A 451484-nucleotide genomic window follows, 5' to 3' on the forward strand; every position below is an offset into this window, starting at 1 on the left:
TTTTGTTGTTGCTTTAGTGAGGCGCACGATCATCCGTGCGTTGCGCCAACTGATATTTTTCGAGTGTATGCAATACACGGCTGACAACTCGACTAATGGACAAACGGCCGTGGCAGCGATGGCGGCTCCGCACCATAAGTAACCCGCGAAGATTGCGTCAATTCGTCACGACGGATTGGGGGCGATTATCGAGCCCCACTCTCATTCAGAGCGGCGGAAACAACTGGCCACTCAGCTCACGGCTGGCATTAAGCATTATCGGCAGGTAGCGCTTTTCCAGCTCGTTCACCGACACCCGCCCGGCATGGGTGCTGACATTCATCGCTGCCAGCACATGGCCGGCCGAGTCCTGTACCGGCACGGCCAACGAACGCAGCCCCTGCTCCAGTTCCTGATCGACGATGCACCAGCCCTGCTGGCGAACCTGCTGCAGGCAGGACCAGAGGTCCTCCGGGGTATGCAGGGTGCGGCTGGTTTTGGGCTGCAGTTCGGCATGATTGAGGTAGTCGCGCAGGCTGTCGTCATCCAGGGCGGCCAGCAAGACGCGGCCCATGGAGGTGCAGTAGGCCGGCAGGCGACTGCCGACGCTCAGGTCCACCGAGATCAAGCGCTGAGGAATCGCCGAGCGGGCGATATAGAGCACCTGCTCCCCCTCCAGGGTGGCCAGGTTGCAGGCCTCGTGCAGCTGCTCGCTGAGGCGGTCGAGGTAGGGCTGCGCCGACACCGCCAATGGCGTGGAGGACAGGTAGGCGTGGCCCAGGGTCAGCACCTTCGGCAGCAGCGAGTAGGTGCGCCCATCGGTGGTGGCGTAACCCAGCTGCATGAGGGTGTACAGGCAACGGCGCACGGCGGCGCGGGGAATGTCCGTGCGATGGCTGATCTGAGCGATGGTCAGGTGGCGCTTGCGCTCCTGGAAGGCGCTGATCACCGCCAGGCCGCGCGCCAGGGACGCCATGAAATTCGGATCGCCGGCGAATTCGGCAATCCGCTGGGCCGGTGACACGTAGGGCGGCGGCGCAAGAGGCGTGTGGATCGGTCGCGTTTCACTCATAAAGTCTCCGGGATAACGCAGGAGCATATTTCGAGCGATTATCGAACCAAAGTTCGATAATCGCAATTGCCTCGTTTCAGCGAGCTGGTAATCTTGCCCTCGCCCAATCCTGCGATTGTTGCGGTCAGGTACTCATCGCGGACTGGGCAGGGTTCTGCCCACGAAGCGGAACTCTTTCCTCCAGCCGGTCCACGCCCCGGCGAAGGTAGAAGTGCCCCCCGCCCCAGGTCGAATGTCGCTCTGAAGCGGGGGGCGCCGCTACCCACCTAATCGGCCCGAGAACGCCTGGCACTCTGCCTGGACATGCCATCTGCCCGTCGCCGCCGATACTCGCATCAGCAGCCTGCTCCCGCTGAGCTGCCACCAAGACCTCAAGCGGCCGCAAGCGGCTCAGGGCGGCGCCCGCAACCCCGGCATCTCCGCACCTGGCAACCACTTGTGGTGGATCGTCGCGAAACTGCCATCGCGCTTCATGCCATCCAGCTCCTCCTGCCAGCGAGCGACCACAGACGGATCGGTTTCAGGAGAGAAAGCGATGTAGCTATAGCTGCGCAGGAAACTGAACAGCAGCTTTACCTCGTCGTCGCGCAATCCACCGCGGGCCAGGTACGCGGGGAGTCCGAGGTTGTCCATTACCATCAGTTTCACCCGCCTGTGCTTGAGCATCTGCACCACCATGTCCGGCCCGGGGACCGGATGCAGATTGGTGAACCCCTCGGCAAGCAACAATTGGTGGCTGTACCACTCACGGGGGATGGCTATCTGGCCGTGATGGCGGGCGTCTTCCAGAGTGTCGATGCGCGGTGTGAAATCGTTGAGCCCATAGAAACCGGTGCTGTTTACGGTGATCGGCCCCACCCACTGGAACAGAGGCTCGCGCTCGGCGGTACGCATGGCAACAAAGACCCCGGCGTTGGGCCGGGTGCGCGCTTCCCGATAGGCGCGCGCCCAGGGAACCACCTCCAGGCTGATCGGCTGGCCGCTGCGCCGCGCCAGTTCGCGCACCACCTCTACCGCCATACCAGCCGGCTCGCCGGCGACACTGAAGTTCACCGGCGGATACTCCTGGGAATACAGCCGCAGCGGTTCGCCCGAAAGCGGCGGCGCCAGCCACAGCCCCAGCAAAAGGACCGACAGGCAGCAATGCAGTAAGGAGCGCAAGCCTATGCCCTCTCCGGATGACAATGGCTGTAGCTTAGCCCTGGGTTGTGCGCAGCATCGTTCAGGCGCCCACCGGCATCCATTTTCAAGCGAAGGACGATTCTGCCGAAGCACACAGAGCCCCCCTCATCCACCCAATCCGGCTACGCGCATTACCAGAGCGCCAAGCTGTAGCCCAGGATCAGCCGGTTCTCGTCGATATCCGTCGCGAGCCCATTACCCGATCTGAAGCTCACATTGCGCCAGCGCAGGCTCAAGCCCTTCAGGGCGCCGCTCTGCACGACGTAGGCCAGGTCGGTGTCGCGTTCCCACTCCTCGCCGCTGCGACCAGCCGCGGTCCTGGCATTGCGACCATCCACGTAGCGGGTCATGAACGTCAGCCCGGGGATACCCTGGGCGGCGAAGTCGTAGTCATAGCGGAGCTGCCAGGACTCCTCCCCGGCGCGGGTGAAGTCGTTCAGGGTCACCAGGTTGACGACGTAGGCGGCTCCGCCGTTGAGGTAGGGAAAGGCACTATCACCGGACAAGGATTGCCAGGCGGCGCTGACCTTGTGGGCGCCATGGCCGAGGCTGAGCATACCGTTGAGATTGCGGTTGTCGATCTCCCCCGCACGCTGCCGGCCATCGCCGCGGCTGTCGAAATAGCGGATATCGCTGCGCAAGCTGAAGCCACCGGGCAGCGAATGGTTATGGACCAGGCCGAGGTAATGCTGGCGGTAGATCTCATCGAGCTGACCATAGTAGTAGCTTACGGCCAGCTGGGGATTGATTGCGTAGCTGCCCCCAGCAAAATCAAAGGCATCGCTGCTGGCTCTGCCATAGCCGATCTCGTCGCGCCCGGATGAGTCGCGCAGATTGCTGCGAGTCAGCCGGCCGCCGTCGAGGGTCAGTCCCTCGATTTCCTGGGACGTGAGCATGCCGCCCTGGAAGGTCGATGGGAGCAAACGGGTATCGTTGTAGATGGCAATCGGCAGCCATGGCTGCAGGGTCCCCAGACGCAACACGCTCTTCGAGGCGCGCAGCTTGGCGGTCAAGCCCAGCTCGCTGTAGTCGTCCACCGGCTCCTTGCTGGCGGGATCGAAGGGCAACAGCCCAGTGCCACGACGATCGCGACTGGAATCCAGCTTGACCCCCAACTCGCCAATGGCGTCGAGGCCGACGCCTACCGGGCCTTCAGTGAAGCCAGACTCGAACCGGGCGATGAAGCCCTGCCCCCACTCTGCAGCTTTCGACTGGCGCGCCGACTCCTGGCGGAAATCGCGGTTGAGGTAGAAGTTTCTGAGTTCCAGGCTGGCCTTGCTGTCGTCGATGACGCCCGCCATGGCCACGGTGGCCGTCAGCAGGCACGGCAGAACGAACAGACTCGCGAGTTGGCGCGAGCCAAGCAATAGGATGAGGTTCATTGTTTTTATTCCGACAGGTGATTTTCTGGACGGCGCCAATCCTTGGCGCTTCGGATCGCGATGGCGGCGCATGCGCTTCAAGCCATTCGAGGCGGCTAACACCTCAGCCTCCGCCACCGAAAGGTCGATGGCTCGCCCCTACAGGCTTTGAGCGCTCACATGATTGGAGGGCACGGCGGCCTGGCTCGGTTGCACCGGATCACCATCATCGACGACCGCGAGACGAGCCTCGTGGGTGCGGTCGACCAGAAAGAAGGCGGCAACCAGGCCCAGGGCCGCAGCAAAGATCACATAGAACACCGGCGCGATGGCCAGACCGGTGGTATGGATCAGCCAGGTCACGATGAACTGGGCAAAACCGCCGAAAATCATCACCGCCAGGTTGTAGGCGAGCGCAAGACCGGTGGAACGCACGCCGGCGGGGAACTGCTCGGCCATCGCCGCGGATATTGGCCCGAAGTACGCGGCCAGCAGCGTGCACAGTACGACCTGCATGGTCATCAGGCGAGCGAAGGACGGTGCCGCATGGACCCAGCTGAACAAGGGATACAGGGCGACAAGCAGACTGGCGGTCGCGGCGATGATCAGGGCTTTGCGGCCAAGCCGGTCGGACAGCGCGCCGAATACCGGCATCAGCAGCGTCATCAGGGCGACGGCAATGACCTGGGCGGTAAAGGCGTCGGTCAGCGGCAGGTTCAGTTGCCGATTGGCGAAGGTCGGCATGTAGACAAGGATCACGTAGAAGCCGACGGTGCCGCACACGGTGAGGCCCATGACGGTAATCACCTCGCGCAGATGATTACGCAGCATGCGGGCGAGCGACTGCTTTTCCCTGGGGACCTGCTGAGCTTCGAGGAAGGCACTGGTTTCCGACAGGTGGCGGCGCATCCAAAGACCGACCGGGCCGATGATCAGGCCGATGATGAAGGGGATGCGCCAGCCCCAGGAGTCAAGCGCCTCCGGCGTCAGTCCGTTGGTAACCAGTGCGGTAATGGCGGCGCCACAGAACACCGCCAGGCCCTGGCCGAACATCTGCCAGGAGCCGTAGAGTCCGCGGCGGTTGGCCGGCGCGCTCTCGATCAGGAAGGAGGTGGCACTGGCGAATTCGCCGCCGGTGGCGAAGCCCTGCAGCAGGCGGGCGAGCACGATGAGCATTGGTGCGGCGACACCGATCGCGGCATAAGGCGGGGCGAAGGCGATCATCGCGATGGACACCGTCATCATGCCGATGATCAGCTGCAGCGCGGCCTTGCGCCCCCTGCGGTCGGCGTAGATGCCGAGCAGAATGCCGCCGACCGGACGCATGAAGAAGCCGACGCCGAATGTCGCCGTGGCCATGAGTAGCGAGCTGTATTCACTCTCGCTGGGAAAGAACAGGCGCGAAATCACCACGGCGAGGAAGCCGAAGACGATGAAGTCGTACCATTCCAGCGCGTTGCCGATCACGGCTGCGATAACCTGGTGCTTGGGGGGGGCCGCTTTTTGCCTACTCATGATGTCATCTCCACGATAGAGCTTACTTGTTGTTATGAAAGCGAGTGACGACAGCTATTCACTCACCGAAGAACCGCTCCCCTAGCGCCACCCAGAAGGCCGCGCCAGGTACCAAACAGTCGTCGTTGAAGTCGTAATGAGGGTTGTGCACGCTGCACGGGCCGAGGTGCTCGCCACCGCCGAAACCGTTGTCGCCGTTGCCGATGAGCAGGTAGCAACCCGGTACCCGCTGCAGGATGAAGGCGAAATCTTCGCTCCCACTTAACGGTGGGGCGTTCTCAACGACTCGGGCATCGCCCACCAGTTCGCGCGCCACCTCGGCGGCGAGCTGCGTTTCCCGCACGCTGTTGACCAGGACCGGATAGCCGCGCTCGTAATGCACTTCGCTGGCAACGCCGAAGGCGGCTGCCTGGCCTTCGACCAGGGTGCGAATACGTGCCTCGAGCAGATCGCGCACCTCCGGCCGCAGGGCCCGCACGCTCAGCTCCATCTCGGCCGTTTCGGGAATCACGTTGTAGGTTTTGCCCGCCTCGATGCGGCCCACGCTGATGACCGCCGCGTCGTTCGGGTCGATGTTGCGGCCGACGATGGCCTGCAGAGCGAGTACGGTCGCAGCGGCGGGCAGCATCGGATCCACGGCAAGGTGCGGCAAAGCACCATGCCCACCCTTGCCATTGAAACGGATCAGTACCCTGTCGGAGGAAGCCATGAAGGACCCCGCCCGAAAGCGGAAGTGGCCAGTCGGGACACCCGGGTAGTTGTGCATTGCGAACACCGCGTCGCAGGGAAAGCGCTCGAGCAGCCCCTCGTCGAGCATGCGCCGTGCTCCGCCGCCGCCACCCAGTTCTTCGGCCGGCTGAAATATCAGGTTCAACGTACCGCTGCCCGGAAGCCGTCCCTCCCGGTGCATGCGCGCGAAGACTTGCGCCGCGCCAAGTAGCATCGTGGTGTGGCCATCATGGCCACAGGCATGCATCTGCCCTGGTGTCTGGCTCGCCCATGGCAGGCCGGTCAGTTCCTGTATCGGCAACGCGTCCATGTCGGCACGCAGGCCGAGGCGCGGCCCGCCCTCGCCCCAGCGCAGGATCCCGACCACGCCGGTCACCGCGATGCCGCAGTGCACCTCGTAGCCCCACTGCGTCAGGCACTCAGCCACCAGACGGCTCGTCGCAAACTCGCTGAAGCCGAGCTCAGGATGCTGATGAATGGTGCGCCGCCAGGACTTCATCGCGGCTTCATTGGGTAGATCGAGATCGAATGTATTCATGAGCCGATAATAGAATTTGCAGTGATCTACGTAAGGCAGTACTTTTTCCTAGGTGACAACCAAATGGAATCATCTTCGCCATGAAGGACCATCAGCTCAAAGCCCTCATCCAAGTTGCCGAGTCAGGCTCCATCCGCGCGGCAGCACGGGCGATGAACCTGAGCCAGAGTGCGCTGACAAAGGCCTTGCGCGAGCTCGAGGAGGACGTCGGCGCGGAGTTGCTTACACGCAGCTACAAGGGCATCGACTTCACGCCCGCGGGACAGGCGCTGCTGGTTCGCGCGCGCCTGGCACACGCCACACTCGATAAGGCACGAGAGGAAATCCGCGCCTTGCGCGGTGGTGCCGGGGCACGCGTAGCCGTTGCGCTCACACCGCTCGTGGCCGCGACGGTCCTACCCCCGATCCTGGCCGAGTTCCGCCGCACGCAACCGGATGCCACCCTGAGCCTCGAGGAGGGGCTGCTGACCCAAGCGCTACCGGGCCTGCTAGAAGGCCGACTCGACTTCGCCGTCGCCCTGGCCAACCCGCGCGACTTGCCCTACGAAGTGATCTTCGAACCTTTGGCCGATGTCCATGCCGCGCCTACCGGTCGTCTCGGACACCCGCTGGCGGGCGCTGAGACATGGGCAGAACTCAAGGATGCAAGCTGGGTGCTGAACCTCAGCGACGGGAGCATGGGCAACCACTTCTTGCGATGGCTGGCGGCCAATGGCATCGACGCGCCCAGGAACTTAATGTCCTGTGCCTCGCTGACCCTCATGCTCGAACTGATGCGCCGTACCGACTACATAGGCTTCGGCCCGAAAACGCTGCTCAGCGACCCCTTGTTTGGTGCTGGTCTGCAGCAGTTTTCTGTCGCGCCCCTGCCCCCGCCTATGTCACTTGGCATCCTGAGCCTGCGCGGCGTTCCCTTGGCGACGTCGGCGAAAGTGCTGGCGGGCCTGTTCGCCCGCCGCCTTCGCGGCTGACATCGGTTCGGGCCCATTCGGGCACGAGGAGAAAGGATCGACGACTGGAACTGCGGAGCACCTAAGGGAACAGGGCGCATCGGTCATTACTCCTTTGCGCCTTGTAATCCAGGAACGTTGCAAGCAGGCGGCGTTGCACCGCCTGAAACGAGCGTTATTTGCGGATGATGTTCTTCTCCGGCCCGTACGGGAACTTGGTGATGTTCTCCGCGCCCTGCTCGTTGACGATCAGGATGTCGTGCTCGCGGTAGCCACCAGCACCCGGACGACCTTCCGGCAGCATGATCATCGGCTCCATGGACACCACCATGCCCGGCTGCAGCACCGTGTCGATGTCCTCGCGCAGCTCCAGCCCGGCTTCGCGGCCGTAGTAGTGGCTGAGGGTGCCGAAGGAGTGGCCGTAGCCGAAGGTGCGGTACTGCAGCAGGTCGTGCTTGAGGAAGATCTCGTTCAGCTCACGGGCGATATCGCTGCAGCGCATGCCCGGCTTGATCAGCTTGAGACCCGCCTCGTGCACTTCGACGTTGGCCAGCCACAGACGCAGGTGGTCGTCGGAGCAGTGGTCGAGGAACAGGGTGCGCTCCAGCGCGGTGTAGTAGCCGGCGATCATCGGGAAGCAGTTCAGGCTGAGGATGTCGCCCTTGTTCACCTTGCGGGTGGTCACCGGGTTGTGCGCGCCGTCGGTGTTGATGCCGGACTGGAACCAGGTCCAGGTGTCCATCAGCTCGACGTCCGGGAAGGTGCGGGCGATCTCGCGCACCATGGCCTGGGTGGCATGCAGGGCCACTTCGTACTCCGGCACCTGGTCACGCAGCGCTACGACGGCGGCGCCACCGATGTCGGCGATGCGCGCACCGTGACGGATCATCTCGTGCTCTTCGGCGGACTTGATCATGCGCATGCCCATGCACGGGGCAGCGATGTCGACCAGCTCGGCGTCCGGGTAGCGGTCGGCCAGCTTGGCGCGGTTCTGCAGGTTGATGTGGTCGTACTCGATGCCGATGCGGCGTGCCTTCGGCAGCGCCTGCTGGATGGCGACGAAGTAGTTGTCGCGCTGCCAGTCGGTGTAGACGATGTTGTCGGTGCCGGCGGTGCGGCGCCACGGCTGGCCACCGTCGATGTTGGCGCTGATGCTGACCACCGCGTCCTGGGTCACCACCAGGGCGTAGGGACGACCGAAGGAGCAGAACAGGAAGTCGCTGTAGTAGTTGATGTTGTGGTACGAGGTGAAGACCGCGGCGTCGATGTCCTGGGCGGCCATGTGGGCGCGCAGTTTGGCCTGGCGGTTGGCATACTCCTGGGCGGAGAAGGTGGAGTTGACCTTTTCGCCGTTCTGAATCCGGATCGTCTTGGGCATCTGCATGGCGTGAATCCTTTTTGTTTTCCAGTGACTCGATTCGCCGGTTTGGCGAGCCGTTGGAAAGCATTGCACCAGATGCACTTCTGCCATTTTTGTACGTTTCCGACCCGAAATTGGTCAGATCCGCTGCGCCTGCCTGGCTCGGTTCATTTGTGCAAGGCGCTCCCAAGCCCGGCCTTGGCGATCAGGGCGCTGGCGAGCTTCTCAGCTCGTCCACGCCGCTTCCGGGCTCCGTTTAGGCGCCAGCAGGAAAGCCAAGGGCCACCGGTTTCCACTCCCCTTCCAAATTTCCACACGCGCAAAAAAAACCCGTCCTGAGCGGGCACAGGACGGGCAAAAAAATCGATTGTCGCGCGGTTCAGTGCATGGCCACGCTCAAGCGCGGCGAACGATCTTGTCGCTCGCCACTTGGGGCTGACCCGAAGTGCTCGCGATAGCACTTGGAGAAATGCTGCGCGGAAATAAAGCCACAACTTACCGCGATGTTCGATATTGGCAGAGCCGTCTGCTTCAGCAGCTGTCGCGCCTGCAGCAAACGCAACTTCAGGTAGTATCGCGACGGGGAACAGTGCATGTACTGGCAGAAGAGTCGCTCAAGCTGCCGTCTGGATAAACCGACGAAATTGGCCAGCTTTTCCAGCTCGATAGGCTTCTCGAGATTCGCTTCCATCAACCCGATCGCCTCCTGCAACTTCGGTTGAGAGCCGCCCAACGTCTGCCGTAACGTCAATCTTTGTGGCACTTGCTCACTGCGAATACGCTCCAGCACCAGCGTTTCACTGATCGCCTCGGCCAAGACAGGACCATGACTGCGCATGATCAACTGCAGCATCAAGTCTGCCCCGTCGCTGCCGTTCCCCGCGGTGTAGCGGTCACGATCCAGAACGAAATGCTGGGTACTGAGGACAATGCCGGGAAAGGCTTCCTGCAGATCGACCCGGTACTCCCAGCTTGTGCAGCATTCATAACCGTCCAGCAGACCGGCGTTGGCCAGAAGCCAACTGCCAGAACCCAGGCTACCCAGGTGGGTGCCTAGATCGGCGTGCCGCTGAAGCAGGCGAATCTGTTCTGGATCGCAGCGGCGCTGGATGTTCTCCGCGCCACAGATGATCAACGCATCCAGATCGTCCTCGGACGTGGCGGCGCCATCCGGCGATACCAGCATGCCGCTATTGGCGCGCACCGGTCGGCCATCCATCGTCAGGGTTCGCCAGCGATACAGGTTGCTGCCGGAAAATTGATTGGCCCGGCGCAACGGTTCCAACACCGCGGCCAGCGTGATGAGGCTGAAATTGTCGGTGAGCAAGAAGCCGATCGACTGGATCGCAACCTCAGCCGGCTGCTTCAGCGCCTGGTAAGCGGACATGGGGGTATCTCCTCGGCAACGGCCTGGCAATGGAGCTTCAATCGGCTCACTAACGAATGAATAGCGGGGCTCAGCACTCGACCGCGCTGACCGCCAGGCCACCGCGCGAGGTTTCCTTGTACTTGTCGTGCATGTCGGCACCGGTATCGCGCATGGTGCGGATCACCCGGTCGAGGGAGATGAAGTGCTCGCCATCGCCGCGCAGGGCCATCTGCGCCGCGTTGATCGCCTTCACCGCGGCGATCGCGTTGCGCTCGATGCACGGCACCTGGACCAGGCCGCCGACCGGGTCGCAGGTCAGTCCGAGGTTGTGCTCCAGGCCGATCTCGGCGGCGTTCTCCAGCTGCTCCGGGGTGGCGCCGAGGATCTCGGCCAGGCCCGCGGCGGCCATCGCACAGGCCGACCCGACCTCGCCCTGGCAGCCCACTTCGGCGCCGGAGATCGAGGCGTTCTTCTTGCACAGGATGCCCACGGCCGCGGCCGCCAGCAGGTAGTCGACCACGTCGGCCTCGCTCACCGCCGGGCTGAAGCGCACGTAGTAGTGCAGCACCGCCGGGATGATCCCGGCCGCGCCGTTGGTCGGCGCGGTGACCATGCGCCCGCCGGCGGCGTTTTCCTCGTTCACCGCCAGGGCGAACAGGTTGACCCACTCCATGCCGCTCAGGGTCGAGCCGATCACGTTGGGCTTGCTCATTTCCTGCAGGCTGCGGTGCAGCTTGGCCGCGCGGCGCTTGACGTTGAGGCCGCCAGGCAGGATGCCCTCGTGCTTCAGGCCGTTGTCCACGCAGTCGCGCATGGCCTGCCACAGGCGCATCAGACCGGTGCGGATCTCCGCCTCGCTGCGCCAGGCCTTTTCGTTCTCCATCATCAGCTGGGACACGCGCAGGCCGTGCTGCTTGCACAGGCGCAGCAGCTCGTCACCGCTGGAGAAGTCGTAGGGCAGCCGGGCGCTATCCTGGTCGAGCTGACCGGCGCTGGCCTGCTCGGCGTCGACCACGAAGCCGCCACCGATCGAATAGTAGGTGTCGCCGTGCAGTTCGCGGCCTTCGCCGCAGAACGCGGTCAGGGTCATGGCGTTGGGGTGATAGGGCAGGTTCTCGTCCAGCAGCAGCATGTCGCGCTGCCAGTCGAAGGCCACCGGCAGGCGGCCGTCCAGTTGCAACTGGCCACTCTCGCGCAGCGCCTCGATGCGCGCGCCGATCTGGCTCGGGTCGATGCTGTCCGGCCACTCGCCCATCAGCCCTATGATCACCGCGTTGTCGCTGCCGTGGCCGACCCCGGTGGCCGACAGCGAGCCGTACAGGCGCACTTCGACGCGGCCCACGCGCTCGAGCATGCGCCGCTCGCGCAGGGCGCCGACGAACAATGCCGCGGCACGCATGGGGCCAACAGTATGGGAGCTGGAAGGCCCGATACCGATCTTGAACAGGTCGAACACACTAATGGACATAACCGAATCCTCTGCCGCTTGCGCACCCTGAGGTGCGTGCAATACGAAGGATTGTGGGCTGCCCCGGAACAGAAAAACTGTCTAACCTCGACCCGAAGTTGCTCGGCTTCGTCGCCCTTTGGGCGAGCTTAGGTCATGCGAACACTGACAAGCTATCCGCCTGGCACTGGTCCGCTCCCGCTCGCCCGAGAACATCGAGACCTGATGAAACGACGCCATGGACCTTAAGGAAAAAACTCAAAAGATTTCACCAGGCAAAAACCAAAACTACACCAACCCGAACCACCTGGAAATCGGTAGGGGCAGCGCCCTGCGCGATGGCCCCAAAGAGGGCCTGGCATGATCGCTCGCCTGTCCATACCTGATTCTAGAGCTCGTAAGCGTGAGCAGCTGAACGCTAAACGCCAATGGAATGCGGTGACCGAGGACTATCTGTCCAAGGCGTTCAAGATGGCCCGAGATGGATCGAGAACCTATGACGCCATGCCTAAAGCAGAGTGTCCAATATTTCACGAGATACGAGCGCGGGTGCTTGGCTTTACAGGCAGCAGGGTTACCCGCAGGAATACACACAAGCGTTGCAGAGCCATGCCGATGTAAAGATGACCGATGAGTACCGAAAGGGGGCCAAAAAGGAGGGAGAGAAATTTATGCAGGCGAGCGCCGAACTGAAGGCCTGAGTCGCCACTGCGTTACCTCAAAATATTCCCAAACGAAAAAAGGCGATCCTTGCGGATCGCCTTTTTTACCCCCGCGCTAGACGGGATCGAATTGGTAGGCACAATTGGATTCGAACCAACGACCCCCACCATGTCAAGGTGGTGCTCTAACCAACTGAGCTATGTGCCTTCGATGGGTGCGCATTCTACGGAGCCGCCAAAAAGAGTCAACACCTTTTTTCGCTAACTAACTGAAAAAATGAATTTTTTGCCACACTCCGCTACGTTTAATATTTTGCACAGCCTACTAGCCGAGTATTTTCAACTCCGGTAGCATCGAACCATTCGTAAAAAATATAAAACAGAGGATGCAAAATGGCGCACACGGCATATCCACAATCCTATTACGCCGCCTCAGCAAATCCCGTCCCCGCCCGCCCGGAGCTGAACGGCGAAGTAGAGACCGATGTCTGCATAGTCGGTGCTGGCTATACCGGCCTGTCCACGGCCCTGTTCCTACTGGAGAGCGGCTTCAAGGTGAGCATCGTCGAAGCCGCCAAAGTCGGCTTCGGCGCCTCGGGCCGTAACGGCGGTCAGATCGTCAACAGCTACAGTCGCGACATCGATGTCATCGAGCGCACCGTCGGTCCCAAGCAGGCCCAGTTGCTGGGACAGATGGCCTTCGAGGGCGGACGCATCATTCGTGAGCGCGTCGCCAAGTACAACATCCAGTGCGACCTAAAGGACGGCGGCGTGTTCGCGGCCATCACCGGCAAGCAGATGGACCACCTGGAATCACAGAAGAAGCTGTGGGAGCGCTACGGTCATACCCAGCTGGAGCTGATGGATGCCAAGCGCATTCGCGAGGTGGTGGCCACCGACAACTACATCGGCGGCATGCTCGACATGAGCGGCGGCCATATTCATCCGCTCAATCTGGCCCTCGGCGAGGCGGCCGCTGTCGAATCCCTGGGGGGCGTGATCTACGAACAGTCCCCGGCCATTCGTATCGAGCGCGGCGCCAACCCTGTGGTGCACACACCTCAAGGGCGCGTCAAAGCCAAGTTCGTGGTGGTCGCCGGTAACGCCTACCTCGGCAACCTGATCCCTGAGCTCTCGGCCAAATCGATGCCCTGCGGCACCCAGGTCATCACCACCGAACCGCTATCGGATGAACTGGCCAGCAACCTGCTGCCGCAGGACTACTGCGTGGAAGACTGCAACTACCTGCTCGACTACTATCGCCTGTCCGGCGACAAGCGCCTGATCTTCGGCGGCGGCGTGGTCTACGGTGCCCGCGACCCGGCCAACATCGAGTCGATCATCCGACCGAAGATGCTCAAGACCTTTCCGCAACTGAAGGATGTGAAGATCGACTTCGCCTGGACCGGCAACTTCCTGCTGACCCTGTCGCGCCTGCCTCAGGTCGGTCGCCTCGGCGACAACATCTACTACTCGCAAGGCTGCAGCGGCCACGGCGTGACTTACACCCACGTGGCCGGCAAGGTCCTGGCGGAGGCCCTGCGCGGTCAGGCCGAGCGCTTCGATGCCTTTGCCGAACTGCCCCACTACCCCTTCCCTGGTGGCCAGCTGTTCCGCGTGCCATTCACCGCCATGGGCGCCTGGTACTACAGCCTGCGCGACCGACTCGGCGTCTGATCGACCACACACAGCAAAACGGCGCCAATTGGCGCCGTTTTGCATTTAGCCGCAGTCACTGCGCCAACGGACAAACCGGTGGCGCAACGCACTGCTCCGCCGTCCCCGACGCCTGACCAACCGTATCCTTGAAACGGCGCTCCTCCGGTGCCAGACGCCTAGCACAACTCAGCGCCTGCTCCGCTCCCTGCCGACAGCCGCGCTCACCCAGCACCTGCGAAAGATTGAACCAGCCCGCGGCAAAATCCGGTTGACGCTCCAGGCTGGTGCGCAGCGCATGCTCGGCCCCGAGCTTGTCGCCACCGTTGTAGCGGCTGTTGGCCAAGGCGAACCATGCCAGGGACTGTTCCGGCCACTGCCGGGTGGCCGTACGGTAGGCGCTCTGCGCCGCCGCGTCATGGCCGGTCTCTTCCAGGTCGCTGGCCGCCTGGAGCCATGGATGCAACTCTGGCCGCGCCGGTAGCTGGTCCGCCGGCAGGGTCAGCACCGCCCAGCGCCCGCCACGCGCCCAGGTGCTGTCGAAGCTGGCAAAACTGGTCAGCCAGCGGCGTTCGGTGCCGGAGCGCAGAATCAGGGTGCGCTCGCGGCGGTCGAAGCCGACCAGCACGGCGAAATGCCAACGGGGGTACCAATCGAGTGCAAGGTTCTGCAGAACCAGCACCGGATTGCCCGCCGCCACTTCCGCCAACAAGGCATCCAGGCGCGGCTCGAGGGGATACACCAGCAGGTCATGAGCACGCGCGGCCGCCACCATCTCGACCTGCAGACTGCCCTCGCGACCAGGAATGAACACTCGCTCCTTGAGCGCTCCGGGACCGGTCAGCACCCCGCGGTGGTTGAGCATGGTCGCCAGCGCTGCTGGACCGCATTGGTAGGCGCTCTGCGGGAAGAACGGCACATTGCTCAGCTCCACCCGCTCAGGAAGACGCGAGGTCTCCGGCAGCAACACCGGAGACCTCGCGCATGCACCCAGCAGAACTACTAACAAGAAAGGAAGGTAGTGCCAGCCACTCAACGATTTATGCATTTCACGAAACTGAAGATATTGGTGGCGCAGAGCATATCCGTGATGATGAAGATCACCAAGAACAGCACGATGATCCCAACCACGCCGCTCCCTGCCGGAGCCTCCTGCAGCTGCTGATTGAACTGCGCCAGCTCGGCGTTGGTCAGGCTGTTGATGCGATCCTCAACCTGCGCTGGCTCCACGCCCATGGCCTCGAGCTTCTTCTGTACCCCCTGATCTTCCAGCATGCCCAGCAGCTGCTGACGGTCGACCTGCTGCTGTTGCGTGGCCAGCACCTCGCTGGTGCCGATCATGGCCGCATTGGCCAGTGGAACCTGGGCGACCATAAGCAGATGGAAAACCGCCAGGGCGGCGGCCAAACGACGAAACAGAGAATGCTTGCACATAGCGGTCATCTCCAAAGGCGGTCATGCCACGCACCGGGCGGTACGAAAGGCGTCTTTCTCAGCATAGACAACCTACGCGTAATGAAACCTGCCAGTAGCAGCAGCTGCCGGCCATCGGCCGCCCGCAGAACCTGATAGGCACAGTTAGGCGAAGGGGCGCGCCCGAGAGCCCGGAAGTTTCAACAACTTCCCCCTCAAGACACCGCGCTGGCACACCGATAGGCTGCAACATTCAGCACTGGGATTGCTGGTAAACTCGCCGCCCCGGCCGCTTTCCCTGACCATCGAAAGACCGCCGATGAGTGAATTACCTGCAGCACGCCTACCAGCAGCAGGCACGCCAGCAGAACCCAGATGATGAAGATGCCCGAAGAACAAGCCAAAGCGCAGCCCAAAACAGCCACAGAAGTGTCTCGCCGCTTCTCCGTGGCGCCGATGATGGATGGGAAGGTTAAAAGTCTCTAAGGACTGAAAATACTGGGCTGCTGGCCCATCCTCTTGGCGCTCGTACCACTTTTTTACCACCCCCCTCCGTTGACCGCTATTGGCCTCAACGCCATACACTGGGCCCTACCCCAACTAAGCAACTCTCTCTTGGGGCGGATACACCCAGCTCCGGCTCCGCCCCGTCCTGTGTCACTCGCGGTGGCAACTCATGAACGCAGGTCAACAAGTACACGCCCTGTCACGCCTCCTGATAACAACTTCCTGCTGCATTCCGTTAGCGACTCCAAGGCAATGGTTTCAGTCAATGAGTCCAACAGACTGAGAGGCATGGTTTCTGCGAGTCGCTTCCATACGTGCAAGCGACGCTGCTTGGGTTGGCGGACTGACTCTATACCCACCAACCTTAACCCCCGCAGGATGAATGGCATTAGCGTTGTCGAAAGCTGCGGGCTGGCCGCGAGGCCGCAGCAGGTCACAACACCACCTTCCGCGGTTTCGGCCAATATCCTCGACAGTGCCGAACCGCCCACACAATCAATCGCACCTGCCCACTTCTGGCTCTCTAGAGGCCTAGCCAGTGCCGCCATGTCCTCGCGAGGAACAACCTCGGTAGCGCCCAACTTCCTGAGGTAATCGTGGTTCTCCTGACGCCCGGTGACAGCCGCAACGTGATAGCCAAGGGCGCTCAAAAGGGCAACCGCTATGCTGCCCACCCCGCCACTTGCCCCCGTTACCACCACCGGTCCACTCGACGGCAGAACATGGCCCTCTTCCAGCTCCAGAATGCTCAGCATGGCGGTTACACCGGCGGTTCCAAGCGCCATCGCCTGCTGCAAGGTCAATCCCACCGGAAGCTTCACCAGCCAGTCTGCCGGAACCCACGCTCTTTGTGCATATCCGCCGAAGTGGCTTACGCCAGCCTCCCACCCGGTCGACACGACTGCATCGCCCTCGCAATAATCCGGCGAAGACGACTGCAGCACAGTTCCGGAAAAGTCCACCCCAGGCACCAACGGGAACTTTCGAACAATCTTTCCCTGGCCGGTAACGGCCAAGGCATCCTTGTAATTCAGGCCGGAATAATCGACCTGCACTAATACACCTTCGCCAGAAAGGTCGCTGTCCTTCAGCTGCACTAGTTCGGCTGTATGCGCACCATCGACTTGAGAAACAAGCAACGCCTTGAACATGCACTCCCCCTAATCAGAGTTCTCGTAGCCCAAGCCGGCGCTAAACGGGCTCGGCCAGAGCGCCTGAGAACTGCTCTGTGTATATTTTTCTCAAGTCTGCACGTCGGATCTTCCCGGTGGATGTGACGGAGAAGTCGCGTACAAACGTAATGAATTTCGGGTAGCAATGCGCGGCCAGACGTTGCTTCACGAAGGCTTGCAACTCATCTTTCAGCCTCTGGTCGGCCTCAATGCCATCGCGCAGACGAACAAAAGCCACGATCGCTTCCCCGCTACGCTCATCAGGCACACCGATGACTCCGGCCTCGGCCACCTTGTCATGGGCCGCCAGTTGATTCTCCACCTCATCAGGTCCCACGCGCAGTCCGTTGACCATGATCAAGTCGTCCAGACGGCCGTAGTAATAGAGATAGCCCTGATCGTCCAACATGCCGCGATCTCCGCTGCGCAGCCAACCATTGATAATCCTGTCCGCCGTTTTCTGCGGCTGATTCCAATAGCCAAGCATATTGGTCGGATCGTCATACCAGATTGCTATTTCGCCAGTTACACCAGGCTGCAGTGGCTGCCCCTCGCTGTCGATGATGCAAACCCTCTTGCCGGGCGTAATGCGCCCCACGGAATTCGCAGGCGCCTCATAGAGGCTGGTACAACACACAGATGTCTGGTTGGACTCGGTCAGGCCGAACTCATCGTTCACCGGCGCATTGAAGATAACCTGCGCCCACTTCAATACCTCAGGTGCCAGTGCCTCGCCGCCCGTCATGATTGCCCGAACGTGCAGCTCGAGCTTTTCGTTGGAACGCTCGGCCCTCATTTTTCTTAGAACCGCGGTCGCCAGGTAGGGACAGGTCACTCGATGGCGCTGCATCAGTTGGTAGCTACGCCGAACCGAAAACCGGCCAGGACTCGCAACCAGTGGGTGACCAAAATAGAGTGCTGGAAATACCACATCACCCAGGGAGCCCAGCCACGACCAGTCTGAGGCAGTCCAAAATACGTCGGCATTCTTCGGCGCCATCTCAAAGCCCAGCTGGAAGCAAGGCAGGTGGCCGTTGACGATTCTGTGACCATGCAAGGCGCCCTTGGGATTACCCGTGGTGCCCGATGTGTAGAAAATCAGGGCTGGCTGGTTGGCCTCAGTCTGCACAGGCTCCAATTCATCGCCAGAATCAAGCAGCAGCTCGTCGAAATCCAGCTCATGGCCTTCGGCCTGCTGATGAATGACTGCCCGGTGTACTACCGAGGGGAGATCCAGGCCGTTTAGCTTGTCGGCCCCCGAGCGATCTGTAATCACCAGAGATGCAGCACAGTCGTTGATTCTGAATGACAGCCCGTCGCCGGTATACAAGCCTGCGATAGGTACGGAAATGGCGCCCAACTTAAATATGGCCAGATGGCTGACCAGCGCCTCTACGTCCTGACCAAGGATAATGACTACACGATCCCCTCTGTTGATGCCAAGCTTGCGTAGCCGGCAGGCCAAGTTGTCCGATAGTTGCTTGAGAGCAGCGAAAGTGAAGCGTCGAACGCCCCGCTCGGAATCCTCAATGACCGCGGTGCCCAGAGGTGTCGTGCGGGCGTGCCGATCGCAGATGAGCTCTGCAATATTGATATGCTTGGGAACATCCCACACGAAATCATTGAAAAGCCGCTCATAGGACAGCACGCCTGGCTGAATAAGCACCGCACCACCTCACTAACTAGGTTAACTGCATTAAGATGTGAACCGCCCAGCGGCATCGCGTTATAGCTTTTCAAACCACTTGTTTTTTTGGAAGCGACAATTTCCTATATGGTCTATCGAAAGCGTCGATAGCGTCACCTAGACAGGATCAACACGTGCATATCTCACAAATCAGAACCTTCCTTGAGGTTGCCGAAACTGGCTCGATAATAAAATCGGCGAACCATTTGCACATCACCCAGTCAACTGCGAGCAGCCGCATCCAACAACTTGAGCAGGAGCTCAACCAGAAGCTTTTCATTCGCTCTCACTCCGGCGTTCAGCTATCGCCGGCCGGCCTTCGTTTTCAGCCCTACGCGCTTCGCCTTCTACAAACCTGGCAACAGGCGCATCAGGACATGGGCTTGCCGGATGGTTTCAAGGGGTTGTTCAGCCTGGCCATACAAGCGACTGTATGGGATCGCTTCAGCCGGCCATGGATAACATGGATGAAAACCAACGTTCCAGACTATGTCTTGCGAGTCGAGGCCGACTGGTCTCAACGAATGATCCATAACTTGTCTGACGGTTATCTGGATCTCATTCTCACCTCGGTTCCGCACACCGTGCCGGGACTGAAAATCGAGAAACTCATGGATGATCCACTAATATTGGTGTCTTCTTGCGCGGCTACGTTATCGGAAAGTTTGAGTCAGAACTACATCTATATCGACTGGGGCCCGCACTTCAACCAGCAGCATAACCTGGCCTTCAGCACTATAAGTACGCCCACCCTGACGGTGGGGCTAAGCGACCTCGCCCTGCAAATAATTTACCGTGAAGGGGGTTCCGCCTACCTACCCCAGAGAGCCGTGCAGGCACAGATAAATCAGGGCACGCTGTACCCAGTTAGCGAAGCACCGCAACTCAATGCACCGCTCTACCTTATGTACCCCGAGCAACACCATAATCCGGAAGTTTTACACATGGGCTTGAACGGCCTACGCGTATTGGCTGAGTCAATGCGTGAAGCGCCCCCTACCGACACTTGTACATAAGCCAATACTTGCCGACGCGCGACCATGCCAGCCCTAGGCTGATCCAGCACTTCAAGCTGCGACTTGGGAAGCCTTGAGGCGCCCGTGAATCGTACCGACAAACTACTGCTGGGCAAGACAGCCGCCTACTTTCAAAAAGAGTCAGCTTTCTATATCAACATCAACGCCCTACCCGAATGGCAGTCGCCTCTTCAGACCTCACGACCCAATGGCGGCGGTACCAGGACAAAGTTACCAGTATGTTTTTTTTCCAAGAACTCTCGTTGCGCATCTGCAATACGCTCAAGAGGAAATACCTTCGCCACAAGAGGCCGAAGCTCGCCGCGCTCAATGTAAGAAATCAGGTTTTGAAATACAGGCTCGTCCCAAGCGGTGCTACCTATCAGTGTCAGATCCTTCAAATAGAGGGTGCGCATATCGAGAGTCACCAGCGGGCCACCGATTGCCCCCGAAGACACATATCGCCCGCCTCGCTTGAGCACCTGCAGCAAACCGCCGAATCCAGTGCCCGCAACATTATCAATAACGATGTCCACCGACTCCTCACCGAGACAGGCCACAACATCAGCGTTTCGATCGATGACCCGATCCGCGCCAATGGCGAGTACCTGCTCCGCCTTGGCCTTGGCTGCAATCGCCGTCACCTTGGCGCCCCTGCGCTTGGCCAGCTGCACTGCGGCAGAGCCAACGCCACCAGAAGCACCGGCGACCAGCACGTGCATGCCACTTACCACCTGACCACGGTGCAGCATGTTCTCCGCCGTTCCATAGGCACAGGGAATCGTGGCGAGTTCCACATCGCTCCAGTCGCATGCCACCGGGAACACCTCGTCGGCACGCACCTTAACAAACTCGGCGAAAGTGCCATCGAAATCAGAACCCATCCAGATGGTTTCCGTAGATGCGAAGCCAGACTTACGCATGCAGGCACGCACCAGGACGCGCAAACCAATGGTGCGCTCATCGCCCCCCGGCGCGACGGCAACTATTCGCCCACAGCAATCGGTGCCCTGAATGAACGGAAACGGCGTAGCCTCATTCCAACCTCCGTCTGCTTTAGGGGTCAACTTATCCTCGGCAGTGACTGCTGACTCTGTGCCAGAAGTAACTGAGGAAGAGTACCAGCCGACGCGAGTGTTGATTTCCGTATTATTGATACCGGCGGCCAGAACTTGCAGCAACACCTCACCTGGACCTAGCTCCGGTAGCCTAACCGTACGGCACTGAAGTTGCTCGTATCCGCCGCTGCCCATGGTCACAACAGCCTTCATAGTGCGCCCAGAACTCGATGGATCAAACCGGTCTTGTTTAGGCATTGAATCCCATGTTTCACTCGTCATAGGCCCGCCTCAGGTTCCTTATAGCCTCGCGCACTCACAAAGTGCTGTTTAAAAAATCCAGGGTCATATACTCACCCGCGCCATATCCGACCTCGACACATCACGGCGAACTCCTGACCAACTACCACTCGCGGCAAAGCTCTGCGCGATGGACAGTATCTAAGGCCGATAGCGGAGAGGCGCAACCGGAAAAGTCCCTAGGCTTCCAAAGCTGACCTGAGGGCATTCAGAAACCCGAATGCCCCTGCCGTTTATACCGTGTAGTTGGGAACTGCTTGTATCTGCTACAGCACCCAGCCATCGGCCCAACGTATTTTCAGGTGTTCGCTATATGGTCTTGCCAGTCGCGCCCGTCTCGAAAATCGCTGCCTTGGCATAAACAGCCTCGCTCTGGGCAACAGTGACCGCTATAACCTCATGCTCCTTGAGCACATGATGGGCCGGCTCCAGTCGGCGGCCATGATCCTCTTTCAACATGCGCATAAATGAGAAGACCAACATGGCCATGAGGAACAACATCGGCAAGGCGAGCACGATACTGGATGACTGCACGGCCTTAAGTCCGCCCATCAGCAACATGGCGACCGCAGCGACCCCCAACACGACAGCCCAGAGAATTCTATTCCAACGGGCTGGCTCCTCGTCCCCGGTCAGTTTCTCCGAACTGATAGAAGCCAGAACGTAGGCCGACGAGTCCATCGTGGTCGCGGTGAATACGAGGAACAAGACGATGAAGGCCAGAATAAACAGGCCGGACAGCGGCTGAGCCTTGACTACAGCGACGATGGTCGCCGGCAGGCCGCCCTCGGCCAATATAGCCGACAGTTCCAGAGCGCCACTGGTTTCAGCATGAATGGCATAGCCGCCCCAAACGGCGAAGAAGATCCAGGAGCCGAGGCTGCCATAGGTAAACCCGTAAAGAATCAGCTCACGCACCGTACGACCTTTGGAAATACGAGCTACAAACAGTCCGACCATCGGAGCGTATGCAAGCCACCAAGCCCAGTAGAAGACAGTCCAGGCTTGCGGATAACCGCCTTTGTCAACCGGGTCAGTCCAGAGGCTCATATGCAGAAAGTTGTTTGCGAGCAGCCCAAGGCTGTTGGTGGTCAGGTCCAGGATAAACAGCGTAGGACCGGTGACAAATACCAGTGCGAGCAATACCAATGCAAGGACAGTATTGATCTGGCTAAGAATCTTGATGCCCTTGGAGAGTCCCCGATACACGCTCCAGGTGAAAATTGCGGTCCAGAGTACAAGCACGGAAATCTGCAAGCCGAAAGAGTCTGCGACCCCGAGTGCTTCGCTGAACAATGCTGACAACACAGGAACCGAAAGCCCCAGCGTGGTGGCAGTGCCGCCCAGAATACTCAGGATGACCAGGATATCGATAACCTTGCCAATAGGGCCGTAAGCCTTGTCACCAAGAATGCCTACACAGGCCTCACTGATCCTGAAAAGATTGCAGCGCTTCACATAGACCATGTACGCAATGGGCAGTGCCGGCATCAAGTAGATTGCGTAAGGGACCAGTCCCCAATGAAAGAACGAATACATGACTGCCCACTCGGCCGCCATATTGCTGCCAGCCTCGATCCCTAGGGCCGGGCCTTGCATAAAGTAGAGTGGCTCGGCGAAGGCCCAATTCATGATGGATGAACCCATACCGGCGCAGAACATCATCGCCAGCCAACTGAACTTAGAGTAGTCCGGTTTGTCTTCCTCACGCCCCAAGCGGACCATCCCGTAACGTCCCAAAGCTAACCACAGCATGAATGTGAACAGTGCAAAGGCACCCAGCAAATATAACCAGCCCATCTGCTTGGTGATAATACCAATCAAATCACCTGCTACTTTCCCGGCCATCTCCGGATTCATACAAATCGGTACCAGCAACCCGATTATCACCACCATTGCGGGCACAAATATTTGCAAGTCGATCTTGGGCGAACGTGTTACACCAGATTGTATTGTCATTGTATTTATTCCGTCGCTTGTTTTGGCAAATGCATAATTTTTATACTTGTAAGTAAAGCCAGCACCACGCGAATGCTAAGACTTGGCACATCGGGCCATTTCATAACAACGCAGAGATTGCATCTACTTGCGTGCGCACCTCCTTACGGAAAATCTAACTTTGCCCGCATATGCTGTAAGTTCTATAAACCGCGCCACGTCGGTGGACGTTTCTCGACAAAGGCTCTTGCTCCCTCTTTTGCATCTTCTGAACGCATCACTTCGTTAAAGAATTCCAAGGACTCAGCGTCATCAAATTCGGCGACCTGCTTGACCGACATAGCCTCCACCACTGCAGATGCCCGCTTGCACGCGGATATAGCTAGGGGGGCCGCCGCGATTACTTTCTCTGCCAGTTCATAGGCAGCGCTGCGTAGCTGATCGGCGGGCACCACGGAATTAATCAACCCGTAAGTAGCCAATTCACTGGCCGTCATTTGCCGCCCGGTATAGAGCATTTCCATGGCAACGTTTCGCGGCAGGCGGTGGAGCAAACGCTGAACACTGACCAGAAAGGGAACATTGCCAATCAATGTTTCGGATAAGAAAAACCGGGCCTCGCAACTTGAAACGACAAGATCGCATGCCAACAGCAGCTCCAAGCCGCCCCCTACGCAGATGCCGTTGACCGCAGCGATCACGGGCTTGCCCAGGCCGGTAAAGTGGGTCAACCCAGCGAATCCATTTTTTCCGTAGTCGACGTCACCCTGCTTGGCATCCAGTTCCTTCAGGTCGCCACCGGTACAGAAAAACTTGTTGCCCGCACCAGTCAGAATGGCCACCCGATGGCAGGCGTCCATGCTGAACTCGGCGAACACCCGATTGAGCTCCAGGCTGGTTTCGGAATCGATGGCATTGGCCTTGGGACGATCCAATACAATCTCCAGAACCTGACCATTGCTCTTGACCTGAATGCCGGCCATGACCGTCCCCTCTTTTTTATTCGACCCGTAAAAGAACTGCCTTTCGTTTGCCTTCTCGGGCAACCTCAGGCCGCAACTTGCGTCTGTTGCACAAGTGACCGTCTCAGCTCACCACGCCGTATTTTTCCTGTTGACGTCACCGGAATCGTGTCGACGAAGATTATTTTCTTCGGGTAGCAATGGGCCGCTAGATTGCGCTTTACCAATGCCTGCAATTGCTCAACTAGTTGCTGCCCACCCTCGGCGCCAGCCTGCAGCTTTACCACTGCGACTATCGACTCCCCGCTGCGCTCGTCCGGAATACCGACCACAGCCACTTCAGCCACTGCAGGATGCAAGAGGATCTGCGCTTCGACTTCCTCGGGCCCTACACGCAAGCCATTGACCAAAATCAAATCATCCAAACGGCCGTAGTAATAAAGAAACCCCTGATCATCAAGCGCGCCTTGATCACCGGTGCGCATCCAGCCCCCGATGAACTTGTTGGCGGTTTGCTCCGGGCGGTTCCAGTAGCCCAGCATGTTGCAGGGCGAGTCATGCCAGATGGCAATTTCACCGTGCTGCCCTGCGGGTAGTTCACTCCCGGCGGCGTCGATGATGGTGACCTTCTTGCCGGGCGCCAGCCGACCTACCGATCCCTCCGGGGTGCTGTACAAGGTCGTACAGCCTACGGCCGTCTGATTCGATTCGGTCAGTCCAAACTCATCATTGACCGCTGCTGCAAAAGTTCTTTGCGCCCACCTCAAGACTTCAGGCGGCATCGCCTCCCCGCCAGTCATAATCGCCCGCACCTTGAAACTGGCTCCTTCGGGGACGGGCTCCTTGCTCATTGAGCGCAGGACCGCGGTGGCAAGGAATGGGCAGCTAATGTTATGAAGCTGCATAGCCTGATAGGCGCGTTCAATGGAGAAGCGTCCAGGTGTCACTACCACCGGGTGTCCTAGATAGAGCGCCGGAAAGACCAGATCACCCAATGACCCCAGCCAGGACCAGTCCGAGGCGGTCCAGAAGACGTCTCCGATCTGCGGCGCCATCTCAAACCCCAACTGCACACAAGGCAAATGGGCGTTGGCCATCCTGTGGGCGTGCAGCGCACCTTTCGGGGAGCCGGTGGTGCCGGACGTGTAGAAAATGAGGGCCGGGTCATCTGCGCGCGTGTCGGCCACGGGGAAATCACCATGGGAAGTCTGCAGCAGACTGTCGAAATCCACTTCAGCACCTACGGCTTGTTTATGCGTCACGACGACATGTCGGACGGTTGGCAGTCGCAGATCACCCAACTTGTCAGCGCCAGTCCGGTTCGTGACAACGAGACCGGCTTCGCAGTCGTTCACACGGAATGCCAAGCCCTCGCCGGAATAGAGCCCGGCAACAGGGACCGAGATAGCGCCGACTTTAAAGCAGGCCAGGTGGGCCAGCAGCGCTTCAACGTCTTGCCCCAATGACACAATCACGCGATCGCCGCGAGCAACGCCAAGCTCGACAAATGCGTGGGCCAAGTTATCAGACAAGCGCTTAAGGTCGGCGAAGGTATAGTTCCGGACACGTCCATCAACATCCTCGATGATTGCCGTGGCCAGGGGCCTTGCAAGTGCATGCCGATCACAAATCTCGGTTGCGATGTTCAACGCATCCGGAATTGCCCAACTAAACTCTTCCATCATTTGCTCATACGAGCCGACGTTCGTTCGAATCAACACGCTAGTAATCTCCGCCATTTTTATTCTTGCCGGCAGGTCTCTCGGACGCGGGCTTATGTTGTCGAAGGACTGCCTTTCCCTTCGAATGAAAAAAGTCTCGCGTAAAGCTGCGATGCGGAATAACGATATATTTCTCTAACGGATATCGAGATTTCCGATACCCACCGGCGCTATACCAACCGACTCTATGCGCACGAGGAATCACGCTCCCGCGACTCCAGTCCACAGGCTCAACTGCCTGACGTCGCAGCTCCGTATCTGAATGAGACGCACGGGATGCCAATGCCACCGGGGCAGGTAAAGGGTCGATTCCGCTTGCAGCGTTTCTGCTATCGATTGAACGCCCTGGAGTGGCAGCCAGAGGTTTGCCCGTGACATAGGCGAAAGATCGAGAAGCGGCTAGAGCTCACTGCGGCGCTATGCAGCGCTCGATGACGGCCGTGGTTAGCAAGCAAGGCCTGAGGGGTCGACTGCGTGATTACCGTGATGCACTCCTTGGGCAGCCCGTCAGGCCGCCATGGGGCACAGCGCCAAGCCATAAGCGACAGCATGCTCCTTGGACACCATAGCCCGTGCCGCCTTGCTTTATCCTTCAACAGCTCTCGGCGCCCATCAAGCGCGGCCGATTCCGTTCTGCCATCTCCCGTAGAAAGTCCCAAGTCGCTCGCATGCGGGCGAGGTCTTTTAGCTCTATGGGCATCAGCATCCAGAAGGTCCGAGAAAACTCGATTTCATCACTCAATACGCGACCAAGCCGGGGGTCGCTGTCTGCAGAAAAGGCCGGAAGAATGGCGACGCCAGCCCCGGCAGCAGCGGCCTCCTGCTGCGCCAGAATGCTTGTACTGCGCAGGGCGACGTGATGCGGCTTGCCAATCTCGTCGAGGTACAGCAACTCCTTGCTGTACAGCAGATCCTCGATGTAGCTGACGAAGGAATGTGTTCGCAGGTCCTCTCGAGTCCGGATGGGAGGATGCTGCTCTAGATAGCCGACCGAGGCATAGAGCTTGAGCACGTAATCGGTCAGCTTGGTGATGATGAAAGGCCCGCGCTCAGGTCGCTCCAGGGTTATCACGATATCGGCCTCATGCCGTGACAGGTGCACCATGCGCGGCACGGCCAGAAGATCGACCCCAAGGTTCGGATAACGCCGGGTGAGCTCAGCCAGCTGCGGCGCCAGCATCATCGAACCGTACCCCTCGGTGGCACCGATACGAACAAGTCCCGACAAGTTATCGAGCGGATCTGTCCTTGACTTCTCGATGACCGCGCACGCGCTTTCCATGGTTTCAGCCTGGGGCAGCAACGTGCGACCGGCTTCCGTCAATTGGTACCCCGCGGCACTGCGGATGAACAGCTGCGTATCCAGCGACTTCTCCAATGCCTGAACGCGTCGCGCCACGGTCGTGTGGTCTACACCCAACCGACGCGCCGCAGCCGTCAGCTTGCCCGCCCTCGAGAGCTCGAGGAAGTAACGCAGATTGTCCCAGTCCATACAGTCCTCGTTAATGTGCATTTATGCAGACTCGTACTGCACTTTACCGCATTGATATTAATAAAAACGCACTGCTAGGATCCACTCCAAGCTTTGAACAGCCCCCAACCGGTCGCGCTCAAGCGAAAGGCGCTCACTCACCTGGAGTTCTAAATCCATGCAAAAGACAGCTGAAAGCTCAGTTCCAACGGTCAAGTTGCTGATCAATGGCGAACTCGTCGAGTCGCGCAGCAGCGAGTGGCGTGACGTAGTCAACCCAGCCACTCAGGAAGTATTGGCGCGCGTTCCCTTCGCCACTCAAGATGAAATGGATGCCGCCGTAGCCAGCGCCAAGGAAGCCTTCAAGACCTGGCGTAAGACACCGATCGGTGCCCGTGCGCGGATTTTCCTCAAGTACCAGCAGCTGATCCGCGAAAACATCAAGGAACTGGCGGCCACGCTTACGGCCGAACAGGGCAAGACACTGGCAGATGCCGAAGGCGACGTGTTTCGCGGCTTGGAAGTGGTGGAGCACGCCGCGAGCATCGGCACTCTGCAGATGGGAGAGCTGGCCAACAATGTCGCCGGCGGAGTCGACACCTACACCTTGCTGCAGCCGCTGGGCGTGTGCGCCGGCATCACCCCGTTCAACTTCCCGGCAATGATCCCGCTGTGGATGTTTCCGATGGCCATCGCGACCGGCAACACCTTCATCCTGAAACCCTCCGAACAGGACCCGCTGGTGACCATGCGCCTGGTAGAACTAGCCTTGGAAGCGGGCATCCCGAAAGGAGTCCTGAACGTCATTCACGGCGGTGTCGATGCAGTGAACCTGCTGTGCGATCACCCGGATATCAAGGCTGTTTCCTTCGTCGGCTCGACCAAAGTTGGCACCCACGTCTACAACCGCGCCACCCAGAACGGCAAGCGTGCCCAGTGCATGATGGGCGCGAAGAACCACGCCGTGGTCCTGCCGGATGCCAACAAGCAGCAGACCCTGAACAATCTGCTCGGCGCCTCCTTCGGCGCTGCCGGGCAGCGCTGCATGGCGTTGCCTGTGGTGATCCTCGTAGGTGAGGCGCAGGCTTGGCTACCCGAGCTGATCGAGCGGGCCAAGACGCTCAAGGTCAGCGCCGGCACCGAGCCAGGCACTGACGTAGGTCCTGTGGTGTCATGCAGCGCCCTGGATCGAGTCAGCAGCCTGATCGCCAGCGGTATCGAGGAAGGCGCCAAGCTCGAGCTGGATGGCCGCAACCCAAGCGTGCCGGGTTACCAGGACGGCAATTTTGTCGGCCCAACCATCTTTTCCGGGGTTAGTACCCAGATGACGGTCTACCGCGAGGAAATCTTCGGGCCGGTACTCTGCGTAATGCCTGCCGCCAACCTGAGCGAAGCGATCGAGTTGATCAACGCCAACCCCAACGGCAACGGAACCGCCTTGTTCACCCGCTCCGGCGCAGCTGCCCGTCACTTCCAGGAAGAGATCGACGTCGGCCAGGTAGGCATCAACGTGCCGATCCCGGTGCCGGTTCCGCTGTTCTCCTTCAGCGGCTCGCGCGCCTCCAAGCTCGGCGACCTTGGCCCGTACGGCAAGCAGGTGGTGACCTTCTACACCCAGACCAAGACGGTCACCCAGCGCTGGTTCGACGAGGACGACACCAGCGCCGTGGTGAACACCACCATCACCCTGAAATGATCTCTCCAGGTCGGCCTCGCGCCGGCCTCCCAAGGAGTACGACTATGGACTTCCAAACCATACTGGTCGAGGTTGAACAGCGCGTCGGTCTGATCACCCTGAATCGACCCCAGGCGCTGAATGCCCTGAACAGTCAACTGATCTCCGAGCTGAACCAGGCGCTGGATTACCTGGAAGCCGACCCTGAGGTCGGCTGCCTGGTAATCACTGGCTCGAACAGGGCCTTCGCCGCTGGCGCGGACATCAAGGAGATGGTCGACAAGCGTCACCCACAGATTTACCTGGAAGACTTCTTCTCTGCCGCCGACCGCGTCGCCGCCAGGCGCAAGCCGCTGATCGCAGCGGTAGCGGGCTACGCCCTGGGCGGAGGCTGCGAACTGGCGCTGATGTGCGATTTCATCTATGCGGCTGACAATGCCCGCTTCGGCCTGCCGGAGCTGTCGCTGGGCGTGATCCCAGGGATCGGCGGCACTCAGCGCCTGACCCATGCCCTGGGCAAGGCCAAGGCCATGGAGCTGTGCCTGACCGGGCGCCAGCTTAGCGCAGAGGAAGCCGAACGCGCCGGCCTGGTAGCCCGCGTGTTCCCGGAGGCGGAGCTGCTCGAGCGAACTCTGAAGACTGCCCGCGACATCGCCAGCAAGTCACTGCCCGCCACTCTGATGGTGAAGGAGTGCGTCAACCGCGCGCTTGAAATCAGCCTGGCCGAAGGCGTGCGCTTCGAGCGGCGCCTGTTCCATTCGCTGTTCGCCAGCGCTGACCAGAAGGAAGGCATGAGCGCCTTCGTGGAAAAGCGACCACCGCAATTCAAGCACTGCTAGCCCCCTATTCAAGAGGTAGTCACCATGCATATCGGATTTCTTGGCCTCGGCAACATGGGCGGCCCTATGGCCCGCAACCTGCTCAAAGCCGGCCACAGCCTGACCGTCTTCGATCCTTTCCCGCAGGCCGTTTCCGCCTTGGTGGAAGCCGGCGCCGCGGCTGCCGCTTCCCCGGCCGCAGTGGCCGAGGCGAATGTCGATGTAATCATCACCATGCTGCCGACCGCCGCCCATGTGAAGGAAGTCTATCTCGGCAAAGATGGGCTTCTTGCCCATGCCAGCCAAGGCGTTCTGCTGATCGACAGCTCCACTATCGATCCGCTTAGCGCTCGCGCGGTCGCAAAACTGGCCACCGCTCAAGGTAACCCGATGCTCGATGCGCCGGTCTCCGGCGGCACGGGCGGTGCAGCGGCAGGCACCTTGACCTTTATGGTCGGCGGTTCGGTGAGTGTGTATGACCAGGCTCTTCCGATCCTTTCGGCCATGGGCAAGAACGTCGTCCACTGCGGCGATAGCGGCAACGGCCAGGTGGCCAAGATCGCCAACAACATGCTACTCGGCATCTCCATGGCAGGCGTAGCCGAAGCAATGGCACTGGGCGTAGCACTGGGCATGGACGCGAAAGTTCTAGCTGGCATCATCAACGCTTCCAGCGGGCGTTGCTGGAGTTCGGAAATCAACAACCCTGTACCTGGTGTGCTGGACAGCGCCCCAGCGTCGCGCGGTTACAGCGGCGGCTTCGGCACTGACCTGATGCTCAAGGACCTGGGACTGGCCACCGAGGCAGCCAAGCATGCACGCCAGCCAGTGCTCCTCGGGGCCGCAACTCAGCAGCTATACCAGAGCCACAGCCTTCAGGGGTATGGTGGTTTGGACTTCTCCTCGATCATCAAGCTGTACCAGATGGGCAATCAGGCATGAGCAACATCCTGTCTTGCGTACTGGCCGATGTGCGCAACGGCGTTGGCCACTTGACCCTCAACCGCCCCGACGACCTGAACGCTCTTACGCTGCCCATGGTGCGCCAGTTGTTCCGATACCTAGGGGCCTGGGAAAAGGATTCGGCAATCCGTGCCGTAGTTCTGCGTGGGGCAGGCAATAGAGCCTTCTGTGCCGGCGGCGACATCCGCCAGCTATATGAAAGCCACAGGACCGGCGATAACCAGCACGAGTTGTTCTTCGAGGAGGAATATGCCCTCGACGAATACCTGCACAACTACCCCAAGCCAGTGCTCGCGCTGATGGATGGTTTTGTCCTCGGTGGCGGCATGGGCTTGGCCCAAGCCGCCACACTGCGGGTCATCAGCGAACGCACCCGGATGGGCATGCCGGAGGTCGGCATTGGCTTTTTCCCGGATGTTGGCGGTAGCTATTTTCTACCGCGTCTGCCGGGCGAGCTGGGGCTCTATCTGGGCGTGACTGGCACTCAAGTGCGCGCCGCCGATGCTATTTACAGCGGTCTGGCCGACTACTGTCTGTCTAGTGCGCGGTTTCCCGAACTGGACAAGACCCTGGATCAGATGACGTGGAGCAGCGCACCATTGGAAGACCTCAACAGCCTGATCAAAAGCCTAGCCAGCGAGCAGGTCCTCGGGTCAGAGCTGAAAGCCTATCGTCAGGCGATAGACCAGTATTTCAACCTGCCTGATCTCCCGACAATTCGTACGGCGTTGCAAAGCGAGGAACGTCCCGAATTGCTCGACTGGGCCGAGGAAACGGTTCGCCTGCTCGACAGTCGCTCGCCATTGTCCATGGCTGTGACCCTGGAGTTACTGCGCCGCGGACGCTACCTCAGTCTCGGTGACTGCTTCGCAATGGAACTGCACCTAAGCTACCAGTGGTTCGACAAAGGCGACCTCATAGAGGGTGTCCGCGCGCTGATCATCGACAAGGACAAGAATCCGCAGTGGAACCCACCGACCCTGGCAGACCTGGAGCCGGTAGGGATTCAATCCTTCTTCAGAGGCTTTCGCCCAGCCACTGGCAAGCCTCTTCGTAAAGCCTGATCGAAGGTAGGTAACGGCAATGCGTGATACGCAGAGCTAAGTAGATAACAGCGAACTACTCCATCCCTTGCACCCCATGCCAGCGGTTGAGTGCATAAATCGCTGATTTTTCATCATTATCTAGGCACTCACTACAACCGATGTCCTATGCTAGCTGACGAATTTCAACGATTTCCGGCAAAACTTCCTGAGTGCCTCTCGCGGTGGCCGCAGAAGGACTTAACCCACTGTCCGGAACGGGATGGCCACTACAGATCAACCTTTCCGGACCAGATGCCGTGATGCCCCCCTTCGCCCAGGAGCAGTTTCTGAATTCGCTGTTAGCTACTCGCGACAGCATATCGGGCGAGTTGGGGAGCTTAAAGAGACAGCTGTGAAGCGCCAAGAACAGCTGATTGGCGAGTACTGAAAGTTGGAGGACTACAGCGCCCCTCGTCGATTAACCACCTGCCGAATGTGACAGCCCGACTCACACACGCGGAGGAGATGCTGATGGCGGCGTTGATGTTGTTTGCGATGAGCTACGCGGTCATGCTACCCCAGCAGCAACCCATCCCCGATTACAGAAACGCTGCAATCATCAGGTGACAGATCACGATGGATCGGAGGCCAGGCGCCGTACCTGACAACCGATGACTCGTCCTCCATGGCACGGCACCGGTTGCCTGATGTTGCCCGCTAACTAGTCCAATGCCGCTCGACTGGTTACGCCGTCCACAAGGCGCTGGATTCCCAGCGGGTTGGCGCTCTGTAGGGCTTCAGGGAGAATCTCATCCGGGTAGTTCTGGTAGCACACCGGACGCAAGAAGCGATTGAGCGCCAAAGTGCCAACCGAGGTACCGCGAGCGTCGGAAGTTGCCGGGTATGGTCCGCCATGGACCATGGAATCGCACACCTCGACACCGGTCGGGTAGCCGTTGAGCAACACCCGACCGGCCTTTACTTCCAGTAACGGCAGCAGGCCACGGAAGGCGCTCAGGTCGTCGCGCTCAGCGATCAAAGTAACGGTTAGCTGACCGTGCATGCTCTGCAGCGCGCGGGTCAGCTCAGCGCTGTCGGCGACTTCGACGACAATGATGGTTGGGCCAAACACTTCTTCCTGCAGCAGGTGGTCGCCTTCGAGCAACATGCTGACATCCGCCTTGAACAGTTGCGGCTGCGCCTGGTTGCCCGCCTGCTCACTACCGGCCAGGTGGATAACCTTGGCATGGGCCTGCAGATTTGCCACGCCACTGGCGTAGCTGCGCAGGGTGCCGGCATTGAGCATGGTCTGCGGCGGCTGGCTGACGACGGCGTCTGCAAGCTGGGCGACGAACTCGCTGAACTGGGCACTGCGAATACCCAGGACCAGACCAGGCTTGGTGCAGAATTGACCGCAACCGAGCACTACGGAACCCGCAAGCTCCTTGGCCACGGTGGCGGCGCGTGCCTGCAGCGCGCCAGGCAGGACGACCACCGGGTTTACGCTAGACATCTCGGCAAAGACCGGAATCGGCTGCGGACGGGCCGCGGCCAGGTCGCACAGTGCTCGGCCACCCTTGAGCGAGCCGGTGAAGCCGACGGCCTGAATCGCTGGATGCTTGACCAGCGCCTCACCGACGCCAGAACCGAAGATCATGTTGAACACGCCCTTGGGCATGCCGGTCTTATCAGCAGCACGGATGATAGCATCGGCCACGCACTCGGCCGTGGCCATATGGCCGCTGTGCGCCTTGAACACCACCGGGCAACCGGCGGCCAGTGCCGCAGCGGTATCGCCGCCGGCGGTTGAGAAGGCCAGCGGGAAGTTGCTGGCACCGAACACCGCGACCGGGCCAACGCCTATCTGGTATTGGCGCAGATCCGGACGCGGCAGCGGCTTGCGATCCGGCAGAGCGCGGTCGATACGCGCACTGTAGAAGTCGCCACGCCGCAGCACCTTGGCGAACAGGCGCATTTGCCCGCTGGTGCGTCCGCGCTCACCCTGAATACGAGCCGTCGGCAAGGCAGTCTCGCGGGTCACCAGGGCAACGAAGTCGTCACCCAGGGCATCCACCTCGTCGGCGATAGCGTCGAGGAATTCGGCGCGGCGCAACGCCGAAAGGCTGCGAAATAGCGGGTAGGCCTCGGCTGCGGCCTGGGCGGCGGCATCAACCTCTTCGGGCGTAGCCTGGATGAATGCATAGGGCAGCGCTTCACCGCTGCTGGCATCGAGGCTCCTGTGCTCGATGCTGCCAGCGGCGCGGCGCTCGCCGCCGATGTAGTTGTGACCAGTCAAATTCAGCACGACGTTCTCCTGCCAGGGGAGCGGCGGCGGTATCGCCACCGACATTGGATCAACGGGAAAGCCCCCGGCCTTGTGGGCCGAGGGTTGGCAACCTGCTATGCGGCTGCCGAAAGAGTATTGATAGGAAGACGCCCGGCCCCTCGTGAGGACACGGACTGGCCCCGCATCACAGCGGGCGCACGCCCCCGACGGCAACGCCGGGCGCCTGCACGTGAATACCATTGCGAAGCGGCTCGCCAAAGGCATCCAGACTGACCTCGAAAGTGTCGCCCGGTTGCGCCTTGACACCATCGGCGAAGGACAAGGTCGCGGTGCCAAAGAAATGCACATGGACGTCGCCCGGACGCAGGAACTGGCGGTACTTAAAGTGGTGGTACTCGAGGTTCTCCAGGGTATGGCACATGTTGTCCTCGCCGGAAAGGAACTCCTTTTCCCAGAGCACCTGGTCGCCACGGCGGATACGGCTGATGCCGGACAGGTGACGGGGCAGTTCGCCTATCAGCATCTCTGGACCGAAGGAGCAGAAACGCAGCTTTGAATGAGCCAGGTACAGGTAGTTCTTGCGCTCGGTGACGTGGTCGGAAAATTCGTTGCCGAGGGCGAAACCAATGCGGTACGGCTGGCCATCCTCGGCGACCACGTACAGACCGGTCAGCTCTGGCTCCTCACCGAAGTCTTCGGCGAAATCAGGGACCGGGAAGTCCTCGCCGGGTCGCACGACGATGCCGCCGTCGCCCTTGTAGAACCACTCCGGCTGGGCGCCTGCGTTGCCAGCTGCTGGCCGACCACCGGCCATGCCCCACTGGAACATCTGCATGGTGTCGGTGAGCTTGCCTTCGGCCTGCTGTGCTTCGGCCTGCTGATGCATCTTGTCGCGGGTCGAAGCGCTACCGAGATGAGTCAAGCCGGTGCCGGATACCAGGCAGTGCGCTGGATCGGAGTGATCCAGCGGTGCCAGCACGCGACGCTGTTCGAGCAGCTCGGCATACAGCGGGCCGGGCTCAACGCCCAGTCGCTCGATCTCGGCGATCAGGTCGTGACCGTTGCGAATAGCTAGCAGCGCCAGCTCACGGGTGGTAGCAACCCCCTTGACCACACCGATGCGTTCGCCACCAACAACACCGACATGGCGCTGGCCTTGTTCGTTCTCGAATTGAATCAACCGCATAGCCGGAGCTCCTGTTCTTGTGTGCTTCATATCTGCAGCGAAACGATGCCGGCCACTTTAAAAATCCCCGGTGATGCTGCCTAATGAAAGCTTCTGATAGAGCGATAACTTTTAGTCATTACCATGATCGCGTCCCTACCCTCCATCGTCTCGCGCCTGCGCCTGAAGCAACTGCGCCTGCTCATCGCCCTCGACGAGCAGGGCTCCCTGCACCGTGCGGCCGAACAGGTGGCGATCAGCCAACCAGGCGCCACCAAGGCGCTGCACGAAATCGAGACCACCTTCGGCACCAGCCTGTTCACCCGCACCAGCCAGGGGCTGACGCCTAACGACCTGGGCCGTTGCGTGATCCGCTACGCGCGGCTGATCCATAGCGATCTGGCGCACCTGCGCGAAGAAATGCTTGGCATCGTTCAGGGCCATGGCGGACGCCTGTCCGTGGGGCTGATCATGGGGGCCGTGCCGCTGCTGATGCGCGCCCTGACGCGCCTGCGCGACAAGCAGCCGGAGCTGTCGGTGGAAATAGTCGAGGACACCAGCGCGCGCCTGCTCAGCCTCATCGACCAAGGCCGCCTGGATCTGGCCATCTGCCGCAGCAGCGTCAGCCGGCGGCCGGACGCCTACGACTGCCTGAGCCTGCACGAGGAACAGCTGGTACTGGTGGCGCACCCCAATCACCCGCTGGCCGGCGCCGAGCAGTTGGAGCTGGCGCAGCTCGGCGGCTGTCGCTGGGTGGTTTACCCGACCAACATGCCGATGCGCCTGCTGCTGGAGCGCGAGTTCAGCCAGGCCGGCCTGGAGTTCCCGCGCTATCCGCTGGAGACCGCCTCGACCTTCACCCTGCTGAGCCTGCTGCAGCAGGACCGGCAGCTGGTGGCGCTGATGCCGCGCGAGGTGGCGCAGTTCAGCGAGGGCTTCGGCATGATCCGTCGCCTGCCGCTGCAACTGCGTTCGCGCAGTGAGCCCTATGGTGTGCTCAGCCGCCACGGCAGCCCGCTGTCGCCCCCCGCACAACTGCTGCTGGAGGAGCTGCAGCGGGACACCACGCCCTAGAGCAGGCGGCGCGCACCGAGGTTGCCGATCAGATCGCGCAGGCCGAAGGTCCAGGGCGCCACTTCGTCGCTGCGGTTGACCCGATTGTGCAGCACGCCCAGCTTGGCGCTGCCAATGCTGACTCGATCGTGCAACTTGTGGGTGAAGCCACCGCCCGGCTGACCGCGATCCTCGGTGGGGGCAAAGAGGGTGCCGAGGAACAACAGGAAACCGTCCGGGTACTGGTGATTGCGGTTCAGCGTCTGCTCCACCAGGTCCAGCGGATCGCGGCTGATCTGCGCCATGGAACTGCTGCCGTCGAGAACGAAGCCGTCCTCCCCCTCGACCCGCAGCTCGACCACGCACTCGCGCACATCATCGAGGCTGAAGCTGTCGTCGAACAGACGGATGAAGGGGCCGATCGCGCACGAGCCATTGTTGTCCTTGGCCTTGCTCAGCAGCAGCGCGCTGCGCCCTTCGAAGTCGCGCAGGTTGACGTCGTTGCCCAGGGTAGCGCCGAGAACCGTGCCGCGGCTGTTGACCACCAGTACCACCTCGGGCTCCGGGTTGTTCCAGGCCGAGCCGGGATGGATACCGATCTCGCTGCCGCTGCCGACTGCCGCCAGCACCGGCGCTTTGGTGAAGATCTCGGCGTCCGGGCCGATGCCCACCTCCAGGTACTGCGACCACAGGCCCTGCTCGATCAGCAGCGTCTTGAGCCGCTGCGCGCTCTCGGAGCCCGGCTGGACGCTGGCCAGGTTGTCGCCGATCACCGCGCGCACCTTGCCGCGAATGGCCTCGGCGCTCTGTGGGTCGCCGCCGGCGCGCTCCTCGATCACCCGCTCGAGCATGCTGGCGGCGAAGGTCACCCCGGCCGCCTTGATCACCTGTAGATCCGCCGGCGCCAGCAGGCTCGGCAGCGCCGGGTTGCGCAGGCTGCCGCTGTTGGCCAGCAGCTCGGCGACACTGGCGATGCGTCGGCCGGTCGACTCGTGCAGGCGGGTCAGCAGATCGGGCAGTTCCAGCAGGCCGCTGAGGGTCGGCGCCAACCCCGTCAGGTCGTACACGCCATCCTCGCGCAGCAGCACCGGCGACGGGCCGGCGACCTCGCCGGGAATCCAGGCGCGGCCGATCAGGGTGCCCCGCAAGCCATCGACGGGAAGGGTATTTTCAGGAGTGAGCAGCAGCGGACTGGGCATTGGCGTCTTTACCTTGGTGGGAGAATGCGAATGCCGCCTTCGGCTGACCCGGAACCGCTCAGCAGGGTCAGCCGGACCTGCTGCCGTGCGCGATAAGGCACGGCAGGCTTGTACGGCGGCGCGACGGATGCGACTTTAGGCATCCTGCGCCGCAGGCTTCTAATGACATTTCCTCAAGGGCCGATATGACTTCGTTATCACTCCACTCGCCGGCCTGCCGCCCATGACCGGCGACTCCAGCAACCTGCCGGCCCTGAAGAACTGGCTGAAATTCCGCCATCTGTCGCTGATCGCGACGCTCGCGCGCACCGCGAACATGCACACCACCGCCGAGCAGATGGGCCTCAGTCAGCCTGCCGTGAGCAAGATGCTGCGCGACATCGAGGAGCTGTTCGGCTTCCCGCTGTTCGAGCGCCTGCCCCGGGAGCTCCAACCCAGCGAGCTGGGGCTGGTGGTGATCCAGTACGCCGAACGCACCCTGAACGACGCCCAGCGTTTCACCCATCAGCTCGACACCCTGCGCAAGGGCGGCCATGGCTACGTCAAGATCGGCGCGATCTTCGCCGCCACTGCCGCGGCGCTGCCTGAAGCGCTGGCCGAGATCAAGCGCCGGCGACCGCTGCTGGTGGTCGAGTTGGTCGAGCAGACCAGCGACCACCTGCTGCACATGCTCGAGCACAAGCAACTGGACCTGGTGGTCGGGCGCTTTACCCACGCACGCCAACAGCATCGCTTCGACTTTCAGCCGCTGGCAGAGGAGCCCTTCTGGCTCGTGGCCAATCGCACGCACCCGCTGAGCGAAAGACGCGACATCCCGGCCGCCGAGCTCACCGAGTGGCCCTGGGTGCTGTACCCGCTGGACACGCCCATGCGCCAGATGCTCGAGCAGGTGCTCAGCCAGCTGCAAATAGCACCGCCGAACAACATCATCGAAACCACCTCGGTGCAAACCACCCAGCATCTGCTGCAGCACAGCCAGACCCTGGCCCTGCTGCCGGAGGCCGTCGCCCGCCAGCAGGTCGAGCAGGGCCGCCTCTGCGTCCTGTCGACGCCGCTGATCACCCAGCCGCTGAGCTTCGGCATCCTCACGCGCAAGCAAGAGGCACCCTCGGGCAATGCCCAGGAGCTCATCGACATCCTCCTCGCCGGACGCGCCCAGGACTAGCGCCCGCCGGCCGCACGCAACGTGCGGCCGGGCCCGGATAACCTGCTGTTATTGCGCGATGAGCAAGCCTCATTAGACGCCCCGCGGTACCTGCCATAACGTCAATTCCGCTGCCTGCCGGGCGCCCCCGCAGCGTTTGCACGGCGGCGCCCGGCACATCCCGACCCGTAGGCCAGGACCGCGCTCAAGGCGCAGGACCAGGGCCCCGAGGGAACCATAACAACAACGCCAGACACTGCTAGGTAACTCGACTTATGCCAACTATCACCCGCGTCGACGTGCAGGACATCCGCTTCCCGACCTCCCGCGAGCTCGACGGCTCGGATGCGATGAACGCCGCTCCCGACTACTCCGCCACTTACGTGACCCTGCACACGGATACCGCCTCGGGCCTACAGGGCCATGGCCTGACATTCACCATCGGTCGCGGCAACGAGATCTGCGTGGCCGCGGTGAAATCCCTGGCGCCGCTGATCGAGGGCCGCAGCCTGTTCTCGATCTGCGCCGACATGGGCGGCTTCTGGCGCCACATCACCAGCGGCGATAGCCAGCTGCGCTGGATCGGCCCGGACAAAGGGGCGATTCACTTGGCCACCGCCGCCATCGTCAACGCGGTCTGGGACCTGTGGGCCAAGGCCGAGGGCAAGCCCGTATGGAAGCTGCTGTGCGACATGTCGCCCGAGCAATTGGTGAGCTGCCTGGACTTCCGCTTCGTCACCGATGTCCTGACCCCGGAGGAAGCCCTGGCACTGCTCAAGCGCAAGGCCGCCGGCAAGGCCAGCCGCGAGGAGGAAATGCTTGAGCAGGGCTACCCCGGCTACACCACCTCGGCCGGCTGGCTCGGTTACTCAGACGACAAGATTCGCCGCCTGGCACGCGAGGCACTGGCCGAGGGCTGGACCCACTTCAAGCAGAAGGTCGGCGGCGACCTGCAGGAAGACATGCGCCGCGCCAGCATCCTGCGCGAGGAAATCGGCTGGGAGCGCGCGCTGATGATGGACGCCAACCAGATGTGGGATGTCGACGAGGCGGTGGCCAACATGCGCCAGCTCGCCCAGTTCGATCCGCTGTGGATCGAAGAACCCACCAGCCCGGACGACATCCTCGGCCACGCCGAGATCCGCCGGCGCATCGACCCAATCGGCGTGGCCACCGGCGAGCACTGCCACAACCGGATCATGTTCAAGCAGTTGCTGCAAGCCGGCGCCATCGACTACTGCCAGCTCGATGCCGCGCGCCTCGGTGGCCTCAATGAAGTCATCCTGGTGCTGCTGCTTGCGGCCAAGTACGACGTGCCGGTCTGCCCCCACGGCGGCGGCGTCGGCCTCTGCGAGTACGTGCAGCATATTGCGCTGTTCGACTATATCGCCGTTTCCGCTTCCCTCGAGGGACGCGTGCTGGAGTACGTCGACCACCTGCACGAGCACTTTCTCGATCCGGTACGGGTCCATCGCGGCCGCTACCAGGCGCCCACGGCGCCGGGCTACAGCATCAGCATGCATCCCGAGTCGCTCGCCCGCCACCTGTACCCCAGCGGGGCGGCCTGGCAGGCCGACTGAATCGCAGGGCCCGCCAAGAGCCACGCAAAACCCGCGAACTGCAAACCTGCGCCGGCCGGGCTGATCCCTCGGGTTAGCCCGGCGGCCCGGCTCACACCCTGAAACACCCAAACAAACAAGATCGGAGTGCCATCATGAAAACAACTACAAGAAAACCGCTCGCTTCCCTCATCGCCGGCCTGGTCATCGGCTTGGCCAGTGCTCAGGCGAGCGCCGCCCCGCAGCTCCCCCCCATTCCAGAAGTGAAGGGCGCCGCCGTCGCCGACCAGGGTGACTTCGAGCTCAAATTCAGCATCGGCACCACCCAGGCCGGCGCGCAGTATCGGGGGCTGGAATACTTCGAGAAGATCGTCGAAGAGCGCAGCGGCGGGCATATCCAGGTCAAGCTGTTCCACAGTGCCCAGCTCGGCGACGACCTACAGGCGGTCAGCTCGTTGCAGGCCGGCACCCTGGAGATGACCGCGCCCTCCACCTCGCCGCTGGTCGGCATGCTCCCGGAGTTCGCGGTCTTCGACCTGCCGTTCCTGTTCCCGACCACCGAAGTGGCCGACCGCGTACTGGACGGTGAAATCGGCCAGAAGATCCTCGCCAACGCCTCCGGCAAGGGTTTCGTCGCCATCGGCTGGGCGGAAAACGGCTACCGCCAGCTGACCAACAAGAACAAGGCCGTGCAGTCGCCCGACGACCTGGCCGGCCTGAAGATCCGCACCATGCAGAACCCCATCCACATCGACATCTGGCGGACCCTGGGGGCGAACCCGACGCCCATGTCCTTCGCCGAGCTGTTCACCGCGCTCGAGCAGGGCGTGGTGGACGGCCAGGAGAATCCCTGGATCACCATCTCGGCATCGCGCTTCAATGAAGTGCAGCCCTACGCCGCCGAGACCAATCACGTCTACACCCCCTTCATCACCCTGGTGTCCGAGCGCTTCTGGAACAAGCTGCCGGCCGACTACCAGCAGCTGATCGTCGAAGCCGCGCACGACATGGCGATCTACCAGCGCCAGGTCAGCCGCTCGCTGAACGGTCAGCTCAAGGCCGAGCTGAAGGCCGCCGGGATGAATATCAGCGAGCTGACGCCCGAGCAGGTGAAGGTCTTCCAGACCAAGCTGCAGCCGGTCTACGACAAGTGGAAGGAGCAGATCGGCACCGAGCTGCTGGCCTCCATCCTGAAAGAGTCCTGATCCTCTGACCCGGCAAGCGCGGACGGTGACGCCCGGCGTCCCCTCCGCGCCTGCTTTCGCGGGGCAGACTCGCAGCGTGGAGACAACATGAAGGTCAATTCTGCAAACACATTCCAGGCGTCCATGCAGCTGCTGCGCTCGACGCTGGAAATCGCCATCGGCCTGCTGGTGCTGGGGGTGGTCTTCTGCGTGGCGGCCAACGTTTTCGGCCGTTTCGTCCTGAACTACTCGTTCGTCTGGGCCGAGGAGATATCGCGCATCCTGTTCATCTGGGTGGTGCTGCTGGGCGCCGGCCTGTCCAGCCTCAACGACGAACACGTCTCGGTGACCTACTTCAAGAACCTGGTCAGCAGCCCCGTTCGCAAGGCCTTTGGCCTGCTTTCGATCGGCGCGATCTATGTCGTGTGCATCTGCATCCTGGTCGGCTTCCGCGACATCATGGCCGGTTTCATCAGCGTCACGCCGCTGCTGCAGATCCCCAAGACGCTGCTGTTCAGCGCCATGCCGGTGATGGCGGTGCTGACCCTGATCGCCAACAGCATCGCCCTCTTCAAACTGTTCGAGCGGAGCCCGACATGATTCTCTGGAGTATCCTGATCGGCCTGTTCGCCGCCATCGTCGTCGGCATGCCGATTTCCTTCGGCCTGGCCGCCATCAGCCTGTTCATCTTCTTCTACGCCGACTACTCGCTGACGCCGATCGTCTCCGAGGCGGTCAACGGCCTGGATTCCTTTCCGCTGCTGGCCATCCCGCTGTTCATCCTGGTCGGCGAGGTGATGAGCGAAGGCGGTATCGCCAAACGCCTGGTGCGCCTGGCCAGTGCCCTGGTCGGCTTCGTCGCCGGCGGCCTGGGCCAGATCGCCGTGCTGACCTCGATGTTCTTCGGCGGCATCAGCGGGTCGGCGGTCGCCGACGCCTCGGCGGTCGGCAGCATGATGATCGACCCGATGAAACGCCATCACTACCCTGCCCCATTGGCGGCGGCCATCATAGTCGCCGCCTCGGTGGTGGGGATCATTATCCCGCCGTCGATTCCGATGATCCTCTACGGGGTTGTCACCAACACGTCCATCTCTCAGCTGTTCATGGCCGGCATAGTGCCGGGCATCATCATCACCCTGGGCCTGGCCTGCACCACCTTCGTGCAGTCGAAGAAGATCGGCAAGGCACAGCCCTTCGACCTGCTTGAACTGGTCAAGGCGCTGCGCGGGGCGTTCCTGGCCCTGCTGCTTCCGGTGATCATCGTCGGCGGCATCCTCAGCGGGGTGTTCACCCCCACCGAGAGCGCGGCGTTCGCCCTGGTCTATGCCCTCGCGGTGTCGATGTTCGTGTACCGCAGCCTGTCGGCCAAGCGCTTCTTCCAGCTGTGCATCGCCACCGGCAAGCTGACCGGGGTGGTCATGCTGCTGCTGGCCTTCGCCAACGTGCTGGCCTGGCTGCTGACCGCCAACATGATCCCGCAGCAACTGGTGGAGACGCTCGGCGCGCTGTCCGACAACAAGTTCGTGATTCTCGGCATCCTCACGGTGTTCCTCCTGGTGGTGGGCTTCTTCATGGACCTCACCCCGGCGATGGTCATCCTCGCGCCGCTGATGACGCCGATCGTGGTCAAGCTCGGCATCGACCCGGTGTACTTCGGCGTGCTGATGTCCTTCGTCCTCGGCATCGGCCTGATCACCCCGCCGGTCGGCACCGTGCTCTACGTCGGTTGCGGGGTGGGCAAGGTCGGCATGGAGGAGCTGGTCAACAGCCTGCTGCCCTTCTACCTGACCCTGCTCGGCCTGCTGGCGCTGTTCCTGGCCTTCCCCGGCCTGGTGCTCTGGTACCGCTGAACCTGCAACTCGATACCGGGCCGGGAGCGGGCAACGCTCCCCTGCCCGGTTTTTCCGTCCAATTCCTGAATAAGGACACCCACATGAACGGCTCCATGGCGGACGTGATAGCCGAGCTGACTGCCCTGCTCGGTGAGCGGGGCGTACTCGACGATCCCCAAGACCTCGAACGCTACACCACCGACTGGGGCGGCGATCGCCTCGGCACGCCGCTGGCGGTGGTGCGCCCGCAGAGCACCGAGGAAGTCGCCGCGGTGGTGCGGTTCTGTCACGAACGACGCATCGCCATGGCCCCCCAGGGCGGCCATACCGGGCTGGTGGGTGGCGCCCTGCCCGACGCAGACAGGCCCGAGCTGATCATCAGCCTGGAGCGCCTGCGGCGCATACGCCAGCTCGACCCGCTCGGCTTCACCATGACGGTCGACAGCGGCTGCATCCTCGAGGAGGTCAAGCGCGCAGCCGAGGTCGAGGACTGCTACTTCCCCCTCGCCCTGGGCGCCCAGGGCAGTTGCCAGATCGGCGGCAACATCGCGACCAATGCCGGCGGGGTCAACGTGCTGCGCTATGGGATGATGCGCGAGCTGGTGCTCGGCCTGGAGGTGGTATTGCCGGATGGGCGCATCTGGAACGGCCTGAAGGCCCTGCGCAAGGACAACCGCGGCTACCGTCTGCAGCAGCTGTTCATCGGCAGCGAAGGCACCCTGGGCATCGTCACCGGCGCCGTGCTGAAGCTTCTACCACGCCCGCAGCGCAGCCTGACGGCGCTGCTGGCCGTGGCATCGGTGGACGCAGCCGTGCAGCTCTACGGGCGCGCCCGGCGCGAATGCAGCGACCTGCTGTCGGCATTCGAGCTGATCCCGCGCCTGGGCATGGAGCTGGCGTTCGAGGCCGCCAGCCAACTGGCCGATCCTTTGGCATCTCGCTACCCCTACTATGTGCTGCTGGAATTGTCCGCCTCCGGCCCGGTGGAACTGGACGAGTTGTTCGAGCGCTTCCTCGAGCAGGGCCTGCACAGCGGCCTGCTGCTCGACGGCGCGATGGCCGCCAACGTGGCCCAGGCGCAGCGCTTCTGGTTGATCCGCGAGGCCATGGTCGAAGGCCAGCGCCTGCGTGGCGAACACCTGCGCACCGACGTGTCGGTGCCGATCTCGCGCATCGCGCAGTTCGTCGAGCAGGCCAGCGCGGCGGTGGTGGCGGCCTCGGCGCACGCCACGGTGCTGGTCTACGGGCATATCGGCGACGGCAACCTGCACTTCAACATACTGCCCCCGGCCGGCCTCACCGCCGAGGCGGCCTCCGGACTGTTGCAGCAGCTGGAAGGGATCATCTTCGCCGAGGTCGACCGCTTCGACGGCAGCATCAGTGCCGAACACGGCATCGGCCGGGCGAAACAGGAGGCCTATCTGGCGCGCATCGCCGAGACCGAACTGGGCCTGCTGGCCGGCATCAAGCACTTGTTCGATCCGCTGGCGCTGATGAATGCCGGGCGCATCATCCCGGCCCAGCCGCAGTCCTGAACCCACTGCAGGAGGAGGCCCGGCATCGTCCGCCGGCCCCCTCGTGCGGTGCCCCGAGCGAGTTCCTCTCCCTGATCCCCGGGCCCCTCCCTTGAGCGCACCCCAGCTTGTCCATGATCAACCGGTAAAAGGCGTCCTGCTCCTCTGCGTGGCGGTCTTCCTGTTCGCCAGCGTCGACGCCCTGGCCAAGTACCTCTCGGCGTTTTATCCCATCGCCATGATCGTCTGGGCCAGGTATGCCGTGCATACCCTGCTCATGGTGCTGGTCTTCGTGCCGCGCCACCAGATGGCCGTGGTGCGCACGCGACAGCCGCTGTTGCAGCTCGTCCGCGCCCTCAGCCTGCTGGCGGTAAGCCTGCTGTTCACCACCGGTCTGCTGTACATGCCCCTGGCGGAACAGACCTCGGTGCTGTTCATCACGCCCATCCTGGTCACCCTCTACTCCGCCCTGTTTCTCGCCGAGCGGGTGCGCGGTGGCCAATGGCTGGCGGTTGCGGCCGGCTTCATCGGCGTGCTCATCATCGTCCGCCCCGGGGGCGCACTGTTCAGTCCCGCCGCCCTGCTACCGCTCGCCGCGGCGGCCTGCTTCGGCTGCTACCAGCTGCTCACGCGCAAGCTCGGCGAAACCGACAGCCCGGTCACCACCAATTTTCTCACCGGACTGATCAACAGCCTGGTGATGACCGCCGGACTGGCGCTGTTCTGGCGCCAGCTCGATTTCAGCCATGTCCCGTTGATGCTCGCCCTGGGGACCTGCGGCATGCTCGGCCACCTGCTGCTGACGCACTCCTTCCGGTACGCCACGCCGGCGGTGCTGGGGCCGATCAGCTATGCGCAAATCGTCTTCGCCGGCCTGCTGGGCGCATTGTTCTTCGCCCATACGCCGGACGCCTGGGCCCTGCTGGGCATGCTGGTGATCGCCGCCAGCGGCCTGACCATCGCCCTCGGCCAACGCGCCTGAGCCCTGGCGCCCCCGGCGCCGCCAGATGGGCGACGCACGGTGGTGCGGCGGCACTCAGTGCGAGTGGCGTGGCTCGCCGTTGGCGATCACCTTCAGGTACAGCGTCGCCGGCTCCAGGCAGCCGCCGGTCGAGACCTGACCGACCAGCTTGCGGTAGAGCTCCTGCCAGGGCGTCTGGGACGGCGGGATGGCCGGCACGGTTGCGGCCTGGCGGCGGGCGAGTTCTGCTTCGTCGACCAGCAGGTTGACGCTGCGCGCGTTCAGGTCGACACGCAGCCGATCCCCCGTGCGCAGCAGGGCCAGGCCGCCGCCGACCGCCGCCTCCGGCGACATGTTGAGGATCGATGGGCTGGCCGAGGTACCGCTCTGGCGGCCGTCGCCCATGCACGGCAGCGAGGTGACCCCGCGGCGGATCAGCTCGGCCGGCGGCGCCATGTTGACCACTTCGGCACTGCCCGGATAGCCGACTGTGCCGCAGCCGCGAATTACCAGGATGCAGCGCTCGTCGATCTCCAGGGCCGGGTCGTTGATCCGCGCGTGATAGTCCTCGGGGCCTTCGAACACGATGGCCCGCGCCTCGAAACTGTTTTCCGCGCCGGACTCGGAAAGATAGGTCTGGCGGAAGGCTTCGCCGACCACCGACATTTTCATGATCGCGCTGTCGAAGAAGTTGCCGCTGAGCACGATGAAACCGGCGCGGTGCTTGAGCGGCTCTGCGTAGGGGCGGATCACGTCGGCGTCGTGCGCCTGCGCGGCGGCGACTATCTCGCCGATGGTCTTGCCCGCGACCGTGGCGCAGTCTTCATGCAGGCGCCCGGCCTTGAGCAGCTCGTGCATCACCGCCGGAACGCCGCCGGCACGGTGGAAGCCCTCGCCGAGGTACTTGCCCGCGGGCATGCAGTTGACCAGCAGCGGCACCTCCTCGCCGATCCGTTGCCAGTCCTCCAGGCTCAGCTCGATGCCGGTATGGCGGGCGATGGCGATCAGGTGGGGCGGGCAGTTGCTCGAGGCGCCCAGGGCCGAGGCCACGGCGATGGCATTCTCGAACGCCGCGCGGGTCATGATCTGCGACGGGCGCACGTCCTCGCGGACCAGGTCGACGATGCGCTTGCCGGTCAGGTAGGCCATCTGCCCGCGCTCGCGGTAGGGCGCAGGGATGCTCGCGCATCCGGGCAGGGACATGCCCAGGGCTTCGGCCAGGGCATTCATCGACAGCGCCGTGCCCATGGTGTTGCAGTGGCCCACCGAGGGCGAGGCGGCGGTGGTCATCTCCATGAATCCTTCGTAGTCGATCTCGCCGGCCGAGAGCAGGTTGCGCGCATGCCAGAGCACGGTGCCGGAGCCGATCAGCTGGCCGTTGTGATGACCGTCCAGCATCGGCCCGCCGGACAGCACGATGGCCGGCAGGTCCGTGGTCGCCGCGGCCATCAGGCAGGCCGGGGTCGTCTTGTCGCAACCGGTGGTCAGCACCACGCCGTCGAGCGGATAACCATGGAGGATCTCCACCAGCCCCAGGTAGGCCAGGTTGCGATCCAGGGCGGCGGTCGGCCGGCGGGTCTGCTCGGCCAGCGGGTGCACGGGAAACTCCATGGGGATGCCGCCGGCATCGCGGATTCCGGCCTTGACTCGCTCGGCCAGCTCCAGGTGGTGGCGGTTGCACGGCGCCAGGTCGCTGCCGGTCTGGGCGATGCCGATGATCGGCCGGCCCGACTGCAGTTCCTCGCGGGTCAGGCCGTAGTTCATGTAGCGCTCGACATAGAGCGCGGTCATGTCGGCGTGGCTGGGGTCGTCGAACCACTGTTGGCTGCGGAGCGGGCGTTTGGTCGATGCTGTCATGGGAGCTCTCTCTTCGGTGAGGACCGGCGCGGCGTTGCGCGCTTGATTGTTGTTGGCGCGGCGACCGGCCCAAGCAGCTGAGCGCCGATGAACACAGAATGTTACCGGTAACATCTATTTTGTAAAGCCTTCCGCAGCCATGCTCCCCGCACAGGGCAAGCCGCCTGTCGCGGTACGCCGCATGTATACTCGCGGGCGATGAGCGGTGGCCGCCGTGGCCGGCCACTCCGACGAAACCAACCAGGTATATCAGGCCGCCATGAGTCGCGAGGACATCCCCACATCCAGCACGCCACCCCGGATGGCGGACGTCGCCAAACTGGCCGGGGTGTCCAAGATGACGGTGTCCCGGGTGCTCGCCGGGCGGGATGTGGCGCCGCATACCCGCCAGCGCGTGCAGGAAGCCATCGACAGCCTCGGCTACCTGCCGGATGCTTCGGCCGGCAGCCTGTCGAGCGGCCGCTCGGAATTCATCGTGGCGCTGGTGCCCTCGCTGATCAGCTCCAACTTCGCCGACACCGTCCGCGGTCTCCACGATGCGGTCCGCCCACAGGGGCTGTGCCTGCTGCTGGGCGACACCAACTATCAACTGGAAGAAGAAGCGCTGCTGGTCCGCACCCTGCTGCGCCATCGCCCGGTGGGCGTGATGCTCACCGGCAGCGCCCATCTGGCAAGCACCCGCGAACTGCTGCAGAGGGCCGCAGTGCCGGTGGTCGAGACCTGGGACCTGCCCGCCGAACCGATTGAACAGGCCGTCGGTTTCTCCAATGCCGAGGCCGCCGCCGCCATGGTCGGCCACCTGCAGGAACGCGGCTACCGGCGCATCGGCTTCATCGGCGGCGCCTCGGCGCTGGATGATCGCGGCGTGCAACGCCGCCTCGGCTACCTGCAGGCGATCGCCGCGTCGGGCCTGGGCGAACCACGACTGCTGGAGCATGGCGCCTCGCCCATCACCATGAGTCATGGCGGCGAGGCCGTTCGCCGCCTGTTGGCGCGCTGGCCGGATACCGACGCCGTGCTGTGCGTGAGCGATCTGTCGGCCTTCGGCGCGATCATGGAGTGTCATCGCCAGGGGTTGCGGGTGCCGGATGATCTGGCCGTGGCCGGCTTCGGCGACTTCGAGGTCTCCCGCTACTGCACCCCCACCATCACCACGGTGGCGGTGGACCCCTACGGTATCGGCCAGCGCGCCGGGGAAATGCTCCTGGCCAGCGCCGAGGCGCAGCGCGAAGGCCGGCCGCGGCCGCGCCTTTGCGCGCGAATCGACTACCGCATACTGGCCCGCGAGAGCACCTGAGGGTAAGCCGCGCATTCAGCCGATCCCCGCAGCGACGATAACCTTTTGTTATACCTCGATGAGCAGGCCTCATTAGACAGGTCCATGGGCCTCCCTTAGTTTCTAGTTCTGCCTCGCCCCGCTGCTCCAGCCGGCTAGGCACGCCCCTTTCCGCCCAGAAACGGAAAGGCCGCGCAGTACGCGCTCTCACTGACAATAACTTCAACAGGTGGCCGTCCATGAACAAGCAACCGCATCGCGGGCGTAAAGCCCTGCGCCCCTTGAAAACACTGTTGCTCTCCGCCCTGCTGGCTTCACCGCTGTTGGCCATGGCCGACTACCCGGACAAACCGATCACCCTGGTGGTGCCCTGGGCTGCCGGCGGCGGTAGCGATGCGGCCGCCCGCGGCATCGCCGCAGCACTGGAGAAAGAGTTGGGTGTCACCATCAATGTGGTCAACCGCGCGGGAGGCAATGGCGTGGTCGGGCATACCGTGATGACCTCTGCCAAGCCTGACGGCTACACCCTGGGTTTCATTACCGGGGAGCTGAACATGATGCACTGGCAGGGGCTGACCAAGCTCACCTACAAGGATTTCACCCCGATCGCCATGACCAACTACGACTACCCAGGCGTACAGGTCGCGGCGGACGCCCCCTATAACAGCGTCGACGAACTGCTAGAGACCATACGCAACGAGCCCAAAGGCACCATCAAGGCATCCGGCACCGGCCTTGGCGGCATCTGGCACGTGGCCTTCTCCGGCCTGCTGCTCGAACAAGGCATCGACCCGCAGAAGATCACCTTCGTACCGAGCCAGGGTGCAGCACCGGCCATGGTTGAGCTTGCCGCAGGCAGCATCCAGCTGGTGCCGTCCTCGGTGCCGGAGGCCCGCTCGATGATCGAAGCGGGCAAGGCCAAGGGCCTGGCCATTCTCTCGCCGCAGCGCAACCCGGCCTTCCCGGACATCCCCACCCTCAAGGAAACCCTGGGCAGCGACTATTCCCTGGGTGAATGGCGCGGCGTTGCCGGCCCCAAGAACCTGCCGCCGGAGATTGCCGCCACCCTCGAAGCGGCGCTGGAGAAGGCCTACAACTCCGCGATGTACCAGGACTACATGCGTAAGCTCGGCTTCGGCATTGAATGGCGCAATACCACCGATTTCAGCGCCTTTCTCGAGACAAACAACAGCTACATGGGCGGCATCATCGAAAAGATCGGCATGAAGAAGTAAGCCCGGGTTTCGATGCGACGCCCCAAGGGGCGTCGTTGCCTTTGTTCGCCCGCATGAGAGCTCGTTCATGAAAGATTTCGTATTCGGTGTGATCTTCATCGCCCTGGGTATCGGCGTATGGCTGCTGGCCCGCGAGTTCCCCGTGGTTCCCGGCATGCAGTACGGCGCGGATTTGTTTCCCACATTGATCGCCGTCGGCATGGCCAGCGGCGGTGCGTTGCTGGGCTTCAGTGCACTGCGCCAGCTTCGTGCAGAAGGCAAAAGCGCCAGGCTCACCTCCGGATTCAGCCTACCCGGTTTCGGCACGCTACTGCCCTGTGCGCTGGTCGTGGCCTACATCTACCTCAGCGAAACGCTCGGCGCGGCACCGATGATGCTGGTGATCATGCTGACTCTGTTGATCCAGCGCGGCGTGCGCCTGATGCCCGCCCTTGCGATCAGCGTCGTGGCCACTGCGGGCATCAGCTTTTCCTTCGGCCACCTGCTCAAAGTTCCGCTGCCCGTCGGGCCCCTAGGTTTCTGAGGAGCCACGCATGAACGCATTGCTCGAGGGCGTCCTGCTCGTCTTCAATTTTCAGACGCTGCTGGTGATCCTGCTCGCCGCCCTGTTCGGCGTCTTCGTCGGCGCCATTCCCGGCCTCTCCGCCACCATGGCCGTCGCCCTGCTGGTGCCCATCACCTTCACCATGGAGCCCACCGCGGCCATCGCCGCGATTATCACCACCGCGGCCATGGCCATCTTCGCGGGCGATATTCCCGGCACCTACCTGAACATCCCAGGCACCCCGGCATCGGCCGCCTATGTGGCCGACTCCGCAGCGCTGGGACGCATGGGGCGTGCGCGTGAGGCCCTGGGCCTCAACGTCACCTGCTCGGTCATTGGCGGTCTGGTCGGCACCCTGGTATTGGTAATGATCGCGCCGTCCCTGGCCGAGTTCGCCCTCAACTTCAGCTCGTTCGAATACTTCTGGCTGGCCGTTCTCGGGCTGGGCAGCGCGGTGTTCATTTCCCAAGGGTCCGCGACCAAGGGCTTCCTGTCACTGATGGTCGGCCTGCTGCTGGCCACCGTCGGCCTGGACCTGGTCACCGGCGCGCCACGCTTCACCTTCGACGTGCCCGACCTGATGGGCGGCATCAACTTCATTCCAGTGATGATCGGCTTCTTCGCCATGTACGAGGTGATGAAGCTCTACAGCCTGCCGAAGGCCGACAGTGAGCGTTCGGCGCAGAACATCACCCCGCAGCACGGCAGCGTATTCGGCCAGGTGCCCTCGTATCTCAGGCGCTACTGGAAAAACGTTATTCGTGGCAGCAGCCTGGGCGCCTTCATCGGCGCCCTGCCGGGCGCTGGCGCCGATATCGCCGCCTGGATCGCCTATGCGCTGAGCAAGAAACGCTCGAAGACCCCCGAGGCCTACGGCACCGGTCATGTCGAAGGACTGGTCGACGCCAGCTCAGCCAATAACTCAGGAGTAGCTGGCGCTTGGGTGCCCGCGCTGGTGTTCGGTATTCCTGGCGACTCGATCACCGCCATCGTCATCGGCGTGCTGTACATGAAGGGCATGAACCCCGGCCCGACCATCTTCATGGACAACAGCGCCATGGCCTACGGCCTGTTTACCGCCTTCTTCGTCGCCAACCTGATTCTCCTGCCCATCGGCTACCTGGCGATCCGCAGCGCACACCTTTTCGCCGTGACACCTACCCGCGTGCTGATGCCGATCATTCTGTGCTTCTGCATCGTCGGCGCCTTCGCCATCAACAATAGCCTTACCGATGTCTGGATCATGCTGGCCTGCGGCATTGTCGCCTACCTGATCGCCAGCGCCGACTTTCCCATCGCCCCGGCGATTCTTGGCCTGGTGCTGGGCAACATCCTGGAGAACAACTTCATGACCTCGATGATCAAGGCCGACGGCAAGCTGCTGGCTTTTGTCGAGCGGCCGATCAGCATCGGCCTGGCGCTGCTCGTACTGCTGATCGCCCTGTTGCCGCCGCTCGCCAAGCTCTGGCGCAAACGCTATCCCAGCGCCCTCCCCCCAACCCAGGAAGCCATTGAATGAGCCGTATTGCCCCCCAAGAGCTCGAACGCTTCGTCGAGCGGCTGTTCCTCGACACCGATGTCAGCCCCGAGGTGGCCAGCGTGGTCAGCCGGGTACTGGTCGAAGGCGACCTGCTCGGCCACCACACCCACGGCGTGAAACTGGCCCAGGGGTACTTGCGCGACCTGCGCAGCGGTAACGCCAAGGGGCGAACCAGCAGCCTGCAGATCGTACGCCAGAGCCCGGCGGCGGTCCTCTACGACGCCGGCTATCTGCTCGGCCCCTACTGTGTCGAACAAGCACTGGACTTCACCGCCCAGGCCGCTCGCACCTTCGGCATCGGCGTCGCAAGTATCCGCCGCTCACATCACATCGCCTGCCTGGCCGCCTACCTGCAACGCTACACCGAGAAAAACCTGATCCCCCTGGTGCTCACCTCCGACCCGGCCGTCGCCTCGGTGGCGCCCCACGGCGGGCTGGACCCGGTGTATACGCCGAACCCGCTCGGCATAGGTATACCCACAGGGGACAAGCCGGTGCTCATCGACGTCAGCATGTCGACCATCACCAACGGCCTGGTCAACAAGACCCACCAGGCCGGCGGCCAACTGGAGCATGCCGCGCTGATCGGCCCGGACGGCCAGCCAACGCGCGACACCGCGGCCTTCTTCGCCACGCCGCCGGGCGCCATCCTGCCCTTGGGCAGCCTGGAGTTCGGCCACAAGGGCTTCGCCCTCGGCACCCTGGTGGAAGCGCTGACTGCGGGTCTGAGCGGCTTCGGCCGCAAGGATGGCGTCAAGCAATGGGGCGCCGCCGTTACCGTGCTGACCTTCGACCCGGCCTTCTTCGGTGGTGTCGACGAGCTGAAAGCCGAGATGGATCACTTCGTCGAGGCCTGCCTGGCGAGCCGCCCGCGCCAGCCGCAGCACCCGGTAAGAATGCCGGGGCATGTTGGCATCGCGCGGCGGGCGCAAGCCTTCGAGCAGGGGCTGGCTCTGCCGGATGATGTACTGCAAACATTGCGCACCGCAGCCCAGGAAGCCGGCTGCGACTATCCGTTCTGAGTGCAGGCCAGCGGACCCTGGGCGCCGAGAGCGCCCCTTTTCTTGGGCCACGCATCGGCGCTGGCAAAGCGCAACGAAGCGCATGCCAGACGGATGGAATAGAAAGCGGCCGCGCCCCAGCAGGTGTGCAGAGGGCGAGCCGGATGGGGAGCTAGCGCTGCGCGGCCTCCGCCAGCGTGCGCCAGTGTTGCGCATGGATCAGATCGGGGCTGAGCTCATCGAGGTTGCTACAGCCGAGCAGGCCCAGGGTGCGATCCAGCTCGCTGCGCAGGATGTTGATGGCGTGCGCCGCCCCGGCGCCCTTGCCCGCCGCCAACCCATAGAGGCCGGCACGCCCGATCAGCACGCCGCTGGCGCCGAGCAGCAGCGCCTTGGCGATATCGCTGCCACGGCGGAAGCCACCGTCGAGAAACACCTCCAACCGCCCACGGCCGATGCGCGCCACCTCCGGCAGGGTCTCCAGCGCGGAAACGGCGCCGTCCAGCTGACGACCGCCATGATTGGACAGCACTACGCCGTCGACCCCGTACTGCATGGCCAGGCGGGCGTCTTCCGGGTGGATCATGCCCTTGACGATCAGCTTGCCGTGCCAGATGTCACGCAGCCAGGCGATGTCGTCCCAGCTCAGGGTTGGATCGAGCTCGGCGGCCAGTGCGCCGGCCGCGCCCTTGACCGAATCCTTGCCCGGCGGCAACAGATCGCCGAGGTTCTTGAAGCGCGGTACGCCGTCAGGCACCAAGACGTCCCAGATCCAACCAGGGTGGCGCAGCACGTCCAGGCGGTTGCGCAAGTCGAGTTGCAGCGGCTTGGCATAGTTGCGTTTGTCCCACTCGCGATTGCCGAAGATGGCGCTGTCGGTGGTCACCACTATGGCTTCCAGGTTCAGCCGCCGGACGCGCTCGACCAGCCGCGCGACATGCTCGCGGGTGCGGTACAGGTAGATCTGCATCCAGGCGCGCACGCCCTCCACCGCGGCGATGTCCTCGATTGCGGTTGTCGAGGCGTTGCTCAGCACGAACGGCACGCCGGCCTTAGCCGCGGCGCGAGCCAGGTGCAGGTCGCCGTCGCGGGTCAGCAAGCCGTTGAAGCCGGTGGGACCGATCATGAACGGCAGTTGCGCCGGGGTGCCGAAGAAGCAGCGATCCAGGCGGCGCTGGCCGACATCGCGCAGGGTGCGCGGCTGCAGGGTGACGCTCTCGAAGATCGCGCGGTTGCGCTTGAGCGTGAGCTCGTCGTCCGCCCCGCCCTCGACGTACTCGAAGGAAAAATTGGGCAGCCTACGCCGGGCCATCTCACGCAGTTCTTCGATATTCTGCGCACGGCGATAGTCGCGCCCTTGGTACAGGCGTCGTCGCATGTTCAAACCTCATGTCGTTCAGGTACGGGGCGACAGGCGCCGCCCAATGTTCAACGCTGCCAGGCCACCACGTCCTGACACTGTTCGCCGAGGCCGCTGATGCTCAGGCGCATGCGGTCGCCCGGCTTGAGGAACTGCGGCGGCTGCATGCCGGCGCCGACGCCCGGCGGGGTGCCGGTGCAGATCACGTCGCCGGGGTTGAGGGTCATGAACTGACTGATGTAGCTGACGATCTCGTCGATGGCGAAGATCATGGTGCGGGTATTGCCCCGCTGACGCACCTCGTCGTTGACGCTCAGGCGCAGGTCCAGGTCGCGGACATCGGCGATTTCATCGCGGGTCACCAGCCAGGGGCCTATCGGCGCGAAGGTATCGCAGCCCTTGCCCTTGTCCCAGGAACCGCCGCGCTCGTGCTGGAAGGCACGCTCGGAGACGTCGTTGACGATGCAGTAGCCGGCAATGTGCTCCAGCGCCTGCTCGCGCTCGACATACTGCGCCTTGCGCCCGATGACGATGCCCAGCTCCACTTCCCAGTCGGTCTTCTGCGCGCCGCGCGGAATGATCACCTGGTCATTCGGCCCGCAGATCGCGCTGGTGGCCTTCATGAACAGCACCGGTTCGCTTGGCACCGGCAGGTTGGATTCCTTGGCATGGTCGGCGTAGTTCAGGCCGACGCACACCAGCTTGCCAATGGCGGCGACGGGTGCACCGATGCGCACCTCGCCCTCAACCAGGGGCAGACCGGCGGGATCCAGCGCGCGTAGCTCGTCGAGAACCTTGCGCTCCAGCGTCCGCGGGTCGATGTCATGCACGTGCTGACTCAGGTCGCGCAGGCTACCGTCGGGGGCGACCAGCGCGGGCTTCTCCTGGCCCGGAGGGCCATAGCGCAGCAACTTCATGCTTGTTCCTCCTGCTCGACTCGCACACGCACGCCATTGATTTCGCCCAGCACGTCGAACAGGCGCGGTACGTACTTGTCGCCGTGGCCGAGCGCCTTGGCCAGCATGAACGTCTGGTACACCGCATCGGCAACGATGCCGGTGGTCGGGGTGCTCTTGGTCAGATCGGTGTAATAGCGCATGTCCTTTTCGCAGTTGGCCAGGGCGAACTGCTGCCCGGAGTCGTCGCCGCGCAGGACATAGGGAATGATCCGCTCGAAGGTCCGGCTGTAGCCGCCGCTCATGGTGCAGATTTCCGCGAAGGCGGCGAGGTCGATGCCGTTCTTCGCCGCGGTGCAGAAGGCCTCGGCGAGAATCGTGGCGTTCCCCTGGGCGATAAAGTTGTGGATCACCTTGGCCTTGTGCCCGGAACCCACAGAGCCAAGATGATGGATGGTCTCGGAGAAGCACGCGAGAAGCGGACGAACCTTGTCCAGCACGGCGGAATCGCCGCCGGCGAGTACGTTGAGACGCCCGGCCTGGGCATCCTTCGGTGTGCGATTGACCGGTGCGTCTAGGTAATGTCCGCCCCGAGCGGCAACCTGCGCCGCCACGTGCGCCGTGCAGTTCGGGTCTCCGGTGCTGCAGTCGACCACGATTTGCCCCGGGCGTAGTCCAGCTAGCACGCCTTGCCCGCCTGCCAGGGCACGACTGACCTCGGCCGTGCCTGGCAGGCACAGCAGAACCACCTCGACCGCCTGGGTCAGCTCAGCGGCATTGGCATACTCGCGCGCACCCTTGCTAACCAGGTCCTCCACCGGCTGGCGGTTGCGGTGCGCCATGACGCCAAGGCTGAAGCCCTTGTTCTGGATATTGCTGGCCATGGCATGGCCCATCAAACCAAGGCCGATGAACCCGACATTGATAGTTGTCATGAAAAACTCACCTTGCATGTGACGGCAGCGGCCGGCACACGCAAGGTGCCGACCATGCACTGGGGACTACTGAGCGCTGCGAACCTTGGCGATTTCGGCGTTCATCTCGGCCATCAGATCGGAACCGTACTCGGTGATCAGCTTCTCAACGGCCGGGCGTACCTGCTCACGCATGCGCTCGATTTCTTCCGTAGCCACTTCGTTGATCTGCATGCCGCGCTTGGCCAGCGCCTCACGCGAACTAACGTCCATCTCGCGGGAAACCTTACGCTCGTAGGCCTGCGCCTCCAGAGCAGCGCTGCGTACCAGCTCGCGCTCAGTGGCGTTGAGCTTGTCCCAGGTCCGCTTGCTGAAGATCGCCACCAGCGGGTCATAGAAGTGGCCAGTCAGCGACAGGTACTTCTGCACTTCGTAGAACTTCGAGGTCTCGATGGCCGCCAGCGGGTTTTCCTGGCCGTCCACAGTGCGGGTTTCCATCGCGGTGTACAGCTCGGTGAACGACAGCGGCACCACGTTGGCGCCCAGTGCCTTGAAGGACTCGATGGCGGTGGGGATCTGTTGCAGGCGCAGCTTCAGGCCCTTGATGTCTTCCAACTTCTGCACTGGGTGCTTGCTGTTGGTGACATGGCGAAAACCATGGTCCCAGTAGCCCAGTCCGACCAGGCCATGTGGCTCCAGCTTGGTCAGCAAGTTCTGCCCGGCCGGTCCGTCGAGTACCGCGTCAACCTCGGCGGAGTTCTTGAACAGGAACGGCAGTCCGTACAGACCGAAGCCCTTCTCGATGCCCGATAGCAGGCCAGGAGTCACCAGGGTCATGTCGACGGTGCCGCCTTGTACAGAGGAAATCACTTGCGCATCGCCACCCAGGGTTCCGCTGGCGAACACCATTACCTTCATTTTTCCGTCGCTCTTCTCCTTGAGGATCTCGGCGAACTTTTTCGCCCCCAGCCCGTGCGGGTGATTCTTGGCCTGGACGAAGGCGACCTTGATGTTGTGACGATTGATTTCTTCCGCTGCATAGCCGGCAGCGGACAACAACATCGCCGAGGAACACAGCAGAGCGCTGAGGGCTTTGGGGATGAATTTCATAGCATCTTCCTCTTGTTTTTATTACGGCCACGGATGGCTGGACAATGGGCGAAGCGCCCGATTCGCCCCGCCGCGATCATGCGGCGGAACATGGGTTATCGGTCAGTAGAGCCACTGCGCGGGTACTATCAGCAGTTGCGGGAAGGCCAAAAGCAGGCCGATCACCAGCAGCTCCGCGAGCAAGAAAGGCAGCACGCCCCGGATGGTGGCGATGAAATCGATCTTCGACACGCCGGCAACGACGTTGAGCACCAGCCCTACTGGCGGCGTGATCAGACCGATGGCACAGGTCATGACAAAGATCACGCCGAAGTAGACGGGGTCGATACCGGCAGCGACGGCCACTGGCATCATCACCGGTGCCAGGATCAGGATGATTGGCGACATGTCCATTGCCATGCCGATGACCACGATAATTGCCACGATCAACAACATCAGCAGACGCGGGCTGTCCATCAGCGGTTCCAGCACCTCGACTACCGAACTCGGCAAATCGGCCACGGTGATCATCCAGGCAGCGACCATGGCCGAAGCCACCAGGAACATCACCATAGCGGTGGTCATGACCGAGGAGACCAGTACCTGATACATGCTCTTCCAGGTCAGCTCGCGATAGATCACCAAGGAAACAAACAGCGCGTATACCGCAGCGACCACACCGGCCTCTGTCGGGGTGAATATGCCGAAGCGCAGGCCGACGAGGATGATCACCGGAAGCAGCAGCGCCCAGATGCCCTCGTAGAATGCCTTGGCAATTTCGCGCCGCGGTGCGCGCGGCCGGGTGCTCAGGGTTTCACGGCGAGAAACGATGTACCAGGCGGCGCACAGCGAGATGCCCATCATCAGACCCGGTGCGATGCCGGCAAGAAACAGCTTGGTGATCGAGATGTTGGCCGCCACGCCGAACAGGATCAGGCCGATCGACGGCGGCAACACCGGCGCGATAATGCCCGACGCAGCCACCAGGCCGCCGGCAGTCGCCTTGTCGTGGCCGACCTTGACCATCATCGGTACCAACAACGCCGCCAGTGCCGCGGCATCAGCGGCCGCGGAACCCGAAAGGCTGGCCAGCACACAAGCCGCAAGAATGGTCACGTAGCCGAGGCCGCCCTTGATATGGCCGACGAGGGCAATGGCCATGTTGACGATTCGCCGCGACAAACCGCCGGCATTCATCAACTCGCCAGCAAGCATGAAGAACGGCACCGCCATCAGCGGAAAGCTGTCGGCGCCATTGACCAGGCCCTGGGCAACAATCTGCGCATCAAACAGATCGAGGTGGTACATCATGGCTAGCGCACAGAGGATCAACGCGTAGGAAATGGGCACGCCAATGGCCATCGCACCCAGCAGCGAGACTACGAATATTGCGATGATGACCATCACATCACTCCAATTCTTATTATGAGTTGGCGTACCGACAGAGCGCCGGCAAATGCCGTTGCGCGTTACTGATGCAACTCGGGGGAATCGTTTGGCCGCGGTATCTCACCACCGCTCACCAGCCGGGCGATCTCGTAGAGATGGATCGCGCAGGCCGACACGCCGAAGAACACTCCTGAGCCGTAGAACAACCCCATCGACCAACCGGCCACTGGCGACGGCACATTCCAGTTGATCTGCATCTGCTGCCAGCTACCCCAGAAGAAGAGCCCGGAACAGGCCAGCATCAGCAGTTGGGAAAGGATCAGGCAGCCGCGCTCGCCCCATGACGGCAGTGCCCGCAGCGCCAGATCCACGCTCATGTGGCCGCGCTCGCGCAGCAGCACCACGGCGCCGAGGAAGGTCAGCCAGACAAAGGCCCAGCGCGAGATCTCCTCGGAAATCAGAATGCTTTCGTTGAAGCCGTAGCGCAGCACGACGTTGCCGAACACCAGCACCACCATGGTGACGAGGCAGATAACGGCCAGCACCTTGAGCAGGGTGAAATAACCTTCAACGAGCCTATGCATGACGCGCCACCGACGACTCAGAGCGACTCGCGGGAAGTGGGAACCGCTTTGCAGCGGCCTTATAGGACCGGGGGCGATGGGCAGCAGGAACCATCCGAATAGCCTCACATTGTTGTTTTTATGCCGCTGAGCGGCTATGTGGCACCGACCTTAACATTGAAAAATATTGCATGCAATGTTCATTTTTGACAGTATCGTTGCCACTCAGTAAGACAACAATGAGAAGAAATCCATGCAGCTCATCACGCAAAACCAACCCGTGGTCATCCTCAGTGACATCGATTCAGTAGCTGTTGCGCGCAGAGCTCTGGCGAGCGGGAGCCGTGTCGAAAGCCTTGCCCTGGCGGCCGCGGACGATATCCCCAGCGGCCACAAGATTGCCCGCCGAGCAATTGCCAAGGGCGAAGCGATCCTTAAATACGGTCAGGTCATCGGCGTCGCCACACAGCACATTGCTGCTGGTGCTCACGTGCATACGCACAACGTGTCCATGCCGAGCAACCACGCCAGCAACGAGTTGCCGCCCAGCATCGCGCGCACTGCCGTACTGCCGCCCGAGCAACGCCGGCACTTCATGGGCTATCGCCGGGCGGACGGCCGCGTCGGCACCCGCAACTACATCGCCATTCTTTCCACGGTGAACTGCTCGGCCACCGTATCGCGCGCAGTCGCAGCGCATTTCAACGGCTCGGAGATGCTCAAACAACACAACATCGACGGCGTGGTGGCGTTGACTCATGGCAGCGGCTGCGCCATCAACACCGACTCGGAAGGTTTCAAATTTCTCGAACGCAGCATCTGGGGCTACGCCTGCAACCCCAATATCGCCGGCGCGCTGCTAATTGGATTGGGCTGCGAGACCAACCAGATATCCTCGCTGCTCAAGCGCTACAACATCAGCGAAGGACCCAATTTCCGCGTATTCAACATCCAGAATGCCGGCGGCACGCGTGCCAGCATCGCCCGCGCGATCGAGCAGGTGAGCGAGATGCTCAGGAACATCGGCCGTCTTGAACGCACTTCGGAAAGCGTCGAGCACATCATGCTTGGGTTGCAGTGCGGTGGCTCGGACGGCTACTCAGGAATCACCGCCAACCCGGCGCTTGGCTATGCCGCCGACCTGCTGGTGCGCAATGGCGGCACCGCGATTCTCAGCGAAACGCCGGAAATCTATGGTGCCGAACACCTGCTGATCGCCCGCGCCGCCAGCCACGAGGTGGCGCAGAAACTACTCGACCGTCTGAGCTGGTGGGAACACTACACGCGCATCAACGGTGCCGAGCTGAACAACAATCCCTCGCCGGGCAACAAGGCCGGCGGCTTGACCACCATCTTGGAAAAATCCCTCGGTGCCGCTGCGAAAGGCGGCACCACCTCGCTCAACGGCGTATACGAATGGGGCGAACAGATAACCGAGCACGGCTTCGTATTTATGGACAGCCCCGGTTATGACCCAGTGTCCGTGACCGGCCAAGTCGCCTCCGGCGCCAACATGATCTGCTTCACCACCGGCCGCGGCTCGGTATCCGGCTTCAAGCCGGCGCCCTGCATCAAGCTGGCTACCAACACCGACATGTACCGCCGACTAGAAGAGGACATGGACATCAACTGCGGTGGCATCGTCGATGGCGAACTCAGCGTCACTGAGGCTGGCGAGAAGATCTTTGATATCCTGATCGAGGTCGCCTCTGGCACGCCGTCGAAGAGCGAACAGTACAACTACGGAGACAACGAATTCGTTCCATGGCAGGTCGGCGCGGTCACCTGACCGCTCCTCAGTCCTGCAGCTCCAGGTAGGGCACGGCCGCGATGCGGTTGTGCTCTCGGAAGTACGCCATGCGCTGCTTGACCTTGCGTTCGGCGATGATCAGGTGCTCTTCCATGCTCTGTGCCGCCAGATCGGCACGCCCCGCATGGAGATGCTTGAAGATAGTCAGGTGCTCGCGAAAGAACGGCTCCTCGTCGGGGAAATAGCTCTTGTCCAACAGGATGTGCTTACCCGATAGCAGCAACGAGTGAGTGCGCTGCAGAATCTGCAGCATTTGCCGGTTCGGGCAGAGCCCCAGGGTTTCGATGTGCAAGTCGCTTTCCAGATCATCGAACTGCCTGCTGTCCATGTCTGGATAAACGCTCATCGCCTGATGCAGGCGGTCGATATAGCCTTCCAGCTGCTCCTGCCTTAAAAACTCCGCGGCCCGCATCAGCACATAGGGCTCAAGACGGCGGCGTACTTCATAGAGCTCACCCAGCCGTGCTTCGTCCCATTGGGTCAATTGCCAACGCGAACGCTCGTCACGCTCCACCAGCCCCATCAGCGATAGGCGCGTCAGCACCTGACTCGAGACCGTGCGACTGATCGAGTAGTAGCGCGACAACTCCAGTTCGTTGATGCGGTAACTACCAAACAGCGACTGATGCAGCAGGTCGCGCTCGATACGGTCGTAGACCGACTTCCAGGTTTCCGTCTTTCTGGGTGCCGTCGCACTGCCTTTGCTGAACTTGAAGTCGCTGGTCTCCAGCTTGCGCTTGATAACTTGGTCCGGTTCCTTACCGACCAGATACCCACGCCCATCAAATGTGCAGATCAGGCCGCTTTGATGAAGGCTAAGCAGCGCCTGGCGCACGGGGGAACGGCTAACGCCAAAAAGATCAGCCAAGGGTCCTTCCAACAGTAAGGTCCCTCTCTTCAGCCTTCCCTTCTTGATGCTTGAGGCGATGATCTCGTACAACTGATCATTTAAATGCTTTTTCATTCGTTCTTGTTTTCACCGTCATCGGCCCAAACCGACCATGTTTTCAGCCGGAATCGCGGGCTGAAAACCCAACGCGGATGAGCCGGATAATCCGCGGGAGCACATTTTATTATTTTTGCACGCAAAGTACCTTATTACACTCTCTCGTTACCGCCAACCTCACCCTGCAGGAGAGGTTCGGTATTAGCAGCAGTCCGTTGACCGGCAAGGACATCGCTCACCGTTTGACTGAAACCTGACATCTGGTCATCACGTTAAGCGGACTTGTGCGCAAAGTGCAAACGCCCGCCTACTTTAGAAGCACCAACACCGGCTCTGCGGACCTGCTTGGGAACACCTCCATGGGCCAAATGCAGTTCACCGGCCTAAACGAAATCTAACTGGCCTGATGTAGGATCTCGTCCGCCTTGCGTAGCTCACGGCACTCTCGCTGATTGGCGTTGATGTGCTCGCGCTCTTCGCCGGTCTGACCCGGACGCCGCCACATCCCATCCCCCTCATCGACTCAAAATTAGTCGGCATCATAATACTGATTAATCTCTGCAACGCTAGGAAACCGGAATTATTTTACTGGAAGCGCATTATTACTCTAGAATAGTCGGCATAATAGTTCCGACTAGATAGCGCAACCATGCCAGGACATCTCACCATCCAAACTTACGTTGAAGGCCATTGGCGCGATGCAATGGTGCTTTCCGTGTCGAACCCTCAGAACATTGAGGAATCGACGTGCAGCGTGTCTTACAACCAGCACTACTTGGTCGACTTCATCGACAAGCTGGAGACCCTGCTCGAGCCAGCCATCAGCGTGAACCTTCCGCTGAGTTGGAACCATGTTGATAGCAAAGGGTACCCTCCATTTGTCTATGACATTGTTCCGGCTGGTGCCGCCCGTAAGTCGTTGCTGAACCGTTACGGTAGCGAAAGGCCGGATGGGATGGACATGGACTTTTTCCTCCTCGGGCGCTGCACGCCTTCGCCCATCGGACACCTGCGTGTGAAGGAGTCCTTCGAACATATCGATCAGACGCCTATGGAGGCCTTCCCGCGCAAGGAGGTTGTAGACAGGACGAACGACTTCCTCGAGTACGCGTATGAATCCGGCGCCGCTCTGGGCGGGGCTACTGGCGCGCAAGGAGAGGCTCCGAAGCTGATTATGGTTGAGGCGGAGGATGGGGCTCTTTATGCCGATGCCATGCTTTCTGACGAGCGTGCTCGCCGCCATTGGCTGGTGAAGTTTGCGCGTAACAAAGTGACTGAGCGCGACAAGAACATCCTGCGAGCCGAGTACCACTACTACAGGGCAATATCGCAGCTCGGTTTGAGCACGGTAGCCACGGATGGACTTGTGCTTGAAGAAGCCGATAAGCCGAGCCTGTGGATGCCTCGTTTTGATCGGCGAGTCGCCAAGGGCGTGGTGGATAGGATCCCGATCGAGTCGCTCTATTCGGTATGTGGCAACACCCAGCCTGGCTCGAAAATGAATCACGAGGATGTGCTCGGCCGCCTGATCTACCTGTGGCGCACGAATGGACAGGACGGAGAACTTGAGGAGTTGGTTTTCGAGTACCTGCGGCGCGACCTGCTTAACCGGATCCTCGGGAACTCAGACAACCATGGACGCAACACAGCCATTTTCAGATACCAGGGTAGATTCGAACTAGCGCCAATCTACGACCTCGCTCCGATGGTGCTCGATCCGGAAGGGATCACTCGAGTAACCAAGTGGCTGCCAGAACACAAAGGAAGTCCGGACTGGAGAGCGATCTGCAGCTACTTCCAGGACTTGGTCAGTCCTGAGGTGCTCTTCGAGCGCCTGCTCGGGGCAGCTGAGATGTTTCGAGCTTTACCGGATCTGCTGGTCGATCTTCCAGAGGAAGTGAAACGCGCTCAGTCCATCCCGCTGAACAATTTGGACAGGCGCCTGGTTGAATGGGGACTTCGATGAAAGCGATCACCAACGAAGAGCGCAAAAAGCTCATTGACGACATCATGATGCAGCACGAGATGGGCAACGAAACTTTAGGAACCTCTATTCGCCGGCTACGGCTTGAAGTGACCGGTTTCGACCAGAACACCTTCGCTGCCATGTGCAACATGTCGACCAAGGCCTTGTACCAAATCGAAAAGGACAAGGGTAATCCGTCCGTCAGCACCATTGCAGCCATCCTGAGCAAATTTGGCCTGCGCCTGGGCCTGACCACGGCGGTCAAAACCGCTCACACTGCGTCGTTTGGGCAGGACAAACCAGGCGATAAAACACCAGCTCGCGGCACCAATCCTCAACGAAAATACGCAGGCCAGCTCAGTAGAGCTGCCACTCTGCGTACCGCTACCAAGACACAGATCAGCGAAGGTGAGAAGGACTCGACCGAATGATTGATGGTCTGTCCCGACGCTGGTAGTTAAGAGCTACTACTCGCATATCGCTGCACGAGTTCCACTGAACTCGGCGAACAAGCCGCCAACCGCACATCGCAGGGCAGAGCACCCTGGACAAGGCTATGAGCTATGTGGCCAGCAACTGGGGCAAGTTGGAGCGCTACATCGAGGCAGGTTACCTGCCGATCGACAACAACCGAGCCGAGAACGGTATCCCACCCTTCGCCATCAGCCGCAAGAACCCGCTGCTCAGAGACAAGCCCGCACCCTGCTAGCCCGCCAAAGCCAATAGGCAGGAGCCCTATACCTGGCTGCATCGTGTACTGGAGCACTTACATTCCGAGAATGGGCTAAGAACACTACACAGTTAATGATGCCGTTCTCCCATTGAACCTGCTGATGGCCTGCCGAGACCTACTGAACACAGCAGGCGAGGCACGCCTCTGATGCAGGGAATGGCTACTGCGAGGCGCTCGCAGCAGCCAAAAGGCATGGAAAAAGCGACGACTTTGATCATATTTCGACCTGCCTTCGCAGTTAAAATTGCGAATGGCGAGTTGGTCGAAAAATGTTGGTCTACTTCAGACCATCGCTAGAAAATCGAGGATGTCACTTTCGATATCTGATCGCGAAACCAAGTATTTACCGGGTCTCGATCTGCGCGCTCATTCCAAAGCATGTTTAGGGTAAAGGATGGTATACCGCTCGGTGGCTCACAGCACGCAACCCAGTCCTCACCGCATAACTGGGAAACAATACGAGTGGGCAAAGTTAATATATAATTCGTCCCTTTGAGCAATCTTACTGCAGAGCTATACGTATTCGCTCGAGCGATGATATCGCGCCTTAAGCTCTGCTGAGCAAGCCACCCGTCGACCATGTTTGTCGCGGTACTCCAAGGTGTCGGATATACATGACGCCTTGACAGAAACTCAGCCATATTGAATGCACGTGTAGTAGGCGCATGACTAGAGTCAACCACACAGACCAGATCATCCTGTAGCAATGTTTGTGACTTTAGACCAGGATGCCTTCTGTGATAATTGGGCCCGAAACATATAGCAAGGTCTATCGCCCCGCTGCTCATTTCTTCGACAGGTACATCCTGACCAAATTTTTCGACATTTACAGTCACTGGATGCCCAGCGCCATGAAACTCAGCCAACAACATTGGCAAGATCAGAAGCTCGAAATATTCGGGCGCTTGGACATTGAATACTGCAACCTCTCCACATGGCAAGGCCGGCATCGTACCCGCATAGCATAAATTGATACACTCAAGGATGCGCAGTATATGCGGATAAATATTCGTTGCCTTTTCTGTAGGCCTCATTCCACCTCGTGCGGGAACGAAAAGCTCATCCTCCAGCCCTGCGCGCAGCTTCTTCAAACAATAGCTCACCGTGGACTGACTTACGCATAGAGACTCGGACACCTCAGTGACGCTCCCCCTCTCATACACGTGCACAAATACAGTCAGGTCCTGCATATCTAGCTTACGTAGCAAATTACTGTTCAGCATTAGTCTTCTAGTCCCTTAGCACATCATTCCGATATTTTCATTAAACCTTGGTCGTAAGCGCGCACTCAAAAAATAGGCCACGGATTCGGCTAATTAAATTATGCGACGCCTTGTTTCCGAATACTTTCTGCCTCGCTGCACTCCCAGTAAATTCCATCGGAGAAGAGGAATGTTAATTCGAGTCACCGAGAGCCAGGCCCCCCTATGGAAGGACGCATCAGAGGTGGTCAGGCAAAAATTTAGCAAGTCATATGACGCAGACATTGAGCCTTCGCCTCAGTATTTCGTTGTTACCCAGACCCCCGAAGAGAAGATCATTGCCTGTGCAGGTATCACATTTGCTGACGATCGCACTCTTTTTTCGGAGCAATATTTGTCTCGGCCTATCGAGCAGATACTGTCTGACCGCTTTGGAAAGGAGGTCGATCGCGCGAACATAGCAGAAATAGGCAGTCTCACATCGCATCACATCACAGCCGGCATGATCCTAGTAAACATGATCCCCCTCCTCGCTTGGTGTATGGGTGCCCATTATCTGCTCTGCACGGTAACGCCTCACGTTCGTAGGATGATGGAGAGCTGTCAAATCGAGTTCTCTCCCCTCCTCACTGCGGACCCTGGCTGCCTGCGAGAAGATGACGGGGCCAACTGGGGTAGCTACTACGCGCAACAGCCGGTTACCGGGTTCATCAGGGTCGACCCAAAGCGGTCGCGTTTTGCTGCCATGACTCTCAGTACGCTCTTCACGCACACCCCCGCAGAATTTCCGAGGAGGGCGTCCTGATGAGCGACAACTTTCTCCAATCACTGCAGCAATCGTTTACGAATAATCAGGAAAAAGTCTGCATTGTAGACCTAATAGACAATCCATCCGGCCCACACAGAGCCCTTACCTACAGTCAGGTTGAGCAAAGCTCGCTTGGGCTCGCAGCTGAGATTCTCAATCGCTTTCATGGCGGACCTCGCCGACCAGTGATAGGCATCCTGGCCAGAAACAGCAGCGAGTGGGTCGTAGCAGACTTGGCCTGCTTGCTCTCTGGAAGCACTTCCTTGCCGCTACCTCTAGCCTTCAGTCGAGCGCAGGCAGAGCACTTGGCTACGCGATGCGACGGCTTTCTTGTCGATGCAGCGGGGGCTCGGACACTGAAAGAAAAATGGGGTCTTGATCTCGATGAGCGCTCCGTACTGCGTCTAGGCGAAGCGCCTCAAGCTAGCGTCCTGGACTGGCCTACGGAGCAGCGCGACGACTGGACCTGCAAGGTCATTCATACCTCCGGTACAACCAATCGGCCCAAAGGGGTGCAACTGAAGATTTCGGCAATTGGCCGGGTACTCAACTCGTTGAGAGAAGGCATGCCGCGAGACGCGCACCACAACTATCTTTCGGTGGTTCCCTTGAGCCTGCTCCTCGAGCAAATCACTGCGGTCTACATGCCTATTCTCTGCGGTGGTACGGTCCACTTCCTTGCCGAGTCGACACCCTTGCTCGGTGAACCGGAAGCTACAGCCGACAAGATTATCCGGTGGCTCCTAGCTGTTCAGCCAACAGCGATGACTGTCCCTCCCATGATGATCACCCGCTTCAACGAAATTATTGACGCGGACGAGCCTATAGCTTGTGAGCTGTATAAATACCTGTCGACCAGAGTTCACATTACTTGCGGTGGTGCATCAGTAAGCACGGACACCATGCGCTGCCTGGCAAGCCGGGACATTCATGTGTTCCAAGGATACGGACTCAGTGAGAACGCGTCTGTCGTCAGCATGAATACTTCGCAGCACCAACGGATTGGCAGCGTCGGCAAGCCCCTACCCCACGTATCTGTACGTGTCGGCGCTGACGCCACAATCGAGATCAACAGCCCATCGCTTTTCGACGGTTACTCTGGTGACGATCCCAGTGCCTGCTCATTTACGGCAGATGGCTGGCTCGACACGGGAGATCTCGGCGCACTAGACGAAGAGGGCTATCTCTACGTTCATGGTCGAAAGAAGAACGTCATCTGCCTACCCAACGGACGAAATGTATGTCCCGAACAAGTGGAAGTGGAGCTTCGTCGACATGAGGGAGTTCAGGACGCTGCCGTTTTCCTGCATGACGAACATGGAGTGGTTGCCCTGATCGTCAGCGAAGGCGACTTGCGGCAAGCCAGTCTCTCCGCATGGTGCAAGGAAAAATTCTCTGATATCGAGAGACCAAGTGCCTTCTGGATCATGCCTCTGACCGACCCGGCGATCTCAGAACTGTACACGGTAACAGGAAGGCCCAAGCGGGCCGAGATTGCGTCAGCCTATGCCAGGTATCTAGCTGTTTAGTCAAAAGGAATGACTTCATGGAAAACCATGCCTCCCAAATAGAAACCCCCAATATTGCAGTGGTCGCGCCTCATCAGTTCGCCAAGCTAGGAACTGCTGAACTATTCGAATTAGTCGGCGAGTACGGCGCTGTCTTGTTCCGAAACTGTATTCACAGCCCCGAAGCTTTTAGCGAGCTGGTCAAGCAGCACAGTTCCCGGTTGAGCCTGGACCCAGCGAGACAGATGGTTGGCGGTGCCGCTCAATTGGTGGACGCGGGTACTCAGGCCGTTGGCTTGCACTGCGAGAACGGCAATTCGCCCTTCTGGCCGGATCTAACCTGGTTCTATTGCCATGAGGCTCCCCGAAAAGGCTCGCAGACAACGATCTGTGACGGAGAAGTGGTGCTTGCCCGACTGTCGGAGCCCTGCCGCTCATTTTTTGAGGAAAACGCTATTCGCTACAGTCGAACAGTCTCAGGGGAGAAATGGCGTCGCCTGGTGTGTCACTACAAGAGCGAGTCAGTCGATCCGCGCGACGTGCAGATCGACGATCTACTGAAAATTATCGACGCAGACGAGAACACTCGAATCGCCTACGACCCTGCAGAAGACTCGATTCATTATGCATTTACTGTATCGGCCATCCAAATTTCCAGCTTCAGCAACCGACCCGCTTTTGCAAATAGCATTCTAGGCCCCTCCTTCAACTATGAGCGCCCTGTAATTGACACGGCGCATGGCCATCCAATTCCAGCGAAATTCATATCTGAAATCGAAACAATCTCTACGCGCAGCACTCACCCAATCGGCTGGCGGGATCATGACTTGGTAATGATTGACAACAAACGTGTCATGCACGGGCGGGAACCAATCACCGACGGCCGCCGCATAATTTTTAACGCATTAAGCTATCGCTAAGGAGCCTATATGACGGTCAATAACTGCGTCGTTTCGGGTCTCTTTGAGTCGTATCGCGACAGCAACGGGTCTACGATAATTGATCTGTCCGGTGGTTTTGGATTTCAAGTACCGGAAATAATTGACGCTGTGATACGCCAGGCGGACCTGATGGGTCTTTCGAACCGAGTGCTCGTTTCCGAACCACTCATTAACCTGTGCACAACAATAGCGACCCTGCTACCTGATCCACTGGATAACTCCTACGTCTGCAACTCTGGAGATGAGGCGTTCGAGGGCGCACTTAAACTGTGCAAAGGGCTACATCCAAAGCGTAAAACCATCGTTTATCTCGAGGGTGGTGACTATGGATCGCTTAGCTATGGCCGCTGCATGGGCGCTCCTGATCTTTATCAGGAAATGACGCGATTCCTGGGCCTTCGCCTGAAGCCAATTAAGACGCCAGACGACCTTTCAACGGTTGACTGGAGCGACTGCTTCGCAGTTTGCCACACCTACTTACACTACGACGCCGCTGGCAAGCTGGGCCTTCCCTCGGATGGAACGCTCGAATGCATGTACCGTCAGGCTAGAGGCGCCGATGTACCGATCGTTGGTATGGATGCCGATACCTGCATGGGCAGCTTGGGGACCATGTTCGGCTATCAACGCGTAGGCCGTGCTCCGGACATTGTTGTCATCGGTGGGAGCCTTGGAGGGGGGGCTGTTCCTATTGGTATGTACACCTGTCCCGAAGCGATGGCGTACCGCGTATACGGGCGAAGCACGCCGGCTAAGCACGGCAGCACAACGGCCGGCAACCCTCTGGCCTGCATAGCCGCCCTGGCGGTTCTTGAGTATGCCCAGCGTACTGATACGCCTCAACGCTGTATCAGCAACGGCCAGTTGGTGGCAAATGCACTGTGCCGTCTTGGAGCGCGCTCCATCGGAAGCGTGGTCTCTGTCCCCGTCGAGGATCGAACCGTACTGCAAGGTATTCAGCAACGACTGTTATCTCAGGGGCTGTACATACCAGAGCCTGTCGGACCGGAACTGGTTTTGCGTTTACCAATTACAGCCCGCCCAGAGGTTCTTATGCGCGCCATTACAGTTGTCAGGGAGACCATGAGTAATGTCATCAACTTTGCAGCTTGATCAAATTCTCAACAACTGTGAGCGCCATTGGAGTGCTTCGGCCGCCAAGCTCTACCGGATCGCTCGTACATCCGTAGAGAAAGAGTCAGATGGAGTCCATGTTACCGACCATACCGGAAAATCCTTCATCGACTGCGCGTGCAGCTATGGGGTATTCATCGTCGGTCATCGAAATCCCTGCGTCCGCGAGTCGGTACAAGCACAGCTTGCCGATATGGCGTGGACACCTCCGGGTCGTACAAATCCCGTCCGCGAAGCCTTGTCGGAGCGATTACGCCATATCGTTCCAGGGGAATGGGAAGACATTCGTTACTTCGTCTCGGGTGCAGAGGCGATCGAGCAAACCATGCGCTACGTGTTGAAGGTGCAGAAACACCGCCGTGGCATAGTCGTAATGACGCACTCGTATCACGGCAAAACACTCGCGGCCATGTCGATACTCGGCCAACAACAGCACCACCGGTCTTATGGAACGTCAACCAAGGAAGTGACGTACGTACCCTACGGTGATTTTGCTGCGTTGCAGCGAGCAGTTGGGGACGGTGTGTGTGCCGTATACGTCGAGCCAATCCTCGGCGGAGCCCATCTGGAGGTGCCGCCGGTAGGCTACATGGCGAATATCAGAGCACTATGTGATTCCACAGGAACTCTTCTGATCGCAGATGAAATCCAAACCGGTTTCGGCCGCTGCGGAAAGTGGTTTGCGATCGAGTACGACCAAATTGTCCCTGACATCATGGTTTTGTCGAAAGGACTTACCGGCGGATATACCTCATTCGCCTGCGCACTCTATAGCTCAAGACTTTCACAACTGTATCCGCTTGAGTCCATCGAGCCCGACAATCGTTCAATGGGTGGGCACCCGACGGCATGCGCATCTGCCCTGGCAGCAATTGACTACATCCAGCAGAACGGACTGATTGAAAAAGCGAGGGTGAACGGCGGGATTTTGCGTAACGGGTTGCATCGCTTAGCCCAGCGCTTCCCTGAAATAATCGAGGACGTACCAGGGGTTGGCATGATGACCGGCCTTCGGTTACGCGGCGCTGTATATGAAGCCCTGATGAGCATGGAGCTCAGCAAGCGAGGTGTGCATGCCGGGAACTCAATGAACGAAAAGGCCAGCAACCCGGTCCTCCGCTTCTACCCGCCATTGAACATAGCTCCCGAGGCCATTTTGCATGTCCTAGACATGACTGAGCAGGCCCTCGATGCAATCGCTAGCCGACCCAAAATTAGCGTAAAGGCCTTCTCCCTGGTCGTTCGAAACATGTATCAGATACCCAACCGCTTTCTAGGCTTTAAACGAGGGACCGCTAATGCTTAATATTGACCAGATGACGCTTCAGGAAATGGCCGGCTATATACGCAGAGGCGAGCTCACCAGCGAAGCGCTTGTAACGCACTACCTTGATCGCATTGATCAAGTGAATCCCAAGATAAACGCTGTGGTCATCGTCGCTGAGCGTGAAGAGCTATTACGGAACGCGCGGCAAGCGGACGAGCAGGCTTCGCTCGGTGAATTTATAGGTCCGCTACACGGTGTACCGGTGACGATCAAGGATGTCTGCCATGTAAAAGGTTACTCAATGTCCCGCGGCATTGCAGAGCTGAAGGGAGCTCCCAGTACCCAAGATGCAACCGTGGTTGCTAGGCTTCGCGAAGCCGGAGCACTTATTCTGGGCATCACAAATGTTCCAGAGCTCTGCATGGCTTTCGAGACCGATAACCTGCTGTACGGCCCGACGCTCAACCCACATGACCTGCTGCGCTCGGCCGGCGGGAGCAGCGGCGGTGAAGCAGCAGCTATTGCGTCCGGATGCTCTCCAGCCGGGCTTGGTTCAGATGCCTGCGGCAGCGTGCGAATTCCGGCACATTTCAACGGCATATCGAGCCTGAAACTTACTCAGGGGCGGGTTCCGCTAACCGGCCAGTTTCCGAAAGAACGATCAGGTCTCTTCCACCTCACCTCGGCATTCGGTGTGATGGGGCGCTATGTTGATGATTTAGAACTGCTTGGACGTATCATCAGCGGTGCCGATGGTAGAGACCCGGACACCACAGACGCCCCGTTTGTCCCAAGCGTGCCCCTGGCAGACATGAGGGTCGCCCTCTTTTACGAGTCGAACCGGATGCCACTTAGCAAATGCGTCCGAAGCGTGGTGGACCGCGTCGCAGCGCTATTAAAGCAAACTACGGGTAGCGTTACGCCAGATTGCCCTCCAAACCTTGAAGAGGCCTCCGATGTTCTGTGGAGGGCCTTCATCACAGGCGGCGATTCGGGGCGTGCCTGGAAGTCCATGTTCACCGCCATGGGCAAAACGGCGTTCTCGCCGGCGCTGAACAAGCTTCTTGAGTTCAGCGAGAAGGTTGAGCTCACGGTCGACGAACTAAAACAGGACTGGGTCATGATTGATACGTTCCGCTTTCAACTTGCGCAGTTCTTCGACTCCTACGACGTACTCATCACTCCAGTTTTTCCGGACGTTGCCTTTAGGCACGGCAAGTCCATGGATGACCCGCGCCAGTTCGGCTTCGTATTCCCGTTTAGCCTGTCAGGATCACCTGCAGTGGTCATTCCTGCTGGGAAAGACAGCGGAACAGGGCTACCGATCGGTATCCAGATTGTCGGGCCTCACTGGCGAGAAGAGAGTCTTCTTACTTTGGCCAAGCACATCGAACGAGAACTTGGAGCCTGGCGACCGGTCACTCCGTCGCCAGATTAACGCCTAAGCGGCGGCAGAACCTCGCCGTTTTCCAACCTGGAACAGAGCAAACATCCCAAAACCTACCATTAGCGCACCGGTGATTTCTAAGATCACCGGTGTCTGCTTAAACCAAAACCAGTGGCATGCTGTGGTAATGAGCGTGCTCAGGTAGATGTACGAAATCACAGTGGCGGGAGCAATTGAGGCGGTTGCGCGGTGGAGTAGCCAGAACGTACCAAGTGTAGCGAACAGCGCTAGATAGAAGAGCCATCCGATATCCGCGACATCAAGCAGAGCCGCCGTTCGCCAACCCCCATCGTAAAAGGTATAGCCCAACAGAAAAACTGCCCCGAACAGCATATTCCAGAAGGTCATCCCGACTGGGCTACGCTGTCGCAGACTATCTTTCTTCAGCCATTGACTGAGCGGTGAGTATACGGCCATGGCCAGGCATCCTGCCGCATAGACCAGGATTGGATACGGTTCCGAAACCACTACGTGGCCTGCTCGGCCGATGATTAGAAGCGCCGCACCTGATGCCCCCATGAGCATAGGCATAATGCGCCCCCGGCTGTTTGCCGAGGGAATAAGGCGAAGTTCAATGCCCAGTGTCATGAGCGGTACAAGCGTGAATAGCAGTGCCGTAGTAACGACGCTTGTATGGCGCAGAGCCTCAAACAACGACGCAAAGTAGACGGCTAGAAGCAGACCTAGCCATGCATGCCCAGCTAGGTGTGACCGACTCAGCGACGCCTCTCCACGCAAGAAAACCAAAGGCAGAAACAGCACAGCCGAGAAAGCCAACCTAAGCGCAGTTAGAAATATAGGATCTACGGAGCCTGTGACTTCAGCAGCTGCATAGAATGACGATGTGATCAGTACCGCCCAAAGAGCCATCCCAGAGTGTGCCGCGGTGTGACTAACCTGATTCATCTGTACCCCTCATAAAGACCAAAGTCATCATGGGCGGACTCAGCACATGCCGGATCTCATTTTTTAGGTACTCGTCTGCAATATCTCGTTTGGACTCGGGTATCTATCCGCCTTAGCAGCAACACGGAAAGCAGCTAGCGCTTCTTTAGTGGTCAGATTGACCCCAAAATTCTGGGCCAGACAATGGGACAGCTGCCCAGCGGACTCCAGTCGCACGGCACCACCGCATACCGGGTCCTGATAACGTGTATTGACTAGAGATTTTCTTCGCCCGCCGACGTACCTAGTAGCAACTAAATTCGAGGATACGAAGCTGTCAGGTGACATAGACGAGAACACGTTCGCCGCGATAATCTCCTCTTCATATGCAGTCTGCTCAGGAAACTGATACATGTCGCACCAGCCGCCATTCACTCTTAACTGCAGGATCCGCCCACCTTCTTCCCCGACAATACGGAAGGAAAGCGTATGTTGTGACTGAGACACCCCAATACGTTCCAGTCTAAGCGGCCATAGCAAGCCTAAACCGAAGCCGGTATCACACAGGTACTCGGCGTCTTCAACATGAACAATTGAAACCAAGTGCGAGGGCCGCTGGGTCGCATTGCCGGCTCCGTAAAGCACAATAGCAAGATGCGGACTGCACTTGAATCCCGCTATTTCAAGCTCCGCCCTGAACCAGGTATTCAGTTCATGACAGTATCCGCCGCCATAGCGCCTCAAGGCCGAAGATATAGTGCCCGGGCAGAGCCCGGGAGCACCATTCAGAAGCGCATTCAGATTATTGAAGCTGTATTTTCTGGTCCATGCGCGATGCAGCCTATACAGATCCCTCAACGAGGAGCGCGTTTTAGGCGTAACTTCCATACAACGTGAATCGCAAGTTATTTTTTTCAGATGTAGTGCCTAGAGTAATGTCGAGGGTTGAACTGGAATACCATCAAAAGCATTACTGCTGAAATAATTGCCAGACTCCACCAGGCCCATTCGAAGCTGCTCATTTGATCACGTACTATTCCGGCTAACAGCGGTGATAGCCCTGCGATGAGATAACCGATCCCTTGGACAAAAGCGGCCAGCCCTCCGGCACGCATTGGACTGTCGATGTGATCCATAGACACGATCAAACTCATCGGGAACAGCCCGCCGATACCAAGACCAAGCAGGCAGGGCCAGAGAAGACTGAGTTTATTTGGAGAAACTACAAGTCCGGCAAATCCTATGATGATAAGGAAAAGCAAAACGACGAGAACTTTACGTCGATCGTGACTCTTGTTAGCGATGGCTGGCGTGGCAAGTCCGGAGATCACTTCCATCGTCGTGAGTAGCCCCAGGATCAAACCGGCATGCTGCTCAGTCCATCCTTTTTCTACATAGTACGGTGCCAACCATGCCAGCACACATGTGTACGACGAGGTTCCTAATCCGAAGAATATCGCGAGGAGCCACGACCGACTGTTTGAAAAGTGTTTCTCCCGTTGAGAAGAGTTTCCTATGACAACCGAATCAGCACTGGTTTTCTGAGTCATCCAAACGACCAACGCCAGGGCAGAAAGTCCTGCCCAGATGCTGAGTCCCAAGCGCCAACTCCCCGTGATCTCCAGTACCAAGGGCGAGAACGAAGCGGCTAGAGCCGCGCCCCCCATGATCGAGGTGACGTACAGTCCCATATACAGGGACACATTTGGTGCGTATCTCGCTTTAATGAAAGCAGGCATTACCGCTTGAACAATCGCTATCCCAATTCCTGCCAATACAGCCGTGAAGACCAGCGTGGCGCCAGTATCGACAAACAGCCTAGTACCGGTAGCCAGGGTGATTATGACCAGCGATAAAACGATAGCCCGGTGTTCTCCAATAGCCTTGGCGACACCAATCCCCACGAACATGGCAAGCCCCATGGCCATGACAGGGAGCATCGTCAGAAGGGAGGCCATGGAAAACGTAAGAGGTACATCCTGGCGAATGGCAGACAGAATTGGACCTATAGCAGCCATTGAAGGCCTAAGATTTAGCGCCACAAGTACAATACTTACCGTCAGAACGACGACAGTAGCGCGCACAGTTTGAGTCTGTTCCATACCGGCACCACAAATGAGTTGGCCTTCGATTAAGCCCGCTAGCATTTAGGTGCAACAAACAAAAAAATAGATTTTGAACACTAAAAAATGAGTTGAATCGCCCTTGATTTCGTGGAGGCCGTATAAATCAGGCGGAAGCGGCGCCTAAGAGGCGCCGCTGAAACCACATTACTCGGCTTGGAAGCAGTACACAGCAAGCTTGTTGCCGTCCAGGTCGCGAGCGTAAGCAGCATAGGCATTTGGTGCCCAGTCGCGAGTGCCGGCGGCACCTTCATCTTTGCCGCCAGCAGCAACAGCTGCTTCGTGGAAGGCGTTAATGGCGGCGCGATTTGGAGCTTCGAAGCTGACAGTTACGCCGTTACCCACAGTAGCAGGCTGGCCGTTTGCAGGCTTGAGCACGAAGAAGGAAGGCTTGTCCACGCCCCAGATCGAGCCGTTATCGCCGAGGTCAGCGATCCGCTTTAAGCCGATCTTCCCGAGCGCCTCGTCGTAGAACTTACGAGCTTTTTCCAAATCATTGGTGCCAACAGTTACATGAGTGAAGTTCGACATAAATTTCTCCGATTCGTGGTGGATAGTTGTGGAGCGTGATCGGTACATCCGAAGATGCACCGAATGAATGCTTAGAAGTGAATTACCGTGCGGATGCTCTTGCCTTCGTGCATCAACTCAAACGCCTTATTGATATCGTCCAGCGGCATGTTGTGGGTGATGAAGGTGTCCAGCGGGATCTCACCCTTCTGCGACCTCTCGACATAACCCGGCAGCTCGGTGCGGCCCTTGACGCCACCGAAGGCGCTACCACGCCAGACCCGGCCGGTGACCAGCTGGAATGGACGGCTGCTGATCTCGGTACCGGCCGGCGCCACGCCGATGATGGTCGACTCGCCCCAGCCCTTGTGGCAGCACTCCAGGGCCGCACGCATCAGCTGCACATTGCCGATGCACTCGAAGCTGTAATCGACACCACCGTCGGTCATCTCGACGATGACGTCCTGGATCGGCTTGGCATGGTCCTTGGGATTGACGAAGTCGGTCATGCCCAGCTCACGGGCCACGGCCTCCTTGGCCGGGTTGATGTCGATACCGATGATGCGCGAGGCCTTGGCCATCTTCGCACCGATGATCGCCGCCAGGCCGATGCCGCCCAGACCGAAGATCGCCACGGTGGCGCCCTCTTCGACCTTGGCGGTGTTGAGCACCGCACCGATGCCGGTGGTGACGCCGCAGCCCAGCAGGCAGACCTTGTCCAGCGGCGCTTCCTTCGGGATCACGGCAACCGAGACTTCCGGCAGCACGGTGTACTCGGAGAAGGTCGAGCAGCCCATGTAGTGGTAGACCGGCTGACCCTGGTAGGAGAAGCGCGAGGTGCCGTCCGGCATCAGGCCCTTGCCCTGGGTGGCACGGACCGAGCTGCACAGGTTGGTCTTGTTGGACTTGCAGAACTTGCACTGGCCGCACTCGGCGGTGTACAGCGGGATCACGTGATCGCCCACTTTGACCGAGGTCACTCCTTCGCCAACCGCCTCGACCACGCCACCGCCCTCGTGACCGAGGATGCAGGGGAACACGCCCTCGGAATCCTGACCCGACAGGGTGTAGGCATCGGTATGGCAGACACCGGTGGCGACAATGCGCACCAGCACTTCGCCGGCCTGGGGCGGCGCGACATCTACTTCGACGATTTTCAGAGGTTCATTAGGGCCGAATGCAACAGCGGCGCGCGACTTAATCATGGAAGTAACTTTCATTGTTGAGCCACTCGTTTGGCAATGTAACGTGCAAAGTCATAGTTAGGACGTTCCAGGTGGCTCAAGTGGCCAGGCTTCGCGAGCGGCGCCCGCACTCCGCGCATCACCGCCTCCACACCTTGGCGGTCTTCGGCATTGACTTCGTCGAGCAAGGTTTTGAGGCTACTCAGGTATTCAGCCGCTTTGGGATCGTTCATGAACTCCGGAGACAGGCCGCCGCCAAAGCGGATGTGCACCTGATCCACACCGTGCGGCTGCAGGATCAGGTACCAGAAATACCCAGGGGTCAGGGTAATCAGATGGCTGGGGTAAATGCTGAGCAGCGCTGTGGTCTTGCGCCAGTGCCCTTCCAGGTGCTGGTTGTCAGGGTGCGCATTACCAATCGCAAGCGACGCTTCCTTGGTGATCCAGTGGTAATTGAACGCCTCATAGCCCGGCGGACACTCCATTTCATCGAGCCGCGAGTGCGGCCCGACCGTCGCCCGATGCAGCATGGGCAGGTGGTAACTTTCCATGAAGTTCTCGGCCAGGATCTTCCAGTTGCTGTCCCAGATGTGTTCTTCCTGGAAGGTCTCGACGTAGTCCTCCATTCGGTAGTGTCCGATCAGCGCCTCGAGCTCGCTCAGGTGCTCATTCAGTGGTGGCAATTGTTCGTCCAGCGTCACATAGACCCAGCCCTGCCAAACCTCACAACGCACGCTGGGCAACTGGTAGTCACTTTTGCAAAAGCCGCTCTGGCGATCCATTTGTGCCGCACCGCGAAGCTTCCCTTCCAGGTCGTAGCCCCAGGCGTGATAGGGGCAAACGATGGAGCGTACATTGCCACTGCCCTGCAGCAGCACCGACATACGATGCAGGCAGACGTTGGAAAAGGCGCGGATCTGCTGCTGGTTATCGCGAAGCACCACCACCGGTTGGCCAGCCACATCACAAGTCAGATAATCGCCGGTATTCTGCAAACGACTGGCACGGCCCACGCATACCCATTGCGTGCGAAAAAGTTGCTGCTTTTCGAGTTCGAGAAACTGTGCAGAGGTGTAGACCTCTGGCGGCATTGACCGGGCATCGGAAAAATCCCGATCACAGTTTTCCTGCAGCATTGCGGTGAGTTCGGCCACGGGCGTGGGAGTAATCAACTGTGCCATGAAAGCTCCTCAGAAAGACGTTGCGACAAGCGTCATGCGGCGCGAACACAAGTGATTGCGGTGCATGACTCGCTTGTAGGGCGAGCGGTTGAAAGGATGTTGGCCGAGCAGGGTGGATAAATAAAGTAGTAAAAATCTGCCTTGAGCTGATAAAAATAATGCTCAGCAACGGGCGGTTCTGGTACGTCTCGCGTCCTTTTTGTGCGAACCTGAAACGATCTGATCGCTGGTGCAAAGGCCGGCAGGCTCGATCGTTTGAAGGCAGATATCAATCTGTGGAGTGATTGTGGCGAGCAGGATCATCCTGTCTTGAACTTGCACTGGCCTTGAGTAATAGCGCATGCGAGTCATGCGTAGCTTTCCTGCTCTACTTTGGGCACGGAGCAAGTCTGGGAAAAGGTAAAATGGCAGCTTATAACCTGCGACAACTCAAGTATTTCGTCACCACCGTCGAGTGCGGCAGCGTAGCGGAGGCGTCACGCAAGCTATATATCGCGCACCCCTCGGTTTCCACCGCCATCAAGAATCTGGAAGACAGTTTCTCTGTACAGCTGTTCATTCGCCACCACGCTCAAGGTGTCTCGTTGACTCCCAGTGGCGCAAGGTTCTATCGCAAGGCGAAGGAATTGTTGCGGGTGGCTCACGAGTTCGAGCAAAACGCCTTGGCCGACAATGATGTGGTTTCCGGACAGATCGATGTCGGTTGCTTTGAAACCGTCGCGCCGCTTTATCTGCCAAAGCTGATTGCAGGGTTTCGGGATCGCTGGCCTGGGGTAGAAATTCGTATTCGCGACGGCGAGCAGCAGGAGTTGGTGCAGGCGCTGACAGCTGGGAGCATCGATCTGGCGATCCTCTACGAGCACGACCTGGACAGTACCATCGACACCGCTCCCTTGATGGCTCAGCAACAACCCTATGTGCTATTACCCGAGGGGCACCGTTTTGCCCATCAGGCAAAAGTTTCGCTCAACGACCTTGTGCTGGAGCCTATGGTCCTGCTGGATGTGCAACCCAGCCGGACCTACTTTGTCAGCATTTTCGAGGAGCGCGGATTGAGCCCGAATATCCTGTTCAGCTCACCGTCCATCGAAATGGTCAGGGGAATGGTCGGTCGCGGTTTCGGCTTTTCTATCTTGGTGACGCGCCCGTACTCCGATTTCACCTACGACGGTCAGAAGCTGGTGTGCGTGCCGTTGGCAGAACACGTAACGGGCTCAGGGCTTTCGGCAGCCTGGCTGCGTCGTGCGCAGCTGACCAAGCCGGCGCAACTGTTTGTCGATCACTGCCGAGAACTGCTGGCCCCCAAGGCGGAGGCCTGAGTTCAGGCATGGAGCGAGCTTGCGATGCGGTCGAGCATCGCATCGCACGCGTTCAACTGTTCGGCACTGACGAACTCATCAGGCTTGTGCCCCTGCTCCATACTGCCAGGACCGCAGATCACCGTCGGAATGCCGATGGCGTCGAACAGCCCGCCTTCAGTGCCGAAGGCAACCGTTGTGAATTCGCTTGAACCACAAAATTGCGCGATCAGCTGTGCCGCCTGGCTCTGGGAGTCGGTGGCCAGCCCCGGGTAAGTCGATAACTCGGAAAAGCGAATGCTGCTTTGCCCGTTGGCGGCGTGCATCTTCGGCAGAACTTCTTGCTCAGCAAAACGCTCAAGCTGGTCAGTCACCTCGCGCGGATCCTGCGCAGGCAGCGCACGTACTTCAAAATCGAAACGGCAATCCGCCGGGACGATGTTGAGCGCCTTGCCACCGGTGATGACACCCGTCTGCACAGTGCTGAAAGGCGGATCGAAGCGCGGGTCGTGCAGCTCAGGGGCGCGCAACCGCGCGCCGATACGGCCCAGCTCGCCAATCAACTGCGCAGCATATTCGATAGCGTTGACGCCTTGCGGCGCATAGGCCGAATGACACGCCGCGCCCTTAACATCGCAGCGCATGGCCAGTTTGCCCTTGTGGCCGAGCACCGGCTTTAGTTCAGTGGGCTCACCAATGATGCACAACAGGGGCTTGAGCGGCCGCCGCTCCAGCTCGGCAAGCAATGAGCGTACGCCCAGGCAACCGACCTCTTCGTCATACGACAAAGCGATATGCACCGGCATGCGCAGCGGTGCCGCCAACAACTTGGGCACTGCAGCCAGCACGCAGGCGATGTAGCCCTTCATATCAGCCGTGCCGCGACCATAGAGCCTGCCGTCTTTCTCCGTCAGCGCAAAAGGATCAACTGTCCATGCCTGGCCATCCACCGGAACCACATCGGTGTGACCGGACAGCACGATACCTGGAACGTTGTCCGGCCCCAGCGTCGCAAACAAATTCGCTTTGCTACGCTCGGCGTTGAAGATCAGCTCGCAGGGCACGTCCAGTTTGGCCAGATAGTCGCGTACAAACTCGATCAGCTGCAGGTTTGATTCGCGGCTCGTGGTGTCGAACTCGATCAACGAGCCCAACAGTTCTCGGCTTCTGCTCACTTACTCATCCCCTGGTACGCCATAGCTGGGGGCCTTGGTCGGATCAAGGGCGCGGACAATATAGTCCTGCATTTGCGGTCGGTAAGCCGCCCACAGTTGCGCCAGTTGACCGATGGGATCTTCGTCTGCCCAGTCGACACGCAGGTCGACAATCGGCCAGGTCAGCTCGCCAACCACCACCATGGCTGCCGAATGAACCGGCCCTGCCTCGCCACCGGCCGCGACGGCGGCCTGCATCGCCGCGAGCAGGCGGTCGGCCAACTGCCCATCACTGCTTTCAAAGGTATGCACTAGCGTCTCGATCACCGCAGGATCGGCCAGCAGATTGCCTGCCCCTACGCATTGCTCCCCCGCGAGCGCGTTGTGCTTGCCCAGCGTTTCGCTGCCGCTGAAATAGGCGGTGCGGCCCAGGTGATCGACCGCCGTCAGCTGGCGGAACTGGGTGTAGCCGTTGCTGGTCAGCACTTTGTCCAGCGCTTCAGCGGGCGATAATCCACTCTCCATTTCCTTGAGCACCTGAGGGCCAAGCGCCGGCAAGGTGATGTTCTGCGTGGCGACGGCGCCGACCCCAGGACATAACCAGGGGCAACGTGCGCCCACCGCTATGCTGGAAGAACTGATGGCTACGCCCAGTTGCCCGGTTTCGGCGCAACGAGCGACGATTGAAAACGTCATGGTGTGTTCGTCCTTTTTATTCGGGAATGACCGCGATCACGTCGATTTCCATCAGCCATTCCGGCTGCCCCAGCCCTGAAACGACCAGCCCGGTGGAAATCGGAAATACTCCCTTGAGCCATTTACCGACCTCTTGGTAAACCGGTTCCCGGTAACGGGGATCGATCAGGTAAGTGGTGGTCTTTACGATGTGGCTCAGATCGCTGCCGGCCTCTTCGAGCAATTGTTTGACATTTTTCATCGCCTGCTCGGCTTGGGCCCGGGGGTCGCCGAGTCCGACGAGGTTGCCTTCAAAGTCAGTGCCTATCTGGCCGCGGACATACACGGTGTTGCCGGCACGCACGACCTGGCAAAGGTCGTTATCCAGACTTTGATTGGGGTAGGTCTCTTTGGTGTTGAACATACGAATGCGAGTGTGGGTCGGCTGGCTCATCCACGTTTGCTCTTTCAGGTGGGTTGTGACGGCATTCTCTCCATGCGCCACCGCAGGCGAAACGAGGTTTTTTATGGTGTTTAGTAACGTAAATAATGCTTTGTTCGCCGTTAAGCGCGAAACCCTTGCGCGAAACGACACTGAATGGTCCCGGACTTCGTGAAGGCTGCAACTCTTGAGAAGATGAGGCCATGAGAAAGTCCTCCACCTACTCCCCATGAAGTTCGTGAGCGTGCCGTGTGCATGGTTCGGGCGTACGTCAACAACTCCCCCTCGGAATGGGCGGCCATTGCGGCCATTGCGTCCTATATCGGCTGCGCAGCGCAAACCCTGCATTGTGTTGCTGCCGTGTTCGCCGCGATGAACTGCTGATCCTGAAAATCGAGCGCGTGTGGAATACCAACATGCAGCGCCATGGCGCGTTGAGTTTCTGGAAGCGGCTCCGGCGAAAATGCATCAAGACTGCCAGATGCACGATGGAGCGATTGATGTGCCGGGCTGGATTGTAGGGTTTGAAGCGCGGCCAGATCGTGAGGACAACCGTCCCAATCAGCTGTGGATATCAGGCTGCAACTACGTTTCGACCAGGCAGGGATGGCTGTATGTGGCCTTCGTGATTGGCGTGTATGCGCGCCGCATAGTCGGCTGCTCTATCAGTAGCAGCATGAAGAGCGACTTGGTGCTGGACGCTCTGGAGCAAGCCCAGTATGTACGCCAGCCGCATCGCACCGGCAGCCTGATCAATCACAGCGGCCGCGGTAGCCAGTAGGTCTCGCTTCGCTACACCGAGCGACTGGACGAAGCTGGAGTCGCCCCCTAGTTCGGCAGCGGGGCGATAGCAACGACAATGCCTTGGCTGAAACCATCAATGGCTTGTGCAAGGCCGAGTTAATTTACCTTCAATCATGGAAGAGCCGCGAGGCAGTGGAGCTGATTACCCTGCAGTGGATGCACCAGCTACAAGAATGAACGCCTACTGAGCTCGATCGGCCATAACCCGCCTGCTGTGGCTGGGGCAAACTTCCGCCAGCAACAAGCAGGTCAGGCTATAGCAGACAGATTAAAACGGACCGGCCTCCACGAAACTCGGGGCACTTCACAACACGAAGCATGCCTTCATTACGAAGCATCAGGGTAAGTGAGGTATCGGCGCCGGTTATCGATGTAGTCGGCTACGTACTTGGCATCGTGCCAGACGCCCCATATAAATGATGAACCGCGTCGGGATTGCCACGGCAGACCTAGAAAGTAAACACCGGGCTCCGAAGAGACACCGCGCTGATGCAGTGGTTTGCCTTTGGCGTCGAATGTGTCGACTTTCAGCCAGCTGTAATCGGGCGCATAGCCGGTTGCCCAGATGATCGAAGTCACGCCAGCTTTGGCCAGGTCCAGCTCAAGAACGGGCTGGGTCACGCATGCCGGTTCCGGGTAAATGTTGCGGGCTTCAGGATCCAGTGGGAGATCAAGACCATTACGCTCAGCATAGGCGTCTGCTGCGTCCAGCAGCGACAGGTAGTACTCATCTCCGCTTGTCAGGTTATCAGCCAGGTCCGAGTTGAAAGACACCACCCCGTCCTTGAAGGATTTGGTCAACCCCACCAGCGTCACCCCTCGGTGTGCCAGGCCCCGGAAATCAACAGTGTGGCCGCCACGAGCACCGCTCACCGCAATGGTGACGTGTTCTTTGCCAGGCTGCATGGCCACTGCGTCCCACAAGCCGAGCACCCCCAACCACCAGCAGAAGTCGCGATTGCGGTAGGCGCGGGGCGGACGGTCATGCTGGCCCACCGAGAGGTACACCTGCTTGCCGGCACGCTGCAGTTCGTCGGCGATCTGCACTCCCGAAGACCCGGCACCGACCACTAGGACAGCCCCTTCAGGCATTTGTTGAGGATTACGGTACTGCGCCGAGTGAATTTGCGTGAGCGTACCGCCCTCAGGCGCGATTGCCGGAATGATGGGGCGCTGGAAGGGACCCGTTGCCGCCACCACATGAAGGGCCTCAATCATGCCCTCGGAGGTTTCGACCGTGAAACCTGGCCGGCCGACATTGCGTTCGACGCTCTTTACTTCCACGCCAGTGCGAATAGGGGCGTTGATCTTCTTAGCATAGGTTTCAAAGTAATCCGCCACCTGATCCTTGTGCGGAAAACCGTCGGGACTCACACCCTCAAATTTAAGTCCTGGAAATCGATCATGCCAGGCGGGTCCGTTGGCGACTAGCGAATCCCAGCGTCCTGTACGCCAGGCTTCGGCGATACGACTACGCTCCAGAACAAGATGCGGAATGCCGTGATTGCTCAGGTGCTCACTCATGGCCACCCCAGCTTGGCCGGCGCCAACGATAAGGGTATCTATTTCTATCTTTTCAACTGACATGTCTGTTTCCTTCACAGGGGCTGTGAGATGCATTCTGTGCAGATACGCGCAATAGCGAAATTATGATTTTTATCGTCGCTAGGCAGGAAAAAACTAGGCCCGCAGAAGAGCAGGTTGAGGTGGGTACCATTGAGGAACTGCCCGGCCGCCAGCTACGCAGCGGCAGTTGTATTAGCGCCCCTCTTCAAACTTCCAAGCCCCATCTCGAGGCCTGTCTCTGCGCCAGGGCAGCATCGTCGACGCCACGCGGATTAATGCACCCAGCTCGACCAAGAACCTAGACGGCAAGCGCGGTGCAGAAATGCGCCAGCCAAGAAGGGTAATCAGTACTACTTCGTCATGAGGGCGCATATTGACGTTGATGAATAGTCCGGCCTGGTGCACTGCGTGATAGATGTGGCGGCCAACCTGTCGGATGTCGCCCAAGTCGACAAACTGCCGCATGGTTTGAAGAACGTGGTGTGCGCTGATGCCAGCTACGCCAGTGTCGATAAGCGCAGCGCGCTGTACAAAGCCAGCTCATGACCGAGAAGGCTTAATTGCCTAGGCAGGATCAGGACGCCTGTAATACGCAAAAACCCGGGTCGAACCCGGGTTTTTGATTGAGCCGGCCGGCTCTGGCCGACCCAATAGCGCGTTGAACGGTCTATGCCGGTCCTGGCGATGACTTGTTCAGAGCTGTATTAACAAAATTACAGGGCATTTTGCAGGTCAGTTTTCGGCGCCGGCGTTTCAGACGATTCGTACACTTCAACCTCACTGTGCTCCGGGTTCTGAATAAGCGACTTGACCAAGCCGTATATCATCAGAATCAAAACGATAGAGAATGGAAGTGCAGCGGCAATGGATGCAGCCTGCAATGCTTTCAGGCCACCGGCAAGAAGCAGCACTGCAGCCACTGCACCGAGCCCCATACCCCAAATGATCCTAAACTTACGTGGCGGTTCTTTGTCGCCGATAGCAAGCAGCGTGCATATGACCAGCGTACCCGAGTCTGCCGAAGTGACAAACCAAGTAACGATCAGCAATGTTGCCAATGCTGCCACGAGCCAAGCCAGCCATCCACTGGTCATTTTTTCAATGGTTACATACAGCGCAGTGGTCAAGTTGTTATTGACAGCATCAACAATCCCGCCGGCACCGTAGAGCTCCATGTGCAGTGCAGTGCCACCAAAAAGCGCAAGCCAGATAAAGCTTACAAGACTCGGTATAACTATGACGCCTACCAAGAATTCGCGGACGGTGCGACCACGCGAGATTCGCGCGATAAACATACCGACAAAGGGAGTCCAGGCGATGTACCAGCCCCAGTAGAAGACGGTCCACCACCCCTGCCATTGCCCTTCAGGATTTGGATCAACCCAGAAGCTGATGGGCACCATATTCCAGATATAATCTCCAAAACTGGTGGAGAGCAGGCCCAACAGGAAAGTCGTGGGACCGGCAATCAGGAAGAATGCCAAGATTACGGTGGTGATCTTTACGTTCCATTCACTGAGAATACGAATGCCCTTGGCAACGCCGGAAACCGCAGACGTCGTTGCCAAAACTGAAATGGCAATAATCAATATAATCTGGTTGGTTGTGGATATCTCCATCCCAAACAGATAGTTAAGCCCAGCATTCATTTGAGATACACCCAGCCCCAGCGAGGTGGCCACCCCGAATACTGTGGCAAAGATACCCAATATATCTACCGCATGACCGATCGGCCCATAGATTCTCTCGCCGAGGATCGGGTACAGAGCCGAGCGAATAGTGAGGGGCAAACCTTTACGGTATGCAAAATATGCCATGGCCAGGCCAGCAACAGCATAGATTGCCCAGCCGTGGAAGCCCCAGTGAAAAAATGAAATTCTCATGGCAACCTGAGCGGCCTCCACGGAGTTTGGTGCAATACCGGCCATTTCAATAAAGGGGTTTCCTTGGAAATGGTACATGGGCTCGGCAATACTCCAAAACAGCATCGCAATGCCCATGCCAGCACCGAAAAGCATAGCAAACCAAGCAAAGTAGCTGAATTCAGCCTTTTCGTTGTCGGCGCCAAGCCGTATGTCCCCTCTTTTGCCTGTGGCTAACCATATGCAAAGAAAAAACATGACGCCTATCAAACCTACATAGAGCCAATCAAAGGTGGATTGGATGGCGTCTTTAATGCCTCCATATAACGAGCCCGCATACTCCGGGTCGTAAATGGTGAAGATCAAAAAGGCTAACACTACGAGCTTGGACAAGATTGCCATCGAGGGGTTCGAGCCTGATAAAAAACCTTGTCTCGCTATATTGCACTTATTATTCATCTGAGCGGTTCCTATGACGCTGGGCAATTAGAACGATTCGCTGGCTGCTTCTGCTAACAAAGCTAAATTTATTTGTCTCTCATGATTTACGCCCCCCAGGCAAACTGTGAAAGCCCCGTTTTTTTTGCACACGCCTGCCTGAAGCCCGCATGGTTAATGGGGCGCGCTTTTCCAAACCTGATTTCTTCAGACCATCCTTATCGTCAATACGGCTATTCGACTAGTTCGGCGACTTTACAATCGCCTCACGCAGCCAAGCTGACGACTCAAGTCCATCGAGCTTTGCAGTCACCAGCAAACTATGAAACGCTGCCGTACGACGTCTGCCCTTTTCAGAACTGCTAAACAACCAGTTCTTCCTACCAGCAACGAGCGCTTAGAAACCCTCGATATACGGCACGAACAGTTGCGTTTCCAGTCCCTGCTCTCAAATACGTAACAGCAGCCGGTATCTATGCCTGAGGGACATTCAAGCGCTCAGGTGCGAGTGTCATACTCGCGGGTTCGACAGTCGCTATGGAATAGCCGATGCGGTTGAGCATATGTTTCATACACTGGTTCAACCTATTCACTTCGATGTCGACATTCTCGCGTCCAAGATACGTCGCACAGTCATATAAGTGACCGGATCATTGATTGCATCGACGGCAATCAGCGTCTCGCCTGCGTAATACCAGATGGATTGTGCGCCGACCCTGGTCCCGGCCTTGACTTCTGTACGGTCGAAACCACTGTTGATTCCTGCGATCTGAAGCTTTGCATCGAATTGATCCGACCAGAACCAGGGTGTTTTCCTGGGGGGCGCGATCTGTCCCAGCAACGAATGAGCGACCGCGTCGCCTTGCTCGATTGCATTCTGAACCGACTCAATCCTGGCGGTCACCGCCTCGCCTAACAGGGTCGCGCAATCGCCCGCCGCAAAAATGAGCGGGTCGCTGGTTTGGCCGTTCTCATTGACGAGAACACCGTTTCGGGTCTCGAGACCGCACTCAAGAGCCAGTCGATCATTGGCGATGGCACCGATGCCGACGACGACAAAATCGGCATCTATCTGTTCGCCGTTTGAAAGCGAGGCTCGCCTTGCTCCCTCGGTGTCGCAGATCGCAAGAACGCCAACATTTTCGCGGATCTCGACGCCGTGGCTGCGGTGAAGCTCGCGGAAATAGTCTGCAGTTTCGGAGGCTGCAACCCGACCGAGAATGCGTTCGGCGGCTTCGACCAGCACGACCTGCAGACCGGCCTTCGCAGCGGACGCAGCAAACTCCAGACCGACATAACCGCCGCCAACCACAAGAAGCCGGCGACCGGGAAGAAGCTCACCCTTAAGCATTTCGGCATCCGCTATACCGCGCAGGGTGTAGATGCGGCTGGCGTTACGCGTCAACGACTCGGGAAGAACGCGCGGACGCGAGCCTGTCGCCAATACGAGCTTGTCGTAGGGGAGCTGTTCTCCATCTTCCAATATGACCAGGCGTTCGCGCCTGTCGATGCGGCTGACCGGACTTGCGGTCTTCAGGCCAATTGCCTGGGCGTCATACCAATCACGCGGTTTGAGTGCGAGGCGCTCCACCGAGAGTTCGCCGGTGAGAAACGCCTTCGATAAAGGCGGCCGCTGATAGGGTAGATAGGGCTCGTCGCCGATGAGGTTGATGCTGCATCCTGACGACAGCGTACGCAGCCGAGCGGCACACGACACGGCGGCCTGCCCCGCGCCGACAATGACAATTCTATCCTCCATGCTCACGCCCCCACATGGAGGACGATACCGTCCAACTGCTCGGTTACCCGGATCTGGCAGCTCAGTCGACTGCGATCGGTCCTGCCGCCCTCCACCACCTCTAGCATCTCACTTTCCATATCAGTCGGGCCCGCCACAATGTCGTGCCAAGCCTCATCGACCACTACATGGCAAGTGGCGCAGGAAAGTGCGCCACCACAATCGCCAAAAATGCCTGCGACATTCAGGTTAACGGCGGCCTCCATCAAGCTGACGCCGTTCTCGATATCTGCGGATACCGTTTTTCCGTCAGAGGATTTCCACGTTACACGGGGCATGAATAGTTACTCCTCGGATAAGGTCAGACCATGAGCCTTTGGATGTCGGCGCTGGTCGTCGTGGGGTTCGCGATGCTGCGCGAAAGGTAGCGATAGAAGTCCCAGATCGTGCCTTCGTAATCTCGAGGCGCCAGATGTCCGGAGGGTGCGTGTCGCGATGACAGCGCGCGCTGCATACGCTCAAGCTTCTGCCGGTCCTCGCGGTTGACCTCGTTCCACAAGGCGATCCTTACCTCTAGCTCGTCACCAGTAAGCTCGTTCGAGTAGGTCGACATCGTCCACCGGACCATGATCTTGTCGACGGCGATAGGCTGAATGGACAGAGAGACCAGCAGCGTGGCCGCCTGACTTGCGATCTGAGTCGGGAATAGACAGAACAACGTCGATCGCTTCCGCTCCTCGTCTGACAGTCCTGGCGCTCCGACCCCTCTCGATTCGGCGGTTTCGGGATAGTTAGCGCAATAACTCGTAAAGGAGTCGTCGGTCATCGCCTTTCGGCTCAGGCCGGTCGGTGTATAGGGATGCAGTGTCTCCGGGTGTACGACCGAAAGATGGTAGGCCTCCATGAAGTTCTCGACGAGGCACTTCCAGTTCGTATTCCAGATCTCTTCCTGGGTGTGGACGATGCGCATTTCCCCGGTACCGTAGCTGTCGAGAAGTGCTTCCAGACCCTGCAACCGACTACTCAGCGGGGCGGCGTCGTCATCCAGATTGACGTAGATGAAGCCATTCCAGAGTTCGCTTCGAAAGACCGGCAGGCTGCAATTGTCTGCGCTGATGCCTTTGTCCTGCATTCGCGGCGCGTTGGACAAACGTCCGTCACGCCCATAGCTCCATGCGTGGTAGGAACAGACCAACCGCCGGGCCGAACCCCGCCCTTCTGCAAGAGGCATTCCCCGGTGCCGACACACATTGGACAGTACCCGGAGCTCGCCATCGTCGCCCCTAATAACCAGCAGCGGCTCGTCAAAGAGTACGGCCGTGAAATAGTCTCCCGGGGACGCGACTTCGTCCGCCCGGCCGAGGCAATGCCATTCCTTTTTGAGGAAGGCTTCGACCTCGAACTGATAGAACTCCGGGCAGGTATAGAACTGCCCGGGAAGACACCGGGCTTCGTTCTCGGGGAGCGCCGCTATCTCGTGCAGCCGCGCTGCCATGTCCGCAACCACTTTGCTTTGCTTGTCTTCCATCGTTTTCACCCGGCAGCTATTGGGAAAGCGCGTTCAAGCCCAGCGATACACTGGACACGATCGTATGTGATGTTGTTTTCGGCGACGTCAACGATGAAGCGCGCTCCAGATAGACCAAGGCCCGAGCGAAGACATCACCAAGCCCCCGCTCCAGAAATCCTAGGCTCGTATAGGTAACAGACGCAGACGCCAGAGGGTGCCCATGTGGTCGCGAGGCAGCGCCCAGCAGCTCCGATACGAATGCATCTTCTGTCATGTGATGTCCTCGGGACTCATGTGCTTTTCGTTGACGACCCAAACCTTAATTGGGAACTAACGAAAGTAAAAGCTTGAAAAATATGTCAACTAGGAAGGAAAAATATGGCTTGTTTCACGCTAAGACAACTGCGCTATTTTAGGGCGCGGCGCCCATAATTGAGGCAGCGCTCAAGCGGTAATCACCGCACTTTCAGTACTCGCCAGAAGTAGAGGTCCGGCCAAGAACACCACGCAAATGGTGACGCTGTTTACGCTGCCGAATTTGTGGATAGCGCGTCGACATTTGCTGACGAGCGCAGGAGAGGTGCGTCTGTAATCCGGCAAAATGCTGCCGTGAGACGCTCGCGACGACCAGAAGTGGATAAATGAGCGGGCTACCTGGTCGATCTCGACCGACTGCCCGCTTTCAAAATCGGTCGCGACGTGTGTCGGCCAGAGACACGGGACTACTTCAGACCGTTCTTGGCGACCATATACTGTGGACTCCACCCTTGTCCTCTCTCATCACAGATGGCAAGCCATGGGCACCTGTCCAATTTGGCGGTTCGCTGCAGTATCAAGCTCTGGACCTACCAGACTTTGCATCTACGGCGACTCTCAGTGCCCTGCTGAGTCGAGAGGTACTCCTGCCAAACGCAACAACCCGGGAACCCCGGGTTGTTGGATGAATCCGCCGACTGCGACTTGGCTGAATTGGTGCTGACTTGGTACGAGTACCCCTAGGAGGCCAGTATGGCCTCCTAGGCCCGCGGATCTTGGTGGGCCCGAGCTCTCTACTTGAAGAGCGGACTGAGGTGATCGTTCAGATAGAAACCCTGAGGATCGAGTTTCCGACGCAGGTTGCGGAAGTCATTCGCGCGAGGGTAGATGGAGGTGACATCTTCTCCGGTCAGAAAATGCATCTTGCCCCAGTGAGGTCTTGCCCCATAAGAACGCAGGATTTTATCGACACTCCGCAAGTAGTCCCAGTAGTCGGTTCCTGGTTCTCCGGAGACGGAAATCGTGACGCTATCTTGCTCGAAGAAGGGGCTCATCCATGCTCCATCGCCCGCGGTGAAGCGATACTCTATTGGGTATATCGCTTCTGGGAAGTCCTCCAGCATGAGTTTGCGCACGGCTCTGAGCGCTTCCTTAGCATGTGCAACAGGCACCGCATATTCGAGTTCGTGGAAGTTCGGAACGTACTCGATCGGATAGGCGTCCGAGCTATAGGCCACCTTCTCGAACTCGCTCTCGAAAATAGGACGGTCGGTTATGTCCATAACCTTCACTTCGCACACATCAGTCGTACGGCCGCTCTTGGAGGTCGCTGAGGTATCGGGCAGGCAGTAGCAATGCCGACTCTGCTCATACGGACACCAGAAGAAGCTGAAGTGGCGATGTTTTTTCGCCATTTCGTCATGTTTTTCCATGACGCTTTCGAAGTCTTCCCGCCAGATGCGTTCGTGAAGATTGAAGCTATCCATCACTTGAAGCGTTATTTCGGAGATTGCGCCAAGAACGCCGAGCGAAACGCGCCCAGCATGGAGCAGGTCCGGCGTGCTTTCGTCGACGACTATGATCTCGCCATTCGGCTGAACGAGCCTCATGCCCACGATTGACGACGCCATATTGCCGAGCGTGAGGCCCGTGCCATGCGTTCCTGTCGTCAACGCACCTGCGAGAGCCTGACTGTCGATGTCGCCCTGGTTGATCATCGACAGGCCTTCGGCCTTGAGGACTCGAACGAGTTGATTGATCGTCGTCCCCGCGGCAGCAGTGACTCGCCGCTTAGCATGATCGATGTGGCGTACACCCTGCATGTTGGCTAGCGTCAGGTGCAGGCCGCTGGTGAGTGCAACAGGAGTAAATGAGTGACCGGAGCCTGCGACCCGCACGTTCAGTCCTTTGCCGGTTGCATCACTGATCAAACTGCAGAGCTCATCCTCACTCGACGGAGCACCACGAGCTGCGCGGATACAAGACTGGTTGCCGACCCAGTTACGCCAATGTGCGTGCTCAAGCCCGAACTCGTTGATGTGCATGTTGTGCGATGAAGTGCTCATTATTGTTCTCCCACTTTTTTGTACTTGGATTGCGATCTAGCCGTTGCCGGAAATTGGATGTGTTTTGCTCAGGAAATTCGCGTCGTCACTGACACGATACTAAGTCGCGCAGGCAGGCATATGGCCGGCGCCCTTACTGGTACTGTGCAGAAGCGCCATCGCGGTTTCAGCGACGGCTGATAGGGTGGAGGTGCTGGCAATGCTTGCGCCACCACTGCCCATCAGTGCGGGTTGGACGGCCCTGGTGACCGATAACATACTGTTGGCGTTCACGGCCAGGACCCGCCCCCATTCCACCCCCGTTGCATCGAGGAGCGGGACGGCGGAAAAGCTACCAGTAGGCTTTACCGATACCGTGGTCGAGCCCAATGCGGCCTCCACGTAGTGCCCCGTCACTGCGGCTTTGCTCGTCTCAGACAAGTGTAAAGGCGCACAGACCACTTCACGGCCTGCTGCACACGAATGCACGGCGACATGGTCGCCTTTGCTGCCGCGCAGGCCAGCGATACCGACGTGGCGCCCGTGCGCCGCGGAAAGTTCGGCGGCGGCTAGCCCATAGCCGCCTGCACCGCCGGTGATTGGCGCCACCTTACCGTTGAAGCGTCTACCCATGTGCTGTCTCCAAATCACGAAAATTGCTCGTGTGACATTTGCTAGATCAGGACGATTGCTTTGCGTCTTTCGAATTCATTGGGGACAGAATGAAGGCGCCCTAAAACAACCACCATATGTCGATGGGTATAGAGCTTGGACATTGATTCAAGAGAAACCCTGCTGATATGGCGGGTCCGCGCGAGTCGCCCGAACATCGTCGCAAATCTCTCTGCGCCTACAGGCGCCTGACGACCAACAGCAGCGAACTCGGTTGTGATCCATCATCGGACCCCGGCGCAGGCCATCTCGCATCCCACTCTTAGTATTAATTTCATTAAAAACAGTTGGTTATCTATTCATATACCCAGAGGTATATAGACAGTGCTTCAGCCCGTCCCTAGCGTGAAAACGGTCGAATATACCAACAGCACTGGAGACAATCATGGGACGACTGAACAACAAGGTGGCTCTGATCACTGGCGGTGCAGGCGGCTGCGGGCTGGCCGTTTCCGAGCTCTTTGCACGCGAAGGCGCCAAGGTCGCCATCCTCGACCTGCCCCGCAGCGACGGTGCGGCGGTAGCCGAGCGGATTAACGCGGCGGGAGGCAGCGCCTTCTTCGTACCTGCAGATGTCTCGGTAGCCGAACAGGTGAACCGCGCGGTAACCCAGGTTGAAGAGCGCTTCGGCCCCATCACGGTGCTTATGAACCACGCCGGCACCATTCACGCAGCGCCCTTCCTCGACACCAGCGAGAATGACTGGGAGCGCTTGATGAATATCAACGTCAAAAGCATGTTCCTGGTGACCAAGGCCGTGCTGCCGAAGATGATTGAGGCCGGCGGTGGCAGTATCATCTGCACGTCGTCCATCTCCGGGGTGGTCGGCACACCCATGGAGGTCCTGTATTGCACCACCAAAGGTGCCTGCCACATGTTTGCCCGCGCCATCTCCGTCGAGTTCCGCGACCGCAACATCCGTAGCAATGCCATCTGCCCGGGCTTTATCGGCACCGCCCACGGCCGACGTGAGCTTGACCTCTTGCGCGAGTTTGGCGCGGAAGTCACCGATGAGGCACTACGCGCTATGCAGGGCCGCCTCTGCGACCCAAGTGAAGTGGCCGCCGCCGCGCTGTTCCTGGCCAGTGATGACGCCAGCTTCGTCAACGGCACGCATCTGTTCGTCGACAACGCCTACACCGCAGCCTGACCCCTGACCCCTGACCCCTGAGGACTCAACACCCAAGTAATAGGTATTCAACCTACCTACGTTCTGCCACCTAACAAGAAACTTACAAGAGACGAGGCAGCTATGGAAAACATCGGTACGTACGTCATCTACCTCATCATGGCCTGCGCCGTTATTGGCGCTATCGCCTCCGTGGTTAACGCGGAGTCGGAGTTGGGCAAGGAATTCACGGCTGGCCTGCACAGCATCGGCCCAATCTTCATTCCCGTGGCCGGCACGATGGCAGCTATTCCCTTCATCTCCAGCTTCATCGGCCATTGGATCGCCCCACTGTTCGCCGCGTTGGGCGCCGACCCCGGCGTCGCCGGCCCTATCTTCATTGCCTCGGACATGGGGGGTTATCAGCTCGCCCATTCCCTGGCCGAAGACCCCGAGGGTTGGGTTCTTGGGTTGATCACCGGCTTCCAGTCCGGCGCGACCCTTATCTTTGTCATTCCCGTGGGCTTGGCCATGCTCAACAAAGCCGACCACAAGTACATGGCACTGGGCATCATGGCCGGGCTGCTGAGTATCCCGATCAGCATCATTACCGTCGCCATGGCCATGCAGTGGCTGGGCCTGGGCGTACGCCCCGATATTGCCACCAGTGGCCCGGCCACTCTGGCGCTGAACTTCACCCTGCCGCTGCTGCTGCGCAATCTGCTGCCGCTGATCCTTTTCTGCGTCGTACTCGCCGCCGCCCTGCGCTACCTCCCTGGCCTGATGGTGCGACTGTTCCTGGCGCTGGGACGCCTCATCTACGCCGCGGTCACGCTGATCCTGGTGGCGTCCATCGTGGAGTACTTCACCGGTGCGTTCACCAATACCTTCGGCAGCTGGGGCTTCGCCCCCATCATCGCCGACGAGGAGGATCAGTTCCGCGCGCTGGAAATCGCCGGCTACATCGGCATCATGCTCTGCGGCGCCTTCCCTATGGTCTGCCTGATCAAGCGTTACCTCTCCCGCCCCCTCGAACTGGTGGCCGTCAAACTGGGCATGTCACCGGTTGGCGCGGCTGGCATTCTCGCTGCTTCGGCGAACATCCTGGCGATGTTCCGTCTGGTCGCGGACATGCCGCCCAAAGACAAGGTCCTGGTGATCGCCTTCTCGGTCTGCGCGGCCTTCACGTTTGGCGACCACATGGCCTTCTCGGCCAACTTCCAACCCACCTTGATCCTTCCACTGATTATTGGAAAACTCAGTGGCGGCTTCATAGGCATGGCCATTGCCTATTGGCTGGCAGTGCCGAAGGCGCTACAACTCGGCAACGAAGAACTCCCCCGCGATTCGTTGCCAGCCTCGGTCGGTCTATCCTGAATCGTGCAGCGCCGTCCCATCATGGGGCGGCGCTGTACCCCGCGGACCAAGACAAACAGCACGGTTTCGAATGAACAACCAGGAAGCAAGCAAGGTAGCAGGCGTGATCGCCGCCGTGGGCACCGAAAATCTGGGTAAGAGCCTCTGCGCCTTGCTGGAGGGCGATGTGCGCTTCGACATGAGCTGCGCCTACGTCTTTCGCTTCGATCGCACCGCAGTGCTCCTGCACGACGGTTACAACGGCATGGTGCCGGCAAAGACTTTAAGCGCCTACGCTCGCGGCGGCTATTTGCTAGACCCCTTTTACGTCGCCTGCATGCATGAGCACCCGGCAGGTCTATGGCGAATGAGCGACCTGGCACCGGACAGCTTCCTCTCCTCGGGTTTCGCGATCTCGACTGATATCCATCCCTGCATTTCATCGACTCATGGCAGCCTGGTCGAGGAGTTAGGCTACATCATCCCGCTTCAGGCACACACTGCCGTCGTCTTCTCGCTGATGAAAGAGCAAAGCCACGGACCGTTCACGGAGTTAGAAGTCCGTCGACTGCAAACGGTGGCACCGATCATTACCCAGGCATTCGAAGCACACTGGCGCTTGCATCCGGAAGAACCAGGCGTAACCCCAGGCAACCCCGAAAGCCACCTCGAAAGTGCCTTCGTGGACATTCTTCAGGGACAGCTGACAGACTCTCAGCGATACATCGCCAAGCTACTCCTGCAAGGCCACAGCAACGCGTCCATTGCCCACCTGCTTGGTATCTCCGAAGGCACGGTAAAGGTACATAAGCACAACATCTACCAACGCCTCCAGATCTCCAGCAACGCCGATCTGTTCCGACTGTTCATCAACTACATCTCCCGTGCCTCCAGGTAGATAGTCAGCACAAAAGCTCCGAATCGACACTCAAGCGCATTAATCTCTGCCTCCACGAGCAACTCCAGGCTTGCATCTGAACAGGGCTGAACTGCTCGAGGCCATCAGGCTCTCCCGGTAAGAACTCCTTTACACCGATGCTAGCAAAGCAATACTGACGTCCCCCCACACCTACGCCACAGCATGTTGCCATCCTGAAACCCTCAAGCTAGAGTGCGCCCGTCGTGGTCAATCCCATGGCCGGGTGTAGCAACCTGAATCGTTCGAGGCGCGGTAGCGTCATAGTGTGTAGTCAGTGCTTCGGCGCTAGGCTGCCGCATTTCTATGGCGGGCCGTGCGGGGCAGGCTTCGGCCTGGCCGGTTCCCTCGGACGCCGGTTTGCTACCCCCGTACGGTCCGCCACCATTACCGTGTAGCAACGGCGGGTGACGGCTCCTTAATCGTCTGAGGAGCATAAGGAAAATGCGCTACCCCCTTTTTACCCAAGAGCTCCGCCTTGGGCTTGTGATCTTGTTGTTCGCCTCCATCCAGGAGGTGCGCCATGGCTGAGTTCGAAACCTGCATCGTCCCCTTCCCGCGGCAGCCAAGTCCGCTGCACGAATCCGAACCTTCGCCCCTGCCCGTCGAGGCGGCCGCCGAATTGCGCGCCACCATGCTCGGCAATCTGCTGGACCAGCTGGCCGAGCCGGAAGGCTTTCAGCCAGATGACCTGCGTGTACGGGTGGCGGCCTACTCGGCCCTGGACCTGCTGGATGAGCTGGTCGTGCTGTACCGCCGTGCGCTGTCCGAAGCGCGAGGAGGTGTCGCGTCATGAACAAAGGTGTCGTGACCCTGTTACCGCCGCACGACGGCCATCCCGGCATGGAAATCAACTGGGCTGCGGACTGTCGGCAAGCCTTCAACCGGGGCGTGAGCTTTGCCCAGACCTGGCTCGACAACCCGCGCAGCGGCTGGCTCTGGGCGGCGATGATCGCCGAGCGCGATCACCTGCCCCGGGCCATCGAGCGCCGCGCTTTCGAGGTGGGTTTTCTCAGCCGCATCCACCAGCGCCTGTGCTCACCCCGCTGCGGGGTGGAGCCGCTCAGGGATGTGACCCTGAGTCTCTAGGCCAGCAGCTGAGCCGGCGCTGCCGCCGGCTCAGCTGACAGAAGCGGGGGTTCTTGCCCCCTCAAAATCAAGAAAAATAGACGGTTTCCACCCGGCCGCTGTGCGGGGTGGAGCCTCCGCGATTTTTCCTGATTTTTTCACCACCGCCTTAGTCGCCCTAGTCGGCAGGGGTTCATGCGCAGCGCAAGCGCAGAACCCGGAAGACCAAGGAGCGAAAGCCATGAGCGAAGAAATCAGGATCTTTGTAGCCGACCTGGCCGCCTACAACGCCGGTCACCTGCATGGCGTCTGGATCGATGCCACCCTGGAGCTGGACGCCATCCGGGCGCAGGTCGACGCCATGCTGGCAGCCTCGCCGGTCGAGGGTGCGGAGGAATACGCCATCCACGACTTCGAGGGCTTCGACGGCTATCGCCTCGGTGAATACGCAGGCCTGGAGAGCGCCCACGAGATCGCTTGCTTTATCGAGGAGTACCCCGCGTTCGGCGGCGCCCTGCTCGCCCATTTCAACGACCTGGAGCAGGCGCGCAAGGCGGCCGAGGAAGACTACTGCGGCTGCTACGCCTCGCTGGCCGACTACGCCCAGGAACTGACCGAGGAGACCACCAGCATTCCGCCGCACCTGGCTATGTACATTGACTACCGCGCCATGGCTCGCGACATGGAGTACAGCGGCGACGTGTTTACCCTGGAGACCGGCTTCGAGCAGATGCACGTGTTCTGGAATCGCTAGACCAGCGGAAGGCACCGGGGCGACCCGGTGCCATGTTTTCTGCGCCCCTGTCCTGCCGGCCACCCGCGCGCCCCACCCAGGAGGCCGATGCTCGGGTGCAGGCGCCCGACGATCAGCCTGAAGCCGTCGCCCTGTGGGGATGCTGATTCAGACCGTTACAGTCTTACGTCTTTGCCCAAATCCGTAGATCCGCTTCTCCGGATTTACGGATCTGTGGGGATGCGGATTTACGCTTCTACGGATTTACGGAAATCCGTGAATGCGTAGTTCAGGTTTTACAGAAAGCCGTAGAACCGTAACTACGTAGCCCCACGCGCTCGGTTCGTCACGCAGGTGCTTGTGGCTGGTGGTCGCTCGCGTAAGTGGGCGTACTCGGTCTGCGCCCAGACCTTGCGGGTCTCAATCCACGCCCCTCATGCCTTCGCATTCGCTCTGACCCAACCCAGCATGATCAACCACGACGAGTGCCGCACGGTGCTCCTCCCACGTCAACGGAGGACACCCCATGCCGTACTCACCGGAATTAGCTCGTCACCCGCATCGCCTTGATCTCGACGCCCCGCTGCACCGCAAAGCCGGCCCCACGGCCCACGCCATGAGCCCCCTAGATCGCGCCAGTGAAGCGCTCACGCCCCAGGCCTGCCCTGCCCCGCGCTACCTCACCAACCACGAAGCCGCGGCCTTCCTGCGCCTGTCGCCGCGCACGCTGGAGAAGCAACGGGTGATCGGCGGTGGACCGCGCTTTCACAAGTTCGGCCGGCGGGTGATGTATGCGCTCACCGATCTCGAGGCCTGGGCCGGTGAACGCAGTTTCGAGACCACCTTCGACCCCGAGTACCTCGACCGCCACCCGGGAGCCCAGCGTGATGAACAGTGAAGCCCTCGCCCATGAATCGCGACGTACGTGTCCTGCCTGCACAGAGCGGGCAACTGGAACTGTTTCGTGCCCTGCCGGGCGATCTGGCACCGCGCGACGCCCAGGACCTGATGGCGCACCCGTTCTTCTCCCTGGCCAAGTCACGCCGTACCGTGCCCATCGACTTTCGCTCGGGCGAGGTGAGGGTGCGCGTGGAGGGCACCCTGGAGCATGGCATCGCCACGATCTGGGATGCCGACATCCTGATCTGGGCGGCCAGCCAGCTGATCGAGGCACGAGACGCGGGCATCCCCACCTCGCGGCTGATGCGCGCGACGCCCTACCAGATCCTGCGCTTCATCGGCCGCGGCACCTCGCTGCGCGACTACCAGCGCCTGAAGGCCGCCCTGGATCGACTGCAGTCCACCAGCGTGGCCACCTCGCTCCGCGCGCCCAGCGGCCGACGCCTGCACCGCTTTTCCTGGATCAACGAGTGGAAGGAGCTGGCTGCGGCGAATGGCCGGCCGCTGGGCATCGAGCTGATCCTGCCGGACTGGTTCTACCGCGGGGTGCTGGATCAGGCCCTGGTGCTGACCATCGACCCGGCCTACTTCCGCCTCACCGGCGGCATCGAGCGCTGGCTGTACCGCCTGGTGCGCAAGCACGGCGGCAAGCAGAAGGACGGCTGGCAGTTCGACTTTCGCCACCTGTACCGCAAGTCGGGGAGCTCGGCGCGCTATTCGGACTTCGCCAAGGATCTGCGCGTGCTGGCCGTTCGTCAGTCGCTGCCGGGGTATCGCCTGGAGGTTGTGCGCCTGTGTCCCTCGACCGAACTGCTGAGCTTCCGGGCCGTGCCGTAGACGGCACGGGGATAACTTCGGGAAAAGCTGTGAATTCAGTCGTGCTATCAGGCGCAAGCGGACTCGTGCTATCGGGCGCATCACTATCGTGCCATCAGGCGCACAAACTCCTCTGCAGGCCACGGCTGGCGCGGCATTCAGCCTCCCTTAACTTAACTAACTTAAAAGCTCTAACTTGTTATTGGGGCAGCGCCCGATTGTGGACAGGTGCTGATTGGGGCGGTTTGGCCGGGGAGAAACGGCCATGATCCTCGCCCTGCTCAACCAGAAAGGCGGGGTCGGCAAGACCACCCTGGCCACCCATATCGCCGGCGAACTGGCCTTGCGCGGCCACAACGTCATCCTGCTCGATGCCGACCCCCAGGGCTCGGCCCTGGACTGGACCCAGCGACGCAGCCAGCAAGGCTTGCCCCGGCTTTTCGGCGCCGTCGGCCTGGCCCGCGAAACGCTGCACCAGGAGGCGCCGGAGCTGGCCCGCCGTGCCGACCACCTGATCATCGACGGGCCACCGCGCATCGCCGCCCTCGCCCGCTCGGCGTTGCTGGCGGCAGATCGCGTGTTGATCCCGGTGCAGCCCAGCCCCTACGACCTGTGGGCCAGCGCGGAGATGGTCAACCTGATCCGCGAGGCGCAGCTGTTCAGGCCTGCGCTGCGCGCGGCCTTCGCCATCAACCGCCGCGTCAGCACCACGGTGATCGGCCGCGAGGCGCGCGGCGCCTTGGCCGAGCAACCGCTGCCGGCGCTGCAGGCCGAGGTGTGCCAGCGCATCGTCTTCGTCGAGAGCGTTGCGGCCGGTCGCCTGGCCCGTGAACTGGCACCGGACAGCGCCGCCGCGCGCGAGGTCACCAGCCTGGTCGACGAGCTGCTGGGGTGGTCAACATGAGCGGCAAGCGCATCGGTATCGGTGCACGCCCGCTGGCCGATCCGCAGGCCGAGGCCTGGATACGCCAGGGCGCTGCCATCGACCCCAGCAAGGCCGCACGCTACACGGCGCGGCTGACACTGGACGTGACGCCGGCACTGCGCACGCGCATCAAGCTGGCGGCGTTCAATCGCGGCGTAACGGTGGCGCAGCTGCTGCGCGAGGTGCTGGAGCGGGAATACCCGGAGGCCAGGTCATGAGGCCGAGTACTCGTCGCACGCGCTGGCCCCTGGCGCTGCTCGCCGGCAGTCTGGTTGCCCTGGCTTGGGCGGCGCTCGCAACCTCGCCGCCATGGCTGGTCTACAACGCTTCCGACAGCGTACCCATCGGCTGGTATCGCATCACACCAACCGGCACGGTTGCAGCCGGCGATCTGCTGCTGGTTCGCTTGCCAGCAGAGGCGATGACGCTGGCAGCGCAGCGGGGCTATCTACCGGCGAACGTGCCGCTGCTGAAGACCGTGGCGGCGGTCGCGCCACAGAAGGTGTGCGTGCAAGGCAGCCAGGTGCGCATCGATGGCGAGCTAGTGGCCAGGCGCTTGCGACGAGATCGACAGGGTCGCGCGCAGCCAGCCTGGACAGGTTGCCGGCACCTGGTTGGCGATGAACTGTTCCTGCTTAGCACCATCAACCCGGAGTCGTTCGACAGCCGCTACTTCGGCCCGGTGCCTGTCGACGCGGTAATCGGCCAAGCGCAGCCCTTGTGGTTGGAGTCGCGTCGATGAGCCGGTCGTTTCCAGGTCGATCCGCCTGCCGACTCTGCGTGCTCAGCGTGCGCAATCGCGCGCCGCCACTCTCTCGGCAGCGCTGCCCTTGCGCACCGGATCGGACACTCGTCGGCACGCAACCTGATCACCCTGATCAACCACCCGGGACAGGCCAAGGCAGGGGAAAAACGGAGGGCAAGATAAAAGGGGGCGGCACTTCGTGGCCCTGGAAAGCAGTCTGCACGGGGGTTGGAGACGGCACAGAGCCTGCTTTTCAAGGTGCCGCGATCGTGTTCAGCCCGCATCACCACTGGCCTACGAGCGTGCCTGGCACGCCGCACTGCGATCAACTTGGAGGAGTCATCAGCATGAGCAAGGAACGCGATCAGCATGGCGAAGAACGCGTCCGCCCCCGGCCAGGGGCACCGAAGCAACGCGGCCAGACTTACCTCAACCAGGTGTTGCGCCAGGCGAACAAGGCCGGTACCGGCAAGCCGCGCAAGGCAGGCCACCAACCCGGCGCCCGTCTCGGTCGCGGCCATGTCGCCGCCCGCTTCAGCGCCCAGCAACTGTCGCCCAACGCCCGCCGCGTCACCATCAAGACCCGCCTGGTCAACCTGCGCCAGGCAGGCAAGCGCTCGACTGCCAGCCACCTGCGTTACATCGAGCGCGATGGTGTCAGCCGCGAGGGCGATCCGGGCCGAGCCTACGGCCCGCTGACCGACCAGGCCGACGTCGAAGCCTTCGAAGAGCGCGGTCGGGAAGACCGCCACCAGTTCCGCTTCATCGTCTCGCCCGAGGACGCCGAGCAACTCGACGACCTGCGCACTTACACCCGCCATCTGATGAGCCGCATGGAAGCCGACCTGGGTACGCGTCTCGACTGGGTGGCGGTGGATCACTGGAACACCGACAACCCGCACACCCACATCGTCCTGCGCGGCAAGGACGACACCGGCAAAGACCTGGTGATCGCCCGCGACTACATCGCCGAAGGCATGCGTAACCGCGCCGCCGAACTGGCCACGGAGTGGCTCGGCCCGCGCACCGAACTGGAGATCCAGCAGGGCCTGCAACGCGAGGTTCAGCAGGAGCGCTTCACCAGCCTGGATCGCCCCCTGCTGCGCGCACGCCAAGCCGGCGTATTGAGCTTGAAGATGCTCGCCAACCATCCGCGCCGGCAGCTGCTGATCGGTCGCCTGCAGCACCTGCAGCGGCTGGATCTGGCCCATGAAGTTCGACCTGGACAATGGCTCATGCATGACGACGCCGAGGCGACCCTACGGGCCCTGGGTGAACGCGGCGATATCGTGCGTGCGCTGCAGCGCGCCATGGGCGGTACGCAGCGCGAGCTGCCGGTCTTCGAGCCGGGTGCCAGCCACTCTGCCGTGGTCGGTCGGGTGGTGGCCAAGGGGCTGGCCGATGAGCTGCACGACCGTGGTTACCTGGTGGTGGATGGTCTCGACGGCAGGGCCCACTACCTGGACCTGCCGGCCCACACGCAGCTGGCCGACTACCCCATCGGTGCAGTGGTCGAGGCGCGCAGTCCGAGCGAGCCGCGCACCGTGGATCGCACTATTGCTGCGCTGGCGGTGAACGGTATTTACCGCAGCGACCAGCACCTGGCACTGGCCAAGTCGCAGGCCAGCGAGGGGCATTCCCCAGAGGCCCTGGTCGAACGTCACATCCGGCGCCTGGAAGCCTTGCGCCGGGCCGGCATCGTCGAGCGGCTGGCCGACGATGTCTGGCGCATGCCTGCGGACTTACCGGAGCAAGGCCGGCAGCATGATGCCCGCCGCCTGGGCGAGGTCGCGGTGGAGCTGCGCACGCCGCTGCCGGTGGAGCAACAGGTGCGTGCTGTCGGTGCGACCTGGCTGGACCAGCAGTTGCTTGGCGGCAGTCTGGTACTGAATGACAAGGGCTTCGGAGCCGAGGTGCGTGAAGCCTTGAGGCAGCGTGCCGACTTCCTGGCGGAACTGGGCCTGGCCGAGCGCCAGGATCAACGCGTCGTGCTGGCACGCAACCTGCTGGCCACCCTGCGTGGTCGGGAGCTGACGACGGCGGCCCTGGATATCTCGAACCAGACGGGTATGCAGTACCGCCCCGCGATTGAGGGCGAACGGGTCAGCGGGGTTTACCGGCGCAGCGTGCAACTGGTCAGCGGGCGTTTCGCCCTGCTCGATGACGGCATTGGCTTCAGCCTGGTGCCCTGGAAGCCGGTGATCGAGCCCAAGCTCGGACAAAGTCTGTCTGCCGTAGTGCAGGGCAACGGCGTGTCCTGGCAACTGGGCCGCCAGCGCGGCCCGTCGATTGGTTGAGAACAGGCGCCGGGGCCTATACCAGTGCCGGCTCCTGCTGCAGCCACTGCTCGAAGGCTCCGCTTTGCGGCAAGCCCTCCTTCGCCGCGTAATACACCAGGCGCAGGTGGCGATCCTCGTCGATGGTCAATGTGGTGTGCTCGAAGTCGACCGGGCCGACGCCCTGGATGTGCAGGTGACGGACACCTTGGCAGGGGCCGTGGATGTCCTGCTGCCGCCACCAGGCCCTGAAGTCGGGCGAAGCCTTCTCCAGGTCCTTCACCAGGGCGACGATGTCCGGGTCCTGGGTCGCGCGCACGAAGTCGCGGCGAAAGCTCGAGAGGATCTGCAGCGCCTGCTCTTCCCAGGGGTTGAACAGCTCGCGCATCGCTTGCGCAGTGAACAGCAGCCACAACAGGTTGCGCCGTTCTGCCGGCTGCGCCGAGAAACCGAAGAGCCGATCCGCCGCGGCGTTCCAGGCCAGCACATCCCAACGCAGGTTGAGCACGTAGGCCGGCCGTGACGGCAGGTCGCCCATCAGCCGGTGGATCAGCGGCGGCACCACGCACCAGGTGCGCCCCGGCTCTGGCGGCAAGCGCTGGTGGGCCAACAGGAACAGGTGCCGGCGCTCGGTCGCGTCGAGCTTGAGCGTGCGCGAGAGGTTGTCGAGGAAGCTGGCGGACACGCTGATGTCCCGCCCCTGTTCCAGCCAGGTGTACCAGGACAGTCCCACCCCCGCCAAAGCGGCGACCTCCTCACGGCGCAGCCCCGGTGTGCGCCGCCGACTGCCGGCGGGCAACCCCACCTCTTCCGGCGAGATGCGCTCACGGCGGCTGCGCAGGAACTCGGCCAGCTCCGTCCGGGTGCGCTCGAGTGTGCGCGATGCGCTCATCCGATTACCTCCAGTAACAGTATAAACAGTCAAATTGTAACCCTCATAGAACCAAAGAAGAATAGCCCTCCCTGACCGCAAAAGCGCGCGCCAGGGCTACTTCTGCATGAGGAAAGACACAACGACGTGTCATCAATCGCTAAGGAGATAAACGGATGTACCAAGCACTTCTTCGTGAACAACTGGAGACATTGAAGGCCTCCAACCAGTACCGCACCTTCACCACCCTCAGTCGCATCTGCGGCCAATACCCCCTGGCCAAGCTGGAGGGCCGCGACCAGGAACCGGTGGTGGTCTGGTGCAGCAACGACTACCTCGGCATGTCCCAGCATCCAGCCGTGCGCGAGCAGATGCACGACGCCCTGGAGACCTACGGCGCCGGCTCCGGTGGCTCGCGCAACATCGGCGGCTCCCACGAGGTTTATGCCCGCCTGGAGGCGAGCCTGGCCGACTGGCACGGCAAGGAAGCGGCGCTGGTGTTCCCCACCGGTTTCGGTTCCAACGATGCCACCCTGCAGTGCCTGCTCCGACGCATCCCTGACTGCGTGGTGATCAGCGACGAACTGAACCACGCCTCCATCGTCAACGGCATTCGCTCGACGCGGAACGAGCGCAAGGTGTTTCGCCACAACGATGTCGCCCACCTGGAGCAGATCCTCGCCAGTTACCCGCTCGGCCAGCCAAAGCTCGTGGTGTTCGAGTCGGTCTACTCGATGGACGGCGACATCGCGCCCATCGCCGAAATCGTCGCGGTCGCCCAGCGCTACAACGCCCTCACCTACCTCGACGAGGTGCATGCCGTGGGCATGTACGGCCCGCGTGGCGCCGGTATCGCCGCCGAGCTTGGCCTGGCCGACCAGGTGGACATCATCCAGGGCACCATGGCCAAGGCCATCGGCGTGATCGGCGGATACATCGCCTCGACCCAAGTCATCGTCGATGCGGTGCGCTCCTTCGCCACCGGCTTCATCTTCACCACGTCCTTGCCGCCAGCGATCACCGCCGGCTGCCTGGCCAGCGTCGAGCACCTCAAGGCCAGCAGCGCCGAACGCGAACGCTTGCATAGCCAGACCGCCAAGCTGCGCGAACAACTGCGCCACCACGATATCCCGGTCATGCCCTGCTCGCAGACGCATGTGCTGCCGGTACTGGTGGGTGAGGCCAAGCGCTGCAAGGCCGCGGCCGAACGCCTGCTGCACACCCATGGCGTGTACCTGCAACCGATCAACTACCCGTCGGTACCGATCGGCACCGAGCGCTTTCGGGTCAACGCCACGCCGAACCACAGCGATGCGCAGATCGAGCACCTGGCGCTGGCGCTGCGCGAAACCTTCGAGCACTTCGCCATTCCCCTGGCCTCCCAGGCCTTCGGCATGCAGGTGGCCTGAGATGGAGCAGTCGTTCTATACCGTGCGCCCGGCCTCCACTGCCGACCTGGCCAGTCTGATCGAATTGCGCGCCCACCTGCTGGACGGCACTGCGGCCTCTTACGCCAGCCGCACACCAGAAGACTCGGCCAGTTGGCGGGCAGCCTATCGGGCTTGGCTGGCCAGCAAGTTGGGCGTGGCCGACAACGTGCAGATCCTGGTCGCGGAGCATCAGGAATCCGGTCAAATCATCGGCTGCGCGACCGGTCTCATCGACCAGCGTGCGCCGGCACCTGGCAGCCTCAGCGGCCTTTCCGGCTGGGTGCAGTCGGTGGCGGTGGCGCCGCAGTGGCGCCACCGCGGCATCGCCCGGCAGTTGATGCAGCACCTGCTGCGCTGGTTCGCCAATCGCGGTGTCGCTTCCGTGTCGCTGCAGAGCACCGAGGCCGCCGGCACGCTGTACCAGGCCCTGGGTTTCGCCGTCAGCAACGAGTGCCTGCTGATCCGTCAGGAGGCCTCGGCATGAAGATTCTGATCATCGGCCTGGGCTATGCCGGCAACCGTTACCGCCGCACGTTCGAGCATATCGCCGCCAGCACCGGCCTGCCGCTGTCGCTGGCCTATGTCGGACGCCGGCAAAAGACCACCGAGTTGCCCTATTTCGACAGCGTCAATCAGGCGCTACAGAGGTTCGCGCCCGACATCGTGGTGGTCAGCGTCAACGACCACAGCCATGCGCCGGTGCTCAAGCAGTTGGCCGGCTACCGGGGCTTTGTGATCTGCGAAAAACCGTTGGTCACGCCCAAGGATGACCTGGCCGCAATCAGTGCCGCCCTGAGTCAGGTCAGCGGCTTTGCCCTGGACTTGGTCGAGCGCTACTCGGACGCCAGCCGGCAATTGCGCGAATGGGTCGAGCGCCATGGCTGGCAACTGGTACGCGCCAGCTTCCACTGGGGCAAGGATCGCATCAACGACTACCGCCCCACCTGCGGCGTGACCAGCGAGGTGATCCATGCCCTGGATCTGCTCGGCTGGATCTGCCCGCGCGCCGGCCAGCTCCAGCTGCAAGGCGTGCTCGGCGTGCGCTCGGATTTCTCGATCTCCGGCAGCGAAGTACTCGACAGCGTGCTGCTCACTGGGAGCATGGGCGAGGCGCGGGTCACCGGCTACGCCAGCTTCGTCAACATGGTCCGCCAGCGCACCGTGGATTTCAGCTTCGTCGACCGCGATGCCCGGCTGATCCATGCGCGCCTGGTGTTCGACACGCCGCGCTGGGATCACGACCAGCTGCGTATCTGGACGCGCGGCCCGGACGGCGCCGAGGAGCTGCTGCACGAGTACGCCACCGCCCCCGACGAGCCTGGCCTGGACACCCTGCACAAGCTCTCGCGGCTGTGCCTTCAGGTGGTGCGGGCGGTAGCGCTCAAGGAGCCGCCGCGCCACGCCTTCGCCGACCTCGACACCGCCGTGGCGCTGCAGCGCCTGCTCAACGAGCTAGACACCCATGCCCAAACCCCACCAGCGGCGCGCTACGTCCACGGCGAGACGCGCGTGCTGCTGGCCGAGGACAGCGACCTGGAAAGCCTCGGGTAACCCATTCACAAGGAAAGGAGAAGACTATGTGTGGAATCGCTGGATGGCTGTCCTACAGCCAGAACCTGGAAGTGCAACGCGAAACCTTGCAGCGCATGACCGACACCATGGCCCTGCGCGGGCCGGACGCCGGCGGGCTGTGGATTGACGGGCCGATCGGCCTGGGCCATCGGCGCCTGTCGATCATCGACCTGGAAGGCGGTCGCCAACCAATGACGGCCAGGCACGGTGGCCTGCGTGAAGTCGCCGCCATCACCTACAGCGGCGAGGTCTACAACTTCCGCGAACTGCGTACCGAACTGCAACGCCTCGGACACCGGTTCGAGACCCGCAGCGACACCGAGGTGGTCCTGCGCGCCTATGTCGAATGGGGCGAGGCCTTCGTCGAGCGGCTCAACGGCATGTACGCCTTCGCCATCTGGGATCTGCGCTCCCAGGAGCTGCTGCTGATCCGCGACCGCATGGGCGTCAAGCCGCTGTACTACTTCCCCACCGCCGACGGCGTGATCTTCGGCTCCGAGCCCAAGGCGCTGCTGGCCAATCCCCTGGTGCCGCGCAAGGTGCGCGCCGATGGCCTGCGCGAGATCCTGGAGATGGTGAAGACACCCGGGCATGCGGTGTTCGCCGGCATGCGCGAGGTGATGCCGGGCGAGATCTTACGGATCAACCGCCAGGGCCTGGGCCGCCGCCACTACTGGAAGCTGCAGGCCCGCCCCCACGAACACTCGCTGGACGAGACCATCCGCCATACTCGCGACCTGCTGGAGGACATCGTCGACCGTCAGATCGTCGCCGACGTGCCGCTGTGTAGCCTGCTCTCCGGCGGCCTGGATTCCTCGATCATCACCGCGTTGGCCTCGAAAAAGCTGCTAGCCGCCGGCAAGGAGAACATCCGCTCTTTCTCAGTCGATTTCGTCGACCACGGCAGCGGCTTTACCGGCGATGCCGTGCGCGGCACGCCGGATGCACCCTTCGTGCGCGACCTGGTGGAGAAGATCCGCTCCAGCCATCAAGAGATCGTCCTCGACAGCCGCGAGCTGGCCGATCCAACGCTGCGCGCGCAGATCGTGCACGCCCTCGACCTGCCGCCGGCCTTCTGGGGTGACATGTGGCCGTCGCTCTATCGGCTGTTCCAGGAAGTGCGCAAGCATTCCACTGTAGCCCTGTCCGGCGAGAGTGCGGACGAGGTGTTCGGCGGCTACCGCTGGTTCCACGACCCGGAGGCGATCCAGGCCGACACCTTCCCCTGGCTGACCTCGGTCACCGGCAAGTACTTCGACGGCAAACCACTGTTCGACCAGGGTCTGCTGGCTCAGTTGGACATGCACAGTTTCCTGCGCGACAGCTACAGCCAGGCCATCGCCGAAGCTCCGATACTGCCAGGCGAGAGCAAGGTAGATCAGCGCATGCGGCAGATGAGCTACGTCAACCTGACCCGCTTTGTGCAGACCCTGCTCGATCGCAAGGATCGCATGAGCATGGCCGTCGGCCTTGAGGTGCGGGTGCCCTTCTGCGACCACCGCCTGGTCGAGTACGCCTTCAACATCCCCTGGGAGATGAAAGCCTTCGATGGGCGGGAGAAAAGCATCCTGCGCGCGGCGACTCGCGATCTGCTGCCGGAGTCGATCTCCGAGCGGGTCAAGAGCCCCTACCCCTCGACCCAGGATCCGGCCTACGAGCAAGCCCTGCGTGATGCCCTGGCCGCCATCCAGGCCGATCGCAACGCACCGGTGACGCCCCTGCTCGACAGCGGCCGTATCCAGCAGACCCTGGCCAAGCCGCTCGGCAGCGTCTCGCCCATGTACGAACGCATGGGCATGGAGCTGGCGGTCGGCCTCAACACCTGGCTGAGCGAGTACGACGTCAGCCTCGAGCTCTAGTCCCCAACCGGATGCGGCCCCGGTGCGGCGCCGCATCCCTCCGCTGTACCACCCACGCGCTCCAACGGAGCACAAGCGAGTCCGAGCATGCACACACCCAAGCAATCCCCCATCTACCTGATAGCACTGGGGGCCTTCGCCCTCGGCATGGCCTCCTATGTCACCGCCGGGCTGATTCCGATGATCGAGGCCTCCTTCGCGGTCTCCGTCGCAGTAGCCGCGCAACTGGTCACCTCCTTCACCCTGGCCTACGGCCTGGGTTCGCCGATCTTCGTCGCCCTGACCCCGGCCCATCGCCAGCGTGCCGGCCTGTTGCTGGCCCTGGGTCTGTTCGTCATCGCCAACGCTGCCAGCGCGCTGGCCGAGAGCTTCACCGCGCTGATGGTCTGGCGCGCCATCGCCGGTATCGGCGCCGGCGTCTACCTGGCCATGGGCATCGGCGCCTCGACGGCGGTGTCCACCCCGGAACGCCGCGGCCAGGCCATCGCCATCATCATGGGCGGCATGGCCAGCGGCGTGGTACTGGGCGTGCCGCTCAGCCTGCTGATCGCCGAGCAGTTAGGTTGGCAGGCTGCCCTGTGGCTGGTCACCGGGCTCGGGTTATTGGCGCTCTTCGGGCTGCTGCTCAAGCTTCCGGCGCTGCCGGCAGCCACCGCCAGCACGCTGGGCCAGAAGCTGGCGATCCTCGGCGACGGCCATGTATTGGTCATCCTGCTGGTGTCCCTGCTCGCGGCCATCGCCAGCCTGGGCATGTACACCTTCATCGCCCCACTGCTGGCCGACCCGGCCTACGGGGCGGTGCGCTCGGTCACCCCCTACCTGTGGGTCTGGGGTATCGGCGGCGTGCTGGGCAGCTTCCTGATCGGCCCACTGGTGGACCGCATCAAGGGTCCGGTGCTGACCTTCGCCATCATGCTGATCCTCGCCGTGTCGCTCTTCCTGCTGCCGCTGACGGCGGCCCTCAGCACCTGGCTGGTGATGCTGCCCATCGCCCTGTGGGGTGCCGTCGGCTGGGCCCTGCAGGTGCCGCAGAACAACGAGCTGATCCTCGCGCGCCAGGATCAGGGCGACGGCAACCTGGCCATCGCCCTGAACGAGTCGGCGCTCTACCTGGGCAGCGCCATCGGTGCGGCGGCCGGTGGCTTCGTCCTGCTGTTGCAGATGCCCACCTGGACCCTGGCGGTCAGCGCCGGCGGCGTGGCCGCCCTCGGTGCCCTGCTGCAACTCGTCAACCTGCGTCGTCAGCCGGGATGGACAGGCGACGTGCAAGCCGAACCTTACAACTGATTCATCGCCAGGAGGTGTGGGCATGGAGTTGCGCCATCTTCGTTGTTTCATCGCCGTCGCCGAGGAGCTGCACTTTGCCCGTGCGGCCGCGCGCCTGCATATCGAACAGTCGCCGCTGTCCAGGATCATCAAGGAACTGGAATATCGCCTGGGCGTGCAGCTGTTCGAGCGCACTACGCGGCGCACGCGCCTGACCTGGGCCGGCCAGGTGCTGTTGGAGGAGGCCCGTCGGGTGATAACCGTGGTCGACCAGGCCAAGGCCAGCGTCAAGAGTGCCGCGGCCGGCTACCGCGGACGCATCCGCGTCGCCCTGTCCGACGGCATCCCGCAGGCACGCCTGGCCGCCCTGCTCGCCCAGTGCCGCGAGGAGGAGCCCGAGGTCGAGATTTGCCTGTCGGAGGTCACCTTTAGCGAGCTGGTCAGAGGGCTGAACGACGAGCTGTTCGACATCGGCCTGGCCCAATCCGCCGAAGTCGGTAATGGGCTGGTGGCCGAACCGGTTTGGTTCGATCCACTGGTGGTGGCAGTACCGGCCCGCCATCCCCTGCTGAGCTATCGGCAGGTGCCGCTCAACGAGGTGGTGCGCTATCCCCTGGTGCTCTGCGACCCCCAGGTCTGCGAAGGCTTCTGGCAACAACTGCAGCACGTGCTGGGCACTGTGAATACCTGCCTGACCATCGCCGATCGCGTACCGACCCTGGACCTGATGATGGCGCTGGTGGCGGCGGGCTACGGGCTGGGCTTCTCCAGCCTGGCCAAGATCAGCGGGCTCAACAACCCCGATGTGGTGGCCCGACCACTGGCCGGCTGCCCGGCGATGCTGACCACCTACCTGGTGCGGCGCGATAGCGAACCGGCCGAGCAGATGGCTCGGTTTATCGGACGGCTGAGCCCGGCCGAGGAACGGGCATTGCTGCCCGCACAAACATCACGAGAGGAGATCGCTTGATGAACAAGATTTCGTTGCTACTGAGCGCGCTGCTGCTGAGCGCGTGCGAAAAGCCTATGCCGTTCGAGTCGGCCGAATTTCTCGCCGAGAATCCCGAGCGTCTCAAGGAGCTGAACCTGCAGTGCCGGGCGGACCGTTCCAAGCTGGGCGACGCCCAACGCATACGCTTCATGGGCAAGGGCACCCTACACCCCCTACCCCGTCACGTCCTTCTCAATGCCCGCCCAGGCACCGAAGGTGAAGGCCCACTGAGACAGCAATGAAGCAACCATTTTTTGATCCACAGATGCACAGGTGCTAAATTTGAATCTACAGATCAAAATTGAGGCGCCCGCCATGACAACCGCCATCCAAGCCCAAAGCTTCTCGAAAAGCCAATGCGTGGCGGGCCTGCGTGCGGCGCTGAACATCCTGGACAGGTGGAAGGCGTCCTGCGAGCAGGCCTGCCGTATCTTGCGCATCTCGCGCAGCACCTACACCCGCGCCCGGCAACAAGACTCGGATTGGTCAGTAGGCCTGGATGCCGACCAGATGCAACGCATCAGCTTCGTGCTGAACATCCACGCAACACTGCGCCTGGTGTTCGACAATCCGGAGAACGTCTACGGCTTCCCCGCGATGGCGAACCGCAACGAGTTTTTCAACGGGCGCGCGCCGCTCGAGGTCATGGCCCAGGGCGACATGATCTCGCTGTACGAGACGTTCCGGCGCATCGATACACTGCGCGGTGCCCAGTGGTAGGGCTCGCCAGCCTCGCCGCCCTGGAGGGCGACAGCCTGCAGGCCTATCGCCTGATCAACTCCAAGTTTCCCCCCATCGCCCTGTTCGATGACGTTGCCGACGCCGCGGACTTCGAGGTGCTCTACCAACTCCAGGCACTGACGAACCCAAGGTTGCAGAACGAACTGGGCCGGTTGGAGCTGATTCCCCGCGAGCAGATCCCGTTCGGCATCCCGGGATGTTCCTACGCCACAGCGCCTTTTACCCATGTGAACCCGGCAGGCTCGCGCTTCAGCAATGGCAGCTTTGGCGTCCTCTACCTGGCCGACAGGATGGACACCGCGATTGCTGAGGTGCGTCATCACCAGGAGCACTACTGGTCGAACGTGCCGGACCTGAATTACGAGCGCTTCGTCTTCCGTGGGCTGACCTGCAGCTTCACCGATGCCGGGATGCGGGACGCAACACCGGTGTCGCTGTCTGACCCCATCTATGCCCCCGACGACTACACGCACTCGCATCAACTGGGAAGCGAGACCAAACGAGCAGAGTGCCCGGGCCTGCGTTACAACTCGGTCCGCTCACCCGGTAACATCTGCTGGGCACTGATGACACCACGCCCCGTAACATCAGTCATCCAGGCCGCTCATTTCGAGATGATCTGGAGCGGACAGATTATTAGCGTCAACCGGATTGCCACACTGATAGCCGAATAGCTTCTGGAGCCAGAGCAAAGTACGCCTGGCAGGGCTGCGCTGGATCGCGTACTGCCGGTGACAACGGGCAGAAAGCGGCCAGATGCGGCCATTGACGCACCCTTACTATTGGGCAGTTTATACAGCGTATCTTTGAACCAGGCAGCGGGTTCGATACCCTCCACTTTGGTGGTGGCCAGTAGGCTCTCTGGCCAAGCTGGCCGTGATCAAATATAAGTTATTTGGCTAGCAGTACAAGCCACTAGGCAAGGCGCCGAACGGGCTGCTAAGTAGTAAGCAAAGGCATTCGTGCCTGTAAGTGCGTAGATAGCCAGTCTGGGTCCATCTTTGGCACAGAGGACAGAAGCAACTCGGTATATGGAGGGTGCGGCGCTTCGAAAATTTCGTCTTTTGTTCCTTGCTCGACGACGCGTCCTTTGTGCATAACGACTACACGATCGGAAATTGCACGAACCGTTGAGATATCGTGTGTGATGAACAGATAGGACACTCCGAGCTTTTCCTGAAGTCGCATCAGAAGTTTCAGAATACCCTCTTGAACAATTTGGTCGAGCGCAGAGGTTACTTCATCGCAGATGATTAAGTCAGGCTCAGCCGCAAGCGCACGAGCAATGCAAACTCGTTGCTTTTGACCTCCGGAAAGTTCGCTTGGCAAACGATCGGCAAGAGCTGGGTCTAGCTCAATCGAAGTCAATAACTCAGCTACACGCTTGGATTTTTCGCGCCCCTTGAGGCCTAAAAAAAACTCAAGAGGTCGACCGATTATTTCACCAATAGTCTGATATGGGTTTATCGCCGTGTCCGCAGACTGATAGATCATCTGTATTCGGCGCAGCTGCTCTTTGGTTCGTGACTTAAGCGATAAGGGCAAGGGCTCGCCATTGAATAGTACTTGGCCTTTAGTGGCGGGTAACAGCCCTGTGATGACGCGTGCGGTAGTAGATTTCCCCGATCCGGACTCGCCGACGACAGAGACAGTTGTGCCCCGTGGAACATCTATGGATACATTCTCCAAAACCTTCATGCCTTTACCGTAAGTGGCGTCGACATCGTTTATAGATAATATTATGTCGTCGTTCACCCTAACCGGTTTTTCCAGCGCACGCACTGACCAGAGAGAACGAGTGTAATCTTCTTTAGGATTAGAGAGCATGGTGCGAGTCGGCGCCTCCTCAATCTCTTCCCCATAACGTAGTACCTTAATTCGGTCTGCCATTTGAGCGACCACGGCTAGATCATGGGTAATATAGATAGCCGCCGTATTGAACTCGGTAACTGCCTTACGCATAGTGGCTAACACTTCAACTTGAGTGGTTACGTCAAGCGCAGTTGTAGGTTCATCAAAGATGATCAGATCAGGGCGTGAGGTCATTGCCATCGCGGTCATGATCCGTTGCAGCTGTCCGCCTGAAACTTGGTGGGGAAAGCGATTGCCGATGGTTTCTGGGTTAGGAAGCTGGAAGGCGCGGTAGAGTTCGCGAGCATCTTGAGCTGCGATATCAAAAGGTGTATTGCCGGCCATCACCACACTTTCAATAGTCTGGTTTATAAGCCGATGAGCTGGATTAAACGAGGCGGCAGCAGATTGTGCTACATATGTAATCCGGTGCCCCCAAAGTGCACGCCGCGTCGCCTCGGATGCATTGCGTAGATCCATGCCGTCAAATTTTATGCTGCCTCCAGTGATGCGGCAGCCGGGTCTGACATACCCCATCGCAGCCAAACCAAGTGTGGACTTTCCTGCGCCTGATTCGCCAATTAGACCTAGAACCTCGCCGCGTCTTATAGTTAAGTCGACTCCCTTAAGAATCGGATGCCAGGCTCCATCACTGCACCCCTGAATCTTCAGCCCCGTAATCTCAAGCAATACTTTATTCGCTTCATTTTTCATCACGAAGTCCACTTGTTTTGTGCAGGAACCAATCGACGATCAGGTTGACCGATACAGTCAACAGTGCAATGACACCTGCAGGCAACAACGGTGTTAACTCGCCGAACGTTATCATTGGTGCATATTCTCGAACCATTGACCCCCAGTCGGCGGTCGGCGGTTGGATGCCCAGTCCAAGAAAAGATAGTGCTGAAATAGTAAGAAATACGAAGCAGAACCGCAGGCCAAATTCTGCAATTAGCGGAGCCTTGATTGCGGGAAGAATCTCACGATGCACCAGCCATGTCAGGCCTTCGCCACGCATGTGGGCAGCCTCGACATACTCCATCGCGACAACATTCATTGCGACTGCTCGCGTCAGACGGTATACACGAGTGCTATCAAGTACCGCGATGATCAAAATCATACTGATCGCGCCAGCCCCAAAAATGGTAAGCAAGAGAAGCGCGAATAACAGCGCCGGTATCGACATTAAGAGATCGACAACACGCGAAAACATCTGCTCAATTACGCCGCCAACGGTTGCCGCAATCAATCCCATAACCCCGCCCAAGAGGAAGGCCAGAGCGGTAGTTACGAGCGCGATGCCTACGGTATTACGTGCGCCATAAATCAGTCTACTGAATATGTCTCTGCCAAGATTGTCTGTGCCGAACCAAAAATCAGAACCCCAGGGCGAGAATGAAGCGCCTACGATCTCAGTTTCACCGTAAGGTGCAAGGACAGGCGCAAGACATGCCACTGCGATATATAACGCTACAACTATCATTCCGAACCAAGCGGTGGCTGGTGCCTCCTTTAAATCACGCAATTGCATGGACTATTTCCTATGCATAAGGCGTGGGTTTGTCGCGATAGACAAAACGTCAGCCGTAAGATTGAGAAGAATATAAACAGTCGCAAATATTAAGCAGCAGGCTTGCACCACTGTGATGTCACGCTTGGATACGCTATCCACCATTAATTGTCCGAGGCCTGGGTAGGCAAAGACGACCTCGACCAAAACTACGCCAGCCATCAAGTAAGCGGCATTTATCGCGATGACATTAATGATGGGGGCTAGTGCGTTCGGCAGGGCATGGTGCAGGATGATGCGAAATGCAGATACGCCTTTGAGTCTAGCCATCTCAATGTACGGTTGCGCCAGCAAATTGATTATCGAAGCACGTGTCATCCGCATCATATGTGCAGTCACTACAAGCACCAACGTGAGCATCGGCAGAAAGGTGCGATAAAGAAAGTCCCCGAGGCTGCCCCCGCCAGCCATATTGGCCAGTGATGGAAACCATCCGGCCTTAACCGACAACAGCAACATCAGAATGTAGCCGATAAAGTATTCCGGGAATGATATTGCCGAAAGTGTGCTTATGTTGATTGCTCGATCGAAAACCGAATTGCGGTAAAGCGCCGCAAGCAGGCCAAGGAATACGGCCATGGGGATTGAAATAGCTGCTGCATAGGCGGCAAGCGCAAGTGTGTTGAGAAATCTCTGGCCTATTAGTTCTGAGATTTCGCGACCGCTGGCCAGTGACTTGCCTAAGTCACCCTGAGCTGCATTGCCGAGCCATTCCAGATAGCGAGTGAGCGGCGGCAGGTTCATGCCCAACTCATCGCGTAATGCTGCAACAGTTTCGGGGGTGGCATTTTGGCCCAAAAGTTCTTGAGCGATGTCACCTGGTAACAGCTCTACAGCCAGAAAGATCACAACCGTGATTGCGAATAGTGTAAGGAGGCCGAGTCCCATGCGTTGCAGAAACATGATTACAAGTGGATTCATGCAAACCTTACCTTTCGGAGACTTCGGGGCGGCCGGTGCGGCCGGTGCGGCCGCCCCGCAGGTAATGTGCAACTGATCAGGCTAGCCAGACCCGTTCAATCGCTCGTCCGCCCATCATGCGATCGGCACCATCGGCAGCTGGGCCCTGGACGTTATCAGCGTATGCGTCCAGTTCCGTCGCAAATGCGAAGATCGAATTACCTCCGTCCATGTGTACGATCTCCTGCATATCCCAGTACATCTGCTTGCGTTTAGCAAAGTCGGTCTCGACCTTCGCTGCAAGCATCAGTTGCTCAAATTTTTCGTGACACCAAAAGGCTTCGGCCCAAGGCGTTCCGCAGGCAAAAGCCACTTGGAACATCATCCCAGGGGTGGGTCGAGTGGTCCAATTTGAAATGCAATACGGCTTCTTCATCCAAACATTAGACCAGTAACCGTCGTTGGGTTCGCGTACAACATTGATGTTAATGCCGGCAGCTTTGCCTGCTTCTTTCATTAACACTGCTGTATCGACGGCGCCAGGATAAGCCGCGTCAGCGGTGCTTAAACTGATGTCAAGTTTTTCTAGCCCAGCCTCCTTAAGATGGAATCTAGCTTTGTCCGGATCATAGGTGCGCTGCTTTAGTTCCGAGTGGTGGAATGGGTCGACCGACGGAATAGGATGATCGTTCCCTAGGCTGGCATAACCCTGAAAGACGCGGTCAACGATCGCCTGGCGGTCGACGCCGTACTTGATCGCGAGGCGTACATTCTTGTCCGCAAATGTTGGCGTCCTTACATCCATGACCGACGTGGCATATCGCCCACCTTGGCCCTCAATCAATTGGAACTTACTGATGCTTTTCAGGCGGTCAACGATCTTGGTATCGACTCGGTCGATGATCATTACCTCACCACTAATAAGAGCGTTTGTCCTAGCAATTGCATCAGCCAAGAAGAGTACTTCGACTTCATCCACCCAGCCGCGGTCAGCCTTCCAGTAGTTAGGATTTCTCCTGCCGCGGAAGCGGACGCCGGGCTCAAACTCTTCGACCATATATGCACCGGTACCGATCATCTTTCCCCAGTCGCGAAAATCTTCAGGCACTATCTGCAGGTGATAATCGCCTAGGATAACCGGCATGTCCGCATCGCCAGTTTCATGGGTGATGATTACGGAGTTGTCCTTCGCGGTGATCGACGTGACGCCCGCGAGAACCCCTTTGGCAATTGAAGTCGAAGACTCGCCTAGGTGACGGTTCAATGAATATACGACGTCTGCAGGGGTTAAGGGTTTTCCATTGTGGAACGTCACACCTTGACGAATATTGAATACCCAGCGCTTAGCCCCGTCCGAACTCTCCCAGCTTGTTGCGAGCTCAGGAATAGGCGTGCGATCTGGACCGATCTCGACAAGGTTGTTAGCAACCGCATGGCCGACCGTGCCAATGTAAATCTCATTATAGGTGGCTGGGTCTAGAGAATCGGTCGTACTGCCGCCACTGACTGCCATCGTCAGCTTGCCGCCCTTAACAGCAGGCGTATATGTGCGGCCAGTCGAAGTCATCGAGCCAAACGCCGGCGCACTGCCGATTAATGACATTCCCCCGAGGGCTGCGACCGATGCTCCTCCTAATAGTCCAAGCGCGGACCGGCGGGTCATGCTGGCTACTCCGGTATTCGGTAGAATTATTTTGCTCATTGTGCTACCTCGTCTAGATTAGGTGTCTTCGCCTAGCGCATCAGGGTTTATTTATTCAGCCCTGGAGCGCGCAAGGCGGCCGGGGACATTTGCAGTTGGAAGATGAAGCTGTAGTAACAGCTCGTGGAAAAGGGCCTGATTGCTAGTTACGACCGGCAGGCCAGTTACTGTTTCAAGGGCCTCGATACACTCAACTGCGCGCATGTCTGTACAACTTAAAACCAGCACGTCGGCACTGTTGTGATCGCCGGCAATAATCATTTCAATGATTCGATCCGGCGTAAGCTCACCCTGCTGCAGGCTTGTTAAAGGGGTGCTCGGGTAGGTCTGGGCTACTACCTCAAATCCCGCTTCTGTCAGGAAGTCCGACCCTCTCTGCGTCAGGGCGGCATCATAGGGCGTTACGAAGTGAACTCGCTTTGCACCAAGCCGATGCAGGCTGGCCAATATCGCTCCGGACGTCGTTATGGCCGGGCATCCGGCATCGAGGGACAGTTGATTAGCGAATGCGCTATCGCCTTCTGGCCCAAGCGAAAGCGTCGCAGAGGTACAGCCATAAATGACAAGATCTGGACCTGTTGCAGACAGCAACGTCAGGGCCTCTTCCAGCGACGTGGATGCCATCGCTTTCATCTCGGACAACCCCGGTACCTCCTCGACCGGGTAACCGCCAATACGGGTTACATGAATTGACAGCTCCTGCGGAGCCATCAGTGCCATGTCAGGCTCAAGATTAGTATTCGTGTAGGGCAGCAGCACCCCACATCTTGCCCGGGCACGACGGCTATTAGAAATTTTAGGGGCGTTACCTAGAGTCATTCGCATCGGTGCCATCAGGATTATGCCATATTCAATGTTTGAGTCTTGCGGGAGGAACTCTAGGGGCTTTTGCGGGCACCCGAGTGTCGAAACTCCTACGATTTTTATTCTATTCGGACTGGATGCTAGGCCCGAAAGAATGCTACACACAAACGAGTTTTTCTTTCGCTTGCACAAGTAAAATTTGTTGAAAAAATGCGCGTGTTGAGAGTGCCTACTAGAGGCGCCCTGATGTAGAGCTGGTTTCTCTGGAGGCGCCGGCCCTCGATGCTGCCAGAATATCTGGCGAGCGTGCTACCAGTAATTCGCTGGCGGCCGGCCAGCTGCCCTTGCCTCCCCACTGGCTAAGTGGTGTAGTCTACGTGAGGCGCCTGCCAGCCCGGTCGCATGTGTAGACTGGCTATTGGGGAGCGTTCAGCTTTGTCCTTAGGCCTGAAAAAGCATGCTTTGATAGCATTTGGGAGTCCCTAGAAATTGGCTGATCACGTTCTCGTGATATCCACAGTCAGGGGGCGGAATGGGTGGTACCCCGTCTCGCGTTGAGTTGGCGCTCAGCATTTTGGTAGATATTAGTATTTTTTGTACCCAATAGAGAATTGCTTGCGCAGCTAAGGATATTCTGAAAAAGCCCCCGAATCTGCGAAGCCACTGCTCTGTAACCCGCATGGTTGTGGGGCGAATTGCAGAGATTCGTATTCAGCCCATGCAGTATGCGACAGAAGGCAGTGGGTAATCGTTATTGCTGGAGGGGCGCTCAGCATAGCTAACAGCCCCTTGCACAAAGTCTGCGGCTCAGAGAGGGCTCAAGAGTGCCGAGTATGAGAGAAAGGAAAAGAGACTCTAAGCAGCTCTGGTCGCCCCCCGAAGTTTTTTGGTCAGAGTAAAATAAAGCGCGCAACCTGGGGCTTAATTGAACAGTTCATACGCACCTCTTCCATCTGAACAGAGAAGGTAGCATGCCATCAACACGCGCTATCAAACTTCCAATGCTGACCGCGCTTCCCGCTTTTGAGGCATCAGCCAATCTGGGTAGTTTTACAAAAGCGGCTGAATCGTTGAATCTTACTCAATCAGCGGTCAGCTTTCAGGTAAGAAAACTTGAAGCCGACTTGGGGGTGGCGCTGTTTATACGAAGTCAGCGATTACTGACTTTAACGCCCGAGGGGGTACGGTTTCTCAAGGCCGTGCAATCCTCCCTTGATATCCTGCGAGCTGAGTGCGAAGCACTGGCTGAAAAAGAGCGACGACCCCAGCTGGTACTCAGTGCCTCGTTCTCACTTAGCAGTCGCTGGTTGATTCCTCGTTTACCTAGCCTGCAAGCCCAGCTTACAGAAGTTGATTTGCGTCTTGATGCTAACGATAGGGCGGTTGACCTAGAGCATGAAGGTATAGATATTGCCATCCGCTATTGCATCTGCCCGCCTAAAGATATCAAACATCAGCCGCTTTTTCAGGATCATATCTTTCCGGTCTGTTCGCCTCAATTAGACTTGAATTTGACGCTACAGCCGTCGTTAAACTGTCTTGCTGGCATTACGCTACTGCATGACAATATGACTGATTTCGGATGGCGCAATTGGTTGGCTTCAGTTGGAGTCGATTTGCCGAATGCGGACCGGGGCCCGCGCTTTAGTCACACTGCTGGAGCTATAGAAGCTGCAATTAGAGGGCAGGGAATGGCGCTCGGCAGGTTGGCACTTGTTGCCGAAGACCTAATTAGTGGTCGACTCATTCGCCCATTCGGCCAAGTGGCTGTGTCCGAGTACGCCTACTACGTTCTCTGGCCAGAAAAAACTCGCCAACCGGAGTTGACGAGAGTTGTTCGTGATTGGTTAAAGCGAGAAGCCGAAATTACCCACTCCGCCATCTTCGGATAATCTTCGACTCGTGCCCTAACCCTACTTCCAGACAGCGCTCGCTACCCGTGCGAAGTTTTCCCCAAGTACACCTGCGATCTCGCCGTCAGTAAGGCCACGCGCCTGCATTCCCTTGATCAGATCCGGAATGCAGGAGGGGCCCCCATGGCCAATATGCGGTGTGTCGTATTGCTGGCCCTGCGGCCAGAAGTCTGGTCGAGCCCGCAGGATCACGCTGAGATCTATTTCGGTGCCTGGCGTGGAGTCGAAGCCAAGGCCGACATGGGCTGGTCCTACCAAGTCAAACAGATAGAAAAGATGCCGCAGCATGGTTTCGGGGCTGATGTCATTGTTTCCAAGAAAAATGCCCAACCCATTCAATCCAATAACCCCGCCCTGTTGTGCGCAAGCCTTGATCTGAACATCATTGATGTTACGCTGGTGGTTCAGAACAGCACCCGGATTAGAATGAGAAAACACTACCGGAGTCTGAGACTGCTCCATCAAGTCCATACTGGTACGGAAGCCCGCGTGGCTTGCATCCACGATTATCCCAAGTCGATTCATCTCCGCCAAAATGGACGAGCCATAAGCAGTCAGGCCAGTATCTTCATCATGGCATCCTCCAGCCGCGGCGTTACTCAGATTATAGGCAAATAGCATCTGACGAACGCCAAGAGCGTGATAGACCCCGACCATATTCACGTCGCCACCTAGCGCGTTAATACCCTCGAGATCGAAGCTAACGGCCAGGCGGCCTGACTCCTTGGCGGCGCGAACCTCCGCCATCGTCCCCGCGAGAACATAGCGATCCTGCTGCGCCAGAATTCCGTGCCTGTATGCAGCAAGGGTTGCCAGTGTCTCATCCCGGGTCATCACATCGAAGCCGACGTTGATACTGACATAGTCCACATGATTGGCAGACCAATCCTCAAGGACCTTCAGGTCCAGAGTCGGCGAGGGAAAAATTCCTGCATGTGCGTCCCAGACTAAAGAAGCACTCTGAATCAAGACTCACCCCCTAACAGAACCTGTAATTTGCCGTCGATGACGCGTGAAGCCACACCGCCTACCTGCAGACGCTCAATTTCGCTATCGCGTAATGTAATACGAGTCGTTACATGACTTGGGCGCCCAAGTTCCATCCCTTGCTCGGCCTGAACTAGCACGTCGCCATTCGCTCCCGGTAGGACGATGCCCTTGCGCAGGAGATAGGTGGCCAAGGCGGCGTTGGTTGTACCTGCCGCAGCCGATTCGGCGACACCAACTGCCGGGCAGAAGTCGCGCACATGAACAGTTCGTCCGGGTTGCTGCACTTCGGTACTGAACGTGGCAATTGTTTCAAGCCCGTTTTCACGGCAAAACTGGGCCAAAGCGTCCATGTTGGGCTTAAGCCGTGCCATTGCAGCCAGGCCTCGCATAGGTAAGCACAAGTGAATGAAATCGGCGCTTGCTACTTCGGCCGGGAAGTCAGTCGAAAAGTCTTCTACTGTCACGCCCAAAAGAAATGCAAGACGCTCCATATCAAGGTTTGATCCAGTAAAAGTAGCGGGTGACACGTCTAGCATTACCTCCACCCGACTCTCCGCATTACGCCCGAACTCGACTGTCGCGCTGCCTTTGGGCAAATTCAGAATTGCTTCTGCGATTCCCGTCTCTGGGCAAGCCAGTAATCCGGCATCAACGAGTCGAGTGATCAGGCAAACGGTGCCATGGCCACACATTGGCAATTCAGCGACGGTGGAGAAGAATTGTACTTTTATCTGATTTTCAGTGCACATATCTACGAAGGCTGTAGCAGGGGCGCCAATTTCCTTCGCTATGAGAGGTCGCATCTGAGGAGGGATGTCAGATGCATTGAGGATGCTAGCACCTTGGCTTCCGGAGTATGGGGTGCTAGTGAAGGCATCGTAGATAGCAAAAGGAAGGTCAATCGCCCCTTTATCCTTCACGGATGTGCTCATCTTAAGCCTTCCTATGCATGTAAAGACGCTTCGTATTCGATTGGATTAGTAGCATGCTGTAGCTCACAACGAGATTCCCTCAGCGATGACCGCGATAGAGTTGTTGTACACAATACCGCTGGTGAGCGGGCGTTCAAGCGAGTAGTTCTTGCCGATGGTACAAATTTCGTTCGTAGGACGAGGTCTGCTCTGATTTGAAGTCCCTAACTGCAAAAAATTAGTTTTTTGCACGCATCTTTTTGGCGCCTGATGTGTTTCACAATCCCCTTGTGCATGTTTCGCAAATGACGATAGCGGAAGCTATGTTTTTTTCGTTTTATCGGTTTTTGTGGGCCATGACTGCTATCTTTTGATGTTAAACAGCTTGCTGCCCCCCCAGTGTCAGTTAGTTGTCGACTGATTGGATTCATCAAAAACGGCACCGGGGGGGCAAGAGCGATGCAAATCCGCGTTATCCACCTGAACGTAAAGCTGCCCTATTGAAGTAGCTGTCGCCACTGCTGTACCTGTGCATGGTCGAGTTGGCTCGCCAGGAACGCATCAGCGAAGTGACGTCTTGTGCTTGGTGTAACCAGGCCAAGGCAGAAGGAAGCGTTGTGCCAATAAATAGGAAGTTTGCCGATGGCAGGCCTGCCGGGACTGAATTCGCTGTGGTGCTGGAAAATACCCCATAGTCAGATCGTGTCGCGGCTGGCGGATCAGGGGCGTAACCTGGCAAACGTATACAGTGTCCTGCGCGTCTCCGATCGGCAGCACCGTCCTGGTTGGAACCAGCCGCCGCGCACGGCGATAGGGTCGACCAGCCATGCGGCCATCGCCGGCAACTAGATGTGGTCGCGGGATATCACTTACCTAGCTTGAAAAGCGCGGCGGTACAGGGTCAATAGCCGTCCAATGCTTTCCGCAGCCGCCCATTGCGAATCTTTACTTTTTCGCAAAGATCGTTTGTGAAATAGCCAGTGTTTCGCACTCATCCTGTGCGGATTGCACACACCTCTACCGCCCGCGATGGTTGGCCTGTATCGCTGTTTTGGGCAGGCGCTGCCTGCTGGCTGCATTGTTTGATGTGGTAATCCCCCCTGAAAAAGCACATCGGGAGAGCTAAAAGTGAGAGAGCGAGTTGAGCCATCCCTGGACTCGTGCGCCACCTTCGAATGGCCACTTCTGGCCGCTTTCTGCCGGTTACCAGCGGCTGCTTAGGGTTGACCCCGGCCGGTCACGACTGGCTAGAAGCGACCCTCGGCTATCGCCATGCAGCCTCAATCTTGTGGTCACCGATTGATTTTCGCGCGCGGTATCCCTCGCTTTAAACACGGTAGAACCCGAACTTGGCATCTGGGCAAGCTGGACTAATCTCAGTGAACCTTGAAAAGGAGTTCGAGCGATGTCCCATCATGCGCAAGGCTGCGCGCTTCCGCTTCTCACTACCCCCTGGCGGTCCTTCACCGCCATCGCTGTCCATACCGCAGTAAATAACCCCTAGCACCATATCGGTTCACCTCATGCGTGAAGCCGACCCAGTGCGCTCGTCCTCATTTCGCAAGCAGGCAAGGAGCCTCTATGTGCACCATCGGTACCGTCTTTGACGGCAACACCATCCATACCTTCAAACAGTGCGACCTGATCCCCATCACTACCTTCAACGCACCGGAAGTGCGTGCCGGCAGCAATGGCGTGAACAGCTACATCGCCATGACGCGCCAAGGGAGCTCAGGCATCTGGGCGGGAGTCAACAACCACGGCGTAGCCTTTGTCGCTGCAGATACCTACACCACCACCGCGGCCAACTATTACGCCAGCAGTGCGCAAACCGAAGCATTGTTTGCTGCCTACGAGGCCAGTATCAGCAGCCATACCAGCGCAATCGAGGCGGCGCAAAGCCTGATCGACTTCTACCGCAGCATGGGCGGCAACACGCCGTTTCCGGCACCAGATATCGCCATGATCAGCGGCTGGGAAGACCCGCAAAAGACCCGGCCGATCAGCATCCTTATCGAGTACATGCCCAATCCCTTCAACCAGGACTGCGTGCGCCTGATCAAGCGCCGCGACGGCTTTTTCGTTTCGACCAACAACTTCCGGCTACAACCCGATGCCGTGCAGTACGCCGCCAATCACAGCACCTACCTGCGCTTGCAACGCGCCGAAACCATTCTGCAGGTCGATCCCAGCCAGCAGGGCATCAAGACCCTGCTCAGCGACCAGTATTACGGACAAACCGAACTCTCGATCTGCCGTGAAACCGAGTACCTCGGCATCGAGTTCCACACCCAGGCCACCGCGCTATTCAGCGTCAACGCCAACAACTCGATGTGCGAGTACCAGATCAACGGAAACCCGAGAAACAACCCCCTCAGCGTATATCCGGAGTCCCTGTCATGAGCACCATCGACATCACCCTCAAGGCCGCCGACCAAGGGCCAATCGCCCCTCCCGCGCAAGGCTTCTTCTATGTCGATCAGGGCAACTATCAAACCTTCGTCCTGGCCGACACACCGCTGACCGCTTACTCCGACAGCGCCACTTCCTGCATCATCACCGCCGTGGTCAGCAGCTTCGACAATCGCAACACCCTGACTCTCGCCCATCTCGACAGCCCCGACTGCATCGACGCCTTCTTTGACCTGATCGCCTCCCAGGCCGCCAACGGCTATCAAGTGTTCGCCCAGGGCGCCAACCCGCCGGACAACAGTACCGCCCAGGACAATGCCAACCAATTGCGAACCCGCATTGACCAGCTCGGCAGCAAGGTCGCTCGCTGCGAACTGGCGCTCCTGCAGGGCGACCCACGACAGGACAACCGCGGCGATTTCGGCGTCAGCTACTCCGGCGATGGCCGCGCGGTGGCCAGCAACCAGCCCTATGACCTGCAGCTGTACCAACGTGACCCGACCTGCGGCGGGCAAACGGTGTACTGCATCATGCGCCGCCAGGAGCAGCCGCCCGTGCAGATACGCGACGCCGGCCAGCCCTTCACCCATGCCGAACTGGTCGAACTGGCCGAAATCGCCCTGCAATTTCGCAAGGACCCGCAAGACCCCGCCACGGCCTTCAGCAACATCGTCAACCTGCAAAGCGACGAGATTCGGCAGAACTGGTCGACTACACCGGCCTATGAAGCGCCCTGGTTCTCCGACCAACTCAAACTCGGCGCCGCATTCGCCATTGCCATGGCGCCCGTGGTCAGCCTCAGCGCTCAACACCTGAGCCGCACCACGCCGCCAAGCTTCGGCCGATTGCGAAAGGCCCTGCTGGTCCCGCGCTAACCGAACACCCGCCTATGCAAGGAGGCATACCATGAATATCGCCATCATCAACACCGGCGGCACCATCAGCTGTGTCGGCGACCCGCTAGCGCCGATGACCGCCAGCGCCTTCGCCGAGGCCAGCGAGCAGTTGCTCAACCCGATCCTGCAGCAGCAATTCCCCGACCTCAGCATCGGCTACCTTACCGAGATCAGCTTCCCCGAGTCGGCTACGAAAACCCTGGACAGCACCAATCTGCAACCCACCGACTGGTGCATCATGGCCCAGGGCATCCTGGAGAATTACGCCGCCTACGACGGCTTCGTCATTCTCCACGGAACCGATAGCATGGACTTCTCCGGCGCGGCGTTGGCGTTCCTGCTCAACAGCTTCGACGCTAACGGCTACGGCACCGCCGTGCTGAGCAAGCCTGTAATCATCACCGGCTCACAGGTGCCGCTGTATTACCAGGCCGGCAGCGATCAGGCGTTAAGCCTGAACTTCAACACCGACGCCTATCAAAACCTCTGTGGCGCGGTCGCAGCCGCGCAGTGCGGCATCGCCGAGGTGTGTGTGTATTTCCACAACCATCTCTATCGCGGCAACCGTGCGGTCAAGACCAATGCCAGCCAGTTCGACGCCTTCTCGTCCCCCAATTATCCGGCCCTAGCCAAATACGGCATCGAACTGACGCTGAACAGCGAAGCCTGTCTACCAGGTCCCGTGCACAGCAACCTCAGCCTGGATACCCCCACTGTGCTGGCCAAGCAACAAAGCCAGGTCAGCAGTATCCAAGCCTGCATCAATACTTTTCCGATCGTTCAACTGAACGCATTCCCTGCGCCCTACAGTCTCTCGCCGCCCAGCGCCTTTCTCGCCACGCTGATCGACGCCGTGGTCAAGGCCGGGGCGTGCGGCATAATTTTGGAGTCCTATGGCGAAGGCAACTTTCCCTCCGGCAACCCGGACACACCTAGCGCAGGAGCTATCTATCAGGCCCTGAATCAGGCCAATCAAAGCGGGGTGAACCTGGTCGATTGCACCCAGGTATTGGCCGGCACGGTGAACAACAGCGCTTACGCCGCCGGTGCCTGGCTACCCCAGGTTGGTGCCCTGTCTCCGGCGGACATGACGCCCATGGCCGCCCTGGCGAAGCTGATGATCCTCATGGCCTCAGCCGCCTCCAACGGCTGGACACGCCAACAAGTGCAGAGCCTGATGCAAACCAATCTCGCCGGCGAGATGCTCAGCGTGAACTATCTGGATAGCCGGACCAGCGCTGAACTCTTGCCCAACCAGAGCATCAGCGCCCTGGACGGCAGCGCCACCCTGACCAACACCTCCGATCAGGGCCCTCTATTACTCGCCAGCGACCAGAGCACCCCTCTGTGGCGCCTGCCCATCACCATCCAGCCGGGTGATCTCCCTGGCCGCTTGCGCATGCAGGATGACGGCAACCTGGTGTTCTACAACCGCAACAACCAGGCCATCTGGGCCAGTGATACCGGCCGATACGGCGGCGCCTCATCGCGCCTCGTCATCAGTGGCCATTACGCCAGCTCAGCCCAGGACAACAGCCTGCTCCTGCAGGTTTACGACTACTCCAGCATGGTCAGCGCCTGCCAGCTCTACCCCTAACCCTACCCTGTCTCCACCGAAGAGGAATGCGCCATGAACACCTCACCACGCCCCTTCAAATTCAGCGGTGTGATTGCCCCCCAGGATTTCTTTCACCAAACCACAAGCGCCACTGCACTGGGTGCGGTGCCGGACGAACACTACATAGCCCCTATGGTCATACCGGTGCAAATCAGCGTGCCCGAAAAAGAAACCATCGGCGTACCCCAGTATTCGGCCACGGTTTACGGAGAGGCGGCAGGAGGCTACGCCCCCTCCAGGGACTGCCAGGGCAACTTCATGTCCTTCAAGTTCCAACCCAACAACAACTGTTACGCCTACGGCTGCAACATCACGCCCAACACCTTTCCGCAGCCAGGACGGCAGAGCGGCTACTTGCTGACCGCAGCGGACTTCAAACAGCCCTTAGCCGATCTGGGCGCCCTGGTCAGCAGCTACGCCGTAAAAGACGGGTTGGAGTTTGTCGGCACTAGCCTCGAAGAACTGTTTGCCTTTAAGTCCAGCAAGCAGGGCACCAACCCACAGCTGCCAGGCAAACTGGGGGCGGGCTACCTCGGCGGGCACTTCGTCGCGCTGATGGTTTCCACCGCGGGCGACGCCAACTGGCCGGGCGACTACCACTGGGCACGCTGTGACACCTCATCTGGCGCTTGCGACAGCTGGTCACAAAAAGATGGCTCCGATCAGGTCACCAACTTTGACTTTGCCGGCAACCCCATCAGCAATCCCATGACAGCCAACTGGCAAGTCAACCAGGGGCCAATATCCAGTACTGACAACCGTGAACTGGTGGTGGAGTACGGTTTCTATTGCTTTATGTTCGTCCCGGAAGCGGGCGTCCAGATCATCTAAGCCTGCGTTGACCATCGATAAAAAGCCCAGCGCCCAGAGGGTGGCTGGGCTCGTCACCCTACTGAATCGTCCCCAATTTCGTAGACAGATCCGAATGAATGCTTCTGGCCGGTCTCAGCCGGTTTCCAGAGGCAACTACGAAGCAATTATGGCCGGTCGTGTGCGGCGAGCAGGTCCATGACCAGCACCCTCCGCTATACGCCATACCTCCCTGACTTCTTCTCCCCCAATCCCTAGCTGGAACTATCGCGCTCAAGGTCAGCGTCATCCTCGAAATGGTCTTTGACCCCTTCCCCGCCAATGCCGAACCTCTCGCCCGCGGCACCTGTGCGTGCCGCGCGATTCGCCAGGGAGGCTGGGCTCAGGGATGCAAGCGACGACGGTGCTGTACGGCCAGGTGCTGGCGGTGTTGGCCATCACCCTGTCTGGGGTATGGGCTGCCACCCAGTGGACGGCTGCCGCGCTCGGCTACCAGGCACGCCTGGGCGCGCCCTGGTTCGAGTTGCTGGGCACGCCGATCTATCACCCCTGGCGCCTGTTCGAGTGGTGGTTCGTCTTCGATGCCTATGCACCGGAGGTCTTCAACGTCGGTGGCAGTATCGCCGCGTGCAGCAGCCTGCTGGCGCTGGTGGTGGCGATCAGCATGGCGATCTGGCGCGCCCGCCAGGCTCGGCGGGTCACCACCTATGGCTCGGCGCGCTGGGCCGAGGCGGAAGAGGTTCGCCAGGCCGGGCTGACTCGACCGGCCGGCGTGTTCCTCGGCCTGTTTCAGGAGCAGTACCTGCGCCATGAAGGCCCCGAGCATGTGCTGGCCTTCGCACCGACGCGCTCGGGCAAGGGCGTCGGCCTGGTGGTGCCCACCCTGCTCGCCTGGCCGGCCTCGGCGGTGATCCACGACATCAAGGGCGAGAACTGGAGCCTGACCGCAGGCTGGCGCTCGCGCTTTTCCCACTGCCTGCTGTTCAATCCCACCGACCGGGCCTCGGCCGCCTACAACCCGCTGCTTGAAGTCCGTCGCGGCACCCACGAGGTGCGCGATGTGCAGAACATTGCCGACATCCTGGTCGACCCGGAAGGTGCACTGGAGCGGCGCAACCACTGGGAGAAGACCAGCCATGCACTGCTGGTCGGCGCCATCCTGCACGTGCTCTATGCCGGCCAGGACAAGACGCTGCGCGGCGTCGCCAACTTCCTCTCGGATCCAGCCTGTACCTTCGAGCTGACGCTGCAGCGGATGATGACCACGCCACACCTGGACGAGGCACCCCACCCGGTGGTCGCCTCGGCCGCGCGGGAGGTGCTGAACAAGAGCGAGAACGAGCGCTCCGGCGTGCTGTCCACGGCCATGTCGTTTCTCGGCCTGTACCGCGACCCGACGGTGGCCGAGGTCACCTCGCGTTGCGACTGGCGCATCGCCGACCTCATCGCGGCCGAGCATCCGGTGTCGTTGTACCTGGTGGTGCCGCCCTCGGATATCAGCCGCACCAAGCCGCTGATCCGCCTGATCCTCAACCAGATCGGCCGGCGCCTGACCGAGTCCCTCGAAGGCGCCGACGGTATCGCGCGCAAGCACAAGCTGCTCTTGATGCTCGATGAGTTTCCGGCGCTGGGACGGCTGGACTTCTTCGAGTCGGCCCTGGCTTTTATGGCCGGCTATGGCCTGCGCGCCTTTCTGATCTCGCAGTCGCTCAACCAGATCGACAAGGCCTACGGCCAGAACCACTCGATCCTCGACAACTGCCATGTGCGGGTGACCTTCGCCACCAACGACGAACGCACCGCCAAGCGCATCTCCGAGACCCTGGGCACCGCCACCGAGCTGCGCGCGCAGCGCAACTATGCCGGTCACCGCCTGGCGCCCTGGCTGGGCCACCTGATGGTCTCGCGCCAGGAAACCGCGCGTCCGCTGCTGACCCCGGGCGAGGTGATGCAACTGCCCAGCGACGAGGCCGTGGTGATGCTCTCCGGCCACGCGCCGATCCGGGCGAAAAAGCTGCGCTACTTCAGTGACGGCAACTTCCAGCGTCGGGTATTGCCGGCGCCGCGACTGCAACCGGGGCGCTACGCCGATGCGCCGGCGCCGCGGGCGGACGATTGGAGCAGCCTGGCCGTGCCTGCGCTCGTGGACGCTTCACCGGTCAGCCAGGGCGACGACGAGACCGTCGAGGACGGGAGACCTCGCCGTCAGCCCGAACTGGCCGAGCTCGCCCAGCTGCCTGAGCCCGACGACCTGGCCAGCGACCTGCTGCTGCTCGACGAGGACGACGTCCCCGCTCCCTTCCCTACCCAGCCGGATCCGCGCCTGCAGCGCGTGGCGCGGCTGGCCGCCCTCGACCCCGACGATGGAATAGCCCTATGAGCCGAGCCCGCCTGAACCTGTTTATCCAACCCGAGCACGCCAAGCGCCTGAGCGAACTGGCGATCAGCAAGGGCGTGTCGAAGTCCTCGATCATCGCCGCGGCGCTGGCTTCCTGGCTGTCGCCTGAGTCGGGCGAGCAACGGGAGGTAGCTCTGGCCAAGCGCCTGGACCGACTGTCGCGCCAGTTCGAGCGGCTGGAGCGCGACCAGCACATCCTGATCGAGACCGTGGCGCTCTACGTGCGCTACTACCTCACGGTCAGCACGCCGGTGCCAGAGGCCCATCAGGAGGCGGCGCGGGCCCAGGGCAAGCTGCGCTTCACCCAGTTCGTCGAGCAACTCGGCCGTCACCTGCAGCGCGGGCGCAGCCTGGTCAGGGAGGTGCACGAGGAGGGTCAGCCGGCGCCTCAGGCCACGGGAGAGCGCTCATGAGCGCTGCTTACTCCCCAGTGCTGACCGCGGCGGCGGCCTCCCTGGACCGCCGCACCCGCATGCTGCGCACGGCCATGGGCCCGTTGATTGCCGCGGCCCTGGATGATCCGGACGTGGTCGAGGTCATGCTCAACCCCGACGGCGCGCTCTGGATCGACCGCCTCTCGGGTGGCCGCTGCCGACTGGGCACCCTGTCCGCCGCCGACGGCGAGCGGATCATCCTCCTGGTGGCCGCCCACATCGGCGCGGAGGTGCACCGCGGGAGGCCGCTGCTCAGTGCCGAGCTGCCGGAGACCGGCGAGCGTTTCGAGGGCGTGCTGCCACCGGTGGCAGCCGGGCCGACCTTCGCCCTGCGCAAGCGCGCCGCCGGTGTCATCCCCCTGGCGCGTTACGTGGCCGACGGCATTCTTTCCTACGGACAAGCCGAGTACCTGCGCGACGCCGTGCGCAACCGCCTGAACATCCTGGTTGCCGGCGGTACCAGCAGCGGCAAGACCACCCTGGCCAATGCGCTGCTGGCCGAGGTGGCCGGCAGTGGCGACCGCGTGCTGGTGCTCGAGGACACTGTGGAGTTGCAGTGCCCGGCCCTCGACCACGTCGCCCTGCGCACCAAACCCGACGTGGTGTGCATGGCCGACCTGGTACGCACCACCCTGCGCCTGCGCCCCGACCGGGTGGTGGTCGGCGAGGTGCGCGGCGGCGAGGCACTCGATCTGGTCAAGGCCTGGGGCACCGGCCACCCGGGCGGCATCGCCACCATTCATGCCGGCTCCGCCCAGGGAGCCCTGCTGCGCCTGGAGCAACTGATCCTGGAGGTCGCCCTGGCCGCGCCACGGGCGCTGATCGCCGAGGCGGTCAACCTGGTGGTGTTCCTCGCCGGCCGCGGCCGTACCCGCCATGTCCAGCAGATCGCCCGGGTCGTCGGCCATGACGAACGCGGCTACCGCCTCCAGCCCATCGACACCCTCGATAGCAACCCTTCCCTGCCCACTGCCTCAGGAGACCAGCCATGAATCCCTTTCTCGTCCCCGTTGTGTTGCGCCGACGCACCACCCGCGCTCTGGTACTGGGTGCATTGCTATTCGGCGCCAGCTTGCCGGTCTTTGCGGCGGGCTCCGGCATGCCCTGGGAAGGGCCGCTGCAGTCGATCCTCGACTCGGTGCAGGGACCGGTGGCGCGCATCATCGCGGTGATCATCATCATTACCACCGGCCTGACCCTGGCCTTCGGCGACACCAGCGGCGGCTTCCGCAAGCTGATCCAGATCGTCTTCGGCCTGTCGATCGCCTTCGCCGCCTCGTCCTTCTTCCTCAGTTTCTTCAGCTTCGCCGGCGGGGCGTTGGTCGCATGAACGGCGAACGCGAACTCATCACCGGCTTCGAGGTACCGCTGCACCGCGCCCTGGCCGAACCGATCCTGCTCGGCGGCGCGCCACGCAACGTGGCCATCCTCAACGGCACCCTGGCGGCGGTGGTCGGCCTCGGCCTGCAGCTATGGATCCCGGGTCTGGTGCTTTGGTTGGTCGGTCACTCGCTGGCCGTCTGGGGCGCCCGCCTGGATCCGCAGTTCCTCCAGGTGTTCGCCCGCCACATCAAGCAGCCTTCGCTGCTGGACGTGTGAGGAGCGCCGCCATGCTGAACCTCAGCGAATACCAACGCCGTCCGGCCCAGCTCGCCGACTGGCTGCCCTGGGCCGGCCTGGTCGCCCCGGGTGTGGTGCTGAACAAGGACGGCGCCTTCCAGCGCACCCTGCGCTTTCGCGGGCCGGACCTCGACAGCGCCACCCAGGGCGAGCTGGTAGCCACTTCGGCGCGCCTGAACAACGCCTTGCGCCGCCTCGGCTTGGGCTGGGCGCTGTTCATCGAGGCCGAGCGTCTGGCGGCAGCCGACTACCCCGAAAGTGATTTTTCCGAGCCGCTGTCCTGGCTGGTGGAGCAGGAGCGACGCGCCGCTTTTGAGGCCCAGGGCAGCCACTTCGAGAGCGCCTACCACCTGACGCTGCTCTACCTGCCGCCGGAGGAGTCACGCGCCCGCGCCGCCGGCCTGCTCTATGAGCACCGGGAGCAACGTGGCGTCGACTGGCGCGAGCGGCTGGCCGCCTTCGTCGCCGAGAGCGAGCGTTTCTTCGACCTGTTGGAAGGAGTGATGCCGGAGCTTGCCTGGCTCGACGACAGCCAGACCCTGAGCTACCTGCACGCCACGGTATCGCCCCACCGCCAGCGGGTCGCCGTGCCGGAAGTGCCGTTTCACCTGGATGCCCTGCTGGCCGACAGCCCGCTGACCACCGGCCTCGCGCCGCGGCTGGGCGAGCAGCACCTGCGCGTGCTGTCGGTGCGCGGCTTTCCCACCTCGACCTGGCCGGGTGTGCTGGATGATCTGAACCGCCTGGGTTTCGCCTATCGCTGGTCGACCCGCTTCATCTGCCTGGACAAAGATGAAGCCGAGAAAGAGCTGGTGCGCCTGCGTCGGCAGTGGTTCGCCAAACGCAAGGGTGTGTTGGCGCTGCTGCGCGAGGCGATCTTCCAGCAGGAAAGCCCGCTGCTCGACAGCGACGCGGCGAACAAGGCCGGCGACGCCAATGCGGCGCTGCAGGAGCTGGGTGCCGACCAGGTCGCCTTCGGCTATGTGACGGCCACCGTGACGGTCCGCGACCGCGACGCCCGGGTCGCCGATGAGAAACTGCGCCTGGTCGAGCGGGTGATCCAGGGCCGCGGCTTTGTCACCATCGCCGAGAGCCTCAACGCGGTGGAGGCCTGGCTGTCGTCGATCCCCGGCAACGCCTACGCCAACGTCCGCCAGCCGCTGATCTCCACCCTCAACCTGGCCCACCTGATGCCGCTCTCGGCGGTGTGGGCCGGCCCTGTGCGCAACGAGCACCTGGACGGCCCGCCGCTGGTGATCACCCGCACCGACGGCGCCACGCCCTTCCGCCTGGTCACCCACGTCGGCGATGTCGGCCACACCCTGGTGGCCGGCCCCACCGGCATGGGCAAGTCGGTGCTGCTGGCGACCCTTGCTATGCAATTTCGTCGCTACCCGGGTTCGCGTCTGTTCCTCTTCGACATGGGCCGCTCGCTGCGGGCGGCGGTGCTGGGCCTGGGCGGCGAGCACTACGACCTGGGCGGCGATGGCGACCTGGCCTTCCAGCCGCTGGCGCGCATCGATCAGCCCAGCTACCGCGCCTGGGCCGCCGAGTGGCTGGAGGCGCGCCTGCTGCAGGAAGGCGTGGCGGTCGGCCCGGAGCGGAAGGCCGCGCTGTGGTCCGCCCTGGACAGCCTGGCCGGCGCCCCTGTGGCGCAGCGCACGCTGACCGGCCTGTCAGTGCTGCTGCAGGACAACGCCCTGCGTCAGGCCCTGCAGCCCTATGTGCTGGGCGGTGCCCATGGCCGGCTGCTGGATGCCGACCAGGATCGCCTGGGCACGGCCGAGGTGCAGTGCTTCGAGATGGAAGAGCTGATGCACAGCAAGGCGGCGGTGGCGGCCGTGCTGGGCTACCTGTTCGCCCGTTTCGAGGAGCGCTTCGACGGCGCGCCGACCCTGCTGATCCTCGACGAGGCCTGGCTGTTTCTCGACGACCCGCTGTTCGCCGCGCGCATCCGCCAGTGGCTCAAGACCCTGCGCAAGAAGAATGTCTCGGTGCTATTCGCCACCCAGTCGCTGGCCGACATCCAGGACTCCTGCATCGCCGCGGCGATCGTCGAGAGCTGCGCCAGTCGCATCTTCCTGCCCAACCCCCAGGCCGGCGAACCGCAGATCCGCGGCATCTACCAGGGCTTCGGCCTCAACGACCGGCAGCTCGAGATCATCGCCCAGGCCACGCCCAAGCGCGATTACTACTACCAGTCGCGCCAGGGCAACCGCCTGTTCGACCTCGACCTGGGCCCGGTTGCGCTGGCCTTCGCCGCCTCCGCCAGCCCGGCCGAGCAGCGTGAAATCGACCGAATCCTCCGGGACTCCGGCACCGCGGATTTCGCCCCTGCCTGGCTGCGCCACCGCGGCCTGGACTGGGCCGCCGACCTGCTCGCCTCTTATTCCCTGCCACGCAAGGAGTGCCTGTGATGAAACCCCTTACCCGTCTTGCGCCTGTCGTCATGTTGCTGACCCTGGGCCTGCTGGCATTGCAGCCGGCCAACGCCGTGACCGTGATCGACCCGACCAACCTGGTGCAGAACATCCTGACCGCCGTGCGCACCATGGAGATGATCAACAACCAGGTCAGCCAGCTGCAGAACGAAACCCAGATGCTGCTGAACCAGGCCCGTAACCTGGCGAAGCTGGACTACAACGCGGTCAACCGCCTGCGGGTGACCCTGGCCAGCACCGAGCGGCTGCTCGCCGAGGCCCAGGGACTGGCCTTTGATGTGCAGCGCCTGGACCGGGAGTTCGCCCGCCTGTATCCGGCCGAGTATGCCAGCGGCATCAGCGGCCAGCGCCTGGCCCAGGAGGCGCGCGAGCGCTGGAGGAGCGGGCTCGACGGCCTGCACACCGCCCTGCGCGTGCAGGCCCAGGTGGCGCAGAACCTGGCCCTGGACGAGAGCGTGTTGAGCGAACTGGTGCAGCTGAGCCAGGCCGCCGGCGGTGCGCTGCAGGCCACCCAGGCCACCAACCAACTGCTGGCCCTGCAGGCCAAGCAATCGATCCAGGCCCAGCAGCTGCAGATCACCCAGAACCGCGCCATCGCCCTGGAGCTGGCGCGCCAGGCCGCCGCGGCCGAGGAAGCGCGCGAACTGCGCCGGCGTTTCATGGGCAGCGGCACGCCCTATACACCCTACCCCGTGCAGTTCTATCGGTAGGGAGGCTGGCTCCATGAGATTCCTGACACTGCTGCCGCTGCTGATGCTGGCCGCCTGCGGCCAGGCCGACGATGGCGTCGTGGCGCGGCAAGACGATTCGGTAGAGCGCTTCTACTCCGGCTGCGCGCGACCGGGCGAGTTCCGAAGCGCCGCGGAGTTGCCGGCGATCCCGCCGAGCTTCGACGAGGACGTGCGATGAACGACGTCAGCGTGATCGACCGTTTCCTCGAGGTGTTCGGCCTGTATATCGATACCGGCTTCGGCCTGCTCGGCGGCGAGGTGGCCTTTCTCACCCTGACCCTGGTGGCCATCGACATGACCCTGGCCGGGCTGTTCTGGGCCATGGGCGGCGAGGACGTCAGCGCCAAGCTGATCCGCAAGATTCTCTACGTCGGCGCCTTCGCCTTCATCATCGGCAACTTCAACGCGCTGGCGAAAATCCTCTTCAACTCCTTCGCCGGACTGGGCCTGCTGGCCTCGGGTTCCGCACTGAATCAGGCCGAGCTCCTGCAGCCGGGGAACCTGGCCGCCATAGGTGTCGAGGCGGGGCGCCCATTGCTCGATCAGATCAGCCGCCTCAGTGACTTCCCCAAGGTCTTCGGCAACCTGCACAGCATTCTGGTGCTGTTTCTGGCCTGGTTGGTGGTGATCGTCAGCTTCTTCTTCCTGGCCATCCAGCTGTTCGTCACCCTGATCGAGTTCAAGCTGACCACTTTGGCCGGCTTCGTCCTGGTGCCCTTCGCGCTGTGGAACAAGACCGCCTTCCTCGCCGAGAAGGTGCTGGGCAACGTGGTCGCGTCCGGCATCAAGGTGCTGGTGCTGGCGGTGATCGTCGGCATCGGCAGCAGGCTGTTCGCCGAGTTCCAGGCCGTGCCGGACGAGCCCACCATCGACCACGCCATGGTGGTCATGCTCGCCGCCCTGGCGCTGCTCGGTCTGGGCATCTTCGGCCCTGGCATCGCCACCGGCCTGGTTTCCGGCGCCCCCCAACTGGGGGCCGGCGCCGCGGCCGGTACCGCCCTGGGCGCCGCGGGCATGGCCGCCGGTGCAGCCGCCGTGGCCACTGGTGTCGGCGGCGCCGTGCTGGCCGGCGCGCGCATGGCGCCTGGCGCGGCACGCCTGGCCATGGGCGGAGCCCGGTCCTTGGCCACCGGAATGGCGCCGGGCCCCGCGACGACTGGGCCAGCGGCGGACAACACGCCGCCAATTGCCGGCTCATCCACGCGGCCAACCAAGCAACCCGACTGGGCCAGGCGCCTGCAACGCAGGCAGCAGCTCACCCAGGCCGCGACCACCGTCGCCCACACGCTGCGCGGCGGCGATGGCGGTGGCTCATCCCCCGGGCCGCAGGTGCGCGACCCCTCGAATACGTGAAGGAGAACGACGATGCGCTTCAAACGCCCTCGGGTGCGCTACGGCGACAGCCCGCAACCGGCCACGCCCTACCAGGCCGCAGCCCAGGTCTGGGATCGGCGCCTGGGCAACAGCCTGGCGCAGGCCCGCAACTGGCGACTGATGGCCTTCGGCTGCCTGAGCCTGGCCCTGCTGATGGCCGGCGGGCTGCTCTGGCGCTCGGTCCAGTCGACGGTGACGCCCTATGTGGTGGAGGTCGACCGTGCCGGCCAGGTCCGCGCCGTCGGCGAGGCCGCCAGTCCCTACCAGCCCGAGGATGCGCAGATCGCCCATCACCTGGCGCGTTTCATCGAGTTGGTGCGGGGGCTGTCCATCGACCCGGTGGTGGTAAGGCAGAACTGGCTCGAGGCCTACCACTCCACCACCGACCGCGGCGCCGCCACGCTCAACGACTACGCCCGCGCCAACGACCCGTTCAGTCGGGTCGGCAAGGAGTCGGTAACGGTGGAGGTGACCAGCGTGGTGCGGGCCAGCGACAGCTCGTTCCAGGTGCGCTGGATCGAACGCCGTTTCGTCAACGGCGCAGCCGCCGGGGTCGAGCGCTGGACCGCGGTGATCTCGCTGGTACTGCAGCCGCCGCACACGGAGGAGAAGCTGCGGCGCAACCCCCTGGGCATCTACGTCAACGGACTGTCCTGGAGCCGCGAACTGGACACTACGCAAGGAGCCAATAAGCGATGAAAACCGCCCTGAACCTCTGCATTTGCCCATTGCTGCTGAGCCTGCTGAGCCTGCTGGCCGGCTGCGCCAGCCACGAGCCGCCGGTGATCGCCCTGGACGAACCGGTGCAGGCGCAGCGCCTGCCGGAGCCACCCAAGCCCATCGAAGTGGTGGCGGTGCCGCAGCCGCTGGCCTTGCCGGCGCAGCTCAAGCCACTGACCGCCAAGACGAGCAAGCCGGCCAGGGAACCGGCCGATGAGCGCGTGCGGGTCTCACGGGCCAACCGCGATGCCCGGGTCCCACCGAGCCGAGAGGGCTATATCAACGCCATTCAGGTCTGGCCCTACTCGGACGGTGCGCTGTACCAGGTGTACGCCAGCCCCGGTCGGGTCACGGCGATCAACCTGCAGCCCGGTGAGGAACTGGTCACCGTAGCCGCCGGCGATACGGTGCGCTGGATCGTCGGCGACACCACCAGTGGTAGCGACGAAGATCTGCGGGTCAGCGTGCTGATCAAACCGACCCGAACCGATCTCAAGACCAATCTGGTCATCACCACCACGCGCCGCACCTACCTGATCGAGCTGAGCTCCACCGAGCACGCCTGGATGGCCTCGGTGTCCTGGGACTACCCCAAGGACCGCCTGCTCGCGCTGCAGCGTCGCGCCAGTGCCGCCCAGGTGGCGGCGCCGGTGGACGCCGGCCTGGCGCTGGAGCAGCTGCGCTTTCGCTATGCGATCAGCGGCAGCAACCCGCCGTGGAAGCCGCTGCGCGCCTTCGACGACGGGCGCAAGGTGTATATCCAGTTCCCCGCCGGCATCGCCCAGGGCGAGCTGCCGCCGCTGTTCGTGATCGGCCCGGAAGGTGACGGGCAACTGGTGAACTACCGCTTCCGCTCGCCCTACTACATCGTCGACCGCCTGTTCGGCGCGGCCGAGCTGCGCCTGGGCGCCGACCAGGGCGATGTGGTGCGGATCGAGCGCACCGATGGCGTGGCACGGAGGCCCTGAGCATGAATGCCAAGGACGACAGCCAAACCGCGGCGCCTTCGCCGCAGCCCAAGGAGGCACCGGAAACCCTGGAGCTGCGGGCGCAACCGCGCCCGGTCACCCGCCTCAATCCGCGCATGCTGGCGGTACTGGTCGGAGGGCTGGCGAGTGCGGTGCTTGGCGCCATGCTGTGGTCGCTACAGCCCCAGCCGCGACGCCAGGGCGCGGAGCAGACCGAGCTGTACAACGTCGAGCGCATCGCCCGCTCCGAGGGCCTGGAGCAGTTGCCCGCCGACTACTCACAACTGCCTCCCCCCGCCTCACCCGAGGTGCCGCAACTGGGCCCACCGCTGCCCGGCGACCTGGGTGGCGCCATTCTCAGGGCCGAGCAGCAGGCGCAGGGCTATGGCTACGGCAAAGCCGGTCCCGACCCGGCCGAGGCCGAACGCCTGGCCAGGCTCAAGGAAGCCGAGGAAGCAGCGCTGTCTTCGGTGTTTTTCCAGACCGGCAGCGCGAGGAAATCGAACGTCGCACCCACTGGGGGCGCCCAACTCGATCCCGCGATCCTGGGCGCAGCGTCGTCAGCCACGGTAGCCGGAGTATCTGGAACACCAGCCCAGCAGGAGCAGAACGAGGCGTTTCTCAGTAAATCCGTACATGCACAAATCCGTAATTCCGGATTGCTGCAGATGCCCGACTCGCCCTACCAGGTGATGGCCGGCACCGTCATCGCGGCGGCGCTGGTCACCGGGATCAAGTCGGCCCTGCCGGGTGATGTGATCGCCACCGTGACCGAGCCGGTCTACGACAGCGCCACCGGCCAGCATGTGCTGATCCCCCAGGGCTCGCGCCTGCTCGGCCGCTACAACAGCCAGGTGAGCTACGGGCAGAGTCGCGTGCAGGTGGTATGGCAGCGGGTGATCCTGCCGGACACTTCGTCCTTCCAGCTCGACAATCTGGTCGGCAGCGACGCCGCCGGCTATGCCGGCCTGGAGGATGGCGTCGACTGGCACTGGGACCGGATCGTCGCCGGCGCAGCCATGACCAGCCTACTGGGCATTGGTGCCGAGTTAGCGGCGCCTGAAAGCCGTACCGACGGCGACCGCATCATCATCGCCGGGCGCGACAGCCTGCAGGACACGGTGAACCAGATCGGCCAGGAGGTCACCCGCCGCAATCTCGATATCCAACCCACGCTGACCCAGCGCCCCGGTTTGCCCCTACGGGTGATCGTCAACCGCGACCTGGCCCTGCGCCCCTACCAGTCCTTCTCCACTCAACAGAGGAACCCGCAATGAGCACGCCCAAGCTGCGCCTCGGCCCGCTGCCGAAAACCGAGAGCCTGAAGCTGACCTTCGCCTGCCCCGCCAGCCTGAAAACCAACCTCGAGCGCTACGCGGCGCTGCACTCGCAAGCCTATGGCGAAGAGGTCGATGCCCTGACGCTCATCCCGCACATGCTGGAGGCGTTCATGGCGAGGGATCGGGTGTTCAAGAGAGGCAACAAGACTGCTTTACCTGCTGCACCATGCGCCAGCGGTCCGTGCTAACCGCCGGCAAGTGGATTTTCATGCGCCACGACAGGGCCGATAAAATTCCTCAAGATCGTGCGGTTTTCTGTGCTATTGCTAATCCATCAACGTTAATCCTCACGAACATGCGGATTTATGACTAGAATAAGCTCCTAACAGCATAATCCGCACAATCATGAGGATTTTGGCATGCAGTTTCAGATCGACACTCCGGAAAAGATCGGCATGGTGATTCGCGCAAGCCGCAAGGCCATGGACATGCGCCAGGACGATGCCGCGGGCAGCATCGGTGTGTCCGAAAACTTCCTCGGCAAAGTGGAGCGTGGCGGCGAGTCGGTTCATTGGGGAAAGCTTTTCCAAGTCATGCGAGAACTGGGACTGCACGTCTACGTTGATGTCCCGGATGAAATCGCGGAACAGGCTCGACAGAACCTGGAGAGGCTGATCGAGAAAACCGAACAACAGCCAACAGCTTAGAGATAGAAGACCGCAATGGACCGCCAGTTAAACGCCTGGATCAACCACACACAAATCGGCACGTTGTCCGAACAAAACGGCCTTTGGCGCTTCGCCTACACGGAAGAATGGCTTCGCCGTCCGGACGCCTACGCTCTCTGCCCCAGCCTGCCACTGCAGGATGCCCCGCACGTGGATGGTGCGTCGGTGCGGCCGGTCCAGTGGTACTTCGATAACCTGCTCCCCGAGGAGGGTCAGCGACAGCTGATCGCCCGGGCCGCGCGTACATCCGAGGCCGATGCCTTCGGCTTGCTGACCCATTTCGGGGCTGAATCGGCAGGCTCTATCACCCTCCTTCTTCCAGGCCAGCAGCCTACAACGGGCAAACTTCGCGCACTGCCTGATGAAGTACTGTCACAGCGTATTCGCGATATGCCCCGGGTCCCTCTGGCCGAGCAAGCCGCCAAACGCATGTCGCTGGCAGGCGCTCAGCACAAGATGGCCATCATCTTCGATGGGGAGCAACTGCTAGAACCCACCGGCAACATGCCGTCGACCCATATCCTCAAGCCCGACCACCCGGATATGAGCTACGCCCACTCGGTGATAAATGAGTGGTTTGTCATGAGCTTGGCAAAGCGTATGGGCCTCCGAGTACCAGAGGTCACTCGCAAGTATGTGCCGCAACCGGTCTACCTCATCTCACGTTTTGATCGCCGGAAAATGCCAGATGGCTGGGAGCGGCTGCACTGCATTGATGCCTGCCAATTGCTTGGACTCGACCGGGCCTACAAATACGACCAGGGCAGCGTGAAACGCCTTCTGGATATCAGCAAGATGTGCAGCATCCCGGCCAAAGTGCGCCTCGAGCTATTTCGCTGGCTGGTGTTCAACGTTCTGGTGGGCAACGGCGACGCCCATCTGAAAAACCTCAGCTTCCTAGTAACAGCCAAGGGGTTAATTCTTTCCCCCTTCTATGACTTGCTGAGCACCGCGGTGTATACGACTCGCGCATTTGATCAGGACGGCTGGCCAGAGCAGGTCAAAATGGCTTGGCCAGTAGGCGAAGAAGACCGGATTACACAGCTCAACCGCACGGCCCTAATTTCCGCTGGCGAAGACATGGGTTTAAAAGCCAGCGTGGCGCTGGCCTCAATCGACAAGATGGCATCGGGGATCCAGGCGACGGCAAATCAGTTGCTTGAGCAGGTCATCCTGGAGAACCAGACGCTGGCCCAGGATCAACCGGAACTCCAGGCAACTCTTGGAGGAGAAACACGCTGCCTTCGGACAATCATTAACATCGTGATTAACGAAATGAGTAAACAGCTTTCATAAGCTTTAGTGCATCGTCTCTCAAGTGGTATTATTTTCACGATTCGAGCCGGGCTACATCCAAGATTCGAAGCCATCCTAGAAAAGGAAACACATCACATGTCAAAACTCGCTGAATTTCGGGCCCTTGAACAGCAACTGGCCACTCAACTGGCAGAACTGGAAGCACTCAAGAAAGACGATGGCCTGAAAAAGGAAATGGAGTTCGAGGAAAAACTTCGCGCCTTGATGTCGAAGTACGACAAGAGCCTGCGCGATATCATTGCCATCCTTGATCCACAAACCAAAGCTGCCAAAATCGCAAAGCAGGATGTCGGGCCGCGCCGTCCTCGCCAACTGAAGCGCTACAAGAACCCCAAGAGCGGCGAGGTTGTTGAGACCAAGGGCGGCAACCACAAGATCCTGAAAGCCTGGAAAGAAGAGTTCGGCGCTAACGTGGTTGAGGGCTGGCTGCAGTAACGATCGACAGAGCGGGAGGCGCCGTATCACTAACGGCGCCAGCGACCGCCAAGAATACTGCTCTGCAACTCGCCACCTTACGACACAGCTGGTTTGCCTCTAGAAACGTTGCCCCTAGGCTGGACCCACTGGAGTTGTGCGGTGGCACGGAGCGATGAAAACACTGTTTTTGCTAATGACGCAGTACGAAGGGCGGGCAATAATTCCGCTCGATCGAGTTTGTCAGGACTATTTTTCACACCTCAGCACCGAGATGTTCCAGCGCAAAGCCCTGAGTGGCGCACTGCCCATCCCTATTGTGCGCATGGAGCCAAGCCAAAAGTCTGCCAAGGGCGTGCATCTTGAGGATCTAGCCACTTACCTCGACGCCCAACGTCAACAGGCGATCAGGGAACGGGATCAACTCACCGGCGACCGCCGCGTCGGGAGAGCCCGTTGAGTGTACGGTCTCCGAGTTTTACGCTTGATGCCAGTACCTTCGGCAACCAACTCCATCCGTTATAGGGATCACCACGCCCATTCAGGTGGGTGTAGCGTCGCAACGAATTCCAATCCCTATGACCAGAAACACTTGCCACTCGAGGGATATCCCACCCCATTTGAAATAAACGACTGACGCCGTCGTGGCGAAGGTCGTGAAAGTGCAGATCTTTAATCCCAGCACGTTCGCAAGCGCGACTCCAGGCGGTGGACACTGATTCACTGTTGTAAGGGAAAATTTCGTCGCATAAACGCGGCATGCTATGCACGATTGCCCAGGCTTCGTCAGGCAGGTAACACCAGACGTTGTTTCCGATCTTGTCGCCTGGGTTCTTCATGTCCCGTACCATCACCGATTGCCGTGATCCATCAAGATCGCCCCAACGGATACGGCAGATCTCATCCTGCCGCCGTGTGGAGAAGATTGCGAAGCATGCCACTTTCAACATATTGATAGACGTAGGTCGAGCATCCAGGACCCTCTCGAACTCCGCAAATATCAGATTCAGCTCACTAAGTGCCGGCCGGCGGTCGCGCTCACGACTCTTCAGCTTGTAGCCCAACTTGGTCAGCACTTTCCGTGCATCCGCCATCGCATGCCGGTCAATCTCGTACCCCCAAGCGGGACGAGCGATAGATAGCACAGCGCCGAGATGAGCAAGGTCATTGCCTGCGGTCTGCGGCTGCACGCCGCCGCCCTCCTCACTCATGCGCCATAGGGCATAGTCCACCAGCACCTGAGCGCTCACTCGGCGATCCTCGCATTCGCCCAGAAAAGTCTTGGCGATGGCCTCAAGAGTCGCCTTCTTGGTCTTGCCGATAGGCCTGGCTTTGCCATATTCCTCAAGGTACTTCTCGATCATAGAGGCCACAGTGGTGCCCGAGAAATTCGCCCGCTCGATAGCACCTGGCTCATCCAATTCGGTCTCGCGACGCTTGGCCCACGCTTGCGCGGCCTGCTTGCGAGCGAAAGTCTGGCTCTCTTGGTAGACTTGTATGCCGTTTTTCTTGATACGGATCTGCGCGGTATAGCGGAGCGAGCCGTCCGCGCTCTTTCGGGCTCGAATGGTTGCCACAGTGGTACGCCCTCCTGGCCGGTGGTACATACGAACTTCACGATGGTACATTTTACCACCGCCTCAAGAAAAACGCTCTGAAAGCCCCGTAAACCCGGCGGAAACGCGACAAGACAAATGCCTCTAGAATCAGCCTCAAAGCCAGAAACCACGCGCCCTCCCCTGTCTCGCCGCTTCTCCGTGGCGCCGATGATGGATTGGACCGATCGGCACTGCCGATTCTTCCTGCGCCAACTGTCCAGGCACACCCTGCTCTATACCGAGATGGTCACCACCGGTGCCCTGCTGCACGGCGATAGCGCGCGCTTTCTGCGCCATTGTGAAGCCGAGTACCCGCTGGCCCTGCAACTGGGTGGCAGCGTACCGGCGGAACTGGCCGCCTGCGCCGAACTGGCCGAAGCCGCCGGCTACGATGAGGTCAACCTGAACGTCGGCTGCCCCAGCGACCGGGTACAGAACAACATGATCGGTGCCTGCCTGATGGCCCATCCGGCACTGGTCGCCGATTGCGTCAAGGCCATGCGCGATGCGGTAAGCATTCCGGTGACGGTCAAGCACCGCATCGGCATCGACGGCCGCGACAGCTACGCCGAGCTGCGCGACTTCGTCGGCCAAGTATGCGAAGCCGGCTGCGAGAGCTTCACCGTGCACGCGCGCATCGCGATCCTCTCCGGCCTGTCGCCCAAGGAGAACCGTGAGATACCGCCGCTGCGCTATGACGTGGCGGCACAGATCAAGCGCGACTTCCCGGACCTGGAGATCATCCTCAACGGCGGCATCAAGACCCTGGATGAGTGCCGGAGCCACCTGCAGACCTTCGACGGCGTGATGCTCGGCCGCGAGGCTTACCACAACCCCTATCTGCTGGCTCAGGTGGACCGACAGCTGTTCGGCGCCGAGGCGCCGACACTGAGCCGCTTCGAGGCCATGCAATCGATGCGCGACTATATCGCCGCGCACCTGGCCGAAGGCGGCAGCATGCACCACATCACCCGCCACATGCTCGGCCTGGCCCAGGGCTTCAAGGGCGCGCGGCGCTTCCGCCAGCTGCTTTCGGTGGACATCCACAAGACCGCCGAACCCCTGGCGCTGTTCGACCAGGCCGCGCAATTGCTGCAAGGCCACTAGTCGCCGTTGAGCCGCCTCGGCGGCTCGGGTAAGGTCATGACATCCGCAACGACAAGGCTGTGTCATGACCTCCAAGCTGGATCAACTCAAGCAGTTCACCACCGTAGTCGCCGACACCGGTGACCTCGACGCCATCGCCCGGCTGAAACCGGTCGACGCCACCACCAACCCGTCCCTGCTGCTCAAGGCCGCCGCCATGCCGCGCTACGCCGAGCTGCTGCGCAGCGCCGTAGCCATCAGCGGTGGCGACCTCGGCCTGGCTTGCGATCGCTTTGCCGTGGCGGTCGGCCAGGAAATCCTCAAGGTGATTCCCGGGCGCATCTCCACCGAGGTGGATGCACGCCTGTCGTTCGACACCCAGGCCACCCTGCGCCGTGCCGAGCGCTTGATCGACCTGTACGAACAGGCCGGCATCGGCCGAGAGCGGGTGCTGATCAAGATCGCCTCAACCTGGGAGGGTATCCGCGCCGCCGAGCAGCTGGAAAAGGCCGGCATCCAATGCAACCTCACCCTGCTGTTCGCCTTCGCCCAGGCCCAGGCTTGCGCCGAAGCAGGGGTGTTCCTGATCTCGCCCTTCGTGGGACGCATCTACGACTGGTACAAGAAGGCCGAAGGCCGCGACTTCGTCGGTGCCGAAGACCCCGGCGTGCAATCGGTCACGCGCATCTACAACTACTACAAGGCCAACGGCTACTCGACCGTGGTGATGGGCGCCAGCTTCCGCAACCTCGGCCAGATCGAGCAGCTGGCCGGCTGTGATCGGCTGACCATCAGCCCCGAACTGTTGCAACAATTGGCCGACGATCCGCAGCCGCTGGAACGCAAACTGAGTAGTGGGAAACCGGCCGAGGCGCGCCAGTCGCTCGACGAAGGCCAGTTCCGCTGGGCGCTCAACGAGGACGCCATGGCCACGGAGAAACTCGCCGAAGGCATTCGCCTGTTCGCCCGTGACCAGGAAAAGCTGGAGGCACTGCTCGCCAGCCTGGCCTGAATGCACTGCGGGGCGCCGATTTGCATCAGGCGCCCCGCAGTGAATAGCCGTGGTTGGGCTCAGTGGTGTTCGAGGGCGCTGACCAGATCGTGGAAGGCTTCGCGGTTGGACTCGTTCAAGCCCATGAGAATACGGTGTGCCTCCAGCACCTTGGACCTGACCACCTCTTCGGATTGATCCTGAGACGGCAGATCGGCCAGGCACTCCGGGCAGGGGATCGGCTTGTTGACGATATTGAAGACCTGATCGAACCCCATCGACTGCAGCAGGCGAGTAATGTCCGCATGGGTGGTGACCACGGTAGGCAGCAGGCCGATCTTCTGCCGCGAGAGAATCGACAGCTTGGCCAGCAGGCCAAGCGTGGTGCTGTCGATGCTGCGGGTCTCGGTCAGATCGATGACGATGGCCGAGAAATTCAACGCGCTGAAGATTTTCTCGATGGTGGCGTCCAGCGCCGAACAGAGGGTCAGGCGCACCTCGCCGACAAACTTCAAGACGAAGGTGCCGTCTTGTTCAGCGAACTGGATTCGACCGGGGTTGATCCCAGGATTCATGCAAGGTTCCTGCTTAGCACCAGCAAGGCGATATCATCCGGCATATCCGCAAGATTGGCCAGCCCAAGCACCTGGCGTAAACCCTCCAGGGTGCCGCCGGCCGACACCACCAGTTCGGGCAGACCGCTCTCCTTTTCCTGCAGGGTATCGCCCGGCAGCAGATCGAGAATGCCGTCGGACAACAGCGTCAGACTGAAAGACTCCGGCAACTTGAGCACGTGATCGGTGTAATCGGCCTCTTCGAACAGGCCGACCGGCAGGCCGCGGCCGCTCAGGTACTGCGCCTGGCCCTCGCTGAACAGCACCGGCAACGGCAGGTGGCCACCGATGCTGTAATGCAGTTCGCCGCTCTGCTCGTCGATTACTCCACCGAGCATGGTTACATGCTTGCCCAACTTGCAGTTGATCAAGCCACGATTGATGTGAGCGAGCACTTCCGATGGCTTGAATTCACGCAGCCGGCCGCCGCGGCGCGACTCGTATAGCAGCCGTGTGGTCATGAACTTCAGCAGCACGGTGACGAACGCTGAAGAGGCTCCGTGGCCAGAGACGTCGGCCAGGTAGAAGGCCACACGCCGCTCGTCCACCCTAAAGTAGTCGACGAAGTCCCCAGAGAGGTAGAGCGAGGGAATGATCTGGTGGGCAAACTGCAGGCCATCGACCTGCCAGGGCGTCTCCGGCAGCATGTTCATCTGCACCTGGCGCCCGGCATTCTGATCTTCCTGCAGCAGATGCAGGCTGGCTTGCAGTTCGCGATTGGCCGCCTCGAGCTTCTCGCGGTAGCGGCGATTCTCCTGGCGCAGCTGGGCTCGATCCAAGGCGCGGCGCACCGAATGCTCGAGCACCGCCAGATCTTCCAGGGGCTTGATCAGGTAGTCGGCGGCGCCAAGGCGCAGGGCCTCGACCGCGTCGGTCATCACCCCGGCACCGGACACCACGATGATCGGGGTTTCCACTTCCAGGGCATTGATTCGGCGAATCAGCTCCAGGCCGTCGACCTGGGGCATGCGCAAATCGCAGACTACCAGATCGGGTTGCTCGCGCTGGAACACTTCGAGCCCCTGAAGGCCATTGGTGGCTTGCAGGACGTTAAAGCCACTGTCTTCCAGGTAGGCGGCGAGGCTCGCGCGCACTACGTCGTCGTCATCGATAATCAGCAGCGTGGCACTGGTTTTGTGCATGGGATATCCAGGCAAACTGCGCCGGGGATGGCTGGAGGTAAACGTCAGGCCGAAGCCTGCCTGCGCATCGTCGGTTCGCGTTAAGGCGCAGACGGTACTCCCATCCTCTGCCCGATTCAAGCGTACGCAGATCATCGCAGCGCGACTTTACACCCGAAATCGGCCAAGGTTATAAGGGCGGCAGGAGAGCCCCACCATCAGAGGATAGCCCCATGAGCCAGAGTGATCGCGACTACAGCGAGAAACGTGACTACATCCGCATGCGACTGGAAGCGCCGGTCACGCTACACTGCGCCGGCCGCGAGATACCCGCCCTGTGCCTCGACCTGTCGAGCACCGGCATGCAACTGGAAGCCCAGTCGGCGCTGAGCATGGGCGACAAGGTCCGGGTACATATTGCTTCGGAGCACAATGAACTCAAGGGCCTGGATGCGCACGCCGAGGTCGTAAGGGTCAGCCAGCTGGACGGCGGTCGCCAGGCCCTGGGTCTGGCGATTATCTCGATGAACTGAAAGGTGGTTGGGCGCAGGCAAGAAAAAGGCGGCCCGATGGCCGCCTTTCTATATGGAACGGTTCGCCTGGCCTAAGCCTAGAAGTCGTCTTCGACCTGGCCGTCCTTCATCCTGAACTCGCGATTCTGCAGGTAGGCATTGCGGACGAACAGGTACTTGTCACCGCTGATCAGCTTTTCCGCCGACAGCAGGCTGGCACGGGTATCGATGACATCGACGCCACGGACCAGGTTACGCGTCGGCACATGGCTCATATACGGATAGGGCTCCAGGGAGGCGTCCGGCACCTTGCCGACGGCATCCCGTATGGTGCTTGGCCCCAGCAGGGGTAAGACGATGTAGGGACCGTTACCCAGCCCCCAGACGCCGAGGGTCTGGCCGAAATCCTCGTCGTTGCGCTGCAAGCCCATGCGAGTGGCGACATCGAAGAAGCCGAGCACGCCGAAGGTGGTGTTGAAGATCACCCGTCCGGTGTCCACGCCGGCCTCGTGAAACTTGCCCTGCAGCAGATCATTGGCCAGATTGCCGACGTCGCCGAGGTTGCCGAACACGTTGTGCACGCCTTCCTCGAGAAAATCCGGGGTAACCCTCTGGTAACCCTGGGCCAGCGGCTTGAGCGCGTAGGTGTCGACCGTGTCGTTGAACCGGAAGATCGCTCGGTTGACGCCCTCCCAGGGATCCTCTTCGGCGGCGTGCGTCACGACCGGAAGCAGCCCCAGGCCTGCACAGGCCAGGAAAAGCCCCAGGCGCTTGATCCAGCTCATTCCGAATACATGCATCGCAGTCGCTCCTTGAAGACAAAAACAGAGGCCGATCAGCAGGCGACCTCAATCACCGGCGCGCAGTATAAAGCCTGCACCCGCCTCTAGGCAGCATAGCGGACGCGCTCGATGCGCAAATTGCGTAACCCGGCAGTCATCCGAGCCAGCAGGCAGCCCTTCAAAGGACGTGGGCCGCCGACCGTCACAACAGGGTCATCGTTTCGTCACCTCTGGTCGCTAGCCTGGTGCAGCCATACTTGAGTCGACGCCATGCCCTCGCCCGCCACTCCTGCCGCCTTTTCTGCCCTGCTGTTCGGCCTGTCTGGCTGCCTGGTGGATTTTGGCGCTCGCACCGCACCGGTAGCCCTGCAGCGCCTGTACCCGCACGCCACCGACGTTCGGGGCAGCCTGGAGCAGCTGCTCGGCCGCCCGCCGCGACCCGACGAGCAGCTTGCCTTCCATCACGCCCTGCGCGAAGCGGCCCGCGAACATGCCGAATGCACGCCGGGCGCGGCCACCCTGCTGGCGCAACTGCGCCGACAGAACATCCCCTGCGCCTGGCTCGACGAGCTGCCGTCCGACGTCAGCGCGAGCCTGGCAAGCCCCTTGCCGGACTGGCTGCACGGCGCCCCGGCGCAGTCGAACCCTCGCCCCTGGCCCGCGCCAGACGCCTGCTGGCAGGCGCTGGTCGACCTGCAGGTCGACCGGCTGGAGGGCTGCGTACTCGTCAGTGGCGAGCCCCGCCTGCTCCAGGCCGGCCTCCATGCCGGCCTCTGGACCGTAGGCCTGGCCGCCTGCGGACCGCTGTGCGGTCAGGCTCCGGCCGACTGGCAGGCCCTCGCCGGCGACGAACGCGATCGACTGCGCGCCCAGGCGACCCTCGCCCTCTACCGCCTCGGTGCGCACTCGGTGATCGATCAGCTGACCGACCTGCCCGCCTGCCTGAGCGACCTCGGCGCGCGACGGCAAAAGGGCGAGAAACCCTGAGCGCAGAGCTGAACCGCACCCTCAATGAGGCATGCTGCCCGGGATCGAAACAGGGCGGGCAAAGCCACCGCGCTTGGATTACCCTGAAGGCAAGCAGGGACCTTTCGCGCACGCGCAGGGTCAATGCTTTTGCCTATTCGAAAAGGGAGAGCCCTATGCCTGCAAATCGCCTGCAGCAGCAACTGGAAGACCTGCGCAATCAACTGGCACAGGATCCCCCACTCAGCGAAGAAGAACGCGCCTCGCTGTACGTGCTGACCCAGGAAATTGAACTGCAACTGGCCCGCCAGGCGGCGGCCGCGCCCGACGCCACCCTGGTCGACGGGGTCAACCTGGCGGTGGAGCGCTTCGAGGCCAGCCACCCGACCCTGGCAGGTACCCTGCGCAACATCCTGCAGAGCCTGGCCAATATGGGGATCTGAAACGCCGGCTCGCGTGCATGAAAAACCCCAGCTGCGGCTGGGGTTCTTGCTTCTACTGCCGCACCAGGCGGCGATTGTCCGGCTCGATGGCCGCGCTGCTGCGATAGGGGTTGATATCCAGCCCGCCACGGCGCACATAGCGCGCATAGACGGTCAGCCGCTCCGGCTCGAGCAGGCCCAGCAGGTCGAGGTAGATGCGCTCGACGCATTGCTCGTGAAAGTCCGCATGCTGGCGGAAGCTCACCAGGTAGGCCAGCAGGCTGGCCGGGTCCAGCGCCGCCCCCCGGTACTGCACCACCACGCTGCCCCAGTCCGGCTGACCGGTGACCGGACAGTTGGATTTCAACAAATGGCTGTGCAGGCTCTCCTCGACTATCCGTCCCGGCTCGCAACGCAGCAGCTGCGGCTGCGGCTGGGCGTAGTTGCTGATGCTCACATCCAGCTCATCGATGCAGCGGCCCGGCAGGGTCGCCACACCCTCCGCGGCCACTTCGTCGAGGCGGCGTACGCGCACGCCCACCGGCTTGCCGGCAGCGCCCGACAGGTCGGCCTGCAGCACGGCGACCAGCTCGGCCACATCGGCGAATACGGTCTGGTTGAGCGAGTTGAGATAGAGCTTGAACGACTTCGACTCGATGATATTGGGCGAGTCCGCAGGGATGGCGAACTCACCAATCGCCACCACCGGCTTGCCGGATGGCAGTAGCCAGGACAGCTCGAAGCAGTTCCAGAGGTCCACGCCCTGATACGGCAGAGTCGCGGCCGTCAGGCCAAGCTCCGCCCACTTGGGCGCGCGGGGAATGGGAAACAGCAAGGACGGCGTGTAGGTGGCGATGTACTCGCTGGATTTGCCCAGGGGTGAATGTTCGGCGGCGGGATGCATGGCGAGAACCTGATTAAGCGTGATGCGAGGATTGTATACAGGAAGCCGCTAAAAGTTCAGCGGCGCCCGGTCTCAGGCCAGCTCGGCCACCAGCGCCGCCAGGGCCGCGGCTGGATCGGCGGCCTGGCTGATCGGCCGGCCGATCACCAGGTAATCGGAGCCGGCATCCAGGGCCTGGCGCGGGGTGAGGATACGACGCTGATCGTCCTGGGCGCTGCCGGCCGGCCGAATGCCGGGGGTGACCAGTTGCAACGACGGATGGGCCGCCTTCAAAACCCCGGCCTCCTGGGCGGAACAGACCAGTCCATCCAGGCCGGCCTGCTGGGCCAGTCCGGCCAGGCGCAGCACCTGCTCCTGGGGCTCGACATCCAGGCCGATGCCGGCCAGGTCCTCGCGCTCCATGCTGGTCAGCACGGTGACGCCGATCAGCAGCGGTGCCCGGCCACCCAGCTGCTCCAGGGTGTCGCGACAGGCCGCCATCATGCGCAGGCCGCCCGAGCAGTGCACGTTGACCATCCACACGCCCAGTTCCGCGGCGGCCTTGACCGCCATTGCCGTGGTGTTGGGGATGTCATGGAATTTCAGGTCGAGGAACACCTCGAAGCCTTTCTCGCCCAGGGCGCCGACAATCTCCGGCCCGCAGCGGGTGAACAACTCCTTGCCGACCTTGACCCGGCACTGCTTGGGATCGAGCCGATCGGCCAACGCGAGGGCGGCGTCGCGGGTCGGAAAATCCAAGGCAACGATGATCGGAGTCTGGCAGGCGGACATGGGCGGGCTCTCTGGCTAGGGAAATCGGCGCGCATTGTAGCGGAAGCCGGGACGGCTTGCCGCCCCGACGGTCCGGCGCCCCGCGCCGCCGACAAGGCCGTGAACTATGCCAGCAGGGGGCGCAAACGCAGGGCACAAGCGCTGCTGCAGTTCAGCTGTACCCGTGCCAGGCCGAGCCAGCCGGCGAGCGCGCGCAGGTTGTCGGCCAGTGCAGCCAACCCCGCCTCATCGAGAGCGGGCGCCTCCTCGTGCACGGCATGCACCGCCAGGCGCTGTTCGCCCCGCTCGGCACGCAGATCGAGTCGCGCGGCCAGGCGCTCGCCATGCAGAAACGGCAGCACATAGTAGCCATGGACGCGCTTGTGCCGCGGCGTGTAGATCTCCAAGCGGTAGCGGAAGTCGAACAGCCGTTCCGTGCGCGAGCGTTCCCAGATCAGCGAGTCGAACGGCGACAACAGGGCACTGGCCACCACCTGACGGGGAATCGTCGGCCGCCCTGCGCAATAGCCCGGCTGCGCCCATCCCTCCACCTCCAGCTGCTGCAACTCACCGGCCTCGACCAATTCGGCCAGGCGCAGGCGACTGTCGCGCGGGCTCATCCGAAAGTAGTCGCGCAGGTCTTTTTCGGTGGCGACGCCCAGGGCTCGCGCCGCCTGCAGCAGCAGTCGACGCAGGGCCTCGGGCTCTGGAATGGTGGGCTGGGCCAGCACTTCGGCCGGCAGCACGCGCTCCGGCAGGTCATACAGGCGCTCGAAGCCACGACGCCCGGCGACCGTCACCTCGCCGGCGGCGAACAGCCACTCCAGCGCGTGTTTCTCCGCGCTCCAGCCCCACCAGGCACTGCTGCGCGGTTGCCCCGCGTTCAGGCTGCCGGCCCCCAGGGCGCCGCGCTCGCGCACGGCCTGCAGAACCTGGCGGATCAGCGGCCGTTGCTCTCGACCGAACTGGGCGAGCGATTTGTAGATCCCCTCCCCGTTGCGCGCCCGCTGCATCCGCCATTGCAGCAGCGGGTAGCATGTCAGCGGCAGCAGGGAAGCCTCGTGCCCCCAGTATTCGAACAGCCGACGGTGGCGAGTCGCGCCCCAGGCGGCCCGCTCCAGCAAGGCACAATCGTAGGGACCGAGCCGCGAGAACAGCGGCAGGTAGTGAGAACGAACCAGCGCATTCACCGAGTCGATCTGCAGGGCGCCGAGCCGTTCGATCAGCCTTAGCAGGCGGCCCGCACCGACCGCGGCGCATGGTCCCGAGCCGAACCCCTGGGCCCTTAGGGCCAGGCGGCGGGCAGCAGCCAGAGAGAGGGAAGCATTCATGAGCGACTAGGCCAGCGCCGACCTCGAGCACCGGCTTGCCCTAGAGGTGCAGATCGACTTCATGCATCACCCGGGCCCGCCCGCCGGCCAGCAGCCGCTCGATACTCTGCCCGGCCAACTGCAGATCGACGGTGATCACGCTGGGCGACGGCGGGTGCATGAGATAGCCCTGCTCGATCAACAGGCGCACGCCGGACACGCCCATCTGTTCGTGGAGGAAACACGCCAGGGGGCCGGCGGCCATGCCGGTGGCGGCTTCCTCGACGATGCCGTAATAGGGCGCGAACATCCGCGCGCCGGCGGCGCGCTGTGGCTCATGGGTGTCTGTGGAGAAGGCATAGAAGCCGATCAGATCCAGTCGTTCGCTCAGTTTGGCCAGGGCCTGCTGATCGGGCTGCAAGGCCGCCACTCGCGCCGCGCTGACCAACGGCACGAGGACGAACGCTCCGCCAGTACTGACCCGCATCGGCCAATACCCGGCCAGCAGCTGCCCCGGATCGATGCCCAGGGCCGCCATCAGCGCCTCGATCAACTGCGGATCATCATCCAGCCGGCGGTACTCCGGCCGGCGCTGTTCCATGAAGACCATATCGCCCTTGATCAGGATGTTGCGATTGCCGTCGATGGTCTCTTTACTGGTCCAGCCCTCGCTTACCTGACCCAACTGACGCAACAAGGCGAAACTGGCCACGGTCGCATGGCCACAGTGAGCGATCTGCCGAGTCGGCGTGAAGAACTCAAGCTTGAAGGCCGCGCTGTCCGACCGGGAAACGAAAGCCGTTTCCGAATGCCCGACCTGGGCGGCAATCGCCTGTTTCTGCACAGTGCTCAGGCCATCGGCCTGCAGCACCACGCCAGCGGGATTGCCGCCGCGGCCATCAGCGACAAAGGCATTGACCAGCCTGACCTTCACCTGCATGTAAACGACCTCGCGCACGACTCTCCGGGCTGTCCGCCAAAGGGTCGTCCCAGAACGGGCGCTCGCTCTCCTCCAAGACATCCGCTCGACTGAGGCCCAGATCCTTCAGCGCTTCATCATTCAGCGTAGCCAATCGGCGGCGCTGCTCCGCTAGCTGATGCCAACGCTTGATATGGCCCCACGCCTTGCCGATCAAGGCGCGCGGATTCATGCCCTGTGCCGGGCTCCGATGTGCGATTGCAAAACCTTTCTGACCTTTCATCTCATCGCCCTCCTGTGGGGTTGGCGACAGTCTCACGCTGGGCTTATGATCAATCCAACGAATGTTTCTTATGCCTTGCATCTCGGAGATTGATCAATGGCCAACTACCCGAGCATCGACAGCGAACTGCTGCGAACCTTCGTCGCCATTGCCGACCACGGAGGCTTCACCCGTGCCGCCGAGTCGGTCAATCGCACCCAGTCGGCGGTGAGCATGCAGATGAAGCGCCTGGAGGAAGATGTGCTGCAGCGCCCTCTGTTCCAGCGCGATGGCCGCCAAGTCAGCCTGACTGCCGAGGGTCAGGTACTGCTCGGCTACGCACGGCGCATCCTCAAGCTGCACGGCGAGGTCATGACCACCCTGCGCGAGCCCCATATGGTTGGCGCGGTGCGCATCGGCACGCCGGACGACTACCTGATGCGCTTCATGCCGGGCATTCTCTCGCGCTTCGCCCAGGCCTACCCGCTGGTGCAGGTGGAGCTGCATTGCGAGCCCTCGTTCAACCTGCTGCAGCGCCAGGACCTGGACCTGACCATCGTCACCCGCGAGCCGGGCAACGAGATCGGCCAGCTGCTGCGCCAGGAACGCATCGTCTGGGCCGAGGCCCAGGGCTTCAGCCCCCATGAACAGGAGCCGCTGCCCCTGGCGATGTTCAACTCCCAGTGCTTCTGCCGCTCCTGGGCCTGCAATGCGCTGGATGCCATGGAGCGCGAGTACCGCATCGCCTACACCAGCCCCAGCCTGTCGGCGATCATGGCCGTGGTCAGCGCCGGCCTGGCGGTCACGGCGCAGCTGCAGAGCCTGGTCACCCCGGACCAGCGCATCATCGGCGAGGCCGAAGGGCTGCCAGCCATGCCGTCGGCCAGCATCGTGCTGCTGCGCAACAGCCACACCCAGTCACCGGTGACCGAAACCCTGGCCGAGCACATTGTCGAAGGCTTCAGACTTTAAGCCCCAGCAGCACGGCGCAGAGCAGCAGGAAACCGGCGAACAGCGCACGCAACAGGCGCTCGGGCAGGGCATGGGCCGCCCGCACACCCCAGCTGATGCTGAGCAGACCGCCGATCGCCAGCGGCGTGGCCAGCGCCCAGTCGACATGCTCATGCCAGGCATAGGTTGCCAGCGTTACCCCGGTGCTGGGCAACGCCAATGCCAGCGACAGGCCTTGGGCCACCACCTGGGTGGTGCCGAACACGGCGGTCAGCACCGGCGTGGCCAGCACCGCACCACCGATCGCGAATAGCCCGCCGAGCAATCCCGCGCCACTGCCGAGCACTGCCAGCCAGGGCCAGGGATAGCGCAACCCGCTGCTGACGGGCGTCGAGCGCCAGTAGAGGCGCGAGAGGTTGTACAGCACCAGCACCAGCAGGAAGCCAACGAAGGCCAGGCGCATGCGCTCGGCATCCAGGGTTACCGCCCACCCGGAACCGAGCAACGCCCAGACCAGGCTGCTGAGCGCCAGGGTCAGGGCGTGCCGCCAATTGATGCGATTACGCTGGTGGTAGCGCCACAGGGCCAGCACCACGTTCGGCACCACCATGACCAGTGCGGTGCCCTGGGCCAGTTGCTGGTCCAGACCGAAGACCACGCCCAGCACAGGAATCGCCACCAGGCCGCCGCCGATGCCGAACAAGCCGCCCAGTGCACCGAGGAACATGCCGAGAACAAGATTGAGGGCGAAGTCGATCGGAATCATGGCGGGCTCCACTGCGGTGACGACGATGCTAGCCCGCGGCGCCTAGCCAGGAAACGCATAGCTGCGCACAATGGCTATGCGTTATCCGCACAAGCGAGCCTCGATGAACCCTGACAGCCTTACCGATCAACTCGGCCTGTTTCTCGATGTACTGGAAGCCGGCAGCTTCTCGGCAGCCGCCCGTCGCCACTCGCTGACCCCCTCGGCTGTGGCCCGTCGCATCGACGCCCTGGAGCGCTCACTGGACAGCAAACTGGTCAGCCGCAGCACCCACGCGGTGCGACCCACGGCATCCGGTCTGGCCTTCGCCGAGCGGGCCAGGCGTATTGTGGCTGAGCTGCATCTGGCCCGCGCCGAGGCCGTGTCCCTGAGCGCCGCCCCGGAAGGACTGATTCGCATCGACGCCCCCGCGCCTTTCGGGCGTCGCCACCTGGCACCGGCGATCGCCGAGTTTCTGGTCGCTTACCCGGGGCTGGACGTGCAATTGCGGTTGATCGACAGTTTCGTCGACTTGCAGGGCGCCCATCTCGGTGAGGTGGACCTGGTCCTGCGGATCGGTCCGCTGGCCGATACCCGACTGGTCGCCACCCCCTTATCGCCCTTGATTCGAGTCGCCTGCGCCAGCCCGCAATACCTCGCGCAACAGGGCATGCCGCGCTCGCCCAGCGAGCTGCTCGGGCACCACGGCCTCGACTGGGAAGGGCTTGCGCCGCCCTATGCCTGGCGCTTCGAGGAGCGCGGCAAACTGCATCTCTATCGCCCCGCACGCCGACGCCTGACGGCCAACAATGCCGAAACCCTGCTGGCCGGCGCCCTGGCCGGACTCGGTCTCGCCCACCTGCCAACCTGGCTGATCAGCGAGTACCTGCTGCGCGGCGAACTGGTCGCGCTGTTCTGCGAGAACGGCCTGCCGCCCGCCGAGCCAAGCAGCATCTACGCACTGCGCCTGGAACGTGAAGCGAGCCCGCGCACCCGTCTGCTGCTCAACTTCCTCAAGCAGCGCTTCGGCTTTCCACCGCCCTGGGATCAGGCGCTACACGCGCACCTGCCGCAGCGACTGTAACGCGACAAACGCCAGGCAAAAAAAACCCGACGCCAAGGTCGGGTTTTTTTCAACGCTTCACGCCTGCACTCAGGCTTGCGGCGCCTGGGTACGGCCCTTGTAGGAGCCGTCACGGGTATCGATCTCGATCCAGTCGTCGATGTCGACGAACTCGGCGACCTTGATCTCGGTGCCGTTGCGCAGCTTGGCAGGCTTCATCACCTTGCCGGAGGTGTCGCCGCGGGCGGCGTTCTCGGTGTAGACAACCTGACGGACGATGGTGGTCGGCAGGTCGACGGAGATCACCTTGCCTTCGAAGAACACGGCTTCGCAGACGTCGGTCATGCCTTCTTCGATGAACGGCAGTACGCTTTCCAGGTCCTCGGCACGCAGCTCGTAGGAGTTGTACTCCGGATCCATGAATACGTAATCCTCGCCGCTCACGTAGGAAAGGTTCACTTCCTTACGCTCCAGGATCACCGGCTCCATCTTGTCGTCGGCCTTGTAAACGGTCTCGGTCTTGGAGCCGTTCAGCAGGTTCTTCAGCTTCATCTTGACGATGGCGCTGTTGCGGCCGGACTTGGTGAACTCGGCCTTCTGGATCAGCCACGGCTGGCCGTCGATCAGGGCCACGCTGTTAGGCTTCATTTCTTGTGCGGTTTTCATACGAATATCCGGTTTGGATGGGGATACAGATTTCTAGGCCGCGTATGATAGCCAATTTCGGTAAAACTGTACCAGCGCTGCGGCAAGATCGATCCGCGCGCCCTGCTCCCGACGCCAGTTATCGGCCTGTTCGGCCAGCGCTGCCCAGTGCGGCAAGAGCGCCTGCCAGCTTTCGCCTACCCCTTCTCCGGCGTTCCAGCTCCGCCACAATCGCTTCACGGCCCCCGCGGCCTCGGCTGACAGACCCTGGGTGTATAGCGCCAGAAATGCCTCCAGCTTGTCCCAGTGCGCGCCTTGCTCCTGCTGGTAGATGTGCCAGAGCAGCGGGCGCCCGGCCCACTGGGCCCGTAGGAAGGAGTCCTCGCCCCGCACCGCATTGAAGTCACAACACCAGAGCAGACGGTCGTACTGCGCCTGTTCGATGAACGGCAGCACCTGAATCTGCAACTGGCCACGCTGGCGTACATCGCCTGCGACCAGCCGCTCCATCCCGAGCCAGGTCTGCAAATCGCCAAGAATGCGCCCCTCTGGCACCAGCAGATGACTGGGGCTGCCGTCCGCCGCCAAGGCCTCCAGCCAACCTGCCAGCCCTGCGTTTTCATAGGCGAACAGGGAGATCAGACGCGCGCCGGGAGATTGCCTCACGCCGAGCCCTGCCAAAAAATCCGCACGGGCAGCGGCATCGGCCTGAAATGCCTGGCATTCGTTCAACAGCTCGCGCTCGCGTAGCAAGCCGCCGCTGCCGGCCGTGAACCCCGGAAAGAAAAAGAACTTCTGCAGCCCGTTCGACTGTAGGGAAGGCAGGCCGTGACAGCCCTCGACCCAGTCCTCGGCGCTCAGGTACTCCAGATTGAGCCACAGCACCTTGGTCGGCCGCACCGCCATCGCCGCCACATAGGCTGCCGGCAGATCGCAGCCGAACGCCTCGATGACCACATCGCCCGGCTCGCTAGACCGCCAGTCGCCGGTCCACAGACGCAGCTCAACGCCTTCCCTGACCTGTCGCACGGCCTCGGCATCCGCCCCGGGGCAGATCTGTGCGAACGCGGCCATTTCATCGACCCACAGGCGCACCGCCTGGCCGTGCTCGGCGACCAGCTGCCTGGCCAGGCGCCAGGTCACGCCAATATCGCCGTAGTTATCGACGACCCTGCAGAATATGTCCCACTTCACGCTTGGATTCCCAGAATAAGGTGCGCCAGTTTAGCGCCTCGAAGGGCTCGGGCGGCAGTCGGCAGACTGGCAGAGCGCGGGAGGCAGTCTCCGGCGCGGCCAATATGCACTGCCCGGACAACGCGAAATAGACAGAACGCCCTTACCCAATTCGCGTGCTTGAGCGCCAGTCCGCGCCGAAAGCCATCGTGCGCCCCGCCACGCTGGGATATATCAGCAAGCGAAGGTCGAAAATGCCCACACGGCGTTGGCCAGGGTCGACGTCCTGGGGATAGAATTCTGCCCCCTCTCGCGCGCCATCCCAAGGCCGCGCCGCCGGACGCAGCCATCGGGCCGCCACTGAACACCCAATGCCTAGAATCAACCAAGAGATCAATCCTCCCCCTCATTCCAAGGAGAGCTCATGAATCCCGCGTTCTGGGGTGGCACCTTTCTCGCTGTGCTGTCCACCTACCTGCTCTGGCATGCGCTCAAATCGTTTCTGCGATTCGAGGCGAGCAAGCGCTGGCCGGCCGTAACCGGTCGCATAATCAGCTCGGAAGTCGTGGCTTTTAGCGCTGACAGCGAACGCCACGACTATCTGCTCCATTATGAATACCAGGTCGGCGGCGTGCGCTATCAGGGCAATCGGGCGACGCTCTACCCGATCCTGCAACAGGAAGAGGCGGAAAAGCTCGCCCAGCGCTTCACGCCAGGCCTGAAAGTCGCGGTGCACTACGACCCGACCACTCCCGCCGAGGCCACGCTGATCACCGGCGGCAAGCCGGGCACACGCTACGGGGAGCTCATCCTGGCCGGGGTCAGCCTGCTGGTCGGCGTCGCGATGGCGGCCTATGGGTTAAGGGCATGAACTTGGCGCCCGACTAACCAGGCGCCAGAAAGCAAAAAGCCCCGAAAACTTGTCAGTTTTCAGGGCTTTGGTAATGCGAAAGTGGCGGTGAAGAAGAGATTCGAACTCTTGATACGGTTTCCCGTATACACACTTTCCAGGCGTGCTCCTTCAACCACTCGGACACTTCACCGGATCTCGATGGACATTGCCGTCTGTCGAGGTGCGCTAATTTAGCCGAACACTTCGCCAAAGGCAAAAGTTTTTTTCAAAAGATTCATGCGCTTATGCCAAACGCCAGGGACTGGCCTGCTTCACGCAAGGCACCGAGCGCGACAGGCGCTGACAGTCCGACAAACACTCCGGCGGCTTCAGCGGCCGCGAACGCGGACTGAGCAAATAACCGACCATTGCCCGCCATCCCAACTCGGCCTGGACGCCGGCAGCCGATGCTGATCGCCGGCGGAACAACGCACCGAGACTGACCAGCCAGTCAGCCGCCGCGCTTTACCTGAACGATGGGGGTGAGTAACGTCTGCTCCACCTCAGCACAAGGAACCCCGCGATGAGCGACCTGATCAGCTACCAATTCGAAGATGGCATTGCCACCCTGACCCTGAACAATGGCAAGGTGAACGCCATTTCACCGGACGTGATCGCCGCCTTCAATGCCGCCCTGGATCGCGCCGAGCAGGACAAGGCCATCGTGGTCATCACCGGCCAGCCCGGCATCCTGTCGGGTGGCTATGACCTGAAAGTGATGACCTCCGGGCCACAGAACGCCATCGCACTGGTTGCCGCGGGCTCGACCCTGGCGCGACGCATGCTGGCCCACCCTTTCCCGATCATCGTCGCCTGTCCAGGCCATGCCGTAGCCAAGGGCGCCTTTATCCTGCTCTCGGCCGACTACCGCATCGGCGTCGAGGGTCCGTTCAACATCGGACTGAACGAAGTGCAGATCGGCATGACCATGCACCACGTGGGCATCGAACTGGCCCGCGATCGCCTGCGCAAATCGGCGTTCCACCGTTCGGTGATCAACGGCGAGATGTTCGATCCGCTGGGCGCCGTCGATGCCGGCTTCCTCGATAAGCTGGTGCCAGCCGAGCAACTGATGGCCACCGCCCTGGCGACCGCGCAGCAACTGAAGAAGATCAACATGACCGCGCACCGCAACACCAAACTGAAAGTGCGCAAGGCGCTGCTGGAAACCCTCGATCGGGCCATCGAGCAGGATCGCCAGCAGTTGCTCTAAGCGTCAGCGCAAGACACCAAAGGCCCGGCGCGACTCAGCCGGGCGACTTATACCGCATCGCTTCCAGGCAGACGCATCTGCGTCAGCGCAAAAGCCTGCTGGCGCTCCGGGAAGCCGGCGAATCTCATCCCCGGCTCCATATCTGCGCGGCCCTCTTCCTCCAGCCCTGACGGCGCAACCGGGCGCGGACCACGTCGAACTTCGACTTCCCGCCGGAGATCCGAGGCGACCTACACCCGCAACGCCATCGAGTTGACGAACATGATTCCGTGCAAGATCACCAAGAACCGAGGGCTCGTACGCGAGTGAACAAGCGCCGCGAAAACTCATCTACTTGGCGCTGCGTCGTACCAGCAAGAAATGGAAGATTTCTTCGGGGAGACCGAAAAGACAGCAAAGAAAGCACTTCGCTCGCGGCCAAGCCGGCTGCTCGCAGAGGGTGATGTGTTCTTTTGCCCAGAGTTATCTTCAAGCCGGTCGAAGCTTGACCTTGCCGCCGTGTCAGGGCTGACACTATGGCGAAGCCATTGAGTGTCGGGGATGCACAAACTGCCTCTTTCTAGAGAGATGCGCCTCAGCAACCATGTGGTTTGTGGGTTGGTGACTTGCTAGAAGGCGGACTTTCTAGCGTTTCCGTAACCGTCCATTCCCCATAAAGAAACCCGACGATCTGCCGACTTGCTTGTACCGGGCCTCCAGCAGTCTTTGGCGGACCCGCACCCAATAAGGAAAAATTGCCTATGAAAATTGCCCACAAGGTTGGCCTCGCGGCCGCGGCCGTGCTGTTTATCACCACCAGCCTGCTGTCGCTGGTGCAGATCAGCCAGGTCCGCAGCAGCCTGAACGAGCAGACCGAGTCCAGCATCAAAGAGGCCAGCGGCGCCTTGGCCCGTCAGATCGAGAACTGGTTGAACGGCAAACTGCAGCTGATCGACATGATGGCGCAGAGTATCGACAGCCAGTTCAGCGCGGAGCAGATCCAGCGCGTGTTCGACCAGCCGATTCTCAAGCAGCAGTTCCTGCTGATCTTCGGCGGACTCGACACCGATGGTGAGCGCATCACCAACGATCCAAGCTGGAACCCACCGGGCTGGGATGCCCGGCAGCGGCCCTGGTATCCGGTGGCCAAATCGGCCAATCAGGCGATGCTGACCGAGCCCTACCCGGATGCAGGAAGCGGCGAGATTCTGATCTCCGCCGTGGCCAAGCTCCGCGACCAAGGCCAGTTCAAGGGCGCCTTCGGCGGCGACATCAGCCTGAAGACCATCTCCGACACCATCAACACCCTGAACTTCAACGGCGCCGGCTATGCGTTCCTGCTGGCCCGCAACGGCAACATCATTTCGCACCCGAACACCGAGCTGAATGGCAAGCCGATCGGCGAACTGTTCGACGGCCAAACACCCGCCCTCAAGCAGGATCTGAGCGCCATCCGCGGCGACGGCGAGAACCTGCTGGTGTCCTTCACCCCCCTGAGCAACCTCACGGGCATGGACTGGTACATCGGCGTGGTGCTCGACGAAAGCAAGGTACTGGCCGAAGCCAACGCGCTCAGCTGGCGCGCCGCCACCGGCACCCTGATCGGCGTGGCGCTGAGCCTGCTGCTGCTGGGCGCGCTGATGGCCCACCTGCTGCGTCCGTTGAGCCAGTTGCAGAATTCGCTGCGCGATATCAACAGTGGCGATGGCGACCTGACCCGCCGCCTGCCGGCCGAGGGCGACGATGAAATCGCCTCGGTCGAACGCGAGTTCAATGGCTTCCTGCAGAACCTGCAGGGCCTGATCGGCGATGTGATGGGCAGTTCGCGGCAGGTTCGCGAAAGCACCTCGCTGACCTCGATCGAGGCCGACCAGGCCTCCGGCCGCCTGCAGGAGCAGTTGCAGGAGCTGGACCAGCTGGCCACCGCCATGCAGGAAATGGCCTCCACCGCCGAGGAAGTCGCGCGCAACGCCCAGGCCGCGGCTCAGGCGGCAGTTGCCGCCAACGACGAAACCGAGAACGGCGTGGCCGTCGTTTCGCAGTCCACGGCAGCGATCAAGCGCCTGGCCGATGAGATGAACGACACCAGCCAGTCGATCAACGAGCTGGCCAAGCTCAGCCACAACATCGAATCGATTCTGTCGGTCATCACCAGCATCGCCGACCAAACCAACCTGCTCGCCCTCAACGCCGCCATCGAGGCCGCCCGAGCCGGCGAGTCCGGGCGTGGCTTCGCCGTGGTGGCCGACGAGGTGCGCTCGCTCGCCTCGCGCACCCAACAGTCCACCCAGGAAATCCGTCAGATGATCGATCAGCTGCAATCCGGGGTGAAGCAGGCCGAGGCGCGTATGCAGCAGAGCCGCGACACCGCCAGCCAGACGGCCGAGGAGGCCAGCGCCGCCAACCTGATGCTGGGGCGCATCCGCGAGGCGATTACCCGGATCAACGACATGAACCTGCAGATCGCCACGGCCGCCGAGGAGCAGAGCGCCACCACCGAGGAAATCAACCGCAACACCACCAACATCCGCGATATCAGCCATGAGGTGGCCAACGGCGCCGAGCAGCAGGTGCGCCAGTGCGCGGTGATGGTCGATCAGGTTGGCCAGCAGGATCGTCTGCTCGGTCGTTTCAAGGTCTGAGCCGGCAACCCGCCTGAGCGCGGCGAATCGAACGAGCGCGTCGCTCGATTCGCCGCATCTTCGACAAATAGCGAGCACTTTCGGGCGCCACCGATCAGCAGCAATTGCTGACCACTGAAGCGCCCCCTACACTGCGCGCCCTTTCTCCTGTCGGGCATTCCCAATGCTGTTCCTTCTGCGCATGCTGGCGATGGCCGTGCACTTCGTCCTGGCCGGTATGCTGGGCCTGCTGCTGGGCCTGTGCCGGCCCTTCCATCCCGATAACAGTCGTATCTGCGCCCGCCTCTATTCACTGCCAGGGCAGTGGCTGCTCGGGCTGAAGGTGCAGACCGATGTCGCCCCTCTGCTGGCGCGCAAACCCGCCTGCGTGATAGTCGCCAACCACCAGTCCAACTACGACCTCTATGTGCTGGGGTGCGTGGTGCCGCACCGCACCGTCAGCATCGGCAAGAGCAGCCTGAAATGGCTGCCGTTCTTCGGTCAGCTTTACTGGCTGGCCGGCAATGTGCTGCTCGACCGCAGCAGCGCCCTGCGCGCCAAGCAGGCGATGCTGCGCACCACCAGGACGCTGCAGGAGCGCGATACCTCGATCTGGGTGTTTGCCGAGGGCACGCGCAACGGCGGCGGGGAGATGCTGCCGTTCAAGAAGGGCGCCTTTCAGATGGCCATCGCCGCCGGCGTGCCCATCATCCCGGTGTGCGCCAGCAACTATGTCCGGCAGATGCGTCTGAACCGCTGGCGCAGTGGCAAGATCCTGATCCGCTCGCTGCCGGCCATCCCCACCGCCGGCCTGAGCCTGGACGATCTGCCGCGGCTGATGGACGAGTGCCACCGGCAGATGCAGCAGTGCATTCGCGCCATGGACCTGGAACTCGCCGAGGCCTGAGGCCCGCACACTGGATCGCGCCGTCATCCCGGCTAGCTCGTAAAAGACCTGCAGCGGTCGAGGAAGCCAGGTCAACTCGTCTGGGTCAGACGCAGGGTCCGGCCCCCGGGAGCCGACCAAGCAGCAAAGCGCGCGCAGTCTGCAGCGCCTTGGCTTCCCTTTATCGATGCTTTTTCTGCGCGCGCACTTTCGCGACATGGTGATCCACGTCAACCGCCTGCTGGAAAACCGCAGCGCCCAGCGCGCGATGTCCAGCCACACCATCGCGCTCGGCCTGCTGCTGGAGTCCTCGCGGCAAGGCATCACCCGGCGCAAGTTCGCCGCCTGGGCCGCGATCCCCGCCTTCTCCACGGCGGTCGCGGGCATCTACGGCATGAACTTCGCGCACATGCCGGAGCTGTCCTGGCAGTACGGCTATTTTGGCGTGCTGGGCTTTATCGGCGCGGGCTGCCTCGGGCTCTACGCCCAGCTTCAAGCGCTCCGGCTGGCTCTAGACAAGCCCACCATGCAAAAGCCCGGCAGGGGCGCCGGGCTTTTGCTGAGCCTGCGCTAGCTGTGATCTCTCAGTAGGTTGTTCATCCGGGGCATTCCCGGAATTCTGGAAGTGCGACCAACCTAGCCTTCCAGGAGCCCCGGATGAACCTGCATAAACATGCCCGTCTTACCCCTCGCGGTCGAGCCCTTTTGGTTCGGCGCATCCAGCACGGCTTGCGGGTCGAGGAAGCCGCCCAGGCGGCCGGTGTGAGCGTGCGAACCGCCTACAAATGGTTGCGGCGCTTTCGCGAGGAAGGCGAGGCCGGGTTGATGGATCGTTCATCACGTCCGCAACACTGCCCGCATGCCACACCCGACACCGTGGTCGAGCGCCTGATCGAGCATCGACGCAGCCGCAAGACCTACCGCCAAATCGCCGGAGAAGTGGGCGTGGCCGTCAGCACCGTGGCTCGCCGCCTGCGGCGGGCCGGCTTTCATCGACTGGCTGAGCTGGAACCGGCGCCACCGGTGGTGCGCTACGAGTACCCGACACCCGGAGATCTGCTGCATCTGGATATCAAAAAGCTGGGCCGTTTTTGGCGACCCGGCCATCGGGTCACCGGCGACCGCCAGCAGAACTCCGACGGCGCGGGCTGGGAATTCGTCCACGTGGCCATCGACGATGCCAGCCGCATCGCCTTCAGCAGTTTGCATCCCGACGAGCGTGGTCGCAGTGCTTGCCAAGCCCTGCTCCAGGCGCTGCGCTACTACCGCGGCCTGGGCATTCGATTCACCCGCATCATGACCGACAACGGCAGTTGATATCGCTCTCGCAGGTTTCGGCGCCTGTTCAGGCGATTGGGGCTGCGCCATCTGCGCACCAGGCCTTACACGCCACGCACCAACGGCAAGGCCGAGCGCTTCATCCAGACCAGTCTGCGCGAGTGGGCTTATGCCCGTAGCTATGAAAGTTCGGCACAGCGAGCACAGCACCTGATGCCCTGGCTACATCACTACAACTGGCACCGACAACACGCCAGCCTCGGCTACCAACCACCAATCAGTCGCGCTCCGCGTTCACTGAACAACGTACTGGGTTTACACAGCTAGAGGTCCAAACCCGATCGCCCATGGGCGACGAAGCGCATCATCCATTCGGCCACCGTATGGCCCTGGTGATCGTGCTGCAGGCTGTCCACCCCAAGGCGATAGGCCTGCTCGCCGATGTGCTGCTGGCGAATTTCCAGCAGCTCCTTGGAGTAGTCGTGGACGAACTCCGGATGGCCCTGGAAGCACAGCACCTGGTCGCCGATGCAATAGGCGGCAATCGGGCAGAAGTCGCTGGAGGCCAGCAGCGTGGCGTTCTCCGGCAGCTTGGTGACCTGGTCCTGGTGGCTGATCAGCAGGGTCAGCTCCTCCAGTGTCGGGGTCATCCAGGCCGGCTGATGGGCCAGCCGATAACGGTGGATGCCCACGCCCCAGCCCTGCTCGGCACGCTCGGCCTTGCCGCCGAGCAGCAGCGCCAGCAGCTGGTGGCCGAAACACACGCCCAGCAGCTTGTCGCCCTTGGCGTAGCGGTCCAGCAGATAGGTCTTGAGGGTCTCGATCCAGGGATCGGTGCCGAAGGAGTCGGCCTTGCTGCCGGTGACCAGGTACGCATCGAAGTGCTCGCTGTCCGGCGGGTAGTGGCCTTCCATCACGTTGTAGACGCTGAACTCGGCGGCGATCGGTTGTTGCGCGAAGAGCCGCTCGAACATCCGGCCGTAGCCTTGGTATTGATCGATCAGCTCGGGGCGAAGAACGTCTGTTTCCAGAATGCAGATGTGCAGCGGCATGGGACGGGTACCTGAAACGCGAAGGTGATTGCTACAGGGTTAAAGCGTGCCTGGGGACAAATCGCAAGGCAAGCGAACGATACCAGCAGAATAGAAAAGCCCGGCGTAAATAGCCGGGCCAGATCCAATCAAAGTACTGTCTGAGGTCAGTCGGCCAGACCGCCTACACTGCCTTCCCCGGAATCGGCGCTGCCACCGGCACCATCACCAGCGGCCTCGCCGCCGCTGGATCCATCATCACCTGCTTCGCTGCCTTCCGTCTCACCGTCGTGCTTGCTGCTGTTGGCCAGGGCGTTCTGCAGACCTAACGCGGCCGCCAAGGCAGCCGGCGTACTGGCGACCACCGACATTGCCTTGGCCAGGCCGATGGTCTCCTTGGATTTAGCCGCCTCGGAGGTTGCCGCCCCATGACCGGCACCGGAACTGGCGCCTTTACCCTTGCCGTTAGAGCTGCCCTCGGCATGGCCACCACGACCTAACCCGTGGCCGTGGCCGTGCCCATTGCCGTTGCCTGCACCGCCATCGCTGCCGCCATTGCCACCACCGTGACCACCCCCACCCCCACCCCCGCCACCGCCATTGCCACCGCCACCGCCACCGCCACCGCCACCGCCCTTAGCGTAGGCGGTGTCGACCAGCAGGTTCATCTGTGGCACAGCCAGGGACGACAACATCAGGGCACAGAACGACAACGTAAGCAGTGCTTTGCCTTTACGCATGACAACTCTCCACAATCCGAAAACACTGCCCAGGATCAGGACAGGTCGCTTGCTGGAGTCTAGCGCCCAAACTTCAGAGCTGGACTCCGGTCGCACGCGCTATTCGTCAGAAATGTGAAGGCCCGGACAATTGCCCGGGATCGCCTGACGGCCGGTGTGGCCGCCTCGCCCCTGCGCCGCACAACCGGCTTGGTTCAGAACGGCTGCTGGCTGGCCGCCTTTTCCAACAGCAGGGCCGGCGGCAGGAAGCGCTCGCCATACTGGTCGGCCAGGTACTGGGCGCGGGCGACGAAGTCCTGGATGCCGTACTGGTTGATGAACTGCAGCGCGCCGCCGGTCCAGGCGGCGAAGCCGATGCCGAAGATCGAGCCGATATTGGCGTCGGCCACCGACTGCAACACCCCCTCCTCCACACAGCGCACGGTCTCGATGGCCTGGATAAACAGCAGCCGGTCGCGCACGTCCGCCGACGGTATCTGCGCGTCCGCCTTCTCGAATCTGGTTTTCAGCTCGGGCCACAGGTGCTTCTTGCCGCCTTCCGGATAGTCGTAGAAGCCGCCACCGGCGGCCTTGCCCGGACGCTGATACTCGCCCAGCATCCGCTCGACCACTGCGTACGCCGGATGGACTGGAGCCTCTTTGCCCTCCTCGGCCAGGTCCTTGAGGGTCTGCTGGCGAATGTGCTGGATCAGACTCAGGGACACCTCGTCGCTGATCGCCAGCGGCCCCGTCGGCATGCCGGCCTTGCGCGCCTCGTTCTCGATCAGCGCCGCCGACACGCCCTCGCCAAGCATGGCCAGGCCTTCGTTGGTGAAGGTACCGAACACCCTGGAGGTGAAGAAGCCGCGGCTGTCGTTGACCACAATCGGTGTCTTGTTGATCTGCATGACGTAGTCGAAGGCCCGGGCCAGGGTTTCTTCGCTGGTGCGCTCGCCACAGATGATTTCCACCAGCGGCATCTTGTCCACCGGGCTGAAGAAATGCAGGCCGATAAACCTGTCCTGCCTGTCCACCGCCGTGGCCAGGCCGGTGATCGGCAGGGTCGAGGTGTTGGAGGCGATCACCGCGTCACCGAGCGCCGCGCGTTCGGCCGCCGCGGTGACGTTGGCCTTGAGGTCGCGATCCTCGAAGACCGCCTCGATGATCAGGTCGCAGCCCTCGAAGTCGCCGTCCCTGTCGCTGCTCTTGATCCGCGCCAGGATGGCGTCACGCTTCGTCAGACTCATCTGCCCACGGCTGACCTTCTTTTCCAGCAAAGTGGCCGAATAGCCCTTGCCCTTCTCCGCCGCCTCCAGGGAAACATCCTTGAGCACCACCTCGATACCGGCGGCGGCCGATACGTAGGCGATGCCGGCGCCCATCATGCCGGCGCCGATCACGCCGACCTTCTTCGTCGCGTACGGTGCAATGCCTTGGGGCCGGGAGTCGCCGGCGTTGATCTGGTTGAGCTGGAACCAGAGGGTGCCAATCATGTTCTTCGCCACCTGGCCGGTGGTCAGTTCGGTGAAATAGCGCGCCTCGATCAGCTGCGCCGTGTCGAAGTCCACCTGGGCGCCCTCCACCGCGGCGCAGAGGATCTTCTCCGGCGCGGGGAAGCAACCCCTGGTCTTGGCCCGCAGCACCGAGGGGGCGATGGCGAGCATCTGCGCCACATTAGGACTGGACGGCGTGCCACCGGGCATCCGGTAGTTCTTATCGTCCCAGGGTTGGCCTGCCGTGGGGTTGGCCAGAATCCAGGCGCGGGCCTTGGCCAGCAGGTCGTCCCGATCCGAGGCGAGCTGGTCGATCAGCCCGGCGCTCAATGCCGCCTGCGGACGCAGCTTCTTGCCTTCGAGCAGGTAGGGCAAGGCCTTCTCCAGGCCCAGCAGGCGCACCATGCGCACCACCCCACCGCCACCGGGCAGCAGGCCCAGGGTCACTTCCGGCAGACCGAGCTGCACGCTGCCGCTGTCCAGGGCGATGCGCTGGTGGCAGGCCAGGCATATTTCCCAACCGCCGCCCAAGGCGGCGCCGTTGATCGCGGCGACTACCGGCTTACCGAGGGTCTCGAGACGGCGCAGCTGGCCCTTGATGCTGAGAGTCATCTGGTAGAAGGCCGGGGCGTCCGCCTTGCCGACCTTGATCAGCTCGCCCAGGTCGCCGCCGGCGAAGAAGGTCTTCTTCGCCGAAGTGAGGATCACCCCGGCGATGTCTTCGCGTTCGGCTTCCAGGCGCTCGACGATTGCGGCCATGGCCTCGCGGTACGTCGCATTCATGGTGTTGGCGCTCTGGCCCGGCAGGTCCATGGTCAGGACCACGATATTGTCCGGGCCCTTCTCGTAACGAATGGCGTCAGTCATCTTGTTTCCCCGCCTCAGACTCGTTCAATGATGGTGGCGATACCCATGCCGCCGCCGACGCACAGGGTCGCCAGGCCATAGCGCAGCCGGCGTCTCTCCAGTTCGTCGAGCAGGGTGCCGAGAATGGCGCAACCGGTGGCGCCCAGCGGGTGGCCCATGGCGATGGAGCCGCCGTTGACGTTGACCTTGTCTTCGCTCACGCCCATGTCCTTCATGAATTTCAGCACCACCGAGGCGAAGGCCTCGTTGACCTCGAACAGGTCGATGTCGTCCACCGACAGGCCGGCCTTGGCCAGTGCCTTGCGCGTGGCCGGCGCCGGGCCGGTGAGCATGATGGTCGGGTCGGTGCCGGTCACGGCAGTGGCGACGATCCGCGCCCGGGGCTTGAGGCCCAGTTCCTGGCCCTTGGCGGCAGAGCCGATAAGCATCAGCGCGGCGCCATCGACGATGCCCGAGCTGTTGCCGGGCGTGTGCACATGGTCGATACGTTCGAGCTGGCTGTAGACACTCAGGGCCGTGCTGTCGAAACCCATCTGGCCGATCATCTCGAAACTGGGCTTGAGTTTGCCCAGCCCCTCGAGGGTACTGTCGCCACGGATGAACTCGTCATGGTCGAGGAGCACGATGCCGTTCTGATCCGTCACCGCAACCAGGGACTTGGCGAACGAGCCGTCGCCACTGGCGCGTGCAGCCTTTTGCTGCGAGCGCAGGGCGAAGGCATCGACATCGCGGCGGCTGAAGCCCTCCAGGGTGGCGATCAGATCGGCGCCGATGCCCTGGGGGGTGAAATGGGTGTGCAGATTGGTTTCCGGGTCCATCACCCAGGCACCGCCATCGCCGCCCATGGGCACCCGCGACATGGACTCCACGCCGCCGACCACCACCAGGTCCTCGAAGCCCGAGCGCACCTTCATCGCGCCGATGTTCACCGCCTCCAGTCCAGATGCGCAGAAGCGGTTGAGTTGCACACCACTGACGCTCACGTCCCAGTCCGCGACCATGGCTGCCGTCTTGGCAATATCGGCACCCTGTTCACCGATCGGGGTCACGCAGCCAAGGACGACATCGTCGACCTGGCTGGTATCCAGATTGTTACGGCTCTGCAGTGCGTTGAGCAGACCGGCAACCAGCGTGACCGGCTTGACGCTGTACAGGGCGCCGTCCTTCTTGCCCTTGCCGCGGGGCGTGCGCAGCGCATCGAAAATGAATGCTTCGGTCATGGCGTCCTCGAACCCCGCTGAGAGGTGTGAATAGAGTCAGCACGGCTATTACCTCAGGCGTGCCCGTGGTTCATCTGCTTAACCATACCTCCGGGCTCGCCAGGCTCAATGACCGAAGCGCTCAGGGTCATTGACCGCTCCGTTCAGACGAACGGTCGCCTGCTGGCGCAATAGCGGCAAGGGATGCGCGCGAGTGTCTGGCTCAAGGGCCGTACAGGCAGATGGGGCAGCCTCAAGAACCCAATTCTCAAGAAAAACCTCAACTTATAACCACGTCATCTAATAAAACTGTGATGCGCCCCCTAGAGTTACAAGGGCTGGAATGCAGTGATCGACCCATGCTAGGGACCGCAGCCGGGTATTGCCGGGGCGGTATGTCAGTCCACGCCCGGTGTGACGCCGCAGTTCGCAGTGCCTAGAGAACTGGCATTGGACGCCACGCCAAGAACAACAAAAGGCAGATGGTCATGTTCAGACAACCCAAGTTTCGGCAAGCAGGCCTGATCGTATTCGCCACGACGGTTATCCTGATCCTTCCCAACCTGACCCGCCTGGTCAGCTGACTCAACAGGTTTCCTCACCCCTTGTAGCGCCGTGGCGCGGCTCTCGGGGCATGACACGGGAAACGCCAAAGCACGCTAGAATCGGTGACTGCGGGCCTGAGGCCCCAGCCACCGCATGCCCCTGTCGCGCAGTAGCCGGTGCCCCAACTTTCATGCAGCGGCGGAAGCGAACATGCGTCGATTGATACTCGCCTTGATGATACTGAGCACTTGGGTGCAGGCGGCAGAGCTAAGCCTGGAAATAGGTGCCGTCAGCCGCAGCTTGAGCAGCGCCGAGCTGCTCGCCCACCCCCAGGCACGCTGGATCGAGATTGTCGATGACGTCAGCTACAAACGCGTCATGCGCTACCGGGCGGTGCCGCTGACGGCGCTGCTGCCAGGCATAAACCCTGACGACCATCTGCAGGCAGTGGCCCATGATGGTTTTGCCGCCGAGCTACCGGCCAGGCTGCTGCTCAACCGCACCGGTGCGCAGCCCTGGCTGGCCGTGGAAGACCCGCGCGCGCCCTGGCCGCCACTGGCGCCCAACAAGGCCAGTGCAGGCCCCTTCTATCTGGTCTGGACGAACCCACAGGCCAGTCGCATCGGCGCGGAACAATGGCCATTTCGGATCGCCCAGATCCGCCGGCTGCCACCGGTCGAGCAGCGTTTCCCGCAGCTGTTGCCGGCCAAGGATGCGGGCAGGCAGATACAGGCCGGCTTTGCCCAGTACCAGAAGCACTGCATGGCCTGCCACCGCCTCAATGGCGCCGGCGACTCCAGGTTCGGCCCGGACCTGAACATCCCCAGCAACCCCACCGAATACTTCGCCGGCGACTATCTCGCCCGCTACATCCGCGACCCGCAAAGCGTGCGGCGCTGGCCCCAGGGGCGGATGCCGAGGTTCGATAACTCACTGCTGAGCGATGGGGAGCTGGCGCAGCTGCTCGCTTATCTGGCTCACATGGCCGGGCGTAAAGTGCTTGCGCCCTAGCCAGGCTGCACAGCATCAGTTCCAGTAGTCGCCAGGCGGTGCCGGCAGATCGCCCAGCAGCTCGCGCAGGCCGGTGCCCCACTGCCGGCGAATGGTCTCGAAATAACTGTCGCTCTCCTCCACGCGAAAGCCGCTCGGCAGCATCAGGCTGTCGGCTCTGTAAACCAGCACGTCGAGCGGCATGCCGACCGAGAGGTTGCTGCGGATGGTCGAGTCGAAGGAAATTAGCGCGCAGCGCAAAGCCTGCTCCAGTTGGGTCTGGTAGGTGAGGGAGCGATCGATGATGGGTTTGCCGTATTTGCTTTCACCGATCTGGAAGTACGGCGTGTCCTCGGTGGAGGCGATGAAGTTGCCCTGGGGATAGATGTTGTAGAGTTCGGGCGGTGCGCCCTGGATCTGCCCCCCAATCAGGAACGAACAACTCAGGTCGACGCCCTGGGTCAGATCGCTCTTGCCCTCGCGCGCCAGCGTTTCACGCAGCGTCTCGCCCAACAGCAGGGCGGCGGCGAACAGGCTGGCCACGTTGTGCAGATGAGGACCTTCGCCGTTCAGGCGTTGACGCAGCAGGCTGATTACCGACTGCGACGTGGCCAGGTTGCCGGCGCTTTGCAGCACCAACAACCGCTCGCCGGGTACGCCGAACACATGCAGTTTGCGAAAGGTCGCGATGTGATCGACCCCGGCGTTGGTGCGTGAGTCGGAAACAAAGACCAGGCCTTCGGCCAGGCTCATCGCTACGCAGTAGGTCACGCTAACCCCCCTCAGCAGTACCGGCCAGGCGGGCCCAGGCCCGACGGCGCCGCACTACTGCGCCTGAGCGCGCAGCAGCGGCAACGCATTCAGCTTCGCGCGCATCTGCTGGCCGCCCCCACCGCGGCGAACACCGCGCACCGGGCAGGCATCCAGATAATCCAGGCCGACGGCCAGCTTGATATGCCGCTCGGGTATGCTCAGGCAATTGGTCACGTCGAAGCTGTACCAGGCGCCATCCAACCAGGCTTCGGCCCAGGCATGGCTGGCCATGTGCTCGTCTTCGCCGGTGTACAGATAACCCGACACATAGCGCGCCGGGATTCCCAGGCTACGCACGCAGGCGAGGAAGGCATGGGCCTGATCCTGGCACACCCCCTGTCGCCCGGCAAAGGCTTGCGCGGCGCTGGTTTCGGTCTCGGTGCTGCCTGGCAGGTAGCTGATATGGGCGTTCAGCGCATGCATCAGGTCTATCAGCGCCGCGCGGTCGCGGCGCTGCTGGCACTGCTGCAGGGCGAACTCGCGCAACGCTTCGTCCGCCGCGGTCAGGTGGGTGAAGCGCAGAAACGGCAGGGCCGACTGGTCCTCGTGCTCGGACTCGCGCTGCTCGTCGATGTCGACCTGACCGCGGGCGCCGATCACCACGGTGTCGTGGGGTTCGTCCAGGGTCAGCACATGGAGGATATTGCCATAGGGGTCCAACTGCGCGCGGGCGGGATGGGGCAGCTTGAGCTGCCAGTTCAATACATGCTGGCGCTCGCTGTCATGGGGCGTCACGCGCAGATACTGAATGCTGGCGCGAACCTGATCTTCGTAGTGGTACGTGGTGTCATGACTAATGGACAGTCTCATGCGACCTCCAGGTATGACGTCTGTATGGCTTGGCCCAGCAGGCGGACCTGCTGGATGAAGTCGGTGAGCCAGGCGTGCAGCCCCTCATCGAGTATTTCGTTGATGCCGGTATAGCGCAGGCGCGCTTCCAGCTCCGCGGCCAGGCGCTGGGCCGGCCGCCCGTTTTCGCCCGGCAAATTGGCGAGCATCAGGTTGAGCTCGTCCATGCACGCCCGCAGGGAACGGGGTACTTCGGGCCGCAACAGCAGCAGTTCGGACACCTTGCGTGATCCGGGTGAGCCACGGTAGATCTCGGCGAAGGCCTCGAACGACGACAGGGCCCGCAGCAAGGCGGTCCACTGGTAGTAACTGCGCGCCGGCCGACCATCAATCTCGTCGATGTCCTCGCCGAGCAACTCATAACGGGCATCGAGCAACCGCAGGGTATTGTCGGCCCGTTCGATGAAGATGCCCAGACGGATGAAGCGATAGGAGTCGCCACGCATGATGGTGCCGAAGGTGGCGCCGCGGAACAGATGGGAACGCTCCTTGACCCACTCACAGAAACGGCTGATGCCGAAGCGCCCCAGCCCCTGCTCGGAGATCCCGCGAATCTCCAGCCAGGTGGCATTGATGTTCTCCCACATGTCCCCGGTGATGCGCCCACGCACGGCATGGGCATTGGTTCGTGCGGCCTGTAGGCAGCAGTAGATGCTTGCAGGGTTGTCCGCATCCAGGGCGAAGAAGTTGAGCATGCGCTCGGCATGCATCTGCCCATGCCGCTCCAGGTACTCATCCAGAGTGCCGGTAATCAGCAGTGGCATGGCCAGTTCATCCAGGCCATCGCCGCTGCCGTCCTGGGGCATCAGCGACAGCGAATAGCTGACGTCGAGCATCCGCGCCAGGTTCTCGGCGCGCTCCAGGTAGCGCGACATCCAGTACAGGTCCGAGGCAGTTCTCGAAAGCATGATCAGTCCTCCACCACCCAGGTGTCCTTGGTACCGCCGCCCTGCGACGAGTTGACCACCAGCGAGCCTTCACGCAATGCCACACGGGTCAGGCCGCCGGGCACCAGGCGGGTTTCGCGACCGGACAGGACGAACGGACGCAGGTCGATGTGCCGCGGCGCGATACCGTTCTCGACAAAGGTCGGGCAGGTCGACAGCGACAGGGTTGGCTGGGCGATATAGGCCTCCGGCCTGGCAATCAGCCGCGTGCGAAACTCCTCGATTTCCGCCTTGCTCGCCGCCGGTCCCACCAGCATGCCGTAGCCGCCGGAACCCTGGGTTTCCTTGACCACCAGCTCCGGCAGGTGGGCCAGCACATGGGACAGTTCCTCGGGCTTGCGGCACTGCCAGGTCGGCACGTTCTTGAGGATCGCCTCCTCGTCCAGGTAGAAACGGATCATCTCGTCGACATAGGGGTAGATCGACTTGTCGTCCGCCACCCCGGTACCGATGGCATTGGCCAGTACCACATTGCCGGAGCGATAGGTCGACAGCAGCCCCGGCACGCCGAGCATGGAGTCGGGATTGAAGGCCAGCGGGTCGAGGAAGGCGTCGTCGATCCGCCGATAGACCACGTCCACCTGCCTGGTCCCTGAAGTGGTGCGCATAAACAGCTTGTCGTCACGCACCAGCAGGTCGGCCCCCTCGACCAGTTCCACCCCCATCTCGCGGGCCAGGAACGCGTGTTCGAAATAGGCACTATTGAATCGCCCCGGGGTCAGCACCACCACAGTCGGGTTGTCCAGGGCACTGGAGCTCTTGAGGGTCTCGAGCAGCAGACTGGGGTAGTGGTTGATCGGGGCGACCCGCTGTGCGGCGAACAGCTCGGGGAACAGGCGCATCATCATCTTGCGGTCTTCGAGCATGTAGCTGACACCGCTCGGTGTGCGCAGGTTGTCCTCCAACACGTAATAGGTGCCGTCACCGTCGCGTACCAGATCGACGCCGGCGATGTGTGCATAGAGATCGCGGTGCAGGTCGAGGCCCTGCATCGCCATCTGATAGCCCTCGTTGGCCAACACCTGCTCGGCGGGAATGATCCCGGCCTTGAGGATGCGCTGATCATGGTAGATATCGGCGAGAAACATGTTCAGTGCCTGCACCCGCTGGATGCAGCCACGCTCAACCATCTGCCACTCGCTCGCCGGAATGCTGCGCGGAATGATGTCGAAGGGAATCAGGCGCTCGGTGCCCTGGTCATCGCCATAGAGGGTGAAGGTAATCCCGGCCCGGTGGAACAGCAGGTCGGCCTCGCGCCGCCGTTGCGCCAGCGAATCCTTCGGTGTTTCCGCCAGCCAACGGGTGAACTCGCGATAGTGCTCACGACACTCGCCGTTCGCCAGGTACATCTCGTCATAGAAGGTGCGCGCCATGCCGTACTCCTTGCCCCCGGATGCACTAGAGCGTTGCAAAGCCCGAGCCACCAGGCTTATCCCTGTGAATTCAATCTGTTACGCAGCTGAAAGGAGTAACCCGCACCCCTAAGGCACAGCACGGTGATTTCTGCCCCCATACGCGCCCCACCAAGAGGCATCGGATAGCGCAATCGCCGCTCACTACCCCTCAGTATAGGCACTGCCCTCTAAAGCGCCGGGCAGCCCGGAAAACATCCGAGTCGAGCGACGCGAATCACGCAAACGCGAGGTTCAGCCAGTGCCGGTAGAAACCCTGAGCCACCTGGTTGCGGGCCGCGACCCTGGCGGGCAGCCGATCGAGCATCTCGGCCGTGCTCTGCCAACTGGGCTGCCAGCCGCTTTCCGTATAGGGCATGCGCCGGACCTCGGCGCCCAGCGCCCTGGCCAGCAGCTGAGCGCCCAGGCACCGGTCGATCAGGGGGATGTCACGGCGTATGAAGTGCTGCAGCGCGGCGACTTCCGTGGCCGGCCAGGGCAGTGCGTCATTGACGCTCATGGGCCCACCCATGATGGCCACGACGCGGGGCCGCTCCAGGTCATGGCCATCCAGTTCGCCAAGTTCGACGCGCAGCACGCTGAAGTCGCGCTGCGCCTCATCGAGTACCTGGGCCAGATAGCCCGGCGGGCAGTAGTCGATGTGGGTAAGAATCAGAATATCGCTCATCACAGCCTCCGCCGCCCTGAGTGGGACATTGGGCAGGCTCGAGTCGAGCCGTCGGCGGCCCGCGCCCTCATCGGTCAATGACCGATGAGGGCCTGCCTCCGGGCACCCACTAAGGTCGCGAGGCCTTCACCTCCTGCGTGACGCCCCAGCCATCCAGGGTGCCGCCAAGCGGTATCACCACCGACTCCAGGTCATGCTCGAAGTCGCCGATACCGGCGTGGGTCGCATACATCACTTTGCTCACCTGCAGGTGCCAGGCGCCGTCATCGCGCTCGGTCACCAGGGCATGCAAGGATTCACCACGAAAATTTCTGGTCGCCATGCGGGCCCGTTCCTCATCGGGGAAAATGGCGTAGAACTCGATTGGATGGAAGCTGGCAAAGTCGAAGCCGCCCTCCTTCATCCGCCGTAATACTCCGCTGCTGACATCATCGTACAAGGCTGTGCTCATGAAGTGATCTCCTCAGGCGATGGATGGATTAACCGCTTTCCCATTGCAACCGTCATTACTGCGGCGGTGTCGCGACACCGGAAAGTGCCGTCCCGAGAATCAAGCAAGTGCTGCTTGATGTGTCATAAGCCAGACCTGAAGCCAGGGCTGGTCGACGTAGAGCCATTCAGATCGAATGATTCAGAGCCGTCTATTGCAGGGTAGCGCGCGCCGGACAAGTTTGCTGCGCCAAGCCATCACTAAACGTTTCGCCGGCGACCGGCGGCGCGACTCAGATCGCCGGCCGCGAAATGTCCAGCGACGCTACTCGCGACTGAGCCGGCTCATGATCAGCCGGTTGATCCAGGTCGGCGCGAGCTGCGCCGCCCAGTACAGCAGCTTGAACCGCAGACTGACCGGACGGTGCAGCGCCGCGCCCTGGGCCTGTTGCCAGACGGCCTCGGCGATATCCCTAGCCTGCAGCCTGACGCCCAGGCGGCGCTTGATCGGCGCCTCGAAGTGCTGGCTGGCGAGCATGGGCGTGGCGACGAAGGGCGGCATCAGGTCGCCGACCCGGATGCCGTGGGCGCCCCATTCCAGTTCCAGCGCCTCGGTCAAACCGCGCACGGCGAACTTGGATGCCGAGTAACTGGCCAGGTAAGGCACACCATAGACCGCGGACGCCGAGCCCATATTGATCACCTGGGCGTTACTCGTGGCCTTGAGGTAGGGAAAGGCCGCATGGCTCATATTGAGCACGCCGAGCACATTGACCTGGACCACGCGCACCTGCTCGGCGAGCGCCACTTCCCCGAAATGGCCGGAGCACATGCGCCCGGCACAGTTGAACAGCAGACGCAGCTGACCGCCGTGCAGTGCGCAGAAGTCCGCCAGCGCGACCTGTACCGCGTCCGGATCGGCCACATCGAGTTCGGCATGCCAGACGCCGCCGAGTTCACTCGCCAAGTCGGCCAGGTCATGGTGGTTGATATCGAGCAGTCCTACCGTCCAGCCGCGGGAATGGAACAGCCGGGCCGTTGCCGCGCCAATGCCCGAGGCGGCGCCGGTGATCAGAATATTGTCCACTGAGCCACCTCGCTGGCTATGGAGGATCACACCCGGCCCCGCTACGACCTGCGCCCGCAACTCGACCGCGATGGTGATCTTTATGAGCCTGTGCCAGGCTCGACGGACTGCCGGGCATGGGCCAACCCTATAGCTGTAGGTATAGCCCGGACAGCTGCGGCAGCTTGACCTTGGCGTGTCAGGACTTCCCATCGTCGGCCCGGCGCCCAGCCTGAGGACGCGCCGGAGCAGCGACTGCTGGAGTCCGCCGTCCTGCCGAGGTAAGGACCGATCGCGCAGTGCACAGGGGCCGATGGGCTACGCTTTCAGGTGCTGCCAGACGCTCGCGCCAGCCTTTGACAGCGTGGTCACCGTCTCACCGTTGAGACCTGAACAGGCGAACAGTCCAGGCACCACCCGCAGCCCATTCCTACAGGCAATTGATCATGAGCAAGAAAGAGGCCTACGAAAAGAAGCTGCAAGCCCAGCTCGACGAACTCAGCGCCGACATCGACAAGCTCAAAGCCAGAGCCGCCCAGGCCGAGGCCGACAGCCAACTCGAGTATCAGAAACAACTCGAAGACCTGCGTGAAAAGCGGGCCGCCGCGCAGGACAAACTCGAGAACATAAAAGGATCCAGCGAGGAGGCCTGGGAAGATATCAAAGCGGGCGCCGACGGCGCGCTCGAGTCCTTGAGCGCGGCCTTGAAGTCGGCGAGCGCCCGCTTCAAATAGCGCACATCACCCCGCGAAGGTTGCCGTGCCCGAACCTGGCAATCCGGAGTCGCCGTGAATCAACCGGAGGTAGACGAAGATGACCGCCAACAACGCCTTGCGCTCAGCACTGCTGATGGCTGCCCTTGCCCTGTTCGGTGTTTCGCCCGCCAGCTTCGCGGAGGACGCCGCGAACCAGGCCAGCATGGAACAGGTGAAGCAGGAAACCCAGGACCTGATGCAGGCGATCAAAGGCTACAGCGTCGAGCAGCGCGACCAGGCCATCCAGGAAACCAAGGCGGCGCTGGACAAGGTGGACAATCGCATGGCGGCGCTTGAGAGCCGCATCGACAAGAACTGGGAGCAGATGAATCAGGCTGCCAGGGACGAGGCACGCAGCAGCCTGCAGGCCATCAGAAAGCAACGCATGGTGCTCGCCGAAAAATATGGCAGTTTGCAGAGCAGCTCGGCCGATGCCTGGGAGGAGATGAAGACTGGCTTCTCGGACGCCTACTCCTCCCTGCACGACGCCTGGGAGAAAGCCGCGAAGGACTTCGATAGCCAGAAAAAATAGAGATCCGCGCAACAGCTCTTTTGCAAGGGAGCGGCCATCAGGGGCTGTTGCGACACCCGGATTCCGGCGTTTCTTGAGCTACGAGACTTACAAGCCGACATAGTTGCCCGCGGTAAAGTCGGAGTAGCGGATGATCGCCTTCAGCTCGCCATTGGTCGTGCGCCGGTACTTGTAAAGCCGATCTCCGGCCCATCCCACGAAACGGCAGGATGTCCTCTCGAACACCAGACAGATCTGGCCATCGGGTTTGACATGCCAGCGCCCTTTGCGCACCTCCCAGAAGCGCTCCTGAAGCACGCTGCCGTCCGGATCGTAGTAGGTGTAGGTATTGAGCTTGCGGCTGCGGTTGTAGGAACGCACGGTATTGCCGGAAAAGGCGGCCGTCACCTGCTGGGCGCTGAGCAGCTTCGGCGCGTCAATGGTCGGGCCTGTCAGGGTCGCGCAGCCGGCAACCAGGATCGCGCCGCACGAAGTCATCAGTAATCGTTTCATGTCCTCAGATTCCTTCTGTTCGCGTCAGGAAATAATTGATGCTGCTCAGCATCTGGGTGTGTTCGGCGCACAGGGCGAAGTCATGCTCGCCCCCTTCCAGCTCGCAGAGCTCAAGGTTTGTGTGACCCAACCCACGCCAGCGCTTGACCCATTTGTGGGCCCGGGCCAGACGATGCCGACCCTGCTGTTTGTCGATGCGCTCGCCCTTGCGCAGGCTGGCATCGCGCAGCGTGTCGCGATCCCCCACGAGCACCAGCGTGGGAATCCGCACCAGCGTCTCGATGGACGCAGGCCCCGGCAGTACGGCCGGCCAGCCGGCCAGTCCGCGCGGATACCTCACCGAGTGATCGGGAAAGGTGTACCAGCCTGCCCCGGCCAGTGCCAGGCTGCGCACGGCGCCTGGATAGCAGAGCGCGTAGCGGTGGCTGAACTGCGCGCCGCCTGAATAGCCAAACATATCGAGCGTCCAGCGCGGCACCTTCAGGTCACTGCCCAGGCTCAAGAGCATGCGGTTGAGGGCCAAATCGGCGCGGGTCATGCCGATGCCACTGTCGAGGCGCTGATAGCCGGGAAAACGCTCATGGGTGAACTCCGGCGCCAGCAGGCGAACCCCCAGCTCATCAGCGGTCGCGCTGAAGGCCTCCTGCTGCTGCCGGGCGTTGCGCGAGATGCCGTGGACGCAGATCAACAGCCGATTAGGCTCCGTAACTGTGGGCGGCTCATAGAGCCATGCCGACAGTTCACGGGTGCTATAGATCTCAGCTTTTCTCATAGTGAGTCTCCTCCGCCTTCGCGGCGCACCGAGCTCGACGCTTCTGGCACTACACCGAGTAGCGGCGGCGTCAGCGTCCAGAACCTGGTCGCCCAAGCCGGACGTTTTCCATCCGTGCGCGCCACGATCAGTGTCCCGGCAAAAGCCTCGCTGACCTGGCCCAGCAGCTCATCGATCTCGCTATTGCTCGAGACCGAAGGATGATCGATCAGCAACAGCGAAGGGCGGCGCAACAACCCACGGGCGAGCATCAGCTTGAACTCTTCTGCACTGGATAGCTGGATGCCCTTGGCCCCGAGACGGCTGTCCAGGCCGCCGGGCAAGCGCTCGGCCAGCGAGCGCAGGCCGCACAGGTCGATGGCCTGCTCGATATCCTGCTGATCACCGCGGCGCATGCCGTAGGTCAGGTTCGCCCGTATCGAGGTTTCCCAGAGCGACGCGGGCTCGCTAATCAATACGATTCGACGCTGACGTTCGGCCGCCGCCAGCCCATCCAGCGGGGTTGAGTCGAGGCTGCCGGTCAGCGCGGGGAGCGGTTCGATGCCGGCCAGCGCACGCAGCAGGCGGCTTTTGCCGCTGCCCGATGCACCAGACAGGATCACCCGGGCGCCAGCGGGCGCAGACAGCTTCAGCTCGCCCCGCTGCTCGGAGCTGAGCGACAGCGTGACGGAAACCGCCTTGCCCACAGGCAGCTTGAGCCGGCGGCCGCCCTCGGCGAGCGGGGCACGGCGCAAGAACCGCTGCAGCTTGTAGCGCGCCAGTTGATTCTGTTTCCAGTATTCATAGACCCGCCCGAGGCGTCGTAATTGCGGCAGCATGTACAGCGCCACTATGAGCACCATGACGAACTGATCCGCCGATAGCTGGCCACTGAGCACCCGGTTGTGCCCCACCAGGGCGAGCAAGCCCACCAGACTCAGGCTGATGAATTCAGTACCGCCCCGCAGCAAGCCGCCGCCTTTTGCGCGCTTGAGCTGCCAGCGGTGCATGTCATCGCTCAACCGGCGAAACCTCCTTTCCTCGCGCGCGGTTTGATTCATCGATTGAATCAGCGCCACCGCTGCGATGCGCTGGCTCATGTAGTTCATAAGCCGGGAGCGGTGCATGCGGGTATTGCTGCTGGCGTTGTAGAAATAGCGCCCGCCCAGCCAGTAGATGGGGATGGCGGCAAGACTCAGGACGCCGAGCACGGCGACCAGCAAGGGGTCGAGAAGCACCAGGACAATCAGTGCCACCGCCAGCCAGACCCCCAGCACGGTGAGGCGCGCCACGCCCTCCACCAGCCAGTTGCGCAGGGCCGAGAGGTCCCCGGTCAGGCGCATCAGCAGCGTGCCCCGCCCCACCCGTAGCGCCTCGGCGGTGGGCAGACGCAGAAAGTGGTCGAATATCTGGGTTCGAACGTCATGGATGTAACTCTGGGCAATGCGTTCGGCCACCGTGCGCTCCAGGTAGCGCCCGGCGGACAGCAGCAGCACAAGGGGTACCAGCAGCAACAAAGCCTCGAGGAACGGTCCTTCCTGGGCCATTATCCGCCGGCGAATCTGAATGATGAAAAACAGCAGCGACAGGGACTGGGCAAAGCCGATCAGGCTCAGGCCCACGAGACCCTGCCAGCGCCTATTGTCGGTGACTGCGGCCAAGGTGCTCATCGCACCGGACTCAATTCTCCAAGGACGATATCCACCGTGCGCGTGTCGTAGATCTGCTCGAGGGTGAGCGCGGGCAAGCCGGTGTGATGGCACACTTCCTCGATCAGCAAGGGCGCCTTGGTCAGGGTGCCGCTGATCGCCAGTATCGGCACCTTCTGCGCCGACAGCTGCTGGACCAGCATGAGCGCGCCTGGGGCGCAATCGGCGGCGAGAAAACAACCGTCGCACAGCGCAAGGAAGCCCTGGTGCTCGATCAGCGCCTTGGTTTCCTCCTGCAAGATGCCATCGGCCAACTCGATGACCAGGTACTGCGCCTCATGGGTGCAGGCCGCGTCGATGATCTGCCGGGCGATGGTGAACAGGCGCTCGGTCGGCTGTTTCCAGGTACCGGGCAAGCCCGCATCGGTAAAGTCGTAGGCAGCCATGGCCCCGGCATCGAGAAATCGCCAGACATCCGGTCCCGATCCGGTGCCGGTCAGCTTGGCCGCCACCACCCGACAGGACTGGCGGCTGAGGGTGGACACCAGTGCGGTAGCCAACGTGGTCTTGCCGCTGTTCATGCCGGTGCCGACCACCAGCAGAATGCGCATTCCGCCGGTCACCAGTTCCTCGGGCGGGGGATTCAGGGTGACGAAACGGCTGAGGTTCAGGACCTGCTGATGCTCGTCGGCCAACAGGCCGATGATCTCGATTTCGGTGGCAGGCTTGACCTGGCAATGGCGACTGACGACCTCGGCGGCGATGCCGCCGCCAGCTACCAGATGGGCAGTACTGGTGGTCGGCAGGGTCGCGGCGAACTGGTCGGTGGCATAGCGGTTGCCGGCCGCCAGAATCACTTCGTCATCGGTGAACAGATTGGCGCGCCGCCCGCAGGGCAGTTCGATGCGTGGATGCTGCCGGATCCGGGTGATGCGGGCCAAAAGCAGATCGCCCAAAGACACGGGCTGCATGGGTAACAACGCATGACAGGCGGATATCTGGAGGTGGCGGGTTACATAACTCTGTTTGGCCTTTTGTAACCGCTGCTGTAGAGATGCGACGGAATCACTCATGGCTTGCTCACTTCGCCAGTTGGCGGTGGATTTGCCCGATCCTTTTGGCGCTGGCGTCCTTGGGCTGAAGCAGATGTTTCAGGGTGCGGGTGGTGGTGGAAGTCTTGTCAGAGCGCTTTCGGTAGCTCTTGGTCTTCGTTCGCTCGAGGTTGACGACCAGATTCAAACTGGGCGCATAGCTGACCAGCCGCTCGTCCTTGCGCAGGGAAGAACCGCTGCTGTTGCGGTAGCTGCGCAGGCAGGCGTAACGCTCGGTGCCCAGCACCCGCCCCTCCAGCGCAAAGGACCCTTTGCCCAGGGACTGACACTGCCACTCGCGCAGCGTCCTGCGGCCGTCACGGTAGATACGCCGCAACACGAAACGTTCCGCGCTGCCGGCCGGCGCACCAACCAGGCGCGCCGGGTTACCGCTCTTCACCTCGACCACATAGCCACGCTTTGGGCGCAGAAGATCCTCGCGGTTCGACACAGGCGACACAGGCGAAAGGGGATGGTTGCCATGGGTGTGGCGACGCTTGCGGGTGTCCTCCCAGACAGCTCGGGTACCGTCGTAGGCAATAAGCTTTTCCACCGTGCCATCGGAGTAGAAGGCCACCGACCCCACCGGCGGCCCGGCGTAAGCGAGCAGGGAAAGCAGTGACAGACAGAGTGTCAGAAAGAATAATTTGGCCGCTAACATGAGTCGCTCCCGCTTTTATCAGGCATCGCCGGATGACCCGACGACAGCAGAGACACTCAGTTAAGACTGGACCATGGTCTGATCCGTTCAAGCCGGATTAACCGACTTCCCGAGGAACGGTAGCTTTCTCCTCTTTTTAACCCTCCTCCCTTTACGATCAAGTTCACATCATTTCGCACCTTTATCGATGCAAATTTCTGTGAATATTTTGCGAGCTACCCGGCTATCGCTGCCAACGCCTGCCGCAGGTCCGCACGCAAATCCTCCACATGCTCGATACCCACCGACAGGCGCACCAGGTTGTCGGTGATGCCGATCAGCTCGCGGCGCTCGGCAGGGATGGAGGCATGGGTCATCTTCGCCGGCTGGCTGATGAGGCTTTCCACCCCGCCCAGGCTCTCGGCCAGGGTGAACAGCTCGGTGGCCTCGAGAAAGCGCCGGGTGCCTTCGCCATCGCAGGCCAGATAGAGAGTGACCAGGCCACCGAAGCCGCGCATCTGCCGCCTGGCCAGGTGATGCTGCGGGTGGCTGGCAAGGCCCGGGTAGAGCACCGAGGCCACCTGGGGCTGGCGCTCCAGCCAGGCCGCCAGTTCGCTGGCGTTGTCGACGTGCCGCTGCAGGCGCAGGGCCAGGGTGCGCATGCCGCGCAGGCAGAGAAAGCTTGAGAAGGGATCGAGAATGCCACCCACCGAGTTCTGCAGGAAGGCCAGTTGCTCGGCCAGCTCAGGGCGGTCGGCCACCGCCACCAGCCCGGCGATTACATCGGAGTGGCCATTGAGGTACTTGGTCGCCGAATGCAGGACGAGGTCGAAGCCGTGCTCCAGTGGCCGCTGCAGATAGGGCGAGGCAAAGGTGTTGTCGGCCACGGTGAGGATGCCGCGTTCACGCCCCAGCCGACCGACCTCAGCCAGGTCGCAGAGCTTGAGGGTCGGATTGGTCGGCGTCTCGACCCAGATCATCCGGGTCTCGGGCTTGAGCGCCGCGGCCAGGGTGGCGGCGTCGGCGTCCGCCGGCACATAGCTGACCTGCAGGCCGGCGCCGGGCTTGCGCACCCGTTCGAACAGGCGGTAGGTGCCGCCGTACAGATCGTCCACCGCGACTATGTGACTACCGGCCGGCAGCAGCTCCAGCACCGTGGCGCAGGCGGCCAGGCCGGAAGCGAAGGCAAAGCCCTGGGCGCCGCCCTCCAGTTCGGCGATTGCGGCTTCGACGGCCTGACGCGTCGGGTTCTGGCTGCGCCCATACTCGTAGCCGGCGTGCACCCCGGGCGACTGTTGACGGAAGGTCGAAGTGGCGTAGATCGGCGGCATCACCGCGCCGGTCCAGTCCGGCTCATAGCCGGCGTGCACAGCCAGGGTTTCGAATTCACTCATGGGTGGCTCCTGTGGGCGATCGGCCAGGCCTCAGCGCAGGGTGCGGCGCCAGAGGTTGAGCACGTCGCTCTTGGTGATCAGGCCGAGGAAGCGGCCGTTCTCGACGATCAGCGCCACATGGCCCTGATCGAAGGTCTGCAGCAGGCGCTCGAGCGACACGTCCGGGTCGAGGGTCTCGAGTCTGGTGACCATCGCCTTGCGCACCGGCAGCTGGAAATGCTCCGGGGCGTCCTTCACCGCGCGCAGCAGGTCCCACTCGTCGATCAGGCCGACTACCCGGTCGCCCTCCATCACCGGCACCTGGTCGATGTCATGAAAGCGCATGCGCCCGTAGACCGCCGCCAGGCTTTCCTCGGGCTTGCAGGTGACGGTGGTGCCCTCGTCGTAGCGCCGCGCAATCAGGTCGCGCAGATTGCCCTCCTTCGGCCGCTCGATCAGACCCTGGTCGATCATCCAGTAGTCATTGAACATCTTCGACAGGTACTTGTTGCCGCTGTCGCAGACGAAGGTCAGCACGCGTTTGGCCGTGGTCTGCTCCCGGCAGTAGCGCAAGGCGGCGGCCAGCAGGGTGCCGGAGGAGGAGCCGGCCAGCACGCCTTCCTGCTGCAGCAGCAGGCGCGCGGTGTGCAGGCTCTCGGCGTCGGAGATGCGGTAGGCGCGCTTGACCAGGGCGAAATCGGCGATGGCCGGGACGAAGTCCTCGCCTATGCCCTCCACCAGCCAGCTGCCGGCCTCGCCGAACTGCCCCGTCTCCACGTAGTCGGCCAGCACCGAGCCTTCGGGGTCGGCCAGGACCATCTCGAGCTGCGGCGCCACCCGCTGGAAGAACCGGGTCAGGCCGCCCAGGGTGCCGCCCGAGCCGACACCGACCACCACCGCATCGACCCGCTGCGCCATCTGCGCCCAGATTTCCGGGCCGGTGCCGCTCTCGTGGGCCCAGGCATTGGCCGGGTTGTTGAACTGGTCGATATAGAAGGCGCCGGGCATCTGCGCGGCGATGCTGCGGGCCAGGTCCTGGTAGTACTCGGGGTGGCCCTTGCCCACGTCGGAGCGGGTCAGGCGCACCTCGGCGCCCAGGGCCTTGAGGTGGAAGATCTTCTCGCGGCTCATCTTGTCCGGCACCACCAGCAGCATGTGGTAGCCCTTCTGCGCGGCGACCAGGGCCAGGCCCAGTCCGGTGTTGCCGGCGGTGGCCTCGATGATGGTGCCGCCGGGCTTCAGCTCGCCGCTGCGCTCGGCGGCCTCGATCATGGTCAGGGCGATGCGGTCCTTGATCGAACCACCGGGATTCTGGCTCTCGAGCTTGACGAACAGCTCGCAGGGGCCGGTGTCCAGGTGGGTGAGCGGCAGGATCGGCGTGTTGCCGATCATCTCCAGGATAGGGCTGCTGGCCATGGTGTGCTCCCCGGCGTCGGCTGCGCTGGCCGCACCACAAGGGCAGGCCGATCGCGATGCCTTAAGTTATAGGCGCAGAGGTATCGAGGGGCCAGGCGCCAGCGCCCTCGAGCCGACGAAGGCAGCGCCGCTGCAAGCGCAATCCAGCGGGCGCCGAGCCTCCCCCTTGTTCCGCCTTTTGGCCGATCTGACACCTTCAGAAACGCGGCACAGTGGCCGATAAACCGCTCGCAACCGCACCTGGAGTGGAGACCTTCATGCATCAGGGTTTTCTCGGGCATTTCCTGCCCCCTGACCTCACCGAACCGACCCGTCTGCTACTGGCCCGCACCCTGATCTTCACGACCCTGTGCGGGTTGGTGGTGGGCCTGTACAGCTGCATCAAGTGGAGCCGCCTGGATCATCAGGTCCTGACCTATGGTTCGCTGCTCCTGCTCCTAGGCATGCCGCTGGCCCTGCTGCTGCTGCGCAGTTCGCTGTTCTCGCTGGGCGCCACGGCCAATCTTACCCTGGGCTTCATGTGCGGCTACGGGATGCTGATCACCTATCAACTGGGCGGCCTGCAATCGGCACACATCTACTGGGCACCGGTACTGATCGCCTTCGCCTACCTGCTGGCCGGCGCGCGCAGCGCGACCCTCTGGAGCCTGGTACTGGTGCTCTTCGTGTTCTGGCTTATCCGCCTGGAGCATACTGGCGCGGCGCTGCCTGCCTTCGAGCTGAGCCCGCGCGATGCGACCGTCAACACCTACTCGGGCTTCATCCTGCCGATGCTGGCGGTGTGGCTGGCGCAGTGGTACAGCGCCCGGGTGCGTATCCGGGCACTGCGCGACGCCGAACAGGCCGTGGAAGAAGCGCGCGCCTTCGGCACGCGGGCCGAACACAACCAGGCGCAACTGGCCGGCATGGTGGGCGACGTGCGCAGCACCGCCGCCGACCTGTTGCAGATGGCCGGCCAGCTGCAGCAGACCCAGGGCGGCATCCGCCAGCGCTGCCAGAGCATCGACCGCGACGTGCAGCACCAGGCCGATGCCATGCTGCAGCTCGACCACGCCCTGCATCAGGTGCTCGCCAGCCTGTCGGAAAGCACCGCGCAGATGCAGCGCCTGAGCCAGGACACCCAGCACAGCAGCACCCAGGTCAACCTCTGTGCCGAGCAGATGCAGCAGGCCCAGCAGAGCATGCAGGCCATCGAGCAGAGCAACAGGCGCATCACCGAATCCATGCAGATGATCAGCGCCATCGCCCAGCAGACCAACCTGCTGGCCCTCAACGCGGCCATCGAGGCGGCCCGCGCCGGCGAGCAGGGCCGCGGCTTCGCCGTGGTGGCCGACGAGGTGCGCAACCTGTCGCAGCGCAGCAACCAGACCGCCGACACCGTGCACAGCGTGCTCGGCCAGTCGCAGCAGACCATCGCCGCCGGCGTCGGCCAGGTCAGCGAGGTGGGCACGGCCCTGATCAGCAACCTCGGCCTGACCAACGCCCTGACCGACTCCATCCTGCAGCACCGCCAGACCCTCGACCAGGCCCACCGGCAACTGGCCGAGGTACGCGACAACAGCGCGGCGCAACGCGAGGCCAGCCAGCGCCAGCGTCAGGCCAGCGCCGAACTGCTCGGCGCCCAGGAGTCACTGGTGGTGCTGGGCGAGAAGCTCGAGCAACTGTCGCAGCAGTTGCACCGGCGCATCGGCCAATAGCGTCGAGCCGCCGCGCCCATGAAAAAGCCCGCACTCGGCGGGCTCTTGCAGGACGTTCAGGCTGCGGCTGGCTCAGTCGTTGCTGGGCTTGTTGATCGCCTGCAGCACATACTGCGGCAGGGCGAAGGCGCCCTGGTGGATGTCCGGGTTGTAGTAGCGGGTGACGATCCCGCTGCCGGCGAAGCGTTGGCGCAGGGTCTCCGTCGACAGCTTACGGTAGCCGCTGTCGGTGCCGCCCCAGGCGAAGGTCATGCTGCCACCGATGTAGGTCGGCACCGCGGCCATGTAGAAGTGCCAGTCGGCGAACAGCCCGCGCATGCGCCCGGCGGTGGTCTGCACCTCGGACAGCTGCATGAAGGGCGTACCGTTCTGGGTCACCAGGATGCCGCCGTCGTTCAGGCAGCGGCGGCAGGCCTGGTAGAAGTTCTCGGAGAACAGCACCTCGCCCGGACCGATGGGGTCGGTGGAGTCGGAGATGATCACGTCGAACTTGTCCTGGCAGGTGGCGACGAAACGCATGCCGTCGTCGATCACCAGGTTCAGCCGCGGGTCATCGAAGGCGCCGCTGGAATGCCTGGGCAGGAACTCCTTGCACATGTCGACCACGGTGCCGTCGATCTCGACCATGGTGATGTGCTCGACGCTGTCGTGCTTGCACACCTCGCGCAGCATGCCGCCGTCGCCGCCACCGATGATCAGCACGCGCTTGGCCAGGCCATGGGCGAGGATCGGCACATGGGTGAGCATCTCGTGGTAGATGAACTCGTCGGCCTCGGTGGTCTGGATCACCCCGTCCAGGGCCATGACCCGGCCCATGCGGGCGTTCTCGAAGATCACCAGGTGCTGGTGCTCGGTGCGCACCTCGTGCAACAGCTTGTCCACGCGAAAACGCTGACCATAGCCGTCGTACAGCGTCTCTTGGTAGTCGCTCATGGGGGTATCCCTCGTCGAAATCGTTGAATGCACTGGACAGCCGCCACTGACGCCCGCCGCCTGAACAAAGGCGTGCATTCTACGTCGCCGCACATGACAGGTCGAACCCTGGCCGTTTGAAAGTCAGGCGCGCGCTGACAGGCGCGTGACGGGCGGTTATCGTGGTCCGATGACGCCAGCCAACCCACCCCCGCTACTCCTGCCCTATCAACCGCCCTGGCACTGGCAACAGTTCCAGGGCCACTACGCGCTGCGCGCCCTGCCCGGCGTCGAACGGCTGGACACCGACGCCTACTGCCGCAGCTTTCGCCTGGGAGACGTTTGTGGCTGGTTCAGCGTGCAAACCGTGCCAGGCCAAGCCGCCCTGCAGCTGCGCCATAGCCACTCGGCGCTGGCCTGCTTGCCCCAACTGGTGCAGCGGGTACGGCGCATGTTCGACCTGGATGCCGCGCCACTGGAGATCGCCGCGCACCTGGCTGGCGACCCGCTGGTGGCGCCCCTGGTGGCGCACAACCCCGGCCTGCGCCTGCCGACCGCCTTCGACCCCTTCGAACAGGCGATCCGGGCCATCGTCGGCCAGCAAGTCACGGTGAAGGCGGCGGTGACCATCGCCGCGCGCCTGGTCAGCCGCCTCGGCGAACCGCTCAACGATGCCCCGGGCGCCGGCGTCGAGCGGCTGTTCCCCACGGCCGCAGCGCTGGCCGAGGCCAACCTGGACGGCATCGGCATGCCCGGCAAGCGCGTGCAGACCCTGCAGCATTTCGCCAGCCAGGTCGCCAGCGGCGCCCTGCGCCTCGACCTGGCGGACGGCTGCGAGGTGCTGATCGAGCGCCTCTGCGCCCTGCCCGGCATCGGCCCCTGGACCGCCGAATACATCGCCCTGCGCGCCTTCGGCGAGACCGATGCCTTTCCCGCCAGCGACCTGGGCCTGCTCAAGGCGCCGCTGTGGGGCGCCGGCGGCATCAGCACCAGGCAGCTCAAGGCCCGCGCCGAGGCCTGGCGCCCCTGGCGCGCCTACGCCGCGGCACACCTGTGGCACAACTACTCTGGAGGCTGAGGTCATGCACTACCGCTACCACGACAGTCCCGTCGGTCGCCTGCTGCTGGTCGGCGACGAAGCCGGTTTGCAGCAGTTGCTGATGGAGATGGATGAGCGGCCCTGGCAAATCGAAGAGGACTGGCAATCGGCCGGAGCCGAGCTGGACGCGCCCTGCCGCCAGCTGGACGACTACTTCGCCGGCCGGCGGCGGCGCTTCGAACTGCCCCTGGCGCCCCGCGGCACGGCCTTCCAGTTGGCCGTGTGGCAAGCCCTGCAACAGATCCCCTTCGGCCAGACCCGTTGCTACAGCGGCCTGGCCGAAGCGATCGGTCGGCCGCGGGCGGTGCGCGCCGTCGGCGCGGCCAACGGCGCCAATCCGATCGCCATCATCATCCCCTGCCACCGGGTGATCGGCCGCGACGGCAGCCTCACCGGCTACGCCGGCGGCCTGGCACGCAAGGCGCTGCTGCTGCAGCTGGAGGGGGTGCAGTCACCCCAGCAGGCGCTGGTGTTCTGACCCTCGCCGCAGCGCACGACGGCAACCTGTAACAGCGCACGCCGGCGGCGATCTAAGCCTCTAGATACTCACCTTCCGGGCCTGGCCGTGGGCCCGCGGGAGAAGGAGGTTGCCAACCCATGCCCTGGACACTTGCACACAGAGCACCGCTCAAGACAGTCGGCGCAGCCCTGGGACTGTTCGGCCTGCTGGTGGCTGTAAGCCATGCGGGTCGGCTTGACGACCCGCCGGACGCGCCGCAGCGCCTGCTAGCCGCCCCGCCGCAGGCCTATGCCGAGATCATGCTGCCCGGTGGGCCCGGCAAGGACGGCATTCCCTCCATCGATCGCCCGCGCTTCGAGGATGCCGCCAGCGCCGAGCGCTTCCTGGCGCCGGAGGACTGGGTGTTCGGCGTCTATCACGGCGGCCAGGCCCGCGCCTACCCGCAGCGGATTCTGGTGTGGCACGAAATCGTCAACGACCGCATCGCCGGCGAGCCGCTGTGCATCACCTACTGCCCGCTGACCGGCACGGCCCTGGGGTTCCAGCGCGGCGACAGCGAGTTCGGCGTTTCCGGCAAGCTGGTCAACAGCAACGTGGTGATGTACGACCGCGCCAGCGATAGCCACTGGTCGCAGATCCCCGGCGTCGCCATCAGCGGCCCCGCCCAGGGCCGGCAGCTGGCGGAGATCCGGGTGTTCTGGAGCACCTGGGCCAACTGGCGTGCCCGCCACCCGGACACCCTGGTGCTCACCACCGACACCGGCGCGCTGCGCAACTACAGGCGCGACCCCTATGGCAGCTACCAGCCGTTGCGCGGCTACTACGCCGCCGACGCGCTGATGTTTCCGGTGATGCATGAAGACGCGCGCTACCCCAGCAAGCACAGCATCCTCGGCTTTCGCACCGCCAGCGTGGCGGTCGCGGTGGACAAGGCCTATCTGCGCGCGCAACAGCTGATCCACTATCGGCACGGCGACGAGCACTTCCTGATCATCCACGACCCCGGCCTGGATACCGGCTGGGTGCTGCGCGCCGACCGGCCCGTGCCACTCGACCCGGCATCGCTGCGCTTCACCGCCGAGGGTCCTCAGGCTGAAGGGTTGCAAGGTCTGGAGCCGATCAATGCGTTCGAGGCCATGTGGTTCGCCTGGTACGCCTTCTACCCCGAGACGGTACTGCTCGATGGCCACGAGCAAGATTAGTCGCGCGTTGGTCGGCGTGGCGGCCGCGGTCTACGGGCTGCTCTACCTGTATGCCGTCGGCGACCTGGACCTGGGACCGGCCGGCTGGGGCTGGTCGAGCCTGCCTTGGGACTGGCAGCGCCTGATCGCCCAGCGCGGGCCCTGGCACTTCGAGGCCATCGCCATGCTCGAGCTGGGGCATGGGTTGGTGCTGTTGAGTCCGCTCAACCTGCTGCTGGCGGCGCTCCTGGGCCTGTTGCTCGGCGCCAACCTGCACGGCGCCCTGGCCCTGCGCCGGCGCCCCAGCTGTTCGTCCGGCGCCCGCGCGGCCTGGAGCATCGGCCTGTGGCCGGCGCTGCTGGCCGGCGGTGCCTGCTGCGCGCCGAGCCTGCTGTTGCTGGTGGGCATCCCCGGCCTCGGCGCCTTCGTCGGCCTGTTCTCCTGGCTACTGCCACTGTCACTGACGCTGCTGATCGGCAGCCGCCTGTGGCAACGCCGTCGCGGCGCGCCGCGCCTGCTGGGACTGCTGTGAACCCGGCCACTCAGGGGGGTGGGATGCGCGCCAAAACCTGGGCCGGCAGCACCAGCGGCCGGGCCAGGATCAACCCTTCGCCGGAAGCCGGATAGACCCCGGTCAGCGCGGTGATATTGACCTGATGGGACACCAGCACCATGACCGTACCGGGCATCAGGGCGTTGACCCGCTCGACCAGCTCGGCGGTCTGCGCCTTGGCCCGGGCACGGGCGGCGAAGAAGGAGTCCAGTGCCGGCAGCGGCTCGACCGGGCCCAGGTCCATCTGCTGCGCGGTATCCCGGGCGCGACACCAGCGGCTGCTGAGCAGGCGCGGGCGGGAAATGCCCTGATTTCGCAGCAACTGGCCCCAGCGCCGTGCCTCATCCCGACCACGCTGGTCGAGGTTGCGCTGGGTCGAGCAATCGCCCAGGCGGAAGTTCGCCGGATCGCCCATGCCCGGCGCGGTGGCGTGACGCAACAGCAGCACGGCCCGCCCTTCGCGCAGGGCATCCCAGGCTTCGCGCTCGCTGGCCTGGGCGGCACCGGGCAGGGCCAGCCAGGCCAGCAACAGACAGGCGACGAAGCGGTCGGGCATGTCAGAGCGCCGCGCTGCTCCGCGGCCCGGCCAGGGCCCAGATGATCAGGCCGATCACCGGCAGGAAGAGGATCAGCAGCACCCAGAGCACCTTCTTGCCGGTGTCGGCGCCGCTATTGATCACCTGGAGGATGGCCCAGATATCCAGGACCAAAATGACCAGGCCGAGCAGGCCATTCAAGGTAGAACCCATGGTGACACTCCTGTGCAGGTGGGTTGCCCTCGTAGGATAGCCGCCCCTGGCCGGATCGCTCCGGGCCGCTGCCGGGTCGAGCGACGCGGCGCAATGGCCTACAGGCGATCGAGGTCGATCACCGCAAAGCTGGCGACGGTCTCGTGGCCGGCCAGCTCGCCACCCTCGCGGGCCAGGCCGACGGTCTGCAGGCCGGCCTGCTGGGCGGCATCCAGCTCCTCGACGATGTCCGAAAGAAAGACGATCTCCTCGGCCGGACAACCGATGGCCTGGGCGATGTTGCGGTAGGAGGCGATCTCGCGCTTGGGCCCGCTGGTGGTGTCGAAATAGCCGCTGAACAGCGGGGTCAGGTCGCCCGCCTCGGAGCAGCCGAAGATCAGGCGCTGCGCCTGGATCGAGCCGGAGGAGTAGACATAGAGGTCGTAGCCCTGCTGCTTCCAGCGCTTGAGCGCCTCCACCGCATCGGGGTAGACATGGCCCTTGAGCTGGCCGGCCTGGTAGCCCTCGGCCCAGACCATGCCCTGCAGGGCCTTGAGCGGCGTGGCCTTGCGGTCGGCGGCGATCCAGCCGAGGAGGATCTCGACCACCCGCTGGACGTCGGCCTCGGGCTCGCCGCTCTCCGCCCGCACCGCCGCCAGCTGCTCGGCCACCGCCGGCTCGTCGGCGTGCGCCAGAACGAAGTCCGGCAGGTGCCGGGCGGCATAGGGAAACAGCACGTCGAAGACGAAGCTCACCGCACTGGTGGTGCCTTCGATATCGGTGAGAATGGCTTTGATCGGCATGGCAACTCCAAAGTTTGGGTGGCAGGCCTCCCGGCCCGCCACCTCGACGCAGTCAGCAGGGCGCTCGCCGTAGCAGCCGCCCCAAAATCAGGCTCAGTCTTCCAGGCGCGGGAAGCGGCTGGCGATGTCCTCGCCGGTGAACTGGGCGACCCAGCCTTCCGGGTTGTTGAACAGACGGATGGCCACGAAGTGCGGGTGCTCGCCCATGTCGAACCAGTGGCGGGTGCCGGCCGGCACCGAGATCAGGTCGTTCTTCTCGCACAGCACGGCGTACACGTAGTCGTCGATATGCAGGGTGAACAGGCCACGCCCGGCGACGAAGAAGCGCACCTCGTCCTCGGCATGGCGGTGCTCGTCGAGGAACTTGGCGCGCAATTCGGTCTTCTGCGGGTGGTCGTCGCTCAGGCTGATCACGTCGACGGTGACGTAGCCGCGCTCGCTCATCAGCTGGTCGATCTGTGGACGGTAGGCGGCGATCACCTCGTCCTGGCTGGCGCCGGGGGCGATGGGCGCCACGGCCTGCCAGCGCTCGAAGCGCACGCCGACCTCGGCCAGGGTGCTGGCGATGTCCTCGAGGTGGGTCAGGACCTTGTTCGGCTGGTCGGGGGAAGATTCGTGGTAGACGCTCAGGCTGCTCATGCTCGGGCTCTCGCTGTGATTGGGGGGAACGGAATCAGGCCTTGTGCAGGGCCCGCACCTTCAGCTCGCACTCGAAGAGGAACTCGAAGGCTTCGATCTGGCGCAGCGCGTCGCTCATCCGCGCGCCCCAGGTGTACAGGCCGTGACCGCGGATCAGGTAGCCGACGCAGTCCGGATGGGCCTCCAGCCAGGGCTGCACCTTGGCCGCCAGGCGGGCGATGTCCTGGTCGTTGTCGAAGATCGGCACCTCGACCTGGGACTCGTGGGTGGTGACGCCGCTGAAGGCCTTCTGCAGCTCGTAGTCGGCGAACACCAGCGACTCACTGAGGCACAGGCGCGACAGCACGGTGGCGTTGACCGAGTGGGTGTGCAGCACCGCGCCGATCTCCGGCTTCCAGCTGTACAGCTGGGTATGCAGCAGGGTCTCGGCCGAGGGCTTCTTGCCCGGCTCGAGGCTACGCCCCTGCAGGTCGGTGGCCAGCACGTCGTCCGGCCCCAATTCTCCCTTGTGCTTGCCGGACACGGTCAAGAGCGCTTCGCTCGGCGACAGGCGCACCGAGTAGTTGCTGCTGGTGGCCGGCGACCAGCCACGGCCGTAGAGAAAGCGGCCGGCCTCGATGATCTGTTGGGCGAGTTGTTCGCGGGTCGGGCTCATGGCCTCTCCTCTTGCAAGCGTGTGGCGGTAATGACGGCAGCCGCCAGGGCTGCCAGGCTGGCGATGGCAAAGGTCCAGGCCGGCCCCAGGCTGTTCCAACTGTAACCGGAGTACAGCGCGCCGAGGGCGCCGCCTATCCCGGCCAGGGTGGCATAGAGTGCCTGACCCTGGCCTTGCTGGCGGTCGGCGAAACTGCGCTGGACGAAATGGATGGCGGCGGCGTGAAAGCTGCCGAAGGTCGCCGCGTGCATCAGCTGGGCGAACAGCAGCACTGCCAGGTGATCGGCCAGGGTGCCGAGCAGCAGCCAGCGCAGCGCGGTAATCAGGAAACTGGCCAGCAGCACGGTGCGCAGCGAATAGCGCGCCAGCAGTCGGGCCATGAACAGAAACAGCACGATCTCCGCCACCACCCCCAGGGCCCAGAGCTGGCCGATCAGGCCACGGGCGTAGCCCAGCGCCTCCAGGTGCAGGGTGAGGAAGGTGTAGTAGGGCCCGCTGCTCAGCTGCATCAGGCCGACGCTGCAGTAGAACGCCAGAATGCCGGGGCGCCGCAATTGCTTGAGGAAGCCGCCCAGGGCCGGGTCGCTGGGGCGCATCTGCGGCTCGGCATTGGGCACCCAGCAGCTGCTGACGACGATGCCGGCCATGATCAGCACCAGGGCCCAGGGAAAGGCATCCAGGCTGACAGACTCGAACAGCTTGCCCAGGCCGACCACGGCGACGATGAAACCGATGCTGCCCCACAGGCGGATCTCGCTGTAGCGCGTGGCCCGCTCGCGCAGGTGGGCCAGGGTGATGACCTCGAACTGCGGCAGCACCGCGTGCCAGAAGAACGCATGGGCGGCCATGATCAGCGCCAGCCAGGCATAGCTCTGGCTGATGAAGATGCCGGCGAAGCACAGCAGGGTGCAGACCGCGCCGAATCGCACGATGGCCAGGCGCCGGCCACTGTAGTCGCCCAGCCATCCCCACAGGTTCGGGGCGATGCAGCGCATCAGCATGGGAATGGCCACCAGCTCGCCGATGCGCGCGGCGGAAAAGCCCAGGTGATCGAAATACAGCGCCAGGAACGGCGCCGTGGCGCCGAGCAGGGAGAAGTAGCAGAAGTAGAAGCCGGACAGGCGCCAGTAGGGCAACGCGGGGCTCATGACCTGACCCGCGACATGCCTCAGAGCTGCCCCAGAACCGGCGTGCCGACGCGGACGCCGGCGTTCTGCCCGCGGTGACGCAACAGGTGGTCCATCAGCACGATGGCCATCATCGCTTCGGCGATCGGCGTGGCGCGGATGCCCACGCACGGGTCGTGGCGGCCCTTGGTGATCATCTCCACCGGGTTGCCGTCGACATCGATCGAGCGCCCCGACGTGGTGATGCTGGAGGTCGGCTTGAGCGCCAGGTGGGCGACGATCGGCTGGCCGCTGGAGATGCCGCCGAGGATGCCGCCGGCATTGTTGGACAGGAAACCCTCGGGCGTCAGTTCGTCGCGGTGCTCGGTGCCGCGCTGGGCGACACTGGCGAAACCGGCGCCGATCTCCACCCCCTTGACCGCATTGATGCTCATCAGGGCATGGGCCAGCTCGGCATCCAGGCGGTCGAAGATCGGCTCGCCGAGACCGGGCATCACGCCCTCGGCGACCACGGTGATCTTGGCCCCGACCGAATCCTGGTCGCGGCGCAGCTGGTCCATGTAGGCCTCCAGCTCCGGCACCTTGTCCGGGTCGGGACTGAAGAAGGCGTTCTGCTCGACGCTGTCCCAGCCTTTGAACGGGATCTCGATCGGGCCCAACTGGCTCATATAGCCGCGAACGAGGATGCCCTCGGTGGCCAGGTACTTCTTGGCGATGGCGCCGGCCGCCACGCGCATGGCGGTCTCGCGCGCCGAGCTGCGACCGCCGCCGCGGTAGTCGCGGATGCCGTACTTGTGGTGGTAGCTGTAGTCGGCGTGGGCCGGGCGGAACAGGTCCTTGATCGCCGAGTAGTCCTTGGACTTCTGATCGGTGTTGCGGATCAGCAGACCAATGGCGCAACCGGTGGTCTTGCCCTCGAACACCCCGGAGAGGATCTCCACCACGTCGTCTTCCTGACGCTGGGTGGTGTGGCGGCTGGTGCCCGGCTTGCGCCGGTCGAGGTCGCGCTGCATGTCCGCAAGGCTCAGCTCCAGCCCCGGCGGGCAGCCGTCTACGATGGCGACCAGGGCCGGGCCATGGCTTTCGCCGGCGGTGGTGACGGTGAACAGCTTGCCGTAGGTATTGCCGGACATGTGCAAAAGGCTCCGCGGGAATCGACTCCGGACCGGCCGCCACAGCGCGCCAGGCCCCACTCAGTAAAGCCGGCGAGTATACCCGCGGCGCCGCTCCAGTTCACCCCTCGAACCTTGGCCGTAGAAGCTATCGAAGCCCTTCCTTGTAAGGGTTACAGTCCGTTGGCACGAACGCCCGGATCGCCGCTGCTTCTGTTTACGGGCCCGCTGCAAGCTGCCCCGCGACGCGGCGCAATGCCAGATCCAGCACTGCGCCAGCCAGGGCAGAGCCAATGCCCCCTGCCCTGGCCCACTGCATAGCGACGGCTCGCGCTCCAGCTTGAGAGAAAGCGGCCGATAATCCGGATACTCGTTACTCGCATTCGTACGCGCGCACAGGATTGCAGACCCATGCTCGAGCCTCAGGCCCAGGCGCCCAAACCAGACATTTCCGCAGATCCGCCGGCAGCGGTCGAAGCGACCCATCCCTGGGCGAATCTCGATCCCGAACAGTTCCGTCTGCTGCGCCTGGCCCCGCTTCCAGCCGACCGCAGTACCGGACTGCGGCCCCTGCGTTTTGCCGAACTGGGCCGCCTGGTGCGTCACAGCAAGGCGCAAAGCCTGCTGCGCCTGACGGTACAACTGCCCGGTCAACACTTGCGCCCCGAGCAGAACCGGCTGGAGGTATGGATCGATCACCGCGGCAAGGAGGTGCGCTTCGGCCCCGAAGGCGGCCTGCAGGTAGAGCCCGGCAACCGCGGCCTGGGCCGTTTCCTGCTGGCCCAGGGCATCGCCTGGGCCAAGCAGCACTGCGCCCACTATCAGGTTGAGGGCGGCGCACTGCCCGCCAAGGCAGTGGCCAGTGAAGACGCCAGGGCTCGGCGCGATCATTGCCTGCTGGCCCAGGGTTTTACCCTGGACTACCTCGACCCGCTGCAACTCAAGGCTCACTACGGTGCGCCGCGGCTCGGCGCGCTGCACGAGGACTGGAATGCCGACAAGGTCCAGATCGTCGAGACGCTGGAGGTTGCCGCCATGCTGCAGCAAACCGACCAGGCCCTGCACGACCAGGCGGTAAAGATCCGCAAGCAGGAAGAGCGCATCGATCGCTTCAGGGCCGAGGACAGCACCCTGCGCTTTACCGTCGGCTGCCTGGTGACGTTCTGCCTGTTCCAGGCCGGCTTGCTGATCTGGATGTCGGTGCGCTAACTGCGCCCCTCAGCGTTCAAGCATTCAGGCGCTGGCAAAACAGCGCCTGATGCTCGCGGCACTGCTGGGCCGCCAGCAGGAACACGCCGTGGCCGCCGCGCTCGAACTCCAGCCAGGTGAAGTCCACCTCGGGGTACAGCGTCTCGACGTGCACCTGGCTGTTGCCGACCTCGACAATCAGCAGGCCCTTGTCGGTGAGGTGATCGGCGGCCTCGGCGAGCATGCGCCGCACCAGGTCCAGGCCATCGTCGCCACAGGCCAGGCCCAGGGCCGGCTCATGCTGGTATTCGGCCGGCATGTCGGCAAAATCCTCGGCGTCGACATAGGGCGGGTTGGAGACGATCAGGTCGAAGCGCTGGCCCGGCAAGCCGGCGAAGCCGTCGCCCTGTACCGTGTAGACCCGCTCTTCCAGGCCGTGCCGCTCGATATTCTGGTTGGCCACCTCCAGCGCCTCGAACGACAGGTCGCCCAGCACCACCTCGGCCTCGGGGAACTCATACGCACAGGCGATGCCGATGCAGCCCGAGCCGGTGCACAGGTCGAGGATGCGGGCCGGCTCAGTGCCCAGCCAGGGCTGGAAGTGCTGCTCGATCAGCTCGGCAATGGGTGAGCGGGGAATCAGCACGCGCTCGTCGACCAGAAACGGCAGGCCGCAGAACCAGGCTTCGCCGAGCAGGTAGGCGGTCGGCACCCGGTCGCCGATGCGCCGCTCGAGCAGGGCCTGCAACCGCGCATGCTCATCGTCTTCCAGTCGGCAGTCGAGGTAGCTGTCGGCGATCTCCCAGGGCAGGTGCAGAGCGCCCAGCACCAGCTGGCGCGCCTCGTCCCAGGCATTGTCGGTGCCATGGCCATGAAACAGCCCTTCGCCATGGAAGCGGCTAACCGCCCAACGGATGTAATCACGCAGGGTGCGCAGGCGGGTTTGGCTGGCGGGCGAAAGGGCGGTCACAGGCAGTCTCCGGAAAAAAGAGCGTGCAGTTTAGCCGAACGGCTCAGCCGCGACGCATTGCCGAACGAAAACGCCGCACCGCCCCTCAAGTACCGCTGCCAAAGCCCAGGGCGCGCCGATATAATTTGAAACGATTTTTTAACCCGTCCTATCCCTTCCCTCGAGACTCCCCCTAAATGGTCATAGAACCCTTCTCGCTCACGGGCTTGCTCGTGCTTGCGATATTCCTGATTGGAATGACGCTTATCATTTTTGAAGCACAACTAGAGATGGATAAATTCAAGCCGGCCATGTTCATGATGTCCGGCTTGATCGTAATTGGCGCTCACTACGCCCTCACCGACCCCAACGGCTTCCAGTATTTCCTCCACGCCCAGAGCGAGACCAAGGAGGAGCTGTTCGGTCTGATCGCCTTCATGGCCTTCATGTGGATGGTGGTGGAACTGCTCAACGAGCGGAACGTGTTCACCGCGCTGAACGGCTACCTGATGCGCAAGGGCCTGGGCGCCAGGGGCATGTTCTGGGCCACCGGCGCGCTGTCGGCTTTGCTGTCGCCCTTTCTCAACAACATCACCACGGCGATGATCTTCGGCAAGACGGTGAAAAGCATCTCCGTCCACCAGCGCTACACCCATGTGGCGCTGTGCAATATCGTGGTGGCTTCCAACAGCGGCGTGTGGTTTCTCGGCACCTCCACCAGCCTGATGGTGGTGCTGGCCGGCAAGATCAGCATCGCCGGCCTGCTGCTGCTGATTCCGTCGGCACTGATCGGCTGGCTGCTGTTCGCCGCCACCCTGCACCTGTTCTACCTGCGCAAGCTCGACGGCGAAACCCTGATCCACCGGGCCGATCAGTCGGAGACCGCGCTCAAGCCAGGTGGCGCCGGTCTGGCCATTGTCGGCCTGGTGTCCATCGTCGGTGCGGTGCTGTGCAACATCCTGCTGAAGGTCAGCATCGAGTTCGCCATCGGCATTGCCCTCGGCATGGTTGCCCTCTATGCCTGGCTGCTGATGCACCGCGGCATCGAGTTGCCCTGGCAGGATCAGTTGCAGAAGGTCGAATGGAACGCGCTGCTGTTCTTTATCGGCATCATTACCTCGGTCTCGGCGCTGAATCACGTCGGCTGGCTGACCTACATCTCGCAACTGTTCGAAGTGATGAACCCGACCGCCGTCAACGTGGTGCTCGGCGTCGCCTCCGGGGTGATGGACAACGTACCGGTGGAAGCCGCGGCGCTGATGTCCAACCCGCAGCTGGGCCTGGACCAGTGGGCGCTGAACGCGTTGATGGTGGGGATCGGCGGCTCGCTCACCGTGGTCGGTTCGGCGGCCGGGGTGATGGCCATGTCGCTGGACAAGAGCTACAGCTTCGGCGTGCACCTGAAGTTCCTGCCGGCCATCCTGGTCAACTTCTTCGGCTCGCTGGGCATCTGGTACCTGCAGTTCCAGTACTTCGGCCTGTACTGACATCCGCCTGCGGCGGGAACGCCGCGGGCCGCTGGCGCCCGCCCCGAGGCAACGCCACTGGGGGGCGCTGGCGTCCATCAGCCCCCCCAAGCGCCCGGCGCCCCCCCTCCCCATCATTCGACTGCGCTGTGCAGTAGTTCACAGCGGAGGCGTAGAAGAGGACAATGAAGCCTGTGGTCCGCGCCAGCGAGGAAGCTCTCCCATGTCTCATCCGCAAACCCTGTTCCAACTCACCGGCCGTGCCCACGCGCCAGCCAGCCTGGGTAATTCGACCCTGGTGATCATCGATGCCCAGGAGGAATACCGCAGCGGCGTGCTGCAACTGCCCGGCCTGGACGAAGCGCTCGCGGAAATCGCCAAGCTGCTGACGGCCGCACGTAACGCCGGCAGCTCGATCGTCCACGTCAAGCACCTGGGAATTCCGGGTGGGCTGCTCGATCCACGCGGACCGCGCGGCGAACACCTTCCAGAAGTCGCACCGCTGCCGGGCGAGCCCGTGGTGGAAAAGCGCCTGCCGAATGCCTTCGCCGGCACCGAGCTGCATGAGCGCCTGCAGGCCCAGGGCCATCTGGACCTGGTCATCTGCGGGTTCATGACGCACTCAAGCATCAGCACCACGGTGCGCGCCGCCAAGGACTATGGCTACCGTTGCACCCTGGTCGATGCCGCCTGTGCCACCCGCGACCTGCCGACGCCGGACGGCCAGGTGATCGCCGCCGCCGAGGTGCACCGCATCGAGATGATTACCCTGGCCGACAACTTTGCCGCCCTGGTACCGCAAGCCAGCGCGTTGATCTGATCCAACCATTGCCCGCCCGGCGCGGGCAAGCCGGGGCTGATTGATGCGCTGCACGGACGACGCTAATCGCCGATCCGCGCACGGCATTCGCTGGAACCGGGGCGTACCCTACCGGTCTTGCCGCCGATAGCCACAGAGGAAGTCGGAATGAAGTTATCCGATGATTTCAACGCACGCCGCCTGCGGCCACGCAGTCACCGCAACTGGCGCCTGCGCCTGGCCGCCATGCTGGCGGCACTGTTCGCCGCCTTCGGCGTGCTGCTGGCGATGGCCGGTGCGGCCACCCTGCTCGGCCGCCCGCCGGCACTGGGCACACTGAACGACTCGCCCGGCGCCGCCGGCGTGCTGCTGGCGTTGGGTTTGTTGCTGCTTTGGGCCGGTGTCGCCGCCTGGCGCATGTGCCGGCGACGCCTGCGCCGCCCCAGCGACCTGAGCCTGGCCCCCCACCTGATGAAGAAACGCGGCTGATCGGCCCAGCACCCAGGCCCCGACCTTGGTTAAACTAGCGGCCTTCGCGGAGGCCCAGATGCAAGACGACGATTTTTCCCTGTTCCAAGCCGAGCTACGCGGCGTCAAGCCGCTCAAGCCGCTCAAGCACGACCGTGCCGATACAGGCAAGGCCAAACTCGACCGTGAGCGCCTGAATGCCCTGCGCCAGGCTGCCTCGGTACGCGTCGAGTCGAACAAGGTCGACGGCCTGTCCGACCAGTTCGTCATCGACGTGGGCGCCGAAGATCCCCTGTACTGGGCCGCCAACGGCGTGCAGGAGGGCCAGATGCGCAAGCTCAAGCTCGGTCAGATCCCCTTCGACGGCAGCCTCGACTTGCACGGCATGACCGTCGAGAAAGCGCGGGACACCCTGTGGGCGTTCCTCGCCGAAGCGACCAAGCTGGAAATCCGCTGCGTGCGCGTCACCCATGGCAAGGCGGTACGCATGGACGGCCGCAAGCCAATGATCAAGAGTCACGTCAACACCTGGCTGCGCCAGCACCCACAGGTACTCGGTTTCACCTCCTGCGTGGCCAAACACGGCGGCACCGGCGCAGTCTATGTGGTGCTCAAGCGCACCATGATGGACGGTCGCGACGAATGATTCAGGCGGGGAATCGCGGCGCACCAGGCTCATGCTCGACACGCAGGCCGTTGGCGACGAACGACACCGCGTGATAGAGCCCCACCAGCAACAGGCATTCGATCAGCTGCTCCGGGCGGAAGTGTTCGCTGAGGCGTAGCCATAATGCGTCGTCGACATCGGCGCTGGCGTGCAGGCTATCGGCCAACGCCAGCAGCGTCAGTTCCGAGGCGGTCCACAGACCGGCGTCAGGCTGCGCGGCGCAGGTGTCGGCCAGCTGCGCCTGACTGAAGCCGGCCTTGCCGTTGAACGCCGCCACGTGCACCCCCCACTCGTACTCCGCACCACAGCGCGCGGTGGCACGCAGAATCAGCAGCTCGCGCTCACGCAGGCCGATGCTGCCACGGTCGAGCAGACCGCCAGCGAGCATCCGTCGCAGCACCCGCGGATTGTGCGCCAGGCTGCGAAACAGTTTCAGCGGCGGCACGCCCGGCGGCATGATGCTGTCGAAGGCGGCCTGGATATCTTCGGCGTAAGGCGCCTGCATGGGCTGGACACGGCTCTGACTCATGATCGAACTCCCGACTCGAGTGAAAAGCTACTAAAATAGTAGCAAGCACTCCTTTCGATCGCTACTAAAACCGAAGCAAGGAACAGCATGAGTACACCCACACCCGGCCAACCGGTGCGCGGTTCCAGCACGGGCCGCCCGATCATGGCCCTGCTCGACCTGCTCGGTCGGCGCTGGACCCTGCGCATCCTGTGGGAGCTGAACCAGGCGCCGGCCAGCTTCCGCGAGCTGCAGAGCCGCTGCGAAGGGCTGTCGCCCTCGGTGCTCAATACCCGTCTGGGGGAGCTCAGAGAGAACCGCCTGCTGGAAAACGGCGAACAGGGCTACCAGCTTTCGCCACTGGGCAGAGAGCTGATCGAACAGTGCCTGCCACTGGCCCAGTGGGCCGACGGCTGGGCTGCCCGCCTGGTCGAGCAAAACGGTCACTGAGCCGCTCACATGCGCGTCACCCTTGCCAGCGCCGCTGCGGCGCCCTAACCTGCGCGTCTGCTCCCCATCTGAAGGTCCACAGGTAGATCCATGTCCCTGGAACAGCATTACACCGCGATTCTCGGCCAACTCGGCGAGGACGCCTCCCGCGAAGGCCTGCTCGACACGCCAAAGCGCGCCGCCAAAGCGATGCAGTACCTTTGCCGCGGGTATCAGCAAACCCTGGAAGAAGTCACCAACGACGCCCTGTTCAGCTCCGACAACAGCGAAATGGTGCTGGTGAAGGACGTCGAGCTGTACTCCTTGTGCGAGCACCACCTGTTACCGTTCATCGGCAAGGCCCATGTCGCCTATATACCCAATGGCAAGGTGCTCGGCCTGTCCAAGGTGGCGCGGATCGTCGACATGTTCGCCCGTCGCCTGCAGATTCAGGAAAACCTGAGCCGCCAGATTGCCGAGGCGATCCAGGAGGTCACCGGCGCCCTCGGCGTGGCCGTGGTCATCGAAGCTCAGCACATGTGCATGATGATGCGCGGGGTAGAGAAGCAGAACTCCTCGATGATCACCTCGGTGATGCTCGGCGAGTTCCGCGAGAACGCCGCCACCCGCAGCGAGTTCCTCAGCCTGATCAAAAACTGATCCAGAACTGCAGAAAGAGCCGGCCCTGGGCCGGCTTTTTTGTGGCCGCTCGGTCTAGCGTCGGGGCCTGGTGCGCAACGGCTCGAGCAAAGGCGACAGCCCGTTATGGTCGATTTCCTGCATGAGGGCCAGCAGACGACCGATCTCTCCGGCGGGAAACCCCTCGCGGGCGAACCAGTTGAGGTAGTGTCCGGGCAGGTCGGCAATCAGCCGCCCCTTGTACTTGCCATAGGGCATTTCACGGGTCACCAGCAGGCGCAGGTCTTCGGGCTTCATTGGGCACTCACTCAGGGCCGGCTCCGCGCTGGCTGCCAACCGGTATTCGACGAAGACGGGATTATGCCCAAGGCCACCACCACATGCCGCCAACTGCACCGCCGTTCGGCGCGCACTGAGGCCAGCGGCGGAAAACTCGGGTAAGCTTCGCGCCCGTTATTTTCAATCCAGGGTTCTTCGCACGATGCTTATCAAGGCACTCAGAATCGGCCTCGGCCAGCTGATCATCTTTCTCGACTTCATCAGCCGTCCGCGCAAGCAAAAGCGCACAGCCGCGGCCCAGGCCGTCGTCGAACAGGCCGCCGCCGACATGGCGCTCTACCAGTTCCATGCCTGCCCGTTCTGCGTGAAGACCCGGCGCACCCTGCACAAGCTGAACGCGCCGGTCAGCCTGCGCGATGCCAAGAACGACGCACAACACCGGCAGGCCCTGCTTGAGCAAGGTGGCAAGATCAAGGTTCCGTGCCTGCGCATCGAAGAGAATGGCCAGAGCACCTGGCTGTACGAGTCGAAAGCGATCATCGCCTACCTGAATCAGCGTTTCGCCGGGATCTGATCGACAACGCTGCACGCGCCTCAGACCGAACATCACACGCCGGGGCGCCGAGGCGGCTCTAAATAGAGCAGCAGACACTCAGGCAGCAAGTTATGCGACTGCCTACCTAGCCTTGTTCGAGGGAAAAGCCTTCCTGGCGCATCCTGGCCATTAGCGCCTGCCACCCCGGAAGGCGATCGGTATTGCCGGTACGCCGCAGGCCGTCCTTCTCCACCTGATACAGGCCGTGGGCATCGAAAGCGTACAGCAGCAGCAGATCCTCACGTTGCGATGCGGGGAGCATGCCGTCGGTCAGGTTATCCAGTATCAGCGGCTCGGCGCCGGGCGCGGCGTAATAGCTGAGCACCATGTGCGCCTGGCCGCGGGTCAGTTCGCGGGTGTAGGTGATACGCAAGCGTTCTTCGGGCACTCCCAGCTTACGCAGGGTGAAGTACTTTGCCAGGGAAAAGTCCTCGCAGTCTCCGGCTCCCTGCACCAGGGTCTCGATCGGCGTGGCCCAGTAGTCGCTCTGCTTCCAAAGGGCCGCGTCATCCATGAAGCGAAGTTCTCGGTTGAAAAACTGGTTCACAGCGACGAGCTTTTGCCGCTCGGGGAGATAGCGACTGCTCTCGATCAGCAGATTCCAGGACAGCAGGCGATCTTTAGCCGGGCCCTGGCGACCGTAGCGCTTTTCCGCCTTGCGCATGATCTGATCGAAGCTCCAGCTGGCCTTGGCCTCGGGGACTCCAATCAGCATGCCGGCGCTCAACGTTGAGACCGCCATCACGCGGCACAGGGCATTGGCGCACGTGGTTTGAAGAAACTGTTTGAGCAACACGTTAGATCTCCGAGAACCAGGCGGGCGCCGAATTCAGTCGCGTAGATCAATCCGTTGAGCCAATGGATGAAGGCCCGTATATGAAGCGTGCCCATCACCTACGAGCCGATACCACTCGCTCGGTCAGACTAACGTCTTGCCAGAGTATTGATCAAGATTGTTTGGTTATTAGCGCGAAAGACCCCACCTAAAGAAACCCGTCGAGTTAATACGCGATGGAAAACGAAATGCCAGTTTCCGGGGGCTCAGGCTTGACCTGAAGCGCCCGGAACGGCAAGCCTCCTCACTCAATGCCACCCAAACTCAGACCTTTCTTCGTGAATCGGGGACAGGTATTGCTTTTCAGGTTGCTTGATGGATTGACGATCTTCACGATCGAATTCAGGGCCTGCGGCAGTAGGCTTACGCTCGAGCATCTGCACGAAGCGCTCGCTTTCGTCGTCCATGCCTTGCAAACCATCGAGACGTTGGCTGTGGTACTCGAGCAGACGTCCACTTCCGCCTTCTGCCAGTAACAAGAGGGACTGATCTTCGACTTGCGGCAGAGGCGCGCTTACTGCTTGGCCGGATATAGCAGCTGCGAGTACCAGGAAAGTACCGCCAACGGCCAGGGTGCTGATTGTGGTTTTCATGGTGCCATCCTCTTTTCTTCCCCCGATCCCCACACATTGGATAGGCGTGCCTGCTGTTTGTTACGCAGCGCTCGCGCATCCAGACGGGCGGCCCTGTACATGGCCGATGGCCATAAGACGGCAGGTTGAAGCACAGCAACCAGCCGGCGGGACGGCGCAGTGCGCCCGACATTGCCCGAGAAAAGGGCGCCTTATAAGGTTGACCTCAGCTTGGGCTACTTGGTTCTGGGTGCTGGCTCGGCGGGTCGCCAACGCAGTAGCCGAATCGTGACCAGGGTGCCCTAATCGCCCATGGTCACATGCAGCGGATGACCGGCCACCCGCTCCAGCCAGGCGCAGATGGCCGGGTAGTCGGCGAGGTCGAAGCCGCCTTCATCAGCGGCATGGGTATAGGCGTATAGCGCGATATCGGCGATGGTGTACTGCTCGCCGACCAGATAGGGCGTGCGCAGCAACTGCTGCTCCATTACCTTCAGCGCCTTGTGGCCTCGGGCATGACACGCCAGATACTCCTCGCGACGCGCCTCGGGCAGCCCCTGGTACAGCTGGATGAAACGTGCCACTGCGACATAGGGTTCGTGGCTGTACTGCTCGAAGAACTGCCACTGCAACACCTGAGTGCGCAGGCGCGGCTCGCTCGGCAGCAACGCGCTGCCCTCGGCGAGGAAGTTGAGGATGGCATTGGACTCCCACAGGCAGCAGCCGTCTTCGAGCTCCAGCACCGGGATCTTGCCGTTGGGGTTCTTCGCCAGGAAAGCATCGCTCTGGGTCTCGCCCTTGAGGATGTCCACCGGCACCCATTCGTAGGCCTGCCCCAGCAGGTGCAGCATCAGCTTGACCTTGTAGCAGTTTCCCGAACGGGCATCGCCGTAAACCTTGATCATTATCCTCTCTCCCTAAGATGCGTCATTGACGGCCGCCCGGCCGCCTCGTGCCATCAGGCTGCAGCGCCCGCCTGGGCCTGGCGAATCACCCCGGCCAGGCGCTTGAGCCCCTCGCCCAGGCGCTCGGGCGCCACGTGACTGAAGTTCAGCCGCAGGTGCCCCGGATGCTGGTCCGGCTCGATGAAGAAGGGCTCGCCCGGCATGAAGGCGACCTTCTGCTCCAGGGCCTCCCCGAGCAGGGTACGGGTATCCAGCGGTTGCTTGAGGGTCAGCCAGAAGAACAGGCCGCCTTGAGGAGTTTCCCAGTCGGCCAGATCAATAAAATGCTCGAGCAAGGACGCCTGCATGGCATCGCGGCGTATCCGGTAGAAATCACGCAGTTCGGCCAGGTGGCCGCGGTACTGCTCGCTACCCAGCCACTGCAGGGCCTGCCACTGGCCGACGCGATTGGTGTGCAGGTCGGCCGACTGTTTCAGGCGCAGCAGGTAGGGGAACAGGTCGGGCGTGGCGATCAGGTAGCCGACGCGCAGGCCCGGCAGCAGGGTCTTGGAAACGGTGCCGGTGTAGATCCAACTGGCCTGCTTCAGGCGGCTGACGATAGGGGTGGCCTGGCCATCGTCGAACACCAGCTCGCGATAAGGCTCGTCCTCGATCAGGGTCACGCCGAACTCGTCCAGCAACGCCGCCACGGCATCGCGCTTGGCCTCGCTGTAGCGGGTGCCGGACGGGTTCTGGAAGGTCGGAATCAGGTAGGCGAAGGCCGGCTTGTGTCGCTCCAGGCGCTGGCGCAGGGCGCCCAGCTCGGGACCGTCGGCCTCCTGGGGCACGCCGATGCAATCGGCGCCGAACAGCTGGAAGGCCTGCAGCGCCGCCAGGTAAGTGGGTGCCTCCAGCAGCACCTCGGTGCCTGGGTCGATGAACAGCTTGCTGGCCAGGTCCAGGGTCTGCTGCGAGCCGCTGACGATCAGCACCTGGCTGGCCTCGCAGGGGACGCCCAGAGCCCGGGCCTCGGCGGCGATGGCCTCGCGCAGGGCCGGTTCGCCCTCGCTCATGCCGTACTGGCCCATGCTCGCCGGCATCTCGCTCCACTCGACCTTGGGCAACATCGGCTCGGCAGGCAGGCCGCCGGCGAACGACATGACCTCCGGACGCTGCGCCGCGGCGAGGATTTCACGGATCAGGGAGCTTTTCAGGCGGGCAACGCGTTCGGAGAAGGCCATGGATGTCACCGGGGTGCTAAGACGAGGAATTTGGGTCAAACTGCTTGACCGAAACTACGACGCCCGGCTCACATACGTCAATATGCTTGACCTTAAAAATCCAACCACTCAGCAGGCCGCCATGGAGGCCTTCTTCTTCGGCTATCAGGCGTTCACCGCCAAGGCCGACGAAATGCTGGCGCGCCGCGGCCTGTCGCGGGTGCATCAGCGCATCCTGTTCTTCGTCGCCAAGTACCCGGGGCTGAGCGTCAAGCAACTGCTCGGCTACCTGGGGGTGACCAAGCAGGCGCTGAGCCTGCCCCTGCGGCAATTGCAGGAAATGCACCTGGTCAACAGCGTCGCCGGCGAAGACGACAAGCGTAAGCGCCTGCTCGGTATCACCGCCGAGGGCGCCAAACTGGAACAGGCGCTGCGCCGCGAGCAGGCCAAACTGCTGCAGCGCGCCTTCGCCGAAGCCGGCGAGGCTGCGGTCGAGGGCTGGCTGAGGGTCAACCAGGCGCTGGGCAGCAGCCATCAGACCGGTACAAACAACGACTGAAAGCAGTCTGCCGCAACTGTATCGGTCAACGCGCCCCTCGCTGTACCGCGACGACCAGGCAGGCCGGGCTTAGGCTGACAGCCATTGCCTGCGAGTAACTGCCATGACCGCCGAACTGCTGATCGCATTCGTTCTCTTCGCCTTCGTCACCTCGATTACCCCGGGACCGAACAACATGATGCTGCTCGCCTCAGGGGTAAACTTCGGCCTGCGCCGCAGCCTGCCCCACATGCTCGGCATCAGCCTGGGTTTCATGGTTCTGGTGCTGGCGGTCGGCCTGGGCCTGGGTCAGTTGTTCGAGCAGCTGCCTGCGCTGTACGGCGTCCTGCGCTATGCCGGCGCCGCCTACCTGCTGTACCTGGCCTGGAAGATCGCCCAGGCCGGCGCGCCGGACAGCCCGGATGGCGGGCGCAGCAGGCCCTTCAGTTTTCTCCAGGCGGCGGCCTTCCAGTGGGTCAATCCCAAGGCCTGGGTGATGGCCATAGGCGCCATCACCACCTACACACCCCAGGAAAATTTCGCGGTCAACGTCCTGCTGATTGCAGCCCTGTTCGCCCTGGTCAACTGCCCCAGCGTCGGCCTCTGGACGCTGACCGGCAGTCTGCTGCGCAATTGGCTGAACAACCCCCGCGTGCTGCGCTGCTTCAATATCGGCATGGCCCTGCTGTTGGTGGCCTCGCTCTATCCAATTCTGCTCGACAGCAAAGGAACCCTGTAATGCCCGAAGCCGTTCAGGCGCGCCTGCGTCCTTTCGCCGACTCGTCGGTCTCGACAGTGGTCGCCGGCTTCATCGCCATGCTCACTGGCTACACCAGTTCCCTGGTGCTGATGTTCCAGGCCGGCCAGGCTGCGGGCCTGTCCGACGGACAGATTTCCTCATGGATCTGGGCCCTGTCGGTGGGCATGGGCCTGTGCTGCATCGGTCTTTCACTGCGTTATCGCGCGCCGGTGATGATCGCCTGGTCGACCCCCGGCGCCGCCCTGCTGATCAGCAGCCTGCCGGGAGTGCCCTATGCCGAGGCCATCGGCGCCTACATCCTTTGCTCCGCCTTGATCGTGCTGTGCGGCCTGACCGGCAGCTTCGACCGCATCATGCGCCGCATTCCCGCCTCCATCGCCGCCGCCCTGCTGGCCGGAGTGCTGTTCAAGATCGGCCTGGAGATCGGCGGCGCCGCCGAGCAGCAGCCGACCCTGGTGATCGCCATGCTGCTGGCCTATCTGCTGGGCAAGCGCCTGTTGCCGCGTTACGCGGTGCTCGCCGCGCTGCTGGTCGGCTGCGCGCTGGCCGGGTTGTTCGGCCTGCTGGATTTTTCCGATTTCGAGCTGCAGCTGGCCACGCCCGAGTGGACCACGCCCGCCTTCTCCGGGTCCGCGGCGGTCAGCATCGGCATCCCGCTGTTCATCGTCGCCATGGCCTCGCAGAACCTGCCGGGCATGGCCGTGCTGCGCGCCAACGGCTACCACCAGGTGCCGGCCTCGGCGCTGCTGAACGTCACCGGGCTGGGTTCGATCCTGATGGCTCCCTTCGGCTCCCACGGCCTGCACATCGCCGCCCTCAGCGCGGCGATCTGCGCCGGTCCCGAGGCCCATGAGGACCCGAGCAAACGCTATACCGCCGCGGCCTGGTGCGGGGTTTTCTATGTCATCGCCGGGATCTTCGGCGCCACCCTGGCGGCACTGTTCGCTGCCTTGCCGACAACATTGGTCCTGTCGATCGCCGCGCTGGCGCTGTTCGCCTCGATCATCGGCGGCCTGACCCAGGCCATGGCCGAGCCCAGGGAGCGCGAGGCGGCGCTGATCACCTTTGTGATCACGGCCTCGGGCATGACCCTGCTGTCCATCGGCTCGGCCTTCTGGGGCATAGTCGCCGGCCTGCTGTGCCTGTTCATCCTCAACTGGCGCAAGGATTGAGCGGCCACCGCCGCCGGCCCAAGAAAAAGGCGCCTTGCGGCGCCTTAATTCCTATCCACCCGCTCAGGCGGCCTCGGCCGCCAGCTCCTGGCCATGGGTGCGATTGACCCACCAGCCGAACAGCGCCGCGGTGAAGAACATGATGATGCTGTAGATGGCCGCGGGAATGGCCATGGTCGAGTTGTTCAGCAATACCGGGCTCAATGCCAGGGCGATGGCCAGGGTGCCGTTGTGGATGCCGATCTCCATGCCGATGGCGATGGACTGGCGCAGGTTCAGCTTGAGCAGGCGCGGCACGTAGTAGCCGACCGCCAGGCTGAGCAGGTTGAAGGCCAGCGCGGCGCCCCCCACCAGCGGCGCGTAGTCGACGAAGGTCTGCCAGTCCTTGACCAGCGCCAGCAGGATGATCAGCAGCAGAAACAGCGCCGAGACCAGCTTCACCGGCTTCTGCATGCGCTCGGCGAACGCCGGGAAGCGGCTGCGCAGCGCCATGCCGATCGCCACCGGGCCGAGCACGATGACGAACACCTGCAGCACCTTGCCGAACTGCAGCGGAATGGCCTGTTCGCCGGTCATGAAGTGCATCAACGCCAGGTTGACGATCAGCGGCATGGTCAGGATGGCGATCACCGAGTTGACCGCGGTGAGGGTGATGTTCAGCGCCACGTCGCCATGGGCCAGGTGGCTGTAGAGGTTGGCCGTGGTACCGCCGGGCGAGGCGGCCAGCAGCATCAGGCCGACGGCCAGAGCCGGGGCCAGACCGAAGACCTTGGTCAGGCCGAAGCACAGCACGGGGAGCAGGAGCAGCTGGCAACCCAGGCCAATCAGCACCGGCTTGGGAAACTTCACCACCCGGGTGAAATCTGCCAGGCCGAGCGACAGCCCCAGGCCCAGCATGATGATGCCCAGTGCCACGGGCAGGAATAGCGTCAGTAGAGGGTCTGCAGTCATGGTTACTCTTCCTGGAGCGAAAACTCGATGGTGCGATTCTGGCCAGACGGCGCCGGTTGCGCAGTGACTTTATCGGCCAAAACAGCGCCGCGCCATCGTGCCGAGGCAAAAGACCCCGGCTGCCGGGCCTTTCGCTCACGCGGCAGAGCGGGTTCAGATCGCCGTGGCGCCGCCATCCACCGCCAGGGCCTGGCCGGTGGTGAAGGCCGCGCCGTCGCTGCACAGGTAGAGCACCGCCGTGGCGACTTCCTCGACCTTGCCGATGCGCCCCACCGGGTGCATGGCGGCGGCGAACTCGCCCTTCTTCGGGTCGGTTTCGTAGGCACGGCGGAACATGTCGGTGTCGATCACCGCCGGGCAGACCGCATTGACGCGAATCTTCTTCTTCGCATACTCGATCGCCGCCGATTTGCTCAGGCCGATTACCGCATGCTTGGACGCGGCGTAGATGCTCATCTTCGGCGCCGCGCCGAGGCCGGCGACCGAGGCGGTGTTGACGATGGCGCCGCCGCCCTGGGCCAGCAGCAGCGGGATCTGATGTTTCATGCACAACCACACGCCCTTGACGTTGACCCCCATGATGGCGTCGAAATCGTCTTCGCTGCCGTCGGCCAGCTTGCCCTTCTCGATCTCGATGCCAGCATTGTTGAAGGCGTAGTCCAGGCCTCCGTAGGCGGCCACCGTGGCCTCCAGCAGGGCCTTGACCTCGACCTCGCGGGTCACGTCGCAGCCCACGAAGATCGCCTCACCGCCGGCCGTGCGAATCAGCTCGACGGTGCCCTCGCCGCCTGCCGCATCGACATCGGAAACCACCACCTTGAGGCCCTCGCTGGCGAACGCCAGGGCCGTTGCACGGCCGATGCCGGCGGCGCCGCCGGTGACCAGGGCCACCTGACCGGAAAAACTCAAGCTCATCTGTGTGTCCTCGCAAGGGATGAAAGTCGGGCTCGAGTCTAGTCAGAGTCGCCGGTACGGTGGCAGCACTATCAGGGCAGCGGTTGCCCGCCCATCCAGGCCATGGATTAAGCCGCCGCCGGCTCGGCCTGCTCCAGCGCGCTGGGCGACAGCGGCCACCAGCGGCGCAGCAGCAGGTACAGGGTGGGAATCACCAGCAGGGTGAAGACGGTGCCGACCAGCAGACCGCCGACTATCACCAGGCCGATCTGCTGGCGGCTCTCGGCGCCTGCGCCACTGGCCAGGGCCAGTGGCAGCGAACCCAGGACCATCGCCCCGGTGGTCATCAGGATCGGCCGCAGTCGCTGCTCCGCAGCCTGCAGCACCGCCTCGCGCAGCGCTTCGCCACGGCGCAGCAATTGGTTGGCGAATTCGACGATGAGGATGCCGTGCTTGGTGATCAGGCCGATCAGGGTCACCAGGCCGACCTGGGAGTAGATGTTCAGGGTGCCGCCAAACAGGTACAGGGCCAGCAGCGCACCGGCCATCGACAGGGGCACGCTGAACAGGATGATCAACGGATCGATGAAGCTCTCGAACTGGGCCGCCAGCACCAGGTAGATGAACGCCAGGGCCAGGGCGAAGATCAGCGCGATGCCGGCGCTGGATTCCTTGAATTCCCGCGAGGTGCCGCTGTAGTCGAACAGGGTGCCGTCCGGAAAGATGTCCCGGGCAGCGCCCTCCAGGTGCTCGAGGGCCTCGCCGAGGGTATGGCCGGCACCGACGTTGGCGCTGAGGGTCACCGCACGCAGCTGATTGAAGTGATTGAGCTCGCGGGGCGCCACACTCTCGCGCACCTCGATCAGGTTGGACAGCTGCACCATGTCGCCATCGCCGCCGCGCACGTAGACGCGGTCGAGGTCGGCGGGGTTGCTGCGGTCGACATCGGCCAGCTGCACCAGCACCTCGTACTGCTCGCCCAGACGCTTGAAGCGGGTCACCTGGCGGCTGCCGAACAGGCTTTCCAGGGTTCGGCCAATGGTCGCCACATCGCTGCCCACCGCCACCGCCTGTTCGCGATTGACCGCCACCTTGAGCTGCGGCGTGTTGAGCTTGAGGTCGCTGTCCAGGCTCTCCAGCCCCGGGTAGTCGCGCACCCGCGCCAGCAGGGCTTCGACATAGCGCTCCAGGTCGGCGTACTCCAGGGACGAGCGTATCACCAGGTTGACCGGCTGGCTGCGCACGCTCTGCCCCAGGGGCGGGCGGTTGACCGGGAAGGCGCGGATACCGGGAATGTCCTGCAGCCTGGGCAACAGTTCCTGGCGAATCTCGAACTGGCTGCGTCGGCGCTTGTTCCACTCCTCCAGCTTCATGAACGAGATGCCCTGGGTCACCGTGGGGAAGCCGGTGATCACCACGTAGCGATTGGTCTCGGCAATGCCGTCGTAGACCGCCTCGATCTGCCGCGCATAGCGGTTGGTGTAGTCGATGGTGGCGCCTTCCGGAGCGCTGAAGACACCGATCAGGGTGCCGGTGTCCTCGGTCGGAGCCAGCTCCGACCTGAGCCCGGCGAACAGCCAGAGGCAGGCCACGAGCACGGCCGCGAGCAGGGCCAGGATCAGCCACCAGCGGTCCAAGGCGCGCGAAAGTAGCCACTGGTACCCCCGATGCAGCGCGAGCAGCAGGTCCTCGATCAGGTTGTAGGCGCGGTTGTGACGGGCACTCGGCCGGTGCCGCGGCAGCAGTCGCGCGCACATCATCGGCGACAGGCTGAGGGCGACGAAGCCGGAGACGATCACCGCACCGGCCAGGGTCCAGGCGAACTCGGTGAACAGCTTGCCCGTGGTGCCCGGCATGAAGCCGATCGGCGCATAGACCGCGGCCAGGGTCAGGGTCATGGCGATCACCGCGAAGGCGATCTCGCGGCTGCCGGCGAACGCCGCCTGCAGGGGTGAAAGCCCGCGCTCCAGGTGGCGGTGGATGTTCTCGAGCATGACGATGGCATCGTCCACCACCAGGCCGATGGCCAAAACCATGGCCAGCAGCGTCAGGGTGTTGATGGAAAAGCCCATCAGCGCCATCAGGGCGAAGGCGCCGATCAGCGACACCGGAATGGTCACCAGCGGGATCAGGGTGGCGCGCAGCGAACGCAGGAACAGGAAGATGATCAGGATGACCAGCGCCACCGCCTCCCAGATGGTGGTGTAGACGTTGTCGATCGATTCGCGCACGAACAGCGAGCTGTCATGGGCCACCGCCATCTGCATGCCCTCGGGCAGCAGCGCGCGAACGTCGGGCAGCGCCGCTTCGACGCCGTCGGAGATGTCCAGCGGATTGGCGGTGGCCTGCTTGACCATGCCGATCACCACCGCCGGCTGGCCGTTGAAACGCACCAGGCTGCGCTGGCTGGCCGGACCGACCTCGGCGCGGCCGACATCGGCCAGGCGCAACAGGTAGCCCTGGGAGTCGTCGAGGATCATCTGCTCGAACGCCTCGGCGCTGCGCAGATCGGTCTCCGAGAGCAGGCTGAACTCGCGCTGGCGCGATTCGATGCGCCCGGCCGGGATCTCCACGTTTTGCCGCCGCAGGGCGTCTTCCACGTCCTGCACGGTCAGGCCATGGGCGGCCAGACGCTCCGGGTCCAGCCAGATACGCATGGCCGGGCGGCGTGCGCCACGGATCTGCACCTCGGCCACCCCGGGAATGACCTGCAGGCGATCCTTGACCAGGCGCTCGAGCAGTTCGGTGATGGCCATCGCCGAATGGCGTTCGCTGTAGAAGGCCAGAAACATCACCGGCTGGGCATCGGCCTCGACCTTCTGCACCACCGGCTCGTCGATCTCGTCGGGCAGCAGCCCGCGCACCCGGCCGAGGCGGTCGCGCACGTCGTTGGCCGCGCGGTCGGCGTCGCTGCCCAGACGAAACTGCGCGGTGATCTGGGTGCTCTCCGAGCGACTGATGGAGCTGACGAAGTCCAGCCCCTCGATACCCGAGAGCACGTCCTCGATCGGCTGGGCGACCTGAGACTCCATGATCTGCGGGCTGGCGCCCGGATAGCCGACGCCGACCGTGACGATGGGCACATCGATGTTGGGATACTCGCGCACCGTCAGGCGCTGGTAGCCCATCAGGCCGAGCAGCAGCAACACCAGCGACAGCACGCTGGCCAGCACCGGGCGGCGGATGCACACATCCGACAGGGTCACGCGCCCTCCCCGGCGGCACGGGTGCGCACCGCCATCCCCGGCCGCACCTTCTGCCAGCCGGCACTGATCAGGGTCTCGTCACCGCTGAGCCCCTCGCGCACCTCGACCCGCCCGCGCAGGCGCCGGCCGAGCTTGATCTCGCGTTGCTCGACCTTGCCGTCCACCACCAGGTTGACCAGCAGGCGCTCGCCCAGCGGCATCACCGCCTCTTCGGGTATCACCAGGGCATGGGGCCGTTCGGCGAGAATCACCGTGACCCGGACGAACTGCCCGGGCCTGAGGCGCAGCTGCGGATTGCCCAGGCGCGCTCTGATCGCCTGGCTGCGCCCGGCCACGTCCAGTTGCGGGTTGAGGGCGCTGATCGTGCCGCGGAACAGTTCGCCGGCGAAGGCATCCAGGCGGATCTCCACAGCCTGTCCGGGGTGGATCTGTCCGGCCGCCTTCTGCGGCACGCGAAAATCCAGCTTGAGCGGATCGAGCACCTCCAGGTTGACGATGTCCTGACCGGCCTCCAGGTAGTCGCCGGGGCTGACCCGACGCAGACCCAGGCGGCCGTCGTAGGGCGCGCGAATCTGCGTCTTGTCCAGGCGCGCCTGGGCCAGGGCCAGGCTGGCCCGCGCTGCCTGCTGGCGCGATTGTGCCTCGTCCCGGGCCTGGGCATTGCTGGCCCCGCGCTGGAACAACAGCTGGGCACGCTGGAAGCTCTTCTCGGCCAGGTCCAGGTTGGCCCTGGCCAGGGCCAGCTCGGCCCGGGCGATGGCATCGTCCAGGCTGACCAGCAGGTCGCCGGCCGCCGCCGCCTGGCCTTCGACGAAATGCAGCCGGGCCAGGCGCCCCTCGATCTCGGGACGGATCATCACCGACTCGTCCGAGCGCAGGGTGCCGAAGGTGATCAGCTCATCGCGCACCAGGGTGCGCTCCGGGCGCACCACCTCGACCAGGGGCCCGCGCCCCTCCTGGGCCTGGCCGACGGCGCCGATCAACAGCAGGGCGATGGCAACGAGGTAGCGACGCGCACGGGCAGGCATGGCAGCCCCCTGACTCCTGGAGAGCTAAGTCTAGCCGCCCATCCGGGGCCACTGCGGCGGTTAGGTCACCGCAGCGACGGTCGAACCGCCGCCTACTGGCGCATACCGCGACCGCCGATCAGCAGACGGATGCACAGGGTGTAGAGCACCACTGTGGCCAGCAGCATGAAGCCGATGGCCACACCGATGCCGATGTCCGAGACGCCGAGGATGCCGTAGCGGAAGGCATTGACCATGTGCAGGATGGGGTTGGCCAGCGACACCGTCTGCCAGAACGGCGGCAGCAGGGCGATCGAGTAGAACACCCCGCCCAGGTAGGTCAGCGGCGTCAGCACGAAGGTCGGGATGATCGAGATGTCGTCGAAGCTGCGGGCGAACACCGCGTTGACGAAGCCGCCCATGGAAAAGATGGTCGCCGTCATCAGCACCACCAGCACCGTCAGGCCCAGGTGGTGCACCGAAAGCTTGGTGAAGAACAGCGACAGCAAGGTGACGATGAAGCCGACCAGCAGGCCGCGCAGCACCCCGCCGACGACGAAGCCGATGAGGATGATGTGCGGCGACACCGGCGATACCAGCAGCTCCTCGATGTTGCGCTGGAACTTGCTGCCGAAGAAGCTCGACACCACGTTGCCGTAGGAGTTGGTGATCACCGACATCATGATCAGCCCCGGCACGATGTATTCCATGTAGCTGAAGCCGCCCATGTCGCCGATCTGCCGGCCGATCAGGTTACCGAAGATGACGAAGTACAGGACCATGGTGATCGCCGGCGGCAGCAGGGTCTGCGGCCAGATGCGGGTGAAGCGGCGGATCTCCCGGTAGACGATGGTACGCAGGGCCACCAGATTGGCGGCGAACTCGGTGTTGAGGTAAGCGGTGTTCATAGCGCCGGCTCCTTGGCCAGGTTCTTCTCGACCAGGGAGACGAACAGCTCCTCCAGGCGATTGCTCTTGTTCCTCAGGCTGAGCACCTCGACGTGCTGCTTGGCGAGCTGGCGAAACAGCTCGCTCATGCCCTGGGCCTTATCCACCAGCACCTCGAGCGTGTGCGCATCGATCAGCTTGGACGGATAGCCGTCCAGCTGTGGGGGCACCAGCTGCGATTCCTTGAGGTCAAGCAGGAAGGTCTCCACATGCAGCTTCTTCAGCAGCGCCTTCATGCTGGTGTTCTCGACGATGCGGCCGTGGTCGATGATGCCGATGTTGCGACACAGCTGCTCGGCCTCTTCCAGGTAGTGGGTGGTGAGAATGATGGTGATGCCCTGGCGGTTCAGCTCGGTGAGGAAGTTCCACATCGAACGGCGCAGCTCGATATCCACCCCGGCGGTCGGCTCGTCGAGGATCAGCAGACGTGGCTGATGGACCAGGGCGCGGGCGATCATCAGCCGGCGCTTCATGCCGCCGGACAGCTCCCGCGAAGCGACGTTGCGCTTCTCCCACAGCCCCAGCTGCTTGAGGTACTGCTCGGCGCGCTCCTTGGCGATCTTCGCCGGGATGCCGTAGTAGCCGGCCTGGGTGACGACGATGTCGAACACCTTCTCGAACTGGTTGAAGTTGAACTCCTGGGGCACCACGCCGAGGCAGCGCTTGAGGGCCGCCGGCTCCTTGTCCAGGTCATGGCCGAACACGTTGACTGTGCCGCCACTCTTGTTGACCAGGGTCGAGAGGATGCCGATGGTGGTGGATTTGCCGGCGCCATTGGGGCCGAGCAAGGCATAGAAGTCGCCTTCGGCCACATCCAGGTCGATGCCATGCAGGGCCTGGAAACCGTTGCCGTAAGTCTTGGTCAGCTGCCGGATGGACAGAGCGCTAGTCATGAGGGGCACGCACACAATGAAGAGGGTTGGTTAGATAAGGGTTGGCACAGGCAATTGCAACCACCCGCCTCAGCTTAGCCGGGCGGGCTCGCGGCTCAGGACACCCGCCGCAGCGTCCTCAGCGCAAGCCGCCGGTGATCGCACTTGCCAGCCGCTGACAGCTGCCTGCGTAGCTCGCCGAGCCATGCACCCTACCATCCTGAAATCAATAAGAAAGGCGCGAATGTTGATGTTAGCTATCGATTTCGTTCATGGATGCCGCAACGATCGGGGTCTGTTCGGCAAGCTGCGGGCCACCGCCGACGGCTGCAACGCCGCTGCTCGAAGCATCAGGGCCCTGGCAACGCCCCGGCAATCCGGCGGCCCGGCCGGCGAACTTGACCGCCCTGGCAGGGTCACTACCGAGTGATAGCCCGCGCACCAGGGAGCCCGGCACCCGCCTGAAAGGACGGAGCGGCCCATGGTCGCGCCCCCTGAGGGCAGGACGGCGATCCTGCCAGTCTTGGCAGACATACCAGCCGCTCACCCCGAAGCCGGCTAAGCTCGTGCTATTAATCCCGCTCCCGTGGTCATGGAGGATTCTGCATGCTCGTCGTCTGGTTACTCGTTCTGGTATTCGGCACGGTCTATCTGGCCCACCGCCGCACTGCCCCCCTGCCCGCGCTGGCCATGGTCGCCGGCTATCTGCTCGTCATGGGCCTGTTCAGCCGCACCCCGGGGTGGCTGCTGGCGCTGTTCTGGCTGCTGTGGCTGGCCGTGCTGCTGCCGCTGGTGCTGGCGGAGCAGCGCCGCAAGTGGCTTAGCGCGCCGTTGTTCGCCTGGTTCCAGCGGGTCCTGCCGCCCATGTCGGACACCGAGCGCGAGGCCATCGAAGCCGGTACCGTCTGGTGGGACGGCGAGTTGTTCAGCGGCCGCCCGGACTGGGACAAGCTGCTCGATTACCCCAGGGCCAGCCTCAGTGAGGAGGAGCAGGCTTTCCTCGACGGCCCCACCGAGGAACTCTGCGCCATGGTCAGCGACTGGGAGATCGGCCAGCAGATGGACCTGCCGGCCAACGCCTGGGAGCACATCAAGCAGCACGGCTTCTTCGCCCTGATCATTCCCAAGGAATACGGCGGCAAGGGCTTTTCCGCCTATGCCCATTCCCAGGTGGCGATGAAGCTGGCAACCCGTAGCGGCGACCTGGCCTCCACCGTGATGGTGCCCAACTCCCTCGGCCCGGCCGAGCTGCTCCTGCACTACGGCACCGACGCCCAGCGCCAGCACTACCTGCCGCGCCTGGCCCGCGGTGAGGACATCCCCTGCTTCGCCCTCACCGGTCCGCTGGCGGGCTCCGACGCCGGCGCCATGCCCGACAGCGGCATCGTCTGCAAGGGCCAGTGGAACGGCGAGGAAGTCCTCGGCCTGCGCCTGACCTGGGAAAAGCGCTACATCACCCTGGGCCCGGTGGCCACCCTGCTTGGCCTGGCTTTCAAGGCCTACGACCCCGACCACCTGCTCGGCGAAGAGGAGGAGCTGGGCATCAGCCTGGCCCTGGTCCCCACCGACACCCCCGGGGTGGAAATCGGCCGCCGTCACCTGCCGCTAGGCGCCGCCTTCATGAACGGGCCCAACTCCGGCAAGGATGTGTTCGTCCCGCTGGACTACCTGATCGGCGGACAGGACATGCTCGGCAAAGGCTGGATGATGCTGATGAACTGCCTGTCGGTGGGCCGCTCCATCTCCTTGCCCGCGGTCGGCACCGGCGCCGCCAAGTTCACCAGCCTCACCAGCGGCCAGTACAGCCAGATACGCGAGCAGTTCGGCGTGCCCCTGGCCGCCTTCGAGGGCATCCAGGAAGCCCTGGCACGCATCGCCGGCAACGCCTGGATGATGGACAGTGCGCGCATTCTCACGGCCAACGCGGTGGACCTGGGCGAGAAACCCTCGGTGCTCTCGGCGGTGCTCAAGTACCACCTGACCGAGCGCGGCCGCGAATGCATCCAGCACGCCATGGACATCCACGGCGGCAAGGGCATCATCATGGGCCCGAACAATTACCTGGCCCGCTCCTGGCAAGGCGCCCCGATCTTCATCACCGTCGAAGGCGCCAACATCCTCTCGCGCAATCTGATGATCTTCGGCCAGGGCGCCATCCGCTGCCATCCCTATGTGCTCAAGGAAATGGCCCTGGCTGCGCGTGAGGATCGCGAGGAAGCCCTGGAGGAGTTCGATAGCCTGCTGCTGCAGCATATCGGCTTCGCCGTCAGCAATGCCGCCAGCAGCCTCTTGCTGAGCCTGAGCCTCGGCGGTTTTGGCCAGGCGCCCGGCGACAGCGTCAGCCAGCCGTATTTCCGCGCCTTGAACCGCCTGGCCGCGGCCTTCGCCCTGCTCGCCGACCTGAGCATGCTGCTGCTGGGCGGCGAACTTAAACGCCGCGAACGCCTCTCGGCGCGCCTGGGCGACGTGCTCAGCCACCTCTACCTGGCCTCCGCGGCGCTCAAGCGTTACCACGACCTGGATTACCCGGAACACTCCCGCCCCCTGCTGAGCTGGGCACTGGAGGAAAGCCTGGCGCAAGCCGAACGGGCGCTGGAGGGGCTGCTCGCCAACTTCCCCAATCGCCTGCTCGGCTACGTCCTGCGCGCCCTGGTATTTCCCTTCGGTCGTCGCCACAAGGGACCGAGCGATCAACTGGACGCCGAGGTCGCGGCCATCATCGGCCGCAACAGCGGCGATGCCGCGCTGGAGGAACTGCTAGAAGGCTGCTACCGGGCGCAGGGCGAGAAGGATCCGGTGGCGGCCCTGCAACGCGCCATGGACCTGCGCGACAGCACGCGCTCGGCCCAGGAAAAGCTGGACCAGGCGCTCAAGAGCGGACAGGTGCACGAAGCGCCAGGGCAGAATCTGCTCGATGCGGCGCGCGATGCCGACGTGCTCAGCGCCGAGGAGGCGCAGCAGCTGCAGCAGGCCCACGATGCGCGACGGACAGTGATCGATGTCGACGACTTCGCCAAGGATGAACTGAAGCTCAGCCGCGGCAAGGTCCGCTGACGGGACAGCGGGCGCCGGGAGCTCTATACTCCCGCGCCCGTTTCACTGATAGGACCCACCCCAATGGCCAGCCCCTACCTCGATCACCACCTCGCCCTGCTCGCCCATCTGCGCAGCATCCTGGTCGCCCTGGGCGAGGCCGAACAGATTCTCGATGACAGCCATGCATTGTTCCTCGAGCGTTTCGATGAACTGCTCGGGCAACTCCCGCAAGACCCGGAAGCCAGCCTCTACCTGGGCCAGGACCTGATCAGCCAGATTTTCCACCGTTACCCGCAGATCGCCCACCTGGTGCCGCGTGACCTGCTGTGGTTCTTCGGTGGCGATTGCCTGCACTTCATGCCGGACGAGGAAATCGAATTGTTCCAGCGCCTCGACGAGCGCCGCTTCGAGGCCGAGCTGAACGATGAGCCCTTCGACTGGAACCGGGAAAAACAGCTGCTGGCCCTGCCGCCGCAGAGCAGCAAGCACTGAGGCGCGCCCCAGGCCTCGGCGGCCAGCCACAAAAAAGCCCGCACGGAACTCCCTGCGGGCTTTTCTATGAGCGCCTCAACGGCGCAAACAAGAACGCCGCTCAATGAGCGGCGTTCTTGTGTATTTGGAGCGGGAAACGAGACTCGAACTCGCGACCCCGACCTTGGCAAGGTCGTGCTCTACCAACTGAGCTATTCCCGCATTTGCTACAACAAATTGGCGTCCCCTAGGGGACTCGAACCCCTGTTACCGCCGTGAAAGGGCGGTGTCCTAGGCCACTAGACGAAGGGGACCTGGAACTTTAATTGTCGCGACGCTGCCAGACGCCCGACTCGATCACCGCTATACCAGCGACGTTCGAAAATTTGGAGCGGGAAACGAGACTCGAACTCGCGACCCCGACCTTGGCAAGGTCGTGCTCTACCAACTGAGCTATTCCCGCATTACTTCAACGCACTTCCCCATGGAAAGTGGCGTCCCCTAGGGGACTCGAACCCCTGTTACCGCCGTGAAAGGGCGGTGTCCTAGGCCACTAGACGAAGGGGACCCAGTCCGGAATTTCAACAGTCTTTCCGGCTTCCCCAGCCTTGCCTACCGGCATTGCTCTGGAAGTGGCGCGCATTCTAGGGAGCCTTTTGAGGATCGTCAACCTCTCTGTAATTTTTTTTTAAAATCAACGACTTCAAGCAAGAAGGTGATGAACATCTATCAGCATCACGACCAAGGCACTACACTCGGGCGAATTTTCGGTTGCCGAGAGGTTGTAGCGATGTCCCCCCTGGTGATTACCCTGCTGATTGTCGGCGGCATTTTCATTCTGATCGCCATTGCCTACATCAACCACATGGTCGAGAACAGCAAGCTGGAGAAGGCGCGTTTCAAGGCCGATCTCAACGACCGCCTGCGCCGCTGCGCCGACCTCTCGGAGTCCATGCCCGGACAGCTGATGACGCCCCAGCTGAAGCTGCTGCTCTGTCGCCTGCAGCTGTACTTCAGCGAGCGGTTACTGGCCCTGGACAAGAGCGCTGCCAGCAAGACCCGCGTCGACGACCTGCGACAGCTGATCGCCCAGGGTGATTCGATCGCGGTGCGCAATCCGCCGCAGCCGGTGCTCAACGAGGCCAAGGCCAAGGAAGTGCGCTTTCAGCTGGAAAACCTGCACGGCCAGATCACCCGCTGCACCCAGGACGGGATACTGCAAGCCAACGAAAGCAAACAGTGGCTGAGCGAAATCCGACACATGCTCGCGCAGCTGCACATCGAATTCTTCAACAACCTGGGCCAGCAGGCCCTGCAACAGAGCCACCCCGGTCAGGCGCGCCTGGCGTTCGAACGCGGGGTTCAGTATTTGCGCAAGCAAGCCGACCCCAGCCGCTATCAGGCACAGCTCAGGCAACTGGAGAACCAGCTGGCGCGCGCCAATGCCATGGTCCTGGAAACGGTTCAGCCGGTCGCCGACGAAAACAGTGAACTGACCCAGGGTCTCAAGGAGCTGGAAGGCGATGACTGGAAGAAGAAGAATATCTACGACTAGCAGACGGCCACACTTCGCCCGCCACCAATCGGATACGAACAACCCATGAGCCTGACAGTCTACGGCGCACCCCTCTCGCCATTCGTCCGCAAAGTTCGCCTCTACCTGTTGGAAAGCGGCCTGGACTACCAGCTGGAGATGGTCCTGCCCTTCGGCCAACCGGCCTGGTATTACGAGCTCAATCCGCTCGGCCGCATTCCGGCGCTCAAGGACGGCGACTTCAGCCTCGCCGACTCCAGCGTCATCTGCCACTACCTGAACGACAAGTACCCAGAGGCTAGCGGCCTGCTCGGTGACGGCGCGCAGCAGCGGGCGCGGGTGAACTGGCTGGAAAAATATGCCGACTATGAACTGGCGCCACTGTGCACCTTCGCCGTCTTCCGCAACCGGGCGCTGAAGCCGAGCATGGGTCAGCCGTGCGACGAGGCGGCCGTGCGCGCTGCGCTGGACGAGAAGCTGCCGCGTCATTTCGACTATCTGGAAGGCCTGCTGGGCGACGCCGACTACCTGGTCGACGACCGCCTGACCTTGGCCGACCTGGCAATCTGCAGCCAATTGATCAACATGGAGCACGGCGGCGAGCGGCTCGATGAAGGGCGCTGGCCGAAGCTGGCGGCGCACTATGCGCGCATCAAGGCGCGTCCATCTGTAGAGGCGGTACTGCCCGGTGAGCAGAAGATGCTCGCCAAGCTGAGCGGCAAAGCCTGAGCCGACCTTCAATAGGCCGGCCCATCGGTTCGGGCCGGCATGAAGCGCGGGCTTAGCAGTCGCTCAGCCGCAGGAACGCCGCGGCCAGGCGCTCGATGCCGGCCTGGTCCTGCGCACTGAAGCGCGCCAGGCGGGGGCTGTCCAGATCCAGCACGCCGATCAGCCGCCCCTCCTTCAGCAACGGCACCACCAGCTCGCTATTGGACGCACTGTCGCAGGCGATATGCCCGGCAAAGGCATGCACGTCCTCTACCCGCTGGGTCTGCCGGCTGGCCGCGGCCACCCCGCAGACCCCGCGACCGAAGGGGATGCGCACGCAGGCCACCTTGCCCTGGAATGGGCCCAGCACCAGCTGTTCTTCCCGAGCCAGGTAGAAGCCGGCCCAATTGAGGCCCTCCAGCTCCTGAAACAGGAAGGCCGAGAACTGCGCGGCGTTGGCGATGAAATCCCGCTCATCGGCCAGCAACGCCTCCAGTTGCGCCTGCAGCAGCGAGTAGCCTTCCAGCCCTGAACCGGTGTCTTGCAAATCGATCATCCTCGTACCTCCAAAAGCTTGAGCCCCACCCAATGCCGGGCGAACTGGTAGGCGCAACGGCCGTTGCGGTTGCCGCGCCCCAGCGCCCAGCGAATCGCCGCCTTTTCCAGGTCTTCGCTCCACTGCCAGTCCAGCGCCAGGGGCGTTGCCTGCGCCTCGATCCAGTGACGGACCACCGCCAGATAGTGTTCCTGAGTAAAGGGATAGAAGGACAGCCACAGGCCAAATCGGTCGGACAGGGCGATCTTGTCCTCAATCGCCTCACTGGGATGCAATTCACCGTCGACCATCTGCGAGGCCGCGTTGTCGCTGTGCTTCTCCGGCACCAGGTGGCGACGGTTCGAGGTGGCGTACAACAGCACGTTCTCCGGCGCCCGCTCCAGCGAGCCGTCCAGCACGCTCTTCAGCACCCGGTAGTCGCCCTCGCCGGCCTCGAACGACAGGTCATCACAGAACAGCACGAAACGCTGGGGCAATTTGACCAGTTGCTCGACCACCCGCGGCAGGTCTGCCAGGTGATCCCGCTCGATCTCGATCAGGCGCAGGCCGACCGCGGCATGCTCGGCCAGCAGCGCGCGAACCAGCGACGACTTGCCGGTACCGCGCGCGCCCCAGAGCAAGGCGTGGTTGGCCGGCAGGCCCTGGACGAACTGGCGCGTATTGCGCGCCAACTGCTCGCGCTGGGTATCCACGCCGATCAGGTCGCCCAGGTCTAGGTCGAGGCTGATCTGCAGTGGCTGCAGGTAGCCACCACGGCCCTCACGGTGCCAGCGGGCGGCCAGGCTCTGTTGCCAGTCGATGGCCGCGCGCTGGGCCGGCAAATAGGGCTCGAGGCGCACGAGCACGGCCTCGGCTCGCTGTAAAAAACTGCTCAAACGGGAATCCACGACGCACTCCTTGAAAGTGATCCCTGCCAACTGCCAACTGCCCTTGCCGACTACGGAAGCGGATGGGCTATGCTTGGCAGGCGAATGGATACGAGACAGCCGGCCCTATGGACATACCGCTCAACCAACGCCTGTCGTTCAAACAGGCCGGCTTGACCGTGTTGGTGGCGTTCCTCCTGGGTACCGTCCTCAGCGTGGTGCAGGTGGGCATCGATTATGCCAGTGAAGACGCCTCCATCAACCGCGAGATTCGCGCGCTCATGGAGATCAGCCACAATCCCGCCGCGCGCATCGCCTACAACATCGATGCCGAATTGGCCCAGGAGCTGGTCTTTGGTCTGCTGCGCTCTCCGGCGGTCATAAGCGCCAGGATCATCGACAACAGCAACCTGACCCTTGCCAGCGTCAGCCGTCCGGCCAGCAAGAGTCGCTACCGGCTGTTCAGTGACTTCCTGTTCGGCGCACGACGGCAGTTCGAAGCGCCCTTGTTCGTCACTCATGCCCCGGAGGAGGCGCTAGGGGTGCTGCACCTGGAGGTCGACACCTACGCCTTCGGCAACCACTTCCTGCGCCGCGCCGTACTTACCCTGCTGACCGGTTTCGCCCGCAGCCTGCTGCTCGCGCTGATCCTGCTGGTGCTGTTCTACTTCACCCTGACCAAACCGTTGGTGGAAACCATTCGCGCCCTCAGCGAGCGTGACCCGAAGACCCCGGATCGCAAGAAGCTGCCCTGCCCCCCCGGCCATGAGCGCGACGAGATCGGCACGCTGATCGAAGTCACCAACCAGCAGTTCGCCAGTATCGCCTCGGAGATCGAGCAGCGCCGCGAGGCCGAGGACCGCCTGACCCAATACCTGGGCGAGCTGGAGACCATCGTCTCGGCCCGCACCGCCGAGCTCAAGGCAGCCAACGCCCGCCTGCTGCAATCCAACCAGGAGCTGGACCAGGCACGGCATACCGCACTGGAAATGGCCCAGGCGCGCTCGACATTTCTGGCCAACATGAGCCATGAGATCCGCACGCCGCTCAACGGCCTACTGGGCATGCTCGGCCTGTCCCTGGACGGCTCCCTGAGCCATGAACAGCGACAGCAACTGTCGATCGCCCATGACTCCGGCAAGGTGCTGGTCGAGCTGCTCAACGACATCCTCGACCTGTCGAAATTCGAAGCCGGTCAGCTAGAGCTTGAGCACATTCCCTTCGATATCGCCGGGCTGGTCGAAAGCACCGCCAGCCTGCTCTCGCAGAATGCCGCGCCAGACGTCGAGCTGACCTGCCTGATCGATCCGTTGCTGCCCACCCAGGTGCTGGGCGACCCGACCCGCGTTCGGCAGATCGTCAGCAACCTGCTGTCCAACGCCCTGAAGTTCACCCGCACGGGGCGCGTGGATGTGCGCGTCGAGCGCAACGCGAACGGCGTCCGGGTCAGCGTGCGCGATACCGGCATCGGCATCGCCGAGGACTCCCAGGCACGTATCTTCCAGCCCTTCGCCCAGGCCGGCGCCGGCATCACGCGCCAGTTCGGCGGCACCGGCCTGGGCCTGGCGCTGACCCGCCACCTGTGCGAAGCCATGCACGGCCAGCTCAGACTGGCGTCCAGCGAGGGCTTCGGCAGCCGCTTCTGCGCCAGCCTGCCGCTGCCCAGCCACGCTCCCGCCCAGCCCTGGCCAAGACTGAGCGGGCGGGTGATCGCGCTGTGCTCGGCCGGCTCCGGCCTGAACGAACAGCTCGACCTGTTGCTGCCCCACTGGGGCCTGGACTACAAACGCCTGGATGGCGATACCGACGCAGCCCAACTCAGCGCCGACCTGCTGATCAGTGATACTGCGCAAGGCCTGACCGAGCTGCGCGCGACCTGCAGCCTGCCGGTACTGCTGGTGACCGCCTACGGCAGCTTCCTGCCCGGCGAGCAGACCCAGCCCTTGGCGCCCATCCAGCAGCTGGCGCGCCCGCTGTCGCGTCAGGCGCTGTACCAGGCCATCAGTCGCGGCCTCGATCAGGCGCCGACAGGCGCGCCCGCCCCCACGATGGTCAGCGTCGAGATCGAACGCCAGGCCCGGGTCCTGCTGGTCGAGGACAACCCGGTCAATCAGCTGGTGGCCAAGGGCATGCTGATCAAGCTCGGCTGCGAGGTGATACTGGCCAATCATGGCGCCGAGGCGCTGAACCAGTTGCAGCAGCATGAGGTCGACCTGGTGCTGATGGACTGCAACATGCCGGTAATGGACGGCTATGAGGCCAGTCGGCGAATTCGCCAGGGCGCTGGCGCTGACTCGCTGCCGATCATTGCCCTGACTGCCAACGCCCTGCCGGACGAACGCGAACGCTGCCAGGCCGCGGGCATGAACGACTACCTGGCCAAGCCGTTTCGCCGCGAGCAGCTCGCCGCCCTGCTCGACCAGTGGTTGCCGGTCAACTCAGTTCAATGATCCGGTCGAGCAGCTGCCCTACACGCTCACGCAGGTCGACCAGCCCGTCCAGATCGACACCTCGCTCGCAGAGCAACTGCTGCTTCAGTTCGACAGCGTTTTGACGTAGCGCAACGCCGGCTGCGGTCAAGGCCAGATGAACCTCGCGCTCGTCCGCTCGGGAACGCCGGCGCGCCAGCAGCCCCAACTGCTCAAGGCGCTTGAGCAGTGGGGTCAGGGTGCCGGAGTCGAGCTGCAGGCGCTCACCCAACGCCTTGACGGTGGGCTGCACCGGCGGGCTCCTGTGCCACTCCCAGAGCACCAGCATCGCCAGGTACTGCGGGTAGGTCAGGTTCAGCTGCTCGAGCATGGGGCGATAGGCGCGAATCACCGCCCGCGAGGCGGCGTACAGTTTGAAACACAGCTGATTGTCCAACTGCAGCGGATCATCCTGCGCCACTACGCCCGCGCTCATTTGAGCAATGCTTCGATCTCGGCGCTCAGGTCTTCAGGCTTGGTGGCCGGGGCGAAACGTTTGACCAGCTTGCCGTCGCCGCTGAGCAGGAACTTGGTGAAATTCCACTTGATGCCCTGACTGCCGAGCAGGCCCGGGGCGCGCTTCTTCAACTGCACGTAGAGCGGGTGAGCCTCGGCGCCATTGACGTCGACCTTCTTGAACAGCGGGAAACTCACGCCGAAATTCAGCTCGCAGAACTCGGAAATCGCCCCCTCGTTGCCCGGCTCCTGCTTGCCGAACTGGTTGCAGGGAAAGCCCAGCACCACCAGGCCCTTGTCCTTGTATTGCTGCCACAGGCTTTCCAGCCCCTTGTACTGCGGTGTGAAGCCGCACTTGCTCGCGGTATTGACCACCAGCACGGCTTTACCGCCGAAGTCGGCGAGGGTCTTCTGCTCGCCCTTGATGGTCGTGCAGGGGATGTCGAACAGTTCGTTGCTCATGTTGGCGATCCTTGGCTTGGGAAAGTGGAGGGACTATAAATAGCAAGCCATTAAATTGCACACAACTTAATTACCTGTAAATAGAACTCACTGATGCCGGGCCACAGCCACCGCTGGCAGATTCGCCGCGCCGCGACGAACCCGCTGAGCACCCTACTCCTCGGTGCGCGGCACCAGCTTGAGCGACACCGAGTTGATGCAGTAACGCAATCCGGTTGGCTTGGGGCCGTCGGGGAATACGTGACCCAGATGGGCATCGCACTTGGCACATTTGACTTCGATACGGTGCATGCCATGGCTGAAATCATCCCGACTGGCAATTGCGTCCTGGCTCACCGGCTGGAAATAGCTGGGCCAGCCGCTACCGGAGTCGTACTTGGCATCGGAGTCGAACAGCGCCGTGCCGCAGCAGGCGCAGAGGTAAGTGCCCGGGGTCTTGCTGTCATGGTATTCACCGGTAAAGGCCCGCTCGGTGCCACCCAAGCGACAGACATGGTACTGCTGCTCGGACAGTTCTTCGCGCCAGGCTTCCAGGGGTTTTTCGAGCTTGTCCACGGCCGTTCTCCTCAACTTAAAAAAGCCCGCCCAATCGCTTTGCCAAGATCGGGCCGCCACGTATCATTCGACCCCAGTCTGTCACCCGCGTTACAAGCTGCCAAGGTTCGCCCAATCGAGTCTTTTACAGCGCTTTTCCGCGGCGTTCCTCAATCTCGGGATCATCCACATGCAGGTCAGCAAATCGAACAAGCTCGCCAACGTCTGCTACGACATCCGCGGGCCGGTGCTCAAGCACGCCAAACGCCTGGAAGAGGAAGGCCATCGCATCCTCAAGCTGAACATTGGCAATCCGGCGCCGTTCGGTTTCGAAGCGCCAGAGGAAATCCTCCAGGACGTGATCCGCAACCTGCCGACCGCCCAGGGCTACAGCGACTCCAAGGGCCTGTTCAGCGCCCGCAAGGCGGTGATGCAGTACTACCAGCAGAAGCAGGTGGAAGGCATCGGCATCGAAGACATCTACCTGGGCAATGGTGTCTCCGAACTGATCGTCATGGCCATGCAGGCCCTGCTCAACAACGGCGACGAGGTGCTGATCCCGGCCCCGGACTACCCGCTGTGGACGGCCGCTGTGGCGCTGTCCGGCGGCAAGCCGGTGCACTACCTGTGCGACGAGCAGGCCGGCTGGTTTCCCGACGTGGCCGACATGCGCGCCAAGATCACCCCGAACACCAAGGCCCTGGTGCTGATCAACCCGAACAACCCCACCGGCGCGGTGTACTCCAAAGAGGTACTGGAAGACATCGTCGAACTCGCGCGCCAGCACAACCTGGTGCTGTTCTCCGACGAGATCTACGACAAGATCCTCTACGACGAGGCCCAGCACATCTCCACCGCATCCCTGGCGCCGGACGTGCTGTGCCTGACCTTCAACGGCCTGTCCAAGTCCTACCGGGTCGCCGGCTTCCGCTCCGGCTGGGTGGCGATCTCCGGGCCCAAGCATCGCGCCCAGAGCTACATCGAAGGCCTGGATATCCTCGCCAACATGCGCCTGTGCGCCAACGTGCCGAGCCAGCACGCGATCCAGACGGCGCTCGGCGGCTACCAGAGCATCAATGACCTGGTGTTGCCCAACGGTCGCCTGCTGGAACAGCGCAACCGCACCTGGGAGCTGCTCAACGACATCCCCGGAGTCAGCTGCGTCAAGCCCATGGGGGCGCTGTACGCCTTTCCGAAGATCGACCCCAAGGTCTGCCCGATCCACAACGACGAGAAGTTCGTCCTCGACCTGCTGCTCTCCGAAAAACTGCTGATCGTCCAGGGCACCGCCTTCAACTGGCCCTGGCCGGACCACTTCCGGGTGGTCACCCTGCCGCGGGTGGACGACCTGGAGCAGGCCATCGGGCGCATCGGCGCCTTCCTCAAGAACTACCGCCAGTAAGCACCCGAGCCGGCCACAACGCGCCGGTTCAGGCACCAGATGGAAGCTATGGATCTGCAGATAGACGACTTCTACAAGGACGCTGCCAGCGGCCTGCTGATGCTTTACCAGGTGTTTCCACGCAAGATGGCGCTGTACGTGGAAGACCTGATCGGCCGCGAAGAGCCCGACGAGTTCGGCTTGCCGAGCAAACGCCACCAGAGCTGCCTGAGTGCCCTGCTGTGGCTGGCCGAGGAAGGCTACCTGCGCTTCGACTCGACCATCGCCTACGACGCCCTGGACCAGGCGGTACTCAGCGAGAAGGGCTTTCTGCGCCTGAGCCGCGGCGTGCCGCACGCCCTGCCGGAAGGCGATGCCCTGCCGCCGAGCGTACGCCGGGTGCAGGCCAGTCTGGCGCAGCAACTGCGCGAAGCCTTGGCCCAGCAACACGGCGAGCGCCTCGCCCGGCTGACCCGCCTGATCTTCGCAGGGGCTCTAGCCGGGGCAAACGACACAGTTTGAAATAGTCCCTCGGTTGAATAGCCGAGGGGCTCGCCCTTATATAGCCGGCAGTATCGGACCATCTTTCCCCTGAGGAGTAGTTTCACACCATGATGCGCATCTTGCTGTTCCTGGCCACCAACCTGGCGGTGCTGATCATCGCCAGCATCACGCTCAAGCTGTTGGGCGTCGACCGCTACACCGGCCAGAACTATGGCAGCCTGCTGGCTTTCTGTGCGGTATTCGGCTTCGCCGGCTCGCTGATCTCTCTGTTCATCTCCAAGTGGATGGCGAAGATGAGCACCGGCACCGAGATCATCAGCCAGCCGCGCACCCGCCACGAGCAGTGGCTGCTGCAGACCGTCGAAGAGCTGTCCCGTGAAGCAGGCATCAAGATGCCCGAGGTGGGTATCTTCCCGGCCTACGAATCCAACGCCTTCGCCACCGGCTGGAACAAGAACGACGCCCTGGTCGCCGTCAGCCAGGGCCTGCTGGAGCGCTTCTCCCCCGATGAAGTGCGCGCCGTGCTGGCCCACGAGATCGGCCACGTGGCCAATGGCGACATGGTCACCCTGGCGCTGATCCAGGGCGTGGTGAACACCTTCGTGATGTTCTTCGCGCGGATCTTCGGCAACTTCGTCGACAAGGCCATCCTGAAGAACGAAGACGGCCACGGCATTGGCTATTTCGTCGCGACCATCTTCGCCGAGCTGGTGCTGGGCATCCTCGCCAGCATCATCGTCATGTGGTTCTCGCGCAAGCGCGAGTTCAAGGCCGACGAGGCCGGCGCCCGCCTGGCCGGCACCGGCGCCATGATCGCCGCGCTGCAGCGCCTGCGCGCCGAACAGGGGGTTCCGGTGCACATGCCCGACAGCCTGACCGCCTTCGGCATCAATGGCGGCCTGAAGCACGGCCTGGCCGGCCTGCTGATGACCCACCCGCCGCTGGAAGACCGCATCGAGGCCCTGCGCCAGCGCGGCTGAGCCGTCTGCAACGAAAAAGGGCGACCCGCGGGTCGCCCTTTTTCATGTCCGCGGTCAGCGCCGCGACAGCCGATAGACCCGCTCATCCAGGTACTGCAGGCCACGCTGACGAAACCTGCCGTTCTCCTCCAGCACATCCCGGCTCTCCAAAAACCGGAGCTGCCAGTCCTGGGCCAACAATCCCCGCACCTCGGCATCGCTCACGGCGAATGGCGGCCCGTCCATCTGTGCCTGCGCATAGTCCAGGGTGACCAGCAGCCCCCGCGTGCCGGGCGCCAGGATCGCGCTCAGGTGCGCGGCGTAGCGGACGCGCATCTCGGCCGGCAGGGCGATCAGCGCGGCGCGGTCATACAGCGCCGTGCAGCCCACCAGGTGCTCGGCCGTCAGCGCAAAGAAGTCGCCACACCACAGCTCGATATCGCCGGCGCGGTAGACCTCGAAATCCCCCTGCCGACTGACCTGCGGCTGCAGCCGCTGCTCGATGAAGAAATCCTCGACCGCCTTGCGCGCCAACTCGACACCCAGCACCCGATGCCCCTGGCCGGCCAGCCAGACCAGATCCAGGCTCTTGCCGCACAGCGGCACCAGCACCTGCGCTCCATTGGGAGACGCCAATCCAGGCCAGCAGCGCAACAGGCAGGGATTGACCTCCACCTGATGAAAACCAATCTGCCCCTGCGCCCAGCGCGCTTGCCAGAACTCCTCGTGCACGCCACCCTCCCGATTATTCGATTAAAAGATCCGGAATTTTATACTGGAAATCGATATATCCAGCCGCGAAGATGGCCCCATCCTAATGCAGGAGCCTTGGCCCATGCTGCCTTCGCTGTTTATCTCTCACGGCTCGCCCATGCTGGCCCTGGAGCCCGGTGCCAGCGGCCCGGCCCTGGCCCGCCTGGCCGCCGAACTACCCAGGCCGCGCGCCATCCTGGTGGTCTCCGCCCACTGGGAAAGCCAGGGACTGCGTGTCACCGGCGCCACAGCCCCGGAGACCTGGCACGACTTCCGCGGCTTCCCAGCGCAGCTGTACACCCTGCGGTATCCGGCCCCCGGCCAGCCGCAGCTGGCCGCTCAGATCGTCGAGCAACTTAACGCCGCCGGCCTGCCCGCCCGGGTCGACGCCGAACGCCCCCTGGACCACGGCGCCTGGGTGCCGCTGTCGCTGATGTACCCCCAAGCGGATATCCCGGTGCTGCAGTTGTCGCTGCCCCGTAGCCAGGGGCCGGCCCTGCAGAGCCGAATCGGCCAGGCCCTAAGATCACTGCGCGAACAGGATGTACTGCTGATCGGTTCCGGCAGCATCACCCACAACCTCGGCGAACTGGACTGGCACGCCGGCCCCGAGGTCATCGAACCCTGGGCCCAGGCATTCCGCGACTGGATGGTGGCAAAGCTGACTGAAGATGATGAAGCGGCGCTGCACGACTACCGGCGCTTGGCGCCGCAAGCCGCGCGCAATCACCCGACCGACGAACACCTGCTGCCGCTGTTCTTCGCCCGTGGCGCCGGCGGTAAGTTTCGCATCGAACACAGCGGCTTCACCCATGGCGCCCTGGGCATGGACATCTACAGCTTCTCCTGAGCCCCCGGCCCGCGCCTGGCCACAGACATAAAAAAGGCTATGTACCAACGATGTGTTGCGAGTACTAATCTAAACGGCAGAGTTCCAATCAGGAGGTCTGCCGATTATGGATACTCAAGCCTTTCACCACTGGCTGGCTCAACTGAGCCAACTCAGCGCCCATCAGAAATCTACGCTTCATCAGGCACTGCGGAACCCGCCGGCGACAGAAGTGCTCGATTGCCTGCCGGCGCTGCAGCGTTGCCCGCATTGCCAGACCAATGCGAATCAGCTTGCGCCCTGGGGTTGGTCGCGCAGTCTGCGCCGCTATCGTTGCCGTAGTTGTCGACGGACTTGCACCGCGCGCTCAGCAACAGGCCTTGCCCGCCTGCACTACCCCGAACGCTGGAAAGACTACGCCCAGGCACTGATTGACGGGCTTAGCGTGCGCAAGGCGGCCCAGGCATGCGGCATCAGCAAAAACACCGCTTTCCTCTGGAGGCACCGCTTCCTGGCTGCAGCGGCTGAGCATCACGCCACGCATGAGGCAGGGATTGTCGAAGTGGATGAGACGTTCTTTCTGGAGTCCTTCAAGGGCCAGAGGCAGTTGCCTCGGCCGCCCCGTAAACGAGGTGGGGTGAGCGTGACCCGCGGCACGGGTAAAGACCAGATCCCGGTGATGGTGGTGCGCGACCGGGAGGGCCACACCGCTGACTTCAAGTTGGCCAAGCTCGATGCCAATCATGTGCGAGAGGCGTTGATGCCGCTGATCGACCGGGAGGCCGTGCTCTGCAGTGACGGGGCGGCAGTCTATGCCAGCTTTGCCCGGGCACAGGGCATCACCCATCAGGTCGTGCATGCCCGCCCCGGCCAGCGAGTGCGCCAAGGCGCTTTCCATATTCAGAACGTCAACGCCTACCACAGCCGCTTGAAGAGCTGGATGACCCGCTTTCACGGCGTGGCCACCCGCTACCTCCCGAATTACCTGGGCTGGCGCCGCATGCTAGAGCGCTATCAGCGGAATATTCGGCCGGCTCACTGCATTCAGGAGGCGGTAGGCAGAACCCTGCAACACGCTATTGGTACATAGCCATAAAAAAGCCCCGCAGTGCGGGGCTTTTTCAGTGACCGAGGATCAATCCTCGCGGTAGCGGCGCAGCTTGAGCGGCTTGCCACCGACGCGGGTGTCCTTCAGCTTGCCCAGCAGGCGCTCCAGGCCGTCTTCCGGCAGCTCGACCAGGCTGAAGCTCTCGCGCACCTGGATGCGACCGATGGCTTCGCGGGCCAGGCCGCCCTCGTTGAGGATGGCACCCAGCAGGTTCTTCGCCGCAATACCGTCACGCGCGCCCAGCGCGGTGCGGCAGCGGGCACGGCCCTCGCCCAGCGGCATCGGCGCGCGACGCTCGCGGCTGTCGCTACGCTCGGAACGCTCGCTGCGCTCACGGGGGCCGCTGTTCGGCACCAGCGGCTGCTCGCGCTCGACTTCCGCCAGGGTCAGGGCCTGGCCATTGGTCGCCTTGCGCAGCAGGGCCGCGGCCAGGGCACGCGGGCTGCAGCCGATCTCGGCGGTCAGGCGGTCGAGCAGATCGCCATGGCTGGCCTCGGCATCGGCCACCAGCGGCGCCAGGCTGGCGGTGAGTTTCTTGATCCGCGCGTCCAGCACCTGCTGGCCGTTGGGCAGCTTGACCTCACCGACCTTCTGCCCGGTAACGCGCTCGATCACCTGCAGCATGCGCCGCTCGCGCGGAGTAACCAGCAGCAGTGCACGGCCGGTACGGCCGGCACGACCGGTACGGCCGATTCGGTGCACGTAGGACTCCGGATCGTAGGGCATGTCCACGTTCATCACGTGGGTGATGCGCGGCACGTCGAGGCCGCGAGCGGCGACGTCGGTGGCGATCACGATATCCAGACGACCGTCCTTCAGGGAGTCGATCACCCGCTCGCGCTGATTCTGGGCGATGTCGCCGTTCAACGCGGCGGCCTTGTAGCCCTTGGCTTCCAGCGCGGCGGCCAGATCCAGGGTGGCTTGCTTGGTGCGGACGAAGCCGATCAGTGCGTCGAATTCTTCGACTTCCAGCAGGCGCAGTACCGCGGCGTGTTTCTGATCGGCATGCACCATCAGGTGAGCCTGCTCGATGGCGGTCACGGTCTGGGTCTTGGCGGCGATCTTGACGTGCTGCGGGTTGCGCAGGTGCTTCTCGGCGATGGCGCGGATCGAGTGCGGCAGGGTCGCGGAGAACAGCACGCTCTGGCGGCTTTCCGGCATGGCCTGGAAGATCACTTCCAGGTCGTCCATGAAGCCCAGCTTGAGCATTTCGTCGGCTTCGTCGAGGACCAGGTACTGAATGGTCGACAGGACCTTCTCGTCACGGCGCAGGTGGTCGACCAGACGACCCGGGGTCGCGACGATGACCTGTGCGCCCTGGCGGATGGCCTTGAGCTGCGGGCCCATCGGCGCGCCACCGTAGACCGCGACCACGTTGAGGCCGGGCATCTGCTTGGAATAGGTTTCGAAGGCGGTGGCCACCTGCAGGGCCAGCTCGCGGGTCGGCGCCAGAATCAGCGCCTGGGGCTCACGCTTGCTCGGATCGATCTTCGACAGCAGCGGCAGGGCGAAGGCCGCGGTCTTGCCGGTACCGGTCTGCGCCTGGCCGATCATGTCGTGACCGCCGAGGATCACGGGAATGGCCTGCGATTGGATCGGAGACGGCTCTTCGTAGCCGACCGCGATCAGCGCGGCGAGAATATTGGGGTGAAGTCCGAGCGCGGCGAAGCCGCCGATTTCCTGGGTCATGGGTCTGCCTCAAGTGCATCCGCAAAGACCCATGTTCCAAAGCTGCGCATGCCGTGTAAGACCCGAAAGTCACCCTGGCAGCCCTGTCGGCGGGGATTTGCGAAAACGTGGTGAAAATGAATCGTCAAGGATTGTCCGCTTAAGCGGACAGGCTGCCGAAGATAGCCTTCGGGCGAGTTGCACTACCTGAACGTGGCCAAGAATTGACCGGCGCGCACTATACCGGAAATCCTGACGGATGTGCTGGTTTTCCTCGAAATAATCACCCACCCCGCTGGACGGTCATGCCTCGCCAGCCAGGCGCCAGCTGCCTGCGCGCCTTGGACAAGGGCGGGCGCGGCGTCTATACCCCCTGCAACCGTCTCTCCCGCCCGAGGTGCTTTCACCATGACTCAAACCAGCAGCGGCCGCGTCAGCCGCGAGAAGCGCGGGGCGATCACCCTGCTCGGCCTGAACCGTCCAGAGAAGCGCAACGCCTTCGACCTGGACCTGCTCAATGACCTGTGCCTGGCCTATGGCGAGTTCGATGGCGACAGCGAAGCACGCGTGGCGCTCATCCATGCCCATGGCGATCATTTCACCGCCGGCCTGGACCTGGCCAGCGTCGCCGCCGAGTTCGCCGCCGGCTGGCAGATCCCCACAGGCGGCTGCGATCCCTGGGGCGTGTTCGGCGGGCCGCGGGTCAGCAAGCCGGTGATAGTCGCCGCTGTGGGGTACTGCTATACCGTCGGCATCGAGTTGATGCTGGCCTCGGACATCAACCTGTGCGCCAGCAACACCCGCTTCGCCCAGATGGAAGTGCAGCGCGGCATCATGCCGTTCGGCGGCGCCACCCTGCGTCTTCACCAACGCGCCGGCTGGGCCAACGCCATGCGCTGGCTGCTCACCGGCGACGAGTTCGACGCCCATGAAGCCTATCGTTTGGGACTGGTACAGGAGGTCGTGGCCAGCGAAGACCTGATGCCGCGGGCACTGCGCCTGGCCGAGCGGGTCGCCGCCCAGGCCCCGCTCGGCGTGCAGGCTACCCTGGCCTCGGCGCGCCAGGCGGTGCGCGACGGCGAGGTCGCCGCGGCAGCCAGCTTGCACCCGAACGTCGTACGCCTGATGGCCAGCGAAGACGCCCAGGAGGGCCTGCGCGCCATGCAGGAGCGCCGCCCCGGTGACTTCAAGGGGCGCTGAGGACCGGTTTAGCTGGCCGGGCGCAGCACCTCGATCAAGGGCTGCAGGGAGTAGCCCAGGCGCGGCGCCAGGGCCTCGGCCCGAGCGCGCACTGGGTCCAGATCGAGCTGCTGGTCCAGGTCGGCCGGCACCAGCAGAATGACATTGCCCTCCTTCACCGGACACTCCCAGTAGTGGCGGTGGTAGAGGCCCCTCAGCAGCGCGGCGCCGAGCGGCTTGCCGTCGTCGCAGGCCCACTGATTGATGACCAACCAGCCGCCGGGGTTGAGGCGCTTCTGGCAGTCCTCGAGGAAGCGCCAGGCCAGGTGTCCTACGCCCGGGCCGTGATCGGTGTACAGGTCGACGAAGATCAGGTCGGCCGTCTCCGCGGTCTCCAGCAACTCCAGGGCATCGCCGATGCGAACGGTCAGGCGCGGATCGTCATCCAGACCGAGGAACTCCATGGCCAGACGCGGCACCGCCGGGCGCAGCTCGATGGTTTCGACATCGTCCAGGGGCAGGAACTTGAGGCAGGCCTGGGTCAGGTTGCCGGCGCCCAACCCAAGAAACAGCGCGCTCTCCGGCGCCTCATGACACAGCGCGCCGAGCAGCATGGCGCGGGTGTAGTCGTACTCCAGCCAGCTCGGATCGGCGGTGAACACGCAGCTCTGCTCGATCGCCTCACCGAACTCGAGGAAGCGGTAGTCGCCGATCTCCACCACCCGGATCACGCCGAACTCGTCCTGCACTTCGGCGAGCAGGACCTCGTCTTTCATCTCATCCACCGGCGGTAAACCTGGCATCCACCTCTCCACCCTGAAACACCCGAACCAACGAGACCGGGAAAAGCTGCCGATTGTCCGGCAAGCCTGCACCGGGGTCACGAAAAATACGCCCTGCCCCGATACGCGGCCGGCTGAGCGCTGCGCACCATCCGTGGCACGGCAGCGCTCGAACGTCCATGCAACGGCTCTATCGCGGCGATCGGCTTGAAGCAGCCGGCTTATCGGTTACCATGCCGATCTACCCAATTTGCCTGAAGCCGAGAGCCCCAATGTCGCAGCCCTGGAGTCCCGATAGCTGGAGAACCAAGCCGATCCAGCAACAGCCGATCTACCCCGACGCCGCCCACCTGGCGAAGGTCGAGCAGACCCTGGCCGGCTACCCGCCGCTGGTGTTCGCCGGCGAAGCCCGCGAGCTACGCCGACAGTTCGCCGAGGTGACCCAGGGCCGCGCCTTTCTATTGCAAGGCGGCGACTGCGCCGAGAGCTTTGCCGAGTTCAGCGCAGCGAAGATTCGCGACACCTTCAAGGTGCTGTTGCAGATGGCCATCGTCATGACCTTCGCCGCCGGCTGTCCGGTGGTGAAGGTCGGCCGCATGGCCGGTCAGTTCGCCAAGCCGCGCTCGGCCAATGACGAGACCATCGGCGACACCACCCTGCCGGCTTACCGCGGCGATATCGTCAACGGCATCGGCTTCGATGCGCAGAGCCGCGTGCCCGACCCGGAGCGCCTGCTGCAGGCCTACCACCAGGCCACCGCGACCCTCAACCTGCTGCGCGCCTTCGCCCAGGGCGGCTTCGCCGACCTGCACCAGGTGCACCAGTGGAACCTGGACTTCATTGCCAACTCGGCCCTGGCCGAGAAATACAGCCTGCTGGCCGACCGCATCGACGAGACCCTGGCGTTCATGCGCGCCTGCGGCATGGACGGCTCGGCCCAGGTGCGCGAGACCAACTTCTTCACCGCCCACGAAGCCCTGCTGCTCAACTACGAGGAAGCCTTCGTGCGCAAGGACAGCCTCACCGGCGGCTGGTACGACTGCTCGGCGCACATGCTGTGGATCGGCGATCGCACCCGCCAGCTGGACGGCGCCCATGTCGAGTTCCTGCGCGGCGTCGGCAACCCGATCGGGGTCAAGGTCGGCCCGAGCATGGGCAGCGAGGACCTGATCCGCCTGATCGACATCCTCAACCCGGACAACGATCCGGGTCGCCTCAACCTGATCGTGCGCATGGGTGCCGACAAGGTCGAAGCCGGCCTGCCGCGCCTGATCCAGACCGTGCAGCGCGAGGGGCGCCAGGTGCTGTGGAGCTCCGACCCGATGCACGGCAACACCATCAAGGCGTCCAGCGGCTACAAGACCCGCGACTTCGCGCAGATCCTCGCCGAAGTGAAGCAGTTCTTCGCCGTGCACCAGGCCGAAGGCAGCTACGCCGGCGGCATCCACATCGAGATGACCGGACAGAACGTCACCGAATGCATCGGCGGCGCCCGACCGGTCACCGAGGACAGCCTGTCGGACCGCTACCACACCCATTGCGACCCACGGATGAACGCCGATCAGTCGCTGGAACTGGCCTTCCTGATCGCCGAAACCCTCAAGCAGGTGCGCCGCTAGGCAAGCCAAGGCGGGCATCCTCGAAGCTGTCCGCCCTTGCCCTGGTGCCGGACGCTCCGAGATGCGACGGACGCCTGCATGCCAGCCTGACAAGCCGGGATGGGCGCGATATGGTTAGGCTATCCATGCACCTGTAGAGGAACCGACCATGCCGTGGTATGCCTGGCTGCTGATCATCCTCATCCTGGGCTCCATCGTCGGCGGCTTGCTGGTGCTGCTGCGAACCGCCAAGCCCCTGCCGCTGAGCGAGGAGCAACTGAAGAAGATCCGTGAACGCAAAGTCGAGATGGAAGCGCAGGACGCCAGGGACAATAGTCGGCGCTAGTTTTCTGGTTGCTCTGCTGGCCGGCTGTGCCAGCGTTGCCCCGCCCGCTGTGGCCCCCGACGGCTGCGAGCAGCTGTTCGCCCACTTGCACGAAGCCACCGAGGCCCACCGGGACGCGCAATACCACCGCCTGCAAGGCTTTCCTGGCCTGCGTAGCGACAGACTGATGGCCCGTCTTGGAGACAATGCGCAGAGTCCAGGGCAACGCAACCTGTGGGCGTCGCGCCTGGCCGAGCGCGACGCCGAGGCCAGCCAGATCGAAATCGCCCAACTGCCGCCGGCGGAGCATCGCGTCTGGAGCGGCAGTGCGCACCGGCGGAAACTGGAAAACTGCCGCGCCGGCCAGGTGCAGCGCCTGACCGACGATCCCGACGCATTCACCCACGCCATCCAAGCCGCCCAGGTACCCGATGATTACCGCGAGTGGGCCCGCGCCCTCGGCCTCAATCCGCTGCTCAAACCCGCCTTCCGCCAGGGCATCGCCGCGTGGCAACGGGCCGCAGCCGCCGCCACGGCGCCCGAGGACAGTCCGCACTGGCTGAGCTATGCCCCGCTGCCCAGCGTCTCAACCAGCAGCCCGGACGCTCTGGGGGTGGATGCCCTGGGCCTGCCCCAGGCCTCTGCAGCCCAGCTCGAGGCGTTGTTCGCCCGCCACGCCCCGCACCTACGCATCGAGCAAGGCGGTCACAGCGATCGCATCGGCAGCCCGTATTTCGCCGTCGATGGCAGGCGCGCCTTCAACGCCGAACAGGCGCGCCTTTACCGACACACTGGCTGGAGCCAGATCAACGGCCGCTGGCACCTGCAACTGGTCTATCAACTCTGGTTCGACCAGCGCCCGAGACCCCACGCCCTGGACCTGTACGGCGGCGAACTGGACGGCCTGATCTGGCGCGTTACCCTCGACCGAAACGGCAACGCGCTGCTCTATGACAGCATCCACCCTTGCGGCTGTTGGCACAGCTTCTACCTGCCTCGGCATTCGCCCCTGCACTTTCAGCAGCCGGAGGACGAAGAGGCCCGCCTGGTGCGCCGCCTGAAGATCGATGGCCGGCAAGCGCCGACGCTGTGGCTGAGCGCCGGAACCCATGCGCTGCGTTGGGTCGACGGTCGTCGCTCCCCCTACCCGCCCCTTAGCTACCAGCAGAACGATCTCGATCAGCTGCGCCGGCTTCCCCATCCGAACGGGCAGCGCAGCCTTTATGGAGCAGATGGCCTGGTGCCCGGCAGTCAGCGCCTGGAACGCTGGCTACTGTGGCCGTCGGGCGTCATTTCGCCGGGCGCCATGCGTCAGTGGGGGCATCACGCCACGGCCTTCATCGGCCGCGCGCATTTCGATGATCCGCTCCTGCTGCAGCGCTACTTCCACTAGTGAATGCCCCGGGCCAGGGCCGGATCAGGCGCATTGGCAAAGCCCCGCGCGGAGCCGGGGCGACCCTCAGCCGGCGGCCATGCCCCATCGGAAGCCACTATTCCTCGACATTGGCAATGCCCACACCGCCAGACGCGCTTGCCCGGACCGCGATACGGCTGGGGCCGAAAATATCGGCCAACTGGCCGCTGCTGCGCAGCTGCTCGAGCAGGCTGGCGAAGCGCTCGGCACTGATAGGCCCTTGCGGACGAACCAGAGCATGGTGCTTGTAGGGTTGATCGATGCGCTCGGAGACCAGCAATTGCCCGGCATACTCGCGATGCCGCTCGAGGAACTCGCCGATATAGGAGCGCGTGACCAGAGCGATGTCGGCGCGACGGCGCACCACCATCAACAGGTTACTGTCGTGGGAATAGGTCAGGGTGGCATTGTAGTTCTGCTGGAGGAACTCGGGCGCGGCGTTGAACCCGGCGAATGCATAGTGATAGCCGTTGTACAGCGCCAGGCGCTTGCCTTGTAGCGAATCGAAATAGTCTTGCTCGCGCCCGAGCTCGACCCGTGCGACGAACACCTCGGCATCCTCCAGGCCCATGTCGACGCTGTCGTGGGCGATGTCGTGCCAGTCCCAGGCAGGATTCTCGAACAACGCCAGATCGATTCGCCCCTGCTCGAAGTCGCGGAAGCGACGAGGCACCGACGTGGGCACCATGATGAACTGGTAATCGCTCTGGGCCTGGTTCAACGCCTCGAGCAAGTCGAGCAACAGGCCGCTGGCATTCGGCTCCTCCGGTTTGACCACATAGGGCGGAAAATGCACACCACCGACATGCACCACCTGGCCGGCCGCGAGCGGCCCGGCCAACAGCAACGCGCCCAACACTGCGCACGCACGCAGCCCCCTGAGCATCGACTTCCGCATAACTCCCCCTGATCCCCACCATAGATAAAAACCAGACTACTCAGCGTCAAACCGAGCGACCAGCACCGCTTTAGTCGACTTGCGCCTGCAGAGCACCCACCAGGTGATAACGCCTCAGCAGCGGCGACAACTGGTCCTGCTTGTTCAACGTCTGCAACAACCGTTCAAACTGGTCCGGCCCCAAGGGCGCATGTGGGCGAAACAACGCATGGTGCTGATAAGTCTGGTCGACTCGCTCCGACACCAGCAGGGCCGAGCTGCGCTCGGGATGGCGGTCCCGATAGAGCTGCAGGTAGGACCGGGTGATCACGGCGATGTCCGCCCGCCCTCGCAGGAGCATGATCAGGTTACTGTCGTGGGAATAGGTGAGCACCGCATCGTAGTGCTCGGCGAGGAACTGCTTGTCGGCGTTGAAGTCGGCGAAGCCGTAGTGATAGCCGCTGTACAGGGCCATGCGCTTGCCCTTGAGCTGATCGAAATAGCGCTGGTCACGTCCCGCCTCGTTGCGCGCGACATAGACCTCGGCATCTTCGATCTTCAGGTCCAGGGCGCTGTGCTCGATGCCCTGCCAGCCCCAGCTCGGCGACTCGAACATGATCAGGTCGAAGCGCCCGCTTTCCAGGTCTCGGTAACGCCGGGTCACCGAGGTCGCCACCAGCTCGAAGCGGTAGTCGCCCTGCAACTGATTGAGCGCCGCGAGCAACTCCGGCAACAGCCCACCAGGGCTGGCGCTCTCGGGCTTCACCGCATAGGGGGGGAAATGGTAGGCGCCGACGCCGACCCGCTGTTCGGCGAACAGCGGTTGAACCAGCAGCAGGGTCAGTGCGACCAGCAGAACTCCGTACCGCACGCGCAAGGAACACCTCATGGAGCACACTTATGACCTTGATCCGTTCCCTGTCAGTGCCACGCGAACCGTCCCTGGCCGCAACAATCCCGTCGATTAGGCTAAGCCTAGCCGATATTGCTTAAACTTCCTTGAGGACCAGCGACAGGGCCTCTTCGGCGAGCTGCTCCAGGGTCATGGGCCCGTCTGCATGGAACCAGGTGGTGGTCCAGCTCAGGGCGCCGGTAAGCAAGCGCCGAAGGATGAAGGGATCCGTCTTGAAGTAGCCCTGCGCCCGGGCTTCACCGAGGACCTCCAACCATAGCCGCTCATAGGTGTCGCGCAACTCGAGAATGAAGCGCTGGCTCTCCTCCGACAGCGATCGCCACTCGTAGACCAGCACCGCCATGGCCTCGCCGGTTCCGCCCATGATCGACTGCAGTTCGCAGCGGATCAGCGCCAGTACCCGCTCGCGCAGGTTACCGGCCTCGGCCAGCTCGGCCTGCATCAACGCGGTGTTGTAGCGGATGGTTTCCTCCATCACCGATCGGAGAATTTCATCCTTGCTCTTGAAGTGGTGAAAGATGCTGCCCGACTGAATGCCCACCGCACTGGCCAGGTCGCGCACCGTGGTGCGCTCGTAGCCCTTGCTGCGAAACAGGTGGGCCGCCATCTGCAGCAGCTTGCCGCGGGCGCTGTCCGGGTCGGTGATCAGGCCCTTGCCCACCAATTCGCGCATCACCGCCTGAGCTTGTTGATCGTCCACGCTGGTTACTCCCCATACACCTGTCAGCTGCGGCAAACCGCGCCGTCACCGGAAACGCCGCCGCGACTCGGCAAACCTAGCCAAGTATTTGTCGTTATTGGTGAAAGTTATGCCGGGTGCGCCCCCCAAGCAAGCGCTCGGGCGATTTTTTGGCGGGAAAGCCCTGCTTCCGCACTTCCAAACCAAGCGCTTGCTTGGTAGTGTTTGAATCATCCTTCCTCGAGCAACGGCTGCCACACCATGACCAAGACCGTGCGCATCGGTTGCGCCTCCGCCTTCTGGGGCGACACCTGTACCGCCGCCGCCCAACTGGTGCATGGCGGCCAGCTGGACTACCTGGTGTTCGACTACCTGGCCGAAATCACCCTGTCGATCATGGCCGGAGCCCGGCTGAAGAACCCGGAGCTCGGCTACGCCACCGACTTCGTCGAGGTACTGGCGCCGCTGCTGACGCAGATCGAGGCGCAGAACATACGGGTGATCAGCAACGCCGGCGGGGTCAATCCGCAGGCCTGCGCCCGGGCCTTGAGTGCCGCCTGCGAGAAGGCCGGGGTCGATCTGAAGATCGCCGTGCTGCACGGCGACGACCTGCTGCCCAGCCTGGGCGAGCTGCGTCAGGCCGGCCACGTCGAGATGTTCAGCGGCGCCGCCCTGCCGTCTCGGTGCGTGTCGGTCAATGCCTATCTCGGCGCCCCGGGTATCGTCTCCGCCCTGGCGCAGTGTGCCGACATCATCATCACCGGCCGGGTGGTCGACAGCGCGGTGGTCAGCGCCGCCCTGGTACACGAGTTCGGCTGGGACTGGTGCGACTACGACAGACTGGCCCAGGCCGCCCTGGCCGGGCACATCATCGAATGTGGCGCCCAGTGCACCGGCGGCAACTTCACCGACTGGGAAACCGTGCCGGACTACGAACACATCGGTTTTCCCATTGTCGAGGCCGCCGCCGACGGCAGCTTCGTCGTGACCAAGCCGCAGGGCTCAGGCGGCCTGGTCACCCCCCTGAGCGTGGGCGAACAGCTGCTCTACGAGATCGGCGACCCGCGCGCCTACCTGCTGCCGGATGTGGTCTGCGACTTCAGCCAGGTCAGCCTGCAGCCGCTCGGCCAGGATCGTGTCGGCGTCACCGGCGCCCGCGGCCTGCCGCCGCCTGAGCAATACAAGGTCAGCGCCACCTACCCGGACGGCTTTCGCTGCAGCGCCAGCTGCCTGATGGCCGGCATCGACGCGGTAAAGAAGGCCGAGCGGGTCAGCCGGGCGATCATCGCCCGAACCGAGGAACTGTTCGCCGCGCGCGGTTGGGGGCCCTACAGCGAGGTCAGCATCGAACTGCTCGGCAGCGAGGCCACCTACGGCCCCCATGGCAGACGCCAGGACAGCCGCGAAGTGGTGATCAAGCTGGCCGTGCGCCATCCACAGAAAGAAGCGCTGGTGCTGTTCTCCCGCGAGATTGCCCAGGCCGCCACCGGCATGGCCCCGGGCCTGACCGGCCTGGTCGGCGGCCGGCCGACGGTCTACCCGGTGATCCGCCTGTTCTCCCTGCTGGTCGACAAGCGCGCCTGCACGCTGCAGGTCGAACTGGCGGGCGAGCGGCAGCCCGTGCACCTGCCCGACACCGAAACCTTTGCTCCGCAAGCCCTCGCCGACAACCTGGAGCCGGCCGGCCCCGCCGGCCTGGCCGACGCCAGCGTGCCCTTGATCAAGCTGGCCGTGGCCCGCTCCGGCGACAAGGGCAACCACGCCAACATCGGCGTGATGGCGCGCCGCCCCGAGTACCTGCCCTGGATAGCCGAGGCCCTGTCCACGGCCGCCCTGGCCGACTGGATGGACCACGTGCTCGACCCGCAGCTCGGGCGCATCCAGCGCTGGTACCTGCCCGGCAGCCACAGCCTCAACTTTCTCCTGGAGAACGCCCTGGGCGGTGGCGGCGTCGCCAGCCTGCGCATCGACCCGCAAGGCAAGGCATTCGCCCAGCAACTCCTGGAATTTCCGGTGCCAGTGCCACGGGCCCTGGCCGACAGCCTCGAAGGATAACGACGCCCATGGCCTACGACTCCATCTTCAAGCCCGGCCTGTTCGCCGGCCAGACCATTCTGGTCACCGGCGGCGGCAGTGGCATCGGTCGCTGCACCGCCCACGAGCTCGCCGCCCTGGGCGCCCATGTGGTACTGGTCGGGCGCAAGCTGGAAAAACTCCAGGCCACCTGCGAGGAAATCCACGAGGACGGTGGCAGCGCCAGCCTGCAGGTCTGCGATATCCGCGACGAGGAGTCGGTCAAGACCATGGTCAAGGCGGTGCTCGACGAGCGCGGGCAGATCCACCATCTGGTCAACAATGCCGGCGGCCAGTACCCCGCGCCGCTCGCCTCGATCAGCCAGAAGGGCTTCGAGACCGTGGTGCGCACCAACCTGGTCGGCGGCTTTCTGGTCGCCCGCGAGGTGTTCAACCAGAGCATGAGCAGCACCGGCGGCAGCATCGTCAACATGCTCGCCGACATGTGGGGCGGCATGCCCGGCATGGGCCACTCCGGCGCCGCCCGCGCGGGCATGGAGAACTTCACCAAGACCGCCGCCGTCGAGTGGGGCCATGCCGGGGTGCGGGTCAATGCCGTGGCCCCCGGCTGGATCGCCTCCAGCGGCATGGATACCTACGAAGGCGCGTTCAGGGCGGTGATCCCGACCCTGCGCGAAAGCGTGCCGCTCAAGCGCATCGGCAGCGAGTCGGAAGTGGCCGCGGCCATCGTCTTCCTGCTGTCGCCGGGCGCCGCCTTCGTCAGCGGCACCACGCTGCGCATCGATGGCGCGGCCAGCCAGGGCAGTCGCGCCTTCCCCCTGGCCAAGGCCAAGCCCGGACAGGGCCAGCCCTATAACGGCTTCCACCGCGCCTACCTGCCCGACGCCCTGAAACAACAGGAGGAATAGAACGATGCCGGTCATTGAGTCGGAAATCGACGTGCTTGGGCAGGCGTTTGCGAAGAACCGGGAGGCCATGCTCGCCGCCATCGCCGCCTTCCGCGAGATCGAGCGGCAGTGCCTGGACAAGGCCGCCGAGGCCAAGGCCAAGTTCGACCAGCGCGGCCAGTTGCTGCCGCGCGAACGCCTCGGCCTGCTCCTGGACCCCGGCAGCCCCTTCCTCGAACTCTGCTCGCTGGCCGGCTACAAGCTGCACGACGACAAGGACGGCAGCCAGGCCGGCGGCGGCATCATCGCCGGCATCGGCTATGTCGCCGGCGTGCGCTGCCTGGTCAGCGCCAGCAACAGCGCGATCAAGGGCGGCACCATCTCCCCCAGCGGCCTGAAGAAGACCCTGCGCCTGCAGCAGATCGCCATGGAGAACAAGCTGCCGCTGGTGACCCTGGCCGAAAGCGGTGGCGCCAACCTCAACTACGCGGCGGAGATCTTCGTCGAGGGCGCTCGCGGCTTCGCCAACCAGGCGCGCCTGTCGGCCATGGGCCTGCCGCAGATCACCCTGGTGCATGGTTCCAGTACCGCCGGCGGCGCCTACCAGCCAGGGCTGTCCGATTACGTGGTGGTGGTGCGCGGCAAGGCCAAGCTGTTCCTCGCCGGCCCGCCGCTGCTCAAGGCCGCCACCGGCGAAGTGGCCACCGACGAGGCCCTGGGCGGCGCCGAGATGCACGCCCAGGTGGCCGGCACCGCCGAATACCTGGCAGAGAACGACGCCGATGCCGTGCGCATCGCCCGCGAGATCCTCGCCATGCTGCCGTGGAACGCCCAGCTGCCGCCGCGCACCGGCAAGAGCTGGCGCGCGCCGCTGTATCCGAGCGAGGAGCTGCTGGGCGTGGTGCCGGCCGACGCCAAGCAGCCCTACGACGTGCGCGAGATCATCGCGCGCATCGCCGATGGCTCGGAGTTCCTCGACTTCAAGCGCGAATACGACGGCCAGACGGTCTGCGGCCACCTGCGCATCGAGGGCCAGCCCTGCGGCCTGATCGGCAACAACGGCCCGATCACCCCGCAGGGGGCGGCCAAGGCCGCGCAGTTCATCCAGCTGTGCGAGCAGAGCAACAGCCCTATCCTGTTCCTGCACAACACCACCGGCTTCATGGTCGGCACCGAATCGGAGCAGCAGGGGGTGATCAAGCACGGCTCGAAGCTGATCCAGGCGGTGGCCAATGCCACGGTGCCCAAGCTGACCCTGGTGGTCGGCGGCTCCTACGGTGCCGGCAACTACGCCATGTGCGGCCGCGGCCTCGACCCGCGCTTCATCTTCGCCTGGCCCAACAGCCGCACGGCGGTGATGGGCGGCGCCCAGGCCGGCAAGGTGCTGCGCATCGTCACCGAGGAAAAACACCGCAAACAGGGCAAGGAGGCCGACCCGCAGATGCTCGACATGCTCGAGAGCGCCACCGCACAGAAGCTCGACAGCCAGTCCAGCGCCCTGTACGGCACCGCCAGCCTGTGGGACGACGGCCTTATCGACCCGCGCGATACGCGCACGCTGCTGGCCTATCTGCTGGACATCTGCGCCGAGGCTGCCGTGCGGCCGCTCAAGCCAAACAGCTTCGGCGTGGCCCGTTTCTAACCCGTAGGGTGCGCCCTGCGCACCACATCCAGTGATCCGGTGCGCAGGGCCTAAGCGGCCCCGCACCCCTACAAGGAGCACCATCATGATCTTCACCCAGGAACACGAAGAACTGCGCCGCACCGTACGCCAGTTCGTCGACAAGGAGATCAACCCCCATGTCGATGAATGGGAAAAGGACGGCCGCTTCCCGATCCACGAGATCTTCCGAAAGGCCGGCGCGCTGGGCCTGCTGGGCATTTCCAAACCCGAGCAGTTCGGCGGCATGGGCCTGGACTACAGCTACTCGATCGTCGCTGCCGAGGAATTCGGCACCATCCACTGCGGCGGCATCCCCATGTCCATCGGCGTGCAGACCGACATGTGCACCCCGGCCCTGGCGCGCTTCGGCTCCGACGAGCTGCGCGAGCAGTTCCTGCGCCCGGCCATCGCCGGCGAGATGGTTGGCTGCATCGGCGTCTCCGAGGTCGGCGCCGGCTCCGACGTGGCCGGGCTCAAGACCCGCGCGCGCAAGGACGGCGACGACTACCTGATCGACGGCAGCAAGATGTGGATCACCAACGCGCCATCGGCCGACTTCATCTGCCTGCTGGCCAACACCTCGGAGGACAAGCCCCACGTCAACAAGTCGCTGATCATGGTGCCGATGAACAGCCCGGGCATCAGCGTCAGCCCGCACCTGGACAAGCTCGGCATGCGCAGCTCGGAAACCGCCCAGGTGTTCTTCGACAATGTGCGGGTACCGCAGCGCAACCGGATCGGCCACGAAGGCGCCGGTTTCATGATGCAGATGCTGCAGTTCCAGGAAGAGCGCCTGTTCGGCGCGGCCAACATGCTCAAGGGCCTAGAGCACTGCGTCGATGCCACCATCGACTACTGCAAGGAGCGCAAGACCTTCGGCAGTGCGCTGATCGACAACCAGGTCATCCACTTCCGCCTGGCCGAGCTGCAGACCGAGATCGAGGCCCTGCGCGCCCTGGTCTACCAGGCCACAGAGCTCTATGTCGCCGGCAAGGATGTGACCAAGCTGGCCTCCATGGCCAAGCTCAAGGCCGGGCGCCTGGGTCGCGAGGTCACCGACAGCTGCCTGCAATACTGGGGCGGTATGGGTTTCATGTGGGACAACCCGGTGTCGCGCGCCTACCGCGATACCCGCCTGGTGTCCATTGGCGGCGGCGCCGACGAGATCATGCTGGGCATCATCTGCAAGCTGATGGGCACCCTGCCCGGGAAGAAGCCATGAAGCTGCCAGCCTGCGCCACCCTGCTGCTGCACCTGGACGGCGGTGTGCTGCACCTCACCCTCAACCGTCCCGACTGCCGCAACGCCATGAGCCTGGCCATGGTCGAGGAGTTGCGCGAGGTGCTGGGCTGGCTGCGCGACCAGCCCGATGTCCGCGCCCTGGTGGTGCGCGGCGCGGGCGGGCACTTCTGCGCTGGCGGCGACATCCGCGACATGGCCGCCGCCCGGGCCCAAGGGGCTGCGGCCTACCGCACGCTGAACCGCAGCTTCGGCAGCCTGCTGGAGGAGGCCCAGGCCATCCCCCAGGTGCTGATCGCGGTACTGGAGGGCGCGGTGCTCGGCGGCGGCCTGGGCCTGGCCTGCGTCTGCGACATCGCCATCGCCCGCGATGACGCCCAGTTCGGCCTGCCGGAAACCACCCTGGGCGTGCTGCCGGCGCAGATCGCGCCTTTCGTGGCCGCGCGCATCGGCCTGACCCAGGCCCGCCGTCTGGCCCTGACCGCGGCGCGATTCGACGGCAGCCAAGCCGAGCGCCTGGGCCTGGTGCACTTCAGCGAAAGCACGGAAGACGCCCTCGAACACCGCCTGGCCGAGACTCTGGCGCAGGTTCGCCGCTGCGCGCCGCAGGCCAACGCCCGGACCAAGGCGTTGTTGCTGGCCAGTCAGCAGCAGGCCCTCGGTCCGCTGCTGGACCTGGCCGCCGAACAGTTCGCCGCGGCGGTAACCGGCGCCGAAGGCGCCGAGGGCACCCGGGCCTTCGTCGAGAAACGGCCGCCGAGCTGGGCCCAATGAGCACTAACGCGGAGCGCCAAGCATGCCCGACTTCCACAAGATACTGATCGCCAACCGCGGCGAGATCGCCTGCCGGGTGCTGCGCAGCGTGCACGCCCTCGGCTACCGCAGCGTGGCGGTGTACAGCAGCGCCGACGCCGACGCCCGCCATGTGCAGCTGGCCGACGAGGCGGTCTGCATCGGCCCGGCAGCGGTGCAGCAGTCCTACCTGTGCATCGAGACGATCCTCGCGGCGGCCCGCCAGACCGGCGCCGACGCCGTCCACCCCGGTTACGGCTTCCTCTCCGAGAACGCCGCCTTCGCCCGCGCCTGCGAGCAGGCCGGCATCGTCTTCATCGGCCCGAGCGCCGAGGCCATCGAGCTGATGGGCAGCAAGCGCCTGGCCAAGCTGGCCATGCTCGAGGCGGGAGTGCCCTGCATTCCCGGCTACGAAGGCACCGCCCAGGACGACGCGACGCTGAGCCAGGAGGCCGAACGCATCGGCTACCCGTTGATGGTCAAGGCCAGTGCCGGCGGCGGTGGCCGCGGCATGCGCCTGGTGCAGGCCCCCGGCGACCTGCGGGCCCAGCTGCGCACCGCCCGTTCCGAGGCGCAGAACGCCTTCGGCAGCGGCGAACTGATCCTCGAGCGCGCGCTGATCCAGCCCCGTCACGTGGAGATCCAGGTGTTCGGCGACCACCACGGCAACCTGGTGCACCTCGGCGAGCGGGACTGCTCGGTGCAGCGGCGCCACCAGAAGGTGGTGGAGGAATCGCCCTGCCCGCTGATGACCGCCGAGTTGCGCCAGGCCATGGGCCAGGCCGCGATCAGGGCCGCGGCCACGGTCGACTATGTCGGCGCCGGCACCGTGGAGTTCCTGCTGGATGCCAGCGGCGCGTTCTACTTCCTGGAGATGAACACCCGCCTGCAGGTGGAGCATCCGGTCACCGAGCTGGTCACCGGCCAGGACCTGGTCGCCTGGCAGATTCGTGTCGCCGCCGGCGAGCCACTGCCGCTCAAGCAGGAACAGGTCCGGCTACAGGGTCACGCCATGGAAGTGCGCCTGTATGCCGAGGATCCCGCCCGGGGCTTCCTGCCCCAGACCGGCAGGGTGCTGCGCTGGGAGCCAGCGCAGCTCGAGGGCGTCCGCTTCGACCACGGCCTGCTCGAAGGCCAGGCGGTCAGCCCCTTCTACGACCCCATGCTGGCCAAGATCGTCGCCCATGGTGCCACCCGCGACGAGGCTCGGCGCCGGCTGCTGCGCGCCGTCGAAGACTGCGTGCTGCTGGGTGTCAGCGGCAACCAACGCTTTCTCGCCAGCCTGCTGCGCCACCCACAATTCGCCGCAGGCCAGGCCACCACCGCCTTTATCGGCGAGCACTTCGCCGACGACCCCAGCCTGCAGCCACAGCTGCCCACCACCGCCGAACTGGCCTGCACCGCCGCCCTGCTCTTGCAGGCGTCGGCACAGGCCTATGGGCAACCGAGCGGCCGGTGCGGCTGGAGCAACGCGGCCAGCGTGCCTTCGCGCTTCCAGCTCAAGCACGAGGAGCAGACCTACGCCGTCGAGCTGCATGTTCTGGAGGCCGGGGCACAACCGCGGTTCGAGGCCAGGGTCGGCGACGAGCGGCTTGCCCTGCGCCTGCTGGCCTGCGACGGGCGCTGGGCCAGCCTGGAACTGGACGGCATCCGCCAACGCCTGGCCTATCATCTGCAGGACGGGCGGCTATGGTTGCACGGCCGAGGCGGCAGCCTGGAGCTGCTGGATATCGGCCAGCAACCGGTGGGGAGCGCCGCCGCAGTCGGCTGCGCAACGGTGAAGGCACCGATGGATGGCGCCATCGTCGAAGTGCTTGTCAACGAGGGCGAGCGCGTGGCCAAGGGCACGCTGCTGCTGGTGCTGGAGGCAATGAAGATGGAACACCCGCTCAGGGCGACGATCGACGGCGTCATCGCCCGCATACCGGTGCGCCAGGGTGACCAGGTGAAGAACCGACAGTTGCTGGTGGAGCTCGACGCCCTGAGCGACTGAACCCCGTCGCGACCCGGCAGGCTCGCCCCTGCCATTCCCCCAACATGCCAAGCAGATCGGAGAAGCCCATGTCACTGACCGGCAAAACCCTGTTCATCACCGGCGCCAGCCGCGGCATCGGCCGCGAGATCGCCTTGCGCGCCGCCCGCGACGGCGCCAATCTGGTCATCGCGGCAAAGAGCGCCGAGGCTCACCCGAAGTTGCCCGGCACCATTCACAGCGTCGCCGCCGAGGTCGAAGCCGCCGGCGGCAAGGCCCTGGCCCTGCAGCTGGACGTGCGCGACGAGCAGGCGGTCAAGGTGGCCATGGACCGCGCCGCCGAGCATTTCGGCGGCATCGACGCCCTGGTCAACAATGCCGGGGCGATCAAGCTGCTGGGCGTCGAGCGACTGGAGCCCAAGCGCTTCGACCTGATGTTCCAGATCAACACCCGCGCGGTGATGGTCTGTAGCCAGGCCGCCCTGCCCTACCTGAAGCAGAGCGCCGGCGGTCACATCCTCAGCCTGTCGCCGCCCCTGAGTATCGACAACAAATGGTTCGCCCAGCATGGCCCCTACACGGTGACCAAGTACGGCATGAGCATGCTCACCCTGGGCATGCATGAGGAATTCGGCAAATACGGCATCAGCGTCAACTCGCTGTGGCCCAAGACCATGATCGCCACCGCCGCCATCGAGTTCGAGGTGGGCAGCCGCGAGGTGTTCAAGCGCGCGCGCCTGCCGCAGATCATGGCCGATGCCGCCCACGCCATCCTCAGCAGCGGCGGCCGCAGCCTCAGCGGACGCCTGCTGATCGACGAGGAGGTGCTGCGTGAGCAGGGTCAGCAGGAGTTCGACCAGTACCGTTACGACCCCGACGGCGGCGCGCTGATTCCCGACCTGTTTCTCGACTAAACGCAGATCGCCCGCCTGCCCCGCTGCCGGGGCAAGCGGGAATCGGGCTAGCGCTTGATCTCGAACTGCAGCTCGGCGCCTTCCACCGACTTCCAGTAGTCGGCATCGGCCTCATTGGTGATCAGACGCCCGCTGAGCTGCAGCGGGTCGTGGGTCGTGGCTTTCTCCTCGAACAGCGGCGGCAACAGCGGCGCAGCGGCCTCCCCTGCCACGCCCTGGGCATTGACCTGTTCGAGCAGTTCCGGCGGCAGGCTGAGGTCCAGCTTGGCGGCTAGCGCTGGCTCGGGCACCGCCTGGACAGGCGCCTGCGGCACCTTCGGCGGAGTCTCGAGTGGCGGCTCGGCCGGCTCGCGCTGGACGCTGGCTGCCTTAGGCTGTGGCACCGGTTCAGGCGCCTGGTGCGCCGCCTGCGGTTGGGCGGCGACCGGGGGCTTAGGCTTCGACTCCTGCGCCTCGGGAACGGCGCTTGTCGCAGGTTCGACCTTGGCCGGCTTGACCTCCGGGTCGCAGGCACTCAGCAGCGCGATGAACAGGGCTGGAAGCAGGTAACGCATGACACTCATGATCGCTCTAACCAGGGCGTAGGAAAGCTGCAATGCTCGCTTGCCCAGCCCCACCTGACAAGCTGGATTTTCGTTCACCGGGCAACCTCGTCCAGCGCCTTCTGACGGGCCATAAGTGCCCCGATATCCAGCTGCGGGTGACGCTGGCGCAGCGTCTCGAGGCGCTTGTCGGCCTCAGGCCCGTGGCCTGCCTCACGCAGGCGGAGGATCTCGCGCAGCGCTTCGCGCAAGGCGGGCTCCAGCTCGGGCGCCTCGGCCTTGCTCATGAACCCGGACGCAGCGGCCTCGGCCGGCGCGGCGGCGGCATCGGCCATGGCCTCCTGGGCGCCGACTCGGGCGGACTCGGCCATGACCTTTTTCTGCGCCACGGCGGCGCTGCGTTGTACAGCGGGCGCCGCTGGCGACGGACTGTCGAACCCGCCCGGCGCCTGTTCGAGGGTTCTGAGGGTCAGGCTCAAGCCCAGCCCCAGCGCCGCGACACCGCCCAGGGCCAGGCTCCAGCGTACCGGCGCGCGATGGCCGAACAGCCAGCCGTGCAGCCGCATCCACGGGCCGGGCGTGGCGCGCCCTGAGCGCGCCTGCTCGCGGGCGGCCGCGAGTATCCGCGCGTCCAGCGCAGCCGAGGGTTCGGCGTCCTGATGATCTCGGTAATGTTGCAGCAGCTGCTGGTCGGCGGCGCCAGACGACGGTTCTTTGCGCTCTCTCATGCGGATACCTCTTTGGCCGCGGCGGGATCGGCCAGCAGCCGGCGTAGCTTGTGCAGGGCGTAACGCAGGCGGCTCTTCACCGTCTCCGCCGGCGTGTGGGTCAGCTCGGCGATCTCCTGCAGTTCCAGTTCGCCCTGGGCACGCAGCAGGAACACTTCGCGCTGCTCCAGCGGCAGATCATCCAGCGCCGCCTGCAAACGCTGGCGGTCACGACTCAGGCCGAGCTGCTGTTCGGGGTCACCTTCGTCATCGGGTGCGTCATGTAGCCGCTCGTCGTAGGCGTCCTGCAGGCTCAGGCGTCTGCCATGCTTGCGCCAGTGATCGATCAGGCGATTGCGCGCGATCTGGTACAGCCAGGTCTTGAACAGGACCTTCTCGCGCTGCAGTGAATCACTGCGGACCAGGCTCAGCCAGGTGTCCTGGAAGACTTCCTCGGCCAGGGTCGGATCGCCGCACAGGCCGCAGAGGAACCGGAACAGGCCGAGGCGGTGGCGCTGGTACAACAGCGCGAACGCCTCGGCGTCGCCCTGCCGATAACGCCGCAGCAGCGCGGCATCGTCATCGGCGGGCACAGTGACAGAGAGGTTGTCAGTCACACTCAATCGACCTTTACAGCGGTTGGCGGGGACAGGGACGCAGGAGTTTGCAGGCTTTGCGCCAGTTCGACCAGCTGGATGAATTCGCCGCGCAGGCCGAAGCGGTCCTCGCCCTTGCCGCTGCGCGCCAGGTCGGCGCTGGCCGCGAGACCGAAGTCGCCGGTGTATTGCCCGCCCTTGAGCTGCTGGGCGAACGCCGCCACCGCCGCGGCGAAGCGCAGGTCCTCGCTGGCCTGGGCGATATCCGCTACCTGGCGGGGCGCGCGGATCGGCACCTCAAGGAGGCGACTGGCGCGCTGTTGCGGGGCCTTGTAGCGAATACGCAGCAGGGCCAGCTCGCCCGCCTTGCCGGCCGGCTGGTCGGCGGCAGCCTCCACAGCCCCATAGCGCAAGGGCTCCAGCCAGCCCTTGCGGCCCACCGGAACGATCTCGTAGAGCGCGGTGACGCTGTGCCCGGCGCCGATCTCGCCGGCGTCGACCTTGTCGTTGGCAAAGTCCTCGCGGCGCAGGGCGCGGTTCTCGTAACCCAGCAGACGGTATTCGCTGACCTGCGCCGGGTTGAACTCGAGCTGAATCTTCACGTCCTTGGCCACCACCGACAGGGTCGAGCTGAGCTGATCGACCAGCACCTTGCGCGCCTCGCGCAGGTTGTCGATATAGGCGTAGTTGCCATCGCCGGCATCGGCCAACTGCTCCATCAGGCGCTCGTTGTAGTTGCCGGTGCCGAAGCCCAGGGTGGTCAGCGAGATGCCGGTCTTGCGCTTGTCGGCGGCCAGGGCCTTGAGGGTGTCGAAATCGCTGATGCCGACATTGAAGTCGCCGTCGGTGGCCAGCAGGATGCGGTTGATACCGCCGGCGATGAAGCCCTGCTGGGCCTGCTGATAGGCCAACTGGATGCCCGACTCGCCCGCCGTCGAACCACCGGCGCGCAGTTGCTCGATGGCCGCGCGAATCCTGGCTTTCTGGTTGCCAGCGGTCGAGGGCAACACCACCCTGGACGTGCCGGCATAGACCACCAGCGCCACCCTGTCCTCGGCGCGCAACTGATCGACCAGCAGCTTCAGGGTGCTCTGCACCAGGGGCAGGCCTTCGCGGCGATCCATCGAACCGGATACGTCCACCAGAAACACCAGGTTGGCCGGCGGCAAGGCCTCCACCGCCATATCAGCGGCCTTGATCGCGATGCGTAGCAGGCGGCTCTGGCTGTTCCAGGGGGTGACCGCCAGTTCCGTGGCCACCCCGAACGGCGCCTCGCCCTGGGGCAGCGGGTAGGCATAGGGGAAGTAGTTGACCAGCTCCTCCAGGCGCACCGCCTCGGCCGGCGGCAGTTGCCCCTGACTGAGGAAGCGGCGGACGTTGGCGTAGCCACCGGTGTCCACATCGATACTGAAGGTCGAAACCGGCGCCTCGGCCACCGCCTGCACCGGATTGCTCGCGAGCTTCTGGTATTGCTCCCGATACGTTGCGCGGTAGCCCGGCGCCTGGATGTCGGCCACAGGCGCCATGGGCAGCGCCCCGAGCTGGGTCGACGGCGGCGCGTAACTGGAGCGCTCGAGCTTCTTCGCACCGGGCTGCGCCGCGGTCTCTTGCGCGACGGTGCGCGCCGGTTGATCGGCCAGTTCGGCGCGCGGCGGCTCCGGCTGGGTGGCGTTGCAGGCGGACAGCAACAGCAGCAGGCCAGTACCCAGGCCTTGCATCAGCGGTTGCGGGGTCGCTAAGAATTGCCTCGACATGCTGCATCTCCTCGGGACGAATGGGGTATTCGTACGAGTAGACGCGCAGCCCCGACAATTCGGGTTAACCCGACAGGCCTATCCTCAGCGGCCGAGCGTCGCCTCCTGGCACAACTGGCTGGCCAGCATGCCCAGGGTCATCAGGGCGCGGTCGGCCTCGCGGTTCCACGGAATGGCGCAGTTCAGCCGCACGCAGTGGTTGAACTGCTCGGTATTGCTGAAGATCAGCCCCGGCGCGATGCTGATGCCCTGCTGCAAGGCGCGCACGTGCAGGTCCTTGGTGTTGACCCGCACCGGCAGGCTGACCCAGAGGATGAAGCCGCCATTGGGCCGGGTGATCTGCGTGCCCTCGGGAAAGTACTGCTGCACCGCCAGCTGAAAGGCGCTGAGATTCTTGCGGTACTCCTGGCGGATGTAGCGCAGGTGGCGATCGTAGCCGCCGTTCTCCAGGTAGGCCGCCACCGCCATCTGCGTGACGCTGCACGCCGAGTGGGTGCTGAAGGTCTGCAGGCGCTGGATCTCCTCCTGGTATTTGCCGGCGACTATCCAGCCGATGCGCACCCCAGGCGAGAGGGTCTTGGAGAAGCTCGAGCAGTACACCACGCGCCCTTCCCGATCATGGGACTTGAGCGACTTGGTCGGCCCCTGCTCGAACATCAGCTCGCCATAGATGTCGTCCTCGACGACCTGGATATCGAAGTCCTCGACCAGCCGCAGCAGCTGCTTCTGGCGGTCCTCGGGAATGGTGCCGCCCAGCGGATTGCTCAACCGCGCGGTCAATACCAAGGCCTTGATCGGCCATTGGCTGGCTGCCAGCTGCAGGGCCTCCAGGCTGATGCCGGTGGTCGGGTCGCTGGGAATCTCGATGACCTTCAGACCGAGCAGATCGGCCAGTTGCAGCAAGCCATAGTAGGTCGGCGACTCGGCGGCGATCAGGTCGCCCGGCTGGGTCAGTACGCGCAGGGACATCTGCAGGGCATCGACACAGCCGTGGGTGATCACCACCTCGGAAGGATCGACCACCACCCCGGCGTCGCGCATGCGGATCGCCACCTGGCGGCGCAAGGGCTCGAAGCCCGGGCTGAACATGTAGCTGAAGGCCCGCGGACTCTGGAAGCGGGTGACCTTGGCCAGCTGCTGGTGCAAGGCGCGCACCGGCAGGTAGTCGACATGGGGCACCGCCGCGCCGAAGGGGAAGACCCCTTCGCGGCGCGACTCGGTGAGAATCTGGTTGATGATGCTGCTGCGGGTGACCAGGCCGGGGCGCTCGACCCGGGCGATATCCGGCGTCGGCGCGGTCAGGGCCGGCGTCTGGTGCACATAGAAGCCGGACTGCGGGCGGGCGCGGATCAGCCCCTGGTCTTCCAGGTTGGCATAGGCCTGCAGCACGGTGGCGTGACTGACGTTGAGCTGTGCGCTCATCTTGCGCACCGAGGGCACCCGCTCGCCCGGCTGGTAGACGCCGCGGCGAATATCTTCCGCCAGCTGCTGGGCGATACGCTGATAGAGCAACAGATTGGTCATGACCGCATTCCCGCTTGGCTGAACCGTAACAGTGAGCCGGCCCTTCGAAAAAGCACCGGTACAGCCTCAGGGATTCTGCCGGATACAATTCCCGGGCGCCAGCAACTGTATTAGATCAATTGGCCGCTAGGAAAACTGTTGCGCTGAAGGCTGCGGCAATAAAAAGGCTATGTACCAACGATGTGTTGCGAGTACTAATCTAAACGGCAGAGTTCCAATCAGGAGGTCTGCCGATTATGGATACTCAAGCCTTTCACCACTGGCTGGCTCAACTGAGCCAACTCAGCGCCCATCAGAAATCTACGCTTCATCAGGCACTGCGGAACCCGCCGGCGACAGAAGTGCTCGATTGCCTGCCGGCGCTGCAGCGTTGCCCGCATTGCCAGACCAATGCGAATCAGCTTGCGCCCTGGGGTTGGTCGCGCAGTCTGCGCCGCTATCGTTGCCGTAGTTGTCGACGGACTTGCACCGCGCGCTCAGCAACAGGCCTTGCCCGCCTGCACTACCCCGAACGCTGGAAAGACTACGCCCAGGCACTGATTGACGGGCTTAGCGTGCGCAAGGCGGCCCAGGCATGCGGCATCAGCAAAAACACCGCTTTCCTCTGGAGGCACCGCTTCCTGGCTGCAGCGGCTGAGCATCACGCCACGCATGAGGCAGGGATTGTCGAAGTGGATGAGACGTTCTTTCTGGAGTCCTTCAAGGGCCAGAGGCAGTTGCCTCGGCCGCCCCGTAAACGAGGTGGGGTGAGCGTGACCCGCGGCACGGGTAAAGACCAGATCCCGGTGATGGTGGTGCGCGACCGGGAGGGCCACACCGCTGACTTCAAGTTGGCCAAGCTCGATGCCAATCATGTGCGAGAGGCGTTGATGCCGCTGATCGACCGGGAGGCCGTGCTCTGCAGTGACGGGGCGGCAGTCTATGCCAGCTTTGCCCGGGCACAGGGCATCACCCATCAGGTCGTGCATGCCCGCCCCGGCCAGCGAGTGCGCCAAGGCGCTTTCCATATTCAGAACGTCAACGCCTACCACAGCCGCTTGAAGAGCTGGATGACCCGCTTTCACGGCGTGGCCACCCGCTACCTCCCGAATTACCTGGGCTGGCGCCGCATGCTAGAGCGCTATCAGCGGAATATTCGGCCGGCTCACTGCATTCAGGAGGCGGTAGGCAGAACCCTGCAACACGCTATTGGTACATAGCCAATAAAAAGCCCCGGCGCCTGACGGCCACCGGGGCTGTCTGGACCTGCTCGGCTCAGCGACTGGGGCCGAGGCGTCCCAGCTCATCGGAGAACACGATCTCCACTCGACGGTTACGCGCCCGTCCCTTGGCCGACGCGTTCTCCGCCACCGGATAGCCCTCGCCATGGCCCTGCACTTCGATGCGCTTGGCGTCGATGCCCAGGTCGATCAGCACGTCGGCCACGGTCTGCGCCCGTGCCCGCGACAGCTCGAGGTTCTCCTGCTTGTCGCCGCGGCTGTCGCTATAGCCCTCGATCCGCACCACGCGCCGTGGATTGAGCTGGAGGAACTGCACCAGCTTGAGCACCGTGCGGTTGGCCGAAACATTGAGGTCGGCCTGACCCGCATCGAACAGTACATCGCCCAGGGTCATCACCAGACCGCGTTCGGTCTCGGTGGTCGCCAGGCTGACCATCTGCTCTTCCAGCCAGTGGCTCTGCTCCTGGATGGTCAGCAGCTTGGCTTCGCGCAACGCCAGTTGCAGACGCTGGCGCTCCAGCTCGAGCTTGGCGGCGCGCTCCTGGTTGAGGCCCAGGAGACTCTTCTGCGCGGCGATATCGCTGTAGCGTTGGCTCAGGTAGGCGTAGTGAGTGACGTCATCGGCGCTGCCCCAGTAGCTGGACAGCCGCTCGGCACGCGCCAACGACTCGCCGGCACGGATCACATCCTTGGCCGCGCTGCGCAGCACGCTGGGATCTTCCTTGACCGTTTGAAAGCTGGTACGGGCTGACTCCAGGGCATCGCCGCTATTGGACGGCGAGCCGGCGCAGCCGCCCAACAGAAGCAGCAGCATGACGCCGCCGGCGAGGGTTGCTCGGTTGCTCATTGCAGGTCCCCCAACTGGCGGCGCAGGCGGTTGATCCGGTTGCTCAGCTCGGCCAGTTGCGCCTGGCTCTTCGCCGTCACCACCCGGGCCTCCGCCAGGCGCGCATCCAGCTCGGCCTGCTCGGCCAACACCCGCGCCTGCTTGAAGGCCTCCTCGTCCATGGCCGCCTGGGCCCGGTTCAGCTTGTCCTCGGCCAGGAGCAGTTCAGGCACCTGCTCATCGGCGCCGACCGCCCGTGCCTGGGCTACCGCCTGCTCGGTCAGGCGCATTTGCTCGAGGGGGGCCGGGTCACTGGCGCAGGCCGTCAAGGCCAGCAGCGCCAGCACGGCGCAGAGAAGTCGATTGGTCACAGGTTTTTCCTACGGATTCGATGCACTGGCGGGTTGCAGCTGCTGTTCCTTCCAGCGCTGCAAATTACGCTGAAGCAGGGTTTCCGGCACGCCGGCGGCGGCCAATTCTGTCATTTTTTTCGCCAGCTGTCCGCGCAGCCAGGGGTCGTTGCACGCCGAATTATGCGACAGCGCAAGGTACAGACCCTCGCTGCGAATCGGCGGATTCAGGGCCAGCAGATCGTCCTGCAGCCCCAGGGTGTGGGCCAGCGCCTGGGTCGGCTCGCGCTCATGCAGCACGTAGTCCACTTCACCGAGCATCAATTTCTGCAGCAACTGGGTCAGGTTGGCGCCCTGCTCCAGGTTCAACCGAGCCTTGGCGTAGTCGTTGAACGCCACCCCGAAATCCGCGTCGACCGCCGCCCCGCGTCGCTCGCGCAGGTCGGCCCATTCGATATAGGGAAAGCTGGCGATATTGCGTACCCAGACCACATCGGCGCGACTGAATACCGCCGGGTGCACGTGGTCCATGGTTTCCAGGTCGGCGAGCGTCAACCCCGCGCCCGCCAGCAGATCGATGCGTCCACTGCGCACCTCGCCCTGGGCCTTGTCCCAGCTGCGGCTGTACAGCACCTCGATGCGCACGCCCAGCTCCTCACCCAGTTTGGCCAGCAAATCGGCCTGGGCGCCAATCAGCTGCTCGGGTTTCTGCGGGTCGCGCCACATGAAAGGTGGGTAGTCGGGATGACCGGTGGCGACCAGGCGTTCACATTTGCCGGCCGCCGCTGCCAAAGCCGGCATCGCCAGCAAGGCGACGAGCAACAGGCAGGACTTGAGGAAAGGACGTTGAAGCATTCTATGGGTCTCGGTTAATCGTTCTATGGACCGCCCACAGCGCAAGGGGGCCAGGCGTGTGCTTCCATGCTAGCTTAGCGGCAGCGCAATAATCATTAGCGATAAGGACATGCAATGAAGAAACTCTTTCTCGCGTTCCTGCTGCTCCTGGGCACCGGTGCCGGCGTACTCTATGCCGTTCCCGCCACGCTGCTGGCCAGCGTGCAATGGCTGGAGCAGCAGGCCGCTGGCCTGTCCCACGAGCGTACAGAAGTCGCGGATCTTAGCATTCATTACTACCGGGGCGGTCCGCCCGATGGCGAAACCCTGCTGATGATTCACGGCTTCGGCGCCGACAAGGACAACTGGTTGCGCTTCGCCCGCCACCTGACCGACCGCTACCAGGTGATCGCCATCGACCTGCCCGGTTTCGGCGACAGCAGCCGACCGAATGCCAGCTACGACGTCGGCACCCAGACCGAGCGGGTCGCCAGCTTCGTTCAGGCATTGAAGATCGACCGCTTGCACCTGATCGGCAATTCCATGGGCGGCCACATCGCCGCGCTCTATGCCGCCCGCTACCCGCAGCAGGTGATTTCGCTCGCCCTGCTCGACAATGCCGGTGTCAGCGCGCCGCAGAAAAGCGAATTGATCGAACGCCTGGAGCGCGGCGCCGCCAATCCGCTGGTGGTGGAGACAGCCGAGGACTACGACCGCCTGCTGGACTTCGTGTTCGTCGAGCCCCCGGCACTCCCCGCTCCGCTCAAGGCGCACCTGGCCGAGCGTGCCATCGCCCAGCGCGAACATTACCAGCGGATATTCGCGCAACTGGTCGAACGCTACATCCCGCTGGAGCCGGAGCTGCCGAAGATCCAGGCGCCGACTCTGCTGCTGTGGGGCGACCGGGACCGCGTGCTGGATGTCTCCAGCATCGAGGTGATGCGACCGCTGCTCCGGCAGCCAAGCGTGGTGATCATGAAAGACTGCGGCCACGCACCGATGATCGAACGCCCGCAGGAAACGGCCGAACACTACCAACGCTTTCTGGCAGACCTGCAGCACGTGGAAGGTCCGCAAACGCCGTAAAGAACGCAGCGACTAGCCGCTCGCAAATGGCCATGCTTTGGGCCTGGATCAGGACCAGGCCCAGCTGCTCGACTGCCCTTGGCTGCAAGGCTCGCTGAACACCCTTGGTTAGAGGGTCACGCGCATTTACGACCAGGGTGACCGCGACCACGCCAATTAGTCGTATGCCCGTTGACTGGCAAATCGCTACGCCGGCACTATCTGCTGCCGGCGCAGTTAAGCGAGCCCAAGCGCAGTACCGCAAGCATGGCTACGCTCAGTTCAGACGAAAGCAGATAACCAACGCAGAGGGGCAACGCCACCGCGCCAGCCGAGTAGTAGTCGACAGTGCAACGGGCCAGGAACCGACCAGCGACGGTCCATGAGCCATTGAACTTCGACGGCGGAGTCAAAATGAAACGAAGGACAATCTTGAACACTTTCTTGCGGACCGCTGTGACTGCAATCCTCGGCCTTGTCACTTATAGCGCTATAGCCCAAGACGCCCCCTTGCTCAGAGTGTCTGGCCCAGATGGCTCATCCATCGACTACGATCTGGCCGCGCTCGAGGCCATGGAGAGCGCCACCCTGCACACTCATACGTCCTGGACCGACGGCCCCCAGCAGTTCACCGGTGTGCGCGCCAGCCAGCTGCTCGCCCCATACGATGGGCAAGGCGCTTCCGTTCGGGCCGTGGCGCTCAATGACTATGAAAGTCGCATGGACTTGCAGAAACTGCAGCGCTATCCGGCAATCGTCGCCTACAAACGCAATGGCCAGTACATGACCACTCGCGACAAGGGGCCGCTGTGGATGATCTTTCCCCAGGACGATTTCCCCGAGCTTAGAACTGCGGAAACCGACCAGGAAATGGTCTGGCACCTGAAAGGACTGATCGTCGAGTGATGCTCTCCCTGGCCCAGCTCGGAGACGAACGCCACAAGCCTAACTGGTGGCGCCGCCCCTCATCGCTGCAACTGCTGCTGGCGCTGATGATATTCACGGCCTCCCTGTACTTTGCCTACCGCAATATCGAACAGACCCACAACCTTGCCGCCCTGCGCATGGGCCAACAGATTCACACCCTGTTCAAGACCTCCGAAGAGGTGAGCAGTCTCAGCCGCAGCCTGCGGCGCTATGTGCTCAAGGATCCGGTTGATAAAACGACGCTCGAACAAGTGCAGCTGAGCTTCGAGCTATTGGTTAGCCGCTATCAGTTATTCCGTGAAGGCGAAGCAAATCGCCCCCTGCTGCAGAACGAGCACGTGCAGCAAGCGGTCGAGGCGCTTGGCGATGCCCTCGATGCAATCGAACCGCTGCTGGCCGGTCTCAAGGCCGACCCCTACGACAAGCGCTACGGGCAAATCCAAGGCTTGCTAATGCCTTTGCAAGAGCAGTTCTTTGCACTGGGCAAAGAGATCACCTTGAGTGCCGATGTGCGCAGTGAGCAACTCATCAAGCAATACTCCGATACCCACAGCATCTGGGCGATAGCCGCACCCGTCATCAGCGGATTGCTGTTGTTGATACTGTTCTTCCTGCAGCTTCGGCGATCCGCACGACTGAATCAGTCCCTCAGGGCGAAATCGCACAAGCTTGCGCACCTGGCCTCTCACGACGCCTTGACGGCCCTGCCCAACAGAGCTCTGCTGAGCGATCGCCTGTCACAGGCGAGCCGCAACGCCCAGTTCGCGAACAAGGGCTTCGCGGTCATGTTCGTCGATCTGGATGGATTCAAGCCGATCAACGATTCCATGGGCCACGCGTTCGGCGACCTGGTTCTCGTCGAGGTCGCCCATCGTCTGACCCAACAGATGCGCCCCGACGACACCCTGGCGCGCCTGGGCGGCGACGAGTTCATCATCATCCTGCCGAACCTGGACCAGCCAGAGGACGCCGTAGCGCTGGCCGAGCGAGTCATCGGAACGACTTCCCGGCCCTTCAAGATTGGCAGCTACGAGATCCACATCACCGCAAGTCTGGGCATCAGCCTCAGCGGCCCCGGCGCCTCGAGCCCCGAACTGCTTATCCAGCAGGCCGACCTGGCAATGCGCCAAGCGAAGAAACAGGGGCGCAACAACTATCAGTGGTACACCCAGGACCTCGAGCAAAAGGTAGACGAGCGCGTCAACTTGCGCATTCAATTGCAGAGAGCCATCGAAAATGAAGCCTTCACGCTGAACTACCAGCCGCAGTTCGACCGCCAAAACGGTCGAGTAGTGGGTTACGAGGCCCTGCTGCGCTGGCAACACGCCGAACTGGGCTTCATCTCCCCCCTGCAGTTCATTCCGGTGGCCGAAAATACCGGACAGATCGTCCCGCTGAGTGAGTGGGTATTGAAAACCGCCTGCCGCGACGCCCGCTTGCTTCTCGATCAGGGCTACAAGGGAACCTTGATGGCGGTCAATATTTCGGGCACACACTTCCAGCGCAGCAACTTTGTCGAGCGCCTGCGCGTCATTCTGGAGCAGGCCCAGCTTCCTCCCGAGGCCCTGGAGCTGGAGATCACCGAGTCGGTACTGCTGGACAATCCAGACAAAGCGATCGAGACCATGCAGGCGCTCAAACGCCTTGGCGTGAGTCTGGCGATCGACGACTTCGGCACCGGTTTTTCCAGCCTCAGCTACCTCAAACGCCTGCCAATCGACAGGGTGAAAATCGACCGTTCCTTCGTTCAGGACATCATCAGCGACCAGAACGATGCGGCGATTGCCAAGGGCATCATTTCCATGGCCCACCACCTAAAGCTCAAGGTCATCGCCGAGGGGGTCGAAAACGAAGCGCAATTCGCCTTCCTGAAGAAGAACCACTGCAATGAGTTCCAGGGCTACTACTTCGCCAAACCCATGCCCTTGGCGCAACTGGAAGACTTTGTCAGCCAAAGGCAAACGCCGAAAGAACCGGTCGAAGCTCTGGGCAACGCACAGAAGATCCCTGAACAGACGCTGTTGCTGCTCGACGATGAAGAAAACGTCCTGCGCGCCCTGACCCGCCTGCTGCGCCGCGAGGGTTACCAAATACTCACCGCCAGCAACGCCCAAGACGCTTTCGCCCTGCTGGCCAAGCACGATGTACAGGTGATCCTCTCCGACCAGCGCATGCCGGAAATGAGCGGCACCGAGTTCCTCAGCAGGGTCAAGGAACTCTACCCGGAGACCATTCGCATCATCCTGTCCGGTTACACCGACCTGAAATCGGTCACCGACGCAGTCAACCGCGGATCAATCTACAAGTTCCTTACCAGACCCTGGGACGATGGGCAGTTGCGGGCCATCATCGCCCAAGCCTTTCAGCATCACCGGCTGGCCACCTCGGCAGTGGACGAGAACGGCCGGGTAGATGAAGGCGATGGGATTGCATCCATAGGCTAGAGTTCGCCGCAGGCCTACGGGGCCGCCTCAATCGACCAACCGGTGGAAGCAAAAACCCACTTTTCTCTCGATAGCCACTGCCCGTATGCCCTGGCTTCCCAGTGCATTTCCCCGCCCCATGCCCAGCTCCGCACCGGGTCGAGAAACGGCGGACAACAAAAAACCCGCTCAGTGAGCGGGCTTCTTGTGAAACGTCTAAACCGGGCTAGACCAGCTTTTCCAGCTCAGGAATGGCTTCGAACAGGTCAGCTACCAGGCCGTAGTCGGCCACCTGGAAGATCGGCGCCTCCTCGTCCTTGTTGATCGCCACGATCACCTTGGAGTCCTTCATGCCCGCCAGGTGCTGGATCGCGCCGGAAATACCGACGGCGATGTACAGCTGCGGCGCGACGATCTTGCCGGTCTGGCCGACCTGCATGTCGTTCGGCACGAAACCGGCGTCGACGGCCGCGCGGGAAGCGCCGACGGCCGCACCGAGCTTGTCAGCCAGGGCATAGAGGTGCTTGAAGTTGTCACCGTTCTGCATGCCGCGACCGCCGGAAATGACGATCTTGGCAGCGGTCAGCTCCGGACGGTCGGACTTGGCCAGCTCTTCGCCGACGAAGGCCGATTTGCCGGCGTCGCCGCCAACTGCCACGGACTCAACGGTTGCGGAACCGCCTTCGGCAGCCACCGGATCGAAACCAGTGGCGCGCACGGTGATCACCTTGACGGCGGCACTGGACTGCACGGTGGCAATGGCGTTGCCGGCATAGATCGGCCGTTTGAAGGTGTCTGCGCTTTCTACGGCGATAATCTCGGAGATCTGGTCGACGTCCAGCTGGGCAGCCACGCGCGGCAGAAAGTTCTTACCGTTGGTGGTCGCGGCAGCCAGGATGTGGCTGTAGCCGGCACCGAGTTCGGCGATCAGCGGCGCGACGTTTTCCGGCAGCTGATGGGCGAAGGCGGCGTTGTCGGCGACCAGGACCCTGGACACGCCCTCGACCTTGGCCGCGGCTTCAGCAGCGGCGCCGCAACCGGCACCGGCGACCAGGATATGGATGTCGCCACCGATGGCTTTGGCAGCCGCTACGGTATTGAGCGTGGCAGCAGCCAGGGCAGCGTTAGTGTGTTCTGCAACAACCAAGATAGCCATTTAGATTACCTTCGCCTCGTTCTTCAGTTTCTCGACCAGTTCAGCCACGGACTTGACCTTGATGCCGGCCTGGCGGGTCGCCGGGGCTTCGACTTTCAGGGTCTTCACGGTGGAGGTGGTGGCAACGCCCAGGGCGTCCGGAGTCACCACTTCCAGGGGCTTCTTCTTGGCCTTCATGATGTTCGGCAGCGACGCGTAGCGCGGCTCGTTCAGGCGCAGATCGGTGGTGACGATCGCCGGCAGGTTGAGCGCGACGGTCTGCAGGCCGCCATCGATCTCGCGGGTGACATTGACCTTGTCGCCGGCCACTTCCACCTGGGAGGCGAAGGTGCCCTGGGCGAAGCCGGTTAGGGCACCGAGCATCTGGCCGGTCTGGTTGTTGTCACTGTCGATGGCCTGCTTGCCGAGGATCACCAGTTGCGGCTGCTCCTTGTCGGCCACGGCCTTGAGCAACTTGGCCACGGCCAGGGAGTTCAGTTCTTCGGCGGACTCGACCAGGATGGCGCGATCGGCGCCCAGGGCCAGGGCAGTACGCAGCTGCTCTTGCGCAGCGGTCGGGCCGATCGACACGACGACGATCTCGCTCGCCACGCCCTTCTCTTTCAGGCGTACGGCTTCTTCCACGGCGATTTCGCAGAAGGGGTTCATCGACATCTTGACGTTGGCAAGATCAACGCCGCTGCTGTCCGCCTTGACGCGAACCTTGACGTTGTAGTCGACCACTCGTTTGACAGCTACAAGAACCTTCATGGATTCCTCGTTACTCTCCGGTGAATAAGGATGTCGCCAAAGCGAACATAGCGGGTGATGCTAGTCGGCCGGAACCGATTCCAGCCCAGACGGAGGGCGCAAAACCGCCCGTATCTTGACCGCACGCCCCAGCCCGGTCAATACGACGGGCCGGCCAGGCAACTGCGATGTAGTAAGATTCTACCAGTCCTACAGAAAATTCAAACAAACGTTTGTATTGGACCGATCAGAGGGTGTAGATATAATGCCCGCGCTTCGCCCGGGGAACGAGCCTGATCGTCAAATAAAATTAGAGAGCCTTTGAGTAGGAGATAGCCTGTGGAACGCGAATTTATGGAATTCGACGTCGTCATCGTCGGCGCCGGCCCTGCCGGATTGTCCGCCGCCTGCCGACTGAAGCAGAAAGCCGCCGAAGCGGGTAAGGAAATCAGCGTCTGCGTGGTCGAAAAAGGCTCGGAAGTCGGCGCCCACATTCTCTCCGGCGCAGTGTTCGAGCCGCGGGCACTGAACGAGCTGTTCCCGGACTGGAAGGAGCTCGGCGCTCCGCTGCACACGCCGGTCAAGCGCGACGATATCTACCTGCTGAAGAATGCCGAGAAAGCCAGCCGCATTCCTGACCTGTTCGTGCCCAAGACCATGCACAACCAGGGCAACTACATCATCTCCCTGGGCAACCTGTGCCGCTGGTTGGCCCAGCAGGCCGAAAACCTGGGCGTTGAGATCTATCCGGGCTTTGCCGCCCAGGAGGCGCTGATCGACGAATCCGGCGTGGTCCGCGGTATCGTCACCGGTGATCTGGGGGTCGACCGCGAGGGCAACCCGAAAGAGGGCTACTACACCCCTGGCATGGAGCTACGCGCCAAATACACCCTGTTCGCCGAGGGCTGCCGCGGTCATATCGGCAAGCAGCTGATCCAGAAGTACAACCTGGACAGCGAGGCCGACGCCCAGCATTACGGCATCGGCATCAAGGAAATCTGGGACGTCGACCCGGCCAAGCACGAGCAGGGCCTGGTGGTGCACACCGCCGGCTGGCCACTGTCGCTGGTGGACAGCGAAAACACCGGTGGTTCCTTCCTCTATCACCTGGAAAACAACCAGGTGGTGGTCGGCCTGATCGTCGACCTGTCCTACAGCAACCCGCACCTGTCGCCGTTCGACGAGTTCCAGCGCTACAAGCACCACCCGGTTATTGCCCAGTATCTGGAGGGCGGCAAGCGCGTGGCCTATGGCGCTCGCGCCATCTGCAAGGGCGGCCTGAACTCGCTGCCGAAGATGGTATTCGACGGCGGCGCACTGATTGGCTGCGACCTCGGCACTCTCAACTTCGCCAAGATCAAGGGCAGCCACACCGCGATGAAGTCCGGCATGCTCGCCGCCGATGCCGTGGCCGACGTGCTGCTGGCCGGCTCCGAGGGCGGCGACCAGCTGACCGGCTACGTCGAGGCGTTCAAGGCCAGCTGGCTGTATGACGAACTGTTCCGCAGCCGCAACTTCGGCCCGGCGATCCACAAGTTCGGCGTACTGGGCGGAGGCGCGTTCAACTATGTCGACCAGAACCTGTTCGGCGGCAAGATCCCGTTCACCCTGCACGACACCAAGCCGGACTACGCCTGCCTCAAGCCAGCCGCCGAGGCGCAGAAGATCGCCTACCCGAAACCGGACGGCAAACTCAGCTTCGACAAGCTCAGCTCGGTATTCCTCTCCAACACCAACCATGAAGAGGAACAACCCTGCCACCTGAAACTCAGCGATCCGAGCATCCCGATCGCCAAGAACCTGCCGCTGTATGACGAACCGGCCCAACGCTACTGCCCGGCCGGCGTGTACGAGGTGGTGACCCAGGAAGATGGTGAAAAGCGCTTCCAGATCAATGCGCAGAACTGCGTGCACTGCAAGACCTGCGACATCAAGGACCCGGCACAGAACATCACCTGGATCGCGCCTGAAGGCACAGGCGGCCCCAACTACCCCAACATGTAATGACGAAAAAAGGCTCCCTCGGGAGCCTTTTTTCTTGGCCCGCGATAGCCGGCCAGCACCTACCCGCCTAGGCCGGCAGCGGCCCGAGCGGAAAGAACTCGCCCGCGCTCCACACGCCAAGCCAGGTCTGGCCCTCGATCTCGCGCGGCACTGCCAGCTCGACCAGTTGATAGAACACGTTGCGATGGACCAGCGCCTCTAGGTTTGCCCGCACATGCACATAGGGCGCCGGCTCCTGGGTTGCCTCATCCAGCTCGACCCGCAGCGGATGATCGGCGCAAGCCGACACCTGATCCTCGACATTGGTGGTGAAGTGCAGCACCTGCGCCTCCCCCTCGCCCTCCACCCGCAAAACGACCGCCACGAAGGGCGCATCTTCGACCTGGATACCGACCTTCTCCACCGGTGTGACCAGAAAGTACTTGTCGCCATCGCGGCGGATGATGGTGGAGAACAGCCGGACCATCGGCTTGCGGCCGATCGGTGTGCCCATATAGAACCAGCTGCCATCGCGGGCGATGCGCATCTCGATATCGCCACAGAAGTCCGGATTCCACAGGTGCACCGGCGGCAGGCCCGACCGGGCGGCCTTGGGAATCTGCGCCAGCAGGTCGTTGGCTTTGCCTGAATCGCTCATTGACACTCCTTAGCGACCGACCCCGAGCAGGCTGCGCGCGTAATCGCGCAGCGGCGGGCCGATCAGGTCTGCGGGTTGCGCATCGTAGAAGGTCAGGAAACCACCACGACTGCGGATACGGGCAGTATCCACCAAATAGCGCGTATTGGTTTCGATCAGCATCAATTGAATCACACTGCGGTCGGTACCCAGCCGGTCCACCGCCTCTTGGTCAGCCCACTCATCCGCCGTGCCGATACGGTCGTCACTGTAGGCAAAGCGACTGTAAAGCAAATAGTGCGCACCCGCCGCTCGCGCCTGCGACATGGCCTCTTCCAGGCCAGCCGGAGCACGGGCTCGACGCACCAGAGGGAAGTACTCGACGAAACCGTCGAATGCCTCCTCGGCAACGACATTGGGGCGCGGATAGCCATGACCGGCCGGAACGAAATGCCCTTGGGCGATATAGATAAAGGAATCCTGCTGCAGGCGCCGCGAGGCCATGCGCTCGGTCCGGCCGTGATCGAGAACGCCGGCATCGCGCAGGTGATATTCGGCGCCGTCGGCCAGGTCGCTAACCTTCATGCAGCCTGCAATGGCCAGAAGCATCAACGTAAGCATCAAGATTCGCATCGCACCTCTCCCGTCGCCCGCGACGTAAAACCGGCAGTAGGCCCAAAGATGCAGAATCCGCGCCACAAGCGACCCCAAGGGAGTCGCCCGAGCATGAACGAACGCTAGCCGCCGATGATTTTCATCACCGTGGCACCACCGGAGAAGGCGACTTCCTGCTTGTCGCCCAAGGCCTTGACCAGCAACCGCTGCAACGCCGGCAACGCCTGGTGACGCGGCTTGTCCAGGAGGTCGCCGACATAGTGGCGGTTGCTCGACGACAGGCAGCCATGCAGCCAGCCGGTCGACGACAGGCGCAGGCGCGAGCAGGTACGACAGAAGGGCACGCTCTCGTTGGCGATCACGCCGAAGAACCCGAGTCCGGGAAGTTCGTAACGCAGCGCTGTCGCGTCTACCGGCGCATCGGCCTGGACGAAACCATGGCGCTCACCGATCAGCGCCAACAGCTCCGGCATGCCGACGAACTGCTGCAGGAAGCTGTTGCCGTCCCGCGCCAGATGCCCCATGCGCATCAACTCGATGAAGCGCAACTCGAAGCCACGCTCCAGGCAGTACTCGAGCAGCGGCAAGACCTGATCGAGATTCTGCCCGCGCAGCGGCACCATGTTGACCTTGACCTTCAGACCGGCTGCCCGCGCCTCGTCCATGCCCGCCAGCACGGTCGCCAGGTCGCCACCACGGGCGATGCCACGGAAGGCGTCGGCGTCGAGAGTATCCAGGGAAATGTTGAGTCGGCGGATGCCGCACTCCACCAGCAACGGCAGCTTGCGCGCCAGCAGCTGGCCGTTGCTGGTCAGGCTGATATCGGCCAGCCCCAGGTTGCTGACGCCGCGCAGAAAAGGCTCCAGCTTGGGGCTGACCAGGGGTTCGCCACCAGTCACGCGCAGCCGCTCGATGCCGGCGGCCTCGATCAGATAGGCCACCCCGCGCACCATCGCGTCGGAGCTCAGCTCATCCTGCGCCGCCACCAGGCGCTTGCCGTCCGGCACGCAGTAGGTGCAGGCGTAGTTACAGGCGGCGGTCAGACTGATGCGCAGGTTGCGAAAGCGTCTGCCTTGGCGATCAACGATCATGAACGACTCCGGCGATTGATAGCCTTGAGTATATCCCCGCTCGCCATGCTGCCATATGCACCACAAGCGCTGTTGACCAGCGGAATAACGTCAGGCTTGCGGAGGCTCGCCTTCGCGCTTGCGCTTGTTGCCCATGCGTACGCCGATATCCATGAGGAACTGGAAGAAGCCCTCCTGGTCCTCCAGCACATTGCTCCAGAACGGCGAGTGGTACAGCGCCACAGCGCCATGCACCAGCGCCCAGGCCGCGCAATAGTGGAAGTAAGGCGGCACGTCCTCCAGCTTGCCTTCGGCGATACGTCCCTTGATCAACAGGGTCAGACGCTCGAAGTTGGACGCACGGATAGTGTGCAGCTGCTCGACCATCTCCGGCACCTGATTGCCCTTGACCACCTTTTCCTCCAGGCGGTCGAACAAGCGGTAGCGTTGCGGATCGCGCATGCGGAACTCGAAGTAGGCGCGTGACAGCGCTTCCTTGTCCCGATCGACGTCGGCAGAGTGGAACAGCTCGTTCAGGTCGCGCTCATAGTCGAGCATCAGGCGCAGATAGATCTCCGCCTTGGACTTGAAGTGCTTGTAGATCGTGCCTTTGCCGATTCCGACCGCGTCGGCAATCATCTCGACGGTGACGCTGTCTTCGCCCTGCTCGAGGAACAATTTCAGCGCGGTATCGAGAATTTCCTGTTCGCGGCGGCGAAACTCACGGACCTTACGGGGTTCTTTCTGCATAAAAGGACTAAGAGGTCGAAAATCGAAGCCGGCTATTATGCCTATTTAGCGCCAGATTGCACGGATCATCCGACCATGTACGTCATTCAAGATGAATTCCCCCAGGTTGCCGAGCTGCGTTACCTCAACCACGCCGCCGTGTCGCCCTGGCCACAACGCGCCGTGACGGCCATCAATCGCTTCGCCGAACAGAATGCGCGAACCGGCGCCCGCGACTACCCGACCTGGCTCAAGGTCGAGGACACCCTGCGCGAGCGGCTGGCCAGGCTGCTCAACGCTCCGAGCAGCGCCGACATCGCACTGGTCAAGAACACCTCCGAGGCGCTGTCCTTCGTGGCGTTCGGCCTGGACTGGAAGCCAGGCGACCAGGTGGTGATCAGCGACGAAGAGTTCCCCTCCAACCGGGTCGTCTGGCAGGCCCTCGAGCCACTGGGCGTGAAGGTCATTCAGGTCGACCTGCACCAGGGTGATCCTGAGGCTGCCCTGCTCGCCGCCTGCGGCCCACGCACCCGGTTGCTGTCGATCAGCGCCGTACAATACGCCAGCGGTCTGCGCCTGGATCTGGAGCGGCTGGGCCATGGCTGCCGTCAGCGCGGAGTGCTGCTCTGCGTCGATGCGATTCAGCAGCTCGGCGCCCTGCCCTTCGACGTGCAGCGCTATCAGTGCGACTTCGCCATGGCCGATGGCCACAAGTGGCTGCTCGGCCCGGAGGGCCTTGGCGCCTTCTATTGCCGCGGCGAGCTGCGCGAGCAGCTCAAGCTCCATGAGTATGGCTGGCACATGCTCGAGCATCCCGGTGACTACCAGCGCAAAGACTGGCAAGCCGCGCGCACCGCCCGGCGCTTCGAGTGCGGCAGCCCGAACCTGCTTGGCGCCATGGCCCTGGAGGCCAGCCTGTCGCTGTTGGAGGAAGTCGGCATGGCACAGGTGGGGCACGCCGTGGAGGAGCGCGTGCAATGGCTGCTCGACGGCCTGGACACATTGCCCGGCGTCAGCCTGCACAGCCCGCGTAATCCGACGAGGCGCGCCGGCATCGTCACCTTCAGCCTGGCTGGCTGGAACAATCAGGCGCTTTACGAGCGCCTGCGGCGCGAACAGGTGATCTGCGCCCAGCGCGGTGGCGGCGTGCGCCTGTCGCCCCACTTCTACAGCGAGGCGCGAATAATCGAGGAAACGTTGCAGCTGCTGCACCAGCTGGCAGCGGGTTGAGGACTCAACAGTTGCCCGGGTATTCCAAATCTGTTTAAAAACGCTGCGATCGGTGGTGGACGATCGGGAATCTTCGCCAATACTTAGGAGTACTGGTGCGCGGCATCTCCCCCCAAGTGCCCCGCCAGGCAAGGTACCGTGGACCGCGTACCTTGATTTACTCCTAATGGTCTTAACCCGGATTCATCCCCCAGAAGCCGGGTTTTTTTTGCCTTGGATTTGACCACCCGCGACCATCGTAGGAACGCCTTAGGCCACGCGCGCCAGCGGGAACAGGCGCTTGAAATTGGCGGTGGTTTGCTCGGCCAGGGTCTCGAAACTCACCCCGCGCAACACCGCCAGGTATTCGGCCACGTCCCGCACATATTCCGGCAGGTTCGGCTTGCCGCGATGAGGTACAGGGGCCAGGTAGGGGGAGTCGGTCTCCACCAGCAGGCGATCCGCCGGCACCTGCCGGGCGACCTCGCGCAGCGCCTCCGCATTGCGGAAGGTAACGATGCCGGACAGGGAAATGTAGAAACCCAGATCCAGCGCCGCCCTGGCCATCTCCCAGTCTTCGGTGAAGCAGTGCAGCACCCCGGCTTGCGGCAAAGCGGCTTCGCGCAGCAGCGCCAGGGTGTCGGCGCGGGCCTCGCGGGTATGCACGATCACCGGCTTTCCGGTGACCTGGGCAGCCTGCAGATGCAGGCGAAAGGCCTGTTGCTGCGCCTGCGCGGCCTGCGGCTCGTAATGGTAATCCAGCCCGGTCTCGCCGATGGCCACCACCCGGGGATGGTTCAATTCGGCCAGCAACCACTCCAGGGCCGGCGCTGCGCCGGGCTCCAGGTCCAGCGGATGGACGCCCACCGAGCAATCGACATCGGCATAGCGCTCGGCCAATTCCTTGACCGTCGCAGCATTGTCGGCGCTCACACCGATGCAAAGGAAATGGCCAACGCCGCGCGCACGCGCCGCCGCCAGCGCCGAGTCGAGCGAGCCGTCGTGGGCGGCCAGGTCGAGGCGGTCGAGATGACAGTGGGAATCAACCAGCATGGAGAACAATCACTTGAGGGTCGGCGCCATCACCGGCACTGCGGGTCCGGACGCCCGGGTGGAATTAGCAGCAGGCTACATCGTGTGGGTCGGACGGTCCGACTTCAATGCGCCCGCCAGGTAGGTTTCGATCTTGTTGCGCGCGGTGTTGTCGCCCTCGTTGAACTGCACACCGACCCCCGCCGCCCGGTTACCCTGGGCGCCCTTGGGGGTGATCCACACCACCTTCCCCGCCACCGGAATCTTTTCCGGCTCATCCATCAGGTTGAGCAGCATGAACACTTCATCGCCGAGCTTGTAGCTCTTGTTGGTCGGGATGAACAGCCCACCATTCTTGATGAATGGCATGTAGGCGGCATAGAGCACGGACTTGTCCTTGATCGTCAGAGACAAGATTCCATTACGCGGACCCAAGTTAGGTGGCAAGCTCATGCGGCATTCCTGACTTCAATACTCAATGGCCGATTCTAGCCCGGTCCGGGCAGGCTTGCCCACTGCACCAGCAGTGCTTCGAGAAGCAACACACTGTTCAGGTTGGCCTTGCCGACCACTTTCTGGCGCTGCTGCAGCAACCAGTCCTGCATGCCCAGCACCCTGGCCTGCGGCGTCTTGTCCGCCAGGTACTGCACCACCTTGCGCATGTCGTCGAGCCCCAGCCCTTGCTCATCCCGGGTCATCTGGTAGCGCAACATCAACTGCGCCCAGTCGCAGAACCAGTCGAACAGCATCGGCAACGGCAGGGCTTTCCAGGCCTCGGCCAACTGGCTGGCAGCGGCCTGCTGCTTGAGCAGCTTCTTCACCCCGTCCACCACCAGCGCCCGCTGCTCCCGCACGCCTTGCTGCTGCAGGGCGCGGGCAGTCAGGGGCGAGCCTGCCGCCAGGATCAGCAGCTCTCGGCACTCATCCTCGCCACACTCCGGCAGCGCTTGCGCCAGCCAGGCCAGGCTGGTCGCCGAATCGGGCAGCGGGCAGGCCTGCTGCACGCAGCGACTCTTGATGGTGGGCAGCAGTCGGCTCGGCTGATGGCTGAGCAACAGCAGCACGGTATCGCCGGAGGGCTCCTCCAGACTCTTAAGCAAGGCGTTGGACGCGGCGAGGGTCATGTCTTCGGCAGGGGGCTCGGCGATCAGCACCACCTTGCGCCCGCTCAACTGCGCAGTCTTGTTGACGAAACCGATCAGCTCGCGGACATCGTCGACGCCGACGCTTTTCTTGTCCCCGCTCGGCTTCAGCTCGAACATATCCGGATGACTGCCGGCCGCCAGCAGATGGCAACCCTTGCACTGGCCGCAAGCCTCCAGGCCAGCCGGCTGCTGGCACAGCAGGCGCGCCATCAGGCGCTCGGCCAGGGCGCGCTTGCCGATTCCGGCGGGCCCCAGCAGCAGGTAGGCATGGGCATGCTGGGTGCGCCCGGCCAATTGCTGCCAGAGCGCGTCCTGCCACGGGTAGGCTTCAGCCACGGCACAGCTCCACGATTTGCGGCAGCAGATCATCCAGGGCTTGCTGGACCCGACTTAAGGGCTGTGCGGCATCGAGAATCCGGTAGCGCTGCGGCGCCGATTCGGCACGGCGCAGATAGGTCTGGCGTACCGCATCGAAGAAGATGCGCCCTTCCTGCTCGAAGCGGTCAAGGCGCCCCCGGGCCGCCGCCCGGGCCAGGCCAACCTCGATCGGCAGGTCGAAGACCAGGGTCAGGTCCGGACGCAGCTCACCCTGCACGAAATGCTCCAGCGCGGCGATCCGCGCCTCCGACACGCCGCGGCCGCCCCCCTGATAGGCGTAGGTGGCGTCGGTGAAGCGGTCGCAGAGCACCACGCAACCCCGTGCCAAGGCCGGCCGAATCACCTGAGCCAGGTGCTGGGCGCGCGCCGCGAACACCAGCAGCAACTCGGTATCGGCCGCCATGGTCTCGTCGCTCGGCGCGAGCAGGATTTCACGCACGCGCTCCGCCAGCGGCGTACCACCGGGCTCGCGGGTCAGCAGCACCTCGATGCCCTGTTCGGCCAGGCGTGCGGCCAGGTAATCGCGATTGGTACTCTTGCCTGCCCCTTCCGGACCTTCCAAGGTGATAAACAAGCCGCTCACGGGTCGTCCTTATGATTGCTCGACTGGATAGGGTTGGGGCTGGAGCGATAGTCGGCACGCCGATTGAGCTGGTAGGCACGCACCGCCCGGTTGTGCGCATCCAGATTGTCGGAGAAGACATGGCTGCCATCACCACGGGCCACGAAATAAAGGCTACTGCCCGCCACCGGATGCAAGGCCGCATGAATGGCCTCGCGACCGACCAGGGCGATTGGCGTCGGCGGCATGCCGTCGATCATATAGGTGTTGTAGGGTGTCGCCTCGCGCAGGTGAGCGCGCGATAGCTTGCCGTTGTAGCGCTCGCCCAAACCGTAGATCACCGTCGGGTCGGTCTGCAGGCGCATGCCAATGCGCAGGCGGCGGACGAACACGCCGGCGATGGCCCCACGCTCCTCCGGCACCCCGGTCTCCTTCTCGATCATCGAGGCCATGATCAGGGCGTCGTAGGGCTCGCGGTAAGGCAGGCCGTCGGCGCGCGCCTCCCACTCCTCGGCCAACACCTGCTTCAAGCGGGCATGGGCCTGCTTGAGCAGGTCCAGGTCAGTGGTGCCGCGCACGTAGCGGTAGGTATCGGGAAAGAAGCGCCCCTCTGGATTGACCCCGCCCAGCCCGAGACGCTCCATCAGCTGCGCATCGCTCAACCCACTCAGAACCGACTCAAGCTTGCTGGCGCGCTCCAACGCGGCGCGCACTTGGCGAAAATTCCAGCCCTCGACCAGGGTCAGGCTGTATTGCACCACCTCCCCACGGCGCCACTGCACCAGCATGTCATTCACGGTCTGGCCTGGCGCCAGACGGTATTCACCGCTGTGCAGCGGCTGCCCCCGGAGATTGAAACGCCAGTACAGCCGCAGCCAGAACGCATCCTCCAGCACCCCGTCGGCCTGCAGGCGATTGAGCACCCCGCCCGGGGTGGCGCCGGCCGGCACTTCCAGCAGGCGCTCCTCGGCCAATTGCAACGGTTGCTGCAATGCCGCGTGTTGCTGCCAGGCGGCAAAGACCACCAGCAACCCGGCCAGCAACACGCCACCTTCCAGCAGCAGTATCTTGCGTATCACAGATCAGCAGTCCAGTAGATCGCAGGCTATGGCCTGCAGTTTACGGGTGAGCGGCCCTACCGACCAGTCACGGTGCAGCAGTGCCCGCACCGGCCATACCCCGTAGAGGCTGTTGCAGAGAAAAACCTCATCAGCGTCCAGCAGCGCATCGAGGCCAAAATCGCCGACCTCGCAGGAGACGCCCAGCGTCTCGGCCTGTGCCAATAGCTCCGCGCGCATGACCCCGGCAACCCCGCAGCGGGACAGGTCCGGGGTCAGCAGGGCACCGCCCTTGACCAGAAACAGGTTGCTGAAGACCCCCTCGATCACCCGCCCCGCCCCATCCTGCATCAGGCCTTCGGCATGTTCGGAGTCCTGCCATTCGCTTCGCGCCAGTACCTGCTCCAGGCGATTGAGGTGCTTCATACCGGCCAGCAGGGGCTGCTCGGCCAGGCGCGTAGTGCACGGAAAAAGACGCACTCCAAGCTCGGCATGCTGGGTCGGGTAGGTCGGTTTCGGGCTGCCCTGCAGGATTCGCCGCACCATTGTCGGCTGCGGCGGCGCATAGCCGCGCAGGCCGTCGCCGCGCGTAAGGATAAGCTTGACCACGCCCTCGCCCAGCTGACGACTGAAGGCTTGCAGCTCCCCGCGCAGCAAGGGCGCGTCGAACGGCAGGCACAGGCGCGCGCAGCCATCGGCCAGGCGCGCCAGGTGACGATCCAGCAGTGTCGGCGCACCCTCTCGGACGGCGATGGTTTCGAACAGCCCATCACCGTACGCCAGGCCGCGATCCTTGACGGAAAGCTGCTCGGAAGGCCGACCGTCGACCCAGCTCAGCATCAACCGGCGAACCGACGGAATACCAGTGAGCCGTTGGTTCCACCGAAACCGAAAGAGTTGGAGAGCACCACGTCGATGGCCATTGCCTTGGCCTGGTGCGGCACGAAGTCGAGGTCACAGCCCTCGTCCGGCTGATCCAGATTGATGGTCGGCGGAGCCACTTGCTCGCGCAGCGCCAGCACGCTGAAGATCGCCTCCACCGCACCGGCAGCGCCGAGCAGGTGACCGGTCATCGACTTGGTCGAACTGACGGCAAGCTGGTAGGCATGTTCGCCGAACACCGACTTGATCGCCGCCACTTCGGCCTTGTCACCTGCCGAGGTCGAGGTGCCATGGGCGTTGATGTACTGCACCTGACTGGCGTCGAGCCCGGCATCGCGCAGGGCGTTGGCCATGCAGCGCGCGGCCCCTGCGCCGTCTTCCGGTGGCGAGGTCATGTGGAAGGCATCGCCGCTCATGCCGAAACCTATCAGCTCGGCATAGATGGTCGCACCGCGGGCCTTGGCATGCTCCAGCTCTTCCAGCACCAGGGTGCCGGCGCCGTCGGACAGGACGAAACCATCGCGATCCTTGTCCCACGGACGACTGGCCTTGGTCGGTTCATCGTTGCGGGTCGACAGCGCCCGCGCGGCCGCGAAGCCGCCGATGCCCAGACCGCAGGCGGCCATCTCGGCGCCACCGGCGACCATCACGTCCGCCTCGCCATAGGCGATGTTGCGGGCAGCCATGCCGATGCAATGGGTGCCGGTGGTACACGCCGTGGCGATGGCGTAGTTAGGCCCCTGCAGCCCCAGATGGATCGACAGGAAGCCGGAAATCATGTTGATGATCGAACCGGGCACGAAGAACGGCGAGATACGCCGCGGCCCCTGCTCATGCAGCGCCTTGCAGCTGTTCTCGATGTTGGTCAGGCCGCCGATACCGGAGCCAAGCGCCACGCCAATGCGTTCACGATTGGCATCGGTGACTTCCAATCCGGAATCGCGCACCGCCTGAAAGCTGGCGGCCAGGCCGTACTGGATAAACAGATCGAGCTTGCGCGCCTCTTTGGCCGACAAGTATTGCTCGACGTCAAAGCCCTTAACCGAACCGCCAAAGCGGGTGGAATAGGCCGACAGGTCCATGTGCTCGATCAGGCCGATGCCGCTGCGCCCGGCCAAAATGCCCTGCCAGCTGCTCAGCACATCGTTACCCAGCGGCGAAACCATGCCCATACCGGTAACCACGACGCGTCTACGCGACACAGCAATCTCCTCTTGTTCGGTTTTACAACGCTTGCAATGCGCTTAAAGAAAAGCCGCACGCCCGATGAAGGCGTGCGGCTTTTCCTAGTCGGGAATCGACGATTCGCTTACTGCGCGTTGGCAGTCACGTAATCGATGGCTTCCTGAACGGTGGTGATCTTCTCAGCTTTCTCGTCCGGGATCTCGGTCTCGAATTCCTCTTCGAGAGCCATCACCAGCTCAACGGTGTCAAGAGAGTCGGCACCCAGGTCTTCAACGAAGGAAGCGCTGTTGGTTACTTCGTCTTCTTTGACGCCAAGCTGCTCGGCAACGATTTTCTTGACGCGTTCTTCGATGGTGCTCATACCTTGTTCTCACTCCTAATGGGACAAATCCAGGCCACTGGTCGGCGGCCAAGTGTATAGAAAGGGTTTTTAGCATTTCAAGCTGAATGCCGGGGTGCCCCCAGGAACACTTCAACGATCTGTCTATAAACCAGTTGCAGCTTTATATCGGATTTTAGACAGCGTCTATGACAGTTTTCCGAAGGCATCCGTCACATTTAGCTCATGTACATACCGCCATTCACAGGGATAGTAGCTCCTGTGACGTAGGCTGCGCCATCGGAAGCAAGGAAAGCGACCACTTTTGCGATCTCTTCGGCCTGCCCCAAACGGCCCAGCGGAATCTGGTTCAGCAGCGCATCGCGCTGACCTTCCGGCAGTTCGCGGGTCATATCGGTATCGATAAAGCCCGGCGCCACGGCGTTCACGGTGATCGCCCGCGACCCGACTTCACGGGCCAGCGCACGACCAAAACCTTCCAGTCCGGCCTTGGCTGCGGCGTAGTTTACCTGCCCGGCGTTGCCCATGGCGCCGACCACCGATCCGATATTGATGATGCGACCGAAACGGGCCTTGGTCATGCCACGCAGCACGGCCTTGGACAGGCGATACAAGCTGTTCAGATTGGTGTTGATGACATCGAACCATTCGTCATCTTTCATCCGCAACATCAGATTATCGCGGGTGATGCCGGCATTATTGACCAGAATCAGCGGCTGACCCAGGTGCTGCTGGATATGTTCCAGGGTGCTCGACACCGACTCGTCGCTGCTGACATCCAGCACCAACCCCGCCCCCTCTATGCCGTTGGCTTTCAGGGTTTCGGCGATGCGCTCGGCACCGGAGGCCGAAGTGGCGGTGCCGATGACTACGGCGCCTTGACGCCCCAGCTCCAGCGCGATGGCCTGGCCAATGCCGCGGCTCGCGCCGGTGACCAGTGCAACCTTACCTTGCAGGCTCATAAAACCTCTCCTCAATCAGGCCAAGGCCGCACGGGTGGCGGCAAAGGCGTCCGGGGTATCCAGATTATGGGTATTGATGCCCTTCACGCAGCGCTTGTTCAGGCCGGACAACACCTTGCCGGGACCGCACTCGACCAGATCGGTCACGCCTTGCTCAGACAGGCAAACCATCGACTCGACCCAGCGCACCGGGCTGTAAAGCTGAGCCAGCAAATCGCGCTTGAGGGCGTCGAGATCGGCCACCACTGCCGCGCTGACGTTCTGCACCAGCCGAATCCGCGGCGCCTGCCAGGCAATTGCCGATACGGCGCCGGCGAAGCGCTCGGCCGCCGGGCGCATCAACGCGCAGTGCGAAGGCACGCTGACCGGCAGCGGCATGGCACGCTTGGCGCCACGCGCCTTGCAGGCATCGACTGCGCGCGCCACGGCGGCAGCGGAGCCGGCGATGACCACCTGCCCCGGGGCGTTGAAATTGACCGCGCTCACTACCTCACCCTGCGCGGCTTCGGCGCAGGCGGCCAGCACATCGGCGTCCTCCAGCCCCAGGATGGCGGCCATTCCGCCCTGCCCAGCCGGAACGGCCTGCTGCATCAGCTGACCACGATGTTCGACCAGCTTCACCGCAGCGGCAAACTCCAGGCAACCTGCCGCCACCAGCGCCGAGTATTCACCCAGGCTGTGACCGGCAACGAAAGCCGGGACCGCGCCGCCCTGCGCCTGCCACAGGCGCCACAGGGCAATGGAGGCTGCGAGGATCGCCGGCTGAGTCTTGTCGGTTTGATTCAGTTGCTCTTCCGGACCCTGCTGGGTCAACGACCACAGGTCGTAGCCGAGCGCGTCGGAGGCTTCAGCAAAGGTGTCGATGATCAGCTGCTGCTGTGCGCCATGTTCGGCCAGCATCGCCAGGGACTGGGAGCCTTGGCCAGGAAAGACAAATGCGTGGGATGCAGACATGTATAGGTTTCCCTAGTGGTCTTAGCGTCGGGGGAAGTCGCGACAAGGCATAGCCAAGCGAAACGAACTGACAGTTGGATGACAGGGCGTCGGCCGCGGTCACATCCTAGAGCAACAGATCCTCGAGGCGCCCATGGAGGCGTTGCGGCAGATTTTCCTCGATCTCCGTCAAAGCACGGCGAATAGCGCTCTTAAAGCCCTCCTCGCCGGCGGCACCATGACTCTTTACCACGATCCCCTGCAAACCGAGAAAGCTCGCGCCATTGTGCCGCGCTGGCGCCAGTTCGGCCCGCAGGCGCCGCAACAGCGGCAGGGCCAGCGCACCGACCAGGCGCGCCCCGGGCCCGCTGCTAAACAATGCCTCGATACGCGCCGAGATCATCGCCGCCAGGCCCTCGCTGGATTTGAGCAAGATGTTTCCGACGAATCCGTCACACACCACCACATCGGCCTCACCGCGATACAGGCCGTCACCCTCTACAAAACCACTGTAGTTCAACCCCGGAGCCTGCTGCAGCAGACTCGCGGCGAGCTTGACCTGCTGATTGCCCTTGATGTCTTCGGTACCGACATTGAGCAGCGCAATACGCGGCCTGACGACTCCCATGGCCTCTGCGGCCACCGAGCCCATCACGGCGAACTGGTACAGGTGCTCGGCGCTGCAATCAACGTTCGCGCCCAAGTCAAGCAACTGGCAATGCCCGGCGCGAGTCGGAACCGCCGTCATCATGGCTGGACGATCGATACCCGGAAGCGTCTTCAGCACATAGCGCGACAACGCCATCAGCGCCCCGGTATTACCGGCGCTTACACAAGCCTGCGCCCGCCCCGCACGCACCAGCTCCAGGGCCACCCGCATCGAGGCGTCGGGCTTGCTGCGCAGCGCCTGAGCCGGCCGCTCATCCATGGCGATCACTTCGCTGGCGTGCGCGACACGCAGGCGCGCACGATCGACACCGGGACTCCGGGCAATCAGCTCTTCAATCAGGGAGGCTTGGCCGACAAGGACCAGGTGCAGCGAGGGGAACTCAGCCAGACAGGCGATGCTGGCTGGAACAATGCAGTGGGGACCGAAGTCCCCACCCATTGCGTCAATCGCGATGATCGGAGCGGACAAGGATTACTCGTCGGCGCCCTTGTCGATCACCTTGCGACCACGGTAAACACCTTCCGGCGATACGTGGTGGCGCAGGTGTACTTCACCGGTGCTCTTCTCGACGGACAGAGCGTTGCCTTCGAGAGCGTCGTGGGAGCGACGCATGTCACGGGCGGAACGGGATTTTTTGTTCTGCTGAACAGCCATAACTAATTAACTCCTAAACGTTTGGGTCACGCTTTAACTGTGCCAATACACTGAACGGGTTGGACCGTGTTACCTCGTCCTCGCTCGACTCGGGCTCTTCGAGGCCGGCCGGCTGCTGGCAATCTTCAGGGCCATGAGCCGGAACGATGGGCAAGGCGAGCAACAGCTCATCCTCGACCAGCGCCAGCAGATCCAATGGCTCTTCACCCACTTCCAGCACGTCATAGCCTTTCGGCACAGACTGGGTATTCGCACCTTCTTTCACCACAGCGTAATCACATGCGCTTTGGATCGGCAGAGCGACCAGCTCCAGACAACGCTGGCAAACCATCTTGACCTCAACCTCGAGCTCGCTGTGCATTACCACAGCATTGCGCTCGTCGCGCTCGAAGACGAACTTCGCGCGCACCATGCCGTGGTTATCGGCAAGCGGGTCGCAGAGGCGCTGCAAATCGGCCAGCGGTACCACTCCTTCGAGAGCGGTGCCACGATCAGCCAGTTTGCGCGGATCAACGTGAGGTGGAATCGGACCATTTGACATAGGCGCCGCATTCTAGGGATGCGCCCACACCCTGTCAAAGGAAATTCAGCCTGTCCAGCATCCAGACCGACAGCTAGAATCGCCCTCCTTATATAAGGAGTCCACCATGCTGCCCCTGGTACTCGCATCCAGCTCCCCCTACCGGCGCGAGCTACTGACCCGCCTGCGCCTCCCCTTCACCTGGAGCGCCCCGGCGATCGATGAAAGCCGCCTGCCCGACGAAGACGCCAGCACCCTGGTTCGCCGTCTCGCCGAAGCAAAGGCCAGAGCCATTAGCAGCACCCACCCGAAGCACCTGATCATCGGTTCCGACCAGGTCGCCACCCTCGAGCAGGACATCCTCGGCAAGCCTCACACCTTCGAGCGCGCCCACGCCCAACTGCTCGCAGCCAGCGGCAAGAGCGTCACTTTCCTCACCGGCCTTGCCCTGCTCAACAGCGAAACCGGCCACTGCCAGGTGGACTGCATCCCCTTTACCGTGCACTTCCGCCCCCTCGGCGAAGCCCAGATCAGTCGCTACCTGCAGGCCGAGCAGCCGTACGACTGCGCCGGCAGCTTCAAGGCCGAAGGCCTGGGCATCAGCCTGATCCGCAGCACCGAGGGCGCCGACGCCAGCAGCCTGATCGGCCTGCCACTGATCCGCCTGGTGGACATGCTGCACCAGACCGGTATCGACATCCCCTAACCCCAGACATAAAGAAGCCCGACCGAGGCCGGGCTTCTTTCATGGCAGCAAGAACATCAACGCAAACTGGGCCCCTGGAACCCCATCCACAACGCCACCTGCCCGGCAACACCGGCGCCAAGCTGCTTCGCAAAGCGATCGAGAGGCGACTCCTGCACGGTAAAATCGACCAGCTTCTCCACCCCGACCACCTCCCGCGCCACGTAGCTGCTATTACCCAAGGCATCAACTAGCCCCAGCTCCAGCGCCTGCTCTCCCGACCAGACCAGCCCCGAGAACAGCTCAGGATACTCATCGACCTTGAGCCGCTCACCGCGCCCCAGCTTGACGCTGTCGATGAACTGGCGATGAGTCGTTTCGAGCACGCCCTGCCAGAAGCGCGCCTCCTCCTCCTTGGGCGGCTGGAACGGATCGAGAAACGTCTTGTGCTCACCCGAGGCATAGACCCGACGATCGACCCCCAGCTTCTCCATCACCCCAACAAAACCGAAGCCCGCCGCAGTGACACCGATGGACCCCACCAGGCTGGCCTTGTCGGCGTAGATCTGATCGGCAGCGCTGGCGATGTAATAGGCGCCGGACGCCCCCAGGTCGGTGATCACCGCATACAGCTTGATGGCCGGGTACTCGCCTCGCAGGCGGCGAATCTCGTCATAGATGTAGCCCGACTGGACCGGACTGCCACCCGGACTGTTGATCCGCAGTATCACACCCTTGGTATTGGCGTCCTCGAATGCGGCGCGCAGGCTGCCGACAATATTGTCGGCACTGGCAGCCTCCTTGTCGGCAATCATCCCCCGCACCTCGATGAGCGCGGTATGCGCACCACTCTTCGCAGCGCCCTTCTGCCAGTCGAGCAGCGGCGCAAACAGCGCCAGCGCCACGAACAGGTAGACGAAAGTCAGCAGCTTGAAAAAAATCCCCCAGCGCCGAGCGCGGCGCTGCTCCTGCACACCGGCCAACAGGGTTTTCTCCAACAGCTTCCAGCTCTTTTCATCGCCGCCACCACCAGCCGCCGACGCCTTCCATTCATCCGACATATAGACCCTCTCCACCCCTTTGCTCGGCTGCACGACACTCGAGCCAGTCGCGCAACTCCGTGAAATGCTCAATCGCCAGCGCCGGCCCATGCTCGCGCAACGCCGACAAGGGCTGGGCACCGTAGCCCACGGCCACCGAATCCACCCCCGCGCGCCGCGCCATCTGCAGATCGAATGCCGAATCCCCGACCATCAATGCCCGACTGGACGAAACACCGCAATGCGCCAGGATCTGCTCAAGCATAAGCGGATCCGGCTTGCTCGCCGACTCATCCGCACAGCGCGTGGTATCGAAATAATTCAGCCAACCACGCTGCTCAAGCACCCGCCGCAGGCCATTACGCCCCTTGCCCGTGGCCACGGCCAAGCGATAGCCCGCCACGCGGAACGCCTCCAGCGCCTCGGCCACCCCTGGAAACAGGGCCGAAGGCTCGGACTCCAGCGCCAGATAGTGCTCGCTATAGCAGCGCCGAAACCGCTCGATACGCTCCTGCTCGTCCAGTTGCGGATACAAAGAGCGGATAGCCTCCGGCAGCCCCAGGCCAATGATGCCCTTGACCTGAGCATCACTGCAGCGCATCAGACCACAGGCATCCGCAGCGAAGTGCATCGCCTCGACGATGCGACCGATGGAATCGACCAGCGTGCCATCCCAATCAAAGATCAGCAGCTGATAGTCAGGCACTCAAGCGCTCCAGCGTGCGCGCCCAGACCTCGTCGACCGGGGCCTCGAGCCGCAATTCGCCACCTTCGGGCAGCGGCACAACCAGGGCGTAGGCATGCAGGAACAGGCGCTTGCCGCCCAGGTCGCGAATCTCCCGGGTGAACTGTTCGTCGCCATACTTGCTGTCGCCGGCAATGCAATGACCGGCGTGCTTGCTGTGCACGCGAATCTGGTGAGTCCGCCCGGTCACCGGCTTGGCCTCGACCAGCGTGGCGAAATCGCCGAAGCGCCGCAGCACGCGAAACACGGTCAACGCCTCCTTGCCCTCGGCATTGACCTCTACCATGCGCTCGCCAGAACGCAGATTGCTCTTCTGCAGCGGCGCATTGACCTGCTTCTTCGCCGTCGCCCAGTGCCCGCGCACCAGGGCCATGTAACGCTTGTCCACGCCGTCGCCGCGCAGCGCTTCATGCAAGTGGCGCAACATGCTGCGCTTCTTGGCGATCATCAGCAGCCCGGAGGTATCGCGGTCGAGACGATGAACCAGCTCGAGATCCTTGGCGTCCGGCCGCAACTGACGGAAGGCCTCGATCACCCCGTAACTCAGGCCGCTGCCGCCGTGCACGGCAATGCCGGCCGGCTTGTTCAGCACGATCAGCCCCTTGTCCTCGTAGACGATCGCCGCCTCCAGCCGCTCGAGCAGCCCTTGCGCCAGAGGCTCAGGCTCGTCACGCTCAGCCAGCCGCAGCGGCGGCACGCGCACCACATCGCCCGCCTGCAGCTTGTATTCCGGCTTGATTCGCCCCTTGTTGACGCGCACTTCACCCTTGCGCAGGATGCGATAGATCAATGTCTTGGGCACACCCTTGAGCTGGGTGCGCAGGAAGTTGTCGATTCGTTGGCCGGCGAGTTCCGGTGCAACCTCGAGCAGCTGGACGCCGGAGGTTGGAGAGGCAGGAGTAGTCATCGCGCAATGATAACAATTTTTTATGGAATTGAAGCACTTAATCATTGCTGCTATAGTCGCGAACGCCGCCAAAAGCGGTCTGGTCTGCGGATGTTCGCCAAAACTGCCATCCCACACCGACGCAACCCATTCAGGACGTAAGGCCGTCCGACGGGACTTTCGCCGCAATGGCCGCGAATAACTCGGAAATAAAGCCTTAAGCCATGACGCGCGACCTTCCCCTTTGGATGGCCGCGGTAAATGCCAACCCGCTGCAGATTCTGCGCGCGGCACCCGATTTTCAGCGATACGTGTAGGGTGGAGATGTACAACTGTCGGTCTGCGTAGCACATAGCTTTACCAAGACGCCTTATCTCGTCCGCTACCGACAGCTGATTCCTCCTCCTGAGCAAGTGCTTTCTGTCACAACAGCAAGCAGGAGACGTCTGTCGCGGCCCAGCACAACTGGCTGACTGCCGCTTGACAATGAAACGATTTACGACCGTTTCTGACGCGCCTGACACCGACCCTGAGAGTCGTGTGTGCCGAACGCCGTTTCCGCCAGCACCGGAAACCGACGGTACTACATGAAAAGAATGCTGATTAACGCAACTCAACCCGAAGAGTTGCGTGTTGCCCTCGTCGACGGCCAACGCCTGTACGATCTGGACATCGAGTCGGGCGCCCGCCAGCAGAAGAAGGCCAACATCTATAAAGGCCGCATCACCCGCATCGAGCCCAGTCTCGAAGCGGCGTTCGTCGACTTCGGTTCCGAGCGCCACGGCTTCCTCCCCCTCAAAGAGATTTCCCGCGAATACTTCAGCAAGGCTCCCGAAGGCCGCGTCAACATCAAGGACGTGCTCAAGGAAGGCCAGGAAGTCATCGTTCAGGTCGAGAAAGAAGAGCGTGGCAACAAGGGCGCAGCCCTGACCACCTTCATCAGCCTGGCCGGCCGCTATCTGGTACTGATGCCGAACAACCCCCGTGCCGGTGGCATCTCCCGCCGCATCGAGGGCGAGGAGCGCAACGAGCTGCGCGAAGCCCTCAACGGCCTGAACGCGCCGGGCGACATGGGCCTGATCGTGCGCACCGCCGGCCTCGGCCGCTCCAGCGAAGAAATGCAGTGGGACCTGGACTACCTGCTGCAGCTGTGGAGCGCGATCAAGGAAGCCTCGCTGGATCGCGCCGCCCCCTTCCTGATCTACCAGGAAAGCAACGTCATCATCCGCGCCATCCGCGACTACCTGCGCCAGGACATCGGCGAAGTACTGGTCGACAGCGTCGAAGCCCAGGAAGAAGCCCTGACCTTCATCCGCCAGGTGATGCCGCAGTACGCCAGCAAGATCAAGCTGTACGAAGACAGCGTGCCGCTGTTCAACCGCTTCCAGATCGAAAGCCAGATCGAAACCGCCTTCCAGCGCGAAGTGAAGCTGCCGTCCGGTGGCGCCATCGTCATCGACCCGACCGAAGCCCTGGTGTCCATCGACATCAACTCGGCGCGCGCCACCAAAGGCAGCGACATCGAGGAGACTGCGCTGCAGACCAACCTCGAAGCGGCCGAAGAGATCGCCCGCCAGCTGCGCTTGCGCGACATCGGTGGCCTGATCGTCATCGACTTCATCGACATGACCCCGGCGAAGAACCAGCGCGCCGTGGAAGAAAAAGTCCGCGAGTGCCTGGAAGCCGACCGCGCCCGCGTCCAGGTCGGCCGCATCTCGCGCTTCGGCCTGCTGGAGATGTCCCGCCAGCGCCTGCGTCCGTCGCTCGGCGAGACCAGCGGCATTGTCTGCCCGCGCTGCAACGGCCAGGGGATTATCCGCGACGTCGAATCGCTGTCGCTGGCCATCCTGCGCCTGATCGAAGAAGAAGCCCTGAAGGACCGCACCGCCGAGGTCCGCGCCCAGGTGCCGATCCCGGTCGCCGCCTTCCTGCTCAACGAGAAGCGCAACTCGATCACCAAGATCGAACTGCGCACCCGCGCGCGTATCGTGATCCTGCCGAACGATCACCTGGAAACCCCGCACTTCGAAGTGCAGCGCCTGCGTGACGACAGCCCGGAAGCCCAGACCACCCAGTCCAGCTACGAAATAGCCCCGACCGAAGTGGAAGAAGAGAAGCCGACCGCCGCCACCCGCACCCTGGTTCGCCAGGAAGCCGCGATCAAGGCCGCACCGCCGCGCACCGCACCGACCCCGACAGCGGAACCGGCCGAGGAAGAGCCGGCAGCCAAGCCGGTCGCCAGCGAACCCAGCCTGTTCAGGGGCCTGGTGAAGTCGCTGGTCAGCCTGTTTGCCGGCAAGGAAGAGGAAAAGCCGGTCATCGAGAAGAAGAAGACCAGCGAACGCCCGCCACGCAGCGAAGAGCGCCGTAGCGGCCGTCAGCAGAACCGCAGCCGTGGCGGCCGCCGTGACGAGGAACGCAAACCGCGCGAAGAACGCAAGCCGCGTGAAGACCGTGCGCCGCGCGAAGAGCGCCAGGCTCGCGAAGAGCGCGCACCGCGTGAGGAGCGCGCCCCCCGCGAGGAGCGTCAGCCACGGGAAGCCGTCGAGGTCCGCGAGCCGCAGGAAGTCCGTCAGTCGCGCCCACCGCGTGAAGGCCAGGAGAACCGCCGTGAGCGCAAGCCACGTGAAGAACGCCAGCCCCGCGAACTGCGCGCACCGCTGGACGCGCCGGAAAGCGCCGGAGCTGAAGAAGAGACACGTGCCGAGCGTCCGCAGCGCGAGCCGCGCCAGCCTCGTCCGTCGCGCGAAGAGCGTCAGCCGCGTGCCGAGCAGGCGCCGGCCGACGAAGAAGTGCTGAGCAACGAAACTCAGGCAGCCGACGACGAGCAGGATGGCAACGAGGGCGGAGATCGCCCACGTCGTCGCTCGCGCGGTCAGCGCCGCCGCAGCAACCGTCGCGAGCGTCAGCGTGATGCCAGTGGCAACCTGATCGAAGGCAGCGAAGAAGCCGGCGAAGACAGCGGCGAAGTAGCCGCCGCACCGAGCGTGGCCGCAGCCGTGGTAGCCGCGGCCGAGGTGACTGAGCAGACCGCGAGCAGCGAAGCTGCTGCAGCCAGCGAGGAGGGCCGCAACAAGGCGCCGGCCGAGCAGCCGGAAAAAGCCGAGCTCCCGGCGACCGAGCCCGCACCGGAAGCTGAAGCCCCCGCGACCGAAGCAGCCGCTCCGGCCCCCGCCGAAGCCGAAGCAACCGTGGTAGCCGAGGCCCCAGCCGAAGCCGAATCTGCGGTGGTGACCGAAGAAGCTCCGATCGCCAGCGAAGAGAAGGCCGAAGTCGTCGTCGAGACCGCCACGGCCGAGCCTGTCGTAGAGCCCGCCCCCGCAGCCGAAGCGACGCAAGCGCCAAGTGCCGGCGGCCGTGCGCCGAACGACCCGCGCGAAGTGCGCCGCCGCAAGCGCGAGGCCGAGCGCCTGGCCCGTGAGGCAGCCGAGGCAGCAGCCAACGAGCCCGAAACCGTGCAGACCAGCAGCGACGAGCCAGCCGCTGCCGAGCCGGCACCCGTGAGCAACACCGTCGAAGCAGCCGAAACCCCAGTGGAGGCAACCGAAACGGTAGCGAACGAGGCCGCGCAGGCATCGGAAAAGCCAGCCGAGGAAAAGCCGGAGGCCAAGGCCGAGGACGCGGAAAAGCCTGAAGAAGAGCAGCCGGCAAAGCCACACGCCTGATGCTCTAGGCCGACATGAAAAAGGGGATGCTTCGGCATCCCCTTTTTTTATTCCTCCGCTACCGCGAAAGTCGCGCTGCCTGACGAACCGGACCTGGTCAGAGCACGTTGGGCTCGATCTCCAGAGTCACCGCAAAACGCTCGGCGATATCGGCCTGGATGCGCCGGGCCAGGCTCAGCAGCTGCTGCCCGCTTGCCTGGCCATAATTGACCAGCACCAGCGCCTGCAAGCGATGGACCCCGGCATCGCCTTCACGAAAGCCCTTCCAGCCGGCGCGCTCGATCAGCCAACCGGCCGCCAGCTTCACCAGGCCATCGGCCTGCGGGTAGGCCACCAGGTCTCCATGCTCGCTGCGCAGGCGCTGCGCCAGCTCGGCGGTCACCAGGGGGTTCTTGAAGAAACTGCCGGCATTGCCCAGCACCGCCGGATCCGGGAGCTTTTCACTGCGGATGGCGCAAATGGCCCGACTGACATCGACCGCAGTTGGCGCCTCGATGCCCTGCTCCGCCAGGCGCTGACGCACCGGCCCATAGTCCAGGTGCAGGGTCGCCGAACGACTGAGGGCGAAACGCACCCGCAAGATCACCCAGCGCCCCGTCTCGCGCTTGAACAGGCTGTCGCGATAGGCGAAACCGCAATCGGCCAGCTCGAACTCGCGCAGCTCGCCGCTCTGTCGATCCAGGGCAGTCAGGCCGGCGAACACATCCTTCAGTTCGACGCCATAGGCGCCGATGTTCTGCATGGGCGCGGCACCGACGGTACCGGGTATCAGGCTGAGATTCTCCAGCCCGGCGAAACCCTGCTGCAGTGTCCACTGCACGAACGGATGCCAGGGCTCCCCGGCCTCGGCCTCGATCAACAGGCGCTCACCATCATCCTCCAGCACGCGAATGCCGCGGCTGGCCATGCGCAGCACCAATGCCTCGACGTCGCCGGTCAGCAACAGGTTGCTACCGCCGCCCAGCAACATCAGCGGCAGGCCTCTCTCGGCGGCACAGGCCAGGGCCTGGCGCACCTGCTCATCGCTGTTCGCCTCGGCGAACTGGCGCGCGCTCGCCTCGACCGCGAAGCTGTTAAAGGGCTTGAGCGAGACGCCCTCGCGGATCTGCAGGCTCATAGGCGCCCCTTGAGTTCGCAGAGCAAGGCGTCACTGGCCTGCTCGATCAGGTCCAGAACCTGTTCGAAACCATCCTCGCCGCCGTAATAGGGGTCTGGCACCTCGTCCAGCGCCAACTGATAGCGACGCAAGAGCAGGTCCAGCTCCGCCGCCCCGCCGGGTGGGCGCAAGCGCTGGAGGTGACTGAGGTTGCTGCCGTCCATGGCCAGGATCAGGTCGAACCGACTGAAGTCGTCGAGCGCGACCTGACGTGCGCGCAGGGCCGACAGGTCATAGCCACGGCGTTGGGCCGCCAGGCGGGTGCGGGTATCGGGCGCCTTGCCGACATGCCAGTCGCCGGTGCCGGCGGAGTCGACCTCGACGCGGGCCTCGAGACCCGCCTCGCGCAACTTGTGGCGAAATACCCCTTCGGCGGTGGGCGAGCGGCAGATATTGCCCAGACAGACGAACAGAACGCGCATCAGGCCCCCAGTAGCCGACGGACCCGCTCGAGGTCTGCCGGGGTATCGACGCCGGCAGGCGGCGCTTGCACGGCATCGGCGACATGGATGCGCACGCCATGCCACAGCGCGCGCAGCTGCTCCAGGCACTCGGTGTTCTCCAGCCAGCAGGGACCCCAGGCAACGAAGTCGTGGAGGAACTGCGCGCGATAGGCGTAGATGCCGATATGCCGGCGGTAAGGCACACCGACCGGAAGCTGGCTGCGATCCACCGCGAAGGCATCCCGGGCCCAGGGCAGCGGCGCGCGGCTGAAGGTCAGCGCCAGGCCGTTGCTGTCGGTCGCCACCTTGACCACGTTGGGGTTGAACAGAGCGGCAGCCTCGTCGATCGGCTCGGCCAGGGTCGCGATGGCCGCCTGCGGGTTGGCCGCCAGGTTAGCCGCCACCTGATCGATGATCGCCGGGGGAATCAACGGCTCGTCGCCCTGCACGTTGACCACGATGGCGTCGGCCGCCAGACCCAGCGCGCTGGCGACCTCGGCCAGACGATCGGTCCCGGAATTATGCTCGGGTCGGGTCAGTTGCACGGCGGCGCCGAAACCGCGGCAGACCTCGACGATGCGCGCATCGTCGGTCGCCACCACCACCTGTTGCGCACTGCTCTTGCACGCCTGCTCCCAGACATGCTGGATCATCGGCTTGCCGGCGATATCCAGCAGCGGCTTGCCCGGCAAGCGGCTGGAGGCGTAGCGCGCCGGAATCACCACGGTAAAGGCTGTGCTCATCTACTTGTCCAGGCGCTCGTCGACGTTGAGGGTGCGGGCTTCGCTCTCCAGCATCACCGGGATGCCGTCACGCACCGGAAAGGCCAGGCCATCGGCCTTGCAGATCAGCTCGTGCTTGTCGGCGGTCAGCTTCAACGGGCCCTTGCACAGGGGGCAGGCCAAGATATCGAGAAGTTTCGGGTCCATGGAAGATCCTTGCTGTGGGGCTGCAGGAACTGCCGGCGCCCCGGATCACCACAAGGGACTAGGGTGCGAGTGGCAGCAAACGGGCCAGTTGCGCATCGAACCAGGTGACAAAGGCCGTGGAAGGCTCGGCATCCACGGCCAGGTACCACCAGTCGTCGGCGGCGAATGCCCGGCATTTCACCGCATCCTTCTCCGTCATCAACACAGGCAGGCGCGGGCTGAATTCCAGCAGCTCGGCGCTGTACTGCGCATGGTCGGCGAAGGCATGCGGAATGGGCCGCCAGTGTAGCGCCTCGAGCGTAGCGAAGAAACGCTGCGGATTGCCGATGCCGGCCACGGCATGCAGGCGCTGCTGCGGCGGGAAGAACTCCAACCCGCGGCGCTCCCCGCTGCGCAGGTTGACCAGGGTGCGCGGGCGCAGGCAGAAACCGTAGCCGCCCGCCGGATCGCCCTCGGCGCCATTGAACAGCAAGGCATCGACACTGCCCAGGCGCTCGACCGGCTCGCGCAGCGGCCCGGCCGGCAGGCAGCGGCGATTGCCCAGGCCCCGCGCGGCATCGATCAGCACCAGCTCCAGGTCGCGGGCCAGGCGGTAGTGCTGCAGGCCGTCATCGCTGAGGATCAGGTCGAGGTCTTCCTGTTCGAGCAGCGCCCGCACCGCCCGCCCACGGTCCGGGTCGATCATCAGCGCCACGCCGCTGCGCTGGACGATCAACAGGGGTTCGTCGCCGGCGACGCTGGCCGACTGCTGCGGGCGCACCCGCCAGGGGAATCGCGGTGGGACGGAGCCGTAGCCGCGACTGACCACCCCGACCCGCAGGCCGCGCTTGCGGCAATGCTCGATCAACCAGAGGATCAGCGGGGTCTTGCCGGTCCCGCCGACGGTGATATTGCCCACCACCAGCACGGGCACCGGGGCGCGATAGATCTCGCCCTCGCCGGCGAGAAAGCGCGCGCGGCGCCGTTGCGCCACCCGGCGGTACAGCGTTTCCAGGGGACGCAGCAGGCCGAGAGCCGGATGCCCGGCATACCAGGCGTCGACCAGGCGATCGGACCAGTCCATCAACAGCCGTCCATCACGGTACGGCCTGCGCCTCGACCGTGGTGATGCGCAGGTGGGCGAAGCCGAGCTTGCCGGCTGCATCCATCGCGGTGATCACCGCCTGGTGTGGCGTCTTGGCATCGGCGCTGATGGTCAACGGCAGGCTGTTGTCGCCGTCCGACTCCTTCTGCAACGCGGCGCTCAAGCCCGCCAGGTCACTCTTCAACAGCAGGCGGCCGTTCAGCGAATAGCTGCCGTCGGCGGCAATAAGCACCTCCAGCTGCTTGAGTTCGCTCTGCTCCGGCGGCGTGCCGCTGGCCGCCTCGGGCAGATCGACCTTGAGCTGGGTCTCGCGGGTAAAGGTAGTGGTGACCACGAAGAACAGCAGCAGGATGAACACCACGTCGATCAACGAAGCCAGGTTGATCTCAACGTTTTCCCGCGGTTTACGCCGGAACTTCACGCCTTGGCCTCGCTCAGGTCGACGTCACGGTCTCCTTGCACGACTTCCACCAGCTTGATCGCCTCCTGCTCCATGCCGACCACCAGCTCATCGACGCGGCGCTGCAGGTAGCGGTGGAAGAACAGCGCCGGAATGGCCACCATCAGGCCGGCGGCCGTGGTGATCAACGCCTTGGCGATACCCCCGGCCAGCACCGGCGCATTGGCCATGCCCGAACCCATGAAGGAGCTGAAAATCTCGATCATGCCCAACACGGTGCCGAGCAGGCCGAGCAGCGGTGCGATCCCGGCAATGGTGCCGAGCGCGTTTAGGTAGCGCTCCAGTTCGTGGATGACCCGCGCAGCTGCTTCCTCGATGCATTCCTTCATGATCTCGCGACCATGCTTGGAGTTGGCCAGGCCGGCCGCCAGGATCTGCCCCAGGGGCGAATCGGCGCGCAGCTCCTTGAGCTTCTGGTTGTTCAGCTTCTTGTCTTTGATCCAGCGCCACACCTGACCGAGCAGATTGGGCGGGGTGATGCGACTGGGTCGCAGAGTCCACAGGCGTTCGGCAATGATGCCGGCCGCGGCGATAGAGCACAGAACGATTGGCAGCATCATCCAGCCGCCAGCTTTGACCAGTTCCCACACGGTGGCAGATCCCCCTCACAAAAGTGGCGCCACTCTAGCATAGGGTCGTGGCCCCGCCGACCGCCGCCGTTCTCATTTTTGTCTCCAGAATCGGCGCTCGTCGCGCAGCCCGCGTGCCTCGCCGAAGGTGCCCAGGCGCAGTCGCAGGGCACCCTGCTCCACCGTGTCATGCAACTTCGCGGGCAACGCCCCATAGCGGGCCAGCACGATGGGGTGGGGATGGCCGAAGGCATTGTGCCGGCCGCGGGAAATCAGCACGGCGCTGGGCGCCACCGCGCGCACAAACGCGCTCGAGGAGGAGCTGCGACTGCCGTGGTGAGGCGCCAGCAGCCAGTCGGCACGCAGATTCATGCCACTGGCAAGCAGGGCCCGCTCGGCGTTGCTGTCGATATCGCCGGTGAGCAACAGCCGCTCGCCCGCGGCCTCGACCAGCAGTACGCAGGAGGCCTGGTTGCTGTCGCCGGCCCGGGCCCAGCGCCACAGGGTAAAGCGCACCCCATCCCACTGCCAGTTGCGCCCAGATTCACAGGGCTCGGCCCCCAGGCTGGCCGGCAAGGCGCCGGCCTCGCCGCTCCACACCTGCCGGACCGACAAGCCTTGCACGATCGCCTGCGCGCCGCCGGCATGGTCGTTGTCAGCATGGCTGAGCAGCATCAGGTCGAGGCGCCGCACATCCAGGGCACGCAGCGAAGGCAGTACCACGCGCTCGCCCATATCGAATTCGCCGAAACGCGGTCCGGCGTCATACAGCAAGGCATGTTCACGGGTGCGCAGCAGCACGGCCAGGCCCTGCCCCACATCCAGTACCCAGACCTCGGCCTGGCCGGCGGGTGGGCGCGGCTGCGGACTGCACAGCAAGGGCAGCAGCAGGAACCAACCGAGGCTGCGCATGGGGACACCGGCGGGCAACAGCAACAGCAAGGCCCCGAGCGCCACCAGCAGCCAGGACCAGACCGACAGCGTGCTGGGGAGCCAGGCCGGCAATCCGCTCGCGATCAGCGTCAGCAATCGAAACAGCAGCTCGAGGGCGCCGCCAGCCAGCCACAACAGCGCGCTGCCCAGCCAGGGCACAGGCAGCAGCAAGGTGCCGAGCAGGGCCAGCGGCACCACAAGAATGCCGACCCAGGGCACGGCAATCAGATTGGCCAGCGGCGCACTGGAACTGACCGGCAGGCCCAGCGCCAGCAGTACCGGCAGCAGACCGATCGCCATCCCCCACTGCGCCCGCCCCAGGCTATGCCACCAGGACCAGGCTCCCAGACGGCCGCCAAAGATCAGGATCAGCAGGCCAACTGCCGCGAACGACAACCAGAAGCCCGCCTGCAGGCTGGCCAGGGGCTCGACCAACAGCACCAGGGCCAGGGCGACCAACAGCGGCAACCAGACGCCCAGTTGGCGAAAGCGCCAGCGCCACAGCAACACCAGCCCGACCATCACACAGGCGCGGCGCACCGGCACCTCGAACCCGGCCAGCATCCCGTAGCCCAGGGCACCGGCAAAGGCCAGGCTGCAGGCGGCGGGCAACCAGGGCCAGCCTCGCGGCCAGCAACCCCAGCGCGCCAGCCCGGCGACCAGCCCGTAGAGCAGCCCGGCCATCAGGGCAATATGTTGGCCGGAGATCACCATCAGGTGAATGGTTCCGGTGTCCTGTAGTAGCCGCCAGTCCGCTGCCGACAATCCCGAACCGTCACCGAGCACCAGGGCCGCCAACGCGCCCGCCCGACCAAGGGCGTCGCTGCCCAGCAGGCGCTGACGCAAGGCATCGCGCCAGGCTGGCGGGCCGGCGGCCGCCTCTACCCGGCGCCCACTCTTCACCGTGCCGGTGGCGCCGATGCGCTGACCCAGCAGCCAGGCTTCGTAGTCGAAGGAGTGCGGGTTGACCAGGCCGTGGGGACGCTTGAGACGCACGGCCAGACGCCAGGTTTCGCCGCCGCGCACGGGCGGCCCGTCGTACCAGGCCAGGCGCATGCGCGTGGGCAACACGGCGCGGCGCGAGGCGGCGTGCTGCAGCTGGAAGCGCACCACGCCGTCACTCACCTCGGGCAAGCCGACGACCTGTCCCTCTAACCACAGCGTGCGGCCGTCCAGCTCAGGCGCCAGGCGGTCGTCCAGCGCCCACTGAGCCGAGGCACAGGCCCAGCCGAAGCCAATCAGAAAGAACCCGCACGGATAGGCGCGCGACGGCAGGCACAGGAGGCCCGCCAGCGCCAGCAGACAGGCCAGCCAGACCGGCGGCAGCGCCGGCAAGAAACGCAGCACGAGCAGGCCTGCGATCAGTGCGACCATCCCTAGGCGCATCGCCTTCACTCCTTGAGACCCTTCCATGGATCCCGGCTGACACCGACCTCGGCATACGTACTGTCACAAAGTCTAAAAGCAGCCGATTCCGAATCTGTGCATAATAAACGCGCTTTTCAGCCTGCCAGAGAGCCTCCATGCCGCGTCGTTTCTTCAAGCGCTACATGCCCCACCCGGATCGCATCAAGGGCAGCAAATCCCTGCGCTTCCTCGGCACGCTGATCCACGACCCCAACCTCTGGCACCTCAACCGCCACTCGGTCTCCCGCGCCATGGCCATCGGCCTGTTCTGGGCGATGATCCCCATGCCCCTGCAGATGATCGCCGCCGCCGTGGTCGCCATTCCGGCCCGCGCCAACCTGCCGATCTCGGTCGGCCTGGTCTGGCTGACCAACCCCATCACCATGCCGCCGGTGTTCTACTGCAGCTACAAATTCGGCGCCTGGATGACCAATACCCCGACCCTGCACCTGCCCGACCAGGTCACCCTGCGCTGGATCGGCCAGGTGCTGCAGAGCCACTGGCAGCCGCTGTACCTCGGTTCCCTGGTACTGGGCCTGCTGCTGGCGGTGATCGGTTACCTGGCCACCAACACCTATTGGCACTGGTGGGTGCGGCACAGCTGGCGTAAACGCCAGGAGCGCCGCCGCAAGGCAAAAGGCCAGGGCTGAAACGAAAAAGCCGTTACCCAGGTAACGGCTTTTTTCAGCCCGCAGCTTAGCTCACTCGTAGCGCAGCGCCTCGGCCGGCTGGATTTGCGCAGCGCGCCAGGATGGATAGAGGGTGGCGAGAAAGCTCAGGGCCAGGGCGGCGGCGCAGATCAACAGCACATCGGAGACCAACAACTCGGACGGCAGGTTGCTGATGAAATAGACGTCAGAGCTCAGCACCTGCTGGCCACTTAGCCGCTCGACCCAGCCGACCAGCTGGCTCACATTCAGCGCCGCGACGACGCCCAGCACGCCACCGATCAGGGTGCCGACCGAGCCGATCACCGTGCCCTGCACCATGAAGATGCCCATGATCTGCCGCGGCGTTGCGCCGAGGGTACGCAGAATGGCGATGTCGCCGCCCTTGTCGGCCACCACCATGATCAGGGTGGCGATGATATTGAACGCCGCCACAGCCACGATCAGCAGCAACAGCAGGCCGATCATGGTCTTTTCCATCTTCATGGCACTGAACAGACTGCCCTGGGTCTGGGTCCAGTCGCTGGCGCGGTACCCCTCGCCCAGCTGCCCGGCGATCTCGGCCGAGACCTGCGGCGCCTGGTACAGGTCCTTCAGTTTCAGGCGCACGCTCTGTACCTGACCCGGCGCCAGGCGCTGGATCTGCGCAGCATCGGCCACGTTGATCAGCGCCAGGGAGCTGTCCAGCTCGGCGCCGACCTTGAACACACCGACCACGTTGATGCGCTGCATCCGCGGCACGATGCCCCCCGGTACCGAGCTGAGCTCGGGCACGATCAGGGCCAGCCTGTCGCCGACATTGAGTTGGAAGCGCCGCGCGGTGATTTCGCCGATCACCACGCCGAACTCGCCGGGACGCAGGTCGCCCAGACGTCCCTGCACCATGTGCTGAGGCAGAATGGACACCTGCGACTCGAACTGCGGATCGATGCCCTGCAACTGGATCGGCTGCATCGCCCCGCGGTGTGACAGCATGCCCTCCAGCTCGGCAAAAGGCGCCGCCGCGAGAACCTCGGGGTGCTTGCCGGCTGTCGCGGCGAGCGCCTGCCAATCATCCAATCCCTGCTCGGCGGCGATACTGGCGTGGGGCACCATGCCGAGAATGCGCGAGCTCATTTCCTTCTGGAAGCCGTTCATCACCGACAACACCACGATCATTGCCAGCACGCCGAGGGCCAGACCGATCATCGAGGTCAGGGAAATGAAGGAGATGAAGTGATTGCGCCGCTTGGCCCGGGTATAGCGGCTGCCGATGAAGACACTCAGCGGACGGAACATCAGGCGGCCACCAGCTTGCCGTCTTCCAGACGCAGCACCCGATCCATCTGCAGGGCCAGCTGCATGTCATGGGTCACCACCAGGAAGGCGGTCCGGGACGAGACACTGAGCTCCTTCATCAACTCCTGAATACCCTGGGCGGTATGGTGATCCAGGTTGCCGGTCGGCTCATCAAGCAGCACCAGGCCCGGTCGATTGACCAGGGCGCGGGCAATCGCCACGCGCTGGCGCTCGCCGCCGGACAACTCCGCCGGCTTGTGCGCCAGGCGATGATCCAGGCCGACTCGCTCGAGCAGCGCGGTGGCCCGCTGCCGGGCCTCGGCGATGGCCGTGCGGCCGATCAGCAGCGGCATGCAGACGTTTTCCAGGGCGGTGAACTCGGCCAGCAGGTGATGGAACTGATAGACGAAACCCAGGGCCCGGTTGCGCAGCAGGCCGCGCTCCTTCTCGTTGAGCGCCGACAGCTCTTCGCCGGCCAGCCAGACGCTGCCCGTGCTCGGCGTGTCCAGGCCGCCGAGCATGTTCAGCAGGGTACTCTTGCCCGACCCCGAACTGCCGACTATCGCCACCCGTTCGCCGGGATGCAGCTCGAGGGCCAGGCCGTCGAGCACCACCACCGATTGCGGGCCTTCCTCATAGCTCTTGCCCAGGTTGCGGCAGCTCAGCACGGCCTGATCTTGCATGACGCGGTCACCCATCAGTTGATTATTCATAGCGCAGCGCCTCCGCCGGCTGGGTACGTGCCGCACGCCAGGCCGGATACAGGGTCGCGAGAAAACTCAGAACCAGCGCGGCGGCGCACACCAATAGCACATCGGCCCACATCAGCTGCGACGGCAGGTAATCGATGAAATACACGTCGGCACTGAGGAACTTGATCCCCAGCAGGCGCTCCAGGCCGGCGACCCCCGCACTGACATTGAGCGCCGCCCAGATTCCCAACAGTGCGCCGATGGCCGTGCCAAACACGCCGATCACCGTACCCTGGACCATGAAGATCGCCATGATCTGCCGCGGCGTCGAGCCCAGGGTGCGCAGGATGGCGATGTCGCCCTTCTTGTCGGTGACCACCATGACCAGGGTCGAGATGATGTTGAACGCGGCCACCGCGACGATCAGCAGCAGCAACAGGCCGATGATCGCCTTCTCCATGCGGATCGCCTGGTACAGGTTGCCGTGGGTGCGCGTCCAGTCGCGGGCGTAGTAGTCACCGTTGCCCAGGGTCTGCGCCAGTTCCCAGGCGGTGCGCGGCGCCTGGAACAGGTCGGCGAATTTCAGCCGCACGCCCTGCACCTGGCCGGGCTGCCAGCGCTGCAGACGCCCCAGGTCCTGAACGTGGGCCAGGGCCAGGTGACCGTCGATCTCGCCGGCGCCGACGTGGAAGATGCCGACCACGGTGAAACGCTTGAGGCGCGGGAACATCCCGGCTGGGGTGACCGTCACCTCCGGCGCGACGAAGGTCACCTTGTCGCCCAGGGCCACGCCCAACTTGGCCGCCGCCTTGTCGCCGATGACCATGCCGAACTCGCCGGGTGCCAGGTCCTGCAGGCGGCCCTGGCGGAAGAAGTCGCCGATGATCGACACCTTGGCTTCCTCCTGCGGGTCGATGGCGTTGATCAACACCTTCTGCACCTTGCCGTCGTTGCTCAGCAGGCCCTGCATCTGGCTGAAGGGCGCCGCGGCAACCACCTGCGGGTGTTTTAGCGCGCCGGCAGCAAGCTCGCGCCAGTCGGCGAGTGGCGTGGGACTCTCGATCGTGGCGTGGGGCACCATGCCCAGCACGCGGGTGCGCATCTCATGATCGAAGCCATTCATCACCGACAGCACCAGGATCATCACCAGCACGCCAAGTGCCAGCCCGATCATCGAGGTCAGGGAAATGAAGGAAACGAAATGGCTGCGGCGTTTGGCGCGCGTGTAGCGCGTGCCGATGAAGACGAACAGGGGTCTGAACATGTCGGGGGCTGTTTCGGGGGAAAGAAGAACGTCCTTGTGGCGGGGCTTGGCGAGCAGCCTTACACTCAGACCACTACTGCTGCCATGGGTTCGCCATGCCGTCTCAAGATGAAAAAGATCGCCGCGAATACTATCGTATCGACGACACGATCGCACTGGATTTCACCCCGCTGTCCGGCGCCGAAGCCCTCGCCAGTGACGCGCTGCACGACAGTTCGCCGCTGTTCAACCTGCTCAGCGACCTGCACCTGATGGATTTCGAGTCGCAGCACCTGTTGCGCCACATCAGCGAACGCGACCGCACCCTGGCCAACTACCTCAAGGTGATCAACAAGCGCATCGACCTGCTCGGCCAGGCCGTCGCCCAGACCCTGTTGCGCGATATCGGCGCGCCGAAGAAGGTCTGCCTGTCCGAAGGCGGGGTGAGCTTCAATCATGCGCGACCGGTCGCCATCGACACCCACCTGGCGATCAAGATGGTACTCATGCCCCAGGCCCTAGGGTTGCTGCTGCGGGCCAAGGTCGTCCACTGCCGCGAACAGGCCGACGGCCAGTTCGAACTCGGCACCGAGTTCGAAGCGATGACCGACGCACAGCGCCAACTGCTGGCCCGGCATATCCTGCAGAAGCAGGCCTGGGAGCGCCGCCAGGCCCGTGAACAGTCATGACCACAAGGATGAGCCCTATGCCCCGTCTTCTAGCCCTGCTCGCCCTGCTGCTGCCCCTGAGCGGCCATGCCGAGACCCTGCAGATCCCGCTCGGCCAGCAAGGTGCCGCGGCCATCGAACTGCCGCAGCGTGGCACCTCGCAGCGCGCGGTACTCGAGCGCTACGGCCTGGCCGACCAGGAGCATGCGCCGGTCGGGCAACCGCCGATCACCCGCTGGGACTATCGCGAGTTCAGCGTGTATTTCGAGTATGACCACGTGATCAACAGCGTGCGCCACCATCAGCCACGCACCGCCCCCAGCAAGGAGTAATCGTGACCCTGATTTACGGCCACCGCGGCGCCAAGGGCGAAGCACCGGAAAACACCCTCGCCAGTTTCCAGACCTGCCTTGACCATGGCGTGCGACGCTGCGAACTGGACCTGCACCTGTCGCGCGACGGCGAGCTGATGGTCATCCACGACCCGACCCTGAAGCGCACCACCGGCCACCGCGGCAAGGTGGTGGAACATGATGCCGCCGACCTGGTGCGCTACGACGCGCGCACCTGCGGTCCCGAGTGGCGCACGCCCTGCCCCATTCCGCGGCTGTCGGAGTTGTTCGAGCAATGCGACTTCGAACACTGGCAACTGGAGGTCAAGAGCGCCTCGAAGGTGCGCGCAGCGCGCATGGCCAAAGGCATTGCCGAACTGGCCAAGCACCACGGCCTGACCGACAGGATCAGCGTGACCTCGAGCTCGCGGGAGGTGCTGCGCGCGATGCAGAACCTGCACCCCGAGATTTCCCGCGGCCTGGTGGCCGAACACGCCTGGCTCGACCCGCTGAAAGTGGCGCAACACTATGGCTGCGACCTGCTCGCCCTGGACTGGACGCTGTGCAGCCCGGAACGCCTCAGCAAGGCGCAGAAGGCCGGCCTGCACGTATCGGTATGGACGGTCAACGATGCAGCGCTGATGCGCCGCCTCGCCGATTTTGGCGTGGACAGCCTGATCACCGACTTCCCCGGCCGGGCCGTGGCCACACTGTGGCGCTGAGCCTCCCGCGCAGAAGGCAGCACCCGACACGAAAAAACCGGCCTCAGGGGCCGGTTTCTTCTTGCTGCCTGGTCAGAAACTCTCCCGATTCGGCCACTGCCAGGATCGCGAGTCGCTGAACGGGTCCTCCCCGACCGGCTCAGGCCACCGGTCGGAGCCGCTCAAAAAAGCCGGTTGAGGCCGTCGAACGCGGCCACCCGATAGGCCTCGGCCATGGTCGGGTAGTTGAAGGTGGTGTTGACGAAGTACTTGATGCTGTTCGCCTCGCCCTTCTGGTTCATGATCGCCTGACCGATGTGCACGATCTCCGAGGCCTGGTAGCCGAAGCAATGCACACCGAGCACCTCGAGCGTCTCGCGGTGGAAGAGGATCTTCAGCATGCCCACCGGCTCGCTGGAGATCTGCGCCCGCGCCATGCTCTTGAAGAACGCCTTGCCCACCTCGTAGGGAATCTTCGCCTGGGTCAGCTCGCGCTCGTTCTTACCGATCGAGCTGATCTCCGGAATGGTGTAGATGCCGGTCGGCACGTCGTCGACGAAACGCCAGCTGTCATTCTCGACGATATTGCCGGAGGCCGAACGCCCCTGGTCGTAGGCCGCACTGGCCAGACTCGGCCAGCCGATCACGTCACCGGCGGCGAAGATATTGGCCAGCTCGGTACGGTAGTGCTCATCGACCTCGACCTGGCCACGGCTGTTGACCTCGATGCCGATGTTCTCCAGGCCCAGTTTGTCGGTATTGCCGGTGCGGCCGTTGCACCACAGCAGGGCATCGGCCTTGATCTTCTTGCCGGACTTGAGGTGCAGGATCACCCCGTTGTCCAGGCCCTCGATGCGCTCGTACTCTTCGTTATGACGGATCAGCACGTTGTTGTTGCGCAGGTGATAGCCGAGGGCATCGGAGATCTCCGCATCGAGGAAGCTCAGCAGCTGATCGCGGTTGTCGATCAGGTCGACCAGCACGCCCAGACCGCTGAAGATCGAGGCGTACTCGCAGCCGATGACCCCGGCGCCATAGATGATCAGCCGGCGCGGCGTGTGGCCGATGCTGAGGATGGTGTCGCTGTCGTAGACGCGCGGGTGGCGAAAATCGACATCCGCCGGGCGGTAGGGGCGCGAGCCGGTGGCGATGACGATCTGCTTGGCCACCAGGGTTTCCACCACGCCATTGGGACAGACCACTTCGACGGTCTGCTCGTCGGCGAAGCTGCCGGTGCCGTAGAACAGGTCGATGCGGTTACGCGCGTAGTAACCGGTGCGCGAGGTGACCTGCTTGCCGATGACCCGCTCGGCGCTCTTGAGTACGTCCGGGAAGGAGAACCAGCGCGGCTCGCCGATCTGGCGGAACATCGGGTTGGTGTTGAATTGCATGATCTGGCGCACCGAGTGGCGCAGCGCCTTGGAAGGAATAGTGCCCAGGTGGGTGCAGTTGCCGCCGACTTCGCGCCGGGTGTCGACCACCGCCACCTTGCGGCCGGCCTTGGCGGCATTCATTGCCGCGCCCTCACCTGCCGGGCCGGAGCCCAGCACCACTACGTCATAGTTGTAGACCGCCATGTTTACTCCTTCAGATCACACCGGGGCGCTTATGGCGCGCCCTCGGCAGGACCGGCACTGAAGTGCAGTGCCGGCAATCAATCTATCTGCCCACCATGCGTCCGCGCATCAACGCTTGGTCGCGTCGTAGGCCAGGTCGGCGCCCGCATCGCCCTCGGTGCGATTGACCTCCTCGCACTTCTCGCGACTGCCGCCGCAGATCGAGCACTCCTTCTCGATGCCCAGATTGGCGATGCCACCACAGGACCCGGCGATGGGCTTGCGGCCCATGATCACGCCGACGGCCATCAGACCCACCACCAGCAGCATTGTCAGAAAAACCACTACGAAAATCATTGCTCATCTCCTGCGGCAAACAGTTGCTCAAACGCCGCGGTAGTCTGTGTGACGAAACGCCCGTCATCGCGGATCACGAAAAAGGCGGCGATGTCGGCCTGCTCAGCGTAGGCCAATCCCCGCTCGGGCCCCAGCACCATCAATAATGTGGACAACCCATCGGCCCGTAAGGTCGATCGATCGGCCACCGTCACCGCTGCCAACTTGTGGCTGATGGGCGCGCCGGTCTGCGGATCCAGGGTATGGGAGTAGCGCTTGCCGTTCTCTTCGAAATAGTTGCGGTAGTCGCCGGAGGTGGAGATGCCGTAGCCATCCAGCTCCAGGACCCGCTGCGCCACCCGCTCGTCATCACGGGGCGCCTCGATGGCGATGCGCCACGGCTCGCCGCTGGGCTTGCGACCGGCCGCCTTCAGCTCCCCGGTGACATCCACCAGGTAACGACTGACGCCCAGCTCCCCGAAACGGGCGACGATGCGGTCGACCGTATAACCGGCGGCGATGCTGTTGAGGTCCAGTTGCAGGTCGACGTCCTTGCACAGCTGCCCGCCTTCAAGCCGCAGGTGCTGGTGACCGCTGCGCCGCCGCGCCTCGGCCAGCTGCTCGGCAGTCGGCACCTTCTCCACCCGCGCCTGGGGACCAAACCCCCAGAGATTGAGCAGCGGCTCCAGGGTCAGGTCGAAGGCCCCGCCACTCTGCTGCGCCAGATCCTGCCCGGCACCCACCAGCTGCAACATCGCAGCCGGCATCGCCAAGCAGCTGCCCGCCGGTGCCCGGTTGAACTGGGAAATCAGCGAATCGTCGCGGTAGGTGGACATCTGCTGGTCGACCTCGGCGAGGATCGCCTCGGTCTCGGCCTGCAGAGCAGCGACAGTCGGCGCCCCCTCGGTGCGTACATACTTGACCGTATAGGTACTGCCCATGGTCGGGCCGCCGAACTCTTCGACCCGCTCGGAAAACCAGCAGCCCGTTAAGGCGGCCGCCAGGGCGACCGCGATAACGGGCTGGAGTACAGCGTGCAGCACGCTTAGCCGCCGAAGTCGTCGAGCAGAATGTTTTCCTGCTCCACACCCAGGTCGACCAGCATCTTGATCACCGCGGCGTTCATCATGGGTGGGCCGCACATGTAGAACTCGCAATCCTCGGGGGCCGGATGGTCCTTGAGGTAGTTCTCGTACAGCACGTTGTGGATGAAGCCCTTGAGGCCGGTCCAGTTGTCTTCCGGCTGCGGGTCGGACAAGGCCAGATGCCACTGGAAGTTCGGGTTCTCGGCCTGCAGTTGATCGTACTCTTCGTTGTAGAAGGCCTCGCGCATGGAGCGCGCGCCGTACCAGAAGCTGATCTTGCGCGTGGACTTCAGGCGCTTGAGCTGGTCGAAGATGTGCGAGCGCATCGGCGCCATGCCGGCACCACCACCGATGAAGACCATCTCGGCATCGGTTTCCTTGGCGAAAAACTCGCCGAAGGGTCCGTACACCGTGACCTTGTCACCCGGCTTGAGGCTGAACACCCAGGAGGACATCTGGCCTGGCGGCAGGTGATCCTTGCCCGGTGGCGGCGAAGCGATACGGATGTTGAACTTCACCAGACCGACTTCTTCCGGGTAGTTGGCCATGGAGTAGGCACGGATCACGGTCTCCTCGACCTTGGACACGTACTTCCACTGGTTGAACTTGTCCCAGTCGCCGCGGTACTCCTCCTGGATGTCGAAGTCCTTGTAGTGGACGGTGTGCGGCGGGCACTCGAGCTGCACGTAGCCGCCGGCGCGGAAGTCGACGTTCTCGCCCTCGGGCAGCTTGAGGGTCAGCTCCTTGATGAAGGTCGCGACGTTGGGGTTGGACGCCACCGTGCATTCCCACTTCTTCACGCCGAAGACTTCTTCCGGCACTTCGATCTTCATGTCCTGCTTGACCGGGGTCTGGCAGGACAGGCGCCAGCCCTCGCGGGCCTCGCGCTTGGTGAAGTGCGACTCTTCGGTGGACAGCATCTCGCCGCCACCGGTTTCGACGATGCACTTGCACTGGGCACAGGTGCCGCCGCCGCCGCAGGCCGAGGACAGGAAGATGTTGTTTTCGGCCAAGGTCTGCAGCAGCTTGCCGCCGGCCGGCACGGTGATGGTTTTCTCGCCGTTGATCTCGATGCTGACGTCACCGCTGGAGACCAGCTTGGCGCGCGCCGCGAGAATGATCAGCACCAGCGCCAACACAATGGCGGTGAACATGCCGATCGCCAGGAATATCTCGAAATTGATCATCTGTTCATCCCTTCCTTACAACTGCACGCCAGAGAAGGACATGAAGCCCAGTGACATCAGGCCGATGGTGATGAAGGTGATGCCCAACCCCTGCAGCCCGGCTGGAACGTCGCTGTACTTGAGCTTCTCGCGGATCCCCGCCAGGGCGGCGATCGCCAAGGCCCAGGAAACACCGGCACCGATACCGTAGACAGTGCTTTCCGCCAGGTTGTAGTCCCGCTCCACCATGAACAGCGAGCCGCCCATGATGGCGCAGTTCACCGTGATCAGCGGCAGGAACACGCCGAGGGCGTTGTACAAGGCCGGCACGTACTTATCCAGGGTCATCTCGAGGATCTGCACGATCGCCGCGATGACGCCGATGAAGGTCAGCAGGCCGAGAAAGCTCAGGTCGACCTCAGGCATGCCGGCCCAGGCCAGCGCGCCATCCTTGAGGATATTGGTGTAGATCAGGTTATTGACCGGCATGGTGATACCCAGCACCACCACCACGGCGATACCCAGGCCGATCGCCGTCTCGACCTTCTTCGAGATGGCGATAAAGGTGCACATGCCCAGGAAGAACGCCAGCGCCATGTTCTCAACGAACACCGCCCGGACGAACAGGCTGATGTAATGCTCCATTAGTAAGCCTCCTTATTCGAGACCTGTGGGGCCATCTTGTAGGCGTTGCTCTCGACCTGGTCGGTTTTCCAGCTGCGGATGGCCCAGATGAACAGGCCGATCAGGAAGAAGGCCGAAGGTGGCAGCAGCAGCATGCCGTTGGGCTGGTACCAGCCACCGTCGTTGACCACCGGAATGATCTCGTAGCCCATCAGCTTACCGGCGCCGAACAGCTCGCGGATGATGCCCAGGGCAATCAGGAATGCGCTGTAGCCCAGGCCGTTGCCGATGCCGTCGAAGAACGACAAGACCGGCGGGTTCTGCATGGCGAAGGCTTCGGCGCGGCCCATCACGATGCAGTTGGTGATGATCAGGCCGACGAACACCGACAGCTGTTTGGACAGACTGAAGGCGTAGGCCTTGAGCACCTGATCCACCACGATCACCAAGGAGGCGATGATCACCATCTGCACGATCATGCGGATCGAGCTGGGGATCTGGCTGCGGATCATCGAGATGAACAGGTTGGAGAAACCGGTCACCAGGGTCAGCGCCGCGGACATCACCAGGGCGGTCTGCAGGTTCGAGGTCACCGCCAGGGCCGAACAGATCCCGAGGATCTGCAGGCCGATGGGGTTGTTGTTGAAAATCGGATTGAGCAGGACTTCTTTAATAGTCGGCTGCGACATGATCAAGCCTCCCCTGCGCGAAGATTAGCGATAAACGGACCGAAGCCGTTCTGACCGAGCCAGAACTTCAGCAGGTTATCCACCCCTTTGCTGGTCAGGGTGGCGCCGGCCAAACCGTCGACCTGATGCTCGGCTTGCGAACTCTGCGGATCGACGCCGCCCTTGACGATTTCCACGGCCAGATCGCCGCTTTCATCAAACAGCGTCTTGCCCGGCCATTGCCCCTTCCACTTGGGATTGTCGACTTCGCCGCCCAGCCCTGGCGTTTCGCCATGCTGATAGAAGCCCATGCCGACCACGGTATTGAGGTCGCCCTTGACGGCGATGAAACCGTGCAGGGTCGACCACAGGCCGTAGCCACGCACCGGCAGGATCAGCGTCTGCACCTGACCGTCCTGCTCCACCATGTACACAGTGGAGAAACGCTCCTGACGCTTGATCCCGGCGATGTCCTCACTGGCTGGCAGCGCGCTGGACAGTTTCGGGTCCTTGGACGCCTTGAGTGGATCGAAGGTGATCGGATCATGGGCATCGGAGAAACTGCCGCTCTCCAGATCGACCAGTTTCGCGGTGATGGTACTGGCAAACAGCTCCTTGACCTGCTTGCCGCTCATCGAAGGATCGCCCAGACCGGCGATGGCCAGGATGCTGCGCTGCTTGTCCAGCAGGCGATTGTCGACCTGGGTCGGCTTCAGTGCGATGGCGGCGCCGGCGACGAACACCGAGCACACCAGGCACACCAGCAGGGCCACCGTCAGCGTACGGACGGTAGATTCTTTTTGACTAGACATTGCGTGCCAGCCTCCGCTTGATATTGGCCTGAACGACGAAGTGGTCGATCAGCGGTGCGAACAAGTTGGCGAACAGAATCGCCAGCATCATGCCTTCCGGGAATGCCGGGTTGACCACACGGATCAGCACGACCATCACGCCGATCAGGGCGCCGAAGATCCACTTGCCGGTGTTGGTCATGGACGCCGACACCGGGTCGGTGGCCATGTAGAACATGCCGAAGGCGAAGCCGCCGACCACCAGGTGCCAATGCCAGGGCATGGCGAACATCGGGTTGGTGTCCGAACCGATGGCGTTGAACAGCAGGGTCAGGCCGACCATGCCGAGCATCACGCCCGAGACGATGCGCCAGGAGGCGATCTTGGTCAGCACCAGCACGCCGCCGCCGATCAGGATGGCCAGGGTGCTGGTCTCGCCCAGGGAGCCGTGAATGGTGCCGACGAAGGCGTCCATCCAGGTGACACCCTGGTTGATGACGTTCTCGATGCCACCGGAAGCCGCCAGACTCAGGGCCGTGGCGCCGGCAAAGCCGTCCACGGTGGTCCACACCGCGTCGCCGGACATCTGCGCCGGGTAGGCGAAGAACAGGAAGGCACGACCGGTCAGGGCCGGGTTGAGGAAGTTCTTGCCGGTGCCGCCGAACACTTCCTTGCCGATCACCACGCCGAAGCTGATGCCCAGAGCCACCTGCCACAGCGGAATGCTCGGCGGCAGGATCAGGGCGAACAGCACGGAAGTCACGAAGAAGCCTTCGTTGACCTCATGCTTGCGGATCGACGCGAACAGCACTTCCCAGAAACCGCCGACGATGAAGGTCACCGCATAGACAGGCAGGAACCAGGCCGCGCCCTGGATGAAGTTATCCCACAGGCTGTTCGGGTCGAACCCGGCCAGCGAGCCGATCAGGGCGAAGCGCCAGCCCTCCTGAGCGGCCAGCAGCTCGGGGCTATTGGCGAAGATCAGGTTGGCCTGATAGCCGGCGTTCCACATGCCGAAGAACATCGCCGGAAAGGTGCACAGCCAGACCGTGATCATCATGCGCTTGAGGTCGATGCCGTCGCGCACGTGGGCGGTGGTCTTGGTCACGCTGCCCGGGCGGTAGAAGAAGGTGTCGATGGCTTCGTACAAGGCATACCAGTTCTCGTACTTGCCGCCCTTCTCGAAGTTGTGCTCGATCTTGTCGAGGAAATCGCGAATACCCATGGATTAACCCTCCTTCTCGATACGGGCGAGGTTATCCCGCAGGATCGGGCCGTATTCATACTTGCCCGCGCACACATAGGTGCACAGGGCCAGGTCTTCTTCGTCGAGCTCCAGGCAACCCAGTTTCTGGGCCATCTCGGTGTCGCCGACGATCAGGTAGCGGAGCAACTGGGTCGGCAGGATGTCCAGCGGCATCACGGCTTCGTAGTTGCCGACCGGGACCATGGCCCGCGGACTGCCGTTGGTGGTGGTCGAGAAGGCGAACTTCTTCGCCGCCATCAGCTTGGAGACGAAGATGTTCAGCACCGAATGCTTGTTGACCCCGGCGCGCAGGTAGTGCATCAGCTCGCGATCGGCACCCTCGGCCAGGCAGGACACCTGCACGTGGTAGCGACCCAGGAACGCGAAGGCGCCCTGCGCCGTGCGGCCGCCGAGCACGGAACCGGAAATCACCCGGTTGTAGCCGGATTGCAGCTGGCCCGCGGTCAGCTCTTCCAGATTGGCGCCCAGGCGGGTGCGCAGCAGACGTGGCTGCTCGACCACCGGACCGGCCAGGGCAACGACGCGCTCGACCCACAGCTGACCGCTGGTGAACAGCTTGCCGGCGGCAATCACGTCCTGATAGCCGATCGACCAGACGCTCTTCTGGGCGCTGACCGGATCGAGGAAGTGGATATGGGTGCCGGTCAGGCCGGCCGGATGCGGGCCGGCAAACGCCTCGGCCTGCACGTTGGCCTGCTGCTCACCCGGCAGGCTCGCGCCCTCGGCCTTGCACAGGAAGACCTTGCCGAGACGACTCAGCACCTTCAGGCCGTTCTCGAAGTCGCTGGCGTACTCGCCGATCACCACAGCCGGATCAGCCGCCAGCGGATGAGTGTCGATGGCGGTGACGAAGATCGAGCTGGGCACCGCATCGATGGCCGGCACCTTGCTGAACGGGCGCGTACGCAAGGCGGTCCAGAGGCCGGACTGCTGCAGGTTCTCGCGCACCTGGTCGGCGCTCAGGCTGTCCAGCTGAGCCACCGGATACTGGGCGAAGGTCAGTTGGTCGTCGCCATCGAGGTCGATCACCACCGACTGCAGCACCCGCTTCTCGCCGCGGTGGATCGCACTGACCACCCCAGCGCCCGGCGCGGTGTAGGTCACACCCGGCGTCTTCTTGTCGGAGAACAGCACCTGACCGAGTTTGACCCGGTCACCGACCTGAACCTCCATCGTCGGCTTCATCCCGTGATAATCGAAGCCTATGACGGCGACGCTACGCACCGGCCTGGCGGCCTCTATGCGTTGCGCCGGCGCGCCCGTCATGGGCAAGTCGAGCCCATCTTTTATTTTGATCATAGGTTTGCCTAACCACTGATTTATAAGCTTTTTTTAGAATACGAACGGCAGGTGGCGAGCTAATAGCCGAGCTCACGCCGATAGCATTATGGGCGTGAGTGATGATGCCGGACGCGGGTAAAAAATCCGCTTGATTATAAAGACGCCCCCACTGGCTTACTACCCAAGCGCTTGCTTTTTTTGGCCTTTCGCAACAGCACGCAACACTCGGCGGCTTGACCCCGAGCACCGTGCAGACGAAAACAGACCACCCAGCCACTCAGGCGCCCGCCATGCTCAGACCACTCGCCCTGTCCGCCCTGCTTCTGCTGAGCCCCACGCTCTTCGCCAGCGACCAGGAACGCCTGCGCCAGGCCGATTTCCCGGCACAAAGGGCGCTGGAGCAGACGCGACTGGAGCTGAAGAACCAGGCTGTACTCAACTACCTGTGGCTGGACGTGTACGCAGCGGCCCTCTATACCGAGCCCCGACTGCGCCCCGCCCAGGCAACCGCCAGCCAGAGCAGCAAACGCCTGGAGCTGTACTATTTTCGCGACATCGAGCGCGATGACCTGATCGAAGCGGCCTGGGTCACCCTGCGCAGACAGCACGCCGCAGCCACCCTCGAGCGCTTGCGCCCAGGACTCGACGCACTCCACAGCAACTTCCGCGACATCCGCCCCGGCGACCGCTACGCCCTGAACTACAGCCCCCGCGCCGGCCTCAGCCTGGAGCACAACGGCGTGACCGTCTTCACCAGCGACGACGCGGAACTCGCCAGCGCCTACCTGGGCATCTGGCTGGCCCCCAACGGCCTGTCCGAGCAACTGCGCGACACGCTGCTGGCAAATCCTGGGCAATAAAAAACGGGAGCCGAAGCTCCCGTTTCCGAGTGACCGTGAAAGGCTTAGCTCGGGAAGGCCGGCGGGTTGACCCCGACCATGTCTTCCATCACGCGCACCACCTGGCAGCTGTAGCCGAACTCGTTGTCGTACCACACGTACAGGACGACCCGATTGTCGTTGGCGATGGTCGCATCGGCGTCCACCACACCAGCATGACGCGAGCCGACGAAGTCGGTCGACACAACTTCCTGGGAATTGACGAAGTCAATCTGCTTGTGCAGATCAGAGTGCAGCGCCATGTAGCGCAGGTACTCGTTGACCTCTTCGCGACCGACCGACTTCTCCAGGTTGAGGTTGAGGATCGCCATGGACACGTTGGGCGTCGGCACGCGAATCGCGTTACCGGTCAGCTTGCCCTTGAGCACCGGCAGCGCCTTGGCCGCCGCGGTGGCCGCGCCAGTCTCGGTGATCACCATGTTCAACGCCGCGCTGCGGCCGCGACGGCTGCCCTTGTGGAAGTTGTCGATCAGGTTCTGATCGTTGGTGTAGGAGTGCACGGTCTCGACGTGACCATTGATGATGCCGTACTTGTCGTTCATCGCCTTGAGCACCGGCACGATGGCGTTGGTGGTGCAGGAGGCGGCAGACACGATCCTGTCATCGGCAGTGATGTCGAGATGGTTGATACCATGCACGATGTTCTTCAGCTCACCCTTGCCCGGCGCGGTCAGCACCACGCGATCGATGCCCGGGCACTTGAGGTGCTGGCCCAGGCCTTCGGCATCACGCCACTTGCCGGTATTGTCGACCAGCAGGGCATCCTGGATGCCGTACTGGGTGTAGTCGATGGACGCCGGATCGTTGGAGTAGATGATCTGAATCAGGTTGCCATTGGCGGTCAGGGTGCTGTTTTCCTCGTCGATGGTGATGGTGCCGTCGAAGGGGCCGTGCACCGAGTCGCGACGCAGCAGACTGGCACGCTTGACCAGGTCGTTCTCCGCGCCCTTGCGCACGACGATGGCGCGCAGGCGCAGGCCATCGCCACCACCGATCTTCTCGATCAGGATGCGCGCCAGCAGGCGACCGATGCGACCGAAGCCATACAGCACCACGTCGGTACCCTTGCGCGCCACGGCATTCTGCTGACCGGCGACCGGCGCCAGCTCATCGCGCACGAATTCCTCGATGCTACGGCCGTTGGCCTCTTGCAGGAACTTGGCCATCATCCGGCCCAGGTCCACGGAGGCGGCACCCAGCTTGAGCTCGCTCATGGTCTTGAGCATGGGGAACGTGTCATGCACCGACAGCTCGGCGTCGCCGTCCAGGCGATGACGGGCATAGCGGTGGGCTTTGAGAATCTGGATGACGGAGCGGTTGATCAGGCTACGACCGTAGATCGAGGTGACCACGTTGTTGTTGCGATAGAGCTGACCAATCATCGGAATCATCGCTTCCGCAAGGGCTTCTCGATCGATCCACTCACCAAGACACTGGTCGGGCTTCTGAGTCACGGGCAATACCTTCCACATGTAGGGGCTGAAAAAAGGGGCTACATTATGACGGCGTGCGCAGGCAGGAGCAATGCACAGCTGTCGCAACTGACACGATGCGCCCTCGCCCGCTACAATCGCCGGCCTTGTACCACGACCGTGAGCCGCCCGTGCCTTTACCGACCGTGTCCGTACTGCGCCTGCCGCCCCTGCCGGCCACCGCCGGAAAACAGCACTGGGGCAACCTGCCCGGCGCCGCCCTGAGCCTGGCCATTGCCGAAGCCGCCAGCGCCGTCCAGCGCTTCACCCTGCTGCTGACCGCCGACAGCCAGAGCGCCGAGCGCCTGGAGCAGGAGCTGAGTTTCTTCGCCCCGTCGTTGCCGGTGCTGCATTTCCCCGATTGGGAAACCCTGCCCTACGACCTGTTTTCGCCGCACCAGGACATCATTTCCCAGCGTATCGCCGCGCTCTACCGCCTGCCGGAGTTGAAGCATGGCGTGCTGGTAGTGCCCATCACCACCGCCCTACACCGCCTGGCGCCGAAGCGCTTCCTGCTCGGCAGCAGCCTGGTCCTGGATGTCGGCCAGAAACTCGACGTCGACGAGATGCGCCTGCGCCTGGAAGCGGCCGGCTACCGCTGCGTCGACACCGTCTACGAGCATGGCGAGTTCGCCGTGCGCGGGGCGCTGATCGACCTGTTCCCGATGGGCAGCGAGCTGCCCTACCGCATCGACCTGTTCGACGACGAGATCGAAACCCTGCGCACCTTCGATCCGGAGACCCAGCGTTCGATCGACAAGGTCGAATCGATCAAGCTGCTGCCGGCCCGGGAGTTCCCCCTCGAGAAGAAGGCCGTCACCGATTTTCGCGGGCGCTTTCGCGAGCGCTTCGACGTCGACTTCCGCCGCTGCCCGATCTACCAGGACCTCGCCACCGGCATCACCCCGGCCGGCATCGAGTACTACCTGCCGCTGTTCTTCGAGGAGTCGGCCACCCTGTTCGACTACCTGCCCCAGGACACCCAGGTGTTCTCCCTGCCCGGCATCGAGAAGGCCGCCGAACACTTCTGGGTCGACGCGCGCAACCGCTACGAGGAACGCCGGGTCGACCCCGAGCGTCCGCTGCTGCCGCCGGCCGACATCTTCCTGCCGGTGGAGGAGTGTTTCGCCCGCTTGAAGGACTGGCCGCGGGTGGTGATCAGCCAGGAGGATATCGAGCCGGGCGTCGGCCGCCAGCGCTTCAACGCCCAGCCACTGCCGGAACTGGCCATCGAGGCCAAGGCCAACGAACCGCTGGCCGCCCTGCGCCGTTTCATCGAGGCCCATCCCGGGCGCATCCTGTTCTGCGCCGAATCCGCCGGCCGCCGCGAGGTGCTGCTGGAACTGCTCGCCCGCCTCAAGCTCAAGCCCCGGGAAGTCGAAGGCTGGGAGGCGTTCAGCGCCAGCAGCGAGCGCCTGGCCATCTGCATCGCCCCCTTGGACGAGGGCCTGCTGCTCGATGAACTGGCGCTGATCGCCGAGAGCCCGCTGTTTGGCCAACGGGTCATGCAGCGCCGCCGCCGGGAGAAGACCCGCGATGGTGGCGACAATGTGATCAAGAACCTCACCGAGCTGCGCGAAGGCGCGCCGGTGGTGCACATCGACCACGGCGTCGGCCGCTACCAGGGGCTGATCACCCTGGAGATCGAAGGCCAGAGCGCCGAATTCCTCGCCCTGCAGTACGCCGAGGAGGCCAAGCTCTACGTGCCGGTGGCCAGCCTGCACCTGATCGCCCGCTACACCGGCAGCGACGACGCCCTGGCGCCGCTGCATCGACTCGGCTCGGAGACCTGGCAGAAGGCCAAGCGCAAGGCCGCCGAGCAGGTGCGCGATGTGGCCGCCGAGCTGCTCGACATCTATGCCCGTCGCGCCGCCCGCGAGGGTTACGCCTTCGCCGACCCGCAGCTCGACTACGCCACCTTCAGCGCCGGCTTCCCCTTCGAGGAAACCCCGGACCAGCAGGCCGCGATCGACGCGGTGCGCGATGACATGCTGGCGCCCAAGCCGATGGACCGCCTGGTCTGTGGCGACGTCGGCTTCGGCAAGACCGAGGTGGCCATGCGGGCCGCCTTCATCGCCGTGCACAGCGGCCGCCAGGTGGCGGTCTTGGTGCCCACCACCCTGCTCGCCCAACAGCACTACAACAGTTTCCGCGATCGCTTCGCCGACTGGCCGGTCAAAGTCGAGGTCATGAGCCGCTTCAAGAGCGCCAAGGAAGTCGGCGAGGCCATGCAGCAGTTGGCCGAAGGCAAGGTCGACATCGTCATCGGCACCCACAAGCTGCTGCAGGACGACGTCAAGTTCAACAACCTGGGCCTGGTGATCATCGACGAGGAACACCGCTTCGGCGTGCGCCAGAAGGAACAGCTCAAGGCCCTGCGCAGCGAGGTGGACATCCTCACCCTCACCGCCACGCCGATTCCGCGCACCCTGAACATGGCGGTGGCGGGCATGCGCGACCTGTCGATCATCGCCACCCCGCCGGCGCGCCGCCTGTCGGTGCGCACCTTCGTCATGGAACAGCAGAACGGCGTGGTCAAGGAAGCCCTGCTGCGCGAGCTGCTGCGCGGCGGCCAGGTCTACTACCTGCACAACGACGTGAAGACCATCGAGAAGTGCGCCGCCGACCTGGCCGTCCTGGTACCAGAGGCACGCATCGGCATCGGCCATGGGCAGATGCGCGAGCGCGATCTGGAACAGGTCATGAGTGATTTCTATCACAAGCGCTTCAACGTGCTGATTGCCTCGACCATCATCGAGACCGGCATCGACGTCCCCAGCGCCAATACCATCATCATCGAGCGTGCCGACAAGTTCGGCCTGGCGCAGCTGCACCAGCTGCGCGGCCGCGTCGGTCGCAGCCACCACCAGGCCTACGCCTATCTGCTGACGCCGCCGCGCAAGCAGGTGACCGACGATGCGCAGAAGCGCCTGGAGGCCATCGCCAACGCCCAGGACCTGGGTGCCGGCTTCGTCCTGGCCACCCACGACCTGGAGATCCGCGGCGCCGGCGAACTGCTCGGCGACGGCCAGAGCGGGCAGATCCAGGCGGTCGGCTTCACCCTCTACATGGAAATGCTCGAGCGCGCGGTCAAAGCCATCCGCAAGGGCGAACAGCCCAACCTCGAACAACCGCTGGGCGGTGGCCCGGAAATCAACCTGCGGCTCCCGGCCCTGATCCCCGAAGATTACTTGCCGGACGTGCACGCCCGGTTGATCCTCTACAAGCGCATTGCCTCGGCCACCGATGAGGACGGCCTCAAGGAGCTGCAGGTGGAGATGATCGACCGTTTCGGCCTGCTGCCGGAGCCGACCAAGAACCTGGTACGCCTGACCCTGCTCAAGCTGCAGGCCGAGCGCCTGGGCATCAAGAAGGTCGATGCCGGTCCCCAGGGCGGGCGCGTGGAGTTCGCCGCCGACACCTGCGTCGACCCGCTGACCCTGATCAAGCTGATCCAGAGCCAGCCCAACCGCTACAAGTTCGAAGGCGCCACCCTGCTCAAGTTCCTGGCGCCGATGGAGCGCCCGGAACTTCGTTTCAACACCCTGGAAGCGCTCTTCGAGCGCCTGACCCCCGCCGCTTAAGGACTCAACCATGCGCGCACTCCGCACCCTGGCCCTGCTGCCGCTCACCCTGCTCCTATTGCTCGCGCCCCCCGCGTTCGCCGACGGCCTGTATCAGGTCGAGGTCATCGTCTTCCGCCAGTCCGGCGAACCGGTTCCCGCCAGCCAGCCGGCGCCGGACGACTGGGCCCAGGGCGCCCTGCCGATCGACGTGGGCGGCGAGCGCGCCACTGCACTGAACAGCGAAGCCGCCAAGCTCAAGGCCGCCAACGGCTACCAGGTGCTGCTGCACAAGGCCTGGTCGCAGAACCTGTCCGGCTCGGCCAGTCGCGTGGCGCTGAGTACCGGCGGCGAGCAGTTCGGTCATTTCCCCGTGGAAGGCACCCTCAGCCTCAAGCAGGCGCGCTTCATCGACGTGGAGGCCGACCTCTGGGTCAATCAGTTCGACGCCAGCGGCCTGCTGCAGGGCAGCGAGCGCATCAGGCAGGACAGCCGCCTCAAGACCGGCGAACTGACCTACCTGGACCACGGCAGCCTCGGCCTGCTGATCCGCGTCAGCCCGCTGTAAAGCCAGCGCAACAAAAAAGGGCCGCGCAATGCGGCCCTTTTAATGTGGGCGAAAAAACTCTATCCGACCAGCACGCGCGCCAGCACGGCCTTGACCTGGCCCATCCCCTCATCCAGAGCCCGCTCGATCTCCGCCATGGAGATCAATGCCGTGGACTTGCCGGCCGCCGGATTGACCACCAGCGACAGGCAGGCGTAGGGCAGCGACAGCTCGCGGGCCAGCACGGCCTCGGGCATGCCGGTCATGCCGACGATATCGCAGCCGTCGCGCTCCAGGCGGGCGATTTCCGCCACTGTCTCCAGGCGCGGCCCCTGGGTGCAGCCGTAGACACCGTGGCCGCTGAACGCGCAGCTTTCGGCGGCCAGGGCGGTGCACAGTTTGTCGCGCAAGTCCGCGTCGTAGGGGTGACTGAAGTCGACATGGGTGACATGTTCGAGCTCGCCTTCATAGAAAGTGTGCCCACGCCCCGAGGTGTAATCGATAAGCTGGTGCGGCACGCAGAAATGTCCGGTGCCCATGGCCGCATGGATGCCGCCCACCGCATTGACGGCGATGATCGCCTGGGCGCCTGCCTCCTTCAGCGCCCAGAGGTTGGCGCGGTAGTTCACCTGGTGCGGCGGAATGCGGTGCGGATGGCCGTGACGGGCTAGGAACAGCACCTCGCGCCCGGCATAGTCGCCACGCAGCACCGGCGCCGAAGGCTGACCGAAGGGCGAGTCGAGATTCAATGCCGAATTGATGGTCAGGCCATCCAGCTGGGTCAGGCCGGTGCCGCCGATAATGGCGTAAACAGTCATCAAAGCTTCCTCAGTCTATCAATTGAGCCGCACGCAGGGCGGCCAGGGCTTTAAGCCAGCGCGGGTCCTGGCGGTACTCGACGCCCGGAAAGGTCCGCCGACGCATGCGCGCCAGCCTCGGCGAAGGGGAGACCTTGAGGCGCTGCAAGGCACTCAGGGCCAGCTCCGCAGCCGCCCGGTCGTTGCACACCAGGCCCATGTCGCAACCCGCCGCCAAAGCCGCCTCGATGCGCCCGGCCGCATCGCCGGCCACATGGGCGCCGGCCATCGACAGGTCATCGCTGAAGATCACCCCGTCAAACCGCAGCTCGCCGCGCAGGATCTCCTGCAGCCAGCGCCGCGAGAAACCGGCCGGCTGGCTGTCGACCTGGGGATAGATGACATGGGCCGGCATCACCGCATCCAGCTGGCCACTGAGCTGCACGAAGGGCTGCAGATCGCTGGCGCGAATCTCGGCCAGGCTGCGCTCATCCAGCGGGATCGCTACGTGGGAGTCTGCCTCGGCCCAACCATGACCCGGAAAGTGCTTGCCGGTGGCGGCCATCCCGGCCGTATTCATACCGCGAATAAAGGCGCCGGCCAAAAGAGTGGCACGCTGCGCATCGCCCTCGAAGGCGCGACTGCCGACCACCGCGCTGCGCTGGTGGTCGAGGTCCAGTACCGGGGCGAAACTCAGGTCCAGCCCGGCCGCTAGCACTTCGCTGGCCATGACCCAGCCGCACTGTTCGGCCAACGCCTCGGCGTTCTGATTGTCAGCCACCGCACGCATCGCCGGCAGACGCACGAAGCCCTGGCGCAGGCGCTGCACGCGCCCGCCCTCCTGATCCACCGCCAGCAGCAGGTCGGGACGAACCGCGCGGATCGCCGCGCACAACTCGCGCACCTGGCGCGGGTGCTCGATATTGCGGGCAAACAGAATCAACCCGCCGACCTCGGGCTGGCTGAGCAACCGACGATCCCCAGCGGTCAGCCAGGTGCCGGCGATATCCAGCATCAGCGAACCTTGCATGCTTGAACTCACTCGAAATCCTTAATTGAGGGGCGTTGCCGCCCATTCCGGACAGGGCGCTTCCTCGATGCGCACCGGACACTGCCGGGGCACAAGGGGAAACAGCGCGATCAGGTCGTCATTGCGCAGTCGGATACAGCCATGGGAACGCGGCACGCCCATGGGCTCGCTGTCCGGCGTACCGTGCAGGTAGATGTAGCGTCGAAAGGTATCCACCTTGCCGAGCCTGTTGCGCCCCGGCTCGCAGCCGCTGAGCCAGAGGATGCGCGAGAGTATCCAGTCACGTTCGGGAAACTGCGCAGCCAGCTCGGCCGACCACAGCTCGCCAGTCCAGCGCCGCCCACGCAGCACCGCCCCCAGCGGCAGCCCCTCGCCGATCTTCGCCCGTACCTGATGCAGGCCGCGGGGCGTGCAGCCCGAGCCGTTGAGCTCGCCCGGACCATTGAGCGCAGTAGACACCGCTAGACGCAGCAACAGCTGCCCGTCGGCAAAGCCGTACAGGCACTGATCGGCGAGTGAGATGTGGAGAAAATCGAGGGCGCGCATGGGCGGCTAGCTTAGCGGATCACGCCCGCCAAGCCCACCCGTGGGGCATCAAACCTTGGCGGGCGCGACCGGACTCTTGCTCCGAGGCTTGTGCTGGGCGTTGGCCAGGGCCTCATCGACCAGCCCACTCTCGGACCGCATGCCGGCGGCCAGAAACGGCACCATCAGGCGCATCACCTGCTCGATCGAGGTATTGACCCCGAAATCCGTCTCGGCCATCGCCCGCAGTGCCTTGATCCCGGACATGCTGAACGCCGCGGCACCCAGCATGAAGTGCACCCGCCAGAACAACTCCAGCGGCGGAATGCGCGGCGCCGCTTCGTGCACCAGGAGCATGTAGCGACGAAACACCTTGCCGTACACTTCTTCCAGATACTTGCGCAGGTGACCCTGGCTCTGGCTGAACGCCAGGCCCAGCAGGCGCATGAAGATCGACAGGTCGTTACCGCTGCGCGGCTTTACCGCCAGGGCCTGCTCCACCAGCAGCTCAAGCAACTCCTCGAGACTGACCTTAGCCTCGGGCTTGGCCTGGCGGCGGTCCAGTTCACGCTCGAGACTGGCGCAGAACGGCCCGAGAAAGCGCGAGAAGACCGCCTGAATCAGCGCCTTCTTCGAACCGAAATGGTAATTTACCGCGGCCAGGTTGACCCCGGCCTTGCTGGTAATAAGCCGCAACGAAGTCTCGGCAAAGCCCTTCTCCGCGAACAGCTGTTCCGCTGCATCGAGAATGCGTTCAACGGTTTCCGATTGGGCCATGACCTTTCACCTGACAAACACTCGTTTGAAACATACGTTTCAGGCCACCCGCTTGTCAAGCCGCGCGAGCCGTCTTTTGGCCGGGCAGTCACATTTGCACAATAGCGAGCTTCGCCAGCAGATCAAGACGCCCCGAACGCCCTTCGAGTAACACGCTGACGCCCACAAACTACAGGGTCGAATACGCCTCGGCGCAATAAAGGTGGATTGCCAAGCCGATCGCACTGTATATAATCCCAGTCACTGTATAAAAAAACAGAGTCCTGACATGCTTAAGCTGACGCCGCGCCAAACCGAGATTCTCGCCTTCATCAAGCAGTGCCTGGAAGACAACGGCTATCCGCCGACTCGCGCGGAGATCGCGCAGGCGCTCGGCTTCAAGTCACCCAATGCCGCCGAAGAACATCTCAAGGCCCTGGCTCGCAAGGGCGCCATAGAAATGACCCCGGGGGCCTCCCGTGGCATCCGCATTCCCGGCTTCGAGCCGAACAACAACGAAGAGGAAGGCCTGCCGGTCATCGGCCGCGTCGCCGCCGGTGCGCCAATACTGGCACAGCAGCACGTGGAAGAATCCTGCCGGATCAACCCGGAGTTCTTCCACCCCCGCGCCGACTACCTGCTGCGTGTGCGCGGCATGAGCATGAAGGACATCGGCATTTTCGACGGCGACCTGCTCGCCGTGCACACCACCCGCGAAGCGCGCAACGGTCAGGTGGTGGTTGCCCGTATAGATGACGAGGTGACGGTCAAACGCTTCAAGCGTGAGGGCAACCGGGTATGGCTGATTGCCGAGAACCCCGAATTCGCCCCGATCGAGGTGAACCTGGAAGAACAGGACTTGGTCATCGAAGGCTTGAGCGTCGGCGTCATTCGCCGCTAAAGGAGGATTTATGCAGTCCCCGCAGCCACTGAACCGATCGCAACTCCCGCTATTCGATGCGTTTCTCGCCGCGCCGACTCCGGCGCTACTGGCCGAGGCGTCACCGCCGGCCTGGCTGGAGGAGCCGGAAGCATTCAGCGAGCTGTCGCTGCGCGGCGCTGCGGGACACTGTCTCAGCCTGCTGGCTCCAATTCTCCGGGAGCTAAGCGATAACAATGATGCGCGCTGGCTGACCCTGATAGCACCGCCGGTCACGCTGACCACCAGCTGGCTGCGCGACGCCGGCTTGAATCGCGAGCGCATCCTGCTGCTGCAACCGGGCGACAGGCAGAGCGCCCTGCAGTTAGCCGAACAGGCCTTGAAGCTGGGGCGCAGTCATACCGTGATCAGCTGGCTGCACCCACTCGAGCAGGCGGCTCGATCAAGACTCGAGCAAGCCGCCCGCCAGGGAAAGGCGCAGAGCCTGAATATCAGCCTGGGATAGGCACATGAAGAGCAGCCCCGAAAGCACACAGGAGCGAGTTCATTCGAGGTCAGGTTAGGCGAGAGTAAAGAGGAGCTAGAAAACTGACAGGCAGTGCGACCCTGCCCCGGCGGCTCAATGCAGAACGCGCGCCTCTTCCTCATGCTGAAAGTCGCCTTCGGCCAACCTGCCCGCCATCTGCACACCAACGTTCAGCATGGCCTTGGCCACTTCAATGTGCTGCCCCTGCAGGAAGGCCTTGGCATCGGCAGAGAAATCCAGCACCACCAGCGCCTCCTCATCCTCCGCTCGACGCAGGGCTATTCGCCCATCGGGCAACTCGACAATTTCCAGGAAGGATGTAGGCATTGGTTAGGCTCTCCACGAAAGGCCGGCATTGTAACAGCCGACCAGGCTTCACCCTAGTCCGCCCATCCAGAGCCGTATCACCACTCGGTGAGCGACTCGCGAAAACGCTGGGCCAAGCCCTTGAGCTGCTGCCGCCAATCCTCAAGGGTTGCCCGTGCCAGCGGCGGCGATTCGCGATCCAGGCTGACGGCCTCGATCAACGGCGTGGTCGGGTCGACCTTGGCTTTCTGCTCCGCCTGAGGAGGCTGAAACAGCTCGGCATAGGCGCGCAATAGCTGCGCCAGCCAGGTTTCCGGCTGCTGCGCCAACTCGATCAGCTCCGCCAGCTCCGGACTCGGCGCCGCTTCGAGCACGGCACTACTCAGTAACTGTTCGGCACGCGGCGCCGTGCGCTCCGGCAAGCGGTAGTAGCCGGCGATCTCGTGACACAAGCCAAGCAATGCGCCATACAGGTGGAACAACGCCGCCTCGCGCTCGGCCTGAATCAGGCCCTGGGCGTTCATCGCCTGCCCCTCTTCCGCCTTGCGCCAGGACTCAAGCGCCAGACCGGCATAGAACATTTTCTGATTGGTGCGGGTATAGAGTTCATTGGCCATGCGAGCACCCTCCACAACGTATCAGATCACTATACGCGCGCCAGCCTGGACCGGCGCGCGAACTACGTGATCAGCGCTTGTCTTCGACCTTCCACTTGCCGCCATCGTAGAAAGCCCGCCAGCCGGTAGGCTTGCCCTCGACCTCGGACTGCACGTACTGCTCCTTGGTCTTGCGGCTGAAGCGGATCACTGCGGGACGGCCTTCCGGGTCCTTCTTCGGCGCCTCGAGCAGGAAGTGATACTTGGGATCGATCTCGTCCTTGTGCGGAAGCAATTCCAGCACCAGAGGCGCGCGGGTCTCGCGGTTCTTCGGGAACTGGCTGGCGGCCAGGAACAGACCGGATGCGCCGTCGCGCAGCACGTAAGTGTCGTTGACCTTCTCGCACTTGAGCTCGGGCATCTTCACCGCATCCATCTTCGGCGGTGCCGGCTCGCCACTCTTGAGCAGCTTGCGGGTGTTCTTGCACTCGCTGTTGGTGCAGCCGAAGAACTTGCCGAAACGGCCGGTCTTGAGCTGCATCTGACTGCCGCACTTGTCGCACTCCAGACTCGGCCCTTCGTAGCCCTTGATACGGTACTGACCCTGCTCGACCTCATAACCCGCACAGTCCGGGTTGTTGCCGCAGACATGCAGCTTGCGCGTCTCGTCCAGCAGGTAGGCATCCATGGCGGTGCCGCACTTCTGGCAGCGATGCTTGCCCAGCAACACCAGGGACTCCGACTCGCCCTCATCATCGGCGGCGATCTCGTCACCCGGAATCAGGTTGATGGTCGACTTGCAGCGCTCCTTCGGCGGCAGGCTGTAACCGGAGCAGCCGAGGAACACCCCGGTGGAGGCGGTGCGAATCATCATCGGCCGGCCGCATTCGCGACAGGGGATGTCGGTGGGCGTCGGCATGTTGGCGCGCATGCCGTTTTCGCTGGCCTCGGCCACCTCGAGCTTGCCCTTGAAGTCGCCGTAGAACTCATCGAGCAGGTGCTTCCACTCGCGCTCGCCCTGGGCGACGTCATCCAGGTGCTCTTCCATACCGGCGGTGAAGCCGTAGTCCATCAGGTTGGCAAAACTCTCGGACAGGCGCTCGGTGACGATCTCGCCCATCTTCTCGGAATAGAAGCGACGATTGTGCAAGGCGACGTAACCGCGATCCTGAATGGTCGAGATGATCGCCGCATAGGTCGAGGGCCGGCCGATACCGCGCTTCTCCATCTCCTTGACCAGGCTGGCCTCGGAGAAGCGTGCCGGCGGCTTGGTGAAATGCTGGCTGGGATCGAGCTGGAGCAACTTGAGCACTTCGCCTTCACTCATCTCCGGCAGTACATCGTCCTCACCCGGCTTGCTCTGCTGCGGCAGTGCCCGGGTATAACCGTCGAACTTGAGAATGCGGCCCTTGGCGCGCAGCTCGAACTGGGCCGCGGCCACGGTGACCGTGGTGGACAGGTACTCCGCCGGCGGCATCTGGCAGGCGACGAACTGACGCCAGATCAGCTCATAGAGGCGTTCGGCGTCGCGCTCCATGCCCGACAGCTGGGTCGGCTTGAGGTTGACGTCGGAGGGGCGAATCGCCTCGTGGGCCTCCTGGGCGCCTTCCTTGCTGCTGTACGCGTTGGCCTTGGCCGGCAGGTACTGCTTGCCGTACTCGTTCTCGATGAAGTCGCGGACCATGCCCACGGCGTCCGCCGAGAGGTTGGTCGAATCGGTACGCATGTAGGTGATGTAGCCGGCCTCGTAAAGGCGCTGCGCCATCATCATGGTCTTCTTCACGCCGAAGCCCAGGCGATTGCTCGCGGCCTGCTGCAGCGTGGAGGTGATGAACGGGGCCGAGGGCTTGCTGCTGGTCGGCTTGTCTTCACGCTTGGCGATGCTGTAGCTGGAGTCCTTCAGCGTCGCCAGGGCGGCCATGGCCTGGGCTTCGTTCAGTGGCTTGAAGGCGGCGCCGTTCTCCCGGGCGACCTCGAAGCGCACGGTAGCGCCCTTGCCGGTGCCGAGGTCGGCATGCACTTCCCAATATTCTTCCGGAACAAAGGCGCGGATTTCCTTCTCGCGCTCGACCACCAGCTTCACCGCCACCGACTGCACCCGTCCGGCGGAAAGGCCGCGGGCGATCTTCGCCCACAGCAGCGGCGAAACCATGTAGCCGACCACGCGATCGAGAAAGCGTCGCGCCTGCTGGGCATTGACCCGATTGATATCGAGCTCGCCCGGTTCGGCGAAGGCTTCCTGGATCGCCTTCTTGGTGATCTCGTTGAACACCACGCGCTTGTAGCGGCTGTCGTCGCCACCGATCGACTCGCGCAGGTGCCAGGCGATAGCTTCCCCCTCGCGATCCAAGTCGGTTGCGAGATAGATGGTGTCGGCATCCTTGGCCAAGCGGCGCAGCTCTTCGACCACCTTCTCCTTACCGGGAAGGATCTCGTACTTGGCTTTCCACCCCTGCTCGGGGTCGACGCCCATGCGGGAGAACAGTTGGCGCTTGGCCTTCTCCTTGGGCGACAGGGCCGGCGCCTCGCCGGCCGCGGCCTTGCCGCGCTTGGCCGGTTCCTTGGCGGCGCTTGCCGAGCCACTGGTAGGCAGGTCACGGATATGGCCGATGCTCGACTTCACCACGTACTGGCTGCCCAAGTACTTGTTGATGGTCTTGGCCTTGGCCGGGGATTCCACGATGACCAGCGATTTACCCATGGATCAGAAAATTCCTGAATTCTAAATAATGAAGGGCGACCGGCGCCCGACGCGGCACCGCTATATATAGTGGCGCCAAAGGTGAGGTCAAGCGAAGGCGTGACCCGCGAACGGCTCAGACCCCGCCAATTACCGGTGTTTCAGCCTGAACCAGGGCAAAACGCGGCACCGTTTCACCCTCGACCACGACCTCCCCGCAGAACATCTCCAGCGGCCGCACCCACAGCCCGAAATCGCCGTATAGCGCCTGGTAGACGACCATCTGCTGTTCGGTCTCGGAGTGGCGGGCGACGCCGAATACGCGGTATTCGGGCCCCTTGTAATGACGATAAAGACCGGTTTGTAACTGCATCGCACAATTCCTTGAAAAAACTTATCGCCAACAAACAAAAACCGGGGCACAGGGCCCCGGTTTCTTGTCCACCAACGCTTAAATGCGTTCGAAGACCGTGGTGATGCCCTGGCCGAGGCCCACACACATGGTGGACACGCCAAAAGTCCCACCGTTCTGCTTCATGACGTTCAGCAGGGTACCGGAGATACGGGCACCGGAACAACCGAAGGGGTGCCCCAGGGCGATGGCGCCGCCGTGCAGGTTGACCTTCTCCTCCATCTTGTCGAGCAGCTTGAGGTCCTTCAGCACCGGCAGGGCTTGGGCGGCGAAGGCTTCGTTGAGCTCGACGAAATCGATGTCGGCCATGCTCAGGCCGGCGCGCTTGAGGGCCTTCTGCGTGGACGGCACAGGGCCGTAACCCATGATCGCCGGGTCGACACCGGCCACGGCCATGGCGCGAACCACCGCCATCGGCTGGATGCCCAGGTCCTGGGCACGCTGAGCGGACATCACGATCATGCAGGAGGCACCGTCGGTGATCTGCGAGGACGTACCCGCGGTCACGGTACCGCCCTTGGGATTGAACGCCGGCTTGAGGGCCGCCAGGCTCTCCAGGGTGGTCTCAGGACGAATGGTTTCGTCGTAGTCGAACACCTTGAGGAAACCGTTCTCGTCGTAGCCCTGCATCGGGATGATCTCATCCTTGAACTTGCCTTCGACGGTGGCCTTGTGGGCCAGGCGGTGCGAACGCTCACCGAAGGCGTCCTGCTGCTCGCGGCCGATGCCATGCATCTTGCCGAGCATCTCGGCGGTCAGCCCCATCATGCCCGAGGCCTTGGCCGCGTACAGCGACAAGTGCGGGTTCGGGTCGACCCCGTGCATCATGCCGACGTGACCCATGTGCTCGACGCCACCGACCACGAAGACGTCGCCGTTGCCGGTCTGGATCGCCTGCACGGCGGTGTGCAGGGCGCTCATCGACGAGCCACACAGGCGGCTGACAGTCTGCCCGGCACTGGTGTGCGGGATCTGGGTCATCAGCGACGCCATGCGCGCGATGTTCCAGCCCTGCTCCAGGGTCTGATTGACGCAGCCCCAGATGACATCCTCCACTTCGGCCGGGTCGACCTTGGTGTTGCGTGCCAGCAAGCCGCTGATCAGGTTGGCCGACATGGTCTCGGCGCGGGTATTGCGGTGCATGCCGCCCTTGGAACGACCCATCGGGGTACGACCGAAGTCGACGATCACTGCATCTCTAGGATTCAGGCTCATAAATTCACTCTCGCTCTAGTCGTTGCGCGCTTAACCGAAAAACTTCTGACCGTTGGCGGCCATTTCGCGAAGCTTGGCGGTCGGGTGGTACAACGCGCCCAGATCGGCGTACTTGTCGGCCAGGGCGACGAACTCGGCGACTCCGACGCTGTCGATGTAGCGCAGCGCGCCACCGCGGAAGGGCGGGAATCCGATGCCGTAGATCAAGCCCATATCGGCCTCGGCGGCGGTGTCGACGATGCCGTCTTCCAGGCAGCGTACGGTTTCCATGCACAGCGGGATCATCATGAAGTTGATGATGTCCTCATCGGTCACTTCACGCTGCTCTCGGACGATGGACTTGAGCAGCTCGTAGGCCTGCGGGTCGATGACCTTCTTCGGCTTGCCGCGCTTGTCGGTCTCGTAGACATAGAAGCCCTTGCCGTTCTTCTGGCCCAGGCGGTTGGCTTCGTACATCACGTCGACCGCCGTGCGGCCTTCGACTGCCATGCGATCCGGGAAACCCTCGGCCATGACGTCGCGACCATGGTGGCCGGTGTCGATACCGACCACGTCGGACAGGTAGGCCGGGCCCATGGGCCAGCCGAACTTCTCCATGACCTTGTCGATGCGTACGAAGTCCACACCCAGCTCGAGCAGCTTGGAGAAGCCGCCGAAGTACGGGAACAGCACGCGGTTGACCAGGAAACCCGGGCAGTCGTTTACCACGACCGGCGTCTTGCCCATCTTCTTGGCGTAGGCCACGGTGGTGGCCACGGCCACTTCACTGGACTTCTCGCCACGAATGACTTCGACCAGCGGCATCATGTGCACCGGATTGAAGAAGTGCATGCCGACGAAGTTTTCCGGGCGCTTGAGCGCCTTGGCCAGCAGGCTGATGGAGATGGTCGAGGTGTTGGACGCGAGGATCGCGTTCTCGCCGACGGCCGCTTCCACTTCGGCCAGCACGGCCTGCTTGACCTTCGGGTTCTCGACCACGGCTTCGACGACGATATCGACGTTACCGAAGTCGCCATAGGTCATGGTCGGACGGATGGCATTGAGTGCCTCGGCCATCTTCGCCGGCGTCAGTCGACCCTTCTCGACGCGCTTGCCGAGCAGCTTGGAGGCCTCGTTCAGGCCCATCTGGATACCCTCTTCACGGATATCCTTCATCAGGATCGGTGTACCTTTTACCGCCGACTGATAGGCGATACCGCCACCCATGATGCCGGCGCCGAGTACGGCGGCCAGTTTCACGTCCTGGGCGATTTCGTCGTGGTGCTTGGCCTTCTTCTTCAGCTCCTGATCATTCAGGAACAGGCCGATCAGGCTCTCTGCGACCGAGGTCTTGGCCAGCTTGACGAAGCCGGCGGCCTCGACTTCCAGGGCCTTGTCGCGGGTGAAGTTGGCGGCCTTCTGGATGGTCTTGATAGCCTCGACCGGCGCCGGGTAGTTCGGACCGGCCTGGCCGGCCACGAAACCCTTGGCGGTCTCGAAGCACATCATCTGTTCGATGGCATTGAGCTTGAGCTTGTCCAGCTTGGGCTGGCGCTTGGCCTTGTAGTCCAGCTCGCCGGAAATGGCACGCTTGACCAGGTCCAGGGCGGCGGCCTGGAGCTTCTCGGCACCGACCACGACGTCGACGGCACCCACTTTCAGGGCGTCGGCAGCGGCGTTTTCCTTGCCCGCGGCGATCCACTCCACCGCGTTGTCGGTACCGATCAGGCGCGGCAGACGAACGGTGCCGCCGAAGCCCGGGTAGATGCCCAGTTTGACTTCCGGCAGGCCCACTTTGGCCCGCTCAGCCATGACCCGGTAATCCGCCGCCAGGCACATTTCAAAACCACCGCCCAAGGCGATGCCGTTGATCACGGCTACGGTCGGAACGCCGAGGTCTTCGAAGTCGCTGAAGATCTTGTTGGCTTCGAGGTTGCCGGCTACCAGCTCTTCATCAGGCAACTTGAAGTTGTCGACGAATTCGGTGATATCGGCGCCGACGATGAATACGTCCTTGCCACTGGTGACAATCACGCCCTTGATCGACCCATCGGCCTTGATCGCATCAACCGACTGACGCAGCTCGTTCAGGGTTAGACGGTTGAACTTGTTGACGGATTCACCCTTGAGGTCGAACTTCAGTTCGACGATGCCACTTTCAAGAGCCTTAACCGTGATGGCTTTACCTTCGTAAATCATCAACTGATCTCCACGGTATGGAAGCTGAACTGTACACATCGGAGCCAACCAGCAAGCTAACCCTCGGCACAACCGCCGAACATAGCTCCAAGGAACCTGGCACACCCACCGACGCGATATTCGGACTGTAAAGGCGCTGCCGTTTTAGGCAAACACTCAATTCATACGCCCGTTTGATTTGGGTGTGCACACCTTCGTTGAAAAATTTTGACTTGTCAATCGGCCTGGCTCACTCCGCCCCCCCGAGCGCCATCACCTACCTCTAAAGGCAGTCCAAGAGCGCGCCGTAGCGCGGCAGAAGGGCGATTTTCGCCATCGCATTTCGGCAATCTGGCCGACTCAGAGCCGGACAAACGTGATCCAGCGCATGCCTAGCAAATTTATTTTGCTCCGGGTACAGTCGTCTCAAATACGCCATGGCATGGCCAGGCGATACAACAACAAAAATAATAGATGCCCCCTCAAGGGGACACGGAGTAGCCATGTCGAGCCGACTGCTTGCCATATCCCTAGGCGCCCTGCTCGCCCTGTTCAGTGCCACCAGCCACGCCGCCGACCCCGCCAACAACCTGCTCGAGCTGCACCAGTTGCGACTGGCGGCGCAGAAGAGCCTGGGCGATTTCTACATGTACAACGGCATGGAAGGCGACCAGCGTTATGCGCGAATGATTGGCCAGTCGCTGATCGAAGCCAACGAGCGTCTGGCGGCGCTGACCGACATGCCCGGTGAAGGCTCGAAGGCTCTGCGCGCGCAACTCACCCAGCAGTGGACCGGCTACCGGAACGACCTCGAGGGGCTGATCGTCACCCTCAAGACTCAGGGCTACACCGACCTGCAACCGGTGGCTGACCTGGCCGCCGACAACCGTCAATTGATGGCCCTGTGCCTGGAGCTGTACAACAAGATTCAGCAGGAAAGCGGCCACCAGGTTCTCGCCCTCACCCAGCAGAGTCGCGAACAGAGCCTGCTGATGCAGGAGATTGCGGTGGATTACGCCTTGCGCAGCGCCTCGGTCGGCGCGACGTTCATGGGCGGCGGAGAGGTCCGCCCTATCGAGGAGATGGTCGGCCAGTTCGCCGAGCAGCTGGCGCAGCTGGAGAAGGCGGCTCAGAACACGTCGCAGATCAAGCAGACTCTCAGCGGCATCAGCACCAAATGGCGCTATATCGAGAAATCGCTGAAGAACTACAACGAGAACAGCGTGCCCTTCCTGGTCAACAAATATTCAGACAGCATCATCGAAGGACTGGAGCAGGTATCCGCTCAGTATGCGGCCACCCAGTCCTAGCTCCACCGGCGTGCCCCATTCGCTTTTTCCGGCCTGCCTGGCCGCCCTTCCAGCCCGACGCTTGCGCCGGGCCTTTCTTTGTCCGTCAGGCGTGGGCCCGCAGAAAATCGACGATTCTTTGCAGACCGTCGTCCTGCCCGCGCTCGCCCCAGCACAGGGCAACCATCTGCGGCGTGGCCTCGGCCTTGAAAACATCGGCCGGCAACCTCGCCAATTGCTCGGCCAGAGGCCCTTGCGCCACCGGCTCACGCCATTGATTCACCCACTGACCCGGCACGGCCTGCCAGTAGCACCAGCTGTCCCGGTGGCCACGGCGGCGGCCCAGATGATATTGGGCGCAGGCGCCCGGCGGCTCCGTCGCCAGCCAATGCGGCCACTTCTGACGCGACAACTGCATAGCCAGCCCCATTCGCCGCGCCTGCAGGCGCACGTCCATCTGCCCGCGCTGGCGCCGCGAAGGAATCAACCAGGTCAGCGGACTGAGGATGCAGGCCAGGAGCAACAACAGGAGCCACAGGGACATAAGCGCTATCTCGCAGGCAAAAGCCTGTCATCAGGGTTCAATACAGTCATACTTACTCTCATCGCCTGACCTTTTAAGGAGTCACCCATGCCCTATCAGCACATCTTGGTCGCCGTCGATCTGACCGAGGAATGCGACCCGGTCATGCAGCGTGCACAGAAACTGGCCGCCAACAGTCACGCCAAGCTGTCCGTGGTGCATGTCGTCGAACCTATGGCCATGGCCTTTGGCGGTGATGTGCCGATGGACCTGTCGATGCTGCAGCAGCAGCAATTCGATCAGGCGCGTGAGCGGCTGGACAGCTTTGCCGGCAAATACCCGAAGCTCGGCACCGACCAGCGTCATCTGGCCTACGGCCAGCCGCGCCAGGAAATTCACCGCCTGGCCGAGGAACAAGGCTGCGACCTGATCATGGTCGGCAGCCACGGCCGCCACGGCCTGGCGTTGCTGCTGGGCTCCACCGCCAACGACGTGCTGCACGGCGCGCCCTGCGACGTGCTGGCCGTTCGCCTGAACAAGCCGGAATAGCCATGAGGCCGGTGAATGACGCCCCCGCGTCATTCACCGCGCCGGCTACTCGAAGCTGTCGCCGGCACTCATCACCAGCGGGCGAATCTTCTGCAACTGGGTTTCCAGCGAGTAGGTCATGCTCGACGACATCGAGAAGAAGGTCAGGAACGCCTTCAGGTTCGAGTCGCCCTCGCAGGTGGCATGTATGCGCTGCCAGAACGCCTGATTGACCAGTTGCAGTTGCTGAAACGTGCGCACCAGTCCTTTAAGCTCCCAATCGGCATGGCGCCCCTCGCGGAAATTGAAATACTGGCGCGCCAGGTACAGCGAGAAGGCGCGCAGGATGAACTCCTGGTTACTGGCGAATGGCAGGTGGTTCTGCGCCATCGGCCGCAGCTTGCCCAGCACAGGGCAGGCGCTGGTCGCCATGATCACCCCCAGCAACGCGCGCAGGCCCTCTTCGAGTCCCGCGTGCTTGGTGTATTCGCGCTCCGGCGTGCGCACCCAGACCATGGCCTTCTTGAAGGCCGGCAAGCCCTGAAAGTCCTCGATAACCTTATGCAGGTCCACCGCCGCCGGACAATGGCTGAAGGTGTTGCGGCTCAACGGGCAGTTGCTGCACTGCTGATGCTCCAGGCGCGTCCAGCTCGGCGCCGCGCTGGCCTGCTCCGGGTCATATGCGCGTTCCAGCTCGATGCGATAGCTGAACTCATGATTGTCGTCGAGAGTGAACCGGTACTCGATGGCCATGCCTTGCTCCGCCAGACTTCTAAAGGTTCTGTTTGAGGGTTTTCGACCGTATTGTGAACGGTTTCAGCCTTCCAGTTCCGCCCAACGCTCCAAAACCTGATCCAGTTCATGTTGCAGCGCCTGCAGCTGGGCCAAGGCTGCGGCCGTCTCCTCCGCCGGCTGCTGATAGAACGCCGGGTCACCCACGCGCGCTTGCAGGGCGGCGATCTGCGCCTCCAGCGCATCGATCTGGGCGGGAAGCGCTTCCAGCTCACGCTGCAGCTTGTAACTTAGCTTCTTTTTCCCCGCCGCCGGCGTGGCCGGCTCTGCTGCCGCCGGCTCGGGCGCGGGCGCAACCACCGCCGAGGCCAGCTCGGCCTTGCCCGCCTTGCTTTCGCCCACGCCGAGCAATCGCGCCGAACCACCCTGGCGCAGCCAGTCCTGGTAGCCGCCGACATACTCGCGCACACGCCCTTCACCCTCGAACACCAGGGTGCTGGTGACCACGTTGTCGAGGAAGGCCCGGTCGTGGCTGACCATCAGCACGGTGCCGGGGAAGGTCAGCAACACCTCCTCCAGCAACTCCAGGGTTTCCACGTCGAGGTCATTGGTCGGTTCGTCCAGCACTAGTAGGTTGGCCGGCTTGCTGAACAGCTTGGCCAGCAGCAGGCGTGCCCGCTCGCCGCCGGAAAGGGCCTTGACCGGCGTACGTGCACGCTGGGGACTGAACAGGAAGTCGCCCAGATAGCTCAGCACGTGACGGCTCTGACCATCGATGGTGATGAAGTCGCGGCCTTCGGCAACGTTGTCGATAACCGTCTTCTCCGGCTCCAGCTGATGGCGCAACTGGTCGAAATAGGCCACTTCCAGGCGAGTGCCGACCTCGATCTTGCCCGCGGTGGGTTGCAGATCGCCGAGCAGCAGCTTGAGCAGCGTGGTCTTGCCGGTGCCGTTGGCACCGAGCAGACCGATACGGTCGGAACGCTGCAGCACCATGGAAAAATCATCGACCAGCTTGGGACCGCCCGGGTGGGCGAAGCCGACGTGCTCGACCACCATCACCTGCTTGCCGGACTTCTCCGCCACATCCAGCTGGATATTCGCCTTGCCCTGACGCTCACGCCGCTCGCTGCGCTCGGCACGCATGGCCTTGAGCGCGCGCACGCGACCTTCGTTGCGGGTCCGGCGGGCCTTGATGCCCTGGCGAATCCACACTTCCTCCTGGGCCAGGCGCTTGTCGAACAGGGCGTTGGCGGTCTCCTCGGCGGCCAGTTGCTGCTCCTTGTGCACCAGGAAGCTGGCGTAGTCGCCGTTCCAGTCGATCAGACCGCCACGGTCCAGCTCGAGGATGCGCGTGGCCAGGTTCTGCAGGAAGGCGCGGTCGTGGGTGATGAACAGCACCGCGCCGTTGAACCCGAGCAGCGCCTCTTCCAGCCAGGCAATGGCGCCGATGTCCAGGTGGTTGGTCGGCTCGTCCAGCAGCAGCAGGTCCGGCTCCGAGACCAGCGCCTGGGCCAGCAGCACGCGGCGACGCCAGCCTCCGGACAGCTCGGCCAGGGTCTTGTCGGCCGGCAGCTGCAGGCGGCTCAGGGTGCTATCGACCAATTGCTGCAGACGCCAGCCGTCGCGCGCCTCGAGGTCCTGCTGGACGTGCATCAGCTTGTCCAGGTCGGCATCGCTGTGGATGTTCTGGCTCAGGTGGTGGTACTCGGCCAGCAGCGCACCGACACCGTCGAGGCCCTCGGCCACCACGTCGAACACGGTGCGCTCGTCGGCACGCGGCAACTCCTGCGGCAGTTCGCCGATCTTCAGCCCCGGCGCCCGCCAGATCTCGCCGTCATCGGCGTGCTGGTCGCCCTTGACCAAACGCAGCAGACTGGATTTGCCGGTGCCATTACGGCCGATGATGCACACCCGCTCGCCACGGGCGATCTGCCAGGACACCTTGTCCAGCAGCGGCATGGCGCCATAGGCCAGGGAAACATCGGTGAACTTGAGCAGGGTCATCACACGCCTCGACGATACGACTGGTGCTGCGCGGGCGGAGAAGGTCGGAGGAGCGCAGCGACTGCTTGTCGACTTGCGCTTCAGTTCTCGACTTTTCATCCCGTTTTCAGCACAAACTGACTTGCCGAGGCCCTGGGCCGCGACAAAAACTGGGCGCGCATTCTAACCGAGATAGGCCGCGGAATTGCGGGCAATTTGCATTGACCCGCCAGTCGGCGGTCACGCTTTCGCCGCCGGGGGGCAAAAGGCTAAGCTAACCGCACTCAGCGCCAGCACCCTTGGCGCCCACTCACACCACCTTCCCGGAAGTGTCATGCGCGGTCGCCTGCTTTTCTTGTTGTCCTGCTTCTGTCTTTCCGCCACTACAGTCGCCTCGGCCCAGGCGACCAGCCTGGACCAGCAGCGCCAATACTACGACGAGGCCAAGCGTGCGCTGGCCAAAGGCAACAGCGAACCCTACCGACGCTACGCCAATGCCTTGCGCGATTACCCGCTGGAACCGTACCTGGCCTACGACGAGCTGACCGCCCGCCTGAAGTCGGCGAGCAATGGCGAGATCGAAAAGTTCCTCGCCGAACACGGCGACCTGCCACAGGCCGGCTGGATGAAATTGCGCTGGCTGCGCTGGCTGGCCGAGCGCGGCGAATGGCAAACCTTCGTCAACCATTACGACCCGGCGCTGAACTTCACCGAACTCGATTGCCTGTATGGCCAGTACCAACTCCGCCACGGTCAGACCGAGGCCGGGTACGCCACCGCAGAAAAGCTCTGGCTGGTCGGCAAATCCCAACCCGAGGCGTGCGACCCCCTGTTCGAGCGTTGGGACGCAGCCGGTCAGCTCACCGAGAAGAGGCGCTGGCAACGCATCAAGCTGGCCGCCGAGGCGCGCAACTATGGCTTGGCCAAGTACCTGGCCAAGACCCTGCCGAGCCTGGACAGGCAGGGGCAGCTGCTGATCGAGGTGGCGCAGAAGCCGCAACTGCTCAGTCAAACGGCCCGGTTCGCCCCGGCCGACTGGGCCATGGCCGACGTAGTCGGCCTGGGCTTGCGCCGCCTCGCCCGGCAGGACCCGGAGAAGGCACTGAGCCTGCTCGACGGCTATGCCCAGCGCATGCGCTTCTCCAGCGAGGAGAAGGTGGCGATTGCCCGCGAGATCGGCCTGACCCTGGCCAAACGCTTCGATGCCCGCGCCCTCGAGGTGATGGCCAAATACGATCCGGAGCTGCGCGACAACACCGTCAGCGAGTGGCGCGCCCGTCTGCTGCTGCGCCTGGGCCGCTGGAACGAGGTACACCAGCTGACCCGGCAGATGCCCGCCGACCTGGCGCAGAGCAGCCGCTGGCGCTACTGGCAGGCGCGCAGCCTGCAGCTGGCCCAGCCCAACAGCCAGGAGCCCCAAGCCCTCTATCAGGGGCTGGCGAAGGAACGCGACTTCTACGGCTTCATGGCCGCCGACCAGGTCAAGGCGCCCTACCATTTGAACAACAAGCCCCTGGCCCTCGACAGCAAGACGCTGGCGAAAGTGCGTAATGCCGCCGGTATCCGCCGCGCCCTGGAATTCCATGCGCGCGGCCAGATCGTCGATGGGCGCCGCGAGTGGTACCACGTCAGCCGCCTGTTCAGCCGCGAGGAGCTGGTCGCCCAGGCCCGCCTGGCCTACGACAAGGGCTGGTACTTCCCGGCCATCCGCACCATCAGCCAGGCCCAGTACTGGGATGACCTCGAAGTGCGCTTCCCCATGGCCCACCGCTCAGAGCTGACCAGCGAAGCGAAGAAGCGCGGCCTGCATTCCAGCTGGGTGTTCGCCATCACCCGTCAGGAAAGCGCCTTCATGGCCGACGCCCGGTCGCCGGTCGGGGCCATGGGCCTGATGCAGTTGATGCCGGCCACGGCCAAGGAAACCGCGCGACGCTTCGGCATAAGCCTGCCGTCGACGCAATTGGCTTACCGGCCGGAGGTCAATATCCAGCTGGGCGCGGCCTACCTGAGCCAGATCTACGGCCAGTTCAAGGGTAACCGCGTGCTCGCCTCCGCCGCCTACAACGCCGGCCCAGGCCGCGTGCGCCAGTGGCTGCGTGGCGCCGACCACCTGGCCTACGACGTCTGGATCGAAAACATCCCCTTCGATGAAACCCGGCAATACGTGCAGAACGTGCTGTCGTATTCGGTGATCTACGGCCAGAAGCTCAACGCACCACAGCCGCTGATCGGCTGGCACGAGCGTTATTTCGACGACCAGTGATGTTCAGGCGCCCAGGATAGGGGGCATTCCCCCAGACCTATTCGATGACCTCGACCGGCATGCCCAGTAGCAGTTCACCGGCGCCACCGGCGATCAGGTTCTGCCCGAAATACACCTCGCCCTCGCGCTGGCGATAGCCCTGCAGGGTCGCCAGCGGTTCGCGATCGGCGTTTCGTTCGCCACTGTGGGGATCGAGGGTGGTCATGATGCAGCGCGAGCAGCCCTTGACCAGACAAAACTCCAGGTCGCCGATACGGATGCGCTTCCAACTGTCTTCGGCATAGGGCTCCGCGCCCTCGACCACCAGGTTGGGGCGAAAGCGCAACATCTCCAGTGGCCGGCCAACCCGCGCCGACAGGTCGTCCAACGAGCCCTGGCCGATCAGTAACAGCGGATAACCGTCGGCAAACGCCACCTTGTCGCCGACTTCGGCATAGGCGGTATCGACCTGCCGAGCGCGCGCCTCGGGCACCTGCACCAGGCGACAAGGACGCCCGAGAAACTGGCTCAGCCAGCGCGCCGCCTCATCGCCGGCATCCGGCACCTGCAGGCTGTCGCGCCAGATGGTCACGCCCCGCAGCTCGGCCTGCACGCCGGGCAGCGCCACCTTCAGGTCGCTCATGCCCGGTGCGCCAAGCAGCAGTTGCTCGTCCCCCTGCCAGCGGGCCGTCAGTTGAGTCATCTGCGGCAATAGCCGCTGGGTCAGAAAGCGTCCGCTGGCCGCATCGACTACCATCCAGCGGCGGTCACCCGACAGCCCCAGGGCGTCCAGCTGCGCGTGCGCAAGGGGCTCGGCGATGGCCGATTTCAACGGATAACGGTACAACCCAGAGAGGCGGAGCATGAGCCTGTTTTCCCTTCGGCAAAGCGCCCTTATACGAGCAAGGCGACGCGGCTTCAAGCCTGCGGCCGGTCTGGCACTGTCGGTTTTGCTCGCTGCCTGCAGTGGCAGCCCGCCGGCCAACCTCGGCGTGCACGATGGCCGCCTGGCGCCATGCCCCGACTCGCCGAACTGCGTCAACAGCCAGGCCAGCGACGCGCAGCAGCGGGTCGAACCACTGCCCCTGCTGGGTGACGCGGAGCAGACCCGGGCACGCCTGGTTGCCATGCTTGCAAGCGAGCCGCGGGCACAATTGGTGGAGCAGGACACTCGCTATCTGCGCGCCGAATTCAGCAGCCGGGTGTTTCGCTTCGTCGACGATGTGGAGTTTCTGATCGGCGAGCAGGCGGTCGAGGTGCGCTCGGCTTCACGCCTCGGCTATGGGGACTTCGGCGTCAACCGGCAACGCATCGAACGGCTGCGGCAGCGCCTCGGGCAGAGGCCCTAGGCGCTCACCTGGTCGAGCAGCAAGCGCTCTCGGATGACCTCGACCAGTTTGTCCGGCTGGAACTTGGAGAGGAAGTTGTCGCAACCGACCTTCTTCACCATGGCCTCGTTGAAACTGCCGGACAACGAGGTGTGCAGCACCACGTACAGCTCCTTCAGGCGCGGGTCCTGGCGGATCTCGGTGGTCAGGCGGTAGCCGTCCATCTCCGGCATTTCCGCATCGGTGAACACCATCAGCAACTTGTCGGTCAGGACCTCCCCGGCATCCGCCCACTGCTTGAGCAGGCGCAACCCTTTCAGGCCATCGGTCGCCACGTGCATCTTCATACCCAGTTGCGACAGGGTATCGCGCAGCTGAGCCACCGCCACGCTCGAGTCATCCACCAGCAACACCTCACGGCCTCGCGCATGCTCCAGCAGCGGGTCGTTCAACCGCTCGCTGGAGATCTTCACGCTGTAGGGCACGATCTCCGCCAGCACCTTCTCGACGTCGATGATTTCGACCAGCTGCTCCTCGACCTTGGTGATTGCGGTCAGGTAGTGCTGGCGCCCGGCGCCACCGGGTGGCGGCAGAATGGACTCCCAGTTGAGGTTGAGGATGCGGTCGACACCGCCCACCAGGAAGGCCTGCACGGTGCGGTTGTACTCGGTGACGATGATGGTGCTGCGCTCATCCGGGACCAGCGGGCGCATGCCAATGGCCTGGGACAGGTCGATCACCGGCAGGGTCTGACCACGCAGGTTGATGACCCCGCAGACGCAGCGATGGCGGTGCGGCATCAGGGTCAGCTTGGGCATCTGCAGGACCTCCTGCACCTTGAACACGTTGATCGCGAACAGCTGCCGGCCGGCCAGGCGGAACATCAGAATTTCCAGGCGGTTCTCACCCACCAGCTGGGTGCGTTGATCGACCGTGTCGAGAATGCCGGCCATTGCGTACTCCTAAGGGTTGTCGTGCCAAGCTGCAGGTGGGGTATCGGCCGGAGCCGGCACAACTGAAGTCACCGCAGACGCCTGCCATGATGCTCAGCTGTGCAATGCGAAATCAGAGGTGCTCAGCGCCGCTATACGGGCGACGGAGAACCGGCAGCCCTGCGTCCAGACATCAGGGTGCGGACGCTTCGCTGACACTCTCTGGCTGCGGCTGACGCAGCGGCAGCCAGACCGTGAATGCGGTTCCTTTGCCCACTTCGCTTTCGACCTCCAGCCTGCCGTTGTGCTTGTCGACGATGCTGTAGGAAACGGACAGGCCAAGCCCAGTGCCCTGCCCTACCGGCTTGGTGGTGAAGAACGGCTCGAACAGCCGGCTGAGGTGCTGGGGCGCAATACCGCCGCCGTTGTCGCGCACCCGCACGAACACCAGCTCGCCCTGACGACCGGTCTCCAGCCAGATCATGCCCTGCTTCTCGATGGCATGGGCGGCATTGACGATCAGGTTCATGAACACCTGGTTGAGCTGCGAACCCAGGCACTCCACCATCGGCAAGTCGCCGTAGTCCTTGACCACCTCGGCTTTGAACTTGATCTCGTTCCAGATCACGTTGAGCGTACTGTCGAGCCCCTTGTGCAGATCGGCGAGCTGCCAGTCACCTGAGTCGATATGGGAGAAGTCGCGCAGGTCCTGCACGATCTGTTTGACCCGCTCCAAGCCCTGGCGCGATTCCTTCACCAGGTCCGCCATGTCGTCGCGCACAAACTCGTAGTCGAGCCTGCGATTGATGCCCTCCAGCACCGAGCGGAAAGCGGCATCCTGCTGCTCGGCGGCCTTCTGATAGGCGTCGATCAGGCTGAACAGGTCGCCGACGTAGTTCTGCAGGCTGCTGAAGTTGGAGTAGACGTAGCCCACCGGGTTGTTGATCTCGTGCGCCACACCGGCGGCCAGCTGGCCGATTGCGGCCATTTTTTCCGACTGCAGCAACTGCGCCTGGGTATCTTCAAGCTTGCGAATCAGGCGGGCCTGCTCGTCTTTCTCAGACTGCAGCAACTGGTTGAGCCGCTCCAGCTGCAGGTGCTGGGTCGCGGTCTCGGTGGCATCGGCAACCGTCAGACAAACGTACTTGACGTTGTCCTCGGCATCCAGCACCGGCGAGAAGGTGCAGTTCTGGTACATCGCTTCGGCCTGCCCGGTGATGGGCCGACTGCCGGAGAAGTTGAACAACGAAGGGCGCTGCTGCCAGGAGGTGAAGGCCAGGTTCTGCAAGGCAAAGACCGAATCGACCTTCTTCTGCACCCACAGCTTCGGCAGTTCGGGACAGACCTCGAACAGCGACTTGCCGACGACATCCGCAATGTCCCGACCGCTATTGAGGACCATGAACTCGTTCCAGAACATCACCCGGCACTCGCCGTCGAGCAGCAGCACGCCCAGGTTGATGTTCTGCAGCACCGCCTGCAGATCCGACTGCAGCAAACCCTCGGTCTCAACCGTCATCGACAAACCTTTCCTGAACAGCTTCAGATATCGCTGAGCATCTGGTCGAGCGCCGCGATCACGGTATCGACCGTGTCCTCGGTGATGCACACCAGCAAGTCGCAATAGAAGCTATGAGTCGCCACCTCGAAGTGGATTTCCAGCACCAGGGCCTGGTGGTCGCGCAACTCCTGGCCGCCCAGGACCTCCTGCAGCGAGCGTCCGCGGGAAAACAGCGAGGGCGAGCCGAAGCTGACCTTCATGTCCACCTGCTGCGCCAGTCCGTTGATACAGGCCCCGGAAAGGATGTTGGTGACGTCCAGCACCAGCTCATCCTGCATGCCGCCCTTGTCGGCGCCTTCATAGCCCATGAGGCCGGCGAGCTGATCGGCACCGTTCTCGCCGAAGCACACGATGACTTCGCCGCGCAGGCGACCGAGAAAGGACTGACGGGTAATGATCACCGGCTGGCTGGCGAGCATCAGCTGCTCCAGCAGCGCGGAATTGGCCACGCCGACCGGATGAATGCGCGGCACGGACAAGGTGACGAACGTCTCGGTCAGGCGTGCCAGGCGATCGGCGCCCTGCCCCATTGCCACGTTCATCAGCTCTTGCAGGGCATCGCGCTGATCTTCATTCAAACCCGACAGTCGATTGGTCATCTTAGATCAACCCTATTTGGCGCAGTGCCGCCTGCATGGCTTCAGGCGTGATGGGTTTCTTGACGAAGGCCGCGGCGCCGAGTTCGCGCACCCGCTGCTGCGCCTGCGGCTGGATATCCGCACTGATGACGATAACCACGGCATTGGCATCCTCACGCTTGAGCAACTCCAGCGTGCGGAAACCGTCCATCACCGGCATCGTCAAATCGAGGAAGATCACCTCGGCATGCCCGGCGTGGTAGGCGTCCAGCGCCTCCTGACCATTGGCAGCCTGGGTGACCACGGCGTTGAGCTCATCAGGCAGCGCCTTCATCACCAGCTTTCTCGACATGGCCGAGTCGTCGACAATCAATACTTTCAAACGGACCTTCCTTTCGATCACTTTTTATTGTTGCGCGCGCCCTTCGCTAAGGGGCGACTTTCAAACCAGGACCCGCGAATCGGCGCGTCATTTGCCCCTGAAACCTTAGACCAGCAGAACGCGCTCGCCAGGACGCTGCCCGCCGGGCAAACCTGGGTTTGTCCAGCGACCAACTTCCGTGTCATTCGGGATGATGTGTGCGCTAGCGAGCGGGATGCGACGCGTCCGCGCGCTTAACCCGGGTATCCGGTGATGGCACGGATGCGAAGGTACAACGGCCTGAGCCGCTTGTACATCTGCAGATAGACCTCCCGATAAAGGCGCTCATAGAGTCGACGAGCCGGGGGGTTGGGCTGGAAAATCCGGCCCACTCGGGTCATCGCCTGGATCGCCGAAGGGAAGTCTGAATACAACCCCAGGCCCACTGCACAGTCGATGGCAGCGCCCAGCCCGGAGGTCTCGTAGGTATGCGGGCGCTCGGCAGGCAGGCCGAAGATGTCGGCGGTCAGCTGCATCGCCGCATCGCTTTGCGAGCCACCGCCCGAGACCCGCAGACAGGTGATCTTGCTGCCCGAGCGCTTCTCGATCCGTTCTTTGCCCTGGCGCAGGGCGTAGGCCAGGCCTTCGAGAATGGCGCGATAGAGATGGGCCCGGGTGTGCACGTCGCCGAAGCCGATGATCGAGCCCTTGGCCTCCAGGCCAGGGTCGCGCACGCCTGGCGACCAGTAGGGTTGCAGCATCAAGCCCATGGAGCCCGGCGGCACCGAATTGACCAGCTCGTCGAACAGCGCCTCGGGTTCGACGCCCAACGCCCCGGCTCGCTGCAGCTCATGCAGGCCGAACTCCTGCTTGAACCAGCTGACCATCCAGAAACCGCGGAAGATCATCACCTCGGTGTTGAAGTGCCCGGGAATCGCCGCGGGATAAGGCGGAATCAGCGGCGTGGTCTCCAGGTAGCTGCGTCGCGTGGTGTTGATGGTCGCAGTGGTGCCGTACGACAGGCAGGCGATATGCGGCTCGACCCCGCCGGCGCCGAGCACCTCGCAGGCCTTGTCGGCGCCAGCGGCGATCAGCGGCAGCCCCTCGGGGATGCCGGTGTGGCGGCTGGCTTCGGCGCTGATGCGGCCCAGTTGCTCGCCCGGCTCGTAGAGGTCCGGCAATTGCTCCCGGCGCACCGGCATCGCCTGCCACTTCCAGTCGCCCGGCGCGGCCCATTTCAGCCGCTTGTAGTCGAACGGCAGATAGGCGACGCAACTGGCCAGCGAGTCGACGAAACGACCGCAAAGCCGGTGACTGAGAAAGCCGGACAGCAGCAGCACCTTGTGGGTCCTGGCCCAGACCTCCGGCTGCTGCTGGGCGATCCAGTTGACCTCGGCCTGGGCGCGAAAGTGCGCCACCGCGTCCTCGGCCCGGGCCAGCTTGAGCAGCCAGCCCCAAGGCCCCTTGATCCTGCCCCGCACCTCGGCACGACGCTGGTCGAGCCAGAGCATGGCCGGGCGCAGCGGCTGCCCTGCCTCGTCGACGTTGATCAGGGTGCCGCGCTGGGTGGTCAGGGACACACCCTTGATGCGGCTGCGGTCGATATCGACCTGCTGCCACAGCCGCTGACAGGCTTCGCCCAGGCTGGTCCAGTAATACTCGGGATCCTGCTCGGCCCAGCCCGGCTCCTTGGAATAGTAGGCCTGCAGCTCCACCTTGCCCTTGCCGACCAGGTTGCCCTGCAGGTCGAACAGCAGGGCACGCACGCTCTGGGTGCCGTTATCGATGGCCAGCAGATAGCTTTGTTCGCTCAAGGTGCAGCCCCTGGTTTATGGATTTTCGGTCGGTTGCGGCAGGCTGTAGCACTGGCGCCAGAGCGCCAGGTAGTCGCGCTCCTCCTGCGTCCAGCGGCCATCGTCCCAGCCCAGACGCCCCTGACACAGCTGACGAATGCGAGGCATCTGCGCCTCACCGCCCCCCGCCAGCAGCAGCCCGATGCGTGTGCGCCGCAGCAGCAGGTCGTCGAGATGCAGGACCAGCTCATGCTGCGCCGCCCAGGCCAGCTCGGCCCAGTGGGTATCGGTGCCGGCCAGGCGCGTGGCGCCGAGCTGATCCAGCAGCGCCAGCACGCCCGGCAGATCGCGGCCGTAGCGGCCACCCAGGCGCCGCAGCTGGGCCGGGCTCAGCTGCGGCATCGGCGGCGCAGCGCAGGGGCGGAACAGGCTGCCGTCACCCTCGTCCAGAGGCCGGCCGACGAAGGCGGCGCAGGCCCGCAGCACCTCCAGGGCCAGCAGGCGAAAGGTGGTCAGCTTGCCGCCGGCCAGGGTCACGCAGCCAGGCTCGACCCAGAGCGCATGCTCGCGCGTCTCGTCGGAGGGCTCGCGGCCGGGCGCGCCATCGCTGACCACCGGGCGCACCCCCGCCCAGGTGGACAGCACGTCTTCAGCGCCGATGGCTGCGCCCGGGAACTGCTGGGCGCAGGCGGCCAGCAGGTAGTTCAGCTCCTCGACGCTGATGCGCGCCTCCCGGTCCAGCGACTCGCGATGATCCAGGTCGGTGGTGCCGACCACCGTCGCGCCTTCCCAAGGGAAGACGAACACCGGACGGCGATCCGCGGCGTGCATGAAGCTGAAGGCATGGGCCACCGGCAGGCGCCAGGCTGGCACCAGCAGGTGGCTGCCACGCAAGGGACGGACATGTTCCTGGCCGCGTTTGCCGCGCAGGCGGTCGGCCCAGGCCCCGGTGGCCAGGGTCACGGCGCGGGCTCGAAAATCGAAGTTCCGGCCACTTTCCCGGTCCTGCGCGCGCAGACCGACCACCCGCGCCTGTTCGCGCACCAGATCGATCACCCGCAGTCCATTGAGCGCCTCGCCCCCCTCGCCGCGAGCTTCACTCAATACCCGCATGACCAGGCGGGCATCGTCAGTCACCGCGTCGAAGAAGCACGTGGCGCCGAGCAGCCCCTCTTCCTTCAGGCCCGGCGCCAGGTAGCGCAACTGCTGCAGCGGGTAGTACAGGTGGTTGCGCTTGCCGGCCAGGGCGTCGTACAGCGCCAGCAGCCCACCGAAGACCTTGGGCCCGGGAAAGGCGCCGCGATAATGGGCCATCAGAAAACTCAGCGGCTCGACCAGGCCCGGGGCCTCGCGCAACAGGCGCTGGCGTTCGCGAACCGAGTCGCGGGTCAGGCCCAGCCGCCCCTTGGCGATGTAGCGCAGGCCGCCGTGGACCATCTTCGACGATCGGCTGGAGGTGCCCCAGGCGAAGTCGCGCTGCTCCAGCAGCAGGCACTTCCAGCCGCGTCGCGCCGCCTCATGCAGGATGCCCGCTCCGCAGATACCGCCGCCCACCACGATCAGGTCCCAGTCGCGGGCGGCCAGCTCGGGCAGCGCGGCCTCGCGCCAGGCGGCATTCCAGGCGCTCATACTCAGTCCTCGAGCAACACGCCGGGCGCCAGGCGACGCTCCGGGTCGAAATGCACAGACAGCGCCTGCAGCGCCGCCAGACCCAGCTCGCCCTTTTCCGCCACCAGGTAAGGCGCGTGATCGCGGCCGACGCCATGCTGATGACTGATGGTGCCGCGGTTCTCGGCGATGGTCCGGCTGGCGGCCTGCTTCAGCCGCTGCCAGCGACTCATGGCCTGCTGGTAGCTGGCGCCGGGGCGGAACACGTAGGTGGTATAGATGCTCGAACCCTCGCCATATACGTGGGACAGGTGAGTGAACACATGCACCCGCTCCCCCTCTGCGGCCAGCTCCTCGCGCAGGCTGGCCTCGACCTTGTTCAGCAGGCTGTCGACATTGCTCCAGTCGGTGGCGGTTTCCAGGGTGTCCACCGCGTAGCCGGCGCTCCACAGGCCGTGACGCAGATAGGGAAAGCGAAAGCGGTTCTCTGCCCACTTCTTGCCCAGCCGGGTGCCGGTGAACACCCCGCCAAAGCCCTTGAGCAGGCGCTTGGCCTGTTTCAGTGAGGCGGCGTTCTGCCCACCGCTACCAGTGACGCCGAAGGTCAGCATGCACTTGCCATCGCCCGCGCCGCGCAGGGCCAGGTACTTTTCCAGCCAGGCGATCTGCCGCGGATGACCGGCCAGGGCCAGCTGGGTGCGGGTCTCGATGGCGTTGGACAGGCGCAGCATGGACAGCGGCACGCGGGCCTGCGCCAGGGTGCGAATGCCCTGCAGGGCTTGCTGCCAGTCGGGCATGAACACCGAATAGAAACGCTCCTGCTCGGCCAGGCGGCTGATACGCACCTTGACCTCGGAGATGATGCCGAAGCGCCCCTCCGAGCCCATCACCATCTCGCGCAGATCAGGGCCGGCGGCGGAGGCCGGGAAACAGGGGATTTCCAGGGTGCCGGCGAAGGTCTCCACCCGGCCGCCGGCGAACAGCTGTTCGATGCGTCCGTAACGCAGGGACTGCTGGCCACTGGAGCGGCTGGCGACCCAACCACCGAGGGTGGACAGCTCCCAGGATTGCGGAAAGTGACCCAGGGTGTAGCCCCGGGCGCGCAACTGGCTCTCGACCTGGGGCCCGTTGGCGCCGGGACCGAAGGTGGCGATCAGGCTGTCCTCGTCGATGTCCAGCAGACGGTTCATGCGCGCCAGCGACACCGTCAGCACCGGTCTGTCACCGGCCTGTGGGTTGATGTGACCGGCCACCGAGGTGCCGCCGCCGTAGGGAATGACCACCGCATCCTGCTGACGGGCCCAGTCCAGCAGCTGGCGAATGTGCTCGGCGCTTTCCGGGAAGGCAACGCCATCGGGGAATATGCCGAACTCGCCGGAGCGCATCGCCAGCCAGTCCGGCAGGCTCTGGCCGCGGGCGTGGCGCAGGCGTTCCTCGGGATCCAGGCTGATCAGCGGATGGGCCGGCAGGCGGGTCGCCGGCACGCGGGCCAGCGCCTGATCGAGACTCGCATCGACCAGCACCTGGCCCGGCCCCACCCGCTCGGCGAGGAATCCCTGGCCATGGGCCGGCAACGCCACCTCGGTACTCTCCTCGCCCCAGCCGTTCCAACGTCGCATGCGCCTCTCCCCGTGGATATTCCGAACACCCTCACTGGCTGCCTATACTAGCCAGCCGCCGCAAGGGGTCACTGTCGAATCGGGACAGTGCCTATCGCCAATCAAGACAGACCGCACCAGAAGGCGCCATGGAAAACCTCGGTTACACCTCGGTCCCCGCCCTGCTCAAGTACCTGCGCTACGCCGAACAGCTCGAGCTGGATGTCGCGCCAGCGCTGGCAGCAGCGGGCATCAGCGCCGAGGCGCTGCGTGACAACGGCAAGCGCCTGCCCGGCGAAAGCCATGAGCAGTTGCTGGCACAGCTGCTGCGTCTGTCCGGTGACCCGCTGTTCGGCCTGCGCTCGGCGCGCTTCGTGCAGCCGGGTTCATGGAGCGTACTCGGCTACATCGCCATGAACTGCGCCACCCTCGGCGAAGCCATGGGCCGTATCGTGCCCTACGAGAAACTGGTGGGCGACATGGGCGTGAGCCGGCTGGAAGAGGTTGGCGAGCAGGTTCGTCTGATCTGGAGCTGCCGCCACCAGAGCGCGGAGATCCGCCGGCACATGGTGGAGAACGTGCTGGCCTCCTGGCTGCTGTACGCGCGCTGGATGGCCGATGCCGATTACTCGCCCCATGAGGTCTGGTTCGAACATGGGCTGCCGTCCGAGGCGCCCCTGGCCGAGTATCAGGCCGTATTCGGCTGCCCGGTGCGTTTCCAGCAAGCGTGCAACGCGCTGATCGTGCCGCAGGAATACCTGCAGGTGCCGCTGCGCCAGGCCGACGCCAATCTGCTGCGCACCCTCGAGGAGCATGCCCTGACCCTGATGGCTGGGCTGAACGACGACGAGCCCCTGCCGCTGCGGGTGAAGAACGCGTTGCGTCTGCTGCTCAAGGACGGGCTGCCGCGCAAGGAACGGGTGGCGGAGAAGTTCCACATGACGGTGCGTACCCTGCAGCGCCACCTGCAGCTTGCCGGCACCAGCTACCAGCAGATTCTCGATCAGCTGCGCCAGGAGCTGGCCGAGCACTACTTGCTGCGCAGCGAACTGACGATTCAGGACATCGCCAGCTACCTGGGCTTCACCGAGTCACGCTCCTTCCACCGCTGCTTCAAGGGCTGGACCGGGCAGACACCCGGCGAGTACCGCGCGGCCGGACGCGCCGCGGCGAAGCCTTAGCCAGGCTTGGCCGCGGCGCGGCGCGCCACACATCACTACCCGAGGATCTCGCTCAGGGGGATAAAGCGCAGGCTGTCGCCCTCGACCAGGGTGCTTCCCTCCAGGACCTCGGCAATGCCTTCGGCCCAGGCGGCGCTGCGCAGCACCCCGGAACTCTGGTTCGGATAGGGCACCACCCGCCCGCCCTCGAGACGCGCACGCAAGTATTCGCGCCGCTTGCCCGGCTTGCTCCAGGTGAAGCCAGCAGGCATGGCGAAGCCCAAGGGCTCGACCCGCTGCACGCCGAGGCGGCGCAGCAGATAGGGCCGTGCCAGCAGACCGAAGGTGACCAGAGTGGAGGCCGGATTGCCCGGCAAACCGAGTACCGGCACGCCGCGAAACTGCCCGAAGGTCAAGGGTTTGCCCGGCTTGATCGCCAGCTTCCACAGGGTCAGTTCGCCTTCCTCGCGCAGCGCCACGCCGAGAAAGTCCGCCTCGCCCACCGAGACACCACCGGTGGACAGGATCAGATCGACGTCGCTCAGCGCGGACAAGGCGGCACGGGTTTGCGCGAGGTCGTCGGCCAGGATGCCCCCGTCCACCACCGCACAGCCCAGGCGCTGCAGCCAGGTGATCAACAGGCGGCGGTTGCTGTTGTAGATCTGCCCCGGCCCCAGCGGCAGCCCCGGCTCGACCAGCTCATCGCCGGTGGACACCACCGCCACCCGCGGACGGCGTCGCACCTGCAGTTCGGCCATGCCGAGCGAGGCGGCCAGACCCAACTCGATCGGCCCCAGGCGGGTGCCGGCCGGCAGCACATGGTCGCCGACGCGGGTTTCCTGGCCCTGCGGCCGGACGTTCTGCCCGAGCTTCAGTGGCTCGCGAAAACGCACCCGACCCACGCCATCGACCTCGACGTTCTCCTGCATTTCCACGGTATCGGCGCCGGCCGGCAGCGGCGCACCGGTGAAGATGCGCGCACAGCTGCCCGGCTGCAGCGGCTTCGGCGCACTGCCGGCCTGGATACGCTGACTCACCGCCATGGGCTCGCCGCGCCATTCGGCCAGGCACAGGGCATAGCCGTCCATCGCGCTGTTGGCCCAGGGCGGCAGATCCAGCCCGGCGATCAGCGGGGCAGCCAGCACACGGCCATCGGCGTCGGCCAGGGCGACCCGCTCGACCTCGGTGATCGGCGCCGATTCGGCCAGACTCATCAACTTCGCCAGCGCCTCCTCGACCGGCAGCAGGCCGGGCCGATCGCCGGCACTCATCCGCGGCTCTCGCAGGCGTCCGCCTGCTTCAGGTGGGCAACGAAATTGCAGGGCCGGTGACGGGCATCCAGTTGCTCGGCAAGGATGCCATCCCAGGCGGTGCGGCAGGCATTGGTCGAACCCGGCAGGCAGCACACCAGGGTGCCGTTGGCCATGCCGGCCAGGGCGCGGGACTGCACGGTCGAGGTGCCGATATCGGCCACTGAAATCTGCCGGAACAGCTCGCCGAAGCCGTCCACCTGCTTGTCCAGCAAGCAGCTGACCGCTTCCGGGGTGCTATCGCGACCGGTGAAACCGGTGCCTCCGGTGATCAGCACCACCTGCACGCCGTCCTCGGCGATCCAGGTGGCGACCTGGGCGCGGATCTTGTACAGATCGTCCTTCAGCAACTGGCGGGCGGCCAGTCGATGTCCGGCTTCCTGCAAACGGTCGACGAACAGCTGACCGGAGGTATCGGTGTCCAGATTGCGCGTGTCGCTGACGGTCAGCACGGCAATATTCAGCGGCACGAATACCGCCTCGGCCTTGTGATTCATGGCAGGTTTCCAGTTATCGGGGATAATGCCGGAAGTTATATCACAGGCCCGCCTCTGGAGGCTTCGCCATGCCCGCCATTACTGCCCCGCCGCCCTGTTCCGTGCTGCTGCTCGCCGGCGGCCGCGGAAGCCGCATGGGCGGTCGCGACAAAGGCCTGCTGGACTGGCAGGGTCGCCCGTTGATCGCCTGGCTGCATGAACTGGTGCGCCCGCTGACGGACGACCTGATCATCTCGTGCAACCGCAACGCCGAACGCTATGCCAGCTTCGCCGATCGCCTGGTGCAGGACGACGACCAGGACTTCCAGGGCCCCTTGGCCGGCATTCGTGCCGGCCTTAAAGCGGCCCGCCATTCCTATTTACTGGTGTTGCCCTGCGACGCTCCGCGCCTCGATCGCGCCTTGCTCGAGGCCCTGCTGAGCAGCGCCGGCGCTCATCCGGTCATCGTGCGCCAAGGCGGCTACTGGGAACCGCTGTTCTGCCTGATTCCCACCAGCCTGACCGAGTCACTGGAGTCTGCCTGGCAGGCGGGCGAACGCAGCCCCCAGCGCTGGATGCGTGAACTCGGGCCGGTGGCGATCGACTGCCCACCGGACGACCCGCGCCTGGCTAACCTGAACACGCCGACGATGCTGTCCGGCTGACACGCCGGTCGCGCCATTCTCGGGAACCTTAGCGGTGTTCTTTCGTCTGAGGCAGGGTAGACACCCCCTCAGCCAAGGAGCACTTCCATGACCCGACGGACCCTTCCGGTGATCCTCCTGACCTTGGGCCTGGCCACGCTGGTCGGTTGCGCATCGCCTTCGGTGATCACCCTGAACGATGGTCGCGAGCTTCAGACCCGGGATCAGCCACGCTACAACGCGGCATCGGGTTTCTACGAGTTCGAGCAGCTCGACGGTACGCGCGCCCAGGTGAACAAGGACCAAGTGAGCACCATCCACGAACGCTGAGCGCTCATTGCACCCGGCCGATTCGGCCTTGGCGAGCTGCCGTATGAGGTGAAACCGCTGGTCGCTTCGTCTCTTCAGCCAAAAAAAAACAGCCTAACCCCTTGTGCAGCAAAAGTTTTTCAGTACAATTTCCACCTATCGGAGTGTAGCGCAGCTTGGTAGCGCGTCTCGTTCGGGACGAGAAGGTCGCAGGTTCGAATCCTGTCTCTCCGACCAAATCCCAGTTTCTAGCAGTCTCAAACACTCTACGAAACACCCCAAGAAGCCCGCCTAGTGCGGGCTTTCTTGTGTCCGCAGAAACAAGGCCGAGCCCCGCCAAGGCGAGGCCCGAATAGCGGACAGAACGATCAGGCCAGGCGCTGAAAAGCGCGCAGCATGGCTTGGCTCAAGTCCACCGTGGAAAATTTGGTGAGCACATCATTGGCACCGACCGCTCGCGCTTTCTCGGTGTTCATGGTGCTGTCCAGCGAGGTATGCAGCAGCACGTAGGTCTGACCTATCTCGGGGTTGCGACGGATTTCCCGCACCAGGCTGTAGCCATCCATTTCCGGCATTTCGATATCCGAGACCAGCACTTCGATCGGCTGCCCCGCTGCCTGCTGGGTGAGCAGCAAGTCCATGGCCGCAGCGGCGCTGCGCACTGCCTGGCAGTCCAGATCAAGCTTGCGCAAGGTGACCAGGGTCTGCTGCAACGCCACGTGGGAGTCGTCCACCACCAGCACGCGGCGGCCTGCCAGCAACTGGCGCTCGGTATCCGGGAGCACTTGCACGTCGAGTTCTGCCGGGGTCACAGGCGCGAGTTCGTGGAGCACCTTCTCGACATCGAGAATCTGCACGATGGCGCCGTCGATCTGGGTCACACCGGTGATAAAGGCTCTGGCGCCCGTACCCGCCGGTGGCGGTCGCACATCGCCGGTCGAGCACTGGACGATACGTTCGACCCGCTGCACGTGCAGTCCCTGGCGGGAGCGGCTGAGCTCGGTGAGGATCAGGCAACCGTCCTGACTATCACTGCGGCCCGGCTCGCCGATCGCGCGAGCCAGGTCGATGACGGTCAGCGCCGCGCCGCGCAGCGTCGCGATACCGCGCACATGAGGATGACGATTGGGCAATTTGGTCAGTGGCGGGCACTCGATGACCTCATTGACCTTTAGCAGGTTGATACCCAGCAACCGGCCACTGTGCAGTCGAAACAACAGCAGCGAAAACGCATCCCCCATCACCCCACTCATTCGTGGCTCCACCCCTTCTGATTCTGTTCATTTATCCGCTTTACGGTGCGGTTTTGATTCTGCTTGTCTCGCCCCGGCTGCCGGCCGCCGACGACTCAACGCAGAAAGGCCACGACCTGCTCGCCGTCGAATGGCCAATCGAGTTCGGCACCGGTATCGCAGCGGCGCAACACCGGTATGCGCAGGCCGTACTGCTCGACCCACTCTTCCTGCTCGGCGATGTCGACCAGTTCCACCAGCAAACCATGCTCGACGAACGGCATCAGCAGCGCTTCCGCCACTTCACATAGATGGCAGCCAAGGGTGCCGAATAGTTGGCATTCAGGGAGCATCCGCACACATCCAGAAAACACGAGAAAAGCAGTCTAGCACCAGGCTACCGCAGCCGCTCCCCGAGGCCAAAGCGCCTGTGCGATCCCTGGCACAATCGACCGTCACCTGGCAGGCATCCACAATCCTTCTGGACGGCCTCACGCTTGAGTCAATCCGGCGCAGGCGCCCTCAAACGCCGGCAGCGGCCAGCAGCCGCTCGGCAGCCGCCTTCGCCTGCAGGGCCTGGTCGCCTGGTCCATAGATGTGCGCCATGCTGATCGCGCCCTCGACCAGAAACTGCAACTGCGCAGCCAGGGCCTCGGCTTCAGCCTCGCCCACTCCCAGGGACTCCAGGGCGGTGCGAAAGTAAGTCAGCACAAAGCGTTTCTGTTCGGCGGCCTGCAGGTGAATCGGGTTGCTGCGGTCGTGAAACTCCGCCGCTGCATGCAGGAACAGACAGCCGCAGAAGCCCTGCTCATGTAACCAGCGATGCACGCCATCGAAAGCCCCCAGTATGGCCTCGCGCGGCGTCAGGCGCTGCTGGGCGCGACGCATCCGCTCGCTGATCTCTTCATGCTGCGTCTGCAAGGCGGCGAGAATCAGCTCGTCCTTGGACTTGAAATGCTTGTACAGGGTCATCTTCGCCACCCCGGACTCGGCCAGGATGCGGTCGATGCCGGTGCTGTGGTAACCCTCGCGATAGAACAGCTCCAGCGCGGTGTTGAGCAGCTGCTCGCGTTTAGTCGATGCCATCTACTACCTCCATGAGTCGCCATTATGCGCAGGCCATGCGCGGACCGGAAAGCAACGAACCGGGAGTCCGGGACAGAAGACACTTGAACTATACAGACCTGTCTGTTTATTATTCAAGCCGTCACCTCACTCCGCAGGAGTAGCGCAATGAACCCGTTCGAGCTGAACCAGCCTGCCGATCGCGCCAACCCGCACCAGTCGTTCAACCTGCACAGTTCACACGCCCGGCAAGCCCGGACACTGCTTCCGAGGAGTGCCGTGATGGGCATGGTCAATCTGCTGATCGCCCTGACGCTTGGCCTCACCAGCCTGATCAGCGAAGCCGGCGGCGTGCGCTTCAGCCTGGTGAAGACGGCCGAGACCCGCCCCCTGGATGCATTCAGCTTGGCGAGGAGTCAGGAAAGCCAGGGAGCGGTGGCTGACCATGTGGCGGTGCTGATCGAGCACCATGCCGCGACCCTATTGTTCGACACCTCGCTGGGACGTCAGATCGACAGCCAGTTCGCCAACGAGATGCCCTGGTACAACAAGCCGCTGCTGAAGGGTGTCGAGGTCGCGCCGGTGCGCGATCAACTCGAACGTCACGGGGTTCGGGTCGATCGCATCCTGCTATCTCATGTGCATTGGCATAGCGCTTCCGGTCTGGCGGACTTTCCAGAGGTGCCGGTCTGGGCCCCCTATGAGGAGATCGAGTTCAGCCAGACGGGCGGTGCTCCGGCAGTTCTGTCCGGTCAGTTCCGCCACGGGGTCAAGTGGCGGCCCTACGACTTCCTCCCCAGGCCTTTTATGGGATTCGAGCAAAGCCATGACCTGTTCGGCGATGGCAGCCTGGTGCTGGTACCGCTAAAGGGCCACACCCCCGGCTCGGTCGGCCTGTTCGTCACCCTTGAGGACGGTCGCCGTTTCTTCTTTCCCGGTGATATCGGCGGGCTCCCGGAGAGCGCTGAAGAGTCGCCAAAGCAGCGCTTGATCCGCAGCCGAATGCTCGACCACGACCGCGCGGCGGCTCGCTCGACACTTGCGCGATTGCAGCAACTGCTTAGCCAAGAAAGCGCACTGACGCTGGTCCCGGCCCACGACGCGATCGCCCACGAAAAGTTGGGTTATTACCCTAATTGGACCCGGTAGTCACAGGCCCATTTCCAGGCGGTAAGACCAGCCTACCAAAGTCTAAAAGCTATCCGTTTACGACCATGGTTTATTTCACAGCGCCGTACTGGGCCGGCCATTTGCCGGCCCGCACCACAACGAGGAAAGAAGAACAATGAGCATGACCCCTATTGCCCGCGCTGTGGCATTTGCCGCATTGGGCACCAGCCTGGCCCTGCCATCCCTGGCCCAGGCCGAGTTCATCAAGGACAGCAAGGCCAGCCTGGAAGCGCGCAACTTCTACTTCAACCGGGATTTCCGCCAGGATTCCCGGCCGACCCCGAGCCAGGCCAAGCAGGAAGAGTGGGCGCAAGGTTTCATCCTGCGCCTGGACTCCGGCTATACCGAAGGCACCGTGGGCTTCGGCCTCGACGCCATCGGCATGCTCGGCTTCAAGCTGGACTCCGGCGACGGCACCGCCGGTAGTGGCCTGCTGGTTCCCGATCGCTCGTCGGGCGGCTCCCAGGACTACTCCTCCGACCTGGCCGTCGCCGCCAAGGTCAAGGCCTCCAAGAGCACCCTGCGCGTCGGCAGCATGCAGTTCAAGAACATGGCCATCGCCTCCAGCGACAGCCGCCTGACCCCGCAGGTGTTCCAGGGCGGCCACCTGCTGTCCCAGGAAATCGATGGGCTGACCCTGGACGGCGGCTACCTGCGCGAAGTCAACCATCGCAACTCCGGCGACTTCGAGGACATCGCCATCACCAGCGGCGGCCGGCGCGGCATCACCACCAGCGGTGGCACCACCACCGATTCCTTCCAGTTCCTCGGCGGCAGCTACAAGCTCAGTCAGGACCTGACCGCGGCCTACTACCACTCCGAGCTGGAGGACCTGTACAAGCAGAACTCCTTCAACCTGGTGCACGTGCTGCCGATCGCCGACAAGCAGAGCCTGAAGACCGACCTGCGCTACACCCGCTCCACCGACGACGGTTCGCGCAGCAACGTCGACAACAAGGCGCTGAATGCGATGGTCACCTACAGCCTGGCAGGCCACAGCTTCGGCCTGGGCTACCAGAAGATGAGCGGCGACACCGGCTATGCCTACGTCAACGGCACCGACCCGTACCTGGTCAACTATGTGCAGATCAGCGACTTCGCCAACAAGGACGAGAAGTCCTGGCAGGCGCGCTACGACTTCAACTTCGCCTCCATCGGCGTTCCCGGCCTGACCTTCATGACCCGCTACCTGACCGGTGACAACGTCGAGCTGGGTGCCAATCGCTCCGAGGGCAAGGAGTGGGAGCGCGATACCGAGCTGATGTACGTGTTCCAGGCAGGTGCGCTGAAGAACCTCGGCGTGCGCTGGCGCAACGCGGCAGTGCGCTCCAACTTCGCCAACGACATCGACGAGAATCGCCTGATCGTCAGCTACACCCTGCCGCTGCTCTGATCTCCACCCCGTCCTTGACGGGCAGTGGGCATGACCAGGTAGTTGCATCCTGCCCGGTCGTGACCAGGCACAAAAAAGCCCGGACACTGTCCGGGCTATTTACTTGCCGAGAGGGATGATCAGTCCTGGTTGACCGCACCGATCTTGTGCACCGACAGGTCGGCGCCGTAGTACTCCTCCTCCTGGCTCAGGCGGATGCCCAGCAGGGCCTTCAGCAGACCGTAGACCAGGAATCCGCCAACCAGGGCCACCAGCACGCCCAGTGCGGTACCGATCAACTGGCTGGCCAGGCTGACGCCACCCAGACCACCCAGCGCCTGCTGACCGAAGATGCCACAGGCGATCCCACCCCATACGCCGCACAGACCGTGCAGGGGCCAGACGCCCAGCACGTCGTCGATCTTCCACTTCACCTGGGTTGCGGTGAACGCCCAGACAAACAGCGCCCCGGCGATCGCGCCGGTCACCAGGGCACCGATCGGATGCATCAGGTCGGAACCGGCGCATACCGCCACCAGGCCGGCCAGCGGACCGTTGTGCAGGAAACCGGGGTCGTTGCGACCGACCAGCAGGGCCGCCACGGTTCCGCCGACCATCGCCATCAAGGAATTGACCGCCACCAGGCCGCTGACGCTGCCCAGGGTCTGCGCGCTCATCACGTTGAAGCCGAACCAGCCGATGATCAGGATCCAAGAGCCCAGGGCCAGAAAGGGAATGTTGGACGGCGCGAACGCGACCAGGCGCCCGTCCCGGTAGCGCCCGTCCCGACGGCCCAGCAGCACCACCGCGCCGAAGGCCAGCCAGCCACCGACCGCGTGCACCACCACCGAACCGGCGAAGTCATGGAAGCTCGCGCCGAACGCGCCTTCCAGCCACGCCTGCACGCCGTAGTTGCCGTTCCAGATCATGCCCTCGAAGAACGGATAAACGAAGGCTACGATCAATACGGTGGCGCACAGTTGCGGGCCGAACCTGGCCCGCTCGGCAATGCCACCGGAAATGATCGCCGGAATGGCCGCCGCGAAGGTCAGCAGGAAGAAGAACTTCACCAGGGCATAGCCGTTCTCCTGGGTCAGCACGCTGGCCGGCTCGAGGAAGGTCACCCCATAGGCAATCCAGTAGCCGATAAAGAAGTAGGCCAGGGCCGAGACGGCGAAGTCGGAGATGATCTTCGACAAGGCATTGACCTGGTTCTTTTGCCGCACGGTGCCGACTTCGAGGAAGGCGAAACCGGCATGCATGGCCAGCACCATCACCGCACCGAGCAGGATGAACAGGGTATTGGAGCCGTGAATCAGGGTTTCGACGGCGCTATTGATGTCTTCCATCAGCGAAGGACACTCCGAGGTTAGGGAAAAAGCACCAAACTGGATCAAGCTCAGTGCAGATCGCACCATATAGAGGCAGAACGACCGAACCACTCCAGTCACAGCGGTTCGGAGCGGCGCCAGAATGGCGCGCACACAAACCAAAAGCAGGAGCTAATTTCTTATTAATTAATAACTTAACCATGCACCCCGGCATCCCAGCCAAATGCTTGACGGCTCCATAAAGGAGCACCCAACAGAGGGCGCGCACCAACACATTGCAAAGGCTGTACCAGCAATTGAAACTCCGGCACCAACTGGCCAATCCAGCCGACAAAGGAGGAACCTGCTCCCGCAACAGCACTCGAACCCCTACACTCATCAGTCAACGGAGAGACCCATGCCCCGCAAGAGCGCTAATTCATCCAGCCAAGACGAGCTACTCGACGAGTTCCAGGCCCTGGTTCGCGACACCGAGAAGCTGCTGCAACACTCGGCCAGCCTGGCTGGCGAGCAAGCCGAGGAACTGCGCGAACAGATTCGCACCAGCCTGGGGCGCGCCCGCAGCACCCTGCACGATGCCGAAGACTCGCTGCGCGAACGCGGCAAGGCGGCCGTGGAGGCCACCGAAGGCTATGTACAGACCCACCCCTGGCAGACACTCGGCATAGCCGCCGCCATCGGCCTGCTGCTCGGCATGCTGATCTCGCGCCGCTGATGAGAGACACGATGGACGACGCCCCACCCACCACGCCCGGCCGCGGCCCCTCGCCGCGGCGCTTTGGCGCCGCCCTGCTGGGATTGCTGCATGGTCATCTGGCCCTGTTCGGTGAAGAACTCAAGGAGCAGCGAAGCCTCAGCCTGCAGCTGCTGGTGCTGGCCGGACTGAGCCTGGTTTTCGGCCTTCTGCTGCTGATCGGCCTGTCGGCGGCATTGCTCATCGGATTCTGGGACAGTCATCGCGTAGGGGTAATCATTGCCCTGTGCGCGTTCTACGGCCTCGGTCTGCTGGCCAGCCTGGTCGGCCTGCTGCACCGCCTGCACAACGCACCACCGCCCTTCAGCGCCAGCCTCGAAGAGCTGGCCCGCGACCGCGAGCAACTACTGCCATGAGCCTGACCGAACTGCCCGCCAAGGCCTCGCGCAGCGAACTGCGCAAGGCCATGCTGCGTTTGCGCCTGGAAATGCATCGCCAGGAACTGCGCCATGAGACCCTGGTGCTGCTGCAACCCGTACGCCAGGCGCACTACTTCGGCCAGCACTGGCGCGAAGAGTTGCGCAACAGCAATGCGCCGCTCTGGGTGGCAGGCGGCGCCCTGTTGCTGGCGACCCTGGGTGTGCGTCGTGGCAACTGGCGGCGCTGGCTGCGTGTTGCCCTGGTCGCCTTTCCCCTGCTGCGTCGCCAGCCGCCGCGCCAACCGAGAAGTACGCCGGACGGCCCGGCGTAAGCCGTTCCGCCCATCGTCTGGGCGCAGGCCGGGCATCGTTGCGACTAGGCTTGGGGTATCGCCGCGTCCCCGCGAGGCCAGGTGCCATGTCCGCTCAAACGACCCGCACGGTGGCGCTCGTCCTGCTGCTCACGCTGGCGGCCGCCACCCCGTCGCAAGTGGCGGCAGAGGATGCCGCCGCAGCGGCCGCCGACGCCGACACCGCAGTGGACTACCGCCAGGTTCAGGGGATTCTGCTCGGGCACTGCGCCAGGTGCCATGCCGAACAAGGGCTGATGGGCCCGGCGCCGGAGGGCTATGTGCTGACCTCCTATGCCGCGACCCTGGCCTTTGACGAGCGCGCCCGCGTGGTGCCGGGCGCAGCTGAGGCCAGCGAACTGGTGCGGCGTATCAGGGGCCAGGCGCGACCACGCATGCCCCATGACGGCCCGCCCTATCTGGATGAACAGGCGATCGCCCTGATCGTCGCCTGGATCAACCAGGGCGCCCGTGATGCCCAGGGCAATCGCCCGCCCCTGCCAGTCGGCGCCAAGGTGCGACTGCACGGCACCCTGCAAGCCGACTGGCACCTCGACGAACTCGCGCTCAGGGTCAATGCGGCGACCCGCCTGGAGCACGCCCCCCAACCCGGCGATTACGTGCAGGTGCGCGGGCGCCTGCTGAATGACGGCAGCCTGCGGGTCGAACGCATCAGGCCGCGCTAAGGACGACCCGCCCATGGATAAGGCTCTACAGGATGAGCACAGCCGGCGCCTGAGGTGGCCGCAAGCCGAGCGCGCTGGCGGCGTCTTAACACCTCAATCGCGCTGGTGATTGCGCCTGAAGGTCTCCTCGCCCATGGCCGCGATCTGCCCCTCGATCAGCGCCTCGAACGGCCTGAGCAAAGCGTCGAAACGGGCCGGCGCCTCGACAATATCCAGCGCGTGGACCACAGCCTCGATGGTCGACAAGGCCCCGGGCATCGGCGCCTTGCGCAGGCGATAGCGCGAGTGGAGGCCCTCGGGCAAGGTCACTCTTGGCAGCGCCGCCAGCTGCGGGTTCAGGTGCAGCAGCTTGCGCGCCTTGCGCCAGGTGCCGTCGGGCACCACCAGCAGCAACGCTGAATCCCCGTTCTCGGCCGCAAGCTGCGCCAGGGGTTGGGCAGCCTCCCCGGGGAACAGCAGGCAGGCCCGGTAGCCCGGCTGGGCGAGCAGCGCAGGCAAGTCGTCGAACCGCTCGCCCACCCGCAACTCGGCATTGCACAGGCCCAGCGCGGCCAGACGCGCCGTGTTCAGCGCGTGCCTGACTTCGCTGGGGTGCTGCAGAATCAGCACGCGGGTACGGCTGTCGAGTCGCGGGATCAATGCGCATAGGCAGCGTTCAAGCGGGCGACTGCAGCGGGGGCAATGGGGGCGTGGCATCGGCATCTCCTCGGCCGCGCAGTTTGCCATAAGGCCACCGCCGATGATCGCCTGCATCTCCAGCCGCATGCAGGTTCACGGTTGAGCCCGACCAGCCCGTCCCCCAGCCAAAGCCGGCATCAGCGCCCGGCGGCCTCAATCGTGCGGATCAGCTCCTGTTTGTCGATCGGCTTGGTGATAAAGCCATCCATACCCGTTGCCAGGTAGCGCTCGCGGTCACCGGCCATGGAATGCGCCGTCACCGCCACCACCACCGGGCAGGCCTCGCCAAGCAGTTGGCGAATCCGCCGGGTCGCCTCGACGCCATCCATTCCCGGCATCGAGATATCCATCAGGATCAGGTCGAAGTCTTGCTCCTGGACCCGCTCGATGGCTTGTTCGCCGCCATCGACATAGTGCAGTTCATAGCCCGTGCCATCGAGCAGGCAATCGATGACCAGCTGGTTGGTCGGCGAGTCGTCGACCGTCAGCACGCGCCGCGGGCTGAGCGTGGCAATGCGCTGGCTGCCGCTTGCCGGCAGGTCACGCTCGCTGGCGCCTGACTCGAGCACCAGGCTCAGGGTGAAGCGCGCGCCGCCGAGCGGCGAGTCGGCGGCTTCGATATCCCCGCCCATCATCAGGGCCAGGCGCTTGGACAGCGCGAGCCCCAGGCCGGCGCCACCGTGCTGGCGCACCAGCGACGCATCGCCCTGGGCGAACGCCTTGTACAGCAGCGGCTTCATGTTCTCCGCCACCCCCGGCCCCGTGTCATCCACGCAGAACCACAGCGCCAGTCGGCCATCGGCCTGGGTGCGGGCTTCGACCGCCAGTTGCACTGTCCCCGAGGGGGTGAACTTGATGGCGTTGGACAGCAGGTTGAACAGCACCTGGCGGACCCGCACGCTGTCGCCCCGACAGTGCACCGGCACGCCGACGCCCTCGTCGTAGACAAAGGTCAGGCCCTTCTGTTCGCAACCCGTGCGGGCAAAGTCCAGCACCGGCTTGATCAGCTCGGCGAAGTCGAAGGCGCAACGCTGCAGCTCCAGCTTGCCGGACTCGACCCGCGAAAGATCGAGGATCTCGTTGACCAGCGCCAGCAGGTGCTTGCCGGAACGATTGGCCACCGTGACCCGCTCCCGCTCCAGCGCTTCCAGGGTGTCGGACGACTGCAGCGCCGTCAGCACACCGATGACCACGTTGAGCGGCGTCCGCAGCTCGTGGCTGACCGTGGCCAGGAAGGTGTTCTTCGCCTCGTTGGATGCGTCGGCCTGGCGCTTGGCGTCGGTGAGCTCGCGCTCCTTGTTCTTGAGGTCGCTGATGTCGACCCGGATGCCCGCCAGACCGCCGTCGCGCATGCGTCGCTGGATGACCCGCAGCACCCGGCCGTCGCTCAGGTGCTCCTCGTAATGGGATTCCGCCTTGCCGTGCAGCTCCAGCTTGGTCTTGAGCAGCTCGGACAGGGCCTGGTCGCCATCGCCGTCCCCATACTGACCATGCTCGATGCCGTATTCGATCAACCGCCGCGCCGTGGTGCCGGGCTGGATAGCCGGCTCCGTGCGCTGGTAGACGCGGCGGAAGTTGGCGTTGCACAGCACCAGGCGATCGCTGGCATCGAAGATGGCAAAGGCATCCGGGATCGCCTCGATGGCATCGACCAGGCGATTCTCGCTCTGGCGCAGGCTGTCGGTGGCCTCCTCCACCATGCGACGCAAGCGCACCGGCAGGCGCAAGAGCGCGTAGAGCCCGCCCGCCAGGAGGATCGCCAGGGCGAAGGCGAACATACGCGGCCCTGCCTTGTACCCGGCCGCGGTGATCCAGCCCCGCGCGGGCACCCCGGCCAGCTGCCAGACACCGCCCGGCAAGACCACATCCATGGTGATCGGCGAGTCGGCGAACACCTCCGACTTGCCATAGAGCTGTTCGCCCTGGGCGCCGAGGCCGTCCTTGCCGCGGATGGCGATCTCGATGGCGCTGGCATCGCCCGCGGCCTGCTGGGCCCGCAGCACCACCGAATTCCAGTCGATCAGTACGGTGGCGAACCCCCAGAAACGTTCGCCGCCGCGCAGAGGATCATCGACGAAGATCGGATAGCGACCGATGATCGCCGTGCCGCCCTGAATCAGGTTGACCGGACCCGCCACCCAGAGCTGGCGGGTCTCGATGGCGCGGCTGGCAGCCAGGCGCCGCTGCGGATCGGCCAGCAGGTCGTGACCGATGGCACCCTTGTTCTGCTCATAGGGCCAGACGTGGGTGACGATCCCATCGGGTGCCAGTTGCAGGCTCTTGATCCGCAGATCGTCGCCGGCCAGCTCCGAGGCGATACGACTGAACAGCTGCTCGTCGATTTCCTGATTGGCCATCGGCAAACCGATCAGCCCCTTGACCTGATAGAGGTCGCCGTTGAGATACGACTCGAGCTGGGCGCGCACGATGGACAGCTGCTGCAACACGGCCTGTTGCTGAGCCAGATGATTGGCGCGGAAATCCTCGTCGTAGTAAGCATTCAGGGCAACCAGGTTGCCGCCGCCGAACAGCACCGCCAACAGGGCGGCCACCGTCCACTGCTGCCACCAGCGCCGACGCTTTACACCGGCAGGCAAGTTGGCTGACGCCTGGGAGCTATCTTCGGTCATGAGCTTGGTCTCCTTTCTCTCGGGTAGACCATCGCAAGATGCGGGCCAGCGTGCGACGCAGGAGCAGGATCAGATGCCGATGAACAGGCGTTCGCGGCGAGGCGCCGGCCCGGGCCCCTTAATACGTCCCAAGTCACTGCTTCAGTTGATTTTTATACTGAGATCCGCCTCGGCCATGGGCGAGTCCCCAGCCGGCGCGGTGCGGTCGGCTATTGCTACCCAGCCGCACCTATTCCCAATTTGCTTCGCAATTTGCAATGCAAATTGCCTGACTTAGACGGGCGCGTCCTCGACCGGGGATTTCTCCCAGGCCTGGCGCTTGCGATACAGGGTCGAGGCACTGACCTCCAGCAGCGCCGCTGCCTTGGGCAGATTACCGCCGCACAGGGCAATGGCACGCTCGATGATGCGTTTTTCCTCCAGCCACAGGGGCCGGATCTCGGAGTCAGCCTGCCTGCGGTCGAATGAAGCGCCGCTCGCTGAGCCTGCGCGCTCCGGCTCCGGTCCAGAGGCGCTGGGCGGAGCAGCTGGCAGGATCCGGTGCAGCGACTCCGGCAACATGGCCTGGGTAATCTCCGTGCCCTCCCCCAGCACCACCATGTTCATGATGACGTTTTCCAGCTCCCGCACATTGCCCGGCCACGGGTAGGCCTGCATGATCGCCTCCACGTCCCTGGCGAACCCTTCGAACGCCTTGCCTTCGCGGGCGCTGATGTCCTGCAGCAGCTTGCGGGCGATCTGCAGGCAGTCGCCGCCGCGTTCGCGCAGTGGCGGCAGGCGCAGCGGAATCACATGCAGGCGATAGTAGAGGTCCTCGCGAAAGCGCCCGGCACGCACCTCGTCCAGGGGGTCACGGTTGGTCGCGCAGACGAAACGGATATCGACCTGCTGGCTGACGCTCGAACCGACCTTCTGAAAGGTGCCGGACTGGATGAAGCGCAGCAGCTTGCTCTGCAGATCGAGGTCCATTTCACAGAGCTCGTCGAGGAACAGGGTGCCACCGTCGGCCAGGGTCGCCGCGCCGTCGCGCTCGGCATGGGCGCCGGTGAAAGCGCCCTTCATGTGCCCGAAGATCTCGCTCTCCATCAGGTCGCGCGGAATGGCCGCACAGTTGATGGTGATCAACGGCTTGTCGCTGCGATCGCTGCGCCGGTGAATGGCTTCGGCGCACAGTTCCTTGCCGGTGCCGCTCTCGCCGGTGATGAAAATGCTGGCGCGGCTGCTCGCCGCGCTCTCGATGACCCGGTAGACCCCCTGCATCACCGGGGAGGCGCCAATCAAGTCCTCGAAACCGTCGCGTTCATAGCGCTGCTGATAGCTGTCGAGCAGATCGGCCAGGTGGTGCTGCTTGAGCACGTTGTTGACGGTGACCAGCAGGCGGCTGGCGTCGATCGGTTTGGTCAGGAAGTCCACGGCGCCCAGGTGCACGGCATCCATGGCCACCTCGGCCGAATCATTGGCCGTGACCACCACCACCGAGACGTCGATGGCCTGCTGCTTGATGTGCCGCAGTACGTCGAAACCGTGCATATCCGGCAGGCTGAGGTCCAGCAGCACCAGGTGAAAGCGTTGGCTCTCCAGCGCCTGCAGTGCCTGCTGGCCGTCGGCCGCCAGCACCACCTGATGCCCCTGCGCCTCCAGGTACTGCTGGTACAGAGTGGCCAGAGGCAGGCTGTCCTCGACCAGCAAAATTGAGGTGTTTCCTACACGCTCGCGCATTCGCCTTCTCCATCAAGCCGGCTGGGGAATATTGAAGCGCTGGCGGTAAGCCTCCAGCGTATCGCGCAATATCTGATTGATCTCGGGCATCAGGTCCACAACGCGCTGCCTGTCCATGCGCTTGCAGGCCGACTCGATTTCCCGGGCCAGGGCCGAAAGCTGACTGGCGCCGAAGGTGGCCGCGTTGCTCTTGAGGGTATGGGCCTCGTCTTCGACGCCGTGACAATCCATGCTGGCCAACTTCAGGTTGATCGTATCCATGCGGCGCTGAGCCTCGCTGACAAACAGGCCGATCATGCGCTCGAGCATGGCGTCCGACGTTTCGCCCGCCAGACGCGTGAGCACGGCCTCGTCCATTAGTTTCAGTAGCGTCATGAGTTCTGCCTCTCTGTCGCAAGGGTTGGCTCGGGCCAGGGGCTGGACCCAACACAACCCGGGTTGTCGGGACGTTGAGCGGACTCAGGCTGCCTGGGTCCTATCGCCATTGCGCAAAATGCGCCTGGCAAAAAGTAGAAAGCAATTTAGGGACCAGATTCGAAAACAGACACCACGGCGCCAATCCAGGCGCGTTCCCATGAGTTAGTCGCATATTGCTTTGCAAATTGCAAAAAAACACCCAGCAAAGATTCATTTTGCAACGCGTAAGGCACCTACTAGCCTCGTAGGCAGGCGGCCAAGGCGTATGCGGCCTTCGCATACGGCGTCCAGGGGGACTCTGGCACGTTTCTAGCTGAGTACTCAGGCAATAGATCCAGCCACGGGAGACGGTCATGGACGAAGTGAACGAACTGACGACACTGCTCGAACAGGAGTGTGAGTCCGAAGAGCGCCTCTGCGTCCTGGTGGTCGACGACGATGAACTCATCCGCATGCACATGCAGCTGTCCTTGACCCACGAGGGCCTGGAGATCACCGAGGCATGCGACGGGGCCCAAGCCCTGGCGCTGGGACAGCAGCGGACCTTCGACATCGTGCTGATGGACGTGCGCATGCCCGGCATGGACGGTTTCACCGCCTGCAAGAAATTCAAGCAGCTGCCGGCGCAGCGACAAACACCCGTGGTGATGCTCACCGGCATGGAGGATCTGGACTCGATCAACCGGGCGACCGAAGCCGGGGCCACCGATTATGTGACCAAGCCATTGAGCGCCCGGGTACTGGCCAAGCGCCTGCGCCATATCGTCCAGGCACAACGCGACCAGGCCGCCCTGGAACAGGAGCGCGCCAGCCAGGCCGCGCTGTTGCATGCCATTCCGGACTGCATCTTGCGCTTTGACGCGGGCGGCATCCTGCAGGCGGCCAAAATTCCCGAGCGCATGCCCCAGCTGCTCAATGGACGCTTGCGCCTGGGCAGACCGATTCACGAGGTATTCGCCGGCGTCGCCCAGTTCGACCCCTGCCAGGCGTTGCAAATGGCCCTGGAAGGCGACACCCTGCCCCTGCAGCTCAATGGAAGCGATGACAGCGTGTTCGAAGTGCGCTTCGCCGCCAGCGGCAGCAATGACGTGATCTGCATGCTGCGCGACACCACCAACCAAGCCCGCCAGCAGCGCCATATCGAGCGTCTTTCGCTGATCGACAGCCTCACCGGCCTGCCCAATCGCGCCTGCTTCCTGCAAGTCGCCCAACGTCACCTCGACGCGACCATGGACAATGCCCTGTGCCTGCTGCAGCTGAGTTTCGACAGCTACCCCGGGATCAGGAACAACGTCGGCGCCAAGATTGCCGACCGGCTCATGAAGACCATCGCCGACCAGCTGCTGGCCGCTCTTGATGGCAGCCAGCAGTACGGCGAGCACCGCCCCAAGCGCCTGCCGTTCATTGCCCGCACCTCTGACGCGGACTTCCATGTCCTGCTCAATGACGCGGTGGGCCACCTGGAACTCAAGCGCGTGATGGCGCGCGTCGGCGCTGCCTTCGAGCAGCCAATCCAGGTCGACAAGTACGAGTTCCGTCTGCCCCTCTACTCCGGCGCCGCGATCCAGGGCGCCGGTCAAGGCAACGTCGAGCAACTGTTCAACATGAGCGGGCTGGCCGCGCACAAGGCCAGCCAGCTGCGAAGCCGGGAAACCCTGCTGTATTCGCCGGAGCTCGAACAGCAAAGCCAACGCGCCCTGTACCTGGAGGCCGCGCTACGGCGGGCGATCAGCCATGGCGAGCTGGAACTGCTGTATCAGCCCAAGGTGTCGGCAATCAGCGGCAGGCTCATGGGCGTGGAGGCCCTGGCACGCTGGCAGGACCCGGAACTGGGCGCCATCTCCCCTGCCGAGTTCATTCCCCTGGCCGAGGACACCGGGCTGATCCTGCCCCTGGGCGATCTGGTGCTGGAGAAAGCCTGCCAGCAGAGCCGCCGCTGGCAGCTCGATGGCCACGGGGAGATTCCCATCGCCGTCAACGTCTCGGCGCACCAGTTCAACCAACGCAACATCGAGCAACGCCTGTTCCGCCTGCTCGAGCGCATGCACGTGGCGCCCAGCGCCATCGAACTGGAGATCACCGAGAGCGTGCTGATCGAACAGCAGCATGTGCTGGCGACCCTGCAGCGCATGCGGGAACGGGGCGTGAAGATCGCCATCGACGACTTCGGCACCGGCTACTCGTCATTGAGCATGCTCAAGACCTTTCCCATCGACATCCTGAAGATCGACCGGGCCTTCGTCATGGATATCACCGACGCCACGCGGGCACACAGCATCGTCGATGCCATCATCGCCCTGGGCCATTCCCTCGACTTGGTCCTGGTGGCCGAGGGCATCGAGACCGAGGCCCAGTTGCGCTACCTGCGAGAGCGCAACTGCCAGCTGATCCAGGGTTACCTGACCGGACGACCAATGAGCGCCAGCGATATCCAGGCCCACTACCTCGACTGAGCCCGTGGCAGTTTCAAACCACGACCGAGGCCATGCGACGACTCACCCAGGCGCTTTTTCCCCCACTCGGCCGCCGTGAATCCACCCAGTGCCAAGTCCGAAAGGCCAGCATCGAATTGACCATGTGACCACAAGTATTGATAATGACCGCCGGTCACGATCTTGCGCTGATTAGCCCCAATGACAGTTCCGAGCAGAAAATCGCGTCAATTCGAACTCCGCGGACAGGAAATCCTCGATGCGGCCTTGGCGCTCTTCCAGTCGGACACCTGGGAAGAGGTGACGGTTGCGGAAATCGCCCAGCAGGCCGAGGTGGGCAAGGGCACGATCTACAAGCACTTTTCAAGCAAGGACGAGATCTACGCCCAATTGGCGATGAATTTTCAACGTCAGATTCTCGTCCAGTTCGCCAAGGTGGACACGCGACTGCCGGTCATCGACCGGTTTCGCCAGTACCTCAAGGCGGCTTGGGAAGTGCACCTGTCGAGCCAGGAATTGCACCGCGTGTTCCTGTATTGCAGCCGCGCCGGTTTCCGCTCGCGGCTGCAGGCCACCACCCTGACGGAACTGGAGGGGATCGAGTACCAGCTGTCACTGCCGACTCAGCAACTGGTGGCGCTCGGCATGGAACAGGGCATTTTTCCACGCAAGCCGTTGCCACTGTTGCTCTTCGGCGCGCAGTCGGCGTTCTGGGGCGCGATTCAACTGGTCTGGAGCGGCTACCTGGGCGATATCGACCAGTCCGACTACCTGGAAGAGCTGACGACCTTCATCCTGGCGGGGCTCATCTATCACGACCAGCCCATCGATGCGCAGCGGCTCCCGAGCCGCCCGCCGAGCTGACTTTTTTTGGCCGAGCGTGACCATCGGTCACAGTTTGACCCGAAAAAGAAAAATTGCACATCAAGCGTCTCCCGAGGCCGCTCCACGGGGCCTCAGGCGCCACTCAGCCCGCAGCACGCGGGGCCACTCTTTCGCCAACAGGTATTCGAATGCTGCCATCGAGCCTTTCCGCCCTGCCCTACTGCGCACGCGTCTGGCTGCTGAGCCTGGCGACCCTGCCGTTTATCGCAGCCTGTGCCACGGGAACCCCGCCGCGCGCACCAGCGTCGGCGCCGCCGCCGGCCTATCAGAGCGCCCCCTCGGGTGCGCCTGCCCAAGCCCTGGATCAATGGTGGAAGCTCTATCGGGACCCCCAGCTGAGCGCCCTGACCAGCCGTGCCCTGGCGCAGGGCTTCAGTGTCCGCGAAGCCCTCGCGCGCCTGGAGGAATCCCGTGCCCTCAACGCCGTGAGCCTGTCGCGATTCGACCTGCAGGGCGACCTGCAGGGCAACGCGGAGCATCGACAGACGCGCGACCTCGAGGGCGGCAACGCGGCGGGTGGTGCCGGCCCGGGTATCGGTTCGGGCGCGGATAGAACCAGCACCAGCAGGACCGCCAGCCTGAGCCTACCGGTGAGCTGGGAGCTGGATTTCGTCGGCCGCCGGAGCGTGACGCAGCGCGGCGCAGAGGCCGACTTGGAAGCCGCCCGCTTCGATGTGCAGGCGGCTCGCGCCGCCATTGCCGCCGAGGTTGCCCGCGCGCTGTTTCAGGCCCGCGGCCTGCACGTGCAGCGGGACGAGGCCCGCGAGACCGTGCGCATCCAGCAGGACTTGATGGCGGTCGTTACCGAGCGGGTCAAACGCGGGCTGGCGCCCTCCAGCGAAGTCGACCGGGTTGCCGGCGACCTGGCCCAGGCCGAGGCCCAGGCCGCAGACCTCGCTGCCGCCCTCTTGGCCGCGCGGCGGGCTTTATTGGCGGTGGTCGGCGATGGCACCGCGGCGCTGACAGAACTGGAAACCTCCGCGACCCTCGGCGCGGCGCCAGCCATACCCGTTGCCCTGCCCGGCGAGCTGCTCACGCGCCGCCCCGACGTTCGCACCAGCCTGGCCAGCATTGAAAAGGCCGCCAGCCAGGTACGCCTGGCCGAGCTCGAGTTCTACCCACGCCTGACGCTCACCCCCGGCATCGGGCTCTCCGCCCAGGGCGGCTCGATCGACAGCAGATCGGCCTTCTGGTCAGTGGGGGCCGGCCTGGTTGTACCCATGCTCGATCGCCCCCGGCTCATGGCACAACTGGCCATCGAAGGCGCACGCGCCGAGCAGGCGGTGCTCGCCTACGAGCGCAGCGTGCAGAACGCTTTCTCGGAAGCCGACCAGGCACTGACACGGCTGCAGGCCGATCAGCGACGGGTAGTCACCCTGGCCGGAGGCGAAGTCCGCGCCCGCGCAGCCTACGACGCCGCGCTGAGGCGCTACCAGCTGGGCTTCGCCGACCTTCAGGAACTGCTCGACGGTGAGCGCTCCTGGCGCGCAGCACGCTCCACCCTGACCGTCGCGAAAGTCGATGCACTGCAACGCTCGGTACAGGTCTTCCAAGCCCTAGGTGGCGGCTGGAATGCCAGTCAAACGCAATGAACCTGAAAGGTGGCACGTTATGAACCCTATTCGATGGGCACTGCCCTTGAGCGCTGCACTGGTGCTCGCGACCGGCTGCTCCAAGGCGCCTGAATCCAGTGCCGCACCGACCGTAATGGCGGAGGCGCGGGCGGTCAGCGTGACGCAAGTGGTGCTCCGTCCCATGGCCGGCACACTGACCGCCTCCGGCCTGCTGGTACCGCGCGAAGAAGCGGCGGTCGGCTCCGAGCTATCAGGATTCAGAGTTGCCCAGGTCCTGGTCGAGGAAGGCGCCTCGGTCGAACAGGGACAGACCCTGGCCAAGCTCGACCCCGGGCTGTTGCAGGCCCGAATCGCCCAAGCCGTCGCTGCCCTCGCCCAGTCCCGGGCCCAGGCGAAACAGGCGCAAGGCGAGGCGGCACGGGTCGCCGGGCTCGATGGCACCGGCATACTGTCCGATGAGCAGATCCACAGCCGCCGGGCCCAGGCACAAGGCGCCAATGCCGCGGTCCAGGTCGCCGAGGCGCAGCTCAACGACCTGCGTGCCCAGGAGCGTCGCCTGCTTATCCGCGCCCCGGTTGCCGGCACCGTGTTGGAGCGCATGGTCCGTCCGGGGGATGTCGCGTTGCCCAGTCAGCCCATGTTCCGCATTGCCCGCGATGGCCTGATCGAGCTCGATGCCGAGGTGCCGGAGGCGGCCCTCGCGAAGATCGCCGTCGGCCAACGGGCCCAGGTCGAACTGGCGTCCGGCGCCAAGTTCGACGGCACGGCGCGCCTGCTGTCGCCGCGCGTAGATGCGCAGACCAAGCTCGGCCGCGTGCGTGTTCGCCTGCCATTGGACCCCGCCCTGCGCGCTGGCGGCTATGCGAGCGTGGTGTTCAGCCGCGAGGCGAGCCCGGTCCCCGCGGTTCCGGAGAAAGCCATCCAGTTCGAAGCCAGCGGCCCACTGGTCATCGTGATCGACGAACAGCGCCGGGCCCAGCGCATGCCCGTGCAGACGGCCGGCCGCGCCGATGGTTTTGTGGCCATCGAGCAGGGCCCACCGGTAGGCACCTCGGTTGCCCTGGGCGGCGGTGCGTTTCTCCTCGACGGGGATCTGGTCGATCCCGTCGAAGCCAGGCCAACGGCCAGCCACGCCCAAGCGAGGAACTAGGCCATGGACTTGCGCATATCCGCCTGGGCCATCCGCAATCCGATACCGGTTGCGGTGTTGTTCCTGGCCCTGATGATCGCCGGCCTGGCCGGCTACCGCTCGCTGCCCATCAAGCTCTACCCTGATGTGTCCTTTCCCATTGTGCAGGTCACGGTCAGCCTGCCCGGCGCCGCGGCCAGCGAGGTCGAAACGCAGATCACCCGCGAAGTCGAGGCCGCACTGTCGAACGTGGCGGGCGTCGACCACGTCCAGTCGAGCATTTCCCAGGGGCTTTCGAGCACCACCGTGGAGTTCGAGATCGGCGAAGATCCGCAGAAGGCGACCGACGAAGCCCGCTCGGCGATCGACCGCATTCGTGGCAACCTGCCGCGCGGCATCGAGGAGCCGATCGTGCAGCGCTTCGATGTCGATTCGGCCCCCATCGTGACCTATGCGGTGGCCACCGACAGCCTGTCGGATGTCGAGCTCAGCTGGTTCGTCGACGACACCGTGGCCCGCCGGCTGATTAGCGAACAGGGCGTCGCGCAGGTGGTGCGGGTCGGTGGCGTCGAACGGGAAATCAACGTCACCCTCGAGCCGGCAAAGCTCGAGGCCCTGGGGCTGACCGCCTCCCAGGTGAACAACGCCCTGCGCAGCTCCAGCACCGATGTGCCGGGGGGCCGCGCCGAGATCGGCAGCCGCGAACAGACCGTGCGCGTACTCGCTGCGGCGGAAACCACCACGGCCCTGGCCGACCTGATGATTTCCACCGGCACGCATCGCCAGGTCCGCCTCGCCGACGTCGCCACAGTGGCCAGCGGCGCGGCCGAGCGACGTGGCTTCGCCGAACTGGATGGACGCTCGGTGGTCGGCTTTCAGGTCAAGAAGACCAAGACCTCCTCCGATGTCTCGGTCGCCGAGGCGGTGGCGCGCGCTACCCAGGAACTGGCCAGGAGTCACCCGGAGGTGCAGTTCGAACGCATTGTCTCGACGGCCAGCAGCACCCAGAACAGCTTCTCCGCCACCCTCGACGCCCTGGTCGAAGGCATGTTTCTCGCTGCGCTGGTGGTGTTCATTTTCCTGCGTAACTGGCGCGCCACCGTGATCGCCGCGCTGGCCATGCCCATCTCGCTGATCCCAACCTTCGCCGCCATGCATTACATGGGCTTCAGCCTCAACATGATCACCCTGCTGGCGCTGACCCTGGTCATCGGCATCCTGGTCGACGACGCCATAGTCGAAATCGAGAACATTCAAAAGCGTATCGAGTCCGGGCAGAGCCCTTATCAGGCTGCCTTGCTGGGCGCCGACGAGATCGGTCTCGCCGTGGTCGCCACTACCCTGACGATCGTCGTGGTGTTCCTCCCGGTCTCGCTGATGGGCGGCTTCGCCGGCCAGTTCTTCAAGGAATTCGGCTTCACCGTGGCCTTGTCGGTGCTGTTCTCCCTGCTCGTCGCGCGACTGCTGACCCCGCTGCTGGCCGCCTACTTCATCAAGCCCTCGAGCGGGACCCACGAGCCGAAACCGTTCGATGGTTTCTATCGGCGCGCACTGGATTTCGCCCTGGCCCACCGCTGGATCTCCCTTGGCCTGGGGGGCCTGCTGCTCGCCGGTTCGCTGGTCCTGGCGGCCATGCTGCCGGCCGGCTTTTCACCGCCGCAGGACAACGGCATCGTCGAGCTGAGCCTCGAAGGCGCACCGGGCGCGACCCTGACTGACATGCGCCGCAGCAGCGAAACCCTGACGCGCAAACTGAAGGGCCTCGAGGACGTGGAGCGGGTCTTCACCATCGTCGGTTCGGGCGGCAGTGACGGCGACGTCCGTTCCGGCCGCGTCACGGTGCTGCTGAAGGAAGCGCGTGCGATCACCACCCAGGAGTTCCAGGCGGCGCTCAAGCCCCTGCTGCTGAGTATCCCGGATGTGCGCCTGGGCTTTGCCGCCAGCGGCGGCGGCGGCAGCACCACCGTGCAGGTGATCCTGGCAAGCGAGGATGCCACCCTGCTTGGCCAGACCGCCCTGGCACTGGAGCAGCAGATGCGTGGCCTGACGCAGCTCAGCAATGTTCACCAGATCACCCCGCGCCCGGGTTCGGAACTGATCATTTCGCCCAAGCCGGCGCAAGCGGCGCGCCTCGGTGTGACGGCGGAGACACTGGGCGCGACGGCGCGCGTCGCGACCCTTGGCGAAATCGACGCCAACACCGCGAAGTTCAACACTGGCGAGCAGCGCCTGCCGATTCGCGTGCGCCTGCCCGATGCCGCGCGCGCCGACCTGGACATCCTGGGCAACCTCCGGGTACCCACGGCCAGCGGCATCACGGTGCCCCTATCGAGTGTCGCCGACATCCGCTTCCAGCCAGGCGCAGCCCGGATCGAGCGCTTCGACCGCAAGCGCCGCGCGACCATCGAAGGGCAACTCAATGGCGTGTCCCTGGGCGAGGCGAACGAGGCGATCAACAGCCTGCCAATCATGCGTGCGCTACCCGAGGGCGTCAGCCAGCCCGCCTATGGCCAGAGCGAGAACATGGCCGAACTGTTCGGCAGTTTCGGCGCGGCCATGCTGGCCGGGATCGGCCTGATCTTTGCCGTGCTGGTGCTGTTGTTCAAGAGCTTCTTCAAGCCGATCACCATCCTCGCCGCATTGCCACTGTCCCTGGCCGGCGCCTTCTTCGGGCTTCTGGTGGCGGGCAGTGAACTCGACCTGCCGGCGCTGATCGGCCTGCTGATGCTGATGGGCCTGGCGGCGAAGAACTCGATCCTGCTGGTGGAGCTGACCATCGAACTCGAACGCTCCGGCGTCGCCCAGCAGGAGGCGCTGATCCGCGCCTGCCGCGAACGCAGCCGACCCATCGTGATGACCACGGTCGCGATGGCCGCCGGCATGCTGCCCACCGCCCTGGCCCTCGGCGAGGGCTCGGAGTTCCGTGCCCCGATGGCCATTGCGGTGATTGGCGGATTGATCAGCTCGACCCTGCTGTCGCTGGTGCTTGTGCCGGTGGTCTACGAGTTGATCGACGACTTCGAGCTGTGGCTCAAACCCAAGCTTGGGCGCCTCGTGGTCGCCCGCGACGACGCGGAGAGCGAGCCCGAACAGGCCGTTTAGCCGGGCCAGTTGGCCCGGGCCCACCGGGGCATCACACGCCGCCGAACAGCTAGGGGGCGAAGGTCCCCTCACCAGTCGGCGGAACGCTGCGCCAGGCGCTGTCGCCGGCGGCCGGCGGCAGGTTAACCCGGAACGGAGCGGTGAAGGCGTCCAGGGCATTCTGGCTGGGGTCGCTGGGGTCGGTGACCGGCTCGGCGGCCTTCAGTTGCACGAACGCCCCACACACGAGGTCGCGCTGCAGCGGCGCCAGCAGCTCGTCGAGGGTCCGCCGCACAGCCCCGTTGACGTTGGCGCGTTCCAGCACCTGGGTGATCGCCGAGTACACCGCGGCATCGACCAGATCGGACTCCTGCAGCGACATCGCCTGGGGGCAGCACAGGGTGCCCACCTCGATTGGCTCCAGTTGCAGGCCGGGCACCAGCAACGAGTTGACGGTGCTGAGGGTGGCGTCCAGGGCGACGTTGATCTGCGGCAGGTAGCTGGCTAGCACATCGCCCTCGTCCTCGTAGCCGGCCGGGCAATCGCAAGGCTCGAGGCCAGTGACCAGGCAGGCACTGTAGGCCGGCTCGGTAGCCGTATCGTCGAGGCTGACCGCCTCGCAGGGCGCCCCCTGCGCGACCTTCTGCGAAATCCAGCGCGAGCCGATATCGGCGGCTTCGACCGGGCAGCTCTGCGCCGTCTCGCGAAACAGGGCGCCGGGCAAACCGCTCGCGCCCTGGCCGACCCCATAGTTCGGCTGGCCCTGCAAGGCATTGAAATAGCTGACGCTGCCCGAGCCGGACAGGCCGTCGACGCCGCTGTTGTCGGTCAGCTCGTTGCTGACACTCTTGATGCAGGGGTCGCCTTCGCAGCTGTTGCCGGCATAGTAGAGCGGCTCGCGGCTGGTGAAGCGATCATCGCGGATGCCGATCAGGGTGCGGTAGCTGCTCGCCTGGCTGCGGTCGATATAGAACAGGCGCGGCGCATCGTGCTCGTCGAAATCGGCCGCCTCGCCCAGCACCTTGCCCTGGGCATCGACCACGATCACCTTCTGCGATTGCTGGCTGACGTAGCGCTTAACCAGGGCATCGCGAATCGCGACTATGCCCACCAGGGTGCCGAACACCAGGATGGTGATCAGCAACAGCAACTCGACGGTGATGACGAAGCCGCCCTGGTTCTTTCTCGGCCCCCGCGGCGCGGCGCCGCCTGCCTGAGTTTTCGCAGTCTTTGGGCTCAACATGGCATTCCTCCTTTCCCTCGTTCGGCAGGCGCGACGGCGCGCCCTTCACAGCAGGTGCTTGAGAATCTGCACGGTGTCGTAGAGCTGCACGCCTGCCGGAAAGATCACCAGCAGCAGAAACATCGGCAGGCACACCAGGCCCAGCGGAAACAGCATCTCCATGCTCTTGCGGTTGAGCACCTGGGCGGCTTGCGCCCGTTGTTTCTCCAGCAGAATCTGCGACTGCTTCTCCAGGGTCTGCAGGATCGGCGCGCCGACCTGGGCGCCCACCTCGAAGACCGCGGCCAGGCGCTGCAACTCCTCTACCCCGGTGCGCTCGCTCATGCCCTGCAGGGCCTTGCGCAGCGACTGCCCGGCATTCAGCTCGGCGCACACCAGCATGGCCTCGCGGGCCAGGGGGTGGTCGGCCTTGAATCCGAAGCGCGCGGCATGCTCGAAGGCCTGGCCCAGAGACGAGCCGGAACACAGGTAGGCGCGCAGCAGGTCGACGAAGAAGCTCAGGGCTTGCTGGATGCGCGCCCGCCGGCGCAGGCGGCGGCGGACCAGCCACAGGTCGAAGGCGAAGAAGCCGAACGCCGCGGCGGCCAGCAACGCCAGCCAATGATTCCAGGGGCCTCGCCACTCCAGCAGCACCAGCGGCAGAAGGATTGCCAGAGCCAGCTTGCACGGCCAGTACAGCAGGCGAAGCGGGCCGGGCATGATCCCGGCCTGGCGCATCAGCCGGACCGGAAACAGCCAGCGGGACAACAGCCCGGGCTGGCGCTCGGCCTCCAGCAGCAGGGCCTCCTCGCTCAGGGTCAGCTCCTGGCGCTGCAGCACGAACACCAGGCCCAGGCAGATCATCAGCGCCACCAGCAGGGTCACATCGAACCAGAGTCCGGTCATAAGTCGTCACTCCTCAGAATTCGCCGCATCCACAGGAAACCGAGGATCTGGCAGAGCACCGCCGCCAGCACAAAGGCCGGCCCCTGGGCGTGCTCGCTGAGCGGGGCCAGCCAGCTCGGCTCCTTCCACAGGAAGAAGGGAATCAGGATGTAGGGAAAGAAGGCGGCGAACAGCAGCGCATAGCGGGCGCCGGAGAGCTGGCCCTGGAGGCGCTGGCGATAGAAGCTGCGCTCGCGCAGGATGCCGCCCAACGCCTGCAGCAGGCCCTCGAAGTCGCCGCCGGCATGCCAGCGCGACGACAGGGTGTTGGCGAACAGCCTGACCCCCTCGCTGCTGTACAGACCGAGCAGCGGCTTGCAGGCTTCATCGACCGTGGCACCGAGCCTGATCCGCCGCACGATGTCCTCCAGGGCCTGGCGCACGTAGCCCCGGGAGGCTTGCGCCGCGACCTGCAGGGCCAGCAAGGGTGGCGTTCCACCCGCGGCGGCGGCATGCATCAGGTCCACCACATCGACCAGCGCCGTCTCGAACAGCCGCGAGCGCCAGGCCACCAGGTCGCTCATCGTCAACAGCGTCACCGGCACGAAGGCCAGGCCGGCGATGATGGCCAGCACCCGCTGCGCCGGAAACAGGCTGAGGAAGATGATCCACACCGCGACACTGCTCAGCAGCAGGCCGGCGATAAAGAGCAGCGGGCGCAGCTGGATGTTGAGGATGCGCAACTTCACCTGCAGGCCGGCAAAGCCCTGCTCCGGCGGCGCCAGCAGGGCCGCCTCCGGGCCCTGAGCCGGGCCACCCAGGCGCCGCCACAGCAGGCTGCCGGAAACCAATAGGCCGACGCCGGCCAGCGACCAGAGGAAGAGTTCAGTCATCTGCGCCCTCCTCGCCCGCCGCCGCATACAACGCCTGCAGACTGCCCGGCACGGCATAGCCGCGCTGGCCCAGGGTGGCCAGAAAACTCGGACGCTGCGCGCCCGGCAGGTGCCGGCCGTGTCGATTCAGCGCCAGCTCGTGGGCGGCGCCGTGGGCATCGAGCGAATCGGGCCGAAAGCGGAAGACTTCGTGCACCCGCAGGCTGCCCTGGTCCGCGAACACCTCGCCGATGCTGGTGACGCAGCGGCTGCCATCGCGAAATCGCGCAACCTGGACGACCAGCTGAATGGCCGAGCCGATGATCTCGCGAATCGCCTCGCGAGGCAGGCCGACATCGGCCAGCAGGGCCAGGGACTCCAGGCGCTTGAGGGCGTCCTCGGGGCTGTTGGCGTGCACGGTGGAGAGGCTGCCGTCGTGCCCCACGGTCATGGCCTGGAGCATCTCGAACACCTCGTGACCGCGCACCTCGCCGACGATGATGCGGTCGGCCCGCATGCGCAGGGCGTTGCGCAGGAGCATGCGCAGGTCCACCTGGCCGCGCCCCTCGCTGTTGCCCTGGCGCGCCTCCAGGGTCACCACATGGGGGTGACGCAGCTGAAGTTCCGCCGACTCCTCGATGGTGATCACCCGCTCTCCCGCCGGGATGAACTGCGAGATGCCGTTGAGCAGGGTGGTCTTGCCCGCCGCCGCGCCGCCGGCGATCAGGATGTTCAGCCCGGCGTTGACCGCCAGGCCCAGCAGGTCGAGCATCGCCCGGCTGAGCATGGCGTTGTCGACCAGGGCCTCGGCCGAGTCCTGGGCCTCGATGAAGCGGCGGATCGACACCACCGGTCCCTTGGCGCAGAGCGGCGGAATCATCGCGTGCAGGCGGCTGCCGTCGGGCAGGCGGGCGTCCACGGCCGGGCAGTTGCTGTCCAGGTGCTTGCCCTGGGCGGCCACCAGGCGATCGAGAAAGCGCCGCAGATGCGCCTCGTTGTCAAACTCCAGCTCGGTGCGGCTGAGCTGGCCGCGACGGTCGACCCAGACGTCATGGGGGCCGTTGATCAGAATGTCCGAGACGCTGGGGTCGATCATCAGCGGCGCCAGTGGCCCCAACCCCTGCACCTCCTGCAGCACCTGCTCGCCGAGCACCAGGCGAGTGGGCGCCTCGATAGCGCGGCCCAGATCCTCCTCGAGCCGCTCGATCAGCCCCTCTATCCTCCCGCGCAGCGCCGCGCTGTCGGCGAGCGTCTCGCTCTCGCCCAGCTCGATCGACTCGATCAGGCGCTGGTGGAGCAGCTGGCGCAGGCGGCGCAGGTCGATGCCGGGCACTTCCGCTTCGCTGACTGACATGGCGCTAACCTCCCAGGGCCGCGGCATTCGGGTTGCAGGCCGCGCCGCCGGAGAGACTGACCAGACGACTCTCGGGGGCGAGAAACTGCGGGTTGCCCGCGGCGGCCAGGCGATATTGCTGGCAAGCGGCAGCGTTGCGGTTCTGCTGCTCGTAGATCAGCCCGCGGTGGTAGGCCGCGCGCCAGCCGGGCGCGCCCACCCGCTCGGACATACTCAGGCTGTGCAAGGCGGCGGCGTAGTTGCGATCCAGGTAATGCACCGCCGCCAGGGTCTCGTACAGGTGAGGGTGACGGGGGTTGAGGCGGATCTGCTGCTTGAGCAGGGTCCGCGCCAGGGCCAGATTGCCCTCCTCCATGGCGATCCGGCTGCGCAGTACGGCGGCCTCCGGGCGCGGCTTGTGGCCGCCGAGCAGCTGGTCCAGCAGGTAGGCGGCCTGGGGCGACCGGCCGGATTGCTCGGCCAGCACCGCCGCCAGCATGATCACCCGCTCGTTGTGCGGGAAGGCTGCGTACAGCTGCATCACTTCGCGCAGCAGGCCGTCACAGTCGACCGGCTCGCTCCAGCCCTCGGTCGCGGTCTGACAGGCCAGACCGCTGGCCAGGGTGGCGCGGTAGTGGGCCAGGACCCGGTCGACCTGGACGTTCGGGTCCTCGGTGGCCTGGGTGCGCTGCTGGCCGAAGGTGCCACAACCGCCGAGCAGGATCAGCGCCAGGGCCAGGGCTAGCCGTAGTGTGGAGTTCATCTTATTGCTCCTCTTGGCGGGCCAGCGGCAGGCCGGGCTGCAAGGCCCGCTGCGCCAGATCGAGGGGGGACGGGAAGGCCCACAGGTGCACGTCACTCTGGGTTTCGCGCACCAGGGTGGGGGTCACCACGATGATCAGCTCGCGGTCCTGGCCGCTGTCGCTGGAGGATTCGGCCAGGCGCCCGAGCAGGGGAATCTCGTTGATCCCGGGGGTGAAGTCTTCCTGGGTCGACTGCTCGCTGGAGACCAGGCCGCCAAGGATCAGCGGCTGGCCGTCGCGCAGGCGGGTGGTGGTGCTGATGCTGCGGGTGTTGAAGGCGGTGCTGTTGAGGTTGCTGCCGGTGCTGCCGGAGATCTGCCGGGTCAGCAGGGTATCGGGGGCCGACACGGTCGGGTTGACGTCCAGGGTGATGCGGTCGTTCTCGTCGACCATGGCGCGCACCTTCAGCTGCACCCCGAAGGACTTGAAGCTGGTGCCGCTGAACACCCCCGGGGTGTTGTTGCCGACTTCATCGCCACTCCTCAGCCCGGTCGGGGCGAACGCCGTGGGCACCGGCACCTCGCCGCCGACGCTGAACACCGCGGACTCGCCGGCCAGCACCATCAGGGTCGGGCGCGACAGGGTCTTGGAGATGCCCTCCTGCTCCATCAGCGAGAACAGCAGGTCGAAGGCCAGGCGGCTGCTACCGATCTGCAGGTTGTTGGTCAGCGAGCCGCCGATGATCTGCAGGGCATTCTCCACGGTGGAGCTGTCCGGCTGGATCTGGCCCAGGCCACCCAGGCCGAACAGGCCCTCGGTGTTGTAGCCCTGGGTGACCAGGCTCAGGTCAGGGCGCCAGCTGTGCAGGCGATTGCGGTTGACCTCGTGGATCTGCACCGAGACCCGGACCTGGGGCAGGTCACGCACCTCGATCACCGACAGCAGGCGGCCGTTGGCCAGCGACAGCAGCTTGGCCCGGCCCACATTGGCGCGCAGGTCGTTGTCGTGAATGCCGCTGCTACCACCGTCCAGGCCGCTGATCAGCGAGGCCGCGGCCTTGGTCGAACCGCGCTGGTCGAGCAGGCCGCCGGACTCGTCGGCGATCACCGCCACGTCCGACAGCCCGGCGGGCAACGCCTGATCGCCGAGGAACAGGCGCGAGGCCACGTTGAGCACCCGGGTCAGGGTCACCTGGTCGCGTACCTCGCCCTCGAGGATCAGGGTGTCGGCGTAGTCGTCGGCGATATCGCCCTGCATCACCCGGCGGACCCGCACGCCTCCGCCGCCGAGGGGGGCGATGGCATCGCGGATCTTCGCCTCCATGGCCTTGGGCAGGGTCTCGACCTGGATCAGGTTGATCACCGCCACCCGGCTATCGGCGTTGAGGCTCTGCGCCCCGAGGCGGAAGCCGCTGTCGGCGGCGCGGCTGCCGTCCTGGGCCGCCACCACCATCTGCAGGGCGGCGGACAGGTTCTGCGCCGGGTCCTGCGCCGTCACGCCGCTACCGTTCGGCTGGCGCACCCCCAGGTAGTGGCGGGCGGCCGCTTCGGCGGCGAGCTTGTACTCGACCGTGGGCACCTTGCCGCGCAACACCAGGGCCGGCCGATCCGGCGCCGGCTCCAGACGGATGCCGGAATGGATGTCGCGCAGGGCGCTGCGCAGCACCGACAGGTCCTCGGTGACGCTGAACAGGTAGGTCTCGCTGCTGCCATCGGCATACCACACGATCAGGGTGGTACGTCCGACGCTCTTGGCCAGCACCAGCAGTTCGCGGCCGCCGAGGATCTCCACCTCCAGGGTCTTCTCCTGGCCGATCGCCACGCGCTTGAGTTCCTTGTCGAACAGCAGCCGCGAATGGGTCCACTGGATCAGGTCGCGGAACGCCGCGGAACGGCGCCCGCTGGCATCCTCGACGAAGGTCAGGCCGGCCTGCACGGGAGCAGGCATAAGCAATCCGAACACGGCTGCGGCGCAGGCCAGCAGCAAACAGCTTCGTGTGCTTTTCATTTCGTCACCTCGGCGCTAGTGGGCACGGCCGTGGGTAGCGCACCGATGCGCTGCACGGCCTGCAGGCAAGGCGCGGAGGCCTCACGGGAGGACTGGAGCGGCAGGTAGCTGAAGATCTCCACCCGCCGGTTCAAAGGGGCCACATCGCTAACCAGCAGCGGATGCATGGGCGCGTGCTCACCGAAGCCCAGGGTTTGCAGGCGGGTCCGGGGCAGGCCCTGGCGCTCCAGCTCACGGGCCACGGCCTGGGCGCGCCGCTCGGACAAGCGCTGGTTGTAGGCCGCGCTGCCGGCGGAGTCGGTGTGGCCGGCCACCAGCACGCTGGGGCCGAAGGGCTGGCGCAACAGCGCCTGGGCGAGCGCTGCCAGTTCACCGCGCACCGCGCCGGGCAGCTTCCCCTCGGCGTGCTCGAAGGGGCTGAGGCGAGCGATCAGCTGATAGTGGCCGGGTTGCCCCGCGCAGCTGCGCATTGTGCTGGCGGCCCGGTCGAGCGACCGGCCAGACGGCCAGTGTCGGGGCTGCAGCAACTCGCGCGGGTCACGGTCGTGGGCATAGGCGCCCAGGGTCGCCAGGGCATGGCTGCGAGGGGCCGGCTCATGGACAGGATCGGCGCTCGGCGAGACCGGTTCCTGCCCGGCGCACCCGGCGAGTAAGACGCCTATTAACAGACTGGCGGTTCTCATTGCAGGGCCTCTCTGTGTGGTGACGGCTTGGCACGCCCGTTGGTGCCAGCCCTACCCGTCGACGTCCCGGAGCAGTGGAGAGTGGGCATTGGCGACGGTCTCATAGGGGATAAAGCACAGCCCGTACCAAGTCCTGCACTCTTGTTTTTATTGTTTAATTACAAACACTTATGAATCAACTTCGAGAACCGGTCCAAAACCGGAAGCAATTGGCCTCCGCGTATTCGCAAAATGCAAAGCAATACAGGAATGCTTTGGCAAAGCGCCCCGAGGCGTTGCCGCCGACGATCAGGGCACGCACCGACGACCGGGGTCTGCAGGTTGCAGACAGCGAATTGCAGGTGGACGAGGCGGCTGATCCAGGGGCGGGCGCCCACCACGCGCTCAGACGCAGGGCGAGCCGATCAGCAGGGCAGAAGGACAACGCAGGCCCCACGCAGCGGCTGCGCGGCGGCTCGGCATAGGCAGGGTATGGATGGGCCTGGGCGCTGCAGGCATCGCAAGGGGCGACGCTACGCCGGGCAGGATGCCCGGGCTTGGCGCCGCTCAGGGGCGCCACTTAGGAAAATGGCTGCTCAGGGGCTGAGCGAGGCGCCGTACTTCAGAGCTCCACGGTCACATTGCGGCGCTTGAGGCCGGACAACAACTCGACCTGTCGATGGGTCGGTTGCGGCTCGATTCGCTGGCGCTCGGCCTCGGCATCGCCAGCGCCATGCAGCACGATGGTGACCTTCTCCCGAGGGCCAATGCTGGCCAGCGGATAGACTTCCTCGGGCGCGATGGCGATCACCAGCGGCGCGCTGTCCGCTTTCCGTTCGCGCGTCTGGGGCGCCAGCGTCAAGCTGCGCAGCCCTGTCGGTGCGCTGACTGTGGCCGTTCGTTGCGCCAGGGCGCCGATCAGCCGGGCATCGCGGGCCACCGTCCTGACCCCGTTGCGACCGGTGACCAGCACATCGAAGCGGTCGCCGTTGCGCAGCTGGGTATGGGGGATCGAGCCCTTGCGCGGAGTGAAGGTATAGAGCACCTTGCTCTCGGGTATCTGCTGAGCCAGCCAGGATTTGACCGGACGCAGCAGCTCGGCGGGCGAAATGGCCTCGCCATCCTGTTTGTCGGTGGCCAACTGCTTGCCGATCAGCAGGCGCGGGTCATCGACCCCCGGCTGCTCCTTGTCGACCCGCACCTTGCGCAGCAGCTCGGGGCGAAGCAGGGTACCGACCGGCCAGTTGCCGTTGATGCCCCAGACTTCCTGGGTGTTGTGGCGCTCGACCTGGCGTGCGCCGAGCACGCTGACCAATACCCCCGAAACCAGGAACATGGCCATGGCCGCCGTGGTACTTCCGGAATATTTGCGTTTCATGCTGTGCTCCCCTGGTTATGGCGCGCCTTTCTCAGCGGGCGCGAGCCCGGCACGGGTGGCCGGGCCTACGCTGCATCACAGGGCTGGCATCAAGGGGCAGAGACAGTACCGACCGCCTGTGCCGACTGCCCGCCGCTGGAATTGACGATCACCCCGCCGCCCTCGATCGGCGCAGCCGCGACGAAGGTGAAGACATCGCCGTCGCCGGCCGCCGTATCGACGTTGTCACCGAAGACGGAGCCCGATACCGCTGCGGTCTCCTCGAAGTTGGTGATGCCGTTGAACTCGTAGGATTGATCGAGCTGGCCGATCGCCTCGGCGACATCCTCCATCTCGGCGGTGATGGCATCGCGCATGGTGACCATACCCGCTACCAGGCCAATGACCATGGTCGTGGTGATCAGCACCAGCTCGCTGGTCATCACGAAACCACCTTGCTTCTTGCTGGCTTGAGCGCTCTTCATTGTTTTCATGGTGCACACCTCGAAGGTCAGGAAAGTTGTGTCCTAGCTAAGCGAGAAGCTGTTCTCGCTTGCTCTCTCCCTATCAAGAGCCGTGCCAATATTTTTTAATCTTATATTTCAATAACTTAACTATACCGACCGAATTTTATCGGGCCTCCAGGCAGCGCCCTGTCCCGAACTGCATTGCAGATTGCGAAGCAGCACGGGAATCCACCCGGCCCGACTTCGGCAGAACAGATGCACCGGCGGCCTTGGCCGCACGCTCGCGCTTATTGGCTGTTGAGCTGGGCCTTGAGCAGGTCGCGGAAGGTCTGGATAAGCGCGTCCCGGGAACGCCCGCGGCGCAGGATCAGGGAGAACGGCGCCTGGTAGCCGAAGGTCGTGGGCTGCAGTACGCGCAAGCGCTCGCGTTCGACCCAGTGCTGCGCATAGTGCTCCGGCAGGTAGCCGATATAGGCGCCGGAGAGCACCAGGATCAACTGTGCCTCCATCGACTCCACCGTCGCCGCGCTGTGCTTGAAACCGTGACGGGCCAGTTCAGTCTGGCTCCAGTAGCCACGGCCGACCATCCGCTGCTGGGTCACTACTTCCTCAGGAATGCGCCGTTCGCCGAACAACGGGTGGCGATCGCTGCAATACAGCCAGTGCTGCTCACGGTAAAGCGGCTGATAGACCAGGCCGTTCATACGCGTCGGGCAGGCGCTGATGGCCAGGTCCAGGCGGTTCTCCAGCACCGCCAGCTGCAATTCGTAGGGGCTCATCACCGACAGGTGCAGGTGCACGGCCGGGTGCTCCTGGCTGTATGCACCAATCACCTCGGCCAGCGGTAGCGCCGGATCGCTGACCGTAGTGTCCAGCACGCCCAGGTTGAGGGTGCCGCGCAGCTCGCCCTTGAGCGCCGCGGAATAGCGCTCGAAACCTTCCAGCTCGCCGAGCAGGCGCAGGGTTTCCTGGTAGAACAGCTCGCCCTTGCTGGTCAGGCTGAAGCCGCCGCGGCCGCGATGGCAGAGGCTCAGGCCGAGCTGTCCTTCGAGCTGGCCCATATAGGTGCTGATCGCCGAAGTCGACAGGTTCAACTCCTGCTGCGCCGCGGCGAACCCCTGGTGGCGCACCACGCTGACGAAGATGCGCAGCAATTTGAGGTCGGGCAAGGTGTGGCTCATCGAGACTCCAGGGGCGGGATGGCTGCGCGCTGTCGGGGCCTCGCGCAGGTGCGCGGCCAGTCTAGCGCCGCGCCTTTAGTTTAGAAATCTCTGAACTAAGTATTTGCCCAGGGCGATTTTTCCCCTGCCCATCCTGTCCAACAATCCGGCCCAACGTTTTCTACAACCACAAGAACCCTGAGGCCATCCCATGGACAAGATTCTGCACCAGCCCCTGGGCGGCAACGAAATGCCCCGCTTCGGCGGCATCGCCACCATGATGCGTCTGCCCCATATCCAGAACGACGAGGAAATGCGCCAGCTGGATGCCGCCTTCGTCGGCGTGCCGCTGGACATCGGCACCTCGCTGCGCTCCGGCACCCGCTTCGGTCCCCGCGAGATCCGCGCCCAGTCGGTGATGATCCGCCCCTACAACATGGCCACCGGCGCCGCGCCGTTCGACTCCCTGAACATCGCCGACATCGGCGATGTGGCGATCAATACCTTCAACCTGCTGGACGCGGTGCGCATCATCGAGGAGTCCTACGACAAGATCGTCGAGCTCGGCATTATTCCGCTGACCCTGGGTGGCGACCACACCATCACCCTGCCGATCCTCCGCGCGCTGAAGAAGAAGCACGGCAAGATCGGTCTGGTGCACATCGATGCGCATGCCGATGTGAATGACCATATGTTCGGCGAGAAGATCGCCCACGGCACCACCTTCCGCCGCGCCGTCGAGGAAGACCTGCTCGATTGCGACCGCGTGGTGCAGATCGGCCTGCGCGCACAGGGCTACACCGCCGAGGACTTCAACTGGAGCCGCAAGCAGGGCTTCCGCGTGGTCCAGGCCGAAGAGTGCTGGCACAAGTCCCTGGCCCCGCTGATGGAAGAAGTCCGTGCCAAGGTCGACGGTGGTCCGGTCTACCTGAGTTTCGACATCGACGGCATCGACCCGGCCTGGGCACCCGGCACCGGCACGCCGGAGATCGGCGGCCTGACCACCATCCAGGCGATGGAGATCATCCGTGGCTGCCAGGATCTGCAGCTGATCGGCTGCGACGTGGTGGAAGTCTCCCCGCCCTACGACACCACCGGCAACACCTCGTTGCTGGGTGCCAACCTGCTGTACGAAATGCTCTGCGTGTTGCCCGGCGTGCAGCGTCGCTGACCGTTCGGGCCTTTTGTTCCACACTGGGCGCCGAGCGGCGCCCAGGCACTGCACAACAACAATTAAGGTGCTGCGATGAATAATGAAGAAACCCTGATCGCCGGCGATGAGCCACAACCCACCACCCACGCCTTCAACATGCGCCAGCTGCTGATCTTCCTGATCCCCTCGCTGCTCGGCGTGCTGCTGTTCCTCACCCCCATCGTCTACGACGGCAAGGTCACCATCGGCCTGGGCGTCATGGCCGATGCACTGAAGGCAGCCTTCGCCGCCTCGCTACCGGCCATCGCCGTCGCCCTGCTGGGCTTCTCGGCCGTTGTCGGCCTGTTCGCCAGCCTGTTCAAGCCGCGCTGGATCACCGAACGCCACGCGCTCAACGAGCTGTTCAACCTGCATCCGTTCTGGCTGGCCCTGCGGGTGGTCGGCGCGCTGTTCGCCGCCATGACCTTCTGGGAGTTCGGCCCGGAATGGATCTGGAGCGCCTACACCGGCGGCGTGGTGCTCAAGGACCTGGCCCCGGTGCTGATCACCTTCTTCCTGGTCGCCGGCCTGATCCTGCCGCTGCTCACCGACTTCGGCCTGATGGAATTCTGCGGCACCCTGGTGCGCAACGTCTTCCGCAAGGTGTTCGGCCTGCCCGGCCGTTCGGCCATCGACGCCATTGCCTCCTGGCTCGGCTCCGGCACCGTCGGCGTGCTGATCACCGCCCAGCAGTACCAGAAAGGCTTCTACAGCGCCCGGGAAGCGGCGGTGATCGCCACCAACTTCTCCATCGCCTCGATCGCCTTCAGCCTGCTTATCACCAGCTTCATGAAGCTCGACCACCTGTTCGTGCCCTTCTACCTGACGGTGGTGGTAGCCGGTCTGGCGGCGGCGATCATCACCCCGCGCATCCCGCCGCTGTCGTGGAAGAAGGACGAGTACGTCGCCGGCGTCGGCAAGCAGATCAAGGAAGACGTGCCCGCCGGCACCTCGCTGCTGCGCTGGGGTGTGCTGCAGGCGGTGAAACGCGCCAACAGCAACCCGTCACCGGCACAGATGGTCAAGGTCGGCGTGCACAACGTGGTGGACATCTGGCTCGGCCTGCTGCCGCTGGTCATGGCCATCGGCACCGTCTCCCTGGCGATCGCCGAGTACACGCCGATCTTCAACTGGCTGTCCGCCCCCATAGTGCCGTTGCTGGAGCTGCTGCAGCTGCCGGAAGCGGCCAAGGCGGCGCCGGCGATGCTGGTGGGCTTTGCCGACATGTTCCTGCCGGCGGTACTGGGCAAGGGCATCGAGAGCGAGCTGACCCGCTTCGTGGTGGCCTGCGTGTCGCTGACCCAGCTGATCTACATGTCGGAAGTGGGCGTGCTGATCATCAAGGCCAAGCTGCCGCTGAACCTGCTGGAGCTGTTCGTGATCTTCATCCTCCGCACCCTGATCACCCTGCCGATCATCGCGCTGATGGCGCACTGGATCGTCGGCTGATGCCGCGCCCTCTCCCCGAAAAGGGAGAGGGCCTCGCGGCCTGACATAAAGGAAGGACCATGACTACCTGCGGCGAATTTCTCGTCAAGCAACTCGAAGCCTGGGGCGTCGACACCGTGTTCGGCATCCCCGGCGTGCATACCGTCGAGCTCTACCGCGGCCTGCCCCACAGCGGCATTCGCCATATCACCCCGCGCCACGAGCAAGGCGCCGGCTTCATGGCCGACGGCTACGCCCGGGTCAGCGGCAAGCCCGGGGTGTGCTTCATCATCACCGGCCCGGGCATGACCAATATCCTCACCGCCATGGCCCAGGCCTATGCCGACTCGATCCCGATGCTGGTGATTTCCAGCGTCAACGAGCGCGAACGCCTCGGCCTCGGCAAGGGCTACCTGCACGAGCTGCCCAATCAGCGCGCGCTGGTGGCCGGCGTTAGCGCCTTCAGCCATACCCTGATGAGTGTCGAGGAACTGCCGAGCGTGCTGGCCCGCGCCTTCGCCGTGTTCGAGGGCGAGCGGCCGCGGCCGGTGCATATCGAGCTGCCGCTGGACATCATCACCGCCAGCGCCGAACAGATGCGCGTGCTGCCCAAGCCCAGGGTGTCCCGGGCGACGCCATGCATAGAGCAACTGCGCGAAGCGGCGGCCCGGCTGCGCGCTGCCCAGCGCCCGCTGCTGCTGCTCGGCGGCGGCTGCACCGATGCCCAGGCCGAGGCCCGCGCCCTGGCCGCCGCCCTGGATGCGCCGACCGCCCTGACCATCAACGCCAAGGGCCTGCTGCCGCCCGGCCACCCCCTGCTGCTGGGCAGCAACCAGTCCCTGGTGCCGGTGCGCCAGTTGGCCCTGGAGGCCGACGTGGTGCTGGCCATCGGCACCGAGCTGGGCGAAACCGACTACGACGTGGTGTTCGACGGCAACTTCAGGATCGCCGGCGAGCTGATCCGCATCGACATCGACGCCCAGCAACTGCTGCGCAACCATGCCCCGAGCCTGGCGATCCAGGGCGACGCGCGCCTGGCCATGCAGCAGCTGCTGGCCGAACTGCCGGCGCGCCCAGCCGACCCGCACAGCGCCGGCGCCCGCCGCACTGCAGCCGTGCAGGCGCAGCTGGCCGAGGACTTCACCGGCTGGGCGCACTACCGCCAGCTGTTCGACAGCGTGCTGAGCGCCCTGCCCGAGGCGCGCTTCGTCGGCGACTCGACCCAGACGGTGTACAGCGGCAATCACCTGGTCGAACTGGACGGCGCGCGCCGCTGGTTCAATTCCTCCACCGGCTACGGCACCCTCGGCTACGGCCTGCCGGCGGCCATCGGCGCCAAGCTGGCGGAGCCCGAGCGGCCGGTGATCTGCCTGATCGGCGACGGCGGCTTGCAGTTCACCCTGCCCGAGCTGGCCAGCGCAGTGGAGGCCGGGGTCGGCATCATCGTGCTGCTGTGGAACAACGCCGGCTACGGCGAGATCAAGCGCTACATGGAGAAGCGCGCCATCCCCCCCCTCGGCGTCGACATCTACACCCCGGACTTCCTCGCCCTGGCCCGCGGCTTCGGCTGCGCCGCCGAGCGCGCCCGCGACCACGCCCATCTGCAGCAGTTGCTGCGCGAGGCCCCGGAGGACCGCCCTCTGCTGATCGAGATCGCCGAGGCGCCGCCCTTCCACCCCTGACCGGAACGGCCAAATGGCGTAGTTTGGCAAAGGGCTGCACCGGCCTAGACTCAAGCTACGCCATCAGCCGAGGGCCACCGCCATGAAGATCGTCAGCCGTGAACGCTGGTTCGAGGTGCAACGGCGCGACCTTGGCATCAGCCTGATCCACGAGCCCTATATCCGGCCCTTCTACCGCTGCAACCTGTGGCATGTGCGGGGCAGCGCGCGCGACCTGCTGATCGACTCCGGCTCCGGCCTGGTCAGCCTGCGCGAGCAGTTGCCCTGGTTGACGGAGAGGCCCTTGCTGGCGGTGGCCAGCCATACCCACTTCGACCATATCGCCGGTCACCACGAATTCCCCGAACGCCTGGTGCACCCGGCCGAAGCCGACATCCTCGCCGCGCCAACCGCCGCCAGCACCCTGGCGGCGGACTGTGTCGGCGACGCGATGTTCGAGGCCCACCCGGACTGCCCGCTGTGCTACGCCGAATACCGGGTCAAGGCGGCGCCGGCAACGCGGCTGATCGAGGAAGGCGATGTGCTGGACCTGGGCGACCGGGTGCTGGAGGTGCTGCATACCCCGGGCCATTCGCCGGGGGGCATCAGTTTGTGGGAGAAGGCGACGCAGACGCTGTTTTCCGGCGACATCCTCTATGACGGCCCACTGGTGGAAAACGCCTACCACTCCAACCTGGAGGATTACGCCCGTAGCCTGCTACGCCTGCGCGACCTGCCGGTGCGAATCGTGCGTGGCGGGCACTTCCCGAGCTTTTCCGGCGAGCGCATGGTCGAGCTGATCGACCGCTGGCTGCGGGAACATCCGGGGCTGCGTTAGCCTCCAGCCGCACAGCCGGCGCCCCTACCCTCGAGGGCCGGCGGGGCTGTGACTAGCGGCGTTTGCGCGGCGCTTGCGGGCTGCGCGGCGGGCTGCTGGGGATCGGGACGGGCTGGGGCCGTTCGAGCAGCCCCCAGGCGACCAGCAGGTCTTCAAGAGCGTTAAGCAGCTTGGCGATCATGAGACTTCCTCCTGCCAAGGGTGACGACGAGGCGCAATTCGCACCTGATTTCAGCGTAGATGAGCGGCGCCCCGGCTGCTGCTCCTTCGCGCCACGCCAGCCCATGACGAGCGCCTCGTGATGGGCCCTGAACACGCCAGCAACGGGCTGTGGGGCCAGACAGGCCGGGCCTCGCGGCCTGGTCCTGCCGTTGGTCGCCGAGCGCCTCAGCGGCGGCGCTCGCCAGGCTCGGGCGAGCGCCGATACGGGAACACGTCGATCACCTTGCCGGCGCGGATCGCCTCCTGCAGCCCTTTCCAATAGTCGGCGTCGTACAGCTCGCCGTGCAGTTGGCTGAACAGGCGGCGCTGCTTGATATCGGCGAACAGGAAGGGCGGGAACTCCTCGGGGAACACATCCATGGGCGCCACCGAATACCAGGGCTCGGACGCCATCTCGTCCTCCGGGTAACGCGGCGGAGGAATGTGGCGGAAGTTCACCTCGGTGAGAAAGCAGATCTCGTCGTAGTCGTAGAACACCACGCGGCCATGGCGGGTGACACCGAAGTTCTTCAGCAGCATGTCGCCGGGGAAGATATTGGCCGCCGCCAGCTGCTTGATCGCCAGGCCGTAGTCGTCCAGCGCCTCGCGCACCTGGGCCTCGCTGGCGTTCTCGACATAGAGGTTGAGCGGGGTCATGCGCCGCTCGGTCCAGCAGTGGCGCACCAGCACCGTGTCACCCTCCAGCACCACGGTGGACGGCGCCACCTCCAGCAGTTCGGCCAGGCATTCGGGGGCGAACTTGGCCTTCGGGAAGCGGAAATCGGCGAACTCCTGGGTATCGGCCATGCGCCCGACCCGATCGACGCTCTTCACCAGGCGGTACTTCTGAATCACCGTCGAACGGTCGACGTTCTTCACCGGCGAGAAACGGTCCTTGATGATCTTGAACACCGTGTTGAAGCCCGGCAGGGTGAACACGCTCATGACCATGCCGCGCACCCCCGGGGCCATGATGAACTGGTCGTCGGTGTTCGCCAGGTGGTTGATCAGCGCCCGGTAGAACTCCGACTTGCCGTGTTTGTAGAAGCCGATCGAGGTGTACAGCTCGGCGATGTGCTTGCCCGGCAGGATGCGCCGCAGAAAGCCGATGAACTCCGCCGGAATATCCACCCGCACCATGAAGTAGGAACGGGTGAAGGAAAAGATGATCGACACCTCGGCCTCGTCGGTGATCAGCGCATCGATCTGGATGCCCTGACCCTCGCGGTGCAGCAGCGGGAAAACCAGCGGCCATTGCTCGTCGCGGGTATAGATGCGCCCGACCAGGTAGGCGCCCTTGTTGCGAAAGAGCACAGTGGAGAACAGCTCGATGCACAGCTCCGGATCCTTGCACACCCAGTCCGGCAGGCTGTCCCGCAGTTGCCCCTCCAGGCGCTTGAGGTCGCGGGGCAGGTCCTCGAACGGCACGTCGAAGCTGTAGTCCTGGAAGATCGCCTCGAGCATGCTCGCCAGACCGCCGTTGGGCCGATAGCTGCGGGTCTGCGCGGCACGCTGGCGACTGTGCAGGGACGGCCGGGTGGTATGGATGAACATGCAGCCGTCGCTGATCTGGTCATGGTTGAACAGGCCGCAGAAGATCGAGTTGAACCAGGTTTCCGCCAGCTCGTCGTCGTAACGCAAGTCGATCAGGGCAATGTAGGCGCTCTTCACCAGCGGCCACTGGCACACGTCGCGCAAGTCGTCGCCGAAGCGCTCGTCCAGGCGCTCGACCACCTCGCCGACCTTTTCCTCATACAGGTTGATGCGCGCGGCCGAGGCCTGCTGCGCCTCCTGCCAGAGCGCCTGCTCGAAGCGCTCACGGGCGCCTTCGGTGATCTGGCGGAAGTGCTCGCGGTAGTCGTCGAAGCCCTCGAGAATCCGACGGGCGATGTCGGCGGCCGGCCATTGCTGCGCCATGGGGCTGTCCTCTGCTGAAACGATCGGAGTGGAGTGGCGAGCTTAGTCAGTGGGCGGCGCCCGGGAAAGCCCGACGCCGGGCCGTCGTGGTCAGCAGAGCATACTGCGCGGCCGCCTGGACCGGGCACCCCCACCGCAACTGTGCCGGTTATTTGAAAGCCAGTTGTGGATTGCGCCGCCGCACGGGCAGCGTAAGCTGGCCGCCTCCACTTTCGAGACTCTCAGTGATGCGCCTCGCCGACCTGCTCCGCCTGCTGCTGCTCGCCGCCATCTGGGGCGCCAGTTTCCTGTTCATGCGGATCATCGCCCCGGTGCTCGGCAGCATGCCTACCGCCTTCTTTCGCGCCAGCCTGGGCGCCCTCGGGCTGCTGGCGATCCTGCTGCTGATGCGGGTGCGCTGGGACTTTCGCGGCAAGCTCAGGCAGTGCCTGCTGCTCGGGGTGATCAACGCCGGGCTGCCGTCGGCCATGTACTGCCTGGCGGCCCTGGTGCTGCCGGCCGGCTATTCGGCGATCCTCAACGCCACCACGCCGATGATGGGCGTGTTGATCGGCATGCTGTTCTTCGCCGAGGCCCTGACCCTGAGCAAGGCTGCCGGCGTGGCGATTGGCCTGTTCGGCGTGGCGGTGCTGACCCGCACCGGCCCGGTGCAGTTCGACCTGGAGCTGCTGCTGGGCGCCGGCGCCTGCCTGGTTGCCACCACCTGCTACGGCTTCGCCGGCTTTCTCGCCCGCAGCTGGATCGCCGAGCGCGGCGGCCTGGACAATCGCCTGACGGCCTTCAGCAGCCTGTGCGGCGCCAGCCTGTTCCTGCTGCCCTGGTTCGCCGGCTCGCTGCTGCTGCAACCGCCGGTCAGCTGGGGCGGCACGGAAGTCTGGCTGTCCCTGGCCGGCCTCGGCCTGCTCTGTACCGCCTTCGCCTACGTGCTGTACTTCCGCCTGCTGGCCGACATCGGCCCGATCAAGGCCTCCACCACCACCTTCCTGATCCCGCCCTTCGGCGTCCTATGGGGCGCGTTGCTGCTGGATGAACCGCTGTCCCTGGCCTACCTGTACGGCGGCGCCCTGATCGCCGTGGCCTTGTGGCTGGTGGTGCGCCCTACTGCCGCGGCGGTGCAACCGAGCGTCGCCCCTCAGACCCGATAGGCGCGCTGCGCCGCGCGACCTATTCGGGCGCCTGCGCGGCACCGGCCGGCAAGCCAACCGGCCCGCCCCCGCATCTGGACTAGACTTAAGCCTTGGGCAAGAAGCAGAGCGGGACCGGGAAGGTCGGCGCAGGCATGTTCATTTCGTTGGTGTCTGTATCGCCCGGACCTTGCGTCTCGAACTCCCCGACTGATCCATAAGCCGCGTGCGCTCGCAGCGACTTGCGAGGGTAAGCGCCAGGAGCCGTACGGATGACAAGCAAGGCCGATGCCGACAGCCGCGCCGAGGACCCGATGCTGAACTCCATCTTTGGCAGATCCGGGACGGGAACGCAAAGCCCGCACCAGCCCTCACCCTGGTGGCACAAAATCAGACAGCCCTTGCGTCGCCTGAGCCGTTCGACCCAGTTCGTGATCGCCGCCACGGTCATCCTTGGCCTGACCATGGCCTTCGTCGGCAACCTGGTCAGCAAGACCATCGAGCGCTCGGCCGTGCAGACCGCGGCCAACGTGGTCGGCCTGTACATGACCACTTTCCTCGAACCCTACGTCCAGGAGCTGACCACCGCCGACCGACTTTCGGTAGCATCCGCCGGGGCCATCGACCGCCTGATGACCAGCCCGACCTTAACCGAGCATGTGGTCTCGGTGAAGATCTGGGCCCCTGATGGCACCATCCTCTACGCCACCAACAAGGACATGATCGGCAAGCGCTATGCGGCTGAAGACCTGACTCAGGCGCTGCAGGGTAATACGGTCACCGAATGGGGTGCGCTGGATGCCGAAGAGAACCGATACGAGCGCAGCCTGGGCATCCCCCTGTATGAAATCTATGCGCCGCTGCGCGAATTCGGCACGGAGAGAATCATCGCGGTCGGCGAATTCTACGAAAAGGCCGAAATGCTCGAGCAGGAGATTGCCGTCATCCGCCAGGAAGTCTGGATCGTGGTCGGTACGGCGACCCTGTCCATGCTATTGCTGCTGTTCGCCATCGTCCGCCGCGGCGAGCGCATCATCCTGCGTCAAGAGCTGGCCCTCAGCCGACAAATGCAGGAACAGGCGCGCCTGAACAACCAGAACATCAACCTGCAGCGCAAGATCACCAGCGCCAACCAGTCTTTCTCCCGGGTCAATGAACTCATCCTGCGCCGCCTCGGCGCCGACCTGCATGACGGCCCGGCACAGCTGCTGACCCTGATTCTGGTGCGCCTGGACGAACTCGCCGTACTGCAGGAGCGCTATAGGGAGAACGGCGGTGAGTTTGAGATGGACGCGCTGGAGTCCCTGAGACACGCGGCCAAGGATGCACTGGGGGAAATTCGCGACATCTCCCGCGGCCTGGCCCTGCCGGAAATCAACGGCATGCCCCTGGGCCAGGAACTGGAGCTGGTGGTGCAGCGCCATGAGCTGCGCACCGAAACCCAGGTCAAGCTCAGCTGCTCGGATCTACCGGAGAAGGTACCGCTGGCGCACAAGACCTGCATCTACCGTTTCGTCCAGGAGGCCCTGAACAATGCCTATCACCATGCCGACGGCGAGGGGCAGGAGGTCAGCGCCACCTTTGTCCAGGGCGTGCTGGAAGTGCGAGTTTCCGACTCGGGCGACGGCTTCGACGTTGAGCATCCGGTCCTGGTCAAGCATCACGAACGAGCCCGCCTGGGACTGGCGGGCATGCGCTACCGGGTGGAATCACTCGGCGGCCAGTTCAACGTAATATCCAACCCGAATGACGGCACCACGGTGAGCGCCAAGTTCAGGCTTTAATTGACGCGGGTCAGTCAACTTCTCCATGGGAGGCGAGTTCCGTTTCCCGGTGCGTGGCGAACTGACTTCTGATCCGGGCGGCCTGACGATTCTTCCAATACGCCATGACCGCAGTGACCGCCTCCACCCGGTTACGCACCTGGAGCTTCTGCATGATGCTGGTCATGTAGTGTTTGACGGTCTTCTCGCTCAGCTCCAGCTTGTCGGCGACCTCCCGGTTGGTCAGCCCATTGGCCACCTCGCGGATGATCTGCTCCTCGCGGTGGGTCAGCTCTTGAACCGATTTTTCATCGCTGCTGTGCTTCTGCAGGTCGCTGATCAACTTGCCGGCAAAGCCCGGGGTGATAAAGGTCTGCCCCATCGCCACGTTACGGATCGCCTGAGCCAGGTCCGGCCCACTTACACCTTTGAGCACATAACCCCTGGCCCCGGCCTCCAGCGCGGCGTAGGCGTCCTCTTCCGACTCGGACACGGTCAGCATCAGCACCTTGGTCGATGGGCAGCTTTCAACGATGGCACGCACCGCGGCGAAACTGTCGCCCGGCATATGCACGTCCATCAGCATCACATCCGGTTTGTACTTCTCAGCAATGCGTTCAGCCTCCTCGGCCGACCCGCCCTGCTCAACCACCTCGAAGTCGGCAATACGCTTTAACGCTGCCGCGACCCCCTGCCTTAGAAGCGGGTGATCATCGACTATGCCTATCCTGATTTTGCCACTCATGCACCATCCCTCCCCAACTACCAGCGCCCAATCGGCGCGAGCACCTCAAGCAGGCGCCCGAAACTCCATTCAGTGTAGTAAAGCCCGGAATTACCACAGGCCACCCGTCCCTTTTCTGCGTGAGAATCAGCGAGCCGGCGTCCCAGCAAAGCAGACTAAAGTCCAAAACAACATTAAGACCATGGTGGCGCAATTTAGCTGGACCTATGCATCTTTGGCTTTACGCGAAACCAATCAATCCTGTAAGCCTCATAGGACTTTTTGAGTTGTGACTATGACTTACGCATTCAGATCCACCCTCGATGCCGATACGCGCCAACAAGTTGACCCAACTGTTGAGACCGCTATCCGCCAGGTTCTGAAGGTTGCCCAATCTGTCGCCCCGGAACCCGCAGCGAAAGCCGAGAAGGCAGGTGCGAAGGCTGTGCCCAAGTCCACCGGCGCCGCGAAACACCACAGGTCCACGGACTACAACCAGGCGCTGGATGCCACCCGCCTGTATCTGAACGAGATCGGCTTCTCGCCGCTGTTGTCCCGCGAGGAAGAACTGCATTTCGCGCGCCTGACCGTCCAGGGCGACCCGCTGGCGCGCAAGCGCATGATCGAAAGCAACCTGCGTCTGGTGGTGAAGATTGCCCGCGGCTATCTCAACCGGGGCCTGTCGCTGCTGGACCTGGTCGAGGAAGGCAACCTCGGGCTGATCCGCGCGGTGGACAAGTTCGATCCCGAGCTGGGCTATCGCTTCTCCACCTACGGTACCTGGTGGATTCGCGAAACCATGGAACGGGGGCTGATGAACCAGACCCGCACCATCCGCCTGCCCATTCATGTGGTGAAAAAGCTCAACAGCTACCTGACCGCCGCTCGCGAACTGACCCGCAAGCTCGACCATGACCCCTCGAGCGAGGAGATCGCCTCCTTGCTGGAGAAAGACGTCGGCGAGGTGGAGCGCCTGCGCGACCTGAACGTCAGGGTTACCTCGCTGGACAGCTGCTTCGGCGAGGAGTCCGACAAACGGAGCCTGCTCGACACCGTGACCGGCGATCAGCCGAATGACCCCTGCGAACTGCTGCAGGACAGCGAGATGGCCGAGAGCATCCGGGAATGGTTGTCGGAACTCACCGAGCGCCAGTGTGACGTGGTGACCCGCCGCTTCGGCCTATGTGGCGACGAGGGCTGCACTCTGGAGGAAATGGGCCAGTCCATCGGCCTGACCCGCGAACGGGTCCGACAGATCCAGGCCGAGGCCCTCAAGCGGCTGCGCCGCATCCTCGAGCGCAACGGCCTGTCCAGCAATACCCTGCTCGAATAAGCCCATTGGCAGGCGCACCGGCGAAGGTTCCGCTGCGGACCTTCGCTCAGCTTTTTCCCACCGCTATCGAGCCGCCGCGCAGGCGGCGCGGTCCTCGAGCAACCTCGCCCGTCTCCTACTGGACCAGTTCCTGTTCACTGAACAGGTCGCTGAACAGCATGCTCGACAGATAGCGCTCACCGGAGTCCGGCAGGATCACCACCAGGGTCTTGCCCTGCATCGCCGGCTCCTCGGCGATGCGCGCGGCCACGGCCATGGCCGCACCGCAGGAAATGCCGGCCAGAATCCCCTCCTCACGCATCAGGCGCAGGGCCATGGCCTTGGCCTCCTCGTCCGTCACCTGCTCGATCCGGTCGACCATTGCCAGGTCCAGGTTCTTCGGTACGAAGCCGGCGCCAATGCCCTGGATCTTGTGGGGGCTGGGCTTGACCTCTTCGCCGGCCACCGTCTGGCTGATCACCGGCGAGCTGACCGGCTCGACCGCCACCGAGACGATCGGCTTGCCCTGGGTCTTCTTGATATAGCGCGACACGCCGGTGAGGGTGCCGCCGGTACCCACGCCGGAGACCAGCACATCGACGGCGCCGTCGGTGTCGTTCCAGATTTCCGGACCGGTGGTCTTCTCGTGAATCGCCGGGTTGGCCGGGTTGTCGAACTGCTGCGGCATGAAGTAGGTGGCCGGATCGGAGGCGGCGATTTCTGCGGCCTTCTCGATGGCCCCCTTCATGCCCTTGGCCGGTTCGGTCAGCACCAGCTCGGCGCCCAGGGCCTTGAGCACCTTGCGCCGCTCCAGACTCATCGACGCCGGCATGGTCAGCAGCAGCTTGTAGCCGCGGGCGGCGGCGACGAACGCCAGGCCGATGCCGGTGTTGCCCGAGGTCGGCTCGACCAGGGTCATGCCGGGCTTGAGCACGCCGCGCTCCTCCGCATCCCAGACCATGCTGGCGCCGATCCGGCATTTGACCGAATAGGCCGGATTGCGCCCTTCGATCTTGGCCAGGATGGTCACCCCGGCCGGGCCCAGGCGGTTGATCATCACCAGCGGGGTATTACCGATGGCTTGGGCGTTGTCCGCAAAGATGCGACTCATGGCAGGCTCCTTGTGCATGTCCGTCGAAAAGCCTGCCAGCCTAAGACCCACAGCGCCGAGCGTCCAGCCGCACGGCCACCGGCTGCGCGGCTGACGCTGGGCCCGCGCGGTTGATACAGCCCGTCCGTGACCCGCCATTCAGTGACTGAATGGTGCGTCCGCGTTCACAGTCGACGGGGCGCCGCGTTATAGTCGCCCTTTCAATTACTGAACCCGCGGGTACTGCCCCGGCCGTTACCGTTCGAGGATTAACTGATGAAGTTCGAAGGCACCCAGTCGTACGTCGCCACCGACGACCTCAAGCTCGCGGTCAATGCCGCCATCACCCTGCAGCGCCCGCTGCTGGTCAAGGGCGAGCCGGGTACCGGCAAGACCATGCTCGCCGAACAGCTGGCCGAGTCCTTCGGTGCCCGGCTGATCACCTGGCACATCAAGTCCACCACCAAGGCCCACCAGGGCCTCTACGAGTACGACGCGGTCAGCCGCCTGCGTGACTCCCAGCTGGATTCGGACAAGGTCCACGACGTTCGCAACTACATCAAGAAGGGCAAGCTGTGGGAGGCCTTCGAATCCGAGGAGCGGGTGATCCTGCTGATCGACGAAATCGACAAGGCCGACATCGAGTTTCCCAACGACCTGCTGCAGGAACTCGACAAGATGGAGTTCTACGTTTACGAGACCAACGAGACCATCAAGGCCAAGCAGCGGCCGATCATCATCATCACCTCGAACAACGAGAAGGAACTGCCGGACGCCTTCCTGCGCCGCTGCTTCTTCCACTACATCGCCTTCCCCGATCGCGCCACCCTGCAGAAGATCGTCGACGTGCACTACCCGGACATCAAGAAGGACCTGGTCGCCGAGGCCCTCGACGTGTTCTTCGATGTGCGCAAGGTCCCCGGCCTGAAGAAGAAGCCCTCGACCAGCGAGCTGGTCGACTGGCTCAAGCTGCTGATGGCCGACAACATCGGCGAAGCGGTGCTGCGCGAGCGCGATCCGACCAAGGCCATCCCGCCTTTGGCCGGCGCCCTGGTCAAGAACGAGCAGGACGTGCAGCTGCTCGAGCGCCTGGCCTTCATGAGCCGCCGCGCCAGCCGCTGAAGAATCGCCCCAGGGACCGCTGCGCGTCGGCCATGCTGCATTGAGGCCAGTCTCGGAATGCTCATTTACAGCCGTAAACTCCGCTTCCTCGTCTGCCCTCGCCTTGCCTGGCTCTAGCTCGCAGCCCCTGGAACGATTTTTGGAGTCATCGATTACACGAGGATGCAGCCATGCTGCTCAACCTGTTCAACGAAATGCGCGCGGCCAAGGTGCCGGTGTCGGTGCGCGAGTTGCTCGATCTGATCAACGCGCTCAAGCACAACGTGGTGTTCGCCGACATGGACGAGTTCTACTTCCTCGCCCGCACCATCCTAGTCAAGGACGAACGCCACTTCGACAAGTTCGACCGGGCCTTCGGCGCCTATTTCAAGGGCCTGGAGAACCTCAACCAGCACATCGAGGCACTGATTCCCGATGAGTGGCTGCGCAAGGAATTCGAACGCTCGCTCACCGACGAGGAGCGCGCCAGGATCGAATCCCTGGGTGGCCTGGACAAGCTGATCGAGGAGTTCAAGAAGCGCCTGGAGGAGCAGAAGGAGCGCCACGCCGGCGGCAACAAGTGGATCGGCACCGGCGGCACCAGCCCGTTCGGCTCAGGCGGTTTCAACCCCGAAGGCATTCGCGTCGGCGAAGCCGGCCAGCGCCAGGGCAAGGCGGTCAAGGTGTGGGACCAGCGCGAGTACAAGAACCTCGACGATCAGGTCGAGCTGGGCACGCGCAACATCAAGGTCGCCCTGCGTCGCCTGCGCAAGTTCGCCCGTCAGGGCGCCCAGGACGAGCTGGACCTGGACGGCACCATCGACCACACGGCCAAGGACGGCGGCCTGCTGAACATCCAGATGCGCCCGGAGCGGCGCAATGCGGTCAAGCTGCTGCTGCTGTTCGACATCGGCGGTTCGATGGACGCCCACGTCAAGGTCTGCGAGGAACTGTTCTCGGCCTGCAAGACCGAGTTCAAGCACCTGGAGTACTTCTACTTCCACAACTGCGTGTACGAATCGGTGTGGAAGAACAACCTGCGCCGCACCTCCGAGCGCTTCGCCACCCTGGACCTGCTGCACAAGTACGGCCCGGACTACAAGGTGGTGTTCGTCGGTGACGCGGCGATGGCGCCTTACGAGATCACTCAGCCGGGCGGCAGCGTCGAGCACTGGAACGAGGAAGCCGGCTACGTCTGGATCAAGCGCTTCATGGATAAGTACAAGAAGCTCATCTGGATCAACCCCTACCCCAAGGACAGCTGGAACTACACCGCCTCGACCCAGCTGATCCGTGAACTGGTGCAGGAGCAGATGTACCCGCTGACCCTGCAGGGTCTGGAAGACGGCATGAAGTTCCTGTCGAAATAGCTCGTTGATACCACGCTTCGACGCCTGGCACTTGGCGCCAGGGCACCGCGGACGCCTTGGTGGCGGCTCGCGGTGTCGCAGGCATGGGACCTGCCCTCGCCCCCGCCCCATCCTCGAAAAGCGCTTGCCGACCGCTTTCACGTGATGCCCATGGCCATCACGCCGCCCCCAGTGGCGCCGCACTGCCGATAGAGCAGCCTCCTCGCTAAGACTTAGGTCTCACGATTTGCCCTCGTCAATAAACCAACAGAACTCCCTGTAAAAACCCTTAAAAATCATAAGTCGCTGCTTCAAAAGAGAATTAATACGCTCCATGCCCTCCCATGCCGGCTGATTCGCGCCTTGCGTGAAGCTTGGAAGTGCACCTATACCTAGGTGGCAAGGGCCCCTTTTGCGTGTGGCGAGAATATTTTTGCACAACAACTTCACCGCCAGGGACGGACGGTAAACGGCCATCCGCCACGGCTGAGCAATCAGCAAGCAGCAGTATTGGAGGAACGTCATGGGCATGCCGCAGTCCCCCCGCTCCGAATTGGCAGAAGTGTTGTTTCGCTTGCGCCGAACCTTCATCGCCCTGGCGTGTTTCAGCGGCGTGATCAACTTGCTGATGCTGACGCCTGCGGTCTACATGCTGCAGGTCTACGACCGGGCATTGGTGAGCAGCAACGTCACTACCCTGCTGATGCTGACCTTGCTGGTGGTCGGCCTCTACGTGCTGATGGGGCTGCTGGAGATGGTGCGCTCGACGGTGCTGATCCGGGTCGGCAACCGCCTGGACATGATGCTCAATAAACGCGTGTTCACCGCCGCCTTCGAGCGCAACCTGAACCGTGCCGGCGGCAACCCGGCCCAGGCGCTGCAAGACATGGCCCAGGTCCGCCAGTTTCTCACCGGCAATGGCCTGTTCGCTTTCTTCGACTCGCCCTGGACGCCGATCTACCTGTTCGTCATCTATCTGGTCCACCCGCTGCTGGGGTTGATCACCCTGATCGGCTCGCTGCTGCTGGTGGCGTTGGCCTACCTGACCGAAGTCAGCACTCGCAAGCCGCTGGCCGAAGCCAACCAGGCGTCGGTAGCGTCCGGCACCTATGCCAACAACAACCTGCGTAACGCCGAAGTCATCGAGGCCATGGGCATGCTCCCGGCCATCCGCGAGCGCTGGTTCGGCAACCATCAGAAGATTCTCGAGAAGCAGACCCTGGCCTCGGACCGCGCGGCCTACATCAACGGCACCACGCGCTTCCTGCGCGTGACCCTGCAGTCGCTGATTCTCGGCACCGGTGCACTGCTGGCGATCGAGGGCAAGATCACCCCCGGGATGATGATCGCCTGCTCGATCCTCGCCGGCCGCGCCCTGGCTCCGGTCGAACTGGCGATCTCCACCTGGAAGCAGCTGCTCGCCAGCCGGGCCTCCTGGGGACGCCTGTCCGGGCTGCTGAGCGACTTCCCCGAGCGCAAACCCTCCATGCCACTGCCCAAGCCAGAGGGCCAGGTCAGCGTGGAAGGCGCCTTCGCCAATGCCCCCGGCACGCCCCTGAACATTCTGCGCAACATCAGCTTCAGCCTCGTTCCAGGCGAAACCCTGGGCATCATCGGCCCTTCGGCAGCCGGCAAGTCGACCCTGGCGCGGCTGCTGGTGGGCGTCTGGCCGGCCCACGCCGGCAAGGTGCGCCTGGACGGCGCGGACATCTTCCAGTGGAACAAGGACGAACTGGGGCCGTGGCTGGGCTACCTGCCCCAGGACGTCGAACTGTTCGAAGGCACTATCGCCGAGAACATCGCCCGCTTTGGCGAGGTCGATGGCGAGGCGGTCATCCTGGCAGCCCAGCAGGCCGGGGTTCACGAGATGATCCTGCGCCTGCCCCAGGGCTACGACACCCCCCTGAGCCTCGACGGCAACTCGCTGTCCGGCGGCCAGAAGCAGCGCATAGGCCTGGCCCGCGCGCTCTACGGCGACCCCTCGCTGATCGTCCTCGACGAACCCAATGCCAGCCTCGACGACGTCGGCGAGGCGGCCCTGGTGAAAGCCCTCGCCGAGCTCAAGCAGCGCGGCAAGACCCTGGTGCTGATCTCCCACCGGCCGACGATCCTCAACATCGTCGACAAGGTGCTGGTGCTGCGCGAAGGCACGGTGCACATGTTCGGCAGCCGCGACGAGGTGTTCAACGCCCTACGCCAGGCCAGCGTGATGCCGACCGCATCCGGTGGCGCGAGCCTGGCCTCGGTCAAGACCAAGGAGTGATGAGCCATGTCGAATCTCGAGTTCGAAAGCAAGAAACTCACCCCTGGCAATAGCCAGGACGCCGTCGATGTCGACGACAAGCGCCCCGGCCGCTGGGGGCTGCTGCTGGTGCTCGCCGGCTTCGGCGGTTTCGTCCTCTGGTCCATTCTGGCGCCCCTGGATGCCGGGGTGGTGGCCAACGCCACGGTCAATGTCACCGACAACCGCAAGACCATCCAGCACCTGGACGGCGGCTCGATCAAGACCATCGCGGTGCGCGAAGGCCAGATGGTCAAGAGCGGCCAGATGCTGGTCGAGCTCGATTCGACCCGCGCCGTGGCCGAACAGGGTGTGGTCAGCGCCCAGTACATCTCGGTGAGGACGGTGGAGAACCGCCTGCAGGCCGAGCGCGACGGCGCGCCCGCGATCACCTACGACGCGGCGCTGCTCGAGCGTTTCGCCGACGACCCGCGCCTGAGCGCCTCGATGGCCCTGCAGAACCGCCTGTTCGCCACCCGCCGGTCGGCCCTGACCGGCGAGGCCGGCATCCTCGAGGAAAACATCCTGGGCGCCGAGCAGCAACTCAAGGGCCTGCGTCAGGTACAGGGCTCGCGCTATGCCCAGATCAAGTTCCTGCGCCAGGAGCTCGAGGGCGTGCGCAGCCTGGCCGCGGAAGGCTATGTCGCCCGCAACCGCATGCTCGAACTGGAGCGCAACGCCGCCGAACTGAACGCCGCGCTGGCGCAGAACATCGCCGACATCGGCCGCACCCGCAACCAGATCGCCGAACTCAAGCTGCGCATCCTGCAGCTCGAACAGGACTTCCAGAAGGAGGTGCAGTCGCAGCTGACGGAGGCGCAGAAGGAAGCCTCAGCCTTGGCCGACCGCCTGCACTCGCTGGACCATGAGGTCGCCAACACGGTAATCCGCTCGCCGATCGACGGCGTGGTGCTGGGCCTGAATGTCTCGACCATTGGCGGGGTGATCCAGCCGGGCTCGACCATCATGGACGTGGTGCCGGCCAACGAGCCGCTGCAGGTCGACGCGCGGGTGCCGGTGCAGGCCATCGACAGGATGACCCAGGGGCTGCCGGTGGACATCACCTTCCCCGCCTTCAATCACGCACAGACGCCCAACATCCCGGGGCGGGTGCTGACCATCTCCGCCGACCGCCTGGTTGATGAGGTCGACAAGCAGCCCTACTACCTGGCGCAGGTCGAAGTCACCCAGGAGGGCATGGACAGGCTCGGCAGCAACCGCATTCGCCCGGGCATGCCGGCCACCGTGACGATTAAAACCGGCGAGCGAAACCTGATGAGCTACCTGATGAAGCCTATGCTTGATCGGATCGACAGTGCCTTCAAGGAACAGTGACATGGTGATCCGTTTAGCCTTCGTCTGTCTGGCCGGCATGGCCAGCCTGCCCGCGGCCGCTCTGGACCTGCAGGAAGCCTGGAACACCTTGCGCCTGCAGGGTCCGGTCTATCGATCGGCGACTCACGAGCGCGATGCCGGCGCGGAGAACCGCGCGTTGGGGCGTGCCGGCCTGCTGCCGCAGATCAGCGCCAGTGCCAGCAAGAGCAAGATCAAGGGCTCCCAGGAGTTCGGCAATTCGACCGATGCCGATCTGGACTACGACTCGCAGAACCTGGGCGTGCAGCTGCGCCAGCCGCTGTTCAACCGCCAGAAGATGGCCGAGTACCGCCAGGGCAAGCAGCGCGCCGAGTACAGCGAGGCGGTATTCGATGCCAAGACCCAGAACGTCGCGGTGCGCCTGGCCAGTCGCTACTTCGACGTGTTGCTGACCCGCGAGACCATCGAGTTGGCCAACGCCAAGCTCAAGGCCTTCGAGCAGCAGGTGGCGGCCTCCAAGCGGCGTTTCGACCTGGGCGACGGCACCATCACCGATGTCGATCAGGCCACCGCGCGGCGCGACCTGGCCCTGGCCGAGCAGATCGAGGCGCAGGACAACCTGGCGATCGCCCTGCGCCTGCTGCAGGAAATGCTCGGCGAAATGCCGCAGCAGGTCGCCACCCTGCACAGCGACTTCCCCACCCCCGGTCTGCATCCGAACAATTTGCAGGACTGGTTGAGCAAGGCGCGGGCGAACAACCCGGCCCTGCGCGCCCGTCACTACAACCACCGACTCGCCGAAGAGGAGGTCAATCGCGCCAGCGGCGGGCACTGGCCGACCCTCGACTTCGTCCTGGGCTATACCGACAGCGAAAGCGACTCGGTCACCACCATCAACCAGAAGAACCGCTACGCCTCAGTCGGCCTGGAGTTCAACATGCCGCTGTACTCCGGCGGCGCGGTAAGCGCCCGGGTCCGCCAGGCCACGTCCAGCCGCGAGCAGGCCGGGGAAGACCTCAACGCCACCCGCGAGGAGGTGTACTCCGCCACCACCCGCGAATTTCGCGGGGTACAGAGCGGCCCGGCGCGGATCAGGGCGCTGGAGCAGGCGGTCGCCTCCAGCGAGCGGGCCCAGGATTCGGCGAAGAAGGGATTTCTGGCGGGCTCCAGCACCAACGTCGACATCCTCAACGCGGAGGAGCAGGTGTTTCTCGCCCGGCGCGACCTGCTGGAAGCCAAGTTGCGCTACCTGATCTCACGCCTGCAACTGGCCGCCGCCGTGGGCCTGCTGGGCGACGACGATATCCGTCAGGTCAACGCCTATCTCGGTCCGCAACTGGTGCTGAATTACTGAGTGAACCAGGCGCGCGCACCTAGCGCCAGTGACGCTCCCGCGCGCGGCGGTCCTGACCGGCGCCGAACACCCAGGCCAGCATCAGCAGCAATCCCTCGATCGACCAGGCCAGCAACAGGGCGCTGCTGATACCCCAGGCAATGGCCTCCGGCGCCAACAGCACCTGATAGCGATAGGCCGCGAAGGTCTCTTCCAGCATCGCTCGATCCGCCGTCACGGTCAGGTGCCACACCTGGCCGTACCAGGGACCTTGCATCGCCTGCCATTCCTGCTCGAGCAAAGCCGAGCGCTCGACCAGTTCGCCGACGCTCTGGGCGTCGCTGCGCATCACCGGATCGTCGCTCACACGGTAGTGGGCCACCAGGGCCTGCAGGTCCGCCTTGAAGAAACGCCGGGCGGTGTCCCGGAACCCCTTCAGGCCCAGCTCCGACTCCAGGCGGTGGGCCTCGACACGCTTGCCGTAATCATCGATAAAGCCGGGCACCTGGACCCCGATCAGCAGGCCCAGGGCGAACAGCGCCAGACGCAGATAGCTTCTCAGCATTCCCTTCCCCCAATGCCCCGTATGAGCCCGGCTCAGGCGATGCCCTGTGCCAGGCACTCGCCACCGCGCCACAGGCGCCATTCGCCAGGTTGGTAGCGACTCCAGTTCTCGTTATCGGTGAGCGGCTCGGTGACCAGCACGGTGACCACGTCGTTGGGTGTGGTTTCCGCCTGGAAATCCACCTTCAGGTCGGCGTCCTTCAACTGTGCCGGCCCGAACGGCGCACGCCGGGTGATGTGCGCCAGCTTGGTCGAGCAGAAGCTAAATAGCCAGTCGCCATCACTGAGCAGGCAATTGAATACCCCGAGCTGACGGTATGCCGCACACGCCTCCACCAGGCTCGGCAGCAACTGCTCGAAGGGCGCGGGTTCGGGAAACGCCAGGCGCAGGCGGTTGAGCAGATCGCAGAAGGCCGCCTCGCTGTCGGTGTCGCCGATGGGGCGATAGAACCCCGGCGCCGGACGGAAGTCCGCCAGCTGGCCATTGTGGGCGAAGCACCAGTTGCGCCCCCACATTTCCCGCACGAAGGGGTGGGTATTGGCCAGGCAGACGCGGCCGACATTGGCCTGGCGAATGTGACCGATCACCACCTCGCTCTTGATCGGGTAGCGCTGCACCAGTTGCGCCACTTCCGACTCGCTGCTGGCCCGCGGGTCCTGGAACAGGCGCAGGCCGCGCCCCTCGTAGAAGCCGATGCCCCAGCCGTCGCGATGGGGGCCGGTGCGGCCGCCGCGCTGCATCAGCCCGGTGAAGCTGAAGACGATATCGGTGGGCACATTGGCGCTCATACCGAGCAGCTCGCACATGACTAGCGGCCTCCAGCCAGTTTCGAGCGGATCAGAGCCGCGGCTCGATGCGCAGGCGACGCTCGCCGCGCGAGTCGCGCTGGGCCGCGGGCTGCTCCCCGGCGTCCTGTTCCATCAGCTCGCGCAGGGTCGGTCCATCCTCTTCGCGAGCCGCCGGCGCCGCACCGCCGCGGCGCTTCCACCAGCGCTCGATCGGCCAGCGGATGGCCACGAACAGCAGGTAGAGGGCCAATGCGATCAGGCCGTAGAGCGCCAGGTCCGCCACCGCCCGCCAGGCGTTGTTGCCGACCTTGAACAGCAGGTCCAGGGCGGTGATGGCAATGGCGGGGGCGAACAGCTCCCTGGCCGGATCGACTATGGTCGGGGACAGCAGCAGCACCGCCACCAGCAGGCGCAGCGGCTCGCGCAGGTAGCGCCACATCCAGCGGGTCAGGCGGCACCAGACCAGCAGGCAGCCAAGCGCGGCGACACCATAGGCGCTCCAGGCAAGTAGGTAATCGCTTTCGATCATAACTCCGGGGGTCCCTGGCGTGGCGGGGCTTACAAAGGGGGGCTTATGATAGCGACTTTTCACCGGCCCGGCGCCCCTGCCGTCAGCCGTACCTGTTTTCGGAGTTGCCCCATGCCGCACGCCCCCATCGCCCGCACCGAACCCGGCGCCGATCCGTACCGCTGGCTGGAGCAGCGCGACGCCGCCGAGGTACTCGAGCACCTCGAGGCCGAGAATGCCTACCTGGAGGCGCAATTGTCCGAGCAGGGCGAACTGCGCGAGGCACTGTTCCAGGAGATCAAGGGGCGCATCCGCGAAACCGACCTGTCGCTGCCTTCGCCCTGGGGCCCCCACCTCTACTACCAGCGCACCACCGCCGGCGACGAGTACCCGCGGCACTACCGCTGCCCGCGCCCGACCGATGACTCGTTGCAGGTCGACGCGGACGCCGAACAGCTGCTACTCGACCCCAATGCCCTGGCGAACGGCGGCTATCTGTCCCTGGGCGCGTTCAGCATCAGCCCCGATCATCAGCGCCTGGCCTACAGCCTGGACACCAGCGGCGACGAAACCTACCGGCTGTTCGTCAAGGAGCTGGCCGACGGCAGCATCCGTGAGCTGCCGTTCGCCGACTGCGACGGCAGCATGACCTGGGCCAACGACAGCCAGACCCTGTTCTTCGGCGAACTGGACGAGACCCACCGGCCGCACAAGCTCTTTCGTCACCGCCTTGGGGACGACGACGCCGAGCTGGTGTTCCATGAACGCGACGGGCGTTTCTTCCTGCACTGCTACCGCACCAGTTCGGAACGCCAGCTGGTCTTGGCGCTGGGCAGCAAGACCACCAGCGAGGTCTGGGTGCTGGATGCCGAAACGCCACAGGGCGCCTTCCGCTGCCTGGCCCCGCGCGAGGACGACCACGAATACTATGTCGATCATGGCCAGCTCGACGGCCACTGGAGCTGGCTGATCCGCAGCAACCAGAGCGGCATCAACTTCGCCCTGTTCGGCGCCCCTGAGCAGGCGCCGACCCGCGAGCACTGGCGCCAGCTGCGCGCCCACGACGAGCAGGTGATGCTCGAAGGCGTCAGCCTCAACCAGCGCGGCCTGGTCCTCAGCCTGCGCGAATCCGGCCTGCCGGTGATCGAGGTGCAGCCTCAGGGGCAGAACGCCTACCGCGTGCAGCTGCCGGACGCGGCCTACAGCCTGCATGTACAGGACGCCCTGGAATTCGACAGCCCGGTGATCCGCCTGCGCTACGAGGCCCTCAACCGGCCGGCGCAGATTCGCCAACTGGACCTGGCCAGCGACGAGCAGCGGGTGCTCAAGGAAACCCCGGTGGAGGGTCCCTTCGACGCCGACGCCTATGTCAGCCAGCGCCTGTGGGCCGAGGCGGCGGACGGCACCCGGGTGCCCATCAGCCTGGTGGCCCGCCGCGAGGTGCTCCAGGCCGGGCAGCCTGCCCCGCTCTACCTCTACGGCTACGGCGCCTATGGCGAGAGCCTCGACCCCTGGTTTTCCCATGCCCGTCTGAGCCTGCTCGAGCGCGGCTTCGTCTTCGCCATCGCCCATGTGCGCGGCGGCGGCGAGCTGGGCGAGGCCTGGTACCGCGCCGGCAAGCTGGAGCACAAGCACAACAGCTTCGACGACTTCATCGCCTGCGCCGAGCACCTGATCGGCGCAGGCTATACCAGCGCCGAGCGGCTCGCCATCAGTGGCGGCAGCGCCGGCGGCCTGCTGATCGGCGCGGTGCTCAACCTGCGTCCGCAGCTGTTCGCCGCCGCCATCGCCGAGGTGCCTTTCGTCGATGTGCTCAACACCATGCAGAACCCCGAGCTGCCGCTGACCGTCACCGAATACGACGAGTGGGGCGATCCCCATGAGCCCCAGGTGTTCGAGCGGATCAAGGGCTACGCCCCCTACGAGAACGTCAAGGCCCAGGCCTACCCGGCGATTCTCGCGGTGGCCGGCTACAACGACAGCCGCGTGCAGTACTGGGAGGCGGCCAAGTGGGTGGCCAAGCTGCGCGCCCACAAGACCGACGACCGGCTGCTGCTGCTCAAAACCGACCTCGGCGCAGGTCATGGCGGCATGAGCGGCCGCTACCAGGCCCTGCGCGACGTGGCCCTGGAGTATGCTTTCCTGCTCAAGGTGCTCGAACCGCGCGCCGCCTGAATGAGCGCACGGTCACAGCTTCTGGCGCACGGCCGTTGGCAAGGGCGCGCCGGCCAGCTAACGTCAGTTATGCACCCCTTTTATCTTGCCGGACAGCCTTAGAGTTCCCATGCCCGACAGCTCCTACCTGATCGATGAAATCCGCGACATGCTGCTCGACTGCGGCATGTTCAACAATCTGCTGCCTGCCGAACTGCTGCACGCCGCCGGCTACTTCAACATCAGCAAATTCGACCCGGACGCGGTCATCTGCAACGAGGGCGATGCCGGCACCTTCATGTGCATCATCCACTTCGGCGCGGTGTCGGTGCGCAAGACCAACTCAAGCGGCGAGATCGTCGAGATCGCCAAGCTGCGCAAGGGCCGCGCCTTCGGCGAGATGGCGGTGCTGGACGGGGAAAGGCGCTCGGCCAGTTGCGTGGCCGTCAGCGACTGCACCCTGCTGGTGCTGGCCAAGGACTCCCTGGAAAAGATGCTGCAGGAAGCCCCCAAGTCGGCCGCCAAGATCATCCGCGCCATCGCGGTGGCCATGTCCAAGCGTCTGCGCATGGTCGATGGCCAGCTGGTCGAAAAGCAGGTCTGATCAGTCGCTCCGCCCCCCTTCAAGGTTGCGCTGCAGCTGCTGCTCCAGCAGCGGTAGTCTGCCGTCCGCCGGCAGCGGCTTGCCGGGCTGCGGGTTCAGCCGCCCGCCCCGGTTACCGCTGCCGTCGTTGAGCAACGGCAAGTGGTTCGGCGCGGTGCCGGGCAGCCCGCGCGTCGGCGGCAGGGCGAAGGGCTGGGGCGTGGCGGTACCCGGCGAGCCGGCTACAGGGGCCGGCAGCCGATCGCCCTGCGCCGACAGTGTTGCCGCCCAGAATGCGCTCAGACCGGCCAGGATCAGCACGGACACCGGCATTGTCGCCCTCCTTTCGTGGTACTCACTAGTTGGGCCGCGGCGGACACCATTAATGCCCGGCCGGCGGTTCTCCGCGACTGCCGGCGGGATTACACTGCAGACAAGCCCCGAATCACACGATGGAACAGACCATGAGCACTGACAAATCGCCCTCGCCCACCGCCAAGCTCGACCGCATCCTCGCCGAGGCCCAACGCAGTCGCGAGGAAGGTTACCGGCAGAAGGCCCTGAAGATGTACCCGCACGTCTGCGGTCGCTGTGGCCGCGAATTCGCCGGCAAGCGCCTGAGCGAGCTGACGGTGCACCACCGCGACCACAACCACGACAACAATCCCCAGGACGGCTCCAACTGGGAGCTGCTGTGCCTGTACTGCCACGACAACGAGCATTCGCGCTACACCGACCAGCAGTACTTCAGCGAAGGCTCCACCGCCACGCCCCAGGGCCCCAAGGTGACCCACAAGGCCTTCGCCGACCTCGCCGCGCTGCTGAAGAACAAAGAATAAGCCAGTCCGAAGCGCGCCCCGTATACTGGCGCCCTTTGCACAAGGGGCCCGTTTCGTGGCGAACAAGAGATACAGCTGCATCGGCCTGTTCAACCCCAAGTCACCGGAGAACGTCGGCGCGGTGATGCGCGCCGCCGGCTGCTACGGGGTCAGCTCGGTGTTCTATACCGGCAAGCGCTACGAACGGGCCCGGGACTTCGTCACCGACACCAAGCAGGTGCACCTGGACATTCCGCTGATCGCCATCGACGACCTGCAGAAGATCATCCCCCTGGGCTGTACCCCGGTCGCCGTGGAGCTGGTGGAGGGCGCCCGGCCCTTGCCGGAGTACACCCACCCGGATCGGGCCATCTACATCTTCGGCCCGGAAGACGGCTCACTGGACAAGCAGATCCGCAGCTGGTGCGAAGACGTGGTCTACATCCCGACCCAGGGCTGCATGAACCTCGCCGCGACGGTCAACGTGGTGCTCTACGATCGCCTGGCCAAGGGCAACAACACCAAGTCCGGCCCACTCTTCTAGCGCCGCTCGGTGAGCGCCAGGCCGATGCCCATGGCCATGATCAGCACGCCCGCGGCGCTCTGCTGCCAGCGGCGCCAGGCCGGGCGATCGCCCAGGCGACTGCCGAAGTGCCCGCACAGCGCCGCAACGGCGGCATTCACCAGGGTGCCGCTGAGGCTGAAGATCACCCCGAGCAGGAGCATCTGCCAGACGAAGCTCGGCGATTCGGGGCTGGCGAACTGCGGCAGAAAGGCGAGGAAGAACAGCGCCACCTTGGGGTTGAAGACGTTCACCAGCACCCCCTGCCAGAGCACCTGGGGCAGCCGCGCCGGCACCAGCGCCTGGCTCTTCGCCTCGCGCCAGCCCGCACGGATCAGCTGCACCCCCAGCCAGACCAGATAGAGCACCCCGGCCCACTTCACCAGGGTGAAGGCCAGCGCCGACATCATCAGCAGCGCCGACAGGCCGAAGGCGGCCGCCAGGGCATGCACCAGGCAGCCGACGCCTATCCCCAGGCTCGACACCAGCCCGGCGGGCGCGCCCTGGGCGCTGGCGCGCGAGGCGATATACAGCATGTCCGGCCCGGGGGTCAGGTTCAACGCCAGGGTCGCGGCGAGAAACAGGCCGAAATGTTCGATGCCGAGCATGGTCTTCCTCCGTTGAGTGCTGCGGTGGCCGTAAGCCGAGGCGTGCGAGTCCCGGCCGCCAGCGATCAGCGCAGCAGCTTGGTATCCAGCACCTCGGACGGCGCGCCCATGATGCTTTCGCTGATCTCGACCAGATCCTGGGTACTGACCTTGTTCAGGCGCATCAGGCCGCGGGTGACGTCATCCAGCGAGCGCGGCTGGCTGTCCTTGGTGGCCTGGCGGATTTCCCGGTCCAGCTCCTGCAGCAGCAGCACCGCGCGGGCAGTGACCGGGCCGGTGGATCGGGCGCCGCGCAGGCTCTTGACTGGCTTGCTCCACTTGCTCAGCTGCTGGCGAATCTTCTGGTAACGCTCCTCGCTCAATCCGCCGGCGCGGCGCATCAGCTCGATGGCGTAATACTCGGCCAGCCCCTCTACGACCCAGTCACTGCGATCGCGCTGACTGATGCGACTGAACACGTGCACCAGCTCATGCACCAGAGAACTGGTGCCGTTCTCGCTGACCAGCGGACGATCGGTGTGCATGTAGTAGGAGTTGGTCGCCGACAGGCCGCCGCGCCACATCGGGTCGCCGGCGCCGACGATCAGCAGCTTGGCCGGATCGCGCGGGAACACCGCCTGCATCTGCGGCCAGATGAAGGTCAGCAGGGTGAGGATGTCCATCCGCCGCATTCCCTCGCCGACCGGTGCGGCGACCGTGACATCGGTATCGCCCAGCTGGGCGCGCCGGGTCCCGATCTTGCCGGCGACTATCCAGCCGGTCGGGCGGTCGAACTTGCGCAGCGGATTGTCGATGCGGAATTTGTTCTTGCCGATCCGTGGCCAGCCGGTCTCGACCCCGCGCCAGCCCTTGGGCAGCTCGAACTGCAGGCGCGAGACCAGCACGGTGTCGTCTTCCTGGCGCAGGCGGGCGCTGGGCACCAGGTCGTCGCCACGCAGCAGCGCCCAGTCCTCGGTCATGCGCGCGTCGTAATGCTGGTCGCCGCGCAGATGGTTGATGCGCACGCGATAACTCAACTTCGCCCGTCCCTTGGCCGGTTGCCACAGGCCCCGCCCGGGGCTGTCCTGGGTCCACTGGCCGTCGGCGGCGAAATCGCTGTACATCCCCTCCTCGCCCAGGTCGAAATCCAGGCTCAGCACCCGCTCACCCTTCTCCAGGGTCAGGCTGACTTCGGCCTGATCACTGTCTGGGAGGAAACGTACCTGATAGTCCAGGTCAACGTTCTTGGCGGCCCACAGCGGGGCACTGAAGATCAGCGCTGCGGCGGACAACAAGCTACGGCGAATCGGCATACGAGGCACTTCCTAGGCAGGACGATACGAAGAAACCATAGACCGGTTGCGCGTCGAACGATTCCCGGTCGCTGGCGGCTACGCTTGCACAAAGCCGGCAGCGCTGCAATGGCGCTTAGCCAGCGCGGAAGATCAGGTGCTCTTCCCAGTCATCCTCGGCGACGCTGTTCTCGCTGAGCATGCGTCCGGCCTGGGAGATGCGTTCGACATGCACCGCTTGCGGGTCGCCACAGACCAGGTGGTGCCAAAGCGGCAGGTCCTTGCCCTCGCTGACCAGACGGTAGGCGCAGGTCGGCGGCAGCCACTGGAACTGGTCGGCCTGGGCCGGGGTGAGCTGGATGCAGTCGGGAACGAAACGGGCGCGATTGGCGTAATCGGTGCACCGACAACTGTCCAGATCGAGCAGTTTGCAGGCGATACGCGTGTAGTAGACGCTGCCGTCGTCCTCGTCCTCGAGTTTCTGCAGGCAGCACAGACCGCAGCCGTCGCACAGCGACTCCCACTCGTCCTGGTCGAGCTGGGCGAGGGTCTTGCGTTTCCAGAAGGGTTCGACTTTGGCGGCCATGGCGAGCGGTATGGGTACGGGCGAAAGGGCCGGCAGTCTAGCGTGGAGGCCGCGCCCGGCCAAGGGCGCATCGCCGAACGGCGCTGGCTAGTAACCGCGCACGAAATCCACCTGACCGCGCAGCTCATGGCCTGTGCGCCAGCGCGTCAGGTTGTCGAGGAACAACTGCGCCATCAGGTGCGGCTCGGTCGGGGCCGACGTGTGACCGGTGAGCAGCAGGTGCGGCGCGGTCCAGAACGGATGACCCGCAGGCAGCGGCTCTTGGCGGCAGACGTCGATCACCGCGCCGGCCAGCTGCCCCTGCTCCAAGGCGGCGACCAGGTCGGCATCGACCACCGCCACCCCGCGACCGGCATTGATCAGCACGGCGCTGGACTTGAGCCGGGCCAGCAAGGTGGCGTCGTAGATATCGCGGGTGGCCGGCGTATCCGGCAGCAGGTTGACCAGGTAATCGGCGCTGGCGGCCAGGCGAGGCAGCGCATCCATGCCGGCCACCTCGACGAAGGGCGCCTGCACCCGCGCCTGGCTGGCGATTCCCAGCAGTTCGACGCCGAAGGGGGCGAGGAACTGCGCCACACTCTGGCCGATATCGCCACAGCCGACGATCAGCACCCGGCGACCGACCAGACTGCGCGGCAGGCGGTTGTCCCAGTGCTGCTCCACCTGCGCGGCCAGGCGCGCGAACAGCCGGCGCTCATGGGCCAGGAGGTAACCGAGCACATACTCGGCCATTACCTGGCCGAAGATGCCCACGGCGCGACTGAGTCGGTAATCGCGTGGCAACTGCGGCGCCAGCAACGGGGTGATGCCGGCCCAGGTGGACTGCAGCCACTGCGGCTTGTGTCCCTGCTCCAGCAGCCCGGCGAGCAGGTCCGGCTGGCCCAACCAGAGCGGGCAACGGGCGGCCAACTGGGCCAGTTCAGCGGGATCATCGCTGCCGTGCAGCACCAGCTCGGGGGAGGCCTGGTGCAGCAACTCGGCATAGGTGACGTGGTCGGCTTCGGCGATCAGCAGGTGCATGTTGGATCCTTGGCCTGGTGGGTTCAGACGGGGTCGTTGCGGCGCAGCAGCTCGTCCGGCAGGTGCTCGATATACTCATCTTCCGGCGGCGGCATCTGCAAGTGAAAGCCCTGCTGCTCGAGGTTGTCGAGCACCTTGTGGATATCCTCGCGGGCCAGCTGGCGTTCCGGGCTGAGCACCATGTCGAAGGTGTGGATGGGCGGGCCGAAGGCGACCAGCAGGTTCTCGGGCACACGCTTGAGCGCGTCGCTCTTGAGCACGTAGAGGTACATCTCGTTCTTGCGCGGACTTTTGTAGATCGAGCAAATGCGCTTCACGCGGGGTCTCCTTCAGCGGCCAGGCAGTCGAGCAGGGCCTGGCCCATCAATTCACGGCGCCAGCCACGCAGGGCGTCTGGCAACTGGTAGGGGCCATCGGGGTAGCCGCTTTTCAGCAGGGCTTCGAGGGTTTTCTTGCGCAGCATCAGTTCCGGCGCGATGTCCAGGCGCTCGGCCTGGCGCTGGCCGATGGCGCGCAGCTTCTTCAGCAGTGCCGAGGCCTCCACCGGCAGCGGCTCGGGCAGGGCCTCGGGCCAGTCGGCCGGCGGCGTGGCGGCGGCGTCCTTGATCAGCTGCAACAGGGTCTCGCCGTCCTGGCGTACGGTCTTGGGGTGCATGTCGTCGATGCGCGCCAGGGCCACCAGGTTGTCCGGCTGGCTGCGCGCCAGCGGCCACAGCGAATGCTCGCGAATGATGCGGTTGCGCGGCTGGTTGCGCGCCCGCGCCTCACGCTCGCGCCAGGCGCACAGGGCGCGCAGCACCGCCAGTTGCTGGCGCGACAGCTTCCAGGCCAGCTTGGCCTCGCGGTAGAGCTCCTGCGGGTCGACTTCGCGGCGCAGGTTGGCCACCAGCTCGGCACCGTCCTCCAGCACCCAGGCGTTCTTCTCCTCGGACAGCTGCCGCTGCTGGGCCTGGTACACCTCGGCCAGGTGCAGCACGTCCTCGGCGGCGTAGCTGACCTGGGTCTCGGACAACGGGCGCTGCAGCCAATCGGAGCGGGTCTCGCCCTTGGGCAGCTCGATGTTAAGCACCGCCTGGACCAGGCGCGAATAACCCATGGAGAAGCCGAGGTTGAGATAGCCGGCGGCCAGTTGAGTGTCGAACAGCGGCGTCGGCAGGCTGCCGGCCAGGCGCAGGAAGACCTCCAGATCCTCGCTGCAGGCGTGCAGCACCTTGACCACCGTAGCGTCTTCAAGCAATGCAGCGAAGGGCGTCCAGTCGCTGATCTGCAGGGGGTCGATCAGGTAGGCCCGCTCGCCCTCGCTGACCTGCAGCAGGCCGGCGATCGGGTAGAAGGTGTCGACCCGCATGAACTCGGTGTCCAGGGCCACGAACGGCAACCGATGCCAGTCGGCGCAATGCTGAGCCAGGCTGGCATCGTCAAGAATCCAATGAATATCGATAGCCACGCGGCACTCCCGTCAAGAATACCGCGCAGTATATATCGCCAATGCCCCTTGCCGGGCATCGAGACCGGCAAAGGATCGTGGACTTCGAACGGCTGGACGGTCGGCTGCTCGTAGGCATCGGCGATGGCCCGGGCGGCTGGTCCACCGACGTACACGCACAGTGCGCCCGCAACACCTCCACGTCCACAGCGGCGGACAAAGACGCTACCCTGATAGCTTTTGCCCACCCGGAACGCTTCAACACAAGGAATGATTGCGATGAACAAACTGCTTGGCCTACTCGTGCTGGGGCTTGTCGCCACGGCGCTCTACCTGGCGATCACCCCCAGCCCGATCGAGCCGCTGGCCTGGCAGGCACCGCCCGCTCCGGTCATGACCGGCGTACTGGAACCCAACGACACGCTGATGAAAGCCGAGTTGCTCGGCAAGGGACACGTGCAGGGGCCGGAGGACAGCGCGGTGGACGCCCAAGGCCTGGTCTACAGCGGCCTGCACGACGGGCGCATCGTGCGCATCGCAGCCGACGGTCGGGTCGAGCCTTTCGCCTACACCGGCGGACGCCCCCTGGGCATGGATTTCGACGCCGCCGGCAACCTGATCGTGGCCGATGCCTACAAGGGCCTGCTGTCGATCGATCCCCAGGGGCAGATCCGGGTACTCGCAACCGAAGCCGCAGGCGTCCCGTTCCGCTTCACCGACGACCTGGATATCGCCGCCGACGGCACTATCTATTTCAGCGACGCCTCTTCGCGCTTCGCGCAGCCCGACTACCTGCTCGACCTGCTCGAGGCCCGCCCCCACGGCCGCCTGCTCAGCTATCGGCCGGCCAGCGGCGAGACCCGCGTGCTGCTCGAGGACCTGTACTTCGCCAACGGCGTGGCGCTATCGGCCGACGAGGACTTCGTGCTGGTCAACGAGACCTACCGCTACCGCATCACCCGCTACTGGCTCAAAGGCGATAAGGCCGGCAGCGCCGACACCTTCATCGACAACCTGCCGGGCCTGCCGGACAACCTGCAGGGTGACGGCGCGGGCACCTTCTGGGTCGCCCTGCCGACCCCGCGCAAGGCCGACGCCGACTTTCTCCATCGCCACCCCTGGCTCAAGGCCCAGTTGGCCAAGCTGCCGCGCGCCCTGTGGCCCAAGCCGATTGACTACGGCCTGGTCATCGCCCTCAACGAGCGGGGCGAGATCGTCCGCAGCCTGCACGACGCCAGCGGCAGCCACCTGCGCATGGTCACCTCGGCCAAGCCGGTGGGCGACTACCTGTACCTCGGCAGCCTGGACAACGACCGCATCGGCAAGCTGAGAATTCGCTGAGTCAACCAAACCAGCCCGCCAGCGGTTCCCCCTGGTGGGCGCTGAGCGCGGACTGAAGCCTTACTTGAGCTTTTCGGCGATCCAGATGGTGTGCCGGGTGCCACGGTTGCCATGGGCATACACCTGCACCTCTTCGACCTTGAACCCGCTGCGGCGCACCTTGTCGGCAAACGCGCGATCGGCGCTGGCCGACCACACCGCCAGCATGCCCTTGGGCCGCAGCGCCTGATGACACTGGCGCAGGCCCTCGGCGGAATACAGCCAGCTGTTGCCCTTCTGGGTCAGCCCCTCGGGGCCATTGTCGACATCCAGCATGATCGCGTCATAGGCCTGGGTAGATGCCTTGAGCTGCTTGGCGACATCCTCCTGCACCACCCGGGTGCGCGGGTCCAGCAGCGGGTAGTCGGACTTGGCGCCCAGCGGGCCGCGGTTCCACGCCACCACCCCGGGCACCAGTTCGGCCACCGTCACCTCGGCATCCGCCCCCAGGTGCTGCAGCGCCGAGGCCAGGGTAAAGCCCATGCCCAGTCCGCCGATCAGCGCCCGCGCCTGCGGCCGGCCGGCCACCTTCTTGCAGGGAATCGCCGCCAGGGCGTCTTCGGAGCCGTGCATGCGCGTGTTCATCAGCTGGCCACCGTCGCCGCCGGCGATCTTGATGACGAAATCCTCGCCGTACTCGAACAGGCACAGGGCGCCGCCGCCGGGAATTTCCGCCGTGTCCAGCAGTACGAAGCGCTTCATATCGATCGACGAACCTGTGTAAGGAAAGGAGCCGGCACAATACAGCAGCCCGGCGAAGGCCACAGCCACTGTGTGCCCGACCATCCCCAGTCAAACCCGCCTGGGCCCTGACCGCAGAGCTCAGGTTGGTCCTGAAGGGCCCCGTAGGGGTTGGTGGCGTTGACGTCCTGCCGACAGGCGCTGAAAGCCGACCAGCGCGGCCAGCAAGGTAGTGGCCGTCATCAGTTTCAAGCGATGCCCGGACGCCTCCGAAAGTATCAACAGGCGTCGTCCCCCAGCGGCAACAGAGGGCGACCGATGATGCAGCAGCGGGATCAATCGGCCAGCATCGCGGTCGAACCACCCTCGGCCTTCCACTGCTCGATGCCGCCGAGCAGATAGCGCGCACGCAAGCCCAGGCCAGCCAGCTGAACCGTGACACCCTGGCTGACCTCATGCCCGTGCACGCAATACACCACGACCTCACCCTGGGCCTGCAGCTGGCTGCCCCAGCTGGCAACCTCCTCGGGCAGGCGGCGCACGGCCCCGGGAATAACCGCGGGACTATCCAGGTAGGCCGGTTGCCGACGCACATCGCACAGCATCGGCGGCGTGGTCGATGCCAGCAAGGCCCGAAGCTGCGCGACTGTGATCGCTTCAGGCATGACACCCTCCTGACGCCCGGACTGCATCCGGGGTTTCGTTCAGATTCACCATCGCCTCACTCCGTTGTGCGTTTGCCCACCGCCCCTGCCAGCCTAGCCCACACCCTTGTCCTGCGCCGCCGGGCTGGGTTTATCATGCCTAGCCCCCACATGGACACAGGACGCCCACCATGCCCCTCGCCCAGCTGATGACCTCAGCGGCGCTCGCCGCCCGCCTGCAACAACCCGACCTGCTGATACTCGATTGCCGCTTCGCCCTCGATGACCCGCGCTATGGTCAGCGCAGCTTTGCCAGCGGCCACATTCCCGGCGCCCAGTTCGCCGATCTGGAGCAGGACCTTTCCGGGCCCGTGCAGACGGGTGTCACCGGCCGCCACCCGCTGCCGGCGCCGGACGCCCTGCTCGAGCGCCTGCGTCAATGGGGCCTGAACCAGAACAGCGAGGTGGTGCTGTACGACGACGGCCCCGGTGCCTTTGCCGCCCGCGCCTGGTGGCTGCTGGCCTGGCTGGGCAAGCGTGACGGCGTCTACCTGCTCGACGGCGGCCTCAAGGCCTGGCGCACCGCCGGCCAGGCCCTGAGCCAGGATCAGCCAAGCCGTCCCCGCGGCGATTTCAGCGGCGAGCCCGATGAGCACCTGGTGATCAGCGCCGAGCAGCTGCAGCAACGCCTCGGTCAGCCCCAGCTGACCCTGCTCGACGCCCGCGCCCTGCCGCGCTTTCGTGGCGATGTGGAGCCACTGGACCCGGTGGCCGGGCACATCCCGGGCGCCCAATGCGCGGCCTTCAACGACAACCTGGACGGCGACGGCCACTTTCTGCGGAGCGAACCGCTGCGCCAGCGCTTCGCCGCGCAGCTGGGCCCGCGACCGGCCAGCGAACTGGTGGCCTACTGCGGTTCCGGCGTCACCGCCTGCCACAACCTGTTTGCCCTGTGCCTCGCCGGCTACCCGCTGGCACCGCTCTACGCCGGTTCCTGGAGCGAATGGATCACCGATCCCGCGCGCCCCGTGGCGACTGGCGACTGAGCCCGCACGACCGCTCGGCGCAGCACGTTAGTAGCTCGGAAGCCTTCGCAGCAAACCAAAGCCCGCTAAGCACAAAGGGGAATATGGGTTATGACCGAAAGCTGAAAACAATTTAAAAACATATCTTTACGGCTCAAAGGTCGCACTAGACTTGAACATGAGCGGCTAACCCCGCTCCCGGTGGGGCCTTTATAGAACAAACAGAAGCTGCCATGCGCCCCGGCCCCACCGGACACTTTTCGCGAGGGCTCTATGGGTATCGCCGCCTGCGAGTTGCGCCAGCACGTCATTCGCCCCACCCTGCTCTACCTGGGGCGCCACTCAGACACCGCCGAAGCCCTGCTGCTGGGCGCCGCCGCCAGCCAGTCCGGCCTCGGCAGCGCCCTCGATGACCGTCGCGGCCACGGCCTGTATCGCATCGCCGAGCGCCGCCATCAGCGCCTGTGGGACCTGCACCTGGCCCGCGATCCGGACCTGGCCAGCCAGGTCCGTGGCCTGGCCAGCCAGCACGCCTTTCTCGCCGCCCCGCACCTGGAACTGACGGTCAACCTGCGCTATGCCACCGCCATCGCCTGGCTGCTGATCGAGGTGGAGCACATCGTGCTGCCGGCCGCCGATGACCTGCTCGGCCTGGCGCTCATCTGGCGCCAGGTGTTTCACCCCCACGGCCAGCCCGGCGCGTTCATATCGGCCTGGCAGCGCTGCGTCGGCAACCTCAGCCAGGTCGCCTGAGCGATTTCGCCTTCCATCCCGCCGCCTGCAGCGGTCGAACGCCACACAAGCAAGGGGCCTAGCGTTCCACCTATCGGAACAGCGCTCACGCTTTGGTCGCACAAGTGACCAAGCGCCTCTAATTTGACGACAGGTTTGCGTTACACTCGCCCGGCATCGACAACTACAAGAAAAAGCCGCGTGGGACTGCCATGACCACACTCTGCACTGCCTTGCCAGAACAACTGAACCTGTTGCTGGTGGACGACCACCGCATCTTCCTCGACGGCCTGAGCCTGGCCCTCACCCCGCTCTGCGCCGACCTGCGCGTGCAAGCCGCGCACAACGCCGCCGAGGCCGAAGACTGCCTGAGCCGGCAGGATTTCGACCTGATCCTGCTGGACCTGCGGCTGCCCGACCTGCCCGGCCTGGATCTGCTGCAGCGCTGGCAGCAGCAGGGACGCCTGACCCCGGTGGCCATCCTCAGCGCCAGCGACTCCAGCCTGGATGCCCAGGCCGCCCTGGCCGCCGGCGCCCTGGGCTTCATTCCGAAAAGCGCCAATGGCGACGACCTGCGCCAGGCCGTGACCCGCGTGCTGCTGGGCGAGACCTTGCCGTCGCCCGTGGCCGACAAACCCCAGCTCACGCCGCGACAGCAGGAGATTCTCCGTTTGCTGGCCGACGGTTTGCCGAACAAAGCCATCAGCCGCCAGCTGGGGGTCGCCGAGGACACCGTCAAGACGCACCTCAAAGCGCTGTTCCAGGAGCTCGAGGTGCATACCCGCACCGCCTGCGTCAGCGCGGCGCGCCAACGCGGCTGGCTCTGAGCGCTCAAGCAGCGCGCCGCCCTGGGCGCTAGATTTCCGGAGTTGCCAGCCGCGCTGCTGGCTCGTGCGCTGACGCCTGCGGCATTAGCACGGCCAGAGCCTGACGCAGCCGCGCCGGCAACAGGGGTTTGCCCAGCAGGGTGACATGGGCCGGCACGCAGCGCTCCTGCAACTCCGGACTGATGTCGGCGCTGATCAACAGCGCCGGCAGCATGCGACCGGCCGCCTCGCGCACGCGCTCGATGGCGCGCAGGCCATCCTCCACGGCGGCCAGGCGGTAATCGCTGATCAGCAGTTGCGGTTGCGCCTCATCCAGACAGCCGAGCGCCTCTTCCAGTCCGGCGCAGGCCCATACTTCGCACCCCCAGCGCTGCAGCAGCCCGCTCAGGGCCTCGCGTCCCGCGCCATCGTCCTCCAGCACCAGGATGCGTCCACGCAAGACCGCCGCGACCGCAGGCGGTGCTGACTGCTGCCCTGGGGCGGCCAGCGGCACCTGCACGCTGAAACGGGCCCCCTGCCCGGGGATGGAGTGCAGGCGCAACGGGTGCTCCAGCAGCGCGGTCAGCTGCTGCACGATGGCCAGCCCCAAGCCCAGGCCCTGCTCGGCATTGCGCCCGGGATTGTCCAGTTGGCGAAACTCCTCGAACACCTGGGCCTGTTCCTCCGGAGACAGACCGCGGCCGTCGTCGGCCACCTCCAGCAGCACTGAGCCGCCCTCCTCCCGAGCGGCGACCCAGACCCGCCGCGCCTGGGCATGGCGCAAGGCGTTGACCAGCAGGTTGCGCAGCACCCGCTCGAGCAGCAATGGATCGCTGCGCACCCAGAGCTCGGCGCAGCGCAATTGCAGGTCCACGCCCTGGGCCCTGGCCTCGTCTCGCGTTTCGCCCGCCAGACGCTCGAGCAGCGGGCGCAGGGCGAAGGCTTGCGGTTTGACCGGCACCCCGCCCGGCAGAGTCAGGCGGCTGTAATCCAGCAGTGACTGCAGCAGGCGGCTGAGCTGCTCCACCGAGACTGCCAGACGCCCACTGACCTGGCGAATCGCCGGTTCCTGGCTCTGCTCGAGCAGATGCTGGGCGTACAGGCCCATGGCGTTGAGCGGCTGGCGCAGGTCATGGCTGGCGGCGGCGAGCAGGCGCAGCTTACGCGCATCGTCGGCCACGGCGCGCTGCCGGGCCAGGTCGAGCAGACGCATGTTCAACCAGGCGCTGCGCTGGCCATGCTCCTGCAGATAGGCGCCACCACTGCCGAGCAAGTTGGCGCAGGTCAGAAACAGCCCCTGGAAGGCCAGCGTTGCCCCTGGCTCGGTCAACAACAATCCGAGCAACACATAGAGCAGGCAGAAGCCCCAGGCCGCCACACTGATGGCGCGAAACGACACCCCCAGCAGCACATAGCCGAACAGCAGGATTAGGAACAGTCCGTCGTAGGGCATGCTCTGCCCCAGGGCCTCGCTCAGGTAGATCAGGGCCACCACGCAGGCGGCGTTGAGGGCATAGGCGCCGGTATAGGCGAGTTGAGTGCCGAACAAGGGGCTTTGCGCGCGGGCGCAGTAGGAGCAGGCCAGCAGGACGCCGCCAATCCCCAGCAGGCGCAGCGGTACGATCGACAGGCTGACGTGCGGCGGCAGCAGGGCCAGGTCCAGGCCCACATAGATCAGCTGGAAGGCAATCGCGACGCCGCCGATCAGCCACAGGCGCCGGCGAATGCGCTGCACCCGGTGCTCGATGAAGCCCTGTTCCAGCGCCGCCATGAAGCGCAAGCGGTTGTGGCCGCGGCGCTGTTGCGCCAGCAGCAGGCGTTCCTCCTCCTGCAGATTCACAGGCAGCACCTTCGGCCTGCTGGCCTGAATTCAAGGTTGAGAGCCGGCGCCTTCCTGCTCTTTGGCGGCAATCGCGTCATAGGTATCCACCCGGTGCAGTTCTGCTGCGCTGAACAGGCGCTGGCGCAAGCGCTGCTGCTCCTGTTGCCGATCCGCCGAACTCAGGCCGCTGTCCTGTAGGCCCGCCAGTTCCTGGCGATAGGCCCCGTAGCGCTGCCGCCAGGCGCGATCGTTGCGTTGTTCGGTGAGCACCCGCTCGACCGTGGGCGGATCATAGGCCAAGGCGAGCGACTGGCGCACCTGTTCCTCGCTGGCACCCTCGCGCCACAGCCGATCGCTCTCGGCCTGCTGGGCCAACGCCTGCTGCTGCCGTTCCTCGCTGGCGCGCAACGCTTCGGGCAGCTGGCTGCGCAAGCGTTCCTGGGCCTGGGCCTTGGCCTGATCGCCCAGGTCGTCGCGCGCGAGCAGCGCCAGGTTGTCCAGGGTATAGCGGGCATAGGCCTCTTCAGCGCCGAACAGGGCTTCCACCGCTGCGCTGGAAAAATGCGCACGGCGCAGTTGCGCAAGGCTATCAAACGCCTGCTGCAGGGTCGCCAACTGGGCCTGCGGTTGACTCTGCTGTTGCGCGCTCAGGGGCTGCTGCATCAAGGCCAGGCTGGCGCGTTTGTAGTCCAGGTAGTCGCCCAGCAACCCGATCAGCTGACCCAGTGCCGGCTCCTGCAAGCGGCTGCCGGCATCGGCCAGCAGCGCCTCCACCGAGCGGTCCAGCCCCACCTGGTCGACGGCACTGAGGAAATAATCGAAGTAGTCGCGCACCCCCAACCCCAACTGCAGGTTGCCGGCGCGGTCGGTCTTCAGCTCACCATCGACCTCGGTGTCGGCCATGCCCGGCACCAGCGGCTGCGCCTGTGCTGGCAGCGGCTGCACAGCCACGGGCGCTGGCAGCGCGACGGCAGCAGGCGCCGCCACGGCGCTGCGCTCGGCCATGGGCGCGACCGGCGGCGACGCAGGAATGGCCGGCCATTGCCAATACAGCACCAGCCCGGCAAGCGCGAGCATCAGGAGGACCAGCGGAGCGATATAACGCACAGGCAGCGGCATGGAAACTCCGGATGCGGGCGGTCGAGGCCGCCCGCGATGGTTTGCTGGATCAGATGCCCTTGTTCTTCAGGCGGTTGGCGTGCTGGCGGTACAGCGACACCGGCTCCGTCCAGCCGCGAATACCGAACAGATGGTTGATCGCATCGACGTGGTTCATGCTGTAGCTGTCGCCAAGCACCTGGCCCAGGTAGGTGGAGCAGACGCCGACCAGGCCGTCGTTCTTCTCGCTGCCGAACACCAGGCCGGTGATGGCCAGGAATGGGTCGACCACGTCGAGGACGTTGGTGTAGCTGGTGTTGCCAGTCCAGGAGTAGTAACGGATGTTGTTGCCGCGCACGTTGTGCACTTCGGTCGACTTGGCGCAGTAGCTGGCGTTGTTCACGCCCCAGGGGTGGCGGCCGTTGAGGGCGGCGGTGCCCGGCGTGGTCAGGGTGCCGAGCGCGGCCACGCCGTTCTGCGGATTGCTGCTACCGGACAACAGGTTGATCACCGTGCCGAGCGCCACGGCGATGGCATTGGCACCGCCTTCGATGAGGCCGTTCGCCGGGATTACCCCACGGATCACGTCGGCAACCTTGGAGCCCTTGTTGACGCCGTTGATCGAGGTTACCGAGGCCACCAGGTCGGGACGCAGCGAGGCGGCCACACGGGAGGTCGGCGAACCCTGGCTGTGGCCCATCAGGTTGACCTTGCCGCCATTGGCCGTGGCCCACGGCACGATCTGCCGGGCCAGTTCGGCGCCGCGCTGCTCGCTGTCGTTGAGCGCCGCGACACTGGCGACATAGACCTTGGCGCCGTCGCGCTCGAGGTTCCAGGGAATGGTGTGGAAGTAATTGATAAGACCGCCGATGGTGTCGAAACCAGTGACGCCGTGCACCAGCACGATCGGGTACTTGGTCTTGGTGTAGTTGGCCTGGGCCTCGACGGCTCCGGCCAGGGCCAGTGCGGCCAGGGTAGTAGTGATGGCGCGACGCATGGGTGCCTCCTTTATTTTTCTTGTGGGCATGCCGGGGGACTGCGTCCGGCGTCACGAGAGTCTATGAAGGAGAGGAACCGCGCCCCATCGCCCAGATGGGTGAGAAACGGCTCGGCGAAACTTCAAGGGCTGGAGGCGATGGCCTTCTCGACCGCGGCGATGAGTGCGGGATCATCGGGCTCGGTCTCGCTGGAGAAGCGGGCGAGCACCCTGCCCCGGCGATCGACCACGTACTTGGTAAAGTTCCAGCGCGGCTCGCGGCTCTGCACGGCCAGCTCCCTGAACAACGCAACGGCGCGCTCGCCCGTGACCGGCTGGGTTTCGCTCATGCTGAAGGTTACGCCGTAATTCACGTAACAAACCTTGGCGGTTTCCTGGGCGTCATCGGCTTCCTGGCGGAAGTCGTCCGACGGTACGCCGAGCACCTCGAAGCCCTGCCCCTTGAAGCGCTGGTACAGCGCCTCGAGGCCCTTGAATTGTGGCGTGAAGCCGCAGTAGCTGGCGGTATTGACGACCAGCAGCGGCTTGCCGGCGAACTGCCCGCACAGATCGATGCTGTCCTTGCTGCGCAATTTCGGCAGCTCGCCCTGCAGCAGGGCAGGACACTGCTCGGCCAGCACGGGCGAAGCCAGGGTGCCGGGCATCAGCACGATGACAAGGGGACGCAGCAGCATGATCGTGGCCTCGAACCCAGATGGGGCGTTTAGGAACGCTACGCCCCAGGGCGGGTTCCGGCAACCGATTGCGCATCGCCCATTGCCGCGGGCCGGCGACTCAGCAGATGCCCACGCCCAGCTGCAGGAACGCCAGGCCGCCCTGATGCCAGCCCCACCAGATCAGCGCCAGCAGACCGCCGCCGAGCAGGGCCAGGCCGCCGCCGAGCCAGAGTCGCATGCTCACGCACCAACTCCGGCGCCCTGCAGGCGCGCCACCGGTTGCTCACGCACCGGCCAGTTCAGCGCCGCGGCCATCAGGCTGAGCCCAATGGAAATCTGCCAGACCAGGTCGTAGCTGCCGGTCTGGTCGTACAGGTAGCCACCCAGCCAGCCGCCGAGGAAGGCGCCGAGCTGGTGGAAGAGGAAGACGATGCCGCCGAGCATCGACAGGTTGCGCACGCCGAACAGGGTCGCCACCGTGCCATTGGTCAGCGGCACCGTGGACAACCACAGCAGACCCATGGCGATGCCAAAGGCGTAGGCGCTCCACACCGTCAGAGGCACCATGATGAACACGGCGATCACCACACCCCGCGCCAGATACAGGGCGCTGAGCAGCCGCGGCTTGGCCATGCGCCCGCCCAGCCATCCGGCGATGTAGGTGCCGAATACGTTGAACAGGCCGACCAGGGCCAGCACCGTGGTGCCGACCAGCGCCGGCAGATGCTGATCCACCAGGTAGGCCGGCAGGTGCACGCCGATGAACACCACCTGGAAGCCGCAGACGAAAAAGCCCAGGGACAGCAGCCAGAAGCCCGAGTGCCCGGCGGCCTCGCGCAAGGCGTCGGCCAGACTCTGGTCGTGGCCCGCGCTGGGCGGCGGGTTGTCCTTGATCATCGCCGCCAAGGGCAGGATCAAGGCCACCAGCAGGCCCAGGGCGAGCAACGCCGCCGACCAGCCCAGCCAGCTGATCAGGCCCAGACTGCCGGGCAGCATGGCGAACTGGCCGAAGGAGCCTGCCGCCGCGGCGACGCCCATGGCCATGCTGCGCTTCTCCACCGGCACGGCGCGCCCCACCACCCCGAGCAGCACCGAGAAGGAGGTGCCGGACAGGCCGATACCGATCAGCAGGCCGGCGCTCAGGGACAACGTCCAGGCCGAGTCTGCCAGGCCCATCAGCCCCAGGCCGAGGGCGTAGAGCACGCCACAGACCACGATGGTGCGCTGGGCGCCGAAGCGGTCGGCCAGCGCACCGGTGAACGGCTGGGTCAGACCCCAGATCAGGTTCTGCAAGGCGATGGCGAAGGCGAACACCTCACGGCCCCAGCCAAACTCGGCGCTCATGGGCGCCAGGAACAGGCCGAAGCCGTGACGAATACCCAGTGACAACGCGAGGATCAGGGATGCCCCCAACAGAACCCAGCCACTGGTGCGCCAAACCGAAGTCATAAAAACAGTCCTTGCCGAGTCGCGACCCGGGTTATCGAGAAAATACCAGCCACGCCCGTGCAACGGCTCGAGCGGCTCCATCAGCAGCAATCTACGCGCCACAACACCAGGCTTGGCCCGGCGGGTGACGCCAGCCAGTGCCTGCCAGTCGAGCCTACGCACCGAGCATGATGGGCGACATCGCGGCATAGGGCTATAAGCGCATCGTCGTAGCGCGCTCCCGCCGCAACTGGCAGGGCGCAACCGAGCGGGGTGGCGAGGGCGTGACAGCGTGGCGACAGGTATACACCTCGATGCGCCTAGGCGGCAGCTACAGTTGCCGGACAATGTCACGCTACAGCTGGGCTCGGGGCAGGCAGGGAGTGCCACCGGGGCATCCGCCTTGGCGGCCAGGCAGCCCGGGCAAGGGGGGCAAACGCTTCGCGCTGGTCCTCGGGGTGGCCACCCACCCGGCGCAAACCGTATCGACGCCCTCGCCGCGCTCGTGCCCCCTACTCCTCGAAACGTCCCGTAGGGTCCCGATCGCGCTCGTATCGTCTGGCGAGCGGAAACGCTGGCAACCAGGATTCGCGCCGGATGACCCAGCTTTCGTAGGTCGGCATCAGCTGGTCAGGGGCATCCAGGGACCCCAGGTTCACTTCGATTTCATCTGCGGTGCGGGCAAACACGGACGAACCGCAACGGGGACAGAAAAACCGCCCGGCGTAGTCGCGTGTCTCGCCATCGATGGTCACCGCCTCCTGGGGGAACACTGCGGACGCGTGAAACAGGGCCCCGTGGTGCTTGCGGCAGTCGAGGCAGTGACAAAGACCGACCCGATAGGGGCGCCCCGACGCCACGATGCGCACGTTGCCGCACAGGCAGCCACCCGTGAATCGCTCCATGCTGCGCCTCCTCTAAAATTGGGGCGGTCGGAGTATCTACGACACCCCCATAGAAAACGTCCGCCTGTTCGAGGGCAGGCGCCGTTGCCTCGCCTTGCACGACGCGACGCGACAAGGCCCGCGCCTCTCGCCGATGGCTAGCGCAAGGCAGGTCTTCCCGAGCGAGCCCCCGACGCACGTCCCCAGATGCTTGTGAAAAGAGTAGCTGGCCGGCTGCAGAGAGCCGCCTGCGGTCGCGCGTGACGGGCGGAGCGGTCCTGCACCATCACTGGCAACAGGCGAAACCCGGCCAATCGGGGGACATTAGAGTTGGAAAAACAGATCAGTCCCCTTTTCGGGCTCTGACTTGCCCAGCAAAAGTCGGCAGGGGACGCCCAGGGGCCAGGACTGCCCATTGGCGACGGCTTCGGCCACCTTCGGGTGGCCTTTTCCCATTAACGGGCAATACTTTTCTTTATAGGTGGGCGTGATGCCGGTGGCGCGCGCCGCCGGGAGGTGTGAGATGAACAAGCTATCAATTGTGGGTGTCGGCATGGTGGGCGAGGCGGCGGCCCAGATCATCGCCCGGGAAGAGTTCTGTCGTGAGTTGGTGTTGATTGATGTGCAGGGTGAGTTGGCAAAGGGCAAGGCGCTAGACGTCTGGCAGGCGGCAGTCGAGTCAGGTTCTGATACCCGGGTTTACGGCGGCTCCAATGCCGAACTGCTGCAGGGATCTGACCTGGTGGTGATCACGGCGGGCGTGCCCCGCAAGCCTGGTCAGTCGCGTCAGGATGTGCTGAGTATCAACCTGCCGATTCTCGACGGCATCATGCTGGATATTAAGCGTCATGCTCCGGCGGCGACGGTGTTGGTGGTGTCGAACCCGGTCGACGTGCTGACCTATCGGGCTTGGTCTCTCAGTGGGCAGGGACGCGGCAAGGTATTCGGCCAGGCGGGGGTGCTGGATACAGCGCGCATGAAGTGTTTCATTGCCGAGGCGACGGGGTTTTCGGCTCGGGATATCACGGCGCTGGTGCTGGGCGGGCATGGCGATAGCATGGTGCCGCTGATGCGCTATTGTGCGGTCGGTTCGGTGCCGCTGTCTCACTTCCTGTCCAGTCAGCAGATAGAGCAAATTGTGCAGCGCACGCGTCAGGGTGGCGGCGAGATTCTCGGCTTGAAGAAACTGGGGAGCGCCTGCGATGCGCCGGGCGTGGCCATTGCACAGATGGTGGATGCTATCGCCAACGGGCGAAACCGCATTTTGCCGGCGGTCGCGATTCTCGAGGGCGAGTATGGGCGAACAGGTATCGCCATGGGTGTGCCCTGTGTGCTGGCAGAGGAGGGGCTTGCGCGGGTGATCGAGTTGTCTCTGGATGCGCAGGAGCAGGCGATGTTCGACCGCTCCGCCGATCAGGTGGTGCGTGATATTGCTGAAATGAATGCTTTGTGAGCGGTGGCATATGAGGTTTTTTGGGGCGCAAGGCGTATGAGCATGGTGGCTGCTTTTGCCAGACCGCTGCCAATTTCGCCCATCGCCTCGGATTGAAACCCGCCACCTCTACTCCGCCTCCATCAGGACGCCGCCCCGGACTCAAAGCGCCAGGGCCACCAGTACCGCGCACTCCACCAGCTCCAGCATGGCCCCCGCCGTATCGCCGGTGGTGCCGCCGAGGCGCCGCAGCATGGCCCCACGCAGGTAGAGGAACAGCAGCCCGGCCACCAGCACGGCCAGCAGCGCCGGCCAGCCGAGCAGCAGCAGCGCCGCCAGGTGCCCGGCCAGCACCCAGGGCAGTGGCCTGCGTGGCAGGTGCTCGACCAGCGCCTGGCCCAGGCCGCCAGCTCGCACGTAGGGCGTGCTCAGCAGCAGCAACGGCAACAGCCCGCGCGCCAGCCAGGGCACCAGCAGCAGCTGCCAGCCCTCGCCCGCCTGCAGCAAAGCCACCAGGGCGACGAACTTGAGCAACAGCAGCAGCACCAGGACGACCACCGCCATCGGCCCGCTGCGCGGGTCCTGCATGATGCTCAGGGTGCGTTCACGGTCGCCCATGCCGCCGATCCAGGCATCGGCACTGTCGGCCAGGCCGTCCAGGTGCAGGCCACCGGACAGGCCGACCCAGAGCGTCAGCAACAGCGCCGCCTGGAGCAGGGCCGGAGCATCGCCGAGCAGAGGCTGGACCAGCAGCAGCAGCAGGCCGATCAGCGCGCCGACCAGCGGGTAGCAGAGCAGCGAACGGCCGACCTGCGCGGGCGTCGGCATGGCCGCCAGGCTGACCGGCAGGCGGGTGAGGAACTGCAGGGCGATCAGCAGGGAGGTCATGGCAGCTCCCGCAGGCGGCCGTCTGCCTGGCATTCCAGGCGATGGCGCCGGGCATGGCCGACGCTCACCTGCAGCAGGCTGGCGCGGGGCAGCCCGCGGGCCCTGGCCAGCAGCAGGCGCATTACCCCGCCATGGGTCACCAGCAGCAGGCGCTCGCCGACGTGGCGCGCCTGCAGGCGCTGCACTGCCGCCAGCACCCGCGCCTCGAAATCCACCAGCGGCTCGCCACCGGGCGGGGTGAAGGCGTAGGGGTCGGCCCAGAAGCGCCCCAGCGCCTCGGCGTCGGTCTCCATCAGCTCCGCGGCGCTGCGCCCTTCCCAGGCGCCGAAGTGCAACTCCTGCAGGCCCGGCTCCAGGCTCAAAGGCAGGCGACGCTGCGCCGCCAGCTCCTCGGCGAAACGGGCGCAGCGCTGCAGCGGCGAGCTGACCAGGCGATCCCAGGGGCCGGCGTTCACCACGGCGGCGCGCAGCTGGGCCCAGCCCGCGGTCGTCAGCGCGTCGTCCAGGCTGCCGCGCAGGCCGCCGCCCTGCTCGGTCTCCCCGTGGCGCAGGAGTTCCAGAGAGAGCGTCATGGCGCTCGCGGCGCCACCGCCGCCTCGGCGAAGGTGGCCATCTCGTCGTGCAGGCGGCAGGCCAGTTGCAGCAATGGCACGGCCAGGGCGGCGCCGCTGCCCTCGCCCAGGCGCAGGCCCAGGTGCAGCAGCGGCGCGGCCTCCAGGGCCTCCAGTACGCGGCGATGCCCCGGCTCGGCGCCACAGTGGGCGAACAGCAGCCAGTCTCGGCAGCCGGGATTCAGGCGTGCCGCCAGCATAGCGGCGACGCTGCAGATAAAGCCGTCGACCAATGCCGGCACGCCGCGCTGGGCGCACGCCAGGTAGGCGCCGGCCAGGGCGGCGATCTCGAAGCCGCCGAGGCGTTGCAGGGTCTCGAGCGGGCCGCGCAGCGCCGGACCATGCAGGGCCAGTGCCGCCTCGATCACCCGCGCCTTGCGCGCCACACCGTCGCCGTCCAGGCCGGTGCCCGGCCCCACCAGCTCGGCTGCCGGGCAGTCCAGCAGCCAGCAGGCCAGGGCCGTGGCGGCGCTGGTGTTGCCGATGCCCATCTCGCCGCCGATAAACAGCTCACTGCCGGCCTGCTCGGCGCGCAACAGGCTGTCGCGTCCGGCCTGTAAAGCCAGCAACGTCTGCTCGACGCTCATCGCCGGGCCGTTGAGAAAGTTCTGCGTGCCGGGCCCCAGACGCAGCTGGCGTACCCCTGGCAGGGCCGCGCCCGGCACGGCGGTCCCCAGGTCGAGCACTTCCAGGGTCGCCCGCAGCTGCCTGGCCAGCACGCTGATCGCCGCGCCACCGCCGACGAAGTTGGCCAGCATCTGCCCGGTGACGGCCTGCGGGTAGGCCGAAACCCCCTCCTCCACCACGCCATGGTCGCCGGCGAAGATACTGATCCATATCCGCTCGACGCGCGGCCGCTCACGGCCTTGCAAAGCGGCCAGCTGAATCGCCAGCGGCTCGAGCTGGCCAAGTGAACCGCTCGGCTTGGTCAGCTGTTGCTGGCGCGCCTCAGCATTGGCCTGCATCGGCTGGTCCAGCGGCTTGGCAGCGGTTTGCCACCACTGCGCCGTCATAGCCTTTCCCCCTTGAGCACCATCGGCAGACCAGCCACGGTGAAGGTCACCCGCTGACACCGCTGCGCCAGGGTCTGGTGCAGCCAGCCGGCTTCGTCGACATAGCGGCGGGTCAGCTCGCCCAGGGGCACCACCCCCAGCCCGGTCTCGTTGCTGACCAGGATGATGCGCCCCGGCAGCACGCTCAGCGCCTCCAGCAGGGCGTCACGCTCGGCCCGCAGGCGCGCCGGATCGTCCAGCATCAGCAGGTTGCTCAACCACAGGGTCAGGCAGTCGACCAGCAGGCAGTGTCCCTCAGCCGCCTGCTCGCGCAGCACCCGGGCCAGCTCGACGGGCTCTTCGACCAGGCCCCAGTGCGCCGGCCGCCGCGCTTGGTGTTCGCGAATGCGCGCGCGCATCTCGCCGTCCAGCGCCTGACTGGTGGCGATATAGGTCACCGCCAGGCCCGATTCGGCGGTCAGCTTCTCGGCCAGGCGGCTCTTGCCGGAACGGGCGCCGCCGAGGATCAGTTCGATCATTGCCTCTCCCTTGGGTGCGCGCTGCGCACCGAATGTCCTTCAACGGTACCCTGAGCGCACCCTACGCGAGGCCGCACAGCTCGCGCAGTTTGTGCGTATCCAGATGCTCCTCGACCAGATCGGCCAGGCGTTCGATGTCCCGCTCGCGCAGGGCCTGGTAGTCGACCGTCTGCACCTCGCGCAGCCCGGCCCAGCGCAGCAGCGCGCTGCAGGCCGCGCCCGACTCGAACAGGCCGTGCAGGTAGGTGCCGAGCACCTGGCCGTCGGCGCTGATGGCGCCATCGCTGCGGCCGTCGTCCAGGCGCACGGCGCCATTCAACCCGGCGCCGCGGCTGACCCCGGCGTGGATCTCATAGCCGCTCACCGGCGCGTCCTCCAGGCGCAGCCGGCCCTGCACGTTGCGCAGCTGCTTCTCGGGCTCCAGCACGGTGGAAAATTCCAGCAGGCCGAGCCCCGCACTGCTGCCGGGCGGGCCTTCCAGGCCAGACGGGTCGTCGATCGCCTGGCCGAGCATCTGCAGGCCGCCGCAGATGCCCAGCAGCTTGCCGCCATAACGCAGGTGCTTTTGGATAGCCGCCGACCAGCCCTGCCCGCGCAGGAAGGCCAGGTCGGCGCGCACGCTCTTGGAGCCGGGCAGGATGATCAGGTCGGCCGGCGGAATCGCCTGGCCGGGGCCGACGAAGAGCAGCTCGACCTGGGGATGCAGGCGCAGCGGATCGAAGTCGGTGTGGTTGCTGATGCGCGGCAGCACCGGCACCGCCACCCTGATCGATTCTCCGCTCTTCGCCGCCTGGCGGGTGTCGATGGCGTCTTCGGCTTCCAGGTGGAAATCCATCAGGTAGGGCAGCACCCCCAGCACCGGCTTGCCGGTGCGCCGCTCCAGCCAGTCCAGGCCCGGCTGCAACAGGGCGATGTCGCCGCGGAAGCGGTTGATCACGAAACCCCGGATACGCGCCTGCTCGCTTTCGGACAGCAGCGCCAATGTGCCAACCAGATGGGCGAACACCCCGCCCTTGTCGATGTCGGCGATGAGGATCACCGGGCAGTCCACCGCCTCGGCGAAGCCCATGTTGGCGATATCGCCGGCGCGCAGGTTGATCTCCGCCGGCGAGCCGGCGCCCTCCACCATCACCACCGAGTAGGCGGCGGACAGGCGCCGGTGGGACGCCAGCACCGCGTCCATCGCCACCTGCTTGTAGTCGTGGTAGGCGGCGGCCTCCATGCTGCTGATGGCGCGACCGTGAATGATCACCTGGGCGCCGGTGTCGCTGTTGGGCTTGAGCAACACCGGGTTCATGTCAGTGTGCGGCGCCAGGCCGGCGGCTTGGGCCTGCACCGCCTGGGCGCGGCCAATCTCGCCGCCGTCTTCGGTAACGGCGGAATTGAGCGCCATGTTCTGCGGCTTGAACGGCACCACGGCCACGCCCTGGCGCCGGAGCCAGCGACACAGCGCGGTCACCAGGGTGCTCTTGCCGGCGTCGGAGGTGGTGCCCTGCACCATCAGGGTGGCCGGCACCCCGGTGGCCGGCATTCCGCTGGCCGGCATTGCGGTAGTCATATCGGGTGCTCCATGAAGCGTCCTAGGGCCTGTTCCAGGCGGGTCCAGCCCGGCTCGTCGGCCGGCAGGCCGAAGCGCAGGCTGGGCGGGCTGTCGAACAGGCGGGTGAGAATGCCGTGAGCGGCGAGGAAGGCGTGCAGCTGCTGCGCGCGTGGATAGACACAGCACTGGAACAGCGCACAGCCACCGCTGGGCGGCAGGCCATGGGCGCCGAGCAGCTCGCCCAGGCGCCGGCCGTCGGCCAGCAGGCGCTCGCGCTGCGCCCGCTGGCCCTGTCGATCCCGCAGCAAGGCGGTCGCCACTGCCCGCGCCGGGCCGTTGACCGTCCAGGGGCCGAGCAGCTCGTCCAGACGCTTCAGCAGCGCCGGCTCGGCCAGTACGAAACCCAGGCGGATACCGGCCAGGCCGAAGAACTTGCCGAACGAACGCAGCACGATCAGCCCCGGCAGGTCGCTGTAGGCCGCCAGGCTGTGCTGCGGCGTGCAGTCGATAAAGGCCTCGTCGACCAGCAGCCAGCCGCCGCGCGCCGCCAGGCGGGCATGCCAGGCCAGCAACTGCTCGGAAGCGAAACGCTGGCCGCTGGGATTGTTCGGGTTGATCAGCAGCAGCACGTCCAGCTGCGCCAGGCGCTCGTCGACCTGCTCGGCCTCGAGCGCCAGCAGCTGATGGCCTTCGCGGCGCCAGGCCGCGGCGTGTTCGGCGTAGGCCGGCGACAGGATGCCGACCCGCGAGGGCCCGCGCAGGCGTGGCAAGGCCTGGATCGCCGCCTGGGAGCCGGCCACCGGCAGCAGGGCCGGCGCGCCGTAATAGTCGCGGGCCGCGTCGTCCAGCCCATCGTCCGGCTCGGGCAGACGACTCCAGGCGGTTGCCGGGATAGCCGGCAGCGCCCAGCCGTGGGGCGCGACGCCGGTGGACAGGTCCAGCCAGTCGGCAAGGGCGATGCCATGGCGCCGCGCCGCCGCGCGCAGCCGTCCGCCATGCTCAAGCACCCCACAGCCCCCAGGCCAGCAGCAATGCCAGCCACAGCAGCACACCGCCGTACACCAGGTTCAACGCCCGCTCGATGTCCCGCGCCCGGGGCGGCGGCCCCTCGCCCAGCAGCGGACGCGCGTGCACCTCGCCGTGATACTCGGCCGGCCCGCCCAGAGCGATGCCCAGGGCGCCGGCGCCGGCGGCCATCACCGGCCCGGCATTGGGGCTGTCCCAGTGCGGCGCCTGCTGCCACCAGCAGCGCAGCGCCAGACCGGTGCGCCCGAGCAGCGCGTAGGTCAGCGCCACCAGGCGCGCGGGGACATAGTTGAGGCCGTCGTCGATCCGCGCCGCGGCCCAGCCGAAGCGCTCGAAGCGGGCGTTGCGATAGCCCCACATGGCGTCCAGGGTATTGCTCAGGCGGTAGAGCACCACGCCGGGCGCGCCGCCGACGAGGAACCAGAACAGCGCGGCGAACACCGCATCCGAGCCGTTCTCCAGCACCGACTCGCTGCCGGCCCGGGCCACTCCGCTGGCATCCAGGGCGGCGGTGTTGCGGCTGACCATATGGCCAACCCGCCGGCGCGCCAACGACAGGTCGCCGAGGCGCAGCGCCTGTGCCACGGGAAGCGCGTGCTCGCCGAGGCTCTTCAAGCCCAGGGCGAGGTAGAGGGCGAGCACCTCCGCCAGCCAGCCGAGGGCGGAAAAATGGCTGAGCCAGCCGACCAGCAGGGTCGGCGGCAACACCGCCAGGCACCAGGCCGTGATGCCGTGGCTGCGCCAGCCACGGCCGCCGCCATTGAAACGCTGCTCCAGGCGTTCGGCCAGGCGCCCGAAGGCCACCAGCGGATGGCCGCGCTTCGGCTCGCCCAGCGCCGTATCCAGGCCAACGCCGGCCAGGGTGGCGAGCAGCAGACTCATGCCGCGGCCTCCACGCAGCCACGAATCAGCGCGTGCAGCTGGCGCGCGCCATCGCTCAGCGCCGCCGGACCGGCCTGGAGGATGTCCGGCGACTTGATCTCGTGCAGTCGCTTATGACGCACCGCCGGGATGTCCTGCCAGCCGGGCCGGGCGGCGACCTGTTCCGGGCGGAAACGCTTGCCGCACCAGGAACCGATGATCCGCTGCCTGGCGCTGTGGCAGCGGGCCAGCTCGGCGAAGCAATCCTCGCCGCCGGCCAGCTCGATCAGTTCGCTGACCCAGCCGATGCCGCTGATCAGCGGTTCGTTCCACTCCTCGAAATACACCTTGGGTCGCCGCGGCAGGCGCGCGGCGCTGGCGCGGATGGCGTCCAGCCCGGTCTGCAGCTCGGCGATCAGCCGCTCGGCTCGGGCGTTGGCGTGCACCAGGGCGCCGAGGGTCTCGATCATCCGGTAGGTGCCGGCGATATCGCGCTGGTTGAACAGGTGCACTTCCAGCCCCTCGCGGGCCAGGTCGGCGGCGATATCCGCCTGCAGGTCGCAGTAGCCGAGCACCAGGTCGGGCCGCACCGCGAGGACCTTGTCGATGCGCGCGCTGCTGAAGCCGCTGACCTTGGGCTTCTCCCGGCGCGCCTGGGGCGGGCGCACGGTGAAGCCGGAGATGCCGACGATGCGCGCCTGCTCGCCGAGCAGGTAGAGGGTTTCGCAGGTCTCGGTCGACAGGCAGACGATGCGTTGCGGGCCTTTCATGTGTGTCCCCATTGATCCTGATACAGCAGTTCGCCCAACGGTCGCGGTCTGGCCCAGCCCTGCTGGGCCAGCATCGGTCCCTCGTAGAAGGCCGCCACCGGCCCCAGGCAGAGCACCGCCAGCGGCTTGCTGCCGGGCGGCATGGCCAGCAGTTCGGCCAGGGCCAGGGGATCGAACAACGACACCCAGCCCATGCCCAGCCCTTCGGCGCGGGCGGCCAGCCAGAGATTCTGAATGGCACAGGCCATGGAAGCCAGGTCCATCTCCGGCAGGGTGCGGCGGCCGAAGACGTGGGCCTCGCGGCCGTCCATCAGCGCCACCACCAGCAATTCGGCGCAGTCGCCGATGCCCTCGACCTTGAGCTGCATGAAGTCGTCGCCGCGCGCGCCCAGGGCCGCGGCGGTGCGCAGGCGCTCGGTTTCCACCAGGGCGTGAATCGCCTCGCGCAGTTCGGGGCGGGTGATGCGGATAAAACGCCACGGCTGCATCAGGCCGACGCTCGGCGCCTGGTGCGCCGCCTCCAGCAGCCGCGCCAGCAGCTCCGGTGCGACCCGCCCACCGGAAAAATGGCGCATGTCGCGCCGCTCGGCGATGGCCCGATAGACCGCCGCGCGCTCGGCCTCGCTGAAGGCCTGCTCGTTCATGGCTGGAACAACTCGGCTGCCGCCATCGGGTCTGACGGCAGGTAGAAGTGGATATAGGAAGCCGTCAGCCGCCCCAGACGATAGACCGCCTCGGCGGTGCGCTTGTAGTTCGGGCACTCGCCATGGGCGAACGGCAGCAGATCGGTGGACAGCGCCGAGTGGTGATAGGTGTGGCCGCGCAGGCGCCCGTGCTCCAGCTCCACTTCCTGCAGGGCCAGGGCGGTCAGGCGTGGCTGCAGGGTCGCCTCGCCCGGCAGCAGACCGAGCATCCGCCCGCTGTCGCCCTGCTTGTCGGTCAGCCGTGCGAACAGGTAGAGCATGCCGCCGCATTCGGCGTGGATCGGCTTGCCGGCCGCGTGGTGGGCGCGAATCGCCCGGGCCATGGCCTGGTTGGCTTCCAGACGCGCCAGGTGCAGCTCGGGGTAGCCGCCGGGCAGGTAGAGGCTGTCGACCTCGGGCAACCGCTCATCGGCCAGGGGCGAGAAGAACCGCAGCTCGGCGCCCAGTTCGCGCAACAGGTCCAGGTTGGCCTGGTAGAGGAAGGCGAAGGCGGCGTCGAAGGCCACGCCGATACGCACACCCGCCAGCCGCGGCTCCAGGGCTCGCGGCGGCGGCGCGAAGAAGGTCACCGGCGGCGGCAGGGCCACCTCGGCGCTGGCGGCCAGGGCGTCGGCGGCGGCATCCAGGCGGGCGTCCAGGTCGGCCAGTTCCTCGGCCTGGACCAGCCCCAGGTGGCGGCTGGGCAGTTCGATGTCGGCACTGCGCGGCAAGGCGCCATACCAGCGGATGGACGCGGGCAAGGCATCTTGCAGCATCTCGCCGTGGCGGACGCTGCCGACCCGGTTGCCGAGCACCCCGGAGAACGGCAGGTCGGGCTGGTAGCTGGCCAGGCCATGGGCCACGGCGCCGAAGGTCTGGGCCATGGCCGAGCCGTCGATCACCGCCATGACCGGCACGCCGAAACGCCGCGCCAGGTCGGCCGCCGAGGGGCTGCCGTCGAACAGTCCCATCACCCCCTCGATGAGGATCAGGTCCGCCTCGGCCGCCGCCTGCCAGAGCAGCCGGCGGCTCTCGGCCTCGCCGACCATCCACAGGTCCAGCTGATACACCGGCGCGCCGCTGGCGCGGGCGAGGATCATCGGGTCGAGAAAATCCGGCCCGCACTTGAACACCCGCACCCGCTTGCCCTGGCGCCTGTGCAGGCGCGCCAGGGCGGCGGTGACCGTGGTCTTGCCCTGGCCCGAGGCCGGTGCGGCGATCAGCAGCGCCGGGCAGCTTCTAACGCTCATCAGAACTCCACGCCCTTCTGCGCTTTGACCCCGGCCTTGAAGGCGTGCTTGACCAGGCTCATCTCGGTGACGGTATCGGCCGCCTCGATCATCCCCGGCAAGGCGCCGCGACCGGTCACCACCACGTGCTGCAGCATCGGCCGCGCCTCGATGTCGGCGAGCACCGCGTCCAGCTCCAGATAACCGTACTTCAGGGCGATATTCAGCTCGTCCAGCACCACCAGGCCGATGGCCGGATCGTTGAGCAGCTGCCGCGCCACCACCCAGGCCTCCTGGGCTTTCTGGATGTCGCGCTGGCGGTCCTGGGTCTCCCAGGTGAAGCCCTCGCCCATCACGTGGTAGCTGACCTCCTCCGGGAAACGCCGGAAGAACGTCTCCTCACCGGTGCTGGCGGCGCCCTTGATGAACTGCACCACGCCGACCTTGATGCCGTGGCCCAGGGCCCGGGCGACCATGCCGAAGGCCGAGCTGCTCTTGCCCTTGCCGTTGCCGCTGTGCACCAGCAGCAGGCCGTATTCGTCCTGGGCCTGGGCGATCTTCTCGTCGATCAGCGCCTTCTTGCGCGCCATGCGCGCCTTGTGCCGGGCATCCCGTTCGATGGACTCGCTCATCACTTCACCTCCGTTGGCAGGCGCAGGTCGCGGGATGCGCGCACGCCGATATAGAGCGCCGCCGCCAGGCCGACATAGAGCGTCAGGCTGGCCAGGTAGCGCGGGTAGTACTGGACGACGCGCTCAGCCAGCAGGGCCAGGCTCGGCTCCGGGTAGCGCCCGGAGAAATACAGGAAACCGCCGCCGGAGAACAGGTAGGCCACCAGGGCGCTGAGCGCCACAGTCGCCGCCAGCAGCGCCAGGCTCTGCAGGCTGTCGCGGTGCCAACCGGCATACAGGCGGCCGCCCAGCCACAGCGCGCCGTAGGCCGGCAGCAGGAGCCAGTAGGCCGGCGACAGACACCAGTCACTCACCTCGGCCCACTGCACCGCGGCGAAATCGAGCAGCGACGCCTCGATGAACAGCGCCGGAAACACCCAGCGCGGGGCCAGCAGCACGCCGGCGAGAAAGAACACCGCCCAGGACGCGCTGGGCAGATTGAGTGTGGCGAAGTGCTGACCGCGGGTCATGGCCAGCAACGCGGCCAGGGCGAGGCCGAGCAGCAATTGAACGCGGGGCGACAGCTTGGGCATGGTGATGCTCCTTGTGGGGACGCAGGCAGTACCGCCGCCCGCGCTTGGTTGATCAAAGCGCCTGATAGCGCACGGTCAGGTACAGCGCCTGGCCGGGCTGGTTGTAGCCCCCGGCCGTCTCGTAGTCGGCATCCAGCAGATTGGCCACGCGAACCTGCAGGCGCCATTCGCGGTCGATGCGGTATTCGCCGCGCAGGTCCAGGGTGGCGAAGCCGGACAGCGGCTTGTTGTTGGCCAGGTCGTCGAAGCGCTGGCCTTCGGCGTGCAGGCTGGCGCCCAGGCTGAAGGCGCCGAGGCGACGGTCCAGGTCCAGGTTGAACAGCTGCTTGGCGCGGCGCGCCAGCTCATTGCCGTCATTCGCCCCTCCGGATCGGTTCTCCGGCTCCAGCAGCGTGTAATTGGCGTTCCAGTCCCAGCCCAGCAGCTGGCTGCCGAGCACCAGTTCGACGCCACGGATGCGCGCCGTATCGATATTGGCCGGCCCCCTGATGCTGGAGTCGTAGGCGATCAGGTCGTCGATCACGGTGCGGAAGGCGTTGACCGACCAGTGCCCCCAGGCGTGCGCGCCGGCCAGGCCGAGTTCCAGGCTTCTGGAGGTCTCCGCCTGCAGGTCCGGGTTGCCGTAGCCGGGGTAATACAGCTCGTTGAAGGTCGGCGCCTTGAAGGCCGTGCCGTAGCTGACCGTCGCCCGCAGCGCGTCATTCAGGGCATAGCCGTAGCCGAGGTTACCGGTGTCGTGCCGACCGAACTGCTGGTTGCGGTCGCGGCGCAGGGACAGCTGCCAGTCGTGGCGCCCCATTTCACCCAGGTACTGGGCGAAGGCGCCCCGGTTGTCCCGCGAATCCTCGGCGTAGGCGGTGCTGCCGTTGACCTCGTCGTGCTGGTAGTCGGCGCCCAGGGTCAGGGTATGGCCGGACGCCAGGGCCAGGTCGTTCTGCCAGCTGGCGCTGTCGCGGCGGCTGTCGAAGCGCGAGTAGAAGGCGCCGTCCAAGAAGGCATCGGACTTGTCCTCGCTGCGCCCGGCCTGCAGGGTCACCTGCCAGGGCTCGAGCGGGGCGAAGCGCGCCCGGGTGCCGAAGACATTCGCCTGGCCATCGGCATGGGCGTGAAAGCCCGAGGTGCGGGTGCGATTGACCTGATCATAGTCGTTGTGGGACTTGGCGCGCAGCAGGCTGGCATCCAGCTCCAGGCCGCTGGCGAAGCGGTAGCCGGCACTCAGCGCGGCCGACAGGTTACGGTAGCCGTCGGCATCGTCCTCATAGCCGCTGGCGTCCATCGGCTTGACGTTGATGCCGTCGGTGTCCAGGCCGCTCAGCCCCAGGCTGTACCAGCCAGCGCCGCTGCCACCGCTGATGCCGGCGCTGGCGCTGTAGCTGTCGTGGGTGCCGTAGCCGGCGGAGAAGAACGGCTTGATACCGGTGCCTGAACCCTTGCGGGTGAAAATCTGGATCACCCCGCCTATGGCCTCGGAGCCGTAAAGGCTGGAGCGCGGCCCGCGCACCACCTCGATGCGCTCGATCAGCTCCAGCGGCAGGTCCTGCAGCGCCGCACCGCCGGCCGTCACCGAGCCGACCTTGATGCCGTCGATCAGTACCAGCACATGGTCGGATTCGCTGCCGCGCATGAACAGCGAGGTGCCCTTGCCCGGCCCGCCGTTGTTGGCGAAGGACACACCCGGCACGCGCTTGAGCAACTCGGGCAGCGAGCCGGCCTGGCTCTGCTCGATCTGCGCGCGGTCGAACACCGTCACCGCCGCCAGGCTCTGCTGGGCGGTCTGCACGACTCGGCTGGCGGTCACCACCTGATCCTGCAAGCGACTCGGTTCGGCGGCCTGGGCCGGGGAAAAACTGGAAACACCGCACAGCAGGACTGCTGCCGGGGTCAGAAGGGAGTGATTCATTGCGTCTGCATGCTCCGTCGCACCCACCCGGGCGACTTAGGCTGGGAAAGGCATACGGAGCGCAGGGGACGGGTGAAGCACGGCACACGGACGCAGCCCACCCGCCCGACAACGCCCTCCGCGATGCCGTGGACTGCTACAGGCCGGTCTCCGGGCTTACGAGCGGGGATCCGAGATGCGGATCGCCGGCCAGCGCACCTTCCCATGCCGAGGCACAGTGGTTGAAACGCGCTGGATTGACTCGTCTACCGTTGCGGGGGCAGCGTCGGAATGGTCGGCCTGAACAGGCCTGACGCACCGACTTCCCTGTTTCACCCCTCGGACGCATGGCGTCGGGGGCACCTGAAGCAAGGCGCGCAGGGTAGAGAGCTGTGGCCGGGGCGTCAATGCAAAAGGGGCAGGAGAATGGATCGCATCCGCCCCATCGATGGCAGACACAGGGGCTTGGGGAGGATCATTCCGGCGCGCCCGGGGCGGGCCTGGGCGTCGGCGAAGGTTCGCCAGCAACGCTAAACATGGTGGACCGAAGGAGGCTCGAACTCCCGACCTCCGCATTGCGAACGCGGCGCTCTCCCAGCTGAGCTATCGGCCCGTGCCCAGTGAATTTAGACCGCCGCTGCGGGGCCGGCAACGGCTCAGTGACGCGGCATGAATCCCGCCGGTTTGCCCGCCAGCCAGTCGACGAAGGTGCGCAGGCGCTCATCGCCCAGCAGCGCCTCGCGACTGTTGTACTGCAGCGCCAGTTCCTTCTCGCTGAACAGCCGATGGATCTGGTTGTGGCAGGCGCGGCACACCCACAGGGTGGCGGTGATCCGCTCGCTCCTGGCATAGCGCTTCTGCACATAGGGCTTGTCGTGCAGGGCCTTGGGAATCAGGTGATGGCGGGTCAGCGGCGCGCTGCGCGCGCACAGTTCACAGGCCTCGGGCTGGGGCGGCAGGCGAATCGGCTCGAGCATCGCGCAGTGTCGGCCTCGCCGTCAACGCTTGCGGCACAGGGTCAGGCCGTCGCCCAGCGGCAGCAACGACAGGTCGATACGCCCATCGTCGCGCAACGCCAGGTTGAGCGCCTGGATGGCCCGGGTGTCGACGCTGTCCGGCGCTGTTTCGAGCACCCGACCGCTCCACAGGGTGTTGTCGAACAGCACCAGGCCGCCCGGGCGCAGCAGCCGCAGGGCATGCTCGAAATAGGCCGGGTAGTTGGCCTTGTCGGCGTCGATGAAGATCAGGTCGAACTGCCCGTCGATGGCCTCGCCCTGCATCGCCGCGAGGGTCTCCAGGGCCGGCGCCAGGCGCAGCTCGATACGCCCGGCCAGGCCCGCCTCGTCCCAGTAGCGCCGGGCCATGGCGTTGTAGGCGCCGGCAATGTCGCAGCAGATCAGGCGACCGTCCTCGGGCATGGCCTCGGCCATGCAGATGGCGCTGTAGCCGGTGAAGGTGCCGATCTCGATGATTCGCCTGGCGCCGGTCAGCCGGACCAGCAGCGCCATGAACTGGCCCTGTTCCGGGGCGATCTGCCAGCGGGCGTTCTCCAGCTGCGCGGTCTCGTCGCGCAGGCGCTTGAGCAGCGGCGTCTCGCGCAGGGAGACGTCGAGCAGGTAGCGATAGAGGTTGTCGTCGAGATTGAGGGTGCGGTTGCTCATGGGCCGGTCTGCCTTGGAATCAGGGGTTGCGCGCCAGTTCGGCGCTGAACACGCGCTTGGCGTCCAGGTAGGTGCGCTGCCAGTAGCTGTTGCTCAGGCTGTCCAGGCGCACGGTACCGCCGCTGGACGGGGCGTGGACGAAACGCCCATTGCCGACATAGATGCCGGCATGACTGACCTTGCGCCCGCCGCTGGTGGCGAAGAACACCAGGTCGCCACTCTGCAGGGCCTCGCGACTGCCGATGGTCGGCGCACGCAGGGCCTTGAGTTCGCGAGTCGAACGGGGCAGCTGGATACCCGCGGCATCTCGATACACATAACCGATCAGACCGCTGCAGTCGAAGCCCCCTTCGGGCGTGTTGCCGCCGTAGCGATAGGGCGTACCGACCAGCCCCAGGGCACGAAATAGCACATCCTCGGAGCTGCCGTGGGGGCTACTGGCCGGAATCTGATAGGCGGTTTGCGGAGCGGGGGAATGGCCGGCGCAGGCGCTGAGCAGCGCGGCGAGCAGCAACAAGGCGATACGGGTCGTGACGGGCATAAGCGAGGCGATCCTGAGCCTGGATGCGCCCTACTCTGCCGGCTCAGGCGTCGACGCGCAACCGCCGAGGCGGCGCGGAGGCCTCAGGGATGACGTTCCAGCGGCTCGCTCGGCGCCAGGGCCAGCACGCGCTTGGCTTCCATGAAGCTGCGCTTCCAGTAACGGTCGTCCAGGCTGTCGACCCGCACGCCGCCGCTGCGCCGGCTGGCGGAATGGATGAACTGGTCATCGCCCAGGTAGATGCCGGCGTGGCTGACGCGGCCGCGGCCATTGGTGCTGAAGAACACCAGGTCGCCCGGCTCCAGCTCGTCGCGCTGGACCAGCGGCGCGTCGATATTGATCATCTCGCGGGTGGAGCGCGGCAGCTTCAGGCCGGCCTCCTCGCGGAACAGGTAGCCGATGAAACCGCTGCAGTCGAAACCGGACTTCACCGAGCTGCCGCCATAGCGATAGCGGGTGCCGACCAGCGACAGGCCATGGGACAGGATGCTGTCGGCCAGCTGGGGCATTTCATAGGGCTGGTCGTCGGTCAGCTCGGCGAGCTCTTCCTCGGTCGGTTCGGCATGGGGAGCGCGGGAAGCGAAGGTCGAGGACTTGCTGAGCGGTCCGAACACCATGGACTGCGACTGCGGCGCCTGGCCGGCGCAGGCCGCGAGGACCAGAACGAGTGCGAGGGGCACGAGGGGTGCGAAGCGTTTGAGCATGGGCACAGCCGTGTCGGAATACTGAGGTGGCGGCGACTATGCCTTCAATCGCCCCTGTTTGCAATTTCCATGGGGCGAAATGTGACTCAGTAGTTCCGGCAGAACATCTAAGGCCCGCCCTTGCAGGTGGATGTCGACCGCGTCGCTCAGATCGGTGCGGCTCGGATTGATTTCCACGGTGAGGCCGCCGGCCTGGCGCGCGCGCAGCACCGGCTCGACTATATAGGGGAAGCTGGCGCTGGTGCCGACGCTCAGCACCAGCTCGAAGCCCTTGCCCAACTCGGCGTAGAGGCTGGCGATGGCGGCCTCCGGCAACATTTCCTCGAACAGCACCACGGGCGGGCGCAGGATACCGCCGCACTGGCGGCAACGTGGCGGCAGCGGCCGCGCCAGGTGCTCGGCCAGCTCGCCCTCCTCGGCGCCGCAGGACTGGCAGAACAGCGGCGCCAGCTCGCCATGGATCTCGATCAGCCGCTCGACCGGACTGCCGGCCGCACGGTGGTAACCGTCGATGTTCTGGGTCAGCAACCAGCAGTGCGGCTTCAGCCGTTGCAGCTCGGCGATGGCCAGGTGGCCGGCATTGGCTTGTGCGCCGAGACAGGCCTTGCCCAGTTCGGCCAGGTACTTCCAGCACAGTGCCGGATCGCGCTGCAACATCGTCCCGGACAGCGCCGCCTCGATCGGCAGGCCCTCGGCCGTGTGGCCGTTGTACAGGCCACCGAGGCCACGGTAGGTGGGCAGGCCGGAATCGGCGGACAAGCCGGCACCGGTGATGACCAGGATGCGTTCGGCCTGGGCCATGGCCCGGGCGACGCGCGCGATCTTCTGCTCCATCGGCCCCTCCTGCGGGTTCAGGTCCGTCGCCTCAATGGTTGACCGTGTGGGCCAGCATCACCGACAGCTGACACAGCGGCCGACCGCTCTGTGCATGCCACTGGTTGAACGCCGCCTGCACCGCGGCCAGGTCCTTGAGGCTGGTCGGCGCCTTGTCGATGATCTGCTGGGCCTTGAGCGCGGCGACCATGTCGGTGGTGGGGATAAAGGTGTCCTTGCCGACCATGCGCAGCACGCGCGGCGCCGACAAGCCGCCCAGCTGGCTGCCATGCTTGGCCAGGTACTTCCACAGGCCGACGATGTCGGTCACCGGCCAGTCGGCGATCAGCGCGCCGAAGCGGCCCCGCTCCTGCCTGACATCGAGGATGAACTGGGCGTTGCGCGGCACGCTCTTGAGCTTGCCCAGATGGCGGATCAGCCGGGCGTCCTGCATCAGGTTTTCCAGGCGCTCGCCACCCATCAGCACGACCTTCTCCGGGTCGAAGCCGAAGAACACCTCCTCGAAAGCCGGCCATTTGGCGTCCACCAGGCTGTGCTTGAGGCCGGCGCGGAAGATGCGCAGGCTGATCAGCGACAGGTAGC

General features: G+C 63.9%; 429 protein-coding genes, 8 tRNA genes, 8 pseudogenes and 1 riboswitch (1 of these 446 cut by a window edge). Of the genes and pseudogenes, 189 read left to right on the forward strand and 256 right to left on the reverse strand.

Translation table 11 applies throughout. The features are described 5' to 3' along the window. Positions 1 to 205: 205 nt before the first annotated feature. The 5 genes from KDW96_RS02000 to KDW96_RS02020 all read right to left on the reverse strand — a co-directional run bounded on the left by KDW96_RS02000 (position 206) and on the right by KDW96_RS02020 (position 6376). Positions 206 to 1051, reverse strand: a complete 846-nt coding sequence (locus tag KDW96_RS02000; RefSeq protein WP_255838724.1) for an IclR family transcriptional regulator — start codon at positions 1049 to 1051, stop codon at positions 206 to 208. 390 nt (positions 1052 to 1441) lie between these two features. Further along, the gene (locus KDW96_RS02005; RefSeq protein WP_255838725.1) at positions 1442 to 2212 is read right to left on the reverse strand and encodes a substrate-binding periplasmic protein; all 771 of its coding nucleotides are present in this window, start codon (positions 2210 to 2212) and stop codon (positions 1442 to 1444) included. A gap of 152 nt (positions 2213 to 2364) precedes the next feature. Next, positions 2365 to 3534: an OprD family porin gene (locus KDW96_RS02010; RefSeq protein ID WP_370295490.1), complete on the reverse strand. Its 1170-nt coding sequence runs from the start codon at positions 3532 to 3534 to the stop codon at positions 2365 to 2367. Positions 3535 to 3753: 219 nt separating this feature from the next. Then, positions 3754 to 5109 (reverse strand): MFS transporter, encoded by a 1356-nt coding sequence (locus KDW96_RS02015; RefSeq protein WP_255838727.1) that lies wholly within the window; start codon positions 5107 to 5109, stop codon positions 3754 to 3756. A gap of 58 nt (positions 5110 to 5167) precedes the next feature. After that, positions 5168 to 6376, reverse strand: a complete 1209-nt coding sequence (locus tag KDW96_RS02020) for a M20 aminoacylase family protein (RefSeq protein WP_255838728.1) — start codon at positions 6374 to 6376, stop codon at positions 5168 to 5170. 80 nt (positions 6377 to 6456) lie between these two features. Here KDW96_RS02020 and KDW96_RS02025 point away from each other — a divergent pair, with 80 nt between their 5' ends. Beyond that, positions 6457 to 7347 carry a LysR substrate-binding domain-containing protein gene (locus tag KDW96_RS02025; protein ID WP_255838729.1) on the forward strand — a complete coding sequence of 297 codons (891 nt, stop codon included), beginning with the start codon at positions 6457 to 6459 and terminating at the stop codon, positions 7345 to 7347. Positions 7348 to 7501: 154 nt separating this feature from the next. Here KDW96_RS02025 and creA read toward each other — a convergent pair whose 3' ends face one another. The 3 genes from creA to KDW96_RS02040 all read right to left on the reverse strand — a co-directional run bounded on the left by creA (position 7502) and on the right by KDW96_RS02040 (position 11523). Then, positions 7502 to 8710: a creatinase gene (gene creA / locus KDW96_RS02030; protein ID WP_255838730.1), complete on the reverse strand. Its 1209-nt coding sequence runs from the start codon at positions 8708 to 8710 to the stop codon at positions 7502 to 7504. 355 nt (positions 8711 to 9065) lie between these two features. Further along, positions 9066 to 10073 carry a GlxA family transcriptional regulator gene (locus tag KDW96_RS02035; RefSeq protein ID WP_255838731.1) on the reverse strand — a complete coding sequence of 336 codons (1008 nt, stop codon included), beginning with the start codon at positions 10071 to 10073 and terminating at the stop codon, positions 9066 to 9068. A 70-nt stretch (positions 10074 to 10143) separates the two neighbouring features. Beyond that, positions 10144 to 11523, reverse strand: coding sequence for an L-serine ammonia-lyase (locus KDW96_RS02040; protein WP_255838732.1), 1380 nt, complete (start codon positions 11521 to 11523; stop codon positions 10144 to 10146). 217 nt (positions 11524 to 11740) lie between these two features. On the opposite strand from KDW96_RS02040, the gene KDW96_RS02045 reads away from it, so the two are divergent. Continuing rightward, the gene (locus KDW96_RS02045) at positions 11741 to 11866 is read left to right on the forward strand and encodes a hypothetical protein (protein WP_255838733.1); all 126 of its coding nucleotides are present in this window, start codon (positions 11741 to 11743) and stop codon (positions 11864 to 11866) included. A 429-nt stretch (positions 11867 to 12295) separates the two neighbouring features. Here KDW96_RS02045 and KDW96_RS02050 read toward each other — a convergent pair. Continuing rightward, positions 12296 to 12372 (reverse strand) — tRNA-Val (locus KDW96_RS02050). A 185-nt stretch (positions 12373 to 12557) separates the two neighbouring features. Here KDW96_RS02050 and KDW96_RS02055 point away from each other — a divergent pair. Further along, complete coding sequence (locus KDW96_RS02055) at positions 12558 to 13841, forward strand: NAD(P)/FAD-dependent oxidoreductase (RefSeq protein ID WP_255838734.1); 1284 nt, start codon at positions 12558 to 12560, stop codon at positions 13839 to 13841. A 55-nt stretch (positions 13842 to 13896) separates the two neighbouring features. On the opposite strand, the gene KDW96_RS02060 is transcribed toward KDW96_RS02055, so the two are convergent. The 4 genes from KDW96_RS02060 to KDW96_RS02075 form a co-directional block, all read right to left on the reverse strand. Further along, a complete protein-coding gene (locus KDW96_RS02060) occupies positions 13897 to 14868 on the reverse strand; it encodes a PA2778 family cysteine peptidase (protein WP_255838735.1) in 972 nt (323 codons plus the stop codon). After that, positions 14853 to 15254 carry a PA2779 family protein gene (locus KDW96_RS02065; RefSeq protein WP_255838736.1) on the reverse strand — a complete coding sequence of 134 codons (402 nt, stop codon included), beginning with the start codon at positions 15252 to 15254 and terminating at the stop codon, positions 14853 to 14855. Before KDW96_RS02065 ends, KDW96_RS02060 begins: the two co-directional genes overlap by 16 nt. Before the next feature lie 653 nt (positions 15255 to 15907). After that, a complete protein-coding gene (locus KDW96_RS02070) occupies positions 15908 to 16891 on the reverse strand; it encodes an oxidoreductase (RefSeq protein ID WP_255838737.1) in 984 nt (327 codons plus the stop codon). 40 nt (positions 16892 to 16931) lie between these two features. Then, positions 16932 to 18578: an acetate--CoA ligase gene (locus KDW96_RS02075; RefSeq protein ID WP_255838738.1), complete on the reverse strand. Its 1647-nt coding sequence runs from the start codon at positions 18576 to 18578 to the stop codon at positions 16932 to 16934. A 155-nt stretch (positions 18579 to 18733) separates the two neighbouring features. Here KDW96_RS02075 and KDW96_RS02080 point away from each other — a divergent pair, with 155 nt between their 5' ends. After that, positions 18734 to 19615 (forward strand): LysR family transcriptional regulator, encoded by an 882-nt coding sequence (locus KDW96_RS02080; RefSeq protein ID WP_255838739.1) that lies wholly within the window; start codon positions 18734 to 18736, stop codon positions 19613 to 19615. A 191-nt stretch (positions 19616 to 19806) separates the two neighbouring features. Here the strand turns inward: KDW96_RS02080 and KDW96_RS02085 are convergent, their stop codons facing one another. The 5 genes from KDW96_RS02085 to KDW96_RS02105 form a co-directional block, all read right to left on the reverse strand. Then, positions 19807 to 20799 carry a zinc-binding dehydrogenase gene (locus KDW96_RS02085; protein ID WP_255838740.1) on the reverse strand — a complete coding sequence of 331 codons (993 nt, stop codon included), beginning with the start codon at positions 20797 to 20799 and terminating at the stop codon, positions 19807 to 19809. A 483-nt stretch (positions 20800 to 21282) separates the two neighbouring features. Further along, positions 21283 to 22932 carry a BCCT family transporter gene (locus tag KDW96_RS02090; protein ID WP_255838742.1) on the reverse strand — a complete coding sequence of 550 codons (1650 nt, stop codon included), beginning with the start codon at positions 22930 to 22932 and terminating at the stop codon, positions 21283 to 21285. A gap of 182 nt (positions 22933 to 23114) precedes the next feature. Continuing rightward, the gene (locus KDW96_RS02095; protein WP_255838743.1) at positions 23115 to 23894 is read right to left on the reverse strand and encodes an enoyl-CoA hydratase-related protein; all 780 of its coding nucleotides are present in this window, start codon (positions 23892 to 23894) and stop codon (positions 23115 to 23117) included. A 65-nt stretch (positions 23895 to 23959) separates the two neighbouring features. After that, entirely contained in the window at positions 23960 to 25612 is a 1653-nt protein-coding gene (locus tag KDW96_RS02100; RefSeq protein ID WP_255838744.1) for an acetate--CoA ligase, read from the reverse strand. Between the two features lie 574 nt (positions 25613 to 26186). Then, positions 26187 to 27086, reverse strand: a complete 900-nt coding sequence (locus KDW96_RS02105) for a LysR family transcriptional regulator (RefSeq protein WP_255838745.1) — start codon at positions 27084 to 27086, stop codon at positions 26187 to 26189. A 157-nt stretch (positions 27087 to 27243) separates the two neighbouring features. Between KDW96_RS02105 and KDW96_RS02110 the strand changes: the two genes are divergently transcribed. The 4 genes from KDW96_RS02110 to KDW96_RS02125 are packed head-to-tail and all read left to right on the forward strand — an operon-like array spanning position 27244 to position 31585. Continuing rightward, positions 27244 to 28761, forward strand: a complete 1518-nt coding sequence (locus KDW96_RS02110; protein WP_255838746.1) for a CoA-acylating methylmalonate-semialdehyde dehydrogenase — start codon at positions 27244 to 27246, stop codon at positions 28759 to 28761. Between the two features lie 44 nt (positions 28762 to 28805). Then, a complete protein-coding gene (locus KDW96_RS02115) occupies positions 28806 to 29579 on the forward strand; it encodes an enoyl-CoA hydratase (RefSeq protein ID WP_255838747.1) in 774 nt (257 codons plus the stop codon). Positions 29580 to 29603: 24 nt separating this feature from the next. Further along, complete coding sequence (mmsB, locus tag KDW96_RS02120) at positions 29604 to 30500, forward strand: 3-hydroxyisobutyrate dehydrogenase (protein ID WP_255838753.1); 897 nt, start codon at positions 29604 to 29606, stop codon at positions 30498 to 30500. Beyond that, positions 30497 to 31585: an enoyl-CoA hydratase/isomerase family protein gene (locus KDW96_RS02125; protein ID WP_255838754.1), complete on the forward strand. Its 1089-nt coding sequence runs from the start codon at positions 30497 to 30499 to the stop codon at positions 31583 to 31585. The genes mmsB and KDW96_RS02125 overlap by 4 nt, the downstream gene beginning before the upstream one ends. Before the next feature lie 682 nt (positions 31586 to 32267). Here KDW96_RS02125 and KDW96_RS02130 read toward each other — a convergent pair. Both KDW96_RS02130 and araD1 read right to left on the reverse strand, forming a co-directional pair. Beyond that, a complete protein-coding gene (locus KDW96_RS02130; RefSeq protein WP_255838755.1) occupies positions 32268 to 33851 on the reverse strand; it encodes an aldehyde dehydrogenase (NADP(+)) in 1584 nt (527 codons plus the stop codon). Positions 33852 to 34017: 166 nt separating this feature from the next. After that, positions 34018 to 35019 (reverse strand): AraD1 family protein, encoded by a 1002-nt coding sequence (gene araD1, locus KDW96_RS02135; RefSeq protein ID WP_255838756.1) that lies wholly within the window; start codon positions 35017 to 35019, stop codon positions 34018 to 34020. Between the two features lie 123 nt (positions 35020 to 35142). Here araD1 and KDW96_RS02140 point away from each other — a divergent pair, with 123 nt between their 5' ends. Next, positions 35143 to 36072, forward strand: coding sequence for a LysR family transcriptional regulator (locus KDW96_RS02140; protein ID WP_255838757.1), 930 nt, complete (start codon positions 35143 to 35145; stop codon positions 36070 to 36072). Here KDW96_RS02140 and KDW96_RS02145 read toward each other — a convergent pair. After that, entirely contained in the window at positions 36069 to 37250 is a 1182-nt protein-coding gene (locus KDW96_RS02145; RefSeq protein ID WP_255838758.1) for a fumarylacetoacetate hydrolase family protein, read from the reverse strand. The two genes, KDW96_RS02140 and KDW96_RS02145, sit on opposite strands and share 4 nt — an antisense overlap. Positions 37251 to 37473: 223 nt before the next feature. Here KDW96_RS02145 and KDW96_RS02150 point away from each other — a divergent pair, with 223 nt between their 5' ends. From KDW96_RS02150 to KDW96_RS02180, 7 genes are all read left to right on the forward strand, one after another. Beyond that, entirely contained in the window at positions 37474 to 38415 is a 942-nt protein-coding gene (locus KDW96_RS02150; RefSeq protein WP_255838759.1) for a LysR family transcriptional regulator, read from the forward strand. Positions 38416 to 38669: 254 nt separating this feature from the next. Beyond that, entirely contained in the window at positions 38670 to 39974 is a 1305-nt protein-coding gene (locus KDW96_RS02155) for an L-fuconate dehydratase (RefSeq protein WP_255838760.1), read from the forward strand. A gap of 134 nt (positions 39975 to 40108) precedes the next feature. Continuing rightward, positions 40109 to 41158: a TRAP transporter substrate-binding protein gene (locus tag KDW96_RS02160; RefSeq protein WP_255838761.1), complete on the forward strand. Its 1050-nt coding sequence runs from the start codon at positions 40109 to 40111 to the stop codon at positions 41156 to 41158. Positions 41159 to 41245: 87 nt separating this feature from the next. Next, entirely contained in the window at positions 41246 to 41737 is a 492-nt protein-coding gene (locus KDW96_RS02165; protein ID WP_255838762.1) for a TRAP transporter small permease, read from the forward strand. Further along, positions 41734 to 42990: a TRAP transporter large permease gene (locus tag KDW96_RS02170; protein WP_255838763.1), complete on the forward strand. Its 1257-nt coding sequence runs from the start codon at positions 41734 to 41736 to the stop codon at positions 42988 to 42990. The genes KDW96_RS02165 and KDW96_RS02170 overlap by 4 nt, the downstream gene beginning before the upstream one ends. Positions 42991 to 43073: 83 nt before the next feature. Next, the gene (locus tag KDW96_RS02175) at positions 43074 to 44507 is read left to right on the forward strand and encodes an FAD-binding oxidoreductase (RefSeq protein ID WP_255838764.1); all 1434 of its coding nucleotides are present in this window, start codon (positions 43074 to 43076) and stop codon (positions 44505 to 44507) included. Positions 44508 to 44598: 91 nt separating this feature from the next. After that, on the forward strand, positions 44599 to 45468 hold the full coding sequence (locus KDW96_RS02180; RefSeq protein WP_255838765.1) for a DMT family transporter: 870 nt from the start codon (positions 44599 to 44601) through the stop codon (positions 45466 to 45468). 54 nt (positions 45469 to 45522) lie between these two features. Here the strand turns inward: KDW96_RS02180 and KDW96_RS02185 are convergent, their stop codons facing one another. After that, positions 45523 to 47304 carry an IlvD/Edd family dehydratase gene (locus tag KDW96_RS02185; RefSeq protein WP_255838766.1) on the reverse strand — a complete coding sequence of 594 codons (1782 nt, stop codon included), beginning with the start codon at positions 47302 to 47304 and terminating at the stop codon, positions 45523 to 45525. Between the two features lie 214 nt (positions 47305 to 47518). Between KDW96_RS02185 and KDW96_RS02190 the strand changes: the two genes are divergently transcribed. From KDW96_RS02190 to KDW96_RS02210, 5 genes are all read left to right on the forward strand, one after another. After that, a complete protein-coding gene (locus KDW96_RS02190) occupies positions 47519 to 48601 on the forward strand; it encodes a LacI family DNA-binding transcriptional regulator (RefSeq protein ID WP_255838767.1) in 1083 nt (360 codons plus the stop codon). A gap of 218 nt (positions 48602 to 48819) precedes the next feature. Then, positions 48820 to 49815 carry a tripartite tricarboxylate transporter substrate binding protein gene (locus KDW96_RS02195; protein WP_255838768.1) on the forward strand — a complete coding sequence of 332 codons (996 nt, stop codon included), beginning with the start codon at positions 48820 to 48822 and terminating at the stop codon, positions 49813 to 49815. Between the two features lie 67 nt (positions 49816 to 49882). Next, positions 49883 to 50338 (forward strand): tripartite tricarboxylate transporter TctB family protein, encoded by a 456-nt coding sequence (locus KDW96_RS02200; RefSeq protein WP_255838769.1) that lies wholly within the window; start codon positions 49883 to 49885, stop codon positions 50336 to 50338. A 10-nt stretch (positions 50339 to 50348) separates the two neighbouring features. Beyond that, complete coding sequence (locus KDW96_RS02205; RefSeq protein WP_255838770.1) at positions 50349 to 51878, forward strand: tripartite tricarboxylate transporter permease; 1530 nt, start codon at positions 50349 to 50351, stop codon at positions 51876 to 51878. Further along, positions 51875 to 52921: an Ldh family oxidoreductase gene (locus KDW96_RS02210; protein ID WP_255838771.1), complete on the forward strand. Its 1047-nt coding sequence runs from the start codon at positions 51875 to 51877 to the stop codon at positions 52919 to 52921. The genes KDW96_RS02205 and KDW96_RS02210 overlap by 4 nt, the downstream gene beginning before the upstream one ends. 151 nt (positions 52922 to 53072) lie before the next feature. Here the strand turns inward: KDW96_RS02210 and KDW96_RS02215 are convergent, their stop codons facing one another. The 6 genes from KDW96_RS02215 to KDW96_RS02240 form a co-directional block, all read right to left on the reverse strand. Then, complete coding sequence (locus KDW96_RS02215) at positions 53073 to 54278, reverse strand: alpha-hydroxy acid oxidase (RefSeq protein ID WP_255838772.1); 1206 nt, start codon at positions 54276 to 54278, stop codon at positions 53073 to 53075. A gap of 50 nt (positions 54279 to 54328) precedes the next feature. After that, the gene (locus KDW96_RS02220) at positions 54329 to 55177 is read right to left on the reverse strand and encodes a fumarylacetoacetate hydrolase family protein (RefSeq protein WP_255838773.1); all 849 of its coding nucleotides are present in this window, start codon (positions 55175 to 55177) and stop codon (positions 54329 to 54331) included. After that, entirely contained in the window at positions 55174 to 56091 is a 918-nt protein-coding gene (locus KDW96_RS02225) for an NAD(P)-dependent oxidoreductase (protein ID WP_255838774.1), read from the reverse strand. Before KDW96_RS02225 ends, KDW96_RS02220 begins: the two co-directional genes overlap by 4 nt. Before the next feature lie 66 nt (positions 56092 to 56157). Beyond that, positions 56158 to 57180 carry a TRAP transporter substrate-binding protein gene (locus KDW96_RS02230; RefSeq protein ID WP_255838775.1) on the reverse strand — a complete coding sequence of 341 codons (1023 nt, stop codon included), beginning with the start codon at positions 57178 to 57180 and terminating at the stop codon, positions 56158 to 56160. Positions 57181 to 57282: 102 nt separating this feature from the next. Beyond that, a complete protein-coding gene (locus KDW96_RS02235; RefSeq protein ID WP_255838776.1) occupies positions 57283 to 58563 on the reverse strand; it encodes a TRAP transporter large permease subunit in 1281 nt (426 codons plus the stop codon). A 65-nt stretch (positions 58564 to 58628) separates the two neighbouring features. Next, positions 58629 to 59132, reverse strand: coding sequence for a TRAP transporter small permease (locus tag KDW96_RS02240; protein WP_255838777.1), 504 nt, complete (start codon positions 59130 to 59132; stop codon positions 58629 to 58631). A gap of 232 nt (positions 59133 to 59364) precedes the next feature. On the opposite strand from KDW96_RS02240, the gene KDW96_RS02245 reads away from it, so the two are divergent. Continuing rightward, a complete protein-coding gene (locus tag KDW96_RS02245; RefSeq protein ID WP_255838778.1) occupies positions 59365 to 60900 on the forward strand; it encodes a UxaA family hydrolase in 1536 nt (511 codons plus the stop codon). A gap of 7 nt (positions 60901 to 60907) precedes the next feature. Here KDW96_RS02245 and KDW96_RS02250 read toward each other — a convergent pair whose 3' ends face one another. Continuing rightward, a complete protein-coding gene (locus KDW96_RS02250) occupies positions 60908 to 61885 on the reverse strand; it encodes a GntR family transcriptional regulator (RefSeq protein WP_255838779.1) in 978 nt (325 codons plus the stop codon). A 631-nt stretch (positions 61886 to 62516) separates the two neighbouring features. On the opposite strand from KDW96_RS02250, the gene KDW96_RS02255 reads away from it, so the two are divergent. The 3 genes and pseudogenes from KDW96_RS02255 to KDW96_RS02265 all read left to right on the forward strand — a co-directional run. Then, positions 62517 to 63833 carry a type II toxin-antitoxin system HipA family toxin gene (locus tag KDW96_RS02255; RefSeq protein ID WP_255838780.1) on the forward strand — a complete coding sequence of 439 codons (1317 nt, stop codon included), beginning with the start codon at positions 62517 to 62519 and terminating at the stop codon, positions 63831 to 63833. Next, positions 63830 to 64264, forward strand: a complete 435-nt coding sequence (locus KDW96_RS02260; RefSeq protein ID WP_255838781.1) for a helix-turn-helix domain-containing protein — start codon at positions 63830 to 63832, stop codon at positions 64262 to 64264. The genes KDW96_RS02255 and KDW96_RS02260 overlap by 4 nt, the downstream gene beginning before the upstream one ends. Before the next feature lie 86 nt (positions 64265 to 64350). Further along, positions 64351 to 64602, forward strand: a pseudogene (locus KDW96_RS02265) (IS66 family transposase); the annotation flags it as partial. 257 nt (positions 64603 to 64859) lie between these two features. On the opposite strand, the gene KDW96_RS02270 reads toward KDW96_RS02265, so the two are convergent. Continuing rightward, positions 64860 to 65789, reverse strand: a complete 930-nt coding sequence (locus KDW96_RS02270) for a LysR family transcriptional regulator (protein ID WP_255838782.1) — start codon at positions 65787 to 65789, stop codon at positions 64860 to 64862. A gap of 169 nt (positions 65790 to 65958) precedes the next feature. Between KDW96_RS02270 and KDW96_RS22125 the strand changes: the two genes are divergently transcribed. From KDW96_RS22125 to KDW96_RS02295, 6 genes are read left to right on the forward strand one after another with little or no spacing between them, the layout of a single operon-like run. Further along, entirely contained in the window at positions 65959 to 66573 is a 615-nt protein-coding gene (locus tag KDW96_RS22125) for a thermostable hemolysin (protein ID WP_370295287.1), read from the forward strand. After that, positions 66573 to 68105 carry an AMP-binding protein gene (locus KDW96_RS02275; RefSeq protein WP_255838783.1) on the forward strand — a complete coding sequence of 511 codons (1533 nt, stop codon included), beginning with the start codon at positions 66573 to 66575 and terminating at the stop codon, positions 68103 to 68105. The genes KDW96_RS22125 and KDW96_RS02275 overlap by 1 nt, the downstream gene beginning before the upstream one ends. Positions 68106 to 68122: 17 nt before the next feature. Then, positions 68123 to 69004, forward strand: coding sequence for a TauD/TfdA family dioxygenase (locus KDW96_RS02280; protein WP_255838784.1), 882 nt, complete (start codon positions 68123 to 68125; stop codon positions 69002 to 69004). A 9-nt stretch (positions 69005 to 69013) separates the two neighbouring features. Further along, positions 69014 to 70138 (forward strand): aminotransferase class III-fold pyridoxal phosphate-dependent enzyme, encoded by a 1125-nt coding sequence (locus KDW96_RS02285; RefSeq protein WP_255838785.1) that lies wholly within the window; start codon positions 69014 to 69016, stop codon positions 70136 to 70138. Next, positions 70116 to 71465, forward strand: coding sequence for an aspartate aminotransferase family protein (locus tag KDW96_RS02290; RefSeq protein WP_255838786.1), 1350 nt, complete (start codon positions 70116 to 70118; stop codon positions 71463 to 71465). Before KDW96_RS02285 ends, KDW96_RS02290 begins: the two co-directional genes overlap by 23 nt. Continuing rightward, positions 71458 to 72864: an amidase gene (locus tag KDW96_RS02295; RefSeq protein WP_255838787.1), complete on the forward strand. Its 1407-nt coding sequence runs from the start codon at positions 71458 to 71460 to the stop codon at positions 72862 to 72864. Before KDW96_RS02290 ends, KDW96_RS02295 begins: the two co-directional genes overlap by 8 nt. A gap of 3 nt (positions 72865 to 72867) precedes the next feature. Here the strand turns inward: KDW96_RS02295 and KDW96_RS02300 are convergent, their stop codons facing one another. The 6 genes from KDW96_RS02300 to KDW96_RS02325 form a co-directional block, all read right to left on the reverse strand. Then, entirely contained in the window at positions 72868 to 73779 is a 912-nt protein-coding gene (locus KDW96_RS02300) for a DMT family transporter (protein WP_255838788.1), read from the reverse strand. 63 nt (positions 73780 to 73842) lie between these two features. Next, entirely contained in the window at positions 73843 to 74646 is an 804-nt protein-coding gene (locus KDW96_RS02305) for an arylamine N-acetyltransferase family protein (RefSeq protein WP_255838789.1), read from the reverse strand. A 26-nt stretch (positions 74647 to 74672) separates the two neighbouring features. Further along, entirely contained in the window at positions 74673 to 75860 is a 1188-nt protein-coding gene (locus KDW96_RS02310) for a cyanate transporter (RefSeq protein WP_255838790.1), read from the reverse strand. Between the two features lie 168 nt (positions 75861 to 76028). Further along, positions 76029 to 76412: a VOC family protein gene (locus KDW96_RS02315; protein WP_255838791.1), complete on the reverse strand. Its 384-nt coding sequence runs from the start codon at positions 76410 to 76412 to the stop codon at positions 76029 to 76031. 71 nt (positions 76413 to 76483) lie between these two features. Further along, the gene (locus KDW96_RS02320) at positions 76484 to 77596 is read right to left on the reverse strand and encodes an S-(hydroxymethyl)glutathione dehydrogenase/class III alcohol dehydrogenase (protein WP_255838792.1); all 1113 of its coding nucleotides are present in this window, start codon (positions 77594 to 77596) and stop codon (positions 76484 to 76486) included. Positions 77597 to 77607: 11 nt separating this feature from the next. Further along, positions 77608 to 78756: an aromatic ring-hydroxylating oxygenase subunit alpha gene (locus KDW96_RS02325; RefSeq protein WP_255838794.1), complete on the reverse strand. Its 1149-nt coding sequence runs from the start codon at positions 78754 to 78756 to the stop codon at positions 77608 to 77610. Between the two features lie 404 nt (positions 78757 to 79160). On the opposite strand from KDW96_RS02325, the gene KDW96_RS02330 reads away from it, so the two are divergent. Next, a complete protein-coding gene (locus KDW96_RS02330; protein ID WP_255838795.1) occupies positions 79161 to 80075 on the forward strand; it encodes a LysR family transcriptional regulator in 915 nt (304 codons plus the stop codon). A 2-nt stretch (positions 80076 to 80077) separates the two neighbouring features. On the opposite strand, the gene argE is transcribed toward KDW96_RS02330, so the two are convergent. Genes argE through KDW96_RS02345 form a run of 3 tightly spaced genes read right to left on the reverse strand, consistent with a single transcriptional unit; the run spans position 80078 to position 82337 of the window. Continuing rightward, on the reverse strand, positions 80078 to 81229 hold the full coding sequence (argE, locus tag KDW96_RS02335; protein ID WP_255838796.1) for an acetylornithine deacetylase: 1152 nt from the start codon (positions 81227 to 81229) through the stop codon (positions 80078 to 80080). Then, complete coding sequence (locus KDW96_RS02340) at positions 81230 to 81904, reverse strand: DUF1028 domain-containing protein (protein ID WP_255838797.1); 675 nt, start codon at positions 81902 to 81904, stop codon at positions 81230 to 81232. Between the two features lie 16 nt (positions 81905 to 81920). After that, positions 81921 to 82337, reverse strand: coding sequence for a RidA family protein (locus KDW96_RS02345; RefSeq protein WP_255838798.1), 417 nt, complete (start codon positions 82335 to 82337; stop codon positions 81921 to 81923). A 191-nt stretch (positions 82338 to 82528) separates the two neighbouring features. Between KDW96_RS02345 and KDW96_RS02350 the strand changes: the two are divergent. After that, a pseudogene (locus KDW96_RS02350) lies at positions 82529 to 83394 on the forward strand (IS3 family transposase); the annotation flags it as partial. Positions 83395 to 83456: 62 nt separating this feature from the next. Here the strand turns inward: KDW96_RS02350 and KDW96_RS02355 are convergent. Next, positions 83457 to 84749: a flavin-containing monooxygenase gene (locus tag KDW96_RS02355; RefSeq protein ID WP_255838799.1), complete on the reverse strand. Its 1293-nt coding sequence runs from the start codon at positions 84747 to 84749 to the stop codon at positions 83457 to 83459. Positions 84750 to 84921: 172 nt separating this feature from the next. Between KDW96_RS02355 and KDW96_RS02360 the strand changes: the two are divergent. Further along, positions 84922 to 85214 (forward strand): annotated as a pseudogene (locus KDW96_RS02360) (transposase); the annotation flags it as partial. A gap of 194 nt (positions 85215 to 85408) precedes the next feature. Here KDW96_RS02360 and KDW96_RS02365 read toward each other — a convergent pair. The 4 genes from KDW96_RS02365 to KDW96_RS02380 all read right to left on the reverse strand — a co-directional run bounded on the left by KDW96_RS02365 (position 85409) and on the right by KDW96_RS02380 (position 90261). Then, the gene (locus tag KDW96_RS02365) at positions 85409 to 87016 is read right to left on the reverse strand and encodes a BCCT family transporter (protein WP_255838800.1); all 1608 of its coding nucleotides are present in this window, start codon (positions 87014 to 87016) and stop codon (positions 85409 to 85411) included. Between the two features lie 568 nt (positions 87017 to 87584). Further along, positions 87585 to 88754 (reverse strand): NAD(P)/FAD-dependent oxidoreductase, encoded by a 1170-nt coding sequence (locus tag KDW96_RS02370; RefSeq protein ID WP_255840611.1) that lies wholly within the window; start codon positions 88752 to 88754, stop codon positions 87585 to 87587. Positions 88755 to 88756: 2 nt separating this feature from the next. After that, positions 88757 to 89071, reverse strand: a complete 315-nt coding sequence (locus KDW96_RS02375) for a 2Fe-2S iron-sulfur cluster-binding protein (protein ID WP_255838801.1) — start codon at positions 89069 to 89071, stop codon at positions 88757 to 88759. Between the two features lie 23 nt (positions 89072 to 89094). Next, positions 89095 to 90261, reverse strand: coding sequence for an aromatic ring-hydroxylating oxygenase subunit alpha (locus tag KDW96_RS02380; RefSeq protein WP_255838802.1), 1167 nt, complete (start codon positions 90259 to 90261; stop codon positions 89095 to 89097). A 451-nt stretch (positions 90262 to 90712) separates the two neighbouring features. Between KDW96_RS02380 and KDW96_RS02385 the strand changes: the two are divergent. After that, positions 90713 to 90835 (forward strand): annotated as a pseudogene (locus KDW96_RS02385) (IS5/IS1182 family transposase); the annotation flags it as partial. Positions 90836 to 91292: 457 nt separating this feature from the next. Here KDW96_RS02385 and KDW96_RS02390 read toward each other — a convergent pair. Together KDW96_RS02390 and KDW96_RS02395 are read right to left on the reverse strand one after the other, a co-directional pair. Continuing rightward, positions 91293 to 92564 carry a D-arabinono-1,4-lactone oxidase gene (locus tag KDW96_RS02390; RefSeq protein WP_255838803.1) on the reverse strand — a complete coding sequence of 424 codons (1272 nt, stop codon included), beginning with the start codon at positions 92562 to 92564 and terminating at the stop codon, positions 91293 to 91295. A 99-nt stretch (positions 92565 to 92663) separates the two neighbouring features. Continuing rightward, positions 92664 to 93176 carry an SDR family NAD(P)-dependent oxidoreductase gene (locus KDW96_RS02395; RefSeq protein WP_255838804.1) on the reverse strand — a complete coding sequence of 171 codons (513 nt, stop codon included), beginning with the start codon at positions 93174 to 93176 and terminating at the stop codon, positions 92664 to 92666. Positions 93177 to 93600: 424 nt separating this feature from the next. On the opposite strand from KDW96_RS02395, the gene KDW96_RS02400 reads away from it, so the two are divergent. The 12 genes from KDW96_RS02400 to KDW96_RS02455 all read left to right on the forward strand — a co-directional run bounded on the left by KDW96_RS02400 (position 93601) and on the right by KDW96_RS02455 (position 104079). After that, positions 93601 to 94365 carry an SDR family NAD(P)-dependent oxidoreductase gene (locus tag KDW96_RS02400; RefSeq protein ID WP_255838805.1) on the forward strand — a complete coding sequence of 255 codons (765 nt, stop codon included), beginning with the start codon at positions 93601 to 93603 and terminating at the stop codon, positions 94363 to 94365. Positions 94366 to 94467: 102 nt separating this feature from the next. After that, the gene (gene eutH, locus KDW96_RS02405) at positions 94468 to 95700 is read left to right on the forward strand and encodes an ethanolamine utilization protein EutH (protein WP_255838806.1); all 1233 of its coding nucleotides are present in this window, start codon (positions 94468 to 94470) and stop codon (positions 95698 to 95700) included. 70 nt (positions 95701 to 95770) lie between these two features. Beyond that, entirely contained in the window at positions 95771 to 96577 is an 807-nt protein-coding gene (locus KDW96_RS02410) for a helix-turn-helix domain-containing protein (protein ID WP_255838807.1), read from the forward strand. Between the two features lie 541 nt (positions 96578 to 97118). After that, positions 97119 to 97391, forward strand: a complete 273-nt coding sequence (locus KDW96_RS02415) for a hypothetical protein (protein ID WP_255838808.1) — start codon at positions 97119 to 97121, stop codon at positions 97389 to 97391. After that, positions 97388 to 97684 carry a LasR-specific antiactivator QslA gene (locus tag KDW96_RS02420; protein WP_255838809.1) on the forward strand — a complete coding sequence of 99 codons (297 nt, stop codon included), beginning with the start codon at positions 97388 to 97390 and terminating at the stop codon, positions 97682 to 97684. The genes KDW96_RS02415 and KDW96_RS02420 overlap by 4 nt, the downstream gene beginning before the upstream one ends. A gap of 220 nt (positions 97685 to 97904) precedes the next feature. Then, on the forward strand, positions 97905 to 98417 hold the full coding sequence (locus KDW96_RS02425; protein ID WP_255838810.1) for an antirestriction protein ArdA: 513 nt from the start codon (positions 97905 to 97907) through the stop codon (positions 98415 to 98417). A gap of 595 nt (positions 98418 to 99012) precedes the next feature. Further along, complete coding sequence (locus tag KDW96_RS02430) at positions 99013 to 99294, forward strand: helix-turn-helix transcriptional regulator (protein ID WP_255838811.1); 282 nt, start codon at positions 99013 to 99015, stop codon at positions 99292 to 99294. An 11-nt stretch (positions 99295 to 99305) separates the two neighbouring features. Further along, on the forward strand, positions 99306 to 100133 hold the full coding sequence (locus KDW96_RS02435) for a replication initiator protein A (RefSeq protein ID WP_255838812.1): 828 nt from the start codon (positions 99306 to 99308) through the stop codon (positions 100131 to 100133). Positions 100134 to 100377: 244 nt separating this feature from the next. Beyond that, positions 100378 to 101016: a ParA family partition ATPase gene (gene parA / locus KDW96_RS02440; protein ID WP_255838813.1), complete on the forward strand. Its 639-nt coding sequence runs from the start codon at positions 100378 to 100380 to the stop codon at positions 101014 to 101016. Further along, on the forward strand, positions 101013 to 101255 hold the full coding sequence (locus KDW96_RS02445) for a hypothetical protein (RefSeq protein ID WP_255838814.1): 243 nt from the start codon (positions 101013 to 101015) through the stop codon (positions 101253 to 101255). Before parA ends, KDW96_RS02445 begins: the two co-directional genes overlap by 4 nt. After that, on the forward strand, positions 101252 to 101779 hold the full coding sequence (locus tag KDW96_RS02450; RefSeq protein ID WP_255838815.1) for a S26 family signal peptidase: 528 nt from the start codon (positions 101252 to 101254) through the stop codon (positions 101777 to 101779). Before KDW96_RS02445 ends, KDW96_RS02450 begins: the two co-directional genes overlap by 4 nt. A 350-nt stretch (positions 101780 to 102129) precedes the next feature. After that, positions 102130 to 104079, forward strand: a complete 1950-nt coding sequence (locus tag KDW96_RS02455; protein WP_255838816.1) for a relaxase/mobilization nuclease and DUF3363 domain-containing protein — start codon at positions 102130 to 102132, stop codon at positions 104077 to 104079. Positions 104080 to 104095: 16 nt separating this feature from the next. On the opposite strand, the gene KDW96_RS02460 is transcribed toward KDW96_RS02455, so the two are convergent. Then, positions 104096 to 104950: a helix-turn-helix transcriptional regulator gene (locus KDW96_RS02460; RefSeq protein WP_255838817.1), complete on the reverse strand. Its 855-nt coding sequence runs from the start codon at positions 104948 to 104950 to the stop codon at positions 104096 to 104098. Positions 104951 to 105105: 155 nt separating this feature from the next. Between KDW96_RS02460 and hemA the strand changes: the two genes are divergently transcribed. The 9 genes from hemA to KDW96_RS02505 all read left to right on the forward strand — a co-directional run bounded on the left by hemA (position 105106) and on the right by KDW96_RS02505 (position 113462). Further along, a complete protein-coding gene (hemA, locus tag KDW96_RS02465) occupies positions 105106 to 106338 on the forward strand; it encodes a 5-aminolevulinate synthase (RefSeq protein ID WP_255838818.1) in 1233 nt (410 codons plus the stop codon). A gap of 1 nt (position 106339) precedes the next feature. Beyond that, positions 106340 to 106843: a GNAT family N-acetyltransferase gene (locus tag KDW96_RS02470; RefSeq protein WP_255838819.1), complete on the forward strand. Its 504-nt coding sequence runs from the start codon at positions 106340 to 106342 to the stop codon at positions 106841 to 106843. Then, positions 106840 to 107910, forward strand: coding sequence for a Gfo/Idh/MocA family oxidoreductase (locus KDW96_RS02475; protein WP_255838820.1), 1071 nt, complete (start codon positions 106840 to 106842; stop codon positions 107908 to 107910). The genes KDW96_RS02470 and KDW96_RS02475 overlap by 4 nt, the downstream gene beginning before the upstream one ends. Positions 107911 to 107936: 26 nt before the next feature. Then, entirely contained in the window at positions 107937 to 109790 is a 1854-nt protein-coding gene (gene asnB, locus KDW96_RS02480) for an asparagine synthase (glutamine-hydrolyzing) (RefSeq protein ID WP_255838821.1), read from the forward strand. Positions 109791 to 109877: 87 nt separating this feature from the next. Beyond that, positions 109878 to 111077, forward strand: a complete 1200-nt coding sequence (locus KDW96_RS02485) for an MFS transporter (protein ID WP_255838822.1) — start codon at positions 109878 to 109880, stop codon at positions 111075 to 111077. A 22-nt stretch (positions 111078 to 111099) separates the two neighbouring features. Beyond that, complete coding sequence (locus KDW96_RS02490) at positions 111100 to 112026, forward strand: LysR family transcriptional regulator (protein WP_255838823.1); 927 nt, start codon at positions 111100 to 111102, stop codon at positions 112024 to 112026. Then, complete coding sequence (locus tag KDW96_RS02495; protein WP_255838824.1) at positions 112026 to 112289, forward strand: entry exclusion lipoprotein TrbK; 264 nt, start codon at positions 112026 to 112028, stop codon at positions 112287 to 112289. The genes KDW96_RS02490 and KDW96_RS02495 overlap by 1 nt, the downstream gene beginning before the upstream one ends. A gap of 73 nt (positions 112290 to 112362) precedes the next feature. After that, positions 112363 to 112767, forward strand: coding sequence for an antitoxin Xre-like helix-turn-helix domain-containing protein (locus KDW96_RS02500; protein ID WP_255840612.1), 405 nt, complete (start codon positions 112363 to 112365; stop codon positions 112765 to 112767). After that, on the forward strand, positions 112761 to 113462 hold the full coding sequence (locus KDW96_RS02505) for an RES family NAD+ phosphorylase (protein ID WP_255838825.1): 702 nt from the start codon (positions 112761 to 112763) through the stop codon (positions 113460 to 113462). The genes KDW96_RS02500 and KDW96_RS02505 overlap by 7 nt, the downstream gene beginning before the upstream one ends. Positions 113463 to 113727: 265 nt before the next feature. On the opposite strand, the gene KDW96_RS02510 is transcribed toward KDW96_RS02505, so the two are convergent. The 5 genes from KDW96_RS02510 to KDW96_RS02530 form a co-directional block, all read right to left on the reverse strand. Further along, positions 113728 to 115353 (reverse strand): ABC transporter ATP-binding protein, encoded by a 1626-nt coding sequence (locus tag KDW96_RS02510; protein ID WP_255838828.1) that lies wholly within the window; start codon positions 115351 to 115353, stop codon positions 113728 to 113730. Further along, on the reverse strand, positions 115343 to 116170 hold the full coding sequence (locus KDW96_RS02515; RefSeq protein WP_255838829.1) for an ABC transporter permease: 828 nt from the start codon (positions 116168 to 116170) through the stop codon (positions 115343 to 115345). Before KDW96_RS02515 ends, KDW96_RS02510 begins: the two co-directional genes overlap by 11 nt. Before the next feature lie 3 nt (positions 116171 to 116173). Further along, on the reverse strand, positions 116174 to 117130 hold the full coding sequence (locus KDW96_RS02520; RefSeq protein WP_255838831.1) for an ABC transporter permease: 957 nt from the start codon (positions 117128 to 117130) through the stop codon (positions 116174 to 116176). Between the two features lie 76 nt (positions 117131 to 117206). Continuing rightward, entirely contained in the window at positions 117207 to 118811 is a 1605-nt protein-coding gene (locus KDW96_RS02525; protein ID WP_255838833.1) for an ABC transporter substrate-binding protein, read from the reverse strand. Between the two features lie 51 nt (positions 118812 to 118862). Beyond that, positions 118863 to 119570 carry a maleate cis-trans isomerase family protein gene (locus KDW96_RS02530; protein ID WP_255838834.1) on the reverse strand — a complete coding sequence of 236 codons (708 nt, stop codon included), beginning with the start codon at positions 119568 to 119570 and terminating at the stop codon, positions 118863 to 118865. A 1016-nt stretch (positions 119571 to 120586) separates the two neighbouring features. Here KDW96_RS02530 and KDW96_RS02535 point away from each other — a divergent pair. After that, positions 120587 to 121507, forward strand: coding sequence for a LysR substrate-binding domain-containing protein (locus KDW96_RS02535; RefSeq protein WP_255838835.1), 921 nt, complete (start codon positions 120587 to 120589; stop codon positions 121505 to 121507). Positions 121508 to 121528: 21 nt separating this feature from the next. On the opposite strand, the gene KDW96_RS02540 is transcribed toward KDW96_RS02535, so the two are convergent. Both KDW96_RS02540 and KDW96_RS02545 read right to left on the reverse strand, forming a co-directional pair. Then, positions 121529 to 122497: a dipeptidase gene (locus tag KDW96_RS02540; RefSeq protein ID WP_255838837.1), complete on the reverse strand. Its 969-nt coding sequence runs from the start codon at positions 122495 to 122497 to the stop codon at positions 121529 to 121531. Further along, entirely contained in the window at positions 122494 to 123450 is a 957-nt protein-coding gene (locus KDW96_RS02545; RefSeq protein ID WP_255838838.1) for a PhzF family phenazine biosynthesis protein, read from the reverse strand. Before KDW96_RS02545 ends, KDW96_RS02540 begins: the two co-directional genes overlap by 4 nt. Before the next feature lie 1560 nt (positions 123451 to 125010). On the opposite strand from KDW96_RS02545, the gene KDW96_RS02550 reads away from it, so the two are divergent. The 21 genes from KDW96_RS02550 (at position 125011) to KDW96_RS02650 (ending at position 144050) form a co-directional block, all read left to right on the forward strand. Beyond that, the gene (locus tag KDW96_RS02550; RefSeq protein WP_255838839.1) at positions 125011 to 125832 is read left to right on the forward strand and encodes a C45 family peptidase; all 822 of its coding nucleotides are present in this window, start codon (positions 125011 to 125013) and stop codon (positions 125830 to 125832) included. After that, positions 125829 to 126716 carry a hypothetical protein gene (locus KDW96_RS02555; protein ID WP_255838840.1) on the forward strand — a complete coding sequence of 296 codons (888 nt, stop codon included), beginning with the start codon at positions 125829 to 125831 and terminating at the stop codon, positions 126714 to 126716. Before KDW96_RS02550 ends, KDW96_RS02555 begins: the two co-directional genes overlap by 4 nt. Before the next feature lie 31 nt (positions 126717 to 126747). Further along, positions 126748 to 128334 carry an asparaginase domain-containing protein gene (locus tag KDW96_RS02560; protein ID WP_255838841.1) on the forward strand — a complete coding sequence of 529 codons (1587 nt, stop codon included), beginning with the start codon at positions 126748 to 126750 and terminating at the stop codon, positions 128332 to 128334. 33 nt (positions 128335 to 128367) lie between these two features. Then, positions 128368 to 129186 carry a hypothetical protein gene (locus KDW96_RS02565; protein WP_255838842.1) on the forward strand — a complete coding sequence of 273 codons (819 nt, stop codon included), beginning with the start codon at positions 128368 to 128370 and terminating at the stop codon, positions 129184 to 129186. Between the two features lie 367 nt (positions 129187 to 129553). Then, a complete protein-coding gene (locus KDW96_RS02570; protein ID WP_255838843.1) occupies positions 129554 to 131545 on the forward strand; it encodes a conjugal transfer protein TraG in 1992 nt (663 codons plus the stop codon). After that, the gene (locus KDW96_RS02575; protein ID WP_255838844.1) at positions 131542 to 131976 is read left to right on the forward strand and encodes a CopG family transcriptional regulator; all 435 of its coding nucleotides are present in this window, start codon (positions 131542 to 131544) and stop codon (positions 131974 to 131976) included. The genes KDW96_RS02570 and KDW96_RS02575 overlap by 4 nt, the downstream gene beginning before the upstream one ends. After that, complete coding sequence (trbB, locus tag KDW96_RS02580) at positions 131973 to 132989, forward strand: P-type conjugative transfer ATPase TrbB (protein ID WP_255838846.1); 1017 nt, start codon at positions 131973 to 131975, stop codon at positions 132987 to 132989. Before KDW96_RS02575 ends, trbB begins: the two co-directional genes overlap by 4 nt. After that, on the forward strand, positions 132986 to 133327 hold the full coding sequence (locus KDW96_RS02585; RefSeq protein ID WP_255838847.1) for a TrbC/VirB2 family type IV secretion system protein: 342 nt from the start codon (positions 132986 to 132988) through the stop codon (positions 133325 to 133327). Before trbB ends, KDW96_RS02585 begins: the two co-directional genes overlap by 4 nt. Then, positions 133324 to 133596 carry a VirB3 family type IV secretion system protein gene (locus KDW96_RS02590; RefSeq protein WP_255838849.1) on the forward strand — a complete coding sequence of 91 codons (273 nt, stop codon included), beginning with the start codon at positions 133324 to 133326 and terminating at the stop codon, positions 133594 to 133596. The genes KDW96_RS02585 and KDW96_RS02590 overlap by 4 nt, the downstream gene beginning before the upstream one ends. 11 nt (positions 133597 to 133607) lie before the next feature. Beyond that, positions 133608 to 136034 (forward strand): conjugal transfer protein TrbE, encoded by a 2427-nt coding sequence (gene trbE, locus KDW96_RS02595; RefSeq protein WP_255838850.1) that lies wholly within the window; start codon positions 133608 to 133610, stop codon positions 136032 to 136034. A gap of 32 nt (positions 136035 to 136066) precedes the next feature. Continuing rightward, positions 136067 to 136768 (forward strand): P-type conjugative transfer protein TrbJ, encoded by a 702-nt coding sequence (trbJ, locus tag KDW96_RS02600; protein WP_502221331.1) that lies wholly within the window; start codon positions 136067 to 136069, stop codon positions 136766 to 136768. Positions 136769 to 136781: 13 nt separating this feature from the next. After that, complete coding sequence (locus KDW96_RS02605; RefSeq protein ID WP_255838853.1) at positions 136782 to 136967, forward strand: hypothetical protein; 186 nt, start codon at positions 136782 to 136784, stop codon at positions 136965 to 136967. Continuing rightward, positions 136964 to 138142 carry a P-type conjugative transfer protein TrbL gene (gene trbL / locus KDW96_RS02610; RefSeq protein WP_255838854.1) on the forward strand — a complete coding sequence of 393 codons (1179 nt, stop codon included), beginning with the start codon at positions 136964 to 136966 and terminating at the stop codon, positions 138140 to 138142. Before KDW96_RS02605 ends, trbL begins: the two co-directional genes overlap by 4 nt. Positions 138143 to 138154: 12 nt before the next feature. Continuing rightward, the gene (gene trbF, locus KDW96_RS02615; RefSeq protein WP_255838855.1) at positions 138155 to 138862 is read left to right on the forward strand and encodes a conjugal transfer protein TrbF; all 708 of its coding nucleotides are present in this window, start codon (positions 138155 to 138157) and stop codon (positions 138860 to 138862) included. Next, on the forward strand, positions 138859 to 139851 hold the full coding sequence (trbG, locus tag KDW96_RS02620) for a P-type conjugative transfer protein TrbG (RefSeq protein ID WP_255838856.1): 993 nt from the start codon (positions 138859 to 138861) through the stop codon (positions 139849 to 139851). Before trbF ends, trbG begins: the two co-directional genes overlap by 4 nt. Positions 139852 to 139853: 2 nt before the next feature. Beyond that, positions 139854 to 141128 carry a TraB/TrbI/VirB10 family type IV secretion system protein gene (locus KDW96_RS02625; RefSeq protein ID WP_255838857.1) on the forward strand — a complete coding sequence of 425 codons (1275 nt, stop codon included), beginning with the start codon at positions 139854 to 139856 and terminating at the stop codon, positions 141126 to 141128. After that, positions 141125 to 141379, forward strand: coding sequence for a DUF2274 domain-containing protein (locus KDW96_RS02630; protein WP_255838858.1), 255 nt, complete (start codon positions 141125 to 141127; stop codon positions 141377 to 141379). The genes KDW96_RS02625 and KDW96_RS02630 overlap by 4 nt, the downstream gene beginning before the upstream one ends. Positions 141380 to 141550: 171 nt before the next feature. Beyond that, positions 141551 to 141838 carry a helix-turn-helix domain-containing protein gene (locus KDW96_RS02635; RefSeq protein WP_255838859.1) on the forward strand — a complete coding sequence of 96 codons (288 nt, stop codon included), beginning with the start codon at positions 141551 to 141553 and terminating at the stop codon, positions 141836 to 141838. Between the two features lie 15 nt (positions 141839 to 141853). Beyond that, a complete protein-coding gene (locus KDW96_RS02640) occupies positions 141854 to 143155 on the forward strand; it encodes a HipA domain-containing protein (RefSeq protein ID WP_255838860.1) in 1302 nt (433 codons plus the stop codon). A 96-nt stretch (positions 143156 to 143251) separates the two neighbouring features. Further along, on the forward strand, positions 143252 to 143611 hold the full coding sequence (locus tag KDW96_RS02645; protein WP_255838861.1) for a histone-like nucleoid-structuring protein, MvaT/MvaU family: 360 nt from the start codon (positions 143252 to 143254) through the stop codon (positions 143609 to 143611). A 154-nt stretch (positions 143612 to 143765) separates the two neighbouring features. Then, positions 143766 to 144050: a pyocin activator PrtN family protein gene (locus tag KDW96_RS02650; protein ID WP_255838862.1), complete on the forward strand. Its 285-nt coding sequence runs from the start codon at positions 143766 to 143768 to the stop codon at positions 144048 to 144050. Here KDW96_RS02650 and KDW96_RS02655 read toward each other — a convergent pair. Further along, a complete protein-coding gene (locus tag KDW96_RS02655) occupies positions 144016 to 145167 on the reverse strand; it encodes a site-specific integrase (RefSeq protein ID WP_255838863.1) in 1152 nt (383 codons plus the stop codon). The two genes, KDW96_RS02650 and KDW96_RS02655, sit on opposite strands and share 35 nt — an antisense overlap. Positions 145168 to 145284: 117 nt before the next feature. On the opposite strand from KDW96_RS02655, the gene dusA reads away from it, so the two are divergent. Next, on the forward strand, positions 145285 to 146295 hold the full coding sequence (gene dusA / locus KDW96_RS02660) for a tRNA dihydrouridine(20/20a) synthase DusA (RefSeq protein ID WP_255838864.1): 1011 nt from the start codon (positions 145285 to 145287) through the stop codon (positions 146293 to 146295). 64 nt (positions 146296 to 146359) lie between these two features. Then, the gene (gene tal / locus KDW96_RS02665; protein ID WP_255838865.1) at positions 146360 to 147286 is read left to right on the forward strand and encodes a transaldolase; all 927 of its coding nucleotides are present in this window, start codon (positions 146360 to 146362) and stop codon (positions 147284 to 147286) included. 59 nt (positions 147287 to 147345) lie between these two features. Here tal and rssC read toward each other — a convergent pair whose 3' ends face one another. Both rssC and rssB read right to left on the reverse strand, forming a co-directional pair. Further along, positions 147346 to 147828, reverse strand: a complete 483-nt coding sequence (gene rssC / locus KDW96_RS02670) for an anti-sigma factor antagonist RssC (protein ID WP_255840613.1) — start codon at positions 147826 to 147828, stop codon at positions 147346 to 147348. 8 nt (positions 147829 to 147836) lie between these two features. Beyond that, positions 147837 to 149021, reverse strand: coding sequence for a two-component system response regulator RssB (gene rssB / locus KDW96_RS02675; protein WP_255838866.1), 1185 nt, complete (start codon positions 149019 to 149021; stop codon positions 147837 to 147839). A gap of 212 nt (positions 149022 to 149233) precedes the next feature. Here rssB and KDW96_RS02680 point away from each other — a divergent pair, with 212 nt between their 5' ends. Beyond that, a complete protein-coding gene (locus KDW96_RS02680; RefSeq protein ID WP_255838867.1) occupies positions 149234 to 149533 on the forward strand; it encodes a PilZ domain-containing protein in 300 nt (99 codons plus the stop codon). Positions 149534 to 149610: 77 nt separating this feature from the next. Here the strand turns inward: KDW96_RS02680 and KDW96_RS02685 are convergent, their stop codons facing one another. After that, a complete protein-coding gene (locus KDW96_RS02685; protein WP_255838868.1) occupies positions 149611 to 150312 on the reverse strand; it encodes an MlaA family lipoprotein in 702 nt (233 codons plus the stop codon). Positions 150313 to 150564: 252 nt separating this feature from the next. On the opposite strand from KDW96_RS02685, the gene pcrP reads away from it, so the two are divergent. Further along, the gene (gene pcrP / locus KDW96_RS02690; protein WP_255838869.1) at positions 150565 to 151281 is read left to right on the forward strand and encodes an HAD superfamily inactivated hydrolase PcrP; all 717 of its coding nucleotides are present in this window, start codon (positions 150565 to 150567) and stop codon (positions 151279 to 151281) included. A gap of 155 nt (positions 151282 to 151436) precedes the next feature. After that, positions 151437 to 151703 (forward strand): DUF4404 family protein, encoded by a 267-nt coding sequence (locus KDW96_RS02695; RefSeq protein ID WP_255838870.1) that lies wholly within the window; start codon positions 151437 to 151439, stop codon positions 151701 to 151703. Positions 151704 to 151755: 52 nt separating this feature from the next. On the opposite strand, the gene queF is transcribed toward KDW96_RS02695, so the two are convergent. The 5 genes and pseudogenes from queF to KDW96_RS22130 form a co-directional block, all read right to left on the reverse strand. Further along, positions 151756 to 152586 (reverse strand): NADPH-dependent 7-cyano-7-deazaguanine reductase QueF, encoded by an 831-nt coding sequence (gene queF / locus KDW96_RS02700; protein ID WP_255838871.1) that lies wholly within the window; start codon positions 152584 to 152586, stop codon positions 151756 to 151758. A gap of 72 nt (positions 152587 to 152658) precedes the next feature. Beyond that, positions 152659 to 153357: an orotidine-5'-phosphate decarboxylase gene (gene pyrF / locus KDW96_RS02705; RefSeq protein ID WP_255838872.1), complete on the reverse strand. Its 699-nt coding sequence runs from the start codon at positions 153355 to 153357 to the stop codon at positions 152659 to 152661. A gap of 104 nt (positions 153358 to 153461) precedes the next feature. Further along, positions 153462 to 154667: a winged helix-turn-helix domain-containing protein gene (locus KDW96_RS02710; RefSeq protein ID WP_255838874.1), complete on the reverse strand. Its 1206-nt coding sequence runs from the start codon at positions 154665 to 154667 to the stop codon at positions 153462 to 153464. A 40-nt stretch (positions 154668 to 154707) separates the two neighbouring features. After that, positions 154708 to 155604 (reverse strand): PhzF family phenazine biosynthesis protein, encoded by an 897-nt coding sequence (locus KDW96_RS02715; RefSeq protein WP_255838875.1) that lies wholly within the window; start codon positions 155602 to 155604, stop codon positions 154708 to 154710. Positions 155605 to 155623: 19 nt separating this feature from the next. Further along, positions 155624 to 155797: pseudogene (locus tag KDW96_RS22130) on the reverse strand (DUF1127 domain-containing protein); the annotation flags it as partial. A 147-nt stretch (positions 155798 to 155944) separates the two neighbouring features. Here KDW96_RS22130 and KDW96_RS02725 point away from each other — a divergent pair. Next, positions 155945 to 156799 carry a LysR family transcriptional regulator gene (locus tag KDW96_RS02725; RefSeq protein ID WP_255838878.1) on the forward strand — a complete coding sequence of 285 codons (855 nt, stop codon included), beginning with the start codon at positions 155945 to 155947 and terminating at the stop codon, positions 156797 to 156799. On the opposite strand, the gene KDW96_RS02730 is transcribed toward KDW96_RS02725, so the two are convergent. Then, positions 156789 to 157544, reverse strand: a complete 756-nt coding sequence (locus KDW96_RS02730) for a sulfite exporter TauE/SafE family protein (protein WP_255838879.1) — start codon at positions 157542 to 157544, stop codon at positions 156789 to 156791. The genes KDW96_RS02725 and KDW96_RS02730 overlap by 11 nt on opposite strands. Before the next feature lie 103 nt (positions 157545 to 157647). Here KDW96_RS02730 and KDW96_RS02735 point away from each other — a divergent pair, with 103 nt between their 5' ends. Further along, complete coding sequence (locus KDW96_RS02735) at positions 157648 to 158607, forward strand: LysR family transcriptional regulator (protein ID WP_255838880.1); 960 nt, start codon at positions 157648 to 157650, stop codon at positions 158605 to 158607. A gap of 69 nt (positions 158608 to 158676) precedes the next feature. Here KDW96_RS02735 and efp read toward each other — a convergent pair whose 3' ends face one another. Together efp and earP are read right to left on the reverse strand one after the other, a co-directional pair. Beyond that, on the reverse strand, positions 158677 to 159252 hold the full coding sequence (efp, locus tag KDW96_RS02740) for an elongation factor P (protein ID WP_255838881.1): 576 nt from the start codon (positions 159250 to 159252) through the stop codon (positions 158677 to 158679). Positions 159253 to 159285: 33 nt separating this feature from the next. Then, on the reverse strand, positions 159286 to 160425 hold the full coding sequence (gene earP / locus KDW96_RS02745; RefSeq protein ID WP_255838882.1) for an elongation factor P maturation arginine rhamnosyltransferase EarP: 1140 nt from the start codon (positions 160423 to 160425) through the stop codon (positions 159286 to 159288). Positions 160426 to 160828: 403 nt separating this feature from the next. Between earP and KDW96_RS02750 the strand changes: the two genes are divergently transcribed. Next, entirely contained in the window at positions 160829 to 161275 is a 447-nt protein-coding gene (locus tag KDW96_RS02750) for a DUF3592 domain-containing protein (protein WP_255838883.1), read from the forward strand. Between the two features lie 82 nt (positions 161276 to 161357). Here KDW96_RS02750 and KDW96_RS02755 read toward each other — a convergent pair. Next, positions 161358 to 161447, reverse strand: a tRNA-Ser gene (locus tag KDW96_RS02755). Between the two features lie 372 nt (positions 161448 to 161819). Between KDW96_RS02755 and KDW96_RS02760 the strand changes: the two genes are divergently transcribed. The 6 genes and pseudogenes from KDW96_RS02760 (at position 161820) to KDW96_RS02780 (ending at position 167600) form a co-directional block, all read left to right on the forward strand. Further along, complete coding sequence (locus tag KDW96_RS02760; RefSeq protein WP_255838884.1) at positions 161820 to 162509, forward strand: crotonase/enoyl-CoA hydratase family protein; 690 nt, start codon at positions 161820 to 161822, stop codon at positions 162507 to 162509. Positions 162510 to 163249: 740 nt separating this feature from the next. Beyond that, a pseudogene (locus KDW96_RS22135) lies at positions 163250 to 164224 on the forward strand (cache domain-containing protein); the annotation flags it as partial. Between the two features lie 201 nt (positions 164225 to 164425). Continuing rightward, positions 164426 to 165130, forward strand: a complete 705-nt coding sequence (locus KDW96_RS22140; RefSeq protein ID WP_370295494.1) for a methyl-accepting chemotaxis protein — start codon at positions 164426 to 164428, stop codon at positions 165128 to 165130. Between the two features lie 163 nt (positions 165131 to 165293). Further along, on the forward strand, positions 165294 to 166016 hold the full coding sequence (locus KDW96_RS02770; RefSeq protein WP_255838886.1) for a lysophospholipid acyltransferase family protein: 723 nt from the start codon (positions 165294 to 165296) through the stop codon (positions 166014 to 166016). A gap of 130 nt (positions 166017 to 166146) precedes the next feature. After that, a pseudogene (locus KDW96_RS02775) lies at positions 166147 to 166510 on the forward strand (CorA family divalent cation transporter); the annotation flags it as partial. Positions 166511 to 166652: 142 nt separating this feature from the next. After that, positions 166653 to 167600 (forward strand): annotated as a pseudogene (locus KDW96_RS02780) (IS481 family transposase). On the opposite strand, the gene KDW96_RS02785 reads toward KDW96_RS02780, so the two are convergent. The 4 genes from KDW96_RS02785 to KDW96_RS02800 all read right to left on the reverse strand — a co-directional run bounded on the left by KDW96_RS02785 (position 167597) and on the right by KDW96_RS02800 (position 172603). Beyond that, the gene (locus KDW96_RS02785) at positions 167597 to 168325 is read right to left on the reverse strand and encodes an amidotransferase (RefSeq protein WP_255838887.1); all 729 of its coding nucleotides are present in this window, start codon (positions 168323 to 168325) and stop codon (positions 167597 to 167599) included. The pseudogene KDW96_RS02780 and the gene KDW96_RS02785 sit on opposite strands and share 4 nt — an antisense overlap. Positions 168326 to 168471: 146 nt before the next feature. Further along, complete coding sequence (locus KDW96_RS02790) at positions 168472 to 169044, reverse strand: hypothetical protein (protein WP_255840625.1); 573 nt, start codon at positions 169042 to 169044, stop codon at positions 168472 to 168474. Positions 169045 to 169238: 194 nt separating this feature from the next. Next, complete coding sequence (locus KDW96_RS02795) at positions 169239 to 171383, reverse strand: 3-hydroxyacyl-CoA dehydrogenase NAD-binding domain-containing protein (RefSeq protein WP_255838888.1); 2145 nt, start codon at positions 171381 to 171383, stop codon at positions 169239 to 169241. A 14-nt stretch (positions 171384 to 171397) separates the two neighbouring features. Then, complete coding sequence (locus tag KDW96_RS02800; RefSeq protein ID WP_255838889.1) at positions 171398 to 172603, reverse strand: acetyl-CoA C-acetyltransferase; 1206 nt, start codon at positions 172601 to 172603, stop codon at positions 171398 to 171400. Between the two features lie 735 nt (positions 172604 to 173338). Between KDW96_RS02800 and KDW96_RS02805 the strand changes: the two genes are divergently transcribed. After that, positions 173339 to 174139: a cytochrome c gene (locus tag KDW96_RS02805; RefSeq protein ID WP_255838890.1), complete on the forward strand. Its 801-nt coding sequence runs from the start codon at positions 173339 to 173341 to the stop codon at positions 174137 to 174139. A 15-nt stretch (positions 174140 to 174154) separates the two neighbouring features. Here KDW96_RS02805 and KDW96_RS02810 read toward each other — a convergent pair whose 3' ends face one another. The 7 genes from KDW96_RS02810 to KDW96_RS02840 form a co-directional block, all read right to left on the reverse strand. Then, the gene (locus KDW96_RS02810; protein WP_255838891.1) at positions 174155 to 174889 is read right to left on the reverse strand and encodes a proteasome-type protease; all 735 of its coding nucleotides are present in this window, start codon (positions 174887 to 174889) and stop codon (positions 174155 to 174157) included. A gap of 54 nt (positions 174890 to 174943) precedes the next feature. Further along, positions 174944 to 175741: a transglutaminase family protein gene (locus KDW96_RS02815; RefSeq protein WP_255838892.1), complete on the reverse strand. Its 798-nt coding sequence runs from the start codon at positions 175739 to 175741 to the stop codon at positions 174944 to 174946. Beyond that, complete coding sequence (locus KDW96_RS02820) at positions 175738 to 176688, reverse strand: alpha-E domain-containing protein (RefSeq protein ID WP_255838893.1); 951 nt, start codon at positions 176686 to 176688, stop codon at positions 175738 to 175740. Before KDW96_RS02820 ends, KDW96_RS02815 begins: the two co-directional genes overlap by 4 nt. A gap of 2 nt (positions 176689 to 176690) precedes the next feature. Further along, complete coding sequence (locus KDW96_RS02825; protein ID WP_255838894.1) at positions 176691 to 178100, reverse strand: circularly permuted type 2 ATP-grasp protein; 1410 nt, start codon at positions 178098 to 178100, stop codon at positions 176691 to 176693. 256 nt (positions 178101 to 178356) lie between these two features. After that, on the reverse strand, positions 178357 to 178806 hold the full coding sequence (locus KDW96_RS02830) for a type 1 glutamine amidotransferase (RefSeq protein ID WP_255838895.1): 450 nt from the start codon (positions 178804 to 178806) through the stop codon (positions 178357 to 178359). A gap of 109 nt (positions 178807 to 178915) precedes the next feature. Then, the gene (locus KDW96_RS02835; RefSeq protein ID WP_255838896.1) at positions 178916 to 179257 is read right to left on the reverse strand and encodes a ribonuclease E inhibitor RraB; all 342 of its coding nucleotides are present in this window, start codon (positions 179255 to 179257) and stop codon (positions 178916 to 178918) included. 303 nt (positions 179258 to 179560) lie between these two features. Next, on the reverse strand, positions 179561 to 180322 hold the full coding sequence (locus tag KDW96_RS02840) for an SDR family oxidoreductase (RefSeq protein ID WP_255838897.1): 762 nt from the start codon (positions 180320 to 180322) through the stop codon (positions 179561 to 179563). A gap of 425 nt (positions 180323 to 180747) precedes the next feature. Between KDW96_RS02840 and KDW96_RS02845 the strand changes: the two genes are divergently transcribed. Both KDW96_RS02845 and KDW96_RS02850 read left to right on the forward strand, forming a co-directional pair. Further along, a complete protein-coding gene (locus tag KDW96_RS02845; protein WP_255838898.1) occupies positions 180748 to 181035 on the forward strand; it encodes a sll1863 family stress response protein in 288 nt (95 codons plus the stop codon). Between the two features lie 79 nt (positions 181036 to 181114). Further along, positions 181115 to 181588: a sll1863 family stress response protein gene (locus KDW96_RS02850; RefSeq protein ID WP_255838899.1), complete on the forward strand. Its 474-nt coding sequence runs from the start codon at positions 181115 to 181117 to the stop codon at positions 181586 to 181588. A gap of 87 nt (positions 181589 to 181675) precedes the next feature. On the opposite strand, the gene KDW96_RS02855 is transcribed toward KDW96_RS02850, so the two are convergent. The 7 genes from KDW96_RS02855 to KDW96_RS02885 all read right to left on the reverse strand — a co-directional run bounded on the left by KDW96_RS02855 (position 181676) and on the right by KDW96_RS02885 (position 189000). Further along, positions 181676 to 182080 (reverse strand): putative periplasmic lipoprotein, encoded by a 405-nt coding sequence (locus KDW96_RS02855; RefSeq protein WP_255838900.1) that lies wholly within the window; start codon positions 182078 to 182080, stop codon positions 181676 to 181678. Between the two features lie 4 nt (positions 182081 to 182084). Next, positions 182085 to 182852, reverse strand: coding sequence for an alpha/beta fold hydrolase (locus KDW96_RS02860; protein ID WP_255838901.1), 768 nt, complete (start codon positions 182850 to 182852; stop codon positions 182085 to 182087). Continuing rightward, on the reverse strand, positions 182849 to 184492 hold the full coding sequence (locus tag KDW96_RS02865) for an ABC transporter transmembrane domain-containing protein (protein ID WP_255838902.1): 1644 nt from the start codon (positions 184490 to 184492) through the stop codon (positions 182849 to 182851). The genes KDW96_RS02860 and KDW96_RS02865 overlap by 4 nt, the downstream gene beginning before the upstream one ends. 5 nt (positions 184493 to 184497) lie before the next feature. Further along, positions 184498 to 185451 (reverse strand): P-loop NTPase family protein, encoded by a 954-nt coding sequence (locus KDW96_RS02870; protein WP_255838903.1) that lies wholly within the window; start codon positions 185449 to 185451, stop codon positions 184498 to 184500. Between the two features lie 109 nt (positions 185452 to 185560). After that, positions 185561 to 186232 (reverse strand): hypothetical protein, encoded by a 672-nt coding sequence (locus tag KDW96_RS02875; protein ID WP_255838905.1) that lies wholly within the window; start codon positions 186230 to 186232, stop codon positions 185561 to 185563. Positions 186233 to 186447: 215 nt separating this feature from the next. Continuing rightward, positions 186448 to 187605 (reverse strand): trans-sulfuration enzyme family protein, encoded by a 1158-nt coding sequence (locus tag KDW96_RS02880; RefSeq protein ID WP_255838906.1) that lies wholly within the window; start codon positions 187603 to 187605, stop codon positions 186448 to 186450. Between the two features lie 30 nt (positions 187606 to 187635). Continuing rightward, positions 187636 to 189000: a pyridoxal-phosphate dependent enzyme gene (locus KDW96_RS02885; protein ID WP_255838907.1), complete on the reverse strand. Its 1365-nt coding sequence runs from the start codon at positions 188998 to 189000 to the stop codon at positions 187636 to 187638. Positions 189001 to 190160: 1160 nt separating this feature from the next. Here KDW96_RS02885 and KDW96_RS22145 point away from each other — a divergent pair. Next, positions 190161 to 190697, forward strand: a complete 537-nt coding sequence (locus KDW96_RS22145; RefSeq protein ID WP_370295495.1) for a methyl-accepting chemotaxis protein — start codon at positions 190161 to 190163, stop codon at positions 190695 to 190697. Positions 190698 to 190769: 72 nt separating this feature from the next. On the opposite strand, the gene speE is transcribed toward KDW96_RS22145, so the two are convergent. Then, on the reverse strand, positions 190770 to 191630 hold the full coding sequence (speE, locus tag KDW96_RS02895) for a polyamine aminopropyltransferase (RefSeq protein WP_255838909.1): 861 nt from the start codon (positions 191628 to 191630) through the stop codon (positions 190770 to 190772). 169 nt (positions 191631 to 191799) lie between these two features. Between speE and KDW96_RS02900 the strand changes: the two genes are divergently transcribed. From KDW96_RS02900 to KDW96_RS02915, 4 genes are all read left to right on the forward strand, one after another. Then, positions 191800 to 192687 carry a DNA-3-methyladenine glycosylase family protein gene (locus KDW96_RS02900; RefSeq protein ID WP_255838910.1) on the forward strand — a complete coding sequence of 296 codons (888 nt, stop codon included), beginning with the start codon at positions 191800 to 191802 and terminating at the stop codon, positions 192685 to 192687. A 4-nt stretch (positions 192688 to 192691) separates the two neighbouring features. After that, positions 192692 to 193186: a methylated-DNA--[protein]-cysteine S-methyltransferase gene (locus tag KDW96_RS02905; protein ID WP_255838911.1), complete on the forward strand. Its 495-nt coding sequence runs from the start codon at positions 192692 to 192694 to the stop codon at positions 193184 to 193186. 119 nt (positions 193187 to 193305) lie between these two features. Next, positions 193306 to 194370 (forward strand): DUF3179 domain-containing protein, encoded by a 1065-nt coding sequence (locus KDW96_RS02910; RefSeq protein WP_255838912.1) that lies wholly within the window; start codon positions 193306 to 193308, stop codon positions 194368 to 194370. Beyond that, on the forward strand, positions 194351 to 194881 hold the full coding sequence (locus KDW96_RS02915; RefSeq protein WP_255838913.1) for a hypothetical protein: 531 nt from the start codon (positions 194351 to 194353) through the stop codon (positions 194879 to 194881). Before KDW96_RS02910 ends, KDW96_RS02915 begins: the two co-directional genes overlap by 20 nt. Positions 194882 to 194891: 10 nt before the next feature. Here KDW96_RS02915 and KDW96_RS02920 read toward each other — a convergent pair whose 3' ends face one another. From KDW96_RS02920 to aroC, 7 genes are all read right to left on the reverse strand, one after another. Next, positions 194892 to 195458, reverse strand: a complete 567-nt coding sequence (locus KDW96_RS02920) for a histidine phosphatase family protein (RefSeq protein WP_255838914.1) — start codon at positions 195456 to 195458, stop codon at positions 194892 to 194894. A gap of 1 nt (position 195459) precedes the next feature. After that, a complete protein-coding gene (locus KDW96_RS02925; RefSeq protein WP_255838915.1) occupies positions 195460 to 195651 on the reverse strand; it encodes a PLD nuclease N-terminal domain-containing protein in 192 nt (63 codons plus the stop codon). Between the two features lie 98 nt (positions 195652 to 195749). Continuing rightward, positions 195750 to 196433: an acireductone synthase gene (gene mtnC, locus KDW96_RS02930; RefSeq protein WP_255838916.1), complete on the reverse strand. Its 684-nt coding sequence runs from the start codon at positions 196431 to 196433 to the stop codon at positions 195750 to 195752. A 93-nt stretch (positions 196434 to 196526) separates the two neighbouring features. Beyond that, positions 196527 to 197072, reverse strand: coding sequence for a 1,2-dihydroxy-3-keto-5-methylthiopentene dioxygenase (locus KDW96_RS02935; protein WP_255838917.1), 546 nt, complete (start codon positions 197070 to 197072; stop codon positions 196527 to 196529). A 34-nt stretch (positions 197073 to 197106) separates the two neighbouring features. Beyond that, complete coding sequence (locus KDW96_RS02940; protein WP_255838918.1) at positions 197107 to 197727, reverse strand: methylthioribulose 1-phosphate dehydratase; 621 nt, start codon at positions 197725 to 197727, stop codon at positions 197107 to 197109. Then, positions 197724 to 198875, reverse strand: coding sequence for an MFS transporter (locus KDW96_RS02945; protein ID WP_255838919.1), 1152 nt, complete (start codon positions 198873 to 198875; stop codon positions 197724 to 197726). Before KDW96_RS02945 ends, KDW96_RS02940 begins: the two co-directional genes overlap by 4 nt. A 20-nt stretch (positions 198876 to 198895) precedes the next feature. Beyond that, complete coding sequence (gene aroC, locus KDW96_RS02950; protein WP_255838920.1) at positions 198896 to 199987, reverse strand: chorismate synthase; 1092 nt, start codon at positions 199985 to 199987, stop codon at positions 198896 to 198898. A gap of 390 nt (positions 199988 to 200377) precedes the next feature. Between aroC and KDW96_RS02955 the strand changes: the two genes are divergently transcribed. Beyond that, positions 200378 to 201175, forward strand: a complete 798-nt coding sequence (locus tag KDW96_RS02955) for a hypothetical protein (protein WP_255838921.1) — start codon at positions 200378 to 200380, stop codon at positions 201173 to 201175. Positions 201176 to 201191: 16 nt separating this feature from the next. Here the strand turns inward: KDW96_RS02955 and prmB are convergent, their stop codons facing one another. After that, complete coding sequence (gene prmB / locus KDW96_RS02960; protein WP_255838923.1) at positions 201192 to 202124, reverse strand: 50S ribosomal protein L3 N(5)-glutamine methyltransferase; 933 nt, start codon at positions 202122 to 202124, stop codon at positions 201192 to 201194. 269 nt (positions 202125 to 202393) lie between these two features. Here prmB and nhaD point away from each other — a divergent pair, with 269 nt between their 5' ends. The 4 genes from nhaD (at position 202394) to KDW96_RS02980 (ending at position 205482) form a co-directional block, all read left to right on the forward strand. Beyond that, complete coding sequence (gene nhaD, locus KDW96_RS02965; RefSeq protein ID WP_255838924.1) at positions 202394 to 203590, forward strand: sodium:proton antiporter NhaD; 1197 nt, start codon at positions 202394 to 202396, stop codon at positions 203588 to 203590. Between the two features lie 202 nt (positions 203591 to 203792). Next, complete coding sequence (locus tag KDW96_RS02970; RefSeq protein WP_255838925.1) at positions 203793 to 204389, forward strand: cysteine hydrolase family protein; 597 nt, start codon at positions 203793 to 203795, stop codon at positions 204387 to 204389. 147 nt (positions 204390 to 204536) lie between these two features. Further along, the gene (locus tag KDW96_RS02975; protein ID WP_255838926.1) at positions 204537 to 204857 is read left to right on the forward strand and encodes a hypothetical protein; all 321 of its coding nucleotides are present in this window, start codon (positions 204537 to 204539) and stop codon (positions 204855 to 204857) included. 58 nt (positions 204858 to 204915) lie between these two features. Then, positions 204916 to 205482, forward strand: a complete 567-nt coding sequence (locus tag KDW96_RS02980; protein WP_255838927.1) for a Smr/MutS family protein — start codon at positions 204916 to 204918, stop codon at positions 205480 to 205482. A gap of 1 nt (position 205483) precedes the next feature. Here KDW96_RS02980 and KDW96_RS02985 read toward each other — a convergent pair whose 3' ends face one another. Then, entirely contained in the window at positions 205484 to 206032 is a 549-nt protein-coding gene (locus tag KDW96_RS02985; RefSeq protein WP_255838932.1) for a carboxymuconolactone decarboxylase family protein, read from the reverse strand. Positions 206033 to 206119: 87 nt separating this feature from the next. On the opposite strand from KDW96_RS02985, the gene KDW96_RS02990 reads away from it, so the two are divergent. After that, on the forward strand, positions 206120 to 206461 hold the full coding sequence (locus KDW96_RS02990; protein ID WP_255838933.1) for a winged helix-turn-helix transcriptional regulator: 342 nt from the start codon (positions 206120 to 206122) through the stop codon (positions 206459 to 206461). A gap of 90 nt (positions 206462 to 206551) precedes the next feature. After that, complete coding sequence (folE, locus tag KDW96_RS02995) at positions 206552 to 207100, forward strand: GTP cyclohydrolase I FolE (protein ID WP_255838934.1); 549 nt, start codon at positions 206552 to 206554, stop codon at positions 207098 to 207100. Positions 207101 to 207154: 54 nt separating this feature from the next. Here the strand turns inward: folE and KDW96_RS03000 are convergent, their stop codons facing one another. After that, on the reverse strand, positions 207155 to 207376 hold the full coding sequence (locus KDW96_RS03000) for a DUF3820 family protein (RefSeq protein ID WP_255838935.1): 222 nt from the start codon (positions 207374 to 207376) through the stop codon (positions 207155 to 207157). Between the two features lie 184 nt (positions 207377 to 207560). Here KDW96_RS03000 and KDW96_RS03005 point away from each other — a divergent pair, with 184 nt between their 5' ends. Further along, positions 207561 to 207932 carry a glutathione S-transferase N-terminal domain-containing protein gene (locus KDW96_RS03005; RefSeq protein WP_255838936.1) on the forward strand — a complete coding sequence of 124 codons (372 nt, stop codon included), beginning with the start codon at positions 207561 to 207563 and terminating at the stop codon, positions 207930 to 207932. 106 nt (positions 207933 to 208038) lie between these two features. Here KDW96_RS03005 and KDW96_RS03010 read toward each other — a convergent pair whose 3' ends face one another. The 4 genes from KDW96_RS03010 to KDW96_RS03025 all read right to left on the reverse strand — a co-directional run bounded on the left by KDW96_RS03010 (position 208039) and on the right by KDW96_RS03025 (position 211485). Then, positions 208039 to 208749, reverse strand: a complete 711-nt coding sequence (locus tag KDW96_RS03010) for a transglutaminase-like cysteine peptidase (protein ID WP_370295303.1) — start codon at positions 208747 to 208749, stop codon at positions 208039 to 208041. A gap of 287 nt (positions 208750 to 209036) precedes the next feature. Further along, positions 209037 to 209381 carry a hypothetical protein gene (locus KDW96_RS03015; RefSeq protein WP_255838937.1) on the reverse strand — a complete coding sequence of 115 codons (345 nt, stop codon included), beginning with the start codon at positions 209379 to 209381 and terminating at the stop codon, positions 209037 to 209039. 281 nt (positions 209382 to 209662) lie between these two features. Continuing rightward, complete coding sequence (locus tag KDW96_RS03020) at positions 209663 to 210265, reverse strand: glutathione S-transferase family protein (RefSeq protein ID WP_255838938.1); 603 nt, start codon at positions 210263 to 210265, stop codon at positions 209663 to 209665. 53 nt (positions 210266 to 210318) lie between these two features. Continuing rightward, the gene (locus KDW96_RS03025; RefSeq protein ID WP_255838939.1) at positions 210319 to 211485 is read right to left on the reverse strand and encodes an aminotransferase-like domain-containing protein; all 1167 of its coding nucleotides are present in this window, start codon (positions 211483 to 211485) and stop codon (positions 210319 to 210321) included. A gap of 82 nt (positions 211486 to 211567) precedes the next feature. On the opposite strand from KDW96_RS03025, the gene KDW96_RS03030 reads away from it, so the two are divergent. From KDW96_RS03030 to KDW96_RS03040, 3 genes are all read left to right on the forward strand, one after another. After that, the gene (locus tag KDW96_RS03030; RefSeq protein WP_255838940.1) at positions 211568 to 212023 is read left to right on the forward strand and encodes a MarR family winged helix-turn-helix transcriptional regulator; all 456 of its coding nucleotides are present in this window, start codon (positions 211568 to 211570) and stop codon (positions 212021 to 212023) included. Between the two features lie 103 nt (positions 212024 to 212126). Beyond that, positions 212127 to 212741: a LysE family translocator gene (locus tag KDW96_RS03035; RefSeq protein ID WP_255838941.1), complete on the forward strand. Its 615-nt coding sequence runs from the start codon at positions 212127 to 212129 to the stop codon at positions 212739 to 212741. Beyond that, positions 212741 to 213934: a benzoate/H(+) symporter BenE family transporter gene (locus KDW96_RS03040; protein WP_255838942.1), complete on the forward strand. Its 1194-nt coding sequence runs from the start codon at positions 212741 to 212743 to the stop codon at positions 213932 to 213934. The genes KDW96_RS03035 and KDW96_RS03040 overlap by 1 nt, the downstream gene beginning before the upstream one ends. Before the next feature lie 63 nt (positions 213935 to 213997). Here the strand turns inward: KDW96_RS03040 and KDW96_RS03045 are convergent, their stop codons facing one another. The 6 genes from KDW96_RS03045 to KDW96_RS03070 form a co-directional block, all read right to left on the reverse strand. Further along, positions 213998 to 214885: a bile acid:sodium symporter family protein gene (locus KDW96_RS03045; RefSeq protein ID WP_255838943.1), complete on the reverse strand. Its 888-nt coding sequence runs from the start codon at positions 214883 to 214885 to the stop codon at positions 213998 to 214000. 153 nt (positions 214886 to 215038) lie between these two features. Further along, positions 215039 to 215800 (reverse strand): SDR family oxidoreductase, encoded by a 762-nt coding sequence (locus tag KDW96_RS03050; RefSeq protein ID WP_255838944.1) that lies wholly within the window; start codon positions 215798 to 215800, stop codon positions 215039 to 215041. A gap of 107 nt (positions 215801 to 215907) precedes the next feature. Continuing rightward, positions 215908 to 218985: an efflux RND transporter permease subunit gene (locus tag KDW96_RS03055; RefSeq protein WP_255838945.1), complete on the reverse strand. Its 3078-nt coding sequence runs from the start codon at positions 218983 to 218985 to the stop codon at positions 215908 to 215910. Further along, the gene (locus tag KDW96_RS03060) at positions 218982 to 220013 is read right to left on the reverse strand and encodes an efflux RND transporter periplasmic adaptor subunit (RefSeq protein WP_255838946.1); all 1032 of its coding nucleotides are present in this window, start codon (positions 220011 to 220013) and stop codon (positions 218982 to 218984) included. The genes KDW96_RS03055 and KDW96_RS03060 overlap by 4 nt, the downstream gene beginning before the upstream one ends. A 92-nt stretch (positions 220014 to 220105) precedes the next feature. Next, positions 220106 to 220900: an ABC transporter permease gene (locus tag KDW96_RS03065; RefSeq protein ID WP_255838947.1), complete on the reverse strand. Its 795-nt coding sequence runs from the start codon at positions 220898 to 220900 to the stop codon at positions 220106 to 220108. Further along, on the reverse strand, positions 220897 to 221832 hold the full coding sequence (locus KDW96_RS03070; RefSeq protein WP_255838948.1) for an ABC transporter ATP-binding protein: 936 nt from the start codon (positions 221830 to 221832) through the stop codon (positions 220897 to 220899). Before KDW96_RS03070 ends, KDW96_RS03065 begins: the two co-directional genes overlap by 4 nt. Before the next feature lie 585 nt (positions 221833 to 222417). Between KDW96_RS03070 and KDW96_RS03075 the strand changes: the two genes are divergently transcribed. Both KDW96_RS03075 and KDW96_RS03080 read left to right on the forward strand, forming a co-directional pair. Next, positions 222418 to 224865 (forward strand): acyl-CoA dehydrogenase, encoded by a 2448-nt coding sequence (locus KDW96_RS03075; protein WP_255838949.1) that lies wholly within the window; start codon positions 222418 to 222420, stop codon positions 224863 to 224865. Between the two features lie 63 nt (positions 224866 to 224928). Further along, positions 224929 to 225339: a PA2817 family protein gene (locus tag KDW96_RS03080; protein WP_255838951.1), complete on the forward strand. Its 411-nt coding sequence runs from the start codon at positions 224929 to 224931 to the stop codon at positions 225337 to 225339. 125 nt (positions 225340 to 225464) lie between these two features. On the opposite strand, the gene KDW96_RS03085 is transcribed toward KDW96_RS03080, so the two are convergent. The 4 genes from KDW96_RS03085 to KDW96_RS03100 form a co-directional block, all read right to left on the reverse strand. Continuing rightward, positions 225465 to 225540: transfer RNA gene (locus tag KDW96_RS03085), tRNA-Gly, on the reverse strand. A gap of 16 nt (positions 225541 to 225556) precedes the next feature. Then, a tRNA-Glu gene (locus KDW96_RS03090) sits at positions 225557 to 225632 on the reverse strand. Positions 225633 to 225705: 73 nt separating this feature from the next. Beyond that, positions 225706 to 225781, reverse strand: a tRNA-Gly gene (locus tag KDW96_RS03095). Between the two features lie 29 nt (positions 225782 to 225810). Beyond that, positions 225811 to 225886, reverse strand: a tRNA-Glu gene (locus tag KDW96_RS03100). Between the two features lie 222 nt (positions 225887 to 226108). On the opposite strand from KDW96_RS03100, the gene KDW96_RS03105 reads away from it, so the two are divergent. Then, the gene (locus tag KDW96_RS03105) at positions 226109 to 226873 is read left to right on the forward strand and encodes a hypothetical protein (RefSeq protein ID WP_255838952.1); all 765 of its coding nucleotides are present in this window, start codon (positions 226109 to 226111) and stop codon (positions 226871 to 226873) included. Positions 226874 to 226918: 45 nt separating this feature from the next. Continuing rightward, positions 226919 to 227581: a glutathione S-transferase family protein gene (locus KDW96_RS03110; RefSeq protein WP_255838953.1), complete on the forward strand. Its 663-nt coding sequence runs from the start codon at positions 226919 to 226921 to the stop codon at positions 227579 to 227581. A gap of 52 nt (positions 227582 to 227633) precedes the next feature. Here KDW96_RS03110 and msrC read toward each other — a convergent pair whose 3' ends face one another. Further along, positions 227634 to 228116 (reverse strand): free L-methionine (R)-S-oxide reductase MsrC, encoded by a 483-nt coding sequence (msrC, locus tag KDW96_RS03115; RefSeq protein ID WP_255838954.1) that lies wholly within the window; start codon positions 228114 to 228116, stop codon positions 227634 to 227636. Then, positions 228113 to 229003 (reverse strand): ATP-binding protein, encoded by an 891-nt coding sequence (locus KDW96_RS03120; protein ID WP_255838955.1) that lies wholly within the window; start codon positions 229001 to 229003, stop codon positions 228113 to 228115. Before KDW96_RS03120 ends, msrC begins: the two co-directional genes overlap by 4 nt. Before the next feature lie 107 nt (positions 229004 to 229110). On the opposite strand from KDW96_RS03120, the gene KDW96_RS03125 reads away from it, so the two are divergent. After that, a complete protein-coding gene (locus tag KDW96_RS03125; protein ID WP_255838956.1) occupies positions 229111 to 231432 on the forward strand; it encodes a hybrid sensor histidine kinase/response regulator in 2322 nt (773 codons plus the stop codon). On the opposite strand, the gene KDW96_RS03130 is transcribed toward KDW96_RS03125, so the two are convergent. The 3 genes from KDW96_RS03130 to msrB all read right to left on the reverse strand — a co-directional run bounded on the left by KDW96_RS03130 (position 231416) and on the right by msrB (position 232923). After that, positions 231416 to 231886, reverse strand: coding sequence for a MarR family winged helix-turn-helix transcriptional regulator (locus tag KDW96_RS03130; protein WP_255838957.1), 471 nt, complete (start codon positions 231884 to 231886; stop codon positions 231416 to 231418). The genes KDW96_RS03125 and KDW96_RS03130 overlap by 17 nt on opposite strands. Then, positions 231883 to 232368, reverse strand: coding sequence for a glutathione peroxidase (locus KDW96_RS03135; RefSeq protein WP_255838958.1), 486 nt, complete (start codon positions 232366 to 232368; stop codon positions 231883 to 231885). The genes KDW96_RS03130 and KDW96_RS03135 overlap by 4 nt, the downstream gene beginning before the upstream one ends. Positions 232369 to 232521: 153 nt before the next feature. Next, a complete protein-coding gene (gene msrB / locus KDW96_RS03140) occupies positions 232522 to 232923 on the reverse strand; it encodes a peptide-methionine (R)-S-oxide reductase MsrB (RefSeq protein ID WP_255838959.1) in 402 nt (133 codons plus the stop codon). A 169-nt stretch (positions 232924 to 233092) separates the two neighbouring features. Here msrB and KDW96_RS03145 point away from each other — a divergent pair, with 169 nt between their 5' ends. The 3 genes from KDW96_RS03145 to htpX all read left to right on the forward strand — a co-directional run bounded on the left by KDW96_RS03145 (position 233093) and on the right by htpX (position 235767). Next, positions 233093 to 234304: a pyridoxal phosphate-dependent aminotransferase gene (locus tag KDW96_RS03145; RefSeq protein WP_255838960.1), complete on the forward strand. Its 1212-nt coding sequence runs from the start codon at positions 233093 to 233095 to the stop codon at positions 234302 to 234304. A gap of 48 nt (positions 234305 to 234352) precedes the next feature. Beyond that, entirely contained in the window at positions 234353 to 234805 is a 453-nt protein-coding gene (locus KDW96_RS03150) for a hypothetical protein (RefSeq protein ID WP_255838961.1), read from the forward strand. Positions 234806 to 234894: 89 nt separating this feature from the next. Next, positions 234895 to 235767: a protease HtpX gene (htpX, locus tag KDW96_RS03155; protein WP_255838962.1), complete on the forward strand. Its 873-nt coding sequence runs from the start codon at positions 234895 to 234897 to the stop codon at positions 235765 to 235767. 54 nt (positions 235768 to 235821) lie between these two features. On the opposite strand, the gene KDW96_RS03160 is transcribed toward htpX, so the two are convergent. Continuing rightward, the gene (locus tag KDW96_RS03160) at positions 235822 to 236478 is read right to left on the reverse strand and encodes a thiopurine S-methyltransferase (RefSeq protein WP_255838963.1); all 657 of its coding nucleotides are present in this window, start codon (positions 236476 to 236478) and stop codon (positions 235822 to 235824) included. Positions 236479 to 236581: 103 nt separating this feature from the next. Here KDW96_RS03160 and KDW96_RS03165 point away from each other — a divergent pair, with 103 nt between their 5' ends. Next, positions 236582 to 237349 carry a DODA-type extradiol aromatic ring-opening family dioxygenase gene (locus tag KDW96_RS03165; protein WP_255838964.1) on the forward strand — a complete coding sequence of 256 codons (768 nt, stop codon included), beginning with the start codon at positions 236582 to 236584 and terminating at the stop codon, positions 237347 to 237349. A gap of 106 nt (positions 237350 to 237455) precedes the next feature. Next, entirely contained in the window at positions 237456 to 238418 is a 963-nt protein-coding gene (locus tag KDW96_RS03170) for an IS1595 family transposase (protein ID WP_255837515.1), read from the forward strand. A gap of 45 nt (positions 238419 to 238463) precedes the next feature. Here the strand turns inward: KDW96_RS03170 and KDW96_RS03175 are convergent, their stop codons facing one another. Beyond that, positions 238464 to 240125 (reverse strand): DEAD/DEAH box helicase, encoded by a 1662-nt coding sequence (locus tag KDW96_RS03175; protein WP_255838965.1) that lies wholly within the window; start codon positions 240123 to 240125, stop codon positions 238464 to 238466. A gap of 387 nt (positions 240126 to 240512) precedes the next feature. Between KDW96_RS03175 and KDW96_RS03180 the strand changes: the two genes are divergently transcribed. Beyond that, positions 240513 to 241304, forward strand: a complete 792-nt coding sequence (locus tag KDW96_RS03180) for a crotonase/enoyl-CoA hydratase family protein (protein ID WP_255838966.1) — start codon at positions 240513 to 240515, stop codon at positions 241302 to 241304. 8 nt (positions 241305 to 241312) lie between these two features. On the opposite strand, the gene KDW96_RS03185 is transcribed toward KDW96_RS03180, so the two are convergent. Next, complete coding sequence (locus KDW96_RS03185; RefSeq protein WP_370295304.1) at positions 241313 to 242086, reverse strand: spermidine synthase; 774 nt, start codon at positions 242084 to 242086, stop codon at positions 241313 to 241315. Between the two features lie 251 nt (positions 242087 to 242337). Between KDW96_RS03185 and KDW96_RS03190 the strand changes: the two genes are divergently transcribed. The 3 genes from KDW96_RS03190 (at position 242338) to KDW96_RS03200 (ending at position 245381) form a co-directional block, all read left to right on the forward strand. Further along, positions 242338 to 243684 (forward strand): class II 3-deoxy-7-phosphoheptulonate synthase, encoded by a 1347-nt coding sequence (locus tag KDW96_RS03190; protein ID WP_255838967.1) that lies wholly within the window; start codon positions 242338 to 242340, stop codon positions 243682 to 243684. Between the two features lie 148 nt (positions 243685 to 243832). Next, the gene (locus KDW96_RS03195) at positions 243833 to 244009 is read left to right on the forward strand and encodes a DUF2897 family protein (RefSeq protein ID WP_255838968.1); all 177 of its coding nucleotides are present in this window, start codon (positions 243833 to 243835) and stop codon (positions 244007 to 244009) included. Positions 244010 to 244175: 166 nt separating this feature from the next. Beyond that, positions 244176 to 245381: a hypothetical protein gene (locus KDW96_RS03200; RefSeq protein WP_255838969.1), complete on the forward strand. Its 1206-nt coding sequence runs from the start codon at positions 244176 to 244178 to the stop codon at positions 245379 to 245381. 97 nt (positions 245382 to 245478) lie between these two features. Here the strand turns inward: KDW96_RS03200 and KDW96_RS03205 are convergent, their stop codons facing one another. From KDW96_RS03205 to KDW96_RS03215, 3 genes are all read right to left on the reverse strand, one after another. Continuing rightward, positions 245479 to 246300, reverse strand: a complete 822-nt coding sequence (locus tag KDW96_RS03205) for a substrate-binding periplasmic protein (protein WP_370295306.1) — start codon at positions 246298 to 246300, stop codon at positions 245479 to 245481. A 70-nt stretch (positions 246301 to 246370) separates the two neighbouring features. Then, the gene (locus KDW96_RS03210) at positions 246371 to 247168 is read right to left on the reverse strand and encodes a substrate-binding periplasmic protein (RefSeq protein ID WP_370295307.1); all 798 of its coding nucleotides are present in this window, start codon (positions 247166 to 247168) and stop codon (positions 246371 to 246373) included. Positions 247169 to 247268: 100 nt separating this feature from the next. Then, positions 247269 to 247892, reverse strand: a complete 624-nt coding sequence (locus tag KDW96_RS03215; RefSeq protein WP_255838971.1) for a TetR/AcrR family transcriptional regulator — start codon at positions 247890 to 247892, stop codon at positions 247269 to 247271. A gap of 240 nt (positions 247893 to 248132) precedes the next feature. On the opposite strand from KDW96_RS03215, the gene KDW96_RS03220 reads away from it, so the two are divergent. From KDW96_RS03220 to KDW96_RS03250, 7 genes are all read left to right on the forward strand, one after another. Beyond that, positions 248133 to 249926, forward strand: coding sequence for an acyclic terpene utilization AtuA family protein (locus KDW96_RS03220; RefSeq protein WP_255838972.1), 1794 nt, complete (start codon positions 248133 to 248135; stop codon positions 249924 to 249926). 8 nt (positions 249927 to 249934) lie between these two features. After that, positions 249935 to 250813 carry an SDR family oxidoreductase gene (locus tag KDW96_RS03225; protein ID WP_255838973.1) on the forward strand — a complete coding sequence of 293 codons (879 nt, stop codon included), beginning with the start codon at positions 249935 to 249937 and terminating at the stop codon, positions 250811 to 250813. A 4-nt stretch (positions 250814 to 250817) separates the two neighbouring features. After that, positions 250818 to 252434 carry a geranyl-CoA carboxylase subunit beta gene (gene atuC / locus KDW96_RS03230; protein WP_255838975.1) on the forward strand — a complete coding sequence of 539 codons (1617 nt, stop codon included), beginning with the start codon at positions 250818 to 250820 and terminating at the stop codon, positions 252432 to 252434. Between the two features lie 85 nt (positions 252435 to 252519). After that, positions 252520 to 253677 (forward strand): citronellyl-CoA dehydrogenase, encoded by a 1158-nt coding sequence (gene atuD / locus KDW96_RS03235; RefSeq protein ID WP_255838977.1) that lies wholly within the window; start codon positions 252520 to 252522, stop codon positions 253675 to 253677. Next, on the forward strand, positions 253674 to 254468 hold the full coding sequence (locus KDW96_RS03240; protein WP_255838979.1) for an enoyl-CoA hydratase/isomerase family protein: 795 nt from the start codon (positions 253674 to 253676) through the stop codon (positions 254466 to 254468). The genes atuD and KDW96_RS03240 overlap by 4 nt, the downstream gene beginning before the upstream one ends. Before the next feature lie 22 nt (positions 254469 to 254490). Beyond that, entirely contained in the window at positions 254491 to 256479 is a 1989-nt protein-coding gene (locus tag KDW96_RS03245; protein ID WP_255838981.1) for an acetyl/propionyl/methylcrotonyl-CoA carboxylase subunit alpha, read from the forward strand. Between the two features lie 68 nt (positions 256480 to 256547). Beyond that, complete coding sequence (locus tag KDW96_RS03250) at positions 256548 to 257372, forward strand: SDR family oxidoreductase (RefSeq protein ID WP_255838982.1); 825 nt, start codon at positions 256548 to 256550, stop codon at positions 257370 to 257372. A 47-nt stretch (positions 257373 to 257419) separates the two neighbouring features. Here KDW96_RS03250 and KDW96_RS03255 read toward each other — a convergent pair whose 3' ends face one another. From KDW96_RS03255 to KDW96_RS03275, 5 genes are all read right to left on the reverse strand, one after another. Beyond that, the gene (locus tag KDW96_RS03255) at positions 257420 to 257935 is read right to left on the reverse strand and encodes a hypothetical protein (protein ID WP_255838984.1); all 516 of its coding nucleotides are present in this window, start codon (positions 257933 to 257935) and stop codon (positions 257420 to 257422) included. Positions 257936 to 258009: 74 nt separating this feature from the next. Beyond that, positions 258010 to 258642: a hypothetical protein gene (locus tag KDW96_RS03260; RefSeq protein ID WP_255838985.1), complete on the reverse strand. Its 633-nt coding sequence runs from the start codon at positions 258640 to 258642 to the stop codon at positions 258010 to 258012. After that, on the reverse strand, positions 258639 to 259238 hold the full coding sequence (locus tag KDW96_RS03265; RefSeq protein ID WP_255838986.1) for an RNA polymerase sigma factor: 600 nt from the start codon (positions 259236 to 259238) through the stop codon (positions 258639 to 258641). The genes KDW96_RS03260 and KDW96_RS03265 overlap by 4 nt, the downstream gene beginning before the upstream one ends. A 2-nt stretch (positions 259239 to 259240) precedes the next feature. Then, positions 259241 to 260971, reverse strand: coding sequence for a vWA domain-containing protein (locus KDW96_RS03270; protein WP_255838987.1), 1731 nt, complete (start codon positions 260969 to 260971; stop codon positions 259241 to 259243). An 84-nt stretch (positions 260972 to 261055) separates the two neighbouring features. Continuing rightward, positions 261056 to 262495 (reverse strand): aminotransferase-like domain-containing protein, encoded by a 1440-nt coding sequence (locus KDW96_RS03275; RefSeq protein ID WP_255838988.1) that lies wholly within the window; start codon positions 262493 to 262495, stop codon positions 261056 to 261058. A 236-nt stretch (positions 262496 to 262731) separates the two neighbouring features. Here KDW96_RS03275 and KDW96_RS03280 point away from each other — a divergent pair, with 236 nt between their 5' ends. Continuing rightward, positions 262732 to 263694 carry an IS1595 family transposase gene (locus tag KDW96_RS03280; RefSeq protein ID WP_255837515.1) on the forward strand — a complete coding sequence of 321 codons (963 nt, stop codon included), beginning with the start codon at positions 262732 to 262734 and terminating at the stop codon, positions 263692 to 263694. A gap of 55 nt (positions 263695 to 263749) precedes the next feature. Here the strand turns inward: KDW96_RS03280 and KDW96_RS03285 are convergent, their stop codons facing one another. Genes KDW96_RS03285 through KDW96_RS03295 form a run of 3 tightly spaced genes read right to left on the reverse strand, consistent with a single transcriptional unit; the run spans position 263750 to position 265746 of the window. After that, a complete protein-coding gene (locus KDW96_RS03285; RefSeq protein ID WP_255838989.1) occupies positions 263750 to 264562 on the reverse strand; it encodes an OmpA family protein in 813 nt (270 codons plus the stop codon). Continuing rightward, complete coding sequence (locus KDW96_RS03290; RefSeq protein ID WP_255838990.1) at positions 264559 to 264912, reverse strand: DUF4398 domain-containing protein; 354 nt, start codon at positions 264910 to 264912, stop codon at positions 264559 to 264561. Before KDW96_RS03290 ends, KDW96_RS03285 begins: the two co-directional genes overlap by 4 nt. Before the next feature lie 9 nt (positions 264913 to 264921). Beyond that, positions 264922 to 265746 carry a substrate-binding periplasmic protein gene (locus KDW96_RS03295; RefSeq protein WP_255838991.1) on the reverse strand — a complete coding sequence of 275 codons (825 nt, stop codon included), beginning with the start codon at positions 265744 to 265746 and terminating at the stop codon, positions 264922 to 264924. A gap of 114 nt (positions 265747 to 265860) precedes the next feature. On the opposite strand from KDW96_RS03295, the gene KDW96_RS03300 reads away from it, so the two are divergent. The 3 genes from KDW96_RS03300 (at position 265861) to KDW96_RS03310 (ending at position 270161) form a co-directional block, all read left to right on the forward strand. Next, entirely contained in the window at positions 265861 to 266811 is a 951-nt protein-coding gene (locus tag KDW96_RS03300; protein ID WP_255838992.1) for an alpha/beta fold hydrolase, read from the forward strand. A gap of 489 nt (positions 266812 to 267300) precedes the next feature. Continuing rightward, positions 267301 to 267696 (forward strand): putative pterin-binding protein, encoded by a 396-nt coding sequence (locus KDW96_RS03305; protein ID WP_255838993.1) that lies wholly within the window; start codon positions 267301 to 267303, stop codon positions 267694 to 267696. Continuing rightward, positions 267696 to 270161: an EAL domain-containing protein gene (locus tag KDW96_RS03310; RefSeq protein ID WP_255840617.1), complete on the forward strand. Its 2466-nt coding sequence runs from the start codon at positions 267696 to 267698 to the stop codon at positions 270159 to 270161. The genes KDW96_RS03305 and KDW96_RS03310 overlap by 1 nt, the downstream gene beginning before the upstream one ends. Positions 270162 to 270366: 205 nt before the next feature. On the opposite strand, the gene KDW96_RS03315 is transcribed toward KDW96_RS03310, so the two are convergent. Together KDW96_RS03315 and KDW96_RS03320 are read right to left on the reverse strand one after the other, a co-directional pair. Continuing rightward, positions 270367 to 271296 carry an electron transfer flavoprotein subunit alpha/FixB family protein gene (locus KDW96_RS03315; RefSeq protein WP_255838994.1) on the reverse strand — a complete coding sequence of 310 codons (930 nt, stop codon included), beginning with the start codon at positions 271294 to 271296 and terminating at the stop codon, positions 270367 to 270369. Further along, the gene (locus KDW96_RS03320) at positions 271297 to 272046 is read right to left on the reverse strand and encodes an electron transfer flavoprotein subunit beta/FixA family protein (protein WP_255838995.1); all 750 of its coding nucleotides are present in this window, start codon (positions 272044 to 272046) and stop codon (positions 271297 to 271299) included. 318 nt (positions 272047 to 272364) lie between these two features. Here KDW96_RS03320 and KDW96_RS03325 point away from each other — a divergent pair, with 318 nt between their 5' ends. Next, entirely contained in the window at positions 272365 to 274029 is a 1665-nt protein-coding gene (locus KDW96_RS03325; RefSeq protein WP_255838996.1) for an electron transfer flavoprotein-ubiquinone oxidoreductase, read from the forward strand. Positions 274030 to 274096: 67 nt separating this feature from the next. On the opposite strand, the gene KDW96_RS03330 is transcribed toward KDW96_RS03325, so the two are convergent. The 4 genes from KDW96_RS03330 to KDW96_RS03345 form a co-directional block, all read right to left on the reverse strand. Then, complete coding sequence (locus KDW96_RS03330) at positions 274097 to 274666, reverse strand: DUF1285 domain-containing protein (protein ID WP_255838997.1); 570 nt, start codon at positions 274664 to 274666, stop codon at positions 274097 to 274099. A gap of 9 nt (positions 274667 to 274675) precedes the next feature. Continuing rightward, positions 274676 to 275278, reverse strand: coding sequence for a DUF4823 domain-containing protein (locus KDW96_RS03335; RefSeq protein ID WP_255838998.1), 603 nt, complete (start codon positions 275276 to 275278; stop codon positions 274676 to 274678). A gap of 104 nt (positions 275279 to 275382) precedes the next feature. Beyond that, a complete protein-coding gene (locus tag KDW96_RS03340; protein ID WP_255838999.1) occupies positions 275383 to 276351 on the reverse strand; it encodes a GTP 3',8-cyclase MoaA in 969 nt (322 codons plus the stop codon). Positions 276352 to 276441: 90 nt separating this feature from the next. After that, complete coding sequence (locus tag KDW96_RS03345; RefSeq protein ID WP_255839000.1) at positions 276442 to 277080, reverse strand: TetR/AcrR family transcriptional regulator; 639 nt, start codon at positions 277078 to 277080, stop codon at positions 276442 to 276444. 75 nt (positions 277081 to 277155) lie between these two features. Here KDW96_RS03345 and KDW96_RS03350 point away from each other — a divergent pair, with 75 nt between their 5' ends. Beyond that, complete coding sequence (locus KDW96_RS03350; protein ID WP_255839001.1) at positions 277156 to 278289, forward strand: aminotransferase class V-fold PLP-dependent enzyme; 1134 nt, start codon at positions 277156 to 277158, stop codon at positions 278287 to 278289. A gap of 249 nt (positions 278290 to 278538) precedes the next feature. Here KDW96_RS03350 and KDW96_RS03355 read toward each other — a convergent pair whose 3' ends face one another. The 13 genes from KDW96_RS03355 to KDW96_RS03415 all read right to left on the reverse strand — a co-directional run bounded on the left by KDW96_RS03355 (position 278539) and on the right by KDW96_RS03415 (position 288610). Beyond that, positions 278539 to 279321, reverse strand: a complete 783-nt coding sequence (locus tag KDW96_RS03355; protein ID WP_255839002.1) for a TatD family hydrolase — start codon at positions 279319 to 279321, stop codon at positions 278539 to 278541. A 75-nt stretch (positions 279322 to 279396) separates the two neighbouring features. Continuing rightward, the gene (locus KDW96_RS03360; RefSeq protein ID WP_042556691.1) at positions 279397 to 279753 is read right to left on the reverse strand and encodes a PilZ domain-containing protein; all 357 of its coding nucleotides are present in this window, start codon (positions 279751 to 279753) and stop codon (positions 279397 to 279399) included. Positions 279754 to 279788: 35 nt separating this feature from the next. Continuing rightward, positions 279789 to 280781: a DNA polymerase III subunit delta' gene (locus tag KDW96_RS03365; RefSeq protein ID WP_255839003.1), complete on the reverse strand. Its 993-nt coding sequence runs from the start codon at positions 280779 to 280781 to the stop codon at positions 279789 to 279791. Beyond that, positions 280774 to 281406: a dTMP kinase gene (gene tmk, locus KDW96_RS03370; RefSeq protein WP_255839004.1), complete on the reverse strand. Its 633-nt coding sequence runs from the start codon at positions 281404 to 281406 to the stop codon at positions 280774 to 280776. Before tmk ends, KDW96_RS03365 begins: the two co-directional genes overlap by 8 nt. Continuing rightward, the gene (gene mltG / locus KDW96_RS03375; protein WP_255839005.1) at positions 281403 to 282464 is read right to left on the reverse strand and encodes an endolytic transglycosylase MltG; all 1062 of its coding nucleotides are present in this window, start codon (positions 282462 to 282464) and stop codon (positions 281403 to 281405) included. The genes tmk and mltG overlap by 4 nt, the downstream gene beginning before the upstream one ends. Before the next feature lie 3 nt (positions 282465 to 282467). After that, on the reverse strand, positions 282468 to 283283 hold the full coding sequence (gene pabC / locus KDW96_RS03380) for an aminodeoxychorismate lyase (protein ID WP_255839006.1): 816 nt from the start codon (positions 283281 to 283283) through the stop codon (positions 282468 to 282470). Continuing rightward, the gene (gene fabF / locus KDW96_RS03385) at positions 283283 to 284527 is read right to left on the reverse strand and encodes a beta-ketoacyl-ACP synthase II (RefSeq protein WP_255839007.1); all 1245 of its coding nucleotides are present in this window, start codon (positions 284525 to 284527) and stop codon (positions 283283 to 283285) included. The genes pabC and fabF overlap by 1 nt, the downstream gene beginning before the upstream one ends. 107 nt (positions 284528 to 284634) lie before the next feature. Continuing rightward, complete coding sequence (gene acpP, locus KDW96_RS03390; RefSeq protein ID WP_255839008.1) at positions 284635 to 284871, reverse strand: acyl carrier protein; 237 nt, start codon at positions 284869 to 284871, stop codon at positions 284635 to 284637. 197 nt (positions 284872 to 285068) lie between these two features. After that, a complete protein-coding gene (fabG, locus tag KDW96_RS03395; RefSeq protein WP_255839009.1) occupies positions 285069 to 285812 on the reverse strand; it encodes a 3-oxoacyl-ACP reductase FabG in 744 nt (247 codons plus the stop codon). 15 nt (positions 285813 to 285827) lie between these two features. After that, entirely contained in the window at positions 285828 to 286766 is a 939-nt protein-coding gene (gene fabD, locus KDW96_RS03400; protein ID WP_255839010.1) for an ACP S-malonyltransferase, read from the reverse strand. Between the two features lie 106 nt (positions 286767 to 286872). Beyond that, on the reverse strand, positions 286873 to 287883 hold the full coding sequence (plsX, locus tag KDW96_RS03405; RefSeq protein ID WP_370295311.1) for a phosphate acyltransferase PlsX: 1011 nt from the start codon (positions 287881 to 287883) through the stop codon (positions 286873 to 286875). 3 nt (positions 287884 to 287886) lie between these two features. Beyond that, complete coding sequence (rpmF, locus tag KDW96_RS03410; RefSeq protein WP_025167420.1) at positions 287887 to 288069, reverse strand: 50S ribosomal protein L32; 183 nt, start codon at positions 288067 to 288069, stop codon at positions 287887 to 287889. Positions 288070 to 288082: 13 nt separating this feature from the next. Further along, positions 288083 to 288610 (reverse strand): YceD family protein, encoded by a 528-nt coding sequence (locus KDW96_RS03415; RefSeq protein WP_255839011.1) that lies wholly within the window; start codon positions 288608 to 288610, stop codon positions 288083 to 288085. A 106-nt stretch (positions 288611 to 288716) separates the two neighbouring features. Here KDW96_RS03415 and KDW96_RS03420 point away from each other — a divergent pair, with 106 nt between their 5' ends. Continuing rightward, positions 288717 to 289295 (forward strand): Maf family protein, encoded by a 579-nt coding sequence (locus KDW96_RS03420; protein ID WP_255839012.1) that lies wholly within the window; start codon positions 288717 to 288719, stop codon positions 289293 to 289295. Between the two features lie 56 nt (positions 289296 to 289351). Here the strand turns inward: KDW96_RS03420 and KDW96_RS03425 are convergent, their stop codons facing one another. From KDW96_RS03425 to rluC, 3 genes are read right to left on the reverse strand one after another with little or no spacing between them, the layout of a single operon-like run. Further along, positions 289352 to 290335, reverse strand: a complete 984-nt coding sequence (locus KDW96_RS03425) for a S49 family peptidase (protein WP_255840619.1) — start codon at positions 290333 to 290335, stop codon at positions 289352 to 289354. Then, entirely contained in the window at positions 290325 to 291020 is a 696-nt protein-coding gene (locus KDW96_RS03430; protein ID WP_255839013.1) for an HAD-IA family hydrolase, read from the reverse strand. Before KDW96_RS03430 ends, KDW96_RS03425 begins: the two co-directional genes overlap by 11 nt. After that, complete coding sequence (gene rluC / locus KDW96_RS03435; RefSeq protein ID WP_255839014.1) at positions 291013 to 291966, reverse strand: 23S rRNA pseudouridine(955/2504/2580) synthase RluC; 954 nt, start codon at positions 291964 to 291966, stop codon at positions 291013 to 291015. Before rluC ends, KDW96_RS03430 begins: the two co-directional genes overlap by 8 nt. A 566-nt stretch (positions 291967 to 292532) precedes the next feature. On the opposite strand from rluC, the gene rne reads away from it, so the two are divergent. Beyond that, the gene (gene rne / locus KDW96_RS03440) at positions 292533 to 295610 is read left to right on the forward strand and encodes a ribonuclease E (protein ID WP_255839015.1); all 3078 of its coding nucleotides are present in this window, start codon (positions 292533 to 292535) and stop codon (positions 295608 to 295610) included. A gap of 97 nt (positions 295611 to 295707) precedes the next feature. On the opposite strand, the gene murB is transcribed toward rne, so the two are convergent. The 8 genes from murB to KDW96_RS03480 all read right to left on the reverse strand — a co-directional run bounded on the left by murB (position 295708) and on the right by KDW96_RS03480 (position 302570). Continuing rightward, positions 295708 to 296727 carry a UDP-N-acetylmuramate dehydrogenase gene (murB, locus tag KDW96_RS03445; RefSeq protein WP_255839016.1) on the reverse strand — a complete coding sequence of 340 codons (1020 nt, stop codon included), beginning with the start codon at positions 296725 to 296727 and terminating at the stop codon, positions 295708 to 295710. Beyond that, positions 296724 to 297188 carry a low molecular weight protein-tyrosine-phosphatase gene (locus tag KDW96_RS03450; RefSeq protein WP_255839017.1) on the reverse strand — a complete coding sequence of 155 codons (465 nt, stop codon included), beginning with the start codon at positions 297186 to 297188 and terminating at the stop codon, positions 296724 to 296726. Before KDW96_RS03450 ends, murB begins: the two co-directional genes overlap by 4 nt. Then, the gene (gene kdsB / locus KDW96_RS03455) at positions 297188 to 297952 is read right to left on the reverse strand and encodes a 3-deoxy-manno-octulosonate cytidylyltransferase (protein ID WP_255839018.1); all 765 of its coding nucleotides are present in this window, start codon (positions 297950 to 297952) and stop codon (positions 297188 to 297190) included. The genes KDW96_RS03450 and kdsB overlap by 1 nt, the downstream gene beginning before the upstream one ends. Then, the gene (locus tag KDW96_RS03460; RefSeq protein ID WP_255839019.1) at positions 297953 to 298138 is read right to left on the reverse strand and encodes a Trm112 family protein; all 186 of its coding nucleotides are present in this window, start codon (positions 298136 to 298138) and stop codon (positions 297953 to 297955) included. Between the two features lie 58 nt (positions 298139 to 298196). Then, positions 298197 to 299201, reverse strand: a complete 1005-nt coding sequence (gene lpxK / locus KDW96_RS03465) for a tetraacyldisaccharide 4'-kinase (RefSeq protein ID WP_255839020.1) — start codon at positions 299199 to 299201, stop codon at positions 298197 to 298199. Between the two features lie 13 nt (positions 299202 to 299214). Next, the gene (gene pocB / locus KDW96_RS03470) at positions 299215 to 299643 is read right to left on the reverse strand and encodes a flagellar polar localization protein PocB (protein WP_255839021.1); all 429 of its coding nucleotides are present in this window, start codon (positions 299641 to 299643) and stop codon (positions 299215 to 299217) included. After that, positions 299640 to 300272, reverse strand: coding sequence for a flagellar polar localization protein PocA (gene pocA, locus KDW96_RS03475; RefSeq protein WP_255839022.1), 633 nt, complete (start codon positions 300270 to 300272; stop codon positions 299640 to 299642). Before pocA ends, pocB begins: the two co-directional genes overlap by 4 nt. A gap of 72 nt (positions 300273 to 300344) precedes the next feature. Further along, positions 300345 to 302570, reverse strand: a complete 2226-nt coding sequence (locus KDW96_RS03480; protein WP_255839023.1) for a DNA internalization-related competence protein ComEC/Rec2 — start codon at positions 302568 to 302570, stop codon at positions 300345 to 300347. A 137-nt stretch (positions 302571 to 302707) separates the two neighbouring features. Between KDW96_RS03480 and KDW96_RS03485 the strand changes: the two genes are divergently transcribed. Beyond that, complete coding sequence (locus KDW96_RS03485; RefSeq protein WP_255839024.1) at positions 302708 to 303241, forward strand: DUF2062 domain-containing protein; 534 nt, start codon at positions 302708 to 302710, stop codon at positions 303239 to 303241. A gap of 51 nt (positions 303242 to 303292) precedes the next feature. Here KDW96_RS03485 and KDW96_RS03490 read toward each other — a convergent pair whose 3' ends face one another. The 3 genes from KDW96_RS03490 to KDW96_RS03500 are packed head-to-tail and all read right to left on the reverse strand — an operon-like array spanning position 303293 to position 306493. Beyond that, on the reverse strand, positions 303293 to 304537 hold the full coding sequence (locus KDW96_RS03490; RefSeq protein ID WP_255839028.1) for a lipoprotein-releasing ABC transporter permease subunit: 1245 nt from the start codon (positions 304535 to 304537) through the stop codon (positions 303293 to 303295). Further along, entirely contained in the window at positions 304537 to 305220 is a 684-nt protein-coding gene (gene lolD / locus KDW96_RS03495) for a lipoprotein-releasing ABC transporter ATP-binding protein LolD (protein ID WP_255840620.1), read from the reverse strand. The genes KDW96_RS03490 and lolD overlap by 1 nt, the downstream gene beginning before the upstream one ends. Before the next feature lie 22 nt (positions 305221 to 305242). Beyond that, on the reverse strand, positions 305243 to 306493 hold the full coding sequence (locus KDW96_RS03500; protein ID WP_255839029.1) for a lipoprotein-releasing ABC transporter permease subunit: 1251 nt from the start codon (positions 306491 to 306493) through the stop codon (positions 305243 to 305245). Positions 306494 to 306588: 95 nt separating this feature from the next. Here KDW96_RS03500 and KDW96_RS03505 point away from each other — a divergent pair, with 95 nt between their 5' ends. From KDW96_RS03505 to KDW96_RS03515, 3 genes are read left to right on the forward strand one after another with little or no spacing between them, the layout of a single operon-like run. After that, positions 306589 to 307161, forward strand: a complete 573-nt coding sequence (locus KDW96_RS03505) for a PilZ domain-containing protein (RefSeq protein ID WP_255839030.1) — start codon at positions 306589 to 306591, stop codon at positions 307159 to 307161. 17 nt (positions 307162 to 307178) lie between these two features. After that, complete coding sequence (locus tag KDW96_RS03510; protein WP_255839031.1) at positions 307179 to 307472, forward strand: phosphodiesterase; 294 nt, start codon at positions 307179 to 307181, stop codon at positions 307470 to 307472. Between the two features lie 2 nt (positions 307473 to 307474). Beyond that, positions 307475 to 308194: a glycerophosphodiester phosphodiesterase gene (locus KDW96_RS03515; protein ID WP_255839032.1), complete on the forward strand. Its 720-nt coding sequence runs from the start codon at positions 307475 to 307477 to the stop codon at positions 308192 to 308194. A 161-nt stretch (positions 308195 to 308355) separates the two neighbouring features. Here the strand turns inward: KDW96_RS03515 and sthA are convergent, their stop codons facing one another. The 9 genes from sthA to KDW96_RS03560 all read right to left on the reverse strand — a co-directional run bounded on the left by sthA (position 308356) and on the right by KDW96_RS03560 (position 316965). Next, on the reverse strand, positions 308356 to 309750 hold the full coding sequence (gene sthA, locus KDW96_RS03520; protein ID WP_255839033.1) for a Si-specific NAD(P)(+) transhydrogenase: 1395 nt from the start codon (positions 309748 to 309750) through the stop codon (positions 308356 to 308358). A gap of 108 nt (positions 309751 to 309858) precedes the next feature. Further along, entirely contained in the window at positions 309859 to 310086 is a 228-nt protein-coding gene (gene nqrM / locus KDW96_RS03525) for a (Na+)-NQR maturation NqrM (protein ID WP_255839034.1), read from the reverse strand. After that, positions 310083 to 311108 (reverse strand): FAD:protein FMN transferase, encoded by a 1026-nt coding sequence (locus KDW96_RS03530; protein WP_255839035.1) that lies wholly within the window; start codon positions 311106 to 311108, stop codon positions 310083 to 310085. Before KDW96_RS03530 ends, nqrM begins: the two co-directional genes overlap by 4 nt. Before the next feature lie 2 nt (positions 311109 to 311110). Then, the gene (gene nqrF / locus KDW96_RS03535) at positions 311111 to 312337 is read right to left on the reverse strand and encodes an NADH:ubiquinone reductase (Na(+)-transporting) subunit F (RefSeq protein ID WP_255839036.1); all 1227 of its coding nucleotides are present in this window, start codon (positions 312335 to 312337) and stop codon (positions 311111 to 311113) included. Between the two features lie 15 nt (positions 312338 to 312352). Further along, positions 312353 to 312961, reverse strand: coding sequence for an NADH:ubiquinone reductase (Na(+)-transporting) subunit E (gene nqrE, locus KDW96_RS03540; RefSeq protein ID WP_255839037.1), 609 nt, complete (start codon positions 312959 to 312961; stop codon positions 312353 to 312355). After that, positions 312961 to 313635 carry an NADH:ubiquinone reductase (Na(+)-transporting) subunit D gene (locus KDW96_RS03545; RefSeq protein WP_255839038.1) on the reverse strand — a complete coding sequence of 225 codons (675 nt, stop codon included), beginning with the start codon at positions 313633 to 313635 and terminating at the stop codon, positions 312961 to 312963. Before KDW96_RS03545 ends, nqrE begins: the two co-directional genes overlap by 1 nt. Next, on the reverse strand, positions 313632 to 314420 hold the full coding sequence (locus KDW96_RS03550; protein WP_255839040.1) for a Na(+)-translocating NADH-quinone reductase subunit C: 789 nt from the start codon (positions 314418 to 314420) through the stop codon (positions 313632 to 313634). Before KDW96_RS03550 ends, KDW96_RS03545 begins: the two co-directional genes overlap by 4 nt. Continuing rightward, positions 314413 to 315624 carry an NADH:ubiquinone reductase (Na(+)-transporting) subunit B gene (locus tag KDW96_RS03555; protein WP_255839041.1) on the reverse strand — a complete coding sequence of 404 codons (1212 nt, stop codon included), beginning with the start codon at positions 315622 to 315624 and terminating at the stop codon, positions 314413 to 314415. Before KDW96_RS03555 ends, KDW96_RS03550 begins: the two co-directional genes overlap by 8 nt. 3 nt (positions 315625 to 315627) lie before the next feature. Then, complete coding sequence (locus KDW96_RS03560) at positions 315628 to 316965, reverse strand: Na(+)-translocating NADH-quinone reductase subunit A (protein ID WP_255839042.1); 1338 nt, start codon at positions 316963 to 316965, stop codon at positions 315628 to 315630. Positions 316966 to 317237: 272 nt separating this feature from the next. On the opposite strand from KDW96_RS03560, the gene KDW96_RS03565 reads away from it, so the two are divergent. After that, on the forward strand, positions 317238 to 317807 hold the full coding sequence (locus KDW96_RS03565) for a chalcone isomerase family protein (RefSeq protein ID WP_255839043.1): 570 nt from the start codon (positions 317238 to 317240) through the stop codon (positions 317805 to 317807). Between the two features lie 44 nt (positions 317808 to 317851). On the opposite strand, the gene KDW96_RS03570 is transcribed toward KDW96_RS03565, so the two are convergent. Then, the gene (locus KDW96_RS03570; protein WP_255839044.1) at positions 317852 to 319318 is read right to left on the reverse strand and encodes a glyceraldehyde-3-phosphate dehydrogenase; all 1467 of its coding nucleotides are present in this window, start codon (positions 319316 to 319318) and stop codon (positions 317852 to 317854) included. 146 nt (positions 319319 to 319464) lie between these two features. On the opposite strand from KDW96_RS03570, the gene mfd reads away from it, so the two are divergent. Both mfd and KDW96_RS03580 read left to right on the forward strand, forming a co-directional pair. Further along, the gene (mfd, locus tag KDW96_RS03575) at positions 319465 to 322902 is read left to right on the forward strand and encodes a transcription-repair coupling factor (protein ID WP_255840621.1); all 3438 of its coding nucleotides are present in this window, start codon (positions 319465 to 319467) and stop codon (positions 322900 to 322902) included. Positions 322903 to 322912: 10 nt separating this feature from the next. Next, complete coding sequence (locus tag KDW96_RS03580) at positions 322913 to 323449, forward strand: CsiV family protein (protein ID WP_255839045.1); 537 nt, start codon at positions 322913 to 322915, stop codon at positions 323447 to 323449. Between the two features lie 59 nt (positions 323450 to 323508). Here KDW96_RS03580 and KDW96_RS03585 read toward each other — a convergent pair whose 3' ends face one another. From KDW96_RS03585 to KDW96_RS03600, 4 genes are read right to left on the reverse strand one after another with little or no spacing between them, the layout of a single operon-like run. Further along, complete coding sequence (locus KDW96_RS03585; protein ID WP_255839046.1) at positions 323509 to 324246, reverse strand: S-methyl-5'-thioinosine phosphorylase; 738 nt, start codon at positions 324244 to 324246, stop codon at positions 323509 to 323511. Positions 324247 to 324256: 10 nt separating this feature from the next. Beyond that, on the reverse strand, positions 324257 to 325255 hold the full coding sequence (gene nagZ, locus KDW96_RS03590) for a beta-N-acetylhexosaminidase (RefSeq protein ID WP_255839047.1): 999 nt from the start codon (positions 325253 to 325255) through the stop codon (positions 324257 to 324259). 21 nt (positions 325256 to 325276) lie between these two features. Continuing rightward, positions 325277 to 325801 carry a L,D-transpeptidase gene (locus KDW96_RS03595; RefSeq protein ID WP_255839048.1) on the reverse strand — a complete coding sequence of 175 codons (525 nt, stop codon included), beginning with the start codon at positions 325799 to 325801 and terminating at the stop codon, positions 325277 to 325279. 48 nt (positions 325802 to 325849) lie between these two features. After that, positions 325850 to 326557 carry a TetR/AcrR family transcriptional regulator gene (locus KDW96_RS03600; RefSeq protein WP_255839049.1) on the reverse strand — a complete coding sequence of 236 codons (708 nt, stop codon included), beginning with the start codon at positions 326555 to 326557 and terminating at the stop codon, positions 325850 to 325852. A gap of 268 nt (positions 326558 to 326825) precedes the next feature. Between KDW96_RS03600 and lexA the strand changes: the two genes are divergently transcribed. Both lexA and sulA read left to right on the forward strand, forming a co-directional pair. Beyond that, positions 326826 to 327437: a transcriptional repressor LexA gene (lexA, locus tag KDW96_RS03605; protein WP_255839051.1), complete on the forward strand. Its 612-nt coding sequence runs from the start codon at positions 326826 to 326828 to the stop codon at positions 327435 to 327437. A gap of 10 nt (positions 327438 to 327447) precedes the next feature. Further along, positions 327448 to 327921 (forward strand): SOS-induced cell division inhibitor SulA, encoded by a 474-nt coding sequence (gene sulA / locus KDW96_RS03610; protein ID WP_255839052.1) that lies wholly within the window; start codon positions 327448 to 327450, stop codon positions 327919 to 327921. 114 nt (positions 327922 to 328035) lie between these two features. Here the strand turns inward: sulA and KDW96_RS03615 are convergent, their stop codons facing one another. The 6 genes from KDW96_RS03615 to fadB form a co-directional block, all read right to left on the reverse strand. Further along, a complete protein-coding gene (locus KDW96_RS03615) occupies positions 328036 to 328269 on the reverse strand; it encodes a hypothetical protein (RefSeq protein ID WP_255839053.1) in 234 nt (77 codons plus the stop codon). A gap of 77 nt (positions 328270 to 328346) precedes the next feature. Next, on the reverse strand, positions 328347 to 328865 hold the full coding sequence (locus KDW96_RS03620) for a DUF6586 family protein (RefSeq protein ID WP_255839054.1): 519 nt from the start codon (positions 328863 to 328865) through the stop codon (positions 328347 to 328349). 70 nt (positions 328866 to 328935) lie between these two features. After that, entirely contained in the window at positions 328936 to 331545 is a 2610-nt protein-coding gene (topA, locus tag KDW96_RS03625) for a type I DNA topoisomerase (protein WP_255839055.1), read from the reverse strand. 115 nt (positions 331546 to 331660) lie between these two features. Beyond that, positions 331661 to 331897: a DUF1653 domain-containing protein gene (locus tag KDW96_RS03630; RefSeq protein ID WP_255839056.1), complete on the reverse strand. Its 237-nt coding sequence runs from the start codon at positions 331895 to 331897 to the stop codon at positions 331661 to 331663. A gap of 78 nt (positions 331898 to 331975) precedes the next feature. After that, positions 331976 to 333151, reverse strand: a complete 1176-nt coding sequence (gene fadA / locus KDW96_RS03635) for an acetyl-CoA C-acyltransferase FadA (RefSeq protein ID WP_255839057.1) — start codon at positions 333149 to 333151, stop codon at positions 331976 to 331978. 30 nt (positions 333152 to 333181) lie between these two features. Beyond that, the gene (gene fadB, locus KDW96_RS03640; protein WP_255839058.1) at positions 333182 to 335329 is read right to left on the reverse strand and encodes a fatty acid oxidation complex subunit alpha FadB; all 2148 of its coding nucleotides are present in this window, start codon (positions 335327 to 335329) and stop codon (positions 333182 to 333184) included. 482 nt (positions 335330 to 335811) lie between these two features. On the opposite strand from fadB, the gene KDW96_RS03645 reads away from it, so the two are divergent. Continuing rightward, positions 335812 to 336618 carry a hypothetical protein gene (locus KDW96_RS03645; RefSeq protein WP_255839059.1) on the forward strand — a complete coding sequence of 269 codons (807 nt, stop codon included), beginning with the start codon at positions 335812 to 335814 and terminating at the stop codon, positions 336616 to 336618. Between the two features lie 85 nt (positions 336619 to 336703). On the opposite strand, the gene KDW96_RS03650 is transcribed toward KDW96_RS03645, so the two are convergent. After that, complete coding sequence (locus KDW96_RS03650; RefSeq protein WP_255839060.1) at positions 336704 to 337141, reverse strand: hypothetical protein; 438 nt, start codon at positions 337139 to 337141, stop codon at positions 336704 to 336706. 87 nt (positions 337142 to 337228) lie between these two features. On the opposite strand from KDW96_RS03650, the gene KDW96_RS03655 reads away from it, so the two are divergent. Beyond that, positions 337229 to 337669, forward strand: a complete 441-nt coding sequence (locus tag KDW96_RS03655; protein WP_255839061.1) for a universal stress protein — start codon at positions 337229 to 337231, stop codon at positions 337667 to 337669. 45 nt (positions 337670 to 337714) lie between these two features. Here KDW96_RS03655 and KDW96_RS03660 read toward each other — a convergent pair whose 3' ends face one another. Beyond that, positions 337715 to 338401, reverse strand: coding sequence for a DUF6901 family protein (locus tag KDW96_RS03660; RefSeq protein ID WP_255839062.1), 687 nt, complete (start codon positions 338399 to 338401; stop codon positions 337715 to 337717). Between the two features lie 63 nt (positions 338402 to 338464). Beyond that, complete coding sequence (locus KDW96_RS03665; RefSeq protein WP_255839064.1) at positions 338465 to 340387, reverse strand: ATP-binding cassette domain-containing protein; 1923 nt, start codon at positions 340385 to 340387, stop codon at positions 338465 to 338467. Positions 340388 to 340700: 313 nt separating this feature from the next. Between KDW96_RS03665 and KDW96_RS03670 the strand changes: the two genes are divergently transcribed. Further along, positions 340701 to 342629, forward strand: a complete 1929-nt coding sequence (locus tag KDW96_RS03670; RefSeq protein WP_255839067.1) for a transglycosylase SLT domain-containing protein — start codon at positions 340701 to 340703, stop codon at positions 342627 to 342629. Positions 342630 to 342666: 37 nt separating this feature from the next. Here KDW96_RS03670 and KDW96_RS03675 read toward each other — a convergent pair whose 3' ends face one another. Continuing rightward, positions 342667 to 343473: an MOSC domain-containing protein gene (locus KDW96_RS03675; protein ID WP_255839068.1), complete on the reverse strand. Its 807-nt coding sequence runs from the start codon at positions 343471 to 343473 to the stop codon at positions 342667 to 342669. On the opposite strand from KDW96_RS03675, the gene KDW96_RS03680 reads away from it, so the two are divergent. Next, a complete protein-coding gene (locus KDW96_RS03680; protein ID WP_255839070.1) occupies positions 343472 to 343957 on the forward strand; it encodes a DUF1499 domain-containing protein in 486 nt (161 codons plus the stop codon). The genes KDW96_RS03675 and KDW96_RS03680 overlap by 2 nt on opposite strands. Here the strand turns inward: KDW96_RS03680 and KDW96_RS03685 are convergent. The 7 genes from KDW96_RS03685 to KDW96_RS03715 all read right to left on the reverse strand — a co-directional run bounded on the left by KDW96_RS03685 (position 343954) and on the right by KDW96_RS03715 (position 352388). Continuing rightward, positions 343954 to 344889: a chemotaxis protein CheV gene (locus tag KDW96_RS03685; RefSeq protein WP_255839071.1), complete on the reverse strand. Its 936-nt coding sequence runs from the start codon at positions 344887 to 344889 to the stop codon at positions 343954 to 343956. The genes KDW96_RS03680 and KDW96_RS03685 overlap by 4 nt on opposite strands. A gap of 172 nt (positions 344890 to 345061) precedes the next feature. Continuing rightward, complete coding sequence (locus tag KDW96_RS03690) at positions 345062 to 346387, reverse strand: ATP-binding protein (protein ID WP_255839072.1); 1326 nt, start codon at positions 346385 to 346387, stop codon at positions 345062 to 345064. Between the two features lie 23 nt (positions 346388 to 346410). After that, positions 346411 to 347028: a hypothetical protein gene (locus tag KDW96_RS03695; RefSeq protein ID WP_255839073.1), complete on the reverse strand. Its 618-nt coding sequence runs from the start codon at positions 347026 to 347028 to the stop codon at positions 346411 to 346413. 1 nt (position 347029) lies between these two features. Continuing rightward, positions 347030 to 347389, reverse strand: a complete 360-nt coding sequence (locus tag KDW96_RS03700) for a response regulator (protein ID WP_255839074.1) — start codon at positions 347387 to 347389, stop codon at positions 347030 to 347032. Between the two features lie 233 nt (positions 347390 to 347622). Further along, on the reverse strand, positions 347623 to 349182 hold the full coding sequence (locus KDW96_RS03705; RefSeq protein ID WP_255839075.1) for an FGGY-family carbohydrate kinase: 1560 nt from the start codon (positions 349180 to 349182) through the stop codon (positions 347623 to 347625). A gap of 15 nt (positions 349183 to 349197) precedes the next feature. Beyond that, positions 349198 to 350790 (reverse strand): glycerol-3-phosphate dehydrogenase/oxidase, encoded by a 1593-nt coding sequence (locus tag KDW96_RS03710; RefSeq protein ID WP_255839076.1) that lies wholly within the window; start codon positions 350788 to 350790, stop codon positions 349198 to 349200. Between the two features lie 2 nt (positions 350791 to 350792). Further along, a complete protein-coding gene (locus KDW96_RS03715) occupies positions 350793 to 352388 on the reverse strand; it encodes an FAD-binding oxidoreductase (protein ID WP_255839077.1) in 1596 nt (531 codons plus the stop codon). 128 nt (positions 352389 to 352516) lie between these two features. On the opposite strand from KDW96_RS03715, the gene gliR reads away from it, so the two are divergent. After that, positions 352517 to 353548, forward strand: a complete 1032-nt coding sequence (gene gliR / locus KDW96_RS03720; RefSeq protein WP_255839078.1) for an AraC family transcriptional regulator GliR — start codon at positions 352517 to 352519, stop codon at positions 353546 to 353548. Between the two features lie 35 nt (positions 353549 to 353583). Here gliR and KDW96_RS03725 read toward each other — a convergent pair whose 3' ends face one another. Together KDW96_RS03725 and moaB are read right to left on the reverse strand one after the other, a co-directional pair. Then, the gene (locus KDW96_RS03725; protein WP_255839079.1) at positions 353584 to 354798 is read right to left on the reverse strand and encodes a molybdopterin molybdotransferase MoeA; all 1215 of its coding nucleotides are present in this window, start codon (positions 354796 to 354798) and stop codon (positions 353584 to 353586) included. Beyond that, positions 354795 to 355334: a molybdenum cofactor biosynthesis protein B gene (gene moaB / locus KDW96_RS03730; RefSeq protein ID WP_255839080.1), complete on the reverse strand. Its 540-nt coding sequence runs from the start codon at positions 355332 to 355334 to the stop codon at positions 354795 to 354797. Before moaB ends, KDW96_RS03725 begins: the two co-directional genes overlap by 4 nt. 68 nt (positions 355335 to 355402) lie before the next feature. Between moaB and mobA the strand changes: the two genes are divergently transcribed. The 3 genes from mobA to KDW96_RS03745 all read left to right on the forward strand — a co-directional run bounded on the left by mobA (position 355403) and on the right by KDW96_RS03745 (position 356503). Further along, a complete protein-coding gene (mobA, locus tag KDW96_RS03735; protein ID WP_255839081.1) occupies positions 355403 to 355978 on the forward strand; it encodes a molybdenum cofactor guanylyltransferase MobA in 576 nt (191 codons plus the stop codon). A gap of 87 nt (positions 355979 to 356065) precedes the next feature. Beyond that, the gene (locus KDW96_RS03740) at positions 356066 to 356287 is read left to right on the forward strand and encodes a YgdI/YgdR family lipoprotein (RefSeq protein WP_255839082.1); all 222 of its coding nucleotides are present in this window, start codon (positions 356066 to 356068) and stop codon (positions 356285 to 356287) included. A 139-nt stretch (positions 356288 to 356426) separates the two neighbouring features. Continuing rightward, positions 356427 to 356503: transfer RNA gene (locus KDW96_RS03745), tRNA-Pro, on the forward strand. A gap of 131 nt (positions 356504 to 356634) precedes the next feature. Here KDW96_RS03745 and KDW96_RS03750 read toward each other — a convergent pair. The 3 genes from KDW96_RS03750 to KDW96_RS03760 form a co-directional block, all read right to left on the reverse strand. Beyond that, positions 356635 to 357519, reverse strand: a complete 885-nt coding sequence (locus tag KDW96_RS03750; protein WP_255839083.1) for a chemotaxis protein CheV — start codon at positions 357517 to 357519, stop codon at positions 356635 to 356637. Positions 357520 to 357614: 95 nt separating this feature from the next. After that, complete coding sequence (locus KDW96_RS03755) at positions 357615 to 357851, reverse strand: glutaredoxin family protein (protein ID WP_255839084.1); 237 nt, start codon at positions 357849 to 357851, stop codon at positions 357615 to 357617. Positions 357852 to 358020: 169 nt separating this feature from the next. Further along, complete coding sequence (locus KDW96_RS03760; RefSeq protein WP_255839085.1) at positions 358021 to 358584, reverse strand: TetR/AcrR family transcriptional regulator; 564 nt, start codon at positions 358582 to 358584, stop codon at positions 358021 to 358023. A 261-nt stretch (positions 358585 to 358845) separates the two neighbouring features. On the opposite strand from KDW96_RS03760, the gene KDW96_RS03765 reads away from it, so the two are divergent. Both KDW96_RS03765 and KDW96_RS03770 read left to right on the forward strand, forming a co-directional pair. Continuing rightward, positions 358846 to 359712 carry an MBL fold metallo-hydrolase gene (locus tag KDW96_RS03765; protein WP_370295498.1) on the forward strand — a complete coding sequence of 289 codons (867 nt, stop codon included), beginning with the start codon at positions 358846 to 358848 and terminating at the stop codon, positions 359710 to 359712. 136 nt (positions 359713 to 359848) lie between these two features. Continuing rightward, positions 359849 to 361126 carry an OprD family porin gene (locus KDW96_RS03770; protein WP_255839087.1) on the forward strand — a complete coding sequence of 426 codons (1278 nt, stop codon included), beginning with the start codon at positions 359849 to 359851 and terminating at the stop codon, positions 361124 to 361126. A 119-nt stretch (positions 361127 to 361245) separates the two neighbouring features. On the opposite strand, the gene KDW96_RS03775 is transcribed toward KDW96_RS03770, so the two are convergent. Beyond that, positions 361246 to 362454 carry an ammonium transporter gene (locus KDW96_RS03775; protein WP_255839089.1) on the reverse strand — a complete coding sequence of 403 codons (1209 nt, stop codon included), beginning with the start codon at positions 362452 to 362454 and terminating at the stop codon, positions 361246 to 361248. 379 nt (positions 362455 to 362833) lie between these two features. Between KDW96_RS03775 and KDW96_RS03780 the strand changes: the two genes are divergently transcribed. The 4 genes from KDW96_RS03780 (at position 362834) to KDW96_RS03795 (ending at position 364585) form a co-directional block, all read left to right on the forward strand. After that, a complete protein-coding gene (locus KDW96_RS03780; RefSeq protein ID WP_255839090.1) occupies positions 362834 to 363151 on the forward strand; it encodes an ElaB/YgaM/YqjD family protein in 318 nt (105 codons plus the stop codon). Positions 363152 to 363162: 11 nt separating this feature from the next. Beyond that, positions 363163 to 363546 (forward strand): phage holin family protein, encoded by a 384-nt coding sequence (locus tag KDW96_RS03785; RefSeq protein WP_255839091.1) that lies wholly within the window; start codon positions 363163 to 363165, stop codon positions 363544 to 363546. Then, the gene (locus tag KDW96_RS03790) at positions 363543 to 363881 is read left to right on the forward strand and encodes a hypothetical protein (RefSeq protein ID WP_255839092.1); all 339 of its coding nucleotides are present in this window, start codon (positions 363543 to 363545) and stop codon (positions 363879 to 363881) included. Before KDW96_RS03785 ends, KDW96_RS03790 begins: the two co-directional genes overlap by 4 nt. Positions 363882 to 363967: 86 nt before the next feature. After that, positions 363968 to 364585, forward strand: coding sequence for a DUF5666 domain-containing protein (locus KDW96_RS03795; RefSeq protein ID WP_255839093.1), 618 nt, complete (start codon positions 363968 to 363970; stop codon positions 364583 to 364585). A gap of 93 nt (positions 364586 to 364678) precedes the next feature. Here KDW96_RS03795 and KDW96_RS03800 read toward each other — a convergent pair whose 3' ends face one another. The 4 genes from KDW96_RS03800 to KDW96_RS03815 form a co-directional block, all read right to left on the reverse strand. Further along, a complete protein-coding gene (locus tag KDW96_RS03800; RefSeq protein WP_255839094.1) occupies positions 364679 to 365281 on the reverse strand; it encodes a tRNA-uridine aminocarboxypropyltransferase in 603 nt (200 codons plus the stop codon). 119 nt (positions 365282 to 365400) lie between these two features. After that, positions 365401 to 367893, reverse strand: coding sequence for a response regulator (locus tag KDW96_RS03805; RefSeq protein WP_255839095.1), 2493 nt, complete (start codon positions 367891 to 367893; stop codon positions 365401 to 365403). 273 nt (positions 367894 to 368166) lie between these two features. Further along, the gene (locus tag KDW96_RS03810) at positions 368167 to 369612 is read right to left on the reverse strand and encodes a sigma-54-dependent transcriptional regulator (protein WP_255839096.1); all 1446 of its coding nucleotides are present in this window, start codon (positions 369610 to 369612) and stop codon (positions 368167 to 368169) included. A 12-nt stretch (positions 369613 to 369624) separates the two neighbouring features. After that, positions 369625 to 369987, reverse strand: a complete 363-nt coding sequence (locus KDW96_RS03815) for an Hpt domain-containing protein (protein ID WP_255839097.1) — start codon at positions 369985 to 369987, stop codon at positions 369625 to 369627. Between the two features lie 395 nt (positions 369988 to 370382). On the opposite strand from KDW96_RS03815, the gene KDW96_RS03820 reads away from it, so the two are divergent. From KDW96_RS03820 to KDW96_RS03840, 5 genes are all read left to right on the forward strand, one after another. Further along, complete coding sequence (locus tag KDW96_RS03820; RefSeq protein ID WP_255839098.1) at positions 370383 to 372482, forward strand: putative bifunctional diguanylate cyclase/phosphodiesterase; 2100 nt, start codon at positions 370383 to 370385, stop codon at positions 372480 to 372482. Positions 372483 to 372662: 180 nt separating this feature from the next. Beyond that, positions 372663 to 373325, forward strand: coding sequence for a TetR/AcrR family transcriptional regulator (locus KDW96_RS03825; protein ID WP_255839099.1), 663 nt, complete (start codon positions 372663 to 372665; stop codon positions 373323 to 373325). A gap of 149 nt (positions 373326 to 373474) precedes the next feature. Then, complete coding sequence (locus tag KDW96_RS03830; RefSeq protein WP_255839100.1) at positions 373475 to 374938, forward strand: efflux transporter outer membrane subunit; 1464 nt, start codon at positions 373475 to 373477, stop codon at positions 374936 to 374938. A 19-nt stretch (positions 374939 to 374957) separates the two neighbouring features. Beyond that, the gene (locus KDW96_RS03835) at positions 374958 to 376070 is read left to right on the forward strand and encodes an efflux RND transporter periplasmic adaptor subunit (protein ID WP_255839101.1); all 1113 of its coding nucleotides are present in this window, start codon (positions 374958 to 374960) and stop codon (positions 376068 to 376070) included. A 3-nt stretch (positions 376071 to 376073) separates the two neighbouring features. Continuing rightward, positions 376074 to 379151: an efflux RND transporter permease subunit gene (locus KDW96_RS03840; protein WP_255839102.1), complete on the forward strand. Its 3078-nt coding sequence runs from the start codon at positions 376074 to 376076 to the stop codon at positions 379149 to 379151. A gap of 49 nt (positions 379152 to 379200) precedes the next feature. Here KDW96_RS03840 and KDW96_RS03845 read toward each other — a convergent pair whose 3' ends face one another. The 10 genes from KDW96_RS03845 to KDW96_RS03890 all read right to left on the reverse strand — a co-directional run bounded on the left by KDW96_RS03845 (position 379201) and on the right by KDW96_RS03890 (position 389859). Then, positions 379201 to 380373, reverse strand: a complete 1173-nt coding sequence (locus KDW96_RS03845) for a hypothetical protein (RefSeq protein ID WP_255839103.1) — start codon at positions 380371 to 380373, stop codon at positions 379201 to 379203. Positions 380374 to 380418: 45 nt separating this feature from the next. After that, entirely contained in the window at positions 380419 to 381258 is an 840-nt protein-coding gene (locus KDW96_RS03850) for a type II secretion system F family protein (protein ID WP_255839104.1), read from the reverse strand. After that, positions 381255 to 382130 carry a type II secretion system F family protein gene (locus tag KDW96_RS03855; protein WP_255839105.1) on the reverse strand — a complete coding sequence of 292 codons (876 nt, stop codon included), beginning with the start codon at positions 382128 to 382130 and terminating at the stop codon, positions 381255 to 381257. Before KDW96_RS03855 ends, KDW96_RS03850 begins: the two co-directional genes overlap by 4 nt. Next, positions 382123 to 383463, reverse strand: a complete 1341-nt coding sequence (locus KDW96_RS03860; RefSeq protein ID WP_255839106.1) for a TadA family conjugal transfer-associated ATPase — start codon at positions 383461 to 383463, stop codon at positions 382123 to 382125. The genes KDW96_RS03855 and KDW96_RS03860 overlap by 8 nt, the downstream gene beginning before the upstream one ends. A gap of 4 nt (positions 383464 to 383467) precedes the next feature. Next, positions 383468 to 384205, reverse strand: a complete 738-nt coding sequence (locus KDW96_RS03865; RefSeq protein ID WP_255839107.1) for a tetratricopeptide repeat protein — start codon at positions 384203 to 384205, stop codon at positions 383468 to 383470. Position 384206: 1 nt separating this feature from the next. Next, the gene (locus KDW96_RS03870) at positions 384207 to 386132 is read right to left on the reverse strand and encodes a secretin GspD/PilQ domain-containing protein (RefSeq protein WP_255839108.1); all 1926 of its coding nucleotides are present in this window, start codon (positions 386130 to 386132) and stop codon (positions 384207 to 384209) included. A 56-nt stretch (positions 386133 to 386188) separates the two neighbouring features. Beyond that, on the reverse strand, positions 386189 to 386875 hold the full coding sequence (locus tag KDW96_RS03875) for an OmpA family protein (RefSeq protein ID WP_255839109.1): 687 nt from the start codon (positions 386873 to 386875) through the stop codon (positions 386189 to 386191). 601 nt (positions 386876 to 387476) lie between these two features. Beyond that, on the reverse strand, positions 387477 to 388232 hold the full coding sequence (locus KDW96_RS03880) for a CpaB family protein (protein WP_255839110.1): 756 nt from the start codon (positions 388230 to 388232) through the stop codon (positions 387477 to 387479). Between the two features lie 89 nt (positions 388233 to 388321). Then, on the reverse strand, positions 388322 to 388705 hold the full coding sequence (locus KDW96_RS03885; protein WP_255839111.1) for a hypothetical protein: 384 nt from the start codon (positions 388703 to 388705) through the stop codon (positions 388322 to 388324). Between the two features lie 260 nt (positions 388706 to 388965). Continuing rightward, a complete protein-coding gene (locus tag KDW96_RS03890; RefSeq protein WP_255839112.1) occupies positions 388966 to 389859 on the reverse strand; it encodes a LysR family transcriptional regulator in 894 nt (297 codons plus the stop codon). Between the two features lie 190 nt (positions 389860 to 390049). On the opposite strand from KDW96_RS03890, the gene speB reads away from it, so the two are divergent. The 4 genes from speB (at position 390050) to KDW96_RS03910 (ending at position 394957) form a co-directional block, all read left to right on the forward strand. Continuing rightward, positions 390050 to 391009 (forward strand): agmatinase, encoded by a 960-nt coding sequence (speB, locus tag KDW96_RS03895; RefSeq protein ID WP_255839113.1) that lies wholly within the window; start codon positions 390050 to 390052, stop codon positions 391007 to 391009. A gap of 75 nt (positions 391010 to 391084) precedes the next feature. Then, positions 391085 to 392479 carry a YjiH family protein gene (locus tag KDW96_RS03900; protein ID WP_255839114.1) on the forward strand — a complete coding sequence of 465 codons (1395 nt, stop codon included), beginning with the start codon at positions 391085 to 391087 and terminating at the stop codon, positions 392477 to 392479. A gap of 59 nt (positions 392480 to 392538) precedes the next feature. Beyond that, a complete protein-coding gene (locus tag KDW96_RS03905; RefSeq protein WP_255839115.1) occupies positions 392539 to 394140 on the forward strand; it encodes a 5-guanidino-2-oxopentanoate decarboxylase in 1602 nt (533 codons plus the stop codon). 82 nt (positions 394141 to 394222) lie between these two features. Beyond that, on the forward strand, positions 394223 to 394957 hold the full coding sequence (locus tag KDW96_RS03910) for an MBL fold metallo-hydrolase (RefSeq protein ID WP_255839116.1): 735 nt from the start codon (positions 394223 to 394225) through the stop codon (positions 394955 to 394957). Positions 394958 to 395009: 52 nt separating this feature from the next. Here the strand turns inward: KDW96_RS03910 and KDW96_RS03915 are convergent, their stop codons facing one another. After that, positions 395010 to 395138, reverse strand: coding sequence for a PA1414 family protein (locus tag KDW96_RS03915; protein WP_255839117.1), 129 nt, complete (start codon positions 395136 to 395138; stop codon positions 395010 to 395012). A gap of 206 nt (positions 395139 to 395344) precedes the next feature. Then, positions 395345 to 397075: a bifunctional isocitrate dehydrogenase kinase/phosphatase gene (gene aceK / locus KDW96_RS03920; RefSeq protein WP_255839118.1), complete on the reverse strand. Its 1731-nt coding sequence runs from the start codon at positions 397073 to 397075 to the stop codon at positions 395345 to 395347. A 227-nt stretch (positions 397076 to 397302) separates the two neighbouring features. Between aceK and KDW96_RS03925 the strand changes: the two genes are divergently transcribed. After that, positions 397303 to 398220, forward strand: a complete 918-nt coding sequence (locus KDW96_RS03925) for a DMT family transporter (protein ID WP_255839119.1) — start codon at positions 397303 to 397305, stop codon at positions 398218 to 398220. A 251-nt stretch (positions 398221 to 398471) separates the two neighbouring features. Next, positions 398472 to 399983 (forward strand): sensor histidine kinase, encoded by a 1512-nt coding sequence (locus KDW96_RS03930; RefSeq protein ID WP_255839120.1) that lies wholly within the window; start codon positions 398472 to 398474, stop codon positions 399981 to 399983. Positions 399984 to 399993: 10 nt separating this feature from the next. Here KDW96_RS03930 and KDW96_RS03935 read toward each other — a convergent pair whose 3' ends face one another. Then, a complete protein-coding gene (locus KDW96_RS03935; protein WP_255839121.1) occupies positions 399994 to 400707 on the reverse strand; it encodes a response regulator in 714 nt (237 codons plus the stop codon). Positions 400708 to 401053: 346 nt separating this feature from the next. On the opposite strand from KDW96_RS03935, the gene rpoS reads away from it, so the two are divergent. Beyond that, positions 401054 to 402019 (forward strand): RNA polymerase sigma factor RpoS, encoded by a 966-nt coding sequence (gene rpoS, locus KDW96_RS03940; RefSeq protein ID WP_370295500.1) that lies wholly within the window; start codon positions 401054 to 401056, stop codon positions 402017 to 402019. A gap of 115 nt (positions 402020 to 402134) precedes the next feature. Here the strand turns inward: rpoS and cysK are convergent, their stop codons facing one another. Beyond that, positions 402135 to 403109, reverse strand: coding sequence for a cysteine synthase A (cysK, locus tag KDW96_RS03945; protein WP_255839122.1), 975 nt, complete (start codon positions 403107 to 403109; stop codon positions 402135 to 402137). Positions 403110 to 403364: 255 nt separating this feature from the next. Here cysK and KDW96_RS03950 point away from each other — a divergent pair, with 255 nt between their 5' ends. The 5 genes from KDW96_RS03950 (at position 403365) to KDW96_RS03970 (ending at position 410487) form a co-directional block, all read left to right on the forward strand. Next, the gene (locus KDW96_RS03950; RefSeq protein WP_233684776.1) at positions 403365 to 404210 is read left to right on the forward strand and encodes an AAA family ATPase; all 846 of its coding nucleotides are present in this window, start codon (positions 403365 to 403367) and stop codon (positions 404208 to 404210) included. 170 nt (positions 404211 to 404380) lie between these two features. Continuing rightward, positions 404381 to 405559 carry a vWA domain-containing protein gene (locus tag KDW96_RS03955; protein WP_255839123.1) on the forward strand — a complete coding sequence of 393 codons (1179 nt, stop codon included), beginning with the start codon at positions 404381 to 404383 and terminating at the stop codon, positions 405557 to 405559. Positions 405560 to 406067: 508 nt separating this feature from the next. Beyond that, complete coding sequence (locus KDW96_RS03960) at positions 406068 to 407801, forward strand: type I secretion system permease/ATPase (protein ID WP_255839124.1); 1734 nt, start codon at positions 406068 to 406070, stop codon at positions 407799 to 407801. A 6-nt stretch (positions 407802 to 407807) separates the two neighbouring features. Continuing rightward, positions 407808 to 409154, forward strand: coding sequence for an HlyD family type I secretion periplasmic adaptor subunit (locus KDW96_RS03965; RefSeq protein WP_255839125.1), 1347 nt, complete (start codon positions 407808 to 407810; stop codon positions 409152 to 409154). Position 409155: 1 nt separating this feature from the next. Next, complete coding sequence (locus KDW96_RS03970) at positions 409156 to 410487, forward strand: TolC family outer membrane protein (protein ID WP_255839129.1); 1332 nt, start codon at positions 409156 to 409158, stop codon at positions 410485 to 410487. 19 nt (positions 410488 to 410506) lie between these two features. On the opposite strand, the gene KDW96_RS03975 is transcribed toward KDW96_RS03970, so the two are convergent. Genes KDW96_RS03975 through KDW96_RS03985 form a run of 3 tightly spaced genes read right to left on the reverse strand, consistent with a single transcriptional unit; the run spans position 410507 to position 412348 of the window. After that, positions 410507 to 411031: a DUF2937 family protein gene (locus KDW96_RS03975; protein ID WP_255839130.1), complete on the reverse strand. Its 525-nt coding sequence runs from the start codon at positions 411029 to 411031 to the stop codon at positions 410507 to 410509. Positions 411032 to 411063: 32 nt separating this feature from the next. Beyond that, the gene (locus KDW96_RS03980; RefSeq protein WP_255839131.1) at positions 411064 to 411837 is read right to left on the reverse strand and encodes a class II glutamine amidotransferase; all 774 of its coding nucleotides are present in this window, start codon (positions 411835 to 411837) and stop codon (positions 411064 to 411066) included. A 31-nt stretch (positions 411838 to 411868) separates the two neighbouring features. Further along, entirely contained in the window at positions 411869 to 412348 is a 480-nt protein-coding gene (locus KDW96_RS03985) for an MFS transporter (protein WP_255839132.1), read from the reverse strand. A 111-nt stretch (positions 412349 to 412459) separates the two neighbouring features. On the opposite strand from KDW96_RS03985, the gene KDW96_RS03990 reads away from it, so the two are divergent. Further along, positions 412460 to 414502, forward strand: coding sequence for a S9 family peptidase (locus KDW96_RS03990; protein ID WP_255839133.1), 2043 nt, complete (start codon positions 412460 to 412462; stop codon positions 414500 to 414502). Positions 414503 to 414611: 109 nt separating this feature from the next. Further along, on the forward strand, positions 414612 to 415085 hold the full coding sequence (locus tag KDW96_RS03995) for a cyclic nucleotide-binding domain-containing protein (protein ID WP_255839134.1): 474 nt from the start codon (positions 414612 to 414614) through the stop codon (positions 415083 to 415085). On the opposite strand, the gene KDW96_RS04000 is transcribed toward KDW96_RS03995, so the two are convergent. Continuing rightward, entirely contained in the window at positions 415086 to 415397 is a 312-nt protein-coding gene (locus tag KDW96_RS04000) for a hypothetical protein (protein WP_255839135.1), read from the reverse strand. It abuts the gene before it with no gap. A gap of 131 nt (positions 415398 to 415528) precedes the next feature. On the opposite strand from KDW96_RS04000, the gene KDW96_RS04005 reads away from it, so the two are divergent. Further along, positions 415529 to 415903: a YajD family HNH nuclease gene (locus KDW96_RS04005; RefSeq protein ID WP_255839136.1), complete on the forward strand. Its 375-nt coding sequence runs from the start codon at positions 415529 to 415531 to the stop codon at positions 415901 to 415903. Positions 415904 to 415958: 55 nt separating this feature from the next. Next, a complete protein-coding gene (locus tag KDW96_RS04010; protein WP_208709093.1) occupies positions 415959 to 416426 on the forward strand; it encodes an RNA methyltransferase in 468 nt (155 codons plus the stop codon). On the opposite strand, the gene KDW96_RS04015 is transcribed toward KDW96_RS04010, so the two are convergent. The 6 genes from KDW96_RS04015 to rnd all read right to left on the reverse strand — a co-directional run bounded on the left by KDW96_RS04015 (position 416423) and on the right by rnd (position 421376). Further along, positions 416423 to 417052, reverse strand: coding sequence for a LysE family translocator (locus KDW96_RS04015; RefSeq protein WP_255839137.1), 630 nt, complete (start codon positions 417050 to 417052; stop codon positions 416423 to 416425). The genes KDW96_RS04010 and KDW96_RS04015 overlap by 4 nt on opposite strands. Positions 417053 to 417117: 65 nt before the next feature. After that, positions 417118 to 418344 (reverse strand): hypothetical protein, encoded by a 1227-nt coding sequence (locus KDW96_RS04020; RefSeq protein WP_255839138.1) that lies wholly within the window; start codon positions 418342 to 418344, stop codon positions 417118 to 417120. A 115-nt stretch (positions 418345 to 418459) separates the two neighbouring features. Continuing rightward, positions 418460 to 418909: a YcgN family cysteine cluster protein gene (locus KDW96_RS04025; RefSeq protein WP_255839139.1), complete on the reverse strand. Its 450-nt coding sequence runs from the start codon at positions 418907 to 418909 to the stop codon at positions 418460 to 418462. An 87-nt stretch (positions 418910 to 418996) separates the two neighbouring features. Then, a complete protein-coding gene (locus KDW96_RS04030) occupies positions 418997 to 419929 on the reverse strand; it encodes a D-2-hydroxyacid dehydrogenase (RefSeq protein ID WP_255839140.1) in 933 nt (310 codons plus the stop codon). Positions 419930 to 419952: 23 nt separating this feature from the next. Continuing rightward, positions 419953 to 420246: a YcgL domain-containing protein gene (locus tag KDW96_RS04035; protein ID WP_255839141.1), complete on the reverse strand. Its 294-nt coding sequence runs from the start codon at positions 420244 to 420246 to the stop codon at positions 419953 to 419955. Next, positions 420243 to 421376, reverse strand: a complete 1134-nt coding sequence (gene rnd, locus KDW96_RS04040; protein WP_255839142.1) for a ribonuclease D — start codon at positions 421374 to 421376, stop codon at positions 420243 to 420245. The genes KDW96_RS04035 and rnd overlap by 4 nt, the downstream gene beginning before the upstream one ends. 258 nt (positions 421377 to 421634) lie before the next feature. Between rnd and KDW96_RS04045 the strand changes: the two genes are divergently transcribed. Continuing rightward, positions 421635 to 422696, forward strand: a complete 1062-nt coding sequence (locus tag KDW96_RS04045; protein ID WP_255839143.1) for an SMP-30/gluconolactonase/LRE family protein — start codon at positions 421635 to 421637, stop codon at positions 422694 to 422696. Positions 422697 to 422756: 60 nt separating this feature from the next. Here the strand turns inward: KDW96_RS04045 and KDW96_RS04050 are convergent, their stop codons facing one another. Together KDW96_RS04050 and KDW96_RS04055 are read right to left on the reverse strand one after the other, a co-directional pair. Next, entirely contained in the window at positions 422757 to 423437 is a 681-nt protein-coding gene (locus KDW96_RS04050) for a spermidine synthase (RefSeq protein WP_255839144.1), read from the reverse strand. 314 nt (positions 423438 to 423751) lie between these two features. Next, positions 423752 to 424081 carry a rhodanese-like domain-containing protein gene (locus KDW96_RS04055; protein WP_255839145.1) on the reverse strand — a complete coding sequence of 110 codons (330 nt, stop codon included), beginning with the start codon at positions 424079 to 424081 and terminating at the stop codon, positions 423752 to 423754. 170 nt (positions 424082 to 424251) lie between these two features. Here KDW96_RS04055 and KDW96_RS04060 point away from each other — a divergent pair, with 170 nt between their 5' ends. The 3 genes from KDW96_RS04060 to KDW96_RS04070 all read left to right on the forward strand — a co-directional run bounded on the left by KDW96_RS04060 (position 424252) and on the right by KDW96_RS04070 (position 426644). Beyond that, positions 424252 to 425106 (forward strand): sulfurtransferase, encoded by an 855-nt coding sequence (locus tag KDW96_RS04060; protein WP_255839146.1) that lies wholly within the window; start codon positions 424252 to 424254, stop codon positions 425104 to 425106. Between the two features lie 252 nt (positions 425107 to 425358). After that, positions 425359 to 425838 (forward strand): hypothetical protein, encoded by a 480-nt coding sequence (locus tag KDW96_RS04065; protein WP_255839147.1) that lies wholly within the window; start codon positions 425359 to 425361, stop codon positions 425836 to 425838. 191 nt (positions 425839 to 426029) lie between these two features. After that, the gene (locus tag KDW96_RS04070; protein ID WP_255839148.1) at positions 426030 to 426644 is read left to right on the forward strand and encodes a helix-turn-helix transcriptional regulator; all 615 of its coding nucleotides are present in this window, start codon (positions 426030 to 426032) and stop codon (positions 426642 to 426644) included. A gap of 28 nt (positions 426645 to 426672) precedes the next feature. Here the strand turns inward: KDW96_RS04070 and KDW96_RS04075 are convergent, their stop codons facing one another. The 7 genes from KDW96_RS04075 to KDW96_RS04105 all read right to left on the reverse strand — a co-directional run bounded on the left by KDW96_RS04075 (position 426673) and on the right by KDW96_RS04105 (position 433529). Next, a complete protein-coding gene (locus tag KDW96_RS04075) occupies positions 426673 to 428463 on the reverse strand; it encodes a hybrid sensor histidine kinase/response regulator (RefSeq protein ID WP_255839149.1) in 1791 nt (596 codons plus the stop codon). Between the two features lie 30 nt (positions 428464 to 428493). After that, entirely contained in the window at positions 428494 to 429564 is a 1071-nt protein-coding gene (locus KDW96_RS04080; RefSeq protein ID WP_255839150.1) for a lipase secretion chaperone, read from the reverse strand. A 49-nt stretch (positions 429565 to 429613) separates the two neighbouring features. After that, the gene (locus tag KDW96_RS04085; protein WP_255839151.1) at positions 429614 to 430540 is read right to left on the reverse strand and encodes an esterase/lipase family protein; all 927 of its coding nucleotides are present in this window, start codon (positions 430538 to 430540) and stop codon (positions 429614 to 429616) included. A 122-nt stretch (positions 430541 to 430662) separates the two neighbouring features. After that, positions 430663 to 431214 carry a glutathione peroxidase gene (locus tag KDW96_RS04090; RefSeq protein WP_255839152.1) on the reverse strand — a complete coding sequence of 184 codons (552 nt, stop codon included), beginning with the start codon at positions 431212 to 431214 and terminating at the stop codon, positions 430663 to 430665. Positions 431215 to 431314: 100 nt separating this feature from the next. Further along, positions 431315 to 431440, reverse strand: coding sequence for a hypothetical protein (locus tag KDW96_RS04095; protein ID WP_255840626.1), 126 nt, complete (start codon positions 431438 to 431440; stop codon positions 431315 to 431317). Next, positions 431437 to 432645 (reverse strand): MFS transporter, encoded by a 1209-nt coding sequence (locus KDW96_RS04100; protein ID WP_255839153.1) that lies wholly within the window; start codon positions 432643 to 432645, stop codon positions 431437 to 431439. The genes KDW96_RS04095 and KDW96_RS04100 overlap by 4 nt, the downstream gene beginning before the upstream one ends. A 491-nt stretch (positions 432646 to 433136) precedes the next feature. Beyond that, positions 433137 to 433529 carry a GFA family protein gene (locus KDW96_RS04105; protein ID WP_255839154.1) on the reverse strand — a complete coding sequence of 131 codons (393 nt, stop codon included), beginning with the start codon at positions 433527 to 433529 and terminating at the stop codon, positions 433137 to 433139. A gap of 502 nt (positions 433530 to 434031) precedes the next feature. Between KDW96_RS04105 and KDW96_RS04110 the strand changes: the two genes are divergently transcribed. Continuing rightward, positions 434032 to 434961: a malate dehydrogenase gene (locus KDW96_RS04110; RefSeq protein ID WP_255839155.1), complete on the forward strand. Its 930-nt coding sequence runs from the start codon at positions 434032 to 434034 to the stop codon at positions 434959 to 434961. Between the two features lie 141 nt (positions 434962 to 435102). Here the strand turns inward: KDW96_RS04110 and KDW96_RS04115 are convergent, their stop codons facing one another. The 20 genes from KDW96_RS04115 to KDW96_RS04210 form a co-directional block, all read right to left on the reverse strand. Beyond that, on the reverse strand, positions 435103 to 435828 hold the full coding sequence (locus KDW96_RS04115; protein WP_255839156.1) for an adenosylcobinamide-GDP ribazoletransferase: 726 nt from the start codon (positions 435826 to 435828) through the stop codon (positions 435103 to 435105). Beyond that, complete coding sequence (gene cobC / locus KDW96_RS04120) at positions 435825 to 436400, reverse strand: alpha-ribazole phosphatase family protein (RefSeq protein WP_255839157.1); 576 nt, start codon at positions 436398 to 436400, stop codon at positions 435825 to 435827. Before cobC ends, KDW96_RS04115 begins: the two co-directional genes overlap by 4 nt. After that, positions 436397 to 437452, reverse strand: coding sequence for a nicotinate-nucleotide--dimethylbenzimidazole phosphoribosyltransferase (cobT, locus tag KDW96_RS04125; RefSeq protein ID WP_255839158.1), 1056 nt, complete (start codon positions 437450 to 437452; stop codon positions 436397 to 436399). Before cobT ends, cobC begins: the two co-directional genes overlap by 4 nt. Continuing rightward, positions 437449 to 437970 (reverse strand): bifunctional adenosylcobinamide kinase/adenosylcobinamide-phosphate guanylyltransferase, encoded by a 522-nt coding sequence (gene cobU, locus KDW96_RS04130; RefSeq protein ID WP_255839159.1) that lies wholly within the window; start codon positions 437968 to 437970, stop codon positions 437449 to 437451. The genes cobT and cobU overlap by 4 nt, the downstream gene beginning before the upstream one ends. Positions 437971 to 438031: 61 nt before the next feature. Then, positions 438032 to 439501, reverse strand: a complete 1470-nt coding sequence (locus tag KDW96_RS04135) for a cobyric acid synthase (RefSeq protein WP_255840623.1) — start codon at positions 439499 to 439501, stop codon at positions 438032 to 438034. A 23-nt stretch (positions 439502 to 439524) separates the two neighbouring features. Next, positions 439525 to 440517 (reverse strand): threonine-phosphate decarboxylase CobD, encoded by a 993-nt coding sequence (cobD, locus tag KDW96_RS04140; protein WP_255839160.1) that lies wholly within the window; start codon positions 440515 to 440517, stop codon positions 439525 to 439527. After that, positions 440510 to 441418 (reverse strand): adenosylcobinamide-phosphate synthase CbiB, encoded by a 909-nt coding sequence (cbiB, locus tag KDW96_RS04145; protein WP_255839161.1) that lies wholly within the window; start codon positions 441416 to 441418, stop codon positions 440510 to 440512. Before cbiB ends, cobD begins: the two co-directional genes overlap by 8 nt. Continuing rightward, complete coding sequence (locus KDW96_RS04150) at positions 441415 to 442167, reverse strand: ABC transporter substrate-binding protein (RefSeq protein ID WP_255839163.1); 753 nt, start codon at positions 442165 to 442167, stop codon at positions 441415 to 441417. Before KDW96_RS04150 ends, cbiB begins: the two co-directional genes overlap by 4 nt. Next, the gene (bluB, locus tag KDW96_RS04155) at positions 442164 to 442811 is read right to left on the reverse strand and encodes a 5,6-dimethylbenzimidazole synthase (RefSeq protein WP_255839165.1); all 648 of its coding nucleotides are present in this window, start codon (positions 442809 to 442811) and stop codon (positions 442164 to 442166) included. The genes KDW96_RS04150 and bluB overlap by 4 nt, the downstream gene beginning before the upstream one ends. Continuing rightward, entirely contained in the window at positions 442808 to 444100 is a 1293-nt protein-coding gene (locus KDW96_RS04160) for a cobyrinic acid a,c-diamide synthase CobB (protein WP_255839166.1), read from the reverse strand. The genes bluB and KDW96_RS04160 overlap by 4 nt, the downstream gene beginning before the upstream one ends. Then, a complete protein-coding gene (gene cobO, locus KDW96_RS04165) occupies positions 444100 to 444711 on the reverse strand; it encodes a cob(I)yrinic acid a,c-diamide adenosyltransferase (protein WP_255839167.1) in 612 nt (203 codons plus the stop codon). The genes KDW96_RS04160 and cobO overlap by 1 nt, the downstream gene beginning before the upstream one ends. Continuing rightward, entirely contained in the window at positions 444711 to 445283 is a 573-nt protein-coding gene (locus KDW96_RS04170) for a hypothetical protein (RefSeq protein WP_255839168.1), read from the reverse strand. The genes cobO and KDW96_RS04170 overlap by 1 nt, the downstream gene beginning before the upstream one ends. A 52-nt stretch (positions 445284 to 445335) precedes the next feature. Next, positions 445336 to 447183, reverse strand: a complete 1848-nt coding sequence (gene btuB, locus KDW96_RS04175; RefSeq protein WP_255839169.1) for a TonB-dependent vitamin B12 receptor — start codon at positions 447181 to 447183, stop codon at positions 445336 to 445338. Positions 447184 to 447307: 124 nt separating this feature from the next. Next, positions 447308 to 447544, reverse strand: a riboswitch (cobalamin riboswitch). A gap of 155 nt (positions 447545 to 447699) precedes the next feature. Beyond that, a tRNA-Ala gene (locus KDW96_RS04180) sits at positions 447700 to 447775 on the reverse strand. A gap of 43 nt (positions 447776 to 447818) precedes the next feature. After that, positions 447819 to 448139, reverse strand: a complete 321-nt coding sequence (locus KDW96_RS04185) for a hypothetical protein (RefSeq protein WP_255839170.1) — start codon at positions 448137 to 448139, stop codon at positions 447819 to 447821. Positions 448140 to 448160: 21 nt separating this feature from the next. Then, positions 448161 to 448823 carry an O-methyltransferase gene (locus tag KDW96_RS04190; RefSeq protein WP_255839172.1) on the reverse strand — a complete coding sequence of 221 codons (663 nt, stop codon included), beginning with the start codon at positions 448821 to 448823 and terminating at the stop codon, positions 448161 to 448163. 19 nt (positions 448824 to 448842) lie between these two features. Beyond that, positions 448843 to 449364: a C40 family peptidase gene (locus KDW96_RS04195; protein ID WP_255839173.1), complete on the reverse strand. Its 522-nt coding sequence runs from the start codon at positions 449362 to 449364 to the stop codon at positions 448843 to 448845. Positions 449365 to 449447: 83 nt separating this feature from the next. Beyond that, entirely contained in the window at positions 449448 to 450068 is a 621-nt protein-coding gene (locus tag KDW96_RS04200) for a C40 family peptidase (RefSeq protein WP_304665573.1), read from the reverse strand. A 36-nt stretch (positions 450069 to 450104) separates the two neighbouring features. Further along, positions 450105 to 450902, reverse strand: a complete 798-nt coding sequence (locus KDW96_RS04205) for an NAD-dependent deacylase (protein WP_255839174.1) — start codon at positions 450900 to 450902, stop codon at positions 450105 to 450107. A 31-nt stretch (positions 450903 to 450933) separates the two neighbouring features. Beyond that, positions 450934 to 451484, reverse strand: the 3' portion of a protein-coding gene (locus tag KDW96_RS04210) for a DNA-3-methyladenine glycosylase I (protein ID WP_255839175.1). It continues 121 nt past the right edge of the window; 551 of the gene's 672 nt are visible here — the last part of the coding sequence; its start codon lies beyond the right edge, outside the window; the stop codon is at positions 450934 to 450936.

The sequence above is a fragment of the Pseudomonas benzenivorans genome (assembly GCF_024397895.1).
Classification (GTDB): Bacteria; Pseudomonadota; Gammaproteobacteria; order Pseudomonadales; family Pseudomonadaceae; genus Aquipseudomonas; species Aquipseudomonas benzenivorans_A.

Excerpts from the sequence above, each read along its gene's own strand:
- KDW96_RS02485 (WP_255838822.1), top strand. The coding sequence starts at position 109,878 with ATGCACACACCCAAGCAATCCCCCATCTACCTGATAGCACTGGGGGCC.
- KDW96_RS03950 (WP_233684776.1), top strand. The coding sequence starts at position 403,365 with ATGAAGTTCGAAGGCACCCAGTCGTACGTCGCCACCGACGACCTCAAG.
- KDW96_RS02060 (WP_255838735.1), bottom strand. The coding sequence starts at position 14,868 with ATGCATAAATCGTTGAGTGGCTGGCACTACCTTCCTTTCTTGTTAGTA.
- KDW96_RS03280 (WP_255837515.1), top strand. The coding sequence starts at position 262,732 with ATGGATACTCAAGCCTTTCACCACTGGCTGGCTCAACTGAGCCAACTC.
- KDW96_RS02550 (WP_255838839.1), top strand. The coding sequence starts at position 125,011 with ATGTGCACCATCGGTACCGTCTTTGACGGCAACACCATCCATACCTTC.
- KDW96_RS02015 (WP_255838727.1), bottom strand. The coding sequence starts at position 5,109 with ATGAGTAGGCAAAAAGCGGCCCCCCCCAAGCACCAGGTTATCGCAGCC.
- KDW96_RS03205 (WP_370295306.1), bottom strand. The coding sequence starts at position 246,300 with ATGCGGAAGTCGATGCTCAGGGGGCTGCGTGCGTGCGCAGTGTTGGGC.
- kdsB (WP_255839018.1), bottom strand. The coding sequence starts at position 297,952 with ATGAGCACAGCCTTTACCGTGGTGATTCCGGCGCGCTACGCCTCCAGC.
- KDW96_RS02460 (WP_255838817.1), bottom strand. The coding sequence starts at position 104,950 with ATGAGCGCATCGCGCACACTCGAGCGCACCCGGACGGAGCTGGCCGAG.
- KDW96_RS03310 (WP_255840617.1), top strand. The coding sequence starts at position 267,696 with ATGCTCTCCCTGGCCCAGCTCGGAGACGAACGCCACAAGCCTAACTGG.
- KDW96_RS03960 (WP_255839124.1), top strand. The coding sequence starts at position 406,068 with ATGCCGCAGTCCCCCCGCTCCGAATTGGCAGAAGTGTTGTTTCGCTTG.
- KDW96_RS02970 (WP_255838925.1), top strand. The coding sequence starts at position 203,793 with ATGTCTCATCCGCAAACCCTGTTCCAACTCACCGGCCGTGCCCACGCG.
- KDW96_RS02815 (WP_255838892.1), bottom strand. The coding sequence starts at position 175,741 with ATGAGACTGTCCATTAGTCATGACACCACGTACCACTACGAAGATCAG.
- gliR (WP_255839078.1), top strand. The coding sequence starts at position 352,517 with ATGGAAAACCTCGGTTACACCTCGGTCCCCGCCCTGCTCAAGTACCTG.
- KDW96_RS03685 (WP_255839071.1), bottom strand. The coding sequence starts at position 344,889 with ATGGCCGGCATTCTCGACACGGTCGATCAACGCACCCAGCTGGTGGGT.
- KDW96_RS02790 (WP_255840625.1), bottom strand. The coding sequence starts at position 169,044 with ATGCGTAAAGGCAAAGCACTGCTTACGTTGTCGTTCTGTGCCCTGATG.
- atuD (WP_255838977.1), top strand. The coding sequence starts at position 252,520 with ATGATCTTCACCCAGGAACACGAAGAACTGCGCCGCACCGTACGCCAG.
- KDW96_RS02760 (WP_255838884.1), top strand. The coding sequence starts at position 161,820 with ATGAGCGACCTGATCAGCTACCAATTCGAAGATGGCATTGCCACCCTG.
- KDW96_RS02245 (WP_255838778.1), top strand. The coding sequence starts at position 59,365 with ATGCAGCTCATCACGCAAAACCAACCCGTGGTCATCCTCAGTGACATC.
- KDW96_RS03645 (WP_255839059.1), top strand. The coding sequence starts at position 335,812 with ATGTCGAGCCGACTGCTTGCCATATCCCTAGGCGCCCTGCTCGCCCTG.
- KDW96_RS03600 (WP_255839049.1), bottom strand. The coding sequence starts at position 326,557 with ATGGCCCAATCGGAAACCGTTGAACGCATTCTCGATGCAGCGGAACAG.
- KDW96_RS02035 (WP_255838731.1), bottom strand. The coding sequence starts at position 10,073 with ATGTCCGCTTACCAGGCGCTGAAGCAGCCGGCTGAGGTTGCGATCCAG.
- KDW96_RS03870 (WP_255839108.1), bottom strand. The coding sequence starts at position 386,132 with ATGCCTGCTCCCGTGCAGGCCGGCCTGACCTTCGTCGAGGATGCCAGC.
- KDW96_RS02885 (WP_255838907.1), bottom strand. The coding sequence starts at position 189,000 with ATGGCCAGCAGCCCTATCCTGGAGATGATCGGCAACACGCCGATCCTG.
- KDW96_RS02300 (WP_255838788.1), bottom strand. The coding sequence starts at position 73,779 with ATGAATCAGGTTAGTCACACCGCGGCACACTCTGGGATGGCTCTTTGG.
- KDW96_RS03050 (WP_255838944.1), bottom strand. The coding sequence starts at position 215,800 with ATGAGCTTGAGTTTTTCCGGTCAGGTGGCCCTGGTCACCGGCGGCGCC.
- KDW96_RS03295 (WP_255838991.1), bottom strand. The coding sequence starts at position 265,746 with ATGCTTCAACGTCCTTTCCTCAAGTCCTGCCTGTTGCTCGTCGCCTTG.
- KDW96_RS02920 (WP_255838914.1), bottom strand. The coding sequence starts at position 195,458 with ATGCCCGACCGCTTCGTCGCCTGTCTGTTGCTGGCCTGGCTGGCCCTG.
- KDW96_RS03485 (WP_255839024.1), top strand. The coding sequence starts at position 302,708 with ATGCCGCGTCGTTTCTTCAAGCGCTACATGCCCCACCCGGATCGCATC.
- KDW96_RS04085 (WP_255839151.1), bottom strand. The coding sequence starts at position 430,540 with ATGCGTCGCGCCATCACTACTACCCTGGCCGCACTGGCCCTGGCCGGA.
- KDW96_RS03595 (WP_255839048.1), bottom strand. The coding sequence starts at position 325,801 with ATGCGCGCCCTCGATTTTCTCCACATCTCACTCGCCGATCAGTGCCTG.
- bluB (WP_255839165.1), bottom strand. The coding sequence starts at position 442,811 with ATGAACGAGCAGGCCTTCAGCGAGGCCGAGCGCGCGGCGGTCTATCGG.
- KDW96_RS02455 (WP_255838816.1), top strand. The coding sequence starts at position 102,130 with ATGAGCAAGGAACGCGATCAGCATGGCGAAGAACGCGTCCGCCCCCGG.
- KDW96_RS04185 (WP_255839170.1), bottom strand. The coding sequence starts at position 448,139 with ATGCTCGAGCCGATTCGCCTGCCGCCCCAGCCCGAGGCCTGTGAACTG.
- KDW96_RS03025 (WP_255838939.1), bottom strand. The coding sequence starts at position 211,485 with ATGGCCTTCTCCGAACGCGTTGCCCGCCTGAAAAGCTCCCTGATCCGT.
- efp (WP_255838881.1), bottom strand. The coding sequence starts at position 159,252 with ATGAAAACCGCACAAGAAATGAAGCCTAACAGCGTGGCCCTGATCGAC.
- KDW96_RS03630 (WP_255839056.1), bottom strand. The coding sequence starts at position 331,897 with ATGCAGTTACAAACCGGTCTTTATCGTCATTACAAGGGGCCCGAATAC.
- nqrM (WP_255839034.1), bottom strand. The coding sequence starts at position 310,086 with ATGATTTTCGTAGTGGTTTTTCTGACAATGCTGCTGGTGGTGGGTCTG.
- KDW96_RS03070 (WP_255838948.1), bottom strand. The coding sequence starts at position 221,832 with ATGACTAGCGCTCTGTCCATCCGGCAGCTGACCAAGACTTACGGCAAC.
- KDW96_RS02555 (WP_255838840.1), top strand. The coding sequence starts at position 125,829 with ATGAGCACCATCGACATCACCCTCAAGGCCGCCGACCAAGGGCCAATC.
- KDW96_RS02935 (WP_255838917.1), bottom strand. The coding sequence starts at position 197,072 with ATGAGCAGCCTGAGCGTCTACCACGAATCTTCCCCCGACCAGCCGAAC.
- KDW96_RS02280 (WP_255838784.1), top strand. The coding sequence starts at position 68,123 with ATGGAAAACCATGCCTCCCAAATAGAAACCCCCAATATTGCAGTGGTC.
- KDW96_RS03850 (WP_255839104.1), bottom strand. The coding sequence starts at position 381,258 with ATGACCGGACTCTGGTTCGATGTGACCCTGCTGGTGGCGCTGATGATC.
- KDW96_RS04080 (WP_255839150.1), bottom strand. The coding sequence starts at position 429,564 with ATGCCGCTGCCTGTGCGTTATATCGCTCCGCTGGTCCTCCTGATGCTC.
- pyrF (WP_255838872.1), bottom strand. The coding sequence starts at position 153,357 with ATGTCCGCCTGCCAGACTCCGATCATCGTTGCCTTGGATTTTCCGACC.
- KDW96_RS02685 (WP_255838868.1), bottom strand. The coding sequence starts at position 150,312 with ATGCATGTATTCGGAATGAGCTGGATCAAGCGCCTGGGGCTTTTCCTG.
- KDW96_RS03200 (WP_255838969.1), top strand. The coding sequence starts at position 244,176 with ATGGCCCGTCTTGGAGACAATGCGCAGAGTCCAGGGCAACGCAACCTG.
- KDW96_RS02420 (WP_255838809.1), top strand. The coding sequence starts at position 97,388 with ATGAACAAAGGTGTCGTGACCCTGTTACCGCCGCACGACGGCCATCCC.
- KDW96_RS02570 (WP_255838843.1), top strand. The coding sequence starts at position 129,554 with ATGCAAGCGACGACGGTGCTGTACGGCCAGGTGCTGGCGGTGTTGGCC.
- KDW96_RS03420 (WP_255839012.1), top strand. The coding sequence starts at position 288,717 with ATGCTGCCCCTGGTACTCGCATCCAGCTCCCCCTACCGGCGCGAGCTA.
- KDW96_RS03170 (WP_255837515.1), top strand. The coding sequence starts at position 237,456 with ATGGATACTCAAGCCTTTCACCACTGGCTGGCTCAACTGAGCCAACTC.
- KDW96_RS02325 (WP_255838794.1), bottom strand. The coding sequence starts at position 78,756 with ATGGCACAGTTGATTACTCCCACGCCCGTGGCCGAACTCACCGCAATG.
- KDW96_RS02370 (WP_255840611.1), bottom strand. The coding sequence starts at position 88,754 with ATGGAGGATAGAATTGTCATTGTCGGCGCGGGGCAGGCCGCCGTGTCG.
- aroC (WP_255838920.1), bottom strand. The coding sequence starts at position 199,987 with ATGTCCGGCAATACCTACGGCAAGCTGTTCACCGTCACCACCGCCGGC.
- KDW96_RS03345 (WP_255839000.1), bottom strand. The coding sequence starts at position 277,080 with ATGCAGAAAGAACCCCGTAAGGTCCGTGAGTTTCGCCGCCGCGAACAG.
- KDW96_RS03335 (WP_255838998.1), bottom strand. The coding sequence starts at position 275,278 with ATGCGAATCTTGATGCTTACGTTGATGCTTCTGGCCATTGCAGGCTGC.
- KDW96_RS04110 (WP_255839155.1), top strand. The coding sequence starts at position 434,032 with ATGAACAAGCTATCAATTGTGGGTGTCGGCATGGTGGGCGAGGCGGCG.
- KDW96_RS03000 (WP_255838935.1), bottom strand. The coding sequence starts at position 207,376 with ATGAAGCCCGAAGACCTGCGCCTGCTGGTGACCCGTGAAATGCCCTAT.
- KDW96_RS02520 (WP_255838831.1), bottom strand. The coding sequence starts at position 117,130 with ATGAATCCACTTGTAATCATGTTTCTGCAACGCATGGGACTCGGCCTC.
- KDW96_RS03285 (WP_255838989.1), bottom strand. The coding sequence starts at position 264,562 with ATGAGCAACCGAGCAACCCTCGCCGGCGGCGTCATGCTGCTGCTTCTG.
- KDW96_RS02315 (WP_255838791.1), bottom strand. The coding sequence starts at position 76,412 with ATGTCGAACTTCACTCATGTAACTGTTGGCACCAATGATTTGGAAAAA.
- trbF (WP_255838855.1), top strand. The coding sequence starts at position 138,155 with ATGCGCTTCAAACGCCCTCGGGTGCGCTACGGCGACAGCCCGCAACCG.
- KDW96_RS02260 (WP_255838781.1), top strand. The coding sequence starts at position 63,830 with ATGAAAGCGATCACCAACGAAGAGCGCAAAAAGCTCATTGACGACATC.
- KDW96_RS02830 (WP_255838895.1), bottom strand. The coding sequence starts at position 178,806 with ATGAGCGATATTCTGATTCTTACCCACATCGACTACTGCCCGCCGGGC.
- fadA (WP_255839057.1), bottom strand. The coding sequence starts at position 333,151 with ATGAGCCTGAATCCTAGAGATGCAGTGATCGTCGACTTCGGTCGTACC.
- KDW96_RS02010 (WP_370295490.1), bottom strand. The coding sequence starts at position 3,534 with ATGGCGGGCGTCATCGACGACAGCAAGGCCAGCCTGGAACTCAGAAAC.
- KDW96_RS03460 (WP_255839019.1), bottom strand. The coding sequence starts at position 298,138 with ATGGACCCGAAACTTCTCGATATCTTGGCCTGCCCCCTGTGCAAGGGC.
- moaB (WP_255839080.1), bottom strand. The coding sequence starts at position 355,334 with ATGAATCACAAGGCCGAGGCGGTATTCGTGCCGCTGAATATTGCCGTG.
- folE (WP_255838934.1), top strand. The coding sequence starts at position 206,552 with ATGTCCCTGGAACAGCATTACACCGCGATTCTCGGCCAACTCGGCGAG.
- KDW96_RS03190 (WP_255838967.1), top strand. The coding sequence starts at position 242,338 with ATGTCGCAGCCCTGGAGTCCCGATAGCTGGAGAACCAAGCCGATCCAG.
- KDW96_RS02915 (WP_255838913.1), top strand. The coding sequence starts at position 194,351 with ATGGCCACGAGCAAGATTAGTCGCGCGTTGGTCGGCGTGGCGGCCGCG.
- KDW96_RS02210 (WP_255838771.1), top strand. The coding sequence starts at position 51,875 with ATGAGCCGTATTGCCCCCCAAGAGCTCGAACGCTTCGTCGAGCGGCTG.
- KDW96_RS03300 (WP_255838992.1), top strand. The coding sequence starts at position 265,861 with ATGAAGAAACTCTTTCTCGCGTTCCTGCTGCTCCTGGGCACCGGTGCC.
- KDW96_RS03995 (WP_255839134.1), top strand. The coding sequence starts at position 414,612 with ATGCCCGACAGCTCCTACCTGATCGATGAAATCCGCGACATGCTGCTC.
- KDW96_RS02770 (WP_255838886.1), top strand. The coding sequence starts at position 165,294 with ATGCTGTTCCTTCTGCGCATGCTGGCGATGGCCGTGCACTTCGTCCTG.
- KDW96_RS03650 (WP_255839060.1), bottom strand. The coding sequence starts at position 337,141 with ATGTCCCTGTGGCTCCTGTTGTTGCTCCTGGCCTGCATCCTCAGTCCG.
- KDW96_RS03275 (WP_255838988.1), bottom strand. The coding sequence starts at position 262,495 with ATGACCAATCTGTTGCTCTATCAGCGTATCGCCCAGCAGCTGGCGGAA.
- KDW96_RS02980 (WP_255838927.1), top strand. The coding sequence starts at position 204,916 with ATGCAAGACGACGATTTTTCCCTGTTCCAAGCCGAGCTACGCGGCGTC.
- asnB (WP_255838821.1), top strand. The coding sequence starts at position 107,937 with ATGTGTGGAATCGCTGGATGGCTGTCCTACAGCCAGAACCTGGAAGTG.
- KDW96_RS03040 (WP_255838942.1), top strand. The coding sequence starts at position 212,741 with ATGCCCGAAGCCGTTCAGGCGCGCCTGCGTCCTTTCGCCGACTCGTCG.
- KDW96_RS02140 (WP_255838757.1), top strand. The coding sequence starts at position 35,143 with ATGATCGCGTCCCTACCCTCCATCGTCTCGCGCCTGCGCCTGAAGCAA.
- KDW96_RS03840 (WP_255839102.1), top strand. The coding sequence starts at position 376,074 with ATGGACTTGCGCATATCCGCCTGGGCCATCCGCAATCCGATACCGGTT.
- KDW96_RS03250 (WP_255838982.1), top strand. The coding sequence starts at position 256,548 with ATGTCACTGACCGGCAAAACCCTGTTCATCACCGGCGCCAGCCGCGGC.
- KDW96_RS03450 (WP_255839017.1), bottom strand. The coding sequence starts at position 297,188 with ATGCGCGTTCTGTTCGTCTGTCTGGGCAATATCTGCCGCTCGCCCACC.
- KDW96_RS03225 (WP_255838973.1), top strand. The coding sequence starts at position 249,935 with ATGGCCTACGACTCCATCTTCAAGCCCGGCCTGTTCGCCGGCCAGACC.
- KDW96_RS02635 (WP_255838859.1), top strand. The coding sequence starts at position 141,551 with ATGCAGTTTCAGATCGACACTCCGGAAAAGATCGGCATGGTGATTCGC.
- rne (WP_255839015.1), top strand. The coding sequence starts at position 292,533 with ATGAAAAGAATGCTGATTAACGCAACTCAACCCGAAGAGTTGCGTGTT.
- KDW96_RS03795 (WP_255839093.1), top strand. The coding sequence starts at position 363,968 with ATGTCCGCTCAAACGACCCGCACGGTGGCGCTCGTCCTGCTGCTCACG.
- KDW96_RS03580 (WP_255839045.1), top strand. The coding sequence starts at position 322,913 with ATGCGCGCACTCCGCACCCTGGCCCTGCTGCCGCTCACCCTGCTCCTA.
- KDW96_RS02630 (WP_255838858.1), top strand. The coding sequence starts at position 141,125 with ATGAGCACGCCCAAGCTGCGCCTCGGCCCGCTGCCGAAAACCGAGAGC.
- KDW96_RS02750 (WP_255838883.1), top strand. The coding sequence starts at position 160,829 with ATGAATCCCGCGTTCTGGGGTGGCACCTTTCTCGCTGTGCTGTCCACC.
- KDW96_RS03020 (WP_255838938.1), bottom strand. The coding sequence starts at position 210,265 with ATGATCAAGGTTTACGGCGATGCCCGTTCGGGAAACTGCTACAAGGTC.
- KDW96_RS03415 (WP_255839011.1), bottom strand. The coding sequence starts at position 288,610 with ATGTCAAATGGTCCGATTCCACCTCACGTTGATCCGCGCAAACTGGCT.
- KDW96_RS03865 (WP_255839107.1), bottom strand. The coding sequence starts at position 384,205 with ATGAACTCCACACTACGGCTAGCCCTGGCCCTGGCGCTGATCCTGCTC.
- topA (WP_255839055.1), bottom strand. The coding sequence starts at position 331,545 with ATGGGTAAATCGCTGGTCATCGTGGAATCCCCGGCCAAGGCCAAGACC.
- acpP (WP_255839008.1), bottom strand. The coding sequence starts at position 284,871 with ATGAGCACCATCGAAGAACGCGTCAAGAAAATCGTTGCCGAGCAGCTT.
- KDW96_RS02940 (WP_255838918.1), bottom strand. The coding sequence starts at position 197,727 with ATGAGCCCGACCCGCGAACAACTCGCCCAACAGATCATCGAGGCCGGC.
- speE (WP_255838909.1), bottom strand. The coding sequence starts at position 191,630 with ATGAGCGACTACCAAGAGACGCTGTACGACGGCTATGGTCAGCGTTTT.
- KDW96_RS02355 (WP_255838799.1), bottom strand. The coding sequence starts at position 84,749 with ATGCATCTCACAGCCCCTGTGAAGGAAACAGACATGTCAGTTGAAAAG.
- KDW96_RS03715 (WP_255839077.1), bottom strand. The coding sequence starts at position 352,388 with ATGCGACGTTGGAACGGCTGGGGCGAGGAGAGTACCGAGGTGGCGTTG.
- rpmF (WP_025167420.1), bottom strand. The coding sequence starts at position 288,069 with ATGGCTGTTCAGCAGAACAAAAAATCCCGTTCCGCCCGTGACATGCGT.
- KDW96_RS04090 (WP_255839152.1), bottom strand. The coding sequence starts at position 431,214 with ATGCTGCTGCGTCCCCTTGTCATCGTGCTGATGCCCGGCACCCTGGCT.
- KDW96_RS22140 (WP_370295494.1), top strand. The coding sequence starts at position 164,426 with ATGGCCTCCACCGCCGAGGAAGTCGCGCGCAACGCCCAGGCCGCGGCT.
- KDW96_RS03775 (WP_255839089.1), bottom strand. The coding sequence starts at position 362,454 with ATGGAAGACATCAATAGCGCCGTCGAAACCCTGATTCACGGCTCCAAT.
- KDW96_RS02225 (WP_255838774.1), bottom strand. The coding sequence starts at position 56,091 with ATGACAACTATCAATGTCGGGTTCATCGGCCTTGGTTTGATGGGCCAT.
- KDW96_RS02025 (WP_255838729.1), top strand. The coding sequence starts at position 6,457 with ATGAAGGACCATCAGCTCAAAGCCCTCATCCAAGTTGCCGAGTCAGGC.
- KDW96_RS02340 (WP_255838797.1), bottom strand. The coding sequence starts at position 81,904 with ATGACGTTTTCAATCGTCGCTCGTTGCGCCGAAACCGGGCAACTGGGC.
- KDW96_RS03675 (WP_255839068.1), bottom strand. The coding sequence starts at position 343,473 with ATGCTCCGCCTCTCTGGGTTGTACCGTTATCCGTTGAAATCGGCCATC.
- KDW96_RS03005 (WP_255838936.1), top strand. The coding sequence starts at position 207,561 with ATGCTTATCAAGGCACTCAGAATCGGCCTCGGCCAGCTGATCATCTTT.
- KDW96_RS02585 (WP_255838847.1), top strand. The coding sequence starts at position 132,986 with ATGAATCCCTTTCTCGTCCCCGTTGTGTTGCGCCGACGCACCACCCGC.
- KDW96_RS04190 (WP_255839172.1), bottom strand. The coding sequence starts at position 448,823 with ATGAGCAACCGCACCCTCAATCTCGACGACAACCTCTATCGCTACCTG.
- KDW96_RS02985 (WP_255838932.1), bottom strand. The coding sequence starts at position 206,032 with ATGAGTCAGAGCCGTGTCCAGCCCATGCAGGCGCCTTACGCCGAAGAT.
- KDW96_RS02100 (WP_255838744.1), bottom strand. The coding sequence starts at position 25,612 with ATGGCGGAGATTACTAGCGTGTTGATTCGAACGAACGTCGGCTCGTAT.
- KDW96_RS02095 (WP_255838743.1), bottom strand. The coding sequence starts at position 23,894 with ATGGCCGGCATTCAGGTCAAGAGCAATGGTCAGGTTCTGGAGATTGTA.
- rssB (WP_255838866.1), bottom strand. The coding sequence starts at position 149,021 with ATGCACAAAACCAGTGCCACGCTGCTGATTATCGATGACGACGACGTA.
- KDW96_RS04045 (WP_255839143.1), top strand. The coding sequence starts at position 421,635 with ATGAACAAACTGCTTGGCCTACTCGTGCTGGGGCTTGTCGCCACGGCG.
- hemA (WP_255838818.1), top strand. The coding sequence starts at position 105,106 with ATGTACCAAGCACTTCTTCGTGAACAACTGGAGACATTGAAGGCCTCC.
- KDW96_RS03320 (WP_255838995.1), bottom strand. The coding sequence starts at position 272,046 with ATGAAGGTTCTTGTAGCTGTCAAACGAGTGGTCGACTACAACGTCAAG.
- KDW96_RS02105 (WP_255838745.1), bottom strand. The coding sequence starts at position 27,086 with ATGGACTGGGACAATCTGCGTTACTTCCTCGAGCTCTCGAGGGCGGGC.
- KDW96_RS03185 (WP_370295304.1), bottom strand. The coding sequence starts at position 242,086 with ATGCCAGGTTTACCGCCGGTGGATGAGATGAAAGACGAGGTCCTGCTC.
- KDW96_RS03270 (WP_255838987.1), bottom strand. The coding sequence starts at position 260,971 with ATGTCGAGGCAATTCTTAGCGACCCCGCAACCGCTGATGCAAGGCCTG.
- KDW96_RS03800 (WP_255839094.1), bottom strand. The coding sequence starts at position 365,281 with ATGCCACGCCCCCATTGCCCCCGCTGCAGTCGCCCGCTTGAACGCTGC.
- aceK (WP_255839118.1), bottom strand. The coding sequence starts at position 397,075 with ATGGCGCAGCAATGGCCGGCCGCCGACATCGCCCGTCGGATTCTCGAG.
- KDW96_RS04170 (WP_255839168.1), bottom strand. The coding sequence starts at position 445,283 with ATGCCCAAGCTGTCGCCCCGCGTTCAATTGCTGCTCGGCCTCGCCCTG.
- KDW96_RS03695 (WP_255839073.1), bottom strand. The coding sequence starts at position 347,028 with ATGACCAATCGACTGTCGGGTTTGAATGAAGATCAGCGCGATGCCCTG.
- KDW96_RS04070 (WP_255839148.1), top strand. The coding sequence starts at position 426,030 with ATGACCACACTCTGCACTGCCTTGCCAGAACAACTGAACCTGTTGCTG.
- KDW96_RS02065 (WP_255838736.1), bottom strand. The coding sequence starts at position 15,254 with ATGTGCAAGCATTCTCTGTTTCGTCGTTTGGCCGCCGCCCTGGCGGTT.
- parA (WP_255838813.1), top strand. The coding sequence starts at position 100,378 with ATGATCCTCGCCCTGCTCAACCAGAAAGGCGGGGTCGGCAAGACCACC.
- KDW96_RS03890 (WP_255839112.1), bottom strand. The coding sequence starts at position 389,859 with ATGAGCCACACCTTGCCCGACCTCAAATTGCTGCGCATCTTCGTCAGC.
- KDW96_RS02510 (WP_255838828.1), bottom strand. The coding sequence starts at position 115,353 with ATGAAAAATGAAGCGAATAAAGTATTGCTTGAGATTACGGGGCTGAAG.
- KDW96_RS02625 (WP_255838857.1), top strand. The coding sequence starts at position 139,854 with ATGAATGCCAAGGACGACAGCCAAACCGCGGCGCCTTCGCCGCAGCCC.
- KDW96_RS02445 (WP_255838814.1), top strand. The coding sequence starts at position 101,013 with ATGAGCGGCAAGCGCATCGGTATCGGTGCACGCCCGCTGGCCGATCCG.
- KDW96_RS02650 (WP_255838862.1), top strand. The coding sequence starts at position 143,766 with ATGAAAACACTGTTTTTGCTAATGACGCAGTACGAAGGGCGGGCAATA.
- KDW96_RS04205 (WP_255839174.1), bottom strand. The coding sequence starts at position 450,902 with ATGGAGCAGAAGATCGCGCGCGTCGCCCGGGCCATGGCCCAGGCCGAA.
- KDW96_RS02290 (WP_255838786.1), top strand. The coding sequence starts at position 70,116 with ATGTCATCAACTTTGCAGCTTGATCAAATTCTCAACAACTGTGAGCGC.
- KDW96_RS03615 (WP_255839053.1), bottom strand. The coding sequence starts at position 328,269 with ATGCCTACATCCTTCCTGGAAATTGTCGAGTTGCCCGATGGGCGAATA.
- KDW96_RS03245 (WP_255838981.1), top strand. The coding sequence starts at position 254,491 with ATGCCCGACTTCCACAAGATACTGATCGCCAACCGCGGCGAGATCGCC.
- KDW96_RS02275 (WP_255838783.1), top strand. The coding sequence starts at position 66,573 with ATGAGCGACAACTTTCTCCAATCACTGCAGCAATCGTTTACGAATAAT.
- KDW96_RS03555 (WP_255839041.1), bottom strand. The coding sequence starts at position 315,624 with ATGGGTATTCGCGATTTCCTCGACAAGATCGAGCACAACTTCGAGAAG.
- KDW96_RS02040 (WP_255838732.1), bottom strand. The coding sequence starts at position 11,523 with ATGTCCATTAGTGTGTTCGACCTGTTCAAGATCGGTATCGGGCCTTCC.
- KDW96_RS02200 (WP_255838769.1), top strand. The coding sequence starts at position 49,883 with ATGAAAGATTTCGTATTCGGTGTGATCTTCATCGCCCTGGGTATCGGC.
- rluC (WP_255839014.1), bottom strand. The coding sequence starts at position 291,966 with ATGACTACTCCTGCCTCTCCAACCTCCGGCGTCCAGCTGCTCGAGGTT.
- murB (WP_255839016.1), bottom strand. The coding sequence starts at position 296,727 with ATGAGCCTGCAGATCCGCGAGGGCGTCTCGCTCAAGCCCTTTAACAGC.
- KDW96_RS02845 (WP_255838898.1), top strand. The coding sequence starts at position 180,748 with ATGAGCAAGAAAGAGGCCTACGAAAAGAAGCTGCAAGCCCAGCTCGAC.
- mtnC (WP_255838916.1), bottom strand. The coding sequence starts at position 196,433 with ATGCCGATCAAAGCCATTCTCACCGATATCGAAGGCACCACCAGTGCG.
- KDW96_RS03105 (WP_255838952.1), top strand. The coding sequence starts at position 226,109 with ATGTCCCCCCTGGTGATTACCCTGCTGATTGTCGGCGGCATTTTCATT.
- KDW96_RS03965 (WP_255839125.1), top strand. The coding sequence starts at position 407,808 with ATGTCGAATCTCGAGTTCGAAAGCAAGAAACTCACCCCTGGCAATAGC.
- KDW96_RS02860 (WP_255838901.1), bottom strand. The coding sequence starts at position 182,852 with ATGAGAAAAGCTGAGATCTATAGCACCCGTGAACTGTCGGCATGGCTC.
- KDW96_RS03135 (WP_255838958.1), bottom strand. The coding sequence starts at position 232,368 with ATGAGCAACGAACTGTTCGACATCCCCTGCACGACCATCAAGGGCGAG.
- KDW96_RS02320 (WP_255838792.1), bottom strand. The coding sequence starts at position 77,596 with ATGATTAAGTCGCGCGCCGCTGTTGCATTCGGCCCTAATGAACCTCTG.
- KDW96_RS03125 (WP_255838956.1), top strand. The coding sequence starts at position 229,111 with ATGGACATACCGCTCAACCAACGCCTGTCGTTCAAACAGGCCGGCTTG.
- KDW96_RS03620 (WP_255839054.1), bottom strand. The coding sequence starts at position 328,865 with ATGGCCAATGAACTCTATACCCGCACCAATCAGAAAATGTTCTATGCC.
- KDW96_RS03755 (WP_255839084.1), bottom strand. The coding sequence starts at position 357,851 with ATGCTCCCTGAATGCCAACTATTCGGCACCCTTGGCTGCCATCTATGT.
- KDW96_RS03015 (WP_255838937.1), bottom strand. The coding sequence starts at position 209,381 with ATGAAAACCACAATCAGCACCCTGGCCGTTGGCGGTACTTTCCTGGTA.
- nqrE (WP_255839037.1), bottom strand. The coding sequence starts at position 312,961 with ATGGAGCATTACATCAGCCTGTTCGTCCGGGCGGTGTTCGTTGAGAAC.
- KDW96_RS02640 (WP_255838860.1), top strand. The coding sequence starts at position 141,854 with ATGGACCGCCAGTTAAACGCCTGGATCAACCACACACAAATCGGCACG.
- KDW96_RS03570 (WP_255839044.1), bottom strand. The coding sequence starts at position 319,318 with ATGTGGAAGGTATTGCCCGTGACTCAGAAGCCCGACCAGTGTCTTGGT.
- KDW96_RS04065 (WP_255839147.1), top strand. The coding sequence starts at position 425,359 with ATGGGTATCGCCGCCTGCGAGTTGCGCCAGCACGTCATTCGCCCCACC.
- KDW96_RS02565 (WP_255838842.1), top strand. The coding sequence starts at position 128,368 with ATGAACACCTCACCACGCCCCTTCAAATTCAGCGGTGTGATTGCCCCC.
- KDW96_RS02450 (WP_255838815.1), top strand. The coding sequence starts at position 101,252 with ATGAGGCCGAGTACTCGTCGCACGCGCTGGCCCCTGGCGCTGCTCGCC.
- KDW96_RS02820 (WP_255838893.1), bottom strand. The coding sequence starts at position 176,688 with ATGCTTTCGAGAACTGCCTCGGACCTGTACTGGATGTCGCGCTACCTG.
- KDW96_RS03760 (WP_255839085.1), bottom strand. The coding sequence starts at position 358,584 with ATGGCATCGACTAAACGCGAGCAGCTGCTCAACACCGCGCTGGAGCTG.
- KDW96_RS02990 (WP_255838933.1), top strand. The coding sequence starts at position 206,120 with ATGAGTACACCCACACCCGGCCAACCGGTGCGCGGTTCCAGCACGGGC.
- KDW96_RS03550 (WP_255839040.1), bottom strand. The coding sequence starts at position 314,420 with ATGTCTAGTCAAAAAGAATCTACCGTCCGTACGCTGACGGTGGCCCTG.
- KDW96_RS02560 (WP_255838841.1), top strand. The coding sequence starts at position 126,748 with ATGAATATCGCCATCATCAACACCGGCGGCACCATCAGCTGTGTCGGC.
- KDW96_RS02695 (WP_255838870.1), top strand. The coding sequence starts at position 151,437 with ATGCCTGCAAATCGCCTGCAGCAGCAACTGGAAGACCTGCGCAATCAA.
- tal (WP_255838865.1), top strand. The coding sequence starts at position 146,360 with ATGACCTCCAAGCTGGATCAACTCAAGCAGTTCACCACCGTAGTCGCC.
- KDW96_RS03915 (WP_255839117.1), bottom strand. The coding sequence starts at position 395,138 with ATGATCGCCAAGCTGCTTAACGCTCTTGAAGACCTGCTGGTCGCCTGG.
- KDW96_RS03900 (WP_255839114.1), top strand. The coding sequence starts at position 391,085 with ATGAATAATGAAGAAACCCTGATCGCCGGCGATGAGCCACAACCCACC.
- cobU (WP_255839159.1), bottom strand. The coding sequence starts at position 437,970 with ATGATCGAACTGATCCTCGGCGGCGCCCGTTCCGGCAAGAGCCGCCTG.
- KDW96_RS02305 (WP_255838789.1), bottom strand. The coding sequence starts at position 74,646 with ATGGAAGTTACGCCTAAAACGCGCTCCTCGTTGAGGGATCTGTATAGG.
- KDW96_RS03810 (WP_255839096.1), bottom strand. The coding sequence starts at position 369,612 with ATGCGCGAGCGTGTAGGAAACACCTCAATTTTGCTGGTCGAGGACAGC.
- KDW96_RS02545 (WP_255838838.1), bottom strand. The coding sequence starts at position 123,450 with ATGAGCACATCCGTGAAGGATAAAGGGGCGATTGACCTTCCTTTTGCT.
- KDW96_RS03835 (WP_255839101.1), top strand. The coding sequence starts at position 374,958 with ATGAACCCTATTCGATGGGCACTGCCCTTGAGCGCTGCACTGGTGCTC.
- KDW96_RS03765 (WP_370295498.1), top strand. The coding sequence starts at position 358,846 with ATGGGCATGGTCAATCTGCTGATCGCCCTGACGCTTGGCCTCACCAGC.
- KDW96_RS03825 (WP_255839099.1), top strand. The coding sequence starts at position 372,663 with ATGACAGTTCCGAGCAGAAAATCGCGTCAATTCGAACTCCGCGGACAG.
- KDW96_RS02145 (WP_255838758.1), bottom strand. The coding sequence starts at position 37,250 with ATGCCCAGTCCGCTGCTGCTCACTCCTGAAAATACCCTTCCCGTCGAT.
- KDW96_RS03180 (WP_255838966.1), top strand. The coding sequence starts at position 240,513 with ATGACTCAAACCAGCAGCGGCCGCGTCAGCCGCGAGAAGCGCGGGGCG.
- KDW96_RS02185 (WP_255838766.1), bottom strand. The coding sequence starts at position 47,304 with ATGACAGCATCGACCAAACGCCCGCTCCGCAGCCAACAGTGGTTCGAC.
- KDW96_RS03560 (WP_255839042.1), bottom strand. The coding sequence starts at position 316,965 with ATGATCAAAATAAAAGATGGGCTCGACTTGCCCATGACGGGCGCGCCG.
- KDW96_RS02735 (WP_255838880.1), top strand. The coding sequence starts at position 157,648 with ATGAACCCTGACAGCCTTACCGATCAACTCGGCCTGTTTCTCGATGTA.
- pabC (WP_255839006.1), bottom strand. The coding sequence starts at position 283,283 with ATGCTGAGCTGGGTCGACGGTCGGCCTTCCGAGCAGCTTTCCGTCAAG.
- KDW96_RS03480 (WP_255839023.1), bottom strand. The coding sequence starts at position 302,570 with ATGCGCCTAGGGATGGTCGCACTGATCGCAGGCCTGCTCGTGCTGCGT.
- KDW96_RS02220 (WP_255838773.1), bottom strand. The coding sequence starts at position 55,177 with ATGAAGTTGCTGCGCTATGGCCCTCCGGGCCAGGAGAAGCCCGCGCTG.
- KDW96_RS02240 (WP_255838777.1), bottom strand. The coding sequence starts at position 59,132 with ATGCATAGGCTCGTTGAAGGTTATTTCACCCTGCTCAAGGTGCTGGCC.
- KDW96_RS02115 (WP_255838747.1), top strand. The coding sequence starts at position 28,806 with ATGGACTTCCAAACCATACTGGTCGAGGTTGAACAGCGCGTCGGTCTG.
- KDW96_RS02055 (WP_255838734.1), top strand. The coding sequence starts at position 12,558 with ATGGCGCACACGGCATATCCACAATCCTATTACGCCGCCTCAGCAAAT.
- KDW96_RS03670 (WP_255839067.1), top strand. The coding sequence starts at position 340,701 with ATGCGCGGTCGCCTGCTTTTCTTGTTGTCCTGCTTCTGTCTTTCCGCC.
- KDW96_RS03885 (WP_255839111.1), bottom strand. The coding sequence starts at position 388,705 with ATGAAAACAATGAAGAGCGCTCAAGCCAGCAAGAAGCAAGGTGGTTTC.
- KDW96_RS02230 (WP_255838775.1), bottom strand. The coding sequence starts at position 57,180 with ATGAAATTCATCCCCAAAGCCCTCAGCGCTCTGCTGTGTTCCTCGGCG.
- KDW96_RS02425 (WP_255838810.1), top strand. The coding sequence starts at position 97,905 with ATGAGCGAAGAAATCAGGATCTTTGTAGCCGACCTGGCCGCCTACAAC.
- KDW96_RS02785 (WP_255838887.1), bottom strand. The coding sequence starts at position 168,325 with ATGCCGCTGCACATCTGCATTCTGGAAACAGACGTTCTTCGCCCCGAG.
- KDW96_RS02395 (WP_255838804.1), bottom strand. The coding sequence starts at position 93,176 with ATGGGTAGACGCTTCAACGGTAAGGTGGCGCCAATCACCGGCGGTGCA.
- cobC (WP_255839157.1), bottom strand. The coding sequence starts at position 436,400 with ATGACGCTCTCTCTGGAACTCCTGCGCCACGGGGAGACCGAGCAGGGC.
- trbL (WP_255838854.1), top strand. The coding sequence starts at position 136,964 with ATGAACGACGTCAGCGTGATCGACCGTTTCCTCGAGGTGTTCGGCCTG.
- KDW96_RS03195 (WP_255838968.1), top strand. The coding sequence starts at position 243,833 with ATGCCGTGGTATGCCTGGCTGCTGATCATCCTCATCCTGGGCTCCATC.
- mobA (WP_255839081.1), top strand. The coding sequence starts at position 355,403 with ATGCCCGCCATTACTGCCCCGCCGCCCTGTTCCGTGCTGCTGCTCGCC.
- KDW96_RS04115 (WP_255839156.1), bottom strand. The coding sequence starts at position 435,828 with ATGACCTCCCTGCTGATCGCCCTGCAGTTCCTCACCCGCCTGCCGGTC.
- KDW96_RS02605 (WP_255838853.1), top strand. The coding sequence starts at position 136,782 with ATGAGATTCCTGACACTGCTGCCGCTGCTGATGCTGGCCGCCTGCGGC.
- KDW96_RS02375 (WP_255838801.1), bottom strand. The coding sequence starts at position 89,071 with ATGCCCCGTGTAACGTGGAAATCCTCTGACGGAAAAACGGTATCCGCA.
- KDW96_RS02110 (WP_255838746.1), top strand. The coding sequence starts at position 27,244 with ATGCAAAAGACAGCTGAAAGCTCAGTTCCAACGGTCAAGTTGCTGATC.
- KDW96_RS03975 (WP_255839130.1), bottom strand. The coding sequence starts at position 411,031 with ATGCTGAGAAGCTATCTGCGTCTGGCGCTGTTCGCCCTGGGCCTGCTG.
- KDW96_RS02000 (WP_255838724.1), bottom strand. The coding sequence starts at position 1,051 with ATGAGTGAAACGCGACCGATCCACACGCCTCTTGCGCCGCCGCCCTAC.
- cobO (WP_255839167.1), bottom strand. The coding sequence starts at position 444,711 with ATGAGCGAGTCCATCGAACGGGATGCCCGGCACAAGGCGCGCATGGCG.
- nhaD (WP_255838924.1), top strand. The coding sequence starts at position 202,394 with ATGGATAAATTCAAGCCGGCCATGTTCATGATGTCCGGCTTGATCGTA.
- lpxK (WP_255839020.1), bottom strand. The coding sequence starts at position 299,201 with ATGGACTGGTCCGATCGCCTGGTCGACGCCTGGTATGCCGGGCATCCG.
- KDW96_RS02870 (WP_255838903.1), bottom strand. The coding sequence starts at position 185,451 with ATGCAGCCCGTGTCTTTGGGCGATCTGCTTTTGGCCCGCATCACCCGG.
- KDW96_RS03750 (WP_255839083.1), bottom strand. The coding sequence starts at position 357,519 with ATGAGTGGGGTGATGGGGGATGCGTTTTCGCTGCTGTTGTTTCGACTG.
- KDW96_RS02880 (WP_255838906.1), bottom strand. The coding sequence starts at position 187,605 with ATGAGTGAATTCGAAACCCTGGCTGTGCACGCCGGCTATGAGCCGGAC.
- KDW96_RS03490 (WP_255839028.1), bottom strand. The coding sequence starts at position 304,537 with ATGTTCCGTCCGCTGAGTGTCTTCATCGGCAGCCGCTATACCCGGGCC.
- KDW96_RS03665 (WP_255839064.1), bottom strand. The coding sequence starts at position 340,387 with ATGACCCTGCTCAAGTTCACCGATGTTTCCCTGGCCTATGGCGCCATG.
- KDW96_RS02205 (WP_255838770.1), top strand. The coding sequence starts at position 50,349 with ATGAACGCATTGCTCGAGGGCGTCCTGCTCGTCTTCAATTTTCAGACG.
- KDW96_RS03240 (WP_255838979.1), top strand. The coding sequence starts at position 253,674 with ATGAAGCTGCCAGCCTGCGCCACCCTGCTGCTGCACCTGGACGGCGGT.
- KDW96_RS04025 (WP_255839139.1), bottom strand. The coding sequence starts at position 418,909 with ATGGCCGCCAAAGTCGAACCCTTCTGGAAACGCAAGACCCTCGCCCAG.
- KDW96_RS03660 (WP_255839062.1), bottom strand. The coding sequence starts at position 338,401 with ATGGCCATCGAGTACCGGTTCACTCTCGACGACAATCATGAGTTCAGC.
- KDW96_RS03500 (WP_255839029.1), bottom strand. The coding sequence starts at position 306,493 with ATGTTCAGACCCCTGTTCGTCTTCATCGGCACGCGCTACACGCGCGCC.
- KDW96_RS02800 (WP_255838889.1), bottom strand. The coding sequence starts at position 172,603 with ATGACCGAAGCATTCATTTTCGATGCGCTGCGCACGCCCCGCGGCAAG.
- KDW96_RS02150 (WP_255838759.1), top strand. The coding sequence starts at position 37,474 with ATGACCGGCGACTCCAGCAACCTGCCGGCCCTGAAGAACTGGCTGAAA.
- KDW96_RS03860 (WP_255839106.1), bottom strand. The coding sequence starts at position 383,463 with ATGTCAGTCAGCGAAGCGGAAGTGCCCGGCATCGACCTGCGCCGCCTG.
- KDW96_RS03165 (WP_255838964.1), top strand. The coding sequence starts at position 236,582 with ATGCTGCCTTCGCTGTTTATCTCTCACGGCTCGCCCATGCTGGCCCTG.
- KDW96_RS02730 (WP_255838879.1), bottom strand. The coding sequence starts at position 157,544 with ATGATTCCGATCGACTTCGCCCTCAATCTTGTTCTCGGCATGTTCCTC.
- trbJ (WP_502221331.1), top strand. The coding sequence starts at position 136,067 with ATGTTGCTGACCCTGGGCCTGCTGGCATTGCAGCCGGCCAACGCCGTG.
- KDW96_RS02905 (WP_255838911.1), top strand. The coding sequence starts at position 192,692 with ATGCACTACCGCTACCACGACAGTCCCGTCGGTCGCCTGCTGCTGGTC.
- KDW96_RS03815 (WP_255839097.1), bottom strand. The coding sequence starts at position 369,987 with ATGACGCTACTGAAACTAATGGACGAGGCCGTGCTCACGCGTCTGGCG.
- KDW96_RS03875 (WP_255839109.1), bottom strand. The coding sequence starts at position 386,875 with ATGAGAACCGCCAGTCTGTTAATAGGCGTCTTACTCGCCGGGTGCGCC.
- KDW96_RS04060 (WP_255839146.1), top strand. The coding sequence starts at position 424,252 with ATGCCCCTCGCCCAGCTGATGACCTCAGCGGCGCTCGCCGCCCGCCTG.
- KDW96_RS02680 (WP_255838867.1), top strand. The coding sequence starts at position 149,234 with ATGAGCCAGAGTGATCGCGACTACAGCGAGAAACGTGACTACATCCGC.
- cobT (WP_255839158.1), bottom strand. The coding sequence starts at position 437,452 with ATGACGGCGCAGTGGTGGCAAACCGCTGCCAAGCCGCTGGACCAGCCG.
- KDW96_RS03175 (WP_255838965.1), bottom strand. The coding sequence starts at position 240,125 with ATGACCCAGGAAATCGGCGGCTTCGCCGCGCTCGGACTTCACCCCAAT.
- KDW96_RS02090 (WP_255838742.1), bottom strand. The coding sequence starts at position 22,932 with ATGACAATACAATCTGGTGTAACACGTTCGCCCAAGATCGACTTGCAA.
- KDW96_RS02725 (WP_255838878.1), top strand. The coding sequence starts at position 155,945 with ATGGCCAACTACCCGAGCATCGACAGCGAACTGCTGCGAACCTTCGTC.
- lolD (WP_255840620.1), bottom strand. The coding sequence starts at position 305,220 with ATGCAAGATCAGGCCGTGCTGAGCTGCCGCAACCTGGGCAAGAGCTAT.
- btuB (WP_255839169.1), bottom strand. The coding sequence starts at position 447,183 with ATGAATCACTCCCTTCTGACCCCGGCAGCAGTCCTGCTGTGCGGTGTT.
- KDW96_RS02255 (WP_255838780.1), top strand. The coding sequence starts at position 62,517 with ATGCCAGGACATCTCACCATCCAAACTTACGTTGAAGGCCATTGGCGC.
- KDW96_RS02500 (WP_255840612.1), top strand. The coding sequence starts at position 112,363 with ATGACAACCGCCATCCAAGCCCAAAGCTTCTCGAAAAGCCAATGCGTG.
- KDW96_RS02945 (WP_255838919.1), bottom strand. The coding sequence starts at position 198,875 with ATGAGCCCCGCGTTGCCCTACTGGCGCCTGTCCGGCTTCTACTTCTGC.
- fadB (WP_255839058.1), bottom strand. The coding sequence starts at position 335,329 with ATGATTTACGAAGGTAAAGCCATCACGGTTAAGGCTCTTGAAAGTGGC.
- speB (WP_255839113.1), top strand. The coding sequence starts at position 390,050 with ATGGACAAGATTCTGCACCAGCCCCTGGGCGGCAACGAAATGCCCCGC.
- KDW96_RS03330 (WP_255838997.1), bottom strand. The coding sequence starts at position 274,666 with ATGAGCGATTCAGGCAAAGCCAACGACCTGCTGGCGCAGATTCCCAAG.
- KDW96_RS03355 (WP_255839002.1), bottom strand. The coding sequence starts at position 279,321 with ATGCTGGTTGATTCCCACTGTCATCTCGACCGCCTCGACCTGGCCGCC.
- KDW96_RS04055 (WP_255839145.1), bottom strand. The coding sequence starts at position 424,081 with ATGCCTGAAGCGATCACAGTCGCGCAGCTTCGGGCCTTGCTGGCATCG.
- KDW96_RS03845 (WP_255839103.1), bottom strand. The coding sequence starts at position 380,373 with ATGTTGAGCCCAAAGACTGCGAAAACTCAGGCAGGCGGCGCCGCGCCG.
- KDW96_RS03045 (WP_255838943.1), bottom strand. The coding sequence starts at position 214,885 with ATGACTGCAGACCCTCTACTGACGCTATTCCTGCCCGTGGCACTGGGC.
- KDW96_RS02295 (WP_255838787.1), top strand. The coding sequence starts at position 71,458 with ATGCTTAATATTGACCAGATGACGCTTCAGGAAATGGCCGGCTATATA.
- KDW96_RS03805 (WP_255839095.1), bottom strand. The coding sequence starts at position 367,893 with ATGACCGAAGATAGCTCCCAGGCGTCAGCCAACTTGCCTGCCGGTGTA.
- KDW96_RS03210 (WP_370295307.1), bottom strand. The coding sequence starts at position 247,168 with ATGAGGTGTTCCTTGCGCGTGCGGTACGGAGTTCTGCTGGTCGCACTG.
- araD1 (WP_255838756.1), bottom strand. The coding sequence starts at position 35,019 with ATGCGGTTGATTCAATTCGAGAACGAACAAGGCCAGCGCCATGTCGGT.
- KDW96_RS04005 (WP_255839136.1), top strand. The coding sequence starts at position 415,529 with ATGAGCACTGACAAATCGCCCTCGCCCACCGCCAAGCTCGACCGCATC.
- KDW96_RS03830 (WP_255839100.1), top strand. The coding sequence starts at position 373,475 with ATGCTGCCATCGAGCCTTTCCGCCCTGCCCTACTGCGCACGCGTCTGG.
- KDW96_RS02795 (WP_255838888.1), bottom strand. The coding sequence starts at position 171,383 with ATGACTGACGCCATTCGTTACGAGAAGGGCCCGGACAATATCGTGGTC.
- eutH (WP_255838806.1), top strand. The coding sequence starts at position 94,468 with ATGGAAAACATCGGTACGTACGTCATCTACCTCATCATGGCCTGCGCC.
- KDW96_RS03150 (WP_255838961.1), top strand. The coding sequence starts at position 234,353 with ATGGATCTGCAGATAGACGACTTCTACAAGGACGCTGCCAGCGGCCTG.
- sulA (WP_255839052.1), top strand. The coding sequence starts at position 327,448 with ATGCAGTCCCCGCAGCCACTGAACCGATCGCAACTCCCGCTATTCGAT.
- KDW96_RS04050 (WP_255839144.1), bottom strand. The coding sequence starts at position 423,437 with ATGAAGCGCTTCGTACTGCTGGACACGGCGGAAATTCCCGGCGGCGGC.
- KDW96_RS03030 (WP_255838940.1), top strand. The coding sequence starts at position 211,568 with ATGCTTGACCTTAAAAATCCAACCACTCAGCAGGCCGCCATGGAGGCC.
- KDW96_RS03905 (WP_255839115.1), top strand. The coding sequence starts at position 392,539 with ATGACTACCTGCGGCGAATTTCTCGTCAAGCAACTCGAAGCCTGGGGC.
- KDW96_RS03565 (WP_255839043.1), top strand. The coding sequence starts at position 317,238 with ATGCTCAGACCACTCGCCCTGTCCGCCCTGCTTCTGCTGAGCCCCACG.
- trbB (WP_255838846.1), top strand. The coding sequence starts at position 131,973 with ATGAGCGCTGCTTACTCCCCAGTGCTGACCGCGGCGGCGGCCTCCCTG.
- KDW96_RS02850 (WP_255838899.1), top strand. The coding sequence starts at position 181,115 with ATGACCGCCAACAACGCCTTGCGCTCAGCACTGCTGATGGCTGCCCTT.
- KDW96_RS02925 (WP_255838915.1), bottom strand. The coding sequence starts at position 195,651 with ATGGGTTCTACCTTGAATGGCCTGCTCGGCCTGGTCATTTTGGTCCTG.
- KDW96_RS02535 (WP_255838835.1), top strand. The coding sequence starts at position 120,587 with ATGCCATCAACACGCGCTATCAAACTTCCAATGCTGACCGCGCTTCCC.
- KDW96_RS03725 (WP_255839079.1), bottom strand. The coding sequence starts at position 354,798 with ATGAGTGCCGGCGATCGGCCCGGCCTGCTGCCGGTCGAGGAGGCGCTG.
- KDW96_RS03360 (WP_042556691.1), bottom strand. The coding sequence starts at position 279,753 with ATGAGCTTGCCACCTAACTTGGGTCCGCGTAATGGAATCTTGTCTCTG.
- atuC (WP_255838975.1), top strand. The coding sequence starts at position 250,818 with ATGCCGGTCATTGAGTCGGAAATCGACGTGCTTGGGCAGGCGTTTGCG.
- KDW96_RS02390 (WP_255838803.1), bottom strand. The coding sequence starts at position 92,564 with ATGAGCACTTCATCGCACAACATGCACATCAACGAGTTCGGGCTTGAG.
- KDW96_RS03990 (WP_255839133.1), top strand. The coding sequence starts at position 412,460 with ATGCCGCACGCCCCCATCGCCCGCACCGAACCCGGCGCCGATCCGTAC.
- KDW96_RS03910 (WP_255839116.1), top strand. The coding sequence starts at position 394,223 with ATGAAGATCGTCAGCCGTGAACGCTGGTTCGAGGTGCAACGGCGCGAC.
- KDW96_RS02285 (WP_255838785.1), top strand. The coding sequence starts at position 69,014 with ATGACGGTCAATAACTGCGTCGTTTCGGGTCTCTTTGAGTCGTATCGC.
- KDW96_RS02250 (WP_255838779.1), bottom strand. The coding sequence starts at position 61,885 with ATGAAAAAGCATTTAAATGATCAGTTGTACGAGATCATCGCCTCAAGC.
- fabG (WP_255839009.1), bottom strand. The coding sequence starts at position 285,812 with ATGAGCCTGCAAGGTAAGGTTGCACTGGTCACCGGCGCGAGCCGCGGC.
- KDW96_RS03985 (WP_255839132.1), bottom strand. The coding sequence starts at position 412,348 with ATGATCGAAAGCGATTACCTACTTGCCTGGAGCGCCTATGGTGTCGCC.
- fabD (WP_255839010.1), bottom strand. The coding sequence starts at position 286,766 with ATGTCTGCATCCCACGCATTTGTCTTTCCTGGCCAAGGCTCCCAGTCC.
- mmsB (WP_255838753.1), top strand. The coding sequence starts at position 29,604 with ATGCATATCGGATTTCTTGGCCTCGGCAACATGGGCGGCCCTATGGCC.
- KDW96_RS03955 (WP_255839123.1), top strand. The coding sequence starts at position 404,381 with ATGCTGCTCAACCTGTTCAACGAAATGCGCGCGGCCAAGGTGCCGGTG.
- KDW96_RS02645 (WP_255838861.1), top strand. The coding sequence starts at position 143,252 with ATGTCAAAACTCGCTGAATTTCGGGCCCTTGAACAGCAACTGGCCACT.
- KDW96_RS03770 (WP_255839087.1), top strand. The coding sequence starts at position 359,849 with ATGAGCATGACCCCTATTGCCCGCGCTGTGGCATTTGCCGCATTGGGC.
- KDW96_RS03710 (WP_255839076.1), bottom strand. The coding sequence starts at position 350,790 with ATGAGCGCCTGGAATGCCGCCTGGCGCGAGGCCGCGCTGCCCGAGCTG.
- KDW96_RS02155 (WP_255838760.1), top strand. The coding sequence starts at position 38,670 with ATGCCAACTATCACCCGCGTCGACGTGCAGGACATCCGCTTCCCGACC.
- KDW96_RS03065 (WP_255838947.1), bottom strand. The coding sequence starts at position 220,900 with ATGAACACCGCTTACCTCAACACCGAGTTCGCCGCCAATCTGGTGGCC.
- KDW96_RS03075 (WP_255838949.1), top strand. The coding sequence starts at position 222,418 with ATGCTCGTCGTCTGGTTACTCGTTCTGGTATTCGGCACGGTCTATCTG.
- cysK (WP_255839122.1), bottom strand. The coding sequence starts at position 403,109 with ATGAGTCGCATCTTTGCGGACAACGCCCAAGCCATCGGTAATACCCCG.
- cbiB (WP_255839161.1), bottom strand. The coding sequence starts at position 441,418 with ATGAGTCTGCTGCTCGCCACCCTGGCCGGCGTTGGCCTGGATACGGCG.
- lexA (WP_255839051.1), top strand. The coding sequence starts at position 326,826 with ATGCTTAAGCTGACGCCGCGCCAAACCGAGATTCTCGCCTTCATCAAG.
- KDW96_RS02380 (WP_255838802.1), bottom strand. The coding sequence starts at position 90,261 with ATGGAAGACAAGCAAAGCAAAGTGGTTGCGGACATGGCAGCGCGGCTG.
- nagZ (WP_255839047.1), bottom strand. The coding sequence starts at position 325,255 with ATGCAAGGTTCGCTGATGCTGGATATCGCCGGCACCTGGCTGACCGCT.
- KDW96_RS02955 (WP_255838921.1), top strand. The coding sequence starts at position 200,378 with ATGCTCGAGCCTCAGGCCCAGGCGCCCAAACCAGACATTTCCGCAGAT.
- trbG (WP_255838856.1), top strand. The coding sequence starts at position 138,859 with ATGAAAACCGCCCTGAACCTCTGCATTTGCCCATTGCTGCTGAGCCTG.
- KDW96_RS03970 (WP_255839129.1), top strand. The coding sequence starts at position 409,156 with ATGGTGATCCGTTTAGCCTTCGTCTGTCTGGCCGGCATGGCCAGCCTG.
- KDW96_RS02875 (WP_255838905.1), bottom strand. The coding sequence starts at position 186,232 with ATGTTAGCGGCCAAATTATTCTTTCTGACACTCTGTCTGTCACTGCTT.
- KDW96_RS02310 (WP_255838790.1), bottom strand. The coding sequence starts at position 75,860 with ATGGAACAGACTCAAACTGTGCGCGCTACTGTCGTCGTTCTGACGGTA.
- KDW96_RS03340 (WP_255838999.1), bottom strand. The coding sequence starts at position 276,351 with ATGATCGTTGATCGCCAAGGCAGACGCTTTCGCAACCTGCGCATCAGT.
- KDW96_RS02345 (WP_255838798.1), bottom strand. The coding sequence starts at position 82,337 with ATGAGCCAGCCGACCCACACTCGCATTCGTATGTTCAACACCAAAGAG.
- KDW96_RS02525 (WP_255838833.1), bottom strand. The coding sequence starts at position 118,811 with ATGAGCAAAATAATTCTACCGAATACCGGAGTAGCCAGCATGACCCGC.
- KDW96_RS04100 (WP_255839153.1), bottom strand. The coding sequence starts at position 432,645 with ATGACTTCGGTTTGGCGCACCAGTGGCTGGGTTCTGTTGGGGGCATCC.
- KDW96_RS03925 (WP_255839119.1), top strand. The coding sequence starts at position 397,303 with ATGCGCCTCGCCGACCTGCTCCGCCTGCTGCTGCTCGCCGCCATCTGG.
- KDW96_RS03655 (WP_255839061.1), top strand. The coding sequence starts at position 337,229 with ATGCCCTATCAGCACATCTTGGTCGCCGTCGATCTGACCGAGGAATGC.
- KDW96_RS02270 (WP_255838782.1), bottom strand. The coding sequence starts at position 65,789 with ATGCTGAACAGTAATTTGCTACGTAAGCTAGATATGCAGGACCTGACT.
- dusA (WP_255838864.1), top strand. The coding sequence starts at position 145,285 with ATGCCTCTAGAATCAGCCTCAAAGCCAGAAACCACGCGCCCTCCCCTG.
- KDW96_RS03935 (WP_255839121.1), bottom strand. The coding sequence starts at position 400,707 with ATGAGTGGCAAAATCAGGATAGGCATAGTCGATGATCACCCGCTTCTA.
- KDW96_RS02825 (WP_255838894.1), bottom strand. The coding sequence starts at position 178,100 with ATGGCGCGCACCTTCTATGACGAGATGTACCTGGCGAACGGCGAGTGT.
- KDW96_RS03255 (WP_255838984.1), bottom strand. The coding sequence starts at position 257,935 with ATGAGTGTCATGCGTTACCTGCTTCCAGCCCTGTTCATCGCGCTGCTG.
- KDW96_RS02175 (WP_255838764.1), top strand. The coding sequence starts at position 43,074 with ATGAACGGCTCCATGGCGGACGTGATAGCCGAGCTGACTGCCCTGCTC.
- KDW96_RS02710 (WP_255838874.1), bottom strand. The coding sequence starts at position 154,667 with ATGAATGCTTCCCTCTCTCTGGCTGCTGCCCGCCGCCTGGCCCTAAGG.
- KDW96_RS02215 (WP_255838772.1), bottom strand. The coding sequence starts at position 54,278 with ATGCGACGACGCCTGTACCAAGGGCGCGACTATCGCCGTGCGCAGAAT.
- KDW96_RS02495 (WP_255838824.1), top strand. The coding sequence starts at position 112,026 with ATGAACAAGATTTCGTTGCTACTGAGCGCGCTGCTGCTGAGCGCGTGC.
- KDW96_RS02165 (WP_255838762.1), top strand. The coding sequence starts at position 41,246 with ATGAAGGTCAATTCTGCAAACACATTCCAGGCGTCCATGCAGCTGCTG.
- KDW96_RS02415 (WP_255838808.1), top strand. The coding sequence starts at position 97,119 with ATGGCTGAGTTCGAAACCTGCATCGTCCCCTTCCCGCGGCAGCCAAGT.
- KDW96_RS03220 (WP_255838972.1), top strand. The coding sequence starts at position 248,133 with ATGACCAAGACCGTGCGCATCGGTTGCGCCTCCGCCTTCTGGGGCGAC.
- KDW96_RS03425 (WP_255840619.1), bottom strand. The coding sequence starts at position 290,335 with ATGTCGGATGAATGGAAGGCGTCGGCGGCTGGTGGTGGCGGCGATGAA.
- KDW96_RS02515 (WP_255838829.1), bottom strand. The coding sequence starts at position 116,170 with ATGCAATTGCGTGATTTAAAGGAGGCACCAGCCACCGCTTGGTTCGGA.
- KDW96_RS02125 (WP_255838754.1), top strand. The coding sequence starts at position 30,497 with ATGAGCAACATCCTGTCTTGCGTACTGGCCGATGTGCGCAACGGCGTT.
- KDW96_RS04105 (WP_255839154.1), bottom strand. The coding sequence starts at position 433,529 with ATGGAGCGATTCACGGGTGGCTGCCTGTGCGGCAACGTGCGCATCGTG.
- trbE (WP_255838850.1), top strand. The coding sequence starts at position 133,608 with ATGCTGAACCTCAGCGAATACCAACGCCGTCCGGCCCAGCTCGCCGAC.
- KDW96_RS02070 (WP_255838737.1), bottom strand. The coding sequence starts at position 16,891 with ATGTTCAAGGCGTTGCTTGTTTCTCAAGTCGATGGTGCGCATACAGCC.
- KDW96_RS02020 (WP_255838728.1), bottom strand. The coding sequence starts at position 6,376 with ATGAATACATTCGATCTCGATCTACCCAATGAAGCCGCGATGAAGTCC.
- KDW96_RS03260 (WP_255838985.1), bottom strand. The coding sequence starts at position 258,642 with ATGAGAGAGCGCAAAGAACCGTCGTCTGGCGCCGCCGACCAGCAGCTG.
- KDW96_RS03350 (WP_255839001.1), top strand. The coding sequence starts at position 277,156 with ATGTACGTCATTCAAGATGAATTCCCCCAGGTTGCCGAGCTGCGTTAC.
- KDW96_RS02330 (WP_255838795.1), top strand. The coding sequence starts at position 79,161 with ATGGCAGCTTATAACCTGCGACAACTCAAGTATTTCGTCACCACCGTC.
- KDW96_RS03130 (WP_255838957.1), bottom strand. The coding sequence starts at position 231,886 with ATGAGCGCGGGCGTAGTGGCGCAGGATGATCCGCTGCAGTTGGACAAT.
- KDW96_RS02470 (WP_255838819.1), top strand. The coding sequence starts at position 106,340 with ATGGAGCAGTCGTTCTATACCGTGCGCCCGGCCTCCACTGCCGACCTG.
- KDW96_RS02475 (WP_255838820.1), top strand. The coding sequence starts at position 106,840 with ATGAAGATTCTGATCATCGGCCTGGGCTATGCCGGCAACCGTTACCGC.
- KDW96_RS02430 (WP_255838811.1), top strand. The coding sequence starts at position 99,013 with ATGAGCCCCCTAGATCGCGCCAGTGAAGCGCTCACGCCCCAGGCCTGC.
- KDW96_RS22145 (WP_370295495.1), top strand. The coding sequence starts at position 190,161 with ATGCAGCAGGCCCAGCAGAGCATGCAGGCCATCGAGCAGAGCAACAGG.
- KDW96_RS03785 (WP_255839091.1), top strand. The coding sequence starts at position 363,163 with ATGGACGACGCCCCACCCACCACGCCCGGCCGCGGCCCCTCGCCGCGG.
- KDW96_RS02835 (WP_255838896.1), bottom strand. The coding sequence starts at position 179,257 with ATGAGCACAGCCTTGTACGATGATGTCAGCAGCGGAGTATTACGGCGG.
- htpX (WP_255838962.1), top strand. The coding sequence starts at position 234,895 with ATGATGCGCATCTTGCTGTTCCTGGCCACCAACCTGGCGGTGCTGATC.
- KDW96_RS03060 (WP_255838946.1), bottom strand. The coding sequence starts at position 220,013 with ATGCCTGCCCGTGCGCGTCGCTACCTCGTTGCCATCGCCCTGCTGTTG.
- KDW96_RS02365 (WP_255838800.1), bottom strand. The coding sequence starts at position 87,016 with ATGAATAATAAGTGCAATATAGCGAGACAAGGTTTTTTATCAGGCTCG.
- KDW96_RS03680 (WP_255839070.1), top strand. The coding sequence starts at position 343,472 with ATGAGCCTGTTTTCCCTTCGGCAAAGCGCCCTTATACGAGCAAGGCGA.
- KDW96_RS02235 (WP_255838776.1), bottom strand. The coding sequence starts at position 58,563 with ATGGTCATCATCGCAATATTCGTAGTCTCGCTGCTGGGTGCGATGGCC.
- nqrF (WP_255839036.1), bottom strand. The coding sequence starts at position 312,337 with ATGATCAATTTCGAGATATTCCTGGCGATCGGCATGTTCACCGCCATT.
- KDW96_RS03510 (WP_255839031.1), top strand. The coding sequence starts at position 307,179 with ATGCCCCGTCTTCTAGCCCTGCTCGCCCTGCTGCTGCCCCTGAGCGGC.
- KDW96_RS02170 (WP_255838763.1), top strand. The coding sequence starts at position 41,734 with ATGATTCTCTGGAGTATCCTGATCGGCCTGTTCGCCGCCATCGTCGTC.
- KDW96_RS02855 (WP_255838900.1), bottom strand. The coding sequence starts at position 182,080 with ATGAAACGATTACTGATGACTTCGTGCGGCGCGATCCTGGTTGCCGGC.
- KDW96_RS04000 (WP_255839135.1), bottom strand. The coding sequence starts at position 415,397 with ATGCCGGTGTCCGTGCTGATCCTGGCCGGTCTGAGCGCATTCTGGGCG.
- KDW96_RS04160 (WP_255839166.1), bottom strand. The coding sequence starts at position 444,100 with ATGAGCGTTAGAAGCTGCCCGGCGCTGCTGATCGCCGCACCGGCCTCG.
- KDW96_RS03790 (WP_255839092.1), top strand. The coding sequence starts at position 363,543 with ATGAGCCTGACCGAACTGCCCGCCAAGGCCTCGCGCAGCGAACTGCGC.
- KDW96_RS03740 (WP_255839082.1), top strand. The coding sequence starts at position 356,066 with ATGACCCGACGGACCCTTCCGGTGATCCTCCTGACCTTGGGCCTGGCC.
- KDW96_RS04200 (WP_304665573.1), bottom strand. The coding sequence starts at position 450,068 with ATGCTCAAACGCTTCGCACCCCTCGTGCCCCTCGCACTCGTTCTGGTC.
- msrC (WP_255838954.1), bottom strand. The coding sequence starts at position 228,116 with ATGATCGATTTGCAAGACACCGGTTCAGGGCTGGAAGGCTACTCGCTG.
- KDW96_RS04195 (WP_255839173.1), bottom strand. The coding sequence starts at position 449,364 with ATGCCCGTCACGACCCGTATCGCCTTGTTGCTGCTCGCCGCGCTGCTC.
- KDW96_RS02975 (WP_255838926.1), top strand. The coding sequence starts at position 204,537 with ATGAAGTTATCCGATGATTTCAACGCACGCCGCCTGCGGCCACGCAGT.
- sthA (WP_255839033.1), bottom strand. The coding sequence starts at position 309,750 with ATGGCGGTCTACAACTATGACGTAGTGGTGCTGGGCTCCGGCCCGGCA.
- KDW96_RS02400 (WP_255838805.1), top strand. The coding sequence starts at position 93,601 with ATGGGACGACTGAACAACAAGGTGGCTCTGATCACTGGCGGTGCAGGC.
- KDW96_RS03880 (WP_255839110.1), bottom strand. The coding sequence starts at position 388,232 with ATGAAACGCAAATATTCCGGAAGTACCACGGCGGCCATGGCCATGTTC.
- KDW96_RS03780 (WP_255839090.1), top strand. The coding sequence starts at position 362,834 with ATGCCCCGCAAGAGCGCTAATTCATCCAGCCAAGACGAGCTACTCGAC.
- KDW96_RS03145 (WP_255838960.1), top strand. The coding sequence starts at position 233,093 with ATGCAGGTCAGCAAATCGAACAAGCTCGCCAACGTCTGCTACGACATC.
- KDW96_RS03690 (WP_255839072.1), bottom strand. The coding sequence starts at position 346,387 with ATGACGGTTGAGACCGAGGGTTTGCTGCAGTCGGATCTGCAGGCGGTG.
- KDW96_RS03110 (WP_255838953.1), top strand. The coding sequence starts at position 226,919 with ATGAGCCTGACAGTCTACGGCGCACCCCTCTCGCCATTCGTCCGCAAA.
- KDW96_RS02410 (WP_255838807.1), top strand. The coding sequence starts at position 95,771 with ATGAACAACCAGGAAGCAAGCAAGGTAGCAGGCGTGATCGCCGCCGTG.
- KDW96_RS22125 (WP_370295287.1), top strand. The coding sequence starts at position 65,959 with ATGTTAATTCGAGTCACCGAGAGCCAGGCCCCCCTATGGAAGGACGCA.
- KDW96_RS03505 (WP_255839030.1), top strand. The coding sequence starts at position 306,589 with ATGCCGTCTCAAGATGAAAAAGATCGCCGCGAATACTATCGTATCGAC.
- KDW96_RS04135 (WP_255840623.1), bottom strand. The coding sequence starts at position 439,501 with ATGCCGGCCACCGGGGTGCCGGCCACCCTGATGGTGCAGGGCACCACC.
- KDW96_RS04020 (WP_255839138.1), bottom strand. The coding sequence starts at position 418,344 with ATGCCGATTCGCCGTAGCTTGTTGTCCGCCGCAGCGCTGATCTTCAGT.
- creA (WP_255838730.1), bottom strand. The coding sequence starts at position 8,710 with ATGCAGATGCCCAAGACGATCCGGATTCAGAACGGCGAAAAGGTCAAC.
- KDW96_RS02575 (WP_255838844.1), top strand. The coding sequence starts at position 131,542 with ATGAGCCGAGCCCGCCTGAACCTGTTTATCCAACCCGAGCACGCCAAG.
- KDW96_RS02045 (WP_255838733.1), top strand. The coding sequence starts at position 11,741 with ATGGACCTTAAGGAAAAAACTCAAAAGATTTCACCAGGCAAAAACCAA.
- KDW96_RS02590 (WP_255838849.1), top strand. The coding sequence starts at position 133,324 with ATGAACGGCGAACGCGAACTCATCACCGGCTTCGAGGTACCGCTGCAC.
- KDW96_RS03855 (WP_255839105.1), bottom strand. The coding sequence starts at position 382,130 with ATGACTGAACTCTTCCTCTGGTCGCTGGCCGGCGTCGGCCTATTGGTT.
- KDW96_RS02435 (WP_255838812.1), top strand. The coding sequence starts at position 99,306 with ATGAATCGCGACGTACGTGTCCTGCCTGCACAGAGCGGGCAACTGGAA.
- KDW96_RS02910 (WP_255838912.1), top strand. The coding sequence starts at position 193,306 with ATGCCCTGGACACTTGCACACAGAGCACCGCTCAAGACAGTCGGCGCA.
- KDW96_RS03980 (WP_255839131.1), bottom strand. The coding sequence starts at position 411,837 with ATGTGCGAGCTGCTCGGTATGAGCGCCAATGTGCCCACCGATATCGTC.
- KDW96_RS02900 (WP_255838910.1), top strand. The coding sequence starts at position 191,800 with ATGACGCCAGCCAACCCACCCCCGCTACTCCTGCCCTATCAACCGCCC.
- pcrP (WP_255838869.1), top strand. The coding sequence starts at position 150,565 with ATGCCCTCGCCCGCCACTCCTGCCGCCTTTTCTGCCCTGCTGTTCGGC.
- KDW96_RS03315 (WP_255838994.1), bottom strand. The coding sequence starts at position 271,296 with ATGGCTATCTTGGTTGTTGCAGAACACACTAACGCTGCCCTGGCTGCT.
- KDW96_RS03080 (WP_255838951.1), top strand. The coding sequence starts at position 224,929 with ATGGCCAGCCCCTACCTCGATCACCACCTCGCCCTGCTCGCCCATCTG.
- KDW96_RS03035 (WP_255838941.1), top strand. The coding sequence starts at position 212,127 with ATGACCGCCGAACTGCTGATCGCATTCGTTCTCTTCGCCTTCGTCACC.
- KDW96_RS03820 (WP_255839098.1), top strand. The coding sequence starts at position 370,383 with ATGGACGAAGTGAACGAACTGACGACACTGCTCGAACAGGAGTGTGAG.
- KDW96_RS02490 (WP_255838823.1), top strand. The coding sequence starts at position 111,100 with ATGGAGTTGCGCCATCTTCGTTGTTTCATCGCCGTCGCCGAGGAGCTG.
- KDW96_RS03930 (WP_255839120.1), top strand. The coding sequence starts at position 398,472 with ATGACAAGCAAGGCCGATGCCGACAGCCGCGCCGAGGACCCGATGCTG.
- KDW96_RS04030 (WP_255839140.1), bottom strand. The coding sequence starts at position 419,929 with ATGCACCTGCTGATCGCCGAAGCCGACCACGTCACCTATGCCGAGTTG.
- KDW96_RS04150 (WP_255839163.1), bottom strand. The coding sequence starts at position 442,167 with ATGAAAGGCCCGCAACGCATCGTCTGCCTGTCGACCGAGACCTGCGAA.
- KDW96_RS02160 (WP_255838761.1), top strand. The coding sequence starts at position 40,109 with ATGAAAACAACTACAAGAAAACCGCTCGCTTCCCTCATCGCCGGCCTG.
- queF (WP_255838871.1), bottom strand. The coding sequence starts at position 152,586 with ATGCATCCCGCCGCCGAACATTCACCCCTGGGCAAATCCAGCGAGTAC.
- KDW96_RS02195 (WP_255838768.1), top strand. The coding sequence starts at position 48,820 with ATGAACAAGCAACCGCATCGCGGGCGTAAAGCCCTGCGCCCCTTGAAA.
- KDW96_RS04015 (WP_255839137.1), bottom strand. The coding sequence starts at position 417,052 with ATGCTCGGCATCGAACATTTCGGCCTGTTTCTCGCCGCGACCCTGGCG.
- KDW96_RS02805 (WP_255838890.1), top strand. The coding sequence starts at position 173,339 with ATGCGTCGATTGATACTCGCCTTGATGATACTGAGCACTTGGGTGCAG.
- KDW96_RS03585 (WP_255839046.1), bottom strand. The coding sequence starts at position 324,246 with ATGACTGTTTACGCCATTATCGGCGGCACCGGCCTGACCCAGCTGGAT.